This is a genomic window from Microbulbifer sp. ABH2_005, assembly GCF_056160005.1.
Genome location: NZ_JBSWWI010000001.1, coordinates 922,740 through 1,384,112, shown reverse-complemented (window position 1 = coordinate 1,384,112; position 461,373 = coordinate 922,740). Strand labels below are relative to the sequence as shown.

The following is a 461,373-nucleotide window of genomic DNA, read 5'->3' as shown; positions in this document are numbered from 1 at the left end:
AGACTCACAAAGAACCGAAGTTCTAATTCCACGCCTTTAGCAAAATAATTTCGTTAAAACTATGACTTTTCCAGGGCCTGACGTCTGGAAAGCACATCATCCACAAGACCATATTCCTTCGCCTCATCGGCACTCAAGAAATGATCGCGCTCAGTATCTCTCTCAATATCACTGACCGGACGGCCGGAGTGGTGAGCCATCAGTTCATTCAGACGATGGCGGATCTTGAGAATTTCCTGCGCATGGATATGAATGTCACTGGCCTGCCCCTGGGCGCCGCCACTGGGCTGATGAATCATTACCCGGGAGTTGGGAGTGGCAAACCGCTTCCCTTCCGCTCCCGCAGTCAGCAGAAAGGCGCCCATGCTGCAAGCCTGACCGATGCACATAGTACTTACATCGGGCTTGATGAACTGCATGGTGTCATAAATGGACATACCTGCAGTCACAGATCCACCGGGAGAGTTGATGTAGAGGTGAATGTCTTTATCTGGGTTTTCAGCTTCGAGAAACAGCAGCTGGGCCACTACCAAGTTGGCCATATGGTCTTCAACGGGACCAACCAGGAAAATAACCCTCTCCTTTAATAGGCGAGAGTAGATATCAAAAGAGCGCTCACCCCTGGCGGTTTGCTCCACCACCATGGGTACCAAACCAGTCGCCAGGGTTTCGATTGAGGCTTGGGGATAATCAATTCGTGCCATAGGTACCATTGCTTCCTTTTGTGGCGTGTTCGGCAGGCCAGCATACAAGCGCTTGGCGCCCGTGCTGAAAAATTAGGTTTTCAGAGCTTAACCGGTCAGGCGGGATAAAGCCAGCCGGTAAAAAGGAAGGAGATGCAACGACGCCCGACTGAAGAGGGCGCCAATGCATTCTTGTGAGACAGGGATAATTAGCTCTGCTTCTGCGGCTTGATAACGTCGTCGTAAGTGCTTTCAACTTCTTCGACTTTTGCAGATTTAAGAACAAAATCCACAACCTGATCTTCCAGAACTACAGATTCAACTCCTGAGAGCAACTCACGGTTGTTGTAGTAGTATTCAACTACCTCTTCAGGCTGCTGGTAGGTTGAGGCAAGCTCTTCAACCTTAGCTTTCACCAGGTCAGCGTCTACTAACAGCTCGTTCTTTTTAACAATCTCACCAACAACGAGACCGAGAACTACACGGCGCTTAGCCTGCTCTTCGAACATAGTGTCTGGCAGCATGCGCTCAGCATCTTCAGCCTTAATCTGACCACCAAACTGCTGGATCATTTGTCCACGCAGAGTGCGAACCTCACCGGCAACCAGAGCAGAAGGCAGCTCGACCGGGTGTTTCTCGAACAGCTGGTCCATTACCTGGGTTTTTACTTTATTCAGCGCAGCATTTTTCAGCTCGCGCTCCATGTTGTTGCGAACTTCCTCACGGAACTTCTCTTCTCCACCCTCTTGAACTCCGTAAGCGGCGAAGAACTCTTCATTCAGCTCAGGCAGCTCAGGTTTCTCGGAGGAGGTTACCTTAATGTTGAAGGTTACCGCAGCACCACGCAGCTCTTCAGCTTGATAGTCTTCCGGGAAAGTCAGGTCCAGGTCTTTTTCTTCACCTGGCTTCATACCCAGAATACCCTCTTCAAAGCCGGGGATCATCTGGCCTGAACCGAGAACCAGCTGGTGACCTTCCGCTTTTCCACCCTCAAACTCTTCGCCATCTTTACGGCCAACGAAGTTGATGGTAACTCGGTCACCTTTCTGCGCCTTGCGCTTGGTGTCCTTCCAGGAAGACTGCTGCTTGCGCAGCACATCGATCATATTCTCAACATCGGCATCGGTAACAGTGGCAACCGGACGCTCTACACTGAGCTCTGCCAGGTCGGCCAACTCAACCTCAGGGTAAACTTCAAAAGTAGCGACATATTCAAGGTTTTCACCAGCCGCAGTCTGCTTGGCCTCAATGCTCGGCTGACCAGCGGGCTTAACCTGCTCCTGCTGTACAGCGTCGTAGAAAGAGCGGCTCATTACCTCGCCAAGCACTTCCTGGCGAACGCCGGCACCAAAACGCTGGCGCACAACCTTCATTGGCACCTTGCCCTTGCGGAAGCCATTGACGCGAACAGTCTTCGCCGCCTGCTGCAGACGCTTGTCCACCTCTTTATCGACGATTTCCGCCGGCAAATTAACCGTTAAGCGACGCTCCAAGCCGGAAGTAGTTTCGATGGAAACCTGCATGTTTATCCTCGTGAGACTATCTCTTTAATCGCGCCGCAGCGCCAACGAATACCGGGCCACCGGGACTTAGCCAGTAACCTCATGGGCACAGCCATCAAAACCACATAGAACTTTGAGCTGACGCCAAATGCACAAGAAGCCCGCACCCACCCCTCCAGGGCAAGTCACACGGACTTCTAGGCTTTTAATTTGGTGGGGACGGGGAGACTCGAACTCCCACACCTTTCGGCACCAGAACCTAAATCTGGCGTGTCTACCAATTTCACCACGTCCCCGAAATTCTCTTGCCGCTAACCCTTTGATAAATATAGGGTTTCAGTCCTTAAAAGACCTCATCGCGACAAGGGGTGCAGATTGTGCCACAGCATTTTGAAGGCATCAACACTTTACTGAAAAAATTAAAAAAGGCGCCACAAGGGCGCCTTTTTTGAGGTGGCAGCTAGGAGTTAAACCCGCTCCACAATAGTGGTAATACCCTGCCCCAAGCCGATACACATGGTGGAAACACCCAGGTTTCCACCCTCGTTTTGCATAACGCTCAGCAAGGTGCCAGTGATACGCACACCGGAACAACCAAATGGGTGGCCTAAAGCAATTGCACCGCCATAAAGATTGACCTTCTCGTCCATCTTGTCGAGCAGATCGAGATCTTTCAGTACCGGCAGCGCTTGAGCGGCAAAGGCCTCATTCAGCTCAACCTTGTCGATATCACCAATAGTCAGGCCTGCATTCTTAAGCGCCTTCTTGGTAGAGGGCACCGGGCCGTAACCCATAATGGAGGGGTCAACACCAGCCAGAGACATTTCCTTCACGCGAGCGATCGGGGTCATACCCAAAGCCTGAGCGCGCTCGGCAGACATTACTAACATGACGGAAGCGCCATCGGTAATCTGCGAAGATGTACCTGCAGTAACTTGACCGTGCTTTGGATCAAATGCCGGTCTCAGCTGAGCCAGGCCTTCCACAGTGGTATCTGGACGGATGGTTTGATCCGTCTCAACCAGGAAAGGTACGCCATCATCATCGTGACCTTCAATGGCGATAATCTCGCGATTGAACTTGCCCGCTTTGGTAGCTTCTGCGGCACGGTGGTGGGAACGCGCACCAAACTCATCCATCTGCTGACGCTGGATGCCGTGCATCATCGCCAGGTATTCAGCAGTCATACCCATGGAGCCAGCGGCCTTGGCCATATAGCGGCCCAGCATTGGGTTGGGGCTGACGTGCTCCATCATGTTCAGGTGGCCCATGTGCTCAACACCACCCACCACATATACATCGCCAACACCGGCCTGGATATTGGCTGCAGCGGTGTGCAGGGAAGACATGGAGGAACCACACAAACGGTTAACGGTCTGAGCCGGAATGGTATGCGGCAGGCCTGCGCGCAACAGAATAAAGCGCGCTACGTTAAAGCCCTGCTCATCGCGCTGCATTACACAGCCCCAGATCAAGTCATCGATCTCAGCGGGATCCAGCTTGTCATTGCGCTGCATGAATTTTTTCAGCAGCTCAGCAGACATGTCGTCGGCACGAACATGGCGGTATACACCATTCTTCGAGCGACCCATCGCCGTACGCGCGTAGTCGACGATTACGGCATCTCTAGGATTTAAACTCATCGCTATTCTCCTTACTTATTGCCGTAGTAGGTTTTGCCACTTGCGGCCATTTCACGCATGCGATCGGTCGGCTTGTACAGCTCGCCCAGGTCGGCGTACTTATCGGCAATCTTCACGAACTCATCCAGGCCAATGCTATCCAGCCATGCGAAGATTCCACCGCGGAACGGAGGGAAACCGATGCCGTAGATCAGGGCCATATCGGCTTCAGCCGGGGAATCAACGATACCCTCTTCCAAGCAGCGAGCCAGCTCGGTTGCCATAGGCACCATCATGCGCTCGATAATTTCATCCTTTTCGAACTCGCGGCGCTCAGCAACATGCGGCTTGAGCAGCTCGTAGGACTCTTCGGTAGCCACTTTCTTCGGGCGACCTTTTTTATCTTGCTCGTAGTTATAGAAGCCTTTGTCGTTCTTCTGACCGTAGCGGCCTGCTTCATACATAACATCGGAAGCGGCGGTGAAGGTTTTGCCCATGCGATCGGGGAAGCCTTCAGCCATTACACTCTCTGCGTGAACGCCGGTGTCGATACCTACAACGTCCATCAGGTAGGCGGGACCCATCGGCCAACCCCAGCGTTCCATAACCTTGTCAACGGCCTGGAAGTCAGCACCATCGCGCACCAACATAGAGAAGCCGGCAAAGTATGGGAAAAGAACGCGGTTAACTAGGAACCCAGGGCAGTCGCGCACAACAATGGCTTTTTTGCCCATCTTGTTCGCGTAGGCAACAACGCGAGCCACAGCGGTGTCGGAAGTTTTCTCACCGCGAATCACCTCAACCAGCGGCATTTTATGCACAGGGTTAAAGAAGTGCATGCCGAGGAAGTTTTCCGGACGGGACAGCGGCTCGGCCAGGTGATTAATGGAGATAGTCGAGGTATTAGAGGCGATTACAGTGTCTTCGCTTACCTTGGTCTCCACTTCCTTCAATACTGCGTGCTTCACCTTGGGATTTTCAACCACGGCTTCCACAACAACATCGATATCTTTGAAGCCATCGTAGCTCAAGGTAGGCTCAATGCGGTTGAGCACTTCACCCATTTTAACGGGGGTCAGGCGCTTGCGATCAACCAACTTGGACAGCAGTTTGTTCGCCTCATTCAGACCAAGATCGATACCCTTCTGATCGATATCCTTCATCTTGATCGGAGTACCTTTATAGGCGGACTGGTAGGCGATACCACCACCCATAATGCCGGCACCCAATACTGCCGCACGCTCGATCGGCTTGTCGGCTTTCTTTTCCCAACCCTTGGCAACCTTGCTGATCGCCTGGTCTGCCAGGAACAGGCCTACCAGGGACTTGGCAGTGCCGGTTTGGGCGCAGAAGATAAACTTCTCTTGCTCGATTTTCAGCGCTTCATCGCGGGTCAGCTTGTAACCCTGCTCGATAGACTCAACCGCAGCTACCGGAGATGGATAGTTTTTACCAGCCTGCTGGCCCACAAAAGCCTTGGTGGTAAAGAAGGCCATCAGCGCTTCGGTGTCATTCAAAGGAATCGGAGATTTCTTGATCTCACGAACGGCCTTATAGTCCAGCTCGCCATTGATGGCGCGTTCAAGCAGTTTGATAGCCGCATCTTTGAGCTTGTCGGTGGGAACCACAGCATCAACGGCGTGAGCTTCCAGCGCGGCAGCTGGCTTTTGCTCCTTACCCGCTGCAATCCACTCAGCAGCTACGTCAACGCCAACAACACGCGGCAGGCGAACGGTGCCGCCCCAGCCTGGAATCAGGCCCAGTTTAACTTCCGGAAGACCAACTTTGGCCTCTTCGCCCATCAGGCGGAAGTCACAACCCAAGCAAACCTCAAAACCGCCACCGAGAGCATAACCATTGATGGCTACGGCAGTCGGGACCGGCAGGTCTTCCAAGCGGTTGATATTTTCATTGTTCTGATTCATCAGATCAGCAACACCCTCTGCGCCTGCAGAGAAAGCATCGCCAAACTCGGTGATATCTGCACCGACTATAAAGACGCTCTTGCCACTGGTCAGCAGTACACCTTTGATGCCGTCTGCTGCCTCTATAGCATCCAGAGCCTGAGAGAATTCGGAAACCGTCTGGCGGTTGAACTTGTTGACGGATTCGCCTTGCAGGTCGAATTTAAGCTCGGCGATGCCGTTATCCAGCACCTGAACCGTGAGCGCTTTGCCACTAAATAACATTGATTGACCTCTTTTATTCTGGGCCGCAATCCTGGACCCGGGGTCGGAATTTTTTTGCAACCATGGACCGCCCGCAACTGCGGTGACACTTGGGCCCATTACGGTCAGCCGTAGTATAGCCAGATTCAAACGATTGTTTGAATACTATTTCTTCCAAAAGGACTGGCACCAATAGCGCCAAAGTACAGAAAACAACCAGTAACATCTCACCGGCCAGGCCGGGCCAGTCTAACGCGGATTAATCTGCCTGTTCAGCCCCGTGGCGCGATTCACCCTGTATTGCAAGCTCCTGTTGAACTTGCACTGGTAAGGGGGCCATATGGGGTTGAGATGTTGTCACAGCACTGATAACCACACAGTCAGTACCCCCGGGATTGCGGAAGCGATGAGGACGCCGCGCGCTGAAATAATAACCATCACCCACCTCTAGCAAGGCGAAATCCGATCCCGCGGCAACTTCCAGCTCTCCGGCAATCACAATCCCCCCCACCTCTCCATCGAGAAGCTGTTGGTCAGGCCCAGAATCTTGCCCAGCGGGAAATACTTTGCGAAGAATTGACATGGAGCGCCCCTGCTGAGCACCACCGAGCAGATGACAGAGAACCCGGCCATCACCAATTTCCGGCATTTCACTGGCACGAAAGAAAATCTGCTCTGATTCGGCAAGATTCAAAGAGAAAAACTCAGCCAAGGACATAGGCACGCTATTCAATATTTTTTCAAGCGACCCCACAGATGGACTCACCCTGCCCTGTTCAATAAAGGACACGGTGGCATTGGTAACACCAGCTTGCCGCGCTAATTGCCGCTGGGAAATTCCATGAATTTTTCGCACCAGTTTCAGCCGGGCGCCAAGATCCCCGGCTTCGTTGACTTCACCACAAACATCCATGTCTGCCATTGAATTTTCCATTTAGTTAACAGCCAATAGGCGTTTTTATCACATCCCGCAATCCAAAAGAAAAACAAAACGGCAACGGCTTCCGGTACTTATTCAGTCATATCGGCAAACGGGTTATTAACATCAAGCTCTACCGGAGGAAAACCGGGGAGGACAACTTTATCGACAGCAAGGTCTATTTGATCCTCATCTATAAGCCCCTCACCAAAACGATAAATAGTTTGCAATTCCCCTTTGCTCGCCTTCACGTCGTAAGCCACTGCCTGCTCAACAACAGATTCATTTTTTCTATGGTGAGTGAGCATCGCTTTTTCCCCATAGCGTTTTTCCAGCATGTTGCGAGTCACATGAGGAGAGAGCACTGCTGCAGTCGCATTATTGCCGCCAAAACCTTTAGAGTTCAGAAAAGCGAGATCCAGAGATGTGGGATCCCTTTCCACATGCTCGCAAGAGATCTGTAAGTTGTCCTGATGGACGTCGTCGGCCACTTTGTCAATTGTGACGATACCCGGCAATATCCCCCGGTTAAAAATTCCCAGCGCGGAAATTAACTGATCTCCACTGGCCACTGCCACCGTGTGGCCGACATAGGCTTTAACTGCACATACAGGCCATTCCCGCACACCAAAAACACCAGCCAAGCGATCGAGAATTGCGGACTCTGTCACTCGATTTTGCGGCGTGCTTGACCCGTGGGCCTGCACAAAGCTGCGCCTCTTCAGGCTCTCGTCCCCGACAATAGCTCTCGACTCTGCCATCGCTCGGGCCATCGTCAGATAGTTTCCAGGCCCCGGAGCGGAGATCGATTTCTTATATCCATCGGCATTGATGTAAACACCCGCAACTGAGCCATGAATATTCGCCCCCAGCTCAATGGCAAGAGTATCGTCCATAAGGATCGCCCACTGAGTGCCCTCTCCCAGGGTAAAACCACAGTTTTCCCCAAATGGACGACTGGTGCGACGAAAATCCACATCACCCGAAAAGATTTTTCGCAAGTTTTCAGTCGTGGCGAGCGCGCCCATAGTGGAATAACCATCGACAATCTCAGGCACAAGAGGCGCCTCAGTGGCTCCAACTACAGCCACCCTAGCCCGGCCGCTACGAATATCCTCAACCCCGGCCCGCAAATTATATAAATAACTGGCGCAGGCTCCGGTCACCGCTCCGGTAGACCCCACATTGCCCAGCACATAGGCATTCACGAAATCTGCGGGCATGCTATTTAAACCAAGCGCCAGCTGCTTGGAGCTTACCCGTGAGCCCCGCAGGCGGGACTGCATCAGTCCCCCATTGCCATAGGGGTCGAGCTGGCTCATGGCTGAAGAGGCATAGACAGAAATATTGCCGGGGCCCGCCGCAGCAACAACCTCATCCCAACCAATCCCCATAGAGAGAACTGCATCAGAGGCACCCAAAACCGCCAGTTGCAATCCCCGTGGGTGAAAGCGGGAGTTGTAGCGCTCACCTGGCTCAAAGCCTGTGGGAAGCTGGCCAGCCGCCCCTACAGGAATCTCGCGAAAGCTGTCCAACATGACAGACAGGCTCGTCGTGGTTACACGCACTCTGCCGCTGCCAATAGTTTCTACTTGCCAGTCGCCCGGTAAGGGGTGGGGTAATTGACGGGTGGAAATCTCAAAAGAGATACCGGTGGGGTTAGCCAAATTCGCCGCCTGGTGATAATGACAGCGGTGGTAATCGTAAATACGCGCTTCCAGCTCACGCACCAAGGTACCCTTGAGTACCTTCTCCTCAAGTCCCGGCTCCAACGGGCCTGTGGTACCGGTGCGCAACCCCATTAGCGCGGCGAGATCGGAGAGGGTATCAACCCGCTCTCTCTGCCCAAGCTTATCGAACACCATTCTGGCATAGCCGCGGTGAAAGGAGCTTCGTCCTGCAGGGTTGAAACCACCAAACGCGGTAATTACGGGAAGGCGCTGCATCCTGACCTCCAGCCAAGCTAAACACTACAAATTTAATATTCGGGAGTGTAGGGGGTGGCGATTCCGCCCAGTTATGGGCATACTGGCCAGCAAAATTGAGTGTTTTGGCCAATGGCGCATATGCGCCTGAGTATGTAATGCGAACGGTTACCTTTCTTCTGATTGATCAAATGCTGGCTACCGGCACTGTACTACCCCTAGAGATGTTACGCGGGGCCGAGAGCCGTGCCCGTGTGGAAGGACTGGCCGAGCCCTTGCGCTTGGTGACAGCAAGCATCGACGGGCAAGCTGTAAAAACCCGCTGCGGCTTTACCTTTCAACCCGATGTGCCTTTGGATGAAGCACCAGACAGCGATCTAATCTATATCCCGGCACTTTGGCGTAACCCTCGACCAGCCTTGAAACGCAGCGGAAAGCTCTTAAAGTGGCTGAGGGCCCAAGCCGAAGGCGGGGCTGCCATCAATGCAGTGGGCACAGGTGTCTGCTTTCTGGCCGAAGCGGGATTGCTCGATGGCAAGCCCGCCACTACCCACTGGCATTATTTCGACCAGTTCAGCTCTGACTATCCCAAGGTCAAATTGAAGCGCCAGTATTTTATCACTCAGGCTGATAAGCTTTTTTGCGCGGCCAGTGTGAATGCCCTGGCAGATGTCACCGTCCATATGATCAGGCAACTCTATGGGGCAGCTGTTGCCAGTCACGTTGAACGTAATTTTTCCCATGAGATTCGCAGGCCTTTTGAGGAAATTGCCTATTCCGAAGGCGCTGTTCACCTGCATCCAGACGAAGATATTGTCCAAGCCCAAGCGTGGCTGAAAGAGCACTGTAATACTGAGGTAAGACTTAGTGAAGTGGCACAAATGTTCGATATGAGCGTACGCTCTTTCAACCGGCGCTTTAAATTGGCCACAGGACAGACACCACTGCAATATCTACAGAATGTACGCGTAGACATGGCCCGGGAATTACTGCAGTCCAGTAATCTATCAGTAAATGAAATCGCTGAAAAAGTCGGCTACCAGGATATGGGCCACTTCACTGCCTTGTTCAAAAAGTTTCTAGCCACTACACCAAGTGAATACCGAGCCACTGTCAGGGCCAAACTATTCCGGGTGAACACCTGATTTTTTTAAGAAAATCACGTCGTTATCCACAAACATCAGTTCAGCACCTAATTTCCGCGCCAACCACCGGAAGGTTTCAGCACTAAAAAAGGAAATATGTGTTGGGTCGCGGATATAGTGCCAGTTGGCAAATCGCTCTGGAGAAATGACCAACTTAGTCATCAGTGCCAAAACGCCACCAACACGTAATTGCACCCATAGCTTTGACAGTTCATCGCCCGGAGAGCTCAAGTGCTCTATTACCTCTGTCGACACGATAAAATCGTAGATTTTTTCGGAGGAGCGGCTTGCAGGAAAGTAAAAATGATCAAACAGTTCAACCTTATGACCATGCCCCTCTAAAATACTCGCCAACAATGGAGCAGGCCCACAACCAAAATCCATTCCCTCACTAGCAGGCGGAAGCATTTTTAAAAGTGGGCTGGCACAACGGCTAAGGAAACGACGATAACCTTCATCTTCCATAGAGTTTTCATGAAGGTCGTAAAAGGCATGCTCCTCAGCTGCAGTGAGATGATACTCAGAAGGGACAAATACCAAATCGCAGCTATTACATTGGTAATAACTGCGAAACTTATCTCGATGGTAGAGCTGTGCCGCACTATGGCGGCACAGAGGACAAGAAAGGAACAACTTAAGCGGCTACCGTATCAGGTTTTTTTCCTGCCTCGGCTTTTTCAGTCCGATCGTGATTTAGTAAATTACCTTCACTAATCTGGATTTTTCGAGGCTTCATCGCCTCGGGTATTTCTCGCACCAGCTCAATATGGAGCAAGCCATTAGCAAGCTTTGCATCGGTCACCTTAACGTGATCTGCGAGCTGGAAGCGCCGCTCAAAATTTCTCGCTGCGATACCGCGGTGCAGGAAATTTCTCTGCGAGGTATCTTCAGGCTTTTTACTACTTACACTCAAGCGATTTTGCTCAACCTGAATATCTAGTTCAGACTGCTCAAACCCCGCCACAGCCATTGTGATTCTGTAGCTGTCCTCACCGGTAAGCTCTATATCATAGGGAGGATAGGAGGGTTGCTTCTGCTCGCTGGAGTTCATCGCATCCAACAGACTAGCCATACGATCAAAGCCGATTGCAGAACGGTATAAGGGAGAAAAATCAAAATTACGCATTGTTATATCCTCAATTCAGAGCAATATTAAATTTAGCTCGCCAATAAGCCCGAGCCTTTCCCGCGGGGCGCTTTCATTCAAAGCCACCGCCCGCACTCAATAAATATGGTTTACAAACTACTTTTCAAGGCGATTAAGAGGAAAAATGCAAAAAAAAGAAAGTTTGTCGGAGCAATCAACTTGTCGACTATTTATTGGCATACGACCTGACGATGCTTCGCAAGTATTCCTAGAGGGCATAACCGATCTTTGCCGTGAGCAGCTCAAAGGAATTAGTGCCAGTCACATTCGCTGGGCTAGCCCCGCTAACCGGCACCTAACCCTGGCTTTTCTGGGAGACACCCAAAAAGAAAAGGTCCCACACCTGAAGCAAGGAATTATTGAGCTCGCACATTCCGTGAAAAGCTTCCAAAGCAGCATTCACTCTCTTAACCCGTTCCCTAGACCGCAATCCAGCTGTCTTGCTATAGAATTGTTACCAAATCCTTACCTGACTGCGCTCAATGAGAAGTGCCAACAACTTATTAGTGAATTAGGTATGGAGCCAGAAAGTAAGCCATATCGGCCACATATCACTCTGGCGCGATGTAAAAAGGGATTTCGACAACTTGCACCACTTAGCTTGGACTTCCCCTTTCTGGCTAAAAATATCATTCTCTACCAGAGCACCCCCCAAGTAGAGCAAAGTCATTACCATCCCTTGCTGGAAGTGAATCTTTACGCTGAATAGCCTGCCACAACCACAAAAAAGCCCGCACAGGGCGGGCTTACGAAATACTATTTAAGAGCATCTAAAGCGTACTCTGGATACATCACCAACCGGGGTCGGGATAAGCGGCGCGCATCAAAGACAAAGACATAGCGCTCACCATCATCTTCGGCAGGAATTGTACGGCGAAACTTCCAGGTATTGATTTTGTAGGTCTGCCGACCCGCCTCAACCGTTGCGACCAGGCGATATTGATTTTTTCCCAGAAACTCAAAAGACTGGTACTCACCACCAGATGGTTTTAGAACTAAGTTACGGAAAGTCTGCTTGTTTTCTCCCTCTTTATCGGAGAGCAAATCGTTTAAACGCTTCTGTTCACGCTTAACGTAAGCAAGTAACTCGGGGTCGATCTCCTTTTTGAGGACTGGGGCTGGTTCCGGCTCTTCCTGCCGCTTTTGGGGCTTCTCAATTGCAGCCGTCTTCAATTTAGGCGGCTTTGGCTTCGCCTCTTCGGCTTTAGCGCGCCTTGCTAAGGCCGCACGTCTTTCGGATGCTTCGGCCTTGGCCAACATAGTGTCCACCACTTGGCCAATTTTATCCTGCTGATCAGAGATCTTTGCCTTGGTTTCAGCAATTACCTTTTTCTCTTCGTCCAGTCTAGCCAGCAACTCCTGATGGTTGGTTTGAATAAACTCCAATCGGCGACTGCGGCTGTCCACGCCCCGTTCGGCCATGGCAAAACCGTGCTTGGCCTTGGTTAGACGGCGCTCTGAATCCGAGGTTCCATTGGATTCATGAATCCGGCGCGCCTCCTCAAGTTCAACACGGCTCGCTTCATACTCCTTGCGAAGCTCAGTGAGAGACTCCCGTGCACGCTCGAGCTTATATTCATAGGAGAGCAGTTCGTTCTCAATATCTTCCAGCTCAACCTGCCTGTTTTCCAGGGACTGCTCCAGGCGTGCCAGTCGGTTTTTTTCCACTGTGAGGTTTGACTGCGCCTGCGCTGCCACCCCGCCAAAAACTACCAAGCCCGCCAGGAAGAGCGAGCAATACCGCTTTACCGCCATTGTCCAGAACCCGTTTTTCGATTTTTCGACATTCGTAAGATAAAAATGCGGAGGTTAAATTTTGTTCAAAACATTCAAGCCCCCTGCCCATTACGGCCAATTTTACGCAGGCCAGCGCTCGCGAGCAATGACCTCGCGTCCACCTCTTGTACCCATTTTGTTAAAAAATCCCTAAAAACTAAGAGTCAAAGACGCTCTAATGACGCTTCGCCGAATTTTATGTGACATTTTCTAGCGATAGCGCTTGATTTTTTTTTTAGCGGAAGCATTATGGGTAACAGGGAGACGATCGCTGGACACAGCGGAAAACCCGACCCGGACGTAAAACACCCAGAGCTGTACAGACAGCAATTATTCGTTGCGCTACCGGCGACTCGGCGATTCAACTGCGGACCCGACCCCTCCCAACTAGGGCGCCCTACCTTCTTTGAATAGCAAACCGCTCAAGCGGCCTGCATGGTTTCCTATAACCGGAGGTATTTATCCATGAAATCTGCGCCTAACGATAACATTGTGTTCCGCGATATCGACAAATCAGCCGCCCTCTCAAACACGGTATCTAAAAAGTTACACAAACTGGAACGTTATTGTGGCGACATCATACATAGTCGTGTAGTTCTGGAAGCTCCCCACCAACACAAAAGCAAAGGCAAGCAATACAAGGCCTCACTTGAACTTGCTATTAGTGGCAATCCCGTGACCATCAGTAATGAAAATGAGTCCATCCACCGGGCCGTGAATGACACATTTGCCTCCGCCGAACGCTGCCTGAAAGAACGCAGCGAGCGCAGAAAAGCGCAGCGCCATCAGGCGCTTTACGAAGTAGTTGAGGAAGAGTAAGGGAGATTAATCCCGCAAAGACAAAAACGGCGCATTTGCGCCGTTTTTGCGTCAATCTGGGGGTAAAGAACTATGTGGATCTGCATTCCAAACGACTTTAAACGTAAGATACGGAAGTAAAATCAACCGCCTACTGGTGTACGCATGGTGACAAATTCTTCTGCGGCCGTTGGGTGAATTCCGATAGTCTCATCAAAGACTCTCTTGGTCGCACCCGCCTTCAGAGCCACAGCCAAGCCCTGGATAATCTCACCGGCATCATCACCTACCATATGCACGCCAATCACCTTGTCGGTATCGGCATCGACCACCAGCTTCATCAGTGTGCGCTCAGTATTTCCACTCACGGTATGGCGCATGGGGCGAAACTCCGACTTGTAGACAGTAACCGAAACCCCAGAGTCTCTCGCCTCTTCTTCGGACAGCCCCACAGTACCAATGTTTGGCTGGCAAAATACTGCAGTAGGAATATTGTTGTAATCAATTTCTGCTGTCTTTCCGGTACGCCAATGCTTCACTAGAGCCATCGCTTCTGCAAGGGCCACGGGAGTCAACTGCGGTTCACCAGTAACATCTCCGAGGGCATAAATAGAGTGAATGTTAGTACGGAAATTATCATCTACTGAAATAGTGCCATCTCTGTGCAGTACCACCCCCTGCTCTTTCAAACCAAGACCTTCGGTATTGGCAACCCTGCCCGTCGCATAGAGAACCATATCCACATTCAAACTGGAGCCGTCCTCGGCATGTACTAGGAAGCTGCCATCCTGCAATTTTTCAATGGCGCTCACTTGATGGTTAAATTTCAAATCGATATTTTTCTTCACCATCTCATCGCGAACAAAGTGGCGAATATCACGATCAAAGCCCCGAAGGAATAAATCACGGCGGTAGGAAAGATGTGCTTCAGCTCCCAATCCCGCAAAGATACCCGCAAACTCAACGGCGATATACCCCCCGCCAACAACAAGTACTCTACTGGGGAAAGTTTCCATTGCGAATACATCGTTGGAGGTTAAGATGAATTCTTTGCCGGGAATTTCTGGGACAAAAGGCCAACCGCCTGTCGACACCAAAATTCTCTGGGCAGTATATTCACGGCCATTCACCAAGACAGTATTGGGGCCTATCACTTTGGCACGCCCATCAATGACAGTCACATCAGAATTTGCGAGCAAATTGCGGTAAATATCGTTGAGCCGGGACACTTCACGAGCATTATTCTCACGCAAAGTTGGCCAGTGGAATTCAGCGGAAGAGCTTTCCCAGCCATAAGCCTTAGCATCGGTAAAATCCTCACTAAAACCACTGGCATAAACGAATAATTTTTTGGGGACGCAACCCACGTTTACGCAGGTGCCCCCCATATAGCGATCTTCAGCCACTGCCACCTTCATTCCTTGCGCAGCGGCCATGCGCGAGGCTCGTACACCACCTGAGCCCGCCCCAATCACAAAAAGGTCAAATTCATATTCAGCCAAAGTAAACCTCAGTCTCTAATTTCAATCCCAGATAAAGCCTATAGCAGACAGCTCTCACAACACACCTTTTGCGTCAGAGCTGCCATTCTGTACTTAATAACCGTTGACTCCTTTTGGCCGCTTCGATATTCATGTGATAACTATCACAAAAAATACCTCGTCAAACAAAGTGTTAAAACAACCGAGCGGGTTTGGCGGATAGAATAACAGTCACTGGAAAGAGTAACCCATGGGCAAGACAATGAACTCTCCTTCTTTAGCCATTCTCAAAACATTGGGACTTTTGTCTTTGCTAATCACAAGCAACCCAAGCAATGCCAATACCCACCCCGCTTACCTCACTGAAAATTACTGTGACAGCGTGGTGGAGCAATTTGTAGGGTCAGGCATGCGCAGCTTGGACAAGTACGTGAATGAGCACTTCAATCCGGAGTATAAAGGCGGTATTCGCAATACCATCCGTTTTCTAGAGCAGCGTCTAGAGTGGCTAAATGAGTGCAATGCCTATTTGGTAGATACCAATAGCACCTACGTTTTCTATAGCCAGGATGACACTCAAAATATCTTTTCGGCGATCACTGAGTTAACCCGGGAACTGCAACACGTGCGCTCTGGTGTCGAATACCGGGACGATGCCGGAAATAACAACCCTACCCCCTTTATCAAGCGCCGCTTTGCCACACTGGCAGAACTGGTTGATCGCCACCATACGCGCTTACTTATGAAAAAGCAGTTCCAATAAGACTCTGCCACAGTTCACCACAAACTCTCGGCCCGCAACCCTTGCGGGCCCCTCCGGCAAGTTCAACGCTTTCGTGAAAACTTCTCTCCAGACTTAGTGGGCGTATGCGCACCCCGACTGCCAAACCCAACCACAGAGAAAACTTCTGGCATACGCTCCTTTAACCCGATGCCAATGCGCTTTATTAATGCAGATAAGCGCGGGCGCTGCTTTTCAGCAAAGGGGATAGGCCTACAGCTTTGCATGGCGGCGAGCCCGATCCGCGCCATAAACAGGCTTGCGCCTACACCCTGCCCGAGGCGCGCGGAAACTGTACCAGCCAGACTGTCTCCCACCAAGTCTGGCCACACCTCACTGATAGCGTATTCACTGGCACCACTATAGGCCACCAATGCGAGGACCTTCTTGAAAAGGCGCCAACGCACCACAATCGATGGCTGCACACCATAAATTTGAGCTACGTCGTCAATCATTCGTAACGACTGGCGCAGAGCTACCAGAATATCGATACTGGCAAAAGGACTGAGGCCCACCAATGCACCCGTTGTCGTTGCATGGCGAACCACACGGCGCTGCGCCTCTTGGTCAAGAGCATTGAGGAAGGTGACTTCAAGGTGCTGCAGTAACTCACTGCTATCATAGTAATCCGGTGCGTCGTCCAATACTCGGTTAAGCAGCACCCCTTGAGGCTTCGCCGAGAAATGCTCTTGCAACTGCCGACGGAAAGATTCCGCCTCCTCATGACTGCGGCATTCCCGCATTTCAGCCGCCATGGCCTGTGTTTTTTGCAGCTTGCGCAGCGGCTGCCCAGCACGGAAAAACTCCCACAGAGCGCTGATAATTACAGCGGCGAAGCTTACAATCACTACACCGGCGAGAATACCGAGCCCCCAGTGTTTATCCGCGGCCCAGGTATATAACTGGCGCAATTCCCAAGCGAGGACAGCCACTATTAATGCAACAGATGAGAGCAGTGCCGGCTTTAACCATTTAAGGCGAAAAACAGGCAAGCGCAGTTCCGAGAAGGCAATCCTATCGGGTAGAGATTCTCCTGTAGTGATAGATCTTGGAATGTCCCCCTCCTCTTCGTGTAGGCTTTCTACACGGGTTGTATCCCTGTGAGGAGTGTCTCTCTCTGGCTCCTGTAAAGACTCTATTCGGGTTACTCGGCGTGGCGCCTCTTTATTCTCATCGCCCATCAGACCTTATCTCCAAGCAGCAAATTCAAGAGCGCATCGACACGGATATGTGGAATGGAGCCGGCATCCATCCCCTGCGGAGGGAGCAACTGGGGCGGAGCGGCATCGGTGTAATGACTCCAGCCGCCCTCTTCACTAGGAAGATGCGAAGATATCTCGGCATTCTCAAAACCCAGATAACGCCCATTAAGATCATGCCCCACCAGCATGCGCCGACCATTGCGCTGATCCTCGCGGGAGCAACGTACGGCGGCAATCGCTTCACTAAAAATTGGTAAACCGCGGTGACGCGCTCCGGTAAATGTCTGCTGCAATTGTTGCCCCAGTAGCTGACGCAGGGCGTCGTGATCGGCAGCGAGCACCTGATCAACCTTGGTAGCGGCAAATAACAGACGATTCACCTTTGGTCGCCATAATTTGCTCAGCAAGCCGGACTCTCCGTAGCGAAAGGTATCGGCAATATGGGTAAACGCCAGGCGCATATCCTCCAGGGCCTGCTCGCCGGCAAACAGGGTTCCGATCATATCCACCAGTACCAATTGACGGTCGAGATGCTTGAAGTGACTCTCCAAAAAAGGGGCCACCCTTTCATGTACATAGGTTTCATAATGGCGACGCAGAACCTGGTAATTACTGCTCTCAGGCAACTGCCTCAATTCATCGGCGCTAAAGCCCCTGAGGTCCAGCAGGGGTAAGACACGGTATTCTTCATCATCCAAAAGCGCGCGCCCTGGCTGCAGATAGCTGAGTTTGCGCTCACCACGACAATCCAAGAGAAACTGGCGATAGTCTCGCCACAAGGCTGTTAGCTCAGACTCCTTTGCTTCAGCCTGAGGAGAAAGCGCAGCCAAACGCTGCAGCAGCTCCGGCGCCAACCCTGCGCGCGTGTCGCCTCCAATGACATGGGCCTGATGCCGGCACCAATCGCGAAAATCCATTCGCATCATCGGCAGGTCCATTAACCACTCACCCGGATAGTCCCGCAGCTCCAGAATCAGGGTCTTGTGCCCACTGCCACGAAAACGGCGGTGGCGTCTAAGATGAATATGCAATTCCATTGCCGAAACATCGCGGGTACTCTGCGGCCACCTGGGCGGGTTTGACATCAAGGCATTCAGGCAGCTTTCATAATCAAATACTGGCAGGCCGGAATCGAGGGCAGGCTTTAACTCCGCGCCCAGTAAGTCTCCGTTTAGTGCAGGGGCAAAACCGGGCAACTGCGCTTTCTGTGGGTGGCTCAGCTGATAAATGAGACTGGTGAGCAGGGTCGACTTACCCGCACCACTCAAGCCCGTCACCCCCACACAGACACGGCGATCCATGAGGCGCTCGGCAACCCAATGAGATTTTTCCTGTGCCCCCCGCCCCCAGTGGCGCAGTTTTTCCTTGAGGCGTCGACTGCGTTTATCTCTTTGATCTGAAGGGTCTTCCAGGCTCACCTGCCCAATCCCTGTCACCTGCGATTCCATGGGGAGTTCACTTCCAAAATAGAAAATTAGGCCGAAGAAAATGAGGCCCTAAAAAGGTGGGCACTGTCTCATAGACAGTGCCAGCTATGAAGTTTGACAGCGGGGGTTAGTCTACCAGTGCAACGTCGCCCGATCCCATTACGGAAAAAGAATCTTTCTGCGGGCGCTTGAGGACGATATCCCCGGACCCCATCACAGAACCACTGGCGTTATCTGCACGCAAGCTACGGCCAACAAAGTCACCAGAACCCATGATTCGAATGTTAACGTCGGCTACACGACCGCCAACTCGCATATCCCCCGAGCCCTTGATTTCTGCTGTGAGCTTCTCTCCGGTGATTCCACCAAGGAAAATATCCCCAGAACCACTGATGCCAATTTCACTGCTGACGGACAATGCCTTATCCAGGATCAGATCCCCAGAGCCTGTAACATAAGCGCTGAGATTCTCTGCTGCCGCTTTGGCAACGCGCACGGTGCCAGAGCCTGTGACTTTTAGGTCAAGCGTTTCACTTTCGAGGGTTTCCGCCACAGCTTGGCCGGAACCTGTCACCTCGATTCCCTCAACCTTTGGCATGGTAACCGTGAACTGTACCTTCTGATCCAGGTCCCGGGTAATGGTGATCACACCAAACCAGTTCTGAGTGTTGTCGTCCACAGACAGCTCCAACGTACTGCCTCTCACCTCCGCTTTAGCGTGAGGCATTACATCAGTTGGGCCAGTCGCATTTACGGCAAAATGGTCCCCCTGAATCACTTCAACATGGGAGCTACCCCGCAGGGAAACTCGGGTAAATCCACTGACATCGAAGTTTTTATTTTCCGTTTTTTCAGCCTCAGCGACGGCACTGCTAAGGGCAAAGAAGGCCAGCAGAGCAAACATCGGGGCTAAAAAAGCTTTTCTAGTGGTTGCCATTGTCAAATTCTCATCTTTATCACTGTCACGTATTACTTGACTACCCGAGTATACGAATTGGATGCAGTGCCTCCAGAAAAAATCTGCAGGCACAAAAGGGACTAACCAGTCAGCTTATGAGTCCAGAAAACTCATCAAGCGCACTCCGCCTCCGGACAACCCTGCTGCTTTAGGGCGCTACGGATCTTCTCTGCTTCGGCCGCTAGCTGCTCAGGTGTTGCACTCCTTTGCAAGGAGAAGTCGAAGTCAGTCAGCTCATTGACGGGAATCAGATGAATATGAGTATGTGGTACTTCCAAACCGGCAATCATTACTCCGACGCGCTTAGGGGAATACACTGCCTTCAGTCCTTTGGCGACTTTTTGTGCAACCAACATCAGGTGCGCCGCAAGCTCTGCAGGTACTTCGTCCCAATGATTAATTTCTTCAACCGGGATTACCAGACAATGCCCCGGTTTGATGGGGGAAATGGTCATAATTGCAATCGCTTTTTCATCCCTCCAAATAAAGTGTCCCGGTAAGTCCCCATTCAAAATTTGTGTAAAAATGCTTGCCATAATTCAATCCAATCAGTTGCAATTTTTTATTTGGCTCAATCGTGCAGTCTAACACCTGCCCTGAAAAACTCAGAATAAAGAGATAAAAAACACTAACATAAATAGCGTTTTTTTATTTGGCGTAGTTAAAAGCACGATGGGTAACTACCTGTCGAACAGAATGACAATTTTCTTAACGTACGTTGGCAGTCCAAGAGAATATGACTTACGCTGCACAGCAATTAATGTTGTACCGTATTTGAGCCAATGCATTCTGTGCATTTTTTCTATCACAATATTTTTTCGGCTCTGCGGAATTTTATATTTCAGTACCAACTGCTCACCGGGGGGAGAGATATGAACAGCCTGTTAGAACAGGTCGGTGGTGCTAAATTTGTCTGTCAAACAGTCAATGAATTTTACGAAACCATAGGCCGCCACCTTTCCAGTTACGAAACCTGTGATCACCGCAAACAACAAAGTCGCCAGGCACAATTTCTAAACCACGCCTTCTCTGAACAACCCGAGCCCGACCGCAGTAGTCGCGCCAGTTTTCTAGCCCGCGGTCTGAATCCAGCCCTGTTTGATGCCCTGCTCGAATACCTCGAGGCCCGCTTTGAAGAGCTGGAGTTTCCATGGCAGCTTAGTACAAATCTTATACAGGCAGCGAGCAGTCTTTATGGCGGCTGCGAACAAGACCTCTCCATCGCTTGTTGATACCCCTTGCGCCGCACAAGTTGCGGCGTGTGTAACCTCTCAATACAATTACTTCCTCACAGCCTTTACCTACCGTTTTCCAGCGCAGCGGTAAGCGCTACTTCACTCACTCTTCAATCAGAGACTATCCATGAAGATTGCCAACCACACAGTTGTGGAAATCAACTACACCCTGAAAGATGCAGACGGAACAGTCATCGACTCCTCCGCCAATGGGGAGCCACTCAAGTACCTGCAGGGCGTGGGCAACATCATTCCTGGCCTCGAGCGGGAAATGCTGGAAAAGGCGCCTGGAGACAAGTTCACTGCCGTGATCTCTCCTGAAGAGGGCTACGGTCAACAAAACCCTGAGCTGATCCAAACCATGCCACGCAGTGCCTTTGGCGGCGTAGAAGAGCTGGAGGTCGGTATGGCTTTCCATGCCCAAAGTACCGATGGCCACCCTATCGAAGTCGAAATTATCGATATTGATGGCGATGAAGTCACCATTAATGGCAACCACCCTCTTGCCGGGGTAGAGCTGCACTTTGAGATCGAAGTCATCTCCGTACGCGAAGCGACTGCAGAAGAGATCGACCACGGCCACGTGCACTAAGCCGCTCGGCGGCCCTCTGGGTCGCCAGCTCCTCCCCGATGGCCCCTATACCCCCTTCTACACCAGAGAAAATCGTTCTTTTCGATAGCCAGTGCAATCTCTGCAACGGCTGGAGTCGCCTACTCCTTAAGTATGATCCGCATTGTCGCTTCACTCTCTGCCGTGTGCAGTCTCAAGCAGGTCAGTATTACTTGAGGAAGCTAGGTTTACCCCTGCAAACCTATGAGAGTGTGATCCTGTTGGAGCGCCAGGGGAGCGCCTTCTTGCAATACCATAAGAGCGAAGCGGCCCTGCGTATCTCCGCCGGCCTCGATGGCTACTGGCGTTACCTTGCATTTTTACGCTACATTCCGCGCCCAGTGCGGGACTGGCTGTACGATCTTGTAGCGCGCAATCGCTACCGCTGGTTTGGTCGGCGCGCTAGCTGCTTGTTGCCATCTGCGGCACAAAAACACCGTTTTCTCGAAGAAGTATCGGAAAAGAATCCCAATGAGTCTGTCTGAACAATACCTGCAACGCTTTGGCGGTATCGGCCGCCTGTATGGTAATCATGCCCTGGAGATACTGAACCAGGCCCATATGGTAGTCATCGGTATCGGCGGAGTGGGTACCTGGGCCGCAGAGGCACTAGCCCGCAGTGGTGTAGGTGCCCTGACAATAATCGACCTCGACGATGTTTGTATCACCAACACAAACCGCCAGTGCCATGCCCTATCCTCTACCGTTGGGCAGATGAAAGTTGAGGTTATGGCCGACCGACTCAGGCAGATCAACCCCGAAATTAACGTCTCTTCTATCGACGACTTTATCGCTACAGACAATCTGGCCGAGTTGATAAACCCGGATAAAGCTCAGATTGATATTGTGATCGACGCCATCGACAATGCACGAGTAAAGGCCGCCCTGGTAGCCTACTGCAAGGCGCGCAAGTTGCGCCTGATAACCGTTGGCTCCGCCGGCGGAAAGCGCTCACCACAGGCTATTGAGTGTGCAGACCTCGGCCGCACCATCAACGACCCCATGCTGGCCAAAGTGCGCCAGCACCTCTACCGTTTTCACAATTTTCAAAAAAGCAGCAAACGTCAATTCGGCGTGGACGCCATTTTCTCTCGCGAAGCGATGGTTTATCCAAAACCCGATGGTGAAGTTTGCCAGCAGAAAAGTGCCATGCAAGACGGGGTCAAATTAGACTGCAGTGGTGGTTTTGGTGCAGCCACTATGGTTACGGGCACTTTTGGCTTTGTGGCAGCCTCCCGAGCCATAGAGCGACTTTTACAGGCAAAAGGTACGAGCTAATTCGGCTTAAGCTGAGCCTTGAGCAAATCCCTATAGCGTCGACTCACAGGGATTTGCTGACCACCTTTTAGGCAAATACGCGCATCCCCACTTTCAAGGGGAGTTATCTCGGCAATTGAATCCAAACGCACAATATAGGAGCGATGCACTCGCACAAAGTCATCTGGGTCCAAACGTTCCAGTAACTTTACCATGGTATCGCGAAGGGGATAAATTCTGTCTCCCAAATGTAAATTTACATAATTCCCCGCAGCTTCCACCCACTCAATATCTCGCACATTCACCAAAAATTCTTTACCCAGCTTCTTTATTAAAAGGCGTTCGGGGCGCTCAACCGAGTCTGTTAGCCGCCCGTCATGCGAGCGTGGAACCGGCTCACTTTGCATACGACGCAGGATAAAACGATAGAAATAGACAGAACCCAGTAGAAAGCCATAAGTACGGAAATCTTTCAGGTACTCATAGAAAAACTCGATTCCCCAATGACCAAAATTGTAGGAACCACCTTCGAGAGAGTAGATCACCGTACGCAGTGCCACCATGGCAACAACATGTAAAAGCGACCAAGGCAGAGTCAATAGTAGGTGAATAATTAAATGGCGAGAGAGTGTTTCCTTATTTAGGGGAAAGCGACGATCCCAGAATAAAATCAACGGGAATAATAACCCCACCACAAAAATGCTGGTCCCCTCCCAAACCAGAAACTCCCAGGGCTGAAACCTGGACTCCCCTCCGAGATGCTCCAGGTACACCACTGTGAATTGCACCAACCAAAGCACAATTAAAAACAGAATCCAGAGCACTATTTCGATCTGCCGTCTGCGCGCCAGGTACATCTGTACCGTCATTTATTCCAATCCCCATGCAGTTTCGCCGGTAGCTTAGCCTCAACTCATCCCTGAAAACCACCATTCACACCTTTAGCAGTGCATCTCACGTCTTTTAGCTGGCTGGCAGGGCAATTCCCCACTGAACATAGCGGGACTCGATTCAAATCCAAATGAAGGAAGCTATGCAAAAAGTCATCCACCGCCGCCATGACATCGATGCCCTCCGCGTGTTGGCCTTTGGCCTACTGATTCTGTATCACCAGGGAATGGCCTACGTGGCCGAATGGGGCTGGCACGTAAAGAGCACTCACCAGAGTGAGTCGCTTCAGATCCTGATGTTGGCAGTCAACCAGTGGCGTATGCCACTGCTGTTTCTCATTTCTGGGGCCGCAACTTACTTCCTGCTTGGTAGACTGGGGAGCGCTCGGTTTTTACTCCAGCGGTTGCGCCAACTGCTTATCCCGCTTCTCTTCGGCATTTTAGTTGTAGTGCCACCACAAGCCTATTATGAGGCACTCTCCAATGGCGTTATAGAGCCAGGATACCTGAGTTTCCTCTGGCAATACTTTACGTTTCAGCCCTGGCCGGCGGATAGCTTTGCAGGCAGCCATGTCGGCTTCACCTGGAATCACCTGTGGTATTTACCCTACCTGCTCTGCTACACGCTAGTCATTATCCCAGTGGCTTATTTTCTACGAGCCTACAAAGCGAAAATGGACAACTGGATAGCTGGTCTCAAGGTATGGCAGCTTCTATTCATACCACTACTGCCCCTCACCTTATACGGTCTCTACCTCTTCCCACTTTTTGGTGGGATTAACTACGCCGTTGTTGGTGATTGGTATACCCATGCACAGTTTTTTACCTTCTTTTTACTTGGCTATCTGCTGGTAAGTAATAAAGCCCCATGGAAGCTGCTCGTGCGCCTGCGCTTCTTCCTGCTGGTTGCGGCTCCGCTTTGTTTTTGCCTGTTCCTGCTGTTCGATCGGGGATTGGAAGGGGATATGTTTCCTGAGCAATCTTTAATTCAGTTGATTGTTATTTATGCAAACCGCTGGTTTTGGTTGCTGGCAGTATTGGCGTGGGGGCACTATTATCTGAACCGCCCCTTTACATGGTTGCCCTATGCCACAGAGGCAGTTTACCCCTGGTATATCCTGCATCAGACCATTACTGTTACCGCGCTCTTTGAGCTCAAAGGGTTATCCTTGGGGCCCGTTATTGAGCCACTACTGGTCTTTTTTATAACGGTGATAGGTTGTCTCACTATTCACGAATATATAATTCGTCGGGTGTCTTTGTTACGCTTACTGTTCGGCCTAAAAGCCAAAACCCTTGGTAAGCCCCCGATCCTGAGCCCGATTAACCAAAACTAATAACCCTATCACAATCGATTTTCACCGCTCTCTACCTGGTGAAAAGCTCGGCGCATTAAGGCGTAAAATCCATTGCTGCGAGACTGACTCAAGTGCTTACTAAGCCCCAACTCTTTAAACAGCAGGGGCAGATCCAGCGCTTCAATTTCCTCCGCAGTGCCACCATCTATCTGCGAGAGCAGTAGTGCTCCGAGCCCTTTTACCACCCGGCTATCGCTATCGAGCCCAAAGAAATGACGCCCATCAATCTCCCTGTGTACCAACCAGGCTTCCGATTCACAGCCGCGCACGAGATTCTCGGGATTACGGATCTCCGGCTTGCGGGAAACCACTTTGCTCCACTGCAATAGCTCTCGATAACGCTCCTGCCAATTTCGATGGGAAGCCAGGCGCTCAAGTTGCAGCAGGGAGAAATCATCTCTGGTCCAGCTAGTGGATTCTACTTCCTCATCTGATGTGGCCAACTGCTGAACTTCGCAGTAATCATCTAAAGCCTGCAAAAAATCCCTGACGTCACTGTCGGTATTGTAGGCAGCCACGGAAGCGCGCACCGTAACCTGATTACCACTGATTCGCCCTAGTATTTGTGCGCAATGATGCCCCACTCGCACAGCAATATCCCGTTCGTCCAGCCAATGCATTAAATCTGTAGCACTACCATGGACCGGTACAAATGCAATGATTCCCAGGTTATGGTGAACTTGGCTGATCAGGCGAAAGTTTGGGGAGGCACTTAGCTCCCGGTGCAGCATGCGTGTCAGCCGTTGTTCGTGTTCGGCCATGGCGACACGATCCTGGCGGGAGAGAAAATCTAGTGCGGCACCCAGTCCGGCAATAGCAGCGAGTGGTGATGTGCCCGCTTCGAACTTATGCGGTAATTCGGCGTAGCGGCTCTGCTGGAACTCTACCTCGGCTATCATCTCACCCCCACCGAGCCAGGGTGGCATCGACTCCAAAAGGGTTTCCCGACCATAGAGAAAACCTATCCCGCTGGGGCCGTAAAATTTATGCGCAGAACAAACAAAGAAGTCACAGCCAATTTTCTGCACATCAATTTCTTCGTGAGCGGCTAACTGTGCTCCATCCACGACCCACATTATGTGCATGCGCCGCAGTAATTGACGTATTAACGAGAGATCAGGACGCAGGCCTATTGAGTTAGAACCCCCTGTCAGAGATACCACTCGGGTACGTTCATTTAACACTTCCCCCAATCGATCAAACTGGGGAACTCCAGCAGTATGTGGTACATAACGCAGGATCAGATTATGCCGCTTGGCCGCCATCTGCCAGGGTACGATATTGGCGTGGTGTTCAGCCGTGGAAATCACGATTTCATCGCCGGGCTCTAATTCACTGCAAAGACAATGAGCGAGTAGGTTCAGGGCCTCAGTTGCACCGCGACAGAAAATGATTTCTTTTGCACTCGCGGCATTCACAAACTGCCTGGCTTTATCACGCACCTGCTCAACCATTTCAGTAGACTTGCGCGCAAGTCGATGGCTGGACCTATGAGTATTGGCACTACTATTAATATAGTAATCCCGCATCGCATTAATGACCGATAGCGGTTTTTGCGTGGTGGCCGCATTATCCAGATAGACAAGACCCGCATTTTCCTCCTGGGCAAAAAGTGGAAACTGCTTTTTGAATTGTTCTGCGGAAAAACTCATAGGGAAAATAACATCTCAGTATTTTTTCGGGTTGCAGTGGCCACTTCCTGCAGGGAAACATCGCGCAAAGCTGCTAGCTCAGCAGCTATTAATGGTAGATTTTCCGGGCTGTTTCGCTGTCCTTGCCGGCCTGACAACGGCATATCCGGCGCATCGGATTCTAATATCAAACTCTCCAATGGTACTCGTGCAACCGTTCGACGGGTTTTCGCCGCGCGACTATAAGTGATAGTGCCACCAACACCCAGATAAAAGCCCATATTCCAATACTCCATGGCCATCTGTTCACTACCGCTAAAAGCATGCACTACTCCTCCCCGAGGGAGGTGGTATTGCTTCAATAGCTTGAGCACTTCGTTGTGCGCTCGATGCACATGTAGAATAAGTGGTAATTGTAAATCGCTGGCAACTTCCAACTGAATTTTAAATACAGCCATCTGACTTTCCAGGGGAGTCGCTATAGCCGCATCCAGGCCGCACTCCCCGACGGCAACACACTGGTTTTGCTTTAGGTGCTCAGCCAGCATCCTGCCCAGTTCGGCCTCGCCCCTATAATCTCGCTCTTCCTCACAATTTTTTGAGAGCCACCATGGATGAACACCTGCAGCTGCATGCCATTGCGGCTGATTGTCGACCAAATGCGCAAGCCTTTGCCATTGCGATTTACAAACACCGGGAATGATCAATTGATTAATTCCTGCATCAGTACAACGCTGCCAAACCTGGGGCCGGTCCGGCTCAAAAATATCAAAATCAAAATGACAGTGGCTATCGATCAATTTCACTTGTGCTTCCCCAGCTTTGCCTGCATCTTAGCATGACGCCCAAAATGGAACCCGAGGCTCCCTTGATAGAAACGCTGTTACCCATCGCTCTTTTTGTCTTTTCCACCAGCATCACCCCCGGCCCCAATAACCTGATGATTATGTCATCAGGGCTTAATCACGGAGCCAGCCGCTCATTGCCGCACCTTCTAGGGATCTGGCTCGGATTTCCGGCGATGATCGTTGCAGTGGGGCTAGGGCTCGGCTCGCTATTCAGCCAGTTTCCCATTCTTCATGAAATTATCCGATGGATTGGCATAAGCTACCTACTTTATCTAGCTTGGCTTATCGCCTCCACTCGTGAGATAGACTCCGCCAGTGATCGCCAGCCGTTATCTTTTTTTCAAGCCATCGCCTTTCAATGGGTCAACCCCAAGGGCTGGATTATGGCTATAGGCGCACTCGCAGCATTTACCAGCCCAAATGGAGAAGTATGGAAAGACATTGTGCGGATCGCTTTGTCTTTTATTGCCATAGGCGGTCCCTGTGTCGCTATTTGGCTGTTCTTTGGGATAGGGCTAAAGCGATTCCTAACAGAGTCCAATCACCTACGGCTGTTTAATATCCTCATGGGCCTACTACTGGCGGCCAGCGTGGTTCCTTTGGGGCTAGAAGGTCTATATTGAGCCAGTGCTCACTGGGAGAGAAAACAACGCAGGAACAAGGGACTACAAGTGCCAACTTGGAGTCCCCATCATTCTAGGAAAAGAAGTCGAAAAATTTAGCGCGATGCGGTCTGGGTAGTAGTCGCAGCCCGCAAGGCCGCAGAGTCCTCAAGCCAAACGATATCACTAGCGTCAATCTGGCTTTCGGTGACATCGGATAAAGTTTCTCCGAGGCTCTGTAGGGTCTTCTCTTCCGAGGTGAAAGTTTCTATCGGCATCTCAACCCAGGCCTGCCCCTCTTCGTCGGTTACCTGACGCACTTCGCCTCCGTCCAGGCTACTGACGTGACGGTCGATTACGGAGCTACTGCCCGGCGGTAAATAAATGGTGCCATTTGTGATATCCACCGCAAAAGCTACCACTCCGGGAATAATGCCAAACAGTAGTGCCGCCCCATCCAGTATCAATATGGCGGGGTCAACTCTCCCACCACTCTGCCCTTTGCGCTCAGGGTATAAAATATAACCACAAGCACTCATATTGATCACCACGGTCAACAGACCGCTGAATACGATGCCACGCTTGAGATTTCTATTCATGGCCTACCTCTATTATTGACTTTGAAAATAGTATCCAGGCGGGTATATCCCCCTGAAATGAGTTCCGCCAAGCCTTTGAGCTTCCCCCAGTACACCTCAATCAACCCATTATCGGCGGGGCGAAAGATAAGCAAATTTACGCCTATCTGCACCAACGTACAACAATTGCTCAATGGTACTGCCTAAACTTTAACCAGCACTTGTTGCGGGATGTTAAGGAGAAGTATTCGATTTCTGACAGTGTGGAGTGACGCACTTGTGATCAGGCCGGGCAGTGAGCAGTCGCCAGGGGTCCGACACCGGAAATTTCAGGGAGCAGTAGTCGTAGCGGGTGCCGCCATGGAATGGCTAAAGCACGGTATCGAATGCGGTACCGTGCTTTTTTAATTTCAGAGAGCGCAAAATTGCACCCTCAAGTGGCGAAATCCCCCACTCTCCCCCTGAAAAAATCCCTCCAGAGCTGTATCCTGCGCCCAACAACAAGAGTGGAGCTCACTACATGTACATAACCAGTGCCTTTGACAGCGGCAATATCGAAGTGATCAACGCTGAAAGCAGCCCGATTGAGCTGGCTATACGCCAGGATAACAACTCCGATTTCTACCAGTGGTTTCACTTTCGGCTAGAAGGTGAGGTGGGCGCCAGCTATCCACTGAGTATTGTCAATGCAGGCAAATCCGCCTACCCGGAAGGTTGGGAGAACTACCGGGTATGCGCCTCCTATGACCGCCAGAACTGGTTCCGTATCGGAGCCAACTACGATGGCAAAACCCTCGACTTTACCGTAACCCTGGATGAGCCCAGCATCTATTTGGCTTACTTCGCGCCCTACTCCTGGGAGCGCCACCTTGACCTGCTGGCCTGGGCCCAGAGTAATGAGCGGGTGAAGATCCAAACCCTCGGTAAAACTCTCGATCAACGTGATATGACCATGCTCACAATCGGAGATGCCGAGAGTGCCAAACACCGTGTATGGATGATCGCACGCCAACACCCCGGGGAAACCATGGCGGAGTGGTTTGTGGAAGGCTTCCTCGAAGCACTGTTGGATGATGCCAACCCCCAGGCCCAGAAACTCCTCGCGGATACTGTTTTCTACGTGGTTCCCAACATGAACCCCGACGGCAGCGTTCGCGGTCACCTGCGCACCAACGCCGCTGGGGCCAACCTGAACCGTGAGTGGCTCAATCCAACTATGGAGCGCAGCCCAGAAGTGTTCCTGGTTAGAGAAAAAATGCTGGAACTCGGCGGGGATATCTTCCTGGATATTCACGGTGACGAGGCGCTCCCCTACAACTTTGTCGCCGCTTGTGAGGGTATTCCCGGCTATGACGAGCGCCATGCGAAACTGGAAGAGACCTTTAAACAGGCCTACGAGGCAATCAGCCCTGACTTCCAAACCGAGCACGGTTATGAGCTGGACAAACCCGGCGAGGCCAATCTCACTATTGGCACCGCATGGGCCGGCCACCAGTTCCGCACCCTAGCGTTGACCTTGGAAATGCCGTTTAAGGATAACGACAATCTACCAGACCCAGTAGAAGGTTGGTCTCCAGCACGAAGCCAGCAATTGGCTCGCGATATCCTGTACCCTATTCGCGAAGTATTAAAATCCTTTAAATAACTTCGAGAAGCGCCACCTCAGAGAAATAAACTCGAGAGGTGGCCATAAAACCTCACCTGAAGCCGTATGGCGCACCCTCTTACTCTCAATAAAGCTAGCTGTAAATTCTTTTTCCCACTCCAAAAAAATCGCCTTACCGTTTTAAAGACCGTTAATTTTGGGCAATAAATGCCTTAATATCTTTTTATATGCACCTAAAAGACTGAATATGAGAATTGGCGTGTGATAACAACACAAATCAAAAGACCTTTTTCACAAAAAACATTCAAATTAAAGCGAAAGAAATCGCACAATTAACTGACATCCACCTCGCTGGAAACTCAAGATATAACATCCTCACTCAAAGCTTTTCTCTCTACACGGCCTTAATAGAAGAAGTAGTCAATTGAGCAATAACATTCTTAATAAGATATTCGAACTTACTCTTCTTAGACTCAATGTAAAAGCAACACTCACCACAAAAATCGGCAACGTGAAACGCCACCTATAGACAGGTAAAGTCATCCATAGTAAAAACAAAAAATAATTAAAAACGCTTTCCATCAACAGAACAAAAACAATAAACCCAACCAAAATCAACCAAGCCCTTCAACTCAAATTCCTGAGTTGAGGGGGGCAGTAGTCCTTCCAAAAACTTCTCGGAGAATAATAATGATACGCTCTATCAAGCAGTTGATTCATGCAGCTTTTTTCATTCTGTTTTTTGTCAGCACACCACTTTTGGCAGATAGCGTCACCGACTTTCTTAACAGTTGGACAGGCAGAGCCCTGGATCTGCAACGACAGATCGACAACCACACCCCTATGAGCGAGAACAATATTCTCGGCACACACAACTCTTATAATTCAGAAGTCTATCGGGCTTGTAATTTTTCTGTAGGTTGTCGCTATCTCGATCCCCAACAGGAATATTCCATCAAAGATCAGTTGCGATTGGGGGCAAGATTTATTGAGCTGGACGTTCACTGGACAGCAAAGATGGAGAGTCTTTTCTCCTACCCCAAACGCCTGCTGCTCTGTCACGGCTTCTGCAGCCTGAATGACAAGTACGCCACCGAAGGCTTCAACGAGGTGAAGGACTGGCTGAATGACAGCGCCAACCAGGATGAGGTGATTATCCTGTATATCGAAGACCACTCCGATGGTCACCACCAGGATCTCTACGATCAGTTAACCAGCAGGTTCGGTGACAAAATCTATTTTAGCGGCGGTTGCCAAAGCATCCCCAGCACACTCACCAAGAACCAGGTGCTCGCTGCCGGCAAACAGGTAGTGCTCTGGAAGGATGGTGGCTGCTCTGGAAACACCAGCATGCAGAATATGGCCTTTACCGGACTCGGCGAAATCGGACGCGTCTGGGAGGACAGCACTACTATTGGCACTATTGGCGAAATCTTCAGTGGTGGCATCGAGAGAATTACCACTAACGATGTGCGCAATGGCTTCGCTCTGGGTCACAACATTATCAACCTGGATAATATGAACACCAGTGACGGCCGTATCGCCGCTGCCATATGGTCCTGGGATCAAAACGAACCCAATAACCTCAATAATGAAGATTGTGCAATGCAGTGGGGCAATGGTCGCTGGAACGACTCCAACTGCAGCAATCAATACAGCTTCGCTTGCAAAAATATAAATGATGGCAGCTGGGTGGCTACCGCCTCTATCGGCCCCTGGGATTACGGAAACGCCAATTGCCAAGCCCTCGGCAGCCAGTATGTCTTTGAGGTACCCACAAACAGTAAAGACAATCAAGCCTTGAAGGCGGCGAAGGAAGCCACCGGCTACGACAAGGTCTGGATTAACTATCAAGACCAATCGAATGAAGGTCAGTGGCTGCGTAGCGAGTAAAGCCCGGCCCAAACATCCCCAAATAATTGCTTATTCGGGCCCGTGTGAGTCACGCGGGCTCTTCCCTCCTACGAACTACCCCAACCTTTCAATACCCCCTTGGGTTCTTTGAGAACTGTCGTTAGTTTGCTTTATATCGTGCATAATCCCCATCTGAGCAAGACTCACAGGACATAATTATGCAAATCCCTAACCTCTGGCGCCGCCTCGGCTTGGCCATTGCCGTCGGCAGCGCTCTGACCGCTTGTGGCAAAGGCACCACCGAAGCCGCCAAGCCACACGCTGATCACGGCGCAGCCCATGCTGATCACCAGCAAGCAACAGACACCAAGCTATTTCTCAGTGAAGCCGAACAGGCTCAGGTTGATGCGATTGCCGCAGACCTACACAAACATATTGCGATCCTCGCCTCCGACAAGTTCGAAGGGCGCGCACCTGCCACCAAGGGTGAAGAACTCACCGTGAATTACCTGGCGGATCAGTTCAAGGTCCTTGGGCTGGAGCCTGGAGCTATGGATGCTGCCGGCAAACCCAGCTGGTTCCAACAAGTCCCTATCGTGGAAATGGAAATAGAAACTACCCCCCTAACATTCAAGGGAGATGGTTTTGAACAATTGCTGCAACCGATCAACGATATGGTGGCCTTCACCCAGAGACAAACCGCGGGCTCCTCCCTGGAGAGCAGCGAGCTGGTATTTGTCGGCTACGGTATTGTCGCACCAGAGAATAACTGGAATGACTACGCCGGCCTGGATATGAAAGGCAAAACCGCAGTCATTTTGGTGAATGACCCCGGTTACGCGACCAAGGACGAAGCTCTGTTCAATGGCAATGCCATGACCTATTACGGTCGCTGGAGCTACAAGTTCGAAGAAGCCGCCCGCCAAGGTGCCGATGGTGCGATTATCATTCACGAAACCGGTGCTGCCGGTTATCCCTGGGAAGTGGTCAGTGGCTCCTGGTCTGGGGCACAAGTCAGCCTCGAAGCCGAGAACAAAAACGCTGACCGGGTTGCCATTGAAGCCTGGATGACTAACCAAGCCGCCAACGCACTATTCCGTTCAGCGGGCCTGGATCTACAAAAGGAAATGGACGCAGCCAAAACCCAGGGCTTCAAACCAAAGGCTCTCGGGGCTACTGCCAGCGTAGAGCTGAAAAACAGCCTGCAAAAATCCAATTCCCGCAATGTAGTCGCCAAACTACCAGGCAAAAAGCATCCCGATGAGGTGATTGTCTATACCGCGCACTGGGACCACCTGGGCGTGAACAAAAATGCGGAAGGTGAAGACCAGATCTTTAACGGTGCCGTAGATAACGCCACTGGCACTGCCGGCCTGCTGGCTATGGCCGCTGAGGCAGTAAAGCTGGATCGCCCAGAGCGCTCACTGCTGTTTGTTGCCGTAACCGCTGAAGAGTCCGGCTTGCTCGGCTCCAAGTACTACGCAGAAAAGCCCGTCGCCCCCTTAGAGAAAACCGTCGCGGGCATCAATTTTGACGCCATGAACGTATTGGGCCCGACCCGTGACATTACCGTCATCGGTTACGGCAGCAGTGAGCTGGAACAACTGCTGGAAGTATCAGCCAAGGGACAGGGCCGCTACCTGGCTGCGGAAGAGCACCCTGAGCGCGGCTACTTCTATCGCTCAGATCACTTCAGCCTGGCGAAAAAAGGCGTACCCATGCTGTACTTTGACTCCGGCACAGACGATTTCGAGCATGGCCGCAAGTGGGCCCAGGAAAAAGGGGCAGAGTATGTCAGCCAGCATTACCATAAACCCGGCGACGAGTATGATCCCTCCTGGAACCTGAAAGGCTCAGCCATGGATCTGCAGCTTGGACTCAAATTGGGTCTGCAGCTAGCCAATAGCCGCGACTGGCCCAACTGGTATGAGGGCAACGAGTTCCGCGCGATTCGCGACGCGAGCTCCGAAGCCCGCAAATAAACACCCCGTCGAACCTTCTACTGCGGTGATTACCCCAGCATCGCCGCAGTAGAAGCCCAATCTCTTTTTATCGATATCGCCTCTTGCCCTATATATCCCGATTAATCTTTTTATCTCCCCTCCGCCGGTAACCAAATATCTCGATTGCGAGTAAAACAAGCCAACGAAAAAAGCCCCACCGTTTTCAGCGGAGCTTTTGGGTAGCCCTCATACATGCACAGGGAAATCGCTCACCCGGCAATCAGTGAATAGATCTTTTTCGATGAGATAGTCGCCGAGGAATTACTGGCGCAGACAAGGGGGGAGTTTGAGGGGATTTTAGTGGACCAGAGCCGCTCAATTGACCGACAGCAACACATCCTTGTGTCGCAGTAACCTGCCAAATATTTACAGGCTAACTATCCATCAAGCGCCGACTGCATCCTTCTTCTTCAATTCTTCTTCGCGCAATTCGCGACGCAGAATCTTGCCAACATTGGTCTTCGGCAGATCTTCGCGGAACTCGACCGACCTCGGCACCTTGTAAGCCGTCATATTTTCGCGACAGAAAGCGATGACCTCTTTCTCAGTCAGAGAGGGGTCCGCCTTAATCACAAAAAGCTTCACCTGCTCACCGCTCTTATCATCGGGAATACCAATAGCCGCGGCTTCGGTCACCTTTGGATGGGCGCTGACGATATCCTCAATCTCATTGGGATACACATTGAAGCCAGACACAATAATCATGTCCTTCTTGCGATCCACAATTTTGATGTAACCATCGTCCTGGATCACTGCCATATCACCGGTATTCAACCAGCCTTCGCTATCGAGGGTGTCAGCCGTGGCCTCTGGGCGCTGCCAGTAGCCTTTCATTACCTGAGGACCACGTACACAGAGTTCACCGGGAGAATTGTTCGGCAAGTCGTTGCCGTTCTCGTCCACGACTTTGACTTCGGTTCCCGGAACCGGGATACCCACGGTACCCAGCTGCACGCCATCGGTGGGGTTGAAGGACACAACAGGAGAGGTTTCAGTCATCCCGTAACCTTCCATTACCACACAGCCGGTCAGTTCTTCCCAACGCTTGGCGGTATCTCTCGTCAACGCCATACCGCCGGAAGCTGTTGAGTGCAGCTTACTGAAATCCAGCTCTGCAAAATCTTTATTCAGCATCAGGCCATTAAACAGGGTATTCAGACCCACAAAGCCAGTGAAACGCTGCCCTTTCAGAGTTTTCACAAAGCCGGGAATATCGCGCGGATTGGGAATCAGTAAGGAGTGGTTGCCGGTGGAGAACAGACACATGCAATGAATGGTAAAAGCGTAAATATGATAGAGCGGCAACGGAGCAATATAGAACTCCTCACCTTCTTTCATACCGCTGCCAAACGCTTCGAGCACCTGCTGCATATTGGCAACCAGGTTGCGATTGGTCAGCATTGCACCCTTGGCAACGCCGGTGGTGCCGCCAGTGTATTGCAACACCGCAATATCTTCTGGTGCGCGTTCAATATCTTCGCTGGCCTGCTGTGCACCGAGGGAGAGAGCCTCACGGAAATTCACCTGCTGGGAAAAGGAAAATTCCGGCACCATTTTTTTGATGTGCTTGGCGACACCGTTAATCAGAACCCGCTTTAGAGGGCTGTGCAGATCGGCGATCTCGGTAACGATCACTTTCTCAACACTGGTTTCGTCTACAACGGCAGAAGCGGTATCGGCGATATTGGCCAGCACTACCAGCGCCTTGGCGCCGGAATCATTCAACTGATGCTTTAATTCACGCGGTGTATACAGCGGGTTGGTGTTGACGACCACGAGTCCGGCACGTAGAGCGCCAAAAACCACCACAGGATACTGCAGTACATTGGGCAGCTGGATAGCAATGCGATCGCCGGGCTTTAAATTAGTTTGGTTTTGTAAATAGGAGGCAAACTTTGCGCTCAGGGTATCGATATCACCAACGGTCAGGGTTCGCCCCAGGCAGGTGAAAGCCGGTCGGTCACTAAATTTGGCGCATGCGCCTTTAAATACATCGAGAATGCTGCGATCAATGTCCAACTCTCTTCTCCCATTCCTGATTGTTGTTATCGCTTGCTCACTTCTCCCGTCCTTATAGACGAAACCTGCCATCTTTCGGAGCCAGCGAGAAATTATTTATTGTTTGTAGTATGTTGCGAGACAATAAAAAAGAGGCTGATTCATGCCCCTCAAAGCCCGCTTACCTCTTTGCTCTGCGCAGGAAACAAACCTGCCAGCGCAGCGGCCAACTCTGTATTTCCAGAATATTGGACATCTCCCAACAAAAAGGCGTGCCTAGCGTTCAAATGGCCATCCAAAATTGCATTCAAAGTGTGATTAGCCATTACCAATATTAGTGCCGGTTCTTCCGTTTGCCCGAACTCAGAAACCACTTCGAGATCATTCGGAGCTCCTTTTACGTAAACATAAAAGTCACAGGCATCCGGCAGGCTGAACTGTACCCGAGCAAGTGGGTACGAACAAGCTATGCGCCGCAGGCGCTCCTGAACTGAATCCGGCAATTGCATCGGAATCTCTCCGTCATTGGCCACTTCGGCGCCGGTAAAAAAAACCGCCGGTGAAAACCGGCGGTTTTTTGCTGAGGTTGGATTTAGAACGCGAAATGCTCTGCGTCCAGGTCCATCAGGTTGGCCGCGCCACTCTGCATAGTTTCAGCATGGCTAGCGGTACGCGGAAGGATGCGCTCGAAATAGAAGCGGGCAGTCTTCAGCTTGGCATTATAGAAATCTGCTTCAGCAGTGCCTTCAGCCAGCTTGTCGTTAGCGATTTTAGCCGCACGCGCCCACAGGTAACCCAGTACGGTGTAACCGGAGAACATCAGGTAATCCACGGAAGCCGCACCGACTTCATCCGGATTTTCCATTGCCTTACCGCCTACGTGCAGGGTCAGGTCGCCCCACTGCTTGTTCAGTTCCTGCAGCTTGGTAACGAAGGGCGCAAGCGCTTCGTTGTCGATTTCCGCCTGGCAGAACTTGTGCACTTTCTTGGTGAAGCGGCGCAGCAGTTCGCCCTGGCTCATCAATACCTTGCGGCCCAACAGGTCGAGAGCCTGAACGCCAGTGGTGCCTTCGTAGATGGTGGAGATGCGCGCATCGCGAACATTCTGCTCCATGCCCCACTCGGCGATGTAGCCGTGGCCACCGAAGCACTGCAGGCCCAGGTTAGCGGATTCAAGGCCGGCTTCGGTGATAAATGCCTTGGCGATTGGAGTCAGGAAAGCCAGCAGGTCATTCGCTTCTTTCTTCGCTTCGTCGTCACCTTTATGAGTGATATCTACCAGCTGCGCACAGGTAACAACCAGCATGCGGCTGCCTTCAGAGATAGCCTTCTGGGTCATCAGCATGCGACGTACATCGGGGTGCACGATAATCGGGTCAGCGGGACCCTCAGGATTCTTGGCACCGGACAGGGAGCGCATTTGCAGGCGGTCCTTGGCGTACGCCAGGGATTTCTGGAAGCCAACTTCTGAGTGGGCCAGACCCTGCAGAGCGGTACCCAGACGCGCAGTATTCATAAAGGTGAACATGTAGTTCAGGCCTTTGTTCGGCTCGCCAATCAGGAAGCCTTTAGCGCCGTCAAAGTTCAATACTGCAGTGGCATTACCATGAATACCCATTTTGTGCTCGAGGGAGCCACACACAACACCATTGCGCTCACCCAGGGAGCCATCGGCATTGGGTACAAACTTGGGTACGATAAACAGGGAAATGCCCTTGGTGCCCGCAGGGGCATCCGGGAGGCGCGCCAGAACGATATGCACGATGTTCTCGGTCATGTCGTGCTCGCCGGCGGAGATAAAGATTTTAGTGCCGGTAATCGCGTAGGAGCCATCCGCATTGGGCTCAGCCTTGGTGCGCAGGATACCCAGGTCGGTACCACAGTGCGGCTCGGTCAGACACATAGTGCCAGTCCAGCTACCTTCAACCAGCTTGGTCAGGTAAACGCTCTTCTGCTCGTCGGTACCGTGCTCTTCCAGGGTGTTCATGGCACCGTGGGATAGGCCGGGGTACATACCCCAGGACCAGTTAGCGATACCCACCATCTCACTCATGATGGTGCCCAGAGAGGGCGGCAGGCCCTGACCGCCGTATTCGGGGTCGTGGGGAAGCGCCGGCCAACCGGCCTCTACAAACTGCTGATAAGCTTCTTTAAAGCCTTCTGGAGTGGTGACTTCGCCATCTTTCCAGGTGCAGCCCTGCTGGTCGCCAATCTGATTCAGCGGAGCCAGTACGTTTTCACAGAACTTGGCACCCTCTTCCAGGATGGCATCCACGACATCAGGAGTTGCCTCCTCAAAACCCAGAGACTCGTAATGCTTATCTGAGTCCAGCATCTCGCGCATTACGAAACGCATCTCACGTAGTGGCACTTTGATATCGGTCATCCTGATACCCTCAATTCGGTTATGTTAAGACCAGCCAGAAACTGCCTGGTCATAGTTGTGACTAATTACTAAGATTGGTTCATCATAGTAGTAAGGCTGCGGCCCCCTCTATGGCTAAATCCGTCCAAAGCGGTGACAAATCGAGGCGGGAATTCGAAAAAATGTGACCAGCTCAGTCAAATATCCAGGCCGGCAGCGGCGCGGCCGCCACGGCGATACTCGCCTGGCGTAATCCCAGTCCACTTTTTAAAAGCGCGGAAAAAGGCGCTGGATTCATCGAACCCAAGCATCTCGGCAATTTGCCCATTAGACAGATCCGGGCAGCTCAGATAATGGAAGGCGGCTTCCATACGGCACTCATCTTTCAACTTCTGGTAGGAAGTGCCCTCTTGCTGCAGGCGGCGGCGCAAGGTTGTCACCGACATATTGAGTCGATCCGCCACAGCTTCGGCGGCGGGCATGGATTCACTCACATCCCGATTCAGGATGGTTTTAACCTTGGTTTTGATACTGTTGGCACTGCCGTCGCTGATCACCAGGTGATAGGGCGCTGTGCGAATAAAATCCTCCACCATCTGGGGGCTCTGCACCACCGGATAGTCGAGATAGCGCGCGTCGTATTCAAGTGCATTGAAGGGCTGCTCAAAAGACAGCTCGTCCGCTTCACTCTGAGCGAGGCTGCGGAACTCTTCCGGGCAGGGAAAAGAAAAATGTAAGCGCGCCAGCGGGATTTCACGCCCCGCCAGCCAGCAGTAAAAACGGTGCCAAACTGCCAAGGTGGTACGCACCACGCTGGGGCTTGTGGATGCCAGCAGCCGCTCAAACTCCCCCGCTTCCAGGGAGCTGATGCCGTGGATTTCCACTCGAACACGGCCGGCTTCATCCCCTTGTAATTCCGGCTTTACCTTAAAACCACGGCAGATTTCCATAAACTCGGCACAGAGCGTAATGGCTTGGCGCAAAGTTGCGCAATTGACCACCGCCATACACAACAAGCGGAAGGAGCCCGAGCGCACCCGCCCCCCGCTGAGCATGCCAAACCACTCATTTTGAGCCAGCCACATAACCCGTTGGTAAAGACGGCCGTATTTGATGGCCGAAAATGCGGCCACGCCCTCCAGCTCCTGCTCATCGATACCGACCGACTCAAGCAACTCCGCACGATCACAGCCGTGGCGAGTCGCCTCCTCCAGCAGTCGCTCCAGGTAGGCAATGGGTATACGAATGTCCTCTTCTGATGCCGCCATCTGTCTACTTTCGCCTGCGCAACCAGCTCAATACGGCCCCAAAACCCATCGCAGCTGCAATAATGACAAACAGCGCTGCCAGCAATAGGACCAGGTAATAAAGAACATCCTTGACAGGCAGGTCCCAGCTATAGATCGCCGCCGCAATAAATGCGACACAGGCGAGCACACTGGTAATAAAGGAGCGGCGACTTTTATTGGCCATGGTGATCTGGATACATTGATTTCAAAACAGGTGAGATAGCCACGTCTTGTGGCGCTACCATTATATTGTCAGTACCTTGGAGCCTCTGAAAGCCTCTCAGAAACATTACAAAATTAATCAAATGTTCCCTAGGTACCGACGCGGCGTCGAATCGTGAGGGATCGGCAGGTATCTGTCAACGCCGCAGGAGGCGCGAATGCCCAGAAGAATGCTGGAACCTGAAGATCAGGCCACCCTGCTGCGCCTCTTTCGCTGGATGATGCTCATGACATTGATTATTACCCTGATCCTGCTGGGCATCGGCATCTTTGCCTGATTTTCCTGATCTAAAGAAGGGCTATTCGCCCACTATCCCTCCCTTGGCCAAGTGTGCTGGGTCCAGCAGCTCCTCTAAAGCCTTACGGTCCAGATCGGTCATTTCCAGAGCCACATCCATCACTGGTCGACCACTTTTATAGGCCGCCTTGGCAATTTCTGCGGCTTTCAGATAGCCGATGACCGGATTCAGGGCGGTAACCAGGATGGGGTTACGCCCCAGGGTTTCCTCAATATGAGGGCGGTTTACAGTGAAACTCGCAATCGCCCGATCCGCCAGCAGCTGTGCGGCGTTGGCGAGTAAGTGGATACTCTCCAGCAATGTGCTGGCTACTAGAGGCAACATGACATTCAGCTGGAAGTTGCCACTCTGCCCAGCCACTGTGATTGTTGCGTCATTGCCCATCACCCTGGCTGCCACCATTGCGGCCGACTCGGCAATTACCGGATTCACCTTGCCGGGCATTATGCTGCTACCCGGCTGCAGCGCCTTAAGCTCAATTTCCTTGAGACCGGCCAGGGGACCGCTGTTCATCCAGCGCAGGTCATTGGCGATTTTCATCGTCGCCACAGCCAAGACCTTGAGCTGCCCAGACAGCTCCACGGAAGTATCCTGGCTGGAAATCGCTTCAAAAAAATTATCCGCAGGGCGGAATTGCTGGGAGGTGTGCGCACTCAACTTTTGCGCGAAAAGCTCGGCAAAGTCGGCGCGGGCATTGAGACCAGTGCCCACCGCCGTGCCCCCCTGGGCCAACTGGGCCAAGCGAGGCATACAACCGCGAATGCGTTCGCGACAGGCTTCCACTTGAGCAGCCCAACCACTGAGCTCTTGCGCCATAGTGATGGGAACGGCGTCCATCAAGTGGGTTCGCCCCGTTTTGACCACGTTTTCCAGTTCGGCGCTCTTATCGCATATTCCGGTATGAAGATTGCGCAGTGCCGGCAGCAGCTTGTCGCGCACTGCGAGCAGAGCCGATACATGTATCGCCGTGGGAACCACGTCATTACTGCTCTGGCTCATATTGACATGATCATTGGGACTGATGGACAGATCATTCCCCTCTGCGGCAAGGTGCGCCAGCACCTCGTTCACATTCATATTGGAACTGGTGCCGGAACCGGTTTGGTAAATGTCCACAGGAAAATGGTGCGCATATTCCTCATCACCAAGACGGTCACAGGCAGCGATTATCGCGGTTGCCCGCGCTTTATCGAGTAAACCCAGATCCCTGTTGGCCTCGGCCGCAGACTTTTTAATCAGCACTATGGCCTGGAGAAATTCAGTGGGCAGGGGCTTGCCACTGACTGGGAAATTCTCTACGGCGCGCTGAGTCTGAGCCCCATAAAGCGCCTCCTGTGGCACTTGAATTTCGCCGAGACTGTCCTTTTCAATGCGGTATTTGTCGCCCATTTATATCTCTCAGGGTGCACTCCTGTGCACCATTCAGAAAAGTGGAATTTGCCGGTGATTACTCGACGACTACAGTGATTTTCTTCGACACTATCGGGTTTTCATGCGGCACGTGCATGTAGTTACCCAGCACCAGTTGTAGCGTATGTTTGCCGGGCGGCAAGGTCACCTGGGTTTCTGTCTGCCCGCCACCGAAGTGGATAATTTTATCAGTCGCCGGCAGGGGCTTACTCAGATCAGGCATATCATCCACATCGATCAGCAGATGGTGATGGCCGGTGTTATCGCGCTGCACGCCCGCCGGAGCGACGCCCATACCAGACAGGCCAAACCTCACAGTGAATGTCTGCGGTACCTTCTCACCATCTTTCGGGGAGATAATGTAGAGCTTGGCTTCTTGTGGAGCCTTTTCCGCGGCTTCGGTCTTGCTGCCATGTTCTGCAGCCTGCAGCAGCGGCGACAACATCAAGGCACTGGCGAAAAGTAGAGAGTTCGCTTTGAACATAATATTTCCTTCCTGATAAGGCGCATGCAGCGCCAATTCTTATCATCTGGCTGAACAGCCCGCCAAACCCACATTCTGCGGTGGGATGGCAAACAGCACTTTACCAGACCAAAGTCCCACTGAAAGGGGGTTTCAGGGAATATAGTTGTCGAACTGGAACAGGGGCCCGAAATCTGTGACTGATGCCTCGCGAAAAGGCTGTCGCACAGGAAAAGGCGAAGAGAAGAAAACTATAAAGAAGCCTTAGAGAGTGCGGGAAGAATTGTGGGAGAGGATTAGTATGCAGGGGGCAGGAATCCCCAGGAGCGAGCCCTGCTAGACACTCACCCGCCCCTCCTGAGTCCACTCGCAGCGCACCTGCATATCACCGCTACCGGGCTCGTGGTAGAGACCCGCGGCCTCCCAGCTAAAGGAGTGCACCCCGGAGAGTTCGGTCTCTAAATGTACCGTGGCGGAAACCCAGTACATGCTCCTCAGCAATTCCTCAAACTTCTGAATCCACATATCCCATTCATACTCCACAGCACGGTAGGAGGCACCAAAATGGATGACATCCGTTTGGTATTGGGACTGCTTCATCTTAATGGTGGGAATGGAGAACATGTCGCGACAGAGGAAAGGCCACTCGTCTGCACTGGGTAGCGCCAATACTGCATTGCGATTGATACGACGGCGTTCGCTGCCGCCGGCAAGGCTATTACTGTCCTTGATACAACCGTAGACTATGGATTCCTGATCGCCCTGAAGCATTAATTCCATTCCTTACCACAGCGCCGCCGGACATCAGGTACCCAGGGCAAAAAAGATCTAGAAGATGCACTTTAACGGCGAAGCGACCAGAAAGCCATAACTCCACAGACGTTCATTAGCGTTGCCCTAAGCTTCGCCGATTTATTTATTCAGGGTTTGTGCGGTTTAACGGAAAGTGCGAGCACTGCTTCACAGTGCCCGCGTACCTAACGTTAAATTTCAAAGCCCCGCTGACGCAACATTTCCATCAGCCCCTCTTCATCCATCACCGGAATATCCAACTCCCGCGCTTTATTCAATTTTGAACCGGCACCGGGGCCCGCGACGACATGATGGGTTTTTGCAGAGACGCTACCGGCCACCTTGGCACCGAGACGCTGCAGGTAGTCTTTGGCCTCGCTGCGGGAAAGGGTTTCCAGCTTTCCGGTCAGCACCCAGGTCTGGCCCGCCAGGGGTTGTTCATCAACACCTGTTTCTTCCACCGCCCAATGCACACCGGCTTGGCGCAAGGCTTCTATCTCCTCCTGAGCGTGGGATTGCTGGAAGAACTCGGCAACAAAATGAGCAACAACAGGCCCCACATCTTCCACTTCTTGCAGCGCCTCTTCACTGGCCGCCATTAACGATTCAAGGGAGCCGAAGTGACGTGCCAGGTTACGCGCAGTCGCCTCTCCTACTTCGCGAATACCCAGGGCGTAAAGGAATTTAGGCAGGGTGGTATCTTTGCTGCGCTCCTGGGCATCAAGTAGGTTTTGTGCGGACTTTTGTCCCATGCGCTCGAGCCCGGCAACCTGTTCAAGATCCAGGTGATAGAGGCCGGAAACCGAGTGCAGCAGCCCCTCATCCACCAACTGCTCCACCAATTTGTCCCCCAGGCCATCGATATCCATCGCCTTGCGCGAAGCGAAGTGTTTGATCGCCTGCTTGCGCTGGGCGCTGCAAATCAAACCACCGCTACAACGTGCAACCGCCTCTCCGGGAGTGGACTCCACGGGCGAATCACACACCGGGCAGTGCGTTGGAAACTCGATGACACGGGCATCTTTCGGACGCTTGCTCTCCACAACCGAAACCACCTGTGGAATCACATCCCCAGCGCGGCGAATCACCACGGTATCGCCGATCATCACTCCGAGGCGCTGGATTTCATCGCGATTGTGCAAAGTGGCATTGGAGACAGTCACCCCGCCGACAAACACCGGTTTGAGACGGGCCACCGGGGTCACGGCACCGGTGCGCCCCACCTGAAACTCCACATCCAGAAGCTCGGTCATTTCTTCCTGTGCGGGAAATTTGTAGGCCATGGCCCAGCGCGGCGCCCTGGCGACAAAGCCCAAGCGGCGCTGCAGGGGAATGCTATTCACCTTAAACACAATGCCATCGATATCGTAGGGCAAGCCCTCGCGCTTCTCACCGAGTTCGCGGTGGTATTCGATGCAGGCCTGGATATCCGCTGCCACACGCATTTCGCTATTCACCCTAAACCCCCACTGCCCCAGCAGCTCGAGCGTTGCCAGATGTTCTTCCGGCAGAGAGGCCCCCTCGACTAGCCCAGTGCCATAGACACAAAGCTCAAGCGGGCGCTGCGCGGTAATGCGGGAATCGAGCTGCCTAAGACTACCCGCCGCCGCGTTGCGGGGGTTGACGAACAGCTTCTCCCCTGCGGCCGCAGCCTTGCGGTTTAACTCGGCGAAGCCGGCCTTGGGCATATAGATTTCACCACGCACTTCCAGCACAGCCGGGTAGTTTGCGATCCCCTCCCCTACACGCAAACGCAGCGGCACCGAGCCCACGGTGCGCACATTCTGGGTAATATCTTCACCGGTGGTGCCATCACCACGGGTCGCCGCACGCTCTAAAATGCCATCGCGGTAGAGCAGACTGATAGCGATACCATCCAGCTTGGGTTCACAGGCATATTCGATTGCGCCCTTGCTATTCAGGCGGTCTCTCACCCGGCGATCAAACTCCAGCAACTCCTCATCACTAAAGGCATTGTCCAGAGAAAGCATGGGCACTTCGTGGCGTACCTCAGTAAAAGAAGACAGTGGCTCTGCGCCGACCCGCTGGGTAGGTGAGTCCGGGCTCAGTAACTCCGGGTATTGCCGCTCTATATCCTGCAGCTCTCTCAGGCGGCGGTCGTACTCCGCATCGGGCAATTCGGGGTTATCCAACACATAATATTGATAGTTGGCCTTGAGGAGCAGCTCGTGCAGGGCCTGCACCCGCTCGCGCATCGACTGGGGAATGGTTTGATTGGTCATCGACTATTCGAGTGAAAATAAATCAGAAAAATGGAATTCCAATGCAACAACGGCCCCAGGCCGCGGTTGAGCCCGAGGGCTTTTCCGCGAGCTGGGGCCGCGCTGTTACAAAGTAAGAATTGTAAAAACTATACGAATAAAAACTATGCGAACTAATAGCGCTGCAGACTATCAGCCCTGCGCCTTATTCAGGGCGCGACGGCGCTGGTATTCCACTACGCGCTGGCGATAGTGCTCAGCGGTCTGGGCAGTGAAAACACTACGATTTTCATCCTTCAGCTCACCACCGAGTAGTTCGGCAATTTTATGGGCGGTCGAAAGCATCTGGTTGAAAGCCTTTATCGCCTCGCCTTCAACCGGTAGTGCTAGGAACATACTGACTCCCGGAGTGGCAAACTCTTCCATTTGCGCCAGGTCAAAAACGCCCGGTACAACAATATTGGCCAGGCTAAAAATCACAGCGCCATCGGCACCGCCATCCTCGTGGTAATGGAAGATATTCATCTCACCAAAACGCATACCCGAGGCCACCATTACCCGCAGAAGATCGTTACCCTCAAAGTAATCCCCCTCAGGGGCCATCACATTAATCACCAACACCTCATCGCGGGCCGAGCTTTTCTCTACAGAGGCGTCTTTGCTGGCCGACACACGCGTATCGGTTTCGCGGGATTGTGGCTCTGCCCTTTGGGACGTGGGCTCTACGCGCTCTTCGGTGAGCGCACTGAAGCTCTCGGACTCATCCAGCGCCGGCTCAAAGCGCTGCTCCTCGCCCACAGAATCCATCAACGTGGGAACCTGCTCCTCCAGATCCAGCACCCCTTGCTCATGGGCACTGCGTTGCGGCGTACTGCCAGCCAGAGGTTTACGTGAGGAAATAAAACTCTCCTGCACCTGGCGGTTCACATGCAGAGCATCTTCCATAGCGCGTCTCTGCACGACACGCACCTGGCCGGGCAACTCACTGGTTGCCGGTCGCGGCTTTGTCTCTTCCTGGGATTCATCGGAAAACTCACCCACTTCCGGTGGGCGAGCCTGCTCCTGCACAAGTGGGTCCACATGGCCCCCCACTTCGGATTGCATCGCTTTGGACATATTGCGCGATACCTTCACCGCGGCTTTTTGTCGCAAAATTGCGCGGCGTACACCATCCAGCACCACGACAAGCAGCACAATAACGAGGATCGTAACCAGCCAGTTATCCATTTAAACGCCCCTCCTTTTACGCCTTATGCAGAAGCCAGCTCAGCAGCTTCTTCCACATTCACCGACACCAGGCGAGATACACCCGGCTCATGCATGGTCACACCCAACAGCTGATCTGCCATCTCCATCGCAATCTTGTTGTGGGTAATATAGATGAACTGAACGTGTTCTGACATTTCTTTAACCATTCGTGCGTAGCGACCTACGTTAGCGTCATCGAGAGGAGCGTCCACTTCGTCCAACATACAGAAAGGTGCTGGATTCAAGCGGAAAATAGAGAATACCAGGGCGATTGCCGTCAACGCCTTCTCCCCACCGGAGAGCAGGTGAATCGTACTGTTGCGCTTGCCCGGTGGGCGCGCCATGATCGCGATCCCGGTATCGAGCAGGTCCTCGCCGGTCAGCTCCAGATAAGCGTTACCGCCTCCGAAAACTTTCGGGAAGAGTTCCTGCAAACCCGCATTGACCTGATCGAAGGTCTCCTTAAAGCGGCTTCTCGTCTCTTTGTCGATTTTCTTAATTGCATTTTCCAGAGTCTCCAGCGCATCCATCAGGTCACCATACTGGCGATCCAGATAATGTTTACGCTCAGACTCCTGTTTGTATTCATCAATAGCAGCGAGGTTGATCGGGCCCAGGCGTGAGATACGCGCGGCCACCAACTCCAGATCTTCCTGCACCTGGGCAATCGTCAAATCCCCAGGCAGTAGCTCGAGCAGCTGATCCAAATCCTGTTCGTCTTCACGCAGCTGTTCTACCAGGCCATTGCGCTGTACTTCGAGAGTTTGTGCGGAGAGGCGCTCCTGCTCCAACTGGGCGCGCACGCCCTGTAAAGCCGCCTCAACTTTATGCCGCTCCTGCTCCTGCTCACGCAGGCCGGTCTCCACCTCTTCGAGCTTTTTACGCGCTTCTGCCAGCTCAGCTTCCACCTCGATACGCTCACCCAGCTTCTCCTCCAGCTCCATCTGGAAATCCTGGGAGGGGTCTTGGGTTTCAGCCATCTGTTCCTGCAGCTGGGCGCGGCGGCTGCGCAAGCGCTCCAATTGCTCGCTCATCACCTGCAATGTGCGCTCCAGAGAAACCATCTGGGTGCGTACCGATTGCTCGCGCATCGCCAGCTCGTGAGCGCGATCCTTGTCTTCGCGGGCACGCTGCCTGGCGGCATCCAGAGCTTCGCGCAGGGCCTCGCGGCGCTCCATAAGCATTTCACGACGATCGGTGTCATCGCTCATGGCCTCCACGGCTTCCTGCAACATCAGGCGCGCCTCGGAAAGTGACTCGCCCTCAATCTCCTGCTGCTCGCGCACCTCGGCGATTTCCTGCTCGATACGATGGCGACGCTCGCTCATCTGTTCCGCGCGGGCGCGGCGGGCGGAGAGCTGACTGCGCAATTCGGCCTCACGACGCCCGAGCTGCTCGGAATCGTTGCGGGCCTGTTCAATCGCCCGCTCAACGCCGGTAACTTGCTCGCGCAAAGATTCACGCTGCTCACTGCACTGTTCAATCTGCTCTTCGCACAGAGATATCTCTGCGGACAGCGCTTCCAGATCCTGCTTGCGGGCGAGCACCCCGGTCTCAGCATCACTGGCACGGCTCACTCGCAACCAGTTCGGACCAAGCCAAAGCCCATCGCGAGTCACTATGGATTCATGGGGTTGCAGGCCAGCGCGCTGTGTCAGCGCTTCATTAAGAGTGTCCGCGGTATAGATTCCGGCCAGCAAACCGGTGAGAGACGACGGCCCCTGTACAACGCTCGCCAAAGTGGGTAGCTGCCCAGCGGCTGCTGCCCCCACCGCAGTGCCATCGATAAAGACGGCCTGACCACTTTGCAGTTGCTCCAGGCCCTCGGTCAGACTTTCCAACTGCTCAACACAGACCGCCTGTAACTGCTGGCCGAGTACGGTTTCCACCGCAGTTTCCCAGCCTGCTTGCGCCTGGATTTGGTCGGCTAGACGCGGGCGATCACTCAGGGATTGCTGCTGCAACCAATTTTCCACCGCCTTGCCCTGCCCCAGCGCAGCCTGTTGCAGCGCCTCAAGGGAAGCCTGACGGCCCCGGCTGGTTTGCAACTGCAGGCGCAGCTGGTCCAATTCGGTCGCCAGCTCCCGCTCGCGATTGCGCAGTTCCTGCAGGGATTCTGTGCGCTCGGCAGTTTCCTCGCGACGCTCCTGTACCTGCATCTCCAGCTCGGCGAGCTGCTCATTCAACTGCAGGGTTTCCTCGTCATCCTCGGAAACTTGTAGGCCAGCCTGTTCTGCTATGAGCTTGTTAATACGCTCCAGCAGTCGCTGTCCGGATGTCTCCAGATGCTGGATGCGGGACTGCTGCACCTCGGCTTTCTGGCGAGAGCCGGAAGCCCCCTGATTAAACTGGTCCCACTCATTTTGCCAGTTGCGCATCTGCTCTTCGGCTTCGAGCAGGCCGGTGGCGGAATCCTCCTCCGCGGCGAGCACCATCTCCAGATCTGGAACGATCACTTCCAGCTCTTCTTCGAACTGGGCTGCCTTCTCGCGATCCACTTCCAAGTTGGTCTCTGCTTCGCGGAATTCCTGCTCGGTCTGGGCTAAATCAGAGTGCAGGCGCGTGGAGCGCTCGCGGGCATGGGCAATACTCTGTTCCAGGCGGGCAATGTCCGCGCCCACAGCATAGAAGCGCCCCTGTACCTCATTAAAACCATCGGATAACTCGTGATAGCCAACGCGCTTTTGCTCGATGCCGGTATCGCAGTTCACCTGCCGGGTTACCAACTCCTCAACGGTGAGTTCCAGTTCGCCAATTTGTTGCTGTTTGGCCACGGCCTGTTCATTGAGTTCGCGGTATTTCAGGGCCTGTAAATTTGCCTTGTGACTGCGCTCTTCCTCTTTAAAGCGGCTGTATTTTTCTGCCGCGGCGGATTGGCGCTCCAAGCGCGACAATTGCCGATCCAGTTCATCGCGGATATCGGTGAGGCGCTCCAGGTTTTCCGAGGTACGGCGCATGCGGTTTTCCGTATCGCGGCGACGCTCCTTGTATTTGGAAATGCCGGCGGCCTCTTCGATATAAACCCTGAGCTCCTCAGGCTTGGCCTCGATCAACTTGGAAATCATGCCCTGCTCGATAATCGCGTAGCTGCGCGGACCGAGACCGGTCCCCAGGAACAGATCGGTTACATCGCGGCGGCGGCACTTCTCCCCGTTCAGGTAGTAGTTATTCTGCCCTTCTCGGGTAACTTTGCGCTTTACAGAGACTTCGGAGAAAGCGGCGTAGGCGCCGGTCAATTTGCCAGCGGAGTTATCGAATACCAGTTCAATAGAGGCTTGGCCAACAGGCTTGCGGCCACTAGAGCCATTGAAGATAACGTCTGTCATAGAATCGCCGCGCAGGTTTTTCGCGGACGATTCCCCCATTACCCAACGCACAGCATCGATCGTATTCGACTTGCCGCAGCCGTTAGGGCCAACCACCGAGTTGAGGTTTGTTGGGAAATAAACAGTGGTGGGGTCAACAAAGGATTTGAAACCCGCAAGCTTGATGCACTTCAGACGCATGTATTCTTAAACTCGGTATTTTTATCTTTGCCGGCCCGATCACCAAACACTCAATTGTACATGGCGCCACCGGGGCTTTCAGCGCGGCTTTTCACAGTATCTTTTCACGCGGATTATCGGCCTGAATGGCCAGTGGTCAAGTCATGATCGCGCATCGACTTTAACTGGTACCCAACGCCAACATTTCAAGCAATACAAAATCAGCAGAAACGGCAGGATAAAATCTTATTAACTGCCGGCGCGGCTGTGACCGCTCGGGCGTCAAATAGTTCTCAGGCCGCGACACTCAAAAGAGCATCGCGGCCTGCCGACGGAATGCTTGAATACCGAATAAATTTACAGCTCTCGGTCGATCACGATGGACTGTGACTCACCCCAATCGGATTTCGGCAGGGTCTTAATTGAGCCCTGCCAGTCGCCCGCTGCAGGACGCGCATCGCCACGTAAAGCCAGGCGCGCGACCAGTTGCACCGTATCCACGGTGGAGATGGAGCGCCCCGGCATCATTGCCCGGGATTCATCCAACACCACTTCGGCAGGCAGCTGCCCCGCGGTCAGGCGCACAATCGCCAGGGGCATGGGACTATCAGTGCTGCGGGCGTAAATAAACACCGGGGTCGATGGATCTGCATTGACTTGATCACTTAAGCTCACCTGCACACGGATTTCCGCTGCGGCCTTGCCCTCAACTGCAGAATCTTCCTCTACAGCGGCCTGAACAATCTCGACCGCACCATCTTTACCATCTTCAGCCAGGGCCTTTTCTGCGCGGGCCACACCCGCCGCCAGCGCCTCTGCCGCGGCAGACCCAGGCGCCAACTGTGCCAGCGCACCCTGCCAGTGATCCCGCGCCTTGCGGTAATCCTTATCCTCATAAGCGGCAATTCCCGCCAACCCCAGCGCCGTACCATTACTCGGCTGAGCCTGCAACACTTGACCAACCAGAGTGCGGATTTCATCGGTTATCTTAGAGCCGCCAGCAAAAAACAACGCTTGCGCCAACTCAGCCTTGACCATAACCGCTTCGGGTTCCCGCGACAGCACATAGCGATAGGCACTCACCGCACCGTCGATATCACCACTAACCAGAAGCCTCTGAGCCAAGACGAAGCGACTGCTCAAATCCTCTGGATGTGTCTCGGCCCGCTGCTTCAACTGATTGGTAATTCGCTCTTCTGCCGAGGGGTCGGTTTGCCCCTGCTGACTGGCCAACATCTCACGGTACAGGGCTACTTCCTGCGGGCGTTCAGACAGGACATAGGCCCCCACTGCAACCACAGGCACCAGAACCGCCAAACCAATCAGCAATCCGGAACCGCGCCGTGAGGGGGTAACTGCATCAGCACCCTCTTTGGCGCTCAACAGCTCCCGGGCCATCTCCGCTTCTAGCTGGGTAAATTGCTGCTCATCCATAGCGCCACTTTCTACGGCTGCGCGAAGCTCTCGTGTACGCTCTCGGTACAACTGCGCCAGGGCTTCACGCTTGTCGCCACCCGAGCGTCGAGCTCCAGCCCCACGAAGCCCAGGCAAAAGGAAGACAAAAGCTAACAGTAATAGCAGGATCGCCAAACCAAACCAAATATCAGTCATTTGCTCTTCTTCCCAGGGTCAGTCAAATCTTCCAGGTCATCACCCAGCAGTTTCTTCAAACGGTGCCTCTCTTCAGCGGTCAACTCACCAGAGCCATCCTCTTGACTGGCACCGGTACCACTGCGAGAACGCACCACAATCACAATCAAAGCCAGCAGGCCCACCAGGGCAAAGATGCCGGGAGCCAACCAAAGCGCCAGGGTATTGCGCTGCACCGGAGGCCTATAGAGAACAAAGTCCCCATAACGGGCCACCATATAGTCAACAATTTCTTTATCCGTGAACCCTTCTTCCAGTAGCCGGCGAATTTCCCGGCGCAAATCGGCAGAAATCGACGCATCCGAGTCGGCCAGATTTTGGTTCTGGCATTTTGGACAACGCATTTCTTCGATCAGCACCCGGTAGCGTGCCTCCAATTCTGGAGAGGACAACTTCTCCGTCTCCACCACCGCCTGCGCCACAAGCGAAAGGCACAGCACACCAAACGCAAGTAGAAATTGCCCCAGCCAGCTTTTCTGTTTCACGGTTTGTCTCACGCTCATACCTGGAAATTTACGCGATTATAACAGTGTCGCCACCTGCCGGACACGCCCACCATCTCACGGTTAAATGCCTTAACTCATTGAAAGACAAAAAAAAATTCAAAAAAGGCGTTGACGCCGCGGGGAATTTCATTAAGATACGCAGCTCCTGACGAGGGGTGGTTAGCTCAGTTGGGAGAGCGACGGCCTTACAAGCCGTAGGTCACAGGTTCGACCCCTGTACCACCCACCACTTCTCTTACTCTTGCCCGGCAAGAGCAACAAAGAGAAGCAGGAATGCGGACCGGTAGTTCAGTTGGTTAGAATGCCGGCCTGTCACGCCGGAGGTCGCGGGTTCGAGTCCCGTCCGGTCCGCCATATACAAAAAAGCCCTGCTCACAAGAGCGGGGCTTTTTTGTATATGGCAATATATGAGACCTTAGCAACAGCTAAGGCCCTCACCTAAGGGCCCGTTAATGCTTGCGCACAAAACCAGCCTGCAACCACCTTAAGCCGCTAATGTAATTTCACTCAACTCCCGAGCAACCGCGCGTACAACCTCTGATCGTAGAGTATTAATAAAAAAGTGGCCATCATTAAACATTTCCAGAGAGACCTCCCCCTCCATGCACTGCCTCCAAGCGAGAAGCTCCGGCTCCAACACGGTTTGATCTGAAGCACCTCCAAAAAGCGCTACTGCGCCCTTGTACTTCCAGTCCACACTGCAAGAATAAGTTTCACTTAGCGAAAAATCGGCACGAAGAATTGGGAGAAAAACCTCCATCAATGGAGGGCTTGCCAAAACTTCCTCTGGTGTACCGTTATATTTCCTAAGCTCGGCCAACAAAGCCTCATCTGGCAGAGTGTGAAGCTTCTTTTCCTGAATCAAGTGAGGAGCCTTCTTGGCTGACAAGATTAGAAGCTTTGGCTCATCAAGACCTAGTAGGGACAACTTTCTGGCGACCTCAAAAGCAATAAGTGCACCATTACTATGCCCAAAAAAAGCTGTAGGCTTTGTGTTAAGCCTGGAAATGACTTTGGCAATAGAATTTGACAATTCATCTAGCGAGTGAAGCAAAGGCTGGCCGAACCGCCGGCCACGCCCAGGTAATTCGACGCCGAGCACCTCAACATCTAGGCCTAACTCACTTTGCCAGCCTTGAAACACTTGCGCACTCCCCCCCGCGTAAGGGAAACAGCACAATCTAATTGGCGCCGAGCTTGCACAGGTAATTTCATCCCGTTGAAACCATTCGTCTACATTTTCAATTGAGCTCGTATGCATTCTTCCCGCATAGTTCATTGTGAAGACAACTCCAATTCTTGAATGACCGACTCCTCCTGATACGCCTTACCGAGCTCAAAATTGTACATCCTATCCGCCACATCAAAGTACTTATCGTCATGAGAAATAACTATCACGGTTTTACCATCTGCTTTAAATGCTGGAAGTAATTCCCGATAGAAATAGTTCCTAAAAATTGGATCCTGATCAGCCGCCCATTCATCAAAGAGGTAAATAGGGGCATCTTCAGCACAAGCTAGTAGCATGGCCAGCCTTTTTCGCTGACCTTGCGATAAATCAATTGTCGATAGCTTTCCATCAACAATATCTACTTTGTCTGCCATCCCCAAGCGCTCGACATGAGGCCAGACATCCACCTTTGAAACCAATTCTCCCTTAGAATTAAGAATGTGCTCAAACAAATAAAAGTCAGAAAAAATAGTAGAAAAATGATTTCTATACCACTGAATGTTTTTTTCTGAAATCTCAACATCGCCGAGATGGATACTGCCTGAACAATGAGAATATAAGCCGACTAGTGCTTTCGCAAAAGTTGATTTACCACTTCCATTTCCACCCCGAATAAAAACTACCTCCCCCTCAGAGGCCTCGAAATCTACCGGGCCAATTGAAAAGCTTAGATCACCCGATTCCTCATAACTATACCTTAAACCTCTAACAGATATCTTACCCCATCCGTTAACATCGTTCTTCTCGGTCACTCTATCCACAAGTTGGTTTTCCACCAAACTTAGCGATTGAACTTTTTTATAAGCAACTCGCCCCTTGAAAAGAAATTGGAAAGAACGCATTACAAAATTTAGAGGCCCCACCATATAAGTAGTAAATAAAACAAAACCCGTTAAAACCACAATCTCAATTTCATACACCGCAAAAGCAAAATATACAAGCAGCCCCAAGCAAAAAAACAGGATAGTTGATGCCCAACTTTGAGTCAAAACCCAATATGTCAGTGCGCTGGACTCGAGCGTTTTTACCTCTTCCAATCTAGGTCGTGCTAATTGTTTTAGAAAGAAACTTCTCCTAGCCTCATTTAAGCTTAACTCCTTACTTCCATCGACCATACCTTTAAACATGCTAAACATACCATCCTCACTATCCCTTAAAGCAGTGAAAATCCTAGCGCCCCGATACATAATATATGCCGTCAACGAGACACCACTACCCAAGGATAAAAAAAGAACGGTGAACATGATCGGAGACAAGTACGCCAAATAGCTGAAGCACAGCAATATTGTTGTGAGGTTTACAACAAATACCGGTATAATTGCCAACGCCTCAGAGAGGCTATTTACATCGGTGGTGATAGTAGCATGAATTCTGTGGCCCCCTATCTTCTCCAGCTGTTCGTAGCTCGTGCCCAATACACTTTCAACCAACAAAGAGCGTATACGAAAGACCAAAGATGTTCCTAGTCTTGCAAGTAGCCATTGCGAAAAAAAACCTAGAGTGAACAACAGAACGATGGCCACAAGAAACGTGAGGACAAAATCATCCATTCCTGCCCCTGCTAGAGAGGCATTGATCATAGAGATCAGCCATAGACTTACGCCTGCACTTAACGCGCTCAATATCGCCGCAAAAAATAGCTTCCATTTATATTCTGAAACAATTTTCGAAATCACTATATATCCTTAAAAGGCAGCAGGCCAGCGATCGACTGCCGGCCTACTATTTACTTCACACCATCAAAGTGATGCAGTATTTACTAACAGCCAGTACTCCCTGTATAGAAACAAGTGAAACTTGCCATACAAAGAGGAGGGGGGCGATTTAGAGCTTTTCACTCAACCGCCGATCAAATACCTCAGATAAACCCCGAACATAAGGGTCTCTGACAAGGTTTGTATGATCGCCCTCAACCTCTATTTGAATAATTTCCCCTTTCGCATAATGGCTCCACCCATAATCACTCAGCTCAGCGTCGCTACCTGGAACTCGGTACAACTCTAAATCTATTCCTGCAACAGCTGGACGATATACCGATAGGGCAAACCCTATATCAACAAGATAATTAAAATATCGATACACTATAGACCTATCCAGCTCCTGAGGAACGAAACCAGTAGAAAAAGCATCATTAACCAACCTATCCACACCCTGATCAACATCAAGAGTAGAAATTTTTTCCCAGTCAAATTGATCTTCAAACAAACCTTTAATTCGATCAAACCAGGAAAATACAGATTTATTTAGATTTTCAATTGGCCTTTCATCAAATAAACCAACATAACCAACTTTGTACCCCGCATTCTTTAATTGAACGGCAACCTCGTAAGCAAGGGACCCACCCAGCGACCATCCTACTAAGTGGAAGCCCCCCCCAGAATGTTGGTTAATTAGAGCCCGCATATAAAATCTCGCCAATTCCTCCAATGAACTAAAACGATATTCTTCCGTAAGTGCAGGAGACTGAACGCCATAGACAGTGCCAGCAAAATTCATACTATTTGCCAACCTCGTATAGCAACCCACATTTCCTCCCAAAGGATGAAAGCAGAAGATCTGACTATTACTAGCTCCGTGCTTTAATTTAATAAGACATGAATCAGCCAAGTTAGAAACTATCAACTCTGATAATTTACTAGCAGGATTAACATTAGGACCTGGACCAACAGAGGTAACGCTTGAAGCAAGAGCCCTCAAACCATTCCTGTACAAATCGACCAACTTCTGAGCCTCACTCTCCGTATATTGAGAAGAGCTGTACTGGAGGTTACAACGTAACTTTCCTCCTGTTGCAATCAAAGTCAAAGTGATCCGATGGGAAGGCCGCCTTCTTGGGCTAACGTTTGAACCAGTTGACTCCCTAGCGACAGAAAAATGATTATTCTGCTTGGTAGATTGGTCAAACTGGCCCAGATAATTAAATAAGATTTCCGGTTTTGAATAGGTTTCTATAAGTGAGTGCCCCAGCATATACCTGTAAATACCATAACCTATACCCTGTGAAGGAACTTCATTAAGTTGAACCTTAACAGCCTGAAGCTGCTTGAGTAGGTTATCACTTGCCACTTCCAGCGCTATAGGGTAAATAGATGTAAACCAACCAATGGTTTGACTTAAATCGAGACCTGAATCCAAGCCATCTCTACCGTGACTCTCAACATCAAAGCGAACGGTATCTTCACCATTCCATTGTTTAATCGAAATTGATAATACGGTTAACAATAGTTCATTGATTTGAGATGAGTAGACTTCACCAGCCTTCAGCAAAATATCCTGAGACTCGCTTATTGACAACTCAAAACCTACATTAGAAAATTCTGAAAGAGTCATAATGTCATCATGCGAATCAACATCAAGCATATCGAGATTAGACCAGTATTCAATTTCATCAATGAAATTTGGAGAGCGAGAAATTTGCAGTAAGTAAAGAGCCCAATCTTTAAAAGAACTAGTCTTGAATCCCGCGGAAAGCGGCTGTTTATTTACTAACTGAGTCCAAAGCTGCTCAATATCCTGCAATAGGATCCTCCAAGAAACACCATCAATTATTAGATGATGAACAATCAATAATAATCGACCCTCACCACTTAGATTCTCAATAAAAATAGCTTTTATCAACGGACCATCTAAAATCGATAAGCTTCTCTGCGCCTGTTCCGCAATATCTGAAAAACCCGAAAATGAATCATCTTCAAAAAAATAACTTTCGACACTAGTAGATACCAGATCTTCAATTTCGAATTGATACTTACCTATCCAGCTTGTATCTCTGTATTCAAAAGTTAGCCTGAAGGAGTCATGCTTACTAAAGACAACTCTCAAAATAGACTTCAACTTTTCGACGTTAAAACCGGGCGGGGTCTTCAAAACTATTGACTGATTATAGTGATGCAGATCCGTATCATCTTGAAAAAATTCACTCTGTATAGGGATCAAGTTAAGTGTTCCCGAGACGGGTTCCTGAGAGACCTCAATTTTATTTAAATTTTTAACATTCGGTGCAAGTGCCGAAATAGTTTGATACTCAAATATTTGCTTGACACTAATTTGGTAACCTTCCTTAGCGGCACTGGAAACCAACTGTAAAGAAAGAATTGAGTCGCCACCAATCTCAAAAAAACTCTTCGTCGTATCAACCCTTGAAATCGGAACACCAAGAACTTGCGCCCAAATAGCTCGAAGATTAGTTTCAATAAGGTCTTTAGGTTCAGTTATATCAACAAGACTAAAAGAGTCCTCTGGGATGCGCAGCGCTTTACGATCAATTTTTCCATTAGGGAGAACATTGAACTCATCAACTTCAATGATCATTGAAGGAACCATATAATCCGGAAGGCGCTCCTTCAGGAAGCGCCTTAGACATTCAGGTACTGAAAAATCTCCCTCAACCTTAAACCCAGTTGACTCCACCCAAGCTATCAGCTGTTTCCTACCATCCGGGCATTCTCTCACGTCAATAACAGATGCTGATACAATGCGATGCTCAGAGAGCTTTTGCTCGATCTCTCCAAGCTCTATTCTAAATCCTCTCAATTTCACTTGGTCATCAGCACGTCCATGGAATACTAAATCACCATTTTCCAGGTAACGAACTAAATCGCCAGTTTTATAAAGCCGAGCTTTAGGTAAGTCAGAAAATGGATCACTGGAAAAACAATCCGATGTTATTCCGTCGTTATTTAAATAACGCTCTGCCAGTATTCCACCTCCGATATATAATTCTCCTACAGCCCCCCATGGAAGAAGATTTTTATGCTCGTCCAGTACATATAGCTTCCTATTCCCTACAGCACTTCCAAGAGGAAGGTATAATTGTGCTTCTGTAATATCCGCAATAGTAGTTGTTATTACAGCTTCTGTTGGCCCATAGGCATTATACAGCTTACATGTTTTGTCAATATTTAGCTCTCGCCAACGCCTTACCAGACCAATTGTAGGAGCCTCACCTCCAACAACGACTCTGCTTAGGGTTGATTTATTCCAAAATCTAGAATTGACCGTGTCATCTGATAATAATTGGGAAAGGTAGTTAGGCGATAGATCCGTAATCGTGATTTTATTTGCATCTACAAATTTTGAAAACTCAATACCACTCCATAAGTCCTTTTCCCGCAAGTATACTCTCGCACCAACTGTTAAAGCAGCAAACACTTGCTCCCCAAAGGTATCAAAACTAAATGACGCAAACTGTAACACTCTATCCTTATCTGATATAGATAGAACTTTAGTTACAGCGAGTATATGGTCGCTCAAAGCACCATAATTAACGACGACACCTTTTGGTATTCCTGTGGTGCCAGAAGTATAGATTGCGTACACAGGACTCTTACGGCTACGTTTTGGAGCTATAAAGTCAGCTTGCCCTTCACCTACCCAGTCATATAGATCTAAGACAAACTGATTATCAACATCAAAATCAAACCTACCCACTAAATGACTCTGAGTGAGTATAGCCCCTGCTCTAGAATCTTTGAGCATAAACTCTAAACGCTCGAGCGGATAATTCGGGTCAAGGGGTACGTACGCAGCTCCGGACCTGAGAACAGCCAGTACAGCAACAATCATCTCAATCGATTGATTCATGCAAATTGCTACAAAGGATCCTTCAGAAATACCGGACCTGATCAAATCATCTGCCAATCTATTTGAGCGCCGATATAACTCACCATAATCTAAGCTCTCCTCCGAAAAAGTTACCGCATGCTGCCTCGGGAAACGTGAAGATTGCAGCGTAAATAGATCTAAAATTGCATGATCGCGCTCACTCACACCAGGCCCAACACTCTCCTCGTTGATTCTATTTAAATCACTAGAAGAAATGCAGGACAGCTCTCCTAATTTTCCTTCAGCACAGCTTGAGATATTCTGTAACAATTGTTCCAGTTGCTCAGCCATTCTTTGAATTCGAGACTCAACAAATAAGTCTGTATTGTATTCAAAGCTTAATTGAAGCCCATCTCGCAATTCTGAAACATTTAACGTTAGGTCATATTTTGCTACTGAACGATCAAATTCATAAAACTCAACACTAATATCCTCCAGCTCAGCCTCAACTGGACTATTAGTATCCATTGAAAGCATAATCTGGAAAAGTGGTGAGTAAGCGGTGCTACGTTCAGGTTTCAGTAGGTCTACCAACTGTTCAAAAGTAAGCTCTTGATGAGAAAGAGCATCCAGATTAACTTTTTTTACTTGGGAAAAATACTCATGTAACGATTGACTACCATCACAATCCAATCGTAAAACCAAAGTATTCACAAAGAATCCTACAACCGACTCAATCTCCTTTTGCGATCTATTTGCAACAGGAGTTCCCAGTACTATATCGTGATCATTACTTAATCTTGACAGTAAATAGGCGAATGAACCGTGAAGCAACATAAAGAGCGTTATATTGTATTTCTCCGCAGCGCCCTTCAAATTAGCCAATAACTTGTTATCTAGGAGTCTATGTATAGTCTTGCCGGAATACCTTTGCGTAATAGGACGAACAAAATCCAGTGACAAATTATGCACTTGAGGTATCCCAAGCAATTGGGTCTTCCAAAAATTTCTCAAATCTGAAAGCTTATCGCCAAGCAACATCTGTTTTTGCCAAACAGCATAATCTATATATTGAAGTGGGAGATCCACCTTTCTAGGGGCCTCTCCCCTACCTAGGGCCTGATATATATCAAGAAATTCTTGGGCGAGTATCCTCATAGATCGTCCATCAGCAGCAATATGATGAACATTGATGATTAGCACTCCATAATCCATCGGTGACTTAATAAAAGTTGCCCTCAGCATCAAGTCAGCTGTCAAATCAAAAACCCTGGATATTTCACTCTTAATTGTAGCGTCTATTTTCTCCTCAATCTTCCACCTTGATTCATTCCCCAAATTTATATACTTGAGAAAAAAGGGACTATATTCAGAAATTACCTGTTTAGCTCCATCACCATCATCAATATAATTAACTCTTAATATTTCATGCCTGGAAATTAGAGCTGCAAACGCGACCTCTGCAAAATTGATATTAAATTGTCCGGAAATTTTTATCGCCAGAGGTATATTATATTGACTGCCACCTCCTTCCAGTTGATCAATAAACCACAATCTTTGTTGTGGAAGAGAGAGATCAAAATGTTTCGCATCTCTATCGACTGGCTCAATCTTTGAATCAACACAATTATTTTCTGAGTTTTCTATTATACTCGCCAATAAATGTAACTCAGGAGCCTCAAATACTTCACGGACAGATAACTTAACATTAAACTTATCAGACACCTCTGCCACTAGCTGAACTGATAGCAATGAGTGTCCCCCTAGCGAAAAGAAATTTGCGTTCTGCCCTATATTTTCAACATCCACTTTGAGTAAGGTAGACCAAATAGTAGCTAGAAATCTCTCTATTTCCGTTTTCGGGGCTAAATATTCCTCTCCTAGATCATTTGGCTCCGTAAGAGCTTTTCTGTCTATTTTACCGTTAGGTGTGATCGGCATTACATCGAGTATGGCTAGTCGCGTAGGTACCATATAGCCAGGAAGCAGTTCTCCGAGTCTCCTGCGAATATCATCTTTAACAAAATTAACCGAGACCGAAATATCAGAGCTCAGAACAACATAACCTGCCAAATATTTATCATCCCCACCACCCCATACTTTCACTGCTGCGTCCTTGACATCAGACAGAGTACTCATTGTGGACTCGACATCACCAAGCTCTATTCGATATCCGCGAATTTTTATTTGGTGGTCCGAGCGCCCTACGTAAATCACCTGCCCACTGCTGAGAAGGCGAACTAGGTCTCCTGTCCGATAAGTTCGACCTTGAGAACTCTCCCCGAAAACAGAATTTGTCAATGATATTTGGTTATTATATCCACTATTGACACTAGCCCCAGAAATTAAAAGCTCGCCAACCATACCACCGGGAACCGAGTTTCCACTACGATCGACAATATCAAAATTTACGCCCTGTATCGGTCGACCTAAAGGAACAGAGATTCCAGACTCCTCGCCAGTTACAGAGGAATAAAGGACATCCGACAATACCTCAGTCGAACCATATAAGTTGAAGAATTTAACGCCTTTGAAAAGGCTAATTGATCGTTTGGATAAATCTATAGAAAAAGCTTCGCCGCTAACAAACCAATATTTCAGGCTTGTCAACTCCGCGGAAAATGATTCTTTTGCCCTACACATTGCGCGCAATAAAGAGGGAGCAGTGACAATCCGGCTTACTTTCGTTCTTTGTAGTTGAAGGATAAATTCCGGAGTATTTTTAATCGTATCTCGCTTGAAGAGAACTAAAGGGACACCGGCACACATAGGTACGAATAGTTCCCAAACAGCTCTTACAAACGCCATCGAAGTAATATGACACGCTATTTCCTCTTCACCAAACGGGAAGTCATTTAACATCCAAGCAATACGATTTTGTGTGGCTCCATGAGTACCCAACACTCCCTTCGGACGCCCAGTTGAGCCGGAAGTATAGATAAGGTGCGCGACAGTACCCCTTCTTATCTCCGAACAAACAGGCTTATCAGAACTAAAGGACAAGTACTCCGTGACAGTTGACGGATGATCTAGAGTAATCAACTCAATATTAGGTGCAAGATCTTGAACCCACTGAATTGATTCCAGATCAGTAAGGATCACCTTAGCTCTGCAATCCTCAAGAATATAGGACAAACGATTAGCAGGTAGCTCAGACGTCAGAGGCACATAGGCCGCTCCGAGCTTTAAAATTGCCCAAATCGAGACAACACGATCAATACTTCTTGAGGTTGCGATAGCAACCTTATGAGTCGATCGAATATCAAACTGCTTAAAAAGATAATTGGCTAACTGATTAGCTTTTTGATTCAGATCGCCGTATGAAATAGCCATATTTTCCATAATAATGGCCGGTTTGTTCGCGTAAATCTCTGCATTTTCTTCGAATACATCAATTATACTTTCGAACTTCTCATCAGTTCTCGGTAGCGCTGCCCCAGACCAACCATGGCCATTCTTCCATGGAATAGAAAATACTGCCGCTTCTGGGTTGCCCACAACGTATGATAAAAGAAATTCAAACTCATTCGCTATCGTTTTTATCGTAGCTTCATCAAATAAGTTTGCATCATAGACCCACCTAAAACTTAAACTGTTGTTTTCAATATTTTCGTTGATATATAAAGTTAAATCATACTTATGCTCTATCTCTCCGGCAGATTTCAAAGCTTCAATTTCCAAGCCAGGAATACCGGCAGTCTCTCCTCCAATATTATCCATATTGATGAGAATTTGAAATATCGGCGTAAATTCCGTGCTCCTATCAGGGCTTAAATGTTCGACGATAAGCTCAAGAGGTACATCTGCATAACTAATCGCCTCAAGATGCTCGTTACGGCAACGAGCTATTAGTTCATTGAAACTTGGATTATCTAAGAACTGTGTTCTAAATACCTGCGTATTTAGAAACAACCCTACCATAGAATCAAGTAGCTGGTTATTTCGACTAACCGATGGCGCACCTACTACAACGTCAGATTCGTTGCTACATCTTCCAATATGTAGTGAAAGCCCAGCCTGCAATAACATAAACAATGTTGCTTCATTCTTTTCCGCTAGAAGCTTTAATGAAGTCGTTATTTTAGAATTAACTCCATTGTAAAAAATGCCTGTGCTTTTCTCACCACCGCTTACCCGGATCCTATCTGTAGGGAGACTATGTATCGGTGGAGCATCGACCAGCTTCTCTTCCCAAAATTTAAGCTTCTGAGCTAAAGTAGCTCCTTCCATGTACCTACGTTGCCATATAGCGTAATCCCCATACTGAACATCCAGCTCCTTTAACTCTGAAGATCTATTTTCCTTTAATGACGTATATATATGCGAAAACTCGTCAAATAGAACTCGCATTGACCACCCGTCTGCGGCAATATGATGCAATGTAAGTAATAGAATTCTATAACTGCTGCTAAACTCCAATATAGAGCCTCGCAACAGTAAGTCCTCCTGAAGATCAAATTTATAAGAAGATTCCAGTTTAATAGTTTCTAGAATTACCGCATCTTGCTCTTCAGGTGAAAGCCTATTTAGTTTTGTAACTTGAAAAGAAAAATCAAATTCCTCTCGTACTACTTGTATCGGACCTTGCTTCCTCTGATAAAAGCACGTTCTCAGGATTTCGTGCCTTTTAATAACCTTATTTATGGCTCTGTTTGCAACAACCACATCAAAATCGCCGGAGATCTTGAAGGCATGGAACATGTTATATTGAGTCGAGTCTGGAGATAACTCATTTAAAAACCAAAGCTGCTGCTGAGCAAATGTAAGTGGTAGCTCAACAATATTTCTATCTCGAGGAGTCAAGCGTACCTCAGACGAACCGGCACCGGACGTAGCAACCAACACTGAGAGCTGCCTTAATGTCCTTGCACTAAAGACATCCTGCACAGTTATACGGACATTAAGCTTATCTTCAATAAGGTTAACTAGGCGTACACTTAATAGTGAATGCCCGCCTAGGGCAAAAAAATTGTCATTGAGGCTAATCCGCTCATATTCTAGCCCGAGTAAGTCGGCCCAAATACCTGCAAGAATTCGCTGGAATTCATTTTCGGGAGCTAAGAAATTAACGCAGCCTAGTAAAGCAGGTTTAGGTAAAGCGCTTTTATCTAACTTACCGTTAACTGTGAGTGGTAATTCCTCTAATACAGAAAAAGCAGCAGGTATCATATGCGTCGGCAACCTGGATTGTAGCGCTTCCAGCACCCAAGTAACTAATTCTTCATCATTTGTATTCTCTACGGGGCATAAATATGCAACTAACTGACCTGGAAGATCATCCCGAACTAACACTACCACGGATTTGATTCTATTTAGATCCAATAGTGCGGCTTCAATTTCTCCAAGTTCAATTCGAAAGCCACGTATCTTTACTTGTTCATCAGCTCGACCGATAAACTCCAGGCGACCATCTGAAAGTTCACGAACTAGGTCTCCTGTTCGATAAAGCCTCTCACTCTCGTTATTAGGGTTAAGTATAAACCGATCAAAATCTAAATCCGGTCTGTTATAATACCCTCTAGCCAGCCCCACACCACCAATATACAATTCTCCGATAGCGCCAGGTGCAACAGGCTGCTTGATCTCATCGAATATATAACAATAGGAATTGGCTATTGGCCTCCCTATGCTCTCCCTGTCAACCCTACCAACATAAGATTCGCGCAGGGATGTTATCGTACACTCTGTTGGTCCATATAAGTTGAAATATGTACGCCCTATAGACCAGTACCTAGCAACATTGAGTGGGCAAGTTTCTCCTCCCGTGCCAATGACCTTGAGAGAGGGTAATAATTGCTCTCTCTCAGCAGCAAGTACGGCTGCAGGGAGAATTGCATGGGTTATATTTTGATCTCTAATTATTGTAGTTAAATCAGACTGAAGGTCTACCAAGTAAATAGTTGCCCCAGAATTTAGCCCTGCAAATAACTGCCCAGTGGCTGGGTCAAAATTGAACGATATACAATGTAGCAATCGATCACCGCAGCCGAGTTTAAAATCCTGGATTTCTACATGGTTGAGATTAAGTAAACTCAGGTGCTCAACTAAGACGCCCTTTGGACGGCCCGTCGACCCTGACGTATAAATTAAGTATGCTAATTGACGGCCATCTCGCTCTACAGCAGGTGCTTCAGGCGACTGCTCCTGCCAAGAACAGCGATCGAGCCACAACACATCAACTGAAATATTGTTCAGTAGTGACTGACTTTCAGTTTCTCCCAGTACCAGACTAGCACCACTATCTTGTAGCATAAAGTTCAGTCGTGTCTTGGGATATGCAGGATCAAGGGGAACATATGCTCCTCCTGCCTTCAACACCGCCAATATGGCAATCACTAAGCGTGGTGTTCTCGGTAAACACAAACCAACTTTGCTTTCCGGTACTACCCCATTATTACGCAACAAATTGGCAAGCTTGTTGGCTTGTCGATTCAACTCACCATAGCTAATTGCTTGCCCCTGCCAAACAATTGCCGCAACATCAGGTTGTAATACTGCTTTCTCTTCAAAACGTTGTTGAATATGGCCACTAGGAACTGGTACTACTTCGCCACGAAGGCCCATTTGAGCGGAGGGTTCAACTAAAGGTATTCTTTCAAGCTTATCATTTCCGTGTAAGGGAATATTTCTCAACATTATCATCAATTGTGTTGCTAGTTGACGAATATGCCCCTCATCGAATAACTCATTGTTATAGTCGAATTGAAAACCCAGGCCTGATTCTTTGTCGGTCACACTTAGAGTTAATTCAAATTTTGCCTGAACATCCTCCTGTTCAAAGCTGCATAGCCGAGTACGAGGCAACTCCAAATTAGTTCGCTCATTATTATCCATCGTAAACAAAACTTGGAATAACGGGCTATATTGGGTACTTCGTTCGGGGTTAAGCCTCTCAACTAAGTGCTCAAATGGAACGTCCTGATTTGCCTGGGCATCTAAATTGACTTGCTTTACCTGCTGTAAATAGGTAGATAGAGTTTGTTCTAGGTTGCAGTTGAGTCTCAGCACTAAAGTGTTAACAAAGAACCCTATCATTTCCTCCAGTTCTTGTTGTAAACGACCGGCAACAGGTGTACCCACTACGATATCGCTTTCGCCGCTATGGCGAGATAATAGCAAGGCAAAAGCACCATGTAATAGCATAAATAACGTCACCCCACTTTCCAGAGCAAACGCTTTTAGAGCCTCCCCGTTACGTTTATCTAAAGTTAAACAAACTCGCTTTCCTTTTTGACTCAATTTTTGTGGGCGCGTGTAATCCAATGGCAGATTATGAACAAGGGGTAGTTCACGAAGCTGCTCATCCCAATATTCCAACTGGCAAGTAAAAGCCTCGCTATTAAACCAATTTCTCTGCCAACTTGCATAATCTGTATACTGAAAAGGAAGCGGCGGCAACTGATCACTCATACCTGCCAAAATAGCTTCGTACTGTATTCCAAACTCTTTTACTAATAGCCCTATTGACCAACCATCAGCAGCGATATGGTGCATATTAATATATAAAACACCTTCATCCTCAGCTGTATGTATGTAGCCCGCACGCAACATTAAGTCATGGGCCAAATCAAAAATTCTGTTCTGTTCTTTGCTAAGCTGCTGCTGGATTTTTTCAAAACGTTGATCTGTAAAAAAATAACTAAGGTCTGAACGTACTAGAGAAAAAGTGCCGGAATCCTGTATACGCTGTTCTACACCTTGTCCTTCATCAACGAATACAGTACGTAAGGAATGGTGACGGGAAATGATTCGAGTAAATGCCTCTTCGGCTGCCTCTTCTGAAAAGCTCCCGGTAACCGAAAAAGCGCCAAACATATTGTAATGGGGACTACCACCTTCAAGTTGATCAATAAACCAAAGGCGTTGCTGTGCAAAAGATAAAGGTATGGGACCGACAATATCACATGACGGGCTTATCTGAGGCCGTAGGGCAGATTCTTGTGTTTGATCAATACGTCGCGCAAATTCAGCCAATATTGGGCATTCAAATATTTCTCGAACTGACAATTCCACGCCAAATTCAACACGTACAGCAGCAATCAGACGTACAGATAGAAGTGAATGCCCCCCAAGAGAAAAGAAATTTGAATTAGCTCCAATTTTGTCTCTTGGCAACTGCAATAGATCAGACCAAATATTTACAAGCCTTTTTTGAATTTTTCCCTCTGGCTTTACATATCGGCTATGTGACTCAATACGACTAGGCTCTGGAAGCGCTTTTTTATTAACTTTACCATTGCTGGTTAAAGGTATTTTATCGAGCTTCACATAAAAGGAAGGATGCATATATGACGGGAGTTTATTGGCAAGTGTACTCTTTATCTCCTCCACTTCGTCACCCACCAATTCAGGGTGACGAAACACAATATATGCAATTAGATATTTCTGTCCTTCAGTTAATTCACGACACATGACAACTGCCGTTTCAACATGCTCGTGAGAAATAAGATGGTACTCTATTTCACCCAACTCAACTCGATAACCTCGTATTTTGATTTGGTCATCTATCCTACCAACATATATAAGCTCCCCTGATGGACGAAGCCTCACTAAATCACCCGTTCTGTAGTATCTCTCACCTTTTGGTATCATTGACACAAATCTTTGACTGGTGAGATCTTGCCGATTCAGATATTCCTTAGCCAGACCATGCCCACCAATGTATAATTCCCCTACCGCCCCTAAAGGAACTTCAGATCTATGTACATCTAGGACCTTTACTCTTACATTATTCAGGGGAATCCCTATATTTGGATATTCTCCTTCTATAACACTATAAGTACTGTTTACACAGCACTCCGTAGGTCCATAGACATTTATAGCTGAACGCTCATGCAGAGTTTTCCATTTAACCAGACGATGCCATAAATCTTGAGATATATCTTCACCACCAATCACTAAGTTTGGAAGATAGGAAGCCAAATTTTGGCTAAACCAACTTTCAAGAAGAGAGGGAGTGCAGTCCATAACCTGGATATTAAATTTAGAGATTAGCCTTCTGAGTTTAGCTCCCTCTCGCTTTATGTCCTCACCAACAATGACAAGGGACACGCCACCAGCCAGCTGAATAATACTTTGTAACGAAGCATCAAACGCATAAGAAGAAACCCAACCCCATACGTCCCCCTCTTTAATTAACCCCCAATCTCGCATATTATTGGCCAGATTGGTCAATGATTCATTCTGAATAAGTGCCGCTTTGGGTTGTCCAGTTGAACCGGAGGTGTAAATCCCGTATGCCAAATCCTTACTGGAGTCTCTATCATATATTGTGAGGTTCGCAGTCGAACGCTGTGCTAACTCAGCCTTAAAGAAGGCATCATCAACAGTAATACTACTCACCCCTTTTACCCGGTTCTGTAAAGATTTATGAGTTATAAGTAACTCGACACCACTGTCCTTGAGAAGGAAGCCCAAACGTGACGAAGAGCTAGACGGATCTAATGGGACGTAGGCTCCCCCAGCCTTCCATATAGAAAATATGGCCACTATAATATCGATCGAACGGTTAAGCAGCAGGCCTACTAGTACATTTTCTTTAACACCATTCTCTCGAAGGTAACAACCAAGCTGATTTGAATGTTCATTCAGCTGTGCGAACGTGAGAAATTCATTACCATCAGATACAGCTATTTGGTTGGGCCTATTTTGGATCTGACTCTCAAACTGAGAGCAAATACTTTTAAAAGTAGTAGAATTGAACTCTGGAGCCGAATCCAACTTATGAATAAGTTTAAGTTCGTTATCATCAATATAATTTAAGTGTCCGACAGGGCAATCAACACGAGCTACTATGTCTTTCAGCAAGCACTGAAAATTAACTGCCATTCGAACAACAGACTCCAACAAAAACAGCTCTGTATCGAACTCAAATGTCAAGCGAATACTATCATCAACTTCAACAGCGTTTAGTAACAATTCAAACTTACTATGACCAGTTTGGCTTTCTATAAACTCCAACTCAACATCTGGCAAATTTAATGTCTCAGGCTGAGTATTATTCATTGAGAACATGATTTGAAATAACGGCATATAACCAGTATTTCTGTCAGGGCATAAGCGCTCGACCAACTGATCAAATGGTACCTCTTGATTGTTTAGAGCATCAAGGTTAACTTTCTTGACTTCATTTAAGTATTCGCTAAATGCAACTTCAGAAGTACAAGTAGTTCTTAGTATAATTGTGTTAGCAAAAAAACCAATTAGGTTTTCTAATTCTTTAGAGCCTCTATTAGCTACAGGCGTACCTATTACAATATCTGACGAAGAGGAATACTTGGCAAGTAACACGGAAAATGCTGCATGCAGCAACATAAATAGGGTGACATTATTTTCTCGAGCTATTTTTTTAAGCTCAAATGATAATTGGCGATCTAGGTTAATCACGTACCTGGATCCACAGGTATTAAATTTTTTTGAGCGGGGTTTATCTAACGGTAGGGTGTGGACTGCAGGAAGCTCTTGTAAATTAGACTCCCAAAAATTAAGCTGAGTTTTAACGCGTTCACTTTCTAAATATGTACGCTGCCAAATCGCATAGTCCACATATTGTACTGGTAAATCAGGAAGTAGCCAGCCCTTATTAGAAGTGAGTTTCTCATATAGCGTAGCAAATTCTCTTAGCAAAACCCCAGTAGAATGGCCATCTGAAGCGATATGATGCATACTAAAGGTTAAAACTCCTTCTATAGGGGATACCTTTGCATAGGAAACACGCAACATAAGGTCTTGAGAGAGATCAAACAGACTTACTCCCTCACTCTCAATCAGGTCTTTAATCTGCTGACTTCTTTCTGCATCGGATAGCTCAGAAAAGTCTAATCTTCTAATATAAAAATCATTGTCTTTAAGCACCTGTTGATACGGTTCACCCTCAACTTCCACGAATATTGTCCGGAGAGATTCGTGGCGATCTATAATGATACGAAATGACTGTTCCGCTATATCAACATCAAACTTTCCAGATACTTTCAGCGCACCTGGCATTATGTATTCTGCTCCATCACCCATTCTATCTAAAAACCAAAGACGTCGCTGAGTATCGGATACCGGAAGTAAGTCAGAACTACGAACCACTGGGACAATCTTAGCTAGATCATCAATTTCTATAGCGCCTCGAGAATCATTCTCTAAAAACGACTGAAGAGACACTTTGTGCTCTCTAATCATTTCAACAAATTGAGGTTTAAGCTTGCCCTTTTTTGCCTTTGCTTTTAATTTCCCTTCAGCAACATACAAATGGATACCCGCACCATTTAATATTCTTATAACTTCGGCTGTCTTATCCATTTTAAAACTCCAACTCATCCAGTGACTCATCCGGTAACGCTGATAATTCAGCCGAGAGTTCCTCTTGAGAAACAATTTGCTTAATCAGTTGAGCAAGCGATCGTAATTCACTTCGCTCAAATATATTTTTAATTTGCAGTTCAACATTAAATAATCTTTTTATTTCAGAAATTAATCTCATTGCCAATAAGCTTTGGCCACCCAAATCAAAAAAGTGTGAGTTAGCGCCTATCTTGCTTAAATCCACCCTCAATAATTCCGACCATATTTCAGCCAAAGAACATTCGAGATCATCTATCAGAGGTTCTAGGCTAACTTGCTCGACTCCAAAGTCAGGTAGAGATTCCGTGTCGATTTTTCCATTTTTGGTAAGTGGGAGGTCTTTCAAGAAGATGTATGTACTTGGCAACATATATCGAGGAAGAATTTGTGAAGCTCTGGACTTCAATTGCTCTAAAGTGATTGTTTCATCCGCAACAACATAAGCACCTATTCTTTTATCTTTATTAGCCTCATCAATTATTTGACTATAACAAGATCGTATACCAGCGAGACCTGCAATAGCCTCTTCAATCTCACCCAAATCAACTCTAAACCCATGCACCTTCAACTGACGATCATAACGACCAAGGAAGATAAGGTTTCCATCATTTTGATAACGTACTAGATCACCCGTTCGATACAACAATTTATTGAGCCACGGGGACTTGACAAAAACTTCAGTAGTTTTTAAGGGCTGGTTATAATAGCCTGGTGAAATACTCGGTCCAGACAAGCACAGCTCACCAACACAACCAGGCAGCACGGGCTTCAGTCCTTCATCAAGGATATAAGTGCTTATATGTGGCAGAGGTTTACCGATTGGAATTCCTAATGGAAACTTTTGGTCTTCGGGTATCTCATAGGATGTTGCAACCACTGTACATTCGGTTGGACCATAAGTATTTATGATTTTTACCTGTCCTTTAAAATACTGATTCCATCGATTGAGGGCTGGCAAAGACATTGCCTCACCACCCAGTACAATAGTTTTTAGCTCTGGCAAACTTGGGATATCATCATTGCCTATTTCTCGAACTAGATAATGCCAATAGGCAGTTGGCAGGCTAACAAAAGATATTTCTTTTCTTTGTAAATACTCCCAAAAATACACCCCGCCAGAAAGTATCTCTTCATCTCTCAGAACCAGGCAATTTCCACCTGATAAAGCTAGGCAAAATTCTTCAACGAAGATATCAAAAGAGGGAGATGAGAACTGGAGAACTCTTTCATTCTTACCGAGACTATAGCTTTTTCGTGCCGAATCAAGATAGCTTGACAGATTTCCTTGTGTAGTCATAACTCCTTTGGGTTTACCTGAAGAACCAGAGGTATAACAAATATAGGCTAAGGATTCAGGCTCAGCCCTGGAGTCAGGGCTAAAGTTCTTTTGCTGACTATTAATAATGTCAGCGGTCTTCATGCCATCAATAGATAGTATAGATAAATCTGGAAATCTGCCTTTATATTCGTTAAGAGTAAGTACTTTACTTAAATTTGCATCAGAAGAAATCGCCTTAATCCGTTCTAGTGGGTATTCACTGTCAATTGGCAGGTATGTTGCTCCTATTTTCCAAAGAGCCAATATAGCAATAACTAGCTCCTGAGATCTTGGCAGACATATGCCAACAACATCTCCTGCAACTACCCTATTAGTTGTTAAAAAGTTAGCAAACTGATTAGCTTTGTTATCGAGCTCTTGATAGGTCAACACAAAATCATCAGCGCCCATTAACGCTAGTTTATTTGGTTCTGAGTATACACACTGGTGAAATTGCTCAATTACACTCTTCAGAGACTTGGATTTTTTTTCTTTTGAACCCCAATATTCCAAACAAGAAAGGTCATCCTCTGAAATGGTGTTCAAATCCATTAAGGACATATTTGGGGAATCTATAAAGGACTGTATAAGATGAGAAAAACGTTTTGAAAAACCAACTATTGTAGACTTATCAAAGATATCTTTATTATACTCCCATCCAAGCATTAACCCATCATCGACTTCAATTATACTCAAAGTGATATCAAGCTTGCTTAGTGGAAGTTCAGGATTTATATATTTAGATTCCAAATTGGGAGCAGAAAAACAACCATTATCATTGCTCTGCAGAATTAGCATAACCTGGAATAGTGCAGAATAACTCATATCGTTATCGACACCTAAAGATGATATCAACTTCTCAATCGGAACTTGCTGATGAGAGAATGCATCCAGCACTAACTCTCTACTTTGCTCTAAAATATCAATAAAACTTAGAGTACTATTGATACGTGAACGAAGAATTAAAGTGTTCAAGAAATACCCAATAAGTGGGTTTAGATCATCTTTCTCCCTACCCGCAGTTGGCGTCCCTATCACTACATCATTTTGATTACCGTGGAGATGTATTAAAATTGCAAAAAGAGCATGTAGCCCCATAAATAAAGTGGCATTATTTTCACGGCAGGTTTGAACAAATAACGATTTTAATTCGGCACTTATTTGACTGCGATATACTCCTCCATGATATGACTGTATTGCTGGCCTTGACCTATCGAGTGGAAGGTTATGTATCTCCGGTATACCCTCCAATTGCTCTATCCAATAACTTACCTGGCTAAGATATTCAGGGCTCTCAATTTGTTTTTTTTGCCAGTGGGCATAATCTGAATACTGTATGCGTAATGGAGGAAGCTCCACTCTATCTCCAGATAAATACGCATTATAATAGTGGTTTAATTCATTTAGCATCACTCCCATCGACCAGCCATCACTGACTATATGATGCATGCTATAAATTAAAATATGCTTCTTCTCAGAAATCTTAATAAGCTTTACGCGCAGCATTTGATCTGCTTCCAGGTCAAATGCTATTTTGCATTCAAGTTTAAATATGGAATCAAGCTTGGAATCTAGTGTTCCATCAGATATCCCGCTTAAGTCAACTTCGTTTATTTTAAAGGAATCCGAGCGCTTAACCACCTGATAAAAGAAGTCGTCTTCATTAAAAAAGTTTGTATGTAGTGAACCATGTCGCTCATAAATCTTCTGAAAAGACCACTTTATTGCGTCCTTTATCAGCTCACCTTGGATCTCTTGGGCACCAATCATATTGAACAGAGATAGCTCGGGCTGCATTTTATCGATAATAATCAGTCGCTGCTGTTGAAGAGTCACAGGTGCAAGCTGATTATTACTAGTTATACCCAACCTAATGTAGTGAGCAATTATCTCTTCTTTTGTTTCTTTGAGTTTAAACTTTATTTCCGAAGTAATTTCATCCTTGTTACCCCGAACCCGAAGCTGCCCATCATCCAAGCTTATAATAATTCTTTGTTCTTTTAACTGAATCAGAAAATTAAACAGGCTCACAACTCAAACTCCTCTATTCTCTCTGCAGATTCCACTTCTATCGACGAAAGATTTTGTATTCTTTTAACATCGGAAAGCTTTGTAGATTTATCACTTTGTATACTTTCAATATATGCAGATAAGTTTGACAAACTACTTAACTCAAATACCTTCTTCAGGGAAATAGTAATGGAGAAAACCCTCTCAATAGAATTCACTAATTTTATTGCCAAAATCGAGTGTCCCCCCAGTGCAAAGAAGCTATCATTTACACCTATATCATCGAGTTTCAGCCGTAGCAGTTGTGCCCAAATTTTTGCCAGTTCAATTTCTATGTTTGTAGCAGGCGCTATATATTCTGCCGCATCTATAATCGATGGTATTGGCAGAGCATTTTTGTCTAGTTTGCCATTTATAGTTAAAGGTAACTTCCCTATAACTGAATAGGCAGCAGGCAACATATATGAAGGTAATTTTGAGGCTAATTCAGATTGAATGATACGAATATATTCATCATTATCGAACTCGCTATTTAAGCAAATATATGCAACAAGTTGGCCAGGAAATTCATCCCTAGTGACTACAGCTGCTGCTTCAATTTCATGCATGCCCAATAATATGGATTCGATTTCACCTAGTTCTATTCGAAACCCTCGCAATTTAACTTGCTCATCAATACGACCTAGGAATTCGAGCTTACCATCAGCAAGTTGGCGTACCATATCACCAGTTCGATAGAGTTTTTCGCCAGTACAAATTGGATTATCTATAAATCGCAATGCATTTTGCTCGGGGCAACCGTGATAGCCTCTAGCCAATCCTAACCCGCCGATATAAAGCTCACCAACGGCTCCCGGTGGCACAGATCGCTGCATATCATCAAGTACATAACAATAGGTGTTAGCTATAGGTCTTCCAATAGTTAGCTTATTTTCTGTTCCGGTATACCGCTCTCTGACAGCCGTTACTGTACATTCAGTGGGGCCATACAAATTGAAGAATTTACGTCCCTGAGACCAATATTGTACAGTTTTAAGTGGACAAACCTCACCTCCAACACCAATCATCTTTAACGATGGGAGTTGCTGCTCTTCCTCAGCGGCAAGAACTGCTGCCGGAAGGATAGCGTGAGTGAGCTCATGCTTCTTAATAAATGTAGTGACACTTGAGTGAGTATCAGCCAGATAGATAGCTGCTCCAGAATTTAATCCACTAAACAGTACGCTAGTTGCAGGATCAAAATTGAACGACATGCAATGCAAGATTCGATCTCCAGCACCTAACTCATAATCAAGTATTTCAAATTCATTTACATTCAATAAACTACGGTGTTCAACCATTACTCCTTTAGGAGTACCAGTCGAGCCGGAGGTGTAGATCAAATAAGCTAAGTGGTGGCTATTATATAAACTCAGTGGCTCTTCGTTAGGAAATTCTGATAAGGTGTGTTCATCCAGCCAGATTATGCTGGTCAAGCTGCCTTTTAGCACCTCCTTACTATGACTCTCACCCAATATTAATTTAACACCACTGTCTTCGAGCATGAATGCTAATCGAGTATTAGGATATGCAGGATCTAGCGGCACATACGCACCTCCTGCCTTCAGAGTAGCAAGTAATGCGATAATTAAACTGGGGCCTCTTTCAAGACACAGCCCCACCCTATCCTCTGGACCTATGCCTTTTTTACGCAGTAAATGGGCTAACTTATTAGACTGGGTATTCAATTCTCCGTAACTGATTGACTGACCTTCCCATATAAGCGCTGGTAAATCCGGTTGTCGTTTAGCTATTTTCTCAAACTTGCTTTGAACTGGTCCTTCAGGTAACGACATTTCATTACCCTTCAAGATATTTTCCGCCGCTGAATCAATAAGCGGTAGATCTATAAGTCGACTGTTCTTGTGTGTAGGAAGACTAACTAACAGCCTTAAAAGCTGTTTAGCTAATTGCAGAATATGATCTTCCTTAAATAGTGCACTGTTATAGATAAGTTCGAATTCAATTCCGGATTTATTTTCACAAACATTTAGACAGAGCTCGAATTTTGCCTGTATCAGTCTGCGCTCTAACTCACAGACAGTTAAGCTAGGTAATTGAAGCGCAACTTTGTCTGTATTATCCATCGTGAACAAAATCTGAAACAATGGGCTATATTGTGTACTGCGCTCCGGGTTGAGACGCTCTACTAAGTGCTCAAATGGTATATCTTGGTTGTCCTGGGCTTCTAAATTTACTCGCTTAATCTGTTCTAAATAGCAAGGTAAATCTTGCTCTAGATCACAGTCAACACGCAAAACTAATGTATTAACAAAAAAGCCTATCATCCTTTCTAGATCTTTATTCCGACGCCCTGCTACAGGAGTACCAACAACAATATCTTGTTGATTGCTATGTCTAGCAACTATTAAAGAAAAGGCAGCGTGGATAATCATAAATAGAGTTACATCCTGCTCAAGAGCAAATGCCTTTAGCATCTCACTCTCAGCTTTCTTTAGACTCAGTGATGCCTTCGCACCTTTTTGCCCTATTTTACTGGGGCGAGGAAAGTCCAAAGGCAGGTTATGAACAGGAGGAAGATCTTTAAGCTGCTTATCCCAATACCCGAGCTGGCTAAGGAAATTTTCTTCAGAAGACTGCTGTAATTGCCAATGAGCGAAATCTTCATACTGAAATGATAAGGGAGATATGTAATTTTTTTTATTTAATAAAACTGACTCATATTGCAAGGAAAACTCTTCCAGCAAAATCCCAACAGACCAACCATCCGATGCAATATGATGCATACTTATGAATAGAATACCTTCACTATCTTTAATTCGGATAAAACCCGCTCGTAGCATTAAGTCAGATGACAAATTAAAGGGTTGAGTTTCTTCACTCTCCAAAAGACGTTCAATTTCGGAATTCTGTTTTTCCCCATTCACCCCCCTAATATCCATGCGTCGAAGGTGGAAAGATTCCGCCTCTTTTACATATGGTTCAACACCTTGGCCATTATCTATAAAGACGGTACGCAAGCTATGATGACGTGAAATAATACGGAAAAATGCTTCTTCGGCAGCTAATTCAGAAAAATTCCCCTGCACTAGAAAAGCACCTGACAAGTTATATTGACTGCTTTCCCCTTCTAAACTGTCTATAAACCACAAACGTTGCTGGGAAAAGGACAGTGTCTTACGACCTTCCGATAAAGAAATAATATTGTGGTGCGTTATTTTTCGCTTTGAAGAGCTAATTCGCTTAGCCTGTTCTGATAGCTCAGCATATTCAAATACCTCTCGTATTTCTAATTCAACATCAAATTCATTGCGCACAGCAGTTGCGAGACGTACTGATAGCAATGAGTGCCCTCCCAGGGCAAAGAAATGTGCATTGCGACCTATTTTGCTTATCGGTATTCGCAACAAGTCAGCCCAAATTTTCACAAGTCTAAGCTGAATATCTCCTTGAGGGGGTTTATAGTCTGATCCAGTTGGTGCGCGCTCTGGCTGAGGAAGTGATTTTCTATCCACCTTTCCATTGGCAGTCAGAGGGATTTGATCAAGCTCCATATAAAATGAAGGCTGCATGTACTCTGGTAACCTTTCTCTAAGATACTGCCTCACATCATCCAAAGAAGTTTCATTTTGTCCTTTGTCAAGACAAACATAAGCAACCAGGTATGTATCCTCCAAGTCATTTGAGCACATATTGACGACAGCCGATTTTACTTTTCCAAGTGTTAATATCTGCTGTTCTATTTCTCCTGGCTCTATACGAAACCCGCGAACTTTAACCTGATCATCAATCCGCCCGAGGTATTCAATTTCATCGCCAGCAATTCTTCGAGCCAAGTCGCCAGTTTTATAGAGCCGTATATCTGGAATAAGTGGATGCTTACAAAATCGCTCTGAAGTCAATACATCTCTGTTAAGGTATCCTCGCGATACTCCATTCCCCCCCACATACATTTCTCCTATTGCACCAGGAGGCAATACATTCATTGAACGATCAAAGATATACAGCCTTAAATCACTAATAGGTGACCCAATTAAACTACCTTGCGCACTTTGGATATCTTTAGTTCTTATTATCCGGCTAGTGACATGAACAGTCGTTTCAGTAATGCCATACATATTCACCAGCTGTGGAGAAGTATCGCCACGATGAGAAACCCACGGCTTTAAGGCCGCCAGATTTAATGCCTCGCCACCAAAAATGACAAAGCGAAGGAATAAGCGGCTTCTATGGGCCTCATCAATGTGCGCCAGTTGATAAAAGGATCCCGGAGTCTGGTTCAGAACAGTGACTTGCTCCTTAATGAGTAACCTGTAGAGATCATCATAAGAGCGAGATGTCTCTTGAGAAACAATGACTAACCGTCCCCCATGGCTTAGCGCTCCCCAAATTTCCCATACCGAAAAGTCAAATGCATAGGAGTGGCACATTGTCCAAACATCATTTGGGCAGAACTGAAACTGCTCATTTGTCGAATTAAATAATCGAACAACATTACCATGCTCAACTAAAACTCCCTTTGGTAAGCCTGTTGAACCTGACGTATAGATAACATAAGCAAGGGATTCCGGTTTCAACTCACTTGTATCAAGATTCTCTTTAGAGCAGTTGTGCAATTCTTCCTGAACTTTGCATGAATCGATCCTAATTATATCGAGATCAGCGTTTTCCTGAGCCAGGGGAACATCTTGATCCGAAATAATTATTTTAAGCCCGCTGTCTTTAATAATATGCTTGATACGAACATTAGGATAAGTAGGATCTATAGGTACGTAGGCGGCACTAGCTTTTAAGATAGCCAGTAAAGTCACAATCATATCGGTTGAACGCTCTAAGTAAACTCCAATCAATACTTCTGCGTTTGCCCCACGCTCTTTTAAGTAGCGGGCCAACTGATTAGCTCGTGTATTTAGCTCAAGGTAGGTAAGCTGATTTCCTCCACAAGTTAAAGCGATCTCATCTCTTCGAAATTCCACCTGCTTCTCAATTAGGTGATGGATGCAGTGTTGAGCTCGATATCCAAGAGGTATAGTAGTTTTACTAAATATAGATTTAAGTTGATCTTCTTTTGTTAGAAGAGTCAAAGAAGATAGTGTAATTTCAGAACCCTGGCACATCGTAATAAGCAGATTCTGATAATGCTCTAAGATACTTTTTGCTAGTTCATCATCAATTTTATCTTGGTGATATTTTAATCTAAACGTAACTTCATCACCCATTGTTACCACTAGCGCAAGTCCATAATTGGTTTCCTCGAAACTTTTTGCTTCGATTAATTGGATTTCTCTAGCGCTTTCACCTTTAAATAGACTAGATGTTATGGGGTAGTTTTCAACTACAACTATGCTATCAAATAGGGATTTTCCACTATTTAAATTTGCCGCTTGTAAAATTTCAGATAGGGAAAGGTAGCTATACTGTTCTCTTTTAATATGTGCGGATTGCAACTCTCTCAGCCATGTTCCCAACTTCTGATCGTCTTCTAACCCTACACGACTAGGTATAGTATTTAGCAAAGGACCTACAATGTTTTCCACACCTGTTAAATCCGCAGGCCGTCCAGATACCGTTACTCCAAAGATAACTTCCTCTTCATTACTATAGCGGCTCAGTAAAAGAGCCCAAGCTCCTTGAATAAGGGTGCTAAAGGTCACCCGACAACTTTTCGCTAACTGGGATAGGTTTTGCACCTTTGATTTTGTTAATACCGAGTTAATTTCAAGTTTTCTATTTTCGCTTCTTGAAGATTTTAGATTTGGCAATGCCGTTGATGAATTTATACCACCTAGCTCTTCCTTCCAGAAATGATTAGCAGATGCTTTGTCTTGGTAGGAAAGCCACTCTAGATAGACTTTATAGGTGCAAGAATTGCGATAAACTGAATCAATCTTCTCTGATAAATTCTGGTAATTTTCAACCAATCTATTGAGCATTAATGATGAAGACCATCCGTCACCGGTAGCATGGTGTTGCGTCCATAATAGCTGATATTGGTTCTTGCCTAAGCACCAAAAAGCAATGCGTATTAGAGGAGCGACATCAATATCAAAACCTATAGATTTATCGTGTTTTCTGAACTCTTCGAGAAGCCTATTTTGTGATTCACTATCTAAGCTTGAAAGATCCTCATACCTCCATGGCAAGATAGCCTCTGATTGGACCAGCTGGTATATCTCTCCATATTTATCTCTCATAAATTGTGTGCGAAGAATCCCTTCCTCATCAAGTAATTTCTGCCAAGCCTGCTGTATTTGAGTGGGATCTAAATTACCTTCCAACTTTAATATTTTCTGACTTACATATGCCTCATTCTCCAAATAGCCATGAAATAGTAAGCCGCTTTGTGTGCCCGTTGCAGGATATAGATCGTCGATGTTATTAGATATTTGCCAATAATCTAACTGGTCTTGACTCAACTTGGCTGGATAATTCCCTCTCCCAAGTAAAGGGAAGTCTGAAATCGTAAAATATCCACCGGCTTTCTTGCAACAGTGATCTGTCACTTCCTCTATAGATTTACATATAAGCGCACATAAACTATTTATACTTTCTAAATCGTATTTATCGCCTAAAAATCGAAGCTCAAAAGTTAGCTTTCCCTTATTGATAAGCGCATTAAGAATTAAAGCGTGGGACTGCGGGCGCAAAGGGCTTACCATATCTCCGGGACAATCTAACATCGAAAACACATGCTCGTTATTAACGACCTGATCAAACTGTCCTAGGTAATTAAACAATATTTCTGGTGTTGGTAAATTCTTAAGCTCTGGTATTTCACTCAAATACTTAAGCACGCCAAATCCAATTCCCTTTTCTGGTACCGATCTAGAAGACTCTTTTGCAGAGAATATGTGACTCTCAATACTTTCACCATCAAAATTAATGGCGAGGGGATACTCTACAGTGAACCAACCAATCGTACGCGAAAGATCCAAATCGCTATTTAAACCCTCTCTACCATGACCTTCCAACGTTAGCGTTAAAGATTCCCGACCATCCCATCTATTAAAAGCTCTAGATAGAGCTGCCAAAAGTAACTCATCTGTTTTGGTATGGTATGCCTTATTTGATTCACCTATAAATTTTTCAGTACACTCTTCACTAATACTGAATTTTTTTATAGAAAATTCTTTCAGCTGTACTAGTTCTCTGGGCGATAGTCCACTGGTTTGTTCCAGCCAATATTGAACTTCGCTTTTCAACTTTTCAGAAGATGCGTAACGATATAAATATTCGGACCACTTTTTATAAGATGCTGTTTTAGGAGGTAGATACAGCTCCAGACCCTGCCTAAATTGTCTGCTCAATTGCTCTATATCTCCCAGCAGAACCCGCCAAGACACACCATCAACCACACTGTGATGGGCAGTTAATAGCAATCGATTTAATCCAGTAGGCAGGATAAACAAAGCAGCCTTAAATAGCGGCCCGACAGTCAAATTAAAACTGCGCTGGTGCTTATTTACATGGTCTTCAATGTCGGGTTCTTCACATCTTATTACCTCAATGGATTCATATGCCAATTGTTCAGTATATGGTTTATATTTTGCTCGCCAAAGCTCTCCCTCTCGAGCAAATACGAGGCGCAAAGCATCATGACTGGCATAAAGTTTATCAACAACAAGATGTAACAAATCTATATCAAGCCACGTTGGAGAATCCAATAACAATGACTGGTTGTAGTGATTTAATTCTGTCGATATTTCGAAGAAACGATGATGGATCGGTAACAGCTTAACTGTTCCTACTTCTTCCTTTTGTAAGTCAACTACCTCTATTTGCTCTATTTTGTCAGCGATATCTCTCAAACTTGGAGTATCGAATATATCTTTAACTTTAAATACCATCCCGACTTCACGTGCGCGTGACACACACTGAATAGCTAAAATCGAGTCACCACCCAACTCAAAAAAATTGTCGTTGATGCCGATTTCTTTAACGCGAAGCCCGAACAATTCCGCCCAAATCTTGGAAAGCTTATATTCAGCATCAGACTTTTTAAGTTTTTCAGCAGAAGTATTTTCATAGCTTTCTGGATCTGGAAGATTTTTACGATCAATTTTTCCATTTGCCGTTAGAGGTAATTTTTCCATCACACAATATTGTGATGGCAGCATGTATTGGGGTAATAACTTCTTAAGAGAGCTATTTATTTCTTTAAGAAAATTGTCTTTTTGAGTGTTACTATTTAAAATTAGATATGCAACTAGTCGTGATCGACCATTATTTCCACAGTGTGTAACTACCGCAGCAATATCTACAGCTGGTAGATTGCTTAGGGCCTTCTCAATTTCCTCTAACTCAATACGATAACCCCGTATTTTTACCTGATTATCCTTCCTGCCAACAAAAATGATATTCCCATCTGGCAGGAACCGCGCTAAATCACCTGTTTTATACAGCTTTGAGTCCGCGTGGCCTGACAACATATCTGGCTTAAATTTTTCAGCCGTTAATTTCGCCTGGCGATGATATCCTCGCCCGACACCATCTCCACCAATATAGAGTTCTCCCACCTCGCCAGTTGGTATGTATTTACAATTATCATCCAATATATATGCAGTGCGATTTGGTAATGGACGACCTATTGGGATTTGATCTGCAACTTCCTCGCCACTTATTTGATAGGTAGTACATCCTATGGTCGTTTCTGTAGGACCGTAGTGATTAATGACATGGCATTTTTTTGTAAATACAAGCGATCGGATCTTATTGTACAGGCTTGGGGAAATGACCTCTCCACCCAAGAAAAGCCAAGAACAGTCAAATTTATCCTTTAGCATTAGAGGGGTAAATAAAGCATCAAAGTGGCTAGGCGTGATCTTTAATAGGTCAATCTTACTTTTTATTAAATATTCACTTAGTTCATCACTCTGCATTACAATGGTTTTATCTAAGATGTAGATACAACCACCATTAACGAGGGACAAATATAAGGATGTATTACCAAGGTCTGTCGCTATACTTGAGAGCACCGCGTATCGCAGCCCCTTGGGAAGTAAATATCGAGAGCGGACTGCACTCAGATAGCTAGCTAATTGCGCATGCTCAGTCAATACACCCTTGGGACGTCCTGTAGAACCGGAGGTATATATCATATATACCAGACTCTCCGGCTTCGCTTCACAAGTTATCTCTGTATCTTTATAAGATTTAAGTGCTTTCTCTACCTCTTGAGAATCAAGCACTAGTTGCTCTATTGCCTGGAATTTAAGTCTACTCGAAGTTTCCTGATCACATATTAGTAGTTTAATTTCGCTATCTTGGACGATAAACTCTACTCTATCCTCCGGAAAGTCCGGATCGATGGGGACATATGCTCCTCCAGCTTTGATCACTCCCAGTATTGCAACCAACATCTCAATTGAAGGAGATATGCAAATTCCCACAAAGAGTTCTGCACCTACTCCTAGATCCTGCAGCATGCGGGACAGCTGATTAGTTCTAGCTTCCAATTCGCCATAAGTTACACTAAGATCGCCACAAACCACTGCGAGGTCATCTTTATATTCGCCCGCGTGCTTAGAGAACTCTTCAACGATTGAAGTAAGTGGAGGGAGCGTAAAAGAATCTATTCCGCTATATTTATCTAAAAGCGAACGTTCAGCTGTTGAAATAAGATCTACTTCAGAAATCGACTTAGCTAGTAACTTAGGTACCTCCCCAGAGAGGCAAACCAACCTATCCAACAATTGTTTTGCGGCTTGATCGCCGTAAAAACCCAAATTATATTCCAACTGAAGCTCTAGCTCCTGCTCCCCCCCAAAGTCGATTAAATTTATACTCAATGGGATCTGTGAGTATCCGCTGGTACAATAATTTGTGTATGCCTCAATGCCATTAAAGCTGGAGTTATAATCAATTTTCAGGTAATTGAAGTTTATATCATGTATACGCGATCGCGTTTTTGCCGACAAATTGAGATCACGATTAAGGTGACTAATTGGGTATCTTTGGTGACGAAAATCTTGTCTCTGTATGGATGCGATTTCGGAGATAAGATTTTCTATGTTACTGAGAGGGTCAAAACATAGCTTTAGTGGGGTAGTACTTGCAAACATACCAACTATTTTTTTATATCTTGCATTACCTCTATTATGTACCGGCATCCCCAGTACAATTTCCTCTAATTGAAATACCCTAGAGAAATAAATATATACTGCTGCGATCACCAACTGCTGCGGCGCTACACTTAATTTTTTTGCTACGCGTAATAGAGATTTACAACTTTCCTCAGGAAATTTCTGTGAAATCTTATTACTTGGTACTACCGAGCTAGATTTATATTCACCCTCAACTCGTCTTGCTAACAATGGCTCAGGAATAGTGGTAAATTTTTTTAACCAGTAATTCTTGCTTTGTGAATACTTACTACTCGATTGATATGTTGTATCTTCAGCAACCGTGGGCAAAAATTGCTCAACATCTAACTGATAAGGCACTCTCGAGCTGTCAATTTTTGTCACACTATCTGAGTAAAGCCTTCCCAGCGCATGCAATATGTTACTTCCCCCCCAACCATCTAGAACTAAATGATGGCCAAACGTAATTAACCAGTGCTCCCTTTCACTTATTCGAATTATTTTCATTGCCACTAGGCAATCTTTCTCTATCGAAAATGGCGTTTCAAAAAGAGAGACTAAATATATATTTGCCGACTTCTCTGGATCATTATCACCTATAAAGTCAATCAGCTCTAAATCGCAAGCTTCTCTTTCGGTAATGAACTGGACAGGCTGCCCATCGTGGACTTTAAAGTTGATCGAAAAGACATCACATTCGCTGGAAACCTGTGAATATACAGTCTGGAGTAAGGGAACATCCAGCTGCCCTCTCAACACTGTATAGCCACATATATTGTATAGAGGGCAATCTGGAAACTGTTGTTGGTGATAAAATACATCTAGCTGAGATGTGCTTAGCGGATAAAATATTTCTGACTGGGTACCCAATGAACCTCTCCTTGTCTTTTGGCTAGCACTTCGACAACTCATTACCTTTCGCGAAGCGAATGTGCCAACCATATGACGAATTTTTAATTATTTAGCCTAAAAAATTCTTCATATTTGAATAGCTATTCGCAAAATTTGCAAGATAATTTCAAATTCTTCCTATAAACTTTTATAGGAATCTTCTTTTACAGCCTCTATACGAAGTTTAAAAATTAGCACCCTACATGCACCTAAAGATAAGCATCTGATCAACAGAAAGATCAAATAAGAAAAACCTATTAATCAGTGAAAACTTCTTCTCGGATAAAATAGTTGAAGGTGCTTTTCTTTTTTTTCTAGAATTTATTTATCAAGCCAGGTATGGCCACTGAGGTCCACAAGGAGGTCATAGAATGTCACAAATGGATATTATTGAAGTTTACCTGAGCAATATTATAGGAACGACTGAACCAAGTAGTGCACAAACTAAAAGTGAATAGACGGCGCAAATGAAGAAGTTTTACACTTCAACAACCAACTGACCCGCTACAAATCTATAGTTATATGCTGATCTACGCCTATGTAGAGGTGTTGTACGGCTAATTATTTTTTGAGGACAATCCAATCTTATAAGTTTACCTCCCCCAGAAATAACTGGTGAAAATAGGCATCTCAGCTGGCAGCTTTTAGCCAAGCCCAAACCAAAATCGATCAAAAATCGATCAACTGCAATTGCTTTTTGCACCCCGATCAAAAACACCATCATTACCATTCATTGAAACATTCCTTTTGAATTTTCTTAAAAAGTGTTGACGCCATAAAGATTATCATTATGATACGCAGCTCCTGACACGGGGTGGTTAGCTCAGTTGGGAGAGCGACGGCCTTACAAGCCGTAGGTCACAGGTTCGACCCCTGTACCACCCACCACTTCTCTTACTCTTGCCCGGCAAGAGCAACAAAGAGAAGCAGGAATGCGGACCGGTAGTTCAGTTGGTTAGAATGCCGGCCTGTCACGCCGGAGGTCGCGGGTTCGAGTCCCGTCCGGTCCGCCATATACAAGAAAGCCCCGTTCGAAAGAACGGGGCTTTCTTGTATATAGATTTAAAGAATAATTACTCCGACCTATCTCTTGTCTTCTGCGCCCAATGCGCCCCCTACTACTCTCAGACTCTCTGTGTGCTGCTTAGGCACGGTTTGTTACAGGCTTATTCTCAAACTTCACCCTCAAAAGTATTGAAAGCTTGATTTCTTTAGATTACTTCGTCAAATCGTAGTCTATTTATACTACCCAAAAATTTTCTTTAAAATCTCCTAAGTTATTGACCTAGCTGAAAATATCATTATGATACGCAGCTCCTGACGAGGGGTGGTTAGCTCAGTTGGGAGAGCGACGGCCTTACAAGCCGTAGGTCACAGGTTCGACCCCTGTACCACCCACCACTTCTCTTACTCTTGCCCGGCAAGAGCAACAAAGAGAAGCAGGAATGCGGACCGGTAGTTCAGTTGGTTAGAATGCCGGCCTGTCACGCCGGAGGTCGCGGGTTCGAGTCCCGTCCGGTCCGCCATATACAAAAAAGCCCTGCTCGAAAGAGCGGGGCTTTTTTGTATATGCCTTTGTATGCGGCAATGATCAACTGACCAGAAGCAGTTAAATAATTTTTTGTAGTCCGCTCTGACTCAAGTTTCCAGAAGCTCACTCTCTTCTTTTTCAATTTCTTCGTGCAGCAGTCTGCTCAGCTCTTCCAGTTCCGGCATCTCCGAAAAGTGTTTGGCCTGACCACCAATCTCATCCCAATGCGCCTTGGAATCAACATACAAGTGAGCCATCACCTTACCTCGAAAATCACTATCGAGCAGGCCCGCAGGAACCCAGAAATGCGTGGTATTACTCATCAAGTGAGGAACAGAGCTGCCGCAGTGGCTGCAGAAATCGGAGCGGTAGCCGCTAGGTTTTCGATAGGAGGAGATTTTGTCCAGCCCCCGCACCCAGCGAAACTGATCGCGGCCAATAAACATGGCGGCATCAGATGCGGAACCACTCAGCTTGCGGCAGAGTGAACAGTGGCATTGATATAGGCCGGGTAGTGGCTCATCCAACTGAAACTCAACAGCGCCACAAAGGCACTTTCCATTCATACTGTCCTCCTTCCCTTATCTTTGTTATTCAAAAATTTGTGTGAAATTGGATTGAAACCCAACCCCTTCGCAATCCTGCAACTCAAAGGCTCACAACAAGAGTGAGTGAGCTCTAACAATCCCACCTGGCAGGTTTGGCGGTAAGAATGGGCATTATGGAATTTTTAAAGGTTCCTTAGGGTAGCAACATTATCCACCCCCCACACAAGCCTCCTACAGGCTAGGGAGGAAGTAAATGCCAATTATCGGGATTTTCCCTACACCCATGGGCCGACCATGCTTCCGATTTCATAAGCTCCATCTTCTAGTGGAATGTTACCCGGTGAGTCACCAACTCCCTACGAGCTCCCGGGCTTTGTTGAAGCCGCCTCATCCACCGGATCACTCAGAAACCGCCTGCCAAGCTCGCCCCCAATCTCATAGCCCCTCTCAAGCAACCCAATCTCCTGGGTAAAGCGCTTTACCGGGAAGTCTGCTGGAGGTGCAATCACCGATACCCGACAGTCCGAGGGTGGCGCCGTGATAAAGTCCAAGGCACGGTTATAGCGCTCTCCACGCTCCAGGACTGCCTCAAACAGGCGGGCGTGGTCGTGGAAAAACTGCTTGATAAACCGTGGCGCGGAACCCACGGGCTTCCTATAGCCCAGAGGACGCGAAAGAATCACAGTAATATCCCGCGCCCCCTGTTCATAAGCCCGAATAACCGGAATTGAGTCCGCCAGGCCACCATCGGTCATGGGCTCTCCGGCCACTGGCGGAAACTCTCGGTAAGCCATGGGGATTGCACAGGATGCAGGGAATACCTCATGCATATTCTCGGGAGTCACGCACACATAGTGGGGCTGCCCGCTGGTGATGCTGGTTGTCACCGCATAGAGGGGAACGCCATTTTTCGTATAGCGCTCAATACTTAAGGGCACATCATTATAGGAGGCGTGCCACAGCCAGTTGATATCGCAAAAATGCCCTCCCCTTAGATAGCGCCGCCAATCAATGAAGTCTGCACGCGTTGCATGATCTAGCAAAATCTGGCGGCTGCGACCATGGTCACCCGCCAGGTAGCCAATCAGGTTAGTGGACCCTGCTGAAACGCCAATAGCAAAGTCAAAGGGGCAGAAATCCTTCTCGATAAAGGCGTCTAAGACTCCCGCTGCGAAAATGCCACGCATAGCGCCGCCCTCTACAACCAGGGCAGATTTCCGGTTTAGCTCTTCAATCCCGCTTGTCATCGTTAATCCGTTATTGAAATCAATATTGTTCAAAGACTACTTTCTAAAAACTATGCCTTGTTCGACTTGGTCAGCTTTCCTTTAGGCTAATCACCGATAAATTGGACAGTGGTTTTGCCAAGCCGATTCCATCAGCACTATGATTGAGCCATTCAGACTGTTCACTGCCTATTGAGTAATTTATGCCTCTTGTTGTTTTTCAAGCCCCCTGGAGCCGCCAACTAAAAATTATCAGCTTGTTGAGCGCTGCTCTGCTTCTGGCGATACCGTTTATCCTGATAGGAAAGTCCCAGCAGAGCCCCTCTCTCCTCTATAGCATTGCCATTGCTCTACCACCGATCATTTTGCTGCTGGGCGCCGCATTTGCTATCCGCGGCTACAGCTTGGTAAACAACAACCTGCAAATACTGAGGCCCGGCTGGAAAACCTCTATCTCCCTGGAAGGACTGAAAGAGGTCAAAGTCGACCCTAAAGCTATGCAAGGATCGGTCCGTATCTTTGGCAATTCAGGTCTCTTTGGCTACATCGGCCTTTTTCAAAACCAACAACTAGGCCGTTACCGGGCCTTCGTTACAGACCAAGAGAAGGCCCTGGTTTTGTATTTCCCCGGCAAAACCCTGGTAATCACCCCGGATAAACCCGAGCGCATGGCTGAAATGCTGCGCCAACACATCAGATAATAAGCGGCGGTAAACTCCCTATCATGACCACCCTCCTCCTCAGCTGACGCCTTGGTTTTTTACAGGCCTAGCCGCATACTGCAGTCGCCAGAGTCACTATTGAAAGAGCATCAATGAAGAAACTTGTTCTCACCCTGTCGCTATACCTTGGGCCAATATTCCTGGCCGCCTTGTCAGTAAATGCCCACTCTGGCTGCGTGATATTGCTGCATGGCCTCGCCAAGTCAGATGGCTCCATGGCCAAGTTAGAGCAAGCCATCAGCGCCGCCGGCTACAAAACCGTCAATGTGGATTATCCCTCCACCCGCTTTCCCATTGAGGAACTGGCCGGTAGGGCCATAGCTCCAGCACTAGACAGATGCGCTGGCCACGGAGAAATCAATTTCGTCACCCACTCCATGGGGGGCATATTGGTTCGCCAATATTTGAGCCGGGTAGAGGTTGAGAACCTCAATCGCGTGGTTATGTTGGGCCCACCCAATAAAGGTAGTGAAGTGGTGGACAAGCTCGGCAATTTCCCAGGGTTTGAATTTGCCTTTGGAGATGCGGGCCTGCAACTGGGCACCGGGGAGTTGAGTATCCCCAATAAATTAGGCAAGGCGAATTTTGATGTGGGTATCATCGCGGGCACTCGTAGTATCAACCTGATACTGTCGCGACTGATTCCAGAAACCGATGACGGCAAGGTCTCGGTTTCCAGCACCAAGCTGGAAGGGATGAATGATCACTTGGAAATGCCGGTAACCCATGTCTTTATGATGAAGGATAAAAAAGTCATCGCCCAGGTACTGCATTATCTCGAGCACGGCTCCTTTGAAAGAAGCACCCAGGTAGCTCCTGCCAACTAAACAACGCACACCAACCACTGGGCTTTTGTGAAAGATCGAGGGCCCACTCCATTCCAGCTTTTTTTACCCCTCAAGTCGGTTTAACATCCAGGCTACCCCTTACAAAATCACCTATAAAAACACAGGTAATATACAGTGCAGTGGCAGTGGTGTAGCTTTCAACAACTCTCTATCGATCAACTTTATGAAATCTTGCGGGCACGCCAGGAGGTTTTTACGGTAGAGCAGGATTGCCCTTATCAAGATGCCGACGGCAAAGATCAAGAAGCCTGGCACCTAATCTGCTGGGACAAGGAGAGCCAATCGCCCCAATTGATGGCTTACCTACGCGTAGTATTTCCAGGCAAAAAATATCCCGAGCCCTCAATAGGTCGCGTGCTTACCGCAGAGTCCAGCCGAGGTACGGGATTGGGCAGAGAACTGATCCGCCGCGCGGTTAAACAAACCCAGGCGGAGTATCCAGGTTCGGGGATTCGCATTTCCGCCCAGGAGCACCTGCGCAGGTTTTATGGAGAGTTTGGATTTGAGCAGGTATCCGCCCCCTACGACGAAGACGGTATACCCCATATAGAGATGTTGCGCCCGGCATCGGAATAGATACCGGACAATGCCAGCTTAGTTACTTCCAACTGGCCGACCAACGGTGGAAGCAAAAGCGCCATCCCGGTGGCGCACCCAGGTATACAGGCAGGAGGCAGCGATACCCGCAGCAATCAACAGCCACACCGCATTGGCAACCAGTGAGGCTCTCACAAAGGAATCCGCCCCATACAGGGAAGTGTGAACCACTACTGCCAGAATACAGGCTGCAATGGTTGCTCCACGGAGCGACATAGACCAACCGGCAACAGTCCCCACAAAAGCAGCTATCACACTCAAAACAACTGTGGTCAGCCAGAATACCTGGGCGGCAGGTATGGCAAAGGCCAGGTAAGTCACAGCACTCAATGCAATGGCAAAAGGAATTCCCCAGACCTGAGCCATCCAAATACGCTCAAGGCGCACTGCCGGCTGCCCCCGCTGGCGCTTGCGCACCAACCAGATATTAATTCCCGAAACCACCAGCACACACATGCCAATCCCCAGCAAGAAATAGGCAATTTTTACTGGGAAACCCGAAAAATGCCCAAAGTGCAGACGGAATGTGGAGAGGTATACCTGCTTGGCGGCATCCCCTTCAGACCACCCCTCTTTTTCTATCAGGCTGCCATCCCCATTAAAGTGGTAACGCTCTCCCCAAACCAGCTTTTCGGGAACCCGCGTCCATACCTCCACTACCTGCCCCTCACGTCCAGGGAAGGCAACCTCAAGCTTAGTGCGCTCCTCACCCGGTGCGATCTGCTCCATTTGAGCAAGAATCGCGGCAAAATCCGGGAGCGGTACCTGGGCGGCATTCTCTTCCATTACCGGATGCTCGCGATACAAAATATGCTCAACCCTCTCTGTATCCCCAGCAAAGAAAACACCGGCAATAGCAAAGGCCGCCACCTGAGAAAGGCCGATAAAAGCACCGGTAATAGCGATCGCCAAGTGAAAAGGTGCTGCCCAGACACCCAGCCGGTTGTGCAAGTCCACCTGCTGCAAACGCTTGGAGCCCGCCAGGCGCAAAGAGAAAGCATCCTTAATGATCTTCGGATGCGCCAATAATCCAGAAATAATCAGTGCGGTCATCAATACACCGATCAAGCCTACAAGAGGAACCCCAAGCCCTAAGGGCAGATTTAATGCAAAATGCAAATAAGCAAGGAAGTGCGTCCACTCGTGCTCTACCTCACCCAGTAGAGAACCGTCCTCGGCGACATAGCGCTCGATATCCCCCACTTCCACGGTCAACCTGGGCATATCTGTATTGGGAATGGTAAATTTTACCGATTCAAATTCTTCGTTCTGCTCTTTCGCCAGGGCAACAGCCTGCTCGGTGGCAAGCTGGTATACAGTGGGGCTGACATCGAGGTTTTCCAGCTCTGAAGCCTGCTCCCAGCGCTCAAATTCGTTGTAAAAAACGGCAAGCGTTCCACTGACACAAACGATATAGAGCAGAGTGGAGATGGCCAGACCAAGAACCGAATGTCCATCCGTCATATCGCGCACAAAGGCGGGAGTTGGCTTTAGGGAAAATTTCACGTTGAATTCCTAGTGAGGTCTCTTTGATCTCAAAATCATTATTAGCTTACGCCGCTGGCATTACGGCAAAGCCACTCGCCAGTGAAAAAACCACTAGCGCCGCGCTGGGGCGCAGCAGCTTCTTATCCGCACTACACCAAACCATTGCCAGAGTCCAAACAGTAACGGCAACAAAGGCCGCCCCCACAAGACGGGCACTCTCACCAAAACCGGTAAAGTTAAAATAAAGAAGTGCAGCCAATAGACCACTGGCTGTTGGTAATAATGCGATAGCCAGGAAACGTAAAACGCCTCGCAGCCATAATTGCCACAAGGCCTCCTTCGGTGCCGCTCCACCCGACCTCTGTTTTTCCTGCCTGGGGGGACCGCTTGGCCAATCGCCTTTTAAGGCAAGCAAGGTCAGGGCGGCCAGCATGACCAGGAGTGTGGCAATACTCACACCATACTCCACCCCCACTACTGCACTCCAGGCGAATGCCGATAACAACAACAGACCCCAACCCATCCAACGACGCAGCGGTTGAGAGCCGCTACGTAGCCAGGCTGAGTAGAGACCAAAAATACCGGCAATGGCAAAAACAGTGGCCAGTCCGGCAATGAGGTAGAAGGAACTTGGCATAAAGATCACACCGGGAGATTTAGGCTCCCGCCCGATGGTGAAACGCAAAAAAGGGAGTTTGCCCACAGACTCCCCCTGCGGACAAACTCCCAGTCTACTCTAACTTAGAAAGTGTAACGTGCCTCAGCAGTCACGTAACGACGCTCGCCGTAGAAGCAATCACCACGGCTCAAACAAGAGGTGGTATGAACCTCATCGGTCAGGTTTTTCACATTCAGCTGAAATTTCCAGCTTTCCAGGGTGTAACCGATGGTTGCGTCATATAAGGTGTAAGATGGATTCTCTGTGGGGAAATCCGCAAAAACATAATCGTAATAAGCAGCATTTTTAGAATCAAAAACTACCAAGGCTGCATGAACGTTATCAATACCGGTATAACTCTCACCAACATGGCGAGCACCTAGCCCAACACTTAGACCAGAAACCCATTCACTAAAGTCATAGTTGCCCCAGAGAGAGAATTGCTCCTCAGGGACAGTCTCGATTTCACTGCCAACTTCAAATGGATTGCTACTTTCTAGCACTTCTGTGTCTATTTGGCTGTAATTCGCCACTAACGTCAAATTACCCCACTGCCCACTGGCCTCAAGCTCAAACCCATCAATCTGCGCCTCACCGATTTGCCGGAAAGATCCATCGAGACCGTAAGTTAAGCGATTTTTCTGCTTAATCTCAAAAGCAGAAGCAGTCATCAGGATATTAGTACCTTCTGGCTGGTATTTAATACCGGCTTCAACTTGCTCCCCTTTAACAGGCTCGTAGGTACCGCCCAGGCTATTCGGATCTGCTAAGACAGCCTCAAAAGATTCTGAATAGCTAATATAAGGAGATACACCACTATCAAAGGCATACATTAAGCCAAATCTTTTAGTGACTTCCGTCTCTCTCTGCTTGCCACTTACATTTTTAGCAACATTACTTTGTGTTCTTGAAGACAATCTATCTTCACGCAAGCCCAAATTAAAAATAAGGCTGCCAAGGCTAACTTGATCTTGGAGGTAAATACCTACTTGCTCAGCATTGACATCGGTATTCTCTCTATCCCGCTCTTCCAGCCCCTCTGGCACATAACCATAAGCCGGATCAAAAATATCAACGACACCACCGAGGCCACGCACTCTCAAAATACTGTTATCGATTTCTGCATTCTGGCTATCAATCCCAGCAGTGATCTGATGCTCTAAAGAGCCTGTAGTCAGCTCGCCTGACAAGCGCAGGTCAAAAATCAAAAGATCGCTTTTCGCGTCTTTCATATAGACCGTCCGCGATACTTGACGGAGATCTTTTTGTAAGCGCAGTTCACGACTGTAATCAGCATACATCGAGTTGTAGTCGACATCCCCTTTTGAATAACGAAGGCCTGCATTGATGCCCCAGCTATCATTTAAGCGATGATCAACCCACAAGCTATAAGCAGTTTGTTCCGTGTCGTACTTATCCCAACCTGGCTCACTAATAAAGGTATCGGTCGGGATTTCACCGTTTACGTTATCAACAATGGTGCCACCCCAGGGCAGGAAGGCCGCAGTGGTACCTGTGTTTTCTTCTTGATGGTTCACCAAGAAAGTAATTTCGGTATCCGCACTGGGACGCCAGGAAATGGAAGGCATAAACAGAATGCTGTCGTCATCGACATGATCAACCTGAGCATCGGCATCTCGGGCGTAACCCGTCACGCGATAGAGCCACTCGCCATTACTATCCAAGGCCCCGGTAACATCGCCAGCAATTACTTTGCGATCATAGTCACCGCCCTGCACCATCAGCTCACCACCAAACTCCTCTTTGGGACGCTTGGAAACGAGGTTCACGATACCTCCAGTAGAACCTTGCCCATAGAGAACGGAAGAAGGCCCCTTGAGGATTTCAACACGTTCGAAGGCATAGAGGTTTGCACGTGAGCCGGTATAGCTACCGAAGGTTGTTTTTAGTCCATCGACAAACATGACTGGGTCAACTGCACGCACAGTAGACCAATCGCCACGAGCATCAACTCCAAACAAGCCGCCATTCACACCGGCAGAATATTGCAAGATATCTTGCACAGTCTTAGAGCCAGTAACATCAAAGAAATCCTTATCGCGCAGTGAGATTGAGAACGGCGTCTCGTCCACCGGGATATCCAACTTACCAATAGAGGTCTGGCGATCCAGGTTGAGCTCGCCGGTTACGTTAACCTCTTCGAGAACTTCATTTTTATCTTCGGCAGCAAAAGCTGCAGAGCTGCCTGCGGCAACAGCCAGCGCCAGCAGAGAACGGCTAAGGCCGGAGATAACCGGAGAGGAGTTTTGACGTGAACCTTGGAAACGAGCGGTGCCCATGGGGATCCCTCAACAATCATTGGAAGTTTTTCTTGTCGCAGCAACCGCTGCCAACATTTAATGAGGCGGATCTTAATAGGAATCGTTATCACTTACAACATTATTAGAACATTTTTTTACTAATGCAACTCACCAAATAGCCAAGGGCATGTAAACGAACAGGCCTAAACCAGGGCTACAAACGTAACTGGCGCAGTAAAAGAGATATGCAGAGGGCCCCAGGCCCGATGGAGCTGATTCATACAGGCAGTCAGTAAAAAGCTGAAATTAGCCAATATTTTTATACTTAGGCGAGGACTTATAACGCAAGCTTGAAGGGATCCGGTCAATTTTTAACCGGATCTTGAGGAAAGATGAGACGCCCCGAGTCTCGGGCACCTCTGAAGGTAAAATAATTTTATGCTCCAGCGCGAATTAAACCTCACCGGAGCCAACTGCTAAGGCGTCGGATAGGTATAGCTCGCCTGCAAACCCAGAGGCATACCCAGGTTCCAGTAAAGGACGAGGAACAGGGTCCAGCAGATCAGGAATACCACCGAGTAAGGCAGCATGATAGATACCAGAGTACCTATACCCGTACTCTTCACATAGCGCTGACAGTAGACAACCACCAATGGGAAGTAAGGCATCAATGGAGTGATGATGTTGGTAGAGGAATCACCAACTCGGTAGGCCGCCTGGGTCAGGTCTGGGGAGAATCCAATCTGCATCAACATAGGCACAAAAATCGGAGAGAGCAGCGCCCACTTGGCAGAGGCAGACCCCACAAACAGGTTGATGAACGCCACCAGTACAATGATCCCCATTAGGGTGATCGGGCCCGGTAGGTTCATAGCCGCCAGCAAACCACCCCCCTCTATCGACAACAGGGTGCCAAGGCCGGAGCGGGCAAACTCGGAAATAAACAGCGCGCAGAAAAAGGCCATCACGATGTAATACGCCATGGAACCCATGGTCTTAGACATCGCATCGATTACGTCCTTACTCTTTTTAAAGGTCCCCGCCGCAAAGCCAAATACCACACCAGGAATAATAAACAGCAGGAAGATCAGCGGCACAATAGACTTCATCACCGGTGCAGCAAAGGAGGCAAGCTGCCCCTGGGAATCGCGCAGTGCGGAGGTCTCCGGCAACATCCAGGCGATAAGGCCGACGATACCGGCGACCATTACGGTAACCGCAAGGTACATGGCCTTCTTCTCGCGGGCTCCCAGCTCCTGCATTACCGGCATATCTTCTTTATCGCCATCGATGGCAACATTCTTCAGGCGGGGCTCAATCACCTTATCGGTCAGCCACCAGCCCAACATGGTGACCACCAGGCAGGACGCCGAGGTGAAGAACCAATTGTTCAGTGGATTGACCTGAATATCCGGATCAACAATCTGCGCCGCAGTTTGGGTAAACCCCTGAAGCAAGGGATCAATTGCCGAGGGTACAAAGTTCGCCGAGAAACCGCCCGAGACACCGGCAAAGGCGGCGGCAATACCCGCCAGCGGGTGACGACCGGCCGCATAGAAAATCACACCACCCAAGGGGATCACCAGTACATAACCGGCATCTACTGCGGTGTGACTGACAATCGCCACCAGAATCAACATGGGGGTAAGCAGCATCTGTGGCGTTACCGCCAACAGTTTTTTCAGGACTGCATTGATAAAGCCACTCTGTTCCGCGACACCCACACCCAACATAGCCACCAACACTACGCCGAGAGGCGCAAAGCCGGTAAAGGTGGTCACCATACTGGAGAGGAAGCGGGCCAGCTCACTACTGGAAAGAAGGTTGGTTACCTGAATTGCTTCCCCCGTGGCTGGATGCAAAGTATCGAAGCTCACACCAGATAGCAGCCAGGACAGCACCCAGATGGCCACCATCAATACCAGGAAGAGTACGGCTGGGTCGGGTAGCTTGTTACCTACTACCTCAATAAAATTCAGTGCCCGGTTGATCCAACCATCTTTGTTATTGGCATTATCGCCCCCTGCGGGGCTTGCCTGAACGTTTTCCATATCGAAACCTGTACTTTCGTTATTTGTTATTAGAGTGAAAGGCGTGGGAAGAACCTTTTAACAGTAACTTCCCACGTTGTAAAAATGGCTACTGGCCAATCTTGCGAATACCCACTGCGTGACGCAACTTCTCGATAAACGGTGCCGAGTAGGCACGGGCCTTGGCTGCACCCTTCTCCAACTCCTCTTCAATTTGGGAGGGATTCTCTAGCAGAGTGTTATAGCGTTCGCGCGCCTCACCAATCTGGCCATTGACCAGCTCGAATAGCTGCTTCTTGGCCTCGCCCCAGGCGATACCCTCTTCGAACGCCTTGCGCATTTCTGCGGTCTGCTCCTGGGTAGCAAAGGCCTGCCAAATTTGGAAAACCGTAGAAGTATCTGGGTCTTTAGGCTCGCCCGGCTCCAGGAGGTTGGTCTTGATCTTATTAATATGCTTTTTCAGCTTTTTCTCTGGCAGGAATAAGGGGATGGTATTGCCATAGCTCTTGCTCATTTTGCGACCATCCAGCCCCTGCAGCACCGCCACATGGTCGTCCACTACCGCCTCTGGCAGGGCAAAATGCTCGCCATAGTGGTGGTTGAAGCGCTGTGCGATATCACGGGCCATCTCAATATGCTGCACCTGGTCCTTACCCACTGGCACCTTATTGGCATTGAACATGAGGATGTCCGCAGCCATCAGGATCGGGTAGCTATAGAGTCCCATGGTGACGCCAAAATCAGAATCCTCACCATCTGCACGATTGGCGTCCACGGCGGCCTTATAAGCATGGGCACGATTCATCAAGCCTTTGCCGGTCATGCAGGTGAGTAGCCAGGTCAGCTCGGGGATTTCATGAATATCGGATTGACGATAGAAAACCACATTGTCAGTGTTGAGGCCCAGGGCCAGCCAGGTCGCAGCAATTTCCAGGGTGGATTGATGTACCTGTTCCGGGTCCTGGCACTTGATCAACGCGTGGTAATCCGCCAGGAAATAAAAAGACTGATTGTTCTCATCCTGGCTTGCCGCGATAGCCGGGCGGATCGCACCAACATAGTTACCCAGGTGGGGAGTACCGGTGGTCGTGATACCGGTCAATACGCGCTGTTTGCTCATAAATCCTTCGTTTTCCGTACTGAGTTCAGGCAATAAAGGAAGAATCATAACCTGTTCGCGCCTGGGGTTGTATCAGCCGAGGGCATCCACTTCCAGACCTTTGCCCGCCTCTCTAGTGCTCCACCTGTGGTCCGCGTGGCTCAGTTGCTATCTACAGAGGGACCAGCTCCACTAGAAAACTGCCTGCGATACTGACTGGGAGAGATCCCAAAGGTTCTGCGAAAGTGGTGGCGCAGAGTGGTGCTACTCTCAAAACCCGCCATGTGGGCAGCACCATCGACTGTCAGCTCGCCAGATTCCAGTGATTTCTGTACCACCCGCAAACGCTGCTGGATCAGCCACTCCTTTGGTGAGGTCCCCATTGATTGGCGAAACTTTCGATCAAAACTGCGGCGGGAAAGATGCGCCTGGTTGGCCCAATCATCCACCGTAAATGACCCCTGCAGATTGGCCAGAGCCCAGTCTAGCGCACCGGCAAAGTAATCCGGTCGCTTGGCCACCGGGGCCTCAATAAATTGAGCCTGTCCCCCCTGCCGGTGAGGGGCCATTACCAAGCGCCTGGCTATTGCGTTAGCCAATTCAAAACCATAGGTGCGCCGCAGAAACTCGATACCCAGATCAATAGCCGCAGAACTGCCGGCTGCGCAAGCCAATTGACCATGCCAAACGTAGAGCACATCGCCCACATACTCCACGCTCGGGAAACGCTGCCGAAAAGACTCCGCATAGCGCCAGTGCGTTGTGGCCTTTCTACCCGCCAGCAGACCGAGTTCCGCGGGAAGAAAAGCACCGGAGCAAAAGGTCAGGATTTGGCGCCCAGCCGCGGCAAACTCTGTAACCGCTCGGTGAGCGCGCGCCACATAGGCATCTATTGGGAGCGACACTGTCGGCCAGTTGGGAATCACAAGCAGATCAAATTCCATCAAACTATTTACCTGACGGCACTGCAGTGCAAGCCCCCCACTCGTTGCAGGGGCGGCCTCAGCAAAAGTAACCACCTCACCACTATAGAGCTCTTCTGTCTCAGGGCGGCTTAGGCAGAACAGCTCTGTAGCACACCCCAATTCAAACAGTGCAACTTGGCTGTGCGCCAATATGGCTACACGCATAGCTTCCTGCTTTATTGTCATAGGGTTATCCAATTCGTACCGCATCCAGCAAACGGCAAAGAAAATCGTGAATGGCGTAAAGTTAGCGTTTATTGGCTTTCAAGCCAATCGCTATAGAAAGCAATTGCGAGCAAACTATTGTTCAGGCAGTGAAATTGGGAGGATATTCTCTAGATAGGTATCTAACCTAAACTCACTGATCTTTTAAGTACTCATAAGCACTCAGCACCGGAAAATACCTATAGAGAAAGCCTATGTATCAATTATTTATTGGAAATAAAAACTATTCTTCCTGGTCTCTCAGACCCTGGTTATTAATGCACCACCTGGAAATACCGTTTAACGAAAAACTGGTTACTTTTGAGGAAGGCGGCAGCTGGGAAAAGTTTCACAGTTTCTCACCAAGCGGACAGGTGCCCTGCCTGAAAACGGAAGAAACCACGATTTGGGACTCTCTGGCGATCTCCGAATATATCGCTGAAGACTTCCCTCAAGTCTGGGCTAGCGATCGAATAACCCGGGCCTGGTCTCGTAGTGCTTCGGCAGAAATGCACTCTGGTTTTTCCGCCCTGAGAAATATCTGCCCAATGAATTGCGGCCTGAAAGTAGAATTGTATGAAGTCTCAGCTCCCCTACAAAAAGATATTCATCGGATTGACGAGCTCTGGACTGAAGGACTTCAGAAATTTGGAGGCCCATTTCTCGCAGGGAAAGAATTCACTGCAGTCGATGCATTCTTCGCTCCAGTTACAATAAGGGCTGAAAATTACAACTTACCCTTCAGCGAAGACGCAAAGCAATATATTAAATTGATTCACAGCCTTCCCTCGATGCAAAAATGGATAGCCGATGCCATCAAGGAGCCATGGAGAGAGTCAGCCCATGAGGAGGAGGTACGGAGCTCTGGAACGATAGTAACGGATTTGCGCCAACAATAAATGATAACGGCTCACTATATTAGAAACCTTTATTCTTGGCATGAAACCACTGCATTAAGCACTACAATTCGATACCCAGTCTGACAACCCCGGTGCAGCAAAGTAAAGCTGCGCCGGCAATTGCTCTATGGCAGAATATCCTCTAGAAAAAATAGCCTTTAGAGCTTCCCCTTAAGAACTTCTCCCTTAAAACAAGTAAAGACAGTAACTGCTAGCACTTAAGACCATAATGTTACAAACAAAGCAAGATGCACCGTTAAACAATACACCTGGATTTATAACAGGCACCCAACCTATAGAATTCTTCGAATTTTCAGGCCTGATACTAGAATGCCAGTTCAGCCAGGAAAGCTATCAGGACAGCCTGTTCACCACACTCGCCATCCATTTTCCAGATAAAATCACTAAGGCTTGCCAAAAGCGTAAATCCGAGTTTTTAGCGGGCAGATATTGTGCACATCTTGCGCTCCAGCAATTTGGACATATTGAGACACATGTACCCATTGGCCCCAATCGAAGCCCCCAATGGCCAACAGATACACCAGGCTCTATTACTCACACCCATGACCTTGCCATTTGTGCACTCAACGATAAGCCCAAAGCTATTGGTATTGATTACGAGCCCACAATATCCACAGAAACTGCGAGAGAAATAAAAAACCTTATCGTTAATCAAGCAGAAGAAACTCGCCTCTCTCAAACAGGTTTACCACTTGAGCAATGGCTGACTATTGCTTTCTCCCTCAAAGAGAGTTTATTTAAGGCCCTCTATCCCACAGTCAAACAATACTTCGATTTTCTCGATGCAGAGATTCAAGATATCGACTGCAAAAACAAAAAAATAGCATTAACATTAAATCGTGATTTATGCCCCGAGGCCATAAAAGGCCAGCGATTTTTGGGGGCCTACAATTCCCACAGAGAAGGTTTTATTACACTGCTTGTATGTTAAAGGTTTCTAAAGCTATTCCTGCCTGTGAAAGTTAATATCCGGCTTTCTCATAAGGCCCGAGGTTTCGACGATAAACCAAGAGCTTCCGTTCAAAGGAGCAGACACAAGCTCCGTCTTGATTGAGAGCCTGGGAGCTAATATGTAAAAGCCCCTGATCCGGGCGCGACTTGGACTTTCGCTTACCCAGAATTTCTGATTCCAAATACAGAGTATCTCCCGCGTAAACAGCTTTAACTTTACATTCTGTCATACTCAGGTTGGCCACCACCTTACCGAAGGTACGGGTTGTTAATGCCATTGCGCTCAGCACAAAAGTCTCTGGCACTCTTACCCGATCACCATAAACTCTACGTGCATAGCGTTGGTCCGCATATCCAGGACTCAAGTCGAAAGAGTGGCGCGCATAATTTAAACAGCTGGCTTCAGAGAAAGTATGACCCGGACGATGCTCAAATATCTGCCCTGCTTCAAAGTCCTCATAGTCGACACCACAGGTTTCGATATAGGTATTTGGCTCAACTTCCCTTAGGAAATGTAAGGAATCCTTCACAGACCTCTCCCACTTGCAATAGAAGCTAATAGTTTTTTGCTGAAAATGGCAGATGATCTCGCTTGTAAATCAGCATGCTAGATCGCATCTCACAAGTTATTTGTTGATCTTGATTAGTGCTACGAAGTGCAACCTCAATCAAACCGGATTCTGAATCCTTCAAATTTGCACCAACAAACAGCACTTCAGTCTCTACATACAAAGTGTCCCCACCAAACACAGGGGCCAACATATCTATACTGCTCCACTCCACTATACGTTTGCGACGATAATAAGTTTTCCAGGTCAGCCCCATTAAGCGTTGAATAATCAAGGTGGTATCGACAAGAGGACGCTTAAATTCTGTCTGTTTGGCGTAATGCGCATCGAAATGGATCATCGCCTGATTAAACGTATTAATACACTCTTCCACATTATCCTGCTGACTAATTGTTACACCTGGTCGATGGCGAAAAACCTGACCCACTTTGAAATCTTCAAAATCCAGTCCATAACGCTCACGGTAGCGATTATTGCCAAGCTGAATATAAGCGGGAAAACAAAACCGATCCATAGAACCCTCTTGAGGTTTTTATACAATCAAATGCTCAAAAACTACTACTTTTCGATGGGAGAGACTAATTTTAGGGCTCGCTCTATCACTGGGAAATCCACCATACGCCCATCAACCACCAATACCCTACTGGGATTTGCTTTAAAGGCCTGAACTATTTTAAGAGCACTCTGTAAAGATTCTTCTGTAGGGGAAAATCCTTGATGAATTGGAGCAATCTGCCTTGGGTTTAAAGCCACTTTTCCGCTAAACCCCAAAGCGGCTACACACTGAGTCTCACGCAATAATTCCTCAGTGTCTTCCAAATCAAAACATGGGCCATCTATCGCGCCGATATTTCCGTAGGTTGCCGCCTGCAGAATACGGCTCCTGGCATAGAACAAAGAGTCCCAACTCATATCAGCACCAATTTCTGTGCAGAAACCTACGGAACCAAAAGCAATAGCCAATACATTCTTAGAAGCAGCTATTTTTCTAGTATTTTGCAGACCTTTAGCCGTTTCAATTAGGGGTAACAAATCAATTGATTGTTCGACTGGCTTAATTAATTGATTTAACCAGGCTATCTCCTCAGCAGACTCCACCTTAGGGAGCAGAATAATATCGGGCTTTGATACCTGCTCCAGTAATAACAACACATCCCTGAGGCCCGATTCAGAGCTCAGTGGATTAATCTTCAATACCCGCAGACCGTCAAAGGACGTGAAAAGATTCCTTACATTCTGCCAGGCAGCTTCTTTGATCCCCGGTGTGATGGCATCATCCAAATCCACACAAGCTATATCCGCGCCACCAGCAACTGCTTTCCGATACCAACTGGGGCGAGCGGCAGGCACAAATAAAATACTGCGACAATGAAGTTTATTCTTTAAGTGCATGGCATTAATCTTCACCTGTCGGGCTTTTACTCCCTTACCACTTCCATATCCATGCATAGTAGCAGCCAGTTACACCCCTAAATAAAGGGATTGAATTAAAAATGCTATTAATGCCCCACAGGCATAGAAGTTAATTTTCAGAGACAGAAAATGCATACGCATGAGGCACTTTATTCAATAGGCTTCGCGCTTAGCCACCCTAAGATCCCACCCATCAATAGCAAAAATAATTAGAATGTCACTGTATGCTTCCCTCTAACGAGGTACTGGGAGTTACTGTGGGAAAACCTGAGACAGACGCAACTGGTACTCGTTACCCGACCAATTTAAGTGCAGAAATCATTAAGGTGGAAGATATTCCCAATGGAAGAAATATTGCCAGAGGAGTTGTCCAGCAATCTTGTAGACTTCAAAACACACTAAAAAATTAAAAGATTGGCCCAAGATACCCACTCAACAAATCTCTACTGGCCTAGCTGTAATGTAAAGCAGGTATTAAAACTCCTTTTACCACTGATACCAGACGGATTCCTTTTGTACCCAAAGATAGCGGACGCGAGATAAGAATCTTAGCGTAGGCGATACACTGCAATGATGAGATAGTGAAATTCAGGCGGGCCCACTTCTGGGCAAGGATAATCAGTACACCCAAAAGAACTGGATTACTCTGTAACGGAAATAGAACAACTGGTTCAGCAGGCAGTTATTGAAGAGCAAAAATTTTGGATGCACTGTAGTGCAGAAAAATATGGAAAGTACGTAAACTACTCTTGAAGCTCAAACCCTTCTGACAATAGCAACTCCCTCAAGGGGTTCCACTGATCTTGTGGCAGTGAAATGGACATCGTCACCTTGCTGGCATAACCCGCCTGCCCACAATTCCCCTGGTAACGAGCCACTAAATAGCGAAGGCGGGATTCCTGGGCAAAATCACAGCTCACGGAAACTTCCTGTAACGGTACAAAAGCCTCCAGGTTCACTGCCTGCAAAGCAGCACCCACCGATCCCCGATAGGCACGCATCAGGCCACCAACACCTAACTTGGTGCCACCAAAATAGCGAGTCACAATAGCCCCTACATTGCCAACCCCCTGCTTGAGGAGCAATTCCAGCATCGGGCGCCCCGCACTGCCTCCGGGCTCACCATCATCATCGGCTTGCATCGTGTCGGGATTGGCCGGATTACCGATAACAAGCGCCGTGCAGTGATGGCTGGCATCCGGGTATTGTTTACGAATCTGGCTGAGCTGAAATTGAAAAGCCGCCTTATCTGTTACTGGCCCAAGCCAACAAATAAAACGGCTTTTCTTTTCTTCGGTCTCACTGACAACGGGAGACGAGGGAATCTGATAGGTCACCGGCAAAGGCATCCCAAGGCTGGTTTTTTAATTTTTCAAATAGGGGCTGTAATTTGGTCTGCCACACTTTGTCGTCCACCACACCAACATGTTTACAGCGGATAGTGCCCTCTGCATCCACCAGGAAGGTTTCAGGAGCACCGAACACACCCAAATCCAGCGCCAAGCGCCCATCCCTGTCGGCAACACTAAAGAGGTAGGGATTGTGGAATTTATCCAACCATTTGAGAGCCGCCGAATCATCATCTTTGAGGTTCACACCAACAATTGGCACACCCTGCTCTGCCAGAGCATTTAGGTAGGGATGCTCAACCCGGCAAGCCACACACCAGGTGGCCCAAACATTGAGCAGGTGCGGCCCCTTGGGCAGGTCTCCCTTTTGCACCACCTGATTGTTATCGGCAACCTTTTCCAAAGAAAACTCTGGCACCGGCTTGTTTAGCAGTGCCGAAGGCATTTCCTGCGGGTTCAAGAACAAGCCACGCCAGAACAGCAACGCCAGGGCGACAAAAATAATCAGAGGCAAAAAGAGTTTTAATCTCGACATTTTATCCTTCCCGAAAATTAAGCCGTTGCCAAATTACCACTGAGCGGTACTTGGCGCGCCGCCTTGGCTTTACGATAACGCTTATCCGCTACGGCAATGCTGCCACCGATGGCCATTAACAGGGCACCCAGCCAGATCCATACCACAAAGGCCTTGTACTGCAGGCGCACTGCCCAATCACCACTGGGGTTGCTGCGATCTATCGGCTCACCCAGAGCAACATAGATATCGCGGAACAAGCCGGTGTCGATAGCCGCTTCGGTCATGGTATTTCCGCCAGAGAAATAATTGCGCTTCTGCGGTAACAACTCTGCAACCGGCTTGCCGTTCTTGCTAACGTGGATCACTCCCTCGAAAGCGCGGTAATTTGGCCCCTGTGCCAGCCGCACCCCTCCGAAGTCAAAGTCATAGCCAGCTACCTGATAGCTGTCACCAGCCCCCATACGCAGATCTTCTTCCACGCTGTACACGGTCGTTAATACAACCCCCAGCACTGCCACCGCCAAACCTATATGGGCGAGATGCATACCGTAGTAACTGGCGCGCTGACGCTTGAGACCGGCGAAAAAAGATTTGGCATTGCGAGTTTTGGAAACAATATCCGCGAGGCTCGCACAAAAAACCCAGGCGCCGATAAAAATACCGAGCACCGCACCCCAGTGATAGTGATCAAATGCCAGGGGCCAGACCAATGCCACCACCAGAGCAGCCAGGAATGGCAAACGCCAAGTACTGAGGAGCTTGTCCCAGCGGCTGTCTTTCCAGTTCGCATGCACCCCCATGCCCAGCAGCAGGCAAAGCACCACCATCAAGGGTACAAAGAAGAGGTTGAAGAAGGGAGGGCCAACACTGATTTTGCCCATGTTCAAGGCATCTGCCACCAGCGGATATAAAGTGCCGGTCAACACCATCGCCATAATCAGGATGAGCAATACATTGTTGCCGAGCAGGAAGGTCTCCAATGAACGGAAAGAGAACACACTGCGGGCACTAACTGATGGCGCGCGCAGGGCAAACAATAAAAGGGAGAGGCCCACAATCACCGCTAAGAACCCAAGGATAAAACTACCCCTCAGTGGGTCGGTAGCGAAGGCATGCACCGAAGTAATGACCCCGGAACGCACCAGGAAGGTACCCAATAGGCTTAAGCTAAAGGCGAAAATCGCCAACAAAATAGTCCAGCTCTTAAACAAGCCGCGCTTTTCCGTAACCGCCAATGAGTGCATCAGTGCCGTCCCCACCAACCAAGGCATGAGCGAGGCATTTTCAACCGGGTCCCAGAACCACCAGCCGCCCCAGCCTAGCTCGTAATAGGCCCACCAGCTACCCAGAGCGATACCGAGGGTGAGAAAAGCCCAGGCGACTACCGTCCAGGGTCTGGCCCAACGGGCCCAAACCGCATCCAAATGCCCGCCCAACAACGCAGCTATGGCGAAAGCGAAGGCGACAGAGAATCCCACGTAGCCCATATACAATAGAGGCGGATGGAAAATCATCCCTGGATCCTGCAGTAACGGATTCAGGTCGGAACCCTCCATCGGAGGGAATGGCAAAGTGCGATCGAAGGGATTAGACGTCAATATAATAAAGAGGAAAAAGCCGATCAGTACTATGCCCAGCACTGATAGCACCCGCGCTAACAGCTCCGGCGGCAACTGGCGGCCAAATAGCGCCACAGCCGCAGCCCAGCCTGCCTGGATCAACAGCCACAGCAGAATAGAGCCCTCGTGACCACCCCACACCGCGGTGACCTTATAGTAAATCGGGAGAATACTGTTGGAGTTCTGCGCTACGTAGTTAACGGTGAAGTCGCTCTGGATAAAAGCGACTGTCAGGCAGACATAAGCGATAAAGACAAACGCAAAAACGCCCAAGGCCAATGGCCTGGCGGCCTCCATCCACAGGGGGCGCGCACTATAACTGCCAGCTATTGGCAATATCGAAAGCGCAAGAGCCAGCAGCAGGCCGACTATCAGCGCAAAATGGCCCAGTTCAGGGATCATATTTTCGCTCCATCGGTGCAACCTTCGTGGGAAACCATACTTTCCGCAACTTCAGGAGGCGTGTAGTTTTCATCGTGCTTGGCCAATACCTGATCGGCACGTAAGACGCCACTGGGCATCAGCTGCCCGCTAATCACCGCGGCCTCACCCTCAGCAAACAGGTCCGGCAGTATTTTATCAAACACCACCGCCAGTTCTGCCTCACCATCAGTAATAACAAACTGTACATCCAGGCTGTCTTCCGTGCGCTGTACACTACCCGGCACGACACAGCCACCGGCGCGAATGCGTTTCTCAAACGGCACTTCTCCAGCGGCAAAGGCGCTGGGAGCATAGAAATAATCCATATTTTCTCGCATCGCATAGGTGACAAAACCCACTGCGGCACTGGACAGAGCGACCAGAACAAGTACCAGGATCAGACGTTGCTTGCGTACGGGATGCATTGTTTAGTGAACTCCATAAGTTTTTGATCTTATCTGCCCAGCCGCAGTAGCCACCGGGCGAAAAACCCTATCGATTACTGCAAGGCCGGAGCCTATGCAGGCTCCTCCATATCCGTCTGTTGCGCTCTGGCCCTGCGGCGGCGCTGCTCAATACGCTGTTGGTTGTGTATTTCCCGCTGCAGGCGACGTCGCGCCAAACGCGGGTAGAGAGCCAGAGCGGCCAGGGCGGCAAAAGTGACAGCGTAGGAAACCCACACATAAATACCGTGGCCATCCATCGCTAAAAATTCTGCAAAGTTGGCGAATTGAAACTGCACTTTACTTCTCCCCAACTAATTCCTGCTGCACCCATTGGGTTTTCATCTCGCGGCGTAGTATCAAGGCGCGAGTATGCGTAAGCAGGGTCCAGGCATAGGTACAATAGAAACCGGCAATCATTACCAGCAGCGGGTAGAACATACTGGGGTCAATACTACTGGATTCCGTCAGGCGGATAGTCGCCGGCTGATGCAAGGTAAACCACCAATCCACCGACTTGTAGATAATCGGAATATTCACCGTGCCCACCAGGGCCAAGAGCGCACTGGCCTTATCGGCTACCTGCTCGCGACTGACCGCCTGCGACAAGGCCATCACACCGATATATAAAAACAGCAGGATCAGCATTGAGGTAATCCTGGCATCCCAAACCCAGTAGGTACCCCAAGTGGGCTTGCCCCAGACCGCGCCAGTAAAGAGGGATATAAAGGTGAGTACCGCGCCGATTGGAGCTGCTGCGCGCATCACCGCGAAGGAGAGTTTCATCTTCCAGATAAGGCCTATGGCGCCGCTGATCGCCATAATGTAGTAGCCAGCCAGCGCCAAAAAGGCCGCCGGCACATGGATAAAGATGATGCGGTAACTATTGCCCTGCTTGGCATCCTCGGGCGCAAACCCCAAGCCCCATACCGACCCCGTCACCAGCAAAACAACGCTGGCCAGTGCCAGCCAGGGTAGCCAACCACTGGTTTTTTGATAGAACCAACGGGGTGACCCCAAACGGTGAAACCATTGCCAAGCCAAGAAGACCTCCGAATCAATTATCCAGGCTGATACGTATTGCCCCCGCAGCAGCCAGTGGTGCCAAGGCTGCGGCAGCGGCCAGCAGAGCAGCCAGAATCGCCAGCTGCGCACTATAGGCATAGCCATCAATTGCCGCCTGCACCGCGCCGGTGCCGAAGATTAGCACGGGCACATACAGTGGCATAACAATTAGCGCCAGCAACAGCCCCGGGCGACGCAGGGCCACAGTGAGCGCCGCACCGATGGCGCCGATCAAACTGAGGCTCGCAGTCCCCAGAAATAGCGACACAAATAGGCACAGATAGCCCTCAGTGGGCAAATTCAGCATCAACGCCAATAGCGGCGATAACAGTGCCAGCGGTAAGCCAGTTGCAATCCAGTGCACCAGGGATTTCGCCAATACGGCGAAATACAGGGGCTGGGGCAACAGTGCCAACTGCTCCAAAGTGCCATCTTCAAAATCCCCACGGAACAAGCTCTCCTGGGAGAGCATGGTGGCTAGCAGCGCCATTACCCAGATCATGCCTGGCGCCATTTTCGCCAACAGTTCGGGCTCTGGTCCCACACCTAAAGGCAAAAGAGCGAGGACCGTTACAAAAAATAATAGTGGGTTGGCAATATCTGCTCGCTTGCGCAGTGCGAGGAGCATTTCAATTTTAAAGAGCGCCACGAAACCAGGGGTTGCGCGGGCTCCAACAACTGGTGATTGGACATCAGTTAAAGACATGCTCTCCCCCCATATCGCTAAAAGATTCCTCGACCAAAAAGTCAGACAGGTCGACGAAATTCAGCCCAGGTAGATTCAAAGGCTGGTGGGAGGTTAGAAGGAGAGATCCACCGCTCTCGAGGTGCTTAGCCATTTGTTTTTCCAGTGCCGCAACACCGGTGACATCCAAAGCGGTCAGGGGCTCATCAAGAATCCACAAACAGGGCGACTGGGGTAGAAATAGTCGCGCCAGCGCCACACGACGGTTCTGGCCAGCCGATAAACTGCTGCACAGAGACCCTTCGAAACCGAAAAGATCTACCTTATCTAGGGCCTCCATCGCCGAGGCCTCTGTAGCCCCATACCAGGCGAGGTTCTCCAGAGGGGTAAGCCCTCCCCGTACCCCGCCGCGATGACCGATATACACCAGGGATTCGCGCATAGCGCGTAAACCTTTAGGAAAGGGATTATTGCGCCAGAGGATCTCTCCACTGAAGTCACTGGTACTGCCAATCAAAGTGCGCAGCAGTGTGGTCTTGCCCGCACCATTGCTTCCTTTAACCTGGATTGCCCCGCCGGCATTCAGTGAGAAATCAAGACCCTCAAACAAGCGCCGGCCATCTCGCTCACAGGCGAGGTCGCGCACTTGCAATACAACTGGGGACTTGGTAGTCACAGACATTGCTTGGATAAAACCGCTCTGACGAAAATCTGAACGGCATTATACCGGCACTTGTGCTAATTGCATGATATTCAACACCCACGATCACCTCTAATTTGATCTCAAACAGAAATCCTAGGGAATTCAGCTGGTTTTTGTACGCCAGTATTGGCGCCATGCCCAAGCTCTGATATTTTCGTGAGGGTTGTGAGTTGGTACCCAGTACCTAACCCCCGTATGGATTCGGGGGAACTCAGTAGTCGACATCAACAGAAACTTTTGATGTGACTCGGTGTTGAACGAAAACGCCGAACCTGCCTGTAAGGACGCACAATAATGACTAGCCTTGCTGTGGACGCCCGTCGCTGGCTCGATGCCAGCGCCATAAGCGGTGAAGATACCCTGATCAATCGCCAACCTTTCCCATTTTTTGTTGCCCGCGACGTTTTAACCACAGAGATGATGCCCTCATTTCTGAAGGACTTCCCCCACCTCAAAGGAGCCGGCTACCTACCCTATGAAAAGCACGAGTGTGGCGAATCCATCAACACTCTGATCGAAGAGTTTACCCATCCAGAATTCGCCGATGCCATTGGGGAGAACCTGGGCATAGAAAAACTCTCCCAATACCCAACTTATGTCTCCATCAGTCGCTCCTTGAAAAAACGTCACGGCAGAATTCATACCGATGGAAAATCGAAAATAGCCACTGCCCTGCTCTACCTCAATCCAGAGTGGACGCTTGATGGCAACGGCTGCCTACGTTTTCTAAGGCGCATCGATGACTTTGAGGATACCGTCGCACCAGAAATCCCCCCATCTTATGGAACACTCGCCGCCTTTAAGCGCGCGGACAACTCCTTCCACGGCCACCTCCCCTTTGAAGGCCAGCGTCTGGTTATCCAGGTTGCCTGGCTGGTGAGCGCTGCCGACAAGGAGCGTAAGGCTAAACGAGGAAAGCTCTCTTACAAACTCAAGCAATTAATGGGCTGGCTTGGGGGTAAGCAGAAAGAAGATAAGGAAGATACCATTACCCAAATGTGAATTTTGCAGACTCTTGAATATTGGTCTAGATATTCAGGCTGCTTGTGAATCACACGCCGCACCGGCCATTGGCTGGTGCACCTCCTCCAATCCTGCCGAACACTTATTCTTTGCCAGTTTCAAAAAACGAACACAAGAGAGGGTTTGGGGAATCTAGAGCTTCTAAAATTTCTATTGATGAATTTTCTTCGCTCAAAAAAGTAATTGGCAGACTTACTATGAGGGACTCAAAGAAATATTTACAAAGCTGGCCTTTCCCTTGTAACCCCACTCTAAAAAGAGTAAATCGAGCACTACCAATAAGAAAAAAAGAAGCTTTTGATTTGGGTGTGCGGTGTGCGGTGTGCGGTGTGCGGTGTGCGGTGTGCGGTGTGCGCCAGCTGATATCTGTATATCATCTGCATCAACCTGGCAAACACCGCACTATTCTAAGACTATTGGTTATTTATTTTCAAATTAGGCATCAAAGTCGTAATCCATTAATTCGCGACTTAAGCGTCTTTCCTCCAGTTTATCCTCCACCATGCGACGCGCATCGCGAGGTGGCTGGGATGTGGCTTGCCTTAGTACTTCTGTTGCAATTTGTGGAATATCCACATTATCAAAAACCATGTGCTTTTCGTTTACGTTAACGCCCATACGAAACTCCATAATCTTGATCCGTGAAAGCAGAAACATCCTTATCGCACTTTACGGTGCAGTGGCAGATTAGCGATGCCGAACAATCCTGGTCAAGCAGAAATTTACTAGGGAACTATGACAGATTTGCTGCAGGCTCTTAGAAAATTCCGCCAAGCAAAACCATCCCTGAATTACCCAACTCAAGGTTACGAACCTAACAATATTCAAGGAAAAGATTAGGAAGAGTTATCAAAATGAATGCATAGAAGAAGAGCGGGAAATGCAGTAACTCTGCCGGTGGCATGTTACCTCAGGTGACAAGAAACAATGCTTAGGGAGGCTTAGAGAAAAATGAGGGAGTCCCTAGAGATCGCCAGAAGCTAAAACACGACATGACATTTGTTGATGTAACGGATAGAATGGCCGCCCTTCGCAGCTAGCTGCAACCCGCCCCCGTCGGTTAACAGGATAAACCACGGACCTCCTAAGTCCGGACTGGTGGTTCGAGTCCACCCGGGGGCGCCATTGATAACCCCTTCTATCTCAACCAAGCCCTTTCGTGCTTCTACCAGTTTATAAAGCAAACGCTTTAGCCGAATGCATAAACAGCGCCAGAAAAAGTCCCGCCAGAAGAAGAAGGCCCCAAATCATTCTGGCTGAGCGGTTAATATTCCTGCCCCGCTTCGCATGATCCCTCGCCACTTTCGCCATAACTCAACTCCCTTTATTCCGCGCTATCGGGCAACAATAGCAGTTTCACTCCCAAGCAGCATAAAAAATCAACACTATACATAGAAGCTAGCCTGAGCTTCGCTCAAAACAAACAAGGCCCGAGTAGAGCCGGGCTTTGTTTGTTTTATTTGACCCGAAGCAACTACTGGTTCTGTTGTTGCTTCTGCATATTATTGTTGCCGCTGCCGTCATTAGTGCCATTAGGGGTTGTGCCTGGATTAGTCGTGCCGTTCGGGCTGGTACCTGTATTATTAGTACCACTACCACCCTGCATATTCATCATCTTATCGGACTTGTCCTTGCCGTGATGACGCCCCATTTTGTGCCACTCATCCTTAAATTTGGTCCAGAAGGACTCTTTGGGCGCTTTGGTGCAAGCCGTAATAATCATCGGTGTCACCTTTTCAGTGCCATCGATATCCAACATATCCCCTTCTTCCTTACCGCGCTTTGAATATGCCGCAGCCCAGTACACCGCTTTTGGCTTGAACTCATCGTCGATGGCCAGGAAATCTGCACAGGTCCAGTCCTTTGCCGGCTTCTTGGGGTGTTTATCCGCCAAGGCAGCAGAAGCAGCAAGACTGGCAATTACCAAAGGAAGGATGTAATGCGTGCTTTTCACAGTAAAATCTCCAAGGTTTTCAGGGGCATTACCCCACGAATTGACTCCAGGTAATATGCAATCCGCTCGCTTCCCAGGAGCTAGCGAAACAAGACCAATTGGTCACCGAGAGTAATCTCTCAGCCGGGGCCAACTCCATTAACTGGCCAATACTTAAACCGGCCTCTATACAGCTCCCTGACAGCGGAAACGCTAGCCAGCGGTCCCTTCAAAAGACTACCTGACCCAATGAAAGAATAGACGCATTTTTCATTTTTGGCGTATTTTTCAAAATACTGATATCACCAGCCCTCAGCCCATCGACTATGGCTTTACTATCGCTCGGCCACCACTGCTCCCCCCCAATCCTTGCTCTCATTTTCACGCCCAAGCAAAGAAGTACCGATCCAGACAAACCAGACTATCTGGCTAATCCCGAATATTTCCGTAAAAATTTCACTGGGATAAATAGTGGCAATTCCTGCAATACCCACGAAGATGCCAAGACAGTTCAGATACCTTGAGAATACCCCCGACTGCAAAGCTACGATACTAACCAGCAGCACCCAGAGCCCACCGACCAGCTCATTACCCCCACCCAGGCTTTCAACCATCAGATAAATAATCCCCCAGGCATCAAAGGCCTTCTCTGGATTGGCCTCCATTAGACCGATAGCATAAGCAAGCCCAATATTTGCGATCATGCCGCTAGCAATCACCAATCCCACCCAGATTGCCCCAAACAGCGACGCCAAAATGGTGAGCCCAGAATTTTTCTTTTTTAGCTCTTCATATAAACCGACTACCAAACACCCCAACAAGACAGCAAAGACCAAATACATCAATGTGTATACAATATTAAAAAGTAATTGGCTTTCCTCCAAAAATTTCATCTTTTCAGCAGGGCTTCCGGCGGACGGGAAAGCCCAAAATAAACCAAAAAATATAAAAGCAGCGATATAGATTAGCCCCATACCAATGGCCGAAACTCCTGCAATCCTATTCATGCCCCCTCCTCTAACTGGAAACTGTTTTAAGGAATTACTTTACTAACTCATGAGCCCTAACGGACTAAGAATATCTTCAATTATGCAGCCTTCAATAACCACTACCACAACCCCCAACGCACTAGAAGTTCAAGTGATCGCAGAACCTAGCCTTTAAGCCAAAGGTAGAAAGTGTCTCTTACCACTAGGCTGACATTAATGTCAGAATTCTTGGAAAACCACAAAGGAGCTTTTATTGATAGCTGCAATACCACCCGGACACAGCGACCAGCTACTAGCAAATAAAATAGCTAGACGAGAAGGTAAAATGGGGCATTGGAAACTTATAAAAGAGGAGGGAGGCCCCATAGCAAAAGCAGCAGCCTTGAAACAATATAATTTGATTACAAAATATCACACGCAACCTAAGAGATTACTTTATAGCAGGCAAGCAATAAGTGGCTTGCCATGGGGTGTACTACTCGTTTTTTTACTGAGCAAGCCTGTATTTTCTGGCAATAGCTTTGAACTGCTGCATGTAAATGGTTCGAGCGGGCTGATAAGGAGGCAACCATTCTTCAGGCCCTCGGCCATCCCGGCTCAGACCATGCCCTTTTCCAACCAACCAAGTGTTAGCCGGGTCCTCAGCAAAAACTCTGCGTTGATTACTACTCCAGCCTCTCCCTCCATGACGAAGAGCCCACGACTCAGGAACAACTGGCTCAACATCCAGATCGGAAGCCTGCTGAATAAACTTACCGCTATAGGGGTCCATCCACAAACCAGAGACCACCTTGCAGCCATATCCTTCATCCAGCGTTACTGGAGCTAGGGAGAGGCGGACTAACAGCTTATGCCGTTTGCTTTCACAACCCTCTGAAGCTTCCCCTTCTTTAGATCCCGCCAAATCGGATGGCGAACGCAATGCATCTTCATTGCAACCAACAATTACAAATATCAGCACCATGAATATAAGACGTAGAAACATCAAAAAAACAACCCGAAAAAATAACAACACTTCTAAATGCTTATTCTAATATGCATACAAGTTTCTGATAAGCCAATCCCCCAACAAAACCTACAATTGCAATTAAAATATTCCACCACCCTCCATTGCGCCACCCAAAACACCCTTGATATAGGTAATCCTTCCACCAAACTTAATTACCTCAATTTCCCTATCAGATAAGTCATTCCTTAACCATATCGTTTTATTCCTGCTAAGGTTCCTTAGCTCCAAATACGTATTGTCACCAGTGAGGCTCGCAAGATCAAAAAACTGAAGCCTATCCCCCTCAACAAAAAATTGATAATCACTCTCATTACCCATAGTCAATATCAATACTCCGTGATCAATAAGGTTTTTCCTATAGGGTAAAGTAACGCTTTTAGCGATGACGCATCGGACACCTAAATAGCGCAAAGTAATTGCCGCATGCTCTCGTCCAGATCCATACCCCAAATTGTGCCCCGCTACAAGAAATAGATCCTCTTTAATTTCTCTCGCTCGCTCATAAAAGGAGTTATCAATTCTGGAAAAGGTATGGCGACTCAACTCTGGAATATTTGACCACATTGGCAATACCTCAGCACCAGCGGGAATAATGTCATCCGTAGTGACATTATCCTCTACTTTCAAAATAACCGGCCCATCAATCACGCTAAGCATCTTCTCCATAACTGGCAGCTTTTTAATGTTGGGCCCTTTTTTTAACTCCACTTTTACAGGAATTTCTTGCGGGGCACCCATCAGCGGCCGCATATCCAATAAGGTTTCCGGTTCTACATAAACGGGATACTCCATATTCATTTCTCTGGGGTCTGTAATTTTCCCAGTGAGCGCACTTACCGTAGCGGTTTCTGGGCTGCACAAATAAACCTGGTCCTCTTTGGTTCCTGAGCGCCCAGGGAAGTTGCGTGGTACCGTTCTGAGGCTATTATGACCACTCGCTGGGGCCTGCCCCATCCCAATACAACCGCCGCAACCGGTATCATGTAAGCTAGCACCCGCCCCTATTAACCTCTCGAGATCACCGCTCTGGATCAGGCCATGTAGCACTTGGCGTGAGGAGGGGTTTATATCGAAGGACATATTACCTGACACATGACGACCATTCACTATTAATGCCGGTATAGAGAAGTCGCGTAACCCGGGGTTTGCAGAAGACCCTATATAGCTCTGGGAGACTGGTCTACCGCTAACTTCTTTAACTTTCACCACCTTATCCGGTCGCGAAGGGCAAGCAATCATTGGCTCGAGCGCGGACAAATCAATAAAGGCCACTTCATCATAAGTAGCACCCTCATCAGCACTCAGCTCCGTAAAATCTTCCTCTCTAGACTGCTGGCGAAGAAAAAACCTAACCTGATCATCAGCTGGGAAAACACTAGTTATAGCTCCCATCTCATGCCCCATGTTAGCAATAACATGCCGATCCATAGCAGTTAGATTTTTTAATCCGGGTCCGTAATATTCAACAATCTTATTCCAGCAGCCGCTAACCGTGTATCTACGTAAAAGCTCCAAAATAATATCTTTTGCACTTACCCATGGCTGCAGATTACCCTCCAAATACACCCCTAAAATTTTTGGCATGACCAGGGTGAGTGGACACCCTATCATCGCCAAAGCGACCTCAATCCCCCCTGCACCCATTGCCAGCATGGAAAGTGAACCTGCAGCACAGGTATGACTATCAGCTCCAAGCATTGTTTTTCCAGGAATTCCAAAACAAGACATATGTACAGGGTGACTAATTCCGTTTCCGGGGCGCGAATACCAAAGTCCAAATTTTCGACAGGCGCTCTCCAGGAAAACGTGATCATCCCCATTTCTGTGGTCTGCCTTCAAAATGTTGTGATCTACATACTGCGCACAAAGCTCAGCTTTTACAGATCTAGCCCCCAGAGCCTCAAGCTCTAGCATGACCAATGTACCCGTGGCATCCTCACTGAGAACCTGATCAATTTTGAGCTGCAAAACCTCCCCCGGAACCATTTTCCCACTAACCAAATGACTCTCAATTAACTTTTCAGCGAGACTTAACCTGCTCAAAACCCTACCTGCTTTAGAGAAGACCAATTGGAAATAACAAAAGCACTCTAATTAGATCTTAATCTGCTTAAATAGAAATTAGCAGCTTTAGAAAAACCAAGAAAAATGGGAATTTTTAATAACATTAAAAATATGAGCCATGTGAACCTTTCAAACTAAAATTTCGAATATAAAAAACCACTCGACAGCTACCATATAGAACCAAAATTCAACAAATGGGCATTGCAAGCACAAAACCAATATACAGCTTCATTCAATTAAAACCACCAGCATTCATGAACGGGATCAAAAAATAGAAAACCATTCCAATGCCGCCCTTAAACCCTTAAACCCTTAAACCCTTAAACCCTTAAACCCTTAAACCCTTAAACCATAAATCTATAAAAAAGCCTCAATAAATTTCCACCTCTCAACTTAAGAAAAGGATCATTACTCCACTTAACCTTAAGAAGAATAGTTATAAATAATCTAACCCCAAGAAGAACAAACGTTTAACTGCTGACATACAATCAATTAGAAAGATCCTGAAAATCAATGTTATAAAAAAAGCTTTAGGTAGGCTGACCAGCCAACTAGCAAATGGCAAAAAATGAAAGAATCCAACACAAGATCGGCATCCAAACCAAGAACTAAGAGCACCCCCTACATCCTTATCGAATATACAACCACTAATGCATATTAAGTCATACTCAAGATATCCCACCAACAGAAGTGAATTGCCGTTTCGCCAGCCACTTAATGGTATCTGGATACACTCCTCTACTATTGGCTGAAATAGTGAAAAACTATCATTTGAGATTGTAAGAAATTTCTTTACCCTAGATTTCCACACACATTTAATCAGAGTCTCAATTTTTAACTTAACGAGGATTATTATATTGAAATATTTGCAGCTTGCTAGCTTTGCCCTGATGCTAATTTTAATGGGATGCGCTTCAGAAAACTCTGGAGATCCTAACCCTGACGTAGGCTCAGATAAGGATAAACATGGATGTATAGCTTCTGCAGGCTACCGTTGGTGTGCCAAAACAAAAGCATGCGAGCGCCCATGGGAACTGGCAGAGAAAGCCGGCTTTCCCAACACCCCGGATGATTTTGAGGAATATTGTAGAAAATAGAAATTGAAAGTACTGTAACAACTTTCCCACGATGCCAAGCCGAGGCTTGCTTCTTAGCTCCAACACAATGATCTCCAAGTCAAGTCCGCTTCCCTAAGTGGCCCTCCTCAACCAACCGGAGGTTAGCCGGATCTTCAGCGGAAGTGGGGCGCTGTTTGCGGGACCAATTGACGCCGCCTCGCCTATGAGCCCAGGCGAGTGGGGCCACATACTCCATATCCAGATACGGAGCCAGGGAAAGGCGAGTTAGCACCTCCTGACGAGTGCTCTGACAGTTGACAGTTACCGTCAGCATTGGACCAACAGGGAGGCCATTATTGTCGTTCGTAGGTCTTAAGCTCAGCTTGATAGCAGCCGCTTTGTATGGCCACCAAGGGAAGTAAACGCATAAAATTCATAAACATCAAGAAGTTAACCCAGAAATAAATACCTTTAAGTTCTTAAAGGTATTCCTGAGAAACTTATTCTAGCCTCTGAATCATTAAACCCTCTATTTCTTAATTCTCTAGAGAATGCATGGTAAATAACCTGAGGGTACTGGGTGGGGCCGATTAATATACTATCTAGCACCTCGGAAATGCTTAGCCCTGTTATTTCCGCCTCTTCATCCTTATCAAAGGAAAGTTTGTATACGATCTGAGGGATACCATTAATTGTTTCGGCATTATCAACTAAAAACTTTTCTTCTATGTCCATTTCAGGAAAATAAATCACCCTCCACTCCCGCTCTTCCTTCAACCCAGGATGTTTCTAGCAGACAGTTAAAATGATCAATGTCATTACCACAGATGACCACACAATATCTTCAGATAAATTTTTTAATTAAGTAACATTATCCTCTATATTATTCATTATTTTATGCAGCTCCGCCTCCAGCTGCTCATTCGAATAATACAACGCGGGACTTAAAATAATCCTCATATTTTTAATTTGTGGAGGGTTATTAAAAACTAATGCTGCCTTACCTGTATCACCACCATAAGCCGCCACATAGAGAGCCTGCCATGCTCACTCTCTTCAGCTATATGAAGCGATCTTGAAACAAGATACGTGTCAAACCTAGATCTTTCCCACCAACTTCTAAACCCATTTACAACACTCTGCCATATGTTCTCACCAATTTGATTCAAAATATTTTGAAATTTTTCACCATTTTCAGAATGATTGAGAAATTTCGTGAACATATCAAACCCACGTGACACTTCCATGTAGTCATTCATGCATGAATGGTTCCTCAGCCACAATTCCTGACTTCAAATAATATTTAAAGCATTTTGTGCAAGAGATGGCAGAATAAATGGTATAAGAACCTGAGTCTCCCGCTAATCCCAATCATCTCCAGTGTGATTTCCGATACTGAAGTTGCATTCATCAACTGTAGCCGAGGCTCCAGCAAAAATACTAGTAGCGCCATCACCAAGTTCTCGCTCAGTTTTTGCCATGAGGGATAAGCGGCTTACCGGGCTACATTCCTGGTATCGCCGCTTATGGTGGTAATGGCTTTAGAGCGATAGCAATCGGTAATATTGAGATAATCAGATAGCTTTATGATTGCGCCTTTGTATTCGGCTGTCCTGAAATAATACAGTAACTACTGGCCAGCAACTTAATATCACTTAACTCTGTGAGAGCTCAGCTAAAGTTGCGAACTGGTGCGCGCCTTTATGGCCGGCATAAATCATCGGTCAATCGTATAGCTTAAAAGAGGTTGGGGGTTTCATAGATGGAAAACAAAAAAGCCCGGCTTAAGCCGGGCTTTTAAAATATGGCGGTGAGGGAGGGATTCGAACCCTCGATGCCTTTCGACATACACACTTTCCAGGCGTGCTCCTTCGACCACTCGGACACCTCACCAAATTGTCACCCCGTTTGGGGCATCCCACTTCTCAGCGGGGCTCTCTCGATGGCTAAATCTTCAAGTAAATCAGAGAGATAGCTGCTGTCTCGTCGAGAGAGCGCGCACTTTACCCAAATGTTTCTCGATGTGCAAGCACTAATCTGCATTCCATTGTGAAAAAAATTCTTCTACCGGTAATTCCGGAGCCTGCCGAGGGGCTTTACCAGGGGTTCCGCAGTAGATAAATCCATCGATTCGCTCATTTTCAGCCAGGCCCAGGCCTTGAGCTACCAGTGGATCACTCGTCAGGGGCCCGGTTCGCCAATAGACACCCACACCCTCGGCATAAGCGGCGGTGAGCATTGCCTGTACCGCCCCAGCGGTGGACATATGCTGCTCCAAGTGGGGGACCTTGGGATGATCTTGCAGACGGGTTATGGCCACAATAATCAGGGGAGCGCGCAAGGGCATTGCCCGGGTGCGCTGACGCTGAGCTTCACTCAGGGACGCCCCACCTGACTGCTCAGCCGCTTTTAGGAAAATTTCCCCGAGACGTTCGCGCTCTTGCCCTTCCACTAAAAGAAAACGCCATGGGCGCAGGCAGGCGTGGTCCGCAGCACGTAATGCCGCGCGAAAGATATTTTGCCGCTGCTGCTTATTAGGTGCGGGCTCGGTCAACTTACCCGTTGATACTCGGTTGTGCAGGGCGCTCAGGGCATCCATCGTTCTCTCCGGTAATTGTCTGAGCGCTGAGTGTACCCTAACCCGTCCGTGCAGCGCATACGTACGAACTGCATAAAAACCAAGTACAGGCATCGGTTTTTTAGCAATCTGGCTTTTGTAGGAGTACACTTCGCCCAGTAAATCACTGCGCGACCACACGGGCCCATAGCTTTACGGGACCGGTCTGTGGCCTGCGCGCAGTTTGTTTATTACTGCTTAACGGACAAAAAGATAACCACAAATGCAGGACCAGCTTGAGGGGAACAAGGGGCAAAGTATCAGCCCTCATTACTCGACCTATTTTCGCACCCTAATTCTATTTGCGGCTGCCGGTACTCTGGCAACTGCAGTCGAGTGGTCGTCCCCCTGGCATCCGGACAAATTGCTCAATCTGGGCACCGCTGTCTTCCTGCTGTTTTACTGCGCTTTTGCCCAGTTCCTGCTTTATAAGGCTCGCGATAAAAAGGCTTTCAAAACCCGCCGCACCCTGACATTTGTCGATACTGTGCTAGTGGGCATTACTGTCGCACTAGCCAATTTCAGTATGCTGCCCTCTCTTTTGTTTATTACGATGGTGCAGCTCAATGCCCTTACCCAGGGCGGTGGTCGCCAGTGGTTTGAACACAATACGGGCCTTTTAGTTGGAGTGGTGCTGGGGTATTTGATGCACCGGCCAACACTATTAATTAATGCCGATCTCACCATTAGCACCGTGAGCCTGATGGGCATCCTCATTTATCTCTGTGCCTATGCTTTTTTTACCCATCGCCAGATCGGTAAGCTAAAGGAAGCCAATCAGTCTCTGGCAACAGAGCAGCGTGTCAGTAAGATGCGCTCTTATAAGCTCTCCAAATACCTACCTCAACGCTTGTGGCGCTCGGTAACTACCGGCGATGAAGAGGCGCTGACGACTCAGCGAAAACTACTGACAGTGTTTTTCTCGGATATCAAAGATTTCAGCCAACTTACCGAGGAGCTCGAGGCGGAGACTTTTACTCTCCTGCTCAACAACTATCTTTCGGAGATGGCCCGAATCGCCGGACAGTACGGTGGCACTATCGACAAATTTATTGGCGATGCAGTGATGGTGGTCTTTGGTGACGATGAAAGTAAGGGCCCGAAATCCGATGCGTTGCGCTGTGTGGCTATGGCCCTGGCGATGCGCAAGCGTGTGCGGGAAATGAAGCAGGAGTGGTACAACAAGGGTATCTCACGTCCGTTGCAGGTGCGCATGGGCATCAACACGGGCTACTGCACCGTGGGTATCTTCGGTACAGCCAACTACCAGGCTTATACCGTTATGGGCACCCATGTAAACTTGGCTTCACGCCTGGAAGGTGCGGCACAGCCGGGGGAGATTCTGATCAGCCATGAAACCTGGGCAATGATCAAACACACCGTTATGTGCCGTGACAAAGGCCATATTACCGTGAAGGGAATTAGCACCCCGGTCAAAGTCTATCAAGTCACCGATTTGCGCAAGAATCTTGGTGGCCAGCAGAGCTACCTGGAGGAACATGCCCCCGGCTTTTCCATGCACTTGGACCTGGATAAAATCCGTAACTACGACAAGGTCAAGGTCCTGCAATCCCTGGAGAAAGCCACATCCAGCCTTAAGAGCAAAGTGATTATTTAAAAAAGTAATTCTCTCAATGCGTAAATTGAGCGGCAGCCTGACTCCGCCATCACATTGTTGTATGCATACGCATTGCCAGGTTCCCCATAATCCAGGCGGTACCCAGGACAATAATCAGTAAAATCAGCGTTGAAAAAAGGATCAGAGCCAGATTATCCCGCCCCTCCTTTTGCGTGGTCACATTCAAGAAGCACTTGAGCTGTACGACCAATTGGGCCACCCCAAGCAAACCTACCAGTATGAGTACACTCTTGTATTCCTTACCCAGAGCCAGTACCGCCCAGAATGCAGCCAACGTAAACACGACTGACAGCACATACCCGGCAAGATAGGTGCGCAAATGTGCGGAAAAACCGGATTTTTCAACCATAGACCCAGCCACCAAAATAAACCACTGAGAAAATCCCAATCCAGATCAAATCCAGGAAATGCCAAAACAGCGCCAATCGTAAAAAGCGCAACTTAACCAGATCAGTCATCCCCACAGCCAGCACCTGCGCAATCATGACCAGCATCCATAGGCAGCCAAAGCTGACATGCAATCCATGCAAAGGCACTAAACCAAAGAAAGCCGAAAGATAGCCACTGCGCTGAGGTGTGCCCCCCTTTGCCGCCATCTCGGAGAAATCGAGTAACTCCAAGGTGAGAAAGCCGAGACCAAGTAACAAGGTCACCACCACCCAAAACAAAAAACTGCCCTGGCTGCGCTGGTGCTTCATGGTGATGGTGGCGATCCCCACCGTCAGGCTGCTGGTAAGCAGCAACATGGTCTGCGCAAAGAGGCTGCCGAAATCAAACAGTTCCCTGGGGCCTGGTCCACCCGCAGTGGCACCGATCATGGTGATATAAATAGCAAAAACGACCCCGAAAAAAATCAGGTCGCTCATCATAAAAACCCAAAAACCAAAGATCACCATATCCGGGTCTTTGTGAACGGCTCCAGGGCTCTCTCTCAAACCCTTATTTAGCGCAGATGAGTTTCCATCCATTGGCAACTAATGCTCCAACTTTGCATAGCCATTGTTCTGCGGGGTGTTTTCCAGATCCCGGCCTACCGGTTCTGTGTTATTTACCAGCGCTAACCATCTCTCTGTATCCTGCTGTACCTGGCTTGCGGGAATAATTTGTTCACTATCCCAACGGAATGTAGAGGCAATGACCACAATGATGATGGCCAGTGCAGAAAGCAGGGCCAGCCACCACATATACCAAACCAGCGCAAACATCAGGATGCCGCTCAGCACACAGAGCAAAAATCCCAAGGGATTATTCTTGGGCATCTCAATATCCCGATAGACTTTTGGTGGCTGATAGGCACGCCCCTGCTCCTTGGCCTCGGTAAATTCATCCCTGTCCGTTACCCTGGGCAGCTCGGCAAAATTGTAAGAGGGCGCCGGGGCCGGAATCGACCACTCAAGAGACCGGCCATCCCAGGGATCACCCACAGGAACACGGTTCTTTTTACGATCCCGCAAGCTGACCAGTAACTGCAATACCAGGCTAATCAATGCGCACAGCACCACCATGGCGCCAATGAAGGCCACCACCATATAGGGCTTGAAAGTCAGATCCATATAGCTGAAGGAGCGCCTTGGCATTCCCAATAAGCCGGCACCATAAAGGGGAAAGAAAGTCAGCATAAAACCGACTATCCACAAATACGCTGACCATTTCCCCAACCGCTCATCGAGGCGAAAACCAAATGCTTTGGGGAACCAGTAGTTATATCCAGCCAATACCCCAAACAATACCCCAGGAATCAGTACATTGTGGAAGTGCGCCACCAGGAATAAGGTGTTATGCACTTGGAAATCTACGGTGGGGTTTGCCAGGATCACCCCAGACAAGCCACCAATCACAAATAAAATCAAAAAGCCGATGGCATAAATCATCGGTGTGGTAAAACGAATCCGGCCCCGATACATGGTTGCCATCCAATCGTAGACCTTAACCCCGGTTGGAACCGCAATCAGCATGGTGGCAATACCAAACACAATATTGATCGTAGGACTCTGTCCCATGGTAAAGAAATGGTGGAGCCATACGGTAAAGCTCAACACGGCAATGCTCATGGTGGCAAATACCAGCGACTTGTAGCCATAAAGGCGCTTGGCAGAATAGGTGGAAAATACCTCGGAAAAAATTCCGTATGCCGGCAACACCAGTAGATAGACCTCAGGATGACCAAACAACCAAAATAAATTGGCGTAGTTCATCATATTTCCGCCAAGGTCATTGGTAAAAAAGTGGAAATCCAAATACCGATCCATACCGAGCATTAACGCGGCCACACTGAGCGGCGGCATGGCAAAAATCATTAGGATAGAGGAACAGAGTACTGTCCAGCAGAACATGGGCATACGAAAAAAATTCATGCCCGCAGCGCGACATTTGAGAATTGTAACGGTGAAGTTAATTCCCGTAAGGGTGGTACCAGCCCCGGAAAAGACAATAGCCCAGATCCAATAATCCGGCCCCACACCAGGGTTAAAATCCCCACCTGTATAGGGCGGATACGCAGACCAGCCACCGGTGGAGAATTTCCCCACCACCAGGGAAACCATCAGCAGCATCCCCGCTGAAACTGTCACCGCCAGGCTAATTTGGTTTAGCACCGGGAATGCCACATCGCGGGCGCCAATCTGCAGCGGCATCACTAAGTTGACCAGCCCCACCACAAAAGGCACAGCGACAAAAAATATCATTATCGTGCCATGGGTACTAAACAACTGTGCGAAGTGGTCTGCGTAGAGAAAGCCATCCGGTGCGGCGGCCTGCTGCGCTCTCATCACCATGCCTTCCAGCAGCCCTCTCGTCATCATCACCAGTGCGAACACTATGTACATGATGCCGATTTTTTTATGGTCCGTGCTGGTCAGCCATTCAGACCAGAGAGTGCCCCACACCTTAAACCAGGTCAGTAATGCGAGAGTAGCGATTGTCGCAAAAATAACGATAGAGCCAGCGGTGCTCCCTACCGCTGCACTTACCGAGAAATTGTTAATCAAGTCGCTGAAAACGATGGAGTCCCAGCTCAACTTTCCCAGCCAACCGTAATCGGTAATATTCATGGCTGCGCTCCCTCGGTTTTCTCTTCACCCTGACCAAACTTCACAGTACCGGGTTGCTCTTCCATGCTAAGAGGTTTACCAGAGTGGTATCGCATAACAATGCTCTGGAAGAGCTGAGGGTCGGAAAGGGTAAAGTAGAGGGCATTGCTCGGCATTTGCGGTGTCGCCAACTGCTTTTGCATCTCCTTACGAGTGCTTCTCATGGCCAGGCGCTTATAGGTCTGAGGATCCAGAGTAATGCCATCGGTACGAACCTGCGCCACCCAGGCCTGAAAGTCCTCTTCACTTTTAATCAATACATCAAATTTCTGTTCAGTAAATCCCTTACCGGTATATTGGGTATTTTCACCCTGGGTTTTTCCATTTTTTGTCGCGATAAAATTGAGCCTGGTGGTCATGCCTGGCATGACATAGATTTGCCCAGCTAATGCCGCAATCCAGAAAGACTGCATCACCGTATCGCTGGTGAGGATCATAGAAACCGGAGTATGAACAGGAACAACCAGCTCACCCACTGTGGCAATTTTTAGCTCGGGATAAATAAACAACCATTTCCAATCCAACCCCACCACTTGCACCTGAACTGGCGGCACCACGCCCTCTATTTCCTTATAGGGGTCCAGCATGCTGGTAGCGCGCCAAAGCATAAAGGAAAGAATAAAGATCACCAGAAAGGGGACGCCCCACATAATCAGTTCCAGCGGACCGTAGGATTCCCATTTGGGCGCATAAATACCTTTACCCTTTTTGCGCCGGTATTTAATCAGGATAACCGGCACTAAAACAAACACCGGCAATATCGCCACCATGGTGAGTGCCGTCGCCCAGAAAAAATGTGTTTTCTGTTCATGGGCAACAGGCCCCAGGGGCACTAAAAAGGTTTCGGTGGCATAACTGGAGTGAGGGAGCAGAAAAAATAGCAGGGAAAGGGAAAATATCAGACAGAAAGAGCGGTAACCAATATACCCCCACAGCTGTGTCCAATATTGCAGTCGCCTGACAGGGGCCCCGGTATTCCAATCCATTGCAAAGCCTTCCGACCTTCGGATTCCGCAGGCACTCGCATCAGACTACCCGCTACAACAAATTCACCATACACAATGAAATATGCCAAGTGTTTACTACACACTGGTGTACAGCTCTTCTCACCAGAATAGCTGAATAAATAATGCTTTAACTTCACTCATCGAACAGCGGAAAGGAGTTAGTGGCGCTCATTTACATACGCAGAAGGTAGATGCGCCTAGAAAACGCCATCTTTCATCATTTCCTGAATAACCGTTTCCACATACTCCAAGGCATCCCCCTCCCTGGGACGGCGAATTTCACCCATTATATAGTTCGCCAGGAAACTCTCAGACTGCAGAGACCAGTACACTTCTTCAGTTGGCGCTAAATATAAGCGAGTTTCAACAATGGCCACTTGCGAATTTGGGACATTTCTGTTCAGGCGTTTAAAGCTAATCAGCTGTGTTACCAATAGGGTATCAAATTGATATTCGGTCAGGATATCAGCCAGCTCTCCCATGGAGGGCACCTTGCCATCCACTGAAAAATAACTCCATGAGAGAGCATTCACGCCGTACCGGCCCAACTGCTCAACCCATACATCTTCGACATGAAGCCCAACTATCGGCCGGGGGAACAATGTATAAGCCAAAACCAAGGTGTTTCCCAAGGGGCGCGCAGTAATCAAGGGTGAATGCCAGGTATCGGTTACTATCGTTCGCGGTGAATTACAGGAGAGAAAAAAACAACACAGTAAAATAACGCCCAGGTTCCTATTTACTATCCTCCCCGCTCGACTAAAACGAGATGCGACTGGTGAACTGAGTTCGCCAGACTGAACCATAGGCTCCATCCCTGTCCTCCCGGGTTCCATAAAGGGCCTCAACGCCAAACAACCAATGCGGCGTCGGCGTCCAGGTCAGGTTAATACTGCTGTATTGAGTTTGTTTAAATGAGGAGCCCGGCTGGAAGTCCAGGTTGTCCTGCTGCACAAGTCCATAACTTGCCACGGTATACAGGCAGGGGCTCCACCAATGTTGGTAAGCCAGATACCAGCCCAGAGTTGGGATCGCTTCCAAGCGATTGTTGACAAAGTCATAGGTCGCATCGAAGGGTTCATCATCCAAAAGCCCCCCATAACCATAACCATAACTTAATGAGTAAGAGGCAAAATCCGGCGCAAGCCTATCGGGCATATCAATAACACCGCTCAGATTGATACCCCAACCGGTATCCGAAACGGCTGACTGTGGGTCTCCACTACCACGCAAATCCCGCAGGATAAAACTGCCCTGAAAATTCACCCGGTCCGTCTGGGAAATTACAGCAACAACGAAATCCGGCCAGCGTGAAACCTCCTCGGCATTCTGAAAAACCCGATCAGTTGGTGCATCCAGGGAAACCTGTAAGGTCAGCGTTTCATGAAAAGCGCGACTCCAGCGCGCAACCGGGCGCATCAAAGCCAACAGTGAATTGGGCCCCTCATAATCCAGCGTATTTGGCGCGGCAGTTAAGTTACTGAAGGTGGACCAATCCAGACCTAGCCGTAAATCCCCGCCCAGTAAAATATCGTTCACTTGACCGTAAGCCTTACGCAGACGTAACAATGGCTCGCTAATACTGGGGTCTTGAAGGAAATCGACAGAAAGATCATTTTCGATCAAACGTCCACCCCAGGGAGTTCGCGTCTTAAGCACTAACCTCGATACCTGAACAGAGACATTGGTCTGGCCGTCTTCCCCCTCTGCCGCAGTTCGATCGCTGGTCACAATGGCGCTGGTAGTAAACTCTGCCGGGCTCACAATGGCGCCGGTATCGTAGTTTGCATCCAGCTCGGCAAAGCCGCTGATTTTTAGTCGCATGCGACTACCAAGCACAGGGATAGACCCCGGCCAATCCGTCGGAACACTGGAGATAATTTCTTCAATATCGGTTTGTTCAACCAGTTTTGGGTCCCCCCTGGCCTGTGGAGGCGGTAGAGAACCCGGAGGTATAGCTTTATGAATGGCTTCAATCTGATCCTGCAAGCCATCGAGCCCCACTTTTTCCACGGGCTCCACGGACACGCTATTTCCCCTGGGTAATGGAGCTGGCGGTGCTGGTGCAGTTGGGGGGCTCTGAGGAGGTCTTGCCCTGCGCAACTCTTCCACTTGTTGCCTGAGAGCTTCCAGGTCGGCTTTTTGCCGCTGAATTTGCGCTTCCTGCGCTTCAAGTTGACGTTGCTGCGCCTCAATCACCTTCATCAATTGATCGGCTTCGACATAGACTTGGGCACTGGCAGGCGAGGAGGAAATAAACTGGATAAAAACCACAAGCACAGCAGGCAGCGCAGGAGACTGTGTTTGGATTTCCATATCTAGGTCTCGACCCTATCTCCTGCAGTTCGAGGCTGCCCTTCGCCAAATGGTGAAATACATGAATCCCAACTATTTCACTGTCACCGGTGCAACATTCCGGCATCAATAAGGGCTGCGAATATTCTTTCTAGGCCAGCTTCAGCCGCTAGCGATATCTCAGTTGCTATCTGTTATAACAGTCCGTTTACTTTTGTGTCGGAACAATAAAAAGTGCATCACCATTGATGCAGCGGAACAGGCTCAGAAGGAAGCAACTTTCTATATATTTGCTTTCAACAAACCCCATCCAGAAAAGCTTAGTTCAAGAGGAGATAACGCCATTTACAGCAAAAGGCGCAAGGCAAGCACACCAAAAACCAGCGGCCCAATTTACTGCTAATGTTTTAGGCGATATTGGCCACCCAATTCCTTGCATGGAATTCCTGTGACCAATATCACCAGAGGTTTTGAGAGTTTATTGGCGGGCAAAGCGCGGCGGTAGCGGCTTTTCAATGCGAGTGGAGCGTATGGGATTGATATCCAGCCCTCCCCGGCGGGTATAGCGGGCACAGACTGTTAGCTCGGAAAAGTCTGCAAGGTTTTGCAGATCGCAAAAAATCCGCTCTACACAGTGTTCGTGGAAATCCTGATGCTCACGGAAGGAAATAAAGTAAGCGAGTAGTGCCTCGCGCTGTAGCATCGGCCCCTTGTACTCCACCATCACCGTGGCCCAGTCCGGCTGACCGGTAACCGGGCAATTGCTGCGCAACAGATGGCTGTAGAGGGTTTCTGTAACCTCCACACCACTCTCATCCAGCGCCAGCAGTGCCGAATCCGGCTGGTACTGCTCTACGGCAATATCCAGCTGGTCGAGACAAAATCCTTGTGGCCTCTGCACATCCAGGGAGATATCTTCCACCTCCAGCAGAGTAACACTCACGGCGGTACCCACCGCTGCACTCAAATCCCGTAACAAGGTATCCTGCACCAGGCGCCAGGATTCAAAGCGGCTTTGGTTAAAGGAATTCAAATACAATTTAAAAGACTTGGACTCCACCATACAGGGGCTTTCCGCTGGAAAGCTGAAGCGCGCCACGGCTACCTGGGGCTTGCCTCTGGCGTTGAGCCAGGAGAGTTCAAAGCCCCACCACTCATCCTCTCCGAAAAATGGCAGGGCACCGACGGACAGCCCCAGCTGGCCTCGAGAGATAGAGCGCTGAATCGGGTGCAACAGCTCCGGGTTATAACTGGATTCGTAAACGGTCTCCCGGCCCAGCGGGAGGTTCTGCCAATCTTCTCTGCTCATACTTAACCTCAGTGCCTCAATCGCTTGCCGTGACTCATCAGGTAGAGTCCCCAGCTGGCGAGAAGTGCAATAAATACCAAGACCCCAACAAATGCCCAGGCCACATTGATATCGGAAACCCCCAATATTCCATAGCGAAAGGAATTCACCATATAGAGAATCGGGTTCAGTTTCGACAATCCCTGCCAAAAGGGTGACAACAGGTCAATGGAGTAAAAAACACCACCCAAATAGGTGAGTGGGGTCAAAACGAAAGTGGGAATAATCGATATGGCATCAAAGCTGTTGGCATAAATCGCGTTGATAAAGCCCGCCAGGGAAAACAATGCCGATGTGAGAAACACAATTGCGATGGTGACGCCCAGGTGTTCAACACTGAGGGAGGTAAAAAACATCGCTACTAAAGTGACAATCAAGCCTACGATCAAACCGCGCGCCACACCGCCCAGCACATAACCAGCCATTACCGCCCAGTTTGGTGTAGGTGACACCAACAGCTCCTCAACGCTGCGCTGAAACTTGGCACTATAAAAAGAGGACACCACATTGCCATAGGAGTTGGTGATCACCGACATCATAATCAGGCCCGGCACCACAAACTCCATATAAGGGTATCCATCCATTTCCCCGATACGACTGCCAATCAGAGAGCCGAAGATCACAAAGTACAATGTCATGGTGATCACCGGCGGCACCAGTGTCTGCGGCCAGATGCGCATAAAACGGCGCACCTCCCGGCGCAAAATGGTGCTGAAGGATATCCAGGTCAACTTACCGCTCACGACTCCAATCCCTCTTCTTTTTCCTCGGACAACATGGAAATAAAAAGCTCCTCCAGGCGGTTGGCGCGGTTACGCATGCTGGTTACGGTAATCCCCTGGGCTTTGAGTTCGACAAAAGCCTCTGTCAGCGACTGCCCTTTCTCCACCGTAATCTCCAGGGAATGGCTGTCCAGCAGACGGCATTCGAAGCCTGCAAGTTCCGGCGTTTTACTAAGCAGCTCACTACTGTCGAGAATAAATGTCTCGCGGTTCAGGGTCTTCAACAGGGATTTGATCGAGGTATTCTCAACAATAACGCCCTTATCAATGATGGCGATATTGCGACATAGGCTCTCCGCCTCTTCCAGGTAATGGGTGGTGAGAATAATCGTGGTACCCCGAGCGTTAATTTCTTCCAGAAAGGCCCACATGGAGCGGCGCAGCTCGATATCCACGCCGGCAGTGGGTTCATCCAGAATCAACAGCTTTGGCTCGTGAATCAGCGCCCGTGCGATCATCAGGCGTCGTTTCATTCCCCCAGACAACATCCGCGCCTGGGTATTTCGCTTGTCCCAAAGCCCCAGTTGCTTCAGGTACTGCTCTGTACGCTCCTCCGCCAACTTGCGCGGCATCCCATAGAAACCGCCCTGGGTGGCGACAATATCAAAGACCTTTTCAAACTGGCTGAAATTGAATTCCTGTGGCACTACCCCCAGCAGACGTTTGGCAGCGGCAAAATCACTATCGATATCGACACCAAAAATCGACACGCTGCCGGCAGTTTTGCGCACCAGTGAGCAGATAATGCCAATAGTGGTGGATTTGCCCGCACCGTTTGGCCCCAGCAGGGCAAAGAAATCTCCCGGCTGTACTTCAAAGCTGATGCCTTTCAGGGCCTGGAAGCCGCCATCGTAGGTTTTTTGCAGATCATGAATAGATAGCGCGGCAGTCATTGCGAATTCCTATCACTGAATGCGCCATTCAACGCATTTAGCCGAATAATTTCAACCGGTGGAAACACCGGGGAAGTCCCTAGCCGCGGAGGGCGGAATTCCAGGCGCACAGTCGCTCCCCGGCAATACCAGTGCAAGTAATAAACTTAGAAGCAATATATCGGAAAATAAAAAAGCCGCTCGATTGAGCGGCTTTTTTATCTTGGAGCGGGAAACCGGGTTCGAACCGGCGACCTCAACCTTGGCAAGGTTGCGCTCTACCAACTGAGCTATTCCCGCATTTTGCGTTGGCCCGGCAGCATTGCTGCCGGGCCGTATTGGCATCCCCAAGGGGAGTCGAACCCCTGTTACCGCCGTGAAAGGGCGGTGTCCTAGGCCTCTAGACGATGGGGACAGAAACTTTGCACTACAACCACTTCGGTCCCGTGCTGCCACGCTGTCCATGGCATTGCCACCTCGCGGTGACTTCACCTTTGAATAGGGCCAAAGATCTATTCAAAAGCAAAATTGGAGCGGGAAACCGGGTTCGAACCGGCGACCTCAACCTTGGCAAGGTTGCGCTCTACCAACTGAGCTATTCCCGCAATTTGACCCGGTAGCACTGCTACCGGGTCGTATTGGCATCCCCAAGGGGAGTCGAACCCCTGTTACCGCCGTGAAAGGGCGGTGTCCTAGGCCTCTAGACGATGGGGACAGAAACTTGCACTTCGACCTTATGGTCCGGTGCTGCCATGCTGTCCATGGCAATGTCACTGATTTCTCGGTGACGTGCTTTGTGAGCTGACTAGAGATCATCTCGCAAAGCGGAAACTTGGAGCGGGAAACCGGGTTCGAACCGGCGACCTCAACCTTGGCAAGGTTGCGCTCTACCAACTGAGCTATTCCCGCGTGGCATCCCCAAGGGGAGTCGAACCCCTGTTACCGCCGTGAAAGGGCGGTGTCCTAGGCCTCTAGACGATGGGGACCCAGAAACCTTCTGTCGTTTCGCTGCGTTTTAAAGTGTAGCTCTGCGTCAGAAGTGGGGCGCATTCTATGTACCGTTCGGGATGCTGTCAACACCCGAAATGAAATTTTTTTCTTTTATTGTCAGACACTTACCTAACCCCACCGTTTGCGGAAGGATAATTTAAGTGTCAGAAGCCCCACCGTAGCGCACACTGAGTACGCGCAGATGCAACTCTTCGAGAAATTCACGGATACGCTTTGCATTGGCGCCCAGGTCACTCACCCCTACACGGGAGCTGGAACGCACATCCACTCTTGAGCCCCCATCGTCTTCCGACCGCACTCTCACCACTATGTCATCGGTAAAGCCTAACAGCAGGGTCCGGTCGGTTGCCTCTAGGTGCCCTTTCTCAGGCTCGTAAGAGACAATCTTCCAACCCAGTTTCTTTGCCACCTCCGCCGCCAGCTCGGTGGTGCTGGCTACGGACATATGCACATGCAATGGATAGATGTCGGAGTAGATATCGGTCTCACGCTGCAGTTTTGCCACAGGCTCTCCAGCATACTCGGCACTATTTTCGCTGGCCCTTCGAAGAGACAGGACCGCCTGATACTTTGGAGGGTTGCGGGTATCGGTAGTGATATCGTGGATTTTGGGCACGTTGAAGTTGTCTTTACCCACAGTGATCAAGGGCACTGCCACCGGTAGCAGTCCTAGCAGGGCCGCCCAGAGGGCGTTGCTGCGCACCTGTGGCCTGTGGTTGCGCGAACCCCAAACAAATACGAGCAGGCTGGCCAGAGCGATAGCGAGGGCCGCCCCTCCGGCGTAGGTAAATACTTTGAAAACCACACCGAAGCGCAACAGCCCAAACCTCAACGCCAAACCCGCGAGCACGATAATCCCAAGTAGCGCCCACTGTATCCATAACAACCAGCGACTCCAGTGCACCCTGCTCATTTGTCCCCTCCTCCCTCTTCCCCGCCAGGCTCCTGATCTAATTTCACCGACAGGGAGTTCACGCAGTAGCGCAGACCGGTTTCGGTGGGACCATCATCAAACACATGCCCCAAATGACTGTCACACTGACTGCAGCGAATCTCGACACGCTCCATGCCAAAACTACTATCGGCCAGCTCCCGAATAACACCCACAGTGAACTCCGCATCAAAGCTGGGCCAGCCGCAGTGGCTCTGGAATTTTGCCTCGGATTCAAACAAAACCTCGCCACAGCAGCGACAGCGGTAGACGCCGTCGTCAAAAACATCCCAATATTCGCCACTAAACGGGGCTTCTGTCCCACCCTTGCGACAGACCTCAAACTCCTCATCTGTCAGCTGATCACGCCAGTAGTTATCGTCTTTTGGTTTTGCCATACTCTCTCGTTCCGTTTTTAACCGTTCCCGCAGGAGCGGCAGTCGCCGCCAGTGAACGTCCCGCCTATCGCGCAGCTCGCTCGCGGCCCAGGCTGCTCCTGCCAAGTTACAGGGCTGCCGCACCACCATGAAGGACATCCATAAATCTGAAAAACTGCACGGCGTCTGCTATGAGATTCGCGGCCCGGTGATGGAGCAGGCCCATCGCATGGAGGAAGAAGGGCACCGCATCCTCAAACTAAATATCGGCAACCCCGCGCCCTTCGGCTTTAACGCCCCGGATGAAATCATCCAGGATGTCATCCACAACCTCTCCCAGGCACAGGGCTATGTGGAATCCAAGGGATTGTTCGCCGCGCGCAAAGCCATTATGCAGGAGTGCCAGACCCTGGGTATCCAGGACGTAGAAATTGACGACATTTATCTGGGCAACGGCGTCTCCGAGCTGATTTCCATGGCCACCCAGGCACTGCTCAACAATGGCGATGAGCTGTTGCTGCCCATGCCCAATTATCCGCTTTGGATGGCCGCCACCAATCTCGCCGGAGCCAATCCGGTACTCTACCGCTGCGATGAGGAGTCTGACTGGCTGCCCGATATTGAGGATATCAAGGCAAAGATCACACCCCGCACCCGCGGTATTGTCGTGATCAACCCCAACAATCCAACCGGGGCTATTTATCCAAAGGCCTTGTTAGAAGAAATTGTAGAGGTGGCGCGCAGTCATCACCTGGTGATTTTTGCCGATGAAATTTATAGCAAAATCCTCTACGACGACGCGGAGTTCACTCCCATGGCCAAATTGGCACCGGATGTGCTCTGCCTGAGCTTTAATGGGCTGTCCAAGTCTTATCGCCTGGCAGGCTTCCGCTCCGGCTGGATGATTATCAGCGGCATCAAACATCGCGCAAAAGGATTTATCGAAGGCATGGATATGCTTGCCTCCATGCGCCTGTGCGGCAACGTGCCAGCCATGTTTGCGGTGCAAACGGCACTGGGAGGTTATCAGAGCATTAATGACCTGGTACTACCCGGCGGCCGCTTGCGCCAGCAGCGAGACCTGGCCCACCGCATGCTCAACGACATCCCCGGTGTCAGCTGTGTCAAACCCAGTGGTGCCATTTACCTGTTTCCCAAGTTGCATTTGGACCACCATAAAATCGAGAATGACGAGCAACTGGTATTGGAATTCCTGCGCCAGGAGAAAATCCTTTTGGTACAGGGCAGCGCTTTCCATTGGGACGCACCCGACCACCTGCGCATTGTCTTTCTGCCCCGCGCCGACGACCTCTCCCACGCGATTGAACGACTGGGTTACTTTTTGGAGCGATATACCCGCTGATGTTGGACGATTTACATATCCACGATTTTTACCGCGATGCCGGCAGGATTTTGCTGGCACTGTTTGGCCAGTTCCCCCTGCCCTCCACCCTTTACGTGGAGGACATTGCCGGACCAGATACCCCCGATGAATTCGGCCTGCACTCGCCCCGGCACCTGGCCTGCCTGGGGGCTATCAGCTGGTTAAAACAGAGTGGCTACATTCACTTCTCGCAGCTGGTGCGCCAGGAAGCTGCGGAGGAAGTGGTACTGAGCCACCGGGGATTTTTGTTGTTAATCAACAAGGAAGAAAATTCTGGCCAGAGCAACGCGCAGCTGCTCAACAGCGCCGTGCGCGATGGTTCCTCTGCAAAGTTACAGGCGCTGGTGGAGCGCCTGATGCGAGAGTTTGCCGTACTGTAAGTTAGGCGGCCGAGGCCGCAGTCGTTAGGGGCTGGTTTCGTTAGGAGTTGTTGTCGTTAAATGGCGCCGCTAATGCTGGCGGCGATATTTAACATGCAGCATTTTTAGGGCGGCGTCCGGGTCCCGGTCCGGGAAATCCGGGTTTTGTGCCAGCCGCTCTACCACTTCATAGCCGCTATCGGCACCGAGAATCAATTCGCGAAAATGCGCTTCGCTGTGGCGCGGAGAGTTAATCACCATCAGCAGGTCCGCCTCATCGGCGAGGCAGGCAGGTAGCTGTTGCAATAGCTTTTCGTAGTTATGGCTCACGTCGAAACGGCCTTTCTGGCGTGTGGGCGGGTCTACGATAGCCAGCTCAAAGGGTCCCCGGCGGTCGAAGCGCTTGAACTGGCGCAGCGCATCGAATTGCAAAAATTGGATGCCTCGCAGGGACAGGCCGTTCACCTCGTGGTTTTCACGGCCGCGATTCAATACGCCCCGATTCACATCCACATTGACGATCTCAATACCCCCTGCCGCACGGGCCACGGCAGAAAAAGCACAGGTAAACGCAAACAGGTTCAGCATCTTTACCGATTCGCGCCCCGAGCGCTCTCGCACCTGCGCCTCAAGCCAGGCGCGGCCGGGCTCGATATCCAGAAAGAAGCCGACATTCTGTCGATCAAAGGTCAGCGGAAACTGCAGACCGTTGCGCAGCGCCTTGGGTGCAGCTACTGGCTCGCCATACCGCCACTCCAGTGGCGCACCGGGCAGGTAGCGGCGCTGTGCGGCTACACCTTGATAACCGAAACGCTCGGCCATTTGCCAGAGCTTCTCACACAGCTCCCCTTCCCCCTCGTACTCCTCAAAAAAAGTAACCAGCAACGCGGGAAAAAAACTATCGACACAAACCTGCTCCAGGCCTGCAAAACAACGACCGCGTCCGTGAAACAAACGCCGGCTGTCACCGCCGCCCGGTACTAACTTGGGCTCAACCTGCTGCAGCAGCACTTGCCAATCGGTAGACACTCAAACTTCTCCATTACTCAGGGGGTAGAGGATCGCATCGCGGTAGCCGGTAACCACACGGATAAAACCATTCCACTGCCGATCCAGCTCGGGGTCGCCGCTATCCACCAAAAGAGGACGCCCGCCGAGCTCAGTTATTTTTGTTTTGGTGGCAACAACTATCAGGTTTTCGCGACCGACTTGGCGCAGAACCTTGGGGGAGAACTGCTGGTTACCGCGGCCGATCAGATGCCCTTGCCCACCAATAGCAGTGAGCACAATCTTCACTTGACCATTATCTTCCGAATTTCTGTACTCGGCGATCGCCGCCTCAATTTGCGGAGCGCTGACATCTTTTTGCACCAAGGCACCATTACACAGCAGGTCCACCCCCAGCAGAGTGCCGTCACACCCCAACTCGTTCAGGATGGCCAGCGTGGTTGAGCCGGGGCCAACGATATACAAGGTATCCGGCTCCAACTCCTCAACGACCTCCGCGGCGATATCCGCTACGGCCAGTTCCTCTACCTCGCGTCCTGCATTCTTTACCGCCTGCAGAAAATGGCCTTCCTGGGGCACCAGCAACTCTCCGTAGTGACGAGTGCTCACCCGCCCCTGGCGAAAACTGTTCTCATCGATATCGCGCACTTCGCGCTCGCACAAATCCACCAGCTCACCAGCTAACAATTTTCGCAACACCTCGCCACCGGCTTTGGGGGAAATGGCGAAACAGGCGGAGTGCATTTTGACGCCGGCGGGAATACCCAACACCGGGAAGTGATCCCCCAGGGCATTGGTCATATTGCGCGCAGTGCCATCACCGCCAATAAATACAATCAGGTCGGCACCGGCATCGCGGATCGCCACCGCCGCTCTCTCGGTATCTTGCGGTGTTGATGGAGTGGACTCGGCTGCACCCACTTCGCGCACGGCAAAGCCCAGTTCACGAGCCGTCTCTGCGCCCATATCGCCGGCAAAACACAAGAACTCCAACTGCTGCCGAAACGGTGCCAAGGCCTCCAGGGCAATCGCGGCACGCTTATGGGATTGGGGTTCGATACCGGCCGCCAAGGCCTGTGCCACCGTCTCGGCACCGTCGCTGCCTTTTAGCCCCGCTGGGCCGCCAACACCGGCCCAGGGATTGATAATCAAACCGAGCGTCTTAACTTGCTTCTCTAATCGCACTTGAGCCCCAGTACTGCCAATGCTTCTCTATCTTTTTCACCCAGGGTTTGCGCTGCAGTGTGGTAATGGGAAAACTCCAAACGCTCAGGGTATTCACGGCGCAGGCGATCGAAAGCCTTGGCCATAGGTTCTGTGCCCCGTGCCGCTTCACGCAGGCGCGCGTCATCTTCGCGTGGGTCGTACATTTGCAATAGCAAATCCGCTATCGGCGCCGCACTCTCATTCACGGGTTCAATTGGAGTGCGCCCGGCCTCAGCTTGCGTATGATCGGCATCACCGATATTTTCTGGCAGAGCCAGATCCAGCGCATTAGAGAGCGCCTCGCGAATCATACGAGTGCCGGCGAGCTTGCCATCCAAACTGTATCCGGCGATATGCGGGCTACCCAAGTCCACCAGCTCCAGCAACTCGGTATTGATACCTGGCTCTCCCTCCCAGACATCCAGCACCGTTTTAAAACGTTTTTCCCGCTGTAATTCCTGCAATAGCGCTCGATTATCGACTACCGCTCCGCGGCCAGCGCTAATCAAAACAGCATCATCGCGGATCTGAGCGAGTTGCTCCTCACCGATCATATGCAAGCTGGGAAATGGCCCACTTTTTACTAGAGGCGCGTGCAAACACACAATGTCCTGACCCAGTACCTGCTCCAGAGGAGCAAAGTCGGGGTTATCTGGCAACCAGGGGTCATAGATAGCACAGCTGGCGCCCAATGCGTGTAGACGCTTTTGCAGCAGCCCCCCTACATTTCCACACCCGACGATGCCAAAGCTGCGCCCGCGCCAGTCGACCTTCAGGGCGGCTAACGCACAAAATACATATTCAACCACCGAATTGGCATTGCAGCCGGGCGCGGCACTCCAGTAAATGCCGTTGCGCTCCATCCAGTCGGTATCCAGGTGATCGGTGCCGATGGTACAGCTGCCCACGAAACGCACCGGTGTGCCCTCCAACAGGCTCTGATTCACCCGGGTGACAGAGCGCACCAGCAGTATGTCCGCATCGATCAATTGCTCGCGGGTCAGTGTGCGGCCCGGATAGCGCACCAGCGTGCCCAGATCGCCGAAATACTGCTCCAGTGCCGGTATATTCTCATCGGCAACAATCTTGAGGCCAACGCCCTGTGCGTGGCTTTCACTCATGTAGATTCTCCTTCAGCGCTCATCAGAGTGCGCTCCATTTTTCCCACCAGCCCACCGATCCCAAATTCCCTCGCCAGAGCCATAGCCAGCTCCAGATCTACCGGCTGGGGACGCAAATCCATCACCTTGATACCAAGGGGAATATCCTCCACCAGGCTTGTCAGGCGTTTTGCCAGGCGCAACTGATCGGCATACTCTTCCAGCCGCCGGGCAAGCCCTTTTGCGCCTCTAATAGGCAGTGTTGCCACACGCTCTCGCTGTGCCAACAGCGCTTCGACATCATCAAACTCTTCCAACAACCGCGCCGCGGTCTTGGCGCCAATGCCGGGCACTCCGGGAATATCGTCACTGGTATCCCCCACCAGTGCCAGGTAGTCGGCAATCTGCGCGGGTCTTACGCCAAACTTCTGCTCAAGAGCCGCGCTGTCCATATGCTGGTTTGCGGCGAAGTCCCACAGACTGGAGGCTCCTCGAGCCAGCAACTGCCCCAGGTCTTTATCGCGACTCACAACAATCGGAGCGTGATTGCGGAGTTTTCGCGTCAGTGTGGCTAGGATGTCGTCCGCTTCATAGCGCTCACTGGAGAAGCTGGCGATACCCAGGACTTCCGCCATCTCCCGGCAGGCCGCCAACTGGAAGGCCAGGGCCTCGTCTGGCAGTGCGCGACTGCATTTATAGTCCGGGTAAAGCGTATTGCGAAAGCAACTGCCCAGAGATTCATCGAAAGCACAGGCGATATGGCGCGGGCTTCTCGCCAATAGATCCAGCAGGAAGTTAGTGAAGCCGTAAACCGCCTCTGTGTCATAGCCACTGCGGCTCTGCCAGTTGGGTGGCAAAGCGAAGTAGTAGCGAAAGATATAGACCGATGAGTCGATCAGGTAACTGCTCACGATAGCTCCGACAGATGATAGGCGTCGCCATTCAATGGATCTGGCTGGGTAAACACCTCCGCAAGAGCCGCAGCAAAAGTACGTGCACGCTGGTTGGGTCCCTCGGCACAGTAGCGTTGGACTTGGCGCCAAATCGCTTCTTTGAAACTGTTACTGGGGCCAAGGCCGCTCTCCAGGTTGTCTACGCTGACGCGGAAACGAAGGCCACAGGCTCGGGCAAAAATCCACTCCAATGCCTGGGGCTTGACCTCCACCTGCTCGAATTCGGCCTGTTGCTCGGCACTGCGCCCATCCGGCGCGTACCAATAGCCATAGTCCGGCAATTGCCGGCGGGCCTCGCCGGCCACGCACCAGTGAGCCACCTCATGTAAAGCACTGGCGGCATAATCCAGGGTGAACTCCACCTGGTGGTAGTCCTGCTGGCCCCCGGCGGGCCGATAGTAAGGCTCGGAAAAGCCGCCGCAAAGTCGGGTATTGAGCCCCTCTGGTGCGGCAAAATAACGGTTGAAGACCGCCACAATCCCTTCGGCAGTGGATCTGGCTTCAAGGGGTGTTTTAGAAACTGGAGCCATTTCTGGGTTAGGGGCAGGCAAGATGTTCTCCGGGGTACCGCAAAGGCGGGGACTATATCAACGGGGGCGCTTCGATCAAAGTCGTGCCGCCTTAACAGGTGCTCCCAGGCCCGGTTGTATTTCTGCAAATCAACATATACCTTTATTCACAGGGAGGCCGCTGAGCACCCGTGAGTACCCGCCTTTCAGCGTATTCCCCGAGGAGGGGTCTAAAGCAGTCAATTACCCTCCTGCCCCGGTCTTCCTTCAGAGATAGGGCCTTGGCAGTCGCACCTTAGATCTGATCGGAGACGGTAAATAACCGGCCCTGCCAGGAGGTGTTCCATGACAGACCACAGCATCAACAATGTGGTTGACCTCTTCACCGGCGAGCCGATCGAAACTTCTGCGGACAGGCGCTTCATCCGCCTTTCGCCGGAGCTAGACGGCTTGGAAATGCTTTACTCCAACAACTCCAGTGGAACAGATCTATACAGTTTGAAAATACTCTGCTGGGGACTCAAAGCGAATGGCGAGGTCGTAGGCCTCGTTCCCTGGTTAAACTCCATAGTGGCCTGTCCAGATATCAAGGACCCTTTGGACGGACGTTTCGAGGGCTACTATGACCCCGGCATTGAGGACATCTTTCACCATCCCCCCATCCATAAAGTCGTCGAGTTGGAGACTGCGGCGGAATACTTTGAGTATGAAAGCAGCAAGGCCGAGGAGGTGCTGCAGGAGATTCCCGACACCATTGGCACTCACGCAGTGTTTATGGATGAGGACCGGGAGAACCTGACACTGATCGAGGTCATCAGCTGGAGACTCCACGCCGACGGCGCTATTCACGGTATGCTGATCGACCACGACGTGGTCGAGACCACCCCGGTGCTACCGGGGGACCACTGTTTATACCCGGCGCAGGAGAGTGAGGGCTTTCGCTACTTCTTCCAACACCACATCGCCAACAAGATCAAATCCGAGGACCCTGAGGCACTGGCCGCCATTGCCGCTCTGGTAACGACGCCATAAGTACCAAGCGACCCAAGAGTCGATTAGAGGTTTCACCGGGAGTGTGTAACCCCGGTCCTGTCGAGACAGGGCCGGGGCATTCGCTGACCCGCTATTCCGCCTTCTTAATCCAAAAGACGAACTCGTCGTGCTCCTCCGCGTGCTGCACCAGTTCATAGCCGAGAAACTGGCAGAACTTGGGTACATCCCGCTGAGTCGAGGGATCGGTGGCCATCATCTTCAACACTTCCCCATCGGCGACATTTCGCACCGCTGAGTGCAGCATCATTACAGGTTCCGGGCACAACAGGCCGCGGGCATCGAGGGTGTGATCAAACTTCATGGTATTTATTGTGCGCAATTTAGCGCACTTCGTCATCAGGAAACTGGCTGTCGACTCTTCCGCAGACTGGCGCACTAGAATCCACTAAGACCCTATCGCGTTTTGGGGACATGATGATTTATGTATTGATTGAACGGGAAATCGCCGCCGAGATGCAAAGCAGCTACGAGGAGGCCGCGCGCAGAATCCTCACCAGCGCCTACCGCACCGTTGGCTTTATCGAGGGGCAAACGTATATCGAAAGGGGCAATCCACTGCGCCGCTTTACTCTGTCCAAGTGGCAGTCCGAACTGCACTGGCAACACTGGTACACCAGTGAGGATCGGCGCGCCCAAATGGCCCAGCTGGCCCCCTTGTTGGTGGGTCAGGAGCGCATCACGATCCTGGAGACCGCTGCATAAAGCCCGCCGCCTTATCTATCGCCGAAGCCCAGTGTTGAGCCTGGGTATAGCCGCTGGCACGACGGGGTTTGAAATCGTGGTCACCATCAGCCAGCCACTCAATCTCAATGGAATCCGACAACCCATAGGTCACCACCTCCTCGCGACTGCCAAGAGGATCCCGGTCTCCCTGCACAATCAAAGTGGGGCAAACACTATCCAATAGATGCTCAGTACGCAGCTTGTCCGGCTTGCCCTGGGGGTGGAATGGATAGCCCAAGCAAATCAGCCCGGCAATCAAACCCTGCTCGAAGCTTTTGTCCGCCAAAAGGCTCGCTACTCGCCCTCCCATAGACTTACCCCCAATAAACAGGGGTAGATCCCCCGCAAAACGCTCAATCTGCGCTTCAAAACACTCCTGTAACTGCGGCATGGTGTTTGGCGGCCGCTTGCTGCCACCACTGCGGCGCTGAGCCATGTAGGGAAACTCGAAACGCACCACTTCGATGCCCTGTTTACACAACCCAACAGCGAGCGCCTGCATAAAGTCGCTGTCCATAGGCGCGCCGGCACCATGGGCAAACAGAAAGCGCGCTTTAGGGGACTTAAGCGCTTGAGAGGCTTGGGGCCTATCGATGATGTATTCAGACATCGGCGGGCAGATCCTCTGCCAGCACCAGATTGACTGTCTCCTCGCCGGGATCGAACCAAATTACCACTTCGCCCGACTGCATCTGGCGGCGCAAGCTCGCCACCTTCTCCGGCAGTTCCACCTCGCGCTCACCATATTCGGTGCCCTCACGGGTGGCATACTCTTCCAATAGGTTTTGTAAGGTGTTGGGGTCCAACTGCGTAAAGGGAATGATCATACAACTTTCATATCCAGAGGTGAGACGGGAGCGGCGAGCGCCACTCCCGGTATTTACCAGTATTGGTAGAAGGGCATTAAAACTCAGGATTTCGGTTTGCGGAAGCGCAGGGTCATACGATCGCTCTCGCCGATGGCCAGGTACTTCTCTTTATCTTCATCACCCAGGCGCAAAGAGGGCGGCAGGGTCCAAACGCCTTTCGGGTGCTTGGCGGTATCCTTCGGGTTGGCGTTAACTTCACTAGCCTCTTCCAACTCAAAGCCGGCCTTCTTAGCCACTTCAATAACATATTCCTGGGTCACATAGCCGCTCTGGACCATGTCCTCTTTACTGGTACCAGGCTTGGCGCGGTGCTCCACTACACCGAGAACGCCACCGGGTTTCAGCGCGTTATAAAAGCTGGCAAAAGCCTTGTCTTCATAACCACGGTACATCCAGTTGTGTACGTTACGGAAAGTCACTACCGCATCGGCGCTGCCTGCGGGGGCTATCTCACGACCGGTTTGCGGTGAGAATTCGGTGACTACGACATTCTTGTAGGCTTTCTTATTGGCGGCCAGCTTGTCTTTGAAGCCCTTCAAAGAGCGCTGGTAGTAAGAAGACTCGCTATCCTCCGGGAAATGCGCTGCGTAAAGCTTGCCCTTCTCGCCCAGGTAGGGCCCGAGGATTTCGGTGTACCAGCCACCGCCGGGAGTGATTTCCACCACCGTCATATCTGGCTTAATACCCAAAAATTCCAGGGTTTCCGCCGGGTTACGGTATTGGTCGCGTGCGGCGTACTCCTTGCTGCGGTGATCCCCCTTGATGACAGAATTCAGGTCGGCGGCCTGGGCGCCGCCAGCCAGGGCCAGGGCACCGGCCAGAGCCAGCAGGGATTTCTTGATATTGATCGTCATAATCGTTCCTGTGTTGTTATCGTTAATCCAGCTTCGATCGCACGCTGTCGATCTTATCCTGTAATGACTGGTTCCGGTCCGTACGAGTTCCCAATTTCAGGCTGGTGGTGATGCGATCCGCGCCCATCGCGTGGACTCGCTCATGACAAGCTTTTACCGCTGCCATCACCGTATCCCAGTCCCCCTCTATGTTGGTGCCATAGGCATGTAGGTGGTGAGTGAGCCCGGCTTCCGCCAGCACCTTTTCACACTCCGCAACATACTTACTGACAGACACCCCCACACCCATGGGTATCACGCACAAATCGGCAATGACTTTCATTGACAGTCCCTCGCTAAGTTACCGGTTATTCGGAAAAGAAAAATGGCTTTGAGATTGGACGATAGAGTTATCCGACGAGATCCTATTACAATGCAAGTGACACGTCTTTACTGAAGCAAAGGAACCAAAAAGGGAACTAAATATGCAACAGCATCTCGTTATCTCCATGATCTGCAACGATAAGCCCGGTGTTGTAGAAAAGCTTTCTGCAGTCATTGCGGATAACGGAGGCAACTGGGAAGACAGCCATATGGCGCATTTCGCCGGAAAATTTGCCGGTATATTGCGCGTTGCCGTCCCTGGAGATAAAACCCAAGGCTTGAAGGATGCCCTCGCTAGTCTCGCCCAGGCTGGTTACAACCTGATTGTTGAAGACGCAATCGCCGTTAGCACCAAGCCCCAACAGACCCTGACATTGAAGCTGGTAGGCAACGACCGCCCCGGCATTGTGCGGGAGATCTCCCGTGCACTCAGCGCTCACCATATCAATATGGATCAGCTGGAAACCACCTACGGCAGCACTCCGTGGAGCGGTGAACCTCTGTTTACTGCCGAATGCATTATCAATGTGGACGAAGATATGGATCTCGACGGCCTGCGTGATGAACTCGACCAGATTGCCAATGAACTGGGGGTCGAGATCGACTGTGAGGAGATCGCCACTCCTCTCTAATTGTGGAATAATCCGCTGCCATACAAAGCCGGGCCCGCCGCCCGGCTCAAATCACCCTAGCTAGAAAGTACCGCACCAGGGCGTCCGCCAAGCAATGTTCAAAATTGTCCTATACCAACCGGAAATTGCCCCGAACACCGGCAATATTATTCGACTTTGCGCCAACACCGGCGCCGAGCTGCACCTGATCGAACCCCTGGGTTTCGACATGGACGACAAACGCCTGCGCCGTGCCGGGCTCGATTACAGTGAATATAGCCGCGTGGTCCGCCACCCTGACTGGCAAGCTTTTATCGAAAACGAAAAACCTGCGCGGGTGTTGGCCCTCTCCACCAAAGGCAGCCACAGTCATACCTCGGTGGAATACCAAGACGGCGATGCCATTGTGTTTGGCCCCGAGACCCGTGGTCTACCGGCGGAGTTTCTACAAATGGTGGGCCCGGAAAACACCCTGCGCATCCCCATGCGCGCCGAGAGCCGCAGTATCAACCTGTCCAACGCCGCCGCCATTGTGATTTATGAAGCCTGGCGACAGCTCGACTTCAACGGCGCCATAGACCAGCAGTAAGAATTTTTTTGTTATGCCAAGCTCCCAAGCTCCAATAGGCCTGTTTTACGGCTCCAGCACCTGCTACACCGAAATGGCCGCAGAAAAAATCCGCCAATATATTGGCCCCCAGTGGATCGACCTACACAACGTGGCCGAGGCGGATATTACCCTGGCCGAGGACTACGATTTCTTACTGTTTGGTATTCCCACCTGGGATTACGGGGAGCTGCAGGAAGATTGGGAGAATATCTGGGACGACCTGGCAGGGCTGGACCTGCACGGTAAGACCTTCGCCCTATTTGGGCTCGGCGACCAGGAGGGCTACCCACAGTGGTTCCAGGACGCCCTGGGTTATCTGCACGCCCAACTGCTCGCCTGCGGCGCCCGTGCCGTGGGCTATTGGCCTGCCGAAGGCTATGAATTTGAGGAGTCCAAAGGACTGACCGAAGATGGCAGCCAATTTGTCGGCCTCGCCCTCGATGAAGAGAATGAATTCGACCTCAGCGAGGAGCGTATTAGCCGCTGGTGCGACCAGGTCATGCGCGAACTCGGCCTTAAGGACGGAGCCTGAAGGTAGTATTGAAGTGAGCAAATCCAGCAAACACGCGGATATCCAGTGGCGTGAAGATGGTCAACCCCTGTCCCGCGCCTATGACGATATCTATTTTTCCAGCGCCTCCGGGCTGGAGGAAACCCGCTACGTATTTCTGCAACAAAATGCGCTGGCGGAACGCTGGGCAACCCTGCCTGAGAACGCCACTTTTACCATTGGCGAAACCGGCTTTGGGACCGGCTTAAACTTTCTCGCCGCCTGGGAGCTATGGCAGAAAACCGCTCCAAAAAATGCGCAGCTGCACTTTATTACAGTGGAGAAATTTCCTCTGCATCCCCAGGATCTGCAGCGCGCCCTGGCACTGTGGCCACAACTGCAGCCCTACTGCCAAGCTTTGATTGAAGCCTACCCCCCATTATTGGCCGAAGGCGTTCACCGCATGCAGTTCGGTCCAGTGAGGCTAACTCTAATTATTGGGGAGGCCAGCCAGGCTTTAGATAGCCTGCACTTAGGAAAAGAAAACCGCGATCGATATGTCGATGCCTGGTTTCTGGATGGTTTTGCACCGGCCAAGAATCCGGACATGTGGACTGAAGAGTTGTTCGCAAACATGGCCCGCCTGAGTCGACTCGGCGCCACTTTCGCCACCTTCACCTGTGCGGGGCTGGTCAAGCGTGGCCTACGCGAGGCGGGCTTTGCCCTGCACAAAGTACCGGGATTTGGCAGCAAACGGGAAATGCTGTGCGGCACTCTGGAACAGTTACATAACTCTCAGCACCATAACACTCCTTGGCACCTGCCCCGCAGCGAGCCACAGCAGCCGAAATCTGCCACAGTAATCGGTGGCGGTATTTCTGGCGCCACCATTGCCAGGGCACTCGCAGAGCGCGGTGTACAAGTACAAATTATTGAGCGCGGACCAGCCCCCGGCAGCGGCGGCTCCGGCAACGACCAGGGCATACTCTACGGCAAGCTCTCCCCCAAACCGGGCCCCAATGGGGATTTCAATCTGCACGCCCTGATGTTCGCCCAGCGATATTACAAGCAACACTGCCCGCAGCTCGCACATTTTAACGGCCTGTTACAACTGGCTCAGAGTGATAAGGAGAAGCTGCTACAGGAGCAGATCGCCACTAGCCTGGCAGAGCACCAAGGGCAAAACCTGGCCCGATTAGCTTCTCATGAGGAGGCCAGTCAGCTAGCGGGCGTAGACCTTCCTTTTGGCGGGCTCTACTTCCCCGAGGCGGGCTGGCTGGAACCCCAAAAAGTCTGCGCTGCGCTCCTGGAACACCAAAATATCTCCCGATACCAAGGCACAGCAGTGGAAACACTGACTCGCCAACATGACAAATGGCTGCTGCGTACAGAAGGTAAAGAGATAGAAACGGAGGCGCTGATTCTCTGTGGAGCCAATGATATTCGCAGCTTTGCACCGGCTGAGGCCCTGCCCCTGCGTCCAATACGCGGCCAGGTCTCCCGAGTGCGCGCCACAGAGACCTCCGCAAAATTAAAAATTGCCCTCTGTGGTGAAGGCTATATCACTCCGGCCCACGAGGGGCGCCAGAGCTTCGGCGCCACCTTCAAGCTCAAGGAAACCGCCACAGAGTTACGTGAAAGTGAGCATTGGGAAAACCTGCAGACACTGGCAGAACTGCTGCCGCAGTTTGCCGAGGAATTTTCCAACCAGGATTTTTGTGGCCGCGCCGCACTGCGCGCTGCTACACCGGACTACCTGCCAGTTGCCGGGCCAATTCCCGACTGGGAATCCCTGGATAGCACCTATGCAAACTTGCGCAAAAACCGCAAATTATTGATCGATAAGCAGTCGGACTATCAAGCGGGGCTCTACGTGATGGGCGGCCTTGGCTCCCGTGGTTTTACCTACGCGCCGCTAACGGCCGAATTACTCGCCAGCTGGATAATGGGCGGGCCCTTGCCTGTCAGTGCGGGCCTGGCCAAGGCTTTACACCCAGCGCGCTTTGCCATCCGCGATCTGGGCAAAAATCGCTAATCGAGTTGGGAGTTGAGGCTTTTCTTAACTCCCATATTTGAGACATCCCCTGCTTTAAGCTTTTTCTGCTTTCGTTTTCCCCGGCGGGGCCAACAGACTAGCACTGCCGGCCCCGCAGGCCACGATAGTTTTCATGGCCGCTTCAACGCTTACGCCAGGCAGTATTTCCACACACTCCGCCGGCACATGGAAAACAAATCCCGATGTGGGCACTGGAGCCGTTGGTACGTAAACCGTCATCTCGCCATTGGCGTGCTGAGAGGTCACAATCGCCGTCACCGTGATCGGATTATCCGCACCGTGGATGCGCACTCGTGCCACAGGCCCGGAAAGTACCCCCTCACCGCCACCACCAATAAATTGCACAACCAAATCTTTAATGGTGCTATACCCTGGTGCCAGGCGACCGAGCCAATGGTCAACATGGCGGTGCAGCCAGTTGCCGATACTGGTTTTCACCAGCAGGCCAATCAAGAAGCAGCCCCCCAGAATCAGCGCTATCACCACAAGCTTGGCAAGGGTATCCTTGAATTCGGTATTCGCTTCCAGCCAAGTAACGGCGGGGGCGACAATTTCACTGACCTGGCCTAACAACCACTGGAATAAAAGTACTAAGATTGCGATGGGCAGCACCACCGCCAAACCACCCAAAAGGGTCAAGGTAATAAAGGTTTTTACTCTGGTCATAGATAATTGATGTACCGACTTACTCTCCGCAGCTGGATACCGCTGCTCTTATCTTGCCTGCTGCCAATAGCAGCACAAGCACAGCTAAAGGCAACCCCCTTCTCCATTCTGGAGGAGCGCCAACGGGGGGGGGATCATTTCACCCAGGGACTCTATTTCGACGGCCAACGCTGGTGGGAAAGCAGTGGCCTCTACCGTCGTTCTTGGCTCGCCGAGTATACCGACCCAAGCAAAAAACCTGTAAGGCGCAAATGGCTACCAGGCAGGCTGTTTGCCGAAGGGCTTACCGTTCTGGACGATAAGCTCTACCTACTTACCTATAAAGCCGGTGAATTGCATATCTACAGCGCGAGTGATCTGCAGCATTTAGGGGTTAAGCAATACAGTGGCGAGGGCTGGGGGCTTACCAGCGATGGCGAATCCCTGATTATGAGTAATGGCAGCGATAAACTGATCTTTCGCGATCCCGACACCTTTGAGGTCAAGCGTCAGCTCAAAGTACATGGAGCGGGAGAAATCTGGTCGAATCTGAATGAACTCGAATTTGCCGAGGGCTTGATCTGGGCCAATATCTGGCAGGACAGCCGCATCATCGCCATAGATCCCAAGAGCGGTGAAGTACGTGGCGCGATCGATCTAGGTCGGCTAAATCCCGATGTACTCCAACACCCAGACACTGTGGCCAATGGCATCGCTTGGGATAAAAACCGAAATGGTCTTTGGGTAACGGGAAAATTCTGGAAACAACTCTACCTGATCCGGCCTCAGGGCCTGGGCTTTACTAAAAGCACAGACCATTGAGCTCAGTGCCTGCGATCAATAACCGTCAGAACTCCACCGTTACGCAAATAATCCATTGAGGAGAGCTGCAACTGCAGGTGAAAGCCGTGGTCCCGACTTTGCAAGCTGACACCATCAAGCCCTGCCTGTCCATCGTAAAGCATGGTGGACTCACCCTTTTCATCCTGCCACTGAATTCCCTCGACATTGCGCATACCGAGAAGCTCTAGCGATACCAGGGTAAACTGGTCAGGCAGCGGCTGTAGCTCAATCTGTGCAACCCCAGAGGCGGTGGCCAGAGAAAATGCCAACTGATTCTCCGGAGCCGGGCGCCAGCCCAGATGTGTGTCCGCCACAACAGACTGCACAAGTGTACGCGGAGTACTAGTACTAGAGGAGCAGCCGAAAAGCCCGGCCAGAACTGTCAACCACAACACAAAAAGCACGATCAAAGTGCGCATAGACCTATCCTTAGGCGACCGCTGTGATGAGATGCGAGGTGAAATGTGATTATAACCCGTGAATTCTGTCACAACTTATAAGCTGCCATTGCATTGTATTTCAAGGCAACCCACCCTATAAACCCACCGCACAAAGTCGCTACGCGGGGTATACTCCGCCGCCATGAATTCCCCACAACATATTCTCGAACACGTCTTCGGCTATACCCACTTCCGCGCCCCTCAGGAAGAAGTCATTGAGACACTTATGGTCGGCGGTGACGCTCTGGTGCTTATGCCCACCGGTGGCGGTAAATCCCTGTGCTACCAGATTCCAGCCCTAGCCCGACACGGCTGCGGTGTGGTGATATCGCCATTAATCGCATTGATGCAGGATCAGGTGGAGGCATTACAAGAGGCTGGTATTCGAGCCGCCTACTTGAACTCTTCCATCTCCTTCGACGAGGCCCAAGCTATAGAAAGCCAGTTGCTATACGGCGAGCTCGATTTACTCTATTTAGCCCCGGAACGCCTGTTGCAACCTAGAACACTGGCGCTTTTACAGCGCGTCGAACTCTCATTGTTTGCCATTGACGAGGCTCACTGTGTCTCCCAGTGGGGTCATGACTTCCGTGCGGATTACCTACAACTCAGCTGTTTGCACGAACAGTTTCCCAGGGTGCCGCGCATAGCGCTGACTGCCACGGCGGACAAACGCACCCGTGCGGAGATAGCCAAGCGCCTCGATCTGGAGAGCGCCCGGCATTTTGTCAGCAGTTTTGACCGTCCGAATATCCAATACCGAATCGAGCCCAAGGACAATCAACGTAAACAACTCCTGCAATTTCTGAAAAACGGGCAGGAGGGCCAGGCTGGAGTGGTTTACTGCCTGTCACGCGCCAAAGTGGAAAACACCGCCGAGTGGCTCAGCCAGCAGGGCTTTACCGCCCTTCCCTACCATGCGGGCTTACCGGCAGAAACCCGCGCAGAACATCAACGCCGTTTTCTGCGCGAGGAAGGGGTGATCGTTGTCGCCACCATTGCCTTCGGTATGGGTATCGACAAGCCCGATGTGCGTTTTGTGGTGCATCTCGACCTGCCCAAAAGCGTTGAAGCCTACTATCAGGAAACCGGTCGGGCTGGGCGCGATGGAGAAACCTCTATAGCACTACTGCTCTATGGCCTGGAAGATGTGGTCAAACTCGGGCAAATGGTGGAATCCTCAGAAGGTAGCGAGGAACACAAACGCCTCGAGCGCACAAGACTCAATGCCATGTTGGGCCTATGTGAAATGACCAGCTGTAGACGTCAGGCACTACTGCACTATTTTGCGGAAACTCTCGAGCACCCCTGTGGCAACTGTGACATCTGCCTGGAACCACCCGCCACCTGGGATGGCAGCGAAGCAGCCATCAAACTGATCTCCTGTGTGTACCGAACCGGTCAACGCTTTGGAGCCAGCCATGTGATTGACGTACTGCGCGGTTCCGATAATGAAAAGGTTCGAAAATTCAATCACGACCAGCTCACAACCCATGGTATTGGCAAAGATCTCAGCAGCAGTGAGTGGAGAGCCGTGGTACGGCAACTGATTGTAAGAGGCTATTTGGACGTTGAAGGTGAATTCCAGGGGCTTAGACTCACAGAAAACTGCCGCCCATTACTGCGCGGAGAGGAAAAACTGCAACTGCGTAAACTCCCCAAGAAAGCCCCTCGTACCCAAGCTCGAAATGCGGCAGTTCTGGAAGATCTTGACCCGGAAGAGGAACCCCTCTGGCTGGCGCTTCGCAGCTGCCGCAAACAACTGGCCGAAGAGCGTGGAGTACCGCCTTATGTCGTCTTTCACGATGCCACCTTGCGCGGGATGGTAAAAGCACACCCCCAAACCCGCAGTGAACTCCTAGCCGTCTCCGGTGTTGGCGATAGTAAACTGGAACGTTTTGGCGATGCTTTTCTCACCGTACTTAGGGACTTCCCCAAACACAATTAAGGACTACTAACCAATAAAAATTATAAAAAAATAAAAACGGCTCAAGTGGAGCATTTTATTCCAGGCTCCAACATCTGGTGGATTTTCCCACCTGGAGTGACCTGTGTTACAAAGGCACAAAGAGGTAAAAAAATAACGTATAACCCCCCAGTGAGAGGAAACCATGAAAGTTATTGGTCACCTGATTAATGGCAAGCTATCTACCAGCGACGATTCGTCTCAGCACCCTCGCCTGCAAGATGTAGCCAACCCCTCAACAAATGAAATAATCGGTAAAGTCGCGCTGGCCAGCAAAGACACCGTTGAAGAGGCCATCTCAGCGGCAGAAGCCGCCTACCCCGCCTGGCGTAACCTGCCCACAGCAAAGCGCGTGCGTATCATGTACCGTTTGCGCGATCTTTTGGAGGAGAATGCGGAGAAAATCTGCGAGCTGATCACTCTGGAGCACGGTAAAGTGCTCAATGATGCTATGGGTGAGCTGCAGCGGGGCATCGAGAATATTGAATATGTCTGCTCTGCACCAGAGATGCTCAAAGGCGAACACAGTAAGAACGTTGGCCCAGCCATTGACTCCTGGAGTGAGTTCCAACCTCTGGGCGTCTGTGCGGGAATTACCCCGTTTAACTTTCCCGCCATGGTGCCTTTATGGATGTGGCCAATGGCGATTGCCTGCGGCAACACCTTTATCTTAAAACCCTCTGAACGAACCCCCTCCTCCGCCCTATTTATCGCCGAACTAGGTATCGAGGCCGGCATCCCGGCCGGGGTTTTAAATGTTGTTAACGGCGATAAAGAGGCCGTGGACACATTGCTAACCGACAAGCGTATTCAGGCGGTAAGCTTTGTAGGCTCAACTCCTATTGCAGAATATGTCTACACCACAGGTACTGCCCACGGTAAAAGAGTTCAGGCCTTTGGCGGCGCAAAGAATCATGCCATCGTGATGCCGGATGCTGACTTGGACAACGCAGTAGCCGCATTAATGGGTGCTGCCTTCGGCTCCTGTGGTGAGCGTTGTATGGCTATTTCTGTAGCCGTTGCGGTTGGCGATGAAACAGCCAACACTTTAGTAGCAAAGCTTAAAGAACAAATTGCCCAACTAAAGATTGGCGATGGCATGAACAACCAAAACGATATGGGACCTTTGGTTACCCAAGCGCACTTAAATAAGGTGGAAGACTTAATCAGTGCCGGTATCGAAGAGGGCGCGGAACTGGTAGTGGATGGCCGCAATATGAAGGTTCCAGGCTACGAAAGTGGCAATTACCTGGGGGCCTGCCTGTTTGATCGTGTTACCCAAGAGATGGCCATACATCGCAGTGAAATTTTTGGCCCAGTACTCTGTGTAATGCGTGTAGATACCATGCAGGAAGCGATGGACATCATTGATGCTCACGAGTACGGCAATGGTACTTGCCTATTTACTAGAGATGGGGAAGCTGCCCGTTACTTTAGTGACAATATTAAAGTGGGCATGGTGGGTATCAATGTGCCTTTGCCCGTGCCTGTAGCTCATCATAGTTTCGGCGGATGGAAACGCTCCCTATTTGGGGACCTGCATGCTTATGGGCCAGATTCTGTGCGATTTTATACCAAGCGTAAAACTATCACTCAGCGTTGGCCCGCGAGTGGAGTAAGAGAAGGGGCACAATACAGCTTCCCAAGTAATGGCTAATTAGAGATAAAATTAGGGGCGGACACCCGCCCCTTCCACCAGCAAAAAAATATCAAACTAGCCCCACCCAAACTAAACCTGCCTCCCTTGATGTATCGGCAATAACGAAAGCCTTAAATCTAAGGAGATAGAGATGTCCAAGAGACCTAGCAACAAAACAATAATTAAAGCATTTACAGCCATCCTATTTTTCTTGCTTACTACCGCCACATCTTCAATATCCATAGCGCAAAGTGCCACTCTGAAGCAGTGCCAAAGTTGGAACAATAAGATTGAGCACTATCAGGACAAAAGAAAAAAGGGAGGCTCTGGTAAAAAGATGGATGAATGGAAGGGAAAGATTCGGCAGTACAGAGATAAATTCAGGAAGAATAAATGCAGCAGGTACGGTAGAAAATTAGGCTAAAGTAGTTCAGCTCAAAAAATTTCGCCCAGCATGTCAAATAATTTATAAAGCCAAAAAAAAGGGCGCATCGCGCCCCTTTTCAAAGGATAAGATTGATTACCAATTGAAATCAAACTTATAGCCTACACCGATGTTGAATACCCAGGGATCGAACTCGTAGTCACCTCCGAATCTGTGCTCCCACCAGCGGTTAAAATCGTCATCATCATCAAAGAAGCGGCGATTAAAGGTATCCACTTCAACGTCTGTGGTTACATCATAGTAAATAGCAGCCACATTAATCAGCCAGCTACTATCATGGCCAAAGGTGAAATCAACACCAATTTGCCATGTATAACCCCAGCTATCGCCAAAGTTCACGCGGCCATCCCAGTCGCGCCAGATTAGGTTCTCATCATCATCCTCATACCAGAAACCCCAATGTCTGAGGCGCTCATCACTGAAGTCGGTATAGTTAATACCGATGCCCATGTAGGGCTGTACCAGGCAGCTGGGATCCAAAGGATACCAGTTCAGGTACGCGGCCGTGGTTTGAGGCTTCCAGCGAGCAAAATCACCTCGACGGCGATCAAATAGATTGTCGTCCCAGTCATCATCCCAGAAACGCCACAGCCAAGGATCACGGCTACCACCGGTATGGCGATCACCTTGCTGGTAACTCAGGGAAACACCCCAGTGATCTGTCGGCTTCCATTCAGCATTAATAAACCAACCCCACTCACCATCAGGGTCAAGGTTGGTTCTGAAAGCACCCCAATCACGGAAACGATTGAAATCATCATCATCATCATCATGATAACGTAACCACCGATCAGCAAAGGTTACATTGTCAGAGTTTGGTGACCAGTAAGCCCCGCCAATCCGGATCTTGAACTCCTGGGTAGGAGGGGGTGGTGGGGCATAGCCAGCAGGTCCTGCCGAAGCGACACTAGAGATTGCTAAGGCGAGGGGCGTCATAACGGGGATCAGAATACGCGTCATCTTCATTTGTGGTAACTCCATTGAAATTCAGCAGATCAAACAGCAATCAGCCCAATCAATGGTCAGTCTAGTCGCACGAAATCACAGATGTTGAAAAAACAAACAAATGTTGGCGCCCAAATATAATTCTACGTTTTTATGGCACTGATAAGATCTTTTGACGCGAAATTTAACAATCAGATCTTAATCTCATAAGGAGTTTAACGCCCACAGCATTTATTCAGGTGAAAGTTGGACAACGAGTATTGATCCAAATTCCAATTGGGCACTGACACAATAGAGTGCCTAAAAATTAAAAATGGAATGAATCAAAAGACCCAAAATAGAATTGGCAGAAAATCCCACATCTTACTTTTAGCTGGAAAAAAATAAGCTTTCAAAAAAATTAAGCAGGTTCCACATCACCAGAAAACACACCCTTGAAAGTCGGAGTTGAATTTTTCTTCATCAAGGGACTAAAAGCGTGGCAGTAAAAAACGTATGAATACACTTGGGGAGATTTAAACTTACGAACACATAACCAGGCTGCCCTAAATTGGGTCAGAGCAGCCTAGTTTTTAGAAACCTCTTCCCTCTATAAAAACACTCTTATCAGGGGTGAGTGTCACTGAACCCTACGAACTTCAAGTAATCTACATGCGGACATGCGGAAATAGCTTCTTGATATAGCCTGCTGCCACTTACCCTTTCTTACTACCACCCTGACACTCAGGGCTCTCTGGAGCGTCGCCTTCCCATTCATCCGGTGCATAGGTATGGAGCGCCAAGGCATGAATGGGGCCAGCCATTTCATCAGCAAGAACGGAATACACTTTTTGATGACGCTGGACCTTTCGAATTGATTCGAAGGCCTCGCTCACCAACACCACCCGGAAGTGCATTTCAGATCCTGCTGGGACATTATGCAAATGGCTTTCACATTGGACATCAATAAATTGGGGGTGAAAGCTCGTAGTTAGTTTTTCTTCGATCTGTTTTGCAAGACTCATAAATTCTCTTTAAAAACTTTCTTCTGGTTAATTCTCAAGATTTTTTATTTCGACAACAAGTTGAAACAAAATATTTATGTACTACTCCCAGCTAGCTGGGAGAAACAGCCGGAAGGCTAGCAGGTTTTTCTACCTGCTGAGCATTCCAAGTCGAACTGCCTAAGCAAGGCGATTAACTGGCCACTTTGGCCTTGCTCTTCCGGGCTTCAACAATTGCTTCATACGCAACGGTAATGCTCTTCATCTGATCTTCAGCGTGACGCATAAATTCCTCAGGAAGCCCCTTGGACGCCATTTTATCGGGGTGATACTCAGCGGCCTTACGGCGATAGGCCAACTTCAAATCCTTATCGCTGGTTTCCTCAGAGCAGCCAAGCACTGCGTAATGCTGTTGAAGCTCAGAAGCGCTGCTTCCCCTACCGTACCCAAATTGATTTTGCATGGCCTCAAAGAGTGATTCATGCAATCCCAAATCCGCAGTAATTTTTCTGAGAATCACTTCCTCAGAGGAATGCAACTCACCATCGGCGTAAGCAACGGCAAATAAAAGGCGATAAACCATCTCCCGCATCGCCTGGTTTTGGACCAACACACGATACTGTTTTGCATAATCGTAAATGCTGTACTTATCGGTCTTCGCATTCTCAAAAATTCGGATTGCATGCTTGCGATCCTCGGCGCCTAAGCGAAGATTATTCTGGATAAAATCTTCGATCAGCTGCACTTCCGCCTTGGACACCTGTCCATCTGCTTTAGCCATCTTGGCCAGCATGGAAAATAAGGTCACAATAAAAACTTTCTGGGCGCCCTCTCTATTTAGGACCGCAGCTGCACCACCCAAACGCTTTAAGCCAGATCCAAAGGAGCTACCAATCCAGGCACCCAAGGCCGCACCAATCGGGCCTCCAAACATAAAACCGAATCCGGCACCAATTCCCGCCCCTAACCAGGACATACTCTCTCCTCCGAGCGCCAAACAGCACTCCAATATCATCTAAATCAAACTGTTAAATCCCGGCTATCTTACCACGTGTAAGAGAACGTCAGCCGAAAGACGTGACTAAAAAGTCAAGCGCACTTTTCCTCAAGGCGTCACCTTGATCCCTGTCAGGTACATTTAGTTTCCTAACAGTCTCCCCCTATCTGCCACAATGATGTACAGGGCATTCTCATAGGAAATGAGGAAAGGCTAAATGAAACTGCGGCGAGTGGCAGGCTTATTGCGCCATTTAACAATGAGCCTTCTTATATTGCTGGTTTTCACAGGGTGCGGAAACCGGCAGGATACAGATAGTCAGGCTAACGGGTCACAATCTAGTAAGGTTGATACCACTGGTCATCAGGACTGGGAAACCATTGTTGAAGTACTCCTTCACCCCCGCTGTTTGAATTGTCACCAGCTGGAATTGCCCCTTATTAACCAAGGCTCCCCCCATGTACCCCGCGTAGAGCGGGGGCCCGATAACATGGGTCTGGGCACAATGCGCTGCAGTAACTGCCACTCCAACCAGAACAATCCAGTGACTGGAGCGCCCGGAGCTCCGGGTTGGGCTATGGCACCCATCAGCCTTAACTGGTCTGGTATGTCATCGGCCCAAATCTGCAAGCTGCTGACTACCCCCCAAGATAATGGCGGCCGCTCCCCGGAGCAATTAATGCAATTTATGAGTGAGAATCCCCTCGCGCTTTGGGGCTGGAACCCTGGTGGCAAGAGAGAACCCGTCAATATTCCCCACGAAAAACTGGTGGAAGCATTAAAAGGCTGGATAGCCGCAGGAGCACCTTGTCCACCACCGGCTCCTTCAGATTAACTCCCAGCGGGAAGAAGGCTGATGTAGTAAGAGTTAGAGGGGCACTATTTATAAGCCCCTCTATTCAAGTCCTCTGTATTTAAGCCCTTCTTCCCTTGATAATGTCAGGGCCAAGTCATCCAGCCACCCCTTATGCCCTCCCCTCCAGGCAATAAAAAGCTCTTCTTGAGGCTCTACAAATTCACCGACAACCTTTATTTTTGCCCCACCGACATCCTCAACAAGGGCCTCTGGCAGCAAAGCGAGAAACTGACCCGTTTTAATCAGGCGGCTAAGCACACCATAGTCATTCACTATGACCTGAAGCTTTCTGGCAGGTAGGTTTTCCCCCCAGCCATCACTGCCAATGCCTCTCTCCTCACCACAAAATGGAGAGATTCTCGGTGCGGCAAAGGGGTATTGTTGAAGAACCTCTATTGGCACCCCTGATTTTGACCATTGACCAGATGCTAACGGGTGACCTGGGCCCGCAACGATACACAGAGTTTCTACTCCCAGCATGCAGGTCGTTATCTGGGTTGGTACCTGGCCCAATATCGCACCAGTAATTATGGCCAAGTCCACCTCCCCTCTGACCAGCATACTCAGCGCCAGGGATTCATAGGCAGAAGTGAATGAAAGGCGGGCATTTGGGTGTCTTTCTGCCAACTTACATTGAATAGCCGTGGCCCAAGTCAATTGTATGACGGCAGGCGCTGCCACCCGACACTCGGGCAAATTGCCCAACCCGTTGAGTTCAGCCTGGGCCTGCCGCGCAATGGCTGTGATCTCAGCGGCTCGCCCTTGTAATCGACGCCCTGCATCATTGAGCCGGATTTGTTTGCCCACCCGGTCGAATAAACGTGTGTTCAACGCCTTTTCCAGACGGCGTAAAACCTTACTCAAACCCCCCGGGGTAGTATCCAAGCGGTCCGCCGATCGCTGCAGGTTTTCTGTAGCGGCAATAACAAGAAACTTCTCTAGATCCTCTATTTCCATTTTGGAACCAAAAGCTACCAATATTGAATCGATTGGTAACTAATGTACGTTTAGAATCGCAAAACACCAAGCCTTTGGGTCCGCTAAATAGCAATTTCCTTCCTATCTAGCGGCCCCGCCACTAGGAACACAGACTGATGGGCAAACTTTCTCGACTCTGGGGATTAAGTATTTCGGGAGCCTTAGCCCTGGCAGCAGCATTAGCGTTTGCAGACGATTCAAACGGCACTCATGGAATAGCGCTATTTTCTATTAAAGGGCAACTCATTGCCTCCCATATGCCGCTTCACGGCAAGCGCCATGGGCACCAGATTATTCTCGCGCTGGAATCAGAGAAAGAAAAAACCATTGCTGAACTGGCTCAGAAGACACCGTTCATTTCACTCAAGCCCGAAGAGTTCTCCTTAAACCGTCTGCGCAACGGCGATTTAGGCTTTTTTACTGGTGAAGTCTTTAATGGCCACTTTGAGCGCGATGGAAAAACTCAACTGAAGTCTATTCCATTCAGGGTCACCAAAAAGTTACTCGACCTACCCCTCACTCGCAAAGAGAATGGTCACTACCGATTGGTGCGTTTAAATTCAACAAGTCTGCTTATCCACGAAATAGCATCTCCTCCCAGTTTTGACCAGATTCTGGAAGTTATTGCCGACCCATCTGCTCCCAACACTATCAACACTGACAGTAAACACCCTATTTCTGAAGCCCACTGGCCTGAAAGTCTCAATGAGGCGGGGATCGTATTTCGTCGGCAGCTCTACCTGGAAAAGCAGGACTTTCAATAAGATGCAGAAACCGATTCTTATTATTCAGCATGAAGACAATGAAGGTCCGGGATATATTGCCGACTGGGCAAGCCAACACCAGATACCAACAACCATTATTAACCCGCAAAAGTCTGTATTGCCAGAAACTGGTTTTAGTGGCGTCATCCTTTTGGGTGGAATGATGAACGTTAAAGACCACAAGTTACTACCATGGCTCGCGGACGAAATTCAATGGGTAAAAAGTACTATTCATCAGCAAATACCCTTTTTAGGCATTTGCCTGGGGGCACAAATACTCGCTCACGCACTGGGAGCGGGTGTTAAGCCAATGAAGCAGGAAGAAATGGGCTGGCACTCTATTAACTGGATAGCAGAAAAACCCTCCGCCATAGAAAAAGTCTTTCAGGCGCATAGTTATTATTTTGAAATCCCTGAGGGGGCCAAGCGCCTGGCGCGCTCTAAACTCTGCCCGAACCAGGCATTTTTATACAGAGATAATATCCTCGGCTTGCAGTTTCACCTGGAGTGGTCACAAGAGAAGGTCGCACAACTCTTTCCAGAGCATATGAAAAAATACGGGTCGCCAGAGAAGAATCACTCAGCCAGCCGTAAGGCGTTGTTTGAAACCCTAAACAATCATTTTGTTAAGTTATAAAGAAAAACTGGATTAAAAAAACAGTTAAAGAAAGCACAAACGAACTGCCACATGTAGACGTAAAGTCATCCACATTAGCTCCCACCCGATTTCACCCTCAAACAAAGAAAACCAAAACACGCAATTCAAAGTAGGAAATTACTATCATAAATTAGTAAATCCTTCCCGAAAACACCCAGAAAATACACAAGCAATCCTTATTTTTACTTTTAGGGTCTATCATTTTTTAGCCAAGGCATTCTCTCCTGGCATGCTCACCAAGGATTGGTCTTGGCTTTTTCTTTAACATGAATGTTATTGTTTTGTACAAGGAAGTTTACATGAAGATTTTCAGCCAAAAGGTTCTGGCATCCATAGCCACTGCCGCCCTGGCACTCGGCTCCGCCACATCTGCATTGTCCCAAACGGACAGCGAAACTAGCGTTATCACATTGAATTATATGAGTATGCAAACTATTGATATCGCTTTTGTGAATGATCTTAACCTCCTGGCGCCACCAGATGGTACACCTGGCCCTATTCTCGCTGAAGATACCTTCTGTGTTGCTGGAGTAGGCTTTCCGAATTTTGGCATCACTTTTAGTAATCCAGGGAACCCACTGGGAGGACCATTTGAGCTAGAGTCTGCTGTAGCTGGCGCAGTACCAATAATGTATGAAGTTTTCTTTAAGAACGACATCCTCCCAGGGCCAGGCATGCCTGTTGCACCCGATGCTATTATCCCTGGAAACATGATACAGACACCTATGTGCATGGACCCAACGATGAATAACGCAAAATTTAATATTGAAATTCAAGAACCACAATGGGCTGGCAGAGCGCCCGACGCCCCATTTACCGGCTTGTTAGAAATCACGGTGGAAGCTGAATAAGATTTTGCATAGGATTTATTAACATTAGCTACGCCAGAAAACACTTCTGGCGTAGCATTTTAAAAAAAGAACAAACTGAAAAAATGCCTGCTCATACGCTCCATAATGAAAGACCTTAATCGTCGCCATACATTTGGTTACCAAATCTCACCTTACGGTAGCACACACCTCAATAGACGCCATCGTAAAAAGCATTCATGGCACTCACACCGCAAGAGTCCATTTGATAAAAGCTTTCACATTTACGGGGACCAAAAAGAAACTTATCTGTCACAGCCTCTTCTCAAAAAATAAGAAGACATTCTCAATCTTTAGTAAATTCCTCCCGAAATAACTTAGATCAGAAGTCATATACTCCCCCCTCCCAGATCAACAACTAGTCTTTTTATACCAAGAGTTACTCACCAAGCATCCTCACTTCTTCGCTTCGGAGTTGTTTTTAACACAGTCATTGACTGATCTTATGTAACAGGGAGATTTTTATGAAGTATTTCGCCCCTAAGCTACTGACAACCATAGCCGCTGCTGGCCTTGCGTTCGGTTCAGCTACATCGGCACTAGCTCAAACCGACAGTGAGACTACCACCATAACACTCATGTTGATGCAAATGGATAGTATTGATATAGCATTTGTTGATCCTGTAAATATTGACAACCCTGTCCCTGGAATGGCTGCAACGGCTGATGAATCATTCTGTGTAGCCGGAACAGGCAGCGTTAATAACTACAGTATTACTTTTACCAATCCTGCCACCACAGGACCACAGTTTGAGTTAATGTCACAATCAAACCCTGGCTCCCCGGTCATTAACTATGAGGTATTCTTTAAAAACAATAACGGCCCAGGACCCGGAACAATAATGGCTACGCCCAATGACCCCATCCCAGGAAATTCGATCGAAGCATCCGCCTGTAATAACCTTACGGATGAGAATGCCAAATTTACCATTCAAATCCCCTTTCCTGAATGGGATAACAGAGAGAATGACTCACCATTTGTAGGGCAGCTATTGATTACGGTAGAGGCCGATTAAAGCTCTCTTAATGAGCCTTTAAAATTTTTTACCAATTAAAAACTGCGCCAGAAATGCATTCTGGCGCAGAACTCAAGGTAAAAAATAGAAGATTCAAAAGGCGCCTCCAGACACACCCAATGAAAACCTTAACCGCAGACAAAAACTTTTAAATTGAAAGTAACCTCAGCATACAAATAAATTGTCAAACGCAGCCCCAAACCAACCCATATATCCCCCACAAAACCACCCTAAAAAAATCACAACCACGACAGAAGAGAACCATTGACAGTAAGCCCAACTAAAAAATAGGAAATTCTTCTCAAACACTAGTACATATTTCCTGATTTTTACTTAGAGCAAAAACCATAGACATCACCTTCCCAATTTAACAACTAACCTTTTTATACCCGGACTTACGCACCAAACACCCTCTTGCAGTTTTTAGCTTTGGCGCTGTTTCAAGTACAGGTATTGTGGACACTTATGTAAAAGGAATTTACTTATGAAGATTATCGCACCAAAATTACTAGCATCTCTTGCCGCTGCCGGCCTAGCATTTGGCTTTGCAACAACTGCACTATCCCAAGTCTCAGATAGCGCGCAAAGTATGATTACTTTGACTGTCAATGAGTTTATTGTGATAGAAGACGTTGATAATATAAACCTGAACCCAAGTCCAGGACAGGATGCTCAACAGACTGATTTTTTCTGTGTTGCCGGCAGTGGTTTTTCGACGTTTAGCATTACTTTTGAAGGAGTCGGCACAGGCACAGGATCACCATTTCTTTTACAGGGCATGGGTAGCACTACACTGGGCTACCAGGTCAATTTCTTAAATGCTACCTCAGGACCAGCTCCTACAGCGGCAATGCCCGGCATCCCTATAACCAACAATACACTTCAGGCAAGCAACTGCGCAGATAATAACGCCCTCTTTAACATTTTAATCCCCTCTTTTCAATGGGAACCTGTAGCCGGAATGGCTCCATTTATGGGCACGCTAATGATCACTGTTGAATCCGAATAATTCAACACATTGCTCTAAATAGCATTCGACCATGCTGCACCAGACATTAACTCTGGTGCAGCAGTTTAACCTTTTAGCAAAGCTGCTCTGCCACCATATAGGCTCACTAAAAAAATAAAGTTACTAAAAGTAGGAAAGCTTTCTCATAATCCTCAGACACTCACTTAAAGCCACCTAAAAATATACCTACCAAAGACCCAACCTCAGATTACTGGCTATTATTTTTAAACCAAGGCAATTTGAATTTTTTGCTTTGTTTTTCAACAGAAGCGTTGTAGTTTTTTTACGCAAGGAAGTATCTGATGAATCCTTTTACCCCCAAGTCAATATTATCGGCAGCTCTTTTTAGTTTGGCACTTGGCTCTTCCACATCTGCACTATCCCAAAATATGGATATGGAAACCAGTGTGATCCAACTCATCTTCAATCAAGCCCCATTCATTGATATAGCCAATGTTGGTAACGTTGATATCATAGACCCCGCCATTGGTTCTAATGCAACTGGATCTGATGACTTTTGTGTTGGTGGAACTTTTGGGGCCTACATTATTACATTTACCAATCCTATGGGATCAGATTTTACATTGATGAGCAGCAATAGTACTCCGAATCTTCCATATAACGTAACTTTTTTCAACATGATAGGGGGACCCGGACAGACAGTAATCCCTGGCGACCCAATCCCCAATAATCCGATTCAGGATACCCTGTGCGATGCCACCGTGGTCAACTCAAGATTTGTGGTTGATATTCCCTTTACTATATGGGATGGCAGACAGAACGATGGTCCATTTACTGGAATGCTAGAACTCACGGTAGAAGGCCAATAAACTCTTCCCCAGACAAGTTAATAATATCGCTAGGCCAGAGTACATCTCTGGCCTAGCACCTTAAAATCAACTGAAAAACAGATAGACTTACCCAATTAAAAAATAAAGATTTAATATTGTTAATTAACTCTCACTGTCGAGTTATTTGTCATAAGCTACGCCAGAATAGACTCCTGACGCACTCTAAAAGAATGATGGAAGTGTTCTCGAAAACGCGATGGCAGGCATGCCTATTCCCAACATTCTGATTCAAGCAACCAATTGCGCTGATGATAATGGCACTTCTGACATAACCATCCCTAAAAACAAACGAGAGCCCAAATAATGCTTACTACGTGAATAAATAGCACTCTAAATAGTACTCGACCATGCTGTACTAGCTATTAATTCTGGAGTAACATTTAACCCCCTTATCAGGCTGCCTAGCCGGGCATCTAAGCTCATAAATAAATTCAGAGAAATAGGAAAGCTTTCTCATAGACGATAAGACTTCACTCAAAATCACCAAAGAAAACACCTACCAAAGATTACTGACTATTCTTTTTATACCAAGGCATTTTCAAAATTAATATTGTTTTTGCTTTGTATTTTTCAACAGAAGCGTTTTTGAGTTTTAATGCAAGGAAGTATCTGATGAAGTTTCCCACCCCAAAGACTCTGATATCTGCAATTTCACTGAGCGTAGCACTTGGCTCATCTATCCCTGCGCTTTCCCAAGTCACAGATAGCGCGCAAAGCATGATCACCCTGTCGTTTGTTGAGTCCATTGTGATCGACAATGTCAACGACCTCAATATAACCCCAACAGGTGCTAACTCACCCGCTACGGGGATGGATCTATTTTGTGTCGCCGGTACTGGATTCCCGACGTTTAGTATTACATTTGGTAGTGCATCCATGCCTTTTGAGCTTTCCAATGCCAATGCAGAGACGATTAATTATGACGTCTTCTTTGACAACGGCCTTAGTGGCATAATAACTCAGGCATTTGCCGGTGTAGCTATTCCAGGGCAGATGATTCAGAATAGCGATTGCACAGCTGATAATGCTGCCTTTGAAGTCTCCATTCCTGCATCAGAATGGCAACCTGTGCAAAACCAGGGACCTTTTATTGGTAACCTTTTTATTTTGGTTGCCTCTGAATAATTTCACACATGTATACCAGCCACCGGCTACAAATAAATTGAGTAGGTATGCACCAAATACTTACCTACGTCGGCATTAACATCCGGCGTAGGTTTTAAAGAAAAATTAATCCGCCCTCAGTCTGTATAGTTGTTTTCACACTGTGAATAATCTAACTTGGCGACCCCTTCCCCCCCATCTAGTCTTAAAACAATTAACCCGATAAAAGCGGCATGGAAGCAGTGCCCAAATCTTTGCACTGCACAAGAAATACCGCTAAGCGAGAGAAAAGATGACAAGCACTCATAGAGTTGGCAACGAATTCACTGCGGCAGTAGTCAGGAAAGCGGGCAGCCCTTTCGTATTAGAACAGGTGAGGCAGACCGAACTACTGGAAAATGAAGTGCTGGTTAAAATCGTCGCCACGGGTATCTGCCACACCGATATGATTGCCCGCGACCAGGATTATTTAGTTCCGCACCCTATTGTATTAGGGCATGAGGGCGCAGGAGTGGTAGAGGCGGTTGGTGATAGCGTACTTAAGGTGACCCCTGGGGATCATGTTGTCTTAACTTTCCTCTCATGCAGTAGTTGCAGGGAGTGTATTTCCGGCCATCCGGCTTGCTGCGAAAACTTTCGCGATCGAAACTTCTCCGGGCGTCGCATAGATGGCAGCCACGCCCTTGCCGATCAACAGGGAGGGACGCTTAACGACCGCTTTTTTGGTCAGTCTTCCTTTGGCGAGTACGCGGTAGCCAATGAGCAAAACGTGGTTAAGGTGCGCAAAGATGCTCCCCTGGAATTATTAGGCCCTTTAGGGTGTGGCATTCAAACGGGTGCCGGCACCGTTTTAAATTCACTTAAGGTGGGCCCCGGTTCCAGTTTTGCAGCCTTTGGGGCAGGCGCCGTGGGCTTGGCTGCAGTGATGGCCGCGTCAGCAGCGGGGGCCACTACCATTATCGCTGTGGATATCCTTCCCTCAAGGCTGAAACTGGCAATGGAAGTTGGCGCCACCCACACAATCGACAGCACTCAGGGCAAGGTTGCAGAAAAAATCAGGGCAATTACCGGCAAGGGCGTGGAGTTTGCCCTTGACGCCACAGGAATCCCCGCAGTGATTAATACCATGATCGACTCTTTGCGAAGCCGTGGCGAGGGGGCGATTATCGGACTGTCGAAACCCGGCGAGAAGCTCACTCTGGACCTCATGGACCTGCTCAACCAATGCAAAACTCTGCGAGGTGTGGTTGAAGGAGACAGCCTACCGGATCAGTTTATTCCCACTATGATCGACCTTTATATGGCCGGCCGCTTCCCATTTGATAAGCTTATTAAGTTCTACGATTTTTCTCAGATTAACCAAGCCGCTGAAGACAGCGAGAAGGGGTTAACTTTAAAACCTGTTGTGCGGTTTTCCTAGCGCCTGTACCTAGGAATTTCTTGAAACAGACAATTGCAGCAGGTGCTTCTCATATGCTTGAGAGGGTGCTAGAGCATGAATGAAACGCCTCATGCCACAATGAACATTGAATATATTCTCGCATTTGTGGCTGGTTTTGCTGAGGCTGTCTGTGTTTTGGGCCTGTTTACCAGCTTTACCACTTTTATCACCGGCACCATTGTGCTCTCAATTACCGACTTTGCCAGTAACAATCCAAACTACATTATCAAGCTATTTATTCTCTCCGCCTTTATCTTCCTGCAGATTTTTTGGATCTATCTCATTAAGATTTTGAACCTGCAAAAAAGCAATACAGCAACTGTCATGCTGTATATAGAGAGTTGTTTGATGTTTTTATTTTTCATTTTGGGCAGCTACGTGGGAACACTTACGTCACCCTACGCTGCAAACACTTTCTTGGTTTCTTTCTTCGCGGTTGCCGCCATGTCTCTACACAGCACCATCTTTTTCAGGGTGCTCAATAAGAAAGCGCCCACTCACTTTATGACAGGCAACTCCACCAACCTCTTCGCTGCCGCCCTTGAAATGTTGGACAACTATCGAGCATACAAAAGTACTGGGGAAGCGCCCTATCCACAGGCATCTACCAAGGCAAAATATTATTTTGGGGTGATTTTTTGCTTTATTTTTGGTGTAACGCTCGGCACTGTGGGCTACAAGTTGTGGGGGTTCCCCTCTCTCTTATTGCCTGTATTGCTGGTTTTATTGACAGCTCTATTAAGCCTGAAAGCAGAAAGGCCTCCCACCGCGACTTCCTGATGCATTGGGAGGTGAGCAAGAATATCTAGTTAAAGATATTGAAGAGGCACTGGGACAAATGGAAGACTATGCCCAAAAGCCCCTCTGCCTAGTATGTATCGAAGCCCGAGCTATTCCGCTGAACAAGTAATTCTATTCTCAAAACAAACACCACCCCGTGTGGAGCAGGTTTCAAGCAACTTGCCTTTTGCTTCTACTTCTGAAAAGCCTTTGGAGTGCATCCCACCAGCGCGTACATCTTTCATATAACAAGCCCATCGGGGGCGCTCCTTCACTGGCTGAAGAACCACATCAGGATGGGTATTTTTAGACTGTGCTTCAACCAGAGCCTGCAAATCCAGAATCAGATCCTGCATGGAGCGGATATCCTTGCGCAACCTGACAACCTCTTTTTTGAGCTTGCGCATTTCAGCCGCTTCTTCATTTTCATCCTTCAGAGCATGGACTTCTTTGCGAAGTTTTACCACCTCTCTTTTGATCTCGTGGATGTCTTCAGCGGTGCGGTGGTTGTCGTGGGCCAGTAGCGGGGTGGAGAAAAGAGCGAGGGAAATCAAAAGGGGCAAACTACGCATGGTCTTACTTCCAGTAAAATTTCTTATCACAAGTCAATATGCTGGGAGGAATATAGCGCAGATAACCTTAACTCAAAATGAATCTTATCGAGGGAGGGTGTCAGCTAATCTCAAGGCATTAAGCCCTGTAAGAAAAAAGGCGAACCGAAGCTCGCCTTTTCGATTGTAACTTTTGATTGACTCAATCAACCGCCAGTTAAGCTGCGCACCATACTGATCATCACCCCTGCCGCAACCGCAGAGCCAATCACCCCGGCCACATTCGGGCCCATGGCGTGCATCAGCAGGAAGTTGTGCGGATTGGATTCAAGCCCTACTTTGTTGGATACCCGCGCAGCCATGGGCACAGCAGATACACCGGCAGAACCGATAAGCGGGTTTACCTTGTGCTTGCTGAAGACATTGAGCAATTTCGCCATCAATACCCCTGCGGCGGTACCAATCGCAAAGGCCACGATACCCAAGGCGAGGATTCCCAGGGTTTTTGGGTCGAGGAATTTATCTGCGGCCAGTTTCGAACCAACCGAGAGGCCCAGGAAAATCGTGGTGATATTGATCAGCGCATTCTGAGCAGTATCCGAAAGGCGAGACACCACACCGCATTCCCTCATCAGATTACCGAAACAGAACATTCCCAACAGCGGCGCTGCTGCGGGGAGGAACAAGGCAACCAGAATCAGCAGCAACAGCGGAAAGGTAATTTTCTCGCGCTTGCTCACATGGCGCAGCTGCACCATCTCAATTTTGCGCTCCTGCTCGGTGGTGAGTGCGCGCATAATCGGTGGCTGAATCATGGGTACCAATGCCATATAGGAGTAGGCTGCCACCGCAATCGCACCGAGCAAATCGGGAGCCAAAATGCTGGAAACATAGATTGCCGTGGGGCCATCCGCACCGCCGATAATACCGATAGCCGCAGCATCGGCGATGGAGAAGTCCATAATCCCCGCAACCGAGAGACCGACGGCACCTAGCACGGTGGCAAAGATACCGAACTGTGCGGCCGCCCCCAGGAATAGGGTGCGCGGGTTAGCGAGTAGCGGGCCGAAATCGGTCATGGCCCCCACCCCCATAAAAATCACCAGCGGGGCTACACCCGAGGCAATAGCCACGGAATAAAAGTTGTACAGCATGCCGTTGCTAAAACCGGCATCACTGGCAAACTCCGCAGCCTGTAGCTGTACCGCAGCCGGGGCAGCACCCAAGGCCGCTTTTAAGTCACTGAGGCTGGCGCCGGTATCCAGCCCCAGGATCTGGGCCATTTGGGCAAGAATTGCCGTATTCCCCTGGGCCAATGCGGTCTCTGCCGCAGAGAGCGCCAGATCTGCTCCAGGAATATTGGCCAGGATACCGCCGAAGCCAATTGGCACCAGCAACAGTGGCTCAAAGTTTTTGCGAATAGCCAGAAACAGCAGCCCCAATCCAACAAAGATCATGACCAGCTGCCCCGGCATCATCTGTGCGATGCCGGAGGATTGCCAAAGCGTGAGTAAATTATCCACTTGCGACTCCTACCCCAATCTATGCGATAGACAGCAGGGCATCACCCACCGCCACGGAATCGCCCTCTTTAATCGCTACGCTGGCAACACTACCACCGCGCGGCGCACTCACAACGGTCTCCATCTTCATGGCTTCGAGCACAATAATGGCCTGGCCTTCGGTGACCTTGTCACCGGGCTTTACCATGACCTTGAAGATATTGCCCGCGAGGGGCGCATTAACCGGCTCACCGCCGTTAGCTGGAGCCGAATTGGTTGTTCTGGCTGTAGGGGCAGCCGCACCCACCGGGGCAATATTGGTCAGGTCGCCACCATCGGCCACCATTACGGTGTAGCTCTGGCCTTCCACGGTGACCGTGTAAACCTCTTCCCCCTTGTCATTTTTCACTGCGGCATTTTCATTACCGGTTGGCACTGGCTCAAAAGCCTCAGCGTTGCCGCGATTCTTCAGGAACTTAAGACCGATTTGTGGGAAGAGTGAATAGGTCAGGACATCGTCAATCTCACCTTCACCATTGGTTAGGGCGATATCCTCTTCCCCGGCTTTTTCCTGTAGCTCCAGGGTGAGCTTGTCCAACTCTGGAGCGATCAGATCCGCAGGGCGACAGGACACTGGTGCTGCGCCTTCCAGCACCTTCACCTGCAGCTCCTGATTCACTTCGGTAGGGGTCGCACCGTATTCCCCTTTCAAAACGGCTGCGGTTTCTTTGGAGACAGATTTATAGCGCTCGCCAGTCAGCACATTTAACACCGCTTGGGTGCCTACAATTTGCGAGGTGGGCGTTACCAGGGGGATATAGCCCAGGTCCTGGCGTACGCGGGGGATCTCTTCGAGTACCTCATCCAGGCGCTCGCCCGCGCCCTGCTCGCGCAGCTGGTTTTCCATATTGGTTAACATGCCACCAGGCACTTGGGCCACCAAAATGCGCGAGTCCACACCTTTAAGGGAACCTTCAAATTTCGCGTACTTCTTGCGCACCTCGCGAAAATACGCAGCAATTTCTTCAAGCAGATTAATATCCAGACCGGTATCCCGCTCAGTGCCTTCGAGCATGGCAACCAGAGTTTCGGTGGGGCTGTGGCCGTAGGTCATGGACATGGAACTGATGGCAGTGTCCACGTTGTCGACACCCGCCTCAATACATTTGAGCGCGGTGGCAATAGAAAGACCCGTAGTCGCGTGGCAATGCAGGTGGATGGGAATATCCACCGACGCTTTAAGGCGCTTTACCAGATCGTAGCCTTCGTAGGGGCGCAGTAGGCCGGCCATATCCTTAATGGCAATGGAGTCCGCCCCCATATCCTCAATCTGGCGCCCCAGGTCCACCCACAAGTCCATAGTATGTACCGGACTCACGGTATAGGAGATAGTGCCCTGAGCGTGCTTGTCTTGTTTTTTTACTGCGGCCAGGGCGGTCTTCAGGTTGCGCATATCGTTCATGGCATCGAACACGCGGAAGACATCCACCCCATTCACTGCGGCGCGCTCGACAAATTTTTCCACGACATCATCGGCGTAGTGGCGATAACCCAGAATATTCTGCCCACGGAACAACATTTGCTGCGGGGTATTGGGCATGACTTTCTTTAATTCGCGAATCCGCTCCCAGGGGTCTTCGCCGAGATAGCGAATACAGGCATCAAAGGTGGCGCCGCCCCAGGATTCCAGGGACCAAAAGCCGACTTTATCGAGCTTTTCTGCAATCGGCAGCATATCGTCCAGTCGCATGCGGGTGGCGAACAGTGACTGGTGGGCGTCACGCAGGACTACGTCGGTAATCCCCAATGGCTTTTTAACCTCAGTCATGGGTTATCTCTCTCGGCAGAAATTATTGGATGTTGTCGTGAAGCGAAATTTAGCGATTAACGTTTTTTTCGGTGTTGTTCGATGGCCGCCTTGATAATGGCGTGCAAGCGGGCATCGTCATCGCTGCCACTAGCGGGCGGTGAGGCGACTGGCTCCGCTTCAGGAAAGTGGCGGGTAATAATTCGGGACATGATGCCGGTGCCTACCACCAGTAACAGCAGGAAGGTAAAAACAATTCCCATACCGAACAGGGTGATGTCCAATCCCTGTTGAAGTAGCGTATCTTGCACTCTGTATCCCCCTAAGCCTTCGGATAATACAAGGTTAATATCCGGGTGATTATTCTTCGGCCCGTGGCCGTTTCATGTTAAGCAGCCGCTATGCTTGGGCGCCTATAACCCCCCCCCAAACAATACCGCTAAACTTCCGCACAAATTCCAGCTTGTTCCAACTTGCCGAACACCAGGCCGCACCGACGACAAATCCCAAAGTACCCTGCGACTGAACGCAGTGGTCTAATTGGCGATGAACGCGACTTGGCGATGACCACGGCTGGCAATCCCTATTACGCCCGGCAATCTAGTCGTCAAGCAGAGCAAATACAACTGTGTTGGCGGCCCCACCCCGACAAGTAACAAAACTATCTGCTGCCAGAAAGTTTTTCTGCAGCATGGAAGTGCAGTCAATTTTCTATTATCAATACAAGTTGCTTTTAAAATCAAACACTTAATGGTTTCAGTGGCAACGGTGGCGCGTGGTTCATCACGCCCTTTATTGGTGCAAACACACTCGAGTTTGAGTTTACATCTCCTATGAAAAGTACCCCCGAAATGATCATTGTTACGAAATAGCGCCCACTAGCTGATAGAATATGCGCCAACCATCACACCCATTTTGCCGATTCCCAGCTTTATGACCGATAAGACTATTTCCCTGCAGCCGAAGATTTACCAGGCCCCTATGGAAGGTGTTATCGATCACCATGTGCGCAGGCTGCTTTCAACGATTGGCGGAGTCGATATCTGTGTAACCGAATTTGTGCGTGTTACCGATACCCGTCTTCCCCGCCGGGTTTTTACTCGTCTGTGTCCGGAGCTCTTGGAAGGCGCCAAAACGGCCAATGATGTCCCGGTACGCTTGCAACTTCTGGGCGGCAATCCCGAGGCCATGGGCATCAATGCCGCCAAAGCGGTTGCCGTGGGGGCAAAGGCGATCGATCTGAATTTTGGTTGCCCAGCCAAGTCGGTCAATAACAGCGATGGGGGCGCCTGCCTATTGCAAAGCCCGCACCGGGTGGAGGCGATTGTCGGCGCTGTGCGCCGAGCCGTACCGGATCACATCCCTGTCACGGCGAAAATCCGCCTGGGGTTCAACGACCGCTCTACCTATATGGATAACGCCCTGGCCGCAGCCGCCGGTGGGGCCAACGAGTTGGCGGTTCACGCGCGCTCAAAAGTCGATGGCTACAAGCCGCCAGCTTACTGGGAATATATCGGTGAGATTCGGGAAAAACTGCAGATTCCAGTAGTCGCGAATGGCGATATCTGGACATTGGCGGAATTTCAGCGCTGCCGCGAGCAAACCAATTGTCAGGCCTTTATGTTTGGCCGCAGCCTGCTGGCAAGGCCTGACTTGGGACTGCAAATCAAGGCCTTCTGCGCCGGGGAGAAATATCAGCCAATGGCGTGGCCGCAGATTGTCGAATTACTCTGGGGTTATTATCAAATTACCCGGGAAGTTTACCCGGCCAAGTATTTGGGCAACCGGATCAAGCAGTGGCTGGCCTATCTCAAGCTCGCGTTTCCAGAAGCCCAGGTATTTTTTGAGAAGCTCAAACGCCTGCGCGAGGCGGAAGCTATTGAGGCCATTTTTTTCCAGGAATTGGAGTCCCCACAGGAAATCACTAAGCAGAAAACCATTGCAGCCGCTTAATAGCGACTGCAAAGTGCGCTAGAGTTCGGCCGTTGACTGGCGGCTCAGGTAGGCCGGGTTGTAATACTTTTCCGGCAAATCATGAGCCTGGGCACTCTCATAAATAACCCGTGTCTCGGTGCCAGTATTGATCGTATCCTGCAGCAGCATTTCCGCCACCACCTGTCGCCCCTCTCTTTGCCCGGAAGTAAAGTGTGCAATCTTGGCCAACTTACCGGATTTCAAATAAAGCTCGGCTTTTACCGGAAAATGACTTTCGCTATCCAGCCACAAGTTAATACGCTGGTAGCTGGCCCCTTTGGTTTTGGCGGTAAGATTCAGGCGATTGGCCAGCCGATCCTGTAATATCTCCTGCCCTGCATAAAAGCCCTGGTAATCCTCACTCCAGGTGAGTGTGGCCACATCCCCCACCGATGCGCCCCCCAGCAGTTTTTGCATGGGTGTAATCCGTATGGGACGGCGGCTGCGCGGCATCAGCATCCAATAGTTATCTTGCAGCATTAACATTTTGGTGCCCTCCTCTCCCTTGCCTTTGAATACCACCAGAGATTTGCGCTGTGGACGGGTGTACACATGGTATTTATCCATACTGTCTAACTCACCATTTTTGTAGACCTGCACTTCTGTCACTACCCGGGCGGAATTCTCTTGCAGACGGTAAAAGTCGGCTTTGGCAAGCATGGCCTCCACCTGCTGTGCGGTGTAGTTAATCTCCCTGCTGGCCCCACTGTTGGTAATTTGAGGATTAGCCAGTGCCATGGGTGCTACGGCTAATACCAGAGCGCTACCCAATAGTTTCCACGCATTTTTTATTTTCGCTAACTTATACATGTACCAATGCCTCTGTAATCGGTTTGTTTACACCCTTGCGTGCCGCCATAAAGGAAGACAGAACACAGATTGCGGCTACTGCTAATGTGATCATCCAAGCCAGGTTCATGGAGAAATACACCACCAGGGGGTAGCTCTCTGTTTTACCGGGAGGGGGCGGCATGGTGACTTCAAACATCATCAACCCCATACTCACCGCAGCCGCCAGCAAAATGCCCACGATCGCTCCTACCAGAGACAACACCAACGCCTCCAACACAAAACCCAGCAGTAATTCGGCGCGGGATGTTCCCAGTGCGGAAAGAGTGCCGATCTCGCGGGTTCTTTCTGTAACCGACATCGCCAAGGTATTGAAGAGGGAAACAAAAATTACCATCGCCATGATTACGCCCATCAGGCCAAAAATTCGGTCGTATAGACTCTTTACCCCTTGGTAAAAGAAGGCACGATCCTCCCAGGTGGTAATTTCCAACTCTGGTGCCAGATCAGCCAGGCGTGCGTTTAATACTTCGGTGTCCTCCAGCTCATAGCCATACAGATGCATGGTACTGACCTTTTTACTATCGAGAATAAACTGGGCAGAATTTATCGACAGATATACCTGGCGCTTATCCATATCAGGAACACCAGTTCCAAAAATTCCCTGCACTTTAAAGTCCAGTGCGTTAAGAGCCCCATCTACGGTGGTGGACATCAGGGTGACATAGTCCCCGGCTTTTACATTCAGATTTCTGGCCAGATCCTTGCCCAGCATAATCTGTGGGTCGGTAGGATCTTCATTTTTACTGAGAATGCCACCTTCGGTCATATTTAAAAAAGGCCCTTTTACTCGAAACTCGCTCGGTAAAATCCCTTGCCCCAAAAATATGGTCGACTTCTCTCCAGTGGAGATTAACCCATTCAAATAGATACGCGGCTGTACCGCTTTCACCTGGCTGTCTGTCAATAAGCGCTTTCTCAATTCATCCGCATTTTCCAAGCCGTTTTGTAATGGATACTCTTCATCACTGCTGAAATAACCCGGCTGGGTAAACACCAGATGTCCCTGGCTGCGTGCCGCGCCTTCTTTCAGGGATTTATAGGTATAGAGTCCAAAGCCCCCGGAAATCATCAGAGCCATCACCACAATAGCGACAATTGCGACGGTCAAAAGACTGCGGCGGCGGTTGCGTAATAAATTCAACACTGCCAGTTTTAAGCGACGCATGGGGCTTCCTCCTGCAAAATCACACCGTCTTGTAAATTAATTACTCTGTCACAGTGCTGAGTCATACGATCATCATGGCTAGCCACAATAAAAGCCGTTTTCTGTTCCCTGCCCAGATGTTTCATTAGTTCAATAATCTGCTGGGCCGTTACACTATCCAAACTTGCGGTGGGCTCATCGGCAATCACCAATTTGGGCCTGTGTACCAGTGCCCGGGCTATTGCCACCCGTTGTTGCTGACCACCGGAGAGACGATCAGGTCGGTATCGGGCAAATTCTGCCAAGCCCACATGATCCAACATCTGCATTACCCGCTGTTTTACCTCTGCTGAATCCACACCATTGAGCTGCAACGGATAGGCGACATTTTCAAAGGCACTCATCACGGGTACCAGGTTGAATTTTTGAAAAATAAACCCCATCTGAGTGCGACGTATCTTCATCGCCTGCTGGTAGTCTCTGGTCATTAACTCACCGGCAAAGTGCGCCGCTCCTGAGTAATCCTGATCCAGCAAACCGCAGATGTTCAGCAGAGTACTCTTGCCAGAGCCAGAGGGCCCACAGAGGGCCACCATGTTGCCGGGACGAATGGCCAGGTTGACGTCTCGTAAAGCCTGGTGTTCTATTTCACCGGTCTTATAGGTCTTTTCTATATGTGTCAGCTGCAACATCGATTCTGCTCCAATTCCAACTACTGCTCAGTATCCGGCTTACAAAGAGCCAGCGCCCCTCTTGTGGTGGCCACTGTCAGCCACTCACTTTTCAGCTCAGACTTCTCCACCAAATCTGCAGACTCCAGAGCGCCACAGTAAATCCAGCTCACTGCCTGTACCGGCATATGCGACAGTCGTGGATCCCCCATCAGCTCACCATAGAGCTCAAAACCCCGATCGAAAGCATTAAAGAAGGCGGGTACCTTGGTAAAAGTGGTTGCCGCAATCCCTTTAAAAAGTAAATCCCGGGGCATTCCCCTAGCCGAACGGCCCGGATCCTCTAGCTCCTCAATCATCAGCAAGGCTTTGTCCATACGGGCAATACCATTTTCCGCATAGCTCACCTTCTTCCACGGCAGCCAGCTCTCCTTGGCCATCAGCGTCTCGCTGGCCCCCAGGTAAAACAAAGCAGCCGGATCTGCGGGATCTCGCTGCTGAGCAGCTTTGAAAGCCTCGTAAGAAACTTCAATGGCATCCCCACCCTGCTGCGCCGCCTTGTTGTAAAGCCCTTCCAGCTGGGTATCCACTGCGGCAAAAACGGAAGTTGTCATACCCAGATGAATCAGTGCCGCTGCGATAATCTTCTTCATAATTTCTCTCCTTGCGTTTAGGTTGAGAGCAGATTAGCGCTGGTTATGGAGGGGTTCTTGATGGTGCGATAAAGGGATGAGGAGAGGGATAAACGGGAGCTGTTGTGGCTGAATGGGGTCAGAAGTGGCTGATAAGCGTTAAACAACGAGAGACAAACGGTAGCGACGAGGGGCTAGCCCCAGAAAGTAGTACAGTAGAACCGATCTGTAAATATTGTCTCATAGCCAATATACAGCCCATTCAAACAGCTACAAGTATTAACACGAGTTAAAACCATTTAGAGGGTAAGCCAACACTTACCCATCTCGGATTAATTAGTAATCAGTATTCTAGGTATTATCCCCTGTCAATTTTCTAATAAATTTTAAAGCAGAGAATTCAGAGTTTTTCAGTTTTTCCAAGTTCTTGATTATTTCTGATGATAGATAAGGCTTGGCAGCAAGCACGAACTGATCCGCCCCAGCCGGCGCTCCTGATGAAACTTTTGAAGAATAAAGATTCCACAATTCATAAATAGAAATAGAGCCCTGCTCTTTCAACTGTTTATCTATTGCATTTATAATCAGCAAACCACAGTCATAGTGTACACGTGGATTCTTACGTGATGCATCCAGGTAAACCGGATTATCCTCCAGGCTGGCAAGGCAACCTCGCTCTGCCTGCTTTATCTTTTGCAACAAAAAACCCTTAGAAATGATACTCTCAAATGCCAGGCCAGCAAAATAGTCGGCCGCCCCTTCATGTACCCAGGAATCAGTAGTATCTATAACATCGGCACCCTCTCTTTGATAGAGATGAGCAACTTCATGGGAAAAGAGCCAGAACAGTTCATCGACATCAATGGCTTCAATAACAGACTCCTGACCATACCAATGCATAAATATCTGACCGGGCAAAGTTCCACCTTGATGGCCAACTCGACCATCATCTGTTGAGCTATAAGAAGCAAACAACGCAGGTCTATAGCCAAGCGCCCCCATTTTATCCGCGAAGAAAACCATCAGCTTAGGCAGCTGTATGCTCATTTGATATTGGAGCTTCTCTGGTAGAAGCTCATCAATCACACTAACAAAGTGGTCACTCTGTATCGGCTTTCCATGACCAATATAGATCTTACTGCCCTCGTCTAAGGCCTCCCACTGAATACTTTTCTGATAGATCTTGCCATGCAAGATAATATTGTCATACTCGGGCGTAGCTATTGTTAAATGCCAATGATTTAAACTGGGTTGACAGGATTCTGCACAAGCAAAAAACCTCCCTGTATGCAAAAGATAACCTCCATCAGAAAATGGCGAGAAAGGAGCGTATTCTTTGGGGAGAACAGTATAAGTTGGGGTTAGGTGAAAGGTAACTTCTGTAAACTCACCATCATCTTCACGCAATACACTTTCTCTTCCGTCATTAAACTCAAACTGATACCCTGTAGCAGTAGGAATCCAGCGTTTACTTCTTGAGTTATCGGGGGAGCTTTTAAAAGCAAGCCGCTTTATTGGCTTTTCTGACACAAAGGTTACAAACCAGTTATCATTTTCCTTCTTTTCTAACTTGGCACTTATATTATTTGCACTAGCTATAGAACTAAACCCTAAAAAAAACCACAGTAGAGCCAAAGCAACTACAAAGGATTTTTTAAGAGGCAATATCCTTACAAAAAACAACGCTTTCATTATCATGATCAACCTTAATTACAGCAGCTATTGCCCTAAATTTTCGAATGATAACTAAATAACAACACTTCGGACAGGTTTAAGAGATGGAATGGGCAGGAACCATGGACAGGGGCTGAGAAAATAAGGTTCTCAGGTCTTATTAACGCAGCACCTGCCCATGGAAGACGTAATTAAAGCAATTTTCGTTCGAACATCCAACATCAAAAAACCGCAAATAAAATTCACACTCACGCTGTTTGTTGTACTGTTGGTTTCTCAGGGGAAGACGACATTTATGAACATAGAGCAGTACAGTTTTTACCAGTGAGAGGCGTTATCGTCTATGGTCACGTCGCAATTTTGACTTCGTTAAGTTCAATGCAGAAGTGTTCATGCAGACGTACCCAAGCGGTCATGAATACATAGCTGCTATAGCTGCCAGCTTTATCAATAAATCAGCGAAAAAGACGGAAGGCCTAAGCTGGTATTACAATGGTAGTGCCGGAGCCTCACAACGTGGCCTTGTAATCTCTTTGATCAGTATCACTGACCTGAAGTCGAGTATTGCCGATGCCATAGATACTCAGCAGAAAATAGACGAAGAAGGCCGATCTCGAATTGAGCTATATGCTCACCATACCGTCAAACTTGCACCAGCGTTCCTTGATCTCGGTATTAAATAACTTGCTGCAGATACCTACTACGCCAAGGTGAAATTTGTTCCAACCATCATTCCAACGGGGTTACAATTCATTGGCAAGATGCGATGGTTATAGGAAGGCGTTTACAGCGGCACAGAACGGACCCAAATCACGATGGAAAGGTTGACTTGAATCGTTTAGAGCATGTTGGGGCTTTGAATGATACCACTAAGGTTTACGCAAAAGCAGCCTATGCCAACTTTTTGAAAAGAGTTATTTATGTTGTGATACTAAAGTCTAATAGTGGCGACAAAGACGATCATGCACTGCTGTATTCAACAGACACAGAACTGAATGTGAGGAAAAAGATTTGAATAGGGCTGATGATAGAGAAGACAATGTGATAAATGATCTGTCAACAAATATCAGCGCGGCTCTGGTTGTTGTCGATATGCAAAATGATTTTTGTTGTTCGGGGGGGTATTACGATCGCAGGCAGCATGGTTCCAGTAATATGGAGCTTAAAAATCCGTCGCCATCTAGAGATTGGAGTCCGCGGATCATCCGCAAAGGTGATGATCTAAAAAAGGTAGTTAATAATATTTCTTTATGTATGAGGATTGCCAAAGAGAGAGGGATTCCTGTTCTTCTGTTGCAGACAATTATTAAGCCAGATCATAAATATCGTAATTCTTTTCTTCGTGGCGAGGAAAATAGAGGAAGGTGTTACTACCCTTGCAAGTCAGACACTTGGGGTGCGGAAATAATAGAGCCTATCTGGCAGCTGGTAGAAGAGGAGGTAGTTGTAGTTGAAAAGCATGTTTATAACGGCTTTGTTGATACCTCCCTGGAGGAGAAATTACTAAGTTTAGGGGTTGATACAGTTTTTATTGTTGGTGTGGAAACACATATTTGTGTCCTGGCTACTGCGCAAAGTGCTTCATTTCGCTTCAAAACATATATTTTAGAAGATTCTGTTTGGAGTGCCAATTGTGAGCTTGCTAAATATGCGCTTTCAATATTTAAAGATGGTTATGGTTATATCACTGACCACAAGGTATTGTATTTTGTGGGGGCATCACACGACTCGCCTTAAGCGATATATTGGAGTTGGCTTATCCTGAATATATTTTTCTGTACGATCTATTTTGAACAGTTTGCCATATCCTAAACACTTCGCACAGTTTTAGACAGTAAAACAGGTCCACTCCATGGATAGATCCTGAGAAAATAAGGTTTGATCCAACCACCAACGCCGGACACTCACTTAAGCGATAAACTACGCGACAAGGGTGCCCAATGACAAAGGCCAGTAAATCTTTGATTGTCGCGATAGTTTCCACTTTATCCTTATCAGTGCAATTTAAGGCGTGGGTTCACTGCACGGTTGGCCTGACTAAGTAAATAGAGCAGTATGGCCTTGGGCCAGCCGTGGATTGTCGCCAAGTGCATTTGGTAGAGGGAGTGGTAGGCCAAACTGGCGATACGTCCCTCAAGGGTAAGGTTTCTTCTTACAAAAGCAGTCCTTAAGTTCCCTACAGCAGTGTTTGTACTAAGGGAGACCAGCGAACCACGATCCCGGTAATAGAAGTGCCCCAGGGATTTGTTCTCTATCAGGGCGATCAGGTTGGTGGAACAATGCTTGGCCATCTGTTGCGCAGCTAGTGCGCGCAATGGTACACGCTGCTTGTTACCGTCGATACAGCTGGCACAATCCCCCATAGCAAAGACATGGGGGTCATTTTTGCTTTGCAGGGTGGTTTTCACCTCTATCTGGTTGAGTTGGTTGGTGACGAGACCATCCAACTGAGTGAGGAACTCCGGTGCCTTAACCCTGGTGACCCAGGCTCGAATTGCTGCGGGGATCTCTCTGCCATCATCTGTAGTGAGGCTGTTGGTACTGACACTGATAATATGGCTGTTGGTAAGTACACGAACCCCCATCTTACATAGTTCGCGCTCGGCGCTGTTACCCAATCTTGCCGGTAGACCCGGTAGCAGCTGAGGCTCGGCCTCGACTAAGGTAATGTCAATGGCACCGGTACAGATACGCCCATATTGGCCAACCTGTCTAATAGCCATCACCAGTTCCGCAGCAAGCTCCACTCCGGTACAGCCACCGCCAATAATGGCAATTTGTAATGTTTTATCGGGGTAGGCTTCTAGGCATAGAAGGTGATCAAGCAAGTGCTTGTGAAAGTTGTGTGCCTGCTCAATGCTGTCGAGAGGAATACAGTGCTCGCGCACTCCCTGTATATTGGAGTCATCGCTCATGCTGCCAACGCAGAGCACCAAATAATCGTACTCCAGCTCGCGTGGAGGTATTAGTTCGCAGCCTTTGTCATTCAGCACTGCCCCTAGGGTCAAAATCTGGCGCTTCCTGTCGAGGGATTGCAATGAGCCGAGCTGAAATTCATAGCCATTAGAGCTGGCGTGAACTTGGTAGTTAAGAGCATCCATACTGGTGTCTAATGTGCCAACGGCCACCTGGTAGATTAGGGGTTTCCAGATATGGGTGCGATTCTTATCGACTAAGGTGATCTGAGCGGATGGCGCCTCATGCTTAAGCCCAAGCATCCGGGTAGAGTTGAAATAACGTCCAAGCCGAGTTGCCAAATGAAGGCCACTGGCTCCGCCACCGATGATCACAATCTTTTTCATGGAGGCTGGTCGTCCCGTTTATTACTTAAAAAGTTGACTCACTAATCTGTGTAACTCTCGCTGTATATAGGTGCTTGCCAACATCTATTTTGAAGCCAAAACTCTCCGAATTAACGGCTATTAAGTAATGTAGGCTAGTACGGGGTTAACGACTTGGTTGTATTCGACTTCGCTATCGCGGGTAAGTAACTGCCGCCAATGGCCATCTCTCGCAGACTTACCTTTATACCCTTAGTTGTAGATTCTCGTTTCTGCTGATCACACCGATGATAGAGGGCCTGGCTGGAACCACTCTGCAGTAAAGCGCGCGCGCAGGGCTCCGTTTTGTCTACAGGCACTTCGGCGAGCAGACGGCCACAGGTCTGAGGAATCTCTATGTGCCATGGATTGTCCTTCCGACAGGTTTTCCACATATACGTAGGCGTTTTGCCGCTGCATGCTAGATAGCCAGGCGAGCTCGAGGCATTGGCGGTCACCGGGAATCATCGACAGTGGCTCGGCGATCAGTGTGGCGTCGAGCCCATCGGATTTCAGTATTTCCAGTCAGTGATCGAGCAGGCCAAAGCCGGTGACATCGGTGAAGGCGTGGGCGCTGTGCGCAATCTCCTTTCTATCGTTTATTCCTATTAGTTTTTCTTGAGATCTCGAATTTTTTTTTGCAGGCTTTCCGAATCGGTATTGATACTCTCTACCGGTTGTCCTGCGATTACCAGAACTTCGGGAAATAAGCGGCGTTTACTTTTCTTTTTAGACTGCTGCGCTGAGTTTTCGTCCTGGGCATCGGCACTATGTAAGGCAATAGGGATAACCGGAACAGATTTGCGCCGTAAAATCTCCTCAATGTCTTTCAGAAATGGCTGCAGCTCACCGTCTTCACTGATTTTCCCCTCGGGGAAAATACAGAGTAACTCCCCGTTGTCCAAGCTCTCCTCTATAGCTTTGTAAGTGCGCTCACGGCTATTTGGATCATCGAGATCCAAACCTATAGGGATAGCATCGCTCATATGTAAAATACAGCGCAGCAGACGGGATTTATAGATTTTAGGGTGTGCGATAAAGCGCACATAACGCTCGACGGTATCCGCCAATATCACTGGATCTAGAAAGCTGATGTGGTTACTAATAATGAGAGCGGGCCCCTCTCTGGGGATTTGATCCAATCCTTTTTGGCTGGCCCGATAGAGGATTCGTGCAGGCAGCAATAGCAGCCCGCGCATGATGAACTCTGGTAACTTGGCAAAAATCAGAGTGACCACAATCATATTTAGTAAAGCGATAATGACAAAATAATTAGGGATAGAGATCTTTAGAATATCCAGGAAAGTAATGCTCACGAGAGCGGCTGTCACCATAAACAGCGCGTTGAGCATATTGCTGATCGCAATGATCTGCGCGCGAATCTCTGCACTTGCGCGGTCCTGGATCATTGCGTATAAAGGAACAGTAAAAATACCGCCAAAAATCCCAAAGAGCGTCATATAAAGAAGGATCAAATAGGAACCATGATGGTTAAAAAACTGGGTTAGGCTTGCGTTGGAAAGTGTTTGAAAGCTGCTGGATTGGAAACCGAGCGCCAATCCCGCGCAACTGATACCAATAGCACCCAGTGGCACCAATCCCGATTCGATACGCCCTCGGGATAGCCAGTTACACAGCAGTGATCCCAAGGCTGTGCCCACGGTGAGGCTGCACAACAGCAAAGTGATAATATCTTCGTTTCCCCCAAGGGTGTCGCGGGTAAAGTTGGGAATCTGCGCAAGAAATGCCGTGGTTGTCAGCCAGAACCAGGAAATGGCGAAAATGGAGTAAAACACAGGAGGTGTTTGCCACGCCAAGTACATGACACGCATGGCATGTGCCACGGGATTCCAATTAATGCGCAGTTTTGGAGATGAAGGCGGGGCCTTGGGAATTGCGCAACTTGCCATAAAACCAATGACGGCCGTTAATATCAATATAACCGCGATAAATGTTAATCCGTGCTGACCGGGATGAGTGAATCCGACCAATATAGTGCCGACAATTGTTCCGGTCAGGGTACCAATAAAGGCTCCCATTTGGATCAACGCATTGCCAGCAAGTAGCTCACTTCTATTTAATTGCTGGGGTATCAGGGAAAATTTTGCCGCACTGAAAAGTGTGGAGGAAGTGCCATAGCAGAAAAAGACCACCAGGCTCAAGGCATAATGCTGGGTAAACATCGCGATAATACCCACGATACCTATACCTATTTCGGCCAGTTTGTAGATTGTGATGAGCTTGCTTTTGTCGAACTTATCGGAGATTTGGCCTGCCAAGGAGGAAAAGAGAAAATAGGGCAGAATAATCAGACCAGTGGCAATATTGATCAGCGTATTAGATTCCTCTTCAGCCATACGGAATGCCAGCAGCACTATTAGCCCATTTTTGTACATATTCCGACTGAAAACTGCTAGAACCTGAGTGATAAATAGCGGTAGGAAACGTCGTGTACCGAGCAGCTTAAACTGGTTTTGAGCCATTCTTTATCGCTCTTGTGGGGCTGTGCTCCGCATGCTAACTGCGGCGCTATAGATTACTGCCTGAAGATCCAATAACGCCTAAGGTAACTATGAATCTTTCGACTGAAATCCGAGGCTGCACCTGAATATAGCGAATTCAGTAAACTATCCGAAGCGTTGTCTCGATAATCATCTTAAAAAATAATTTCAATAAACTGGGGTTTTGAATTCTCGAAGAAGCATTGAATATCTTACTAGCATTATATCCACGAACCGCCTCTCCATTAATAAGCAAGACAGTAACACTTCTTCCATCTAGGCGATCATACTGAGATCTGCCCTCCTGGGATTTCTCAATATCATTTTCATAAATGGTATATTATATTTCTTGATTAATTAACGCGATTTTTGACAATAACCGCGCCATTCAGTAACGTAGAGAATAACGCTTCCAGAGTATTGAGCAGTCTAACCTGGAGGTGGATTGCAATACTGCTCTATTCTGCCCTAACTTTGTAAAAGCAAAAAATTCACAGCCAAAATCAATACGTTTCTCACAAGCTAACTTTAAGCCCCGAAAATAAATAAGACAGCACTCTTTCACAACACCTACACATCAATACTGCGACTAAATATCTTTAAAGAAATCAATCTGACAAACCTTTACCAACCCTAATAGTTATTGACGCCAATCACATTTATGCACGAAGGAAGTTTAGTAACATGTACCATTCTTGGCTTACAAGGTATCTTCAAAACAAAATCCATCCAGAGTATCATGCGAGAGATTCTTAATTTCAACAAATGAAGGTATTCTAAACTAGATAACCAAGTTCCAAATGGAGCTTATTTGGGAGAGCTCCAAGCGATACCTAATCGATATAAGCGCTTTTTTTGCATTAGAGAGAGGCGGAAACACTATACGCCTCCCTCTTCTATTTTTTATTCTTTACAGAGTTCATCAACTGTCAGAATAGAGAAATGATTTTCCTTTTGTCTAATCTTAACCTAACGATCAATCCATGATTTTAATTTTAGATTTTCCATACTCACTCACAATATCCCCATAGGTATCTGCCTTGGGGCCATTCACCTTTCTTACATCCTCGTAGAGCCTCCAACGGCCGACAAACTGATCAGTATCAAATTTGGTAATTAGATAACCAGCGCGATTACCCTTGCGGAACTTCATATGGGGGTTCTTCTTGAGGGCTTTCTCGGTACTGCGATTATCAGCAATCTCGTACCAGAGAGCACCGCCATCGCCCCGAGTCAGGGAGGGTGCAGTAATTTCAACAGCTACGTTATCGCGACCAGCACTGTAATCACTGGCAAAGGGGTCCAAGGCCAGACCGGCTGCCATCGCTTTGTGCAGGCCACCGGACAAAACAACAATATTGTTATCTAGCTCTGAGAACAGCTCTAGTAGCCACTTATGAGACTGGGGGTAAGCCCGCCAGGCACTGGGAGAGTAGTTATCCCACCACTCAAACACCGGAGCGCCGGAGCAGACAATCCGCCAGCGGGCAGTGGATGTCCGAAGTGCCTGCTCAAACCAGGACGCTTGCTCCTGGCCGATGATACTGCGGCCGGGGAAATCGTACTGCTCAAATACTGGCTGACGCTTGCTCAGGTTATCCGGCATATCATTAATTGGCTCATCGCGATCATAAAAGCACATATCTATAAAGAAGATATCGGCCAGATTGCCATAGGGAATAGATCGCCAAACACGCTTGGGGGCAATATAGCGGATGGGCATCCACAAAAAGAAAGTTTCCATGGCGATATCCATCGCCTCATTGAAGTCAGCACCATTAATGGCCGGCCCTTCTCGCCAGACACCGTTCCTTAAATCGCCATCATCCCAAATCACCATCCAAGTATGCATCTGATGTGCCTGCTGCAGGAAGGCATCCATTCTTATCTCAGAGTAGCGAGCCCTAAAACTTTCCCGATCGAACTTGAAGTCGGAATGACTAAACTTGCGGTAGTCACCAGAATTGGAGGACGCATAGGAATAATCACCAAGATGAATGACCGCATCAATATTCTGCTCTCTTTCCACCATATCCCGATAGCCAACAAATTCACCATGCTCAAAATGCGAGCAGGATGTCACTATAAATTTTAGAAACGAGATATCGGTATTGCTCTGGGGCGCCAGTCTCAAACGACCAACCGGTGAAGACTGATCGCGGTATTTAAATCGATAAACATAGTCACGGCCAAAATTCAATTCGGTCACATCCAACTTGACTGTGAAATCCTTTGACTCATCGGTTTGCGTATAGCCTGTTGATACAATTTGTTCAAAGGAGTCATCTAGGGCTACCTCCCAATAAACCAGTGGCGCCGCCTCTGCGGAGGTGACCCTTGTCCAGATAATGGCTGAATTGACGGTAGGATCTCCAGAAGCCACTCCATGCAAAAAGTGGCTGGAAGTGCTGGCAGCACCAGTATATTCATATTGTTTCACCCCGCTGCTAGACCAAACGGCTGGCGCCATGGCAGAAACAGTTAGTAGGCCGCCCCACTTCAACAATGTGCGTCGATTTATTTTTGTCATAACGAAATACTTTTCATTTGAAAGGTTTAATTACTGCCCTCTCAGTAAAACAAATTATCGTTACAGCTGCATGAAATTCGACAACAGATCCCCCCATTAAAAGAGAGATCCTTTTGAAACTAAAAATAGAAATAAACGATGAGAAAAGAGAGAAAAACCTAATGAATTGAGACTTCTACAGAGGACAAACAACTAAAATGGATAGCGACCTTATACAAATCATAATAAATGCACACCCATATCTACCAAACAAAAATTAGATTTACATTAACTTCTAAACAATAGGAATCACAGATTATCCACTCTGAAACAATCTTGAGAAAATAAGCCGGGGGACTCTCTAGGAAAAATTTTGCCTCTCCATCCATGGAATAATACGTTCAAAAGCTAATTCAATGTTTTCAATTGAGGTCGCGTAGCTGAAACGCAAGGCGTTACGGCAAGATTCACCAAAGGTATCTCCAGCAATGGTGCACACTCCGGTCTCCCTCAACATACGCAAGGCGACATTATTACCATTTATCCCCTCGGGTAACGATGGAAACATATAGAAAGCTCCCTCAGGGGTATAACCTTCAAGGTATGGTGTTTGTTCAATTAACTGGACCAGACGATCTCTCCTTTTTTTATAATTTTCAATAATATCCGCAATAAAACTACGATCTCCTTTTAATGCTGCTACACCAGCCCACTGACAAGGGGTATTTGCAACGGTAGTGGTGAACATATGATATCGGCGTAATTTACGGATAACTCCCTGACTTGAAATCATCCAACCAACGCGCATACCAGCCATACTAAAAGTTTTGGAAAAACTGCTGATAATAATTACATGATCGAGATCAGAGCAGCAAGAGAGCACACCGGCATAATCACGGTCATCGTAAATTAGATGATCATAAACCTCATCGCTAATCACAAAAATACCGCGATACGCAGCCTCTTGCACAATAGTTTCCACGGTCTCACGTGGATAGACTGTTCCAGTGGGATTACTAGGCGAATTCAAGACAATAGCATGGGTATTATTGTCTATTGCATCAATGACCTCTTGTGGGTCTAGCTGATGATTATTTTCCGCACGGGTGGGAATATAACGCACTTCCCCACCATTCATACGAATTAACGGGGCGTACAATAAAAAAGATGGGTCGGCCATAATAAACTCGCGCCCCGGCGCCGACATGGCCGTAAGTGCCAAGTAGATGGCTTCTGTTGCACCGGTAGTGACAAGTATATTTTCTGGAGTGATCTTACGGCCATAGCGTTCACCATTATACTCAGCAAGCGCCTCTAACAGTTCTGGTAACCCCGCATCCATGGTGTAGCCGGTTTGACCTGCTTGTACCGCATCAACCGTGGCCTGGATAACATGAGGCGGAGCCGGTGAGTCAGGTTGTCCGATAGACAAATGAATCACGTCATCCATGGTGGCCGCCAGATTAACCATCTTGCGGATACCGGGTACCGGAATCGTTAAAAGCGCTGGGTTCCAGACCGGGTCCTCCGATTCGTAGAAATCAAATTCTAACCGGCTCACACCTTTTCTCCCTCGGCAATATTGTTATAAAAAAGCTTTGGGCGTTTATCCGTCAATGGAGCGGCAAGCTGGTAAGCCTGCCCGGCCCGCAGCACCGTAGCATCCTCAAAACGCCTGCCTACAAGCTGCATACCAATAGGTAAACCGTTAGAGGAGAAACCACAGGGCACAGAGAGTGCCGGTTGGCCTGTCATATTGAAGGGGTAGGTAAACGGTGTCCACGAGGGCCAGCGGGTACTGGGCCAGCCCTCTGGTACCTCACGGCCAGCTTTAAAAGCTGTAATCGGCAGGGTCGGCGTCATCAGCAGATCGTATTTATTATGGAACTGAGCCATATGTTCACACAGGGCTGTTCGCTCATTCACCGCGGCGAGGTAATCCAACATTGAGAGCTGCGAGGCCTTGTCGGCAACAGCAACCAGCTGGGAATCCATTAACGTGCGCTGGCGCTTGCCGATAGTGCGCAGGGCATTGGCTGCACCGCCATAAAACAGATGACCGAACGCTGCGAGAGGATCTTCAAAACCCGGTGTAACCTCAGTCACTTCAGCGCCAAGTGACTGCAGGAGCTGCGCGGCATTGTACACAGCCCGCTCTACATCGCGCTCATTTTGTACATATCCCAAGGTTGCGCTGTAGGCAATTTTCATTCCCTTGAGCAGTTCGCGTGGCTCACCGGAAATCGCCTTAAGATAATCAATGTTGCGACGGGGAATCGCATTGCTATCTCGCGGATCGGCTTCACTCAATACATTCATCAACAGAGCGCAGTCGGATACCGTCCAGGCCATGGGACCCGCATGCGCCAGGGTTCCAAAAGGACTCGCCGGCCAATGTGGTACTTCGCCAAAACTCGGCTTGAGCCCAACAAGACCACAAAAGCCCGCGGGAATGCGAATAGAGCCACCTGCATCGGTACCCAAGGCCAGAGGTCCCATACCGAGCACAACAGCCGCTGCACTGCCGCCGCTAGAGCCGCCAGCAGTTTTATCGGTATCCCATGGATTACGAGTAACACCATCGACCGGGTTATCCGTCACCCCTTTCCAGCCGAACTCCGGTGTCGTGGTCTTGCCCAGAGGGACATAGCCATTGCGGTTCAAAGCCGCAACACTTGGCGCTTCTTTACCCAGGGTGGATTTAGGATCGATGGTTTTAGAGCCCTTGATTGTGGGCCACATCGAGGTAAGGAAAACATCTTTAATCGCCACCGGTACGCCATCCAGCACACCTTGAGTTTCATCGCGATAGTAGCGCTGAGTTGAGGCTTGAGCTGAGGCCAGAGTGGTCTCTTTATCTACAAGGCAGTAGGCATTAACAGCAGGGTTACAGGAGTCTATCTGCCTCAACAGCGCTTCTGTCACTTCCACCGGAGAAAATGACTTATCTTTATATCCTTTTAACAGCTCTAAGGCCGTCATATGGGCAAAATCATTCATACTCCCTCCTTTTATTTTGGTTTATGCCCCCTATCGTAGTACCAGCCTACACAGCTCCCGCCATATTCATGTGGACTAAACCGCCCCGATTTTCATATATGAGATATAACCAAACCGACAATGCTCCAGATAAGGAATATCACAGGCAAGCAAGGACTGGCGATCAAGTCAATTAAGCCGGGCTTAAAGGCCTATTGAATTAACAGGGTATCAATGAGCTTTTAGAGTAAGGGAAATGCAGTGAGGCCAAGCCCAACACTCACGATTAAAATCTGGAGAGAAGAAATTAGCGCCCCATTAGCTCACACAAGAAAATGGGGCGTAACTGTAGCGCTTACTTGAGGGTCCGGTTGAGGCAGCAGTTGAGGGCTTGAGGTTTCAGGCGTAGTGGTATACGGCTAAAAATCAGCTTGTTACCAGCGCGCTAGGAAGTGGGACCTGTAGTTTTTCGGCCCAAGGCTGCAGATCCCGCATGATAGAAGGGTATAACTCGACTCCATCGCGCAACTGCCGCGTTCTCGTGGCCCAGGCACGCTGGCCCGGCACCCGTACAGGCTTGCCACTATCGCTTCGGTTTTGCTCCCAAAGATGACTCAAGGCAATTGTTTGGCGCAGAAAATCCGCCTGGGTCCCAAAGGCTTGGGGATCAATAACCTGTAAAAAAACCGAATTGGCTTCTTTGTCTTGAGTGGCCGACTCATCACCGCGACCGTAGCCTCCCAATGCCATCGACAATACCTCTAACATTGCACTGAGTGCCGCCCCCTTGTAACCGTGATCAGCCCCACCTACCGGCAGAATACTGCCGCCATCATCAAAAACCAAAGGGTCATCGGATAAATTGCCATGCTTATCCTTTAGGCATGGCGTAGGCATTTTGGTATTTTCTCGCTTAGCACGGGATACATAGGCGCCAGCCGTGACCGACATACTGATATCGAATAACAAAGGATAATCACCCGCAGGAGCTGCAAAAGCCAAAGGATTTGCCGAAAACAGGGGATCGATCCCTCCCTGTGGGGAAACCGTATTTTCGCCAGGTGTCGAGCAGGTAAGAATCGCAACATATCCTGCTTCAATAATTTCAGGCAAGTAAGCAGCCAGACACGCAATATGCTGACTGCGACGAATGGTTGCCGTGACCACCCCCTGTTCAGGTATTCGAGATAAAGCCTGCTCGATGGCCTTGGTTAATACCCAGGGGCCAGGTAAAAATTGAGCATCCCAGTTAAAGCAATTACCACGATCAGACAACACCAGAGGATCGCCACTGAGCCGGGATTCACCACTTTGTAACCACTTTAAATTACTCACCACCCGCTGCAGGCCATGCGTGGTGAAGCCAAGCAAATCTGCCTGCAGGAAAACATTAGCCATTACATCCGCACGATCCTTGGCGAGCCCCAGCCGCTGAAACAAGGCGCCAGCAAATTTCTGTAGTTCTGCGGCTGGGTAGTAACTAGACATAGTGACTCCGTATTAATCACAGTGAATTTAGTGGCATCCGACGTGCGTTATAAACTGAAAAAAATTGATTTACTTTAGAGCGATCTATCTCAGTCTATTTGCAGTTTACAGCACATAGCTTCACATAGATTTAAACATGGCAGCAGCTCTGCGGCTAACCGAAAACATTTGCCCATCCTCCATAATAACTGTGGCTGAACCGGTTAGACCCCGGCTTATTTTGTCGATTCGTTTCACACAGACAATCGTTGAGCGGTGTATCTGCCAAAAAAGGTCCGGCTCCAGTTGCGTTATAAGCTCTTTGAGTGGCGTACGAATAATATGCTGCCCCTGATCAGAGTGGACAGTGGTGTATTTGTCTTCAGCAACAAATGCCGATATCTCATCACAGGAAATTAAATGTACATCCTCTCCCCTGCTGGCCCTGATCCAACGTAAATATTCCGGTTTGCCAACATTGAGTTTTTGCAGCAAAGCGGCAATGTTTGGGCTCGCTTGCGCCTGTTCATCTGCCCTGCTATCCAGCCGATTTTTGATGCGATCGCATGCAAGCTGCAAGCGCTTCTCATCAATGGGCTTAAGCAAATAATCTACGGCCTCCTGCTCAAAAGCATTAACGGCGTATTCATCATAGGCAGTAATAAACACCACAACAGGCTTGGTTTCCAGCTTGTTAAGCGCGGTGGCGACTGCAATACCATCCAGGCCCGGCATCCGGATATCGAGAAAAATGACATCTGGTTGCTCTTGCTGGCAGAGCAATAACGCCTCCTCGCCATCGGCGGCCTTGCCAACCACTTCGAGCTCAGGGAAAACATCGGCCAGCATTTTGTCCAGATGGTGACGCAACAAGGGTTCATCGTCGGCAATTATTGCGCGCATGGAAACTCCAATCGAGCGGTAACTCCGCCCTGCTTATTACTACTTATCTGCAGCTTGCCCTTTTCCTGGAACAGGGTGGCAAGACGCTCCTTGATATTATTCAAAGCCAAACCATTGTGCTTATTCGGCTCAGGCGTATTGGATGCAGCCTGCAGTCCAACGCCATTGTCCTCCACCTCTATTACCCACTGGTTAGCTTCTGTCGCCACCTTAAGGCAGACCAAACCTCCCTTGGAGGAGGGCTCAATACCATGAAAAATGGCATTTTCTACCAGAGGCTGGATTAACAGTGGTGGCACTGCTGTGGAGGGGTTAACAGTTTCTGCCAGTTCAACCTTATATTGAAGGCGCTCTCCCAAACGGATTTGCTGAATAGCCAGGTAGCTCTCCAGGCTACGGAGTTCATCTTTCAGGGACACATAATCAGAACGCGATTTATTCAGGCTAAAGCGCAGGAGATCACTAAAATTATCCAACAGCAATTCTGCTTTCTGCGGATCGTGCCGGATTAACATTTTCAAATTAGCCAATGTATTAAATAGAAAATGGGGTTCTATTTGACTCTGCAATACTTTCAATTGACTTTGTACCAAAGTTTTTTGTTGCTGGGACTGTAGTAATTCTGCCTCTCGGCGCTCGGCCTCTAACTGATGAGATTGCTCACGATTAAGGTAAAACTGGTAAAGCAGAGTTGTTAAGAAGGTGGCAATGATCAATGAATTGATCAGGCCATCAAACGCCGGAAAGGCACCAAAGCCGGAAACCCACCACCAGACATTAACAGTACCCAACACCACCGTTGCTGAAATAGTTATTGCATATTTGAGTGCATGCGGCCAGTTCGGTTTTAAATGAAGAATCAACTTGCGTGTAGAAAATGCAACAAAACCATAGGCCAGAGAGATGCAAAAGTGGAAAAAATAACTCCCTCCCCATACCTCCCTAGTAATGAAGGCCACAACAACGCAAAGAATCAGGATACGTAAGAATTCACTGAGTAAAGACACCATGATTCCTTTTAAAAATTCATATTCGCAGTTAAAGTAACGTGGGTATCACTTGGCAGTTGCGCAAAGTACGATTGTTTAGCGCCGCCAAAATACCTCATCGATGTACCGAGAGTCCAACTACTATTCACTTCACGGTGAATACCAGCTGTCACAACCATGCCACCATCATCAGGGGAATATAAAAGATCTAGCTTCGGGTTGTAATCGTGATTGGACAAGCTCCAATGCAACATCACATTATGGCGATTGCGACCCTCACTCAAAAAGGCTGCCGCAGAGGCATACCTAACCCCATCCCAGCCAGCTCCCTGCTCCCGGTACCAGCGGGCATTCTCTGACAGTTTTTTCCAGTCACGCGTATGCCACGCCCGACTATCAAACCAGTATTCCGCAATCACTGTGTGTCCTGCCCTGTGGGTCCAGGTCATGCCTAATAGGGCCTGCCAGCCATCGCTCTGCTCTGCCTCACGGGGTGAAACGCTAGCTTCCGGTGCATCGGGCTTTAGCCACTGACGATAACGCTGCTGATAACGGCCCTCGCTGTGCAACTCCCAAGACTCTCCATAGGTCGCAACCCAGCTAGAGCCGATATTCAGACCGCGCTGATCATCTAGGTAGCCAAGTAATTGCCACTCGCTCTCACCCTCCAACTGATACCAACGTGCAGCTATTCCTTTCGGAAGTGCCTCATCAATAAGCTGACTTGCATTGGCATCAACCAGCATCAGGCTCAGCTCTCCGCTGGCAGTGAAGCGACTGGCAGACACTACAGCAACCCCCTCATTCGTGCGCAGAGATACAGGATTGCGTTCCATAGGCAGGAATAAATCCAACGGTCTATGGGCATAGCTCACGCCATAATCCAGGCGCCGCTTACCCGCTAACAAATCCCAGTCAAACCAGCCCCCCTGCCAGAAGAACTCTTCTACAATCAGCTCAGACTCCTCGCCAGCGCCATTATCCGCTTCATGCAGCACAGATACCTGCCCCTCCCAACCTGCTAACTGTAGGGCACCTTGTAATTTTGCCTGGCGCTCATACCCTGACTCAATATCGAAAATGGCACTTTCCGAACGGCTCTTGGCATTAACAGCCACGGCCAACTCCCACTGCTGTGCAAGCGATGCAGCCTTGAGCTCACTCGCCGAAAACAACATCAATAACAGCCAAAAAGCATTCCTTCTCATCATCACCTCCTGTTTGATAGAGGCAATTTAGCAATGCTGTTTGTCGACTCCAGCCCAACTGATCAGTGGTATTTATATAAGATAAGTAGTAACTGGATTGGATAGATGGCAAGCAATAACTCTTGAGGGATTAAATATGCTTGTGGGGAATAAAATAATGAATCCGGCCCTCTAAAGATCTATGCCTTCAAATAAGTATCGTTTAGCTAACTGAGTTCTGCAGACAAAGTGACTCGCGGTCCATACATAGCCCGAATTAAGTACCCTGTCATCCAAGGCAAAAAAACGTACCCCCCCAGGAATGCCTCTTAAGGGCAAAGCAAACACTCGTCACTATTGCTAAACCACCAAACAACTTCGAAACAGGTGAAGATTTTTAGCCTGCCGCGACGAAATTAACTAAAAATACCTTAAAAACCACAATTGGTGGAACCGTACCAATTGGCAAGAGTCCATCCTTTAACTCATTTAACACCGGCCATTACCTAATAGCGATAATTCGGGGGAAGAATGCCTGGTTTACTTAAAATTTTTAATGCGCTCACCTTAACCCTATTTCTGGCAGCCTGCAGTGGGGGCTCTGGAGGAGGCAACTCCGACAACAATCAGCCAAATGGTGAAACTAACAGCGGATCTAATAACGGAACGAGCTCCGGTAACGACGAGGGGAATGAGGGGAATGAGGGGAATGAGGGGAATGAGGGGAATGATGATAATGCTACCGATACCGGTGACTACACATTTAACCCTGCCACTCCTCTAAGTACATTAGTGGTAGGCAGTAGTGAGTATGCCCAAGGCTCGCTTAAGCTAGAAAATACCGATAGTAAAAGTCCCACATTCCAGGCGGGCAATTTTTCTGGAGAGTATGGTGACTATAAACTCTATGACAGTGGCAATTGGGAATACCAGCTGAATAGCAATACAAATAGCTTGAATAACGGCGCTACTGTCGAAGACACCATTACTTTTCCACTGAGCAATGGCGACCAACTCAGCGTAACCTTTTCAATTCAGACGATTGAAGCCACGCAAAATAGTATCGTTTTTGTACTGGTAAATTTTTCAGATGCGTTAGTTACTGACGATGTCAGTATATCCCAGCTTGCGGATATGACATTCAACGATACCGATTCCCTTGATAACACCTATAAAGAAAATTCGTTGGGACAGCTAAAATTCAAACGCCATCTCAGCGATAACAACTCTCTCGCTCAATATTGTTATGGAGAGGAAAACAACGAAGAAAGCTCTATTGATTGCTTTATATATAGCATTCCAGATAGCCAAAACGGTGGTGTTTTGAGTGTGGAAAATGCTCAGGCTCGCGCCAGAAGCTCACAGGACAGCCAATACTCTGATGGCGGTTACACCTGGCGAGACAATGCAACCCGCTGGATCGAAAGCAGCTTTATGGATGCCAATAATCGCCCCGTAGATCTTAACGAATGGCGCCACCGTGTGTTTATATTTCCAAACGCCGCATACAACGCCGGGTTGGTTGGTACCGGGGTGGCAGCAGTAAATGGCCGTTGGAGTATCGTCACAGCAGATAGTGACCAGCTGATTATGGGGCACGAGCTTGGCCATAATATTGGCTTAGGGCATGCAGGCAATGACACCAACAATGATGGAGACACCAACGACCGAGGGGAAAGTGAATATGGCTCGGCGGCCGTATTTATGGGTAACAGCTGGCAATCCCGCTTATTTGGCAGCGCCCACAGGGAATTTATGGGGTGGTACAACAGCTTTCCCAACTATTCAAAATCTATTGGCAGAAACCCTGGTGTCACTTCGGAAATACAACTTCAAGCTATCGAGCTTACTGCTGGGGAACTTGAAAATTCCTTACCACAGCTTGTAAAAGTGGAGGCGAATGGCAGCAGCAATGGAGAGGATTACTATTTTGTGGAATATCATATTTCACACCCCATCCTCAACCCCCGCTCACAACAAGAGCAGGCTGTCACAGTACATTACCTTAAGGATGGTACTGCTAACCAAGTGGCAACACTGGAAGAACCGGGCAGTAACTTTACCGATGCCTCTGCAGGAGTAACTATCCAACTCAAATCCAGAAATGACGACACAAACACCGCCACCATTTCAGTTAGCTATTCCAATTAAATTGAGAGGATAATGCAATGCGATTTTTTCTCGCCTTTATTACCACTTTTTCACTTATCTCATATGCCTACGGAGAAGAAACTATAACAGGGGTATTAGAAGAGGAAGTTTCTGAGAACTTCAAGACCGGAAAGATCGATCATAGATTTTCTATCAAAGATGAAACTACCGGAAAATATTATTTTGTAGATGCGAAAGAAATAAAGAAGAAGGGCATGAAGTCCGGTGAGCGGGTAAGAATACGTGGAGAAAAGCAAGAGAACCGTCGGATTCAAATAAAGGAAACCCAGAGGATTCTTCGCGAAGAATAAACCTGCATTAATCGGCCACCTAAAAACCTGCGCCAGGGCATCCACTTCATCCAATGAGCCCTGGCGACGTAGAAACCTTCCAGATAGCCCAATGCAATAAGCCGCCCCGTTTTTGCTATTATTTCACTGGTTACATTCAGGAATTTGCCAACCCTCTGATGTTGGCGATACATATACCAGGGAGTAGCGGATGAAAACAGTTGTATCAATCGTTCTGGGTATCGCTCTATCACAATCACCATTTGCAAGTGCCGCTTGGACGCAACAGGCACGCATTGATTACCTCAAAGTACATAGCCAAGGCGTAGATATTCAGTTAAAAGGATTTAAAAACGACAGTGCTGAGGTGGTATGTCTCGACACTAGTACTTTTGTACTAGTCAGCGACGATTCACAAATCTATGACACTAAAGTCTCTTTCTTACTCTCTGCCTATATGTCCAAAACACCGGTGAACTTTAGTTATTACGGGTGCCATGAGGATAAGATACGGTTGAGTTCCGTTATGATCAAGGATTGACCTACTCCATAAAGTACAAGGGAAAGAATTAGGCATGCTCGGAGGATACAAGGAAGTATCCACTACATCATAGAAAAAAAGTTGAGGGAAGTTGAATCAATTCAAATTTCTTATAGAAGATCCGCCTAGAAGTTAAGCGGACCTTAAACAATCAATCGTTAGCAATTATCAAGGAATTACAACCTCTTCGATTGCCACAGATTCAATCACTGGATCAGCGATGATGGTAACATTTTCCAACCCATAATATTCCACAACCCAGGAATAACTTTCAAAAATTTCGTATCGACTGGGGTAAGCATTACCCACAACGTCCCAGCGCTTACGGGATTTAGAGTAGCTGGAGCCTTTGATAACACCAGTCAACCTGAATTCATCACCGTTATGAGGGTTGGTGACGGTGCTGGTATAAGGGATTTCAACTTCGCTATTTTCCACCATCATACGTGCCACCAATAGGCTATAGGCTGGCACATTTGCAGGCATAGCTTCTTTAACTGTCCTTTGGTTACTAACCGCTGAGGTCTCACCTACAGTAGTTGAGGCAGAGAAAGTTTCAGAAAAATTGAAAGTGATTGACCCGCTATTTTCAACAGTACCGGGCACACCCACCTTGTACCCCTCGGTTAAGCTCACTCCGGCAGTCACCGAGATGCCGAGTGTATTACTCCAGGTGTCAGTTTCACTCTTGCCATCGGTATACCAAACCTCGGTGCTATCACTCTGAGTCACATCAGAAATGTTTTCCAGTAACCGTTCGCCAAAGAACGTTTTAGTGTTCTCAGGGGTCTCTACGATTTGATCCCAGTGTATTTCCACTCCACTCTCAATCAAATCAAAGCGGTCGGCCACGCAGGGATAAATACTCCAAATTTTACTGTCGCCCGCGGTACCAGCAAAACCCACCACTGAACGAGCATCAATGCTTAGGTGATACTCCTGCCACTTATGCCAGCCATTGTTACTGCCAAAGGTTATTTCCCTGGTAGCGTTATTAGACATATCTTTCAAGTACACACGGACCCGGGAAATATTACCATCACGCTTCTTATAAAATCGCCAGCCTTGGATATATTCCATATCACCAAGAAGTTTTCGGAAACCAGAACCCGTAGTTTTCCCTACTTCATCATCATCGGCATATAGGTATTCGAGCTTGAGACCCTTAATACGTTCGTCTCCACTATAGCTAGTAATAGCGGCTATTTTATCCCCCGGTACACGCTTGGAGGCGTAGCTATCGCACATATCAAAATCACTGCCATTACCACTCTTACCATATGAAAATATATCATCGTATCTTAAGGTACCTCCGTTATCTGCGGTATTAAAATAAAGGTCCAATATGTTGGTTGTTGCCGCAGCTGGGCCGGCAAGTACAAGCATGATCATCATCGTAAGAATATACTTCATGGTATCCACCCTTTTTTTGCGTTATCAATCGGTCATTCTTTGTTACCTCAATACATCTATCAAAAAAGTTATTTTCCCCTTGCTCACCTCCTATGATTGCCTAATGGAACTCCATCCTGTGTGAGATTCTGTCATGACATATACATATCTTTTAATAGCTTGGCTTATAGCCTCCGAAAAACTCACCAATCACCAGAAGCTTCCCACTACCAAAGCTGTAGCAATCAAAAGCAACACTGAAAGCACGCGGTAGTTACGCCATAGTGGCTCTTTGCGCAATGTTTCAGTCTCCGCATCAAAGTCTTTGCGAGACCAAACAAATTCTTTTACTTCTTCGCTGATCCTTTCCGGTGAAATCAAGCTGGAAACCACTAAAACCAAAGCACAAAAAACATAGAGAATTGGCGCAATATAGAGAAAGTGAAGATCGGTCCAGTCCAGTACCTCATTAGCCAAAAAGAGACCTGCACCGCCAGAAGTACCCAAAGCCAAGGTTGTAATAGCACCCTTGGAAGTTGCGCCTGACCAGAAGAACCCGATCAGGAAGAGAGCCAAAACTGGGGGTACAGCATAAGAAAGAACTTTTTGCAGATACTGAAATAAAGAACCAAAATTTTCTATCTGTGGTGCCCACAGCACAGCCAAGACCATAAAGATAAAGGTAACCAACTGCCCCACTCGCATCAGTTGGTGTTGATTCAATGTAGGGAAACGCTCCCGCACAAAATCCATGGTTACCAGAGTGGATGCGGAGTTAAGCGTTGAGTCAATCTGAGACATAAGCGCTGCAACAAAGCCAGCTAAAACCAATCCAAGAATGCCCACAGGTAACAGCTCAAACAACAAGGTGGGATACACCATGTCAGCTCGCTCCAACTCTGGGAACAAAACAATAGCCATGGTACCGGGCAAGACCATAATAAAAAGGACTGGCAGTTTAAGAAGACCAGCAAACAGCGCCCCCCAGCGTCCATGATTAATATCCTTGGCACTCAACACCCGCTGCACCATAAATTGATTAGTGCACCAGAAGTAGAAACCCAGTAGGGCCACTCCAGTGACCAACCCCAGCCAAGGTACACTGGCATCCCCAATTGGGCGTATCAGGCTCAGTTGATGGGCGGAAACCTGGGAAACTACATTCTCCCAGCCATCGGCGCGATCCAAGGCAAAAATACTGATTAAAATTGAACCGACAATCAGCAACAGCGCCTGGATAGTATCGGTGTAGATTACTGCGGCCAAGCCGCCGGCAATCGTATATACACCGGCAATTACTGCCAGTATCGAAATCGTCACCGACATCGGCATCTCTGGAAAAATCAGCTTCATTACCAAGCCTCCGGCATAGAGGCTACCGGCGGTATCCACCACGATATTCAGAAAAATGGTCAAACCGGAAAAGTAAGTTCTGGCCGTGCGATTAAAACGCCGCTCCAACATCTCAGGCATGGTATAGATGCGGGAGCGAAGAATTGTAGGAAGATAAAAAATAGCGAAAAACACAAGGATGACCGCTGCCATCCATTCATAGTTGAAGACCGCAATGCCCGTGCTGTAGGCATCACCTGCCAAACCAATCAGGGTGGTGCTAGATATATTGGAAGCAAATAGGGAAAGGCCTATCAAGGGCCAAACCATTTTACGTCCAGCGAGGAAATAATCCTCTGCGGTATCGTGTCGGCGGCTGAGGTAAAGCCCCAAACCGATGGTGAAAACGAAATATACGACCACAATGATCGCATCGATGGGGTGGAGACCAAAATCGACCGACATAACTCCCTCGTTCATCGCAAGCAGCGTATTTTTAGAATGATTTGCTGAAACTTGCAAAAAATTAAATCACAGTGGTTTAATTAAGTAAAGAAAACCTGGGAAAACGTACAAATTACTTTAAAATCAACTAGTTAGAATTATTTCATATCGTTTCACTTTCATTGAAAACGATAAGTAAAGGTTCTAAAATTCGAAATGTTCTATTTGTCACAACACAGCTAATGATCGACTTGCGGGTTGACGTTTTTACTAAAGGGGGGCTCGGATGGGCAAAGGAAGTAACTCTAGTGGCTTGCGCCGTTACAACGAACGGGTGCTACTGACGGCCTTGCGCAAATCAGGAAGCGCCTCGAAATCCGACTTGGCCCGTCTCACCAACCTCACTCCCCAGGCCGTTACACGCATTGTGGATGAGCTGGAAAGCACCGGCATGGTTATGCGGGAGGGGCGCAGGCTCGGCGGCAAAGGTCAGCCCTCCATCATGTACACCATCAATCCTACCGGCGCCTACTCCATAGGCATTAAAGTTGGGCGGCGCAATGTTGAATTACACTTAACAGATTTCGGCGGCAATGTTCTCAAGAAGATATGCCAGGAATTTGATTGCCCCGAACCCGATTTTCTACTCAAAAACATCGAAGCGGGCATCAAAAGCTTAAGTGCTGAACTAGCCAGGAAAGACCAATCCAAACTTGTTGGCATAGGCATCGCCATGCCCTGGTTTATCGGTGCCTGGACCAAAGAGCTGGAGATGAGCGAAGTCCTGGCGGAAAAATGGCGAGAAATAAACTTCGCAGAAGAGGTCTCCAAAGTCACACATCTGCCTGTCTTTTTCGAGAATGACTGCTCGGCAGCAGCAGTCGCCGAGCTGCAGTTCGGCAAAGGAACTGAAGTTTCCGATTTTCTCTATATTTTTGTCGGCACTTTTATCGGCGGTGGCCTGGTGCTCAATAGCAGCTTGGAGGCTGGCGTTCATGGTAACTCCGGCAACCTGGCCACTATGCCAGTCCCCGCCTCCAAGCTCAGCAGCACCCCAAAAGCCGAAGGGGCTTTCGAGATCCTACTCAATCGAGCCTCCCTATTTGGCCTGCGCCGACACCTGCGTACTAACAAAATCAATATCAATGACTCCTCCGATTTATTGTCAGTTATGGATGAAGCGCGCCCGCTGATACAGGAATGGTTGGATGACTGCGCAGATGCACTGGTATACGCCATTCTCTCTGCAGTCAGTGTGCTGGACCTTGAGGCCGTTATTATCGATGCGCACCTGCCGCGCTTCCTGCTAGAGGAACTGGTGGAAACAATCTCCAGGCGAATGCAGCAAGTTGCTCCACCCGGTGTTTTCAAACCTCAAATAATGAGCGGTAGGATCGGCATTGATGCCATCGCGATTGGTGGCGCCATCCTGCCCTTTTATTCCAATTTTGCACCAGACAAAACGGTGCTACTGAAGGGCGGCGTGCCTGAACGAGTCCCGGTTTAGCCAGGCACGGCAGAAATTTTGCAGCCAGCCAATGGGGTTTTAAAACCATATTGGCTCGTTTATACATAATGATAATAGCGAGGTGACCAGCGAATGGCGTTCAACTTAGCAGACAAATGGGTTTGGGATTTTTGGTTCGCTGTTGATGGCGATCAATACCATATATTTTATCTACAAGCAGATAAATCCCTTGGTGATCCAGAGTTGCGCCATTGGAATGTCTCAATCGGCCACGCCATTTCCACAGATCTGATTCATTGGAACCCAGTGCAGGACGCGATAAAACCCTCCCCTTATCAGGAAGGTGATCCCTGCGAGGCTGCAGATTCCTATACCACCTGGACCGGCTGTGTACACAAGGAAGACGACACCTGGTATATGTTTTATACAGGCACCAAACGTTCGGAAAAAGGGCTAATTCAGCGGGTCTGCCTGGCCACCTCCAAGGATCTTTTAAACTGGCAAAAACACCCGGAAAATCCGCTGGTTGAATTGGACCCCAGGTATTATGACGGCCTGAATCTGGATTACTGGCATGATGCCTCTTGGCGCGACCCCTGGATTGTTAAAGATCCCAGTAAGCCTGTTTATCATATGTATGTCACCGCCCGCTGTAATCAGGGCAGTCCCGACGGGCGCGGCGTTGTGGGCTATGCCAGCTCCACCGATCTCATTCATTGGAAGGTCGGAGAACCTATACTGGCGCCGGGCTGGTATGGTGAAATGGAAGTCCCTCAAATTGAGGAAATCCAGGGTCGCTACTATCTTTTCTGCTCGGTCTCCAGCAAATTCCACAGCCAAGCTCACCGTGACTCTATGAGTGGAACACCTCTTAGCGGTACCAAATACTTTGTCTCCGACTCCCTAAATGGCCCCTATAAAGTTATTGGCGATGGCTTCCTCGGCGCTGACGAACAGGGCAGCCTGTATTCCGGCCGGGTGGTACAGGGGCCAGACCAACACTGGTACCTGCTCGCTTTTAATCGCGACGATGCACAAGGCAATTTTATCGGCGGGGTTTGCGATCCCCAAAAGATCGAATTCCTTGAGGACGGACAGTTAAAACTGGCATAACAGCCGTAAGGTTGTTCACAGTATTCAGGGAGTGTTGGCATGGAAACATTAATGCCGCTCCTAAAATATCTATTAGGGCCTGAAAACTAACTTTTGCGCTATGGGAATTTCAAAAATGAGAATTTCCCATAGTTTCGCGATTTAATAGATATTTGTCCCTCTAGAGCACAGATTCAGTTCCCTTCAATCCCGTCGACATCTACAAGCAAAGCTTACTTATAGACTCCCCTGACTCACCTCCCCTTCAGTGAAAATTAACTCTCACTGATTGATTTAATTATTTTTCTTTCTTCTAAAGTCTTCTTTTGCTCACAATATTGTTGCCCAGATTAAATCACAGTGGTTTAATAAATAAAAATGGCCGTGTAGCCAGACCTAACAAGCAGATAGTAGAGCCCAAGCCAATGGGCCGTCAGAGAAAACTAATAACCATAAGAGATGATTGAGGAGAGCGTCGTGAAGGCAGAGGACTTTCAAACCGATTGCAAGCAGGCCGGGGGCTTTAAACCGAGTTCAATCGCCCTGGCGGTAGCAGTGGCATCCAGTATCAGTGCCCCGACAATTGCCCAAGAACAGCCGGAGATCGAAGAAGTCATCATTACCGCTACGGCACGCCCCGTAACGAAAATGGAATCCAGCATCTCCGTCAGCGCCCTAGATACCGAAGAGCTATCCAACTACGCTCCCCGCTCAACCGCAGAAGTTTTCCGCAGCCTGCCAGGTATACGCGCCGAATCTTCTGGTGGCGGCGGCAATGCCAATATCACAGTCAGGGGAATCCCACTGGCCACTGGCGGCTCAAAATATATGCAGATCCACGAGGATGGGCTGCCAGTACTCGAATACGGCGATATCAATTTCGGCAATACCGACAACTTTATTCGAGCCGATTCCTCCCTATCCCGCATTGAAAGTGTACGCGGCGGTTCCGCCTCTACTTTTGCCAGCAATTCCCCGGGGGGTGTGATCAATATGATCAGCAAAACCGGAGAAGAGCAAGGTGGGAACATCGGCCTCTCCTTTGGGGCCGATTACGATGAAACCCGCCTGAACTTCGGCTACGGGCACCACCTCAGCGATACCCTGCGGTTTTATGTAGGCGGCTTCCTACGCGAGGGGGAAGGTGTTCGTGAAACCGGCTTTGATGGCGATTCCGGTGGCCAATTAAAGGCCAATCTCACCAAAGATTTTGACAACGGTTATGTGCGCCTTTACTACAAACACCTGGACGATCGGGTGACCACTTACCTACCCGGCCCGGTAATTTATAAAGGCAATGGAGAGTTCGGCACTGTAGCCAACTTCGATGCCAGCAGTCAGACCCTGCACTCAGACAATTACCGCGATATTTCCACTTTCGATGCCTATGGCAACCCGGCAAATCGGGATCTCAGCGACGGTATTGAATCCCTGGTAGAAGCCTATGGATTTGAGAGTCAATTTGAATTTGAGAATGGCTGGACCATTACTGACAAGTTCAGAATTTCCGATATAAGCGGTAGCTTTATCTCTCCATTTACTGACACCTTTGGCAATTACGGTCCACAATCCGCACAGAGCATGGCAGACCAGATCTGTGTTAACGCCATTAGCGGGAATGGCTCCGCCGTTGACTGCAGCGCAGGAACTTCCGTGACCTACGCCAATGGTGGAGAGGTCGATGAATTAGCCTATTTGAACCTGCTGTTTGATACAAAAATCCATGACCTGGGCTTGATCGTCAACGATTTCAAAGTCGACAAGCTCATTAATGACAATATTGTTGTTTCCGCAGGCTTTTACTATTCCAAACAAAATATCAAAACCAGCTGGAATAGTTGGAATGCCTTAATCCAAACCGTAGATGGCAGTGACTCACAAAACCTAACTATCACAGCGAATGCCAATGGGGATGTATTAGTAGACGACGGCCTCTGGTCAGCAAGCTTCCTGTCTTGGGCCTGGGATCTGGAATATGAAACCTACGCTCCCTATATGAACGTGTCCTTCGATGTCGGCGACTTCACCTTCGATATCAGTGCACGTCACGATATGGTCAATGCAGAAGGCTCCCTGGTTTCCAGTTGCTGTGGCGGCGATACCGATTACGATATCAACGGAGACGGCATTATCAGCGATGTGGAGGATGCCAGCGCATCGGATGCCTTCGGGTTTACCGGTGGCGTTATCACCATGGCCAACGATAATACTCAACTAGTCGACTACGATGCAGATAACACCTCCTTCTCCCTTGGCGGTAACTATGCAATTAACGAGAGTATGGCAATATTTGCCCGCTACAGCGAAGGTGGCCGCGCAATTGCCGACCGCCTGCTGCAAATTAACGGCGCTTTAAATAGTGATGGTAGCCTCAGCAACACCACTGATGGCTTTGACTCTGTCGACCAGCTGGAAATTGGTTACAAATTTACTGCTGGCGATTTCGATATTTTTGCCACCTACTTCAATACCGTCACTGAAGAAACCAATGCGGAAATCACCAGCGGCCTAACTTTCGTACGCGAGTATGAAGCACAAGGTATAGAGCTGGAAGGCTCCTATATTTATGGCGATTTCTCGGTTAACGGCAACCTGACCTGGACGGATGCCGAAATCAACAAAGATGCAAATAACCCATCGGTAGTCGGCAATACTCCCCGCCGTCAGGCAGATATTATTTACACCATTACCCCTCAGTATAATTTTGGTGACAGCCTAACCTTCGGCGCCAGCCTGCAGGGCACCACCGAGTACTACGTTTCCGATTCCAACCAGCTGAAACAAGATGGTTATGTCTTGGTAAATCTGTTCGGCTCTTATTATGTTACTGAGGATCTCACCGTTTCCTTTAACGTAAACAACCTTACTGATGAATTTGTTGTAACTGAGGTTGAAGAGTCTTACGCAGAAGCGGGAGATATTGTTCGAGGCAGGGCCATCAGCGGCCGCTCCACCAGTGTCAGCTTCAATTACACTTTTTGATCGTTGTCCTCCCTACTCCAGTAAGTCGTTTGCAGCCCGCTTAGGGCTTCTTGCAAACACCGGGTGTCCAGCCTCCCCGTTGGCACCCGGTCTTTTTCGTTAACGAAAAACTTACTGTAATCACTCCTCCTATGGAGTAGCCTGTTAAAATAAACCGACAAAGTATCTCTATAAATAGAATACCCAGCCAGTGGAGCAAATTAGGATGGAAGTGCAAGGCAAAGCAGTAAATACCTTGCTTGGAGGCATAGAAGCCGGCGGCACAAAATTTAATTGTGCAATCGCCGCAGGTCCCAATGATGTCTGGGAGAGGGCCAGCTTCCCAACCACCACCCCGGAAGAAACCCTCGGTCAGGTCATTGAATTTTTCCAGGCCGGCGCCCAACGCCATGGCCCCATTTCCGCACTGGGTATCGCAAGCTTCGGCCCGGTGGATTTGAACCCGCAATCGAGCCAGTACGGGTTTATCACTAACACCCCAAAAAGCGGATGGTCCAATACCAACCTGGCCGGCCAGTTGCGGGTGGCCCTTTCTATCCCCGTGGCCTTCGACACTGATGTTAATGGTGCGGCACTGGGAGAGCACCTGTGCGGCGCCGCTGCGGGTGTAAAGAATTTTGTCTACGTCACCATCGGCACCGGTATCGGCGCCGGGGTCATGGTAGACAGCAAACTGATTAACGGTGCCATACACCCGGAAATCGGCCATATGTTGATGCCACAGGATCGACGAAAAGACCCCTACCCAGGCCACTGCCCATTCCATGGCAATTGCCTGGAAGGCCTCGCCTGCGGCCCCGCCATTGAAGACCGCTGGGGCCTGCGCGGCCAGAGTATGGACAGCAACCATCCAGCCTGGGATCTACAGGCGGAATACCTAGCCACCATGTGTATAAACCTGACCAGCTGCTACTCACCGGAACGAATCATCCTCGGTGGTGGCGTTATGGAACAAGCGCACCTGTTTACACGCATTCACGACAAGTTTCTCAACCTAGCGGGTGGTTATTTCCCCCAGGTATCCCAGGGCAATATCCGCTCTTTTATAGTCCCACCAAAACTCGCCGGCCGCTCTGGCGAGGTGGGCTCTCTGCGTATGGCCCAGGTGCTTTGCCCCGGCTGTTAGATAACCAAATCCTCCCTTACAGGATGTGGAAGCGCCAGGGGAATATTCCTGGCGCCACTTCACCCGCCAAACTGCGCCCCACAACTCCCTTTCCAACTTATATACTCATCTTTGCGACTGTTGGCACAGCGCAAGGTAGCTAGTCTCGTATCCGATCTGATAGGCTTGTCAGTCTTGACCGCCTTAGGACGCGGCTGAGCACACTTAAGCGTGGCTCATTAAGGGATAAAGATGAAAATAATTAAAATATTGTTTATAGGCTTAATGGTTTTGGCCACTCAGTTTGTGCAAGCCGGCACCGCTGAACCCACAACATTTACCCGCCAGGGCATTCTCTCTTACAACTTTCATTCCGACTTACTGGGGCGTGGATTTGTAATTGATGTGCTACTGCCGCTCTCCTTTAACCCGGAAGACAATACCCAGTATCCGGTCATATATATGACCGACGGGTATATGAATTTCCCTATGGTGGCACCGAACCTAATCCACGAACAGGTACCCGATGAGCAAGGCAATACCAAGCTGCCGCCAGTGATTCTTGTAGGCATCTCACACCCACTGGACAGTTCCAACTTCACCTTGCGTTTAACAGATTTTACTCCAGTACCTGGAGAGATTAGGGGGAATACTCTGGGTGGTGGCGCCAACCAATTTCTGGAATTTTTGGAGAACGAGCTCAAGCCTTTTATCAATAATTCTTTCAAGGGAGATGAAAGTGACGAAACACTGGCCGGCCACTCCCTCGGCGGGCTCTTAGCCCTGCACGCCCTCTTCAATCACACCGATAGCTTCGATCGCTATGTGATCGGCAGCCCCAGCATCTGGTGGGCCGATAAGCAAATTCTAGAAAGCGAACTCGCCTACGCTGAACGCCAAACCGATTTACCCAAAAGCGTGTATATGTTTATCGGTGGGGAGGAAATCTGTTTAACAGAAAAGGATGTCTGTGGCGTTCAAGATTTTAGGGACCTAGCTCAGCGGCTCAAGTCCCGAGATTATGAAAATTTGACTCTACGCAAACGAGTCATTAAGGGTGAAAACCACGATACCGTAGTTAATCCAGGCTACGATAAAGGGATAGAACAGGTTTTTAAAAGCAAAGTGTTACCACGAAAGTATTCGTTTTAATCGAACCTGCCGGCCCTATAGCAGAGAAACGCTACAGGGCCCTGACACTACTCGCCTGGCTTGCTATCCATTACTCATACGCGTCACTAATACACTCCTCGGCCTCCAAAAAGACCAACATAGTCTTCTCCAGACTTTCTGCTGCGTCCATAAAAGGCAAGTGATGGCTATCCTTTAGTACCGAGAAACATTTACTCCCTTTATACCTTTTATAATCTGCCTTTACCTGTAAAGGCGTGGTAATGGAATCATTTTCACCGACAACAAATAGAGCAGGAATCTGTAAATGATCGATACCTCCATTAACGCTCATCGCCTGAAGCTCATCATTCATCTTGTCAGCCAGGCTTCCACGCCGCTCCCGCCACCCGGGGAACATCTCATCAATCTTTTCGACTACTAGAAAACCAGAAATATCGACCCCGTTCGCGATGCCACCATTCGCCCTGCTCGCCCACTTTGATAGAAGCAGAGAATGTTCAGAGGGTGATTCCTGATATTTCTGTAACTCCTGTATTGCTAACTGATTGCCTTCCTTCTCCGCCCATTGCAGAGTTGCTTCTAAGCTGGTTTCTGCCTGCTTCTGCGCATCCTGAAAGGAGGAAATAAACACCAACCTCTCCAATGTCTCATGATGCTCACTCGCATAGAGAGCTGCAAGCCCCCCGCCCCAAGAGTGACCAACCAAGGTAACCTTATCTTTCTTATAGTGCGTTTTTAAAAAAGAAATAACATTGTGCACATCTTGAATATTGTTCTTTATCGTTAATGTGTCTTCGCTCACCTTAAGAGACTTGCCGGCCCCTCTTTGATGAAGATAAGCTACTAAATACCTTTCTTCGAGCGCCCGCCCAACAGTTACCTGAAATGGAACCAACCCCAACTCCACATCTCCCGGGCCGCCATGTAGAAATAGGATTAATGGTTTAGAAGGGTCACTACCAGACACCTCTAGGTGCAGCTTTGCACCATCACTATCCACTACTCCTTTATAGTCGACCTCTCCCGCAAAGGTGTGCCCGGCAAATAAAGCAAGAGAAGTCCTTACAAGGAAAACATTCAACCACTTCAAATTTAACATATCTTCACCAAAATAAAGTTATAAAAGAGCTTAGGATTTTCAGTGCCCAACTAACAAGATATAAGACAACAATACGATGCTCTGACTTCAAAGAATTTTTATTATAAAAAACCATACAAAACATCAATTTTGAGGTGAGACGAGAATAAAATCAGGTAAAGCAGGAGCCCGCTGAAAAATCTAAAAGCCCACATTCTTAATGGTTAAGAGATACATCAAATCCAAGATCTATTAATAGGAATGTGCAGCTCGTTCCGCCAGGGTTTAAGTGGCATATTTTTTTAAAATCAGTGCGACCACCAGCTGAATCAAAGTTTATTGCTTCACAGATCACAAATAGCCGACCTTCACCGCCCCAAGTATTTAAGCTCCAAGAGAAATTCAAGAGTTTCATGGGCATACTACGAACTACCCAAGCAACAATTCACAAAGATGATAAACTTTAATCCCGTTCCAAAAGTTGGCCGACATTGTGCTCCTTGTTAGCTACCTTTAGAGCCTCCCCAAAACTCAAAATAGAAGAACTCATTGATCTAGGTGATAGCGCCTTCAAGTTTTTCACTGAAATCTCCTCAACGTCGGAGAAAGGTGCAAAAAGTGAAACCTCTTCTAATATATCTAAATCATTACTATAAGATTTTAGCGGAGATACTCTCAAAATATCGCCAGGTATATTTGGGATGTGTACATCAAGGCAAAAACCGCTAATAAAAGCAATTTTAGAAAGAATAAATGGCCATGGCGAAAACAACCGATGCTCCAACCCCCAACAAGGCTCAGCATCTCGGTGCCTTAATACCTTTGGAGACAAAAGTTCACTTATAGCCGCCTCCATCTCATGAATATTCCCTTCGCACAGAGCAATATAAAATCGGCAGTCAATAGCGTAAAGCTTGTATTTTTTAGGAGACCCTGACAAAAAGGCCTCAGCTCTACTTTTCAACAAGCCCCAATCACCGGCAAGCGCCAGCCTAAGTTGCAGAGCATGGAATTCAGGGTTGTTTATATTATCGCAAACATATTTACCCTGACTTTTCCTTAGTAAAGGAATGAAATATTGCTTGCCCCAATGGATTAATTCCGGACTATCTGACATCAATGGATACAGAAGCTGACTATCTGGACTCTTCCCCATATCAGCAGGATAAAAGTATGAATATAAAGCTAGCACCCTACCAACATCAAATGCAGATTTTTTCGCCTGTTCGATATCACCCTGCTTAAATAAAGCCTGTAAAGTCTGCGCTTCAAGAGTATCCATTAACATGAGCAATGGCCCACTCACTTTACCTCCTTCACTCAGGAGGCGCTTAAAGCTACTTTCACATCGTTCTATATCTCCGGGCTTATCAGAAATTTCTAACCGCTTTAACCCATCCAAGAAAACTCGATCACTCATCTATAAACAACTTATTAAAAGTTAACACTGAAGCCCTTAAGGCTAATAATTACAAAATATTTTCATAGCCACCGGGCATACAACATAGAAATACAAACTCCTCAGACGATCTTTTGGACCAAGGTGAACGAGATAATCTCTATAAGGTTTTAGATTGAATAGATATATACAAACCCACAAGCCCACCCGATCCCTATGACTAGGCGACATTGAATCAACGATAACCACCTTCACTAATAAACTTATCGTCCATGCGCCTCTAGAAAGTCAACCCACTGCTCGACCAGCTCTTTAAACTCCACTGTTGACAGCTCTAGGTCAGGAGAACCCAGATCGCTTATAAACTTCGTGTTCTGGTGCTCGATATAAGCCAACCCAAAAATCTCGGCACCGAGCTCAGTATATTTTTTCTCTCCAGACAAAACTGAATCTATTTCCGGCAACACATCCTCTTTAATTTCTTGAGAGGCTGCCCACACCTGAAAAAAACCTTCCAAGACCTCCTCTTCATCCAGCTTAGGATACAAGCTATAGCTATCATATATTTTGGCTATGTCTATTCTTCTGTCTGCAGTCCTTAGCTCGCCCACCACAGAAAAAGGAGCGTAGATTTTCATCGATTGTATCCCCACAAAAAAATTCCACTTGACATCAAAGACAAGCCGTACCGAAGCAACGATAATCCCTCATTAAACTTATTGGCCATGTATCTCTAGAAAGTCAACCCACTGTTTGATTAGCTCTCTAAACTCCATTGTTGGCAATTCCAGGTCAGGAGCCATACCCCCTAAAAGCTTCGTAACCTGAGGCTCGATATAAGCCACGCCAAAAATATCAGCATCGATATCAGTAAACTCCACATTACCAGATAAGACTGAAATCACTTCCGGCAACAAACACTCCTTAATATCTTGAGAAGAGTCCCAAGCTCGAAAAAAATCATACAAAATCACGTCTTCATCTAGGTCTGAATACAGAAAATAGGCGCCACTCTTTTTGATTATATCTATTCTTCTACCTGCGACCTTTAGCTTGCCCATCACAAAAAAAGGAGGATAAATTTTCAACGATCATATTCCTAAAAAAACTTGTTTAAGCTCAAGCACTAAGCTGTGTTTAAGTAACAGCTTTTAACAAGTACAAGCAATCGCAGCCCACCCCGCAATCTAATTACGCTGATTGATGGTACGGTTTGAGCTGAGGCGGCCGTACATCACGAACTCCACCTAAAAAACAGTTAACCAACCAGCCGTTTTACCCAGCGGTAAGGTAAGAGTGAAGTTCAGTAGGCGCCAAAGGCTGAATCCATTGCCTTTTTACTCAGTTATTTATTAGTATCCTAATTGGCCACCAATAGATAGGTCAGGTAACGAACTCCCAATGCCATGGGTGGCTACGCTTACCAGCCTGCTATCACAATAGCAGCGACAAGGCCACCCATCTCCACATCATTTTACTTGCAAATATTTACAGCCAATATATCGCCCACCAATAATACAGGGAATATATATTATTAATGCATAAACAATGGCCAACCCGGAAGAATTCATAAAAGCAATAAAAGTAATCAGCAAATAGGGGACCGCCGCAACAGCCAATACAATTTTGGCGTTCATTGAGGCAGTATCCTCACTTGTACGCGCAGCCATAACGCCACCCAATAACAATATCAGGGGTAATGAGATAATACTCACCAGTAAGTACAGAGAGCTGAAAGGAATAGCGGATAATAGATACAACCAAGAGGCCAAACCGGCAGTAACGGTAAAGAATGCTATACCACATGCCGCCGGGCTTTGCGGTATATTCTTACTGGTTGCTGCGCGGTAAAGAGAAACCAATATAGCAACAGCCCCAACTATTAACAAAACATTCATATTAAACCTCAATTCTGTTATCTACAGCCGCACAAAAAAGCCTAGAAAAGAAAATTCACCAAAAAATACATATCAAAAAAAATAACAACCCACTATAAAAAGTGAACTCTCCCAGCCTTACAACTAATCTTTAAGAGAAATAATTAAAAATTTTACCAACAAGCTCCAAATCCTGATAACCCTTAGGATCAATTTCTTTGCGAAGCACCCTTTTTATATAGTCGACATCTCCCAGCAACCCTTTCACTACACAATAATAAGCACAGCCAAAACCACGTGTTTCCTCTGGAACACTTTCATAAAAGCCCTCCCTAGACTCAAAGTTATACTGATTAGTTAAATAATCTTTACCCACAGTAAAAATACAATCCATTCTGTGTAAAACTTCAGCAACGGCCTCATCTTGACTCCCAAAATCTTGAACATAAATCCTACGACCATGAGCCTTATCTAACGCTTGATGATCCAAATCAATATAGAACATCAACCGTCTCACTGGGATACAATCATCTAACTCACTGTAAATTTTATCAACCTCTGGAATATAGATTCCAGCTGCTGGCTGTAAAAGAATTGATGAGGGTGATCCATGAAAGCTCCACTCTGGATCAATAATTACTTCACAATATTTTTCCGGTCGAATGTAATATTTATTATAAATAAATTTCCAGCCGTAATATTTGGCCGCCTTAGTTTTGACGGCTTTTAATATCTCTGATTTAAAAGTCATGCCAATCTCATGCAATAGGATAAACTTTACTTATTCTTAGCTTATATTTTGTTAATTTGTCGTTTTTTGTATAACTAATTTTGTAGTTCCACCCGATCTCCATGGCTAGGCGGCGTTGAAGTAACGATAAAAACCAAATCTATAGAGGCCTTATTGAACAACTGATGAGGAATCCCAGCGGCTATATGTAAACCCTGGCCGGGAGAGAGGGAATACTCTTCGCCACCACATTCAATCGTGGCCGTGCCCTTTAGTACAAAGAAAAACTGTTCAGATTGCCGGTGCAGGTGTCGAACTTCTGAGCAACCAGGAGGCACTCTCTCCTGAATCACACTGAGAGAATCGGTTCTTACCAAGTGCCAGCCATCGCAGCCCTCCCCCCAGGAGTAGTGCTCAGCATTCTCTTTTGAGACGACTGGCATCACTCCTCCCCCCGCAATCTCCGCAAATACTCCTCGCGGGATTTACGCATGTTGATGACATGGCTTGAGCTGAGGCGGTCATGCATCAGGTTTCCACCTAAGAAGCAGTTAATCAACCAACCGATCTTTCCCAACGGTAGGGTGAGAGTGAAGCTCAGTATGCGCCAAAGGCCGTGGCCATAGCCTATTCGCTCAAATTTTTTGTTGGTGACCTTATAACCCATCAGATATTTCCCAGGCGTGGCCTGAAAACGGGAGCTCTCTGCAATCCAGGCCATCAGCAGATAGGCCAGGCAACAGATTCCCAACGCCACGGTTGTGGCGGCGCCTTCTGGCATATCGTATACCTTCATCATCACAATGGAGGCGATAAAGCCAACCGCGACGTACAACAACAATACATCCAGTAAGACCGCAACGCCTCGGGCCAGCAAGTGGCCAAAGTAGTATTGATCATAGGTTTCTTCCGGCTGGGTGATTTTCTGCCGGATCAGCTTGCGCCCACCTCGGAGCCCTTGGGCGGGGTCTACAGTAACTTCTTCGCTTTGCAGCGAATTAAATATGCAATCACAAAGGGACTCATCCAAGGCGCCGTATAAATAGGAGGCATTACCATTCCAGTCGAACAAGCTATTGCAGTACTGAAGAATATTGTTAGAAATCTGAGCTTGTTTTTTACCTTGAGAGGTAGCTTCACTAGCCTGCAAATTTATTCTGGCAAAACGTTCGAAGATTGAGAGACCCAGATTCCAATTATATTCCTCATCGAGCATATAGGGTGTATCGGTGAGAAAACGCCAATGCTCTTTTACATTGAAATTACTGGGTTCTTGCAGCAGCCTATCCACTTGCTCCAACACCCGGTGGTACTCGGCAATTCGCAGTGCTCGCTGTGGGTCTTGTTCACTGTCATCCTCTTCAATAGGATTTTCTTGCACATTATCTTTTTGTGTATTCTTACCTTCAGGATGCTGCTCTTCAGCATGTTTCTCTGTAGAGGCCCCCTGCTGTCTCTCACCCCCAGTTTCCTGATTCTGGGCTTGGTTCAGGTCAAGAGAGACTTTTGATTGAGCTTGCTCAATAGCTTCTGAAGAGATTGGGGAGTGGTCTTGATGATTCGGCTCACTATTTTGTTGCACCTGGGGCTCTGCTTGCCCCTGTAATTGCACGGCCTCAGGGGAAAGTGCAGCCCGCTCAGCACTAGCAACTTCCGCAAGCACCTCGTTACTTTGCGGTTCCTCACTTTCGCTTTTCTCTTCTTTAAGCGCCTCGGCGGCTTTCAGCGCCCATTTATAGGCGCTGTGTAACTGCTGAAACTCTTCGGGCTTTTCATCCGGACGGGTTTGCTTCAGTTTTTTTGCGTAGGCGCGCTTGATGGTTCGCGCATCATCACAGGGCTCTAGTTCGAGTATCTCCCAAGGACTCATTAAATCCAGTCCTCACCGTCGAGCTTATCGAAGATTTCAGTGAGTTCGGCACGCGCCTTGCCAATCTCCACCAGGTTTTGTTTATCCAAAACCCGATCGAAGCTGGCGAGCAATTTAGCAATATAATCGCGCTGCTCGCCGAGGCTGGCTTCATACAAGCGTTCACCACGGGCAAGCAGCGCCCGGTTTTCCTCATCTTCACGGGGATGAAACTTGAGCTTGGCCAGTTTTTCCAGGGCTTGGGCTTTATCCTGTTCATTCAGGGCGCCCGGCGTAAATTCCACTAACTTATTAAATGTTTTACCGGTGGAAATGACGGTGACATCCACTTCCAGCAAACCGTTCATATCATAGCTATAGCGCACTTCCACCACTTCCTCGCCCCGGGGTTTCTTGGGTACCGGCACCGTGAGTTCGCCCAGATAAACATTTTTCTTTACCAGGCGATTTTCTCCCTGATAAATATCGATACAGACCTCGTCCTGATCATCGCGGGCAGTGCAGACGCTGCGCACAATACTGACAGGCACCACGGTGTTGCGCTCAATAATCGGCAGGAAGTAATTGCCCAGCTGCGGGCTGTCTTCATTCACTATGCCGGTACCCAGGGTGTAGGGGCATACATCGGTGAGGACGATATCATCCAGCGCAGAATTTTTTTCCTTGAGACCAGCTTGGATTGCCGCCCCCATGGCGACAACGGTATCCGGGTCCAGGTGGCAGGAAGGCAAGCGGCCAAACATGCGCCCCACCATAGAGCGGAACAGGGCCAAGCGGGTGGAGCCACCCACCAATACCACTTCGTCAATTTTAGCGGGTGGCAAATCGGCATCGCGCATGGCGCGCTCAATCGGGCGCTTGGCTCGCAGCAGCAACGGGGTACTGAGTTTCTCGAACCATTCGGGGGTCGCTTTCCATTCGAGTTCGCGTCCACCGAGGTTTAATTTAAGCAACTGCTCTGTCTGCTGGCTGATACGGCGCTTGGCCGTTTCCATCTGCATATACAGGTTCTGCAGTTCGCGCGGTTTCAGGGAAGATTTTTTCAGCTGCAATTCTTCCAGAACGCTGTCGATCATCGCTTCGACAAAATCCTCACCGCCCAGGTAGTTATCCCCGGCACTGGCATGTACTTCCATAATGCCATCGAAGAATTCCAGGATGGAGACATCGAAGGTACCACCACCCAAATCAAGCACCAGGAAATTCCCCTCCCGCTTGTCGTGCAGGCCGTAGGCAATTGCCGCAGCGGTAGGCTCGTTGATCAGGCGCTCTACCTTGATGCCTGCCAGCTCTCCAGCCAATTTTGTCGCCTGGCGCTGGTTATCGTTAAAGTAGGCGGGCACACTGATTACCGCTTCGCTGACCTCTTCCCCCAGGAAAGCCTCGGCATCCTCTTTGAGAGAGCGCAGTACCAAGGCGGAAAGTTCGGTTGCGGTAAATTGCTGGCGACCCAGTTTGACCTTATGGTCGGTGCCCATCAGACGCTTAAAGGCGGCAACGGTGGTATCACTGTGATTGATCAGGCGCTCTTTTGCGGTTTTTCCCACTACCAGCTTGCCAGCGTCATCCAAGCCGACCACCGATGGGGTCAAGGCCTCTCCCAAACGATTGGGAATCAGCTTCACGCCGTCTTCCATCAAAATCCCACAGGCGCTATTGGTGGTACCCAGGTCAATTCCAATAATGGCCATAATTCCCCCTACCTATTTTTCTTAAAACTTGATCAAGCACAGCTGTACCAGCAGGTTTTTATACGGTATTCCCCGCAATCTGGTTGGCGCGACATTCTAAGCGTCCCTGCACAAAAATAGCCAGAGAGTGCAAGCACACGAAAGGCAGGTGCAGAAAAACCAAACGAATAGCCTGGCCGTAGAACAACCCGCTTCTGGCGGTTCCACATAACTGCCATATCCTTAGAGTCATTCGAAACTCATTGAGAGGCGCGGCCTTGTTGACGGGTAGATTTTAGGGAGTGAAGCTCAAAGGGGACCTCTTTGGTGGAGTCACCACAGCCGTGGTTTCACTGCCCATGGCACTGGCGTTTGGGGTTGCTTCCGGGGCAGGCGCCAGTGCGGGGTTGTGGGGGGCCATTCTGGTCGGGTTATTTGCCTCCCTCTTTGGGGGTACCCGTACCTTAATCTCTGAACCGACCGGTGCCATGACCGTAGTAATGGCCGCGGTGATCACCACCATGATGGCAGAGTACCCCGACCAGGGACTGGCAATGGCCTTTACCGTGGTCATCATGGCGGGCATTTTTCAAATTGCTTTGGGGGCATTAAAGCTCGGTAAATATATTGTTTTGATGCCCTACAGCGTGGTCTCAGGATTTATGTCCGGTGTCGGTATTATTCTGGTAATTTTACAGATTGGTCCGTTACTCGGCCAACCCACGCCCGCTGGCGGGCCGATGGAAACCGTACAAGAATTGCCGGAGCTAGTCAGAAATACCCACTATGGGGAACTCTTCCTCGGTCTGCTCACCCTCGGAATGCTGTTTTTTTTACCAAAGAAACTCAAACAGCTGGTTCCCCCCCAACTGGTGGCACTAGTCGCCATTACCTTGCTTTCCATGGTGTTGTTCGACAACGAAGAGATCCGGCGCATCGGCAAAATTCCCAGCGGCCTGCCCTCCCTGGTTTTACCCAATATCACTTTTGATATGTTGTCCACCATGCTGATTGAAGCGTTGGTGCTCGGCACTCTGGGCTGTCTCGATACCCTGTTAACTGCGGTGATAGCGGACAGCCTGACGCGCAGGGAGCACAACCCCAGCCGGGAATTGATCGGCCAGGGCATCGCTAACACCGTATCCGGTTTGTTTGGCGGGCTGCCCGGCGCGGGTTCCACTATGGGGACCGTGGTGAATATTCAGGTAGGGGCGCGCTCTCCTCTGGCCGGTATAGTACGTGCGCTGATCCTACTACTGGTGGTGCTCTGGTTTGCCCCCCTGACGCAACCGATTCCTCTGGCGGTATTAGCCGGTATCGCGGTGTTCGTCGGCATTAATATTCTCGACTGGAATTATATCCGACGCGTTCACCATCACCAGGTGGCGATATTCCCAACCTTTATTATGTACAGCGTTCTGCTGATGACCGTATTTGTGGGCTTGATTTACGCCGTGGCCATTGGTGTATTCCTTGTCAATATCATCACCATTGAGCGGCTCAGCCGTATTCAGGAAAAAAGTGTTAAAACGATTTCCGGTGTCGAGGAAGGCGACCCGCTCAGCCGACGGGAACGGGAGATGCTGCGGCAGTCCAAAGGACAGATACTGTTTTTCTTTTTGTCGGGCCCAATGTTGTTTGGGGTATCCAAGGCCATTACTCGCCAGCAGGCCGCAGTGGGTAACTTTAAAGTCATCATCATGGATTTGAGCACAGTACCCATGATTGATACCACTGCGGCATTGGCACTAGAAAATACCATGCGGGATGCCGTTAGTTTGGGCTGCAAAGTCTATCTCTACTGCCCCAATGAACCAACACTGGATAGATTGGAGAAGCTGCATATCCGGGATTGGATGGACGAGGATTGTTTTGTCGAAAGCCGGGTTGAGGCACTCATCAAAGGTTTGGATTACCTCAATCACGAATGTGAAAAAAAGACCTGATCTTACTGACCCTTTTCACCAACAAATTCAGGGCTTCAATAGAAAAGCATATATTCGAGCTGAGGCCCTTTAAATCGCAGCAGTATTATTTTTAATGAACAGGTTCTTTTAAATTCTGCAAATACTCTTTACTTACTTCTGTTCTGCCTGAAGGAAAAATATTAAAAACCAAATCAAAAAGCGGGGATAATTAACTAGCCCCGCTCCACTTTTCCATATCCTGTTTTTCTAAACAGCGACAGCCACTAAGGAGACAAACGATCCAGCGTCCACAGACCACTATCATCGGCGCGGTAAATAAAACGGTCGTGCAGGCGATTGGCACCACCCTGCCAAAATTCCACCGCATGTGGCACTACCCGGTAACCGCCCCAAAAATCAGGCAACGGCACCTGCCCATCTGCAAAGCGCGCCTTTTCCTGGTCAAACTGTTTTTGCAGCTCCTCACGGGATGACAGTGGCTGGCTCTGATGGGAAGCCCAGGAAGCCAGCTGGCTGTCCAGGGGGCGGGACTGGAAATATTGCTCCGCATCCTCGCGTGCTACTGACTCCACTTTGCCGTAAACAATGATCTGGCGCTCCAGGCTGTGCCAGGGAAACAGCAGGGATACCTGCGGATTCTTCTCCATATCCTGCGCTTTTTTACTCTGCAGATTGGTGTAGAAAACAAAGCCGCGCTCGTCAAAACCTTTCAGCAATACAATGCGCTGGGAGGGCTGGCCGCTGCTATTAGCTGTGGCCAAACACATGGCATTGGGGTCAGAAAGTTTGGCCTCCAGAGCCTCCTCAAGCCACTCGCGAAACTGCTCCACCGGGGTTGCTTTTAACTCCGAGCGGCGCAGGCCGCCGAGCAGATATTCGCGACGCCATTGATCGATTTCCATGGTGCTACTTCCTAAGTTATTCATGCTCAAAATATATCCAGGCAATTGGGGCAAAGCGAATTTCCCCAACCACAACTCCCCTTGCGCAGGAAATTTTACAACCCAAGGGCCAAGTTTCCTGTCGCGATACGGGGCGAATCTCAATATTCCTGCGATTTTCCCCTCGCAGATGCAGACTCTGCGGGCGCTTGCGTGCTTTTTAGCGTGCCGCTAGGCTCACGGCATTTTTACACAAATAAGGAAAATGGTGGCTATGTCCTCTGCGCCCACATGCGCCCAGGTGCTCATGCGCCTGCTGCGCGACTACCAGGTGGAAAAAGTCTTCGGCATTCCCGGTGTCCACACCATCGAACTGTACCGCGGTCTGCCCGGCAGTGACCTGATGCATATCACTCCGCGCCACGAACAAGGTGCCGCCTTTATGGCGGATGGCTACGCCCGTGCCAGTGGCAAGATTGGTGTCTGCTTCCTGATCACCGGCCCCGGCCTCACCAACGCCGCCACCGCCATGGCTCAGGCCTATTCCGATTCGATTCCCATGCTGGTGATCTCCGCAATCAATCGCCGCGAAGACCTGGGCATGAGCCGCGGCCGCCTGCACGAACTGCCGCAACAGAGTGATGCCAGCCGCGGCTTCTGTATCTGGCAGCACACGCTCACCCAGGCAGAGCAATTACCAGAGGTAATGGCGCGGGCATTCCAGCTGCTGCAGTCCAGCCGCCCGGGGCCTGTGCATATCGAAATCCCCATCGACCTGTTCCCGGCTCCCATGCCCGGCCAACTGGAAGACTACAAAGCCGCACCAGCCGCTATGGCCCCGGCGGCAAATAGCGCCGCTATCGCCACTGCCGCCGACTGGCTGCAATCCGCCCAGCGCCCGGTCATCCTCCTCGGTGGCGGCGCCCAGAGCGCCGGAGAGGCGGCCACCCAAATCGCCGAGAAAATCGCTGCACCGGTGTTTCTGTCACTCGCCGCCAAGGGCGTTGTAGATGAACGCCATCCTCTGTGCGGCGGCGCCAACCTGAGTTTCGATTGCGTACGCAACCGCGTGGAGAATGCGGATGTGGTGCTGGCCGTAGGCACCGAGTTATCCGAAACCGATCGCAACCTGGTGCGGGACGATTACGCCTTCTCCGGCAAACTGATTCGTATCGATATAGATGCTGCACAGCTGGTATGCAACGCCCAACCAGACTTGGCCATCTGTGCAGACGCCAAGGAGAGCCTGCAGCAATTGGAGGCCGCGCTGGCCCAACGCGATACAACAGCAGGCGAACAGTCTGTAAAAGAGGTTGCCCAGTTACTGAAAGATTGCCGCAAAGAGTGGTGGGATGGTTCCGAGCAACGCTTCCCTTGGGTTGAGGCCCTGCGCGAAGCCCTGCCGGAAAACGGTATCCTGGTGACAGACTCCACCCAGCTGGCCTATAACACTAACCACGCCCTGCCCCTATATCATCCCCGCAGCCATGTGACCTGTACTACCGGTTATGGCACCCTGGGCTTTGCCCTGCCTGCGGCCGTTGGCGCCAAGCTCTCTAGCGAGCGGGATGTGATCGCCCTGATCGGCGATGGCGGCTTGATGTTTACCCTGGGCGAATTGGCGGTGGCCGTTGAGCAACGCTTACCTCTGCCCATCCTGGTATGGAATAACGCCGGCTACGGCGAAATCCGCGACTTTATGGATGCGGCGGAAGTACCACAGGAAGGTGTAAACCTGAGTACCCCGGATTTTGTTGCCCTGGCCAAGGCCTTCGGTGCCGAGGGCTGTCGTATCGACCGGCCCGGCCAATTGGCACAAGCAGTAGCCGATGCCCTGGGCCGCCAGACCCCAACCCTGATCGAAATCAGCGCGCCTTCAGGCGCAGAATAAATGGAAGCGTGACATGACAGATCTCAGCAAACTGCCCACAGGCAAGTTGTTTATTAACGGCGAATGGCGCGAGCCTCTGGGTACAGGGACTCACCCGGTGATCAACCCGGCCACCGAAGAATTCATCTGCCAAGTGGCCGAAGGCTCGGCCGAAGATGTGGATCTCGCCGTGGAAGCCGCGCGCCAGGCCTTCCACAGCTGGCGCAACAGCACCGCACAGATGCGCCGCGAACTGCTCAACGCCATCGCCGACGGTATGGAAAAACGCAAGGAAGATCTGGTACAAGCCGTGTCCCAGACACTCGGCTGCCCCGAACATATCACCCGCTGGCTGCACGTGGATGGCCCTATCTATGCCATGCGCTACTACGCCGAGCGCACCGCGGAAATGGAGAAAACGGAGAAAGCCGGCCATTCCGTATTGTTCCGCGAGCCCGTGGGCGTGTGTGGTTTTATCACCCCCTGGAACTACCCACTCCACCAGTTTGTGGGCAAAGTGGCCCCGGCCCTGGCCGCCGGCTGCACCATGATCACTAAACCCGCCGAAATCACACCGCTGCAGGATTTTGTGATGGCGGAAATTATTGAAGAGGCCGGAGTCCCCGCCGGTGTCTTCAACTTGGTGCCCGGAGCCGGCTCCGAAGTGGGAGCGGCGCTCTCTGCCCATCCGGGTATCGATATGGTCTCCTTCACCGGTTCCACTCGCGCCGGCGTGGAAGTGGCCAAGGCCGCAGCGCCCACGGTGAAGCGCGTAACCCAGGAGCTAGGTGGCAAGTCCCCGCTGATTATCACCCCCGATGCAGATCTGGAAGCCGCCGTGCGCTGGGGCTGCGAGGATGTGTTTATCAACAGCGGCCAGACCTGTACTGCCCTCACCCGCATGCTGGTGCCTGCCGAGCGCTATGACGAAGCGGTAGAAATCGCTCGCCAGGTGGCCGAAGACATCGCTATGGGCACCGATGAAAACGCCTTTATGGGCCCACTCTCTTCCGCACGCCAGCGCGAGATAGTGCGCGGTTATATCCAGAAGGGTATCGACGAGGGTGCACGCCTGGTCACTGGCGGCGCCGAGGTGCCCACCGGGCTGGATAAAGGCTTTTATGTGAAGCCCACGGTATTTGCCGATGTGCACAACGACATGAGCATCGCCCGCGAGGAGATCTTCGGCCCTGTGACCTGTCTGATCCCCTACAAGGATATGGATGAGGCAATTGCCATCGCCAATGACACCGAATACGGCCTGTCCAGCGGCGTTTGGGCAAAAGATGCGGAAAGTGCCATGCCCCTGGTGCGCCGCATTGAAGCTGGCCTGTGTTTCGTCAACGGCGGCGAATTCAATTACGACGCGCCCTTTGGCGGCTACAAGCGCTCCGGCAACGGACGTGAATTTGGTGAGGCCGGTCTCGGCGAGTTTATCGAACTGAAATCCGTGCAACTGCCGGCATAAACTTCTGCACCGCCTGCAATCGTGGGCGGTGCAGTTGACTGCCAATCCCCTCCCCGCTATCTTTGCTCGCACATCACGAGAGTGGCTGACGCCAACGCCAACCTGCCGACCGGGGCAAGGTGGTTCTCTCTCTGCTGGCACACCAAAGCCTGCAGGGAGGATGGGGCTCTACAAGAGCAATCCAACCGGATTAGCGAATATCCTTTCGCCGCTTCCACGTCAGTCCTCCAAAGTTTTACCCTTGGAGGGACCATGTCCGAATCACCGTTATCCAGTAAAGACGTTATAGAAATTCAAATTGCCAACCAACGCAGCCGCACCGCGGTGAGAGCCGTGAGACGCGCCGATCGGCAATTGTTGTGGCAACTACTATTCGACACCGCGGAAGAGGCTTTAAAATTCGCCACCAGCTGCCGCGCCAGTGAGCAGCCGATCACGGCCCATAAGGCCTGCGAGCTGGCGGGATAAACAAGAATACAGTGGCGCCACTTTAGTTCGCGCCGATACCTAGTGCCACGAGCACCCGACAGGAGCTAAAAACAATATCATGTCCAAGCCAGAACAATTCTTTGAGCACCTGCGCAACGAGCTAAAACAAATCGATGCCGACGGCCTCTACAAGCGCGAGCGGATCATTACCTCTCAGCAGGCCGCCGAGATACAGGTGAACAACGACACCCAGGTACTGAACTTCTGCGCCAACAACTACCTGGGCCTGGCCAACCACCCGGACCTGATCAAAGCGGCCAAAGAAGGGCTGGATCAATACGGCTTCGGCATGGCATCGGTACGCTTTATTTGTGGTACCCAGGACATTCACAAGGCCCTGGAATCGCGCCTATCGGAATTCCTGCGCACCGAAGATACCATCCTCTACACCTCCTGTTTCGACGCCAACGGTGGCCTATTCGAGACTCTACTGGGCCCTGAAGACGCGATTATCTCCGACGCCCTCAATCACGCCTCCATTATCGACGGTGTGCGCCTGTGTAAAGCCAAGCGCTTCCGCTACGCCAACAACGATATGGCGGACCTGGAGAAACAACTGCAGGCAGCCGATGCCGCAGGCGCGAAGACTAAGCTGATCGCCACCGATGGCGTCTTCTCCATGGATGGTGTGATCGCCAACTTAAAAGCCTTGTGCGACCTGGCGGACCGCTATAACGCCCTGGTGATGGTGGACGACTCCCATGCTGTGGGCTTCCTCGGCCAAAATGGCCGCGGCACTCACGAATACTGCGATGTTGTCGATCGCATTGATATTATTACCGGCACCCTGGGCAAAGCCCTGGGCGGCGCCTCTGGCGGCTTCACTTCCGGGCGCAAGGAAATTATCGATCTGCTGCGCCAACGCTCACGCCCTTACCTGTTTTCCAACTCCGTGGCTCCCGCTATCGTCACCGCCTCATTAAGAGTACTGGATATGTTGATGGATGGCGCCGAGTTACGGCAGAAGCTGCGCGATAACTCCGCCTACTTCCGCGAGCGTATGACCGAAGCTGGCTTCACCCTGGCCGGAGCCGACCACCCAATTATTCCGGTCATGATCGGCGATGCCGCCCTCGCTCAGAAAATGGCAGACAAAATGCTAGAGCGCGGTATTTACGTAGTGGGCTTCTTCTACCCAGTAGTACCTAAAGGCCAAGCTCGTATTCGTACGCAGATGTCTGCGGCACACACTCGCGAGCAGCTCGACCAGTGCATTGATGCCTTTATTGAAGTGGGCCGCGAGCTAGAAATTATTTAATTCCGAAATAACCGCGGCATTATTTGAGCAGAGGATATTCCCCTTGCCAGGTAGCGCCGGCCTTTCTTTTTGTAGTTAGAATGACAATGAAAGCACTTTCTAAACTGAAGTCTGAAGTGGGCATCTGGCTCACCGACGTGGAAATCCCCGAGCCGGGCCACAACGACCTGTTGATCAAAATCCATAAAACCGCTATCTGCGGTACGGACATGCATATTTATAACTGGGACGAGTGGTCGCAAAAAACCATCCCGGTGCCCATGGTAGTGGGGCACGAATATGTAGGTGAAGTGGTTGGTATGGGCCAGGAAGTTGCCGGTTTTGAAGTTGGCGACCGCGTTTCCGGCGAAGGCCATATCACCTGTGGCCACTGCCGCAACTGCCGCGCAGGCCGCCGCCACCTCTGCCGCAACACTTACGGTGTTGGTGTGGACCGCCAAGGCGCTTTTGCCGAATACCTGGTTATTCCGGCACTAAACGCTTTTAAAATTCCAGACAACATCTCCGATGAGCTGGCTTCCATTTTTGATCCTTTCGGCAACGCCGTACACACTGCACTGTCATTCGATCTGGTGGGCGAAGATGTGTTGATCACCGGTGCCGGTCCTATCGGCATCATGGCCGCAGCAGTTGCCAAGCATGTGGGTGCTCGCCACGTGGTCATCACCGATATCAACGAATATCGCCTGGATCTGGCCCGCAAGATGGGTGCCACCCGCGCCGTCAATGTGTCTAAGGAAAATCTTAAAGATGTTATGGCGGAGTTGGGCATGGGCGAGGGCTTCGACGTAGGCCTGGAAATGTCCGGTGTTCCCGTTGCCTTCCGCGATATGCTCGCGGCAATGAACCACGGTGGCAAGATCGCCATGCTCGGCATTCCCGCCGGCGAAATGGCTATCGACTGGAGCCAGGTCATATTCAAAGGCCTGACCATTAAAGGTATCTATGGCCGTGAGATGTTCGAAACCTGGTACAAGATGGCCAGCCTGATTCAATCTGGCCTGGACCTAACCCCAATTATTACCCACCAGTTCCCTATCGACGACTTCCAGAAAGGCTTCGACACTATGGGCTCTGGAGAATCCGGCAAGGTGATCCTCAACTGGCAATAACTATTGCTCTTGGCCGTGGATAACTCCACGGCCAGCCCCTCCAGCGCTCCCCTCTTCAGAAAAGATTTTTTGCCCAGCTCCACCACTTTTTGTATCTTCTAATACGCACTGCTCAAACAGCAGTTTTGATGGCTAAGAACTGATGGATAAGACCTATAGATGCAAAAGGAATTTTCTACATTTTGGCGTAGCCCAAAACACAGTGGCATAGAACTATTTCATGCGCATTTTCGCAGTTTTGCCTTTAACAAGCATTGGCACGATGAATTAGCCATTGGCATTATCCAGGCAGGCGCCGAGAAATTAGATTATCGCGGGCAAACTAACATCATCCCCCAGGGAGATATCGTCGCCATTAATCCCAGCGAAATTCATACTGGCTATACCGGTAGCGAACAAGGCTGGCATTACCGCATGTTTTATTTTGATACAAAACTGATTGAACAAGTGTTGCGACAACATAGCAGCTTTGGTAAAACCCCCATGCCTTTTCTTAAGGGGCCTATTATTCATGACCCAGAGCTTTTCCAGTTACTTTTTCAACTTCACTGCAGTTTGAGCGGTACTTATTTATCTCTTGCCTCAGATAGCCTGTTAACCCTGGCACTTACCAAGCTATTCACCAATCATAGTGACCAGAACATCTACCCTCGAAGTCTAAAAGATAAATCGGCCGCAAGAAAAATTTATAACTACCTGTGTGATCACTGGCAATACAACGTAACGCTTGAGCAACTTTGCCAACTCACTGAGATGAGCCAATATCAATTAATCCGCTGTTTTAACAAGCACTACGGTATAGCCCCCCATCAATTTTTGGTTCTTTACAAAACCCATCAGGCACGCCTTTTACTTCAGCAAGGGCTGAATGCTGCCACGGTAGCAACTGAGTGTGGTTTTTTTGACCAAAGCCATATGAGCAGGAACTTCAAGAAGACTTTTGGTATTACACCAGGGCGTTATCTCAAGTCTATTTAGAGAAACTCTAAAAATACTGAGTATTTTTGGCTGACCCTGTGTAACCTGAATCACCCAAATCACTTTTTCTATCTAAGTAGGCATTAAGAGTAATGCCTACTTTATGCTCAAATGATTAGCCGACCCATTTTTCTTGGGAGCTTAGATCGTTACCAGAGCTAGGGGAGCGGCAGGCAGTAAAATGCAGTTTGGTATAGCTTAGTTTATTGTCTTGCATGACCTTAAGGACATCCGCAAGGTGTACACTTGCATCTTTGTTAACCAAAATTAAGTCGTGATGGTGAATACCACTTTGCCAGGCTTTTTGAATATTATCTAAATGTGCGGGACTTTTTTCATTGTGTGAAAGATTATAATTATATACCGAGGCGCCGCCACCAGCGATCGAATGCACTTTTCCTGAACCCATGTTAAGGAATTTCAGGGTTTTGCTAAAGTCGGCAATGCTATTGGCTTCCTTGGCGGGTGTGCCATCTTTAGTCAAGCTTTTCACAGCATGGTCCGAAGAGGCTGAGCCATGGAATGAGTAAAAATAAATGGCCAGATTGTCAGGCAGCTCTGCCTTGCCGAAAGAACCCTGGTCGAAGGAGCCGTGAGCATAGAGAATCGCTTCATTGCTCGGGGATTTATCTTTCTTGTAGATTGTTATTTTTCCGTATTCAATAGTTTCCATTGCTTCCTCTAATCTATCATCCGTTTGTGGGGCTTAAATTAAACTGCAAAAAATATCTTTTTGAGAGAAATTATCAGACTATCTATCCATAAGAGAAAAGCATTGTATACCTGAATTTCCGAGTTCGGCAATAGAATAATTACTGCTTATAGTGGTGACTATTTTTATTTTTTTGGTTCTACCCCTTTGTGATGCTTGTTTCGTGAGGTGCGTGCACATTTCTTCCACATTTATACCGATACTTTGTAGTGAAACTCTCGCTCCCGTTAAAGTTTTCCTCAAAAAAATATGGGAAGCCTTGAAAAATACATCTAGCTTTCGCTGTTCAGTATCCTATTTATAAAAATTGAGCAGATTTTGACCCAAATCAAATTTTCATTGGCTAGCTCTTTATAACGCATCTAGCCCTGCCCAAGTAATCACTTGATACAGCGAAATGGGTCTCCACATTCACGAGTCTGTACCTTGATTTTTTATGCTTTTCTAATTGTATCTTTCGCCGGAAGAGCTTTCTGTCTGCCGCGCTTCATTGTGATTTACCACTCCACATCGAAATCTCGTAGCTATTCGCGATTCTCCAGATCTGCGTGATCAGAATCGACTCTTCTTTAACTGTGCAGAAAATTTTTTATCGCGGTCAGATCATGGGTTTTGATTTCTATGGTATGAATGTTATGGACAAGTTCCAGTATGCCATCGATACCACCGTACACTTTTCCAAAAGTGCCACTAATTACTTTTTTATCTGATGCATTTCAGAATATCGAGTTTTCGTTTTTTGTTGAACTTGGTGCAGAGATGATTGTGGCATCAATGTTGGTTCTTCAACTTAACATTATGCTTTTAACTCACAGGTAGGCACTGATTGTTTCGTGGAGATTCGAGTTAAGATCATTATTTTCGAGAAAGTAGCAAAATTTGATAGTCGCTGTCTGGCCAAGGATATTTCCAGCAGGTGCCAACCCAGTAAAACTGTGCTTGAGCTCTATCTCATAGAGAGCACCCTCTTTGCAGATAACCTTTGTAGATAACCTATTCTGCCCGATCGACTTAGAATTATTCAGAGACTCTTAAGTGCAATTTTGTACAAGAAGACAATAGTCGCATTCTTTAAACTCACTCCTCACCGCCAGAAAAGTAGCTTACAAAATCTTTAACTGGCGAATGCTAAATATCTGACCAAGGTACCTCTTATGAGCATGGAATTTTTTCTTGCGTGGCTAGCTGTTATGTTTCCACTTATCTTTAGCCCAGGCCCTGCAAATATCACCTTCGCCGCAGCCGGTGCCAGCCTGGGTATACGCAGATCACTGCCATTACTAGCCGGCATCGACTTGATTTTTATTGTCAAAGGCTTTCTTGTCGGCTTTGGCCTAATGGCTTGGTTGATACATTACCCAATCGCCCTGAAGTTACTTCAGGCTGGAGGAGTGACTTATCTAATCTATCTTGCCTATCATTTTGCAAAACCTAAATCAGTAAAAAGTCAAACTGAGGCGCCTGAGGTTTCCATCTGGAATGGGATATTGATTCAAACCTTGAACGTTAAAGGCTGGATTATTACATTTACTATGTTTTCTATCTTTGCACCCAATCTTGAAAATGAATCCACAAAAAGCATTCTAACGCTAATTGCATTAATGACTATTCTCAATTTATCAACTCACCTATGCTGGATCGTATTCGGAAATGCACTGGCAAAACTTGCTACAAATGCCAGAGCCCAAAGAATACAGGGTATGCTATTTTCTTTGAGCTTGCTCTCGGTGGCAATTTGGCTCGCATTAGACAACCCAACCTTAATGATCGATTAAATAAGAAAAGTATTAATCAACTGCCTTAAAGTTGAAATATAGGAAGCATGTGAGCTCATTATAAGCTTATAGATATAGGTTATGTTATATTCCATAAGCTACAGCCCCTACATTCACAAGCGGTAGAGATTTATTGCCGTCCTTAGTGAAGAATAACGCGCCAAAGCAGGGCAACATCATCCATTTCTGGTTGATGATATTTATATCCCTGTTAACATTGAAAAACATTACAGCCGTCAGACTAATCAGCTATTGACTTCACACTACTAATTGCAGTCAATGCTAAGCATAATAGCTGAGGGGGCACACACCGATTTCCCAATAAAAACACATCAAATTTAAGAAACACAATGAAGCCAGCTTCCTTTACTTCTATTCTTTTTCGGCTTGGAGCTTTTGCAGAAAGAAAAATATCAGGCCTAAATTTTCGAACAATCGACATTGAAGAAGGCAGAATTAGTTACTTGCAAGGTGGGTCTGGCACCCCCCTAATGTTCTTACATGGATTCGGGGCCGACAAAGATAATTGGGTACGTTTAGCCAGATATTTAACTCGGCATTTTCAAATCATTGCGCTCGATTTACCTGGATTTGGCGAGAGTTTTAAGAACCCGGGACTGGACTATGATGTACAGTCCCAAGTTCAGCGCCTGAACAGCTTTGTTAACGCAATCGGCTTAGAACAATTTCACCTTGCCGGCAATTCAATGGGTGGATACATAGCAGGAAACTATGCTGCAACCTATCCAGAAAAAACAATAAGCTTATGGCTTCTGAACCCTCTTGGAGTGCAAGATTCTCCCAATAGCGAAATGTTCGAACAGATTTTGCGCAATGAGTTACCTGTGATCCTAACAAAAAGACGAGAGGATTACGAGGTACTCTTAGATCATGTGTTTCACAAAAGACCCTTTATACCTGGCTTTGCAGTTTCAGAGCTATCAAAATCGGCCAAGGAAAATTTTTCACTACACCACAAGATATTTAAAGATATTCATAAAATCAAAGGTGGAAACATTGAATTTTCATCCCCTCTAGACACCAGACTAAAAGGATTTCCCAAACCCACTTTAATCACCTGGGGCGAGAAAGATAGAATCCTCCATCCAGAAGCAGGCATCAATCTATCAAGAAAAATAACCGGCTCCAAATTGAAATTAATGGAGAATATCGGACACTTACCTATGATCGAATCGCCAAAAATGACAGCCAACCAATTTATCTCATTCGAATCTTCCCTGCAGCAGGAATTACACTCATAAAATTGGCCAATGAAGGGAAAATAGATAAATTATTGAGATCAATCAAGTATAGAGAAAAAGCACAATCCTTATGGCTATTTAGGTATCGGAGTCAAAAAATCGGAGATTTAACTCCCAATTTACCCTCTACCTCATTTCCAAGAATATAGTTCAAGCGGTTATAGCTTATATCTCCAGCTTTCTTATCAAGCGCCCACTGGTAGTTCCCTGCACTAACAAGGAGAACAATACCACACCGAACACCATAGATTGAATCGTCCACCAATAAGGTAGTTCAACGGGAAGAGAGAGCACCAGGGCCACAGCAATCACTCCGCGCAAGCCTCCCCAGCTCATTAGCAGCCTCCAGGGTTTAGAAATTGGGGGACCAACAAAGCGAGTTAAAGGAGCCACCAACACAACGGAAAGTGCTCGTGCACCAAGCGCTGCGGCTGTGGCGATTAGCATTGCCAACCACTGATGAGTAAACATTTCAAAGGTGATGACCAACCCCATAATCACAAAGATAATAGAGGTAAACAGCAACCCAAGCCACTCCCAGGTTGGCTCAGCATCAACCAAATAAGTTTTTCTCTGTTTTCGCAGGCAGGCTCGCGCCACTATGGCACAGGTCATTACAGAAATAATACCGGATACATGCAGAATATTCTCAGCCAGGTAAAAACTACCAAAAGCGACAATCACCAGAGTCATTAATGCCGCACTAGGTGTTCGCAGAAACAAAATAACCAAGGTGGTTAGCAGGCCTAAAATTAAACCTACAATAATTCCGCCAAAGAATATCATGCAGAAATATAAGGTGACTGAACCAACACTTAATGACGGAGCTTCAGCTCCAGCACTAGTGGATTGCACAATGGAATAGGTAGCCAGGCCAAGCACTAAAGAGTAGAGCACCACCGCCGCGGCATCATTAAATAAGCTTTCCCCCTCAACAAGGGCAAGTAAATCTTCCCCTGTTTTTTCCTGACGAAGTTTGCTCACTACCGATATTGGGTCAGTCGCTGCCAGAATTGAACCGGTCAACAGGGCTGCTATCCAGGGAAAGCCCTCTGGGTGACCAATACCATAGTAAGTAATTGCAGCAATCAAGAAAGCACAAATGATCAAACCCAAAGTTGAGAATAATAGAATCGGACCAATCCAACGCTTTAAGACCCGTGGGTCCAACTGCCAAGCAGATTCAAAAATTAAGACTGGAAGAATTACAAAGAAAACCAGCTCCCTTAAACTGGTTGCCCTAAGCCCAGTATCATAATCAATCACCGGCAATAAAAAGGCCGCCAGAACACCTGCCAAGAGACAACCCAAAGTGTTGTCAATTTTTAGAATTCTAGAAAAACCCAACCCCACCACAGCTACTACCGCCAGGAAGAGCGCCTGCCCTACAATAGTGACTACCTCGTTCACACAAATACTCCCAGCCTGCGCCCGGGTATTACTACCGCCTAAGAATTTAAATCTATTGAGCTAAAGATATTTTCACTCCAACAGCCTTTCTTCCAGCATAACTCTCAAAAAAGTATGACTTGATCAAATAATGAAACCAACTTCGAGACTGCTTCACAATCAGAGCGCTCACTAAAAAGGGTGGTGGTTTGTACACAATCTGCTAGGGGGTGCAATAGTTGTTGGCAAGAGAGGACTGGCTGAAAAACATCACTATATGGAAGCCCACAGACACCAATATAACTGGCTACCTGAATGACACCTGTCGACCAATCAGTCATTGCCGCCAGCTATCCTTTCTCCGTACCCAGTAGTAAATTTCGAACATATTTTGGTTCCCACAGCCCTAATCAGTAATGGCAAATAGATACCCGATTAGTATAGGAAACGAGGAGGATTTACACGGCGGTGTAGGAGATCAACAATAGCTGTAGATTATAAAAACTTATTTGTCTAGCAAGATATAAACATTATCAAAAAATAGCCTATACAACCTATCTTGCAACCGATCAAATAACGGACCTTCTAACCGAAGCGCCCAATAAAATAACAAAAAATAAGCACGGTGATACACGGCGCACCTCCTGATAGTTGTCCCCCCTTTCTTTTTCGACAAGAATCACCAGAAAATTGGGGACGTGATCCTTAAAACATCTATCTCCGCGAACAAAAGGGGGATATCCAGACTGAATCAGTCAGAGGGCTTGCTGGCCAGGTAAGAAATGTGAATACAGTAAATATACCGCACATAAAATTAACAGCCCACCCATGACCAGATTAAACCGTTTTATTCTAGAGGTTCCGCCCAGCAGATGTCGAATTTTATCTCCAGCAAAAGCCCATAGAGTCAGCGACGCATAACAAACCCAAAAGTAAACAAACACAAAGTAAACCAGGCTTAACTGACTGTGAGGACTGGAAAACAAAGCAACACCGGATACACAAGCAATCCATGCTTTTGGATTTAGCCATTGCAGAAGAAAACCCTCGTGAAAACGCGGCAGAGATCTTTCATCAATCGCTATTTCCTCAGCAGGGGCACTGGCAATTTTATACCCCATATAGATTACGTATAGCGATCCAGCTATGGCTAGGTAGTGTAATAGCTGTGGATAGCTCTCCAGTATTTGGTAAAACCCAAAACCAATTGCGGCAAGTAGTAGTGTAAAACCGATTGTTGCTCCCGACACAAATGGGATGGTGCGAGCGAAACCATGTTGCACTCCAGATGAAACGATCACCATATTGACAGGGCCTGGTGTAATCGACATGGTCAATGAAAATCCAAACATAGCCAGGAACAAGGACATGTTTACTCCACAGTAGTAATTAAATTATTATTTCAAAGTAAGTCGCTATTGAGGCTGTCAATCAAAAAAATCACAATCGGCCAGCTTTAAGCCATTATCGGCTCTAAAGATGACTCCGGGCAATTCACACCAAGGGTTTCAAGTTGAAAAAATTCATTTTACTGGCAATTTTGTTGATATGTACCAACTTTCATGTCTATGCGAAAACCTCGACAGAAGAGCATATTACAGGATTCATTAAAGAATTCTCTTCGAATAACATAAAAGGAACAGCCTCTCGATTCTTCACAGAATCTCCCCATTTTATTTTTGGCCCTCATATCCTCACCCCGAAAGATTCTGAGGAAGTGGAGAAGGTACTCTCTGAGATACACGGTGCCCTGGCAAAGAAAGGCTATATGAACTCAGAAATTGTTAATTTTGAGACACATTTTCAGAGTGGGAACATGTCAGTTACTACGATATTACTTAAACGCTACACCTCAGAAGGGCTGCTATTGGATCACCAGTGCAGCACTTATACATTGGCAGACACTTCAGAAGGCTGGAAAATCCTATCATGGCTTCCCTCAGAACCTAAAGATAATACACGATGCTTTGCTAGTGAAAGCTAATACCTAGGCTAATTGGTAATACCGATCCATACAGGCTAATTAAAAGGCGTTTAAAGTAATGGCAAACAGTGAAATACAAGCAATTCTTACACAGCTGTACCAAGTTATCTCTGGCCCCGAAGGGTTTACTCGTGACTGGAAAAGACAGCAGGAACTATTTGCGCCCTACGCCAAAGTGATTCGTACCTCTATAGACAGTCAAGGCAATCCCCAGGCACTGGTTTTAAGCATTCAGGATTATCCTGAAAACTTTCAGCGGTTAGTTGGAAACGCAGCTTTTTATGAGGTAGAAACTCACAATATTATCGAATCATTTGGCAACATTGCCCACGCATTCAGTACCTATGAAGCCTGGAGAGATAGTGAAAAAACTCAGTTTATCAAGCGAGGGATTAACAGTATTCAACTTTACAGCGATGGCCACGGATGGAAAATAGTCAATATGATCTGGGATGATGAGCGACCAGGGTTAACCATGCCCCCCAAATACAACCCTTTAACTAAAACTCAAAGTATACCCAGTAGCCATCCAATAGTCTGAACCAAGGATTTCCTAGCTAAAAGACTCTGCTTGTTTAAATATTTTCGGATGCAAGCAACCTCTCTAAAGAGCATTACCTATGAAACTTTACCGATTGCTTACCGGACCAGATGATTCCAATTTCTGTTTACGTGTTACCGAGGCGCTTAACAATGGGTGGGAACTTTATGGAAGCCCAACGCTCACCTCTAGTGGAGAGAGCACTCTTGCGGGTCAAGCTATTATCAAGGAGGTTGCAAATGAGGACTTTAAAGGAAATATCTCATTGGGGGATTATTAGGTTCTTTGAGAAGGTGAGAAGAGGCTTTTGAGCTCTATAATAGGCTTCTCTTCCAAGCTCTAATTTCCTCGACGTAGAGATTTGGCTGTTCAAAAGCGGAAAAGTGCCCTCCCCGCTTCAAGTGATTCCAATAGCAAATATTGTTATAGCGACCTTCAGCCCATGAGCGGGGAATTCTCACTATCTCTCCCGGGTAAATACTGACCCCGGTTGGCAATTGCACTACCTTATCCTGATCAGGACCGTAGGGGATATCGAAGCTTTCCCAGTATAATCGAGAAGACGAAGCCGCTGTATTTGTCAGCCAATAGAGCATGATATTGTCCAACAATTCATTTCTGGTAAAAATGCTCTCCAAAGTGCCCTGGCAATCGGTCCACAGATGGAATTTCTCCAATATCCAGGCAGCCTGACCTATAGGCGAATCCGCAAGGCTATATGCCAATGTTTGAGGGCGAGTACTCTGCTCCTTGGCAAAACCTGAATCCCACCGATTGAAAAATCGTATTCCGGCCAGAGCCTCTTTCTCCTCCTCACTGGGCTGTATCAGGGCCTCAGCGGTTGGCTCCTCTTTGGGATTGTTGATATGTATAGCTTTGCAGGCGCCCCGGTTCTGAATGCCAATCTCAGTAGTCACCGACCGCCCCCAATCTCCTCCCTGGGCCAAGTAGGATTGATACCCCAGTCGATTCATCAACGTATCCCAGGCTGTGGCAATTCTGGGCACTCCCCATCCCGTTTTCGCCGGCTTACCGGAGAAGGCGAAACCGGGCAGAGATGGGCATACCACATGGAAGGCATCCTCGGCATTTCCAGCAAATTGGGTTGGCTCCGTCAGAGGCCCTATTACTTTAAGAAATTCAACAAAGGAGCTGGGCCAACCATGAGTGATCACAATTGGCGTGGCACTGGTATGGCTGCTCTTTACATGGATGAAATGAATATCTAAATCGTGAATAGTCGTGGTGAACTGGTCATATTGATTCAGCCTCTGCTGGGTGGCAAACCAGTCATACTCATTTAACCAGTAGTCGCAGAAATCCCTAAGGTAATCCAGAGGGACACCTTGCCCCCACCATCTACGGTTTGCGCCTCAGGCCAGCGGGCTTCCCTCATCCGCCGATGCATATCTGCCAATTGCGATTCCTGTATATCAATACTGAAAGGTTTGACCTGCGCCATTCGTCGATCTCTTCCTTAAAAATAATGACTGAGTAGCCGCTGATAGATAATCATAAAATGTGATTGAGCATTGCTTTGTACCAAATCGCAATCGTAAACTGTACAAACATACAGTCCACTAGTTCCAATGAAAAAAATAGAACCAGACAAGCCACAGCCCTTTCATAAAGGGCGCGGAGCCGCCAGTAATATCACTGGTCGTTTTGCCGAGTACACCAGTTCGCGGGAGAGCGATGGTTGGCAAACAGAGGCTGAGCCCCTTGAGCGGCTGCTGACTACCGCCATTGAAGAGAAGGCCAAGTCGATTATCGCCACCAATCAGTCGCCTGATATCCCCTTTACCCAGTCTATCAACCCTTACCGTGGCTGTGAGCATGGCTGTGTCTATTGCTACGCGAGACCAGCTCACGCCTATATGGATCTCTCCCCTGGGCTCGACTTCGAAAGCAAGATCTTTTTTAAGGCGAACGCGCCCAGATTGTTGGAGCAGACACTACGCAAGCCCAGCTATGTATGCAGCCCCATAGCCCTGGGCGCAAATACCGACCCCTATCAACCACTGGAGAAGGAAAAGGGTATAACCCAGGCACTGCTTGAAGTTATGCAGCAGTTTCGACAACCGGTCACCATTGTCACTAAGAGCCAGCTGATTTTACGGGACCTCCCTATCCTGTCGGAAATGGCACAGGACAACCTCGCCCAGGTGGCAATTAGTGTGACTACCTTGGATAGGGATCTCAAAAGGAAACTGGAGCCACGTACCGCGGGACCTTCTGCCCGCCTGCGCACAATTGAACAATTGAGCAAGGCTGGGATACCAACTGCCGTACTTGCCGCTCCAATGATTCCGGCACTCAACGACTATGAACTGGAGGCGATTTTAAAAGCCGGGCGGGACTCAGGTGCCGAGAGGGCGGCCTATATCCTCCTGCGACTGCCCCATGAAGTGGCACCACTTTTCCGCGAGTGGTTAGCGCTTCATTACCCACAAAGAGCCGACCATGTGATGAGCCTGGTACAACAGAGCCGCGGTGGGCGGGATTATCAAAGTGACTTTTCCCAGCGCCGAACGGGTACAGGAGTTTTCGCCCAGTTACTCCGCCAACGGTTTATTGTCGCCATCAGGAAATTGGGGTTAAATCACCGGCGCCTATCACTAGATAGCAGCCAATTTAAGCCACCGCCTCTAGCCGGTGAGCAGCAGAGTCTCTTTTAGACAAGACAGTGGTTTTAACAAAAAGTGTATTAACTAAAAACGAACCGAAGGGAAACCCCTCTAAGCGAGCAATATTTTTGATGGAATCCTGGTTTGTTTATTTAATCCGCACTTCCAGTGGTACGCTTTACACGGGAATCACTAAAGATATTCAACGGCGATTTGCCGAGCACAGTAACGGCGGTACCAAGGCAGCCAAGGCCCTTCGCGGCAAAGGACCTCTCACACTCGAATACCAGGTAAAAACTCGAGACAAGTCCTCAGCGCTAAAGTTGGAAATCGCTATCAAGAAATGGCCCAAGCAAAAAAAAGAAGCTCTCATTGCCGGGGCCCTGGAATTACCAATATTACTCGATTAACCAATCACTAAGGCTTTGCCAGGCTGTGGGTTGCTAGCGTTTACTGAGCAGCCAAGCCACTTCTCTTGCAGGCACGAGGCCTTTTAAGCCGCCGGGTACATCCCTGGAGGCCAACATCTTTACGTGATATTCCTCATCGTAGCGATCAAAAATTTCCTGGGAACTGATAGAAAAAGGAGGACCGGCTAACTCAGACTGCTCATACTCAAAGGAAATTAATAACTGAGGGGCCACTTTTGTAATGGCCATAAGGTGCTGGGTATATCCAGGGCGAATATCTTGCGGCAACGCCACCAGGGCAGCACGATCATAAATGCCATCGACTTCCTGCAGTAATTCCTCACTCAGATCAAAAATATCCCCGACAAAAATATCAATATTTTTTGCCTTGTAGTGCTTAATGCTGTCAAGCTGATCGATTTCGGGGGTGAGTTCCATCTCCTCAAAAAGCTGTTGTACCGCCATTTCACTCAATTCAGCCCCGGCAACACGATAGCCCTCGGAAAGTAACCAACCGATATCACGGGTTTTGCCACAGAGAGGAATAAAAACTCTATCCCCTTTGGACAGGCAAAGCTGTGAAAAAAATTCAGACAGCAAAGAGTTTCCAGAGGCTTCATGAAAGCCTATATCATTTTTCTTCCACTTATCATGCCAATATGTCGCTTCCATGTTGCACCCCCATGTGCATTCTTAAGGCTATTACCGATTGACCAGATAAACCATTGAGAGATCAATTAGTCCTAATACAAAAGGTATTCCAATTCTGAATCTACTTCTGCTACAGAGACCTCAGGACCGGTAAACGCCAGTGCAGTTATAAAAGCAAAAGCCCCTGTAAATAGAATGCACTTGAACATCACCGTTACCTCTAAGGAATCTCTTTTACAAACTTTTAAAATGGAGTCTGAGTCCTAAAACATTCGCGAGCTATAACCAACTATTCACTGGCTGTCGAGCCGGAGATAAAAAGCCTACCCGGCCACAAATAATCGACCAAGCCCGCTACCATGGCACCGAGCGCAGTAGCTGTAATCAGCAGGAAATAACTATCGAGAGAAGCTGGCAGCTCAGCTGTAAAGGCAATTAAGATACCCACTGCGTAGCTGATAATGTTGCCAACTCCGGTGAGCAGCCCCATCGCCCAAGCTCCTATAGCCGCCAGTAATAAGGCCATTGGAAGAGCCAACCAGGACTGCTCTAATTGCCAGCCTGTCGTTGCCACAGTGGCAACCAAACCGAGCCCCAGCCCTGTAACCGCACAAGCCAGGTTATAGCTGCCGGCACGTAAGTTACCGCCTCTGGCAAAATAGGTAACAGAGCCCAAAGCTGCCACCCAGGTGGGTACACCAGTAAGGTTGGCCGCAATAATCGCTAGGGAGCCGCTCAGCAAGATACGCAAACCAGTAAAAAGACGCTCCTGAGATGGCCCATTACTGTTCCTGAGGCTTTCAGTTACGCTGCTCATTGATTTCATACTCTCTTAACTGCACTCAATGGGAACCGGCAGCTCCTTGCCTAATTGCTTTTGCGCCACGCGAAAGTTGGCTCACTAAAAGCGTTAGGAGCTATGGTCACCCCTCCAATAAGCGCATTTTCTCGCGTCTTTTAAATCACGGGGTAGCAGACTTCTTCCGCATCCTTGCCCAATCTTGCAAAGCATGCTGCAGGCGAGCGAATTCAGGGATATCTGCGCCTAGAGCGGCAGTTATTCATCGATGTGTCATCAGCAGTGGTTGACTGAGGTAAAGAGAGGCTACCAGGGGATTTCACTGCCATCGTAATTATAAAACCGGCCACTCTTGTCCTGACCCGCATGAAGGAGGATTTCTCTCAGGGCCGTGACACTTTGCTCCGCTGAAATCAGAGCACCAGGACCGCCCATTGCGGTTTTAACCCAACCCGGATGCAGGGCAATCACGGTGATTCCCCGGTCTTGAAGATCAATTGACAGGCTTTTTACAACCTGATTGAGGGCTGTTTTGGAACTTCGATAGACATAGCCACCCCCCGAGCGATTGTCGGCGATACTGCCCACCTTGCTGCTCATCATGGCGATCAATTTATGATCGCTGGCCGCCACGTTATCGCAAAAGGTCTCCGCCATCATATAGGGCGCGATCGTGTTGGACTCCAGTACCCTGCGCCACTCGTTGCGGTCCACTTTGCCAAATGCCATGCCTTTTGGGCCGTAATATCCCGCATTGTTGAACAGGATATCGATAGGCTCTCCTTCCAAGGCCTTACCAAGAGAAATCATTTGCTCGTAGTCGGTGACATCCAGCTCAATGGGCTGTATTTGGGGGTATTTAGCTTGCAGTGATTTGAGCTCGGTGGCCTTCTCTAGATTCCTGCAACAGGCCAACACATTCCATCCATCTCGGGCAAACTGTGTGGTCAGTTCAAGTCCAATGCCACGATTACAGCCGGTGATCATTATGGTGCCAGACATCGCTGCTCCTTCGGTGTTATTCTTGCGCTTCGCGATCATAGCAACTGTAGAACAATGTACTACTCACCTGACGATCTTCTCTGGTTCCTGTTATTGGCTGCTGTGGCTTGGTATATCTGGGCCAATATGGCGGCAAAAGAGCAAGTGAGACGCGCGGCAGCCAATCACTGTAAACAATTGGGCGTACAGCTTCTCGACGATACCGTGGTGTTGGCACGCACTCGCTTGAAGCGTGACCGGCGGGGCCACATCAGCCTGCAACGCAGCTATGAATTTGAATTCACCTCCACTGGAGAGCACCGCTATTCCGGTGTGGCAGTTCTCCATGGCCGTCGTATCGAGCAGCTGCAGCTGTCACCTCACCATTTGAGTTAACTTGGTATTTATTGATGAAGCCCGGCCTTTACCGCCACTACAAAGGGAATCTTTACGAAGTCCTGTACACAGCCATTCACAGCGAGACAGAAGAGCTATTGGTGATTTATCGCGCGCTCTATGGAAACTGTATTGTTTCGGCTAGACCATACAACATGTTCAACGAAACGCTCTCCGAGAATGGGAAGACCTTTCGCCGCTTCCAGCTAGAAAAAGCCTTCGAAATGATGGATAACAGCTACATAAAAAAGGAGCCCTAGAAAGGCGTCATAGGTCATAGATCATAGGTCATAGGTCATAGGTCATAGGTCATAGGTCATAGGTCATAGGTCATAGATCATAGATCATAGATCATAGATCATAGATCATAGGTCATAGGTCATAGGTCATAGGTCATAGGTCAAAAAAATAAGCCTGAATAACAATCCCTACCAAGCATCAAACCCTATCTTGCGCCATTTCACCTCTCGGGGATAACCTTTCCCCACCAGACCGAAACAAATGCAAGTTAATACAATATAACGCCTGATAAACAGGCAAGGCCCGCTCGGGCAATCTGCTTTAGAACCCACAAGGACCACCGGTGAACAACAAAAATATTATGATCTATGGCGCCTACGGCTACACGGGCGAATTGATTGCCCGTCAGGCTGTAGCGCAGGGTTTTCGTCCCATCCTAGCCGGCCGCAATGCGCATAAATTACAACCCCTGGCAGATGCTCTGGATCTCCCGGCTATGGCCATCAACCTGGAGAATACGGAAGTGCTGGAACGCAGCTTACGAGACGTCTATTTGGTCATTCACTGCGCCGGCCCATTCTCCGCAACCGCCGCACCCATGATGAGGGCCTGCCTTAACAGCCGCACCCACTATCAGGACATCACCGGCGAAATTTCCGTCTATGAGGCCGCCTACAAGTTGGATGCTGAAGCAAAAGCTACCGGGGTAGTGCTCTGCCCAGGAGCGGGCTTCGATGTTATTCCCACCGACTGCCTGGCAGCCGCACTGCACAAAGCCATGCCTTCGGCCACTCACTTAGCACTGGGGTTTGACTCCGAATCGAGCTTGAGCCCCGGCACGGCCAAGACTTCTATCGAAAGCCTGGGAATGGGGGGAGCCATTCGGCGCAATAGCAATATTGAAACCATTGGCCATGGGCAGCTAACCCGCCACATAGATTTTGGTCGGGGCGAAAAATTTGCTGTCGCGATTCCCTGGGGAGATATTTCCACGGCCTACCATTCAACTGGCATCCAGAACATCGAAGCGTATATTCCCATGAGTCCCACAAGGGCAAAAAGGTTAAAACGTCTGAATGGATTTCGATGGCTGCTGCGCACCAACTGGGTACAGAGCTGGTTGAAAGGAAAAGTTAGCAAGTCTGTTCAAGGGCCCAGTGAAGAGCGTCGGGCAGGCCAAAAGACCTGGGTCTGGGGAGAGGTACGCAATGACCGCCGCGGAGAGCGCAAAGTGGGCCGGGTCACGACAGCCAATGGCTACGATGTCACCGTGTCAGGCTCTCTGGCAATCATGCAATATCTGCTCGACTATCGGGGCGAGGGTGGATATTTCACCCCCTCAAAACTCTGTGGCCATGAGCTGATAGAAAAATTGCCTGGCTCCGGGGAAATCGAAATTAAGATCGCCTAACCTCTGTCACAGATATCTCCTATTTCGACACCTTCTATTTCTAAAAAATTCTATTAGTGAAAGCTGCTATTTTCTGCGGCTTTCTTCGATGCAAGGAGCTAAGAGCGGTCGCTCCTTGCGCAATCTCACACTTTGTCTTCAACTGCCACTCCAACCAATCCTGCCCCGTCCCATCTTGCAACCCCCAACAAGTTCATTTTTCTGCCAAAACTAAAAACAAGCAGCTGAACGACGTAATTATTATCTATTTTGAGATTTCATTATTGCGACATCATTTGGTCAACTCCGTGCAATAATCAATTCTTAAGTTGGCCGCATGCGAGACTTATCCATGAACCTGAAGAGTATCGATGTGTCCCTGGTCCTGTATCTCACGGAGCGGGCGTCACGTCCCACTTCACGCAGACGATACTTGTGGCTATCTAAGTCCGGGGATGGCTGGCTCACTGTCGCCGTACTCTTCAGCTACATAATTTCCAATGCAGCCACTCAGCTTTTTATTGCCGCCTGCTCTGGATTGGCGGTGGAGCGCTCTCTCTATTGGGCCATTAAAAATACAACGCGGCGCAGGCGTCCACCCCAAGCTATACCGGGTATGCAGCCGATTATTATCGCCCATGACCGCTTCAGCCTACCCTCGGGACATACCTCCGCAGCCTTCCTTTTTATTACATTTATGACCCAGCAGGTGAGTCCCTTATGGGGACTTGGATACATCTGGGCTACTGGAGTGGGCGCTGCCCGCGTGAGCCTGGGTGTACACTTCCCTTCGGATGTTTTTGCAGGCGCCATGCTCGGTACTTGTGTGGCACTGGCGACGAGCGCCACCCTTTTATGAAAATTCTTTATGGTGTGCAGGCAACCGGCAATGGACATATTGCCCGATCACGCACACTGGCCAAAGCATTAAACCAATACCCACAACTTGAGATTCAATGGTTGTTTTCCGGGCGCCCAAAGGAAAACCTGTTTGAGATGGAGTTATTTGGCGACTATTGGTGGCGCGAGGGAATGACCATTGTCCACAGCGAGGGGCGCCTCAGGAGCTTTGCCACTATTGCGCAGGTAAAATTACGTCGGTTAATCCAGGATATCCGAGAACTACCAGTTAACGACTTCGACCTGATTATCAGCGACTACGAACCAGTCACCGCTTGGGCGGCCAAAATCCGCAAGAAGCCCAGTGTGGGTATTGGCCACCAGTACGCTTTTTTATATTCGATCCCAATGCCCAGATTTAACTGGCTTTTTCACACAGTTCTGCGCACATTTGCGCCCACAGAAAAAAGCCTGGGGCTGCACTGGCATCACTTTGGCAACCCCATACTGCCGCCCATAGTCCCCGTACAACCAAAACCAGATAACAGTGCGAATGATTATGTCCTTGTCTACTTACCGTTTGAGCACCCTATTCCTATGTTGGAGGAATTGTCGAAGGTACAACGGCAGTTTATTGTTTACGGTGTTCCGGTAAATCTGCCCACCGCAGACAATATCCAGATAAAAGCGCCTTCAACGGAAGGATTTCAGCGGGACCTGGTCAATGCCCAGGCGGTAATCTGTAATAGTGGCTTTGAATTACTCGCTGAGACCCTAGCTCAGGGCAAGCCCATACTGAGCCGGCCGCTAGCCTATCAGTTCGAGCAGGAGGCCAATGCCAAAGCGCTAGAGCAGCTAAACCTGGCGAGGATCGTCAGCTCCATCAACGCTAAAAATATTCATTCCTGGCTCAAAGAGCTGCCTGTGCCGAAACGAATCCAATGGCCGGACGTGGCGCAGGCCGTGGCCGCCTGGATAGCCGAAGGTTGTAAAAAAGATCACGCAGAGCTTGCCCGCGACCTCTGGCAAAAAGTAGTCCCACGCCCTACCAAGGGACCGACGCCAGCTTACCAAAGTGTCGCTGATTAGGTGCCAAGTTCATCGTCAATTGCACACTTGGCGGGATTGATAGCGACTGACTCCGCGCCCAGTTGATACCCTCTCCCACCATATCGCCAAGTGCATTCACACAAAAAGTCATTGCCCGATTTTGGGCCTAAGCTTTTACTATCCGATTAATCCAGCGGCGAGCACGATCCCATAAATTTACTTAATAAGAACTTGTACCAATCATCCACCCATAACAACGTGATTGGTCTGGATTTTTCTTTGCCGGGATAATAAATTTTGTAACTCAATAAAAATAATGAGGTAGGCATGTCTTCTCCATTGCTCAACGAACGCAATACTGAATTTTATCTCTATGAATTTCTCAATACCGAAGAACTGCTGCAGCGTCCACGCTATAAGGAACACTCCCGGGAGATTTTTGATGCAACCCTGAAAACCGCACGCACTATTGCTGAAAAATTTTTCGCCAATCACAATGCCAAAGGCGACGCCAATGAACCCAGTTTCGATGGCGAAAAAATACAGATGATTGCAGAAACCAAGCAATCCTGGGATGCCTTCGCAGAGGCAGGTTTTCTCGCGGGTCACTGCGACTTTGAAGAGGGCGGCATGCAGTTGCCCAAAACCATAATGCGCACCGCACTCGGCTACATGAGTGCCGCCAATATTGCCAGTGCCTGCTACCCATTTTTGACTATCGCCGCCGCCAACCTGTTGCGTTCTTTTGCCAGTGACAGCCTCAAGGCACAATTTTTACCGCAAATGCTGGATGGTCGCTTTGCCGGCACCATGGCGTTGACCGAGCCAGACCAGGGTTCAGCCCTCGCCGATATCCGCACCAGTGCCGAGCCTGCTGAAGACGGCAGCTATCGCATTCGTGGGCAGAAGATGTATATCTCCGGCGGAGATCAGTCGCTGACCGAAAATATCGTTCACCTGGTATTGGCAAAAATCAAAGGCGCCCCCGCCGGAGTCAAAGGAATATCCTTATTTTTAGTCCCTAAGCTCCTCCTCGACGAAAATGGCCAAGTTACTGAGCACAACGATGTCAAGCTGGCCGGATTGCTGCATAAAATGGGGTTTCGCAACACGACCTCTACGGTACTGAGCTTCGGTGAAAATCAGGGTGCGGTGGGCTACCTGATTGGCGAGCCACACCAGGGGCTCAAATATATGTTCCAGATGATGAATGAGGCTCGAATCAGTGTCGGCGCCGGCGCCTCGGTGCTGGGCTACCAGGGTTATATCCACTCTCTGCAGTACGCCAAAGAGCGTCCTCAGGGACGCCTGCCCTCCAAGCACGACGCCAATTCCAAGCAGATACCCATTATCCAGCACGCCGATATACGCCGGATGCTGCTGATGCAAAAAGCCTATGCCGAGGGCGGCCTGGGTTTAAGTATGTATGCCACTTCCCTCTACGAAGACCAACACAGTGCACACACAGAGGAGCAACGGCAGTTCGCAGCCACCCTGCTGGACCTGATCACCCCAGTGGTGAAATCCTGGCCCTCAAAATACTGTCTGAAAGCCAATGAACTGGCTATCCAGGTGCTCGGTGGTGCCGGTTATATTCGTGAATTTCCCCTGGAGCAGCTGTATCGGGATAACCGCCTGAATGCCATCCACGAGGGCACCGAGGGTATCCACGCCCTCGACCTACTCGCGCGTAAAGTGCCCGGCAAAAATTTCCAGGCCTACCAGCTGATGCAGACAGAGATTCGCAATACCGTTAACGAGGCTCGTGATAAGGAGAGTCTGGTTAGCATGGCCGATGACCTGGAGGAATCCCTGCAAAAACTCGACGAAACCGGCATGGCCCTGTTTGCACAGTTACAGGAGGACATCGATCGAGGCCTCAGTAATGCCACGCTCTACCTGGATGTTTTCGGCTGTATCCTGGTGGCCTGGATCTGGCTGCGCCAGGCGATTGTTGCGACGAATGCCCTGGAGGCATCTGCCAGCACGGAAGATGCCAACTTCTACCGTGGCAAGTTACACACCGCCCGCTTTTATTTCGAATGGGAGCTACCCAATGTCCAGCCGCAGATCACCCTGCTGCAAAATGGCAACAATCTACCGTTCGATATGCAAGAAGACTGGTTCTAGCCAGTAGCAATTAGGTTGGCCAATGGAAATTACAGCAACACGGTAATTTCCGTGCCCCCCTGGGGCAGGGGTTCAGCGCTGATTTGCCCCTGGTAGCTCTCGACTATATCCACCACAACAGCCAGGCCAATACCCTGGCCTGGCTGTTGCTGATCGGCACGCACACCGCGCTGGGTGACTTCGCGCCATTTATCCCTGTCTAGACCGGGCCCATTATCGGCAACACGAATTGAGAGCTTGCGTCCCTCCTCGGGATTCTCAATAGTGACATGCACCTTGCCAGCACCGTATTTATAGGCATTGTCGAGTAGATTGCCGAGCAGCTCCATGAGATCTCCCTCATCTCCATAGAAGAGGGCATCCTCGTTGCAATCTCTGTGAACTTCACAGGGCTTGCTGCGATAGACCTTCTCCAGGGCATCCAGGATTTTTTCAAGGAGTGGCGCCACCGGTATGCCTCGCAAGATAGACTTGGGCGAACTGGCAACCGCGCGCTGTAATTGGTAGCTGATAATGCTGTCCATACGCTGGACCTGATCAGTCAGAGTTTTACCAGCGGCCCCTGGGTCCTTCTCCAGGCTCAACCCCTTGAGCACCGCCAATGGCGTTTTCAAGCTGTGGGCCAGATCCGCCAAGGTGTGGCGGGTCTTCTCGCGCTGGCGCCGCTCATTTTCGATCAGCAAGTTCAGGTTGTCGGTGAGCGGACGCAATTCCAGCGGGAAATTCCCCTCGAGGTGATCGCTGCCACCCTGCTGCATATCCCGCAGGGCCTGCGCCAGTGCGCGCAGAGGTGCAAAGCCCCAGCGCAACACCAGCCACTGGGCCAGAATCAGTAACAGCGCCGCTACGCCAAGCCAATTCCAGATGGTTGAGCGAAACTGCCCTACCTGAGCCTGCAACGGTGCCGCATCTTCCATTACCACAAAGGTAAAAGGGTTCTCGTTATCGAGGCCCCAGGCCACCCCCTGGCGAAAGCTGCTGTAGTTGGCATCGCCACCGGGGAGGGAGATCCGCATATAGGACTGTTGCCCTTGCGGTAGAGGGGAAAACTCCATTTCAGGCATTGCCAGGGCCGATTCAGAGCGCCAGATAACCCGGCCCTCGCCATCCAAAACCGCGCCAATCAAACCCGAGTCCGGCTGATTAAAGCGCTGCTCGGGCAGTTCAGGGGGCAACGCTAGGCTTTCACCCTCCGGTTCTGCCAGCGCCAACAGGGTATAGATATACAACTGCAGCTCGCGCTGTTTGGCCTCGTTCAGAGAAGTGCGGTAAGCGTGCTCCAACACTCCGGAAATCAGCAGCATAAAAGCCACCAGCACCAGACTGGTTACCAGTGCCAAGCGGCCTTTAAGGGAGTTCAGCCAGAAGGAAAACAGGTGCATTACAGTCGAGATTAGCGGGGAGCGATAAAGCGATAACCCCGGCCGCGCAGGGTTTCAATGGGCTTTAGCTGAGCCGCCGCATCAAACTTCTTACGCAGACGACCAATAAATACCTCAATTACATTGCTGTCGCGATCGCAGTCCTGCTCATAGATATGTTCGGTTAGGGTGGTTTTGGAGACCACCTCATCGGGGTGCAGCATCAGGTACTCGAGCACCTTGTACTCAAAGGAGGTCAGCTCTAATTCGGTATCGTTGACGGTGACCCGTTGGGAACTGGTGTCCAACAGTATCGGGCCCGCTTTGATCGTAGGGGAAGAGAACCCGGCAGAGCGGCGCACCAACGCATTCAGGCGCGCCAGCAATTCCTCAGTGTGAAATGGTTTTACCAGGTAGTCGTCTCCACCGGCCTCCAATCCGGCCACGCGCTCCTGCCAGTGGCCACGGGCGGTGAGAATCAGAATAGGAAAGTGCTTGTCTTCGCCGCGCAGGGTCTGAATCACCTGGATACCATCTATTTTTGGCAACCCCAGATCCATAACTGCAATATCGTAAGGGTATTCCCGCCCCAAATAGAGCGCTTCCTCTCCATCCGGCGCCTCATCGACGGTATAGCCTGCACCGCGCAGTGACTCCGCCAGCTGCTGGCGCAGTAAAACTTCATCTTCGACTAATAGTGCGCGCATATTCTTTCCCTTGTACTGCGTGTCTGTGGTAGCGGGGAATTAACGGGAGATCCTGCCGCTCTTTTTGTCCACAAAAACTACATAGACCTGACTTTTATCGGAAAGCCCCTTTACCCGGTAGACCACCTGGCCCTGCTTGCGGGTTTCAGAGACCGACAATATTTTGCCGCCGTAGCGCCGCTTCACCAGCGAAGCGGCCTTCTCCCGGGAAATACCCGAGTCCTGCACCCAGCGGAATTCATGCCGGTAGTTTTCCCTCTGCGGCGCCGGCCCTCCCTGCCAGGAGGCGGCACAAAGGCTCGGAAGCAGAGCGATTAGGAGAAGAAAATGCCGTTTAAAAGTGCGGCTCGATTTCACGGTGCGGCTCCTGTGGATGTCCTGGTTTTCCACCTTCAACTATCTTCGACCGCCTCCCGCCGACTTATGGCGCCGGCGAGACTGCGACACGAACCCGGATTCTATCGCCCGGATGGTAATCTGTACGAGTCAGATAAACCTGACCATTATACCGATAGCGCACATCGTATCCGACTAATTCTCGCTGTGAGCTGAACTCGTCGACAACCTGGCAACGGGATTCTGTGGCGTAATAGGTCGGAGCGTTGGAACGACTGATCTGGTTGCCAACCAAGGCACCTACCAGAGCCCCCGCGACAGTGGCCCCGGCCCGCTGGCCGCCATGGTGGTGATGATAACGACCGTGATGACCACCACGTCCCAGGCTGTTACCAACAGCGGCGCCGATCAGCCCACCGACCAGGGTACCCGCCGGGGAGGCCGGCTCGCGGTAAGCTACCTGCTCATCCCGACAGTAGGTACGTGGGGTCCGCACCTCGACATCGGTGTAAACGGGGGTAACCTCGGTGACACGGGCAAAATCGTAGCTGTCCGCACCATAGGGGTCTGAATAGCCCCGAGGGCCCGCTTTGGCGGTAGCACTCAAGGCCACCAGCGCGGCGACTGCCGCGCCGGCGATAAACTGCTTGAAGAGTTGCACAATCGATCTCCCGTTATTCATCAACGGGGGCCAGATTAGTCAAATCGATCTGAATAGACGCTGAATTACACCTGAGCTGGCGAAAAATATCAGGCCCGATCTTCGCTTTCACGCCTCCGCCGATGCTCTCTTCGCTCCCTGCGCTGTCCTTCCCGATGACTCCGGCCCTCCCGGCGGCTCCGCCTCTCCCGCTTGTCGGCCCTATCGCGCTTATCCTGCTTCCACTTTTCCCGCAGCTCCCTGCGCTGCTGTGGCGTCATCTGTCGAAAGCGCTTACGCGCCTCCCGGATACGCTGTCGCTCCTCCTCGGGCAAATCCATAAAACGGCGATAGGAATCCCGCAATTGGGCACGCCTCTCCCGGGGCATATCCTGCCAACGCTGATACTGCTGCCGCGCTTCTTGGCGCTGCTCGGGGTTCATTTCGCTCCAGCGCCTGGCACCTCGCAACAGCTGCTCGCGGCGGTCATCACTCAGCTGTGACCAGCGATCCTCAAAGTTGTGCAGCAGCTGCCGTTCGCTGTCACTGAGGCTTTGCCACTCTTGAGCCAAAGACACGCCTGCGAAGAGAGACAGATACACCACGGCCAACCAGCCACACAGCAAATGCCTTCGGTCACTCATCGCGCAGCTCCTCGCGGGTTTCTCTATCTCCAGCACCATGCCGATCTGTTACCGCCTCACTCTCCAGCTTGGGTAACAACATCTCCATTGCTTCTGATGCCTGTATATCTCCCTGCTCGTCCGCCCATTCCCCGACAAACATCAGGAAGTCCTCATCCAGGGGCTCCAGCTCTTCCGCTGGTAGCGGGGCACCGCATAAGAGCAGAATGAGACAGAGACCCCTACCGGCTTTTCTCTTGAGGAAAAGACCGCTCCCATCATTAAGAGGAGTGCCCATTCAATTCTTCCGCCAACCACTGGTAGAACTCCATATCCTCAACCATCTCAACATCCATTTCTTCATACAAAAGCCAATCAGAAGCGCTCAGTAACTCGGTGGTGGCCTGTTCATTGGGCGCCGGCCAGAGCAGCAGTAACAATAATGTTGCACAGGCGCCAGTGAATCCGACCCAGCCAGTCCAGTCTAGATAATACGTTTTCTTGTGTGCCAATGCGCGCTGTCTGGCACTGGCAAGCTGCACCAGGGTGTCCGCATCGATTTTGCTATCCCGGCGTGCAACCGCATCCCGAGCGGCTCTCTGTAATGCACCACTCTGCGCCGCTAAATCTTCTTGCTGTCGATTCATTGGACTGCCTCTAGTTCGAATGCCTCTAGTTCATATGCCTTTAGATGGGTACGCAAACTGCGCATGGCTCTTGATAAATGGGTCTTGACGCTGCCCTGGCTGCATGACATTGCGCGGGCAGTTTCGGCAACATCGAACTCCTCGACACAACGCAGCAGGAAGGCCTGCTGTTGGCGCAAAGGCAACCTGGTTACAGCGCTGTCGATAGCTTCCAGCAGGCGCTCACCAGCCAAAGCCTTATCTGGGGTGGGATTGTAACTATCGACCCACTCCAACGGAGCTGGGTCTGTTTCATCGGTATTTGCAGGTAGTTTTTCTCGTAACAACTGCCAGCGGGATAACTTATTGTTGCGCCTATGCCAATCGGTAATTCGATTGTTGAGAATGGTAAAAAACAGCGGTCGCCATTCGCTGCGATCGCGACCACTGTATTTCCTGACCAGCGCCAACATGGAATCCTGCACAATATCCAGCGCATCATCCCGATTGCCTACGGCGTAATTCGCCATGGTAAAGGCCCGCTTCTCCACCTGGGCCAGGAACTGATTCATAGAAGCCGGCTGAAGTCCTTGCGCACGGAATGCTCTTCCAGATTCTTTTTATGGTTTATGGAGCCCACCTAAAAGACTCCACTCGCACTCTTAGTTTTATCTGAATAACCAGTTCGCAAGGTCAGCCCTCTTTGCGCTTGCGGGTTTTAGCGCGCCGGTCCATATGGCGATCTACACGCTCTCCCTTTTTGTCCAGTCGATCATTAATTTTTACGCCCTTGTTATCCAGCCTTTCGTTGACACGTTCCCCTTTTTGGTCGAGGCGGTTATCGATGCGATCCCCTTTGCGGTCCAGTCGCTCGGCCAGCTTGTCATTGCCATTGGCAGCCGCCTGTTCAGATCTCTGGTCGAGACGCTCATTGATACGATCACCCTTGTTATCGAGGCGCTCCTCAATGCGGTCTCCCTTTTGATCCAATCTCGACTCTATACGATCGCCCTTCTGATCTAGACGATCCTCGACATGATCACCGTGATCGTGCCGCTCGCTCTCATCGCTCTGTGCATAAAGTGAATAAGGAAAAGCCAGGCCAATAGTCAGTAGTGAGAGTCCAATCAGCTTTTTCATAAATTGCTCCTTCATAAATCGCCTCGGTTCCATTCGAGGAGATCCAATAAGATTTAAATTGCACTGATTAAAACGCTCTGTTGGGCCAGCGGTTGACAGGATTCATTTATTTTTTTCAAATTTTTTCCACCGGCCGACAACTCTTACTAATCTCTCTACTGGTTATCCCTCTACGATCTCGGGACCGGGCATTTCATCCCCGAGCCAACGCTGGGTCAGGGTTCCCGCGGTCATAGCGCCGTTTACATTGAGCGCGGTACGCGCCATATCGATCAGCGGCTCTACAGAAATTAACAGGGCCGCGATGGTAACCGGTAGTCCCATTGCCGGTAGCACCACCAGTGCGGCAAAAGTTGCCCCACCACCCACGCCGGCAATACCAAAAGAACTGATGACTACCACAGCCAGCAGAGTGCCTAACCACATGGGGTCCCACACGTTGATCCCCAAAGGCACCGCTACCATCGTGGCGAGCATTGCAGGATAGATTCCCGCGCAGCCATTTTGACCGATGGTGGCACCGAAGGATGCGGAAAAGTTGGCGATGGCTGGTGAATTACGCAGCTCATCCACCTGTGTTTCCACATTGAGGGGGATAGTGGCCGCGCTGGAGCGGGAACTAAAGGCAAATACCAACACGGGCCAGACTTTAATGAAGTAATGCAGCGGATTCACGCCATTCACTAGCAGTAAAAGACCATGCACTAAAAACATCAGGCCAATCGCACAGAAAGAGGCCACGACAAAACCGAACAGGTTAGCAATGTCTGCCCAACTGGATTTAGCAATTAACCCCGCAACCAGTGCCATCACACCGTAGGGCGTGAAGGCCATCACCAGGCGCACCAGCTTCATAATCCAGACTTGAGCGACATGTACAAACCGCTCAATCGCAGCACCCTCCTTGGGAAATTCACGCCGCACAGCCAGGGCCGCCAGCCCCAGTAACACCGCAAAAATAACCACCGAAATCACAGAGGTGGAGCGGGCTCCAGTCAAATCCAGGAAAATATTGCGCGGAATAAAGGAGGTAATTATTTCAGGAATTGAGAGATCACTGACTCGCCCGATGCGCTCATTAAGCACTTCCACCCGCGCTGCTTCGCGGGAGCCCTCGACCAGCCCCGCGGCTGAGAGCCCAAACAAATCGGCCATAAAAACACCGATCAGGGCGGCAATTGCTGTTGTCCCGAGTAATACACCCAATACAGACACACTGATCTTACCCAGCGCCTGAGTGTCACTCACTTTTACCACGGCCACCAGAATAGAAGTAAGCACCAGTGGCATCACCAGCATATACAGCAGATTTACGTAGCTCTCGCCCAGCATTTCGATCCAGGGCAGAACCTCATCAGTGGTATTCCCCCAACTGCGCGCTAATTGCAATAACGCCCCAAAAACCACGCCTAGAAGCAACCCGACAAATACGCCCGGCGCCAGGGTATCCCTGCCGCGTTGCCAACGATGCAATCCGAACAAGAGAACCACGAAGCCAAAAAGCAGAACAAAAGCGCCGATATGCATGGTATGAAAATCCCACCCTGGGCAAACTAAAAAGTGGCGGCATGCTATCAGCGATAGGCTAGTGCCCTATAGTTACCTTGGTTATAGATACTTTGTTTATAGTTATATTGATTTGTTTTTTTAAATTATTATTTAAAAGCGCCCTTACTGTAGGGCCGCTCTAAGATCCTCTGCGGTCTGAGGCCCCACCAGTGTTTTTTGCCAGCGGCCATCCCGGCCAATTATGAAGGTAGTAGGCAGCACCTCTGGCCAGGGTTGGCCCCAGCGTCCTTCGGGCTCTTCGGTCAACAGGGGAAATTCTATACCCAGCTTCTGCGCCTGTTCGATAGCTGCGGGGGATGGCAAACCATCAAAGTTAACCCCCAACACGACGATGTCGCTATTGGTCTGTGCCAATTCATTGAGCACAGGCACTTCTTCACGACAGGGCTTACACCACTCGGCCCAGTAGTTAACCAATATTGTTTTTCCCTCAGTATTAACCGGTTCGCCACCGGTGGTATGCAAACGGCTTTCGTTGTCACAGCCGCTGATTGCGCTTGCCAAGGACAGAGAGATTGCCCCCAGTACCTTCTTCATTCTTTTTCTTATCAGCAACTGCAGCATCGTCTTCCCCCTCCGCTTCAACAATTTCATTTTCCATATTTTTTGAAGTTCCCGCCTCTTGCCCCGCCCCGCGGCTTTCGGCCTCCTCTTTTTCCAGAGCGTCGCTAAAGAGCGATCCAATCGTAATATCAAGCTGCTCTCTGGCGGAACCACGGGTATTGGCAAAGCGACTCTCCACCTCGCTGTACCATTCAAACCCTTTTAAATTGCCCGGGTTACCGCTGGGAATCCACTGGGGGCTCAACCAACCGGTCAGCTCCATCAGTGATACCGCGTTCAGATCCCGCAGTAAGACATAATCATTCCCGTCGGTCTGGGCGATCACCCGGTGCCCCTGTAAGACATCACGCAGTCGCCGCCACTGGCCAAATTTTATTCCCAATAAAGAGATATCCCGCTCACGCAGGGGTTTGCCACACCGCCCCCTTTTAAACATTTGCCAGAGGACAATCAGGATCGCCACTAAATCGGAGTGTCTGTGCCCCTGGGTCGCTGCTCGATATACCGACAGGGTGCGCACCAGCACACACCCCGCCAGCACCAGCATCCACATCATATAAATCCACAACAGAAACAAGGGCACAAAAGCAAAGGCACCATATATCGCCTGTACCGAACTACGCGCGACAATGGCCCCGAACAGGTATTTCATGATTTCAAAGGCGATGGAGGTCACCACCCCCCCTTCGATGCCATGGCGCAGGGGCACATAGCAATTGGGCACGGCGATAAATAGCAGGGTAAAAACGATACTGGTGAAAATAAAAGGCAGTACTCGCAGCACGACCGCCATCATGCCAATGCCCTCCTCTCCACCTAAAAATAATTTTTGCGAGAGTAGGAAGGTACTGGCGGCGAGCCCGGCCCCCAGCAGGATAGGCCCGAGGCTTAAAATGGCCCAGTACAATAGAAAACTCGAAACTCCGCTGCGCCCACGGGACACATCCCATATGGCGTTAAAGGTACCTTCAATACTGCGTAGCGTGAGCCCTGCAGTCACCGCCAGCATGGCGATACCCAAGCCGGTGAGTCTCTGCGCCTGGGCGGAAAAACTGCTGATATATTCCTGTACTTCACGCCCACTCTGCGGCACAAAGTGGGAGAACAACTGCTCCTGTAAGCGAGTCTGCAAGCCGGCGAAGTCCGGGAACAGCGACAGCATCGCATAGCTCACGGTCACCAATGGCACTATGGCGAACAGAGTCATATAAGTGAGCGCAGCCGCACTTTTCTGGCAGTCTTTCTCGACAAACAGAGTCCACAAGGAGGTGGCAAAACGCCGCCATTGAACGAGCCTATCTTTCACACTTGATTTCAATTTCATTCCCTGTGTGCGACCTCTAGCAAATGCGGTGAACACTCGACTTACGCCTTAGAATTCCATTACGGTATTCGGTTAGAATACGCCAAACAGTAACAGGATACCGACATAATGTGGACGATCTACCACAACCCGCGCTGCTCAAAATCCCGTCAAACCCTGCAACTCCTGCAGGATAACGGCGTGGAGCCGGAAGTGATTCTCTACCTGCAAAACCCGCCTTCGGCTGGTGATCTCAAACAGATCCTGCAGAAACTCGGTATGCCCGCACGGGACCTGTTGCGCACCGGTGAGGAACCCTACAAGCAACTCAACCTAAAAGACGAGGCGCTGAGCGAAGCGCAATTGATTGAGGCCATGGTAGAAAACCCCATCCTGATCCAGCGACCGATCGTGGTAAAAGGCGACAAAGCCACCATTGGCCGCCCACCGGAAAATGCGCTGGAGCTGCTTTAAATGGCACCCGATAGCGAAGCCTATGTGCTGATCCTCTATTACAGCCGCGGCGGCGCCACGGCGCGTATGGCCGCTGAGCTGGCGCGGGGCGTTGAAGCCAGCGGCATCGCCGCACGCCTGCGCACCGTTCCCACAGTCTCACCCGATACCCAAGCCAGCCTGGCGCCGGTGCCCAACGAGGGCGCACCCTATTGCACCCTCGAAGACCTGCGCCAGTGCGCCGGACTGCTCATGGGCAGCCCCACCCGCTTTGGCAATATGGCATCGCCACTGCGATATTTTCTCGATCAAACCAGCGATATCTGGCTGGAAGGTAGCCTCACCGGTAAACCCGCCGCTGTATTTACCGCCACCGGCAGCCTGCACGGCGGCCAGGAGACCACACTCACCTCAATGATGTTGCCGCTTCTGCACCACGGTATGTTGATCGCCGGTATTCCCTACTCAGAAGCTGCCTTAATGCGTACCAGCACCGGCGGCACTCCCTACGGCGCCTCCCATTGGAACAAAGGGCATACCAGCGACTTGAGTGAAGATGAGATCACCCTGTGCCGAGCGCTCGGTGCTCGCATCGGTCAACTGGCCCAAACCCTGAGCCCGGCGACTCAAGCTGCCAAATAGAGGATTCAGCGTGAACGACACTATTCAGCGCAAATTACATATTGCGCTCCGTATCAATTGGTTCTGCTATATCGCCCTATTGGTGCTAATTGCAGTTCGAAACCTGTTTATCGAGGGCGGCTCCCTCGCGCTTTGGCTGATCCAGACGGTACCGCTCTTGCTGGTGTTGCCAGGCCTGATCAAGCAGCGTTATCGCAGTTACCTTTGGCTCTGTTTTATTCTGCTGCTGTACATCACCACCAGTATTGTCGATGTAATGATGCCTACACGCGGTTGGCAGGATGGCGCAATGATGGTTTTGAGCCTTATCCTATTCTTTTCTGCAATGATGAGCAGTCGCTGGCATCGTATGCAGTAACTCCATTGGCGGAATTTCCGCCAATGGTTCCCGACACAAAGCGTGGAAATATAAGACTTCCACACGCTAAGGAGTTTTGAGGTTTGACTGATTCACCCCAGAAAAAAGGATTTGCCCGAGGCTTTTTAGCTGCGATTGGCGGCTCCATCACCTGGCTGAGGCGAGTATTCACCAACATCATCTTCCTGCTGATCCTGCTATTTCTCGGCATTGCCATTTTCAGCAAGGACGAGCGCTTGGTGGTGCCCCAGGGCGCGGCGCTGCGCGTAGCCCCCAGCGGTTTTCTTGTGGATGAGCTGACCCAGCCCGCCACCCTGCCGATTTTTCTAGGTGGCAACCGCGGGCCTTCCGAGGTGCGCGTCAAAGACCTGGTTGACGCTATCGACAACGCCGCCACAGACAAACGCATTTCCTCGCTAGTGCTGGAACTGGATCATATGGTGGGTGGCAGCCTCAGCAAACTGGATGAAATAGGTGCGGCACTGCAGCGCTTTAAAGCCGCCGATAAACCCATCTACGCGGTGGGCGACAACTACACCCAGCCCCAGTACTTCCTCGCCAGCCACGCCGACAAGGTATACCTGAATCCCATGGGCTCGGTCATGCTCACCGGCTTCGGCGTTTATCGCAACTATTACAAGAGCGCCCTGGATAAACTCAAGGTGAACTTCCACGTGTTCCGCGTGGGGGATTACAAGGACTTTATCGAGCCCTACACCCGCGACGATATGTCTCCCGCCTCGCGGGAAAACAACCAGCGCTGGTTGAATGAACTCTGGGGTGAATACAGCGAGCAGGTCACCGGGTTGCGCAATCTGCCCGCTGAGAGTATCGACCTGTTTATCAACGAACTGCCGCAGAAGCTGCAACAGCATCAGGGCAGTTGGGCCGAAGCCGCCCTGGCCAACAAGCTGGTAGACCAGCTCGCCAGTCGCATCGAGGCGATGAATGAGCTGAAAAAGGACATCGGTGAAGATGATAGCAAAGAGCGCGATTACAAGTTTATCGACGCCCTCGCCTACCTGCGCAGCCACAAACTCGCCGAAGCCGCCAAGCCCATCCGGGAATCCAAGAAAATCGGCCTGATCACCGCCAGTGGTTCCATAGTCGACGGCGAAGCTCCCGCTGGGCGTATCGGCAGTGAAAGTCTCGGCAAATTAATTCAGCGTGCGCGCGAAAAAGAAGTGGATGCCCTGGTACTGCGCATCGACAGCGGTGGCGGCTCCGCGTTTGCCTCCGAAGCCATTCGCCAGGAGCTGCTGGCTACTCGCGAAGCAAAAATCCCGGTGGTGATTTCCATGGGCAGCGTCGCCGCTTCCGGTGGCTACTGGATCGCCACGGCTGGTGACCGCATCTGGGCCTCGCCGGCCACACTCACCGGTTCTATTGGGGTTTTTGGCGCCTTCCCGACCTTTGAGAATTCCCTCGAGCATATTGGTATCTACACCGATGGTGTAGGCACCTCTGACCTGGCCGGCAGTATGCGCCTCGATCGCGCCCTGCCGCCAGCTGCGGCCAGTATTCTGCAGCAGGGGGTGGATAACACTTATGCGCGCTTCCTGCGCATTGTTTCCGAAGCTCGCGGCAGTACCCCCAAAGAGATACACAAAATAGCCCAGGGGCAGGTGTGGACCGGCCGCGCCGCGAAGAAGTTGGGATTGGTGGATGATCTCGGCAACCTCAGCGATGCCATCGCCGACGCCGCGCAGCTTGCTGAAATCGAAGAATACGACGTAGTAGAGATCCAGCGTGAACTGAGCCCCGGCGAAAAATTCCTGCGCGCCTTGAGCGATAATGTAGACGCGAAAATTGCCGCGAGCCTTGAAGCCAACCTGCCACTCGGCGCCTGGTTAAACAGCGTACAGCCGGTGTTGGCACCAATCGGCGAGCTGCAGAGCTATCGCGACCCCCGCGCCCTCTACGTGCGTTGCCTGCCCTGCCAGGCACCTTAAAGCGTCTCACACTTTCACCACAAACTCCGCCGCCGGCTCAATGCCGGCGCGGACGTCCGTAAAGCCCGCGCAATTCTTCCTTGGCCTTTTCCAGTAGTCGCCGCCTTTTCGCAGGCAGCCTCTCTCCCGCCCGGTTGATATAGAACGTCAACATAGACATGGCAGAGCGATAAGGGTCGGACTTGCGCCGCTGGCTGGATTCTGCAGCGGCTTTCAATCCCCGTGCGATCGCTTTCGGGTCCTCCAGGCTAAAGAGGCCCTCACTCAAATCCAGGGCACGACTGTGGCGCGTGACCTCTTCCGACCAATTGGCCTTTTTCACGGGACTCACCGACACCTCCACTCATTGACTGACCCACCTAACTATATGGTGGCGATGTGTGGGTTGGTCGCACAAGCAATTCAGACTTCGCTGTCAGTGATTTTGACCCGGCGCAGGGCACCACTTAAAGCCACCAGAGCAAAGGCGAGCAGACTTAAAATTCCCGCCCACAGCAAGGTGGTCAGGGGGGCGGCGTATTCACTCAAGACGCCAGCGGCCAATGCTCCAAGGGCAGCGGAGCCAAACAGGGCAAACTGGTAAATGGAGATAATGCGGCTGCGGTATTCCGCCGGGGCGAGTAACTGTACTATGCCGCGACCGAGGCCAGCGGAAGCCGCCGCCACCGCCCCCCAGCAAAGACACAGCAGGATCAGGCCTAGCTTCGTAGGACCGAGACTGATGGCAATCAACAGCGCCGCACTGTAGAGCAGGCACATAAGAATACCGCGCCCAGGTTCAGCCCCCTGGCCGCGACGCAGCATAGTCACCGTGGCGATGACGGTACCGGCTACGAAGGCCAGTTGCAGCGTGGCGTAATAACCGGCGCCGCGACCGTAGTCCTCCGCCAACAGCGGCAGCACCACCAAAAAGACACCGATGTGCACAAATCCGTTAAAGGCCATCAACGCAGTCAATTCGCGCAGTACCGGGTGCCGCCAGGCCTGGGATAAGCCATCGAGAATCAGGCTGTGAGTGATTTTTTCCTTAGTCATGCGGTTGGCCCCACCCGCGCGCAGACTAATCAAGGCTGTAGCCGCCAACAGCAGTACCCCTATCTGCACTAACAGCAAGGCTTGCAGCCCCCAGTGTTCGAAGCGGCTCGCCAGCAACATCCCCACAGCCTGACCACCGTATTGGGCCAACATCATCCAGGTCACCGTTTTCTGCACCCGCCGCTCGGAGGTTTGCCCACCGCCTTGGCGTGCACTGCGCTGTACCAGATTGTCCCGCGCCGGTTGCAGGAAAGCGCTGCAAATCCCCAGGCAAATACCGTAGAGCATCAAAACCGGCAGGGAGATCACGGACAGGAGGTAAACCAGCAGCAGACTTGTGTGGCAGAGGGCCAAACCAATGCAGGCCAGTGCGGAGACCGCTGCCGGATCACGGCGGTCTGCCAGGGCACCGCCGAACAGCAGGAACACCAGATTGGGCAAAAGCACTGAAGCCTGCACCCAGCCCAGCTGTAGAGCCGGCAAATCCACCACGGTGAGCGCAATCCAGGGCAGGAGGATCACCTGCAGCCCGGTTGCCAGGGAAGTGCCGCTGTAACCCAGCAGAAATTTTTGCAGCCTGTGAGGCATCTTGCGCGATAGACCTTCCAAGGGTTAGTGACCAGCCTGCTGGCTTTTATTTGTCGGAACTCTTATCGGAACTCTTAAAGGGAGCCTCAAGCGCCAACGCAGCAGACGGCGCAGCTCCATTAAAGCCTCTTTATCCCCACCATAGGCTGCGCGCTCAAAGGCGTCCGTCACCTGCCCGGCAAACTCTGCCAGCTGGGGTTTCTGCTCGGCGATGCGCCCGGCGAAATCCCGGGGCGCCTCACCGGGGCGGCGAGTGATACCGGCTCTGGCCATACGCTTGCAGAAGACTGCGTAGAGACGCTCCGCGGCGGGCCGCTTGCGCCCCCGGCCGGTCAGGCGAGTCCATAGGAGAATGCCAAATAATACGACAGCCACCGGAGTAGCAAAAAACAGTGCCATACGCATGGGAGAAAGATCACCGAGCAATCTTTGCAAAGTATCCCGCTGCTTTTCACTATCAAAACTCACTACCGTCTGATACCAGCGGTAATTGATCATGTCCCACTGCAAGCGCAGCTTCACCAGGATATCGAAGCGGTGCACCGGCAGCAGCGAGTCCTGCATAAACTCCTCGCCGGCGGCACTTTCAAGACCATCCCGAACCCGCTCCGGGGAGACGGCAGCCGTGGGGTCCACCCGCTGCCAGCCGCGGCCATCGAGCCAGATCTCGGCCCAGGCATGGGCATCGTACTCGCGCACCAACAGGTACTTCTCACCACTCACCCACTCGCCACCCTGGTAGCCCGCTACCACCCGCGCAGGTACACCGGCGGCACGCATGGCAAACACATAGCTGCCGGCAAAGTGTTCACAGAAACCCTTCTGGCTGTCGAATAAGAACTCGTCCACGCTGTCACTGCCCAGTGCCGGTGGACGCAAGGTATAGGTAAATTCGCGGTTGTAGAGCGCCAGTAGCTGTGACGAAATCTCTTCAGCCCCCAATCCCCGGCGGCGCAGGCGCTCGGCCCACTCGCGGGTGCGCTGGTTCCCATTGGCCGGCAGCTGCAGATTGCGGCGGCGCTCAGCGCTATTCAGTGGCGAGGGAATAGCCTGGGGGTCTCGGGGCCAGGAGCGCACCTCATAGGCAAAGCGACTATACACCGGCGAGCGCTTTACCAGGCGGTCATCCGCGGTTTCCCCGACACCGGGGCTATCCGAAGCGGGCCTTGCCAGGGCAAATAACCATGGGCTGCGGCTCGCCTCCTGAATCACCTGGTAGCGGTAACGTGGGCCGATTTGTGGCAGCGGGCGCTCGCCACTATTCCAGTACACCTGACCACCATTGCGCGGGTCCACGCCCAATCCCTGACGCCAGGTACGCCCATCGAACTCGGAGTACACCAGCCCTCGCCAGTAACGCTGCTCTGGCGGCGGTACGGGTCCATCAAAGGAAATACGCAGTACCGGCTTGGCGGATTTGGACAGGCGGGTGAAATCACCCGGCGCCATGGAGTCACTCACACCGGTGCGGCCGGCAGAGGTATCTTGGGGCACATTCCACAAAGGGCCCAGGCGCGGCATCACCACAAACAGCAGCAGCATCAGCGGTGTGGCTTGCGCCATTAATCGCAGGGAGAGCCCCAGGGCCCGGCGCGGCCGCGCACTGAAGCTTCCCAGCTGTGCCGCCAGTGCAGCGGTAATCACCAGGGTAGCGATCAAACCGTAGAGAGCATAGGGAATCGATTGTTCGCGCACGAACAGGGTCGCAGCAACAAAATAGGCCAGCAACAAACTGACAAAGGCATCGCGGCGGCTCACCAGCTCCAGGTTTTTCAGGGTAAAGGACAACGCTAATAAAGCCACCATCGGCTTCAGCGCAAACCAGCGCTGGTAGGATTGCGCCAAACCCGCCACCGTTAGTGCGATCACCAAAAGTTTGAGGGCGCGCCCCGGCAGATCACGGCGCCCACGAAAGACCTCCAAGCGCCAATAGACTGCAAACGCCCAGGCAAAACCAATCCACAGTGGCAATTCGCTCAGCTGTGGCAGCAGGGCGACAAACTGCGCGGCGAAAATCCACAACAGGCTTTCGCGGGGCAATAGATCCCGGTTGTTCGCCATCAGCCACCCCACTTTGGAAAGAGGGCCAGCGCCGCCAGCACTCGCTGCTGGTGCTCGGTGCCGAGAGAGGGCGGCAAAGTAGTGCCGGGGATGCTCAGGCCATAGGCAACGCCCTGCTTCTCCGCCTGTAAGACCCAATCACACAGGTTGCTCAGGCGGGTCTCTACATCGCGCCCATCCAACAACTCCCAATCGAGCCACAATCGAGTATCCGTACGACTCTCATACTCCTTGCTATAGAGATCGCGACCGGCGGCATATTGTTTCCAGGCCAGATGGCGCAGAGAGTCACCAGGCTGGTAGGGTTTGAGGGAAGCATAATCATCCCCGCCGCGACGTACCTGGCCGGATGTACCCTCTACTAAGGCTTCTCCCAACGGCAGGGGCCCGGCGGCGAGCGGTCGCGGATACACCAGGAATTCCACATCCAGATCGATACGGCTCCAGCAGCGAAACAGTCCCAGCGGAAAGCGGCTCTCAACTCTTAATCGCGGCGCCTGAATTCGCCCCCGCTGCAGGGCTGGCAGCGCAATGCGGAAGTCCGCCGTGGACTCCTCACAGAGATCCACATAGGCGCCCTCCTCCGGTGGCCAACAAATTTGTATCCACTCCCGTTGGCGTTTGTCCGCTCGACTCAGGTTGATCTGTGCCTCGGCAAAGTCCCCGGCAAAAGCCGTTTCAGTGCCCAGTAATTGCAGGCGCAGGCCGCTCAGGTTGGCGAAGGTATGCACCGGTAAGATAACGAAGACACTGATCAGTAGAAAGGTCAGGGCAAAAACCAGATTGTTCTCGTAATTGGTGGCCAGTAACCAGAGTAAAGCGGTTACCAGTAGGTAACCGAGCCCCGCGCGGGTAGGCAGAATAAATAGGCGGCTGTGATTTAGGGTGATCTCCCGTGAGCGGGGCGCGCGCCGGCTGAGCCAGCGCTCACCCAGCCTGCGAAAAAAATTGCGCGAGCTTTTCGAGGTTGTCGAGCCTGTAATGGAAGCCTGCCGGGGAAAATCGCGGTTCACACTCATCTGCTTAGGCCGCGATAATATCCACCTGGCGCATAAGGCGCTCCACCAACTGATCGCCATTGCCGCCATCACTCTGCAAGCGGTGCCCGGCCACCGAGGGCAGCACCGCCTGGATATCCTCCGGCAGGACATGGCCGCGATTGTGAATCAGCGCCCAGGCCTTGGCGGCACGCAGTAACGCCAGGGCCCCTCGGGGCGATAAACCCACGGCACAATCCGGGCTCTGGCGGGTGTGCAGCACCAGGCGCTCTAAATAATCGAGCAGGCTGTCTGAGGCCTTCACCTGTCCCACCAGGCTTTGCATTTTTTTCAAGGTGGCGAGGTCAATACGCGGCTTTAGCTTGGCCAGCTGTTGGCGGGGGTCAGCCCCTAAAAACAGCGCCCGCTCGGCTTCGCGAGTGGGATAGCCGAGGCTGATGCGCATCAGGAATCGGTCCAGTTGCGACTCCGGCAGGGCAAAAGTACCGGACTGCTGCAACGGGTTCTGGGTGGCAATCACAAAGAAAGGCTGTGGCAGCGCGCGGGTTTCGCCGTCCACGCTGACCTGGCGCTCCTCCATTGCCTCTAACAGGGCACTCTGTGTTTTGGGGGAGGAGCGGTTAATCTCATCAGCCAGTAATACCTGGCTAAAAACCGGTCCCTCATGAAAATGAAACTGGCCAGATTCCCGCTCAAAAATCGATACACCGAGAATATCCGCCGGCAGCATATCGCTGGTAAATTGCACCCGTTTATAGGAGAGGCCGAACACCTGGGCCAAAGCATGGGCCAGGGTGGTCTTGCCCATTCCGGGCAGGTCTTCAATCAACAGGTGGCCTTTAGACAAAAGGCAGGCCAAGGCCAGCTTCACCTGGCGCTCTTTTCCCAGCAAAACACTGCCAATATCGGAAACGATGGCGGAAACTATTTTTTGCACGGCAAATCCATTACTGCTCATTTTTTCTCAGGCCAAGAGAGGCCCGGTGTAAGCGCCCGCCAACGCTGTGCGGCAGGCGCCATGGTGCCAAGTCCGGATAAAAGCGGATTTGGTACCCGCTATTAATCATAGGAAGTCAGGGACCGATCCGGCCCAATCAAGGCCCGGCGACACGCTTATAACAGGGACAGGCCCCGCATCAGATCGCGCTTCAGATCCTCGGCATTTTCCAGACCCACAGAAATACGAATCAGGTTTTCGGTGATACCGGCGCGGGCTTTGTCCTCATCACTGAGACGCCCGTGGGTGGTAGTAGCCGGGTGTACGATAGTGCTCTTGGCATCGCCGAGATTGGCCGTGCAAGACAGAATTTTACAGCTGTCGATCACCTTCCAGGCTTCCTCGCGGCCACCGCGCACGGTAAAACTCAACACCGCCCCGAAGGCGTCCTGTTGTTCGCGGGCCAAGCGATGCTGGGGGTGTTTGGGCAAGCCGGTGTAGTTGACCTTCTCCACCATCTCCTGCTCATCGAGCCACCAGGCCAAATCCAGGGCATTGGTGCAGTGGGCCTGCATACGTAGCTTGAGCGTCTCCAACCCCTTGAGGAAAACCCAGGCATTAAACGGACTCATGCTGGGGCCAGCGGTACGCAGGAATACCACCAGCTCATCCATGATCTCCTTGCGACCCACGGCGACACCGCCCAGGGCGCGACCCTGGCCATCGAGGAATTTAGTGGCGGAGTGCACCACAATATCAGCGCCGAGTGCCAGCGGGCGCTGTAGCGCCGGCGTGCAGAAACAGTTATCCACCACCAGCAGGGCACCGGCACTGTGGGCAATTTCCGCCAAGGCACGGATGTCCGCCACTTCACACAGGGGGTTGGAGGGGGTTTCCATAAACAACAGCTTGGTGGAGCCATCCACCGCCTGCTTCCAGGAGTCCATATCGGTGAGATCCACATAGCTCACACGCACGCCGAACTTTTCCATATAGCGTCCGAACAGCGCGGTAGTCGTGCCGAACACGCTGCGGGAACAGATCACCCGGTCGCCACTTTTCAACAAGGACATACAAATACTGAGGATCGCGGCCATACCGCTGGCCGTGGCTACCGCAGCCTCGCCACCTTCCAGCGCGGCGATGCGCTGTTCGAACATTCGAACGGTGGGGTTGGTATAGCGGGAATAGACGTTGCCGGCACTCTCGCCGGTAAAGCGCGCAGCAGCTTCCGCGGCAGAGGGAAATACGTAACTGGAGGTGAGATAGAGGGCTTCGGAGTGCTCGCCCTCTTCCGAGCGGACCTGCCCGGCGCGAACGGCCAGGGTTTCCAGAGCGTAACCGTCGTCTTCAAACATATACCGCTTCCTGGTCAGTATTTTTGGAAGCGGTCATATTAACCGAAACGGCCGTGCATGGCGCCCTCTTCTGCCGTGAACAGAGCGCCGCCGGAGATAACTTACAGAGCGCTGGTATCGGTCTTCTTGTGCTTGGCTTCGTCGTTGCGCGCCGCGTGAAGACTATCGAGGTAATCTTCATCCACATCGCCGGTAATATAGTTACCGTCGAAAACGGAGCAGTCGAACTGATCGATTTTCTGCTTGCCGCCGCTGGAACTCACCACCAAGTCTTCCAGGTCCTGGTAGATCAACCAGTCTGCACCGATCTCTTTACAGATCTCTTCAGTAGTGCGGTTGTGCGCCACTAGCTCACTGGCAGACGGCATATCAATGCCATACACGTTCGGGTACTTCACGGCTGGTGCCGCGCTGGCGAAATACACTTTTGCGGCACCCGCATCGCGGGCCATCTGGATGATCTGCTTACAAGTGGTACCACGCACAATAGAGTCATCCACTAACAAGACATTCTTGCCGCGGAATTCCAGTTCGATGGCATTCAGCTTCTGGCGCACAGATTTCTTGCGCTGCTTCTGCCCCGGCATGATGAAGGTTCGGCCGATATAGCGGTTCTTCACCATGCCCTCACGGAATTTCACCCCCAGGCGGTGTGCCACGGTCTGGCCAGCGGTGCGGGCGGAATCGGGGATGGGAATCACCACATCGATATCGTGGTCCGGGCGCAGGCGCAGGATCTTGTCTGCCAGGTGCTCACCCTGGCGCAGACGCGCCTTGTGTACGGAAACGCCATCCATAATGGAGTCCGGGCGGGCGAAATACACATGCTCGAAAATGCAGGGGGTGAGGGTCGGGTTCTCTGCGCACTGCTCGGAGTGCACCGTGCCATCCAGTTCGATATACAGGGCTTCACCGGGGGCCACATCACGTACCAGGGTGTAGCCCAGCACATCCAGGGCAACAGACTCAGAGGCCACCATATACTCGGTGCCTTTGTCGGTCTCGCGCTTGCCGTAGACCAGCGGGCGAATACCGTTGGGGTCGCGGAAGGCGACGATGCCGTAACCCACAATCAGGGCCACACAAGCGTAGGCGCCGCGCACACGTTTATGCACACCGCGCATAGCGGTGAAGATATCCTCAGCCTTGGGGTGCAGCTTGCGCAGCTTGTGCAGCTCATGGGCAAATACGTTGAGCAGCACTTCGGAATCGGAATCGGTGTTGATATGGCGTAGATCCTGCTGGAAGATCTCCTCCACCACATCCCCCACATTGGTGAGGTTGCCATTGTGTGCCATGGCAATACCGTAGGGAGAGTTCACATAGAACGGCTGCGCCAGGGCGGGGCCGGAGCTACCCGCGGTGGGATAGCGTACATGACCGATACCAAAGTTACCTTTCAGGCGCTCCATGTGGCGCGCGCGAAACACATCGCGCACCAGGCCATTGGCTTTTTGCTGGTTCAGGCGATCATCGTCACAGGTTACGATGCCCGCAGCATCCTGTCCCCTGTGTTGCAACAGAGTGAGCGCATCATAGAGCTGCAGATTGACATCACTCTTACCGACGATACCGACGATACCACACATATATTTGACCCTATTGATCGAAAAAGCGGCGCTAGCGCCCGGTTAAAATAACTCTACGAAATAGTCCTTCACAGACTTGGCCAGCTCCCGTGCACTGCCCTCGAATTCGAGGAAGTGGGGAATCAACACCGACTCACTCCACCAGCTGTCCTGATCCACCGGAGCCAGTGCCGGGGCCAGAATCAGCAGTGCCATCACCACAATGGCTCCCCGCGCCAGACCAAACACCATACCCAGCACCCGATCGGTACCGGACAAACCCGTGGCCTCGACAAAAGCGGAGAGCATCATATTCAACAGAGCCCCAGCCAGGAGCGTACCGAAGAACAGAATGGCGAAGGCGGCGATCGCCTGGAGAGATGGGGTATCGACAAGGTTTGAAAGCAGTGGTGCCAGCTGTTCGCGAAACATCATCGCGACCAAAAAAGCGGCGACCCAGGTGAGCAGTGACAGGGTTTCACGCACGAAACCTCGACTAAGGCCGATAAGTGTGGAAACACCCACAATAGCCACGATGGTCCAGTCAGCCCAATTCATTCAAACCTACCTGCGTGGCGGCTGCTGCCGCGAAGAGCGCGCATTCTAACTTAAGGGACTAAGCGCGTGAAGCCGTAGACGAATCGATTGGAATTTCCTACCCCAACTGTAAAATTTCGTGGGCGAATCGCCTTACCGCAATGGATTTATGCCGAAAAAAGTACAGGCGTATAGCCGCTTTCAGCGCGTCACCCTCCGGGGAAAGACCATACACCAGCGGGTAACGAACCTAGTAAGAAATGAATGACGCCCAGCCAGTTTCACTGCCACCCGCGAAATACTGGCACAGGCTGGAAAAATTGCCGCTTCTTTAGAGTGAGAGAGAGCCGAATGGCGAGAGAGAACCAAGAGAGGGTCGAAAAAAGCGAGAGCGGCTCGTCAGGCTCGCCCTCTAGCATCGCTGTAATTACCTGCTTGCAGGTCATTAAGCCATCAGGCTTTAAAGCGGAGTACCAGGGTTTGTGCTTGCAGCAGAGAATCCAGCTCCCGCTTAATTCCCTCGGCATCGGCCTTATTGACCTTGGGCCCCACAAAGACCCGCACAAAGCGCCCTTTGTCCGTTTCCACCGCGCGGGTATAGGCGCGATAACCCTTATCCATCAGGCGCATGCGCAGCTGCTGCGCGCGGGAGTCATCCTTGTAGGAGGCCACCTGTACCACCCAGGCCATCGGCTGCCCCTGTTCGTCCACCAGTGGCGAAGCGGCCTTTTTGGTAGTTTTGGCAGCATCGCTCTCCGCTTCCGGCACGGAATCGCTCACGTCTTGCTTGGACTGCGAGCCGGACTGAGAATCGGAGTTAGAGTCGGAAGCGGCAAACTTGGCCGCCCCCTCCGCAGGGTTGGAAAACTTCTCCGGCACTTCCGGTTGAAAAACCTCTCCAGCCGCAGGAGCCGGCGCCACACCGGCAACAGGCTCGGGTTTGCCAATCTCAACCGGGCGAATATCGGGCTCCGCCGGGATCTGGCTCGCTTCGCTGATAGGCCCCTTGGACTCCCGGTCCAGTAGACTCGGCAGGAAAATTACCGCGAGCGCAATCAGCACCAGCGCACCAACAATGCGCTGTTTAAAGCCGTCGTTCAGCCGCCCTCTGAGGGGGGACTTATCCTCGCAATTCTCCATTACCCTCGTCTCGTATCTGCTGCAGAACTTCCGCCACAGTAAAGAAGGATCCATAGACAAGCAACCTGTCCTGTGGACCGAGGGTCGGCAACAGTTGTGACAACCCTTCGGCTACAGTTGGACAGCGCCGATCCATATTCGTCTCATCCACCCCGGCTTCTTGAAGACCCGCACACAGCGCCTCACCTTCGGCAGCACGGTTATTTTCCGGCAGCAGGGCCGGATGCCAGCGATCCACCAGTTCGCGGAGAGGGGCAAACAGGCCGGGCAGGTCCTTATCTTTCATAGCCGCTACCAAAGCATGGGTCTTCCCCTCTACCGGGTTGGCGGCAAGCCAATTTGCCAGGTGTTCCGCCGCAGCCGGGTTATGCCCCACATCCAACAGCAGATTTCGTTCATGCCAATAGACTTGCTGACAGCGCCCGGGCAGCGTTATTTGGGCCAGGGCTGTCTCGCTACCCTCTTGAGGTAGAGCATCCAGTATTGCCAGAGCGGTGAGCGCGGCAGCGATACTGGGACGCGGCAAGCTGATATCCGGTATCGACAGTACCAGATCACCAAAGTGATAGATCTCACTGTCCCCGCTCGAAGTGATACTGAAATCCTGGCCAATAAAATAACTGGAACTGGCCTGCTTTTCGGACGCAGACAGCACCGATTGAGGCGGTGCGCTATCTGCACAGATGAAGGGGGCACCGGGGCGCAAAATGCCCGCCTTTTCACGGCCGATAACCTCTCGATCACTGCCCAGCCAATCCTCGTGATCGACCGCCACACTGGTGATAATCGCCAAGTCGGCATCCACCAGATTGGCCGCATCCAACCGGCCACCGAGGCCAACTTCCAGCAGGGCATATTCCACTCCCGCGCGCTGGTATAACCAGAGTGCGGCCAGGGTGGTGAACTCGAAATAGGTCAGACTGGTTTCCCCTCGGGCGGCTTCCACCGCCACAAAAGACTCGACCAACTGTTGATCGGATACCTCCTCGCCATTGATACGTATCCGCTCATTAAAACGCAGCAGGTGTGGGGAGCTGTAAGCCCCAACAGAGTGACCGGCATGACACAAGAGTGCCTCCATAGTCGCCACGCAAGAGCCCTTGCCATTGGTGCCTGCCACGGTAATCACCTTGGGGGCGGGTTTTTGCACCCCCAGGGTAGCGGCGACAGAGGAGACACGCTCGAGCCCCAGTTCGATTTCAGTAGGGTGCAGCCGCTCCAGGCGGGCGAGCCAATCTTGTAATGAGGACATAATCGGATAGATCGCTGGTAAGAGGCAGCAGCCAGGTTTTCTTCCTGGCTGCTCTTAAGCACCTCCGGGGAATGGGGAAATCATTAATTACCGCTCAGTTTACCCAATAGGCGCGAGACGGTGGTGCGCATATCCTTGCGCGGAATAATCATATCGATAGCGCCGTGCTCCAGCAGGAATTCACTGCGCTGGAAACCCTTGGGCAATTTCTGGCGGATGGTCTGCTCAATAATATTGGGACCGGCAAACCCGGCACGTGCGCCCGGTTCGGCCGCATTGATATCCCCCAGCAGGGCCAGGGAGGCCGAAACGCCGCCATACACGGGGTCGGTCATAATGGAGATATAAGGCACGCCCGCCATCTTCATTTTTTCCAACACCGCCGAGGTCTTGGCCATCTGCATCAGGGAGATCAAAGCCTCCTGCATGCGCGCCCCGCCAGTGGCTGAGAAGCACACCAATGGAATGCGCTGTTCCAAGGCGCGCTGGGCCGCGCGGGTAAAGCGCTCTCCCACCACATAGCCCATGGAACCGCCGTGGAAGGCAAATTCGAAGGCCACTGCTACCAAAGGTTCTCCATTCAAGGTGCCCTGCATGGCAATCAATGCGTCTTTTTCACCTGTGGATTTTTGCGCCTGCAGCAGGCGATCTTTGTATTTTTTGACGTCTTTAAATTTCAGGCGATCCACTGGCAGCACATCCGTGGCCAGCTCTTCACGCCCGTCCTCATCGAGGAAGATATCCAAGCGGCGGCGGGCGCCGATACGCAAATGGTGATCGCACTTGGGGCACACATCCAGGTTGCGCTCCAGCTCCGGGCGGTAAAGCATGGCGTCACACTTGACGCACTTCTTCCATACCCCCTCTGGGACCTTGCTGCTGCCGGCACGTCGCTCGGTGCGAATTACCGCGGGAACAATTTTTTCTAACCAGCTCATCTCGTTTCCAAATCCGGATGCTTTCTGTAGGCCGGCGCATTTTACCGACCGGTGAGTTTCAGGCTACGAATTAAAACACTAAGCTGAACATCAAACCCAGCCAGATCAGCCGCTATTTTTGGTGATCTGGCCAGCTTCTTGCCTTAGCCCGGGGCAAGCCTAGCGGTCCAGAGCCCGGCGCATCTCGCTGACGATGTCTCCCAGCTTCGTCTTGGCAGCAGCCAGATCCGCAGCGTTATCTACCGCTGAGACCAGCACACTACCCACTACCGCGCCGTCGCCATGGGCACTGACGGATCGCGCCGAGCTACCGTCTTTGATACCAAAACCCACACACAGGGGCAAATCGGTAAAGCGGCGAATATGTTCGAGATTATCGCGCACAGAGTCCAAATCGAGATGGCCGGCACCGGTAACGCCCTTCAGGGAGACGTAATACACAAAACCACTGGCCAGGCCGGTAATCTCGCGAATACGCTCTTCGGTGGTGGTGGGCGTCAGCAGGAAGATATTGCGCAGGTTGCGCTCCGCCAAAAGCTTATTGAGCGGCCCCGCTTCCTCCGCCGGCAGGTCTACCGTGAGAGCACCGTCAACTCCGGCATCGAGCGCGGCATCGGCGAACTCCCGCTCACCCATACGCTGGATCGGGTTGGCATACCCCATCAGGATAACCGGGGTTTCCTCATCTACCTGACGGAATTCTTTCACCAGCGCCAGACACTTGCGCAAGGAGGCGCCGTTGGCCAGGGCGCGCTCATGCCCCTTCTGGATTACCGGCCCCTCGGCCATGGGATCGGAGAAAGGCACCCCCAACTCGATAATATCCGCACCACTGGCCACCAACTGATGCATCAACGGTACGGTATTTTCCAAGCCGCCATCACCGGCGACGATATAAGTTACCAGGGCCTTTCGGCCCTCGCCGCGCAGTCTGGCAAAGCGGCGATCAATTCTATTTTGTTCTGTCACTGTGTATTCCCTGAGCTACTCCTGGCTTAGCGCCAGCTCACTTGGTCACGATTTTTTTGATAGGCCCACCCGAGGTGGTGGGCAAAACGCCGTTAAACCTCAATACCGTCAATCGCGGCAACGGTGAAAATATCTTTGTCACCACGACCGGAGAGGTTCACCACGATGTTTTGTTCAGGCGCCATTTCAGCCGCGAGTTTCATCGCGTAGGCAACTGCATGACTGGACTCCAACGCCGGCAGAATACCCTCGGTGCGGGTGAGACGACGGAAGGCCTCGAGCGCCTCTTTATCATCGGCAGTGACATACTCAACACGGCCGATATCTTTGAGCCAGGCATGTTCGGGACCGACACCTGGGTAGTCGAGGCCCGCAGAAACCGAGTGGGTCTCGATAATCTGACCGTCTTCGTCTTCCATCAAATAGGTGCGGTTGCCGTGCAGGACACCGGGAATACCATCGTTGAGAGGCGCCGCGTGCTTGCCGGAAGCCAACCCTTCACCGCCGGCCTCAACGCCAAACATTTTCACTTCAGAGTCATTGAGGAAGGGGTGGAACAGGCCAATCGCATTGGAGCCACCGCCGACACAGGCCACCAGGGCATCGGGCAACTGGCCAAACTGTTCCAGACTCTGGCGACGCGCTTCGCGGCCAATAATGGAGTTAAAGTCCCGCACCAACTGGGGATAGGGGTGGGGGCCAGCCACGGTGCCGATAATGTAGAAAGTGTTATCGACATTGGTCACCCAATCGCGCATGGCCTCATTCATCGCGTCTTTCAGCGTCTTGGAACCGGACTCCACCGGCACCACTTCGGCACCCAACAGCTTCATACGATAGACATTGGGGGATTGGCGCTTGACGTCCTCAGCCCCCATATAAACGGTGCACTGTAACCCCAAGCGCGCGGCCACAGTAGCGGTGGCCACACCGTGTTGGCCCGCACCGGTTTCAGCAATCACACGACTCTTACCGCTGTGCTTGGCCAACAGTGCCTGGCCAACGGTATTGTTTACTTTGTGCGCACCGGTATGGTTGAGATCTTCCCGCTTAAGCCAGATTCGCGCACCGCCCGCTTGCTCAGTCAATCGCTCAGCGAGATACAGCGGTGATGGTCTGCCTACATAGTGCGCCAGATCGTGATCAAAGGCAGCGACAAAATCCGGATCATCTTTCAGGCGGCTATACATTGCCTGAAGCTCATCCAATGCGCTGATCAGCGTCTCCGATACAAAGCGACCGCCGTAGGGACCAAAATGTCCGCTCGCATCCGGGAAGGTGGAAAAATCGATAGCACCTGGCTTACTCACACTCATACTCCGTGGGTCACGTGGTTTTTAAACTGTTTTATTAATGCTTGAATAGTTCTTCCTAAACTATTCAAGCATCGCCAGAAAATACTGGCGCAGATGCGTGGATCTGCTGGTATTTACTGGCTCGCGCCGGCACTGCCGGCGGCGGCACTTCCCTGTGCCGCTTTCATCCTATGTAGGGATAGTTCCTCCTGAACCATTCAAGCATCGCCAGAAAATACTGGCGCAGATGCGTGGATCTGCTGGTATTTACTGGCTCGCGCCGGCACTGCCGGCGGCGGCACTTCCCTGTGCCGCTTTCATCTTACGCAACAATAGTTCCCTCTGAACCATTCAAACATCACCAGAAAATACCGGTACAGATATACAGAGCTGCTTGTATTTTCTGGTTGGTACCGGCTTTACCGGCAGCGACACATTCTTGTGGCGCTAAAATATTCTGCCTCGCCAGCTAGTTGCTCTTAGCTGCGCGAATAAAAGCACTCACTTTTTGCCGGTCTTTAATACCCGGCGCCTCTTCTACGCCGCCGCTGACATCCACTCCCTGGGGGCGCGCTGCCGATATTGCTGCAGCAACATTGTCCGCAGTCAGTCCGCCGGCGAGTACTATGGACCGGCCACTTTTCTGCGGCACTCTGTCCCAGTCGAAGGTCTCACCGGTGCCACCGGGAACACCTGGGCGATAGGCATCCAGTAAAAAACCGCGTGCTTTGGGGTGTTCCTGCATTGCAGCGACAACATCCAGGCCTTCTTTCATGCGCAAAGCCTTGATATAGGGCCGGCGAAACTGCTCGCAGTAACGGGCCCTTTCCTCACCGTGAAATTGCAATAGGTTGAGGGGAACCAACTCCAGTGCCTGATCTACTTCACTCTGAGCGGCATCCACGAATAAGCCTGTCAGGGTCACGAAGGGAGGAACTGCTGCGGCAATTACTGCGGCAGCCTTGGGGTCGATATAGCGAGGACTGGCCTTATAGAAGACCAATCCCAGCGCATCCGCGCCGGCGTCAACAGCCATCAGGGCATCTTCTACACGGGTGATGCCGCAAATCTTCACTTGCATCGCTTAACCTGGAGCCGGCCGAGCGGCCAACAAAAATGAGGGAACTCAGGATACTAGCAGATTGACACGGAGGGCGAAACGCGTGCTATTTCGCCGAAACTGCACCCTGAGAGCCCGACTGAAGGGATACGCGATAAAATCCGCCTATTATTTAAAGCTGCGGGAGCGTACCGAGTGCCAGGGGCACCAGCAAAGGCCCCGGTTCGCAGACAGGCAATTGAAATTCCCGCGGATATTGCACATCCACCAAATATAAACCGAATGGCGGCGCAGTGACTCCACCGGCGGAACGATCGCGTTTCTCCAGCACCTCCCGTACCCAGTCGGGGCTGCGCTCTCCTCGCCCCACGGCCATCAAAACACCGGTAATATTGCGCACCATATGGTGTAAGAAGGCGTTGGCGCTCACTTCCAACACGATCAACTGCCCCACACGAGCGATATCCAGGCGGGTGATTTCCCGCACTGGGCTCTTGGCCTGACACTGGGAGGCGCGGAAACTGGTGAAATCCTGGCGGCCAATCAGGTGCTTCGCCCCGTCGCGCATGGCATCCATGTCCAGTGGGTGCTGAGTCCAGGTCACCTCGGCCGCACTGTGTGCTGAGCGGGTCGGCGCACTGTGAATTAAATAGCGATAGCTACGCGCATGGGCAGAAAAGCGCGCATGAAATTGCGCCGGCATCTCACGAACCCAGCGCACTCGCACAGAGTCCGGCAGTTTGGTATTCACGCCTTGAACCCAGGCGCGCTCCGGGCGCTGAGCACGGGTATCGAAGTGAATCACCTGATTCGTGGCATGCACTCCAGCATCGGTACGACCAGCGCAAACCAGGGTGATAGGTTCCGCAGCGATATTGGAGAGGGCCCGCTCCAGATGGGCCTGTACAGTCTCGGCGGCAGACTTCTGTTTTTGAAAGCCGTGCAGCCGCGCGCCACAATACTCAACACCCAGTGCGATTCGACGCAGCCCTTCGGGCAGCTGTTCACCGGGGGGGACCTCTCCATTAGCTTTGTAGATGTAATCGCGATCTGTCGCCTGCGTCATAACGGCAAAATTACTCTGATGATGTGCCGCCCCCAAAGCCGAGGGCAGTATTTAGTAGAAAAATCCGACCACTCGAATAGAGCGCGAAAAATTAGCCGGGGAGCCCCCGGCAACATAAAAAAACCTCGCAGCCTGTGCGAGGTTTTTTTGGGGCGGAGTCGTGAAGCGGTTAAACCATGCGCTCCAACATCTCCTCTGCGCGGTTCTTATGCTCGCCACCACCATCCTGGGCCACTTCCTTGAGGATATCCTTGGCACCTTCTTTGTCACCCATGTCCATATAAGCCTGGGCCAACTCCAACTTGGTACCCATCTCGTCGCCACCTTCTAGCAGGCTGAGCTCGGAATTGAGATCGCTCTCCAAATTGAAATCCAAACCGGCAAATTCGGACTCGGCATCTTGCTGTTGTGTAGCAGCCACTTCACTACTCTGCTTATTGCCAGCCAGCTCCTGACCAAGTGGCTCCTGAGCTGGTGCAGACTCCAGATCGAGATCATTCTCGGTGCCCACCCCCAAAGCCAGGTCCCCGTCGGTAGATTCGTCGATCAGGGCCAGCTCGTCTTCGAGGGAAAACTCCTCTTCGACAGCGCCTTCGCCGATAGACAACTCTTCACCGGTAGCCTCTAGGGAAGCCATATCGAAGTCGAGATCCTCTTCCTGTGGCAAGCCATTAGATTTGGCATTATCGGCAACTGCGGCGCTGGTTGCGACCTCCAGAGATTCTGTCGAAGCGAGATCCCCGGCAAGATCGTCGAGATCAATGCTATCGAGATCCAACTCACCATCCAACTCTGAGCCAATCATATCCAGGTCGTTCTCGGAGAAAGCCTCCAGCGAGAACTCATCCTCGCTACCCACACTTGGTGCTGCATCGACAACAGCCTCCAACTCCTGGGCTTCCAGGCTATCTTCAGCCGCCGTGACCTCTTCGGCGTGCAGTTCCTTAGCGTCCCCTTCCATCATGGAGAGGTCTAATTCAAAATCCAAACCGCCAATGGAGCCACTAGACTTGCTCTTTTCAGTCTCTACACCGGCCTCTTCCAGCTCAGCAGCCAACTCATCAACGCCAGCCTCAGGGCTCTCAGCGGTGTCGAGCGCCAAGGCGTCGAGATCCAGTTCAGAGGTGTCAAAATCGATTGGGGCAAGGTCTGCTTCGCTCTCTGCGACAGCTTCACCAGCCAGCGAATCTTGCAGCGCCAGTTCATCGGCCCCTGTGGTATTCAGGTCACCGAGATCCAAGTCGCCTAAATCGAGATCGTCGAGATTTAACTCTTCATCACTATTGGACGCCAACAGGGAGTTGGCCTGATCGGTATCCAGAGCGTCATCGAGATCCAAATCATCGAGGTTGAACTCGCTATCCAGATCGAGGGAGTCACCCGTGTCCAGCGGCGGCTCCGCAAAGGTGTCATCCAAGTCGAGGGACAGTTCCTCTGTAGATAGTTCGCCATCCGCTTTCTCATGGTCCAGGGACAGATCCATGGTGAGGTCGTCGAGTAGCGAGTTATCGCCATTAAAGCCCTCCTCATTAGAATGGGCTGGCTCGGCCCCGGAGAAATCCTGGTCCAGAGCGGCACCAATATCGTCCAATTGTGCCGCTTCCAGCGACTCGCTGGAGAAATCCATCGACGGGGCTTCAAAGTCAGGGGCACCGGCAATCGTTTCACGCAGGCGTGCCGCGCGGTCGGCCGCAGGGCCATCGCTGATAGCAAGCAGCTGGATATAGTGGTCGTCGAACTTCTCAATATCCTGATTGTGGGCGTAAACCTCCATCAGCATCAGGCGCGCATCCACTACCTGGGGGTCTTTTTCCAAGCCGAGCAGCAGTTTGCTCTCGGCTTCTTCGTACTGTCCCAGTGACAGGTGAATTTCCGCCTCAGAAATGGGGTCATCGGTACCCACATCACCCAGGTCGCTGAGGTCGAAAGCATCGTCGGCTTCCATACTCTCCACTGCGGCCAGGGTTTCATCCGCTGTGGCGGCCTCTTCAGGCAAGTCCAGGGAGGATTCCTCTGCGGCCAGCTGTTGCTCCAGTTGCTGCTCAGCCTCCTGCTCAGCCTTGCGGCGGCGCCAGGTAAAGAAACCGAACAGGCCCGCCAGCAAACCTGCGGCACCGATGCCGACCAATTGCATATTATCGCCGAGCTTCTCCATCAGGCTGGGCTCGGGCTGGGTTTGAACGGACACTACGCGATTGCGCGATTCCGGCTCGGCGGCAGTCGCTTGCGCAGTATTCTGCTCGATAGAATCATCGAGGGATTCGCCTGCAAAGGCTTCTTCCGGCTGACCTTCCGCGCTGTCCAACTCATTGTTGGCCAGTTCATTGTCGGCCAGCTCGTCGCTTTCAATTTCGCTGGTATCGAGAAGCGGATCAGACAATTCGGCGGCGGCCTGCACCGCGAGCATTTCATCATTGGAAACCTCGACCAAGGCCTCCATGGTATCGATCTGTTCATCGAGTTCGGCGATACGCTCGCGCAACTCAGTATTTTCCAGCTGGGATTTATCCAGCTCTTCTTCGGCTACCGTCAGGTCGCCTTCCAGGGCCTCGCTATCCTCGGAACCACTACCGGAGCCAGAGATAACAGATTCGTTGTCGCCGGGGGCGGTCAGGCTTACGCGACCTTCAATCTCGGTGCTGGCGAGGCGCTCTTCTTCTACGGGGCGCGCATCCAGCGGCGCTCCTGTAGCGACTTCCTCGGAGCGGTTACGCTGACGCCAGGAGTCATTCTGCTGTGCCACCTCGGAAATTGCCTCGGTGAGGCTCAGACTGCGCAAATCTTCGTTGTTGGGCAGACGCAGCACCGCACCCTTTTTCAACAGGTTGATATTGCCGTTGATAAAAGCTTCCGGATTCAGGCGCTGGATCGCCAACATGGTTTGCTGCACGGAAAATTCGCGGCTAACACGATTTTCCAGGGCGATTTCCCACAGGGTATCGGCGGAGGAAACCGGGCCGTAAACCTGGCTGCTATCGCCACTATTTGTAGAGGCGCGCTGCGGCTGACGACGCACAGGCTCAGGTTGCTGTGCGGCAGGTGCTTCAGTGGGCTGCTCCACTTCTGGCTCGACAACCGGCTGCGGTGCGGGTTGCGCAGGACGCGGAGCAGGTCTCTGAACTTGGGTATCGCGGCGCACCTGCTGGCGCTCGCGCTCGGCCGCGCGCACCGGCTGCTGAGCGCTGTTCGGTGAAAACGCCGGCAGATCCATCAACAGGGTGTATTCCCGCAGCAGGCGTCCACTGGGCCAGCGGGTTTCAACCAGGAAATTCAGAAAGGGTTCGCGGATAGGTTCGCGGCTGGTAATACGGACTACCGGCTTGCTGCCCGAATAATCCACATCAAAACGCAGTGAAGTGAGTAGGTAGGAGCGCTCTACTCCAGCGCGGTCAAATTCATCCGGCCCTGCCAGACGCACTTTGATCTCAGCATCATCCAGGCCGCGGGTTTGCAGCAGGCCAATCTCCGCATTGAGCGGTTGATTAAGGGTGGAGTTGAGTTTGATCTCCCCCAGTCCGAGCGCCAGAGTCGCGTTGCTTCCCAGTGCACCGACTAGACCAACTGCAAGTGCCAACTTACGCACACGCATATCCGATTCCCTTTATTGTTAGAATCTTCCCAGGGCTTCCGAAAAGCGCGCCTTCAGAAAATCCCCATTACTGAACAGTAATCGTTCGACTAATTGACCGCCATACGGGCGGCCACCAACCAGGGCGAATCATTCGCCATTCGCAGCCGGACCAAAGTTAAGACTACACCTTCACTATGGCGGCTAAGTATTAAATATCAGTAGTTTTTTAGCAACAAGTGAGCAATTTGTGCACAGTTCATTGCAACGTCTTTGCGCAGATTATCCGACACCGCACAAAGGTTTATCTGCCGCTTGCCAAGTAGGCTTTGGCGCAAGCGACCGATGATTGTCACGTCACTACCCACGGCATTTTCGGCCGAGGGTTGCTCCGCCAACTGAAGACGCACACCATTGGCTAACAGTGCGCGTATTTTTTCCAGGTCCGCCTCTTCGCGCAAAACAATGCCCAAATTGGCCAGCTGGCCGTGAAATACAGAAACGGTGTTAATGCTGGCATCAATAGCGACGCCATCGCCAAGCAAACGGCGCAAGTCGTGAATTAAAGTCAGCTCGCCGAGGGTATGGCCACTGGCGAGCAGGGCTTCACTGGCGCTGAGCTGATTAAATGCAAGGCGGTGTCCAATGGCGGGATCGACTTCCGCATCCTGGCCACTGAACATACGCGCTGTCTGCGCCGCAGTGGCATCGATGGCAGCTTTGCCTAAGGCGGATACCGGTTGATTGAGTTGCACCTGCACACCCTGCAGATTTTCTGCCAGGGGAAATAGTGCTTCGGCTACCATGGCGGCGCCGGCACTGGGCACTGCCACTACGCGGCGCTCTGCGCTGGCCAGCTCTGCGGCGTTGAAAGCGGGATGGATCAGGGCAACACTCTCGTCGCCGCGGGTGTTGTTCGCCGCATCCACTACCCAGGCACCGCTGTTTTCGGCGCTGGTTATAGCCACATTAATGGCTTCGCTGGAGTCCAGCAAAATGACCACCTGCCCCTTAGCAAAAGCGAATTTCTCCAGGGCTTGCACAGAAATACTGCGATTGGCAAATACCTGCGGATCGACTTCGCGCTCCTCGCTCTCCAGCAAACACAGCTGCTCGGCGGTAATAATTTCCCGCTCCTCCAGGATTTCCAGCAGAGGGGCAAAGGCGGCGTTATCGACACCGACGATGACCAGTTCGCGGGCGGCTTCGGACATGGCTATTCACTTCGTTGGGTTGGAAAGGAAAAAATGAGGGGGCGATTATACCCGCGGGGGAAAATCGAAAAAGCCGCTATGACAACTAGTAGCGGCTTTTTACTTGATGGGGTTCACAGCTTGGCAAAATGTCCTCTATTAACAAACGCTGCAACATGCGCCGCTGGAGCACTTACACCAAGCTGTACCAGTTACAGCTTACCCAGCAAAATCAGCAGGATACGGCGCAGGGGTTCGGCTGCCCCCCAGAGTAATTGGTCGCCCACGGTAAAGGCGTTCAGATACTCTGGACCCATGCTTAACTTGCGCAGGCGCCCCACCGGGATATCCAGCTTGCCAGTCACTGCTGTGGGCGTCAGCTGCTGCAGAGTGGCTTCGCGCTCATTGGGTACCACATTGACCCAATCATTAGCAGTGTCCAGCAACTGCTCTATTTCTGCTAGCGGCAAATCTTTTTTCAGCTTCACAGTAAAAGCCTGACTGTGGCAGCGCATTGCGCCGATACGCACACAGGTACCATCCACCGGAATTGGACTCTGGGTTTGCAGAATTTTGTTGGCTTCCACCTGAGCCTTCCACTCTTCACGGCTCTGGCCATTGTCCAACTGAGTATCGATCCAGGGCAGCAGGCTGCCGGCCAGAGGGGCACCAAACTGCGCAGTGGGGAAATCTGCCGAGCGCATGTCCGCAACCACCTTGCGATCGATATCCAAAATGGCGCTGGCGGGATTTTCCAGTTCTGGCGCCACGCCGTCCCGGATCGCGCCCATTTGCGCAATCAGCTCGCGCATATTCTTGGCGCCGGCACCGCTGGCGGCCTGATAGGTCATGGCACTCACCCACTCCACCAGATCCGCTTTAAACAGGCCACCCAAAGCCATCAGCATCAGGCTCACAGTGCAGTTGCCGCCGATAAAATTCTTCTGCCCCGCATCGATGGCACGGTCGATCACATCGCGGTTGACCGGGTCCAGTACGATTACCGCGTCCTCCTGCATACGCAGGCTGGATGCCGCATCGATCCAATAACCCTGCCAGCCGGCCTCGCGCAGGCGGGGGAAAACCTCTTTGGTGTAATCGCCGCCCTGGCAGCTGACAATGGCATCCAGCGCCGCGAGTGCATCGAGATCATAAGCGTCGCCAAGCGGCGGCAACTCGCGGCCGATATCCGGCGCGTTGCCGCCAGCATTGGAGGTAGAGAAGAAGATCGGTTCAGCGATATGCGCAAAGTCATCCTCGGCGCCCATGCGTTCCAGTAATACCGAGCCAACCATACCGCGCCAGCCGATAAAACCTATTTTCTGCATTGCTTTGTCCTGTTTGTGAAGTGATCTGAGTGCGCCACCGAGAAAGTGGCGCGATAGTGAAATGGGCAAATTTTTACCGTCACCAGCGCTCAAAGCGCGGCGACGACAGCGGCGCCCATCTCCGCCGTGGAAACTTTGCGGCAACCCTCTGTGTAAATATCGGCAGTGCGCAGCCCCTGCTCCAGCACCTTACTGACTGCAGCCTCAATGGCATCCGCCGCTTCACCCATATCCAGGGAGTAACGCAGCATCATCGCCGCAGACAGGATAGTGGCGAGCGGGTTGGCGACGCCCTGCCCGGCGATATCCGGAGCGGAACCGTGGCAAGGTTCATACAAACCGAAACCGTTTTCGTTTAGGGACGCGGATGGCAGCATGCCGATGGAACCGGTGAGCATGGCGGCGGCATCGGAGAGAATATCGCCGAACATATTGCCAGTCACCATTACATCGAACTGCTTGGGTGCACGCACCAGCTGCATCGCGGCATTGTCCACATACATATGTGACAGTTCCACATCCGGGTACTCCGGCGCCAGGCGATCCAGTACTTCGCGCCAGAGCACGGAAACTTCCAGGACATTGGCCTTATCGACAGAGCAGAGCTTGCCATTGCGTTTTTGCGCCGCCTCAAAAGCCGAGCGGGCGATGCGCTCAATTTCCGATTCGCTGTACACATAGGTGTTGAAACCCTGGCGCTCACCATTTTCCAGGGTGCGAATGCCGCGGGGCTCACCGAAATAAATTCCGCCGGTGAGTTCGCGCACAATCAGAATGTCCAGCCCGGCCACCACTTCCGGTTTGAGCGAAGAGGCGTCGGCCAGCTGCGGATAGAGAATGGCTGGGCGCAGATTGGCATAGAGGCCGAGCCCGCTGCGAATTTTCAGCAACCCCTTTTCCGGACGAATTTCACGCGCCAGGGTATCCCACTGGGGGCCTCCGACTGCGCCGAGTAATACCGCATCGCACTCACCTGCGACCTTGAGTGTTTCGTCGGTGAGCGGCTCACCGTGCGCATCAATGGAGGAACCGCCGATCAGGCCCTGCTCAAAGCTAAGGCCCAAATGGTATTTACCGGATACGACCTCCAGCACTGCCATGGCCTGTTCAACAATTTCAGGGCCAATGCCGTCACCCGGCAAAATCATCACTTTCTTTGTCACAGGAATTTCCTTTAATTATTGAACCGCATCGAAAAGCCAGGGCGCTTTTTCACGTCGCTCCGCTTCATAAGCACGGATATCATCGGCGTGCTCCAGGGTCAGGCCAATATGATCGAGACCGTTAATTAGACAGTGCTTGTAGAAGGCATCCACCTCAAAGGCAATCGTCTCGCCACAGGGCTTATGTATACGCTGTTGCTCAAGGTCGACCGTGAGCGTGTAACCTTCCTGCGCGTGCGTTTCCTCGAACAAGCGGTGTACCACGGCTTCGGGCAAGACAATTGGCAGCAACCCATTTTTAAAGCAGTTATTAAAGAAGATATCGGCAAAACTGGGCGCAATGATTGCGCGAAAACCGTGATCTTCCAGCGCCCAAGGGGCGTGCTCACGGCTGGAACCACAGCCAAAATTTTCCCGCGCCAGCAGCACCGAGCCACCCTCATAACGGGGGAAGTTCAGGGGGAAATCCGGGTTGATTGGGCGGTTCGAGCAATCCTGGCCGGGAAAACCTTCATCCAGGTAGCGCAGCTCATCAAAGAGATTGGGGCCGAAGCCAGTGCGCTTGATGGACTTCAAAAACTGCTTGGGAATAATCAGATCCGTATCCACATTGGCGCGATCCATAGGCACCACGATGCCCTGGTGCTGGGTAAATGCTCTCATCAGGCCATCTCCTCTTGCGCTTGCACTGGTGCCATCTCGCGCACATCAACAAAGTGTCCGGCAATCGCCGCTGCCGCCGCCATAGCGGGGCTGACCAGGTGTGTGCGGCCACCGTAACCCTGGCGCCCTTCAAAGTTGCGATTGGAAGTGGAGGCGCAGTGCTCACCAGCCCCTAACTTGTCCGCATTCATTGCCAGGCACATAGAGCAGGAGGGCTCGCGCCACTCGAAACCGGCCTCGACAAAAATTTCGTGCAACCCCTCGCGCTCCGCCTGGGCCTTAACCGCCTGGGAACCCGGAACAATCAATACCTGCTTAACACTGCCGGCCTTGCTGCGGCCCTTGGCTACAGCGGCTGCGGCACGCAAGTCCTCAATACGGGAGTTGGTGCAGGAGCCGATAAAGACGCGATCGAGTTTGATATCGCTGATCTTCTGCCCGGCGCTCAGTCCCATATATTCCAGGGCGCGCTGCATACCAGTGCGTTTGGTAGTGTCGTCTTCGGCATCGAGGTCCGGCACATTGGCACTAATAGGAACAACCATTTCCGGCGAAGTCCCCCAGCTCACCTGGGGCTCAATCTCCTCACCCTGCAGTACTACAACCTGATCAAAGTCCGCATCGTCATCGGAATGCAGGTGGATCCAGGCCTCAACCGCTCTATCCCAATGCTCACCTTTTGGTGCGTAGGGTTTATCTTTCACATAATCGAGGGTGATCTGGTCCACTGCCACCATGCCCGCGCGAGCACCGGCTTCGATCGCCATATTGCACACGGTCATGCGGCCTTCCATGGACATCTTGCGGATGACTTCGCCGCCGAACTCAATGGCATAGCCGGTACCACCGGCAGTGCCGATCTTGCCGATAATCGCCAGCACTACGTCTTTGGCGGTAACACCTGGAAGCAGCTCGCCATCCACGCGTACCAGCATATTCTTCATTTTGCGCTGGATCAGACACTGGGTGGCCATCACATGCTCCACCTCGGAGGTGCCAATGCCGTGGGCCAGAGCCCCCAACGCACCGTGGGTGGAGGTGTGGGAATCGCCGCACACCACCGTCATACCCGGCAGGGTGGCGCCGGTTTCCGGACCAATCACATGCACAATGCCCTGCCCCGGCTCGTTGATACCGAACTGCACCACATCGAAATCCCGGCAGTTTTCATCCAGGGTCTGCACCTGGATACGGGAAATATCGTCGCGGATACCGCTAACACCGGCCGCACGTTCAGCGCTTTCGGAAGGCACATTGTGATCGGGAGTCGCGACCAGGGAGTCTTTACGCCAGGGCTGCCGGCCAGCCAGGCGCAGCCCTTCAAAAGCTTGAGGTGAGGTCACCTCGTGAATCAGATGGCGGTCGATATAGATCAACGCGGACCCATCGTCACGGATCTTGATCAGGTGGTCCTGCCAGAGTTTGTCGTAGAGTGTTTGCCCTGCCACAGCCGTTCCTCTCAATAGTTAAGTGCTCGAGTCTACCCAGGACTCAAAAATAACACCAATTTATATTTATTATCCAATGTATTCCAAAAAGGAATTTGAGGTACTATTGGGCCCAGAGTTCCATCAGTGAGAGACATAGCAATTGGAAATTCAGTGGTTGAAGGCTTTCCTGGCAATTGCCGAACAGGGTTCTGTATCGGGGGCGGCAGAGCAACTGCACCTGACCCAGCCCGCCGCCAGCAAGCGCCTCGCGGCACTTGAGCAGCAACTGCAGGCGCCGCTGTTTGATCGCATAGGCCGCAAGCTACAGCTCACCGATGCCGGGCGCGCCCTGCTGCCCCGCGCCCGCCACATCCTCAATGAAATCTCCGACACCGAACAAGAGTTGCGCGCCCTTGGCGATACCGTTAGCGGTAGCCTGCGCATCGCCACCAGTCACCATGTGGGCCTACATCACCTCCCGCCAGTACTTAAGGAATTCAGTAATCGCTACCCGAAAGTAGCCCTGGATATCGACTTCGTAGATTCCGAGCAAGCCTACGAAGCCCTGATGGCCGCCAAATACGAACTGGCCGTGGTTACCCTTGCTCTCAAGGATTACCCACACCTGAACGCACAAGTGATCTGGCCAGACCCCTGCGTAGTAGTGGCGGCACCGAACCATCCTCTCACCAGAATCCCAGAATTGGAGCTGGCTGACCTAGCCAATTACCCCGCCATACTGCCAGACCTCAATACCTATACCGGGCGCCTGATCAAAAGGGAATTCGACGCCCAGGGCTTGAAGCTTACCTCCAAGCTGGCCACTAATTTTCTGGAAACAATCAAGATGATGGCCTGTGTCGGACTGGGCTGGAGTGTTTTGCCCCAAACTCTGGTGGATGAGAGCCTGGCAGTACTGCCGGTGAGAAAATTGCAGGTCTTGCGCAACCTCGGTGTGATTAGCCATCGCGGGCGTACGCTGAGTAATGCCGCCAGCGCGCTACAGCGAATGCTATTTGAAGCGAACCCCTAAACTGCCAAGCGGCGGGAAATAAGACAAAGTCTCGTAAAAATTCCGCCCACCTTCGCCCGCCTTAAATAGCACAACGCCCCATTCTTTCTGCGACATTAAAATTCCACTGCAAGCGCCACTCTTGCTTAATCGGCCGACAAATTTGTGAAAATGTGCAACTTACAGCAACACATTAAAAATAACCCTGTACACTCCGCGGCAAATTTATCACGGAGAGAAACTCATGAAGAAATCTGCTATTGCCCTGTGCGCCCTTCTCAGCAGCGGTGCCGCCAGCGCTGATACGATTCTCGGCCTTGATGCCAGCCTCGGTGCCTGGCTGCCAAATTACGACGGTAATATTGGTAAGGACGATTATAATCTGGACAAACTCTCCCTCAGCGAAGACCACATCACCTTTATTCAAGTCGCATTGGAACACCCAATTCCGCTGGTGCCCAATGTCATGCTCGCACACAGCAACATTGATACTGATGGCAGCGCCGAACTGCAAAGCACCGTCACTTTCGACGATGTAACTTTCCAGACTGGCTCAACCATCAACACCGACCTCGACCTCACCCACACCGACGCAACTTTCTACTACGAAATTTTGGACAACTGGGTAAACCTGGACCTGGGCATTACCGCGCGCAGATACGACGGTGAATTTACCGCCATCAGTGAAGATCGCACAGAAACCATCCAGCTAACAGGCTACCTGCCAATGGCCTATGGAATGGCGCGTTTTGACCTGCCATTTAGCGGCTGGTCTGTTATTGCCCAGGGCAATGGCACCGCTTATCGCGGCGATACCCTCACTGATTTCACCGCAAAAGTGCGCTGGGATTTCGTACCCGCTGTGGATCTGGCTATTGAGGCCGGCTACCGCGTAATGAACCTGGACCTGGATGAACTGGATGACTTGCAGAGCGATGTTGAGATTAAAGGCCCCTATATTGGCCTAAACCTGCACCTCTAAAATTACCCAGCTAAGCCTCAGGCCTAATTCATCTCCACCAATTCAAAAATTACTCCCGGCCCGCTATAGCTAGCGCGCCGGAATTCCCCTAAGGTGAGCCCATACCTTGCCCCTTGAGAAACCACTAGGCGGCGCGGGAACCTCCCCAGATGCCGCCGGCTAAAATCCCACTGAATATTCTTGAGGGCCGCAGAAACACAATTAACTCTTTTCAGAGTTCCCTTAACGCAAGAACAGCGAGGCGAACGGGCAGTGCAATCTTTTCTGCAAACACTGGGAATTTCCCACCCCATTTTTCAAGCGCCAATGGCCGGCGTCTCCACCCCAGAGCTTGCCGCCGCAGTCTCCAATGCCGGCGGACTCGGCGCCATCGGCCTCGGCCCCTACTCCCCACAGAAAGCCGCTGAAAAAATCCAGCAGACCCGAGAACTCACCGAGCACCCCTTCAACGTCAATGTTTTCTGTCATCAACCGGCAATTGCAGATCCCCAGCGTGAAGCCGCCTGGCTCAATCACCTGGCACCTTATTTCTCGGAGCTGGATGCAACGCCACCTCAAGCGTTACATGAGCCCTACCCGAGCTTTATTGGGAACAGCGAACTCCTGGAAGTGCTCGTACAAGAAAAGCCCGCCGTGGTGAGCTTTCATTTCGGATTGCCCGAGCAAGCAGCCATCAGCACGCTCAAAGACTCTGGAATAATCCTGCTCGCCACTGCCACTACCCCCGAAGAAGCGAAGCTTGCTGAAGACGCAGGAATGGATGTCTTGATCGCTCAAGGCATAGAGGCCGGCGGCCATAGAGGGGTATTTGATCCAGAAGAAGATCGGGAAATAGGGACGCTCGCTCTAGTCCGTCTACTTTGCAGCCAAAGCAATCTGCCCATTATTGCCGCCGGGGGCATTATGGATGGAGCCGGTATACACGCAGCCCTCTCCCTCGGCGCCAGCGCTGTGCAGATGGGAACCGCCTTTATTCTTTGCCCAGAATCCGCCGCTGACGATAACTTCCGGGCAGCTCTTAAAAGTGAGCGAGCTCATAACACCGCGATCACCGCCAATATCTCCGGGCGTCCCGCTCGCGGTATTGCCAATCGTTTTTTCCGGGATCTAAACCGCAATGCGCCAGCAAGGCCTGATTACCCCATTTGCTACAGTGCCGGCAAGGCTCTCGCCAACGCCTCGGCTGCAGCTGGCAGCGATAGTTTTGCGGTGCAATGGGCTGGCCAGGGTGCCCCCCTGTGCAGGGCCCTACCAGCAGCAGAATTAATTACCACCTTGGCCGCAGAACTGGAAGCCACACAGTAATTATTGACCAAATGTACTTTCCCCGAGAATATTTTGACTCGGGGAAAATCACCGAGCAAAAATCGCTACCTTATTCCCATCCAGATCGCGAAAATAAGCACCATAGAAGGCTCCAGGGTCTCTATGACCGGGCTCACCTTCGCTCACAGCACCCAAGCTAAGAGCCATACAATAAATACGATCAACTTTCTTTTCATTCTCGGCTTTAAGAGTAACCATAGTGCCATTACCAAAGTTGGCAGACTCATTATTGAACGACACTGTTAACGCGAGTTTCGTAGATGAGTTGGAAAATCCCCAAAAGACCACTCTACCAGACGCATAAATTTCCTTACCCCCAAGCAAGCTAATTAACTGGCCATAAAAACTGCGAGCCTGCTCCAGATTATTGGTACCAAGAGAAATATGTGAAATCACTACAATCACTCCTGTTTAGGGTAATTGACGTAAGATATTTTTTAGGAGCAGCGTATCAAAATATAGCCGGGATATTACCCGGCAATATTCTGTTCATGATTTATCATCTGAGGCTATCGCCCAAAGTGACATAACTAGCGAGATCAGCGGGAGAGAATTGCCTCAACCGCAGTTTGAACTTCATTATCACTGGCATCAATACCAAGAGAAAAAGACAGATATTCATCGCCCCGCCCCCCAAACCTACGGTCAATTTCGGCTAGGCAGTGAATCGTTTCTCCATCCAAAATAAATGAAAGTTCGACTTCCTTAGCCCCGAAAAAGCCTCCGCCTTTAAATTCTATTTCCTGATAACAGCCAGACTTTGAAGAAAAGGAACCACCACTCAAATAGCCTTTTTCAACATCTGCTTTCACCAGATCAAAACCCTCGCCTTCAATTAGAGCGACAATTGACTGGACTACCGGCAGGGGCTTAACTTCCAGGTAGTCCCTATCCTTGGGGTCAATGGCAAAATCTATATCAAGTGTCGTTTCCAACCAAACACGACATTCATTCTTGCGGGCCCTAAGTGCAGTAATTGGTGCCTCATCGTTTAACTTAAATTCAAAGGGAACTTCTATACTTTTGCCGGCATCAATTGTAAATGGTTCTACAATTCTTATGTCATCCAAAGTAAAATGGATATAGCTAGTGCCATTATCATTCTCTACTTTTACCTCAGTACAGAGCTTTAAATTGATTGCATCAACTTCCTGCTCGATATCACCTCCCCGGATGTGGATACTTCCTCTGATCAGCTCCCCCTGAAATACGCTAGTGCTATCTAAAACAGTATCGACCTTAGCCGCACCAATCCCCAAAGAGGCTTTCAACTTCTGCAACATAACTTCTAACTACCAACCAAGAAACGGAATGATCAATACTAAACACAGCGCCGATCAAAAGACAAATCAAGTTCAAAGAAGAAGTAGGACTTCCAAATAAAGACCATAATCATCCGTTATCGCGCAACTACTGGTTATATGTGCTGAAGTACATTAACAAGCTTTCCAAACGGGTCACGAACATAGAACCTTCGAACTCCCCACGGCTCTGATACTGGCCCGTATACAATTTGAATATTTTCAGCCATTACTTTCTTTAATACCAAATCAAGATCATCAACCTCAATTGACACATCAGGAACAGCAGTCCCCGAGCCACCTTCAGATGCCACACTTATTTGGGTGGTCATTTCTTCCCCTGAGCTATATGTTTTGATCCAGCCATGGTCCATAACAAGATCAAGGTCAAAGATAGATTCATAGAATATTTTGGCATTATCTGGATTTGCAGCTTCGATATTTAAAACTATTCTCTTTACTTTCATTAAACGAGCCTCAGGGTAAGTATTGTAGTTAACGCTTTTATCACCTTCGCCGTAGGTGTCGAGTGCCTATACTTGTTAACTTTTGGGGCCGGCCAACAATACATACCACCCAACGAAGTAGCGGCTTCAGTTGCAAGCCCAGCATCAAAAAGACCTTTTTCCATAGCCAAATTCCAAAGCGCTTGGCCACCTTTAGCCTCAGTCGGTATTACGTAGCTTGCTGGGCTCTCAGTGGTAAAAAAGTGAATATCATCCGAAAACATGTAATCCGTGGCTTCAAAACAAATACGCTCAATTTCTGACCATCGAAATTTGTCATTCCACTTTTCTTTTCTAGGAGCAGCGATGTGTCTACAAATAGACTCGCTACCACAAGTAACAAAGATCCAACTTTCGAGTTTTTTACCTTCTTCTCTAGCTTTAAGCCACGCTTTGAGTTTCTTTATCATTGTGACAAAGGTCTTGCCCACAATAAGAGCATCCTCTTTTTGTGGGCAAGACCAAGTAAGACTTACCCAAAGAAGTGGTGTAACCTTGACAAGCTAAATGCTTAGACTGTAATAACAAAACCAAGTTGCACAAGCCCCCAATAAACCATAAAAGAAATTATCACTAAAGTACCGGAAAAAGCATGATATTTATAATTTGGAAGGTTACGAAAATATCTATAAGCCGATATTATGAAGTGTATAGGTGCAATGGCAATGCAGCCTATGAACCAAAACATACTTGGGATTATAAGAACATCTACTAGACCTATTTCTGTGTAATAAAAAACATAGTAACCAAGTAGATAAGAAAGAATCAGAAAAATAGAAATTATGCTAGTAATGTATTCGATACGAAGCTTCATTTTTGGCATTTAACACCCACCATGAACGGCCGAGCGATAGTGAGATCCGGCGACCGAAGGGAGCGAATTTACGTTAGCCAATTTTTCTTCCTCAGGTCGATTGGTAGAGAGATATTTAGTAAATACCCAACGAGCCACATCACCCGACAACCCTTCAACGCCACCATCATAGTACCTGGACATTCTTGACCAGCGATCTTTGACCTCAAAGACTTCGACTTTTTGACGCCTATATATTGTATTTGTGGCTTTTCTATTTTTGTTTAGAGCCAAGCGCACATTAAGATTATCTGATGTCACGTAATAGTCTCTAAGTCAATTGGCATTCGCATATGCGTACGAAATAGTGAAAAGTACGAAAATATTGCTAGAGTAAGCTTTTTGTGGTAAACCCTTTTTAAGCAGGGCACCGCTTGCAGTGCCCCTGACTTACTTTACGTTATATTTTATTTTTCCGTTGAACCAAACTAAACCAGTTCCCAGAGTTGTCTATGCCCATAGCTTCGACACCATAAAGCTGCTTTGTAGGTGGCTGGATAAATTCCACTCCTTTAGCCACAAGCTCTTCGTACGTTTTTTGGCAATTTTCAGTTTCGAAAACGCCCGCTCCAAATGCACCTTCTTTGATTAAGCTTCGTATTTTTTCGGCAGAGTCTTTAGTGAACATCGGCCCCTCTTTTGGCTCTGCCAATACAAGCTGAAGTTGTGAATTAGATTTAGGATATACAGTCAGCCATCGGAAACTTCCTTCCACTTTCATGTCATCACCGACCTCGAAACCAAGCTTGTTTTTGTAAAAATCAAGAGCTTCGTCCTGATTAAGTACATATATTGTTGCATGCGCTATGGATGTAATCATCTATATATTCCCAGCTATTAATTCATCTATATTTTATAAAAACAATCAAGATGATATTTCTCCAATATTGCTCAACTAGCCAATTTTCCTAAAAAATGATAGGCATAGCATGCCGGTATAGCCTGCGAGGGAAAACAATATGCCTCAGTAGACAAAGCCCAAAGCTTACGACGATATAAAGTAGGTGCCATGCCAGTTTGTTTTAAAAACAATGAAGAAAAGCTGCCAAGGCTTATGTAACCCACTCTCTCGCAAATTTCTGAGACACTCAAATTTTCCATAATAAGCATTTTCTTAGCTTTTTCGACTCTAAGCCGAATCAAGAATTCGTTAGGTGTTTCCCCAAAAGTATCTTTGAAAGCACGCAAAAAATAATAGGGGGACATATTAGAGTACTTTGCTATACCGGGTAAGCTGAGCGGTGCTTGATAATTGTCAGCAATATAATCCCTGCCAGCACTCAATTTTTTAAATTTATGGTTCGTAGTCATAAAATATATTTTTCAATCACATAAAATCTAACGCCTGCAGTAACGGTCGCAATGTAGCAGCGAAGCTGTGAAATGAAGCCTCCCACCTTAAAGTAGACGCCACCTTATACTGATCTAATACGGACATTCTTTCATATTCATCCGGGCTTTTAAACCCAAGTGAACTGTATCTTCTCTTCAAATTATAGTATCTATCAACGTACCAAGATAAGTTAGCCCTAAGATCCTCAACCGACTCAAAGTAAAATCCTTTGATACTCTCAGTTTTCAGTGTCTGGAAAAATGACTCTACATACACACTGTCATTCATAAATTCTAGTCGATTCATGCTCGGCTCAATACCTAGCTCTTTGAGTCGGTTTTGGTATACATAAGCACCGTACTCAGACCCACGGTCACTATGAGATATTAGATCTGATTCTATCCTTCTGCGACGAATAGCTTTATTTAGCGCTGACAGTGTTAATTCAACGGTTCGAGTATTTGACAATTCCCAATCCATCACTTTTGGAGAGTAAAGATCAATAATTACTGCTAAATATTGCCACTGAGCATTGATCTTCAGATAGCTCACATCACCTGCCCAGTGAGAGTCTGGTTTAGTCGACAGACCATGCTCTCGTTGTAAATTTTCAACCTTAATACAAGGATCTCCAGGAAATGGGCGTTGACGATAGATCCTTACTGCTTTCCCCTCGATTCAAGCCTCTCCCATAAGACGCTCAACACGTTTGTGAATTATTCGCTCACCATTAGCTTTCAATTCTGCACTAATTCTTGGACTTCCATAATTACCATTATGCTGTGTGTAGGTGGTCTCTATACAATCTAGAATTCGCTTATTTTCTATGTCTCGAGCACTCTCAATACGGTTAAGCCATTTATAAAACCTCTGAGGCGAAACATCCAAATATCTACGCAAGTACCTGACACCAAAGTCCCACCGATTGTGGGCTATGAATGCGAATCTTTCAGCTTTTGATCTTTCAGGTACGCTTCCCACTTTTTTAGGAGATCATTTTCCTTCTGTAATTTCTCGATCTGCTTTCTTAGACGTTTTATCTCTTTATCATTTGTCTGAGACTGAGGTTTCGCTGTCTTCGTCATATTTATTCTACGGCTAGGCTTCTCAACCAATTTGCCCTCTCTACTTTCTTGTCGCCATCTATACACCATTACTGAATGTAGGCCAATGATGTTGGCGATAGTAGTCGTATTTACTTTCAGTTGATTAGTGAGTGCGACCACTCTAACTTTAAACTCTGTTGAGTATTCAACAACACGTTTTTCGCTCAATATTTTCGGAATTTTCTCCTACCCTATTCAAAAGGTAGGCGTCTACTCCATGGGGGAAGGTTTCAGATACTCCCCTGGTTTAAATTCCATATTCCTCTCCTAATTAGTACTTTTCACATAACGTTGCCAGCAAGGGCAGCCGAAGCGGAGCGTAGGCTGTCCAGCCCAGCCTTCAGCTGGGCGATCTTGCCTGGCCTGGTTAAATTTTATGTCCATTGAGGCCACCCCAGCGATTTAAGCCATATTAAAAAACTGATACAGCTCAGATATGGTAAACAATTGTACAGTCTGAATCGCTGCCTGCGATACCATAGAAATAAAATAGCCAAATACGTCGCGGTAAAATCGGCAACTACATGGAGAGCTAGCCTCGCAACGTCACAAGACTCGTTTGTATGGACAAAGCCCACCTCAATGACATACCAGTTTACCCACATAGCCGATAACCACGGTAAAAGTGAAATCACAATGAGAGAGTTATCAATACGACTCACTGGAGATTGCCCTTAGGAAATTTAACGCCGCCGGCAGGGGCAGCTTACCTTGTACGCTTTTTGCGCGAAAATGGAAGCGCAGCGACCTGTGCAAAACGTGCACAAGGTAAGCTGTCCCGTGGAGGGCCGTCGGCCCAGAGCAAACTGCCCGGCTTTGTTAAGGTTTACTGGGCCGGATGTCACCAGGATTTACCCCTACCCTCTTTACTTGCCACAAACCAGAACTCATATGAAAAGCTACTATTTTTTCTCCGACCTGGACATTAGGAAAACCGCACGAGCCAAGCTCAATTTCGATTAATTTCTTTTCTAAGCCGGCGCCTAATAATGTTTCCATGATCGATACTTTAATGGTGCGATCATATAGGCCCGATATTTCCATGGGAGGGAATTGATCTTCAGTAACATTTTCGATGCTTTTTACTCTGAGGCTAGAGACATACCCTACATAAATGCCTTTCGAATTTTTTATCAAGTGGTCAGTAGTTTCCTGCGGTATTTCACAAGCATTTGTCACTTGGCAGATAAGACCAAGAAGTAGAGCCGCAATGTATTTCATGCTTGAAACCTTAACGTTGCAATAACCGGAGGTCGGAGCTGTTTATGAGCGAAGCGCATTGCGTAGGCCGTCCGGCGCGCATCTTTTGCGCGCGTAGTTCATTACCTTGTTAAAAGTGATGCGCCCCACCAAACTGCAGCGCCAACTACAAAATAAAGCGAAATTTCTATTATAATATAAATTACACCAATATTTAGCCCATCCCCGAAGACTAAGTTAGCCAATGAAAACGCTATACCCACAGCACCACCAGAAATAGCCGCACTCTTAAATGGCTTAATTTTACTATTCTTTGCAGCTACGACACCTGCCAAAACTGAACAGAGGGCTAGTAGAACTCCCATTGCGTTAATTGGCATACCATATACATTTATAAACAGTGAGAAGCTCAGCCAAAGGACAACATAACTGAAAATCCCCCAAATTATTCCTTTCATATTCATGACTTTATACTTTTAACGTTCGCATTTGCGGCGACTGGAGCATAGCGTAAGCCGTTCGGCCGCGATAGCGGCGAACAACATGCGCTTGTTAAGTGTTTCGATACCAAGCATCACTATTGAATTCCTCGGGTATATTTTGTTCAGCTGGATCATCAAACCCCATACTCTCTAATTTATCAAACCATTTATCTCGTTTAGAACCCGGTAGCTCTAGACCACACCATGGACAAAACTTGATAGAAATAGAGCTATTACCGCCGTCATGGATTATGAGACCATATTCATCGAATTTCGGGATATAGGAGACAAGGACGCCTGGGCACTCGTAGGTACTCTCATGATCCTTACAGTCAAGCTCGACTCTTTTCCCCATTTCTTCGCAACAATGCATAGTTATCTTGGACACTTAACGTCAAGGTAATGGGCAGCCTTGTGACGAAGCCACGCTTAAGGCTGTCCAGCCGAAGGCGACATTGACCGCCTTGTTATATTTATGGGTAGGTCATACCCTCTCATTGTGTCCCAAACTAACTATCCCTGGCACTCATAGTAAGAAAAATATACAGCGCTAATGCTTAGTGTTTCCATTTCAGATGGAGCTGCGTAAAAGTATGCTTTGGAAAAACCTCTTTCGTTTTCTAGGGCTAGCCCTGACGCTAGCTTAACCTTTCCTTGTTCTTTTTTATGCAGATTAATACTGCTCAAATCTCTTGAGTTGTATTTTTGAGGCAAGGAAATAGACACATAATAAAGCTCGCCATCAAATTCACTTTTTATTGAGTAAACGTCTATATCCATTTTATACCCATACTCAGTACCTTCTACTCGGCTAGGGCATGGATTGGGCTCTTCGACAGCAATACAGTTAACCGAGAGGAAACTTAAAATCACGAGAAGAACTTTGTTCATAAGTAAACATAACGCCGTTAGCAACGGCTGACTTGTTGTTGTGGCGGCTGTGCAATAATGGCGAAGCCATGCACAGCTGGCGCAATGACAAGGCTGTCCAAGGAGCGAAGCGACTGATGTTGCCTAACCTTGTTATGCATGACCATGTTTGCGGCCCAATATAATTGAAAAAAAAGCCAATAATACAACAGCAAGAGACCACGAAAAATTGAAAATATGAGGCTTTGTGGCAGCAGTTACCCCGAAAACGGAAGCACCAATAAGAACTTGTGAGGTAGCCGATGCATAGAGAAAAGCTTTAGACGAGTGCTTGACAACCACTAAGCCAGAGATGCCTGAAATTAGTAGAGCCAAACCCATTACAATCCCAGAAATCTGAGAGTAAAGCATTGCCAGAAAAACGGTACCTATCCCAATGAGTATCCCACTCGAGGTACCTAGCATTATTTTAACCGCATTATTCATTTTGGCTACCCCCCCATAATGCATAACGTCCGCAACAGCCGTGAGCGTAGCGAGTCGGCTGCTTGCGTTTGTTAGCGCAACTGATCTAGCTCACTCTTTATTTGATTAATTTGTTTTGCAGAGAACACAGACTGACTAAAATTTATGCTGCTTTCACTGCCTATTATGCAAATAGTCATTGGCCACCACCCCTTAACTACATAATCCTTATACTCAGAGATAGGCATGTAATCAGATCCTGACAAACTACGAAAAACTATTGCATCTTCAGTAACTGAAAATGAGTACTCCTCGACCTTAGATTTACCACTATTAAATACTGCGAGCCAAACTGTTACCCCAACTGGAATGATGAAAAGTCCTGTCACGTAGAATTTTGTATAATTTTGAGGAACATCCTTTCCAAGAAATACCATTGCAATCGATACTAAGCAGATACCAATTAGAGAGGGGACTAAGTTATCTAATCTATAGATAAGCCCTTGGACACGAGTTTGTACAACTTTCATACTTATCGCTCTTATGATGCTAACGCCGCGAGCAGCGGCAGCTTACTTTGAGAGCTTTATGCGCAAAAATGGGAGCGAAGCGACCTGCGTATAAAGTGCACAAAGTAAACTGTCCGGTGGAGGCCCGCAGGGCCGGAACGAAATGCCTCGCCTTGTTATGAATTAGACCCACTAAATACAAACCGTGCAGATTAGTTGGTACAACTCAGATTTGTCTTTCATTGCAGGCTTAGATGAAACTCGGATTGCTTGGTCGAGATCATGCAAAAAACCTTTGCCGGGTGGAAAATGGCCTTGAAGCTCTCCCTGCTTTATTGAGATCTCCCAATATTCCAGCTGCCCGCCTTCCATATAGTATTCAGCGAGCTCTTTCATTGCTGCATAACATTGTTCACTTGTAGGCCATTCCATCGCGATCCTTACGATTCATAACGCCTTGCTAAGGGGCAGCCGAAACGCAGTGTAGGCTGTCCCGCGGAGGCCGCACATTTTTTGCGGCCGGAGTGAACTTGAGCAACTTGTTAAGCCTTTACTCATTGGTTGGTAGTGTTACAGGAACACTGAATTTAATACGGCTAGCTGTTTGGCTTTCTTGGTTCGATTGCCCAGATGCACCAAGATTGAAAACCCCTGCAATCACACCAACGCCGGCCTTTGTTCCTGTGCCCTCAGATGCTGTTACTGCAACATCGAAGTCTACATGCTGGATTATGTTGCCTTTAGTTGAAAATAGTATTTTGTGTTTTTCGAGCACACTTTGCTGGCGATTAGAGTATTTGGGACTTATCTCTGCATTTGATTTGCCAATACTTCCTTGTGCCTCTTCAATACCGGCAACAATCTGTATTAATGCTTCACTTACAAATTCCTTTAATTCCATATGATCTCCTAATGAGGCTTAACGTCTCAATAACCCGCAGCTGGAACGCAGCGAAGCGGAGTGTAAGCTGTCGGGCGCCGAGGGCGCGTAGTTCATTGACTTGTTATGCATTTGTTGGACTAAGTGCTGAGGTTGCCTTTGATATTGCGTGACCATGCCCTTCGGATAGATACTCAAGGGTACTTTCTAGGCATTGGCGCTGAACAGCAGACAACCACGAATACCGTGACCTTGCTTGCTTCTCTCCTTCAGCAGCAAGCTCAAGATCGTAGATTATTGTATCCGTAATCGTATCAAAACGATTAGTGCAAATTACGGCCTTTCTTAGCAAGTTGGGCAAAAGCCAATTCATACCACGAGCAGACAGATTTGGTAATTCGGAGTGGAGATATCGAATACCATCCATAGGAATTTCAGCTTCAGAGTAGCGCTCCATATGCTCAACAATATACCTACAGATACAATCTTCTGCTCCTTGATTTGTTAGCCTATAGCCCTTGGGTTTACTCTGGAATGGAAACGAATCTTTCACCATTTCATAAACTTCTTCCCGAGATTTGTATCCTTGGTATGTCATGTCTTCCTATGCATAACGCCGCAAGCAAAGGCGCGCGTTAGCGCGTCCAGCCCGCAGGGCGATTTTGCCTTGCTTTGTTATGGGCATTTTTCACCGTGCTCGTCATATGGATACTTTGCCCAATCTGTGCAGCTGCTGCCATGACATGTAACTACGAACTCGATGCAACGGCCACCACCTGTATATAAAAAGCCAAAATCTGGTTTTGACGATACTGAAGAATTAAACGGTTTTAACCCCTCAAGAGGCAATTGATTCTTTTTTAAATATATCTCGATTGTTTCCCTAGCCTGACTTTCCATTTCTGGGGTAAGTTCTTTAGTTTGTTTGCCACAGCCTACCAATAAAAGGATACAGGTTAGAAAAATCATTTTCATTATTTATCTCAGGCCTCAAGCCCCATAACGCCCACAGCAGGGGCGGCTTACCTTGTGCGCCTTTTGCGCGAAAATGGGAGCGTAGCGACCCGCGCAATAGGTGCACAAGGTAAGACGTCCCGCGGAGGGCCGAAGGCCCGGAGCTTTACTGCCTGTGATTGTTAGCAACTTGGTGGCACTCACTCTGCGGCACCTCCCGCTCCATAAGGTGATTTAGGTAGCTTAGTACCACACCAAGGGCAGTACGAGATGAGATTCCCTCCGCCAATCACTCTCTGTGGAACCTCGATGTACCAGACTGAATCCCCTTGGAATGAACTGGTGAATTTAACAATAACTTCATCACCTCTCTCAGCTTCCTCTACAGAAGAAAATAGGCCGATACAGCAGTAATTTTTTGTTTTCTCAAATCTGTTCATATCACTAAGCGCAAAGAAACTTCGCTTCACTCGTATTGCTAACGACTACAACAGGGGCGGCTGGAGCGTAGCGAAGGCCGTCCCGCGAAGGACCAAAGGCCCGTAGCAACCTGCTTGTATTTGTTACGTGTTTTCTGGATTGAGGAGTGATGTAAGAACATGATCCTCCCAGCAACCATTTATTTTTAGGTACCGCTTGGCTTCTCCCTCTTTACAAAAGCCTAAGCTCTCGAGCAACTTTGCCGACCTAAAATTACTAAGCATGTAGTTTGCCATAATGCGATTTAGCGATAGCTCTTTAAACGCATAATTTATGGAATTTTGGCAGAGGGCTTTCATGAAACCTTTGCCCTCATATTTAGCGGCCACAGCATAGCCCATATTGCATGCCATAAATGGGCCCCTCACGATATTGGTGAACGAGCAAATGGCAATAATTTCATTATTACTTGGTACGATTGAAATGAAATGTACCTCATTGCCCATTTCTCTGGCAGTGTGCCACTCCTGCAAGCGCTTCCCCCATGCCGCTACAGAATGATACCCATCCTCTCTACGAGGTTCCCAACAGCGTAGGTGCTCTTCGTTTTCCTCGTAGAATTTTGACAACTGAGCGGCGTCACTCACAGAAACTAGTTTTACTTGCATGCTTGATTCTCGGTGACACGTAACGTTGCCAGCAAGGGCAGCCGAAGCAAAGCGTAGGCTGTCCAGCCCAGCCACCGGCTGGGCGATCTTGCCTGGCCTAGTTATAGCTGGCGCGCACAGAACAACCTACTTGCTCTTTGCCAGCCAACGTTGGCTGGCCACTGCCCGGTAAATTTACTGGAAAAAATACCATACTTTCCCCAACGGTTAACTAACTGACTGGTACACCACAATGCTGCAGCTAGCTTGCAGAACTTGTTGGCTTTAAACGAAGGCACTTGAACGGAACTCCGGTACCAACTTGCAGGAAAACTCTCTAGAGAAATGTGATCAAGAAGAGATTGGTGCTTGCAGCAACTTCAAACTACTTAAAAAATGACCGCCACAATAACGCCCGCATTTGGGGCGGCTGAAGCGCAGCGTAAGCCGTCCCAGCCCGAAGGGCGACAACATGCGCTTGTTATACGCCGAACTTTGCAACAGCGTGCTCATAAACGGGCCTGTATTTACTAAATATTGGTAGCACATGCTTAACCGCTTCTTTCTCTGCTTGGTCGTGCCAGCCAAAATAGTCTTCAGCTATATATAGTTCCTGCAGTTCTTCTTCAGGCAACCCTAAGTCAAGGTCAAAGAGAATTCGTGCTATGGCATCGAACAAAGACAATTGTTCTTTTGAATATTTACTCGCAGCTTCTCCTGCAATAAAGTCTTGACTTGGCTCTCCATAAACTTGGAATTCGCGGCTTATCAACTCAAGTATCTCAGAAACATCCATTGCCAAAGATATGCTCTCAATAAATGGATCAACACCTTCATCGGTGTATTGGGAGTACGCCCACTCAATAGCTTTCTCGTAAGACATTACATGCTTCTTCAAGAGATAGCTGAGAACATTGTATTCGGCTGCACTGTGTTTCATATTGGTTGCGTATAACGCCGCATTCAGCGGCTTGTCCGCTGCAATGCTTTGTTATGGCTTAATTGCCACGCCAACAACATTAGAGACAGGAATAACATAAGATTGCTTATTGTCATCTTCATAGACAAAAATAAAGTTTTCACTTGTTCCTATCAACTTAAAATCTGTCGCTGATATATCCGCTATTCCGGGAAGAGAGCCTCTCCTTAACTCAACTGAAACATCTCTTTCGTAACTCCCTTTAAATAAATCTGCAAACGCGATTTGAATAATAAAAGGCATAGCAATAGCAGAGACCACAAGGTTTATAGTCATTGCCCTGCTTTTAAAGATCGAAAGAGACTTCAGATCCCGCGATCTTTTTCTGTATATAATAGAAAATACTATTCCTACATATACCAGTACACCAAATCCAGCTAATAGGGAAAGAGGCTCTCTAAATGCTGCAAGTAAGAAGTCATTTAATTCTGCGAACTCAAATATATTAATTTCATATTTGGCAAACAACACACCAGACTGCGCCATACCAAGTAAAGTAAGATAGAGATATCCTAGTGATGCAGCTAAAGCCCAATGCTCTCGCAAGTATCCTAAATATAGCTCTAGACCAGAGCTTTCTTCATTAGTCATGAACATTCCTTTCTACGTAGCCATAACGCCCAGCGCACAGGCGAACGGAGTGCAGCGTAGTGAGTCCAGCCCGCGTCTTTTGCGGGCGATTGTGCCGCTGCTTGTTATGTGTTTGTTTCATACTGCCCTCCTTAGCCGCTTAAATGTATATAAGGCATAGATAGCCGGCGGCCCAATTGAGATAACTACGAAGAGGTAGTTTTCCCACCAGGGCGGTGGCGGGCCACATTCATCTGTAACACACTACCCAATGCCTACGTACAAAGTGGACAAGATTAAGATCACAAGAAACCATGCCAAGCAAAAAGAGATTACTTTCAGTAGCCCGATAAGCACAGCTTTCATAATCTCTCCGCTTACTTTTACACATAACGCCGCCATAATTTGCCGCTTGGAGCGCAGCGTAAAGCGGTCAAATTGATGGCCTTGTTAGCAACTGATCTCATCGAGGCTCACCGGATTTAATTAATGTATGCCTTTCATCTGTCCATGGAAACTCTGACAGAGCTAGAAATACAGTGTTGCGTAGCTTTAGCAGATTTACTGACTCTAACGAAAAGCAGCCACCAACAACCACTAAGGTATTGGAGTCAGCCTCCCCGAGCTTTTTCAATGCCTTCTCAACAAGTCCACTTTTAACGACATCTTTTCTATTGTGGGGAAATGTTATCAAAGTACATAGCTCAGAAAGCTGGGCTTCACAAGCTGATGCCAGGTTTCTGTATTCCGTCGGTACGCGCTCTTTAAGTATGCGAGTTTCAATATTCTTATCTATACGAAATTTCATACTACCTGCTAACGCCGCAAGCAAAGGCGCGCGTTAGCGCGTCCAGCCCGCAGGGCGATTTTGCCTTGCTTTGTTATGTGTTTTGCACGAGATAGTACAAATTGCCATATTCTCTCGGATCCGCTTTCTTTATTTCTTTGGCTTCAATAGCCTCTTGAAACCATTGTTTAATATCACTTTCTTTTACATTGGGATATTGCTTGCTACGAGTACGAACGAAGCCACATAGTCTCCACTCATCGAAACCATCAATACGACCATTGGCTCCATAGTCGAAGTCAACAATGTCTTTTTTACTGATATGAACTTTACAGCCAATACCGTGGAAAAAGTACTTATGCTTCCCTCCAAGAATGCCAACCTGCTCAATAGGCGGCCCCCAATTATGAGGTTCATCAATCTCAAGATACTTCTTTAGTAGCTCATTGGCCTCTTCAACTTTTTCTTTGAAGTCGGAGATGATTTTTCGAAGTTCAGTATTCATGATTTACACATAACGCCACGAGCAGCGGCAGCTTACTTTGTGCGCATAAAGTGCACAAAGTAAGCTGTCCGGTGGAAGCCCGCAGGGCCGGAACGAAATGCCTCGCCTTGTTATGAATTAGACCCACTAAATACAAACCGTGCAGATTAGTTGGTACAACTCAGATTTGTCTTTCATTGCAGGCTTAGATGAAACTCGGATTGCTTGGTCGAGATCATGCAAAAAACCTTTGCCGGGTGGAAAATGGCCTTCAAGCTCTCCCTGCTTTATTGACGTCTCCCAATATTCCAGCTGTCCGCCTTCCATATAGTATTCAGCGAGCTCTTTCATTGCTGCATAACATTGTTCATTTGTAGGCCATTCCATCGCGATCCTTACGATTCATAACGCCCGGCTTTGGGGCGGACTTGTAGCTGCGAAGCAGCGGAAAGGCCGTCCCAGCCCCAAAGGGGCGACAACAGCCGCTTGTTAACTGCCTTGCACAATGCCATAAGTTATTAGTACTGTTCCCGCTAGTACCCCAACACCAAAAATCAAGATAAAAACCCAGGCGAAAGGCCTAAACCCCAACCATATCAAAGATCCTTCAAAGCTCTTAATCGGTCCATACATCAGCACAATAAACAAGCAAAGCATGCACCAAAACCAAGCAATAGTTAGTATCGCTGAAGACAGTGGGGACCATGCAACAAATGGAATAAAGGGCGCGAGAACAAGAACCCAGCGAGCTGGATACAGTTTATTCGCTATTCCATGAAAATAATTAGTAAGTGCTTTCATTCTCTTTGTGCAGTTAACGCCGCAATCAGACGCGGCTTAGTTTGAGTGCTTTTTGCACGAAAATGGGAGCGCAGCGACCGTGCAAAAGGTGCACAAAGTAAGACGTCGGCTGCATTGCTTTGTTATGTGCTTACCGACGCTGCGGTCTCAGCACTTTCACATTCCCGGTAAAGCTTTTGTAAGTTTTCATTAAACCAAGACACCGCCTCTAAGCTCACAGTGTTCTTAAACTCGTCAATTTCGAAATCAGAAATTGATTTTGGATGCATTAGTGAGTTTCGCAACTCAAAGAACTTGCCCAAACTGTCCCATCTATGATCACTTATGTTTGGTGAAAAATGAATACTATGCAGCTTTGCGAAACAGGAAAATAGGAACAAGATACTTGGTTTTAGTTTTTGGAACTGATCTTTTTCCTCTAATTTTCCTTTGCTATTGAGCAGCACTGTTTTTTCTTTTAGCGCCAATATTTCCTGATAGTTAAAGATTGTGGGTACATCTTCAAGGGCAGCAAGACACACCAATCGCAATTGGTACAACGTACCCTCTATGTATGCCGCACTTGTTCTGTATATTGTCCTGAGAGAGAACGGTGTTGGATCATTCCGTGCAATATCTCTTGCAGCTCGAATATCCTCTAGTAGCAGAGACTGAAACTGCCACATTTCCTTATATGCGTATTTAACTCTCACAATTTATCCTTGGGCACATAACGCCCGCAGTTGCGGCTGGTTTGACGCGCAGCGTAAAACCAGTCCGGCAACCTGCGCTTGTTAAAGGTCGGTTCAATCTGAACCACCCGAATCAGAAAAACTACTATCATAACTAGATTCTGATACAGAAGGATCACTGCCATTCATCGAGGAAACAGCAGACTCAATTTCTTTTCTAGCCTCGATTGGGCTAAGGCTTATATCAGACTCTGAGCAATATAAATCAAACTGCTTTTTCTCTGACCACATATATATTGCGTACACTGCATGCTTAGACAATCCGGGATAGTGATTTTTCACACTGCTAGATATTTCGGTGGCAGAATATTTCCTCTTATTACCCCAGTCATCAGACAATTTACGCCTCAAATCTCTTTTAAAGACCTGTATGGCCTTACGCTTGCCTCTCGATTTGAACAACCACATTGCTAAGACCCTTTAACAGTGTATTCAAAAGCAACTGCATTATATCACCCTGCAACATATCCCCAGATAAAAAAACCACCAAAAGCCTAAAAAATTATTAACAAATCAAATAGTTAGCTATCGCTGACATAGAAATACTCAAGTGGATATATTGCAGCTGCAATATATCTTGTTATTTTGTTGCTTTTTATCACAGATGTAAATCGTTCAAAATCAAGGAGTTAATTCTTATATTACCGTGGATATGTGCAGCTGCTTTTGATCTTGGTTATTGACAGCACCGAAAAATGATAAATACTGTATATAAAAACAGCATGAAGAAATTGTCATGGATGATATTCGCCCTAAGCTACCTTCTAAACCTGAACGTTTTATGGATATTTTACGTCAGCACATTCGCAAGCAGGAACTATCGTACCGAACGGAGCAAACTTACACGCACTGGATAAAGCGATTTATTCACTTTAATCGATTGAAGCACCCTGCTGGTATGGGCCCGGCTGAGGTTGAGGAGTTTCTGACTCACCTTGCTGTTCAGGGTCTTTGCGCACCCAATACGCAAAGAGTGGCTTTGAACGCTATCGCCTATCTCTACAAGCAGTTCTTAGGTGAGGAAATTCCAGACTTGGATTTTAAGCTTGCCAAGAAGCAACGACGGCTGCCTGTTGTTTATAGTCGTGAGGAAGTAGCCGCGGTTCTTAGTCATTTACAGGGAGTCTTCAGATTACAGATAGAGCTGATGTATGGCTCTGGGCTCCGTAGTGCCGAGCTACTATCTCTACGAATAAAAGATGTGGACTTTGGCAGTAATAATATTTTTGTCCGCGGCGGAAAAGGAAATAAGGATCGAACTACCCTTCTTCCGCAGGGAGTAATCCCAGATCTTGAACGTCAAGTTCAGTATGTATCTCTCCTTCATCAACAGGACTTACTGGCCGGCTACGGTTTGGTTTACCTACCGGATGCACTCGATCGAAAATACCCTAATGCTGCCAAACAACTCGCTTGGCAATACTTGTTTCCTGCTACCTCTATTAGTAAGTGCCCTCGATCAGGCATCTACCGAAGACACCATATGCACTCGTCCACATTGACACGTCAAGTAAGTACCGCTGTGGGTAAGGCTGGATTCAACAAACCAGCACGCTGCCATGCCTTTCGGCATAGCTTTGCCACACATTTACTCGAAGCAGGTTACGATCTACGTACTATCCAGGAATTATTAGGGCACTCTGACATCAGCACTACTGAGATTTATACCCATGTAGTAAATCGTGGTGATAAAGGGGTTTTAAGCCCTTTTGATCGCCTTCGTAGTATTCACAAAGTTGAGGAAACTTGCCCTGGATATGTGGCTGAGATTACTGAGTTGCAAGAGCAACGTCTTCAGGCCGTGCTGTAATTTGGAGGATAATGGATACCGGCTTTCGCCGGTACCTTGTTAGAAAGACTGCTGTTTAGTGGCAAATCAGCCGGGAGTCACATCTCCATTCTGGCCCCGGTGGCGTAGAGTGTGGTCCATTAACACAAGTGCCATCATTGCTTCAGCAATTGGCGTCGCACGAATACCTACACAGGGGTCGTGGCGACCTTTGGTAACCACCTCAATAGCATTGCCGGAGCGATCGATACTTCGGCCGGGGATGCGTAAGCTGGAAGTGGGCTTCAGGGCAATATGGGCAACGATATCCTGGCCACTGGAAATACCACCGAGGATGCCTCCGGCATTATTGGAGAGAAAACCCTCTTCAGGAGTAATCTCATCACGATGTTCAGTGCCCTTTTGCTCCACACAGTCAAAGCCAGCTCCAATTTCTACCCCTTTTACTGCGTTGATGCTCATCAGACCGTGAGCCAGGTCTGCATCCAGGCGATCAAAAATCGGTTCGCCCAGCCCGGCGGGGACGCCGCTGGCATGTACTGAGATACGTGCGCCGATGGAGTCACCCTCTTTAATCAAAGCCTGCATATAGGCTTCCATTACGGGTACTTTTTCGGCATCCGGGCAAAAGAATGGGTTCTGCTCGACTTGCTCCCAATCCAGTTTTTGTACCTTAATCGGTCCCAACTGGGACAGGTAACCGCGCACTTCGATACCGTATTTCTGTTTTAGCCATTTTTTGGCAATAGCCCCGGCCGCAACACGCATCGCGGTCTCCCGCGCAGAGGAGCGGCCGCCGCCGCGGTAGTCGCGGATACCGTATTTTTGCCAGTAGGTGTAATCGGCGTGCGCCGGGCGTACCTGTTCGGCGATATTGCCATAGTCCTTAGAACGCTGATCGATATTTTCAATCAACAGGCCGATAGGTGTACCGGTGGTTTTTCCTTCAAAAACACCAGAGAGAATTTTCACCTGGTCCGGCTCACGGCGCTGGGTGGTATAGCGGGAAGTCCCTGGCTTTCGGCGGTCCAGCTCCAACTGAATCTCCTCCTCACTGATTTCCAACCCTGGAGGGCAGCCATCAACAATACAGCCCAGGGCTGGGCCATGGCTTTCGCCAAAGGTGGTGACGCAGAACAGCTTGCCAAAGGTATTGCCCGACATATGCGACTTTTCCAGATAACAGTTGGTGAATTAACAGCGGTTGGCTTTGCGAAGAACCGCGCATTATAAAGGATCTAGTTGGCGCGCGCGGAGTCCATGGCAAAAAGCACAATTGCTGCAGGTATGTGCCCCTAACAGAAAGCCCGGCAATAGCATTTGCCGGGCTCATAAAAAGAATTACTCTTTTTCAAAGTGGCTTTGGTAAGCGAGCAACTCTTCACGACTAATGACAAATACCCCGTGGCCACCGTCCTCAAACTCAGGCCACATAAATGGCACTTCCGGGAAGGCTTGCTCCAGAGCTTCCCAGCTGTTGCCCACCTCACAGACCAGTAGGCCTTCCGGCTGTAGGTGATTGGCGGCCTCGCACAACAGGCGACGAGTAAAATCCAGGCCATCTTCACCCGAACCCAGGGCAATTTCCGGCTCAGCCAGGTACTCTTTCGGCATCTCTGCTAAATCGCAGGCATCCACATAGGGGGGGTTGCAAACGATCAGCTCATAACTCATGCCCTGCAAACCACTGAAAAGATCCGACTGCACGGCCCGCACACGCTCGTTGAGTTCGTGACGGTTGATGTTGATCTGCGCCACCTCAATGGCACCTTCAGAAATATCGCTCAGGTCCACTCTGGCCTCAGGGAAAGCCTCAGCACAGGCAAGACCGATACAACCACTGCCACAACAGAGGTCGAGGATTGCCAGCGGCTCCACATTGAGCCAGGGCTCGAAATTGTGGCGGATCATTTCGCCTATGGGAGAGCGCGGCACCAGCACTCGCTCATCCACATAAAAAGTCATATCGCAGAAGTGCGCTTCATTGGTCAAATAAGCCGCCGGCAAACGCTCGGTAAAGCGCCGCTCAAGGAGCGTGAGTACGTCCCGCCGCTCCTCCATGGTCAAGCGTGCATGCAGGATTTCCTGCTTGCTATAGGGCGGTAAGTACAGCGCGTGGGTTACCAGCAATACCGCCTCATCCCAGGCATTGTCTGTGCCGTGACCATACCAGAGGCCTGCTTCACTAAAACGGCTGGCTCCCCAGCGGATATAGTCCAAAACCGTGGTCAGCTCATGCAAGCTGGATTCACGCCTTTCTATCATTGAATCTATCCTTAAGTACTATGTATCTCATCAGGGCCTATTGTCACTAATTCGGTAGCCTCTGTTGTGGCTATAGAAGCGCCAATCAAGGCACGAGGAGTGTAGTTTGGTTGTTCCAAATAAGCGACGAGTAACACTGAGTGGCGCTTTTATTGCTGCAACCCGAAGGGCCTAGGTCATTTTCCGCCCAACTGCATTATCGGTCGTTTATGTAGAGTGATTAGGTTTCACCCCTTTTGCCTTCCCGAGCTAACAATGACCTCTGGCAGAGGCTATCAAATTGGTGTCAGTAGGCCCCTAGGTCCGCGCGGATCTTTACTCTCGGGTTACAAACGCTTAGGGTAGCGCACCCGCCCCTCGGGCTGAGATGTTGGAAAGAGCAGCATGAACGAACACTACGCACGAATTATTGAAGCAATCGGCGAAGATCTGCAACGCCCAGGGCTCAAAGATACCCCTGAGCGCGCCGCAAAGGCCATGGAATACTTGACCCGCGGTTATCAGCAGACCGTTAAGGAAGTGGTCAGTGACGCCCTCTTCCCCAGTGACTGCACCGACATGGTATTGGTCAAGGATATCGAACTCTACTCCCTCTGTGAGCACCATATGCTGCCGTTTATCGGTCGCGCTCATGTGGCCTATATCCCCCAGGGCAAAGTACTGGGCCTGTCCAAGGTAGCGCGTATTGTCGATATGTACGCACGCCGCCTGCAGATTCAAGAGCAGCTGACTACCCAGGTTGCCAAGACCCTGCAAACTGTCACTAATGCTGCCGGTGTCGGCGTTATTATTGAAGCGAAGCACATGTGCATGATGATGCGCGGTGTGGAAAAGCAAAACTCCGTGATGAAGACCTCGGCAATGCTGGGCACCTTCCGCGAGAACCAAGCCACACGCAACGAATTTCTTTCCCTGATTAGCCGCCCCTAAGGCTGCCAGCCAGAACAGCGCGGCCCCTGCTGGGGTCGCCCGTATTCACGGAGTGAATTACCATGCCCCATCTGGTTATTGAGTACGCTAAAAACCTGGAAGATCGGATTTCTGTCGCCGCCCTAATCAGTTCGGCCCAAGAGGCGATGCACAGCTCCGGTTTGTTCGCCTCGCACACCATTAAGACCCGCGCCAAGGCCTATGACCAGTTTATAGCCGGTGAGCATGGCGATAGTTTTATCCACGCTGAAATTCGCCTGCTGGCAGGCCGCAATAAGCGGGAGCGGGAAGCACTGAGTTCCGCGGTGTTTAACTGCCTGTGCCAGTTTGCCGATGGAGTGCCAGCTGTATCGGTGGAAGTACGTGAAATGGACCCCAGCTGTTACTCCAAACGTGTACCTTTCTAGGAGCTAGGGGCTAGGGCCTGTTGACACTAGTCAGTCTCACCACGCAGGAAAGGCCCAAACCATTCGGCTATGGCCTCGGCGCCCTCCTCCATATGCAAGTGGTGGCCGCCAGGTATCTCCCTGACCTCGATATTTTTATAGCTCTCCAACACCGGACGCAGCCGCTCAATCATATTGGCAATCCCCTCCTCCGCCAGTACCAGGTGCACCGGCATGCTGAGGCGCGACAGGAAAGCACGCACCTGCGCCTCGTTCAATTTGGCTGAGGACGCGGCCATCAGGCGCGGGTCATTGCTCCAGGTAAAGCCGCCCTCGAGCGGCAGCGTTCCCCGCTCGGCCAAAGCGCGCGCCGCCCATTCGGACAGGGGGAACATGCCGTTCATACGCGCTTCTACCGCCGCCTCAAAAGTGGGGTAGACCTTCGCCCTGCGCTGACTGTAGCGGGCACGCTGGGCGATAGCCTTAGCGAGAATGTCCGGTGCCTCGCTATCTTTCGTTGCTGGGGGGACCAGACCATCGATCAGGGCCAGGCGTTTGATGCGCTTGGGGAAAGTGCCTGCCGTTATCACACTGGCAATAGCACCACGGGAATGGGCCAGCAAGGAGAAATTGCGCCAGCCCAGGGCTTCGGAGACACCAATAATGTCCTCGGCCTCCTCCCAAATATTATAATTGGCGTGAGGAGAGCGATGATAGCTGCGCCCATGGCCGGCCATATCCATGGCGACCAAATTAATACCCTTTAGCAGCGGCGCCAAACGGTCAAAGCTGGCGCAATTATCCAGCCAGCCATGCAGGGCTAATACCGGCTCCCCTGTGCCATCCCCCCACTGCCTCGCGGCAATGGTCTTACTGTCGAATTTCAGGCTGATTTCGCGGGGGGCGGCTTGCTTCATGCGCGCTGATTCCAGGAGAAAACTAAGAATAAAGAAACAGATGGTGCAGGCCCTGGGGCCTGCGGGCAATGACAGTTAACGCCAGCCATGTGGGGATTTGGGTGCAATAGGCCGACCGAGAGAGAAACCGGCGCGGAAAACAGTTAGCCGGCGTGCTGTAACCACTGCAGTTCGGCACAACCATTGGCCCACACTTCCGAGTTCACGCAAGCGAGACTGGAAGTGCCCATGGGGTGTTGATTGCCACTGCCACAGAGGTCATTCAGCAAGCTGCCCACCAGCGGCTGGTGACTCACCAGAAGAAGGGGAAAGCTATCGGCCTGCTGCTCTTGAAGCCTGTCGAGCAGCTGCTGTGGGTCGGTGTCGCCAATCAGCAGAGGCTCGGTGACAACCGGCAGCCCCAGGTGAGCGGCGACAATATCGGCGGTTTGCTGGGTGCGCACAAAAGGGCTCGCCCAGATGGCGCGCACCGAAGACAACTCCTCAGCGCGCTCTTTGCATACCTGCGCCACCTGCTTTCGGCCGCGCTCAGTAAGCGCGCGGTCGGCATCGTTACCGTACATGGGCTCGGCCTTGCCGTGGCGCAGGATAAACAGTTCCATGGATTTTGCCTTAGCCCCTTTAGTGTTTGTCACCGCGCTTGTCAGACTCGCCCTCCTGGTCATTGAGAGGTGCGGTAGATTCTTCCGCGCTCTCTTCTACCAGCTCAGGCTTATTATCATCGCTCCCGAGGATAATCGCCTCTTCGGCCTCTTCTTCCTTTTTTGGCTCGGGCTCAGTTTTTTTCGCGGGCTCTTTATCATCCTCGGAAGCCACAACCTCAGCATTAACCTCTTGCGCCCCCTCGTAACCGGACAAGTCATCCACCTCGGATTCCGGCCATTCGGCAAAGGGGAAAGGCTTTTCCTCAGAGTTGTAAATCAGAAACTGTATCGCCTGATAAATATAGGAGGCGAGTTGATCGCCAAAGCGGCGCAAATTGTCGTTGGCACTGCCGCCGATAATCGAAAACAGGAACTGCAGTACAACCACCGCCAGCAGCACCCAACTGGCAATCTGTAAGCAAATTGCGAACAGCACCATGTAGATCAGCCGCACCCACTGGTTGCCAGAAGTCAGGTTGCGTTTTAAGTCATCATTTTTCATAAGGGGCTTCCATCAAGGCTTGGCCGAGTAGGCCACATCGAAAGTTTGTGCGCCCGACATTAAATTACGAATTACCTCTGGAATCGGTCGCTCTTCAAATAATATGGCGTGAATTGCGGAAACCAAGGGCATATAGACGCCCATTTCATCCGCTTTCTTTTTAATCAGACGAACCGTATTCACCCCTTCGGCAACCTGACCGATTTCCGCGACAGCACGATCCAAAGGCTTACCCTTGCCCACCAGATAGCCTACCCGGTAGTTACGGCTGAGGTCGGAGGAACAGGTCAGGATTAAATCGCCAACGCCCGCGAGGCCGATAAACGTCATAGGGTCTGCCCCCATAGCCTCGGCAAAACGCATCATCTCTGCGAGGGAACGGGTAATCAGCAGGCTGATGGTATTTTGCCCGCGGTCCAGGGCCGCTGCCATCCCGGTGACAATGGCATAAATATTTTTCAGTGCCCCCGCCAGCTCCACGCCAAACACATCGTTGCTGGAGTAGACACGGAAGGTTTCAGAGTGCAGTGCGGACTGGATATCCTTGCACAGGGCCTCATCTTCACTGGCAACCACGGTTGCGGTGTAGTGCCCAGCGACAATTTCCTTGGCGAAGTTGGGCCCGCTCAGCACCCCCACGCGCATCCCCTGGGTCTCTTCGCGCAGGATATCGCTCATCAAGTGGAAACTGTCATGCTCAATCCCCTTGGTGGTGGAGATCAACATGGTGCCCGGTTTCAACAGCGGGGCTACACGGCGCACCACTTCACGGAAAGACTTACTGGGGATGGCGACAAAGACAATGTTGCAACCCTGCACGACTTCTTGCAGGTTACTGCTGATGCAAAGCTCGGGATGTAGAGCCACTCCGGGCAAATATTTGCTGTTCTCACGGGTTTCCCGACAGGCTTCCGCACTCTTCGAATCCCGCATCCACTGGCGGGTGTCGTGGCCATTACCCGCGACAATGTTGGCAATAGCCGTACCGAAACTACCGCCGCCCAATACAGCGATGGAGAGAGGGTTGGAAGTTTCCTTTTGCATATTGATACCGATAAAGCTTCTCGAGGGCAGGGATTATAGAGCTATGACCCGCTCAGCCCAAAGGGTTCAACTTTCAGGATCTTGCGCGTAAAGTTACAAAATAATACGCCAAAAACGGAAAACGGCCCCAGCGGGGTAAGCTGCCGGTTCCACAACCGGGCTGTTCCACTGGGGCCGTAGAAATAAGGCGCGGGAGCTTCAGGAAGAAACCACCGCGCCAGGCTCCTAGGAGCCTGAAGCAACAGACTAAAACTTAGCCGTGCATTTCCAGCAGCAGAGTATTCAGGCGACGCACATAGTCGGCTGGATCTGTTAGCTGGTTGCCCGCTGCCAAGTTAGCCTGGTCCATCAGAATATTGGTGAGATCGGCAAAGCGATCCTCATCCTGTTCCTGATCCAGGCGCTGTACCAGCGGGTGCGATGGATTGATTTCAAAAATCGGCTTAGCTTCCGGTACCGCTTGACCGGCCTGCTCGAGGATACGGCGCATTTGCGGACCCATATCCTGCTCGCTCACTACCAAACACGCCGGCGAGTCCACCAGGCGAGTGGTAGCGCGCACGGATTCAACGCGGCTATCCAGGACAGACTGTACGCGTTCAACCAGCGCACTAGATTCTTTCTCGACTTTCTCGCGCTCGGCCTTATCTTCTTCGCTCTCGGCTTCGCCCAGATCCAACGCGCCTTTGGCCACATCCTGGAACGGCTTGCCATCGAACTCGTTCATATGGCCCACGAACCACTCATCTACCTGATCGGTAAGCAGTAGAACTTCGATACCTTTCTTGCGGAATACTTCCAGGTAGGGGCTGGATTTCGCGGTGGCGAAGTTGTCTGCGCACACGTAGTAGATTGCCTTTTGGCCATCTTTCATGCGACTGACATAGTCTTCCAGGGATTGATCCTGCTTGTCGGTATCGGTATAAGTAGTGGCGAAACGCAGCAGCTTGGCCACTTTCTCTTTGTTGGAGAAGTCCTCGGACGGACCCTCTTTCAGCACATTGCCAAACAGGTCCCAGAATTTCTGGTATTCGTCACCGTCCTTTTTGGCCAGCTTGTCCAGCATATCCAATACGCGCTTGGTCAGCGCATTCTTGATCGCATCGGTATTGCGATCTTTTTGCAGGATTTCGCGGGAAACGTTCAGGGGCAGATCGTTGGAGTCCAGCACCCCTTTTACAAAACGCAGATACAGCGGCAGGAACTGCTCGGCATCGTCCATGATAAAAGTGCGCTGTACATACAGCTTGAGGCCACGGGCAGCATCGCGTTGGTACAGGTCAAAAGGTGCGCGCGCGGGGATATACAGCAGGCTGGTATAATCCTGCTTACCCTCAACACGGTTGTGGCTCCAGCTGAGCGGATCGTCGAAGTCGTGGGAAATGTGCTTGTAGAATTCCTTGTACTCCTCGGCTTTCACTTCGGAGCGCGGGCGGGTCCACAGCGCCTGAGCGGCATTGACCGCTTCAAATTCAGGGGCCTTCTCTTCTTTTTCCTCGCCCTCTGCCGCCGGCATTTCCTCTTTCAGCATTTCCACCGGAATGGCAATGTGATCGGAGTACTTTTTGATAATGGAGCGCAGGCGCCAGCCATCGGCAAATTCTTTCGCATCTTCTTTCAGGTGCAGGACTACACGGGTACCGCGCTGGGGCAGCTCCGCATTCTCTACGGAGTATTCGGCTTCGCCGTGGCACTCCCAGTGCACGCCCTGATCGGCTTCGAGGCCAGCGCGACGGGTAAATACATCCACCTTGTCGGCAACAATAAACGCGGAATAAAAACCAACACCAAACTGACCGATCAGGTGTGCGTCTTTTTTCTGGTCACCGGTGAGTTGCTGCATGAAAGCAGAGGTGCCGGAGCGGGCGATAGTACCGAGGTTTTCGATCACTTCATCGCGGCTCATACCGATACCGTTATCGGTAATGGTCAGGGTGCCCGCGTCTTTATCGAACTCGATACGAATGCGCAGGTCCGCATCATCGGCAAATAATTCTGGCTTGGACAGCGCTTCAAAACGCAGTTTGTCGGCGGCATCGGAGGCATTGGATACCAGCTCGCGCAGGAAAATCTCCTTGTTGGAGTAGAGCGAGTGAATCATCAGGTGCAGCAGTTGCTTGGCTTCTGTCTGGAACCCGTGGCTCTCTTTGTGGGCCTCAACGGTCATCTGTAGGTCTCCCCATACACGTCAATCGGAACAGGGAGCAAATATTGGGACCTGTTGACAGGTTTCAAGGGCGAAGTCGGAAATAGGGAGTCTCTACTTGCGGCTGTGGCTCAATCGCCTCTTACTTTTTAGTCGCCATTTGGGTACGGCTTTGCGGGATGGGCACGGGTTTCGGGGAGGCATCGGTAGAAGTGGGTTTTCCCTTAAGGCCCCATCAGTCGGGGCTCTAAGGGAATAGCATCGCTGATTATTGGGCGTTCAGCTAACGCTTGCGACTGGCCTTAGCCTTAAGGGTAGCGGCCTTACCCTTACTGCCGGTCACATCGATCACAAAATTTGCGGTCATATCAGAAATCACCCGCGATTCGGCATTCATCAGGATAGCGATACCGATTTTCAGTTTTTCCGAATAGGCTACTGCTGCACGGAAACCAGCCACCCAACCACCGTGATAGATAATACGGTCATCACCGATGGTGTAGAGACGCCAGCCGAGGCCGTAGCCGGCGTGGGTCAGGTAATCCCGCCAAATACGGTGGCGCATATGGCGCTGGGTGGACACCCGCTCGGTGGTCATATCTTCAATCATCGCTGGAGAGAGCACCTTGGGGTAATAGCCCATCTGCGCCTTCAGCCACTGGGCCATATCCGAGATACTGGCATTGACACCCGCCGCGGGGGCGGCGAAATAGTATTCTTTCTCGACCTTCACCGGGCGCCAACCGCTGCCGGTTTGCACGTGGGGCGCGGCGCGATTGTTTGAGGCCATAAAGCTCTCCCAACCCACCGAGGCATTCTGCATTTTCAGCGGCACAAAAATTCGCGACTTCAGTTGTTTGGCAAAGGTGGTTCCCGTCGCCTGAAAGATTACATCCTCAATCAGGCTGAACAGCACATTCTGATAGCCATAACATTTTCCTGGAGTGCAGCGCGGATCGATATTGGCAAACTTTGGCAATATCTTGCTGAGTGGCTTATTGCTCTCAAGGTAATCGTCGTAGGCGTTGGGCGTGAGGCCGGAGGAGTGGCTGAGCAGGTGCTCTACCTGTAGCTGGCGCGACAGTGACGGCGTCTTGAAGCTGAGGTCCGGCACATAGTTGATGACCTTGTCATTCCAGTTAAAGCGCTCCTCATGCTCCAGAATGGTGGCCATACTCCCGGCAAAGGTCTTTGAGACCGAAGCCAGGCGAAATATAGTATCGAGATCCACCTTGCCCTTCTTTCCGCGTATTCGCACACCGTAAGTGTCCATGGCGACCACCCGGTTACCATCAACAATGACATAGGCGCCACCTGGAATGGACTTACCGGCCATCATCTTGCGGAAGTATCGGTCAAACTCCTTGGCCCTGGCGTCTATATCCATCGCGCGCGCAGGCAGTGCCACAGCACACAGGAGCAGCAGTGAAAGAATGACTCGCGCCTTCCCGGCACGGAGGTGGTAGACAATATTCGAAAGAATTGCAGGTCTCATACGCAAATCGAGCCGCCAAAGCAATCCGGTACATGCAGATAAGACTAGCAGCCAGCGAGCAAAAACTCTATTTAGGCGCCACGCAGGACTGACTGCTGAATTCTAGTCTCTTACCACTGCCCCTGTGTGAATCCCCATGCCACCCGCTTAGGTCTGCGTATTGGCACTCATTAAAACGAAAAAACCGCCTTTCGGCGGTTTTTTCTGTATTGGGACTATTGATTAGCCCCAGCGACTTCGAGCTTACAGCTTTTCAGCATTCTCGCTCAGGTAAGCCGCTACGCCTTCTGGAGAAGCGTTCATACCTTTGTCGCCTTCCTGCCAACCGGCAGGGCAAACTTCGCCGTGCTCCTGGTGGAACGCCAGGGCGTCAACCATGCGCAGCATTTCGTCAACGTTGCGGCCCAGTGGCAGGTCGTTCACAACCTGATGGCGAACCATGCCTTCCTCGTCGATCAGGAAGGAACCACGGAAAGCGACGCCAGCGTCGGCTTCTACGTCGTATGCTTGGCAAATTTCGTGCTTAACATCAGCAACCAGGGTGTATTTAACCGGGCCGATACCACCCTCGTTCACCGGGGTGTTACGCCATGCGTTGTGAGAGAACTGGGAATCGATGGAAACACCGATCACCTCAACACCGCGCTTTTCGAACTCAGCGAAACGGTGGTCGAAAGCGATCAGCTCAGAAGGACATACGAAGGTGAAGTCCAGCGGGTAGAAGAAAACTACCGCTTTCTTACCTTTGATTGCTTCTTTCAGGTTGAAGGTATCGACGATCTCGCCATTACCCAATACCGCTGCAGCGGTGAAATCCGGAGCCGGCTTGCCTACCAGTACTGCCATGAAAACCTCCTCAATCCAATGATGGGTTGTTGATAAAGAGAGTGAAGTGTTCAATTTATACGCAACAGCTATAAATTGAATAGGAATTGATAGTGGGCCGCTATGATACACATCCACTTATTACAGGCCCATAAATTTTTTAAATGAGCCTGATAGCAGAAAAGCTATGCGTGAACCAAGCCTCAAAATAGGAAATAACCACTGCCATATCGCACAAAAAAGAAACCATCAGTTCAAAATTTAAACTTATGGAAATCTTATTGACACTCATTCTCAATTGCAATAGGATTTACATCAGTCTAGTATTGAGTAGAAATTGAGCAGAGCCCACGACGATGTATGTATGTATCTGTAAAGGTATCACCGACCGCCAAATCAAAGAGGCTGTCTACGATGGCTCCACCTCTGTGAAGGCCCTGAGGCGTCAGCTTGGTGTCTCTTCCCAGTGTGGTCGCTGCGCCGAACAGACCAAGGAAATCATCAGTGAGACCCTGGGTGCCGGAATGATCACCGCTGCCAACAGCGGGCTGTTTTACTCTGCCAGTTAAGTTCCCCTTTTCGGCCGCCACACATTGAAATTGAGTGGCGGCCAAATCCTCCCCTCTGCCCTCCCCTCCTAAAACCCTCCCCTGCAGACTTTGCCTGCCGCCCTATGATGCGCACACGTGATGCTCTAAGCTGAGGGCACATCAATGGCTCAGTTTGGAACATGAAGAAGCATTTTCTGCACCTCTACGAAAAACTTCGCTCCAGTTTTTGGAGTGTGCCTCTCATCATGATTTTGTCGGCGCTGCTGCTCGCTTACATGATGCGTCAACTGGATGCTCTATTAAGCACTCTGCCACTATTTGAAACCGGCCAAATTACCACCCTCGACTGGCTGCATATGCGCGATGTCAACAGCGCACGCGCCTTGCTCTCCGTTATCGCCGGCTCGACCATTACAGTGGCCGGTACAGTGTTCTCAATTACCGTGGTGGCCCTAACCCTCGCCTCTAACCAGTTCGGCCCTCACCTGATCAGAAATTTTATTCGCGACCGCAGCACCCAAAGCTCGCTTGGAATTTTTCTCTCCACCTATGTCTATGCGCTGGTCACGATGCGCAGTATCGAGGGAACGACCGGGGACATAACGACTTATGGCTTCGCCATTCAAATTGCCCTGCTGCTCACATTGATCAGCATCGGCTACCTCGTTTATTTCATCCACAATGTGGCGCAATCCATTCAGGTAGATAACATCGCCCATCAGATCAATCTGGAGTTCCACCAGGCAATCGACCGAGAGTACCCAAGCTCTGCAGAGTCCGACAAGGGGGAACACTTCGATACTGAGCGCCTGGAACTAGGGGCGAGCTGGATCGCAGTACCCACTCCCCGCGGTGGCTACGTACAGATTATCGACAGGGACAAAATCATTGCGATTGCGGAAAAATTCAATTGCTGTGTACAGATCAGTTGCCACCCCGGCTCCTACGTACACAACTGGGGGCAAATCGGCAGGATTTACCAAAACGCCGACTCGCAAGAGATAATTCCGCAAGTGCAGTCCGCCCTAAAGATTGGCGCTCTGCCCACTGCCGAACAGGACATTGTTTTTTCCGTGCGCCAATTATCCCAAATCGCGGTGCGCGCACTTTCCCCCGGCATTAACGACCCCTTCACGGCCTACTCCTGTGTCGACCGCCTTATTGAAGGGCTGGGTACGGTGCTGCAAAGACCGGAACCGGCAAACTGTTTTACCGGTTCCGCCGGGGCTCTGCGCTTAGTCAGTTGCAAACTGGAATTTGCCCAGCTACTCAATGCTTCCCTCGATGAGATCGTCGAACACGGCCGAGCCAATGGAGTATTTATGCGCCACCTGCTGAACGCTTTGGACCACCTCGCTGAGGTATGCCAACGACAAAAAGACAAAGTTGCGTTATTTAATTATCTGCAACGCCTGGCCAACGACATTGAAATATTTATTAAGAGTGAAACTGATTCCAATCAAATTCAGGAAATAATATCGGCTATTCAAAAAAAGCTGACTGTCTGACGGCGCAACCTAAACAAGAATCATTTTCGTTGCTATTTTCGGCCAAATTCGTGTTAAAAACCGTGTTTTTTCTGCATTCCGCAGCTAACAACTTCCCCTTGACTTGCCGCAAATCGCAACGCAAACTCGGCCCGGATTGCAGTTGCCACCCTAAAATAAATTGTGGGAAATCGGTCAGCCGCAGACATAAGTGACTAACACAATTTAGTGACTTTTTATTGCTACTTATTTCAAGTAATCAACAAATAGGAATTCTCTGAGGGTGTTATCTAGCTCGCAGGGCCACAGGAGCAAAAAGCTATGAAAGGCGATCCCAAGGTTATCGAACATTTAAATAAAGTACTGGGCAATGAGCTGGTAGCGATCAACCAGTATTTTCTGCATGCGCGCATGTACGACAACTGGGGACTGAAAGAGCTGGGTAAACAGGAATACCACGAATCCATCGATGAAATGAAACACGCCGATTGGCTGATCGAGCGTATCCTGTTCCTGGAAGGCATCCCCAACCTGCAACACCTGGGCAAATTGATGATCGGTGAAAATACCGAGGAAATGCTCAAGTGCGACTTGAAGATTGAATCCAAGGCGATTCCCGATCTGCGCGAAGCCATCGCTTACTGCGAGTCTGTACGCGATTACGGCAGCCGTGAATTACTGGAAAAAATTCTCGACTCCGAAGAAGAACATGTCGACTGGCTGGAGACTCAGCTCGAACTGATCGACAAAGTAGGCATTCAAAACTACCTACAAACCCAAATGGAAACTGCAGCCGGCAACTCTGGCAAGTAACTAAAAATGCCTTAACTAGGCATAAAAAAACCGCAGTTGAAACTGCGGTTTTTTTATTTTCAACAATGCGCTGCCACTTTCCCCGGGCAGATACATTGAAACAAAAACGAAAATTAACCTTCGCCTTCGCTCTCCGCTGATGCCTCTTCGATCAGGGTTTTCAGCTCACCATTTTCATACATTTCCATAATGATGTCGCAACCGCCGATCAACTCGCCCTTCACCCACAACTGAGGGAAAGTCGGCCAGTTGGCATACTTGGGTAATTCCGCGCGAATATCTGGATTGGCCAGGATATCCACATAGGCAAAGCGCTTGCCGCAGGCCATCATCGCCTGGGAAGCGCGCATGGAAAAGCCGCACTGGGGGGCGTTGGGGCTACCTTTCATATAGAGCAGGATGGCGTTGTCAGCGATCTGCTGTTTGATGTTCTCCAGTGTATCCATAAGCGTGAGAAACCTCAGGTGGTGGAAGCAAAATTAATTAACGTGTATCGCATCGGCACCCAGCCATTGCGCACGGCCGGACATTGTACCCCAGCGCAGGGGGGAATAAGTACCCGCTGCTGAGCGCGACCAAAAAATAAGCGCCGCACCTCCGCCGCGTATACCCTCTCTCTCATAGAAGTGAAATAGATGGGCCACACGACGCAAAGCCTGTGGTAGCATTGATGATTCAGGATATTTTGCAGAATAAAACACACCAAACAAAATTTTCTGCGGAAGCCGACCTATATTGAATAATCAAACTGAACACCAAAGAAGAAAGGAGGCGCCTCAGTGTCCCCCCCCACACTCATGCACAACTATGGCGAGAGAACCCTGACCCTAATCCGCGGCGAGGGAAATTACGTGTGGGATGATTCCGGCCACCGCTACCTGGATGCCATTTCTGGCATCGCCGTATGCGGCCTGGGCCACTGCCACCCCAAGGTCACTGAGGCCCTGCAGGAGCAGGCTAACACCCTGCTCCATGTCTCCAACCTGTACAACATTCCGCCCCAACAACAGCTGGCCGATCGGCTCGTATTCCTGTCGGGAATGGACAATGTATTTTTCTCCAACTCAGGAGCCGAGGCCAATGAGGCCGCCATCAAATTAGCCCGCAAACTGGGCAATGAACGCGGGCTGGCAGCCCCGCAAATTGTTGTGATGGAGGGGGCCTTCCACGGGCGAACCCTGGCCACCCTCACGGCAACCGGCAACGAAAAGGTTCAGCAGGGCTTCGCCCCCCTACCCGAGGGCTTTTTACGGGTGCCATTCAATGATGTACAAGCCATTGAAAATTTGGCGCAACAGCACTGCAATATCGTCGCCATACTGGTGGAACCAATCCAAGGGGAAGGCGGTATTCGAATACCCGATCTGGATTATCTACATAAATTGCGTGCGCTCTGCGATCGGCAGGACTGGCTATTGATGCTGGATGAGATTCAGACCGGTAACGGCCGCAGCGGTAAAATGTTTGCCTATCAGCACGCGGGCATAGTGCCGGATGTACTCACCACCGCCAAGGGGCTCGGCAATGGCGTCCCCATCGGCGCCTGCCTCGCCCGCGGTAAAGCCGCTCGCTTGTTCACCGCAGGCAGCCACGGCTCTACCTTCGGTGGCAATCCACTCGCCTGCCGCGCCGGCCTTGCCGTACTGGAAACTCTGGAAGCTGAATGGTTGATCGAGCGCGCGGAAAAATTGGGCGCTCAACTACTGCACTCCCTGCGCCTGCGACTGAGCGATTGCCCTGGGATAGTGGATATCCGTGGGCTGGGATTAATGATTGGTATCGAACTCGACCGCCCCTGCGCTGAATTGGTGGAGCGGGCGCGGGAGCAGGCGTTGCTGATCAATGTCACCGCCGGTAATGTCGTGCGGCTTCTCCCGCCCCTGACACTCACCGATAGCGAGTGCCAGCAGCTGGCCGCTGATATCGGCACCCTGATTCAACAATTTACCCTGCAAGCAGTCTGAGGCACACAAAGGAGAACAATTTATGGCGATCAGGCATTTCCTCACCCTAATGGATCTCTCCGCAGAGGAACTAAAGCAAATTATCGAGCGCGCTATCGAATTAAAAACCCTGCGCAACCAAGGCATTACCACCGACCTTTTTCGCGGAAAAGTGCTGGGGATGATTTTTGAAAAGTCCTCAACCCGCACCCGTGTCTCTTTTGAAGCCGGCATGGCACAGATGGGCGGCAGCGCCCTATTCCTATCGCCGCGCGATACCCAGCTGGGGCGCGGCGAACCCATTGAGGACAGTGCCCGAGTCATCTCCCGGATGGTCGACATGGTAATGATACGCACGTTTGGTCACGAGACTCTGGAACGCTTCGCTGCCCACTCGCGGGTACCCGTAATCAACGCTTTATCTGACAGTTACCACCCCTGCCAGCTGCTCGCCGATATCCAGACTTTCGTCGAGCACCGCGGCAGCCCCGCGGGCAAAGTGGTGGCCTGGGTGGGTGATGGCAACAATATGTGCCACTCCTATATCAATGCGGCGCGGTTGTGCGACTTCGAACTTCGTATCGCCAGTCCCCAGGGCTACGCACCCGATGCCGATATCGTCGCCGCTGCCGGCGACCGGGTGAAAGTTGTGCATAACCCTGTGGAGGCCGTGCGCGGTGCCGATTGGATCACCACCGATGTATGGGCCTCGATGGGCCAGGAAACGGAACAACAGACGCGCAGCGAGGCTTTCGATAATTACCAGGTGAATCACGAATTGATGAGTCACGCCAATGAAGGGGCGATTTTTATGCACTGCCTGCCGGCACACCGCGGCGAGGAAGTCAGCGCCGAGCTATTGGAAGACGAGCATATTTCCAAGGTTTGGGATGAAGCGGAAAATCGTCTGCACGCACAGAAGGCACTGATGGAATTTTTGCAGGAGCACAGTCAGTAAACCCAATTACACGCCGGTCGATGGCACCATTAACTACTTGTCGGCCGGCCCTTTCTCTACCCTACCAACCCCTCTCCACCGGTATCTGCACAAAACTTAATCATCCAGTTTTATTGCTCGGCTTCCTATGGCGCTTAAATACAGATCCGAACAGAATGCCACAGGTGAGCGAATAATAAACAAGCGAGCATCAGCATAAAATTCACGCCACAAAATTGATCAACTTAGTACCAACTTGCTCAAAATGCGCTCATTCGAAAATGGTTATTGCCGTTGTTAATTTGAAGCGTCCCGGCTATTAAAAAAAATTGTAAGAGCTTGTATTGGCCCCTCCCACACAGCGGTGAATACCACACACCCCAGCTGCGGCGGGCCCTGCCGCAGAAGTGGCTACTGACTCAACACGCCTACCCACAATTTATCCACAAACAACCACAAAGTTATTCGCCTTGAACTGACCCGCCTACCGCATTATCTTGTAGCGCACTCGAGGCAGACCCCCTATATATTGGGGTAAAGAGCCTGGAGCATCCCCAAATCCAGGGGCGAATCCCGGCGCTCCGCCACACTTTTGGCGGTCGGTGCCAGACGCTGCTTTTTTCAAAGCAGAATCAGAGGTAAGCGGGCGGAAAGGAATTATCCGCCACAGACAGCAGCCGGCAGACCTTAACTGAGAGCCGGTCGTCACGCCGCCTGTTTCCAGTGCCTCCACGGTGTGGGAGGAATCACTGGCCAAGCGATGGACCCGCTCCGCACATGCCACGCAGTCCAGTGGCGCTGTTCTAGTGAACACACGCGGACAGACAACATTACAAACCTTTCGGAGATTTACATGCACACAGAGACAGGGCGCTCTCAAACCGTGCCTGCGGCAAAATCGGGCACCTCCAGCGACCAGGCTACTGACGGCACCACTCTGGCTGCCACCGCACCGGGCCAGATCCGTGTCATCAAACGCAATGGCACCGTTGTCCCCTATGATGACGGTAAAATTTCCGTTGCCGTCACCAAGGCCTTTCTCGCTGTTGAAGGCGGCACCGCCGCTGCGTCCAGCCGTGTCCACGAGCAAGTCGAAGAGCTCGTTGGCCAGATCAGCGCTACCTTCAAGCGCCGTATGCCCTCTGGTGGCACTATCCATATCGAGGAGATCCAGGACCAGGTAGAGCTGGCCCTGATGCGCGCCGGTGAACACAAAGTTGCACGCGACTATGTACTCTACCGCGAAGAGCACGCCCGTCTGCGCGCCGAAAAAGAAAAAAGCGCCAAGCCAAGCGAACAAGCTATCGATGCGCACCCCAGCATTCGTGTCAAACTCGACGACGACAGCCTCGTTCCCCTGGATATGGAGCGCCTGCGCACCGTTGTCAGTGAAGCCTGTGAAGGCCTGAAAGACGTTAACGCCGAAGCCATCCTCAGCGAGGCTTTGAAGAACCTGTACGACGGTGTCTCCGAAAACGATATCAACACCGCGCTGGTGATCACCGCGCGTACTCTGGTTGAGAAAGAGCCAAACTACACCTTCGCCACTGCCAGCCTGCTGCTGGACAAGCTGCGCTCCGAAGCCCTGCGCTTCCTCGACATCGCCGAGCGCGCCACCCAGCATGAGATGGAAAAACTCTACGCTTCCACTCTGCCCGCTTACGTGGAAAAAGGCATTGAGCTGGACCTGCTGGACCCGGCCCTGGCCACCTTCGACCTGGAAAAACTCGGCAAAGCTTTAAAAGGCGAACGCGATCACCAGTTTACCTACCTGGGCCTGCAGACCCTGTACGATCGCTATTTCCTGCACAGCGATGACACTCGCTTCGAGCTGCCGCAGATCTTCTTTATGCGTGTCGCCATGGGCCTCAGCATTAACGAAGAAAACAAAAATGAGCGCGCGGTAGAGTTCTACAACCTGTTGAGCTCTTTCGACTACATGAGCTCCACCCCGACGCTGTTCAACGCCGGCACCCTGCGCCCGCAGCTGTCCTCCTGCTACCTGACCACGGTGCCGGACGATCTGCACGGCATTTACGGCGCCATCCGTGACAACGCCATGCTGTCCAAGTGGGCCGGCGGCCTCGGCAACGACTGGACGCCGGTGCGCTCTCTGGGTTCCTATATCAAAGGCACCAACGGCAAATCCCAAGGTGTAGTGCCCTTCCTGAAAGTGGCCAACGACACCGCCGTAGCCGTCAACCAGGGCGGCAAGCGCAAGGGCGCTGTGTGTGCCTACCTGGAAACCTGGCACCTGGATATCGAGGAGTTCCTCGAGCTGCGCAAAAACACCGGTGACGACCGCCGCCGCACCCACGATATGAACACTGCCAACTGGGTCCCCGACCTGTTTATGAAGCGCGTGTTCGAAGACAAAGAGTGGACCCTCTTCTCCCCGGCGGATTGCCCGGACCTGCACGATCTGTTCGGCACGGCATTCGAAGAGCGTTACAACCACTACGAGCAACTGGCCGCCGAAGGCAAGCTGCGCTTGTTCAAGAAAATCCGCGCACTCGACCTGTGGCGCAAGATGCTGGGTATGCTGTTCGAAACCGGCCACCCCTGGATCACCTTTAAAGACAGCTGCAACCTGCGCAGCCCGCAGCAACACGCCGGTGTAGTACACAGCTCCAACCTGTGCACCGAGATCACCCTCAACACCAAGGCCGATGACGAGATTGCCGTTTGTAACCTGGGCTCCGTCAACCTGGCCCAGCACATTGGTGAGAACGGTGAACTCGACCGCAGCAAGCTTGCCAATACCGTAAAAACTGCAGTGCGTATGCTCGATAACGTTATCGACATCAACTACTACGCGGTTGAAAGTGCACGCCAGTCCAACATGCGTCACCGCCCGGTGGGCATGGGCCTGATGGGCTTCCAGGACGCGCTGTACAAAGCCGGCATCGCCTACGCCAGCGACGAAGCCGTGGCCTTTGCCGATAACACCATGGAAGCCATCAGTTTCGAAGCCATCTCCGCTTCCAGCGACCTGGCTGCCGAGCGCGGCAAGTACCAGACCTACGAAGGCTCCCTGTGGAGCAAGGGTGTTCTGCCACTGGATTCCATCCAGATTCTGGCTGAGCAGCGCGGGCAACAATTTATCGAACAGGACACCAGCTCCACTCTGGACTGGGACGGCCTGCGCGAGAAAGTAAAAGCCCAGGGTATGCGCAACTCCAACGTAATGGCGATCGCTCCCACCGCGACCATTGCCAATATCACCGGAGTTTCCCAGTCGATCGAACCGACTTACCAAAACCTGTACGTGAAATCGAACCTATCCGGCGAATTCACCGTGGTAAACCCCTACCTGGTACACGACCTGAAAGATCGCGGCCTGTGGGATCAGGTCATGGTTAACGACCTGAAATACTACGAAGGTTCTGTACAGAAAGTCGATCGCGTACCGGAAGACCTGAAAGCGAAATACCGCACTGCGTTTGAAGTGGAGCCGCGCTGGATCGTGGACGCCGCCAGTCGCCGCCAGAAATGGATCGACCAGGCCCAGTCCCTGAACCTGTATATCGCCGGCGCCGATGGCAAGAAACTGGACCTGACCTATCGCATGGCCTGGTTCCGCGGCCTGAAGACCACTTACTACCTGCGTGCCCTGGCTGCCACTACCACAGAGAAATCCACTGTGAACAGCGGCACCCTGAACGCGGTAAGCGCACACGGCGCAAGCAACGGTATGGCTGCGGCAGCGCCCGCAGAACAGGCTGCACCAGCTCCGGCAGCAGTGCCCCAGGCCTGCTCCCTGGACGATCCAGACTGCGAAGCCTGTCAGTAAAAATTTGGCCCCGTTAGGGGCCAGCACTCACTCTCGGGGGAGAGCGTCGTAACCGCACGTGCGGGCATGACCATGCGCAACGACCCCGGCTCGCCTGGCAGCCAAAAGCCGGGAAGAATTTTCGGGCCGGGGATCGTCTGCGTCTTTTTCCCAAATGCGTTTTTAAATAACTCGCACAGATATGTGCTGAGTACAGAGACCACACAAAAAACTTTGCCATAAACCTCACCAACGTGCAGAGAAAACCCAAAATAATATTTGGGAAAAAAGCAAAGTAATAATTGATCTGGCACAAAAATTTTGTGCCCCCGCGGGTTGAAAATACCTGCAGTGAATGACTACTGCCGGAGAATTCCGGATACCATCCCTGGCCTCGCTCTGCGAACAAAGCGCCAGGAAGAATACAGAAATGATTATCGAATTTTCGATAGCGAGACCGATTAAAAGGGCCAACTATGCTGAGCTGGGACGATTTCGAAACTAAGCCCCAACAATCCGAAAAAGCTACGGACGCGCAGGTAGCGCCGAAAACCCAGGCGAAATCCGTGCAAGAACCCAGTGCTTCCTACACTGCCGAAGCCGCAGCTCCGGCGGCCAGCGCTGCTCCCCGCAACGGCTCCGCTGCCGTTGAAGCCGCCCGCGCAGCCGTTGCCAGCCTGGACCCGGCGCCCGGCCTGGAAGAACTGGAAATGGGCGCGGCCCGTATCCAGGTAGATGAAAAACGCATTATCAATTGCCGCGCCGACCTCAACCAGTTGGTGCCCTTTAAATACGATTGGGCCTGGCAAAAATACCTGGACGGCTGCGCCAACCACTGGATGCCCCAGGAAATCAACATGAACAAAGACGTGTCCATGTGGAAAGACCCCAACGGTCTGACCGAGGACGAGCGTCGTATCGTGGAATACTCCCTGGGTTATTTCTCCACCGCAGATTCCCTGGTTGCCAATAATCTGGTGCTGGCTATTTACCGCCATATCACCAACCCGGAGTGCCGCCAGTACCTGCTGCGCCAGTCTTTCGAAGAAGCGATCCATACCCACGCCTACCAGTACTGTGTAGAATCCCTGGGCATGGACGAAGGCGAAGTCTTCAATATGTACCGAGAAGTACCCGCCGTTGCCAAAAAGGCGGCCTGGAGCCTGTCCCACACCCAGGCGATCGGTGACCCCAACTTCAAAACCGGCACCGTAGAATCCGACCAGGAATTGCTGCGCAACCTGATCGCCTTCTACGCCGTCACCGAAGGTATCTTCTTCTACTGTGGTTTCAGCCAGATCCTGTCCATGGGCCGCCGCAACAAAATGACCGGTGTTGCCGAGCAGTTCCAGTACATCCTGCGCGACGAGTCCATGCACCTGAACTTCGGCATCGACGTGATCAACCAGATCAAACTGGAAAACCCACACCTGTGGACGGCGGAATTCCAGCAGGAAGTGACCCAGATGATTCTCGAAGGTATGGAACTCGAAGTGGCCTACGCCCGCGACACCATGCCCCGCGGTGTACTCGGCATGAACGCGAATATGATGGAGGAGTACCTCCAATTCATCGCCAACCGCCGCCTCAGCCAGCTGGGCCTGAAAGAGCAGTTCCCAGGCGCACAGAACCCATTCCCGTGGATGTCTGAGATTATGGACCTGCGCAAAGAGAAAAACTTCTTTGAAACCCGCGTTATCGAATATCAGACCGGCGGCGCACTGCAGTGGTAAGAGAGGCTTCCGGCCAGTGAATTACTACAAAAGGAAAAAGTAGTCGCTCACAGGAAGAGAAGTATTGAAAACGGGCTTTCAGCCCGTTTTTTTTATTGGGGAAACCTCAGTTTGCTCTTCATGCCAATCATGGATTTATATTCCACAAAACCCCTCTAGGCTCCCTATTACTCAGCATCAAATCAAACCATTTGGACAGTTCCCTGTATTCGCTCATAATCCCTCGCTTTGACTGGTGTAACCATTACACTACCTATTGGGCAGGTTTCAAATTTCCACCTACCTACTAACCAGCTACTGTGAATTTATATGACCACTCCTGAACTGAATAAAGTAATTAACCTAAGCTGTGAAGACCGCTACGAGTATTTCCTGAGCATGGCCGGAGAGGAGCGAGAAATCTGGATATTAGTCGATAGCCAAAACTGCTTTCTCAAAATCCATACCGATGAGGACGGCGGCTTTGAATATTTACCGGTATGGCCCAGCTCGGAGTTTGCAAACGCCTATGCAGAAAGTGAAGCCGGACTCACACCCAAAAGTATTCCCCTACCGCAATTTTTAAAGAAATGGCTGCCCGGATTGAGTAAGGACAATATTGAAATCGGCGTATTTCCTGCCCCAGATAAAAGTGTATGGATCACCGGCACAGAGGAGCTGGAAAGCGATCTGCGCGACGAACTAGACAATTTTTAATTTTACCGACAATAATCGGTGACTCTACTACAAACAGCTTGTACAGAGCAAAGATCGCATTAGCAGCATCAAAAATAAATAACTTCTCGCAACAAAAAACCGATATCAAAATGGGATTTTGTTGCGCTCCCCTGAGAAAAACCCTTGTCGAAATGACTTCAGTAGGTTCCCCTTATTGGATAATTATTTTCTGGGTTGTGAATAAATTCGATTCCCATCAGGAGGGTCTGCAAGTCTGGTCTGGCAAAAGGTGCATTGGAGATATCAACAATCTGCAGTCTACCAGCTTCATTGACCACAAAAATTCCCGGCTCAGCGAAAGGCCTGTCAGTTTCCTGGGGTGACCTGGGGTTGGAAATATAGAGTCCCAGTTGTTGCATTTGCGGAATAGCCAAATCAAACCCAACAGGGAAATCTGGATTAACCTCTCTCATATGCTGCAAAGCTTTATCTGCACTATCAGCAGATACAGCAACAACAAAAACCCCTTCCTTATGATATCTCGGTAATAGCGCATTCAATGCACGCAAATATTTCGTACACAAAGGGCAGTGCTTCCCCCTATAAACCACCACCATTTGCCAGGGAAAACCACCTGCGGGCTTGCCCAATTGCATTTGCCCTCCTCCCAGTTTTGCTACATCCAGAACCGGGAAATCACTACCCGCTGCCAGTTTGAGATTGCCCATAGTGCCGCCCCTTGAGACTATAGCTTGAATCTACAAGAAGTAATGTGACCGCCAAGACTTAAACTTTCGTACCATAAGTATAGGGGAGCCAATGAAATCATTTATCAGCACTTTATTCTTTTTCATATTGTTAACTAGTCTGACTGGATGTTACTCGGACTCTCATGAGAGTGAACTTAGTGTCAATCAGGCGCACACACTGGAATTCTTGCCCGCATTAAAGGGAGATTATTTCAAGATGGAATCAAAAAATATGGGGCGCCCCTATCATATTTATATCCGCTTTCCGGAAGACTATCATAGTGACCAAAAGACACAGGAAATAAAGAAATCCTACCCCATAATTTACTTACTGGACGGGGACTCTCTGTTCCCAATACTCGCCGCTAACCATCTGTTTCTGAGTTACGATGATCTTGTTCCCGAAGCTATTGTGGTAGGCATTGCCTATGGGTCTTTCGATCCGGAGGTTAATAAACGCAGCTATGATTTCTCCTTACCCGCAGCCGACAACAATCCCGAGCGAGGAGGAGCCGAGAAATTTCTCAATTTCCTGGAAGATGAGCTAATACCTGCTGTAGAGAGCCGCTACCTCGCCGACCCAAATCAACGGATTCTCTTTGGCCAGAGCAGAGGTGGACATTTCGTGCTCTATACCGCATTTACCAGACCAAATTTATTCAAGGGCTTTATAGCCAGCAACCCAACTTTCTTGCCGCAGAAAGATTTCTTTTATGGAAAACCACACAGTGCAAACATAGATGATTTGAACTTGGTTATTACCAGTGGTGAAAATGACACCCAAAAGTTGAGGGGAGACGCTCTTACCTGGAATGCCCACTGGAGCAAGCAGGAAGAAATGCCCTGGGAAATAACATTTAAAACCATTCCCGCAGGATCTCACGCAGCAAATAGTACGGATAGTTATCGCTTAGGTTTGAATGTCATTTTCAGAGACGAAATCGCACAGCAACACCATCAAACTGCGGGGGGAGCTAATGAGCAGTATTAGACTTTCCCTACAAAAACAAAGCCCGCTATTAAGAGCGGGCTTCATCCTGTGAGAGCATATCAGGGAGAGACTTCGCCTATCCCTGCTAAGTTTTTAAAGGCTTAAAACACCTACAGAAGTCACTGTGTACAGGCAGCGATACGGCCAGCACTATTCTTACCAATTCCGCAGTTCAGACCATTAGGAATGCCGGTATAATCTGGGGACATGATGCCACCATTACGCTGTGCGTCATGGTCAGTATAGAGGCTTGCCAGGTTATAGGAGCGCGCGGTGCCCTTGTGATCGTTATCACAAGAGAAGGTAGCGCTGCCATAAGCAATGCCTAGGAAGGTTTTGTATTCCTTTAGGTCTGAATAGAGATTACGCTTGGCAGAACCTGAGCAGTTCATCTGGGATGCGAGATTAATATAACCATCGTCCTCACCAGCAAGCAATATAGAACTTGCGGTTGCAACACCAGGGAATCCAGCATAACCACCAATGGTATATACGGGCGATGCCAAGTTAGTGCCCACATAGTTGCGCACGGAGTAAACATCATTAGTTTGCAGATAACGTACCGCTGAGCATTCACGACCGATAAACAGGTCGTTAACCACGCTTTCGATCCAGCTACCATTACACAGGCGATCGACGAACTCGGTGCCTGTAATAGCGCCCCCAGTAGTAAAGATCGCAGCAATACCATTCATGGCTTTGTCGAAGTCAACCTCTACGGCATAGCGATCATCTAAACCGGCAACATTTCTGGTTTTGGTTTCCGTTTTACATCTCTTCCAAAACCAGCGGCCAGTACAAACCTTATTACTCTCAGTAATAGTATTACTATCAAACTGATTATAAGCACGATTGTAATAAGGAGACCCAGGCACTGCGTTACCAGATAAGTACATCATTTGTGCAGCGCCCTGGCTATGGGCAATCACCCAAAAAGTATCATCGGCGTTACATTGATTCTCATGTTGATAGCCATCTCCCTTACCGCTGCGAATATCGATAATCTGTCTGGCAATTTCGCCAGCTGTGCCATCATGCCAGTAAGGCATTTCACCTTCATCGGTGGAGTTATAACCTACAACTCCATAGTTGCCGCCATTGATTCGCAGCTGCTCAATAAAATTACTGCCGTTATATTTATCAAAGAAAGCTTCACTCCAATAATCTAGGGCGGGTTGCTCTAACTTACCCTGGGAGTTGGTGCGCTGTTTTATATGTCCTTCGGTACCATGTCCGTGAACCAGGATATAGCAGTTATCTGCCGCAGCAGATACGGAAGCAAATAGGCCAGCCAGTGCAAGTGAGAGGCTTGCACCTAATCGTTTACAAAGAGTCATTGTTGTTTCCTTATATTTATTTCCCGGCTCTAGATCACACTTCCCAAAAAATTATTTTTATTGGCCGGAGTCATTTTTGGACAGGGAAAGTTATCCGGGGATGCTCAATGGATATAGGACTTAGGGCGCCAAACGAGAACCGGGGGCGACAGGCTTGCGGACTAATCAGTCAAATTGAATATCTTAAACAAACTATTCGTTTCATTCGTAACTATTTTTTCCTTAAGCGTGCAAATTCATGAACTCACTACAAAGAATATTCACTTTATAAAGCTACTTTTAAAGACTTATTAGTCGATACTGATCAAATAGTGTACGAGTTGTTCACGCTTATTTTTGAGCGGTACAAGAAGTAGCTTAGGGAAAGCCTAGAAGGCAGGTTAGTTAATACCTTAAAGCCCAAATATGAATAATCTCTAGTTATCGCCCACAACCCCTTTGCCACAGGCTCCAAATGTCAAAATGTTCCCCGAAGGAGAGTCTTGGCCAAACTTAAGTGGAGGAATACCTCTACTTTCAAGATGCACTCGGGAATTCTCAGGGGCCCTACTTACATCAGATTAGCGATAAATTCACCAGTAGCAGATACCCAAAATACGAAAAAGGGGGTATGAAAGTTATTCTATTTAAATATCATCTCCAACCATGAGGTTATTTATGCAGAAATACTGTAGAAAGCTGCAACCTCACAGACAAATACAAAGCCCAGCATTATTGCTGGGCTTTTTATTTTCAATCATTATTTTAGTTAGGCACTTAGTTGGCACTCTTAGAATGATAAATCATCGCCTGCCACACATTCTGCTGTCCCCCACCATAGTTTTCAAAAGTAGGATTCTTGATATAGCTCCAGGCCACCTTGCCATCACCTAAATACATTGGCTCATCCAAGCCTCCCCAGCCATGATTGGGAAGCTGAACTGGTCCTTCAAGGATGTTGAGGTTCGCATCAATTTCCATCACGTAGAAAGCTTTTGGGACCAGCATACGCATAGCGCCCCGACTGGCGTATATACGCTGATAGCTGAGGTTATCGGAAATGCACTGGAACTTGGCATAACCTAATAAATAACGTCCATTTTTCAAGTCAACCAATTGCGGATCACTGATCTGACAATCAGGGTCCTCAACCAACCACTTAAAACTCTGTCCACTGATACTGCCGCTTCCATTTACCTTGGCAATACCTATTCTTGTTAGAGAAGAAGAATCCAGAGCGTCGCCAGAATAAAGGCCTTGACGTTCGATTATAGGGTAGTCATCGCCAGCATAAGCCATATAGGAGAGGAAGCAATTGGTGGATTCATAATCCGCACAATCTTCATCAAAAGGGCCTTCAGTATTGGGATCGATACCCACTTCATCACGTAGGTAGCGATCCATTTCTGTCTCTTCTATATATCTAGGTGAGACAATAACAGACAGGTTGGTATCTTCATTTAATGGAACAACGGTGTGCCCACCACCGTTAGAGACCATCGCTGCGGTAGAAGGAACAAAGTGATTAAAATAACCTTCATAACTATTACTGCCAGATTCCATTTTAATAGCAATAGTACCCAATTGACCTCGATCTTTACCCATCCAATCATTCCAATCACTGGTACATAGAGCCCCATAATTTTCACTGTTAGAATTATAAAATGCTCGGATGTTCACCACATGACCATCGCCACAAGCCCAATACCAGCCACGGTTATCAGAACCACTCATATTAAGCGACCAATCATTTCTGTTTACGATGGTTAGTCCCGCAGAATAGTGTGAGTCCCCTTCCCCATCGAAAACTCGTGCAGAAGCAGAGAATGCATAGCTAGAACGCCCGAGACTATCGGTATCTACATAAATCAGCTCTTCTGTTCCCACATGGGAGCCGCCATGCATTTTATTGACAACAAAAGCATCGGGCTTTTCATTAAGAGATTTCTTGTCCCATTCCAGCAACCAAATTTGATCATTGTACCTGTAACCATTGTCACGAATATGCTGCAAAAGATCGTTGTAATCTGTCGAGGAAAGGTTATTAACGATATATTCCATTTCCTCCTGCATTGCAGAACCTTTAATGGTGGTAAATGATAGTGAATCACCAAAATCGGTATCTGGAAATGTAGATTTTAAGCCATCTAGGAAGTCATCAAACTTGAGTGTTGGATGCTCGGTAAAAAAATCGATGTATTTACCATGATTTGTTGCCAACATCAGTCCAATTTCATTGGTAATACGTGCATCAATTTTGTCGATATTGTTCTCCATTGTCATCCAGCCAGAGCCATATTGATCGACAAGATCTCCCTGGACCTCATAGCGCTCATTGGCTTGGTATTCCGTATTACAGAGTACGGCGACTCGCGAGCAGTCCTTACTTGCAGCGATACCATGAGATTCGTAGCACTGCTTTAATATCGAAGCATTTCCAGCCTGATCGAAACTAGAAGTTTCTGGGTTGTACTTCAACTCATACACCGAACCATAGGTAGCGGCATCAGTACTGCCACCTTCAGAGAGGGTTGTTGAGACAAACATTCGTGGAGTCTCAGTATCTGTTGCACAGGTGGCAACATAACTGCGGATAGGAATATCAATATCTTCCTTATTACCCTCACCATCAGTACGAGCAATATAGTGAGCCATTTGGTAAACTTCCTTGGCATTGTTCATTGCCTCAGGCAACGTCACATCTACAGAGGTCAGTGTGGCAAACCCCAATTCCGTCACTTCAACATCGCCCACCATAACGGAAGTACCCACATTATCAGATATCGGAGTATCTTCCTGTCCTGTACCCTGACCACTGCCTTGACCACTACCAGTATCCCCCGAAGATCCCTCACCATCCGAAGAGGAACCCCCACCGCCACTGCAAGAAGCCAAAATCACTGTTAGTGAAAGTGCCAAGAGCTTTTTATTAAAGATTATTGCCATGAAACCTGCTCGCTCAGTAAGTCGTTTTAAGATAAATACAATTGAAGATATTTACTGCAATTGAGTTATCCCAGATAAGAACAGCGGCGACCTTATTAGTTCTGCAATCGATTGTCTGTGACCCACCCGAAACAGAAACTGTGGACTACATCAAGAAAGGAGTATTCAAGGTACAAGAAGGTTTATTGAGTAAAACAATATAAACATAAAAATCCGAAGCAAAACGGTCAAAAATTAAACGATATATCAGTAAAACATCAATTAATGAAAAATAAAGCTATAAAAAAGACATTAAACAAAGCACTAACAATGAAAAAAATAAAAGGCAGGGTATTTCTTCATATCGACTCATTAATAACCCAAATTATTACTTACAGACAGAAAACAACCAATTACCGTAGCTTATAACAAAAATTGTCACCCTTTGATCTATTAGGGCCTGAAAGCAAGATATGCATATATAATATGGAGTTCATCCATCATAGAAGTAGTGCCTTTACCAATAACCCTCAATAAAAGGATACTGTAAAATGAAGTGGTTTTTCCTGTTCTTCTCCTTACTATTCTCTACCCTTTGTCTGGCAGCTCCTGAAATCAGGGGAACCCCCCAGGATTTGCGAGGACTGCTCCACCCAGCGGAGAATATCGTTACCATCCATGGCAGCGCGGAAGAAACTGCATATTCGGATAGGGCTATTGTCAGCTTGATTGTAACAACAGAAGAGGAGCTGCTTTCAGATGCGATTTCCGCCAACCATAGGCTCCGCTCCATATTGCATCAGAGCCTGACAGAGGCTGGGATCAAGGGAGCAAATATTAAAAGCTCAAAGTTCTCATCCTCCCCCCAATATGGCTGGGTGGGTAAGAAGCCCAAGAGTTATAAGGTTGTTAACCGCATAACTATTTCAATCAACGAGGAAAACCAACTACATAGTATTGCGCAGCTCACAGACCAAAACAGAGAAGTTGAAATAGCAAACACTGCATTTGAGCATTCAGAAAAGCGTTTGTATAACAAAAAGGTTAAATCCAAGGCTCTGCAAGATATTCTGGAGCAGAAAGAGGATTATGAAAAGGCGCTTGGTGTCCAGCTGGCACCCGTTGGTATTCGCGGTGATAACATCCATTACCGAGCTACTGAAGGCGCCATGGCGGTAGAGGAAGTAGTTGTCTCCGCTGCACGTATCTCCAGCTCCAGTGTTGAGAGCGATTTTTTTGAATCTGGCCAGGATAAATCATTTGATGAGATCATCTATGAGGCGGAACTCTCAGTAGACTTTCGTGTTCGCCCTCAGCCATAGTTAATCCTAGCTCCAGTATTATTACTTTCTCATTTTCGGAGCCCATTCTTTAGGCTGCTTAAGCAATCGGCTCCATCTACTTGACCTAACCGGCTAGCCAACAGATAAAGATAATATCTGGCTGATCTCATTTAAGCTGCGGTTCGACTGCCCTTGCCAGGTTTCAATGGCGGCTTGCAGTGCGGCCCAATCTTTTTTTGAAGAGGGAGACTTATCTACCACCCCCTCTCTTACTAGAGCACGGATAGTATCGCTGGCGAAAACTAGTGTATCCACCCCCATACGACGTAGAAAAACCTGAGCCGTTTTGCCTCCAAGTCGATCACCGCCCTTACGTAAATACTGCAGATTCTCTACATAGTTTCCCGTATTCCAGCCCGCAAAATACTCCCCCAAACTGCCATTTTCATTGGATAAATGCCAGAAGAAGTCAGCGTTCCGCGGGATTGAGCGAGTTTTGGTCCAGTGCTTAATCATGCCTTCCTGGCGCATCAAATCATCCAGAGCTTCCTCAGAGAGATATCGGCAAAAGGGCAGGTCGAAACCATAAAAAATCTGCTCAATACCAGGCCATTTTTTCTCCACCACTTTCCAGCTGAATCCAGCTTGAAATACGGCTCGAGATGCTGACGATAACCATTGGCTATCAGGTATCTCTTTCAAGGACTGCGTAGGTTTAGGCCTTACCAGCTTCGATTGAAGGCTATCCCACCCTCCAAATCGATCAATTACAGGTGCTTCAATGGCAGCGAACTCACGCATAACTCACGCCTTTCAGTCAATTATTTCTCTACGCTAAGTCTATAAACCGAAACTTAAAGCATATTATGTTTTAGCAAAAAACTAAAGATAAGGATAGGCACTCAGCCCCCTAAAGGAGAGTAAAATTCAAAAGATACTTGAAGTTAATACTGTGGAAGGTGACACAGGAAAAACGATTCAATTACACTAGCAAATAAAGGGAAGCTTGCTTCCCTTTATTTGCTGCGCACTTAGATGAAGGTTAGGAATAATTAGCCATTCAAAATTAAATTAACATTAAACTGTTAAATCAGCACACCATATATATTGGTTAACCACATTACTTAACCTTTTTGTCACTCTCTATATTATTATGCCCAAGCAAATCGAGGTAAAACGCATACTGCAAGGCAGTCTCTTTATAGCGACGAAAACGCCCTGAAGAGCCTCCATGACCTGCTTCCATGTTGACATTGAATAGTAGCTGGTTTTTATCGGTCTTTAATTCGCGCAGTTTCGCAACCCACTTCATAGGCTCAAAATACTGCACTTGGGAGTCGTGTAAACCTGTAGTAACCAGCATATTAGGGTAGTTCTGAGCTTTCACCTGATCATAAGGTGAGTATGAGAGCATATATTCATAACTATCCTTATTATTAGGATTTCCCCATTCATCATATTCATTAACGGTCAGAGGAATTGACTCATCCAGCATGGTGGTGACCACATCAACAAAAGGCACCGCAGCAGTGATGCCCCGATACAAATCAGGCTCCATATTGACTACAGCGCCCATCAACAAGCCCCCTGCACTGCCACCAGAAGCAAAGATCTTGTCAGTAGCACCGTATTTTAATTTGCCCAAGGCCTTGGTAACGTCGATAAAATCAGTAAAAGTATTCTTTTTGTTGAACATCTTTCCATCTTCATACCAGGCACGTCCCAATTTTTGACCGCCACGGATATGGGCAATAGCAAACACGAAACCACGATCAAGCAAGGACACTACTGAGGAACGGAACCAGGGATCAACAGTACTGCCATAGGAGCCATAGGCATACTGCAGCAATGGATTAGTGCCATCTTTTTTGAATTTATCTTTGCGATATACTAAAGATACTGGCACTTTAACACCATCACGTGCTGTTACCAGAATTCCTTCGCTCTGATAGTTTTCAGAATCAAAATCACCCGGAACTTTGTCCTGCTTAAGCAACTCCAGATCGCCGCTATCCAGTTTGGCTTCATAAATACTATTTGGTGTCGTCAAGCTAGAATAGGAGACTCTAACACTCTCAGAATCCAAATTTGGATTTTCACTCAAGCCTAATCTATATACTGGATCATTAAAACCTACCAGAAGGTCCTCATTATTCTCTAAATTGATAATTCGAAGACCTGTTTGACCAGCTTTTCGCTCTATTACTGCCAGGTGATGGTCAAACAAGGTGAAATCTTCCAATAAAACCTCACTGTTATGCGGTATAACTTCCTGCCACTTAGACTTATCTGCTGCATCTTCAGCAGTAGCTTTCATCAGACGAAAGTTTTCAGCCATCCAGTTAGTGAGGATATAAAAATCACCCCCCAACTTTAGTGATGAGTATTCATGGTCTTCTTCGCGAGGATGTAAGGGGGTAAATTCAGCCAGCGGGGAATTGGCATCTAGAATGGATTCGCCACTACTAGTAGTAGAGCTGTGGTGAATTCGCACTAATTCCCCGTCACGTGATTTGGAAATCCAGGTATAAAAAGCCTTATCTGCCTCTTCATAAACGACAACATCTTCACTCTGTGGCGTGCCCAATCTATGCCGCATTACTTGATAGCCGAGCAGAGTCTGATGGTCTTTATTAATATAAAAGACAGTCTGATTATCATTTGCCCAAACGGCAACAGGTGAGGCATTTTCCAACCTATCGGGTAGCATCTCACCGGTTTTTAAATCTTTGAAGCGAATAGTGTAAACACGACGTCCAACACTATCTTCAGGGTATGCTAACAACCGATTGCTAGGGGAAACTGCTAAGCGCCCTACACTAAAGTAGCCACTACCTTCGGCCAGCGCATTTACATCTAGCATAACCTCTTCAAGAGCTTTCTGGGTGCCTTTACGCCGTGCATGAATCGCATACTCTTTTTCCGGCAAGTAACGGCTGTAATACCAGTAGCCATTATAATAAACAGGAACCGTCGACTTATCTTTCTCCAGGCGCTCAGTCATTTCCTCAAAGAGTAATTCCTGTAACTCTTTCGTATGCTGCATTACCGAGTCAGTGTAGGCATTTTCTGCTTCCAGATGAGCAATAACATCTGGCGCCTTACGTTCATCATCTCGCATCCAGTAGTAATTATCGATACGTTCATGGCCATGTATAACCATCTTATGGGGCACCTTTTTAGCCACAGGAGCAGAGGCTTGCTCGCTAAACAAGGTTTTTTCCTCTGTTGTTTGGTTATTTTTCGGTTCGCCACACCCAGTCAAACTAAGGACGAGCAATACTGTTGCTGTTTTTTTATTCATCGAACTCTAACTCCTATCTATTTTTCTTTTATCCATTAACATTTCTATGTATCGAAATTTGATCATCAGGGACCCAACTAACGCTTGAACTCCAAAGCCTAATCATGAAATAGATACTCTAACAACTATACAAGCCCATTATTTAGCACGAGCAAAAAACTAACCCGGTAATATCAACCAGCTCATACCCGCAATAATCAACGATGCCGTCACACTGAGTACCGCCCCCTCTCGCACCATATCCTGCATGCGCACTTTACCAGTCCCGTAAGCAATGGCATTCGGAGCCGTGGCAACGGGCAACATAAAGGCACAGCTAGCGCTCATGGCGGCGGGGATCATCAATACCATAGGCTCAAAACCCGCAGAGGTCGCCGCTACAGCGAGGATAGGCATGAGTAGAGTCGCAGTGGCTGTATTGCTGGTAATCTCTGTAAGAAAGGTGACCCCCAGGCATAAAGTCACCAACATCAACCAGAGTGGCATAGCGGTAAGGAAGGACAATCCATTGCCGAGCATATCGCTCAAGCCGGAAGTGGAAAACCCCTTGGCCAGGGCAATACCACCTGCAAATAACAACAACATGCCCCAGGGTATGGTTTCCGCTGTCTGCCAGTCCAGCAAACGTCCCCCCTTGCCATTGGGTACCAGGAACATTGCCACCACTGCGGCAATAGCTACCGTACTGTCCCCCGCAGCTCCTATACCAAACCAATCGCTCCAACCACCAAATGGTGCATTTCGGGTTACCCAAAAGAAAATAGCAATGGCGAACACCAGCAAAGTGCGCTTCTCCTCTGCCCGCCAGTCACCCACTTGCGGCGGTTCAATCTTATTCTGCAAGTGAACATTGCGGGTAAGCCAGAGGGCCATGATCGGCAATGTCACCAGGGCAACCGGTACCCCAATCTTCATCCAGCCTAGAAAGCTAAACTCCCGGCCGGTTACTTCTTCATATATCCCCATAAAAATGACATTGGGCGGTGTCCCTAGAGGCGTTCCCACCCCTCCAAGGCTTGCGCCATAAGCAATTCCCAGCACCAGGGCCACGGTGAGACGCTGATTATCTATTCGAGAAAGAATTGCCAAGGCAATAGGTAACATCATCAGGGTTGTGGCGGTATTGGAAATCCACATGCTGAGGAAGCCAGCGGCCAGCATAAAACCGAGCACTAAACGCCTACCATTGGATACCCCAAATATACGCAACATATACAGGGCCAGGCGTTCGTGTGCACCGCTCTTTTCCAGAGCTTTCGACAGGATAAAAGCGCCCATCAAAAGCAGAATTACATGGCTGCCCAGGGACGCCGCAACGGTCTTGTGATCCGCAACTCCAAATAGGGGTAGAAGCACAATTGGTACCAGGGAGGTAGCGGGAATAGGGAGCGCCTCCGTTACCCACCAGGTCACAGTAAGCAGAGTGATTGCTGCAGTCACTGCAGGAAGATACTGCATCCCAGCCAGGGTCAGAAAAATGTAAAACGCTACGGCCAGTAATGGCCCCAAAACGATAAATTGTTGCCGTGCAATCGACATACCAGCCCCCAATCTCCCCCCTAACCAGAAGGGTTAACATTCTTATTGATTTATTCCCCAGGCAAATTTGATTGGCAGAGGTACCACTCAGCATCTGGGAGCTGCACAAAATACAAGAAATCGGAAGGCTTTCGCAGCCTTGACCTGAAAAAAATAGTCAGTGCGGAAGGGGTGTTTTTACTCGAGCAGGCTTAGTAAGCATCGTTAAGTAATGTAGCGACTGTCGCCAAAAGATTAAACCTTCTTTTATAGAGTAGAGGTACGCGAATCCACTCACATTGAGAGAGAAACCTTCTTCCCGCTCAATTGGCACATATGTACAATACGCGCCAATCCCGACTTTACGACACATAGCACCCGGTATTACCCAAGTGCATGTCGCCTGATTGAATTGAGGTACCCCTTGAAGCAAATTGCTCTCACCGCCCTAGTCGCATTAGTAAGTACCAGCGTTTACGCAGAAGAAAAGCCCTTTTACCTAAAAGCCTCACTGGGCTATATGCACTTTGATAGCGAAGACTCCACTGCGGTAAAAGAGGATCTCAACTCAACCGGCTACGCGTTTACTTTTGGTTATCGAGTGAACGACTATATTGCCTTCGAAGGTGGCATGGCGAACCTCGGTGACATCCGCAAAGAGCATGAACGGAGCGTTCGCGGCCTCGAATGGTACTATAGCGATGATGAAATCCTTGTAGAAAACTACGATTACCAGAGTAAGCAAGAAACCAAATACAAATCCTATAACCTGGGATTAGCCCTTTCCACGCAAATCCAACAGAACCTGAATGCCGGCATTCGTTTTGGCGTCCACCAATGGTGTGCAAATGACAGCGGTCGGGCTGAGCATTCCGGTAACCGCAACTGGTATAGCCTAGATCGAGAACTCTTGGATGCGGAGTCCTTCGATAGGTCTTACAGCTGGAGCAGTAACAAGAACAGCGGCAGCAACCCATACTATGGTGCTGAAGTAAACTGGACGACCGGTGACTGGGGTATCAACCTGGAGCACACCATCTACGAGATTCAAGACGAGAAGGCCAACCTGTCTTCAGTCGGCGTGACTTATAGTTTCTAGTGGATACTTGTCCAGCTTCTCATTAAAGCCCTTAAGCTTGAACCTTGTGCGGCGGGTACTCACTAACCGCCGGCACAAGACCTTCTGAAACCTCCGCCTGCAAATTAATCACCCCAAGCACAATCTCCCCTGCTCCGCCCTGTACATCTCATTTTTATCCGGCAAACTATCGCCCTCAAAAATAACACTAAAGGGGCGGAAGGGATTCATGAGTACAATACCGAATACCGTGGCGGTACTGGACAAACTGCGCTGGAATGCCCATCTGTGTAAGCACAGCCACTTCCGTGCCTCTATGAAAGGGCGCAATCTGCACGTACTCTGCGGTGTGCCAATCGTAGTGGTGAACCTATTTCTCGGCTCTCTGTTCTTTTCCCTGATCAATGCTGAACTCCCCGACTGGACCAAGTGGAGCGGCGCCGCTCTCGCACTATTGGCCGCTTTACTGGGGGGTGTACAAACTTTCTTCAATTTCAAGAAGAACTATGAAGGGCACCGCCAGGTAGGCAATGAATATCTGGCCATTGCCAGAGAGTGTGAGCGGCTGATCGCCCTCTACTTCGATCGCATTCTCGACTTGGAGCACCTATCCAATAAAATCTCCGAGCTGAATACCCGCTACAGTGAAATCAATCAGCGAGCTGAAGAATTTATTGTCTCCGACAAGGTCTACCGTCAGGCCATGCAGATACAAAGCCAAAAATCCAGCAAGGAGCCCTCTTTAGTGGAGCGTATGCGGAATTTGCACAATACTTCTCTCGAGGAAGCTAAAATAGACTCACAGGCATCACCAATAGAAAATAATTAAGAGCCACTTAAAAAATTAGTCGTCATTTCAGCAGTGGTAACCATGCAGAAAGAACACAGCGATCACTCTCCAAGTAAACACAACTTTTCCCTTTGCTATCTAACCACCGATATTCGCACCCCTAGTAATATCGGTGGGCTCTTTCGCATAGCCGATGCTTTAGGCATAGAGAAAATTTACCTGGCCGGAACCAGCCTGTTACCGCCTAACTCCAAGATCCGTAAGGTATCCCGCTCAACAGAGCAGCATGTTCCCTACCAATACGAGGGTGATGCCCTGGATGCCGTCCTGAATTTGAAGAGGGAGGGATACCGAATAATCTGCCTGGAGATCACATCTAACAGCGTTGAGCTAAGCCAGGTTCCGATCGTTGAGGGCGATAAAGTCTGCTTGGTTCTGGGATCAGAGAAAGATGGAATTCCCCCAGAACTGCTAAAGGTCGCCGATGCAACTGTACATATTGCTATGCAGGGGGTTAACTCATCGATGAATGTTGTCTCCGCCTGCGCCATTGCCACTTATGAGATCACCAAGAAAATTGGCTCAGACCAGGCGGGATGAATTGTAGGGTCAGCAGAGACTATGCAAACAGACAGGCGAAAAGTTTAGTTAACATAAATCAATCAGGCACTTTTAACGTTATATTTTTCTTGTGTGCATAATCCGGATCACCACCAAGCCGGTTATTACAGTTTAAGTTATTAATCAACTGGATATCCGTGTTGCTAAGATTAAAGTCGCTTAATAAGAAGTTAGTTCTTATATGCTCTAAAGACTCCGACTTAGGTACAACAATACGGTGCTGCTGAACATTCCACTTTAAGATAACTTGTGCCGGCGTAGCCGAATACTTTTCAGCGATCTCAGTAATCACCGGGTCCACAATTGGCTTCTCAGCCAAAGGCACCCCAGACCAAGCCCCTGTGCCCAGAGGGGACCAGCAACTAATTGCAATTTTATGGAATTGACAGTAGTCCACCAGTGGCTGCTGGGTAAAATATGGATGTAACTCTATTTGATTAATTACCGGGCGAATTTCGGCAAAAGACGCTATTTGCTCAATATCTGATTTGCGGAAGTTAGATACCCCTAAGGCTCGAACTTTCTTCTGTTGATGGAGCGCCTCCATCGCCTCCCAGGTTTCTCTCGTGTAAGCGGGAACAGGCCACTGGATTAAATAAAGATCCAGGTACTCCAGCTTCAAACGCTCCAAACTTCGCGCAAAGGCATCGTGAGTTTTCTTGCCACCCTGCTCGGTATCCCAAACCTTGCTGGTAATAAACAGCTCTTCCCTTGGGATACCCGACTCTTTGATCGCCCGACCCAGAGCCCGTTCATTGCCATAGACAGAGGCGGTGTCGAAGTGCCGGTAGCCAATGGCCATAGCTTTTAGGAGAACTTCTGTGACATATCCATTGTCCTGCTGCCAACTTCCTATCGCAGCCATCCCCATTCCGATCTGGGGAATCTCCACGCCATTATTTAATTCGATAAAGTACATAATCGATCCTTTGCCATATACCGCAACTGTCAATCTCAGTAATGAACAGTGGCTTCTGCTCTAGTACCACCCGGCGTTGAATGTAGGTGATACAGGTTTAGTCACGAAGAATATTTTTAATCAGATTGGATATCACAAAAAATTCTTAAGAAAAGAATACATTGCACCCGAAATCCGATGAGATGTAGGCATCGATTAAGAGCATACAGAGATTTATATACAGCGCATCTCAAGAGCAAAGTATTCCTTATTTCCGACCCTGCAGTAAAAGCTGAGCATACTTTCGCTAAAAATGTAGAGAATCCCAGCCATTATTTTTTCTCGAGTCTTTGAGTTTTGTGCTATTTAGGCGGTAGCGACCCGGCGAATTCCACTCCCCGATTTACCCACTCATCAAGGTCCTGCTCCACTGCATCCTCCTCCACATACACCATACCTTTCAGGGGACGCCCGGTGAAATCCATGGGTCGGGTATAGCGCTCCGCTAGGGCATCCTGGTAATTATCCGGCCCTACCCGCACCATTAGCTCTTCACCAACCACACCGCAAGCCATATTGCCATTTAACATAAATGCCAGGCCGCCAAACATCTGTTTTTCAGAAAGGCCCTGACTTCCCTGTAACAAGTTGCGCACTTTTTCTGCCAAAGTTTCGTTGTACGCCATGACAATCTCCTTAATCACTTTTGCAAGGTGGGGAAAAGAATTTCAGGTACTGCTGGGATCTGCGCCAGTGGAAACGCGACAAGCGAAAGATCAATCGAAGGGGATTTGTGAGTGCCAGTCCATGCCAAACTCTCTGCATGAAGGCTAAATAACATATTGGTAATCGATACAGATAACTGCACCATAGCGAGAAAAGTTATTTCGAATAATCGTTTAAGTGTAGCAGGAAATATCAATACTGCTTTCTGAGAAGGATTATGACGTCAAATATCTGCGCCAATAAACGCTTAAAGATGTTTTTAACGGCAAAGATGCCACTGTAAAACACCTGTCGATGAAAGAGGTGAACCAAAGACGGTTTAAGAAGCGATATTGGCAACCGTGACAGGCAGCATCTTTGTGCCACATAAAGCCCTTTGCCAATCAAAAAAATAATTGGCACCCCGACAGAACGCCAGGGTGCCGAAGTACGTGAAATTAGTCGACAAACACTCGCGCGTTGCGGAACAGGCGCATCCAGCCGGAGTCCTCGCTCCACTCATCCGGGTGCCAGCTATTGCTGACCGCACGGGCTACACGCTCAGGGTGCGGCATCATAATAGTGACACGACCATCCTCGGAACACAGAGAGGTAATACCATTTACCGAGCCGTTGGGGTTGGCCGGGTAAGTTTGGGTAATTTCTCCTTTGTTATTCAGGTAGCGCATCGCGATGGTGCCGGAAGCTTCGCATTTCTCCAGTGCCTGCTGGTCGGCAAATTCCACACGACCTTCACCGTGGGCAACCGCAACCGGCATATAAGTGCCCGCCATACCTTTGAACAGTACGGAAGGGGAATCCTCGACACCCACCAGGGCAAAGCGCGCTTCATACTGCTCGGACAGGTTGCGCACAAAGCGCGGCCAGTGGTCGGCACCGGGAATCAGCTCTTTAATCACAGAGAACATCTGGCAACCGTTACACACCCCCAGACCGAAGGTGTCTTTGCGGTTGAAGAAGCCTTCAAACTGATCGCGGGCACGTTCGTTGAACAGGATGGTCTTGGCCCATCCCTCACCGGCGCCGAGTACGTCACCGTAAGAGAAGCCACCACAGCCCACCAGGCCTTTGAACTCATCCAAGGCCACACGACCGGAAAGAATATCGCTCATATGTACGTCGACAGCGTTAAAGCCGGCGCGATGGAAGGAGTGCGCCATCTCCACCTGGCTGTTAACACCCTGCTCGCGCAGCACAGCCACTTTCGGGCGAATACCTTTGGCGATATAGGGAGCACTGATATCTTCATTGATATCGAAGGTGAGATTCACCGATAGGCCCGGATCTTCCTGGGCAATCGAGGCAAATTCCTGTTCGGCACACTCGGCGTTATCGCGCAGAGACTGGATGCGGAAACTGGTTTCCGACCAGATTTGCTGCAGTTCAGCACGGGAGCGCTTTAAAATTTCAACACCGTTATTGGTGATGCACAGGTGTTCGTTGTTGTTCAGATAGCCGATTTGATGCGCCGGTACACCGACAGCGGCAAAGCGCTGTACCAACATATCCGCTTCACAGGCGGGAACCTGCAGTACCGCACCCAGCTCTTCACTAAACAGTGCGGCAATGGGGTCATCACCCAATTCGTAGATTTCCACATCCATACCCACACGGCCGGCAAAGCCCATTTCCGCAAGAGTAGTGAAAAGACCACCATCGGCGCGGTCGTGGTAGGCCATGATCAGGTCTTCATTCAGCGCTTGCTGCACCACTTCGAAGAAACCTTTCAGTTTCTTGGCATCGTCCAGGTCGGCTGGCTTATCACCCAGCGCGTTATAGACCTGCGCCAGGCAGGAACCACCGAGGCGGTTTTTGCCGGCACCCAGGTCGATCAGCAGCAGCTCGCTCTCACCTTTATCGGTGCGCAATTGCGGGGTAACGGTTTTGCGCACATCGGTGACGGGGGTAAAGGCGGAAATGACCAAGGACAGGGGTGCGGTAACCGCCTTCTGCTCGCCCTCTTCCTCCCAGGCGGTGCGCATAGACATGGAGTCCTTGCCCACCGGGATGGTAATCCCCAGCTCAGGGCACAGCTCCATACCTACCGCCTCGACAGTGCGATAGAGTTTTTCCTCTTCACCCGGGTGGCCCGCGGCACACATCCAGTTGGCGGAGAGTTTGATATCTGAGAGTTGCTTCACCGGGGTACAGGCGATATTGGTAATTGCCTCGCCCACCGCCAAACGGCCGGAAGCCGGCGCATCCAGCAGGGCCACCGGAGTGCGCTCCCCCATGGACATGGCCTCACCGGCGTAGCTGTCATAGGCAACCGTTGTCACGGCGCAGTCCGCCACCGGCACCTGCCAGGGACCGACCATCTGATCGCGGGATACCTGGCCGGTTACAGTGCGGTCACCGATGGTAATCAGGAAGCTCTTGCTGGCCACAGTAGGCAGGCGCAGTACGCGCTCAGCAGCTTCATTCAAGTCGATATCCGCAGTGGAAAATGCCTCGGTTTCAACCTGGCGAGTTTCCGCCTCGCGGTGCATACGCGGCGGTTTGCCGAACAGCACAGACATGGGCAAGTCCACAGGCTTGGACTCGAACTTGGTGTCGTTCAGAAGTAGGTGCTTGTCTTCGGTGGCCTCACCGACAACGGCGAAAGGCGCACGCTCGCGTTCACAAATTTGCTCGAAACGCTGCAGGTCTTCCGGCATGACTGCCAGTACGTAGCGCTCCTGGGATTCGTTACACCAGATTTCCAGCGGGCTCATGCCCGGCTCATCGCAGGGCACATTGCGCAACTCGAAGTTACCGCCGGTGCCGCCGTCTTTAACCAGTTCGGGGAAAGCGTTGGACAAACCGCCCGCTCCCACATCGTGGATAAAGGCGATGGGGTTTTTCTCGCCCAGCTGCCAGCACTGATCGATGACTTCCTGACAGCGACGCTCGATTTCCGGGTTCTGGCGCTGTACAGAAGCGAAATCCAGATCTTCGGAACTGGAACCACTGGCCATACTGGAAGCCGCGCCACCGCCGAGACCAATCAGCATGGCCGGGCCGCCCAGCACTATCAGCTTGGCGCCAGGAGAAAACTCGGGCTTCTCGACATGCTCTTCGCGAATATTGCCGTAGCCGCCGGCCAGCATAATCGGCTTGTGATAGCCGCGGCGCTCACCATCGAAGTTTTCTTCAAAGGTACGGAAGTAACCGCAAATATTTGGGCGGCCAAATTCGTTATTAAATGCGGCACCACCGATAGGCCCCTCGATCATAATATCCAGGGCGGTAACGATACGCTCAGGCTTGCCGTAGTTGGATTCCCAGGGCTGTTCCCAACCGGGGATTTGCAGGTTAGAGACAGTAAAACCAGTCAGGCCCACTTTCGGCTTGGAGCCGCGGCCAACCGCACCTTCATCGCGAATTTCGCCACCGGCGCCAGTACCGGCACCAGAGAAGGGAGCGATTGCCGTGGGATGGTTATGGGTCTCCACCTTCATCAGCAGATGGATAGCTTCGTTGCTAAAGCCATATTCCTTGCTTTCTGGATCGGGGTAAAAACGCCCAGCCACATTGCCCACAACAACTGCAGCATTGTCGGCATAGGCGGACAGTACATTGTCTCCACCCTTGCGATAGGTATTCTTGATCATGCCGAACAGGGAGTGCGGCATTTCTTCGCCATCAATCGTCCAGGAGGCATTAAAGATCTTGTGGCGACAGTGCTCAGAGTTCGCCTGGGCGAACATCATCAGCTCTACGTCGGTGGGATTGCGATCCAATTCCTGGAAGCTGGTGAGCAGGTAATCAATTTCATCTTCGGCCAGGGCCAGGCCCAGCGTCACATTGGCAACTTCCAGTGCCTCACGGCCACCCTCGAGGATATCCACACCACGCAGCGGGCGAGGCTCCTCTTCAACGAATAACTGCTCTGCCTGTTCGAGTTCGGCAAAGGCTACCTCAACCATGCGATCGTGCAGCTGGGAGGCCAATGCCTCGCGCTCGGCTTCGCTCAACTCGACACCACTCAGATAGTAGGCGACACCGCGCTCAAGCCGATGTATCTGAGTGAGACCAGCGTTGTGGGCAATATCGGTGGCCTTGGAAGACCAGGGAGAAATAGTGCCCGGGCGCGGTACCACCAGGATTAGCTCACCTTTCGGTTGGTGCTTCTCTTCGGTGGGGCCGTACTGGAGTAGTCGCTCAAGCAGCGCCATCTCCTTGTTATCCAATGCATCGCTGTCGGCAAAATGTACGAACTCGGCGTAGAGATCGTCGATAGTCGGTTGCAGCGCGCGCAGTTGGTTGAGTAGTTTTTTATGGCGGAATTTCGACAGTGCGGGAGCACCACGCAGAACTAACATTGCGGGAGATAGCCTCTTGTCTAAATGAGAAAGATTGCGCGAAAGAAGGATCGCACAAGGCCCCGGAAATTTGAGAGGCGCAATTGTACCCGAAGCGCCGCAACTCCAACACACCTACCCATCACTTGAGTACACATGAACTAATTAGCAATCAATATGTTCAAAAGGCGAACAAAACTGATCGTAAATTCGCTGATTTCACTAGACGCCAAAAATCTCCTACAAAAGTCTCAACAGCATTTCAAGCGCCCGTGTCACAGTGCCCAAAAGCCAAATTGGGCAGATTGTCGTCAAATAATGTAAAATTGGCGGACTGTGCCAGCATTGGCGAGAAAAGCCCTCGCGGAGGTGCCCGTACCAGGCCTTAGGCATAACAGCGATAAAACCAACGGACGAGCTAGAGGGGACAGCCTATGATGATGAGAAGCCGAGCGCTGCGCTATGTCCGCCGCGTATGCAAAGGTATCGCCCTGTCCTGCTGTGCCTCTCTATTAGTTGCCAGCAAGGCACCGAATACCCTGGAGCGAATTAAAGCTTCCGGCGAACTGGTTGTCCTCTCGCAAAACGGCCCCACCACCTATTACGAAGACGCCTCCGGCAATCCCACCGGCTTTGAGTACGGTATGTTGCACGCCTTTGCCGAAGAGCTGGGAGTCAAGCTGGTCATTCGCGATGTGCACAGCCTGGACGACATGTTCGCGCGCCTGCGCGACCCCGAAGAAGGTGCTCACTTCGCCGCCGCGGGCCTCACCGTCACCCCGGAACGCCGCGAACAGGTGCGTTTCTCTCCCTCCTATTTTGAAGTCCGCCAACAGATCATTTACCGGCTTGGGGAAAAACGCCCGCGTAAAACCAGTGATCTGGAAGGCGAAACCATCGCGGTTATCGCCGGCAGCGCTCACGCCGAAGAATTAAAAAAACTCTCCCAGCGCTATCCCAATTTGCGCTGGGAGGAGGTTTCCGATGTCGACGCCATGGAATTGGTGGAGATGGTGCATCAGGGCCAATATAGCTATGCGGTGGTGGACTCCAACGCCTACGCCGTGCATCGTGGACTCTACCCCAAAACTGGAGTGGCTTTTAATCTCAGCCAGTTCCAACCGGTTTCCTGGGCTTTTCCCAAGAGTGATGACGATAGCCTTTACCAGCGCGCGCGACTGTTTATGTTGCGCGCCAACACCAACGGCATGATTGCGCAACTGCGAGAAGAATTCTTTGGCCACGTCAGCGACCTGAATGCAGGGGGCGCCCAAGCTTTCGCCAAGCGCAGCCGTGAACGACTGCCCAAGTGGCGCGGGGTTATGCAAAAAGTGGCCGACCAATACGAGCTGGATTGGCATTTGCTGGCGGCACTCAGCTACCAGGAGTCTCACTGGAATCCCCGCGCTCGCTCACGCACCGGGGTGCGCGGCCTGATGATGCTCACCCTGGGTACCGCCAGGGAGCTAGGTGTAAACCGGCTCAATCCCGAAGAGAGTATTGAGGGCGGCGCTCGCTATATTGTGCAGATCCGCAACAAACTGCCGGAGCGTATCCGCGAACCAGATAGAACCTGGATGGCCCTGGCCGCCTACAATGTGGGCTACGGCCACCTGGAAGACGCCCGCGTACTCACAGAGCGCATGGGCGGCAACCCGGATTTGTGGCCCGATGTGCGCGACCACCTGCCACTACTGGCCAAACGCCAGTACTACAAATCCACCAAGCACGGCTATGCGCGCGGTTGGGAACCAGTCACCTATGTGCAAAATATTCGCCACTACCAGGCCCTGCTGAGCTGGAGCAGCCGTATCGAAGAGCAGCGCCTGGCAGCCAACGATGAAAACGGCGGAGCCCTTGTTGAGAACAGCCCTGTAGAAGCCGAGGGCAGTGCTGCCCCCGCCCTCTAAGTTTTTTTATAGGCCCTAAGGCTGTCTCAGCTGAAGCTAGAAGCTAGGCTGGCAGTACCGATTCATTAGCAACATCTTGTATCCATTATCTTAACTTGGCCCAAATCAAGAGACGCTTGAGAGATGGAAGAAAAAGACACTGCCAAAGAAATCGAGGCGTTTATCGATTACCTAGTGCAAGCAGGAGTCCACTGTCGAGTAGATGAGCTGGAAAGTGTCTACCACAGGGACATGCAGGTTTATATGCTGGATGATTCAGACCAGCTGACGGTGGCCGACAAGACCGCTTTTATCGATCTATTTAAGCATAAGCGGGATGCCGGTGAATTACCCCTTAACGGCTGGACCAAAATCCACCATGTGGCCGCTAACAATAACAGCGCCCTGGTGATTTTTTCCCGAAGGAATAACCTATCTGGCCAGGAAAGAAAATTAAGGCTGGGGATTGATTTAATTTATGAGGATGGGCGCTGGCAGGTCATGCGGGAGATCATTTTTCTGGAGCCACCCGCCCCTGATTCAACCCGTCAAAATTAATAAGTAGAGACCTTTAATTCTCTTCTTGAGATAGCGCCCAGTCTCGGGGCAAAAACTGCAAGTCTTCAGGCTCATCAATATCATGCAAGATTTCCAGACGCCGGCAAGACATATCACACTCCTGTAAGCGCTCCAGGGTTTGCCGGGCAACAACCTCTGTACTCCAGCGAATATCTTCAAACAACCTAAAGTGCAACCGTTTGAGCCCTAACAAAGTGTAGCCGCCATCTTTTGCCGGATACATAACCGCATCGACGCTCGTTAACGCCGCAGCCGCCTCACGGAGGCGCGAAGCAGTTAACGCTGGACAATCTGTGCCCAACAAAAAAAGACCCTGGCTTGCTACCTGGTGAGTATTAGCAGCCTGCCACAAACGCTGACCGAGGTTGCCTTGCGACTGATTAAGAAGAGTTACCCCAACGGGTAAGGCGAATGTTCGCCAAAAAGGATGCTCGCAATCTGGTGCAACATGCAACTCTACCGGCCCGAGCTCTGCCATTACAGCCTCCTGCAAAGTTTGCTGTAACAGCTTTTCCGCTAGAGAGGCTGCCCCTTGTTCCCCTAAAGCTGGGATCAAGCGGGTTTTGGCATAGCCAGGCAGGGGCGCCTTGGCCATCACCACCAGGCGTAAAGAGGGAAAAGAAGAATTACTCATAGCGTTTTGCCAAGCACTCCGCAGAGACGCCACGCCAGTAATCGAAGCGCAAGCGCCACATCAATAACACCGTGCGCCAAATACCAAATTTTTGCCAGCGGCGCCCCGAGGTGCTGGCTCTCTGGCGCAGGCAGTGCGGTCGGGCCGTTTTCAGCAGCTGACGGCTCAGCTCTATGTCTTCCATCAAGGGCTGCGGAGCATAGCCCCCTACATTATTGAAGAGGTCACGGCGGACAAAAATTGCCTGATCGCCTGTAGCGATGCCGCTCAGGCGGGAGCGCCAATTAATCATGGCAGAAATCAGGGGAAACCAGACGCTGTCGCCGCTGATACGAATATTAAAACGGCCCCATTGCGCTCCCCGAACCGAAGCAGAGGCAATCGCACTCAGGGCGCCTTGGGGCAGGCGTGTATCCGCATGCAAAAACAATAACCAATTACCGCGGGCAACCGAAGCACCGGCATTCATTTGGAGAGCGCGTCCGCGCTGGGAATGAATGACCTTCAATCCGGCGGCACTGGCCATTTCTGCACTACCGTCAATACTGCCGCCATCGACCAGAATGACTTCGCAGCTGCTATAGGCGACCAGCTCTTTCAGTTGTGCTACCAACTTTGGTAACTGCTCCCGCTCATTTAACAGGGGCACAATAACACTGTATTGCACTGTCTTGCCTCAACTCTGTCTCGCCTTTTCTCACGCTCGTCTTATCCCCGCCTCCAGCGGTGGAACTTCTCCAACCATCGCAGCAGACTCTTGGGTGCATGAGCCCGCTTCCAATTTCCTGCCACATATTTATTCGCTTCAGCCATAGTAGGGTAGATATGAATTGTGGATAAAATCTTGTTCAACCCAAATCCCTGTTTCATCGCAAATACAAACTCAGCAATCAGCTCCGCCGCATTTTCACCAACGATACAAACCCCCAGGATTTTATCCCTACCCGGTGCTGTTAATACCTTAACAAATCCGGTTGCGGCGCCATCGACAATCGCGCGATCCAGGTCATCAATACCATAGCGGGTTACCTCATAGGCCACCCCTTGCGCAATTGCCTGGTGTTCACTTAGCCCAACACTGGCCACTTGTGGGTCAATAAAGATTGCGCTGGGTATCAAGCTATAATCCACCGCGAACTTTTTTATATCCCCAAAGAGCCCATTGACCGCAGCATACCAGGCCTGATGGGCAGCAATATGCGTAAATTGATAAGGCCCGGCGAGATCCCCCGCTGCAAGAATATGAGGGTGTCGGGTGCGCAGGTAGTCATCCACTTGGCATTTACCCTCCTGCACAATACCTAACTCCTCGAGACCTAGCCCCTCGGTTCTGGGGCGTCTACCTAGAGCCAGAATAACCTCATCAAATGTCACCTGTATTTCACCTTGCGCATTCCGCAAGGTGACCGCCCCTCCCTGCCCGCTTTGATTTCCGGCAAATGCAGTAGCCTCGTGCGCGGTAAGTAATCGCACCCCCTCCGATTCCAGCGCCTGGGTTACAGCAGCAGAGACTTCGTGATCCTCTAGGGGCAACAGACGCTCGGCGCGTTCGATCAAGGTGACCTCGGAACCCAGCCGCGTAAATGCCTGAGCCAGCTCACAGCCAATTGCCCCGCCACCAAGTAACAATAATCGAGAGGGCACCTTGTCTAGCTGAGCGAATCTGTCCCACAGGGTTTCACTAGTCAGATAATTGACCGCTTCCAATCCTGGAAACTGCGGTACTGCGGGCTCAGCTCCCGTAGCGAGGATGATCGCTCGTGCTGTAAGCGTCTGTTCTGTACCATTTTCTTTAGAAATATTTACAGTCCAGGGATCGACAAGGCGCCCCCGCCCGCGAACAACTTCCACCCCCAGATCGTTGTAGCGCTCGACACTGTCGTGAGGCTCAATCTGTTGGATCGAATTACGCACATGCGCCATGACTGCGGGAAAATCAATTTCGGGCTCAGGCAAAACCACACCGAATCTCTTCGCCACGCGGGCAGAGTTCGCAACCCTGGCACATTGAATCAGTGCCTTACTGGGTACACAGCCGGTATTCAGGCAGTCTCCCCCCATATTTCCCGACTCCACCAGGGTAACCCTGGCTTTTACCGCCGCAGAAATATATGCACTAACCAGCCCTGCAGCTCCGGCACCGATCACAATAATATTACGGTCAAATTTTTTGGGTTTACTCATTGCAGTCATTCACTGAGCCGCGCGGCGTCGCTTAAGCCAACTGAGAAAGTATTTAGCCAGTAGAGGGAAGATTCCCAACAAGACAAAAGACAGCAGCAATTGTGGGGAGGCGATGTCCCCTAAATTTTCAATACGCGCAAGCTGAGTGCCCGCATTCACATAGACAATTGTACCTGCCAGCATACCCAGCTGGCTGACCCAATAAAATGTCCACACGCGCAAGTGCGTCAGACCCATTAATAAATTGATAAGGAAAAAAGGGAAAATAGGCACTAATCGTAAGGCAAATAAGTAAAACGCCCCCTCCCGATCAACACCATTGTTCACCACTTGCAAACGTGTTGAAAAACGCTCCTGCACATAATCGCGGAATAAATAACGGGCCATTAGAAAAGCCAATGTCGCACCAATACTGGAGGCAAAGGAAACGATCAGTGTTCCCCACAGCAAACCAAAAATGGCACCGGCGGCTAATGTGAGAATCGCAGCCCCAGGCAATGAAAGCCCGGTTATCAAAATATAAAAAAACAGAAAAAGAAAACTAACCAGTATTGGCGAGGTGGTTTTCCACTGCTGAAATTGATCCCCGCCTTCTTTTAGTCTTTCCAGGTTTAACCATTGGTTTAGGTCAAACCAATAAAAGGCGGCAATTAAAGCTACAACGAGTAACAGCAGCGCGACTCTTTTCCTCATAACGGCCTAATCCTATATTTCCATGATTCCGTTAGAGCGCCCCACCGCAACTACTTCCCTGCCCTGCCGTACAGCCATAGCAGTGGTCCGCTACCGCTATCGCTCCCCCTTGCAGGTCCTGGTTGAGTAAATCGCGCAAATGTGGCCGACCCGGTATAGGAATATTGAGTTGCTGGTTAAAGTCACAATCAAATAAATTTCCCTGCCAGTCCACACTCACCATAGTGCGACACATAACACCATCAAGATTTGCATCGCTGTAATTATCCCGCAGCAGAGCCATATAATCTTTAAACTGCCCCTTGGAGATCAGCATGGAACCAAAGCGTTTTATCGGCATATTGACGAGCGCAAATAAATGATTGAACTCGATATTAAACTGCTTTCTCAACTCCCGGCGATAGTCTGCCTCCAGGGCAGTTTGCTCTGGGGGTAAGAATGCCCCCTGGGGGTTGTACACTAAATTTAACCGCAACCCACTTTCTGGCTTGCCATAACCAAGCTCATTGAGCTTTTGCAGCCCGGCAATACTCTTGTCGAAAACGCCTTTGCCGCGCTGTTTATCGACGTTATCCATGGAATAACAGGGAAGAGAGGCTATCACTTCCACATGATTTCGAGCGAGAAACTCTGCTGTATCCTCCTGGTTGGGCTCGAACAACACGGTGAGATTACAGCGATCAATGACCTGCACTCCCAATCCTCTTGCAGCCTTGACCAGGTCTCGAAATCCCCAATGTAATTCCGGGGCACCGCCGGTGATATCCAGAACTCGAATATTGCGCTTCTCGATCACCTCCAGCAGCAACGCTAAATTTTCATCCGACATCATCTCTGTACGGTTGGGACCCGCATTGACATGACAGTGCACACAGGATTGATTACAGCGGTAGCCAATATTGAGTTGCAGGGTTTCAATGCTGCTGCGGCGTATTGCCGGGAAATCGGATATTTCCAGCAAGGGCAGTGTTTCATGCATAGATCTCAGTGCTCCACTTCTTCTAGCACTGGATTAGACGGTTCGAGCAGTGGTTTTATTACAGCAAGCTGATCTACCGACATGGCTTCCACGGGGGTAACTAAACCACTGGCCAAGGCTGTATGGGCGATGGAGTCGGGTTTCTCCGTTCCCAGTAAACGAATGGCCTCTGCCGCCACCTGTTGGGCGCGCACCGCATTTTGCTGCAGATTGGCGATGGCCACTTCTGCCGTCACAGCTTCCTCTCGGGGATGCCAACAGTCGTAATCGGTGGCCATCGCCAGAGTGGCATAGGCAATCTGTGCCTCTCGTGCCAACTTGGCTTCCGGCATATTGGTCATACCAATGACCGATGCACCCATACTGCGATACCAGTGGGATTCCGCCCGCGTTGAGAACTGCGGGCCCTCAATGCACAGATAAGTGCCGCCCCGGTGTAGCTGCACCTCCTGTCCAGCCTGGGTGGATTCAAAGGCTCGCGCCAGGCAATCCGCCACTGCCGAACAGACTGGGTCTGCCATAGAGACATGGGCGACCGCGCCACGACCAAAAAAGGTGCTGTCGCGTTTGCGCGTCATGTCGATAAACTGGTCGGGAATCAACATATCCAGCGGCCTAACCTTCTCTTGCAGAGAGCCAACCGCAGAGAGAGACAGGAGGTAGCGCACGCCCAGCTGGCGCAGCCCATGGATATTTGCCCTATAGGGCACTTCGGAGGGGATCAATCTATGACCGCGCCCGTGGCGGGAGAGAAAGGCAACCGGAATGCCCTGCAGCTTGCCGCATACAATAGGGTCTGAGGTAGGTCCAAACGGGGTCTTCAGCTGAACCTCTTGCACATCTGTCAGCCCTTGCATTTCATACAGGCCACTGCCCCCGATTACGCCGATCAGTGCTCTAGCCATGTTCTCTCCTGGATAGTTAGTTTTTTGGCAGTATAGGAGTGGGAACAGGTCGTGTATATCGCCAGCTTGAGGACAAAATACTCCTGACAGGTAAACCAGAAGGCAAAATAAAAGCCGAACCACCTAGCGCATTGCTATCGATCGTGAGCCACTGAGCTCCCCCGCGCATATCAAGAACCGACCTCAAAAGTATTTTCTGTACACAAACCAAGCGACAATCTATATTTACCCGGGTAATAACATTTTACCCAGATAAATTTATAGGAGGTCCTAATGGCGCCAGAATACATAGCCATTGACCGACAAAACGTGATTGCACGGGGCACACTGGAAGCAGTTGTCCAACAGGTAAAATCCCTTGAGCCTCAAAGAGAGCCCATGGTCTTTTCAACCGACAACTGCCAACGAATCGAGATTGATTGGCAAGGCGATTTTGAGACGGTACTGACCAGGTTGAAACCCAGCACAGCCCCCAGCAACGCAAAGCGGGGACGCCCCAAGCTTGGAGTCATCTCCAAGGAGGTCACATTACTCCCCCGCCATTGGGAATGGCTAAAACAACAGCCGGGCGGAGCCTCTGTTACCCTGCGCAAGCTGGTGGAGCAGGCACAAAAACAAATCTCTGTCGAAGAGCGTATTTCAACTCAACAACAGCAACTGGATAGATTTATGCTTCAGGTTGTAGGAGATGCTCCAGGATTTGAAGACGCCAGTCGCGCCCTCTATCGAAATAGTAAAGTGAGCTTTGAAAAAGCCGTCAGCGACTGGCCAGATGACATCAAACACTTTGTCTTGGCCAAATTTAACAATATCGCAGAGATGCATAAGGGTAATCAGTAAAAGGGATTTTGTATGACCCAACAGCAAGACAATATCTTTCTCAGTGGTGCGCTTTTACCAGTTTTCTTTAAAACTGCAGCACCTATCATTTTTATAATGCTGGTAAACGGCTCTTTTACCTTGCTGGACGCGTACTTCCTGGGAGAGTATGTAGGCCCCGATGCACTGGCTGCTGTCACCCTGACATTTCCGATGTTTATGTTGTTGGTCGCACTGTCTTCCTTAATCTCTGGAGGCTACTCCAGTGTTCAGGCCAGACTCTTGGGTGCGGGGAAAACGGATAAAGCAAGGCAGGCATTTTCCCAGGCAATTACCTTGGCACTGATCGTTTGTGGTCTTCTTATGGTGTTGTTTACTCTAGGAGGCAAACAATTGACACTGTTGGTAGCCAATGGCTCCCAGCCTTTGGCAGAAATGGGCTACACCTATTTAACGATTCTTGTTTTTCTCTCTCCCGCCCTATTTATTGGCGCCGTTAACTCTGACACTTTGCGCTGTGAAGGGAAATTACCCTTGATGGCTAGTGTTTCGCTAACCTCCGTACTTCTCAATATCGTCTTCAACTATGTTTTTATTGCCCACTTGCAAATGGGGGTCGCGGGTTCCGCTTATGGAACAGCATTGGCTCAATCAATCGCCCTTGCGATAGTAGCTGGCTATCGTTATTACGGAAAAACAGTAATCGCTACACAGGTGATTCGATTTTCCAGCCAGAAACAATACTGGTGGGAGTTTCTATCCCTGGGGTTGCCATCCAGCCTGAGCTATATCGGCGTATCCCTCACTTCCATGGCGGTTATATTCAGCCTGCAGGCGTGGGGAGGAGAACACTATGACTCTACCGTTAGTGCCTATGGCATTACCACCCGGATCATGACTTTTATTTTTCTCCCGTTACTCGGCCTGAGTCAGGCCTTTCAGACGGTAGTTGGCAATAATGCCGGCGCGAAGATCTGGTCACGCATGGACAGTAGTATCAATATCGCCCTGACCGTGGCATTCAGCTACTGCCTACTGCTTCAGCTTGCCGTTATTATTTTTAAGGATACCCTGGGAGCGTTATTTGTCAGCGATCCACAAATTGTTGCAGAAGTTGCGCGCATTCTGCCGATGATGACTCTGGTTTATTTCCTGGCGGGGCCACTGATGATGGTCAATATCTTCTTTCAAGCGATTGGCGACGCTAAGCGCGCGACCATACTCGGGCTGGCAAAAACGTATATTTTTCTGCTGCCTTTGATATTAATTCTGCCCCTGGCTATTGGTGAGGTGGGTATCTGGTATGCAGGGCCTATAGCAGAAATACTATTACTCACATTAACGGCGTTTATTTTATATCAACGCAGCCGCGCACACGGCCATAAATATGGCTTGTACAGCACCTAGCCACATTGAAGAGATTAGTGCTGCAGAAAGGAAAAGGGAGTCATCGACTCCCTTTTTTCGGCCACCTTAACTGCGTTGAACTTGCTCTACATGATTGGCCTTGCAAAAGATCTTGGCAGTGTCAGACGCCTACCATCATACAAATAGGAAAGCATATCCAGATCACCCGCGCTGGGATGCCAGCTGGCGTTATTCACCTGATTGGGAGTGATTTTACAACCACCGGTCCTGGTATTTTCTCTGACACCCAAGGCCTGCGCCTGATTGTCATACATCATGATAGATTGAGCATCGAATGTGGAGCCGTGTGTCATAAAGCGGGCCATGGTCTGGGTGCGGGTTTGCACTTGCAAAGAGTCCAGCGTGTTCTGTACCGCTAGAGGCGCATCCGAGCGCATATGCTCATGGGCCAAACCCAGGGTATGACCAATTTCATGTGGCAGCGAGGCAATAGCGGCCCTATTACCCCTCCAGTTCACACCGCAATACTGGTCTGTTTTATTGGTGTATCCCACAGTCGCACTACTATCGTTATCCCTAATAGTAATTACCCCCTGCCCAGCAGCCCCCACCTGAATAAACTTGATTGCCGCAAATCGAAACGCCCGATAAATACACAGTTCCCAACGAGACATTGCTTTTTTAACAGCGGTCACATAGCCCGCATCCAGATTGCGCGGCATATAATATTTCACTATTCCGTTGGGCCAGACACCACCAACATCTTCATTTCTATCTAAAGAAAAACCACTAAAAACCAATTTATAAGAAATATTTCGAATATTTTTATCTATTGACAATCCCATGCCGCAGACCTCCACCATTATCAGGTTATTATTCTGAAGGCTAATAAATGCTTTATTTAACTTATAACTGGACCAAGAAAAAATCGACATCCAAGTTTTATCACAGCATGAAATTTATACCCTAACAATTCCCAAACACCTAGGAAAAACTTTAACAACCCTTTCAAGCCCCCAACAACCAACAAACAGTGAGATAGCTTCTCAAACAGCAATAAAAATCATTCGGTATTAGCTTTCAAAAATGACTTACAACAACACACCTTAAATCGGTAAAGCAACCCAAAAAAACCAACAAAATAGAGAAAAAGAAAAGCCACGTGTTTGAGCAGGGAAAGGGAGAAGAGAGAAGAGAGAAGAGAGAAGAGAGAAGAGAGAAGAAAAATAAGCTACACAGAAAAAAGCGCAATTAAATGGCAACTTAAGGCAAACCTAGGCTGGGCAAAAATAAAAAAACAGCCTTCAAAACAAAAAAGGCCACCCAGAGGGTAGCCTTTTCTAGAGTTAACTATCTAGTAACAACTTACCAGCCAGTTACTTCCTTCAGCGCGTCACCGATCTGAGCCAGGGAGCGCACGGTTTTAACACCAGCGTCTTCCAGAGCCGCGAACTTCTCGTCAGCGGTACCTTTACCACCGGAGATGATCGCGCCCGCATGGCCCATACGCTTGCCGGGAGGAGCAGTTACACCAGCGATGTAGGAAACGACCGGCTTGGTAACATTTTCCTTGATGTAAGCCGCCGCTTCTTCTTCAGCAGTACCGCCGATCTCACCGATCATTACGATCGCTTCGGTCTGCGGGTCGTTCTGGAACATTTCCAGAATATCGATGAAGTTGGAGCCCGGGATGGGGTCGCCACCGATGCCCACACAGGTGGACTGGCCGAAGCCGTGGTCGGTAGTTTGCTTAACTGCTTCATAGGTCAGGGTACCGGAACGGGAAACGATGCCCACTTTACCCGGCTTGTGGATATGACCCGGCATAATACCGATCTTGCACTCACCAGGAGTGATCACACCCGGGCAGTTCGGGCCAATCAGGCGTACGCCCAGCTCGTCGCACTTCACTTTAGCGTCGAGCATATCCAGAGTCGGGATACCTTCGGTGATACAAACGATCAGTTTGATACCAGCGTTGGCTGCTTCCAGGATGGAATCCTTACAGAAAGGCGCGGGTACGTAGATTACGGAAGCTTCTGCACCGGTCTCTTCTACCGCTTCTTTCACGGTGTTGAATACCGGCAGACCCAGGTGAGTCTGACCGCCTTTACCCGGAGTTACACCACCAACCATCTTGGTGCCGTAAGCAATCGCTTGCTCGGAATGGAAAGTACCCTGGGAGCCGGTGAAGCCCTGACAGATGACTTTGGTGTCTTTGTTAATCAATACTGACATGATTATTTACCCTCCGCAGCTTTAACCACTTGCTCAGCAGCATCGGTCAGGCTGGTAGCCGCGATAATGTTCAGGCTGCTGTCGCTCAGAACTTTAGCGCCCAGGTCTGCGTTGTTACCTTCCAGACGCACAACAACCGGTACTTTAACGCCCACTTCTTTTACTGCGCCCACAACGCCTTCGGCGATCATGTCACAGCGAACGATACCACCGAAGATGTTGATCAATACGGCTTTAACATTCTCATCAGACAGGATGATCTTGAACGCTTCAACAACACGCTCTTTAGTCGCGCCGCCACCAACGTCCAGGAAGTTAGCCGGCTTACCGCCGTGCAGGTTGACGATATCCATGGTACCCATGGCCAGACCAGCGCCGTTCACCATGCAGCCGATATTGCCATCCAGCGCTACGTAGTTCAGATCGAACTTGGCAGCGTGCGCTTCACGCGCGTCATCCTGAGAAGGATCGTGCATTTCGCGCAGGTCTGCGTGGCGGTACAGGGCGTTGCTGTCGATAACCACTTTGGCATCCAGACAGTGCAGGTTGCCTTCGGTGGTGATTACCAGCGGGTTGATTTCCAGCAGGGCCAGATCTTTTTCCTCGAACATTTTTGCCAGGCCGAGGAAGATCTTGGTGAACTGCTTAACCTGGGTCGGGTTCAGGCCCAGTTTGAAAGCCAGCTCGCGCGCTTGGTATGGCTGAGCGCCTACCAGCGGGTCGATGGTGGCCTTGAGGATTTTTTCCGGAGTCTCTTCCGCTACTTTCTCGATCTCAACGCCGCCTTCGGTGGAGGCCATGAAAACGATACGACGGGTGGAGCGGTCAACAACGGCACCGAGGTACAGTTCTTGATCGATATCGGTGCAGCTTTCAACCAGGATACGGGAAACCGGCTGACCATTTTCGTCTGTTTGATAAGTTACCAGGCGCTCGCCCAGCCACTTTTTGGCAAACTCTTCAATTTCTGCCTTGGAATCTACCAGCTTTACACCGCCAGCCTTACCGCGGCCACCAGCGTGTACCTGGGCTTTTACTACCCACTTATCACCGCCAATTTCGTCAGCCGCTGCTACTGCCGCTGCCGGGGTTTCCGCTGCAATGCCTTTGGAAACCGGCAATCCGTATGCCGCAAACAGTTGTTTGCCCTGATACTCATGCAAGTTCATAGTCAATACCAATTCACATGTGAAATGTGTTTATTAATTGCAGATCACTCTGCACCTGAGACACAGAATTCAAAATTTCCGTCGTTGCAAATTTTGAATTCTGCAAATGAAACCGGGGCAGCTAATTAATGAATAATTAGTGCCCCGACATCGAAAAAACTTCTTACTTACGCTTCTTGCGATTTACGGTGTGGATCGCATGGCCGTTTACACCCAGCGCCGCTTCCTTCACGGTCTCGGATAGGGTTGGGTGCGCAAATACGGTCATACCGATATCTTCGGCACTGGAGCCGAATTCCATCGCGATCGCCACCTGCTGAACCAGGTCTGCCGCAGATGGGCCAACAATGTGAGCGCCCAGTACGCGGTCAGTTTCCGCGTGAGCGATGATTTTCACAAAGCCCTGGGTATCGTTGGCAGCCATGGCGCGACCGTTGATCGCAAACGGGAAGCTGCCTACGTTGTAGGGCTCGCCGTCGGCTTTTACCTGCTCTTCGGTGCGGCCAACCGCAGCGATCTCCGGGTGGGTGTAGATCACGTTGGGGATCACATCGTAGTTCATCATCGGCTTCTGGCCGGCGATGCGCTCGGCAACCACAACACCTTCTTCAGAGGCCTTATGTGCGAGCATCGGGCCACGTACAACGTCACCGACCGCCCATACGCCCGGTGCGGAAGTCATGCACAGGTCGTTGACGTAGATAAATCCACGTTCGTCCATCTTCACACCGGCATCTTCGGACAGCAGACCTTCGGTGTAAGGGCGACGGCCCACACAGACGATCAACTTGTCGAAGGTTTCCTGGTGCTCCTTACCGTCTTTATCCTGGTAAGTGACGACCACTTCGTCGCCCTTCACTTCAGAGCCGGTTACACGGCAGGAAAGGCGGATATCCAAGCCCTGCTTCTTGAGAATTTTTTGGGATTCTTTGGCGACCTGCTGGTCCATCACCGACAGGAACTTGTCCAGGGCTTCCAGAACCACAACCTCGGAACCCAGGCGGTTCCAAACGGAGCCCAGCTCCAGGCCGATAACACCGGCACCGATCACGCCTAGACGCTTGGGTACTTTGGTGAATTCCAGAGCACCGGTGGAATCGACAATAATTTTGTCATCTACCGGAGCGGGCGGAATATTTACCGGTACAGAGCCGGAGGCCAAAATCACGTTTTCGGCTTCGTAAACAGTGCTGTTGCCTTCGTCGTCAGTCACTTCCACTTTCTTGTTGGCCAGCAGTCTGCCGGTGCCAAAAATGGAGGTCACCTTGTTGGCGGTGAACAGGCCGGCTACACCGCCGGTCAGTTTGTTGACGATCTCGCCCTTGCGCTCGATCATCTTGCTCACATCCATCTTGACCTTGCCGACTTCAATGCCGTGCACGTCGAGCGCGTCTTTGGCCTCGTGGTACTTCCAGGAGCTGTCCAGCAGAGCCTTAGAGGGAATACAACCTACGTTCAGGCAGGTACCGCCGTTTACGTATTTGCCTTCCTTGTTTTTCCACTTTTCAATACAAGCGGTTTTCAGGCCCAGCTGAGCGGCACGGATGGCAGCGACATAACCACCAGGACCAGAGCCAATTACGATTACGTCAAATTTTTCCGACATGATCAGTTCCAGATATTTCTAATGCAGTGTGATCGAGGGGGCCCGCAGGCCCCTGGACTTATTTCTTAAACTTCGAGCAGGATACGCGCTGGGTCTTCGATCATTTCCTTGATCGCTACCAGGAAGCCAACCGCTTCTTTACCGTCGATCAGACGGTGGTCATAGGACAGCGCCAGGTACATCATCGGCAGGATTTCCACCTTGCCATCTACCGCCATCGGGCGCTCCTGAATCTTGTGCATACCCAGGATTGCGGTTTGCGGTGGGTTCAGGATCGGGGTGGACAGCAGGGAACCGAAGACACCACCGTTGGTGATGGTGAAGGTACCGCCAGTCATCTCTTCGATAGACAGCTTGCCATCGCGGGCGCGCAGGCCCAGGTCGCGGATATTGTTTTCCATATCCGCCAGACCCATGTTCTCGGCGTTGCGCAGAATCGGCACAACCAGGCCTTTCGGCGAGGAAACCGCTACACCGATGTCCTGGTAGCCGTGGTAAACGATATCGTTACCATCGATAGACGCGTTCACCGCTGGGTAGCGCTTCAGTGCTTCTACCGCTGCCTTTACAAAGAAGCCCATAAAGCCCAGGCGGGTGCCGTTGTGGGTCTTTTCGAACAGGTCTTTGTAGTTCTTGCGCAGATCCATCACCGGCTTCATGTTCACCTCGTTAAAGGTGGTGAGCATGGCGGTGGACTGAGAGGCATCCAGCAGACGCTCAGCGATACGCTTGCGCATGCGGGTCATAGGTACACGCTTCTCTACGCGCTCACCCGGAGCCACTGCCACTTCGGCAACAGCGGCAGGCGCGGTAGCTGCGGGCGCAGTACCGGCTTTCATCACGTCTTCTTTAAGAACGCGGCCGCCCTTGCCTGTGCCTTCAACACCGGCCAGGTCAACGCCTTTTTCCGCCGCCATTTTCTTGGCAGACGGCATGGCGATTTTGTCACCGGCAGCGGGCGCTGCGGCTTCAGCGGCAGGCGCTTCGGCTTTTTCTTCCGCCGGAGCGGCAGCGGCACCGGCACCCTCTTCAAACTTGGCGATCACCTCATTGGAGAGAACGGTATCACCCTCGTCCTTGATGATTTCGGAAAGAGCGCCGTCTGCCGGCGCAACCACTTCCAGTACCACTTTGTCAGTTTCGATATCCACGATCAGTTCATCGCGGGACACGGCTTCGCCGGGTTTCTTGTGCCAGGTGGCGACAGTACCGTCCTGAACGGATTCCGGGAAAGTTGGCGCTTTAATCTCGATCGTCATTTTTCCTGTTTCCTGAGATTGACTCTGCTTTAATTACTGCCGCCCGTTACTTGACGGTCAGCGCCTCGTTGATGAACTTATTCTGTTCTTCTAGGTGCGTGGACATATAGCCCGCCGCAGGTGCCGCCGATGGCGCACGGCCCACGTATTCCAGATCCATCTTCGGATGGGTTTCCGACAGCAGGCGACGCAGGTGATGCTGGCTGGAGTACCAGGCGCCCTGGTTCATGGGCTCTTCCTGACACCAAGCGACACTCTTGATGTTTTTAAATGCCGACACCGCTTCCACAAACTCCTCGTCCGGGAAGGGGTACAGCTGCTCGATACGGACGAACGCCACATCTTCCTGCTCGCGCTCCATACGCGCTTCCAGCAGGTGGTAGTACACCTTGCCGGAACACAGGATCAGGCGCTTAACCTTGGCTGGGTCCACACCCTGATCCTGAATCACATTGTGGAAGCGGCCTTCGGCCAGCTCTTCCAGGCTGGAAGTCGCCAGCTTGTGACGCAGAATCCATTTCGGGCTCATAATAACCAGCGGACGGCGCATCGGGCGAATGGCCTGACGGCGCAGCAGGTGGAAGATCTGCGCCGGCGTGGTCGCGTTACACACCTGGATATTGTGCTCGGCACACAACTGCATAAAGCGCTCTAGACGCGCGGAGGAGTGCTCCGGGCCCTGACCTTCGTAGCCGTGTGGCAACAGCATCACCAGGCCGCACATACGACCCCACTTGTGCTCACCGGAAGTGATGAACTGGTCGATGACCACCTGGGCGCCGTTGGCGAAGTCGCCGAACTGGGCCTCCCAAACCACCAGGGACTTGGGCGTGGTGGTCGCATAGCCGTATTCGAAAGCCAGTACGGCCTCCTCAGACAGCAGCGAGTCGTAGATATAGAACGGTGGCTGGTCTTCGAACATGTGCTGCAAAGGCACATAGCTCTGGCCATCTTTCTGGCTGTGAATTACCGCATGACGGTGGGAGAAGGTACCGCGACCCACATCCTCACCGGTGAAGCGGATCATAAAACCCTCTTCCAGCAGGGTGCCATAAGCCAGGGTTTCCGCCATGCCCCAGTTCAGCGGCAAGGCGCCACCGGCCATCTTGCGGCGGTCATCGTAGATCTTGGAAACCTGACGCTGCATCACTACGCCATCGGGCACAGCGGTCATACGGTTAGCCACATCCTGCAGCTTCGGCAGCGCATAGCCGGTATCCGCAGACACCTGCCAGTCGTGGCCCAGGTAGGGACTCCAGTCTACAAACATGGAGGAGTCCGGCTGTTTCACCAAACCGGTAGCCACGTCTTCACCCGCATCCAGTTTGTCGCGGTAGTCGTTGGCCAGCTTGTCCGCGGCAGCCTTATCGAGGATGCCATCTTTCACCAGCTTCTCGGAATAGAGCGTGCGGGTGGTTTTATGCTTGCGGATGGTCTGGTACATCAGCGGCTGGGTACCAGAGGGGTCATCGGTTTCGTTGTGGCCACGGCGACGGTAGCACACCAGGTCGATAACGATGTCTTTCTTAAATTCGTAGCGGTAGTCCACCGCCAGCAGCGCAGCCAGCACAACCATTTCGGGGTCGTCGCCGTTTACGTGCAGCACCGGCGCATCGATCATCTTGGCCGGATCGGTGGAGTACTCGGTGGAGCGGGCATCTTCGCGCTTGCTGGTGGTAAAGCCCACCTGGTTGTTTAGTACGATGTGCACAGTACCGCCGGTGTAGTAACCGCGGGTCTGGGACATCTGCAGGGTTTCCTGCACAACACCCTGGCCGGCAAAAGCCGCGTCGCCGTGGATGTTGATCGGCATTACCTTCTCACCAGTGGCATCTTTACGGCGATCCTGGCGAGCGCGCACGGAACCGACCACTACCGGTGCACTGATTTCCAGGTGCGACGGGTTAAAGGCCAACGCCAAGTGCACTTCGCCACCGGGGGTCATGACATTGGAGGAGAAGCCTTGGTGGTATTTTACGTCACCTGAAGTATCCAGGGTTTTCTTGCCCTCGAACTCTTCAAACAGGTCCGATGGGTTCTTGCCGAGGATATTCACCAGGGTATTGAGGCGGCCACGGTGGGCCATGCCGATTACGATTTCCTTCACCCCGTAGGTACCGGAGCGGCGGATCAGAGCGTCCATCATCGGGATCAGACTCTCACCACCTTCCACACCGAAGCGCTTGGTGCCCGGGTATTTCGAGTCCAGGTGACGCTCCAGGCCCTCTGCTGCAGACAGGCGCTGCAAGATTTCAATCTGGATATCGGTGCCGAAGTTGGCCTTGGACTGGCTGCGCTCCAGGCGCTGCTGGAACCACTGCTGCTCTTCCAGGTTGGAGAGGTGCATGATTTCCGCACCCAGATTACCGCAGTAGGTGCGCTCCAGACCCTCTACGATCTCGCGCAGGGTGGCTTCTTCTTTGCCCAGGAACAGGCTACCGGTATTGAAGGTGGTATCGAAGTCGCCTTCAGTCAGACCGTGGTAGCTCAACTGCAGGTCGGGCACCTGTTCGCGGGCCATCAGGCCGAGCGGGTCGAGGGTGGCCTTTTTGTGACCGCGATGGCGATAGGAATCGATCAGTTGCAGAACTTTAATCTGCTTGCGCTCGTGTTCGATATTGACGGAGCCGGAGCCCGGCGCCACTACCGGGCGCGCGCGGTGTTTGCTGAGCAGCTCGAAGTGCTGGCGCACTGCGGCGTGTGAGACATCACTGCTGCCTTCAACGCGGGGGAGGCTGTCGAAGTAATTGCGCCACTCCTCCGGTACACCGTTGGGGTCGTGCAGATAGGTCTCGTAAAGCTCCTCCACATAGGCGGCATTGCCCCCGGAGATATGGGAGCTACGCCACAGCTGCTCCATGGTACTTTCGTGCATTTTGATGCCTACCTCGATTGCAGTGGACTCTCATCGCTCTGGCCACTGCGCTTTCCTTCACTCACAAAAGGGGAGGCGCATAAAGCCACCTCCCCTTTTTAATTTAATACCGGCCGGAGCCGGTTTTTGTCATTCGATCAGCGCCCTACCTGGCACCGGGCCCACCCGAGGCGGGCCCTGATGAAAGTCATCTCGTGACTTTCATCAATCCCTATACCGCGCGTGTCAGCAGCATATTGCGAATATGGCCAATGGCGCGGGTCGGGTTCAAACCCTTCGGACATACGTTGACACAGTTTTGAATGCCGTGGCAACGGAACACACTGAAGGGGTCGTCCAGGTTGGACAGACGCTCATCAGTGGCCAGGTCGCGACTGTCCGCCAGGAAGCGGTAAGCCTGCAACAGGCCGGCCGGGCCGATAAACTTATCCGGGTTCCACCAGAAAGAAGGACAGGCTGTGGAGCAGCAGGCGCACAGGATACACTCGTACAGGCCGTCGAGCTTTTCGCGATCCTCAGGGGATTGCAAGCGCTCAATCGCCGGTGCCGGGGTATCATTCTGCAGGTACGGCTCGATCTTCTTGTACTGCTCGTAGAACTGTTCCATATCCACAACCAGGTCGCGGATCACCGGCAGGCCCGGCAGCGGGCGCAGAATCAGTTTACCCTTGGGGGCAGCTTCAGACAGTGGCGTAGTGCACGCCAGACCGTTGCGGCCGGAAATGTTCATACCGTCGGAACCACACACACCTTCACGGCAGGAGCGGCGGAAGGACAGGGTCGGATCCTGAGCCTTGAGCAACTCCAACACGTCCAACACCATCAGGTCCTTGCCCTGGGTGTCGAGCTGGTAGTCCTGCATGTAAGGCGCTTTATCGGTTTCCGGGTTGTAACGGTAAATGCTTACTTTCAACATACTCTATTCCGCTCCCGAATCAGTAGGTCCGAGCTTTCGGTTCAAAGGCTTCCATGGTGGTCGGTGCGAAGTTTACCGCACGCTTGCCCACACGCTTCTCAGTTGGGAAGTACATAGAATGACACAGCCAGTTTTCATCATCGCGCTCCTGGAAGTCCTCGCGGGCATGGGCGCCGCGGCTCTCAGTGCGGGTCTCCGCGGCAATCGCGGTGGCCTCGGCAACTTCCAGCAGGTTCTGCAGTTCCAGGGCTTCAACACGGGCGGTGTTAAAGGCGCGGCTTCTGTCGTCTAAGCGTACGTTCTCGATACGCTCGCGCAGGTCGGCCAGCTTCTTCACACCTTCTGCCATGTAGTCGCCGCGGCGGAATACGCCGAAGTGATTCTGCATCACGCCCTGCAGTTCTTTGCGCAGATCTGCGGCCTTCTCGCCGGTCTCATTGCTCTCCAGGCGGTTCAGACGCGCCATCGCCGCTTCGAGGTCGGACTCGGAAGCTTCGCGGTGCTCGATTCCTTCACGCAGGGCCTTCTCGATAAACAGACCGGAAGCGCGGCCGAATACCACCAGATCCAGCAGTGAATTACCGCCCAGGCGGTTGGCGCCGTGTACGGATACACAGGCAACCTCACCACAGGCATAGAAGCCGTCGATGATCTGGTCGTTGCCGGCAGCATCCTGGGTCAGGGCCTGGCCGTGAACGTTGGTCGGGATACCGCCCATCATGTAGTGACAGGTGGGAACAACCGGAATCGGTGCTTTAACCGGGTCGACGTGTGCAAAGGTCTTGGACAGCTCACAGATACCAGGCAGGCGGCTGTTGAGCAGCTCTTCGCCCAGGTGATCGAGCTTCAGGAATACGTGATCGCCTTCCGGACCACAACCGCGGCCGTCGAGGAGCTCGAGCACCATAGAGCGGGCCACAACGTCGCGAGAGGCGAGGTCTTTGGCGTTGGGCGCATAGCGCTCCATAAAACGCTCGCCGTCTTTGTTGATCAGGTAACCACCCTCACCGCGACAACCTTCGGTCACGAGTACACCGGCACCGTAAATACCAGTCGGGTGGAACTGCCACATCTCGATGTCCTGTACAGGCATACCTGCGCGCAGGGCCATACCCACACCGTCGCCGGTGTTGATGTGTGCGTTAGTGGTGGAGGCGAAGATACGGCCGGCACCACCGGTGGCGAATACGGTCGCCTTGGACTTAATAAACACCACTTCGCCATCTTCGATGCACATGGCGATCACACCCACCACGGCACCGTCCTGGTTCTTCACCAGGTCAATAGCAAACCATTCGTTTAGGAATTCGGTTTGGTGCTTAACGTTGTTCTGGTAAAGAGTGTGCAGCAGCGCGTGGCCGGTACGGTCGGCGGCAGCACAGGTACGGGCAGCCTGGCCACCGCGGCCAAAATCTTTGGACTGACCACCGAAAGGACGCTGGTAAATACGGCCCTCTTCAGTACGAGAGAAAGGTAGGCCCATGTGCTCCAGTTCGAATACGGCCTCAGGGCCTACGGAACACATGTATTCGATCGCTTCCTGGTCGCCGATATAGTCGGAGCCTTTAACGGTGTCATACATGTGCCAGCGCCAATCATCATTGGGGTCGGAGCTGGCAATCGCACAGGTAATACCACCCTGGGCAGATACCGTGTGAGAACGGGTTGGGAATACTTTGGTGATTACCGCAGTCTTGTAGCCGGACTGGGCCATCTGCAGGGCCGCGCGCATACCCGCGCCGCCGCCGCCAATCACAATCCCGTCAAAAGAAATAGTTCGCATGTTCGCCATTGCTTATACACCCCAAAGAATTTCAATGCCCCACACCGTGTAAAGCACGGCAATCGCAGCCAGGATCACTTCCACGAACAGACGCAGAACAGTGGCCTTACCGCCCATCACCCGATTGGTGATGTAATCGGTAACCACGGACCAGAGACCAATCCAGGCGTGAATCACGGTGGACAGCAGGGCGACCAAGCTGAATACACGCATCCAGCGCTGGGCGAACAACTCAGACCAGGCCTGGTAGCCAAAGTCTTTGGTGAAAAAGATAAAGCCCACTATAAAGAGGACGTAAGCGAGCAGTATCACTGCGGTGACGCGCTGGTAGAGCCAGTCGAAAGTACCGCTACGGCCGAAGCTAGTTACTGTTCTTACCACAACCATACTCCCACTAAAAGAATAAGGATTACACTCACCACCAGCACGGCAATAGCGCTGCGACGACCACCTTCGAAGCTCTCACCCATACCCAAATCCATAAACAGGTGACGCACACCGGCCAACAGATGGTAAATAAGAGCTGCCAGGGAGGCCCACAAAATGAGCTTGGCAGGAATACTGTTAAATGCCGCCGCCATATCGGCGAAGCCCTGTTCGGATTCCAGGCTGGCATCGAGCATGCAGAGCAACAGCGCCACAACGGCGAAGAGCACTACACCAGATACACGGTGCAAAATGGAAACCAAAGCGGCAGCGGGAAGCTTTATAGTGGAAATGTCTAAATTGACAGGTCTGTTTTTGTTCACAGGAAAAACACCTTGTTGCCCTGAACGACCGGGCGCCCGTTAGCTTTTCAAATTGGGAGGGACGAGCTGCTTGCTGATCACTTTGCACTCGACCTGATGAAGCCTTGTACAAAGTAGCCGTACCATGGCGCAAGCCGCGCGGATTATAGGCATTCAATAGTCAAAACACAACGAACGCCTTGTAATACGCCAGCTCAGCGGGCCTCGCAGGAACAGGATTTGAGCCAACGGGATTTCCACAGATTTTTGTGTCCACCACCAGGCAAAAGCTCTACCAGTCAACGCTGTCGCCGGATATCCTGTTGCTGGCAGACTGGCCGTCCACTCCTTTGGGTTTGACAATTTGCGGCGCGGCACTTAAGTTTGGCCCCGCTCAAAAGGCCGCCAGCACCCGAAAACACTAGGAAAAGGCCGCCATAAGAACAGTTTTAGGAGTCCGCAATGTCCGATAAAAAAGCGCAACTCACGGTCGACGGTATCGACGGCGCTATTGAAATGCCCGTACGCTCCGGCACCCTCGGCCCCGATGTTGTCGATGTCGGTAACCTGACCGGCAAAGGCTTATTCACCTACGACCCGGGCTTCGTATCCACTGCCGCATGTGAATCCAAGATCACTTTTATCGATGGCGCCAAAGGTCAACTTCTGCACCGCGGCTACCCCATTGAGCAGCTGGCAGAGAAGTCTGACTACCTCGAGACCTGCTACCTGCTAATGAACGGCGAACTGCCCAACGCCGAGCAGAAAAAAGATTACGTGGACACCATCATGTCCCACACCATGGTGCATGAAGCCCTGGTGAACTTCTTTAAAGGTTTCCATTACGACGCTCACCCGATGGCGATGCTGTGCGGCGTGGTTGGCGCTCTCGCCTCCTTCTACCACGACTCTCTGGATATCACCAACCCAGAGCACCGTGAGATCTCCGCACACCGCCTGATCGCCAAGATGCCGACTTTGGCTGCCATGTGCTACAAGCACTCCAAAGGCCAGCCCTTCATGTATCCGGACAATAGCCGCAGCTACTCCGAGAACTTCTTGCACATGATGTTCGGCAATCCCTGCGAGCCCAGCAAAATCGATCCGATTGTCGCCAAGGCAATGGATATCATCTTCCTGCTGCACGCCGACCACGAGCAGAATGCTTCAACCTCTACCGTGCGTCTGGCCGGTTCCTCCGGCGCCAACCCCTTCGCTTGCATCTCTTCCGGTATTGCCGCCCTGTGGGGACCGGCACACGGCGGTGCTAACGAAGCAGTACTGAATATGCTGCAGGAAATCGGCGACGAGAGCCGCATCGACGAGTTTGTGAAGCGCGCTAAAGACAAGAACGACCCCTTCCGCCTGATGGGTTTCGGACACCGCGTTTACAAGAATTTCGACCCGCGCTCCCGCGTAATGCAGGGCATTTGCGACGAAGTTCTGGGTGCAATGGGTGCCGAGAACGATCCACTGCTGAAGATTGCCAAGCGCCTGGAAAAAATCGCGCTCGAAGATGATTACTTCGTCGAGAAGAAACTCTACCCGAACGTCGACTTCTACTCCGGTATTATCATGAAAGCGATCGGCATCCCCACCGATATGTTTACCGTGATCTTTGCCACCGGCCGCACCTCCGGCTGGATTGCACACTGGAATGAGATGATTTCCAACCCGCATAAAATTGGCCGTCCGCGCCAGCTTTATACCGGCTATACCCAGCGCGATTACCTGCCGCTGGAACAGCGCTAATAGAGCCAAAAATAAAAAACCCGGCAAGGCCGGGTTTTTATTATCTGAAATAAACAGCCACAACCAGATTAATATCCAACAAATTTAAGATAGTGCAACAATCGACATCGCAGCCGATTGTGATGCGCATCACAATTTTAAAATAATCATCCCGTTGCAACTCCCGCCATACAGTAAAAACCCTGTCATGCAATGTAAAATCCGCGCCTCCCGGACCGGGTGAATTTGCACTGTAGTTCCCATACCACAGCAGCCACCTGCCCGCGGTTTTCCTTACTCGCACAATTCACAAAATTAAAACTATCAAGGGCACAGCATATGCTTAGCTTCATCTCCGGTATGTTCCGAGGTAGCAAGTCTTCCGACAGCGTCGACCTGGAAGAAAAATACACTCGCAGCAACTATGCCAGCGCCAAGGGCAGCCGAACCATTTCTTACGATCCAACACTGATCAAGGCGCTGGAAGATGACCATCGAACCCTGATTGGCATTTTCCAACGTATGTGGTCTGAGGGTTATGAAAAACAAAACTATCGCCAGCTCTCTCAGCTACTGACTCAATTCAAGTCCGGCTTTCAGGCACACCTGATCAAGGAAAATGTGCGCTTTTATGTCTACCTGGAGCAGGCTCTTGCCGGTGATGCGCACACTCTGCAGGTCGTAAAAGACTTCCGCACAGATATGAATGAAATCGCCAATGCCGTTGTGCAATTCTGCAAGCGCTACAACCACGAAGCCTTCACCCCAGAAATGGTTCGCGACTTCAAAATGGATTACCAAAAAATAGGTGAGGCATTGACTCGTCGCACCGCGCTGGAAGAAAAGGAACTGTACGTTCTCTACCAGCCATCCTAAGAGATTATTTTAAATAGAGGAGCCGATTTCGTTACTCGACTTTTATAGGAATTGGGCACAAGCCAATAAGTGAGTAACAACTTATCTGGCAAACACTCTGTAAAAATATCTGCGACCCACAGGGACGGGGCGCATATTTTTTTAGCCACCTTGAAGCCTACACCCCATGGCTAATCAAACTTACCCACCTAGTAGGTATTGACAGTAGGCCGCCTAATAAAAAAGGTTTTCTCAATATAAAAAATAAAGCACGCATAATCGGGCCGACCGCTACTGCGCAGCGACAACGCTCAAAAAAAAGCGAGCGATAACAACAGCTTAACAAAACTTTCCAGCCAGACCTCCCTTAACTCCCCCTTATCTACCACCATTTCTATTCAAGACTAGACGTTTATTTAATTTTGTTTAAACATATGGAAACTAGAATTTAAAAAAACTTACAACGGTGGAATATTGGTCTAGAAAATTCTGAAAGCTTTGTGGCTTAAAAAAAAGAATGACAAACAGGCCAGTATTAAAAGCCGGGGGATTCGGGGGAAATATGACTGAACTAAAAAGTTCAGCTGCTCGTCAATGTTCACCAGATGGCGCCCGCACCAGCGACAGCGGCTATCCAATATATGTGATTGTAGGCACTGGGCCAGTCGGTGTCCGCTGTGCACAAAAACTGCTTGAGTTCTGTGACGAAGCGCAAGTTGTCATCTATGGTGCCGAAACAGAATCGCCCTACAATCGGGTAAAGCTATCTCAGTACCTATCCCGTCATGTAGAGCGAGAGGAACTCGACAATCCCATTCTCGGCAAGAGTGATCATCGGCTCGCAGAATATATCGATCGCAAAATCCTCTCTATCGATCGCGTCAAAAAAACGGTAACGGATGCTGCCGGTAATATTCAGCCCTATACTAAGCTGATCCTGGCCACTGGCTCCAACCCGAAGATTCCCGCAGTCCCCGGTGCGGATCTACCCGGCGTTTATCCGTTTCGCAGCCTGCGCAACACCAATGACCTGATTGCCCTGCGGGAACGACACGCCGATATATGTGTGATCGGCGCCGGCGCCTTGGGACTGGAAGCGGCAACCGCACTAAAAACACCGAAAAATACTGTCACGCTACAATCTCGCGGCAAATTACTGAGCGGCCTATTGGGTGAAGAAGGTGAGGAGTTTTTGAAATCCTCCCTTGCCGCCCTTGGTGTGGAATTGAAAGTTGGCTCAAACCTGAAATCCATTGAACGGCAAGGGGAAAAATCCACCCTTCAGTTCGCCGATAGTGGAAGCCTCAGTGTCGATGCTATTGTTCTCTGCACTGGTATTCAGCCAGAAGTCTCCCTCGCCCAGCAGGCCGGGCTCGAAATTGACAGAGGGGTAGTTGTCAACGAGTGGATGCAGACCTCCGACCCGGATGTCTACGCCATTGGGGAGTGCGCCGAGTTTGACCAGAAGGTTTATCAGCTGGTTCGCCCCGGCTACGAGCAGGCGGAAAGTTGCTGCTCGCATATTCGTCGCGACCATGGCGGCGAGATTTTAGAGCGCCCCTACTCCGGCAGCTATACAGATATTCAACTCAAGATCGCCCATATTCCCTGTGCCATTATGGGGGATGTTGCCTCCGACAACCTTCAGCAGCAGGAAGGTTTGCAGAGCCATGTTTTCCGCAACCGTTTCAAGGGTATCTATCGCCGACTATTTGTTAAAGATGGACGCATTCTCGGTGCTATTTATATCGGAAGTTGGGACGAGGCAAACAGCCTGCGCCAAGCCGTGGCGCAGGAGGAAAAAGTCAGTACGCGAGCACTGAAACAGTTTGCCGACGAAGGCCGACTTTTCGGCCAACAGACTTCAAACAGTATTAAGAGTTTCCCCGACAGCTACCTGGTATGCCAGTGCAATTCCGTCAGCAAAGGCGAGTTGTGCAAGGCGATTTCCGAGGGCAAACGCACACTAAACGAACTGCAACAGGCCACCACCGCAGGCTCTGTCTGCGGCAGCTGTCGCCCCTTAATGGCCGAGCTACTCGATGCGCCTGTGCCCAACCTGGTTATGCGCCATGCCAAGGGCATACTGATTACTTCGATCATTTCCCTTCTCTTGATTACTTTGTCATTCCTAATGCCGCCCCCACCGATATCCGACTCTGTGCAGAGCGGCCAGTTTTGGGAAAAACTCTGGTATGACAATTTCTGGAAACAGGTAACCGGCTACACTATTCTCGCACTGTGCTTGTTTACTGCCGCACTGAGTCTGCGCAAACGCTGGAAAAAACTTTCCTACGGACATGTGGATCACTGGCGATATGCCCACAGTATCACCGGAGTGATTGCCGTGGCTGCCCTTGCTGTCCACACCGGCTTCCGCATGGGGCAAAACCTCAATCTTGCACTCATGCTCGTCTTCCTTGGCGTTACCGCTACCGGTTCCCTTGTCGGCGTCTTTATGGCCCGCAACCATCACTGGACCGACCTCAGGTTGCGTGAACACCGCAAATGGTGGTCATACGTTCATTACGCCTTGCTTTGGGCACTGCCGGTACTCCTCGCCTATCACATTCTTGCGGTTTATTACTTCTAAATGAAATCTTATCAATTTAAATTTTGGCACTACGGCCTGCTGTTGACCCTGGTAGTGGGCGCTTATGCTTCGTATAACCTGACTGCAGATGACAAGTCCCTGTTTATCACCGGTGAACCCACGCATGGCCACCACCAGATAGAGCTCGCTTGCACCTCCTGTCATACCGATGGTTTTGCCGGTGAAGAATCTATTCAACAGTCTTGCCTGAACTGCCACGCAGAGGAACTGGAACTGGCCGATGACTCCCATCCCCGCAAAAAATTCCTCGACCCCCGCAATGCTCAATTGCTGGAAACCCTGGATGCGCGCCAATGCATCAGTTGCCATACGGAACACAAGCAACAAATTACCCGCGAAATGGGCGTCAGCCTGGCCGGAGATTTCTGCTTTCACTGTCACAGCGAAATTGCCGAAGAGCGCAGCAGCCACCAAGGCATGGGATTTGAAACCTGCGCCAGCGCCGGCTGCCACAACTACCACGATAACGGCACCCTCTACGAGGATTTCCTAATCGCCCATGTAGGGCAACCGGATCTACTTGAAGATGCAAAATTGCCGGCGCGTACCGCCATGCAGTCCTGGTTGCAGAAACACCCAAATAGCAAACCATTACAGTTGCAGCAGGCAGATATCCATGAAGAAACTGCAACTGCAGAAATCGCTACGGCCTGGGCACAGAGCCCCCACGCACAGGCTGAGGTGAACTGCAGCAGTTGCCACGCCGATGGGCAGATGCAATTTACTAGCACGGAAGTGGTAGAGCAGTGCGCTAGCTGCCATAGCGACCAGCGGGAATCCTTTACGCAAGGAAAACACGGCATGCGACTTTCTTCCAAGCTACCGCAAGAGTTTGTCCAGCAGGTCGGCGCCATGACGCCGAACCAGGCCTGGATACCCATGCAGTCTGACGCCTCTGGGGAGTTGAGCTGTACCAGCTGTCACAGCCCGCACGATGTCGATTTACAGTTCGCCGCAGTGGAAGCCTGCCTCAGTTGCCACAGCGATGAACACAGCTTGGCTTACAAAGAGTCACCGCACTTCGACACCTGGCAAGCAAACTCAGATAACGGCGTCAGCTGCGCCAGCTGCCACTTGCCAAGGGAAACCCACGGTGAGCAGGTCGTAGTTAACCACAACCAGAATCACAATCTCCGCCCCAACGAAAAAATGTTACCCGTCTGCCTGAACTGCCATGGGGCGGAGTTTTCCCTGGCGGCTCTCGCAGACAAAAAACTGATCTCACAGAATTTCAAGCATAAGCCCGCGGACAAACACGAAACGTTTGACTTAATTCGCGATCGCATTGCGAGAATTTCCAATAGCAAAAAAAATGAAACCAAATCCCAATAGGAGGGGAACACTATGCGTATTGCCGCTTGTTTTATCGCCGGACTGGCTCTACTTACTGGCTGTGAAAAAAACCAGGGAGTAGCGCCTGAGCGAATGGCGGATGCCATCTTTGCCGTTATTGAGGCAGATAGGGCAAACTACACCAACAAGGTAGTTAACCGTTTACAAAATGAAGAAAAAGTCTTGGATGCCGATGAGCATTGGCAGGATAAAAAACTGCTGCCTCTGCCCGCACAAATGATGCGCATGGGCGCTGAGCGAGTTGCAGAAAAAGGTTCTGGCTTCAGTTATGCACTGCTATCTCTGTGGCCGGTGAACAAACAAAACAAGCCTCGTACCGAAATGGAAAAGCAAGGCCTACAGTATGTCATCGACAACCCGGGTGAAAATTTTTACGGCCGTGAGACACTGGGTGATACCGAATACTTCACCGCGGTTTACGCCGATGTGGGCGTCTCCCCAGCTTGTGTCAGCTGCCACAACGACCACGCCGACAGCCCTCGCGATAATTTCGAGCTCGGCGAAACCATGGGTGGCGTGGTTATCCGTATACCACTCTAATCCATCTCTTGAGATCGCTTAGATAACCTGAACCCCGGCACTAACTTGCCGGGGTTTTTTCTAGCGCCCTGCCAAGCTCGCAGCCCAATAGGTATCAACTTCTTCTCCTCAAGCTTTTTTAACAATCTAGATATCAATTTCGTGCGAAATTAGCAGGAAAATATCTTAAAGAAGGCAAAGAGAAACATGGGGAATATGGAAGGAAAATTGGAAGAAAAATTGAAAAGTACAATTAATTAGCGGCCGAATTCATTTCGACCGCTCCCTCTTTAAAATGACTGGCTCTACTCCCGCTGCAACCTCGCTGAAATCATTTCAGACCAGTGGTCACCCGCTGTGGGCCTATTTCCGGGTAAGTCCAGTCTCCATTACGGACCGCTTCTTGTTAACGCTTCGCTCCGCAAAGCTCACCTAGGCACTTATATAATAGGCTCACATTAAAGAAGATCAAAGTGAACGCCTTGGCATAACACTATGCCTGGCAGTCTAAAAAATTAACTTTGAGAGAGGTTCAAACAGCGGAAAAGATAAACTGAACCGCTGAGTTATTTTAACGGCGCAATCAGTCCCTCAAGCCCCTCGATCTTGATCTCCAAAGTCAGGGCCATCAGCTGCCCCAGTTTCCCCTCTGGAAAGCCCTCTTTGGCAAACCAAAGCAGATACTCCTCGGGGAGATCAATCAGCGGCCTGCCCGCATATTTACCGAAGGGCATTGGGGTTCGTGCAATATCAACCAACTGCTGCTTTTCAAACATCGGAAAATCCTTCAAATCCCTTATTTTGTACTATAAGCGGCTAACAACTTAGATATTTGTTGCTGCCCCACCCCCACCCTACACTGGCTGCGAAATAATTCGGTCAGTTTTGCCGAATCTCTATACCTTAAGCATCACTGAAAGAGGTGACTATGCGTATCAAAGCCATTAAATATCTCTGCCTCACCGCAGTGTTGACTGCGGGCCTTGGCGGCCAGGGCTGCGCCAATATGAGTGATACTGACCGCCGCATAGGAACCGGCATCGGTGTTGGTGCCGTAACCGGCGCCCTGATCAGTGGTGGCCGCCCCGGTGGTACCGCGGCAGGTGCAGTTATCGGCGCGGGTGCAGGCTACCTTTATGATAGAGACAGAAAGCGCAGAGACTACTATCGCTATCGTGGTCGCTACTATCGTTATTAATTCTTAGTGGAGAATAGATAGGCTGGGAGCAGTTGCCTGGCTTATCCCGCGGTGCGGCTAGCCACACCGCGGGATATCCATGAAGAACTGAGAATTGACCACAAAATATCTCAGCCTAGGAATTAGCCCCTTTCCGGACAAACAAAACTAGAGCAACTTGGTCTTGGTTTTTCCGCAGCGCTCGCAAGAGTATTCGGTAACGAGTTTACCCTGCTTCACATCAAATTTACGCTCGGTGACCACTTTCCATTTGTGGAAACCATCCCGGCAAAGAGAGCTGCCCTTATGCTTCTGCCAAGCAGTTTTTCTTTTAAAAGGAATTACATCGCCCATATGTTCTCGCACAATAAAGTTTGAACACTAATTTTATTTTGGAACAATAAAGTTTGAACACTAATCACTTCAAGAGCCTAACTGTACCTTTGGGGTATCAAACAGGTGAGATAAATGAAGAGGTAAGTTGCTTCAAATTACACATACATACCGACAATTTTATCCTAAAAAAAGAAAAAATTAGATATAGCATACCAAAAAAAATCTTTATTCAAAAAATTTTTTCTAGTTATTTGCTTATTGGTTGGTTACACATCTAGCGCTCATACCTCATCATTACAAGTGAACCACTCGATCTTTGATGGAATCCATCTAGATTTGTAGCAACGCAGCCACTAATCCTCGGCAATGGAGCGCTCAGTCAGAAAGGTCAGAAATAGAAGAGTTATCTAGGTGGTAAAGACACGTCTAACGCCGCCCCCAGCTGTATTTCCCTACTTAACCAGGGAAATTAATAAACCCCAGCCCCCATAGCCTCTGAAATTCCCTATCAGATAGCAGGAATACACCTTTCGATAATCACAGATACTCAAGGTTCATATCTCTATCCAGAGATGGCTAATTCTGCGCTCTTGCAAGAGCGATCAATCGAGAATTACTCTCCTCCCAGTTTGCCTATGATAATTATAAGTGCCGGGAGGGTGCGCGTGCATTTTGAATTCAGAAGTAAAGTTTCAGCACACTATCCGCAACACAAACCATGCGACCTGAACCTTCAACCTCTACCTCAATATGATTGATCATTTCCACACTACGCTTCGATGGCACCAGGGACTTTAAAGTCGTACGAGCTCGGATACGATTGCCAGTCTTAACTGGATAAGGAAAACGCACCTGTTCAAGGCCGCAGTTTATAATCATTCTAGCTTCAGGGTAAGGCGGTTTTTCCGGATTGACAGTATCGGTGAGCTCGGGAATTAGCGATAGGACCAAAAAGCCGTGGGCAATTGTGCCTCCAAACGGCGATTCAGCCCTTGCTCGTTCTGGATCAATATGAATCCACTGGCGGTCCCCAGTTACTTCGGCAAAACTGTCAATGCGCGACTGGTCAACTACAATCCAGCGCCCAATATATATCTGCTGACCAATACGTGCTTGCCAGTCTTGGTAGAAAGCGATGGCCTTAGGGTTCTTAATGACTTGTAATTCACGATTGCTAGCAGGATCAACAACCGGCCCAGCTTTCGAAGTCCAGGAATTTTTAAGCAAGTTACTGATGTAATAGGACAACTGATGCAGGTGATTATCATGGGTGCTTTTGAGGTCCAAATTGTTAATCCGAGCCCTAAGCAACCTTTCCTTTTCCCTGATGTACTCAAGCACGTCCATCATCTCATCCTGTATTAATGACATTGAAGCAGCGTAACTGGACCTAAAATTAATTTTGTGCGGCAGCTACTTCCAACTCCACGTCTTGTTTCTAAAACGCCTTGCGGCTGAGTAGGTTAAAATGGTTTGGTTCCAATCGACCCAAAGGCGACAACGCCGGCGACTCCATCGCTACACAAAGCCAATAACGTTGCGCCAACGTGCAAAGGTTAAACCAAAAGCTCCCCCTTTCTCTTACCTTACACTCAAGCCACGTGGCTGGTTGCGAGTTAAGCAAAGATACAAGATCAAACTCGATCGTAGAAAAAGGCAGTCGAAGCCCCAAACCACACGCTTTGGACACAGACTCTTTAATGCACCAAACCCTTGTTAACAATTCACAGTGAGCAGCGCTTGGGATAGTCATTACCTGGTCATATTGCTCTGGACTAAGTAAATGCCTGAAATTTAGACCTGAGCCCAGTTCACGAGCAAGGGGCTCCAGATCTATACCTGGATCAACGGTAGAGCTAAGCGCAATCGCGACCACACCACTAGCATGAGAAATACTAAATTTTATTGGGGCCACACTTTGGTTTAAAACTCTAGGCCTGCCTTGCTCATCAGGGAAAATTTCCCAATCTGCCGGCAAAATACTTACGCCTCTTTTAGTGGATAAAACATAACGCAATAGGTAACGACCAAGCAGAAAATGTAGGCCCGCCGCTCGATTAACAATCCCACTATATCTTTTCTGCTCAGCCTCGCTAACTGTGGTGAAGACAGTTTGCGGATCATGCTTAATTAGAGTTTCAAACTCCTTCACGGTAGCAATCCAAAGACCTATATCCCTGTTAACTCCGGTCTTCATAGGGTCCGCTCAAAAAGAATAATGCAACTTAAACTCGATAAAATCCTCATCCCGTACTGGATACAGCCAAGTATCACTGCGGCCCACATTGAGGAATAAAAACGCCCGAGTTTCGATTCTAAAATAATCACTCAGACGGTGTTCTAAGCCTAAGTCGAGGTAGTTGCCATGACTATCGAAGTCATAACTTATGACTCCTCGAAATTCGCTGTCACCGGTATCACCGAAGCTAGCTCTAAGGCCGACAAAGAGATCGTTCTGACCTAATGTTTCAGCTTGCTCATCCCTATCGTCGATTAGATATTCGGCGATCAAGGACAGATCTTGCATACTATCCGGTAGCGAATAAATCGGGTGCTCAAGGCCAACGTTTGCAGCAAAGAAACCTTGCTCCAGTTCGCGACCAGTTTTCGCTTCCAACTTAAAGGTCGTGTCGCCGAGGAGATAAAGTGTGTCCAGTAAAAAATTCTCGGTTTCGATGTAAAAGGGAGTCAACATCGTCGCTGAAGGGCTAGGCCTTACCAGTAGTGGCGCCCGCCTAGTGCCTCTGAAGTAACCGATCCCTGTTTCTAAATCACCAGCGTAAAAATGGCCTCGCAGAGCAACATCTCCACCTCTATTCGAGCTTTCAAAAAGTGCCCGGTCCGAAATCGGTAGTCCGAATGACGGGCGCTCTGGAAATTCTCGCTCACGAAAAGTTGGCAGATAGAATATCGATAGTTCGCCGTTATCAAAACGCAGACCTAAAGATGCGAAGGTCTGCCCCATCTTTTCCTTTCCGTCGATAGCTTGGCGCAAGTCAGCCTGATTAAGTACATTGACTATATTCAGAGATTCAGAAACGCCCCAAAAGAAAGTACTAACACCGAGATTCAGCGATAACTGATCACGGCGCCAGTGAAGGCTGGCTTGGCGGATATCGGCATAACGACGCTCCCCATCCTGCTCATCCCAGCTACCAAACAACCGCAACTTATAGCCAGTATCACCAATATCCCCCTCAGCATTTGCTTCAATTTCAAGCCCCGGTCCGAAGCGGTAGCTATCATCAATGGCCAGCGACTCCTCTTCTGCAAATATACGAGCCGTGGCCGCGATATCAACAGAATACTTGTCAACCTTGACCTCTGCGAGGACCGGCATAATGGTAAGGCTTAGACACAGCTGCACCCAAAACGCTAAACGCAAGACCCCCATACCCTTAATCCCGGAGTGTATTGCGATGGAAATTCGCAACTGAGAGACCGGTACCAAACTCGATGCGGCTATAGCTTAAGATCGTTACGTTTCCACTCTGCTGATTATGCATAACCACCTCCATGGGCCTCCAATAACGATCGTCGTAGAGGCGAAAATCCCTTGCGGAAAAAGTCTTGAGCAGCGTTTCCTTACGGTCGAAATAGTCTATACGGAAGATACGTCGAGCACTCTGATCAACCCAGACCCGCTGCCGGCTATATGCAGAGTGAGAGTCTTCTGGCACTCGGTCAATTACGTCACAAACCAGGGCACCATCTTCGCATGATTCCTCTCTCACGTAGGTATAGCGGAAATCGTCGACCGCCTTATCAGACAAGTCCTCGAACGAAAACTCACTACCGACGAACGCACCACTCTTATTGCGAGATGAGATCCTCTTAATACGGGAATAGGCAGGCAAATATAACCACTGCTTATCGGTATCCTCTAACTGCGGATGCGTTAGAAGCGCCGTGCCCCGGATATCGGCAGGAAAATTGAAGCGGATTAACGATTTGTCTCCACCCTCGTGACTCTCAAGTGAGCTGATCTGCAGTTCACGTCGAGTTTCATCTCCGGCCCTGTTGCGTAGAATCATCGTCAATTCGGCAACACTGTCGCCGTAACCAAGGTCACGGTTATCCACTGCCACTGCGACCTCCCGCCCCTTTCTAACATCGCTAGCAGCGCCTTGAACCGGCAAACCGATTAGGCCACAAAGTATTGTCACTGGAAGGAGGAGACGGTAATCAGTTCGCATTATTTAGTTCCTTGTCGGTACGAAATTGCAGGTTCGACGTACGTGTCCTGCGCATAAAGGTTAGAACCAAGGCCGGTAGTAATATCAAGTCAAACACCAATGCCAACACAATAGACATCCCCGTGAGCATACCCATCTGGGCATTTTTCTCGAACGCCGAGGTCGACAATAGAAGGAAGCCTATCACTAGCAGCATTGAGCTAATCACGATCCCACCCATAGTCTTACTAATGGTTTCGCTTACGCTATCTTCAGGACTGAGCCCCCGCTTTAGACCGTTGACATACTGATAGAGGAAGTGAACTGTATCATCGACGATTATGCCGATCGCCATTGCCGACACCCCAGCCAGCCCCATTGAGATTTGACCATTAACGAGATACCAAAATCCAAATGCTGCCGCGACTGGAAGCAGGTTTGGAACCAAGCTCAATAGACCAATATCGAGTGAGCGGAATACCAGCATCAACGTCAATGAAATCACCACAAACGCTAGCGAGGCACCTTCAAGGAGACTTACAATATTTGATTGGCCAATGTGGGAAAAAATCACTGCGGGACTGCTGTGATAGATATCAATGGAGCGAGGTTGGTTTTGCAACAACCACTCTTCGACCCGTTTTTCAAAAGCAATTAAGCCCACCGAGCTTAGATTCTTTAATCGTGCAGTCAGTTTCACCGAGGATTTATTCAAATTCACCTGATGGGTCACATCACGACCAAACGGCAACGACATCTCGTATAGCAGGAACTGCTGTGCAGCGGTAATTGTATCGCCAGGTAACCGGTAAGAGTCCTCATCACCACCATTCATCAAACGGTTAAGATCCTTGATTCGGTGCAGGGGGCTTGCAGTTGTAAAAACTTCTGGCTGCTCATGTAGCCAGTCATCGAATGTATCAAGAAACTGTAAAAACTCTGGCTGAAACATACCGTTCTGCTCTGGTACCGAGAGCGAGTAATCGATTGTATAAATACCAGAAAAGTGGCGATCGATACGTTCAGAATCAGCACGGAAGGGCTGTGACTCATCAAAATAGCGGATTAAATCATCGTTTAATTGATTCAATGGACTGAGTGCAGCGACGCATAGGGACAAAGGTAGCATTAGCCACAATATCCGCCGGCGGTAAGCGATAACCCAGCCTGACAACAAAGCCATGCGATTAATCAGTCGGTTGGCACCTGTTTCCCGCGTTGAAAAACGAATACGCAACAGAAGCTGTGGTAGAACCGTCAACGACAAAAGTAGCGAGAAGAGCACACCTAAGGCAACTATATTGCCAAGATCTCGAAACGGCGGTGAGTCACTGAAATTCATCGCCAGAAAACCGATAATAGTAGTGACATGGCTCACCGCAATCGGCTTGAGATTGCGCCGGTAGGATTGCAAGACTGCTTCTTCACGAGAAACACCACTGCGTATCTGGCGCTGAATATAGCTGAGAATGTGGATGGCCGACGCTACTATCACCGTGAACATGATGATTGGAGCCGATACTGATGGCGCAGACAATTGAATACCGAGCCAACCAGCTAGACCCAAAGACCCTAGCAGTGCCAACACTACTACCGTCAAAATAGCGCCACCTGCAGCAGGTGATCCGAGAATCAGAGCAGCGCTGACCAGCACAAAAAGGATCATCAACGGTATCAGCGTGATGAAGTCTTTTTTTGCCGCCTGGAAAAAGGCACCGTTCATCTCCACCACACCGGTGACAAAAAAACGATGATCCGGATATTCCATCTTGAATGACTTAATCAATTCATCGACAGCACCGGTAACGGCTAGCACTTCGGCCTTATGGTCTAACCCTGGCAACCGAATGGTCGCATTGATCGCGGTAAATCGTCCGTTCTTACTAACCAAATTGCCAACCAAGTCCCTCTCACTACTAGCGGCAGTTTCAATAAAGGCGATCCTTTGCGGCGTCAATTCGTCAAGCTCGTAGACGAACTCCTCAATCAAAATATCATCGTCTTCAGCAGAGCTATAGGGGAAGTTCGTTAGCGAATCTACTCGAGAGACATGGGCCGTCCGCCACAACGCGCGTGTCATTTCATGTATAAGGCTCAGAGTACGCTGGTTGTAGATGTTGTCATCCACCGGTTCAATCATGATGAACACGTTATCAGTCGTGCTATAAGTATCTTGCATCTGCTCCAAGCGCAGTAGGTCACGATCGTTATCATCGAAGAAAACGCGATAATCACTGGCCAGCCCCATCCGTTTTAGGCCAACAGCCGACATCAATGTGAGCAACAGCACCAGCGCTAATAGCCACTTACTGGCGCCAGAGCGAATGATCCAATCGGTCTTTATATTTTTGTTCAAGGTATTTCTTTCCTTTCGGATAAAAATGCTCGCAGCGGCACCATTACTCGCTCTACATCCTTCTCAACCCCCATTACCAGCTCCGACGCTCGACAACTAAGCCATTTACGTCCCACTAAGAAAAGCCCAGGCTCTGGAGTCCTTCCATAGTTTTCAATGAAGCCCCTCTCATCGACACAGTGCGGCAACTTTAGCCAGCTCGTTCGGTCGCAATAGCCTGTTGCCCAAATCACTGTATCTATGTCATGCCAACCGACGGAGTCGAAACGGATTTGACGGCCAGAGCACTCCAAAGCACGGCCAACAATCTTTACGCCTTTAGCCTTCAGCCGTCTATTGTTGTATTCACCACAGGGGACAGGGTTACGCTTTTTTAATATCTTCGCGATGAGGCTGTTCTTATCGGCGGAAAGGATACGCAAGCGATCAAGCCACCAAAAAATATCACGTCCGAACAAACGGTTGGGAGGCAGGCCACGTGGGGAACCCGTGGCCAAAAACACATTGCAACGCCCCGCTAGCCGGTCCACGATCTGACGCCCAGTAGCACCATCCCCAATAACGGCAACAGTGTGGCCATCAGAAATGACATCGGTTGAGGCGAGACTACCGTCTAGTTGCTGCACCTCTCCAGCAAGTTGGGAACTTATCGCCGGCACCTGGGGTATCTGATTAGCACCAGTTGCATTGACGATACTGGTGGCGAGCAGAGACGTGCCGTCGGCAAGGTCGACCTGAAAACTGCCGTTCGAAAGGCGATCGAGACCAACAACTTCACAGCCTTCTCGAACCTGAAGATCAAAGTGGCCTGCATAGCTGACCAAATAATCAGCTATTTCTACTGTAGTCGGGAAGCCCTCAGGATCGCCCGGAAAGGCTAGTCCTGGCAGGGCACAGAATTGACGTGAAGTGAATAGCTTCATACCTTCGAGCCGGTTACGCCAAACGTCGCCAATACTATCCCGTTCAAGCAGAAGGTAGTTGAGATCAGCCTGCTGCAGCATTCGTGCGGTGTGAAGACCGAACTGGCCTCCACCGATAACTATGCAATCAAGTCGCGACATCAACTGCGCTCCAAAGCTGTTCTTGAAAAATTCTTTTCGAGATGTGCCACAAGAGCGTTAATCGTTGGGTAGTCGAAGGCTAGCGTCGGATCGACGTCAACAGAGAGGTGGTCCTCCACCATAGTCGATAGCTGGACATGGTCTGCCGAGTCTAGACCTAGACTTGAGAAAGAGGTGTCACTGTGCTTATCAATCGAAAATTCTGGTGTTTTAGCAGCGATAAAATCTGTGATCTGTTCCACCAGGTTTTTCATTCTAAATTCATTCGTCATCTTATATTTCCTATCAACGGTTCATGCGAGCTGCGCCTCTTCGGCTGCAATCAGATCCCTGCAGGCAGTCCTACGAACTTTGCCGCTGGTGGTTTTCGGAATACCGCCAGGCTTGACCAGCAAGAGCTGGTCGAGGGCGACATCATGTGCCAACATCACTGCCTCACGCAGCTCCTGTCGGAGTTCATCGTGGTTTCGGTTAAGAAAGGCGTGGCGGCGAATCTCAACAATGGCTGCCAGTCGGTTTTGGCCATTGCTATCCACAGTGAAAACCGAGGCTCCGTTATTGCCTGCCGCATCAGGATGGTCACTACAGGTACGTTCAATATCGTATGGATAAAGGTTGCGGCCGCGCAGGATTAACATTTCCTTGATCCGCCCGGTGATATACAACTTATTGTCACGGACGAAGCCCATGTCCCCGGTTTTGAGGTAATAATGACCGTCGCAGGGCGATATACGAGCACCGAATTGCTGCTTACTAATCTCAAGGTTGTTAAGATAACCTTGTGCTATTGAGGCACCACTAATCCATATCTCACCAATACAATCCTCATCTGCTAGCCGGCCACTCTCCGGATCAACAACCTTCAAAATCATCCTTGGCGTGATACGACCGCAGCTAACCACTTGACGCCCCTCACCAGTAGATTGCAGTCGACCAGAGTCAAATGCTGCGGGATCGAAAGCCAGGGTTTCAATGCCTACGCCTTTCGGTCCTCCAGAGACAAACAAAGTGGTTTCAGCCATGCCGTAGCAGGGAAAGAAAGCAGTAGAGGAAAAACCGTAAGGCTGGAAACGTTCAGCAAATATCCTCATAGTGTCGGCGCTGACAGGCTCAGAGCCATTCAAAGCCACCTTCCAGCAACTCAGGTCTAATCCCGATAGGTCCTCTCGCTCACCTATGAACTTGATGCAGTGCTCATAGCCAAAATTAGGTGCAGCAGAGCTATGAATTCGATAGTGAGATATCAATTCTAACCACCGGCGTGGACGCTGAACGAACTTCATCGGTGGCATGAAGACGTAGGTACCACCAAGGAACAATGGCTGCAGCATATGGCCTATCAGTCCCATATCGTGGAACTGTGGCAGCCAGCCGCCAGCAATTACACCTTCGCTGTGGCCACACGCCTGCTGGATAGCCAATTGGTTATCGATAATGTTGGCGTGACTTACCATTACACCTTTGGGTAGATCAGTAGAGCCTGAGGTGTACTGAACAAACGCCAACTCATCTGGAGCCGGAAGAGGTAACTCTACATCTTTAGCAGCACCAACCTGCTGCTCATCAATCCAGGCTTGGTCGCCCAAATTAATCGCCGGTAATTCTGCTAATTGCTCAAATAGCTGTTCACGAGTCTCAGCGGTCGTCAGAATGGCTTTGGTCTTTGCATCACCAAGAATACGAACAGTGCGCTCTAATTGCTGAGCATTGCGACTCAGGTTCAGGGGTACAGCAATGACGCCAGCCGCGAGGCAGGCGAGGAAGTTGACCACAAAATCAAGACCAGCAGGGAAAAGCAGAGCAAGCGGCTGGCCTCTATATCCGCGCTCGACTAACAGTCGGGCCCGTTCCAGTACCTGCTGATTCAGTTCACCGTAACTCAGCGATAGAGCACTATCAGGCCCATGAGGCTGGAATACGCAGGCGGTACGGCTAGGCTCATTAACCACGTGTCGGGCGAACTGATCCATGAAGCGCTGAGCTGGAAAAATCTTATCCGTCATGAGCCCAACTCCTCACCCTTTAAAGCTCATGCTTTTGAGCTGTGCCACGCACCGCTGCAATGAATCAACAAAACGATCTATATCATCAAGGCTGGTAAAGCGGCCGAAGCTAATCCTGATCGCACTTTGTATTTCTTCATCACTTAGCCCCATTCCTTGTAATACAGGCGATAGTTGACGGGTCTTGTTGTTACTGCATGCAGAGCCAATCGACACCACAATCCCATCTTTCTTTTCCATTAACAGAGCAAGCGCCTCACCCCGAATGCCTGGAATCGATAGGTTTAAGGTATTGGAAATCGCCCCCTCATAATGACTAGCACCATTGATATGTGTTTCGATAGAGGATTTGCCAAGCTGTTCGATCAAGTGCTGTTTGCACTTCAGACAGTGATGGTCCCAGTACTCAAGCTCCCTGCGACATTCGTCAGCAGCCTCACCGAGTCCGGCGATAGCGACCAAATTCTCGGTACCAGAGCGCATTGCCATCTCTTGTCCACCACCATGAATCAAGGGAGATATGCGATCTATATTCTGGATATATAGGCCGCCAATACCCTTGGGACCATAGAATTTGTGTGCGGAAAAAGAAACAAAATCAGCACCTAATGCCTCGACATCAAGAGGCCGCTTACCTACTGCTTGCACTGCGTCGACATGGAACGGAATGCCTCGGGAGCGGGTCAGCCTTGCCACCTGATCCACAGGTTGAATAACGCCGGTTTCATTGTTCGCATACATCATGGAAATCAACCTGGTGTCAGGCCGGATAGCTTCAGCGACAGCCTCAAAACTGACGGCGCCGCTCGGTCCCGGCTTCAAGCAGGTGACTTCGAATCCGAATTGGTGGGCGCAGTATCGGATAGTTTCTAGAACTGAAGGGTGCTCAATCGCCGTGGTTAGGATATGGCCGGCCCTACCCAGGTCGTTCATCAGGCTTCCTTTAATAGCCCAGTTATTGGCTTCAGAACCGCCGGAGGTAAAGAAAACTTTTTCCGGCGCGGTACCCAGTAGGCTAGCGACATGGGTCTTTGCTCGCTGGATTAGCTCACGATTACTGGTCGAAGGAAGCGTACGCCCAGATGGATTAGCAAAGAGCCGAAGCGCAGAGGACATAGCCGTAGCTACAGCCTCCGACACCGGGGTTGTGGCGTTGTAGTCGAAGTAACCCTCAATCGAGTGAGCATTTGTCATGGCATCACCTCCCGACAATCTTTGCCAACTAAGCTCAGCAACCTATGATGAAGCTGCTGCAAAATCTCAACACAATGGTGTTGTGATGGCTCTAGTTCACCAAGCATGCCTTCTATTTCGCTACTTGTTCTCCCGGCAAGCTGTTCCGGTGCCAACCCCTCAAGCGAGGCACAGAAAATGTTGGCCGTCGCCACCGAAGTAGCGCAACCCCAAGCTCTAAAGCGAGCACTGTCAATCAGTCCATTGGTGATGTTGATCTGAACGCGAATCCGATCTCCACATACTGGATTGCCAATTTCATATTCGTAATTGGGTTCGTTGATATCACCGACATGAGCCGGGTCGGAAAAGTTGTCAATGATGATGTCGTTGTACATGTTGTAGCTCCATCTTGGACAGCTGTAATTAGGCGACGACTGGACAACTGCCGCTAGCAGCCTGCTCTGCGTCCAAATCTTCAAGCCGCTTATCTAAATTAACCGCACAGCAACCAAATTCTTTTGACTCAGGTAGGCGCATTACATACTGCATGCGTTGACCACTTCTTCCCGAACGACTCGCTTCAGGCAACAGTCGCACCAAGTCCTCAGTAAGCATGAAACCAGGCGTCGAACGTGCGAGAGGGTCAAGAATTGCCAATTGGCCGGTCTGGCCCGGTTCGACCTCTCGATCTAGTTGTTTGGGGTCTCTTACCGAGAAATGAACGAAGGGGGAGACATGCTTGATTCCATACTCATCGTCAATAGCAATGACATTGGATTCAACCAAGGCGTAGATATCACGGATCTGGCTCTCTTCAACGCCCAAGTACTCGATACATTCACTGTTGAATTCTGCACGTGACAACATCTGGCCTGAGAAGCGCTTCCACCCCCCAAGAGTGATGATGTAACTACTCTTATCGAGTTTAATTCGGGTGTTGGTAGCTTTGAGGTAGCTGATAAAACGATTGATCAGGAATGGAGGACCAATCAAATGGCGACTGAATTTATCATTCCAATCCTCAAGCTGTTCTAAGGCCTCTTCGGGCTTAAAAGATTCTTGCCGAACCATGAATCTATGAGTGTCCAGTAGACCTGCGAGCATATTGAGCGCCTTGATCATGCCCATTTCAGGAATTTCCTCGGTTGAGGGGCAAAGATAAAGGCCGGCACCTTTGGAGATCTTTAGGAATTCGCGATACATCGAGTAAATCCCCAGCACCGCATTGTCAACGGTGTCTGCGCAGCGGCGCGAAACGCTGGGAATACCAGAGGTACCTGTGCTTCGCATTTCTAGCTCTACATCACGTAGGCTGACTGAAAGTAACTTATGGCTATCGTTTGATTTAAAAAGCTCAATGGGAATCAGAGGTATTTTGATCAGGTCAGCTGGAGTTGAGATCATATCCGGTGTCACTCCTTTGCTATCGCAAGCGGAGCGGAAAAAAGCATTGTTCTCATAGTGATAAGCGAATGCCTCATGGATCAAGCCTGTCTTGAAATCCAGTAAGTTATCCTCTGTCATCGAATAGAGTTCCGCCACAGATGACAGTGCCACCTTTAAAGGGTCTAACCCGTTTTCCTTGAGTATGTTTTGTAACTGTATCGACATTTCAATCTCCGTTTTTAAAGTCAAATAAGACACGGCCTCAATCGTCTATGCGGAGGCATTTAGGCTATTTTTTTACTGTTTTAATCAAGCTGATATATATCAAAAAACTTAACAAAAACCTCAAAGCTTGAATTAAGAATGGTTTAAACATCAGAGAATTTAGAACTCGACTGAAAGACCACCCGTCCGGGAATCATGCCGGGTAAACCTGCCGGGTAAACCTGCCGGGTAAACCTGCCGGGTAAACCTGCCGGGTAAACCTGCCGAGTAAATCTGCCGGGTAAATCTGCCGGGTAAATCTGCCGGGTAAATCTGCCGGGTAAATCTGCCGGGTAAATCTTTGACCACCATCAAGAGTCTCTACTCATCGATTCTATTTATTATTTTCCGAGAGAAATATTAAACACATTAGAAATTTTAACAATCACTTCAAAGTAATTTTCTTTATTTTTTTATTTTTCTTGCCGCGCAGTATGGTTTTTTTTTGCTACATGACCAGCCCATCTCACTTACACCCGCTTACAATCTTACCCCTTCAAATTACCTCTAAAAATTAGCCAGAACAATCGGTCCGCCAATCACATGAAAATCATCCTGCGATCATGAGCTCACAACAAAACGAACAGGTTTTATGCGTATTTTTTTTACTATTGAAGCTTGCACTCACACCTAACTCCGACTCCCAACGGGAAACCCAAGAAAGCTCCTTGCCGCCAATTACAGCAAATCACAGCTTATATTTTGGTAACATATTGTGACCAGTCAATTAACAAATATAAACTATTTGATGACAAGCTTACTGGAATTAATTCCATCTTAGGGGTAGCGTAAATTCGCACAAACATTCAAGCGTACACTGTCGTTTTTCCTCAATCTTTAATCTCCCTGCTATTTTTCAGCAGAAAATTCGTATTTTTAAGTAAAGATTGACACATCACATTCACATAAACCACACCACAATTAACAATACGCCCCGCAACCCAAAGTAATTTATTGGATATTTTTTTATTACAACAATCCACTTTAAGGAGAATAGTACCAAGTAAGGCGCAACTGTACTTCCACCTCCTTTTCTTTTACCTGCACCAACTAAACGCCATTAATTCTCATGACTAAAATACAAAACTCAGTCTAATTTATGAAATTCGTCCATGATAATCTATTTATTACTCTTTATTTTTTAACTATTAACAAAAAATCATCCGCATTATCATTGCGAGATTCCCTATTGCACAATTAAAACCACAGAAGCAATGGCCATTTTCAACACACAAAAAACCAGAATACCGCTTTAGACATCCCTCAGAAATACCCAATCGTGCTTACACATTTTATTACCGTAGGGAAATAGCTATTTAGCTGGCACTTTAGAAGCATCCACCAAACTAAAAATGCTGAAAGCTGAGCACCGGGGATAGATTTATCTACATTCGTAGATGAACTGAAAAGCATTATCTTTGCTGGCCAGTTTACAGAAGCACTACAAAATCGGCTTCACATATAAAGCGCATACCAAATCTCGCAGATATGACTGAGGATAAGAGCTGATTTCTAGCTAACTTTAGGAGCACTTTGCAAAATGAGAGAGCATACGGCACACGCAACCTACGTAACATTCTCTTATTTCATCTAACAATGGCGATATTTAGTATCTATAGAAACAGAGCACCTTTCTAGCAGCTCCGAGCCCCCCATTTAAGCCCCATACTTCGCCCTAACTTAGGGTTAAATTATTAAACTCAACTTTCCCACCAAAAGTATCCACTAGGCCGGAAGTTATGAAGAGTATAAATTTTTACAGGCACAGAACCACACACTTAATTGAAAATCGTTATCATTACCAATATTACCTATAGAATATGAGCGACAGAGAACTTTCTGAAACATCTAACTCGATGAAACAGCTGCTCGACAACTATTTGTCATACTGCTTTAAGACTGAAGAGATATAGATCAAATCACCGATCTAAAGCATTGCACCATACTTTGCGAGGAAGCTCACTTAGTAGACATTAATGCCGCGGCTCAATATTCTTTTCAACAGAAGGTACGTATCAATTTTTAGTTATAGTCGACTAAAGATTTAGAGCTATGAAAAAACACTTGAGGATTTCTTAGGCTTCTATACCCAAATGAAAGATATTCAACACCAACAATACTTTGACTAGGTCCTTTGGAGGCTGTAAGGGAATATTCGGCAGTATATAATAAAAAAATTTCTGCCTAGACCATCTAGGTCAAAAGTGAAAAAAGTGCGTCATGTCATAACGCACTAAAATGGATACACAAAACTGCTCTATGAGAGAAAAGCACTCATAAGTTCGCCAACTCAAGCCTTAAGGGATCACTGCATCTTTTGCTCTCATAAATTAGTGACAAGCATCTTCAGGTAAGACTTCCATTGATCTACAAACTATTTTAGACAAGCCACTAAGAAGCTGATATCACTCATTACTATTAAAACCTTAAGGTCACTTAGGATATTTTGGCTTTTCGAGTGGACTCTCTCGCCTCTTTAAGAATCAAAAAACCACCTCGAATAACAACAGCTGAAATTATTAAGCCTATAGCAAGATCAGGGAAACGACTATCGATTACCGCGACTAGTAGACCTGACATAATCACTCCTAAATTTGCTACAACATCATTGGCTGAAAAAATCCAAGCAGCTCTCATATGTACCCCTCCTTCCCTATACTTAGATATTATTAGGAGGCAAACAACATTTGCTAACAAGGCAGAGGCCCCTATTGATATCATCAGTATACTTTCTGGCTCACTGCCAAAAAGCGATCTCCTACAAATCTCATACAACACCCACAACCCCAATATAATTTGAATTATTCCACTGACATTAGCTGCCTTTGCTTGATATATAACCCCTCTACCTACAACAAATAAAGAAATCCCATACACAGCAGCATCAGCTAACATATCCAGAGAGTCTGCAATCAATCCTGTTGACTGAGCAAACCATCCAAGAGTTAATTCAAGCACAAACATAATTGCGTTGATCACTAGCAGCACCATTAAAGTGCTTCTCTCTAATTTATCTGCTTGCTCTAAACCGCAACCACATTCAGACATATTCACGCCCTCTCTAAACAGAACTCCACTTAGGGATATTTATGCTTTAAATATCAACAATTACTTACTTCAAAGTCTCGCTCAAGGCTAGTTCCTGTCTTTTTTAAAAAACTCAGATCATATTTATAAGTCAACTTCATGAGAAGTAAAATTACAATTCACTAAAATCAGAAATCAAGGGCACCAGCACTTCTGTCCACTCTATTTAGGATCTATAAAGGCTGCCTTTGAACCAGAATAAAAATCTGCAAGCAGTAAACCCATACTAAACCTACACACTAAAACCCCGTCACTCTATTGAGACAATAGAAACATCTATTATTTTCTACTTATCTAATGTAAATATCAAACGTATCCATCTCTTTCATACTCAAAAATGAACCAGCGCACACTTAAATATTTTTATTAAAATTTTGCCCACCCCTACCTAAATATAGGCAAAGGTGAGCATCGTAAATTATGTTTTTATTTTTAATATACCCTCTCTTCCATGCACTATCCGATAAAGCAATGGCAGTACAAACAAGGTTAGGAGAGTAGAAGAAATTATGCCTCCAATCACCACCGTAGCTAGTGGTCTTTGAACCTCTGCTCCAGTGCCTACATTCAAAGCCATAGGAACAAAACCGAGACTCGCAACCAACGCAGTCATCAATACTGGACGCAGGCGGATCATAGCGCCATCGATAATAGATGTGAGCAACTCACCACCTTGCTGTCGAAGTTGTCGAATGAAGGAGAGCATTACCAAACCGTTTAACACCGCCACACCAGATAGTGCAATAAATCCTACTCCGGCAGAAATAGATAAAGGCATATCGCGCAACCATAGGAACAAGACACCTCCAGTAAGCGCGAGGGGTACTCCACTGAAAATAATTAAGGCATCCTTGAATGAACCAAAGGCCATCACCAGAAGCCCCAGAATTACCAATAGTGTCAGTGGAACCACTATCGAGAGGCGAGTACTGGCGGACTCCAATTGCTCGAAAGTGCCGCCGTATACTAGCCAATAACCTGCAGGCAAAGAGACCTGCTGATCAATACGACCCTTCGCCTCTTCAACAAAGGAACCCAAATCACGGTCACGGACGTTGGCCGTTACCACAACACGGCGCTTACCATTTTCCCGGCTAATCTGGTTGGGGGCAGGGGTCATTTCCAAGTTAGCAACTTCTGACAAGGGCACATAGCTACCTAATTGGCTATCAGTGGGTAACGGAACAGGTAAATCCCCAAGGTTCTCATAGTCTCGTCGTAAGCCTTCCGGCAGACGCACTACCAGATGAAAACGGCGATCGCCTTCGTAAATCAGTCCAGCCTCTTCCCCTCCAATAGCCGTTGAAACCAAATTTTGCAAGGTTTGCAGATCTATTCCATAGCGGGCGAGTGCGACTCTCTTTGGCACTATTGATAGAATCGGTAGACCTTCCACTTGTTCTACACGAGCATCAGCAACACCCTCAATTCCATTTAACACACCGAGAATTTCATTTGAAGAAGCCACCAGCTGATCCAGATCATCACCGAATACTTTAATACCTAGGTCTGCACGTACACCGGAAATTAGTTCATTAAAACGCATTTGGATTGGTTGGGTGAACTCGTAGTTATTTCCCGGTAACTGACGCACAGCTTTTTCGATTTCAGCAACCAATTGTTCCTGGGGCAATTTCGGATCAGGCCATTGGTCACGTGGTTTCAGAATCACAAAGTTGTCGGCTACATTTGGCGGCATTGGGTCTGTTGCTACTTCTGGTGTACCAATTTTTGCGAATACTTTATCTACCTGGGGAAACTCCTTAATACGCTGCTCCAACAAGCTTTGCATTTCTACAGATTGCTCTAAACCAGTACCAGGAATACGCAGGGCGTGTAGTGCGATATCACCCTCATTGAGCTGAGGAATAAATTCAGAGCCCAGTGTTGTTGCAAGCCAGCTGCAGAACAGTACTAATGCAAGAGCCCCAGAAAGTACTAACCACCGCACTTTCATTGCAGCAATCAACAATGGTTTATATAAAGATTTGGTCGCAACAATAACTTTGTTTTCTTTTTCACTGATTTTACCTGTCAGGAAAACGGCAACTGCTGCAGGCACAACGGTTAAAGAAAGCACCAATGCAGCGAGTAATGCCATCACTACAGTGGCAGCCATGGGGTGGAACATCTTCCCTTCCACACCTGTAAGCGAAAATAGGGGGATATACACCACGGTAATGATCAAAACACCAAACAAACTTGGGCGAATCACTTCGTTGGTAGCTTGGAATACTAGCTCCAAACGCTCTTGTAGGGGCAGCTTGCCTCCCTTGCGATGCTGGGCTTCTGCAAGTCGGCGAATCGCGTTCTCCACAATTATCACGGCCCCATCGACAATCAGGCCAAAGTCAAGAGCTCCGAGACTCATCAGGTTGGCGGAAACACCCGTTTGCACCATGCCGAAAATGGTCGCAAGCATGGAAAGCGGGATTACTGCTGCAGTAATAAAGGCAGCTCGAATATTTCCCAGCAACAAGAACAATACCACGATAACCAGCAGCGCACCCTCAACAAGGTTTTTTTGCACTGTAGCGATAGCTTTATCTACCAGAGTGGTCCGATCGTAAACCGCCTCTACCTTAATACCTTCTGGCACGGTTGATTTTATTCGCTCTAAGGCTTCCGCCACACTTCGAGCTACCTCCCGGGAGTTTTCCCCGACCAGCATCATGGCTGTACCCAATACGGTCTCTTCACCATCGCGAGTGGCTGCACCGGTGCGAAGCTCTTTTCCAATAGCCACTTCGGCCACATCCGAAATTTTAACCGGCACCCCGGCGCGACTGGTAATTACCACATCCTCAATTTCGGCAATATTTCGCAACTGCCCAGGTGAGCGCACTAGAAGTTGCCGTCCATTCTCCTCCAAATAACCAGCGCCGCGACTTTCGTTATTGCGACGCAGCGCTAGGGCGATATCTTCCATGGATACGCCAAAGTTAAGCATCTGCCGGGGTTCAGGTGTTACGTGATACTGCTTGTTATAGCCACCGATGGTATTAACTTCAGTAACTCCGGGGACTAAGGATAATTGCGGTTTTATAATCCAATCTTGAATTTCCCTCAGTGAAGTAGCGTCGTAAGGCTGCCCATTGGGCTGGGTGGCGCCAGGCAGAGCCTCCACGGTATACATAAAAATCTCACCGAGTCCGGTAGCAATAGGACCCATTTCAGGCTCTAACTCCGGAGGCAAATGACTTTTAATACTACTGAGACGGCTATTAATTAAGTTCCGAGCAAAATAGAGATCTGTACCCTCTTTAAAAACAACAGTGACTTGGGACAAACCGTAGCGAGAGAGCGAACGGGTATATTCTAAATTAGGCAAGCCCGCGAGTGCCGCCTCCACAATGTAAGTAATCCGCTGCTCCGCCTCTAAAGGTGAATAACCAGGAGCCTCGGTATTAATCTGTACCTGAACATTGGTGATATCTGGAACCGCATCAATTGGAAGTCTCTGATAACTCCAAACCCCCAGGCCCACCAATACAAAGATCAGGGACAGTACAAAGTAGCGCCGCTCAATTGAAAAGCGCAGTATACTTTCAATCATCTTCTGGCCTCATTTAATGGCTATGTTCAGCGCCGGACTTTTCAATATCCGCTTTGATCAGGTAGCTGTTCTCGGTGACATAGCGATCACCCACATTGAGACCACTCAACACTTCGGTAACAGTGCCGTCGCTACGGCCCAGTTTAAGTGGACGAATTTCATAGGTTTCTCCCACTTTGATAAATACCACCGTCCAATCGCGGAAAGGTTGTAGCGCACGATTCTCGACCACTAAAGGCACAGATTTTTCATTGGTTACTACTTGGCCTTGGACCATTAGATCGGTAGTCCAGAGTTCATTGGGGTTTTCAATCACCGCTCTTGCAATCGCGAAGGGCTGACCATTACTGCTCGGAGCAAGGCTGGTGATAGTTGAGTCAAAAGAACGGTCACCAGCTGTAATTGAAACCTGTTGGCCTAATTTGATCTGATCGCGACGCATCGGAAATACTTGCAACTCAGCCCACAGCTGGTCGTAGTTAGCTATGGTAAACAGTACCCGTTCGCCACTGAATTCACCTTGGCTGGCTTGCTTATCAATTATCTGACCGCTAATAGGAGCGACCAGTGGATAAATTTGCAAGCTGTCATTGGATTCGATAGTAGCAAGCTCTTCCCCTTTCGCTACCAAATCGCCAAGCGTTTTATTAACAGTGATTACGGTTCCTGGGTAACGTGCACGCACATGACTGAGGTTACGATGATCTATCGCAGTTTTACCATATAAGGTAACGCTTTCTTTAATTATACCTGGAGCAGCAATTGCAGTTTTAATGCCTGCCTTTTTTGCCATTTGTTCAGAGATCTGCACTCGACCTTCATGGGACTCATAATCCCAACTTGTGCGCTCCCCGTTGTAAAAAACAGAAACGGCAACATCAAAGGAGTGAGGTTCCTTTACTACGCCTTCACCGCGGTAATACCCAACACTATCCTCCCAGGCAAAGGGTATTTGATCCACTTTTCCGCCAAGTCTTTCAAGCTCTACGGAAACACGAGCATTCTCTAAAGGTTTACCATTCAGAGAAATCCAGGCTCGAAACTCTGGCTTTACACCACTTTCATAAATAAGCAACTCAGCCGTTAGATCCCCCTCAGTCAGTAAACGGCCACCATTGGGGCCCTTTTCCTCCCGATGGTCTTCATGTCCGCCATGGTTATCATTATGTCCATGACTAGAGAATTTCTTCTCTTCCCGTTCATCATGCTCATCATGGCTATTATTGGAGCCCGGCTCCTCAACTTGCTTAACATGTTCATCATAACCACCATTTGCATGACCCAGGCTTGCAATCCAAAATCCAGAGAAAATGAGGAATATGGATAATATTGCCAGGCGAATTACTTTACTTAATCTGCTCATATCTAAATCCAAAATTATTTTCCGTTTCCTACACTCTCGGAACCTAAAGGCCCTGCTGTAAGCTGCTCAATCTCAGCGCCGAAAAGAAGTACAGACCGCGCTGCTTCGATTCGTGCACGTTCAGCATCAAGTAACTCTTCCCGAGCAACAATTAAGTCAAGATAAGAACTCCGGCCACGACGATAGGCACGATCTACTTCAGCCAATGCCTCGCGAAGCTTAGGGATTACAGAATCCTGCAAACTGGAGACAGTAGCCAAGGCCAGTTCGCGACTGGTAACGGCAAGAAATAGCTGAGGATAAAGTTTTAGTAATGCCGCCTCGCGACGGAGCATAACCTCATCCAACTCAGTCATTGCTGTTAGCTCGGCACCACGATTGCGTTTTGCAGTAAAGAGTGGAACTTCGAAACCAGCTAAAGCAGTAGTTTCGTCAACAGCCCGATTCACGAGAAGACCTGCAAACCACCCGACATCAGGCTTAGAGTTGGACTGGGTGAGGCGAAGCTGTGAGGCTCTAAGACGGTCTTCGGAAGCAAAGCGCGCTATAGCTGGGTTTTCCTGTGCACGCGCATAAAGTTCGTCAAAACTAGCTCCGGGCTCAAAACGATAGAGCTCACTGGAGTCTACTCGATAATCTATACTCGGCTGTCCCCACAGAGCCGATAAGGCATGCCTGTAGTACACTAGCATGCTCTCATCCGTCTGCTTAGCGAGGTTTGCTTTTTCCAGGGCGGACTCCGCTCGTAGGCGTTCAGAAACCGGGCTAGCAGCAGCGCTGACTCTGGCGCTAACAGCGCTTAGCGTTTCACGTGCGAGTAATACCTTCTCTCCAGCCAATACGACTAATTCCTGGGCAGCAAGAACCTGAGCATAGCGACGGATAACTTCTGCCAGAAGATCTAGCGCCTTAGCTTGCTCATCCGCGATCAGTAAATTACGCTGGGCATTGACTACATCTATTCGAGCTCTACGTTTATCCCCTAGCTCAATTACGGACGATAAAGTTACCGTCAATTCAAGCTCATTGTCGGCATCATCCTCGGGATCTGGCGCATTATTGGAGCCACCATCACCAAAGTTCTTGTATTGAGCCTCACCTCCTAGGCTTAACGCAGGCCTAAGTGCTGCTGTCTCTTCAGCACCATCTAGACCTCTTCTCTGTAATGGGAATACCGCAAGCTCCGGATTCTGTGCGAGCGTCAGCTCAATCGCATCCGGTAATGTCAGTAAATCCCCCTCCTGCGCGGATACTGATTGCGCAGCTAAATACATTATCGCCACCATCAACTGGAATATGGCACGACGACGAATCACACTCTCAGTGAGCGTGCAGTAAAAATCCATGGGTATCTCCCAAGTCAGTTTTTATTCGCGCAAGGGGCCTAGTAGCTCTCCTTACTCGCGCGGTATTGGAGCAATCAGACTTGGGTTATAGGTGGGCGGAGTAGAGGCGTAAAATAACCACTGGGAACACGTGTATTGCCGAATTCTCGATAATTCACGATTCCGTTCAGAGTAGAGTGTAGTGATTGACCTACCAGAACGGTACACGTACTTCCATGGCAATGACAGCAGTGATTACATAAATCCAGAAGAAGTGAAGATTGGTCAGTCTCATCCCCACTGGAGGGGGCCTGTAAACTTAAATCAGAAAAGGAACTGTCCGGTTGAAACGGTAAATTTCCGAGCAGATCTTCATCATGATGTAGAGACAGGTGATTCGTTACCTCCTGAACTTCTTCATGGCTATCATAGAATGCACCTGCGGTCTGAAAGACCATAAGTACAATCAACAAAAATGATAGTCGAACTACATTCATAAAGGTTACAGGGAGACCAGAATCTACTGACTGCGATTTTAGCAAGTAAATCCAAATGCCTCAACTAAGCTCACTGCCTTAAAGTTATCATTAATCCTAAAGTATCTATTTGGTCACACCTTCTATCCAAGTGAGGAGTCAGCCTCTAGAAGGCTCGACTTACAGATAGTGACACTTACACTAGTAAGGGGTCTATCAGCCCCATAGTCTACGGAATTTTAGTTGGTAAGGTAGAGCTTTAGAAGGGCTATATTCTTCAATTAATCAGGATGCGAGACCATAATACTAATGTTAAAGTCATTGGATAAATTCGATTTCTTTTAGCTACCGTTAACCTTGCGTGAAAGTGGGGGGTTAACTTTGAATAAGCGACCCAAATAAAAGTCTATGCGACATTCATTTAGGAATGATTTTGATAAGAGAGCTTTCGTGAAGTCTTAGGAAGTTTATTCAATTATACGAGAGGGCAGAGTTTAAATATGCCCACATTATAACTTACCTTGGAGAACAAATGAATGAAGACACTTACTCGTGAATACTTATCAGAAACCCCTATGCTTGACTTTGAGAATAAAACCATTCAGATGTTAATTGAAAATAAGAAATGGCGTAAGCTATCTCAGTATGACGCCATTGGTGCCATCTATAAGTTTGTTCGTGATGATATTTTATTTGGTTACAATAGTGATGATCGTATTCCAGCTAGCAGGGTACTGAAAGACGGGTACGGACAATGTAACACTAAAGGAACATTGCTAATGGCTTTGCTTCGCGCTGTTGGCATTCCTACACGCATTCATGGATTTACTATTTTTAAAGACCTTCAGAAAGGTGCTATACCTAGTTATCTATTCTATATCGTACCTGAACGAATTATCCACAGCTGGGTGGAAGTATATTCAAATGATAGGTGGATCAACCTTGAAGGATATATTATCGACCGCCCATACCTGAACAAAGTCCAAGAAGGGTTTCGTAACCAATGCTCTGAGTTTAAAGGCTATGGTATTGCCACAAAATGCCTACAAAACCCACCCATTGACTGGGAGGATAAAGATACATTTATACAGAAAGAAGGTATCGCAGACGATTTCGGAGTTTATACGCAACCTGATGATTTTTATCTGCTCTATGGAAGTAATTTAACTGGCATTAAGAAATTACTATTTCGCTTCGTGATCCGTCATTTAATAAATATCAATGTTAAACGGATTCGAGCAAAGGGCTTAGGTAAATGTAATACCTTAGAATTAAGCTGATAAAGTATACCAACTCTAGCTCTAGTTTGAGATCTAAATATGTAACTTAACTGCCACTATAGGAGATATGGTGGGCATCATTTCCTTTAGATACGATATCCCTAATGAATCCCAGAAAATATAAAACAATCTTTTTAAACAAACCCAGGGTTACATAATCATATAAACTAATTTAACTTTCATATCAACAACCAATCAAAGTGGAGTATCTAAATAATATTAAATCGAGTACTCTTGATCTTCCCGCAATAAAAGATTAAGAGTCATAAAATACAATAGCCATCTATGAATAGATGACACAAATTTCTATGACATGAAAGGCAGAGGTTAAGCCTCTTATACAATCAAAATTATATTTATAATAAGTACATCACCTATTCGAATCAAACCAACGATACATTTTTTAAATAGTCAAGTAAGGAAGTATTCTCGAAATATTACGTGCATCATCCACACCGCGATGCTGCTGACCTTCAAAGACAATACCGAGAGACTGTAGAGCAGATCCAAGTCCTGAACGACGCTTCTTACCTGTCTTTTCTTGCCATACTGCTTTCAGGTTGATATGCGGTTTAGCAAAAAAATCTGGCGCGCAACCGTGCCGTGTCAGCTCTACTTTGATCTGCTTCCAATCGTATTCCCCCCAGCTAGCCCAGGCTTGATACTCATAATGAGATAACCATAGGTTAAGGAGACTCGTGCTTTCTCTAAAATCAGGCGCACTAGCCACCATGCTATTTTTGATACCTGTAAGCTCACTGCAAAACTTACTAAGTTTCGGATTAATCACTGGTCTAACAAATTGACTATGACTAGCTAAGATGTCACCATCCAAAGTAGTCAGTACAAGTCCGAATTCAATGACCTCCATTACCCCAACAGATAGTGGGCGATCATTCCAACAAGTTGCCTCAAGATCTACAATCAGCAGGCGCTTAATACCATTGAAGCAATTCTGAAAAACCATGCTAAACCCTATAGTATTTTTTAAAAATGAAAAAAATCATTAGCATACAAAAATTATAATATACATATAAACAGAGTGAAATATTGAGAATGAGCCCGACATCAATTGACGTGGCTCAATAGAGTATTGGAAATTTTTCAAGGGATATACTATATGGAAACAATAACATGTCCTTTAAGTACTTTTAATTATTAAATATTAGATTTCTTGGTATGTCAGTAGGTATTCATAAAAAATAATAGGCATTTCAAAATATATGTGTGTATATTTATGAAACTCTATAGCTCTCAGAAAAAACTTATCAGCAAGCTAGATAGAGAAACTACAATCCACACAATATTTCTATATTGACAATATGGTATAACCATGCTTAGAGCATTGCAACAGCCGGATGAATCCATCCATTCCTTTATATTAAGAGTTTTTATAAAAGCTGGGTTTCGGAATATAAATAGCTTAATAGCTGGCGGGGGTGGATGGAGAGAGTACCCTTCAATTCCGGATACAGCCAAAAAATATTTCACTTTTTATCCCGAGAAAGTACTGATTGATATTTTTGACTCTACTTACTCTATCGGAACAGAGGACACTTTTAGCAGAAATAGATTTACACATTTTAAAGGCTTCCCACAAATTCTTAACTACTCTCATGGGCAATTTACTGGAAAACGAATACCTATTAAGTTTTGTAAAAAGTGTATTGAAGAAAAACTTGCAAATCAGGGTCATGCGTTTTTCGAAAGCAAGTGGTTATATATATCATATTGCGAAAAGCATAACTGTCCGTTATGGCAAATCAAAAGAACTCCTTCAGTAAAAAACAAAATTAAAAACGTGATTTTAAGTGTTTTATCGGCTAACTGGGAGAAAGTATCCAACTCAATAAAACACTTAACTTCAGAAGTAGACAGCAATAAATATTATCTGGACCCCATAAAGAAGTGGAAACTTTATTTTTCTCCCTGTGCAAAATTAAGCTACATAAAATATTTTGTTCAGACTTTATCCTATCAGAAAGATTACATTGAAAGGTTTTCTGATAGGAGACTAGCAGAACCCACGGGCGACCTAAACCTCTTAAGAGCAAGATTAAAGAGGTATTGTCTATTGAGCTTTTATGATGTGTACAGCAAAGAATTAAAATCAAACTACAAAAACATTAAAAACTTCGAAAAAGAAGATCTTGAAATTATAAAAGTTAGACAATGGGGAATGGAGTTCCCTGTACTTAAAGATAAAAAAGAAACCTGCGCATCTTGTGCCCGATGGAATATAGATTCTTTCACTGATTGTTCAATTTCAGGCGTTATAGCTAGTTCTCGTGAAAGCGATCATTCAAGAATGGTAATTAACAGCAATAACTATATTGATTTTACAAAAAGGTGCACCATTACTTGGCTAAATATACAAAGGTATGAGTTCCGCAAGAAGTATGGTTATAAACATCCCTTAGGCCTCCCTGCACCTCTCAATGAATAAATATTTCCTCTATTTTTTAGGATACCTCCCTTTAGCCTTTAGAGGTTTAGGTAGAGCAACCTCTAGCCACTCACGATCATATAAATACAACCAATAAAAGGCTTTATTACAGTGAAACTTAATATCTTTACGAATTGCTTTAGGGTGTAATTTGTAATATTTAAGAATTTTTAGTCTATAGCGACGTCGCATTGACTCCATATGGCATCGTTTACGATAAGTTACTAGTTCAGGGTGAGTTGAGATAACTTGCTCTACTGATCCTACACCAATTTTGCAGATTGTAGCTATTCGATGCCGGTTCATCCTTGTATACCCTAGGCGAATAATTTCATCTATACAGGCCTTAGATATTTTTCGCGGCTTAAGATTCAAGGGGATATTGTGGAGCGCTGCAAGTCTTTTCAGATAAGTTCTACTTCTTCCTGTAATTTTAGAAGTTTCGTTAAGCGACCTGCTTCGTAGAAGCTCAACACATTTCCTCTCCCTCCTTTTCGTCCTCTTAGCAAATTCCTTTTTACGGGTCTTAAACTCAAACTCTACACTATTATGACCCTCTAATAATTGCTGGAAGGTAGAAAAAAGCCAGCTTGAGAAAAAAATATGCTGGAAGGGATTATGGTTTTCTCCTGGGACTAAAAGTTGAGAAATATATCTGAAGTCTTCAGACGATTTGGGGAGCGAGCTATTATAAAATGGTCGATAGTTTTGTGAAAATACATAAAAATTTTGCATTAATTTTAGACGCCTAATACGGCCACTATTCGTTACCAGGCCCATACTTTGCAATTTATAGCGATATTTTGAAGAAATATCTATTAACGGAATAGGCCATTTGATCTTTCTTAAAAGATCATATCCAAACTTACCTACTTTATATTCAACACTAGATGCTTCTTTAGCACGGCAGGTTACTGATGGTAACATCCCAAGGCTAATTCGTTGACGATTATGTAAGTCAATTCTCTCTAAGAGAACTGGATGTATACCACAAGAAGAGACTCCAGGGATTTGATGCGATCTATGCCAATAAGCAACTCCATATTGATTTATATCGCTACAGGCGCACTCTTGACACCATTTCAAGCATAGCGAAGAACCTGCACCAAATGATGGGAGCTGACTTTCCCTTATTGATCTCGCGCTATCATTACTCAACATAAATTTTATTATGTTATTTGAGTACTTAGGCAAATAAAATATATATATTGGAGCCAATGTCTGACCAAATAAAATTTCGTACGGTTCATCATCTGTAAGGGCTGAAAGTTTTTTTAGATTCGATGTCAAAAAGGGGTGTATGGAGGCCCTCTCCTCAGCAAGATATATTTTATTAAACTCTTTACCCTTTAATCCAGAAATAGTAGCAAAGCGAATAACTCGACTAAAGAAAAGTTCATCAGGAAAAGCTTTGGGCAGGAGCATATTGCCACATATGGGGTGAAACTTACTTTGAGGATAGATGCTTGATCGGATTTTTAAATAAAACTCCCATTTTTTTTAACTCAGCTTCAGGATTCTCTGAAATAGATGCTCGCCTTATCAAGTCTGGATCTTTAATAAGTTCATTTAAGTCACCAATAGATTGTAAGTAAGATAGCTTCTGATGAAACTCATGGTGCTGGGGGCGATTTAAATCTCCAGGGATAATCATAACTTCTGATGTCGAAGTATCTATAGATTTAAATGAAATTTCACTAGTTTCGACCTTAGACCTATTATTACTCTTTTCCCTTCTGATACGCCGAAATTTTTCAAGCCTATTTATCCTTGCTTCATCTACAGATTTTTTGGAGAAATTTATAGCTTTCTTTGCTGCATACTCCAGGACATATTCCGTTATAGACTCGTTATCTGAACCAATTACTAAACGCTGAGATTCCCTATAAATTCTTACAGCCAGATCCATATTACCAATAGATAGATCATATAATTTGTCACTAAGAGATTTAGTTAAAGGAGTTTTTTCCTTTGTCCATTGCAACACCCAAAGTTCTTCAATAAACATGCTCCACTCCTCATCATTCTTCATCAAGTCCATAGTAAAAGAAGCTTGACTTTCTGCACGCCTTGCTGTCTTTAGAGTTTTCCCTAATAACTTGTCAAAGGGAGGGTTTGCACACAGAAGAATGGGAACTCCCAATTCATTCATAAGATTATGAAGAAACCCCAGAAATTTATCTTCGCCTCCAGCTTTTGCCAAATTTAAATGCTGCATTTCATCTATTATTATGACACCTAAAAAGCTAGACTTTATTTTAGCTTCAATTTGCTTAACAAGTAGATCACTCGTTTTTTCTGGCTTAGTCTCTTCTCCTCCAAGCTTTCTATCAATTTCCGATAAAATCTTAAGACAAAGGGCTCTGATACTCGAATTTTCTGGGCAATCTACTTTAGCCCATACTACTTGCTTAATATATAAAGGCTCACCTTGGTATTTACGATGCTCAATAACTTCTGGAAAACAATTTAAAATCTGCTCTAGCATACAACTTTTTCCGACACCGCTTTCCCCAAGTAAAGTTATACCACTCCCGTTAGATTTGAAATAACCTGTTCTAGGAGCAACTTTAGATCGTTGGTCTATAGGGTAGTGTAAATAGTTCATGGTTGTCGGCGACAGGGGATTCTTGCTTGAATAACCTTTCTTAATCGCAATTTCAATTGCTCTAAAGCATTCTAGATATACTGGAAGAGGCTGCCTTAACTCATCGATTCTTGTAAGGTATTCAATACGCTCGAAAGCACTCAATTTTCTCTCGCTTTCAGAAAATGAAGGATAGCTACTTAATTTTTCTACCAAATCCTCATCTTTCAATTTTTTTGGTAATGCTTCGATCAAGGGGTTCCCCCGATGCTCCGGGAGTATTGCAATGTTATACTCTGCATCATTTACACCCCTCACTGGTTCCGCCTCTTCCTTTTTATTAATGAGACAGCTTCATTTTTCCTTTTTGACTCTAGGTTCTGATCATCGGGATATACTTCTGATTTCTCTTCTCTAATGGATTCACCGTGTTCAATTCGTCTATCAAGAACCGCCTCTTTTCTTCGTGTTCTCATTCCCTTTATTCGCTCAGTCTTACTCTTATCTTGTATATCTTTTTTTGTTTCACTTTTTGCTACTTGGCTAACTAATTTACGTCTATTATGTCTTTCTATAGACTTTTTACCTGGTTTATTTTTACTTTTTTCTTTCTTTTTCCAATCTTTAAAATACAATATATCAGCTTGATGTTTATCACTAAGGCTTGCAGAAAACTTCATCAAGTTGCATTTAGTGAACCCTTCGCGCTCCTTAAGGCGAACATATATGAATGAAGAGTTATCTTGATCGATACGAGCTTCCATTTTCCAGCACTTGGTAGACCGGGCAAGCACTTTCCATTCTTGAAATTCTTCCCGGTCACATTCATAGTACATATCCTCATTTAAGCGGATACCTTTACTCGTCATAGATACTTCTACCGCAGGTAGAAGTTTAGCCCTTACTTCGGACTCCTCTGATCTACTTAAAGCATGTCGATGCTTTTTTAGATGGATATTCCAATAATTAAGCGGTGTAGGGGCCAATCCATTTTGCACTAACAAGACGGATTGTGCAGCTAAGCCGTCAAATAGAGAATTATTATGCTCCATAACTTCATCAATAAGTAATTTTGTCACTTCATCTAATGTATATGTTGCATCGAGACGTGGATCACGATCACCTCGAATATAATGATGTCCTCTAGTTGTTCCTAATAATTCATGGACTAGATTTTTATTCAAAATTTCGAATCTTCGTTCCACAATGCCTTTAAGATCGGCGCGATAAGGTGGAGCTATACTCAGGTGACCGATTAATGGAACGGCTAATTTTTCAGCGCTCTTACATATAAACTCCCCTCGATCGCAAAGCAAACGCTGGGGGATATGATGGCAAGGCCATTCATGATCTTCGATTTCGATACCGAACCTAGAGCAATAACTTTTCTTATCCGTAAAGCTATTGACAAGAGCTTGACGGCCTGCACGCCAAGAAGCATATTCCATAGAAACGTGAAGCCCAACAATCATCCTGCTTTCTTTATCTACCACACAATAAACAGTAGGCCTACCTAGAACATGAGAGCGCCTAAATTCAGAGACAATATGAACATCCAGTACCGTTGAATCCAATTCAAAGCAACTTCCAGGAACTTCGGTATGATCTGTCGCAGCTCCTCTTAATCCACGCTTGTTTCTTTCAAAGTCACCCGCTGTAGTTTGCTTTCGGATTATTTCATTTTTTGGAATTAATTTTTTAATCCAATATATAAAAGTACGATATGATGGAACATTCGGCGACCTAAATTCACTCTCTGCCAGTATTAGTTCTTGTGAGTATAACTCCTTCAACATTTTTTCATAAACTTGACTAAATGGAACTCGACGCCCTTTCAAGCCATACTTCTTCATCGCGAAAATAAAATTATTCTTATCATTTTCCGTAGTGTTAACCCCTTGATATATTTCCATGCTCGGTGTAAGCATTCTTACTGGAGCTCCACGTTTAAGACATCCTGAAACCCTAACTCTTCCAGCTCCTCCTGAATTCTTGTAAGCAGGCAGGAGGGCATTTCTTTCTTGCCCACCCCTCCAATATTGATTTAATAACCTATATATTCTCTGAGCCCTTACCCCTTTACTTTTCGCCTGATTTACCAGAACTTTGCTTCTTTCTTCAGTAGAAATCTCAAGGAGAAAATCTGGATTTTCTATTAGCTCACTTATCAGCTCAATATTTCTATCACGTTTTTTAATATGAGCTTCAGGTATCAACCCCTCATCAGCTAGCTGATAGTAGGGAAGAGGACTAAAGTTTCTTTTCACAGCTCCTCCTTTAATCGCACACAAAAATCTGGAGCTATCAATCTTAATAGGCCTTCTTAAACCTCCAGATTCTTCAAGATTAAAAAGAACCAGAATATTTATATCATAAAAAAGTTCAAGAACACGATACACACCACTATCAACCCCATCAATATCAGTTACACTCCAAACACTGTTTCGTTCAACTCGCATTTTTACCTACCGATTGATGAAAGAATATTTGTTATATCTATAACTCCAGACTCTACTATCGGTTTACTTAAGTCTACCTCAACTTTCTTAATAGCGATTAAATGCTTCAAAAGTACTAAAGCTTCATCGTTCTCAACATCTAAATTTTTACAGAATCCATTGCATATATCTTCGATTAAATTGATCCCAACATGTAATGTCTCTATGGCTTGCTTTTCTATATTTTCCTTAAATCTACGTCCTTGTCTATATGCAGAGGTAAACCACTGAATATTTTTAGATTGAATAACCGATATTTCATTTATAGTATATATATGGAAATTTACCCCCAGAAGCTCCCACCAAATACGTTCAATTTCTAATTTTTCAGCTGTACGCTTTATTGATAGTTCTTGGGCTGATTTAACAGAGATAGCCTCATACCAAAAGTCGTGTTTATCTGTGCAAGTCAAAACAAAGTCTGTAGTCATGACATTGTATGATCCAGAACCAGGCACTTTTGGATGATTTATATCTAGATTCTTTGCAATCTTGATAGAAAAGTCTAAGGGGAGAAGGGGAAACTGTTCCCTTATATCGATTACTGAATCACAATTTTCAACCAGATAGAAGAGACAGCTTTCGTTTTCTGAGAGGGTATGATGCTCTCTATTAACTTTAATGCCCTGAATTTTTCCACTATTTCCCTTAGATTTAACATCCTGAACTCTCAGCCAGGGTTTGTATTCTTCTCCAGCTCCCAGCCCATACTTGTTTTTCAGAGCTCTTTGAAAATCAGTTAGCCTCTCTAACCTTCTGTGTCGCGCCAAAACTTTTCACCCCAATCTGATTTATGACTAAAGCATTAACATCTTAGGTCTGTAAGATTTATTAATCCGATATCTATAGTATACATACTGAGGTCATATTTAAGTGGTTGTGTTCATCCTTATTCAAACATTATGAAATTTAGCAAATCTTACAAATTCGTAGGACCGCTATGCCTAAACCGTAGAGTGTTTCTACCTATTATAAATCTGATTTTTTTATGTTATATGATTTAAGGATTGTCTTGATAATTTCTTATAAAAAGAAAATATCTCATAAAATTTTCAGCCAAAGTAAATCTACTATGAGTCATAGAAATAGGCTCTATGACTCATTTAATGGGTATTTTGTGAGTCATAGAAATAGGCTCTATGACTCATTTAATGAGTATTTTATGAGCCATATAAAGCCTTACACAACTTCTGAGCTTGGCTTAAAATACGGATGGCCTTAAAAGGTGGCATTCAAGTCAACAGTTTGCACTTAAAATCTATATATAAGATTTGGTTTGTTATCGATTTTGAACTAGTAACGAAGGATATATTGTTATATTCATCCTCATTTATTCCAGCTGCATAGGCTGCACGACTACCTCTCCCGCTGAGTACACTCGCAGATGTGGCAATATTCAAACTTTATAATTAGTGTTCAAACTTTATTATTCAGTGTTCAAACTTTTTCTACAGTGTTCAAACTTTATTGTACCGGCACACCATATCAAGCGACCTCCCCCGCCGCATGCCCAGAAGCCCAAGCCCACTGGAAATTAAAGCCCCCCAACCAGCCGGTCACATCGAGTATTTCGCCGACAAAATACAGTCCCGGTTGAGTTTTGCACTCCATAGTGCGTGAAGAAACCTGATCGGTATCTACACCACCAAGAGTCACTTCCGCAGTGCGATAGCCTTCGGTGCCAGCGGGAACCAATGTCCAGGTTTGCAACTTGGCCCCAAATTCCTGCAACTCTACTTCAGTAAACTGTTTAAGGGGGCGGCTGTCGATATGCTGCCGCTGCAGAAAAAACTGCACCAGCTTCTTTGTCCAAACCTCGGCCAATACGCTGTGTAAGTGAGTCTCAGGGCTCTCCTCACGGCGATGCTGTAGCCAATCCGCCAGATTGCGATCGGGGGCCAGATCGAAAGTTACTTTTTCGCCCTCGCGCCAGTGGCTGGATATTTGTAACACGGCTGGCCCACTCAACCCTCGGTGAGTAAACAGCATCTGCTCGTGAAAGCTGCCCTCATCACAGGATGCTGTTACGGCCAGGGCACTACCGGGCAAACTATCTTGCCTTTCCAACTGACGCTTATACTGGGTAAAGGGCACCAGGGCCGCACGGGTGGGAATGATATTGAGTCCAAACTGACGAGCGAGATCATAGCCAAAACCTGTGGCTCCCATGGTGGGAATCGACAGCCCACCCGTAGCTACCACCAAAGATTCACAGCGCACCGCCCCCAGGCTGGTCTCCACCCGATAACCACCCTGCCCCGACTCTATTGCGGAGATGGCACAGCGGGTACGGATCTGAGCTTTAGCCGCACGGCATTCCGCCAGTAACAGATCGAGAATATCCTTGGACTTGTTATCGCAAAACAACTGGCCCAGGGTTTTCTCGTGGTAGGGGACCCCATGCTTTTCCACCAATGCAATGAAATCCCATTGGCTATAACGCGCCAGGGCAGACTTACAAAAGTGGGGATTGCGGCTGTAGAAATTTTCCGCACTGGTATAGAGGTTGGTAAAGTTGCAGCGGCCACCACCGGACATCAGGATCTTCTTGCCAACCTTATTGGCATGATCCAGTACCAGCACATTGCGTCCACGCTGGCCGGCCGTGGCCGCGCACATCAAACCCGCCGCCCCGGCGCCGATGATCAATACATCGACAGATTCGGGCAGCTGGCTATTGGATACATCACTCATGTGTTAGGGCTGCGCAATCACCCAGGTATCAGGTACGAGGCAGGGTCACGCCGCGCTGCCCCTGGTACTTACCACCGCGATCTGCGTAGGACACGTCACAAACCTCATCGGACTCGAAAAACAGCATCTGCGCGATACCTTCATTGGCGTAGATCTTCGCCGGCAGGTTGGTGGTGTTTGAAAACTCAAGGGTCACATGCCCCTCCCACTCCGGCTCCAACGGCGTTACATTGACGATAATGCCGCAGCGCGCATAGGTGGATTTACCCAGACAGATGGTCAGCACCGAGCGCGGAATACGGAAATACTCCACAGTGCGCGCCAGGGCGAAGGAGTTCGGCGGGATAATACAGTACTCCCCTTCCACATCGACAAAGCTGTTCTCATCGAAGGTCTTGGGGTCCACCGTGGCCGAGTGCACATTGGTGAAGATCTTAAACTCACCGGCACAGCGCACATCGTAACCGTAACTAGACGTACCGTAGGAGATGAGTCGCTCGCCATCATTGCCATGGCGCACCTGGCCCGGCTCAAAAGGCTCAATCATGCCGTGCTGCTCTGCCATGCGGCGAATCCACTTATCGGACTTGATACTCACTCCGTCCCCCTGAAAACAATAGATAGATGCTCGATAAAAGAGGCGGAATCATAGCGGGTTTGTGCTGTGCAAAAAAGTGCCAATCGACGCCTTTCGTCCTTGTCGTCAACCAGCAACTACTGTATAAATTCACAGGCAGCTGTATATGCATACAGCTATTTAGCTAGATCCGATTGAAGACTGAAACAAGTATGCAGGGTGGCAATGTGAATAGAGCTAAAAATCCCTTACAAAACAATCACTTGGACTGCCAAACCAGCCCCTCAATCCGACTGCGTCACTTTAGAGGCAGGGAAGTCTCCCAGGCAGCCAATGAACCCCAGAGCCCAGGCGCAGCCACCGGTTTTGCTAGCTTGGACGCCCTACTCAAAGACCACGGCTGGCCGCGCGGGGCTACTACTGAATTACTTGTCGGCCAGTCAAACTCCAACGAGCTGGAGCTCTTACTACCCATACTGGCTGAGCTAACGCAAAAGGGAGAGATGGTGATTCTCATCAAACCCCCATTTACCCCCTGTGCCACAGAGCTTACCCAGCATGGTGTCCAGCTGGAGCACCTAATATTAATCCACCCCCGCGACAAGAGAGACTGCCTCTGGGCCATAGAGCAATCTCTACAATCCGGTGGCTGTAGTGCAGTTTTGAGCTGGCAGGGCAATCAGTCGATAAGTTATCGAGAGCTACAGCGCCTGCAGCAATCCGCCGAAGAAAGCGGCTGCCTGCACTTCCTGTTTCGCCCGCAAAGCGAATCTGCCAACCCTTCACCCGCCAGCCTACGTGTGCAGCTCAAATCTGATGGGCAGTTGGCTCTCAAACTCCTGAAGCAGCTCGGGGGTGCCCGTGGTCAGAATCTCTATTTAGCCAGGCGTGCGAGACTGGTCCTCCGCGACCAACCACTACACTAATCAGGTTATCCTATGCTCTGGCTCTGTATGCAGTTCCCCAAACTCCCCCTGGAGGTGCTTACTCGCGCGCAGGCAGAGAACTCGACTCCGCAAGTCGTCGTTGAAAAGCAGCTGGTTATCGAGCATAACCTGGCCGCAGCCCAGTGTGGAATTGTGAACGGCCTGAACATCGCAACCGCATGTAATCTCTGCGCTGATCTACAGTTATTAAACCGCGATGCCCAACGAGAACAACTACAGTTGCAGCAACTGGCCCAGTGGGGCTACAGTTTTACACCGGTCGTCTCGCTCCAGCCGGCGAAACCCGCAAGCAGCGGGGAAAGCACAGCAGCTCTCCTTTATCTAGAGTTGAGCGGCTGCTTGACGGCTAACGGCGGCTTCAAAGCATTGATAGAGCAGCTCCGCAGTGAGCTTAAGCTGATGGGGATTGATAGCATAATGGGGCTCAGCCACAGCCCCAGTGCCGCACACCTGCTGAGCCAATTAGCAGAGCACCGCCAGTGGCTTTTACAGACATGTATCCCGCCCAGCCCCCAACAGTGGAAACAGTGGATAAGTTTGGCTCCAAGCAAATTACTCGACTGCGATAATAAAACCATTTCCAAACTCTACGCCTGCGGCCTAACAAGAGTCAGCCAACTGCTCGCCATCCCCTTGTCAGAGGTGGGCTCTAGCTTTGGGCGCTCATTTGTCGACTACCTGGCCCGCCTCAATGGCAGCCGCCGGGACTCAGTTTGTCACTATCAACCCACAGCACAATTTAACAGCAAATTATTTCTCCCCAACCCGCTGAATAGCAGCGAACAACTGCTTTCCCCTGTCGGGCGATTATTGCGAGAGCTCTATTCACAACTGCAACGTCGACAACTCTACACTCAGAAATTGCACTGGCAACTGGGCTTTGGCCAGGGTAATACCGAGACAATAACTGTAGAAATATCGACCCCACGGTTAGAGCCCCAGCGCCTGATAGCCCTAACCATACTGCGATTGAGAAATTTACCCTTAAAGCATCCCGTACAGTCGATAAGCTTAAACTGCAACCAACTGGTACCACTAAAGAAAGAGTTAGCGGGCAATAATTTATTTGGAAGTGACAGCCAAGCCCATCGTAGCCAACAACTTTTAGACAAGTTAAAAGGCCGCCTTGGCCGCCAAGCTATCTCAGCAATTGCGTTCAAAGAAAGCTAAGCCAGTGCAGGTTTGGCAAACTGCGTCCCTCTATTATAAGAGGGTAATTCTAAGGACTAAAAAATTAAGTCCATTAAAGCGTCCAGCCGAAACTGGCTGCGGACTCGTTCACGCAAGTTAGAAAACAGTGATAAACTATTTTCCCAAGGCGAACCTTACTGTTTTTTTCAGGATCGCAAGCTGAGGAATAATTTTTATAGTTAACCCTCAAACCCTGAACTCCTGGCTCCAGCCGGAATGGCGAAATATTAAAATCTTACTTCTCTAACTTTTTATATCAGAGTTGGGGACGATTAATTCCTAGATTCTCACAATAACCAACACACTTAGCGATAGCGAGAGAGGCCAGCTGGCTGCAGGCTGGTAAGCTTCCACACAAACAAGCCAGGAATCTCATGGGAACCCGTACCAACCAGCTGATCTTGAAAGAACAATCAGATTGAGGCCCTTAAGGGACAGGACTATCCAGCTCGTGCCATTACACAACGCCCCCATCGATCCAATAAGACAATCTCTCGCGAACTTCATCGTTGCAGTCCTTACTGTGCCGAGAGTGCCCACCGTCAGACGCTGCAACGGCGACACGGAACTCTCAAGCACACCAAGCTCGACTTTGCCATGCAGGTACAAGTCAAGCACTAGCTAAAAAATGCAAGCCCTGAACAAATAGCTGAGCGAATGCGGCTTGAGTGGTGCACAAAAACAGTTAGCTGTTCAACAATTTACCGCTGGATCAGTCGACTTAACTGGAGGTCGCGTCTGCCAAGGAAGAGTAAACCTTATCGTAAACGGGTAAACTCAGAGGCTGGCATAAAGCTTATTCCAGGGCACATAGATATTGACCAAAGACCTACGATTGTTGATGAAAACACTGAGGTCGGTCACTGGGAGGGCGATACGGTTGATGGCCAAGATGGCGATCTGGTGACACTGATTGACGAGTTTCAAAGTTATTGCTCACTCGCAGAGCCCCAAATAAGAGCAAGAAAACAGTGAGTCGAGCAATCAAGCGGCTGCTGAAGCCATATCAAGCCATTTGCAAAACCATAACCGTCGATAATGGAGGAGAATTTGCCGGTCACCAGCCGATTGCGCAGAAACTAGGGTGTAAAGTATATTTTGCGAAACCATGCCACTCCTGGGAGCGAGGGCTGAACGAAAATACTAATGGTCTCTTGAGACGCGTCTTCCCAAAAGTAGTGGAAATTGGCAAGGTACCAAAAAGCTGTATTGATGATGCAGCGTTTCGAATCAGCACTCGACCTAGGAAGATGATAAATTACTTGAGCCTACTAGAATTTTTGGTATGCAAACATGTGCTACTTATGCTGACAATCTAGGAACAATCTCGAAAACATATCTCTGCACAAGAAATTGCTTATTGTAACAATGGAAAACAAGTAGCATTCATCGGTCTGGTTACTTGCCTCCAGAAGCCAGGAGATGCTTTCGGAGTAATGTTTCTCACATTGGAGGATGAAAACGGTATAATAAATATTATTCTTTGGGGAAAGCACCAGGAGCGCCACAAATCAAAACTTAAAAAAGGTGTATTCCGGAGGTCAGGGGAACTGTTCAAGCCAATCAAGAAGATCAATTACGAGAAAGCCGATAGCTCACTTGGTCGCACAGAAAATTTCTTTTATAAACTGGCAAGAAATACAATTAGTGAGAAATTTTCACTAAAAATGCAAGCGTATAAATATAAAGCAAACAAAAATTAAAACTATAAGAATCACATTTCAAACATAAAAAGCTCCACACTTGTGGAGCTTTTATTCTACTTTACATAAGGCAAATTGTAGAAACAATTACGATCCTTATATAAAGTCATCTATTAATCTGCAAGGCCTGCACCTTCCTGACACTGGTCATCATTAGCAGCAGTAGCACCGACGGTCGCAGCTGCTGTATAAGTAAGAGCTCCATTCTGATCAATAGTTGCAGTTACAGTACAAGCATCGTCATCCCAAACCAAAGTATCTTGAGTATCCTGAGCAATATCATTTCCAGAGCCTGTCACAAGCTCATCGACCTGTCCGATTTCTGCGTTCAAGCTGCCGCAACCAATACCAGTTTGGATACAAGCTTGGGCCTTGGTAACAAAACTCGCTACGCCCTTCATTGCAGCAGAACCGTGAGAAGTAGCAACATACTCACGATACGCCGGAATCGCTACTGCAGCCAATATACCGATAATCGCTACTACGATCATCAATTCAATAAGAGTAAAACCCTGTTGCTTTTTCATTGTAACCGTCTCCATACAGACTTTAAAAAAGTGAATCCCGTGAGGAAGTCGTCAAACAAGATACAAGGTTTGTGCCAAGTTTGGCAAGACAAGACAGAAAGGCACGGTTACAAATGGGATGCAAATCACTGTCACGTGATTTTATGAAGGCCCATTAAAAATCGTTGACATTTAGACGAATTATTTGACAAAAAATGTCACCTTTGGACATCAAGGGAGCCCCTCAAAGACTTGCAACACCCTCATTGGCTCAACAAACTTTATTCGCTATATTTGCCCCAATTTTGACACACTTGCCATAAATATCTTTAGACTTAAAAATAAACAGTAAAGATCTCTGGTTAGATCAACAGCACAGCAATAGTGGTTTCTCGCATGACTAGCTCCCCTCTTAGCGGCTTGGCAAAACGCTTGGTAGCCGACCAAATCCTTGACGAAACCACCGCCGCCTCCGTACAGAAGGCAGCCCAGCGCGCAGGGCAGAGTTTTGCTCAGCATGCAGTGGAAGCCAAACTCGTGAAAAGCCGAGAGCTTGCCAACATTGCCTCCCTTGCCTTTGGCACAGCACTCTTTGACCTCGGCAGTTACAACTTCGAGATGATCCCCAAAGGGGTGGTCGACGAGAAGCTGATCAGCAAACATTTCGCCCTTCCCTTATATAAGCGCGGAAATCGCCTCTTTATTGCTGTCGCAGATCCTACCAACCTGGCGGGGCTGGACGAGATCAACTTCAATACCGGTCTCAGTACAGACGCGGTTTTAGTAGAAGCTGACAAGCTAGGCAAGGCGATAGAGAGCTACCTCTCTGATGGCGGAGACATCGGGGGTGGTCTAGAAGGTATTGATGATGAAGAGCTAGACTCGCTCAATGTTGGCGAAAGCGAATCTGAATCCGATGATGAAAGAGAGCCGGGAGGAGACGAAGCCCCAGTTGTTCGCTTTGTCAATAAAGTTCTTCTTGACGCTATTCGCACCGGTGCTTCCGATATCCACTTTGAACCCTACGAAAAGTCTTACCGGGTGCGCTTTCGCACTGATGGTGTGCTCCATGAAATTGCCAGGCCTCCGATTCAGTTAGCAACACGGCTTTCTGCTCGCTTGAAAGTGATGTCCAAGATGGATATTTCTGAGCGGCGGGTTCCGCAAGATGGTCGGATTAAGATGAAACTTTCCAAAACCAAGGCGATCGACTTCCGGGTAAATAGTCTGCCTACACTATGGGGGGAAAAAATTGTTCTACGGATTCTCGACCCCTCTTCGGCAAAACTGGGGATTGATGCCCTCGGCTACGAAGACGAGCAAAAGAAAATCTATATGGATGCCCTGGCTCAACCTCAGGGGATGATTCTGGTTACCGGCCCCACTGGTTCGGGCAAGACGGTTTCCCTCTATACCGGCCTCAATATACTCAATACTGCCGAGCGCAATATTTCTACCGCAGAAGATCCCGTTGAAATCAACCTAGAGGGCATTAATCAGGTGAACGTGTCCAATAAGGTGGGGCTTAACTTTGCCGAAGCACTACGCTCATTCCTGCGGCAAGACCCTGATATTGTGATGGTGGGGGAGATTCGGGATCTGGAGACCGCCGAGATAGCTATTAAGGCAGCGCAAACCGGGCACTTGGTGCTCTCTACCCTGCATACCAATTCGGCCCCAGAAACTCTCACACGTCTAATGAATATGGGTGTTCCCACTTTTAATATTGCAACTTCGGTCAGTGTTATTATCGCCCAGCGCCTAGCCCGACGCCTATGCAGTGAATGTAAAAAGGCTATCACCCTACCGAATGAGGTGTTAGAAGCCGAGGGTTTCTCTACTGTGAGCATCCCCAAAAGCGAATGGACACTTTTCCAGCCGGTTGGTTGTGAACACTGCTCCAAAGGCTATAAGGGTCGTGTAGGCGTGTATGAAGTGGTTCGCATCACCGATGGTATCTCCAGAATTATAATGGAGGGCGGCAACTCTATTCAGATTGCTGATCAAGCCCGTAAAGAGGGCTTTAACAATCTAAGAACTTCGGCACTGCGCAAAGTAGTAATGGGTATTACCAGCCTGGAGGAAGCGAACAGAGTGACCAATGATTAAACTCGAGAGGCCGACCTCTCCGAGTTCTAACCTGCAATGATGCTAAGGAAGTAGTTTGCTCAGCTTGCCTCTGAGTTTCTGGACTCTCAAGAGCAAGATAGATACCAGGCATGGCGTAAGTCCAGCCAACGAAAGAATCAGGATAAAAAGTATGGCCAATGCCGCAGCAGTCGCATATATCTACAAAGGTGTGGATAGCAAAGGGGCTAAGGTTCAAGGTGAGATCAATGGTACCAGCCCTGCGCTGGTAAAGGCTCAGCTTCGCAAGCAGGGTATTATAGCCAGCCGCGTACAGAAAAAGCCCAAGCCACTATTTGGCGGTGGCAAAAAGAAAGTAAAGGCCGCAGATATCGCCCTATTTACCCGGCAGCTAGCTACCATGATGAAGGCTGGCGTTCCCCTGGTGCAGAGCTTCGAAATTGTTGCCGATGGCTTAGACAATCAAGGATTAAAAGACCTAATTTTCAAAATCCGAGATGATGTTGCCTCAGGTACCGCTTTTGCCGATGCATTACGTAAGCACCCTCTATATTTCGACAATTTATTTTGCAACCTCGTTGCGTCAGGTGAACAATCCGGCGCCCTTGAAACTATGCTCGATCGTATCGCCACTTATAAAGAGAAAACAGAATCTCTTAAGGCAAAAATTAGAAAAGCAATGACCTACCCTCTCGCAGTCATTGTAGTGGCAATTATCGTAACTTCTATTCTCTTGATAAAAGTAGTCCCCCAATTTGCAGAAACTTTTTCTGGCTTCGGTGCCGAGCTGCCTGCATTTACCCAGTTCGTCGTTGGTATTTCCGAGTGGATGCAGGCCTATTGGTTTATGGCTTTAATCGGAGTTGTGCTCGTAGTCGGCGGAACTATAGAAGCCAAAAAACGCAACAAAGCCGTTGCTCAGTTTTTCGATAAGCTAATTCTAAAACTGCCCATACTTGGCCCCATTACTTATAATTCGATTGCAGCAAGGTTTGCAAGAACTCTATCCACTACCTTTGCTGCAGGTGTTCCTCTGATAGATGCCTTAAAGTCAGTTGCCGGGGCAACGGGAAATTGTGTTTACGAGTCTGCAACCTTTAAAATCAGAGACTCTGTTGCAACGGGTATCCCTTTAAATAGTGCCATGCGCCAATCTGGGCTCTACCCTGTAATGCTGGTGCAAATGACCTCCATTGGTGAGGAATCTGGAGCGCTGGATGAGATGCTGAGTAAGGCGGCAGACTTCTATGAAGAAGCTGTTGACAATGCCGTTGATAATTTAACCACCCTTCTTGAACCAATGATTATGTCTATTCTCGGCGTATTAGTCGGCGGCCTGCTTATCGCCATGTATCTTCCGATTTTCCAGCTCGGCAAAGTAGTTTAGTTATCCATGCTTGAATATCTTTCTAATTACCCAGCGCTGCTACTAGGCAGCGCTTTTATCTTAGGCCTCGTGATAGGCAGCTTCCTCAATGTAGTAATCCTTCGCCTGCCAATAATGATGGAGCGCGAATACAAGCGGGATTTTTATAGCTACTTCAATACCAAACCAGATGCCAAAGAACAGGAGGAGCTAGAGAAGCCTTTTAATCTAGTACTACCCAACTCCCACTGCCCAAAATGTAAAATCGAGATTAAGCCCTGGCAAAACATCCCTGTAATCAGCTATCTGCTTTTACGCGGTAAATGCGGTTCTTGCGGTACACCTATTTCCAAGCGCTACCCCTTAGTTGAGCTGGCCACTGGCATTCTCACCGCGGTGGTAGTTTGGCAACTGGGCTTTACCTGGCAGGCGCTGGCAGGCTGTGTCTTTACCTGGGCTTTGGTGGCGCTTACTGGTATCGACTTCGATAAACAGCTATTGCCAGACAGTATTACCTTACCTCTACTCTGGGGTGGCCTACTGATAAATCTGTGGGGAGTTTTTGTCCCGCTGCAAGATGCCGTTATTGGGGCTATTGCCGGTTATCTTTCCCTCTGGTTAGTGTTTCATATCTTTAAGCTGGTTACTAGCAAAGAGGGGATGGGAGCTGGGGATTTTAAGATTCTCGCGGCTATCGGTGCTTGGTTTGGCTGGCAGATGCTGCCGCTGGTGATTTTGCTCTCTGCCGCTGTGGGCGCTATTGCCGGTATATCCTGGAGTCTGGCGGTTGGGCGGGATCGCAATCTGCCGATTGCCTTTGGTCCTTATCTAGCCGGTGCCGGTTGGATTGCCATGCTGTGGGGTGAGCAGATTGTCGGTTGGTACCTGAGTTTTTCCGGTCTGTAGTCAGCCAGCGCTATCTGACTATTTTCCAATCCAATTACCCTTTATAGAGCCAGTGAATTACCATTAACCCGGCTACTAAATAGCCGGGTTTCTTGTTTTTAGCCCCAATTTTTTCCCCAGGGAGACAATCCATTGTTTCGAGTAGGCTTAACTGGAGGCATAGGCAGTGGCAAGTCGGCTGCCGCAGGATACTTCCGTGAACTGGGTATTCATGTGGTGGATGCGGACTGGGCCGCCCGGGTGGTCGTACAACCAGGTAGGCCTGCGCTAGAGCAGATAGCTCAGCATTTCGGAGCGAATGTCTTGCTGGAAAATGGCGAGCTGGACCGGGCTCAGCTACGCGCCTTAGTGTTTGATAATTCTGAGGAGCGGACCTGGTTAGAGAGGCTGCTACACCCACTAATTCGCGAAGAGATTATCAACTCCCTGGAACAAAGCACCAGCCCCTACGCAATACTGGAGTCGCCACTACTCATCGAGTCCGGCCAGTATGAGTTGGTAGATAGAATCTGCGTGGTGGACTTGCCGGAAAGTTTACAATTGGAGAGGGCCAGTGCTAGGGATGTCAATCACCCGGAACAGATCCGCAAAATCATGGCGGCACAACTCAGCAGGCAGGAACGCCTGGCCAAGGCCGACGATGTGCTGGACAATACCGCAGGCTTGGCGGAATTGCGCAGCCAAATAGAAGCTTTACATCAGAAGTATTTGCAATTGGCGAAGCCATAGCGCGACTCTACGATTAAAAAGTAGCCTGCTCAGAAACTAACTATCACATCGAAAAAGTTGTACCCAAACCTACTATGTCCAAACCCAAAGAAGCCCCGACTTTAAATTGCCCCACCTGCAAAAAGCCCATCGAATGGAGCGATAAGTTCCCCTTTAAACCTTTTTGCAGTGAGCGCTGTAAGCTAATCGACTTGGGCGAGTGGGCCAGTGAGGGACACAAGATTCCGGGTGAGCCAATCTACGATGATGTTTTGAGTGACGACCTGGACCCGAGCAAGCAGCGCCATTAAGTCCAGATCTATGATTGCAGCCTATGCACAAGACTCTGCCAAGACTTTACATAGGCGTGCTCGATTTAAGCTTCCGCAGCCTCGATGGCCTCAATAATCGCCTGGTTGGCATCTGGGAACTGATAATTCTTTAGTTCCTTTACCGCCACCCAGGCGGTCTCCTGTCCTTCGCGTCCCTGGGCCTCACCGGCAAATGCCGTTACCTGCCAGGTATCGAGAAGTACGGTTTTTTCTGCATAGTCATGCTGAATTTTCAGCAGGGGCTGTAGCTGTTGCACCTCAATCGCGACCTCTTCGTAAAGCTCACGGGTCAGAGCCTGCTGTATGCTTTCCCCTGCCTCCACCTTGCCACCAGGGAATTCCCAGCGCCCGCCCATATGCAAATGATCGGGGCGTCGGGCAATTAAAATTTTGCCGTCACTGCGACGAACAACACCAACAGCAACATGAATCACACGGCTCACAACAACTCCTCAGGTGCGGTATTCGGCGTTAATCGTGACATACTCATGAGAGAAGTCACAGGTCCAAATATGCTCACTAGCGTTACCGCGGCCCAGTTCTATGCGAATGGTAAACTCAGGTTGGGAAAACACCTGTTCGCCCTGCTCTTCCCGGTAGTTAGCAGAGCGGCCTCCGGCCTCCACGACTTGTACAGTGTCCAAGTAAATATTGACCTTGCCGGTATCCAAGCCGTTCGGCAGTACATTACCAATCGCCATCACCAAGCGACCCCAGTTAGGATCTGAAGCGTAGAGTGCCGTCTTTACCAGGGGAGAGTTACCCACCTCGAAGGCGACGTTAAGAGCCTCATCACGACTCTCTGCCCCCTCCACCTGCACAGTGACAAATTTAGTGGCTCCTTCTCCGTCCCTAACCACCTCTTTGGCCAGCTCGATATGCACCTGAGTGATGGCTTGCATCAATTCGCTGTAACCCTCGTCAGCGGGACTATTGATAGGCTTGCCCGTCGCTCCACTGGCGATCAGCACGCAGGCATCATTGGTTGAGGTATCACCATCCACGCTGACACGATTAAAGGAAGCATTAACGGCCTCCTTCACCATTCGATCCAGCAATGGCTGGGCGATGCTGGCATCGGTGGCGACATAGGCGAGCATGGTCGCCATATTTGGCTGAATCATGCCGGAACCCTTGGCGATCCCCACGACCGTAATTTTTTCACCGCCAATATTCAGGAAGCGCTTGGCAGTTTTCGGACGAGTATCCGTAGTCATAATGGTTTTTGCCGCCCGCCCCCATCCGCTTTCGATAAGCTCAGTCGCGGCTGTGGGGATGGCATCCAGTAATCGCTGCAAGGGTAGATGCTCGCCGATAACGCCGGTACTAAAAGGCAATACCTGCTCTGCCCGAACATTCATCGCTTCGGCCACTGCCGCACAGCAGGCCCTGGCGTCGCTTAGACCGCGCTCACCAGTGGCCGCGTTGGCATTACCGGCATTCACCAGCAGGGCACGGATATTTCCCTGTCCGATATGCTCTTTGGCTACCAAGACCGGTGCGGCGCAGAAGCTGTTCTGGGTAAAGGTGGCCGAGACCGATGCGCCTTCGGCAACCTCTATTAACAACAGGTCATCACGGGACCAATTTTTGATCTTGGCAGGCACACTGGCAAGGCGAACCCCTTTTACAGGAGGAAGTAGTGATTCAGGCATAACGGTTCAACTTAAGCACCGGCTTCGGCTGCTTTAATAAAAGCTCGCCTTAGGAAGAAAAGCGTCATTATTAGGTTCTGGCCCCGCTGAGGCAAGAATTATCCGCACTTAATGCGGATAAAAAACATAAACCCGCAGAATATTTATTATCAGATTAAAAAAATACCCCGCGTAAAGCGGGGTATTTCTTGTTGGCGCCACTACGATCAGAGAGTTATCAGCTCTGGGTAGAGGAGGCCAGCTTGCCGTGGCACTGCTTGTACTTCTTGCCGGAACCGCAGGGGCATGGGTCATTACGGCCAACCTTTGGTCCGCGGCGCTCTGGAGCCGGGGCCGCCTGCTGCTGAGGTTCACTCTCTGGTAGAGCCGAGGCCTCGGCGTGCTGAAGCTCCAGCTGCTGTTTGCGCTGCTCTTCCAAACGGCGCTGCTCCAGTTCGTCCATTTGCTCGCGGGTCATGGGTTCCACATGGGCGAGAATGCGCACCACTTCGTGCTTGAGATTTTCCAACATGCTCTGGAACAGGTGGAATGACTCGCGCTTGAACTCCTGCTTGGGATTCTTGTTGGCGTAAGCGCGCAAGCCAATACCCGCTCTCAGGTGATCCATGCTGGAGAGATGCTCTTTCCACAGCTGATCCAGCACCTGCAACATGATCTGACGCTCCACGGTTGGCATCAGGTTGGCGTCGCCGGAGGATTCACTGATACGCTCCACCTTGGTGGCGTAAGCGGCTTGAGCTTCGGCAACAACCTTCTCGCGCAGCGTTTCCTCGTGCAGGTTGCGGTCTTCATCCAGCCATTTTTGGATAGGTAGCTCAACGCCCAGCTCGCCGGCCAGCTGCTGCTCCAGCGCCGGGATATCCCACTGCTCCTCAACACTTTGTGGCGGGACTGAAGCCGAGATAATTTCATTCACAACGTCTTCGCGAATCGCGTTGATGGTATCGCTGATCTGATCGGCTTCGAGCAGCTCATTGCGCTGACTGTAAATCACCTGACGCTGATCGTTGGCCACATCATCGTATTCCAGCAATTGTTTGCGGATATCGAAGTTGCGCCCTTCCACGCGGCGCTGGGCTTTTTCAATTGCATTGGAAACCATGCGGTGCTCAATAGCCTCACCGCGCTCCATACCCAGCATCTGCATAAAATTCTTCACCCGGTCGGAGGCGAAGATACGCATCAGGTTATCTTCTAAAGACAGGTAGAAACGAGTTACACCCGGGTCACCCTGACGCCCGGCACGGCCACGCAACTGGTTATCGATACGACGGGATTCGTGGCGCTCGGTGCCGATAATGTGTAAGCCGCCAGCTTCGATCACCAGCTCGTGGCGCTTCTTCCACTCCTCTTTCACCTTGGCTACTTCCGCCTCACTCAAGGCGCTGCCTTTTTCCTGGGCCAGAGCTTCCGCTTCGGCCTCCCAGTTACCACCCAGCACAATATCGGTACCACGACCAGCCATATTGGTGGCGATGGTGACCGTACCGGGGCGACCAGCCTGAGCAATGATATGCGCTTCGCGTTCATGGTACTTGGCGTTTAGCACCTGGTGCTGGATACCCGCCTTCTGCAGCATGTGCGACATTTCTTCGGAAGTCTCGATAGAAGCGGTACCCACGAGGATCGGCGCCTGCTTTTCACGGCAGAACTTAATGTCCTCGATAATGGCTTCCATCTTCTCTTCTTTGCTCAGGTAGACCAGGTCGTTGAGGTCATCCCGCTGAATATCTTTATTGGTGGGGATCACCACCACATCCAGACCATAAATCTGCTGGAATTCAAACGCCTCGGTATCAGCGGTACCGGTCATACCGGAAAGCTTCGGATAGAAACGGAACAGGTTTTGGAAAGTAGTGGAAGCCAGCGTCTGGCTCTCACTCTGGATCTGAACATTTTCCTTAGCTTCCAATGCCTGGTGTAAACCTTCTGAGAGGCGACGGCCAGGCATAGTGCGGCCGGTGTGCTCATCGATCAGCACGACCTGGCCATTTTGCACGATATAGTCCACATCCCGGTTAAATAGCACCTGGGCGCGCAGTGCAGCATGTACATGGTGTAACAGACCTAGGTTACCGGGCGCATAAAGAGACTGGTCTTCCTTCATCAGGCCGCTGCGGGACAACAACTCCTCCACCAGCTGGTGGCCCTGCTCAGTCAGCTCTACCTGGCGGGTCTTCTCATCAACTGTGTAGTGTCCCTCACCGCCTTCCTCGGCACGTTCGAGCTGCGGAATCAGCTTGTTCATGGCCAGGTACAAGTGAGAGGAATCTTCCGCTGCACCGGAAATAATTAGCGGGGTACGCGCCTCATCGATCAGGATGGAGTCCACCTCATCCACGATGGCGAAGTTTTGCGGGCGCTGGGTGCGATCTTCCTTGCGCAACACCATATTGTCACGCAGGTAGTCGAAACCGAATTCATTGTTGGTGCCGTAGGTGATATCAGCCTGATAGGCGGCCTTCTTATCGTCCGGATGCTGCTGGGAAACAATCACTCCCACCGTCAAGCCGAGGAATTCATAAACCGGGCGCATCCAGTTGGCATCCCGCGATGCCAGGTAATCATTGACCGTCACAATATGCACACCCTTACCTTCCAGGGCGTTCAGATAGGCCGGTAATGTCGCCACCAGGGTTTTACCTTCACCGGTACGCATCTCTGCGATGCGACCTTCGTGCAGCGTCATACCCCCAATCAGCTGTACATCGAAGTGGCGCATACCCATTGTACGGCGGCCTGCTTCACGCACTGCTGCGAAGGCTTCGGGCAGCAGCTGGTCCAGAGTTTCCCCATCTGCAATACGCTTTTTAAACTCTTCTGTTTTGGCGCGAAGAGCTGCATCGTCCAGCTTCTGGAAATCCTCTTCCAGCGCGTTGACTTTCTCCACGATGCGTCGCATGCGCTTCAGCTCGCGGTCATTTTTTGTACCAAAGACCGATTTAATCAGTTTGCCAATCATTATCTAGAAACCACTTATCTTATGTGCGCTGTCGGCGCTAATGCTGGGCAGATATTGCACCGACACTCCTTTATGCGAGGGGTGCAAGTAAACAGGAAGGCGCAAGCGCTGGCAACTCTTATGCCAAGCTGCCAGCATTTGCGCGTAAGGGAAGAATAGTTGTTATCTGCCTGTGCGGCGGATGTAGCTGGCCGGGTCGACGGTGCGATTATTCTTGAAGATTTCGAAGTGCACATGAGGGCCAGTAGAGCGTCCACTGGAGCCCATCTGAGCAATCACCTGGCCTTTTTTAACCACATCACCGAGGCCAACATTGAGTTCACTGTTGTGGCCGTAGCGGGTGGAATAACCATTGCCATGGTTAATTTCCACCAGCTGCCCGTAGCCATGACGCTCATCGGCCCAGGTAACTACCCCTGCGGCAACGGATACTACGTCTGAGCCCATCTTGCCAGCAAAGTCGACACCTTTATGCCAGGTGCGACGCCCGCTGAAGGGGTCGGTGCGATAACCGTAACGGGAGGACATCCAGCCTTTAGTGATCGGGCGCCCGGCGATAAACTGCTCATCTTCAAGCTGCAGATTCGCCATCAGGGATTCGAGGGTGTTCAGCTGCATCTGGCGATCGTCCACCTTGTGAGACAATTCACCAATCACTTCGAGAAATTCAGGAGGCTGGTAAGGCAGCTCTGAAGCCCCAGCGATACCGGGGTCTTCCGGCCCCCCCACCGCGGGGGCAGCGCTGAATTCGAATTCACCCTCGTCGAGGTTAGCGGCTGCGGTAAGACGCTCACCCACGGCATCCAGACGTGTTAGACGGGCCTGCAACTCAGCCAGCTTTACCGTAAGCGCGGCGAGTTGCTCGTGAGCCTCACGATCGGCCTCATCAATTTCCTGCTGCTGCTTACGCAGAGCGCGCTCCCACGCCTTGGCCGTGCGAGCATCGAACAAATCGGTTTTGGTCACAGGCAGATTGGCGCCCAGGAAAAAAGCACCAACCGGGAGGCCCAACAGGCACAAGCTCAGTAGTGCCTTGCTCAGTCCACCAAAGTTGAAGCTGCGGGTGGCGCCACGCTCATTGACCAGTATTACTTTCATAACAAGCAGGAGAAATTCGATATTTTGTAGTTTTGTTGTCTCTATAAGTGAGACGAGACTCCAGTGCAGTACCTCACACTAATGGAGCGGTAAACCTAAACATCCGGAAGAAAGTAAGGTTACCAGAATTGCATCAACCTTCTCTGGTGATTCAGTCACGTAAAAAAGCCGGCAGTATAATGCCGGCTTCTTGCAGAGTTTAAACAGCCAAAATCGGCTTGACGTAGGAGATCGGAGCCTCTTGCTCCCCCTCGAAAGTCACCATTTCCCAGGCATCTTTCTGTGTCATCAGATGACGCAGGGACTTATTGTTCAGAGAATGGCCAGATTTAAAGGCTTTAAACTCACCAATCAGGCTGGTGCCAAGCAGGTAAAGGTCACCAATGGCATCGAGAATCTTGTGTTTCACAAATTCGTCTTCGTAACGCAACCCACCTTCGTTCAAAATACGATACTGGTCGATCACGATAGCGTTATCCACGGAGCCGCCTTGAACCAAGCCCTTAGAGCGCAGGTATTCAATTTCGTGCATAAACCCGAAAGTGCGCGCGCGACTCACCTCTTTCACGAAAGAGGTGCTGGAGAAGTCCACAGAAGAGGTCAGATTGCGCCCCTGGAATACCGGGTGGTCAAAGTCGATGGTAAAGGAGACCTTAAAACCATTGAACGGCAGGAAACTGGCAACTTTATCGCCCTCTTCCACCGTAATCGGCTTCTTAATACGCAGGAATTTCTTCGGCGCGGATTGCTCTTGGATACCGGCAGACTGGATCAGGAATACGAAAGGACCGGCACTGCCGTCCATGATCGGCACTTCCTGGGCGGACAGCTCGACAATCGCATTGTCGATACCAAGGCCAGCCATTGCCGAGAGCAAGTGCTCTACGGTAGCAATGCGGACATCGTCCTTCACCAGGGTAGTGGAAAGCAGTGTATCGCCCACATTCTCTGCGCGGGCTTCAATTTCGACCACCGGATCCAAGTCCGTTCTACGGAACACGATGCCGGTGTCTACGGGAGCCGGCTTAAGGGTCAGAACGACCTTTTTGCCAGTGTGCAGACCTACGCCAGTGGCGCGAATAGCATTTTTAAGCGTGCGCTGTTTGATCATGAAACTATCTTTTCCCAGTCGGTGGTCTACGCGTAATGCGCAGCAAGCCGCCGATATTAGCACAATTGCGACGCCAATACCAATTGTGGGCGCGTGGTCAACTCAACACATCGCCACCGTCCTTCCAAGGATAGTTTAAAAAAAGATTGGAGCGCCACATCTTAGTCGCAGATACAGTATTCTAAGACTACGTGCGCCGGGATCACTGTAAAAAATTGTTAATTATACCCACCAGTCACTTTACTTGACTCTCATTGCCCTCAGCGAAAGCCCGAAGACAACTGCATGACTAAGGCAAAATCTTTACTATCACAGAGCTCAACTCTCTAAGCTAAGGCCAGCTAAACTAAGGCCAGCCAAGATGCTGCAATGAGCCGCACCGCAGAGGCGACACCCAACCTTAAGTTGGGTGGACATGAGCAGTGTACTGCCTCTGCGGCGGCTACACTCAGTCTGCCTGACGGCGTAAGAATGCCGGAATATCCAGGTATTCCATATCAGCATCTGCCGGGTTCAGAGACGGAGCTGGGCGCTTGGGACGCTCGACATCTACCCGCGGGCGGGTGTCGGCAGCACTCTCGCGAGAAGCCAGCCCCGAAGCTCCGTGACTTTCTCGCATATCGCGCATATCGCGGCTCTCACGAACATCGCGGGATTCACGCACTTCACGCGCTTCCGGACGACGTGTGTTATCCACAACCTTGGCTGGTCGAACCGCAGGGGTTCCCTCACCCAGGCCAGCGGCTACAACGGTCACCCGCATCTCATCACCCAGCTTGTCATCCACTGCGGTTCCAATAACCACAGTGGCTTCATCAGAGGCGATTTCCTGTACGATCTCACCAACTTCGGAGTATTCGCCCAGGGTCAGCTCCTGACAACCAGCCTCTTCACTACCGGTGATAATGTTGACCAGAATACCGCGGGCACCGGCAAGGTTAACGTTATCCAACAGTGGGCTGCGTACAGCTTTCTCCGCCGCTTCACGGGCACGGTTCTCACCAACAGCAGAGCCGGAGCCCATCATCGCCATACCCATTTCAGACATCACCGTGCGCACATCGGCGAAGTCCACATTCATAATGCCGGGACGGATCATCAGATCGGCAATGCCCTGTACCGCTCCGAGCAACACGTTGTCGGCCTCTTTATAGGCGGACTTCATGGTGATCTTACTACCCAGCACTTCCAACAGGCGGTCGTTGGGGATAGTAATCAGAGAGTCGACTTTATCGCGCAACTCGAGAATTCCCTCTTCGGCTACCACGGTGCGCTTGCGACCTTCAATTTTGAATGGACGGGTAACAACAGCTACGGTGAGGATGCCGAGCTCTTTGGCAATTTCAGCCACAATCGGCGCACCACCCGTGCCAGTACCACCGCCCATACCAGCGGTGATGAAAACCATATCAGCACCGTTCAAGACTTCAGCGATGCGATCGCGGTCCTCCAGAGCGGACTGACGGCCAATGTCAGGGTTGGCCCCAGCACCCAGACCGCGGGTAATGGTGTTGCCAAGCTGCAGGATTGTTTGCGCTTCGACATCTTTCAGCGCCTGAGCGTCGGTGTTCGCGCAGATAAAATCCACACCTTCCACGTCACTGGCAATCATATGCTTCACAGCATTGCCACCGCCGCCGCCGACTCCTATTACCTTGATGACAGGTTTATCCTGTACGCTATCAACTAGCTCGAACATCGCTGTTCCCCTTTCTTGCTCATGTCGAATTTTACAGCCACGCCTAAAAAAAATCCCTTATGGGACGGCTAATTCTGGTTGCATGCTATTACAAATTTCCACGAAACCAGTGCTTTACTTTGTCCCACCACTGATTATCGTTGCGCGCAGGCCGGGTTTTTCCTTCGGTAACCACTTCCTGTTGCATCGCGTACATCAATAATCCAACTCCGGTGGAATAAATTGGGTTGCTCACAATATCGGTCAACCCAGAAATTCCCTGAGGTACTGCGAGACGCACCGGCATATGGAAAATTTCCTCAGCCAGCTCAACCGCACCCTCCATTTTTGAAGAGCCCCCAGTTAAAACCACACCGGCAGCGCACAGGTCCTCAAAACCACTGCGACGCAGTTCCGCCTGTACCAGGGTAAATAGCTCGTCGTAACGAGGCTCTACCACTTCGGCCAGAGCTTGGCGAGATAAATCCCGGGGCTCCCGATCCCCCACACTAGGCACTTTAATGGTTTCACCTTCCCGTGCCAGCTTTGCCAAAGCACAGGCATATTTTATTTTTAAATCTTCGGCGTGCGGTGTCGGGGTCCGCAAAGCCATCGCAATATCGTTAGTCACCTGGTCCCCAGCTATGGGAATCACCCCAGTGTGACGAATTGAACCACCGGTAAATACCGCGATATCGGTGGTGCCACCACCGATATCCACCATACAAACACCCAGCTCTTTTTCATCTTCAGTCAGCACTGCGTAGCTGGAAGCCAGTTGTTCGAGAATGACATCCTCTACTTCAAGACCACAGCGGCGGATGCATTTCTCAATATTTTGTGCAGCATTGACCGCACCACTGACCAAATGCACTTTCGCTTCCAGGCGCACGCCGGACATTCCCAACGGCTCTTTTACGCCCTCCTGATTGTCGATCAGGTACTCTTGCGGCAGCGTGTGCAAAATTTTCTGGTCTGCGGGAATAGCGACCGCTCGAGCCGCATCGATTACCCGGTCCAAATCCTGCTGGGTTACCTCGCGATCTTTAATTGCCACAATACCGTGAGAGTTGAGGCTCCGAATATGGCTGCCCGCAATACCGGCATAGACAGAATGAATTTCACATCCCGCCATTAATTCAGCTTCTTCTATGGCACGCTGAATAGATTGCACAGTGGATTCAATATTTACCACCACACCTTTTTTCATTCCGGTGGAGCGATGGGAGCCAATACCGACAATATTGAGATCCCCATTGGCAGATACCTCACCCACGATGGCAACTACTTTAGAGGTGCCGATATCCAGCCCAACAATCATGCGCTGATCGGATACTTGTGTCATTTTTGTTCCAACCTCGCTGGGCCATGTCCCGGTTTTTCATTAGTTATCAACCGAACCACCGCCTTCGCTTTTAAACTTTATTTTCAACTGCGGCTATTGCCGCTTCCCTGTTTGCTCTTGCTCGTTCTTCCATTGAACCGCTACCGCGTTGCCGTAACGGGTATCTACCTCGGCTACTTTTTGTAAATAAGGTTCGAGTAATCCACGACTCAAAGTGAGAAAGCGGTTAACTCGCTCCAACAGTGCCTCATGACCGAGTTTTAATTCAATTCCCGACATTAACTCCAGATGCCAGCCACTCAGGTCATCAAATGACAACCGTTTTACTTCCATATCTCGCGTGGTCAAAAGCCCCGCAAGCGCTTGGTACTGGGACATGATCTGCCCCACCAACTCTTCATCTCCAGCAAGCTCAGGTAGCGTACCTACCTGCATTTGCGCCGGTCGCGGCAGCAGTGCACCACTGGCAACCAGCAAACGATCATGTCCCCAGACTGCAAGTGGCTGCGCCTCGGTGACTTCAACAACCACACCTTTAGGCCAGCGGCGACTTATGGAGACCCTGGTAATCCACGGCTGCTCCACCAATGCGGTGCGCATCGCGCGGATATCAACAGAAAAAAAACCCGCTTGCAAATACGGCAGTAAAATTTCTTTTATCTGCTCTTCAGTAACTGCATTAAAAGTTCCGCGGACCTCCACCTGCTCGAGCGCATCAACCCTACTGAGCTGAATTGCCGGCAGGCGCTGCCAAAGCCAATAACCACTTGTAACGACCCCAAAGGACAAGATCAGAAAAACAATTGAAAGTAACCAGGGGCGCCAGTGGATTCTGCCCTCCTGTCTTTGCCCGAGGGGGCGGGCTCCACGAACCTGGGCCTGCTTAGCTCTCGCATTTTTTTTCTGTGTGGACCTCACTTACACTCAAGCCTCAAGGTCTTTCTCACCCAGGCGCCACTCTGCCAGCCTTTGTGAAAGAGCACCAACATTGCCAGCTCCCTGAGTCAGCACCACATCACCTGGCTCCAAAAGATCAGCCAAAATAGGTGGAACCTGATCAACAGTCTCGGCAAAAATCGGATCGACTTGGCCTCTATTGCGCAAGCTGCGCGCCAATGTTCGTCCATCAGCCCCAGCTATCGGCGCCTCGCCGGCACTGTACACATCCAACAAAATTAATTTGTCCACTTCGGACAGAACCTGAACGAAATCCTCAAACAAATCTCGGGTTCGTGTATAGCGATGCGGCTGATAAACCATCACCAAGCGCCGCTCAGGCCAGCCATCGCGCACAGTTCTGATAGTTGCCGCCACTTCACGTGGGTGGTGGCCATAATCATCCACCAACATCACTTTTTCTGCGTTACTGTCGTCACTAATAGAGAAATCTCCATAAATTTGGAAACGACGACCCACGCCCTGAAAACCTTGTAAACCTTTTTGAATCGCTTCATCGCCAATGCCTTCATCGGTGGCGACAGCAATGGCCGCGGTAGCGTTCAGCACATTGTGAATACCTGGCGTATTTACCGAGACCTCCAGCAGGTCACCCGCTGGGCGCTGCACCTTGAAGTGGCTGCATAAAGGCTCTTGCTTCACCTCGACGATGCGAAAATCATTACCCTCGGCAAACCCATAGGTCAGCACAGGGCGGGAAAACTTCGGTATCACTTCCAGCACATTGGCATCATCACCACAGACCACGGCGAGACCATAAAAAGGCAGATTGTGAACAAAATCAATAAAGATCTGTTTAACCTTCTCGAAGTCCCCACCATAGGTCTCCATATGGTCAGCATCAATATTCGTAATCACCGTCACCATCGGTTGAAGGTGAATAAAAGACGCATCACTCTCATCCGCCTCGGCAATCAGATAACGGCTCTCCCCTAGTGCAGCATTGGCGCCGGCTGAGTTAACCAATCCACCAATCACAAAAGTGGGATCTTTTTTGTCCGCAGCAAAAATTGAGGCGATCAGGCTTGTGGTTGTGGTCTTACCGTGTGTACCGGCAACGGCGATGCCATAACGGTAACGCATCAGCTCGCCAAGCATCTCTGCACGGCGGACAACCGGGATACGGTTTTCATGGGCTGCGACCAGCTCGGGGTTATCGCCATGCACTGCGGAGGAATTCACAACCACATCGACACCGCGAATATTTTCCGCACTGTGCCCAATTTGAACTTTCACTCCCAGCTTTTGCAGTCGATCTGTAACGGTCGACTCGCGAAGATCGGAGCCAGAAACCTCGTACCCCTGGTTCTGCAGTACTTCGGCTATACCACTCATGCCCGCACCGCCAACACCAATGAAGTGGATGCGACGAATGCGACGCATCGTCGGTACAGCGTAACTTTTTTCCAACTTGGTACGCTCAGAAGCCATACTTTCTAACCTTGATCCACTCGTGTTGTATTTGTTATCTGGCAAGGGCCAGCTGTTCAATGCAGGCACCTATCACCTGTTCGGTTGCATCGGCCTTTGCCACACTGCGCGCGGCTTTCGCCATATTTAATAGCGCTTGCGGATCGGAGAGCAGTTTATGCAGTAGCTCCGACAAGCTCTGCGCATCCATGTCACTCTGCTGAACGACTACAGCACCGCCAGCACTCTGTAGCCACTCACCGTTGCGTGTTTGATGATCATCAATGGCAAACGGAAAAGGCACCATAATTGCACCCACACCGGCGGCAGCGATTTCCGAAACCGTCAATGCACCGGAGCGGCAAATAATCAAATCCGCAGCACTGTAGGCATCGGCCATATTTGCGATAAAAGGCACGACTTCGGCCTCTACCCCAGCGGCCTGATAGGCTTCACGAGCCAACGCTATATGGCGCTCTCCCGCCTGATGGACCACTTTCGGTCGCGGGGATAGCGGTAATAAAGCGATGGCTTTAGGTACTAGTTCATTAATTGCCACAGCGCCGAGACTGCCGCCGAGCACCAACAAGCGCAGAGGTGTCTCACTACCAATGCGCAACTGGGGCTCCGAAAGGTTTGCAATTTCGGTGCGCACGGGATTACCAACCTGCTTGGCGCCGGGCAAGCTACTGGGAAAAGCTTCCAACACCTGACTGGCGATACGTGCGAGCAAGCGGTTAGTAGTGCCGGCAACTGCATTCTGTTCGTGAATGATCAGTGGAATTCCACTGAGCCGGGCTGCCACACCACCGGGACCGGTGGCAAAGCCACCAAACCCGAGCACCGCATCCGGCGCTACCGCCTTCACTACGGCACGGGCCTGAGCCACCGCACGTAAAACCTGCACTGGCGCCTTGAACAAGGCCAATTTGCCCTTGCCGCGAACACCCTCCACGCTAATACAGTGCAGAGGAATATTGGCCTCGGGAATTAATCGCGCTTCAATACCGCGCTGGGTACCGAGCCACTCGACATCAGCACCATATTCTTGCAAAGCCTTTGCCACGGCCAGTGCCGGGAATACATGACCGCCGGTGCCACCGGCCATAAGTAGAAACTTCTTACCGGCAAATATTTGTTCTTTATGGGACATCAAAGTACCTCCCCACCGCCGACACCGGCTCTGACACGGCGCCGGGTAAATATTGGCAACTGCGCAAACAGGCCTGGGGTTTCCTCTTTGCCTTCAATTGGGCCACGCAGCTCAGTGCGGACTCTCAGGGCCAATCCCAACAGAGCGCAGCAAATAATTAAACTACTACCGCCGGAGCTAACAAATGGCAGGGTCAACCCTTTGGTAGGCAACAAACCTGAAGCCACGCCCATATTCACAAAAGCCTGCCCCGCGATCTGCACCGCCATGCCAAATGCCAACAAGGCAGCAAAAAACTTCTGCTGTGCCAAGGCCTCACGTACCAAACGCAGCAATGAGCAAGTCAGCATCACAAACAGCCCAACAACAACCAAGCCACCAAACATGCCCCACTCCTCGGCGAGGATGGCAAAAATAAAGTCGGTATGCGCCTCCGGCAGGTAAAACAGTTTTTGCACACTGTTACCCAGACCTACGCCAAACCATTCACCGCGACCAAATGCGATCAGTGACTGGGTCAGCTGATAGCCGCTGGCAAACTGATCCCCCCAGGGGTCTAAAAACGTCAAAAGACGCTGCAAGCGATAGGGGCTCATCAATGCCATCAGTGCTAAACCACAGGCCGCTGCCGCCACAAGTAAAAAGGTGTGCGGCAAACGCGCGCCCCCCAGAAACACCATTGCCAGCACCGTACCGGATAGCACTACCACTGAGCCAAAATCCGGCTGCAGCAACAGCAATAAAGCGACCACAGCGAGAATGACCACCGGCACCATAAAGCTGCTCCAGTGATGCAATTGCTTGCTACGCCGAGTTAAAAAGCTGGCAAAAAATACCAGCATACAGAACTTGGCAACCTCTGCAGGCTGGATAGTGATTCCCGCGAACATTAACCAGCGCCGACTGCCATTCACCTCTCGTCCAATACCCGGCACCAACACCACTACCAATAACAGGCAGGAAAACAGCAGTAGTGGCCAGGACAGCCGCGACCAAATAGCCAGGGGAATTTGACTCACCAGTAGTGCCGCCATTGCGCCAATCGACAAAAATGCCAAATGGCGTTTCAGGAAATACCAGGGATCTCCATACATATCTGTAGCGAATGCAATTGAGGCCGAAGCCACCATCACAACCCCAATGCTTACCAGTGCCAACACACTAAATGGCAAAAGAGCATCGAGAAAATCACGTCTAGAATTCAGGGAGGGCAATTCACTCATTGCTCCTCCCCTGAGCCCTCGCACAAAATCGCTACGATTTTGCGAAAGTCTTCACCGCGCGCTTCAAAATTGCGATACATGTCAAAGCTGGCACAGGCTGGGGACAGCAATACATAGTCCCCGCTATGAGCCAAGGTGCTGGCCTTACTGACAGCATCCGCCATGGAGTCAGCTCTGAGTGTTGGGCACTGTTCGGCAAACACCCGCGCAATTTTGTCTCCATCGACACCGATTGAAACCATTGCGCGCAGGGCGCTTGCGCTTTTCTTCAGAGCGGAGAAGTCCGCACCTTTACCGTCCCCACCAGCAATCAAAACTATTTTGCGGGTTGAGGTAGCCAACCCATTCAGTGCGGCCTGAGTCGCACCGACATTGGTGCCCTTGGAATCATTGACATAGGTAACGCCGTGCAAGTCCGCCACCCGCTCACAGCGGTGAGCCAATCCAGGAAAGCTACGCAGGACCGAGAGCATGGCGTCCGTTGGCAGACCCACTACATTGCCCATCGCCAGGGTAGCCAGGGCGTTGGCAATATTGTGTTTCCCAACCATCGCCAGCTCATCGACCGGCAATAAATTCTCATTGCCCTGGGCCAACCAGTCACGTCCCTCATAAGTGCGCACACCAAACTGCTTGAGATCGGGCCGGTCCAGGCCAAAAGTCCACTCTCGTCTCTCTCTTGATAATGGCCCCTGGCTCAGAGGGTCCTCACGATTGACCACGAAGACTTCTGCACCGCGATAAATCCGCTGTTTGGCTCGGTGGTACTCCAGCATACTGGGGTAGCGGTCCATATGGTCCGCGCTCATATTCAAAACGGTAGCCACTGTCGGAGCTAGGGAGTTGGTCGTCTCCAGCTGGAAACTGGAAAGCTCCAGCACAAACAATTCCGGCAGGGGGTCATCCAATAAATCGAGCACCGGCACGCCGATATTGCCGCCCACCCGCACAGAAATACCGGCGGCTTCAGCCATTTTGCCAAGTAGTGTGGTGACGGTACTTTTGCCGTTGGAGCCGGTAATCGCCGCAAGTTTCGCTTTAGACTGCTTGCGCTGTAGAGCCTGGGCAAACAACTCGATATCCCCCACCACAGGAATACCTTCAGCAATCGCCTGCTGCAAAAGCGGTTCCGCCAAGGGCACACCTGGGCTGGCAATAATCAAACTGGCCGCAAGCAGGGTATTCGCCCGCATGGGCCCGGTTTCCACAGCAACCTGGGGAAATTCCCTCTGAAAATCCGCAAGCCCCGGTGGGTTATCACGACTATCCACCACTACCGGGGTATGACCGTGACGCAGCAGGTAGCGCACCACCGATTGCCCGGTAGCACCCAGTCCAATTACCACTTTATGCTGCGATGAGGTCGCGATCAGACTCATTGTTTTTTATCGGAGTTTCAGAGTTGCCAGTCCAGCCAAAACCAGAATTACGGTAATAATCCAAAAACGAACAATTACCCGTGGCTCGGGCCAACCTTTCAATTCAAAATGGTGGTGTAGCGGCGCCATGCGGAAAATACGCTTGCCAGTTAACTTGAAGGAGGCCACCTGCAAGATTACCGAGACGGTCTCCATCACGAATACGCCACCCATAATAAACAGCACGATTTCATGACGGGTGATCACCGCGATAATACCCAGTGCCGCCCCCAGTGCCAGAGCACCCACATCTCCCATAAATACCTGGGCCGGATAGGTGTTAAACCACAGGAAACCGAGGCCGGCGCCACACAAAGCGGCACAAAATACGGCGAGTTCCCCGGCACCAGCGATTGCAGGAATATGCAGATAATCGGCAAATTCCACGTGCCCGGACAAATAAGCAATAATGCCCAATGCCCCGCCTACCATCACCGTGGGCATAATTGCCAAGCCATCGAGGCCATCGGTCAGGTTTACCGCATTACTGGAGCCCACCACCACGAAATAGGTCAGCAGAATAAAAGTGACCGGCCCCAGGTTAATAGCGACATCCTTAAAGAAAGGCACAAAGAACTGGGTTTCCGCCGGGCTGGTCGCACTCATAAATAAATAAATGGCTGCACCCAGACCGGCAATGGACTGCCAAAAATATTTCCAACGCGCAATGAGACCGCGGGGGTTTTTGTGAACAACTTTTTTATAGTCATCAACAAAACCTACCGCGCCGAAGACAAAAGTCACCAGTAATGTGACCCACACGTAGCGATTGCCAAGATCGGACCACAGTAGTGCTGAAGCAAAAATTGAAGCAAGAATCAGGGTACCGCCCATTGTAGGCGTACCGGATTTACTCAAGTGGGTTTCCGGACCATCATCGCGGATCGCCTGACCTACCTGTAAGTGGTTCAACCAGTTGATCATGCGCGGGCCAACGAGCAAGGAAATCCCCAGCGCGGTTAGGGCCGCAAGAATTGCGCGAACGGTTAAATAGTTGAACACCGAGAAGGCGCTCACATGTTGTTGTAATAGTTCCGCCAGCCAAAGCAGCATTACGACTCCCCTCTGCTGTTGCCAAGCAGGGCCTGAGCGACCAGTTCCATACGGGCACTACGAGAACCCTTCACCAAAACGGTGGTGTTGTTATCTAATTCCTGGGACAAGGCCGCAATCAACGGCTCCCGTTCCCGATAATTTTGTAGAGGCGCATTATGTCCCTGGTTAAATGCCAAGCTGGCGGCAGTGCCCAATGGGCCCAGAGTAAATAGCGCATCGAGGCCGCGCTCCCGCGCCAAGTCCCCGACACCTCGGTGCATATCCTCGGCATCAGGCCCCAGTTCAGCCATATCCCCGAGCACCAGGATTCGCTTACCCGATCGCTGCGCCAATAGCTCGATAGCCGCCCCCACAGAACCCGGATTCGCGTTGTAGCTATCGTCAATAATCGTAGCCCCACCAATGCCGCGTTGTTCCTGCAAGCGACCGTCGACAACTCTCAGGTTGGAAAGCCCCTGAACAATTTCTGCTGCCGATATTCCCGCAGCAAAAGCACAGGCTGCCGCTACCAGGGCATTGTGCACATTGTGCTCACCCAAAAGTTGAAGTTGCAGCGGATGGGCAAGCCCTTCGATCACCAAATCAAATCCAGCACAACCACTCTCATCCAGAGCAATATTTTCCGCATAGATCTCACACTGGCTGGCAAGGCCTACCTCTAGCGTGCGCACGCCTTCGGGCATGCGTCCGCGCCAATAGTCTGCGTAATTGTCATCGGCATTGATAATTGCGGCACCGCCAACATCCAAGCCGGTATAGATTTGCCCCTTGGCCTTGGCGATCGCATCAATAGAACCAAATCCTTCGACGTGCGCGGGCATGACATTGTTGACGGCACTGATTTGCGGTTTACCGATACTGCATAGATAAGCAATATCGTCCGGCCCATTAGCGCCCATTTCCAGAATCAGTACATCGTGTTCTTTACCGAGACTAAATAGTGTTATCGGCAGGCCATACTGGTTATTTAGGTTGCCCTTAGTCACACAGGGTGTATGGCGCTGACAAAATATCGCCGACAGCATTTCCTTGACTGTGGTTTTGCCACAGGAACCGGTAATCGCAATTACTGGCCCGCTGAACTGCTCACGGCACAGGAGACCAATCTGGCCGAGTGCCATGGTGGTATCCTCTACCCGCCACTGAGGCAGGCTGCAGCCCGGCACCTCCCGATCCACAACCAAGCCAAGAGCCTGCCCATCCAATTCGCCGACAAAATCATGGGCATCGAAATTGTCACCCACCAATGCAACAAATAACGCTTGGGAATTTAACTTGCGTGTGTCTGTGCACACCTCGGAAAACTCCACCGAGCCATTGACCAACTCGCCACCGAAGCGTTCTTGTAACTGTTTTAAACTCAGCGCTCCGATCACTGGGCTTCCCCCTTTATTCCTTCAACCTTAAGGGGCTTTCCCATACGCCGGAGCAGCGCAGCAGCGGCCTGCTCGCGATCGCAGAAGTGAATTTTTTCACTGCCAATAATCTGGTAATCCTCATGGCCTTTACCGGCAATCAGCACTATGTCTCCCGGTTGTGCGGCAGCTACTGCCTGGCCAATAGCTTTGGCTCTATCAATTTCTACTTCGATATTACTGGCGGCACCTTCGAGGATATCGTCGATAATTTTTTGCGGCTCTTCACTGCGCGGATTATCGCTAGTGACAATAGCGCGGTCGGCCATTTCCGAAGCTATACGTCCCATTGAGGCGCGCTTGCCGGTATCGCGATCGCCACCACAGCCAAACACACACCACAATTTGCCGCGGCAATAAGGCCGTGCAGCGGAGAGTGCCGCGCGCAGGGCATCTGGAGTGTGAGCATAATCGACCAGCACACCCACCTCATCCGCATCCTCAACCTGCACCCGCTCCATGCGCCCGGGGACCGCTTGAATGGAGGGAAAAGCCGCAAGGATTTCATCGAACGGCATCCCCGCCGAAGCAGCGGCGGCCACTACTGCGAGGGCATTGTAAATATTGAAGTCGCCGATCAGGGACGCATTGAGTTCACCGCTGCCCCATGGGGAGTTGAGCTGAACAGAAAACCCTTTTTCGTGACGGCGCAAATCTGTCACGTGCAAATCGCCCGCCTGCAAACCATAAGTCAATACACGCAAGCCGCGTAACCTGCAGCGCTCCGCCAGTTGCGCTCCGAAGGGATCATCCAGGTTAATAATGCCGCGCTTTAATTTTGGCAGACCAAATAACTTCTCTTTGGCTGCCCCGTAGGCGGCCATGTTGCCGTGATAATCCAGGTGATCGCGGGAAAGATTGGTAAAAATTGCAGTATCAAAAATAAGACCGTGCACCCGTCCCTGCGACAGGGCGTGGGAAGAAACTTCCATTGCAGCAGCACCCACTCCGCGCTGGCAAAAACCGGCAAAGTCTTCCTGCAGACGGACGGGGTCGGGAGTGGTAAGGCCGGTTTCTTGAAGCTCGATCGCTCCCTGGTTCCAGATACCATTACCGATAGTGCCAATCAGGGCGGCACTGCCGAAGTGCCGAGCCAATAACTGCGAAGTGAGATAGGCACAAGTAGTTTTACCATTGGTGCCGGTGACGCCCACCAAGTGCATTTTTCCACTGGGATTGCCGTGAAAGCGCGCAGCAATTTCGCCCACACGCTTGGCAAGTCCGGGCACAGTCACCACCAGAATATCCCTATGGGTTTTGCACTCCAGCTTGTCCCCATCCGCCAATACAACGGCTGCACCCGCTTCTATTGCGGCATCAATATATTCACGCCCATCCACGACAGAGCCACGCAATGCCATAAACGCATCGCCGGCTTTCACCTTGCGACTATCCAAAGCCACACCACTCACAGGCACATCGGGAATACCCGCATATCCGGGTACCAATTCCTGCAGGGAAATAAAAGAATGTTCGCGCTGAGTCACGATTTTGAACCCCTTTCGCTTAACTGCGCGGCCAGTTGCCGTTCCGCCGACTCCTTAAGATCTGGCGGTACCTGCAGCAGGCGCATAGCCCCAGACATCACAGCGCCAAACACCGGCGCTGCCACTTCACCGCCGTAGTACTTGGCGTGACTGGGATCGTCTATTACTACAACCGCAGCAAGGCGCGGCTTGTCCGCGGGAATAAAACCCGCAAATACTGAGCGGTAGCGATTATCGGCATAGCCTCCACTACCAACCTTGTGCACAGTGCCGGTCTTGCCAGCTACGCGATAGCCCTCAACGGCTGCCTGACGGCCAGTACCACGCTTGCCAATTACCGTCTCCAGCATTGCAGTCACATCTTTAACGAGAGGCCCCTCGACTACCCGCTGGGTTTCCGTATCGGGCTGATCACCCGATAAAATCAAGGAAACCGGGCGCTTGAGCCCCCCATTGGCCAACACGCTGTAGGCCTGGGCGAGCTGCACCCCATTCACTGTTAAACCGTAGCCGAAGGCAAAATTGGCCCGCTCGATTGGGTGCCAGCGACTGCGGCTGGGTAAGATTCCTGGAGTTTCGCCAGGAAAACCACTACCAACTGCCTCCCCCAGGCCCAAGCGGTAAAAGAGTTCCCGCAGCGTATTTGGTTCCAAATCCAGGGCAATTTTTGTAATACCCACCTGGCTGGACTTGGTAATGATGCTGGTTAGATCTAATTTTCCGTAGTTGACTGGATCGACCAGGGTTTTACCCGGCACACGGATATAACCCGGGCTGGTATCTATCTGGGTGTTCGGCTTATAGCGACCGCTCTCCAGAGCCGCCAATACTGTTAGGGGCTTTACCGTGGAACCCGGCTCGAACTGGTCTATCAAAGCGCGATTGCGCATAGCCGCAGCCTTGACCCCCTTGCGGTTATTGGGGTTAAAGGAAGGCTGGTTGGCCATGGCGAGGACATCCCCACTGTGGGTATCCAAAATGACCATAAAACCGGAGGCGGCACCGTTTTCTGCTACAGCACGCTTTAATTCCCGGTAGGCGAGATATTGCAGGCGCATATCAATCGACAGGCGCAACTCCTGACCGGGCTGAGCCTCGCGCTGAATAGCCAACTCCTGCACGGTCCGGCCTTTCAAGTCCTTGACCACCTGCTGTGCTCCGGGCTCACCAGACAGCCAACTGTCGTAGGCGAGCTCAATGCCCTCCTGGCCGCGATCATCGATATTGGTAAAGCCCAGTAACTGAGCAACCACTTCACCAGCAGGATAAAAACGGCGGTATTCTTTTTTGCTGTAGACACCAGCTAGATCGAGGGACAACACCCGTTCCGCCTGCTCTGGGGTCAGGTGGCGGCGCAGATACATAAACTCTTTATTGCGATATTTTTCCAGACGCGCGGCCAACTTACCCGCTTTCATCTCCAGCGCCTTAGCGAGTTGGCTTATCTGCTCAGAACTGCTTTCACGCAGCAGTTTGGGATTGGCCCAAAGGCTGTGCACCGGGGTGCTAACCGCCAGCAATTCACCGTTGCGATCAACAATTGAACCTCGGTACGCGGCCATTTCTTCGGTGCGAATAGTCCGTGCGCGGCCCTGATCCTGCAGGAATCGGTAACCCCGCTCCGCCGCGGGCACGACCTGTAATCGGGCTAAATGCGACACCAATACCAGGGCGAGCAGGCACAGCAGGGCCGCCACCAGCACAAAGCGCCAGCGAGCGATTCCCGGTTGAACTTGCTTTTTCTTAACTGCGCCCATAATTTTCCAATTGGCGTTATATTGTCATCCTGAGGGCCAACCTCTTAGCGGGGATGCTTGCCCAGCACCCCCAATAGCGTTCCAGCACACCATTTCTTATGATTATTTCGTGTCGCCATACTCAATTTTAAGCGCGCACCGTTTCCGCATAAAACGAACAAAAAATGCATAAATAAAAGAACCACTGAGCTACTTTCGCCCGAGCCCGAGCCCTATCCCTAACCCTACTCCGCCGGAACCAGTACCTGCTCCGAGGGGCTCGGCATATGCATTTTCAATTCTTCCCTCGCCACTTTTTCCACACGGCTATAAGCGGACCAGGCTCCCCGCTCCAGCAATAGACGCTCCTGCTCATAGCGCAATTCATCACGCGTTTTCTGTGCCCGGCCCAGCTCCGCAGTCAGCTCCCTGCTGCGCTGGGTTGAATACACCACTGCCAAAGCCGAGGCGATTGCTCCCAGCCAGAGCACAGCTATGCCGAGAAGCGACCTGATAGGCACCGGATCAACTCTCAGCCAACTTTTCGGCAACCCGCATTACCGCACTGCGCGAACGCAGGTTTTCATCCACCTCAACGGTGTTGGCCTTGATCGCTTTACCCAGTGAGCGCAAGGGCTTAGCAATCTGGCTATCCATCACCGGAAGCCCGCGGGGCAATTTTGGCCCGCGCTCCTTTTCGCGGATAAAGCGCTTGACCATACGATCTTCCAGGGAGTGAAAGCTGATAATCACCAACCGGCCTCCCGGCGCCAGCAACTGTAGAGATTTTTCCAAAGTACTCTGCAGATCATCCAGCTCGCCATTCACATGAATTCGAATCGCTTGAAAGACCCGGGTCGCCGGGTGCTTACCCTTTTCCCAAGCTGGGTTGGCCGCCTTGACCACCTCAGCAAAATCCAGGGTGCGCTCGAAGGGTTTCTCGGCACGGCGGCGAACGATGGCAGCGGCCATTCGCCGCGCGAAGCGCTCTTCGCCATACTCTTTGAATACCCGAGCCATCTCGTCTTCGGCTTCGCTATTCACCCACTGTGCAGCACTGATACCCCGACTGGTGTCCATGCGCATATCCAGTGGCCCATCCTGCATAAAGCTAAAGCCGCGCTCAGCCTGATCCAACTGGGGCGATGAAACCCCTAGGTCCAGCAGGATTCCGTTGACACTTCCCGCCCTCTCGCCAACGGCGAGATCCATATCGGCAAAGGAGCCGTGCCAAATAGAAAACCGCGATTCACCGGCAAAGCGCTGCTGCGCATAGTCAATCGCCTGGGGGTCTTTATCCACAGCCAACAATTGCCCTTTGGGGCCCAACTGTTCGAGGATCGCAGCGCTGTGTCCGCCGCGGCCAAAGGTTCCATCTACATAGAAACCTTCCGGGTCAGTCACCAGGGCGTCCACGGCCTCGCGCAACAACACACTGCGATGCAATTCTTGAGACACCCGGTGTACTCCTTATAAGGAGAGGGAAGCCATTTCCTCGGGCATTCCCTCCTCGTCTTCACTGTCATCGAGCCAGGACATCCAGCGTTCCTCGCTCCAAAGTTCTAATTTCTTGCCCTGTCCCACGAGCATCAGTTTTTTCTCCAGCCCCGCATATTCGCGCAGGGTGGGGGGAATCAATACGCGGCCGTTGCCATCCACCTGCAGCTCACAGGCATATCCGATCAAAAGCCGCTGCGCCCGACGCGCCACCTTGTTGAAGCTGGGAAGCGCTTCCACTTTTGGCAAAATTTGCTGCCACTGTGGCGCCGGGTAAACCAGCAGACAGCGCTCTTCAGTGTGGGCTGTGACCACCAGGCAACCGGCGCACTCCTCCAGCAAGCGGTCACGGACCCTTGCCGGTATCGCCAGACGCCCCTTGGCGTCCATATTGATTGCATGGCTGCCCAAATACACTTTGTGAGTTCACTCGCTCTTCTGTGCGCTAGTCGCGACAAGCCCTTTTCCAGCGGGCCGATAGCGGGAAAAATTCAAATTTACGCCGCGCTGTGTAAATACCCACTTACCGGCGACGAATAAACCACAAAGTTCCACGAATTTCCACTTTTCCCCACTTTCGACACTATAAAACTGGTCGACACAAAGTCAAGGAAATCGACCGCAAAGTCGGCACAAACCCCAGTAAATTCGGGGTCTGCAGGCCAGATGGGAGTATTGGCACAAAAATCACTGTCACAAAGCAACAAAATAGTGCGAGCGCTCACTTACAAAATAATCGACCATATTAAACTAGCCGCCATTCCACCAGTAAGCGCGCCACGGTCAAAAATGGAGCCGCATCCGTTCTATTCGCCGCCAAGGAGGCTCTGCTGAGTTAGAGGGAGCAAAATAAAAAGCCCGGCGGATGCCGGGCTTTAGAATTATGTGAGCTGGCCTGTAAGCCGGGTTCTGTCGAGGACAACCATTCATCTGGGATGCCTGTCACCAGACACCTCAAGCGACCTACCCGCCCTCAGTGCGGGTCACACCTATAGAGGGCCTATTTGGTCTTGCTCCGAACGGGGTTTACCGTGCCGCGAACTGTTACCAGTCGCGCGGTGCGCTCTTACCGCACCCTTTCACCCTTACCTGTGCTTCCCCAGACCGAAATCGAGGGAGGCCATCGGCGGTCTACTCTCTGCTGCACTTTCCGTAGGCTCGCGCCCCCCAGGCGTTACCTGGCGTTCCACCCTATGGAGCCCGGACTTTCCTCCATCGCACAAGGCGACAGCGATTGCCCGGCCAGCTCGCGGCGAAGAGTAATGAGGCGACAGCCGGAATGCAACAGGCATTTTCCCTCAGCAGTAAAAGACCGCGCCTTATTTTTGCTGCAGGCTCCAGTTATACAGGGTCTTTTTATTCACACCGGTGATCTCCGCAGCAATGGCGGCGGCCTTTTTTGGCGGTAACTCTGCCAGCAGCAGAGTCATCACCCGCTGCGCCTCACCGTCCAACTCAGTGTCGCGACGACGCTCAGCCCCGCGCACCAGCAATACAATTTCACCACGCTGTTGATTGCTGTCGGAACGCACCCAGTCCACCAACTCCCCCAAGGGCATCAACTGGAACGTCTCGAAGGCCTTACTCACTTCCCGCGCAATGACGGCTTCGCGCTCGGTACCGAAGATCTCCGCCATAGCCTGCAAGGTATCGGCGACCCGATGGGGCGCCTCATAGAAAACCAGAGTGCGGTTATCACTCGCCAGCTCCTGCAGTGCGCGCTCACGGGGGCCGGCTTTGGCTGGCAGGAAACCCTCAAAACTAAACCTATCACTGGGCAGACCGGCGGCACTCAGCGCCGCGACAAAAGCACAAGCACCGGGAATCGGCACTACGCGAATGCCCCGCTCGCGCGCCTCGCGCACCAGGCGGTAACCAGGGTCGGATATCAGCGGTGTGCCGGCATCGGAGATCAACGCTACAGTTTGCCCCTGCTCCAGGCGCTGTAATATCTGGCCGGTGCGCTTGTCATCGGAATGATCGTGGTACGCCATCAGGGGCGTTTCGATATTGAAATGGGAGAAGAGTCTCTGACTGTGACGTGTGTCCTCTGCCGCAACCAGATCGGCACATTGTAGAACTTCAATCGCTCGCGGTACCATATCGGCCAAATTACCGATGGGCGTAGCAACAATGTATAGCAGCGCCTGATCCGGCCCCATAGCTGTTCACTCCAAATATAAATATTGCGGGAGAAGAATATGTCCGCCTCTTCCCGGCGCACCTCTACTGTGATCACCAGCGTGGCTGCCGCCGCCCTGACATTGGCCCTGGCCGCCTGCCAGACTCCGGCCTCACGCCCCGGGGGCTACCAGCCCACTTATCCGGCGAACCAACAGATCAGCCGCGGCGACGCCGTGCGCTTGTTGCGCCGTGCAGATACTCTGCCGACACCCGCCAGGGATCAACAGCGCCTGCAGGCGGCGGCTATTCTATACGAGCTGGGCGACAAAGAGACGGCCAAAGAGGCAGTAACTAAAATAAATCCCGAACAGCTCGATAACACCCTATTTGCCAGTTACGCCCAGGTATATGGCCATCTCCTAGTCGATAATGACGATTTCTTCGAAGCTTTAGATCTGGCAACCTCACCGCGACTCGATGATGTCTGGCCGCGACTGCCACAAGACACAATCCTGCCGCTGCGCAACTTGCGCGCCGACTTGTGGGGACTTTTGGGGGATTTAGATAGCGCTATTTCTGAGCGCCGCGAGATTTCCTACTTGGCCAAATCTGATGAAAGCATCACCGAGAACAATAACGGCTTCTGGCAACTTCTCACCCAGCTGCCCTCCAGCGAACTGCAACAACGTGCCAATAACAGCAGCGACACTCAAATGCGCGGCTGGTACCAGCTTGCGCTACTAGGGCGCGACACCCAGGCCGACATCAGCACTCAACTGACCTCGCTCAGCCGCTGGCGCGAGCGCTGGCCGGCACACAGCGCCAACACCCATCCACCCCAGGCGCTGCAACTACTGGAACGCCTGGCGGCGCAACGCGCCGACAGCATCGCCCTATTGCTTCCCCTCAGCGGCTCACTCGGCAGTGCCGGTCGCGCGATCCGCGACGGCTTTATGGCCGCGCACTACACCGCTCTGAAGGCGGGTTCGGCAACGCCCCGTGTCATGGTGTACGACACCGGCACCGAACAACCTTTCGAAGAGGTTTATCAAAGTGCGGTGGATGCGGGAGCTCAATTCATTATCGGCCCGCTCGATAAAAGCAAGGTTGCCAATCTTCTGGCCACCGAAAAACTACCCGTGCCCTCCCTCGCCCTCAACTACGGCGATCAGGGTCGCCTGACCGGTGACCTGGTTCAGTTCGGCCTTGCCGTCGAAGATGAAGCCCGCCAGATCGCTCGCCACGCCTACCGCCAGGGACACCGCCAGGCAATGGTCTTGAGTAGTGATAGCAGCTGGGGACAGCGCGGTGCCGAAACCTTTGCGGAGGAATGGCAGCAGCTCGGCGGCTCTGTAAGCATTAATAAAACCTTCACTAATAACAGTAAATTTGCTGACCTGGTCAGCGATGCCTTACTGATTCCCGACAGCAAAGCACGAAAGAAGGCTCTGCAGGGACGCCTGTCCGCCCCATTGGAGTTCACCCCGCGCAGGCGCGGTGATGTCGATATGGTCTTCGTTACCGCCCTGCCGCAACAGGCGCGGCAACTCAACCCGATGTTGACCTACTACTATGCCGGCGATCTGCCGGTCTATGCCACGTCCCATGTGTTTGCCGGCCAGGCCAACCCAAATCGCGATCGCGATATCAACGGTGTGCGCTTTACTGCGCTGCCCTGGCTGTTTGAAGACAGTGAGACCAGGCGGGATATCGAAGAGCAGGCAGCCCCACCGCCGGCTTTTGCCCGCCTTTATGCCCTGGGTGCCGATGCTTTCCGCCTCTATCCCCGCCTACCCATGTTGCGCCAGTTCCCCGAACAAAAGGTGTACGGTCTCACCGGCGCCCTGAGCCTGAGCGCGGATGGCCGCGTAGTGCGTGAGCAGATGTGGGCACAAATTGAAAAAGGCGTACCAGTACCGGTTACCACCATGGAACCCCTGCTGCCTTCCCGTCAAACCAGCCTGCAACCGGAAAATAGTGAAACTTTTTAAAGGCTCTGCGGGAAGTGTCGGCGCCCACATGGAAGACGCCGCGGCACGTTATTTACAGCGTGCCGGGCTCTCCCTGATCGAGCGAAATTACCGCAGTCGTCACGGAGAGATAGACCTTATCGCCCGTGAAAGCGATACTGTAGTGTTTGTGGAGGTGCGCTTCCGCCGCAACAACCGTTTCGGCGGGGCCGGAGCCAGTGTGGATATTCGCAAGCAACAGAAACTGCTCGCCACCGCACACGGCTATTTGCAACAACACAAACTGGACTGTCCCTGCCGCTTCGATGTCCTTGCTATAGAGGGCGATGCGCAAAACATTCAGTGGATTAAAAACGCCTTCGAAGCTTGAGGCAAAACCGAGATTTACCTTGCCAAGTATGGCGAACCCCAGTTCGCCAGTATTAAGGACACAATGGAACAGCGAGTCGTAACCCTTTTTCACCACAGCCTGGAAGCCACCATGAACGCCGGTGAAATACTGGCGCCTTTGATTGCGGAAGCCAGTGAGATGGTGGTGCACACACTGCTGGCAGAGAGCAAGGTGCTGCTCTGCGGCAATGGGGTCAGCGGCGCCCTGGCACAGAGCTTCTGCTCGCAACTTACCGGCGGATTCCAACGCGAACGCCCGGGCCTGCCAGCCATGGCTCTCAACAGTGACGGTGTCTCTATGGGCACCGTTGCGCAAAATCACGGCAGTGCCGATACCTTTGCCCACCCGGTGCGCGCCCTTGGGCAACCCGGTGACCTTTTGGTGATTATTAGCAGCGATGGTCGCGATTCCAATCTGGTGCAAGCCATGCGCGCTGCACGGGATCGCGATATGGGCATACTGGCGCTGACCGGCGGCGACGGCGGCGATTGCGCAGCCCTGCTCGATACACACGATATTGAACTGCGCGTGCCCTCTGATGTCGCAGCTGAGGTACACCAGGTGCACCTTCTGACTATTTTCTGCCTGTGTGATCTTATCGACAGCAGCCTTTTTGGTGGCTACGAGGACTGAACCATGAAAAATAACCAGCTTTCCTTGGGAAAACGCCTTCTCTCTGCCCTTGCCGCAGCCGCACTGCTCGGTGGCTGCAGCACTGTTATGGAGGCCACCCACGATGGCCCGATCGAACAGGACCCCGGCAAGCGCTCACTGGGCACTTATATCGATGACGAGAGAATCGAAACCATAGTGACGGTCAATATCAATAAAGCCCACCCGGACCTGAAGACTTCAAATATCGACGTAACCTCCTTCAATGGTGTGGTGCTACTCACAGGACAGGTACCCGATCAGGAACTGCGCCTGCTCGCCGGGCGTACGGCGAGCCAGGTACAAAATGTTCGCCAGGTTTACAATGAAACCCAGGTTCGCGGCAAAGTTACCTTTCTCGCCTCTACCAGCGATGCCTGGCTGACCACCAAAGTCAAAACCAACCTACTCGCCCACAAAGAAATTGATGGTGCACGCATTAAAGTCGTGACAGAAAATGGAGTGGTTTACCTGATGGGCCTGCTCACGCCGGCCGAAGCCGAGCGCGCGGCTGACCTCACCCGCTCGATTGGCGGGGTTCAGAAAGTGGTGAAAGCGGTGGAATATATCAACTAATAACACATCCACTGCGCGCTACTGCAGCTAGGCCTGAACGAGAGCCTGGTGATATCGGTCAAAAAGAACAAGCGCAAAAAAACGGAGGCAAAAGCCTCCGTTTTTTATTTCTAACTATCGCGCGGAACTTATACCCGCTCAATCGCTACTGCTGTGGCCTCACCGCCACCGATGCAGAGGCTCGCCACCCCTTTTTTCACATCGCGCTTTTCCATCGCCGCCAGCAGGGTGGTCAGGATGCGGGCACCGCTCGCGCCCAGGGGATGCCCCAGTGCGCAGGCGCCGCCATTCACATTGACCTTCTCCCAGGGCAGATCCAGCTCGCGCATAGCCGACATAGTCACCACAGCAAAGGCCTCATTGATTTCAAACAGGTCTACATCGCTGACGGACCAACCGGAGTTTTCCAGCAGCTTGTGCATCGCGCCCACCGGAGCGATGGTGAACCACTCGGGCTCGCGGGCAAACTGAGCCTGAGCCTTGATCACCGCCAACACTTTGAGACCGCGCTTCTCCGCTTCGCTCTTGCGCATCAGCACCAGGGCGGCGGCGCCGTCGGAGATAGAGCTGGAGTTGGCTGCGGTGACAGTGCCATCCTTGCGGAAGGCCGGCTTCAGCTGGGGAATCTTATCTGGGCGGGCGTTGCCGGGGGCTTCATCGGTATCGACTAGTACCTCGCCCTTACGGGAAGCGATGGTCACCGGGGCGATCTCGCGAGTGAAGCTGCCACTCTCGATGGCCGCCTGGGCCCGGGCTAGGGATTCCAGCGCGAAAGCATCCTGCTCCTCGCGGGTAAAACCGTATTTTTCGGCCGTGCTCTCGGCGAAGGTGCCCATCAACTTGCCGTCTGCCGCGTTTTCCAGGCCGTCGAGGAACATAGAGTCTTTGACCTCACCGTGTCCCAGGCGCATGCCGGAACGGGCCTTGGGCAGCAGGTAGGGGGCATTACTCATGCTCTCCATACCGCCGGCAACGATGATTTTCCCCTCACCCAGAAGCAATGCATCGCGGGCCATCATCACGGTCTTCATACCGGAACCGCAGACCTTGTTGACTGTGGTGGTGGGCGTACCCTCAGGAATACCCGCCGCCAGGGAGGCCTGGCGGGCAGGCGCCTGCCCGACACCGGCCGGAAGCACACAGCCCATCAGTACTTCATCGACATCGGCAGGGGATACACCGGCGTCTTCCAGGGCCGCGCGAATGGCTGCGGCGCCCAGCTGCGGCGCGCTCAAGGCCGACAGGCTCCCCTGCATGGCACCCATTGGGGTGCGCGCCATTCCAACGATCACTACCGGATCTGAAGTTACATCGCTCATTCTGTCTGCTCCCAGTTCAGCGCCGCCATCCCTGTCGTGGCGGCAATTGTTTTTAATGTCGCGGCATTATAGCCGAAGCCATACCCCGCTTCGCCAGAACCCCACGGCAATACGTCTCGATTGCCACGGAGGGCATGTTACTATCGACGCCAATCACAAGAAAAAGTGGCGAGGGAATTATGGAGATTTCAAGCATCGTCGTTCTGGTTGTTTTGGCCGCACTATTGTTCTACGGAATCGGCATCTACAACCGGCTGGTATCCCTAAAAAATCGCAACGAAAATGCCTTCTCCCAGATTGAGGTGCAGCTTAAACGCCGCCACGATCTGATCCCCAACCTGGTGGAAACCGCCAGGGGCTATTTAAAGCATGAAAGGGACACCCTTGAAGCGGTAGTCAGTGCACGCAACACTGCCATTAGCGACCTGAAAGCTGCGGCAGCCAGCCCTTCCAACGCCAACGCCATCGACAACCTCGGGCGTGCTGAAAGTGCCCTAAACAGCGCTTTGGGCCGCTTCAATGCGGTTATGGAAGCCTATCCAGACCTCAAGGCCAACCAGAATATGATGCAGCTCAACGAGGAACTGAGCAGCACCGAAAATAAGGTTGCCTTTGCCCGCCAGGCCTTTAACGACGCGGTCACCAATTACAACATCTACAAACAGAGCTTCCCCCCCGTTCTACTGGCGGGATTCTTTGGCCATCGCGCCGACGGCCACTTACTGGAGTTTGCCGACAGCGAAGCCATCCAGGTGGCACCGCGAATCGAGTTTTAAGCGATGAACTTCTTCGAGTACCAGGATAAGGCCAGGCGCAACAGCGGCTTGTTGGTCGGACTCTTCGCATTGGCGTTAATTCTGCTGGTTGGATTGACCACCATGGTGGCTGCCGCTACGGTTTCGTATTCCCGCGGCCAGGCTTTTTCCCCATTGGCAATTGAGCAGCTGCTCGGCTGGCAGACGGTGGGCTATATAGCCCTCACCATTGTGGCTATCGTGGCCCTGGGTAGCCTATACAAACTGCACCAGCTGGCAGCCGGCGGCAAAGCGGTAGCGGAGTCGCTGGGCGGGCGCAAACTCAATATCGCCCCTCAGGGCCCTGCCGAACAGCGCGCCCTGAATGTAGTGGAAGAGATGGCCATCGCCTCCGGTACCCCGGTGCCGGATGTTTACCTGATTGAAGATCCAGCCATCAACGCCTTCGCCGCCGGCTACAAGCCCAACGATGCGGTGATCGGTCTCACCCGTGGCTGCATTGAACAGCTCAACCGAGACGAGCTGCAGGGCGTGGTGGCCCATGAATTCAGCCATATTCTCAATGGCGACACCCGCCTGAACATCCGCATCGTCGGCCTGTTAAATGGCATCCTAATTATTGGCCTATTGGGGCACTGGCTGGTGCGCGGTGTCTACCCCAACAGTAGTAATAACCGCGGCCGTATACCCCTGTTTGCTTTGGGCCTAGCTCTGATGGCAGTGGGCTACGCGGGCACATTACTTGGCAACCTGATCAAATCCGCTGTGAGCCGCCAACGGGAATATCTTGCAGATGCCTCTGCGGTCCAGTTCACCCGCAACAACGCAGGCATTGCCAACGCCCTCAAGAAAATTGGCGGCTACAGCGCCGGCTCAAACCTCAGCAGCGGCAGAGCGGCGGAATTCAGCCATATGTTTTTTGCCAGCGGCCTAAAACGCTCATTTTTCAACTTGTTCGCCAGCCACCCTCCCCTGGCCGAACGCATAGCGCGGCTAGAGCCCAGTTGGAATGGCCACTACCCCAGCGACAGCAGTTCCACCGCGCAATCTCAATTGAGAAAAGCGAACCCTGCACCGGTGGCAGTGGCAGGTGTCGTAGAACCCACACCCTTTCAAGTGGCCCTGGAAGCGGTAGACAACAGTATTGCCTGCCCCAGTGAGCAACAAGTGCAATACGGCCGTCAGCTACTAGAATCCATCCCCTCCGCTATCCAGCAAGCCGCTCACGATCCCTTTGTCGCGCGCGCTTTGGTTTACCACCTACTGTTGCACAAGGATGAGAACGAGCGGCAAGCCCAAGAGGTGCTGCTGAAGAAAATCGCCCACCCCGCGGTAGTGAGAGAACTACAGAAGCTGACGCCGCAACTAAAAGCCCTGCCCGACAATGCGCGCCTGCCGCTATTGGATCTCTGCGTGCCTGCACTCAAAGCACTGGTCCCACAGCAGTATCAGGTATTTAAGCGAAACCTGATTAAGTTGCTGCGCAGTGATGGAAAGATTGAAATTTGGGAGTGGGCCCTGTACCGGGTATTGATGCATGCTTTGGAAGAGACACCCGATCGGCAGCGTCTTTCCAACAAGAAAGGGGCTAGTAAAGATGCCGCTCGCTTCCTAATTGCGGCCATTGCCCATGCGGGTAATAGCGAATACCTACCGGCAAAGCGCGCCTACGAGCAGGGGCTCAAGTTTTTACAGCTGGAAGTGACTCCACTGCCGGGCCGCAAAGATATCGGCCTGCAGCACCTAGATAAAGCCATCGCGATAGCCAGTCAAATGAAGCCTTTGCAGAAACCCTCCTTGCTAAAAGCCATGGTACATACCCTGAACCACAATGGCGTTATCATGGCGGAAGAGATCGAATTACTGCGAGCGGTAGCCGACAGTTTGGACTGTCCCATGCCGCCCTTAGTGCCCCAGGTGACTAGCCAGTAAATCTCTATAATTATCCACCTCAATGAATATGGTGCTGATAAATTGGGCCAATGCCCACACTCCATAAAATAACGGAGGCAATCAGCACCGTAACCATCATTACCAGAGCCACGGTCAAGACCGCACAGGCATAGAGAAAGGCCCGCTCTTTATTCATATTCATCAATATCGGAATACCAGCAAACACCAGGTAGATAGAGTACATACCCGCGATACCCACCGCGGCCATGGTCAACCATGGGTGCGGGAAAAGCACGACGATGCTGGCGAGAAATATCGGCGTAGTGATAAAGACTGCAAGCGCAGTCCCTTCGTAGTGTCTCGTGGGTTCATCCCCTTCAACCCCATAAGACTTGGCCATCCAATTAATAAATTCCCCAAGACAATAAACACCGACCAGAAGAGCGAAATAGGTAACGATTGATAAAACCGCCGCGCTCTCTGGAGTCAATTTTGCCATGTGCCCGCCGATCTCAAACCCTACCCGAGTCACACCGAAATAACCGGCTACCGTGGGTATCAGCGCTAAAAATGGCACATGGGTCATAAAAACTTGAAAAAAGGAATGGCGGTCCGCCCGTATGGCTTTCCACTCTTTCTCTGGATTGGTCAGAATACCAATAGTGTGACTGAGTAACCGCACGCTTATTCTCCGTTCAATACCCTGTTTTGCAGTATCGGGGGCTGGCGCGGAATTAACCAATGCAAAAAAGAAATTAAGCGCCACTATTACATTAGGTTGACTTATATCAAGTTTCGAAAGGGCCTGGCTTTCTACTTATCGATTTGACTTAGAGGTGTAATGGGAAGGGCTGACTGTAAGTATTTTTCCAATACTCCACTGAAAGAGAAGGAGTAGCTCAATCGCCAATGACCTCAGAAATATTTAACAAGCTTTCTAAGTCAAATTGCACTCACCCTAAGTCAAATTGCACTCACCAATCATGCAACCAATCAGATAGGCACACTTATCCAGACAGAAGTGTTTCCAGACATAAGTGTTCAACAGTCTTCATAACGCATCGTTGAGAAAACATCCCCCCAAATAAGCACCGTTACAGAATTGATTTGGAGAACTGGCTGAAAGTTCACTTGAGAATTTCTACAATTACCTTGAGTCAGATACGAAGTAAGTCAGATGCGAAGAGTAGCCCACCGCTAAAGATCGGACTGAAAATGTATATTCATACATTTTCGAGGGCTGGGTGCCCTTTTTCCTAACTTCCTAGGTAAGCTGCCTTGTGATACAGGCGAAAATCAGTCGGCACAGCGATAAGCGTGTGCCAAACTGATCATATAGTTTCTCTGCTAAGCGGTAGCGCTTTTAGGGCCGAGGAAAAACCACAGTATCAACCCTATTACAGGCAAGAACAGGACAAGTAATATCCAGATCAACTTTGTCCCCGTACCACTTCCAGACTGTACGATATTTAAAATTGCCCAAATATCGGCAACCAGTATCAAAAAACCTAATATGCCACCTACTTGAATATCCATACTTGCTTCCTTCTTAAAGAATCTCTCATTAACTGATTATTGAGTGGGAGGCTCTCGCTTCGTTATAAGGTGTGCAACCAACGAAACCACAAATAGCAACGCAAATACCACAAACAGCACCTTAGCTAGATCAAGAGCGCTACCGGTGGGGCCAGAAAGGCCGAAAAGCCCAGCGACAACTGACAACGCTAAAAAGATGTTTGCCCAAACGAGCATTGGTGACCTCTATCCTCTTCAAAATCAAACCATGAAATTTTGTGAATAGCGCCTTACTCAAAGCCCGAGAGAACCGAGCCTTCTTAAGTTTCAGCGAGAAGAACCAATCGGTCCCTCCTACCACACTTGATAGGTTGCAACCTCCGTGCCAGCAAATTCCTTTAAATTATCGTTAAATTTCCCAATAATTTTGTAGCAATTACAAATCTTGCCCCACCTATTAGATAATTTTTACAGAAACTCTCCCGTAAAACAGACTAACTGCAACTCTACTAAGCCCAATCCCGCGGCATTGCTACATTTTTTTAAGTTGGCATACTCCTTGAATAACTCTTATTGGAAACTTAGAAAATCAATGCTTCACAGAACAATTTTCTACGTACTAATCGCAATACATCTACTGAGAAAGAGGACTTACAAGATGAACAAGCTGATTTTAATTTTTTCGATCATGTTCACCGCTTTTACCCTGACTGCATGTGACATTGATGAAGGTGGCGCTGAGGAATTTGGCGAGTCTGTTGATCAAACCGCAGAGGACATCGGCAACAGTATCGAGGATGCCTGCGAAGACGTGAAAGAGGGCGTAAACAGCAAGGATAAGGATTGCTAATCCAATAAAATAGAGTGGCGCTCGCCGGCTGATTCCAATGCCGGCGCCCCTCAAATCGTTCTCGGCAAATGGCTCTTTAAATTGAAACGCTCCACTCCTTGAATCGCTGTAAAATTCAACCCTGCACAAGCGTTTTAAAACCATCGCAAAGCACAACTTCACATATTTAAACTCCCTCCACAGGCAGGCTTTCAGAAAGTTCTGAGCGCCAAGGTTGTGTTTTGCAAATTCGTCCCAATTAAGAAATACCCTTTGAGATAACAATTTTTTGTGAAAACTGGTTGCTTCAAGTTCCGCAATCACCGCAAACTAGGTTGTCTATTTAATCCCTACTAGAGAGGAGCTGGGATCTTGCAACGGGTATTATTGGTAGATGACGACGAAAACTTTACGAGCGCAGTCTCCCCGCTAATTGAAAATATGGGGTTTACTGTAGATGTAGCCGACAGCGTAAGTGAAGCCCGCAGCCACCTCGCCCGCAATCGCTATCACACTTTACTACTTGATTTGATGCTGCCCGAAGGCAGCGGATTTGATGTACTGGACTCTCTCGCCCTGGACCGAACACCCGACCAAATTGCCTTTGTTACCGGTCACAGTGCCATCAGATCCATGGTTGATCACCTTGCCGGCCCCAATATGACCTACCTGGTCAAGCCGATCGAGATCAAGCAGTTACAAGAGTTACTACTCCGGAAAAAGTCGACAGCGCCCAGCACCTACAAACGGCATTTCGGGGTCTTGGTTGGAGAATCCCCGGCCATGCAATCACTGTACGACATGATCGAAAAAGTTGCGCAAACACAAGCTAATGTGTTGATCCAAGGTGAGAGCGGCACCGGTAAGGAACTCGTCGCTCAGGCGATTCACAATGCCTCCGCCGCGCAAGGTCCACTCGTAGCCGCCAACTGTGGGGCTATTTCCGCGGAGTTGATTGGTAGCGAACTATTTGGTCACGAAAAAGGCGCTTTTACCGGCGCTGTAGCGCGAAAACCCGGGCTATTCGAACGCGCCAATGACGGTACCCTCTTTCTGGATGAAGTGACGGAGATGCCGATCGATCAGCAGCCGAACCTTTTGAGGGTACTGGAGACCGGTAAGGTAACCCGGCTTGGGGGCACCACAGAGCTGGAAGTCTCCTGCCGAGTGGTCTCCGCCACCAACCGCAGCAATGAAAACATTGCCGATGGCGGTCATCTGCGCGAGGATATCTACTTCCGCCTGGCAGTCTTTCCTCTGCAACTCCCTCCGTTGCGTGATAGAAAAGAAGATATCCCGCTACTGGCACAGTCATTTATCGACCAGATGAATGAAGAATACGGGACCAGCTACACCCTCGATAACCACGTTTTAGATGCGCTGCTCAGTTACGACTGGCCGGGAAATGTACGCGAGTTGCGCCACGCACTGCACCGCGCATTTATTTTGTCTGACCGCAACCAAAATACACTCACGCTACCGCCGCAACTCGGATCACCTTTTGGCCGCTCAAGCACAACGACAACAAATTCTGAAGAAAACCAGGCTTCTGACTCTCCCGTCCAGCTAGAGGCGGGAAACACTATCGAAGCCATGGAAAAACAATTAATTGCAAACACTTTGGAGGCAGTCGATGGCAATAAAAAGCAGGCTGCAGAATTACTCGGTATTAGCTTGAAAACCCTGTACAACCGCCTTAACCAGTACAAGCAGGATGGACAATGAGCGAAAATAATATTCATCACAAGCTTCGCAACCTGATGAACAATATTGCTATGAATGCGGAGCTGGCAAAATTGCAGTTAAGCCAGCAAGCCCCCCCTGAAAAGATTCTGGCAAGCCTCGAAAAGGTTACCGAAGGTTGCAAAGGCTGCGCCGAAGTACTCGACAGCGAGTCTCACAACAATGGATAAGAAACCTTCCAAATTACGCTACTTCTGGACAGCCCTTATCTTAGGGCTCTGCTTCTTATTTGTTGCTAATAGCTACCATACTTACCTCAATCTCAATGAACTCGGGGAAAATGCAGCTCGCTCGGGGCAAACTCAAAGCATCTTACAGTTGGCGAGTGATACTTACTTTGCCGTGCATACTGCCGAGCTGCGATTAAGGGAATTCAAGCAAAATAAAACGCCCTCAAATCTGGAAAAGTACGAGAACGCGGTTGCGCGCGCCTCGGAACTCGTCACCAAGTTGCGCAACAAGGAAACCGAAATTCCAGAACAGGCCATTCGTTTTGAAGAGCTCGAGCGGCTGCTTAACCGCCACTACAGCGCAATTGGTGCTGCGGTAACCCAGCATATCCCTAGCACAAACCCAGCTGATAGCCCCAACGCTCAAGACAACCAAGAAACGATAGAGCTAAACACCGCCCAGGATACACGTGAAGCCAGAAGCTTGGCCCAGACAATGGAAGCCAGCCACGATAGCCTTGAGATGCTCTCTGAGCTCATCGCCACTATCGAAGAAGAAGAATTTAAACATATCCAGTCGCTGATGGATGATTCCGCTCTGCGACGCCAGGAAGTTACCCGCGCGGTCCTGTTCGCCAATTGCCTGGGTATCGGTTTGATTCTGGTGATCGCCATGCTGACCAGCCGCTCCATGCGTCAGCAAAGTGAATATGCAAAACAACTCGAGCAGCGGGTTGCCGAACGTACCCAGGAACTGGAATTGTATTCACAGGAATTAACCCGCAGTAACCGTGAGTTGCAAAATTTTGCCTTTGTCGCCTCTCACGATCTACAGGAGCCCCTGCGCAAGATCCGAGCATTTGGCGACCGACTCACTGATCGTTACAGTGAAAAACTCGGTGACGGGAAGGACTATGTCATGCGTATGCAGAGTGCTGCGAAGCGTATGTCTAAATTAATTGAGGACCTCCTCGCCTTTTCACGTACCTCTACGAGGACGACCCCCTTTGAAGCAGTAGACCTTAACTTGGTCGT

Annotated in this window: 408 protein-coding genes, 15 tRNA genes, 1 other RNA gene, 1 pseudogene and 1 riboswitch (1 of these 426 cut by a window edge); of the genes and pseudogenes, 140 read left to right on the top strand and 285 right to left on the bottom strand. The window is 49.9% G+C overall.

Annotated elements, in window-relative coordinates:
• Nucleotides 1-59 precede the first annotated feature (59 nt).
• The 7 genes from clpP to ACXAFI_RS06100 all read right to left on the bottom strand — a co-directional run bounded on the left by clpP (nt 60) and on the right by ACXAFI_RS06100 (nt 8,840).
• Nucleotides 60-704, bottom strand: a complete 645-nt coding sequence (gene clpP / locus ACXAFI_RS06130; protein ID WP_444919390.1) for an ATP-dependent Clp endopeptidase proteolytic subunit ClpP — start codon at nt 702-704, stop codon at nt 60-62.
• A 188-nt stretch (nt 705-892) separates the two neighbouring features.
• A complete protein-coding gene (gene tig / locus ACXAFI_RS06125) occupies nt 893-2,206 on the bottom strand; it encodes a trigger factor (protein WP_475108078.1) in 1,314 nt (437 codons plus the stop codon).
• Nucleotides 2,207-2,396: 190 nt separating this feature from the next.
• A tRNA-Leu gene (locus ACXAFI_RS06120) sits at nt 2,397-2,481 on the bottom strand.
• Nucleotides 2,482-2,652: 171 nt separating this feature from the next.
• Nucleotides 2,653-3,828 carry an acetyl-CoA C-acyltransferase FadA gene (gene fadA, locus ACXAFI_RS06115; protein WP_475108077.1) on the bottom strand — a complete coding sequence of 392 codons (1,176 nt, stop codon included), beginning with the start codon at nt 3,826-3,828 and terminating at the stop codon, nt 2,653-2,655.
• Nucleotides 3,829-3,839: 11 nt separating this feature from the next.
• A complete protein-coding gene (fadB, locus tag ACXAFI_RS06110) occupies nt 3,840-5,996 on the bottom strand; it encodes a fatty acid oxidation complex subunit alpha FadB (RefSeq protein WP_475108076.1) in 2,157 nt (718 codons plus the stop codon).
• Between the two features lie 238 nt (nt 5,997-6,234).
• The gene (locus ACXAFI_RS06105) at nt 6,235-6,897 is read right to left on the bottom strand and encodes a helix-turn-helix domain-containing protein (protein ID WP_475108075.1); all 663 of its coding nucleotides are present in this window, start codon (nt 6,895-6,897) and stop codon (nt 6,235-6,237) included.
• 89 nt (nt 6,898-6,986) lie between these two features.
• Nucleotides 6,987-8,840, bottom strand: a complete 1,854-nt coding sequence (locus tag ACXAFI_RS06100) for a beta-ketoacyl synthase (protein ID WP_475108074.1) — start codon at nt 8,838-8,840, stop codon at nt 6,987-6,989.
• Between the two features lie 137 nt (nt 8,841-8,977).
• Here ACXAFI_RS06100 and ACXAFI_RS06095 point away from each other — a divergent pair, with 137 nt between their 5' ends.
• Nucleotides 8,978-9,964 (top strand): GlxA family transcriptional regulator, encoded by a 987-nt coding sequence (locus tag ACXAFI_RS06095; RefSeq protein WP_444919396.1) that lies wholly within the window; start codon nt 8,978-8,980, stop codon nt 9,962-9,964.
• On the opposite strand, the gene ACXAFI_RS06090 is transcribed toward ACXAFI_RS06095, so the two are convergent.
• Both ACXAFI_RS06090 and ACXAFI_RS06085 read right to left on the bottom strand, forming a co-directional pair.
• Nucleotides 9,944-10,429, bottom strand: coding sequence for a class I SAM-dependent methyltransferase (locus ACXAFI_RS06090; protein ID WP_475108073.1), 486 nt, complete (start codon nt 10,427-10,429; stop codon nt 9,944-9,946). The genes ACXAFI_RS06095 and ACXAFI_RS06090 overlap by 21 nt on opposite strands.
• Nucleotides 10,430-10,598: 169 nt before the next feature.
• Complete coding sequence (locus ACXAFI_RS06085; protein WP_152454098.1) at nt 10,599-11,090, bottom strand: Hsp20 family protein; 492 nt, start codon at nt 11,088-11,090, stop codon at nt 10,599-10,601.
• Between the two features lie 145 nt (nt 11,091-11,235).
• On the opposite strand from ACXAFI_RS06085, the gene thpR reads away from it, so the two are divergent.
• Nucleotides 11,236-11,820: an RNA 2',3'-cyclic phosphodiesterase gene (gene thpR / locus ACXAFI_RS06080; RefSeq protein ID WP_475108072.1), complete on the top strand. Its 585-nt coding sequence runs from the start codon at nt 11,236-11,238 to the stop codon at nt 11,818-11,820.
• Nucleotides 11,821-11,867: 47 nt separating this feature from the next.
• On the opposite strand, the gene ACXAFI_RS06075 is transcribed toward thpR, so the two are convergent.
• Nucleotides 11,868-12,866 (bottom strand): coiled-coil domain-containing protein, encoded by a 999-nt coding sequence (locus tag ACXAFI_RS06075; protein WP_475108071.1) that lies wholly within the window; start codon nt 12,864-12,866, stop codon nt 11,868-11,870.
• A 486-nt stretch (nt 12,867-13,352) separates the two neighbouring features.
• Between ACXAFI_RS06075 and ACXAFI_RS06070 the strand changes: the two genes are divergently transcribed.
• Complete coding sequence (locus ACXAFI_RS06070; RefSeq protein ID WP_152454101.1) at nt 13,353-13,706, top strand: HPF/RaiA family ribosome-associated protein; 354 nt, start codon at nt 13,353-13,355, stop codon at nt 13,704-13,706.
• A 122-nt stretch (nt 13,707-13,828) separates the two neighbouring features.
• Here ACXAFI_RS06070 and gorA read toward each other — a convergent pair whose 3' ends face one another.
• Nucleotides 13,829-15,187, bottom strand: coding sequence for a glutathione-disulfide reductase (gene gorA, locus ACXAFI_RS06065; protein WP_475108070.1), 1,359 nt, complete (start codon nt 15,185-15,187; stop codon nt 13,829-13,831).
• Between the two features lie 229 nt (nt 15,188-15,416).
• Here gorA and ACXAFI_RS06060 point away from each other — a divergent pair, with 229 nt between their 5' ends.
• A complete protein-coding gene (locus ACXAFI_RS06060; protein ID WP_475108069.1) occupies nt 15,417-15,929 on the top strand; it encodes a hypothetical protein in 513 nt (170 codons plus the stop codon).
• A 62-nt stretch (nt 15,930-15,991) separates the two neighbouring features.
• Here the strand turns inward: ACXAFI_RS06060 and ACXAFI_RS06055 are convergent, their stop codons facing one another.
• The 4 genes from ACXAFI_RS06055 to ACXAFI_RS06040 all read right to left on the bottom strand — a co-directional run bounded on the left by ACXAFI_RS06055 (nt 15,992) and on the right by ACXAFI_RS06040 (nt 20,070).
• Nucleotides 15,992-17,128 carry a TIGR01620 family protein gene (locus ACXAFI_RS06055; protein WP_475108068.1) on the bottom strand — a complete coding sequence of 379 codons (1,137 nt, stop codon included), beginning with the start codon at nt 17,126-17,128 and terminating at the stop codon, nt 15,992-15,994.
• Nucleotides 17,128-18,597 (bottom strand): YcjX family protein, encoded by a 1,470-nt coding sequence (locus ACXAFI_RS06050; protein ID WP_475108067.1) that lies wholly within the window; start codon nt 18,595-18,597, stop codon nt 17,128-17,130. Before ACXAFI_RS06050 ends, ACXAFI_RS06055 begins: the two co-directional genes overlap by 1 nt.
• A 106-nt stretch (nt 18,598-18,703) precedes the next feature.
• The gene (locus ACXAFI_RS06045) at nt 18,704-19,513 is read right to left on the bottom strand and encodes a GIN domain-containing protein (protein WP_475108066.1); all 810 of its coding nucleotides are present in this window, start codon (nt 19,511-19,513) and stop codon (nt 18,704-18,706) included.
• Between the two features lie 134 nt (nt 19,514-19,647).
• Nucleotides 19,648-20,070 (bottom strand): HIT family protein, encoded by a 423-nt coding sequence (locus ACXAFI_RS06040; protein ID WP_152454107.1) that lies wholly within the window; start codon nt 20,068-20,070, stop codon nt 19,648-19,650.
• 336 nt (nt 20,071-20,406) lie between these two features.
• Between ACXAFI_RS06040 and ACXAFI_RS06035 the strand changes: the two genes are divergently transcribed.
• The 4 genes from ACXAFI_RS06035 to tcdA all read left to right on the top strand — a co-directional run bounded on the left by ACXAFI_RS06035 (nt 20,407) and on the right by tcdA (nt 22,657).
• Nucleotides 20,407-20,766, top strand: a complete 360-nt coding sequence (locus ACXAFI_RS06035) for a globin family protein (RefSeq protein WP_152454108.1) — start codon at nt 20,407-20,409, stop codon at nt 20,764-20,766.
• A gap of 130 nt (nt 20,767-20,896) precedes the next feature.
• On the top strand, nt 20,897-21,361 hold the full coding sequence (locus tag ACXAFI_RS06030; protein ID WP_152454109.1) for an FKBP-type peptidyl-prolyl cis-trans isomerase: 465 nt from the start codon (nt 20,897-20,899) through the stop codon (nt 21,359-21,361).
• A 38-nt stretch (nt 21,362-21,399) separates the two neighbouring features.
• Nucleotides 21,400-21,864, top strand: a complete 465-nt coding sequence (locus tag ACXAFI_RS06025; RefSeq protein WP_444919405.1) for a thiol-disulfide oxidoreductase DCC family protein — start codon at nt 21,400-21,402, stop codon at nt 21,862-21,864.
• On the top strand, nt 21,851-22,657 hold the full coding sequence (tcdA, locus tag ACXAFI_RS06020; protein ID WP_475108065.1) for a tRNA cyclic N6-threonylcarbamoyladenosine(37) synthase TcdA: 807 nt from the start codon (nt 21,851-21,853) through the stop codon (nt 22,655-22,657). Before ACXAFI_RS06025 ends, tcdA begins: the two co-directional genes overlap by 14 nt.
• Here tcdA and ACXAFI_RS06015 read toward each other — a convergent pair.
• Nucleotides 22,654-23,505 (bottom strand): LytR/AlgR family response regulator transcription factor, encoded by an 852-nt coding sequence (locus tag ACXAFI_RS06015; RefSeq protein WP_475108064.1) that lies wholly within the window; start codon nt 23,503-23,505, stop codon nt 22,654-22,656. The genes tcdA and ACXAFI_RS06015 overlap by 4 nt on opposite strands.
• 164 nt (nt 23,506-23,669) lie before the next feature.
• Here ACXAFI_RS06015 and ACXAFI_RS06010 point away from each other — a divergent pair, with 164 nt between their 5' ends.
• A complete protein-coding gene (locus tag ACXAFI_RS06010) occupies nt 23,670-24,863 on the top strand; it encodes an acyltransferase family protein (protein WP_475108063.1) in 1,194 nt (397 codons plus the stop codon).
• Between the two features lie 8 nt (nt 24,864-24,871).
• Here the strand turns inward: ACXAFI_RS06010 and ACXAFI_RS06005 are convergent, their stop codons facing one another.
• Both ACXAFI_RS06005 and ACXAFI_RS06000 read right to left on the bottom strand, forming a co-directional pair.
• On the bottom strand, nt 24,872-26,536 hold the full coding sequence (locus ACXAFI_RS06005; protein WP_475108062.1) for an aminotransferase class V-fold PLP-dependent enzyme: 1,665 nt from the start codon (nt 26,534-26,536) through the stop codon (nt 24,872-24,874).
• On the bottom strand, nt 26,533-27,321 hold the full coding sequence (locus ACXAFI_RS06000; protein WP_475108061.1) for a TatD family hydrolase: 789 nt from the start codon (nt 27,319-27,321) through the stop codon (nt 26,533-26,535). The genes ACXAFI_RS06005 and ACXAFI_RS06000 overlap by 4 nt, the downstream gene beginning before the upstream one ends.
• Before the next feature lie 32 nt (nt 27,322-27,353).
• Between ACXAFI_RS06000 and ACXAFI_RS05995 the strand changes: the two genes are divergently transcribed.
• Nucleotides 27,354-27,986: a LysE family translocator gene (locus ACXAFI_RS05995; RefSeq protein ID WP_475108060.1), complete on the top strand. Its 633-nt coding sequence runs from the start codon at nt 27,354-27,356 to the stop codon at nt 27,984-27,986.
• Nucleotides 27,987-28,081: 95 nt separating this feature from the next.
• On the opposite strand, the gene ACXAFI_RS05990 is transcribed toward ACXAFI_RS05995, so the two are convergent.
• The gene (locus ACXAFI_RS05990; RefSeq protein WP_475108059.1) at nt 28,082-28,564 is read right to left on the bottom strand and encodes a hypothetical protein; all 483 of its coding nucleotides are present in this window, start codon (nt 28,562-28,564) and stop codon (nt 28,082-28,084) included.
• 499 nt (nt 28,565-29,063) lie between these two features.
• Here ACXAFI_RS05990 and ACXAFI_RS05985 point away from each other — a divergent pair, with 499 nt between their 5' ends.
• The 3 genes from ACXAFI_RS05985 (at nt 29,064) to ACXAFI_RS05975 (ending at nt 33,985) form a co-directional block, all read left to right on the top strand.
• Nucleotides 29,064-30,188, top strand: coding sequence for a M14 family metallopeptidase (locus ACXAFI_RS05985; protein ID WP_475108058.1), 1,125 nt, complete (start codon nt 29,064-29,066; stop codon nt 30,186-30,188).
• Nucleotides 30,189-30,839: 651 nt separating this feature from the next.
• Nucleotides 30,840-32,042: a phosphatidylinositol-specific phospholipase C domain-containing protein gene (locus ACXAFI_RS05980; RefSeq protein ID WP_475108057.1), complete on the top strand. Its 1,203-nt coding sequence runs from the start codon at nt 30,840-30,842 to the stop codon at nt 32,040-32,042.
• A 179-nt stretch (nt 32,043-32,221) separates the two neighbouring features.
• Nucleotides 32,222-33,985, top strand: a complete 1,764-nt coding sequence (locus ACXAFI_RS05975) for a M28 family metallopeptidase (RefSeq protein ID WP_475108056.1) — start codon at nt 32,222-32,224, stop codon at nt 33,983-33,985.
• Nucleotides 33,986-34,390: 405 nt separating this feature from the next.
• Here the strand turns inward: ACXAFI_RS05975 and ACXAFI_RS05970 are convergent, their stop codons facing one another.
• The 13 genes from ACXAFI_RS05970 to ACXAFI_RS05910 all read right to left on the bottom strand — a co-directional run bounded on the left by ACXAFI_RS05970 (nt 34,391) and on the right by ACXAFI_RS05910 (nt 51,934).
• On the bottom strand, nt 34,391-36,025 hold the full coding sequence (locus ACXAFI_RS05970; protein WP_475108055.1) for an AMP-binding protein: 1,635 nt from the start codon (nt 36,023-36,025) through the stop codon (nt 34,391-34,393).
• A gap of 149 nt (nt 36,026-36,174) precedes the next feature.
• On the bottom strand, nt 36,175-36,513 hold the full coding sequence (locus ACXAFI_RS05965) for an SCP2 sterol-binding domain-containing protein (protein ID WP_444919420.1): 339 nt from the start codon (nt 36,511-36,513) through the stop codon (nt 36,175-36,177).
• Between the two features lie 83 nt (nt 36,514-36,596).
• Nucleotides 36,597-38,390 carry an acyl-CoA dehydrogenase C-terminal domain-containing protein gene (locus tag ACXAFI_RS05960; protein WP_475108054.1) on the bottom strand — a complete coding sequence of 598 codons (1,794 nt, stop codon included), beginning with the start codon at nt 38,388-38,390 and terminating at the stop codon, nt 36,597-36,599.
• A gap of 176 nt (nt 38,391-38,566) precedes the next feature.
• Entirely contained in the window at nt 38,567-39,637 is a 1,071-nt protein-coding gene (locus tag ACXAFI_RS05955) for an AraC family transcriptional regulator (RefSeq protein WP_475108053.1), read from the bottom strand.
• A 4-nt stretch (nt 39,638-39,641) separates the two neighbouring features.
• The gene (locus ACXAFI_RS05950) at nt 39,642-39,842 is read right to left on the bottom strand and encodes a hypothetical protein (protein WP_152454125.1); all 201 of its coding nucleotides are present in this window, start codon (nt 39,840-39,842) and stop codon (nt 39,642-39,644) included.
• Between the two features lie 337 nt (nt 39,843-40,179).
• Nucleotides 40,180-41,568, bottom strand: coding sequence for a class II fumarate hydratase (locus ACXAFI_RS05945; protein WP_475108052.1), 1,389 nt, complete (start codon nt 41,566-41,568; stop codon nt 40,180-40,182).
• A gap of 58 nt (nt 41,569-41,626) precedes the next feature.
• A complete protein-coding gene (locus ACXAFI_RS05940; RefSeq protein WP_475108051.1) occupies nt 41,627-42,073 on the bottom strand; it encodes a DUF4399 domain-containing protein in 447 nt (148 codons plus the stop codon).
• 315 nt (nt 42,074-42,388) lie between these two features.
• Nucleotides 42,389-42,823 (bottom strand): hypothetical protein, encoded by a 435-nt coding sequence (locus tag ACXAFI_RS05935; protein ID WP_152456343.1) that lies wholly within the window; start codon nt 42,821-42,823, stop codon nt 42,389-42,391.
• Nucleotides 42,824-43,035: 212 nt separating this feature from the next.
• Nucleotides 43,036-45,087, bottom strand: coding sequence for an NAD-dependent DNA ligase LigA (ligA, locus tag ACXAFI_RS05930; RefSeq protein ID WP_475108050.1), 2,052 nt, complete (start codon nt 45,085-45,087; stop codon nt 43,036-43,038).
• A gap of 171 nt (nt 45,088-45,258) precedes the next feature.
• Entirely contained in the window at nt 45,259-46,293 is a 1,035-nt protein-coding gene (zipA, locus tag ACXAFI_RS05925; RefSeq protein ID WP_475108049.1) for a cell division protein ZipA, read from the bottom strand.
• Between the two features lie 23 nt (nt 46,294-46,316).
• Nucleotides 46,317-49,820, bottom strand: a complete 3,504-nt coding sequence (smc, locus tag ACXAFI_RS05920; RefSeq protein WP_475108048.1) for a chromosome segregation protein SMC — start codon at nt 49,818-49,820, stop codon at nt 46,317-46,319.
• Between the two features lie 336 nt (nt 49,821-50,156).
• The gene (gene ccmI / locus ACXAFI_RS05915; RefSeq protein ID WP_475108047.1) at nt 50,157-51,410 is read right to left on the bottom strand and encodes a c-type cytochrome biogenesis protein CcmI; all 1,254 of its coding nucleotides are present in this window, start codon (nt 51,408-51,410) and stop codon (nt 50,157-50,159) included.
• Complete coding sequence (locus ACXAFI_RS05910) at nt 51,407-51,934, bottom strand: cytochrome c-type biogenesis protein (RefSeq protein WP_253868615.1); 528 nt, start codon at nt 51,932-51,934, stop codon at nt 51,407-51,409. Before ACXAFI_RS05910 ends, ccmI begins: the two co-directional genes overlap by 4 nt.
• 174 nt (nt 51,935-52,108) lie before the next feature.
• Between ACXAFI_RS05910 and ACXAFI_RS05905 the strand changes: the two genes are divergently transcribed.
• Together ACXAFI_RS05905 and ACXAFI_RS05900 are read left to right on the top strand one after the other, a co-directional pair.
• Nucleotides 52,109-52,184, top strand: a tRNA-Val gene (locus tag ACXAFI_RS05905).
• A gap of 48 nt (nt 52,185-52,232) precedes the next feature.
• Nucleotides 52,233-52,309 (top strand) — tRNA-Asp (locus tag ACXAFI_RS05900).
• Nucleotides 52,310-52,439: 130 nt separating this feature from the next.
• Here ACXAFI_RS05900 and ACXAFI_RS05895 read toward each other — a convergent pair.
• From ACXAFI_RS05895 to ACXAFI_RS05875, 5 genes are all read right to left on the bottom strand, one after another.
• Entirely contained in the window at nt 52,440-53,234 is a 795-nt protein-coding gene (locus tag ACXAFI_RS05895) for a thioesterase II family protein (protein WP_475108046.1), read from the bottom strand.
• Nucleotides 53,231-54,862, bottom strand: a complete 1,632-nt coding sequence (locus tag ACXAFI_RS05890; protein WP_475108045.1) for a cyclic peptide export ABC transporter — start codon at nt 54,860-54,862, stop codon at nt 53,231-53,233. The genes ACXAFI_RS05895 and ACXAFI_RS05890 overlap by 4 nt, the downstream gene beginning before the upstream one ends.
• A gap of 148 nt (nt 54,863-55,010) precedes the next feature.
• On the bottom strand, nt 55,011-70,019 hold the full coding sequence (locus ACXAFI_RS05885) for a non-ribosomal peptide synthetase (RefSeq protein WP_475108044.1): 15,009 nt from the start codon (nt 70,017-70,019) through the stop codon (nt 55,011-55,013).
• Nucleotide 70,020: 1 nt separating this feature from the next.
• Nucleotides 70,021-73,410 carry a non-ribosomal peptide synthetase gene (locus ACXAFI_RS05880; protein ID WP_475108043.1) on the bottom strand — a complete coding sequence of 1,130 codons (3,390 nt, stop codon included), beginning with the start codon at nt 73,408-73,410 and terminating at the stop codon, nt 70,021-70,023.
• Nucleotides 73,407-84,341: an amino acid adenylation domain-containing protein gene (locus tag ACXAFI_RS05875; RefSeq protein WP_475108042.1), complete on the bottom strand. Its 10,935-nt coding sequence runs from the start codon at nt 84,339-84,341 to the stop codon at nt 73,407-73,409. Before ACXAFI_RS05875 ends, ACXAFI_RS05880 begins: the two co-directional genes overlap by 4 nt.
• Nucleotides 84,342-85,174: 833 nt before the next feature.
• Here ACXAFI_RS05875 and ACXAFI_RS05870 point away from each other — a divergent pair.
• From ACXAFI_RS05870 to ACXAFI_RS05855, 4 genes are all read left to right on the top strand, one after another.
• Nucleotides 85,175-85,250 (top strand) — tRNA-Val (locus ACXAFI_RS05870).
• A gap of 48 nt (nt 85,251-85,298) precedes the next feature.
• Nucleotides 85,299-85,375 (top strand) — tRNA-Asp (locus ACXAFI_RS05865).
• Between the two features lie 312 nt (nt 85,376-85,687).
• A tRNA-Val gene (locus tag ACXAFI_RS05860) sits at nt 85,688-85,763 on the top strand.
• Between the two features lie 48 nt (nt 85,764-85,811).
• Nucleotides 85,812-85,888 (top strand) — tRNA-Asp (locus ACXAFI_RS05855).
• A gap of 112 nt (nt 85,889-86,000) precedes the next feature.
• Here ACXAFI_RS05855 and ACXAFI_RS05850 read toward each other — a convergent pair.
• Together ACXAFI_RS05850 and ACXAFI_RS05845 are read right to left on the bottom strand one after the other, a co-directional pair.
• Nucleotides 86,001-86,459, bottom strand: coding sequence for a GFA family protein (locus ACXAFI_RS05850; protein WP_475108041.1), 459 nt, complete (start codon nt 86,457-86,459; stop codon nt 86,001-86,003).
• A 338-nt stretch (nt 86,460-86,797) separates the two neighbouring features.
• A complete protein-coding gene (locus ACXAFI_RS05845; RefSeq protein WP_444919433.1) occupies nt 86,798-87,688 on the bottom strand; it encodes a patatin-like phospholipase family protein in 891 nt (296 codons plus the stop codon).
• 182 nt (nt 87,689-87,870) lie between these two features.
• Between ACXAFI_RS05845 and ACXAFI_RS05840 the strand changes: the two genes are divergently transcribed.
• The 3 genes from ACXAFI_RS05840 to ACXAFI_RS05830 all read left to right on the top strand — a co-directional run bounded on the left by ACXAFI_RS05840 (nt 87,871) and on the right by ACXAFI_RS05830 (nt 89,813).
• Complete coding sequence (locus ACXAFI_RS05840; RefSeq protein WP_475108040.1) at nt 87,871-88,368, top strand: PH domain-containing protein; 498 nt, start codon at nt 87,871-87,873, stop codon at nt 88,366-88,368.
• A 113-nt stretch (nt 88,369-88,481) separates the two neighbouring features.
• A complete protein-coding gene (locus ACXAFI_RS05835; protein WP_475108039.1) occupies nt 88,482-89,216 on the top strand; it encodes an esterase/lipase family protein in 735 nt (244 codons plus the stop codon).
• A gap of 135 nt (nt 89,217-89,351) precedes the next feature.
• Nucleotides 89,352-89,813, top strand: a complete 462-nt coding sequence (locus ACXAFI_RS05830) for a GNAT family N-acetyltransferase (RefSeq protein ID WP_475108038.1) — start codon at nt 89,352-89,354, stop codon at nt 89,811-89,813.
• Between the two features lie 18 nt (nt 89,814-89,831).
• Here ACXAFI_RS05830 and ACXAFI_RS05825 read toward each other — a convergent pair whose 3' ends face one another.
• The 6 genes from ACXAFI_RS05825 to ACXAFI_RS05800 form a co-directional block, all read right to left on the bottom strand.
• Nucleotides 89,832-91,340, bottom strand: coding sequence for a PepSY-associated TM helix domain-containing protein (locus ACXAFI_RS05825; RefSeq protein WP_475108037.1), 1,509 nt, complete (start codon nt 91,338-91,340; stop codon nt 89,832-89,834).
• A 46-nt stretch (nt 91,341-91,386) separates the two neighbouring features.
• A complete protein-coding gene (locus tag ACXAFI_RS05820; protein WP_475108036.1) occupies nt 91,387-92,025 on the bottom strand; it encodes a hypothetical protein in 639 nt (212 codons plus the stop codon).
• Between the two features lie 38 nt (nt 92,026-92,063).
• Entirely contained in the window at nt 92,064-94,280 is a 2,217-nt protein-coding gene (locus tag ACXAFI_RS05815; RefSeq protein ID WP_475108035.1) for a TonB-dependent siderophore receptor, read from the bottom strand.
• Nucleotides 94,281-94,717: 437 nt separating this feature from the next.
• Nucleotides 94,718-96,292: an AbgT family transporter gene (locus tag ACXAFI_RS05810; protein WP_475108034.1), complete on the bottom strand. Its 1,575-nt coding sequence runs from the start codon at nt 96,290-96,292 to the stop codon at nt 94,718-94,720.
• An 88-nt stretch (nt 96,293-96,380) separates the two neighbouring features.
• A complete protein-coding gene (locus ACXAFI_RS05805; RefSeq protein ID WP_475108033.1) occupies nt 96,381-97,391 on the bottom strand; it encodes a tryptophan--tRNA ligase in 1,011 nt (336 codons plus the stop codon).
• A 140-nt stretch (nt 97,392-97,531) separates the two neighbouring features.
• Nucleotides 97,532-98,521, bottom strand: coding sequence for a helix-turn-helix domain-containing protein (locus tag ACXAFI_RS05800; protein WP_475108032.1), 990 nt, complete (start codon nt 98,519-98,521; stop codon nt 97,532-97,534).
• A gap of 233 nt (nt 98,522-98,754) precedes the next feature.
• Between ACXAFI_RS05800 and ACXAFI_RS05795 the strand changes: the two genes are divergently transcribed.
• Together ACXAFI_RS05795 and ACXAFI_RS05790 are read left to right on the top strand one after the other, a co-directional pair.
• Nucleotides 98,755-99,438 (top strand): glutathione S-transferase family protein, encoded by a 684-nt coding sequence (locus ACXAFI_RS05795; RefSeq protein WP_475108031.1) that lies wholly within the window; start codon nt 98,755-98,757, stop codon nt 99,436-99,438.
• A 229-nt stretch (nt 99,439-99,667) separates the two neighbouring features.
• Nucleotides 99,668-100,390, top strand: a complete 723-nt coding sequence (locus ACXAFI_RS05790) for a 4'-phosphopantetheinyl transferase family protein (protein WP_475108030.1) — start codon at nt 99,668-99,670, stop codon at nt 100,388-100,390.
• Between the two features lie 31 nt (nt 100,391-100,421).
• Here ACXAFI_RS05790 and ACXAFI_RS05785 read toward each other — a convergent pair whose 3' ends face one another.
• The 3 genes from ACXAFI_RS05785 to ACXAFI_RS05775 are packed head-to-tail and all read right to left on the bottom strand — an operon-like array spanning nt 100,422 to nt 102,386.
• Nucleotides 100,422-100,940, bottom strand: coding sequence for a MaoC family dehydratase (locus ACXAFI_RS05785; RefSeq protein WP_475108029.1), 519 nt, complete (start codon nt 100,938-100,940; stop codon nt 100,422-100,424).
• Between the two features lie 25 nt (nt 100,941-100,965).
• On the bottom strand, nt 100,966-101,493 hold the full coding sequence (locus ACXAFI_RS05780; protein WP_475108028.1) for a MaoC family dehydratase: 528 nt from the start codon (nt 101,491-101,493) through the stop codon (nt 100,966-100,968).
• A gap of 44 nt (nt 101,494-101,537) precedes the next feature.
• The gene (locus ACXAFI_RS05775) at nt 101,538-102,386 is read right to left on the bottom strand and encodes an HpcH/HpaI aldolase/citrate lyase family protein (protein ID WP_475108027.1); all 849 of its coding nucleotides are present in this window, start codon (nt 102,384-102,386) and stop codon (nt 101,538-101,540) included.
• Nucleotides 102,387-102,649: 263 nt separating this feature from the next.
• Between ACXAFI_RS05775 and ACXAFI_RS05770 the strand changes: the two genes are divergently transcribed.
• On the top strand, nt 102,650-102,802 hold the full coding sequence (locus tag ACXAFI_RS05770; RefSeq protein WP_475108026.1) for a hypothetical protein: 153 nt from the start codon (nt 102,650-102,652) through the stop codon (nt 102,800-102,802).
• 333 nt (nt 102,803-103,135) lie between these two features.
• On the opposite strand, the gene ACXAFI_RS05765 is transcribed toward ACXAFI_RS05770, so the two are convergent.
• From ACXAFI_RS05765 to ccmA, 8 genes are all read right to left on the bottom strand, one after another.
• A complete protein-coding gene (locus ACXAFI_RS05765; RefSeq protein ID WP_475108025.1) occupies nt 103,136-103,729 on the bottom strand; it encodes a YigZ family protein in 594 nt (197 codons plus the stop codon).
• Nucleotides 103,692-104,276, bottom strand: coding sequence for a DsbE family thiol:disulfide interchange protein (locus ACXAFI_RS05760; RefSeq protein ID WP_152454148.1), 585 nt, complete (start codon nt 104,274-104,276; stop codon nt 103,692-103,694). Before ACXAFI_RS05760 ends, ACXAFI_RS05765 begins: the two co-directional genes overlap by 38 nt.
• A 17-nt stretch (nt 104,277-104,293) precedes the next feature.
• A complete protein-coding gene (locus ACXAFI_RS05755) occupies nt 104,294-106,279 on the bottom strand; it encodes a heme lyase CcmF/NrfE family subunit (protein WP_475108024.1) in 1,986 nt (661 codons plus the stop codon).
• A complete protein-coding gene (ccmE, locus tag ACXAFI_RS05750; RefSeq protein ID WP_152454150.1) occupies nt 106,276-106,725 on the bottom strand; it encodes a cytochrome c maturation protein CcmE in 450 nt (149 codons plus the stop codon). The genes ACXAFI_RS05755 and ccmE overlap by 4 nt, the downstream gene beginning before the upstream one ends.
• Nucleotides 106,726-106,817: 92 nt before the next feature.
• A complete protein-coding gene (gene ccmD, locus ACXAFI_RS05745; RefSeq protein WP_475108023.1) occupies nt 106,818-107,042 on the bottom strand; it encodes a heme exporter protein CcmD in 225 nt (74 codons plus the stop codon).
• Nucleotide 107,043: 1 nt separating this feature from the next.
• Entirely contained in the window at nt 107,044-107,787 is a 744-nt protein-coding gene (locus ACXAFI_RS05740) for a heme ABC transporter permease (RefSeq protein ID WP_444919451.1), read from the bottom strand.
• A 13-nt stretch (nt 107,788-107,800) separates the two neighbouring features.
• Nucleotides 107,801-108,514 carry a heme exporter protein CcmB gene (ccmB, locus tag ACXAFI_RS05735; protein WP_475108022.1) on the bottom strand — a complete coding sequence of 238 codons (714 nt, stop codon included), beginning with the start codon at nt 108,512-108,514 and terminating at the stop codon, nt 107,801-107,803.
• Nucleotides 108,501-109,175 (bottom strand): cytochrome c biogenesis heme-transporting ATPase CcmA, encoded by a 675-nt coding sequence (gene ccmA, locus ACXAFI_RS05730; RefSeq protein ID WP_475108021.1) that lies wholly within the window; start codon nt 109,173-109,175, stop codon nt 108,501-108,503. Before ccmA ends, ccmB begins: the two co-directional genes overlap by 14 nt.
• A gap of 315 nt (nt 109,176-109,490) precedes the next feature.
• Between ccmA and ACXAFI_RS05725 the strand changes: the two genes are divergently transcribed.
• A complete protein-coding gene (locus ACXAFI_RS05725) occupies nt 109,491-110,198 on the top strand; it encodes a 2OG-Fe(II) oxygenase (protein ID WP_475108020.1) in 708 nt (235 codons plus the stop codon).
• Between the two features lie 456 nt (nt 110,199-110,654).
• On the opposite strand, the gene ACXAFI_RS05720 is transcribed toward ACXAFI_RS05725, so the two are convergent.
• Nucleotides 110,655-110,837 (bottom strand): PA3496 family putative envelope integrity protein, encoded by a 183-nt coding sequence (locus tag ACXAFI_RS05720; RefSeq protein WP_152454156.1) that lies wholly within the window; start codon nt 110,835-110,837, stop codon nt 110,655-110,657.
• 431 nt (nt 110,838-111,268) lie between these two features.
• On the opposite strand from ACXAFI_RS05720, the gene ACXAFI_RS05715 reads away from it, so the two are divergent.
• Nucleotides 111,269-111,344: transfer RNA gene (locus tag ACXAFI_RS05715), tRNA-Arg, on the top strand.
• Between the two features lie 48 nt (nt 111,345-111,392).
• Here ACXAFI_RS05715 and ACXAFI_RS05710 read toward each other — a convergent pair.
• From ACXAFI_RS05710 to ACXAFI_RS05690, 5 genes are all read right to left on the bottom strand, one after another.
• The gene (locus ACXAFI_RS05710; RefSeq protein ID WP_172975398.1) at nt 111,393-111,530 is read right to left on the bottom strand and encodes a hypothetical protein; all 138 of its coding nucleotides are present in this window, start codon (nt 111,528-111,530) and stop codon (nt 111,393-111,395) included.
• Nucleotides 111,531-111,693: 163 nt separating this feature from the next.
• Nucleotides 111,694-112,173: an acid-activated periplasmic chaperone HdeA gene (gene hdeA, locus ACXAFI_RS05705; protein ID WP_444919456.1), complete on the bottom strand. Its 480-nt coding sequence runs from the start codon at nt 112,171-112,173 to the stop codon at nt 111,694-111,696.
• Nucleotides 112,174-112,487: 314 nt separating this feature from the next.
• A complete protein-coding gene (locus ACXAFI_RS05700; RefSeq protein WP_475108019.1) occupies nt 112,488-113,159 on the bottom strand; it encodes a hypothetical protein in 672 nt (223 codons plus the stop codon).
• Nucleotides 113,160-113,628: 469 nt separating this feature from the next.
• On the bottom strand, nt 113,629-114,063 hold the full coding sequence (locus ACXAFI_RS05695) for an HNH endonuclease (RefSeq protein ID WP_475108018.1): 435 nt from the start codon (nt 114,061-114,063) through the stop codon (nt 113,629-113,631).
• Between the two features lie 165 nt (nt 114,064-114,228).
• Nucleotides 114,229-116,193, bottom strand: coding sequence for an aconitate hydratase (locus tag ACXAFI_RS05690; RefSeq protein ID WP_475108017.1), 1,965 nt, complete (start codon nt 116,191-116,193; stop codon nt 114,229-114,231).
• Between the two features lie 878 nt (nt 116,194-117,071).
• Here ACXAFI_RS05690 and ACXAFI_RS05685 point away from each other — a divergent pair.
• Complete coding sequence (locus ACXAFI_RS05685) at nt 117,072-117,311, top strand: hypothetical protein (RefSeq protein ID WP_475108016.1); 240 nt, start codon at nt 117,072-117,074, stop codon at nt 117,309-117,311.
• Nucleotides 117,312-117,743: 432 nt separating this feature from the next.
• Here the strand turns inward: ACXAFI_RS05685 and ACXAFI_RS05680 are convergent, their stop codons facing one another.
• The 3 genes from ACXAFI_RS05680 to ACXAFI_RS05670 form a co-directional block, all read right to left on the bottom strand.
• Entirely contained in the window at nt 117,744-118,025 is a 282-nt protein-coding gene (locus ACXAFI_RS05680) for a hypothetical protein (protein ID WP_475108015.1), read from the bottom strand.
• 1,052 nt (nt 118,026-119,077) lie between these two features.
• Nucleotides 119,078-119,165: transfer RNA gene (locus tag ACXAFI_RS05675), tRNA-Ser, on the bottom strand.
• Nucleotides 119,166-119,304: 139 nt separating this feature from the next.
• Nucleotides 119,305-119,871 (bottom strand): nitroreductase family protein, encoded by a 567-nt coding sequence (locus ACXAFI_RS05670; RefSeq protein WP_475108014.1) that lies wholly within the window; start codon nt 119,869-119,871, stop codon nt 119,305-119,307.
• A gap of 241 nt (nt 119,872-120,112) precedes the next feature.
• Here ACXAFI_RS05670 and ACXAFI_RS05665 point away from each other — a divergent pair, with 241 nt between their 5' ends.
• Nucleotides 120,113-121,507 (top strand): adenylate/guanylate cyclase domain-containing protein, encoded by a 1,395-nt coding sequence (locus ACXAFI_RS05665; RefSeq protein ID WP_475108013.1) that lies wholly within the window; start codon nt 120,113-120,115, stop codon nt 121,505-121,507.
• A gap of 49 nt (nt 121,508-121,556) precedes the next feature.
• Here ACXAFI_RS05665 and cyoD read toward each other — a convergent pair whose 3' ends face one another.
• The 17 genes from cyoD to msrB all read right to left on the bottom strand — a co-directional run bounded on the left by cyoD (nt 121,557) and on the right by msrB (nt 133,261).
• A complete protein-coding gene (gene cyoD, locus ACXAFI_RS05660; RefSeq protein ID WP_475108012.1) occupies nt 121,557-121,877 on the bottom strand; it encodes a cytochrome o ubiquinol oxidase subunit IV in 321 nt (106 codons plus the stop codon).
• On the bottom strand, nt 121,870-122,496 hold the full coding sequence (locus ACXAFI_RS05655; protein ID WP_475108011.1) for a cytochrome c oxidase subunit 3: 627 nt from the start codon (nt 122,494-122,496) through the stop codon (nt 121,870-121,872). Before ACXAFI_RS05655 ends, cyoD begins: the two co-directional genes overlap by 8 nt.
• A 6-nt stretch (nt 122,497-122,502) precedes the next feature.
• A complete protein-coding gene (locus tag ACXAFI_RS05650) occupies nt 122,503-124,578 on the bottom strand; it encodes a cbb3-type cytochrome c oxidase subunit I (protein ID WP_475108010.1) in 2,076 nt (691 codons plus the stop codon).
• The gene (locus ACXAFI_RS05645) at nt 124,575-125,603 is read right to left on the bottom strand and encodes a ubiquinol oxidase subunit II (protein WP_475108009.1); all 1,029 of its coding nucleotides are present in this window, start codon (nt 125,601-125,603) and stop codon (nt 124,575-124,577) included. The genes ACXAFI_RS05650 and ACXAFI_RS05645 overlap by 4 nt, the downstream gene beginning before the upstream one ends.
• 218 nt (nt 125,604-125,821) lie before the next feature.
• A complete protein-coding gene (locus tag ACXAFI_RS05640) occupies nt 125,822-126,238 on the bottom strand; it encodes a hypothetical protein (protein WP_475108008.1) in 417 nt (138 codons plus the stop codon).
• A 145-nt stretch (nt 126,239-126,383) separates the two neighbouring features.
• Nucleotides 126,384-127,940: a DcaP family trimeric outer membrane transporter gene (locus ACXAFI_RS05635; protein ID WP_475108007.1), complete on the bottom strand. Its 1,557-nt coding sequence runs from the start codon at nt 127,938-127,940 to the stop codon at nt 126,384-126,386.
• Nucleotides 127,941-128,397: 457 nt separating this feature from the next.
• Nucleotides 128,398-129,228 carry an NADPH-dependent 7-cyano-7-deazaguanine reductase QueF gene (queF, locus tag ACXAFI_RS05630; RefSeq protein WP_475108006.1) on the bottom strand — a complete coding sequence of 277 codons (831 nt, stop codon included), beginning with the start codon at nt 129,226-129,228 and terminating at the stop codon, nt 128,398-128,400.
• 8 nt (nt 129,229-129,236) lie between these two features.
• Entirely contained in the window at nt 129,237-130,010 is a 774-nt protein-coding gene (locus ACXAFI_RS05625; RefSeq protein ID WP_475108005.1) for an ABC transporter permease, read from the bottom strand.
• Entirely contained in the window at nt 130,007-130,942 is a 936-nt protein-coding gene (locus ACXAFI_RS05620; protein WP_152454217.1) for an ABC transporter ATP-binding protein, read from the bottom strand. The genes ACXAFI_RS05625 and ACXAFI_RS05620 overlap by 4 nt, the downstream gene beginning before the upstream one ends.
• Nucleotides 130,943-131,145: 203 nt before the next feature.
• A tRNA-Gly gene (locus ACXAFI_RS05615) sits at nt 131,146-131,221 on the bottom strand.
• A gap of 39 nt (nt 131,222-131,260) precedes the next feature.
• Nucleotides 131,261-131,336: transfer RNA gene (locus ACXAFI_RS05610), tRNA-Glu, on the bottom strand.
• Between the two features lie 114 nt (nt 131,337-131,450).
• Nucleotides 131,451-131,526: transfer RNA gene (locus tag ACXAFI_RS05605), tRNA-Gly, on the bottom strand.
• A 34-nt stretch (nt 131,527-131,560) separates the two neighbouring features.
• Nucleotides 131,561-131,636: transfer RNA gene (locus ACXAFI_RS05600), tRNA-Glu, on the bottom strand.
• Nucleotides 131,637-131,754: 118 nt separating this feature from the next.
• Nucleotides 131,755-131,830: transfer RNA gene (locus ACXAFI_RS05595), tRNA-Gly, on the bottom strand.
• 1 nt (nt 131,831) lies between these two features.
• Nucleotides 131,832-131,907: transfer RNA gene (locus ACXAFI_RS05590), tRNA-Glu, on the bottom strand.
• Between the two features lie 161 nt (nt 131,908-132,068).
• Nucleotides 132,069-132,845 carry a DUF1499 domain-containing protein gene (locus tag ACXAFI_RS05585; protein ID WP_475108004.1) on the bottom strand — a complete coding sequence of 259 codons (777 nt, stop codon included), beginning with the start codon at nt 132,843-132,845 and terminating at the stop codon, nt 132,069-132,071.
• Entirely contained in the window at nt 132,842-133,261 is a 420-nt protein-coding gene (gene msrB / locus ACXAFI_RS05580; protein ID WP_475108003.1) for a peptide-methionine (R)-S-oxide reductase MsrB, read from the bottom strand. The genes ACXAFI_RS05585 and msrB overlap by 4 nt, the downstream gene beginning before the upstream one ends.
• 127 nt (nt 133,262-133,388) lie before the next feature.
• Between msrB and ACXAFI_RS05575 the strand changes: the two genes are divergently transcribed.
• Both ACXAFI_RS05575 and ACXAFI_RS05570 read left to right on the top strand, forming a co-directional pair.
• A complete protein-coding gene (locus tag ACXAFI_RS05575) occupies nt 133,389-134,603 on the top strand; it encodes a pyridoxal phosphate-dependent aminotransferase (RefSeq protein WP_444919475.1) in 1,215 nt (404 codons plus the stop codon).
• Nucleotides 134,603-135,004 carry a hypothetical protein gene (locus ACXAFI_RS05570; protein WP_475108002.1) on the top strand — a complete coding sequence of 134 codons (402 nt, stop codon included), beginning with the start codon at nt 134,603-134,605 and terminating at the stop codon, nt 135,002-135,004. The genes ACXAFI_RS05575 and ACXAFI_RS05570 overlap by 1 nt, the downstream gene beginning before the upstream one ends.
• 69 nt (nt 135,005-135,073) lie before the next feature.
• Here ACXAFI_RS05570 and ACXAFI_RS05565 read toward each other — a convergent pair whose 3' ends face one another.
• From ACXAFI_RS05565 to ACXAFI_RS05545, 5 genes are read right to left on the bottom strand one after another with little or no spacing between them, the layout of a single operon-like run.
• A complete protein-coding gene (locus ACXAFI_RS05565; protein ID WP_475108001.1) occupies nt 135,074-136,012 on the bottom strand; it encodes a class I SAM-dependent methyltransferase in 939 nt (312 codons plus the stop codon).
• Nucleotides 136,013-137,176 carry an ATP-NAD kinase family protein gene (locus tag ACXAFI_RS05560; protein WP_475108000.1) on the bottom strand — a complete coding sequence of 388 codons (1,164 nt, stop codon included), beginning with the start codon at nt 137,174-137,176 and terminating at the stop codon, nt 136,013-136,015.
• Nucleotides 137,167-138,318 (bottom strand): 4-phosphoerythronate dehydrogenase, encoded by a 1,152-nt coding sequence (locus ACXAFI_RS05555; RefSeq protein WP_475107999.1) that lies wholly within the window; start codon nt 138,316-138,318, stop codon nt 137,167-137,169. Before ACXAFI_RS05555 ends, ACXAFI_RS05560 begins: the two co-directional genes overlap by 10 nt.
• Entirely contained in the window at nt 138,315-139,208 is an 894-nt protein-coding gene (locus ACXAFI_RS05550) for a 5'-3' exonuclease (RefSeq protein ID WP_475107998.1), read from the bottom strand. The genes ACXAFI_RS05555 and ACXAFI_RS05550 overlap by 4 nt, the downstream gene beginning before the upstream one ends.
• Entirely contained in the window at nt 139,205-139,801 is a 597-nt protein-coding gene (locus ACXAFI_RS05545; RefSeq protein ID WP_475107997.1) for an elongation factor P hydroxylase, read from the bottom strand. The genes ACXAFI_RS05550 and ACXAFI_RS05545 overlap by 4 nt, the downstream gene beginning before the upstream one ends.
• 303 nt (nt 139,802-140,104) lie before the next feature.
• Here ACXAFI_RS05545 and ACXAFI_RS05540 point away from each other — a divergent pair, with 303 nt between their 5' ends.
• Nucleotides 140,105-140,791, top strand: coding sequence for a hypothetical protein (locus tag ACXAFI_RS05540; protein WP_152454226.1), 687 nt, complete (start codon nt 140,105-140,107; stop codon nt 140,789-140,791).
• Between the two features lie 91 nt (nt 140,792-140,882).
• On the opposite strand, the gene tusA is transcribed toward ACXAFI_RS05540, so the two are convergent.
• On the bottom strand, nt 140,883-141,113 hold the full coding sequence (gene tusA, locus ACXAFI_RS05535; protein WP_475109798.1) for a sulfurtransferase TusA: 231 nt from the start codon (nt 141,111-141,113) through the stop codon (nt 140,883-140,885).
• Nucleotides 141,114-141,226: 113 nt separating this feature from the next.
• Between tusA and ACXAFI_RS05530 the strand changes: the two genes are divergently transcribed.
• Complete coding sequence (locus ACXAFI_RS05530) at nt 141,227-141,514, top strand: antibiotic biosynthesis monooxygenase family protein (protein WP_152456367.1); 288 nt, start codon at nt 141,227-141,229, stop codon at nt 141,512-141,514.
• Here ACXAFI_RS05530 and ACXAFI_RS05525 read toward each other — a convergent pair.
• The 4 genes from ACXAFI_RS05525 to ACXAFI_RS05510 all read right to left on the bottom strand — a co-directional run bounded on the left by ACXAFI_RS05525 (nt 141,489) and on the right by ACXAFI_RS05510 (nt 143,580).
• Complete coding sequence (locus ACXAFI_RS05525) at nt 141,489-142,145, bottom strand: alpha/beta family hydrolase (protein ID WP_475107996.1); 657 nt, start codon at nt 142,143-142,145, stop codon at nt 141,489-141,491. The two genes, ACXAFI_RS05530 and ACXAFI_RS05525, sit on opposite strands and share 26 nt — an antisense overlap.
• Nucleotides 142,138-142,362, bottom strand: coding sequence for a YheU family protein (locus tag ACXAFI_RS05520; protein WP_444919483.1), 225 nt, complete (start codon nt 142,360-142,362; stop codon nt 142,138-142,140). Before ACXAFI_RS05520 ends, ACXAFI_RS05525 begins: the two co-directional genes overlap by 8 nt.
• Nucleotides 142,363-142,445: 83 nt before the next feature.
• Entirely contained in the window at nt 142,446-143,258 is an 813-nt protein-coding gene (locus ACXAFI_RS05515; RefSeq protein ID WP_152454229.1) for a class I SAM-dependent methyltransferase, read from the bottom strand.
• A 22-nt stretch (nt 143,259-143,280) separates the two neighbouring features.
• Nucleotides 143,281-143,580: an MTH1187 family thiamine-binding protein gene (locus ACXAFI_RS05510; protein WP_152454230.1), complete on the bottom strand. Its 300-nt coding sequence runs from the start codon at nt 143,578-143,580 to the stop codon at nt 143,281-143,283.
• 142 nt (nt 143,581-143,722) lie between these two features.
• Here ACXAFI_RS05510 and ACXAFI_RS05505 point away from each other — a divergent pair, with 142 nt between their 5' ends.
• The 4 genes from ACXAFI_RS05505 to mnmC all read left to right on the top strand — a co-directional run bounded on the left by ACXAFI_RS05505 (nt 143,723) and on the right by mnmC (nt 147,367).
• Nucleotides 143,723-144,253, top strand: coding sequence for a glycine cleavage system transcriptional repressor (locus tag ACXAFI_RS05505; protein ID WP_444919484.1), 531 nt, complete (start codon nt 143,723-143,725; stop codon nt 144,251-144,253).
• 94 nt (nt 144,254-144,347) lie between these two features.
• Complete coding sequence (trmL, locus tag ACXAFI_RS05500) at nt 144,348-144,821, top strand: tRNA (uridine(34)/cytosine(34)/5-carboxymethylaminomethyluridine(34)-2'-O)-methyltransferase TrmL (protein ID WP_444919485.1); 474 nt, start codon at nt 144,348-144,350, stop codon at nt 144,819-144,821.
• A gap of 13 nt (nt 144,822-144,834) precedes the next feature.
• A complete protein-coding gene (fldB, locus tag ACXAFI_RS05495) occupies nt 144,835-145,374 on the top strand; it encodes a flavodoxin FldB (protein WP_475107995.1) in 540 nt (179 codons plus the stop codon).
• 13 nt (nt 145,375-145,387) lie between these two features.
• Nucleotides 145,388-147,367 (top strand): bifunctional tRNA (5-methylaminomethyl-2-thiouridine)(34)-methyltransferase MnmC2/FAD-dependent 5-carboxymethylaminomethyl-2-thiouridine(34) oxidoreductase MnmC1, encoded by a 1,980-nt coding sequence (gene mnmC / locus ACXAFI_RS05490; RefSeq protein ID WP_475107994.1) that lies wholly within the window; start codon nt 145,388-145,390, stop codon nt 147,365-147,367.
• A 54-nt stretch (nt 147,368-147,421) separates the two neighbouring features.
• Here the strand turns inward: mnmC and ACXAFI_RS05485 are convergent, their stop codons facing one another.
• The gene (locus ACXAFI_RS05485) at nt 147,422-148,054 is read right to left on the bottom strand and encodes a DUF502 domain-containing protein (protein ID WP_475107993.1); all 633 of its coding nucleotides are present in this window, start codon (nt 148,052-148,054) and stop codon (nt 147,422-147,424) included.
• Nucleotides 148,055-148,063: 9 nt separating this feature from the next.
• Here ACXAFI_RS05485 and ACXAFI_RS05480 point away from each other — a divergent pair, with 9 nt between their 5' ends.
• Nucleotides 148,064-148,855 carry a glutaminyl-peptide cyclotransferase gene (locus ACXAFI_RS05480; RefSeq protein ID WP_475107992.1) on the top strand — a complete coding sequence of 264 codons (792 nt, stop codon included), beginning with the start codon at nt 148,064-148,066 and terminating at the stop codon, nt 148,853-148,855.
• Nucleotides 148,856-148,857: 2 nt separating this feature from the next.
• Here the strand turns inward: ACXAFI_RS05480 and ACXAFI_RS05475 are convergent, their stop codons facing one another.
• A complete protein-coding gene (locus ACXAFI_RS05475) occupies nt 148,858-149,295 on the bottom strand; it encodes a hypothetical protein (protein ID WP_475107991.1) in 438 nt (145 codons plus the stop codon).
• A gap of 163 nt (nt 149,296-149,458) precedes the next feature.
• On the opposite strand from ACXAFI_RS05475, the gene recQ reads away from it, so the two are divergent.
• From recQ to ACXAFI_RS05460, 3 genes are all read left to right on the top strand, one after another.
• Nucleotides 149,459-151,264, top strand: a complete 1,806-nt coding sequence (gene recQ / locus ACXAFI_RS05470; RefSeq protein ID WP_475107990.1) for a DNA helicase RecQ — start codon at nt 149,459-149,461, stop codon at nt 151,262-151,264.
• A 163-nt stretch (nt 151,265-151,427) separates the two neighbouring features.
• Nucleotides 151,428-152,939 carry a CoA-acylating methylmalonate-semialdehyde dehydrogenase gene (locus ACXAFI_RS05465; RefSeq protein ID WP_475107989.1) on the top strand — a complete coding sequence of 504 codons (1,512 nt, stop codon included), beginning with the start codon at nt 151,428-151,430 and terminating at the stop codon, nt 152,937-152,939.
• Between the two features lie 133 nt (nt 152,940-153,072).
• Nucleotides 153,073-153,345: a monovalent cation/H(+) antiporter subunit G gene (locus tag ACXAFI_RS05460; protein WP_475107988.1), complete on the top strand. Its 273-nt coding sequence runs from the start codon at nt 153,073-153,075 to the stop codon at nt 153,343-153,345.
• Nucleotides 153,346-153,441: 96 nt separating this feature from the next.
• Here ACXAFI_RS05460 and ACXAFI_RS05455 read toward each other — a convergent pair whose 3' ends face one another.
• From ACXAFI_RS05455 to djlA, 3 genes are all read right to left on the bottom strand, one after another.
• On the bottom strand, nt 153,442-154,332 hold the full coding sequence (locus ACXAFI_RS05455; protein ID WP_475107987.1) for an OmpW/AlkL family protein: 891 nt from the start codon (nt 154,330-154,332) through the stop codon (nt 153,442-153,444).
• Between the two features lie 674 nt (nt 154,333-155,006).
• Entirely contained in the window at nt 155,007-155,315 is a 309-nt protein-coding gene (locus ACXAFI_RS05450; RefSeq protein WP_475107986.1) for a BolA family protein, read from the bottom strand.
• 172 nt (nt 155,316-155,487) lie between these two features.
• Nucleotides 155,488-156,270, bottom strand: coding sequence for a co-chaperone DjlA (djlA, locus tag ACXAFI_RS05445; protein WP_475107985.1), 783 nt, complete (start codon nt 156,268-156,270; stop codon nt 155,488-155,490).
• A gap of 238 nt (nt 156,271-156,508) precedes the next feature.
• On the opposite strand from djlA, the gene ACXAFI_RS05440 reads away from it, so the two are divergent.
• A complete protein-coding gene (locus tag ACXAFI_RS05440; RefSeq protein ID WP_475107984.1) occupies nt 156,509-157,126 on the top strand; it encodes a hypothetical protein in 618 nt (205 codons plus the stop codon).
• Between the two features lie 60 nt (nt 157,127-157,186).
• Here ACXAFI_RS05440 and ACXAFI_RS05435 read toward each other — a convergent pair whose 3' ends face one another.
• A complete protein-coding gene (locus ACXAFI_RS05435; RefSeq protein WP_475107983.1) occupies nt 157,187-158,104 on the bottom strand; it encodes a LysR family transcriptional regulator in 918 nt (305 codons plus the stop codon).
• A gap of 137 nt (nt 158,105-158,241) precedes the next feature.
• On the opposite strand from ACXAFI_RS05435, the gene ACXAFI_RS05430 reads away from it, so the two are divergent.
• The 9 genes from ACXAFI_RS05430 (at nt 158,242) to ACXAFI_RS05390 (ending at nt 166,617) form a co-directional block, all read left to right on the top strand.
• The gene (locus ACXAFI_RS05430; RefSeq protein ID WP_475107982.1) at nt 158,242-158,889 is read left to right on the top strand and encodes a hypothetical protein; all 648 of its coding nucleotides are present in this window, start codon (nt 158,242-158,244) and stop codon (nt 158,887-158,889) included.
• A 1-nt stretch (nt 158,890) separates the two neighbouring features.
• Nucleotides 158,891-159,526: a type 1 glutamine amidotransferase gene (locus tag ACXAFI_RS05425; protein WP_475107981.1), complete on the top strand. Its 636-nt coding sequence runs from the start codon at nt 158,891-158,893 to the stop codon at nt 159,524-159,526.
• A 320-nt stretch (nt 159,527-159,846) separates the two neighbouring features.
• On the top strand, nt 159,847-160,398 hold the full coding sequence (locus ACXAFI_RS05420) for a hypothetical protein (RefSeq protein WP_475107980.1): 552 nt from the start codon (nt 159,847-159,849) through the stop codon (nt 160,396-160,398).
• A gap of 482 nt (nt 160,399-160,880) precedes the next feature.
• Entirely contained in the window at nt 160,881-161,432 is a 552-nt protein-coding gene (locus ACXAFI_RS05415; protein ID WP_444919502.1) for a hypothetical protein, read from the top strand.
• Nucleotides 161,433-161,916: 484 nt separating this feature from the next.
• Entirely contained in the window at nt 161,917-162,441 is a 525-nt protein-coding gene (locus tag ACXAFI_RS05410) for a hypothetical protein (RefSeq protein WP_444919503.1), read from the top strand.
• Between the two features lie 302 nt (nt 162,442-162,743).
• Nucleotides 162,744-163,271 (top strand): hypothetical protein, encoded by a 528-nt coding sequence (locus tag ACXAFI_RS05405; protein ID WP_475107979.1) that lies wholly within the window; start codon nt 162,744-162,746, stop codon nt 163,269-163,271.
• A 633-nt stretch (nt 163,272-163,904) separates the two neighbouring features.
• The gene (locus ACXAFI_RS05400; RefSeq protein WP_475107978.1) at nt 163,905-164,417 is read left to right on the top strand and encodes a hypothetical protein; all 513 of its coding nucleotides are present in this window, start codon (nt 163,905-163,907) and stop codon (nt 164,415-164,417) included.
• Nucleotides 164,418-164,688: 271 nt separating this feature from the next.
• Nucleotides 164,689-165,816: an NAD(P)-dependent alcohol dehydrogenase gene (locus tag ACXAFI_RS05395; RefSeq protein WP_475107977.1), complete on the top strand. Its 1,128-nt coding sequence runs from the start codon at nt 164,689-164,691 to the stop codon at nt 165,814-165,816.
• Between the two features lie 75 nt (nt 165,817-165,891).
• Entirely contained in the window at nt 165,892-166,617 is a 726-nt protein-coding gene (locus ACXAFI_RS05390) for a YoaK family protein (protein ID WP_475107976.1), read from the top strand.
• A gap of 110 nt (nt 166,618-166,727) precedes the next feature.
• Here the strand turns inward: ACXAFI_RS05390 and ACXAFI_RS05385 are convergent, their stop codons facing one another.
• From ACXAFI_RS05385 to ACXAFI_RS05370, 4 genes are all read right to left on the bottom strand, one after another.
• Entirely contained in the window at nt 166,728-167,189 is a 462-nt protein-coding gene (locus ACXAFI_RS05385) for a THO complex subunit 7 family protein (RefSeq protein ID WP_475107975.1), read from the bottom strand.
• A 185-nt stretch (nt 167,190-167,374) separates the two neighbouring features.
• Nucleotides 167,375-168,691, bottom strand: a complete 1,317-nt coding sequence (locus ACXAFI_RS05380) for a sodium ion-translocating decarboxylase subunit beta (protein WP_475107974.1) — start codon at nt 168,689-168,691, stop codon at nt 167,375-167,377.
• A gap of 19 nt (nt 168,692-168,710) precedes the next feature.
• Nucleotides 168,711-170,498: a sodium-extruding oxaloacetate decarboxylase subunit alpha gene (gene oadA, locus ACXAFI_RS05375; RefSeq protein WP_475107973.1), complete on the bottom strand. Its 1,788-nt coding sequence runs from the start codon at nt 170,496-170,498 to the stop codon at nt 168,711-168,713.
• Between the two features lie 56 nt (nt 170,499-170,554).
• On the bottom strand, nt 170,555-170,788 hold the full coding sequence (locus ACXAFI_RS05370) for an OadG family protein (RefSeq protein WP_444919510.1): 234 nt from the start codon (nt 170,786-170,788) through the stop codon (nt 170,555-170,557).
• Between the two features lie 622 nt (nt 170,789-171,410).
• Here ACXAFI_RS05370 and ACXAFI_RS05365 point away from each other — a divergent pair.
• Nucleotides 171,411-172,430: a tRNA dihydrouridine synthase gene (locus ACXAFI_RS05365; protein ID WP_475107972.1), complete on the top strand. Its 1,020-nt coding sequence runs from the start codon at nt 171,411-171,413 to the stop codon at nt 172,428-172,430.
• Between the two features lie 18 nt (nt 172,431-172,448).
• Here the strand turns inward: ACXAFI_RS05365 and ACXAFI_RS05360 are convergent, their stop codons facing one another.
• From ACXAFI_RS05360 to ACXAFI_RS05340, 5 genes are all read right to left on the bottom strand, one after another.
• Nucleotides 172,449-173,261 (bottom strand): outer membrane lipoprotein-sorting protein, encoded by an 813-nt coding sequence (locus ACXAFI_RS05360; protein WP_475107971.1) that lies wholly within the window; start codon nt 173,259-173,261, stop codon nt 172,449-172,451.
• A complete protein-coding gene (locus ACXAFI_RS05355) occupies nt 173,254-174,468 on the bottom strand; it encodes an ABC transporter permease (protein ID WP_475107970.1) in 1,215 nt (404 codons plus the stop codon). The genes ACXAFI_RS05360 and ACXAFI_RS05355 overlap by 8 nt, the downstream gene beginning before the upstream one ends.
• Complete coding sequence (locus tag ACXAFI_RS05350) at nt 174,456-175,139, bottom strand: ABC transporter ATP-binding protein (RefSeq protein ID WP_475107969.1); 684 nt, start codon at nt 175,137-175,139, stop codon at nt 174,456-174,458. The genes ACXAFI_RS05355 and ACXAFI_RS05350 overlap by 13 nt, the downstream gene beginning before the upstream one ends.
• 20 nt (nt 175,140-175,159) lie before the next feature.
• Nucleotides 175,160-175,771, bottom strand: coding sequence for a hypothetical protein (locus ACXAFI_RS05345; protein ID WP_475107968.1), 612 nt, complete (start codon nt 175,769-175,771; stop codon nt 175,160-175,162).
• Nucleotides 175,772-176,101: 330 nt separating this feature from the next.
• Nucleotides 176,102-177,442, bottom strand: coding sequence for a hypothetical protein (locus tag ACXAFI_RS05340; protein WP_475107967.1), 1,341 nt, complete (start codon nt 177,440-177,442; stop codon nt 176,102-176,104).
• Nucleotides 177,443-177,816: 374 nt separating this feature from the next.
• On the opposite strand from ACXAFI_RS05340, the gene ACXAFI_RS05335 reads away from it, so the two are divergent.
• The 3 genes from ACXAFI_RS05335 (at nt 177,817) to ACXAFI_RS05325 (ending at nt 179,161) form a co-directional block, all read left to right on the top strand.
• Complete coding sequence (locus ACXAFI_RS05335; protein ID WP_475107966.1) at nt 177,817-178,107, top strand: hypothetical protein; 291 nt, start codon at nt 177,817-177,819, stop codon at nt 178,105-178,107.
• A gap of 146 nt (nt 178,108-178,253) precedes the next feature.
• Nucleotides 178,254-178,439 (top strand): hypothetical protein, encoded by a 186-nt coding sequence (locus tag ACXAFI_RS05330; RefSeq protein ID WP_475107965.1) that lies wholly within the window; start codon nt 178,254-178,256, stop codon nt 178,437-178,439.
• Nucleotides 178,436-179,161 carry a cysteine hydrolase family protein gene (locus ACXAFI_RS05325; protein ID WP_475107964.1) on the top strand — a complete coding sequence of 242 codons (726 nt, stop codon included), beginning with the start codon at nt 178,436-178,438 and terminating at the stop codon, nt 179,159-179,161. Before ACXAFI_RS05330 ends, ACXAFI_RS05325 begins: the two co-directional genes overlap by 4 nt.
• A 257-nt stretch (nt 179,162-179,418) precedes the next feature.
• Here ACXAFI_RS05325 and ACXAFI_RS05320 read toward each other — a convergent pair whose 3' ends face one another.
• Nucleotides 179,419-180,726 carry an NAD(P)/FAD-dependent oxidoreductase gene (locus ACXAFI_RS05320; protein ID WP_475107963.1) on the bottom strand — a complete coding sequence of 436 codons (1,308 nt, stop codon included), beginning with the start codon at nt 180,724-180,726 and terminating at the stop codon, nt 179,419-179,421.
• Nucleotides 180,727-180,984: 258 nt separating this feature from the next.
• Nucleotides 180,985-181,164, bottom strand: a complete 180-nt coding sequence (locus ACXAFI_RS05315; RefSeq protein WP_475107962.1) for a hypothetical protein — start codon at nt 181,162-181,164, stop codon at nt 180,985-180,987.
• A 27-nt stretch (nt 181,165-181,191) separates the two neighbouring features.
• On the opposite strand from ACXAFI_RS05315, the gene ACXAFI_RS05310 reads away from it, so the two are divergent.
• Nucleotides 181,192-181,356: a hypothetical protein gene (locus ACXAFI_RS05310; protein WP_475107961.1), complete on the top strand. Its 165-nt coding sequence runs from the start codon at nt 181,192-181,194 to the stop codon at nt 181,354-181,356.
• Here the strand turns inward: ACXAFI_RS05310 and ACXAFI_RS05305 are convergent.
• The 8 genes from ACXAFI_RS05305 to ACXAFI_RS05270 form a co-directional block, all read right to left on the bottom strand.
• Entirely contained in the window at nt 181,353-183,227 is a 1,875-nt protein-coding gene (locus tag ACXAFI_RS05305) for an MFS transporter (protein ID WP_475107960.1), read from the bottom strand. The two genes, ACXAFI_RS05310 and ACXAFI_RS05305, sit on opposite strands and share 4 nt — an antisense overlap.
• A 994-nt stretch (nt 183,228-184,221) precedes the next feature.
• A complete protein-coding gene (locus ACXAFI_RS05300) occupies nt 184,222-185,775 on the bottom strand; it encodes an alkaline phosphatase D family protein (RefSeq protein WP_475107959.1) in 1,554 nt (517 codons plus the stop codon).
• Between the two features lie 340 nt (nt 185,776-186,115).
• Nucleotides 186,116-187,315, bottom strand: coding sequence for a pyridoxal phosphate-dependent aminotransferase (locus tag ACXAFI_RS05295; protein ID WP_475107958.1), 1,200 nt, complete (start codon nt 187,313-187,315; stop codon nt 186,116-186,118).
• The gene (locus ACXAFI_RS05290) at nt 187,312-188,754 is read right to left on the bottom strand and encodes an amidase (protein ID WP_475107957.1); all 1,443 of its coding nucleotides are present in this window, start codon (nt 188,752-188,754) and stop codon (nt 187,312-187,314) included. The genes ACXAFI_RS05295 and ACXAFI_RS05290 overlap by 4 nt, the downstream gene beginning before the upstream one ends.
• A 405-nt stretch (nt 188,755-189,159) precedes the next feature.
• On the bottom strand, nt 189,160-190,221 hold the full coding sequence (locus ACXAFI_RS05285; RefSeq protein ID WP_475107956.1) for an Ldh family oxidoreductase: 1,062 nt from the start codon (nt 190,219-190,221) through the stop codon (nt 189,160-189,162).
• A 120-nt stretch (nt 190,222-190,341) separates the two neighbouring features.
• On the bottom strand, nt 190,342-191,103 hold the full coding sequence (locus ACXAFI_RS05280; protein WP_475107955.1) for a LytR/AlgR family response regulator transcription factor: 762 nt from the start codon (nt 191,101-191,103) through the stop codon (nt 190,342-190,344).
• Nucleotides 191,091-192,110, bottom strand: a complete 1,020-nt coding sequence (locus ACXAFI_RS05275; protein ID WP_475107954.1) for a sensor histidine kinase — start codon at nt 192,108-192,110, stop codon at nt 191,091-191,093. Before ACXAFI_RS05275 ends, ACXAFI_RS05280 begins: the two co-directional genes overlap by 13 nt.
• An 11-nt stretch (nt 192,111-192,121) precedes the next feature.
• Nucleotides 192,122-193,300 (bottom strand): hypothetical protein, encoded by a 1,179-nt coding sequence (locus tag ACXAFI_RS05270; RefSeq protein WP_475107953.1) that lies wholly within the window; start codon nt 193,298-193,300, stop codon nt 192,122-192,124.
• A gap of 510 nt (nt 193,301-193,810) precedes the next feature.
• On the opposite strand from ACXAFI_RS05270, the gene ACXAFI_RS05265 reads away from it, so the two are divergent.
• The 3 genes from ACXAFI_RS05265 to ACXAFI_RS05255 all read left to right on the top strand — a co-directional run bounded on the left by ACXAFI_RS05265 (nt 193,811) and on the right by ACXAFI_RS05255 (nt 196,261).
• Nucleotides 193,811-195,430 (top strand): VCBS domain-containing protein, encoded by a 1,620-nt coding sequence (locus ACXAFI_RS05265; RefSeq protein ID WP_475107952.1) that lies wholly within the window; start codon nt 193,811-193,813, stop codon nt 195,428-195,430.
• Between the two features lie 17 nt (nt 195,431-195,447).
• Nucleotides 195,448-195,741 (top strand): hypothetical protein, encoded by a 294-nt coding sequence (locus ACXAFI_RS05260; RefSeq protein ID WP_475107951.1) that lies wholly within the window; start codon nt 195,448-195,450, stop codon nt 195,739-195,741.
• A 190-nt stretch (nt 195,742-195,931) separates the two neighbouring features.
• Nucleotides 195,932-196,261 carry a hypothetical protein gene (locus ACXAFI_RS05255; protein ID WP_444919531.1) on the top strand — a complete coding sequence of 110 codons (330 nt, stop codon included), beginning with the start codon at nt 195,932-195,934 and terminating at the stop codon, nt 196,259-196,261.
• A gap of 168 nt (nt 196,262-196,429) precedes the next feature.
• Here ACXAFI_RS05255 and ACXAFI_RS05250 read toward each other — a convergent pair whose 3' ends face one another.
• Together ACXAFI_RS05250 and ACXAFI_RS05245 are read right to left on the bottom strand one after the other, a co-directional pair.
• Nucleotides 196,430-197,674: a hypothetical protein gene (locus ACXAFI_RS05250; RefSeq protein WP_475107950.1), complete on the bottom strand. Its 1,245-nt coding sequence runs from the start codon at nt 197,672-197,674 to the stop codon at nt 196,430-196,432.
• 189 nt (nt 197,675-197,863) lie between these two features.
• Nucleotides 197,864-199,450: a sodium:solute symporter gene (locus ACXAFI_RS05245; RefSeq protein ID WP_475107949.1), complete on the bottom strand. Its 1,587-nt coding sequence runs from the start codon at nt 199,448-199,450 to the stop codon at nt 197,864-197,866.
• A gap of 265 nt (nt 199,451-199,715) precedes the next feature.
• Between ACXAFI_RS05245 and ACXAFI_RS05240 the strand changes: the two genes are divergently transcribed.
• The 5 genes from ACXAFI_RS05240 (at nt 199,716) to ACXAFI_RS05220 (ending at nt 207,228) form a co-directional block, all read left to right on the top strand.
• On the top strand, nt 199,716-200,936 hold the full coding sequence (locus tag ACXAFI_RS05240) for an ROK family transcriptional regulator (protein ID WP_475107948.1): 1,221 nt from the start codon (nt 199,716-199,718) through the stop codon (nt 200,934-200,936).
• 93 nt (nt 200,937-201,029) lie between these two features.
• On the top strand, nt 201,030-202,010 hold the full coding sequence (locus tag ACXAFI_RS05235; protein ID WP_475107947.1) for a hypothetical protein: 981 nt from the start codon (nt 201,030-201,032) through the stop codon (nt 202,008-202,010).
• A 456-nt stretch (nt 202,011-202,466) separates the two neighbouring features.
• A complete protein-coding gene (locus ACXAFI_RS05230; RefSeq protein WP_475107946.1) occupies nt 202,467-204,971 on the top strand; it encodes a TonB-dependent siderophore receptor in 2,505 nt (834 codons plus the stop codon).
• Nucleotides 204,972-205,176: 205 nt separating this feature from the next.
• Nucleotides 205,177-206,097 (top strand): ROK family protein, encoded by a 921-nt coding sequence (locus ACXAFI_RS05225; protein ID WP_475107945.1) that lies wholly within the window; start codon nt 205,177-205,179, stop codon nt 206,095-206,097.
• Nucleotides 206,098-206,328: 231 nt separating this feature from the next.
• The gene (locus ACXAFI_RS05220) at nt 206,329-207,228 is read left to right on the top strand and encodes an alpha/beta hydrolase (protein ID WP_475107944.1); all 900 of its coding nucleotides are present in this window, start codon (nt 206,329-206,331) and stop codon (nt 207,226-207,228) included.
• A 70-nt stretch (nt 207,229-207,298) separates the two neighbouring features.
• On the opposite strand, the gene ACXAFI_RS05215 is transcribed toward ACXAFI_RS05220, so the two are convergent.
• The 9 genes from ACXAFI_RS05215 to ACXAFI_RS05175 all read right to left on the bottom strand — a co-directional run bounded on the left by ACXAFI_RS05215 (nt 207,299) and on the right by ACXAFI_RS05175 (nt 215,855).
• Nucleotides 207,299-208,309, bottom strand: a complete 1,011-nt coding sequence (locus tag ACXAFI_RS05215; protein ID WP_475107943.1) for an alpha/beta fold hydrolase — start codon at nt 208,307-208,309, stop codon at nt 207,299-207,301.
• A gap of 442 nt (nt 208,310-208,751) precedes the next feature.
• Nucleotides 208,752-209,708 carry a hypothetical protein gene (locus ACXAFI_RS05210; RefSeq protein WP_475107942.1) on the bottom strand — a complete coding sequence of 319 codons (957 nt, stop codon included), beginning with the start codon at nt 209,706-209,708 and terminating at the stop codon, nt 208,752-208,754.
• 242 nt (nt 209,709-209,950) lie between these two features.
• Nucleotides 209,951-210,325 carry a hypothetical protein gene (locus tag ACXAFI_RS05205; RefSeq protein ID WP_475107941.1) on the bottom strand — a complete coding sequence of 125 codons (375 nt, stop codon included), beginning with the start codon at nt 210,323-210,325 and terminating at the stop codon, nt 209,951-209,953.
• Between the two features lie 78 nt (nt 210,326-210,403).
• The gene (locus tag ACXAFI_RS05200; protein ID WP_475107940.1) at nt 210,404-210,775 is read right to left on the bottom strand and encodes a hypothetical protein; all 372 of its coding nucleotides are present in this window, start codon (nt 210,773-210,775) and stop codon (nt 210,404-210,406) included.
• Between the two features lie 381 nt (nt 210,776-211,156).
• A complete protein-coding gene (locus tag ACXAFI_RS05195) occupies nt 211,157-211,585 on the bottom strand; it encodes a hypothetical protein (protein ID WP_475107939.1) in 429 nt (142 codons plus the stop codon).
• 130 nt (nt 211,586-211,715) lie between these two features.
• Nucleotides 211,716-212,315: a hypothetical protein gene (locus ACXAFI_RS05190; RefSeq protein WP_475107938.1), complete on the bottom strand. Its 600-nt coding sequence runs from the start codon at nt 212,313-212,315 to the stop codon at nt 211,716-211,718.
• 74 nt (nt 212,316-212,389) lie between these two features.
• The gene (locus tag ACXAFI_RS05185; protein WP_475107937.1) at nt 212,390-212,737 is read right to left on the bottom strand and encodes a cupin domain-containing protein; all 348 of its coding nucleotides are present in this window, start codon (nt 212,735-212,737) and stop codon (nt 212,390-212,392) included.
• Complete coding sequence (locus ACXAFI_RS05180) at nt 212,737-214,164, bottom strand: RDD family protein (RefSeq protein WP_475107936.1); 1,428 nt, start codon at nt 214,162-214,164, stop codon at nt 212,737-212,739. The genes ACXAFI_RS05185 and ACXAFI_RS05180 overlap by 1 nt, the downstream gene beginning before the upstream one ends.
• Nucleotides 214,164-215,855, bottom strand: coding sequence for an Hsp70 family protein (locus ACXAFI_RS05175; protein ID WP_475107935.1), 1,692 nt, complete (start codon nt 215,853-215,855; stop codon nt 214,164-214,166). Before ACXAFI_RS05175 ends, ACXAFI_RS05180 begins: the two co-directional genes overlap by 1 nt.
• Nucleotides 215,856-216,136: 281 nt before the next feature.
• Here ACXAFI_RS05175 and ACXAFI_RS05170 point away from each other — a divergent pair, with 281 nt between their 5' ends.
• Nucleotides 216,137-217,780: a SulP family inorganic anion transporter gene (locus ACXAFI_RS05170; RefSeq protein ID WP_475107934.1), complete on the top strand. Its 1,644-nt coding sequence runs from the start codon at nt 216,137-216,139 to the stop codon at nt 217,778-217,780.
• 245 nt (nt 217,781-218,025) lie between these two features.
• Here the strand turns inward: ACXAFI_RS05170 and pdxH are convergent, their stop codons facing one another.
• Entirely contained in the window at nt 218,026-218,664 is a 639-nt protein-coding gene (gene pdxH / locus ACXAFI_RS05165; RefSeq protein ID WP_475107933.1) for a pyridoxamine 5'-phosphate oxidase, read from the bottom strand.
• A 253-nt stretch (nt 218,665-218,917) separates the two neighbouring features.
• Here pdxH and ACXAFI_RS05160 point away from each other — a divergent pair, with 253 nt between their 5' ends.
• The 6 genes from ACXAFI_RS05160 to ACXAFI_RS05135 all read left to right on the top strand — a co-directional run bounded on the left by ACXAFI_RS05160 (nt 218,918) and on the right by ACXAFI_RS05135 (nt 225,818).
• Nucleotides 218,918-220,534, top strand: coding sequence for a 5-guanidino-2-oxopentanoate decarboxylase (locus ACXAFI_RS05160; RefSeq protein WP_475107932.1), 1,617 nt, complete (start codon nt 218,918-218,920; stop codon nt 220,532-220,534).
• A gap of 13 nt (nt 220,535-220,547) precedes the next feature.
• Entirely contained in the window at nt 220,548-221,981 is a 1,434-nt protein-coding gene (locus ACXAFI_RS05155; RefSeq protein WP_475107931.1) for an aldehyde dehydrogenase family protein, read from the top strand.
• Between the two features lie 65 nt (nt 221,982-222,046).
• A riboswitch (SAM-I-IV-variant riboswitch) is annotated at nt 222,047-222,175 on the top strand.
• Nucleotides 222,176-222,233: 58 nt separating this feature from the next.
• Nucleotides 222,234-222,449: a hypothetical protein gene (locus ACXAFI_RS05150; RefSeq protein ID WP_152454298.1), complete on the top strand. Its 216-nt coding sequence runs from the start codon at nt 222,234-222,236 to the stop codon at nt 222,447-222,449.
• Between the two features lie 79 nt (nt 222,450-222,528).
• The gene (locus ACXAFI_RS05145) at nt 222,529-223,728 is read left to right on the top strand and encodes a glycine C-acetyltransferase (RefSeq protein ID WP_444919551.1); all 1,200 of its coding nucleotides are present in this window, start codon (nt 222,529-222,531) and stop codon (nt 223,726-223,728) included.
• A gap of 86 nt (nt 223,729-223,814) precedes the next feature.
• Nucleotides 223,815-224,840, top strand: coding sequence for an L-threonine 3-dehydrogenase (gene tdh / locus ACXAFI_RS05140; protein ID WP_475107930.1), 1,026 nt, complete (start codon nt 223,815-223,817; stop codon nt 224,838-224,840).
• Between the two features lie 159 nt (nt 224,841-224,999).
• Nucleotides 225,000-225,818 (top strand): AraC family transcriptional regulator, encoded by an 819-nt coding sequence (locus tag ACXAFI_RS05135; RefSeq protein ID WP_475107929.1) that lies wholly within the window; start codon nt 225,000-225,002, stop codon nt 225,816-225,818.
• A gap of 115 nt (nt 225,819-225,933) precedes the next feature.
• Here ACXAFI_RS05135 and ACXAFI_RS05130 read toward each other — a convergent pair whose 3' ends face one another.
• A complete protein-coding gene (locus ACXAFI_RS05130; RefSeq protein ID WP_475107928.1) occupies nt 225,934-226,491 on the bottom strand; it encodes a putative adhesin in 558 nt (185 codons plus the stop codon).
• Nucleotides 226,492-227,684: 1,193 nt separating this feature from the next.
• On the opposite strand from ACXAFI_RS05130, the gene ACXAFI_RS05125 reads away from it, so the two are divergent.
• Both ACXAFI_RS05125 and ACXAFI_RS05120 read left to right on the top strand, forming a co-directional pair.
• Nucleotides 227,685-228,305: a LysE family translocator gene (locus ACXAFI_RS05125; RefSeq protein WP_475107927.1), complete on the top strand. Its 621-nt coding sequence runs from the start codon at nt 227,685-227,687 to the stop codon at nt 228,303-228,305.
• A gap of 350 nt (nt 228,306-228,655) precedes the next feature.
• The gene (locus ACXAFI_RS05120) at nt 228,656-229,567 is read left to right on the top strand and encodes an alpha/beta fold hydrolase (RefSeq protein WP_475107926.1); all 912 of its coding nucleotides are present in this window, start codon (nt 228,656-228,658) and stop codon (nt 229,565-229,567) included.
• 165 nt (nt 229,568-229,732) lie between these two features.
• Here the strand turns inward: ACXAFI_RS05120 and ACXAFI_RS05115 are convergent, their stop codons facing one another.
• Together ACXAFI_RS05115 and ACXAFI_RS05110 are read right to left on the bottom strand one after the other, a co-directional pair.
• The gene (locus ACXAFI_RS05115; RefSeq protein ID WP_475107925.1) at nt 229,733-230,977 is read right to left on the bottom strand and encodes a cation:proton antiporter; all 1,245 of its coding nucleotides are present in this window, start codon (nt 230,975-230,977) and stop codon (nt 229,733-229,735) included.
• A gap of 734 nt (nt 230,978-231,711) precedes the next feature.
• The gene (locus tag ACXAFI_RS05110) at nt 231,712-232,326 is read right to left on the bottom strand and encodes a LysE family translocator (RefSeq protein ID WP_152454306.1); all 615 of its coding nucleotides are present in this window, start codon (nt 232,324-232,326) and stop codon (nt 231,712-231,714) included.
• Nucleotides 232,327-232,469: 143 nt separating this feature from the next.
• Here ACXAFI_RS05110 and ACXAFI_RS05105 point away from each other — a divergent pair, with 143 nt between their 5' ends.
• The 3 genes from ACXAFI_RS05105 (at nt 232,470) to ACXAFI_RS05095 (ending at nt 233,761) form a co-directional block, all read left to right on the top strand.
• Nucleotides 232,470-232,940, top strand: a complete 471-nt coding sequence (locus ACXAFI_RS05105; RefSeq protein ID WP_475107924.1) for a DUF6841 family protein — start codon at nt 232,470-232,472, stop codon at nt 232,938-232,940.
• A gap of 58 nt (nt 232,941-232,998) precedes the next feature.
• Nucleotides 232,999-233,481 (top strand): hypothetical protein, encoded by a 483-nt coding sequence (locus ACXAFI_RS05100; RefSeq protein ID WP_475107923.1) that lies wholly within the window; start codon nt 232,999-233,001, stop codon nt 233,479-233,481.
• A gap of 79 nt (nt 233,482-233,560) precedes the next feature.
• Nucleotides 233,561-233,761, top strand: coding sequence for a DUF1737 domain-containing protein (locus ACXAFI_RS05095; protein WP_475107922.1), 201 nt, complete (start codon nt 233,561-233,563; stop codon nt 233,759-233,761).
• 34 nt (nt 233,762-233,795) lie between these two features.
• Here the strand turns inward: ACXAFI_RS05095 and ACXAFI_RS05090 are convergent, their stop codons facing one another.
• The 3 genes and pseudogenes from ACXAFI_RS05090 to ACXAFI_RS05080 all read right to left on the bottom strand — a co-directional run bounded on the left by ACXAFI_RS05090 (nt 233,796) and on the right by ACXAFI_RS05080 (nt 234,943).
• Nucleotides 233,796-234,656: an alpha/beta fold hydrolase gene (locus ACXAFI_RS05090; RefSeq protein ID WP_475107921.1), complete on the bottom strand. Its 861-nt coding sequence runs from the start codon at nt 234,654-234,656 to the stop codon at nt 233,796-233,798.
• Nucleotides 234,657-234,677: 21 nt separating this feature from the next.
• Nucleotides 234,678-234,818, bottom strand: a pseudogene (locus ACXAFI_RS05085) (epoxide hydrolase N-terminal domain-containing protein); the annotation flags it as partial.
• The gene (locus ACXAFI_RS05080) at nt 234,782-234,943 is read right to left on the bottom strand and encodes a hypothetical protein (RefSeq protein ID WP_475107920.1); all 162 of its coding nucleotides are present in this window, start codon (nt 234,941-234,943) and stop codon (nt 234,782-234,784) included. The gene ACXAFI_RS05080 and the pseudogene ACXAFI_RS05085, both read right to left, overlap by 37 nt.
• A 127-nt stretch (nt 234,944-235,070) precedes the next feature.
• Here ACXAFI_RS05080 and ACXAFI_RS05075 point away from each other — a divergent pair, with 127 nt between their 5' ends.
• Both ACXAFI_RS05075 and ACXAFI_RS05070 read left to right on the top strand, forming a co-directional pair.
• Entirely contained in the window at nt 235,071-236,159 is a 1,089-nt protein-coding gene (locus tag ACXAFI_RS05075) for a PA0069 family radical SAM protein (protein WP_475107919.1), read from the top strand.
• A gap of 80 nt (nt 236,160-236,239) precedes the next feature.
• Entirely contained in the window at nt 236,240-236,518 is a 279-nt protein-coding gene (locus ACXAFI_RS05070; RefSeq protein WP_444919562.1) for a GIY-YIG nuclease family protein, read from the top strand.
• Between the two features lie 33 nt (nt 236,519-236,551).
• Here the strand turns inward: ACXAFI_RS05070 and tmpT are convergent, their stop codons facing one another.
• The 3 genes from tmpT to ACXAFI_RS05055 form a co-directional block, all read right to left on the bottom strand.
• Nucleotides 236,552-237,190, bottom strand: a complete 639-nt coding sequence (gene tmpT, locus ACXAFI_RS05065; RefSeq protein WP_475107918.1) for a thiopurine S-methyltransferase — start codon at nt 237,188-237,190, stop codon at nt 236,552-236,554.
• Nucleotides 237,191-237,458: 268 nt separating this feature from the next.
• On the bottom strand, nt 237,459-237,986 hold the full coding sequence (locus ACXAFI_RS05060) for a DUF1097 family protein (protein WP_475107917.1): 528 nt from the start codon (nt 237,984-237,986) through the stop codon (nt 237,459-237,461).
• A 288-nt stretch (nt 237,987-238,274) separates the two neighbouring features.
• Nucleotides 238,275-238,970, bottom strand: a complete 696-nt coding sequence (locus ACXAFI_RS05055; protein WP_475107916.1) for an SDR family oxidoreductase — start codon at nt 238,968-238,970, stop codon at nt 238,275-238,277.
• A 54-nt stretch (nt 238,971-239,024) separates the two neighbouring features.
• On the opposite strand from ACXAFI_RS05055, the gene ACXAFI_RS05050 reads away from it, so the two are divergent.
• From ACXAFI_RS05050 to ACXAFI_RS05025, 6 genes are all read left to right on the top strand, one after another.
• A complete protein-coding gene (locus ACXAFI_RS05050; protein WP_152454316.1) occupies nt 239,025-239,345 on the top strand; it encodes a DUF3301 domain-containing protein in 321 nt (106 codons plus the stop codon).
• 14 nt (nt 239,346-239,359) lie between these two features.
• Nucleotides 239,360-239,605 carry a DUF1653 domain-containing protein gene (locus tag ACXAFI_RS05045; RefSeq protein ID WP_152454317.1) on the top strand — a complete coding sequence of 82 codons (246 nt, stop codon included), beginning with the start codon at nt 239,360-239,362 and terminating at the stop codon, nt 239,603-239,605.
• Between the two features lie 323 nt (nt 239,606-239,928).
• A complete protein-coding gene (locus tag ACXAFI_RS05040) occupies nt 239,929-240,996 on the top strand; it encodes a saccharopine dehydrogenase family protein (protein ID WP_475107915.1) in 1,068 nt (355 codons plus the stop codon).
• Nucleotides 240,997-241,327: 331 nt separating this feature from the next.
• Nucleotides 241,328-241,834 carry a phosphatase PAP2 family protein gene (locus ACXAFI_RS05035; RefSeq protein WP_475107914.1) on the top strand — a complete coding sequence of 169 codons (507 nt, stop codon included), beginning with the start codon at nt 241,328-241,330 and terminating at the stop codon, nt 241,832-241,834.
• Nucleotides 241,831-242,904 (top strand): MJ1255/VC2487 family glycosyltransferase, encoded by a 1,074-nt coding sequence (locus ACXAFI_RS05030; protein ID WP_475107913.1) that lies wholly within the window; start codon nt 241,831-241,833, stop codon nt 242,902-242,904. Before ACXAFI_RS05035 ends, ACXAFI_RS05030 begins: the two co-directional genes overlap by 4 nt.
• Before the next feature lie 288 nt (nt 242,905-243,192).
• Nucleotides 243,193-244,995, top strand: coding sequence for an acyl-CoA dehydrogenase (locus ACXAFI_RS05025; RefSeq protein ID WP_475107912.1), 1,803 nt, complete (start codon nt 243,193-243,195; stop codon nt 244,993-244,995).
• 29 nt (nt 244,996-245,024) lie between these two features.
• Here the strand turns inward: ACXAFI_RS05025 and ACXAFI_RS05020 are convergent, their stop codons facing one another.
• From ACXAFI_RS05020 to ACXAFI_RS04965, 12 genes are all read right to left on the bottom strand, one after another.
• Complete coding sequence (locus tag ACXAFI_RS05020) at nt 245,025-246,377, bottom strand: ATP-binding protein (protein WP_475107911.1); 1,353 nt, start codon at nt 246,375-246,377, stop codon at nt 245,025-245,027.
• Between the two features lie 11 nt (nt 246,378-246,388).
• Nucleotides 246,389-247,063: a response regulator transcription factor gene (locus ACXAFI_RS05015; protein WP_444919571.1), complete on the bottom strand. Its 675-nt coding sequence runs from the start codon at nt 247,061-247,063 to the stop codon at nt 246,389-246,391.
• Between the two features lie 39 nt (nt 247,064-247,102).
• Nucleotides 247,103-247,420 (bottom strand): PepSY domain-containing protein, encoded by a 318-nt coding sequence (locus ACXAFI_RS05010; protein ID WP_444919572.1) that lies wholly within the window; start codon nt 247,418-247,420, stop codon nt 247,103-247,105.
• Between the two features lie 64 nt (nt 247,421-247,484).
• Nucleotides 247,485-248,060 carry a glycine zipper 2TM domain-containing protein gene (locus tag ACXAFI_RS05005; RefSeq protein ID WP_444919573.1) on the bottom strand — a complete coding sequence of 192 codons (576 nt, stop codon included), beginning with the start codon at nt 248,058-248,060 and terminating at the stop codon, nt 247,485-247,487.
• A gap of 89 nt (nt 248,061-248,149) precedes the next feature.
• Nucleotides 248,150-248,683, bottom strand: a complete 534-nt coding sequence (locus tag ACXAFI_RS05000) for a DUF3106 domain-containing protein (protein ID WP_475107910.1) — start codon at nt 248,681-248,683, stop codon at nt 248,150-248,152.
• Entirely contained in the window at nt 248,676-248,960 is a 285-nt protein-coding gene (locus ACXAFI_RS04995; RefSeq protein ID WP_475107909.1) for a hypothetical protein, read from the bottom strand. The genes ACXAFI_RS05000 and ACXAFI_RS04995 overlap by 8 nt, the downstream gene beginning before the upstream one ends.
• Nucleotides 248,944-249,309 carry a hypothetical protein gene (locus ACXAFI_RS04990; RefSeq protein ID WP_475107908.1) on the bottom strand — a complete coding sequence of 122 codons (366 nt, stop codon included), beginning with the start codon at nt 249,307-249,309 and terminating at the stop codon, nt 248,944-248,946. The genes ACXAFI_RS04995 and ACXAFI_RS04990 overlap by 17 nt, the downstream gene beginning before the upstream one ends.
• Nucleotides 249,306-249,860: an RNA polymerase sigma factor gene (locus ACXAFI_RS04985; protein WP_475107907.1), complete on the bottom strand. Its 555-nt coding sequence runs from the start codon at nt 249,858-249,860 to the stop codon at nt 249,306-249,308. Before ACXAFI_RS04985 ends, ACXAFI_RS04990 begins: the two co-directional genes overlap by 4 nt.
• Nucleotides 249,861-249,981: 121 nt before the next feature.
• The gene (locus ACXAFI_RS04980; protein WP_475107906.1) at nt 249,982-250,428 is read right to left on the bottom strand and encodes a hypothetical protein; all 447 of its coding nucleotides are present in this window, start codon (nt 250,426-250,428) and stop codon (nt 249,982-249,984) included.
• Between the two features lie 162 nt (nt 250,429-250,590).
• On the bottom strand, nt 250,591-251,955 hold the full coding sequence (locus ACXAFI_RS04975) for an L-cystine transporter (protein WP_475107905.1): 1,365 nt from the start codon (nt 251,953-251,955) through the stop codon (nt 250,591-250,593).
• 144 nt (nt 251,956-252,099) lie between these two features.
• Nucleotides 252,100-252,534: a TlpA family protein disulfide reductase gene (locus tag ACXAFI_RS04970; RefSeq protein WP_475107904.1), complete on the bottom strand. Its 435-nt coding sequence runs from the start codon at nt 252,532-252,534 to the stop codon at nt 252,100-252,102.
• A complete protein-coding gene (locus tag ACXAFI_RS04965) occupies nt 252,476-253,867 on the bottom strand; it encodes a YihY family inner membrane protein (protein WP_475107903.1) in 1,392 nt (463 codons plus the stop codon). The genes ACXAFI_RS04970 and ACXAFI_RS04965 overlap by 59 nt, the downstream gene beginning before the upstream one ends.
• A 126-nt stretch (nt 253,868-253,993) precedes the next feature.
• Between ACXAFI_RS04965 and arsC the strand changes: the two genes are divergently transcribed.
• The 4 genes from arsC to sppA all read left to right on the top strand — a co-directional run bounded on the left by arsC (nt 253,994) and on the right by sppA (nt 257,269).
• A complete protein-coding gene (gene arsC, locus ACXAFI_RS04960) occupies nt 253,994-254,338 on the top strand; it encodes an arsenate reductase (glutaredoxin) (RefSeq protein ID WP_475107902.1) in 345 nt (114 codons plus the stop codon).
• Nucleotides 254,339-254,959 carry an NAD(P)H:quinone oxidoreductase gene (gene wrbA / locus ACXAFI_RS04955; RefSeq protein WP_444919583.1) on the top strand — a complete coding sequence of 207 codons (621 nt, stop codon included), beginning with the start codon at nt 254,339-254,341 and terminating at the stop codon, nt 254,957-254,959.
• Nucleotides 254,960-254,969: 10 nt separating this feature from the next.
• On the top strand, nt 254,970-255,317 hold the full coding sequence (locus ACXAFI_RS04950) for a DUF2069 domain-containing protein (RefSeq protein WP_475107901.1): 348 nt from the start codon (nt 254,970-254,972) through the stop codon (nt 255,315-255,317).
• An 83-nt stretch (nt 255,318-255,400) separates the two neighbouring features.
• The gene (sppA, locus tag ACXAFI_RS04945; protein ID WP_475107900.1) at nt 255,401-257,269 is read left to right on the top strand and encodes a signal peptide peptidase SppA; all 1,869 of its coding nucleotides are present in this window, start codon (nt 255,401-255,403) and stop codon (nt 257,267-257,269) included.
• Between the two features lie 37 nt (nt 257,270-257,306).
• Here sppA and ACXAFI_RS04940 read toward each other — a convergent pair whose 3' ends face one another.
• From ACXAFI_RS04940 to leuC, 21 genes are all read right to left on the bottom strand, one after another.
• Complete coding sequence (locus ACXAFI_RS04940; protein WP_475107899.1) at nt 257,307-257,600, bottom strand: DUF3175 domain-containing protein; 294 nt, start codon at nt 257,598-257,600, stop codon at nt 257,307-257,309.
• Between the two features lie 71 nt (nt 257,601-257,671).
• The gene (locus ACXAFI_RS04935; RefSeq protein ID WP_475107898.1) at nt 257,672-258,892 is read right to left on the bottom strand and encodes an MFS transporter; all 1,221 of its coding nucleotides are present in this window, start codon (nt 258,890-258,892) and stop codon (nt 257,672-257,674) included.
• Between the two features lie 24 nt (nt 258,893-258,916).
• A complete protein-coding gene (locus ACXAFI_RS04930; protein ID WP_475107897.1) occupies nt 258,917-260,953 on the bottom strand; it encodes a transglutaminase TgpA family protein in 2,037 nt (678 codons plus the stop codon).
• Nucleotides 260,953-261,966 (bottom strand): DUF58 domain-containing protein, encoded by a 1,014-nt coding sequence (locus tag ACXAFI_RS04925; protein ID WP_475107896.1) that lies wholly within the window; start codon nt 261,964-261,966, stop codon nt 260,953-260,955. The genes ACXAFI_RS04930 and ACXAFI_RS04925 overlap by 1 nt, the downstream gene beginning before the upstream one ends.
• A 10-nt stretch (nt 261,967-261,976) precedes the next feature.
• A complete protein-coding gene (locus ACXAFI_RS04920; RefSeq protein WP_444922628.1) occupies nt 261,977-262,888 on the bottom strand; it encodes an AAA family ATPase in 912 nt (303 codons plus the stop codon).
• A gap of 176 nt (nt 262,889-263,064) precedes the next feature.
• A complete protein-coding gene (locus tag ACXAFI_RS04915; RefSeq protein ID WP_475107895.1) occupies nt 263,065-264,246 on the bottom strand; it encodes an O-succinylhomoserine sulfhydrylase in 1,182 nt (393 codons plus the stop codon).
• Nucleotides 264,247-264,347: 101 nt separating this feature from the next.
• The gene (gene purF / locus ACXAFI_RS04910; protein ID WP_475107894.1) at nt 264,348-265,835 is read right to left on the bottom strand and encodes an amidophosphoribosyltransferase; all 1,488 of its coding nucleotides are present in this window, start codon (nt 265,833-265,835) and stop codon (nt 264,348-264,350) included.
• Nucleotides 265,836-265,877: 42 nt separating this feature from the next.
• A complete protein-coding gene (locus ACXAFI_RS04905; RefSeq protein ID WP_152454343.1) occupies nt 265,878-266,372 on the bottom strand; it encodes a CvpA family protein in 495 nt (164 codons plus the stop codon).
• A gap of 432 nt (nt 266,373-266,804) precedes the next feature.
• Nucleotides 266,805-267,491 (bottom strand): SPOR domain-containing protein, encoded by a 687-nt coding sequence (locus tag ACXAFI_RS04900; protein ID WP_475107893.1) that lies wholly within the window; start codon nt 267,489-267,491, stop codon nt 266,805-266,807.
• Complete coding sequence (folC, locus tag ACXAFI_RS04895; protein WP_475107892.1) at nt 267,472-268,743, bottom strand: bifunctional tetrahydrofolate synthase/dihydrofolate synthase; 1,272 nt, start codon at nt 268,741-268,743, stop codon at nt 267,472-267,474. The genes ACXAFI_RS04900 and folC overlap by 20 nt, the downstream gene beginning before the upstream one ends.
• 83 nt (nt 268,744-268,826) lie before the next feature.
• Complete coding sequence (gene accD, locus ACXAFI_RS04890) at nt 268,827-269,681, bottom strand: acetyl-CoA carboxylase, carboxyltransferase subunit beta (protein WP_252085167.1); 855 nt, start codon at nt 269,679-269,681, stop codon at nt 268,827-268,829.
• Nucleotides 269,682-269,840: 159 nt separating this feature from the next.
• The gene (gene trpA / locus ACXAFI_RS04885) at nt 269,841-270,650 is read right to left on the bottom strand and encodes a tryptophan synthase subunit alpha (RefSeq protein WP_475107891.1); all 810 of its coding nucleotides are present in this window, start codon (nt 270,648-270,650) and stop codon (nt 269,841-269,843) included.
• 92 nt (nt 270,651-270,742) lie between these two features.
• The gene (gene trpB, locus ACXAFI_RS04880; protein ID WP_152454348.1) at nt 270,743-271,966 is read right to left on the bottom strand and encodes a tryptophan synthase subunit beta; all 1,224 of its coding nucleotides are present in this window, start codon (nt 271,964-271,966) and stop codon (nt 270,743-270,745) included.
• 448 nt (nt 271,967-272,414) lie between these two features.
• Entirely contained in the window at nt 272,415-273,026 is a 612-nt protein-coding gene (locus ACXAFI_RS04875) for a phosphoribosylanthranilate isomerase (RefSeq protein ID WP_475107890.1), read from the bottom strand.
• Nucleotides 273,027-273,177: 151 nt separating this feature from the next.
• On the bottom strand, nt 273,178-274,071 hold the full coding sequence (gene truA / locus ACXAFI_RS04870) for a tRNA pseudouridine(38-40) synthase TruA (protein ID WP_475107889.1): 894 nt from the start codon (nt 274,069-274,071) through the stop codon (nt 273,178-273,180).
• 169 nt (nt 274,072-274,240) lie between these two features.
• Nucleotides 274,241-277,660, bottom strand: a complete 3,420-nt coding sequence (locus ACXAFI_RS04865) for a motility hub landmark protein FimV (RefSeq protein WP_475107888.1) — start codon at nt 277,658-277,660, stop codon at nt 274,241-274,243.
• 197 nt (nt 277,661-277,857) lie between these two features.
• The gene (locus ACXAFI_RS04860) at nt 277,858-278,853 is read right to left on the bottom strand and encodes an Asd/ArgC dimerization domain-containing protein (protein ID WP_475107887.1); all 996 of its coding nucleotides are present in this window, start codon (nt 278,851-278,853) and stop codon (nt 277,858-277,860) included.
• A 191-nt stretch (nt 278,854-279,044) separates the two neighbouring features.
• Complete coding sequence (asd, locus tag ACXAFI_RS04855; RefSeq protein WP_475107886.1) at nt 279,045-280,160, bottom strand: aspartate-semialdehyde dehydrogenase; 1,116 nt, start codon at nt 280,158-280,160, stop codon at nt 279,045-279,047.
• An 89-nt stretch (nt 280,161-280,249) separates the two neighbouring features.
• Nucleotides 280,250-281,308, bottom strand: coding sequence for a 3-isopropylmalate dehydrogenase (gene leuB, locus ACXAFI_RS04850; protein ID WP_475109797.1), 1,059 nt, complete (start codon nt 281,306-281,308; stop codon nt 280,250-280,252).
• A 30-nt stretch (nt 281,309-281,338) separates the two neighbouring features.
• The gene (gene leuD, locus ACXAFI_RS04845) at nt 281,339-281,986 is read right to left on the bottom strand and encodes a 3-isopropylmalate dehydratase small subunit (protein WP_475107885.1); all 648 of its coding nucleotides are present in this window, start codon (nt 281,984-281,986) and stop codon (nt 281,339-281,341) included.
• On the bottom strand, nt 281,986-283,434 hold the full coding sequence (gene leuC / locus ACXAFI_RS04840) for a 3-isopropylmalate dehydratase large subunit (protein ID WP_475107884.1): 1,449 nt from the start codon (nt 283,432-283,434) through the stop codon (nt 281,986-281,988). Before leuC ends, leuD begins: the two co-directional genes overlap by 1 nt.
• A gap of 142 nt (nt 283,435-283,576) precedes the next feature.
• Here leuC and ACXAFI_RS04835 point away from each other — a divergent pair, with 142 nt between their 5' ends.
• From ACXAFI_RS04835 to ACXAFI_RS04825, 3 genes are all read left to right on the top strand, one after another.
• Nucleotides 283,577-284,449 carry a LysR family transcriptional regulator gene (locus ACXAFI_RS04835; protein WP_152454357.1) on the top strand — a complete coding sequence of 291 codons (873 nt, stop codon included), beginning with the start codon at nt 283,577-283,579 and terminating at the stop codon, nt 284,447-284,449.
• Nucleotides 284,450-284,672: 223 nt separating this feature from the next.
• Entirely contained in the window at nt 284,673-285,410 is a 738-nt protein-coding gene (locus ACXAFI_RS04830) for a TIGR04219 family outer membrane beta-barrel protein (RefSeq protein WP_152454358.1), read from the top strand.
• Between the two features lie 252 nt (nt 285,411-285,662).
• Nucleotides 285,663-286,715, top strand: coding sequence for an NAD(P)H-dependent flavin oxidoreductase (locus tag ACXAFI_RS04825; protein WP_475107883.1), 1,053 nt, complete (start codon nt 285,663-285,665; stop codon nt 286,713-286,715).
• A 48-nt stretch (nt 286,716-286,763) separates the two neighbouring features.
• Here ACXAFI_RS04825 and ACXAFI_RS04820 read toward each other — a convergent pair whose 3' ends face one another.
• From ACXAFI_RS04820 to ACXAFI_RS04690, 27 genes are all read right to left on the bottom strand, one after another.
• Entirely contained in the window at nt 286,764-287,132 is a 369-nt protein-coding gene (locus tag ACXAFI_RS04820; RefSeq protein WP_475107882.1) for a VOC family protein, read from the bottom strand.
• Between the two features lie 143 nt (nt 287,133-287,275).
• Nucleotides 287,276-288,019, bottom strand: coding sequence for a sporulation protein (locus ACXAFI_RS04815; RefSeq protein WP_475107881.1), 744 nt, complete (start codon nt 288,017-288,019; stop codon nt 287,276-287,278).
• Between the two features lie 134 nt (nt 288,020-288,153).
• Complete coding sequence (locus tag ACXAFI_RS04810; RefSeq protein WP_475107880.1) at nt 288,154-288,504, bottom strand: VOC family protein; 351 nt, start codon at nt 288,502-288,504, stop codon at nt 288,154-288,156.
• Nucleotides 288,504-288,974: a hypothetical protein gene (locus ACXAFI_RS04805; RefSeq protein ID WP_475107879.1), complete on the bottom strand. Its 471-nt coding sequence runs from the start codon at nt 288,972-288,974 to the stop codon at nt 288,504-288,506. The genes ACXAFI_RS04810 and ACXAFI_RS04805 overlap by 1 nt, the downstream gene beginning before the upstream one ends.
• An 822-nt stretch (nt 288,975-289,796) precedes the next feature.
• A complete protein-coding gene (locus ACXAFI_RS04800) occupies nt 289,797-290,216 on the bottom strand; it encodes a VOC family protein (protein WP_152454362.1) in 420 nt (139 codons plus the stop codon).
• A 71-nt stretch (nt 290,217-290,287) separates the two neighbouring features.
• Nucleotides 290,288-290,707 carry a helix-turn-helix domain-containing protein gene (locus ACXAFI_RS04795; protein ID WP_475107878.1) on the bottom strand — a complete coding sequence of 140 codons (420 nt, stop codon included), beginning with the start codon at nt 290,705-290,707 and terminating at the stop codon, nt 290,288-290,290.
• Nucleotides 290,708-290,723: 16 nt separating this feature from the next.
• Entirely contained in the window at nt 290,724-291,386 is a 663-nt protein-coding gene (locus tag ACXAFI_RS04790) for an IS3 family transposase (protein ID WP_475109796.1), read from the bottom strand.
• Nucleotides 291,387-291,407: 21 nt separating this feature from the next.
• Nucleotides 291,408-291,710 (bottom strand): IS3 family transposase, encoded by a 303-nt coding sequence (locus ACXAFI_RS04785; RefSeq protein WP_475107877.1) that lies wholly within the window; start codon nt 291,708-291,710, stop codon nt 291,408-291,410.
• On the bottom strand, nt 291,662-292,003 hold the full coding sequence (locus tag ACXAFI_RS04780) for a transposase (RefSeq protein ID WP_475107876.1): 342 nt from the start codon (nt 292,001-292,003) through the stop codon (nt 291,662-291,664). Before ACXAFI_RS04780 ends, ACXAFI_RS04785 begins: the two co-directional genes overlap by 49 nt.
• A 651-nt stretch (nt 292,004-292,654) precedes the next feature.
• Complete coding sequence (locus ACXAFI_RS04775; RefSeq protein ID WP_475107875.1) at nt 292,655-293,056, bottom strand: hypothetical protein; 402 nt, start codon at nt 293,054-293,056, stop codon at nt 292,655-292,657.
• 101 nt (nt 293,057-293,157) lie between these two features.
• Nucleotides 293,158-293,499, bottom strand: coding sequence for a hypothetical protein (locus tag ACXAFI_RS04770; protein WP_475107874.1), 342 nt, complete (start codon nt 293,497-293,499; stop codon nt 293,158-293,160).
• Between the two features lie 88 nt (nt 293,500-293,587).
• On the bottom strand, nt 293,588-293,890 hold the full coding sequence (locus ACXAFI_RS04765; RefSeq protein ID WP_475109795.1) for a DUF6980 family protein: 303 nt from the start codon (nt 293,888-293,890) through the stop codon (nt 293,588-293,590).
• A gap of 140 nt (nt 293,891-294,030) precedes the next feature.
• A complete protein-coding gene (locus ACXAFI_RS04760) occupies nt 294,031-294,408 on the bottom strand; it encodes a hypothetical protein (protein WP_475107873.1) in 378 nt (125 codons plus the stop codon).
• 132 nt (nt 294,409-294,540) lie between these two features.
• On the bottom strand, nt 294,541-294,873 hold the full coding sequence (locus ACXAFI_RS04755) for a hypothetical protein (RefSeq protein WP_475107872.1): 333 nt from the start codon (nt 294,871-294,873) through the stop codon (nt 294,541-294,543).
• Between the two features lie 71 nt (nt 294,874-294,944).
• Entirely contained in the window at nt 294,945-295,382 is a 438-nt protein-coding gene (locus ACXAFI_RS04750; RefSeq protein ID WP_475107871.1) for a hypothetical protein, read from the bottom strand.
• Nucleotides 295,383-295,911: 529 nt separating this feature from the next.
• Nucleotides 295,912-296,262: a hypothetical protein gene (locus ACXAFI_RS04745; protein ID WP_475107870.1), complete on the bottom strand. Its 351-nt coding sequence runs from the start codon at nt 296,260-296,262 to the stop codon at nt 295,912-295,914.
• Nucleotides 296,263-296,365: 103 nt separating this feature from the next.
• Nucleotides 296,366-296,839, bottom strand: a complete 474-nt coding sequence (locus ACXAFI_RS04740; protein ID WP_475107869.1) for a hypothetical protein — start codon at nt 296,837-296,839, stop codon at nt 296,366-296,368.
• 77 nt (nt 296,840-296,916) lie between these two features.
• Complete coding sequence (locus ACXAFI_RS04735) at nt 296,917-297,216, bottom strand: hypothetical protein (protein ID WP_475107868.1); 300 nt, start codon at nt 297,214-297,216, stop codon at nt 296,917-296,919.
• Between the two features lie 542 nt (nt 297,217-297,758).
• Nucleotides 297,759-298,283: a GNAT family N-acetyltransferase gene (locus ACXAFI_RS04730; RefSeq protein WP_475107867.1), complete on the bottom strand. Its 525-nt coding sequence runs from the start codon at nt 298,281-298,283 to the stop codon at nt 297,759-297,761.
• A gap of 460 nt (nt 298,284-298,743) precedes the next feature.
• The gene (locus tag ACXAFI_RS04725) at nt 298,744-299,145 is read right to left on the bottom strand and encodes a hypothetical protein (RefSeq protein WP_475107866.1); all 402 of its coding nucleotides are present in this window, start codon (nt 299,143-299,145) and stop codon (nt 298,744-298,746) included.
• A gap of 108 nt (nt 299,146-299,253) precedes the next feature.
• Entirely contained in the window at nt 299,254-299,832 is a 579-nt protein-coding gene (locus ACXAFI_RS04720; RefSeq protein ID WP_475107865.1) for a hypothetical protein, read from the bottom strand.
• Nucleotides 299,825-299,953: a hypothetical protein gene (locus tag ACXAFI_RS04715; protein ID WP_475107864.1), complete on the bottom strand. Its 129-nt coding sequence runs from the start codon at nt 299,951-299,953 to the stop codon at nt 299,825-299,827. The genes ACXAFI_RS04720 and ACXAFI_RS04715 overlap by 8 nt, the downstream gene beginning before the upstream one ends.
• A gap of 321 nt (nt 299,954-300,274) precedes the next feature.
• The gene (locus ACXAFI_RS04710; protein WP_475107863.1) at nt 300,275-300,619 is read right to left on the bottom strand and encodes a hypothetical protein; all 345 of its coding nucleotides are present in this window, start codon (nt 300,617-300,619) and stop codon (nt 300,275-300,277) included.
• A gap of 73 nt (nt 300,620-300,692) precedes the next feature.
• Nucleotides 300,693-301,103: a DUF6896 domain-containing protein gene (locus tag ACXAFI_RS04705; protein WP_475107862.1), complete on the bottom strand. Its 411-nt coding sequence runs from the start codon at nt 301,101-301,103 to the stop codon at nt 300,693-300,695.
• Nucleotides 301,104-301,229: 126 nt separating this feature from the next.
• Nucleotides 301,230-301,469, bottom strand: coding sequence for a hypothetical protein (locus ACXAFI_RS04700; protein ID WP_475107861.1), 240 nt, complete (start codon nt 301,467-301,469; stop codon nt 301,230-301,232).
• A gap of 536 nt (nt 301,470-302,005) precedes the next feature.
• On the bottom strand, nt 302,006-302,575 hold the full coding sequence (locus ACXAFI_RS04695; RefSeq protein WP_475107860.1) for a hypothetical protein: 570 nt from the start codon (nt 302,573-302,575) through the stop codon (nt 302,006-302,008).
• Entirely contained in the window at nt 302,572-302,706 is a 135-nt protein-coding gene (locus ACXAFI_RS04690) for a hypothetical protein (protein ID WP_475107859.1), read from the bottom strand. Before ACXAFI_RS04690 ends, ACXAFI_RS04695 begins: the two co-directional genes overlap by 4 nt.
• 644 nt (nt 302,707-303,350) lie before the next feature.
• On the opposite strand from ACXAFI_RS04690, the gene ACXAFI_RS04685 reads away from it, so the two are divergent.
• On the top strand, nt 303,351-304,424 hold the full coding sequence (locus tag ACXAFI_RS04685) for an integron integrase (RefSeq protein ID WP_475107858.1): 1,074 nt from the start codon (nt 303,351-303,353) through the stop codon (nt 304,422-304,424).
• 66 nt (nt 304,425-304,490) lie between these two features.
• On the opposite strand, the gene aroC is transcribed toward ACXAFI_RS04685, so the two are convergent.
• Complete coding sequence (gene aroC, locus ACXAFI_RS04680; protein ID WP_475107857.1) at nt 304,491-305,567, bottom strand: chorismate synthase; 1,077 nt, start codon at nt 305,565-305,567, stop codon at nt 304,491-304,493.
• Between the two features lie 177 nt (nt 305,568-305,744).
• Nucleotides 305,745-306,668 (bottom strand): 50S ribosomal protein L3 N(5)-glutamine methyltransferase, encoded by a 924-nt coding sequence (gene prmB / locus ACXAFI_RS04675; RefSeq protein ID WP_475107856.1) that lies wholly within the window; start codon nt 306,666-306,668, stop codon nt 305,745-305,747.
• Nucleotides 306,669-307,052: 384 nt separating this feature from the next.
• Between prmB and folE the strand changes: the two genes are divergently transcribed.
• Both folE and ACXAFI_RS04665 read left to right on the top strand, forming a co-directional pair.
• Nucleotides 307,053-307,598: a GTP cyclohydrolase I FolE gene (folE, locus tag ACXAFI_RS04670; RefSeq protein ID WP_444919641.1), complete on the top strand. Its 546-nt coding sequence runs from the start codon at nt 307,053-307,055 to the stop codon at nt 307,596-307,598.
• A 62-nt stretch (nt 307,599-307,660) separates the two neighbouring features.
• Complete coding sequence (locus ACXAFI_RS04665; protein WP_475107855.1) at nt 307,661-308,005, top strand: 5-carboxymethyl-2-hydroxymuconate Delta-isomerase; 345 nt, start codon at nt 307,661-307,663, stop codon at nt 308,003-308,005.
• 26 nt (nt 308,006-308,031) lie between these two features.
• Here the strand turns inward: ACXAFI_RS04665 and ACXAFI_RS04660 are convergent, their stop codons facing one another.
• The 7 genes from ACXAFI_RS04660 to ACXAFI_RS04630 all read right to left on the bottom strand — a co-directional run bounded on the left by ACXAFI_RS04660 (nt 308,032) and on the right by ACXAFI_RS04630 (nt 315,578).
• Nucleotides 308,032-308,901, bottom strand: a complete 870-nt coding sequence (locus ACXAFI_RS04660) for an alpha/beta fold hydrolase (protein WP_475107854.1) — start codon at nt 308,899-308,901, stop codon at nt 308,032-308,034.
• Nucleotides 308,902-309,044: 143 nt separating this feature from the next.
• Nucleotides 309,045-309,503 (bottom strand): phosphohistidine phosphatase SixA, encoded by a 459-nt coding sequence (sixA, locus tag ACXAFI_RS04655; RefSeq protein ID WP_475107853.1) that lies wholly within the window; start codon nt 309,501-309,503, stop codon nt 309,045-309,047.
• 19 nt (nt 309,504-309,522) lie between these two features.
• Nucleotides 309,523-310,047: a DUF4389 domain-containing protein gene (locus ACXAFI_RS04650; protein ID WP_475107852.1), complete on the bottom strand. Its 525-nt coding sequence runs from the start codon at nt 310,045-310,047 to the stop codon at nt 309,523-309,525.
• Nucleotides 310,048-310,059: 12 nt separating this feature from the next.
• The gene (locus ACXAFI_RS04645) at nt 310,060-311,091 is read right to left on the bottom strand and encodes an NAD(P)H-dependent glycerol-3-phosphate dehydrogenase (RefSeq protein ID WP_475107851.1); all 1,032 of its coding nucleotides are present in this window, start codon (nt 311,089-311,091) and stop codon (nt 310,060-310,062) included.
• A gap of 253 nt (nt 311,092-311,344) precedes the next feature.
• The gene (gene htpG, locus ACXAFI_RS04640; protein WP_475107850.1) at nt 311,345-313,258 is read right to left on the bottom strand and encodes a molecular chaperone HtpG; all 1,914 of its coding nucleotides are present in this window, start codon (nt 313,256-313,258) and stop codon (nt 311,345-311,347) included.
• A 262-nt stretch (nt 313,259-313,520) separates the two neighbouring features.
• Entirely contained in the window at nt 313,521-314,732 is a 1,212-nt protein-coding gene (locus ACXAFI_RS04635) for a serine hydrolase domain-containing protein (RefSeq protein ID WP_475107849.1), read from the bottom strand.
• 243 nt (nt 314,733-314,975) lie between these two features.
• Nucleotides 314,976-315,578, bottom strand: coding sequence for a peroxiredoxin (locus ACXAFI_RS04630; RefSeq protein ID WP_152454432.1), 603 nt, complete (start codon nt 315,576-315,578; stop codon nt 314,976-314,978).
• A 335-nt stretch (nt 315,579-315,913) separates the two neighbouring features.
• On the opposite strand from ACXAFI_RS04630, the gene ACXAFI_RS04625 reads away from it, so the two are divergent.
• From ACXAFI_RS04625 to bfr, 3 genes are all read left to right on the top strand, one after another.
• Complete coding sequence (locus ACXAFI_RS04625) at nt 315,914-316,126, top strand: bacterioferritin-associated ferredoxin (RefSeq protein ID WP_152456387.1); 213 nt, start codon at nt 315,914-315,916, stop codon at nt 316,124-316,126.
• A 161-nt stretch (nt 316,127-316,287) separates the two neighbouring features.
• Nucleotides 316,288-317,616: a DUF2254 domain-containing protein gene (locus ACXAFI_RS04620; RefSeq protein ID WP_475107848.1), complete on the top strand. Its 1,329-nt coding sequence runs from the start codon at nt 316,288-316,290 to the stop codon at nt 317,614-317,616.
• Nucleotides 317,617-317,916: 300 nt separating this feature from the next.
• Nucleotides 317,917-318,408, top strand: a complete 492-nt coding sequence (bfr, locus tag ACXAFI_RS04615; RefSeq protein WP_152454434.1) for a bacterioferritin — start codon at nt 317,917-317,919, stop codon at nt 318,406-318,408.
• Between the two features lie 113 nt (nt 318,409-318,521).
• On the opposite strand, the gene grxD is transcribed toward bfr, so the two are convergent.
• Both grxD and ACXAFI_RS04605 read right to left on the bottom strand, forming a co-directional pair.
• A complete protein-coding gene (gene grxD / locus ACXAFI_RS04610) occupies nt 318,522-318,854 on the bottom strand; it encodes a Grx4 family monothiol glutaredoxin (protein WP_152454435.1) in 333 nt (110 codons plus the stop codon).
• Between the two features lie 33 nt (nt 318,855-318,887).
• Nucleotides 318,888-319,076 (bottom strand): hypothetical protein, encoded by a 189-nt coding sequence (locus ACXAFI_RS04605; protein WP_475107847.1) that lies wholly within the window; start codon nt 319,074-319,076, stop codon nt 318,888-318,890.
• 111 nt (nt 319,077-319,187) lie between these two features.
• On the opposite strand from ACXAFI_RS04605, the gene ACXAFI_RS04600 reads away from it, so the two are divergent.
• From ACXAFI_RS04600 to ACXAFI_RS04580, 5 genes are all read left to right on the top strand, one after another.
• Nucleotides 319,188-320,372, top strand: a complete 1,185-nt coding sequence (locus ACXAFI_RS04600) for an acetylornithine/succinylornithine family transaminase (protein WP_475107846.1) — start codon at nt 319,188-319,190, stop codon at nt 320,370-320,372.
• Nucleotides 320,373-320,394: 22 nt separating this feature from the next.
• Nucleotides 320,395-321,309 carry an ornithine carbamoyltransferase gene (gene argF / locus ACXAFI_RS04595; RefSeq protein WP_444919651.1) on the top strand — a complete coding sequence of 305 codons (915 nt, stop codon included), beginning with the start codon at nt 320,395-320,397 and terminating at the stop codon, nt 321,307-321,309.
• An 832-nt stretch (nt 321,310-322,141) separates the two neighbouring features.
• On the top strand, nt 322,142-325,081 hold the full coding sequence (locus tag ACXAFI_RS04590; RefSeq protein ID WP_475107845.1) for a ribonucleoside-diphosphate reductase subunit alpha: 2,940 nt from the start codon (nt 322,142-322,144) through the stop codon (nt 325,079-325,081).
• 455 nt (nt 325,082-325,536) lie between these two features.
• The gene (locus tag ACXAFI_RS04585; protein WP_475107844.1) at nt 325,537-326,793 is read left to right on the top strand and encodes a ribonucleotide-diphosphate reductase subunit beta; all 1,257 of its coding nucleotides are present in this window, start codon (nt 325,537-325,539) and stop codon (nt 326,791-326,793) included.
• A 309-nt stretch (nt 326,794-327,102) separates the two neighbouring features.
• Nucleotides 327,103-327,489 (top strand): DUF2750 domain-containing protein, encoded by a 387-nt coding sequence (locus ACXAFI_RS04580; RefSeq protein ID WP_475107843.1) that lies wholly within the window; start codon nt 327,103-327,105, stop codon nt 327,487-327,489.
• A gap of 158 nt (nt 327,490-327,647) precedes the next feature.
• On the opposite strand, the gene ACXAFI_RS04575 is transcribed toward ACXAFI_RS04580, so the two are convergent.
• Nucleotides 327,648-328,178 (bottom strand): redoxin domain-containing protein, encoded by a 531-nt coding sequence (locus ACXAFI_RS04575; RefSeq protein WP_475107842.1) that lies wholly within the window; start codon nt 328,176-328,178, stop codon nt 327,648-327,650.
• Between the two features lie 91 nt (nt 328,179-328,269).
• On the opposite strand from ACXAFI_RS04575, the gene ACXAFI_RS04570 reads away from it, so the two are divergent.
• Entirely contained in the window at nt 328,270-329,190 is a 921-nt protein-coding gene (locus ACXAFI_RS04570; RefSeq protein ID WP_475107841.1) for an alpha/beta hydrolase, read from the top strand.
• Between the two features lie 119 nt (nt 329,191-329,309).
• Here ACXAFI_RS04570 and ACXAFI_RS04565 read toward each other — a convergent pair whose 3' ends face one another.
• Nucleotides 329,310-330,527 carry a hypothetical protein gene (locus ACXAFI_RS04565; RefSeq protein ID WP_475107840.1) on the bottom strand — a complete coding sequence of 406 codons (1,218 nt, stop codon included), beginning with the start codon at nt 330,525-330,527 and terminating at the stop codon, nt 329,310-329,312.
• A gap of 756 nt (nt 330,528-331,283) precedes the next feature.
• The gene (locus ACXAFI_RS04560) at nt 331,284-333,452 is read right to left on the bottom strand and encodes a hypothetical protein (RefSeq protein ID WP_475107839.1); all 2,169 of its coding nucleotides are present in this window, start codon (nt 333,450-333,452) and stop codon (nt 331,284-331,286) included.
• A gap of 530 nt (nt 333,453-333,982) precedes the next feature.
• Here ACXAFI_RS04560 and ACXAFI_RS04555 point away from each other — a divergent pair.
• Nucleotides 333,983-334,753 carry an SIMPL domain-containing protein gene (locus tag ACXAFI_RS04555; protein ID WP_475107838.1) on the top strand — a complete coding sequence of 257 codons (771 nt, stop codon included), beginning with the start codon at nt 333,983-333,985 and terminating at the stop codon, nt 334,751-334,753.
• 93 nt (nt 334,754-334,846) lie between these two features.
• On the opposite strand, the gene ACXAFI_RS04550 is transcribed toward ACXAFI_RS04555, so the two are convergent.
• The 3 genes from ACXAFI_RS04550 to ACXAFI_RS04540 all read right to left on the bottom strand — a co-directional run bounded on the left by ACXAFI_RS04550 (nt 334,847) and on the right by ACXAFI_RS04540 (nt 339,557).
• A complete protein-coding gene (locus ACXAFI_RS04550) occupies nt 334,847-335,515 on the bottom strand; it encodes a DNA-3-methyladenine glycosylase I (RefSeq protein ID WP_475107837.1) in 669 nt (222 codons plus the stop codon).
• Between the two features lie 319 nt (nt 335,516-335,834).
• Nucleotides 335,835-338,018: a S9 family peptidase gene (locus tag ACXAFI_RS04545; protein WP_475107836.1), complete on the bottom strand. Its 2,184-nt coding sequence runs from the start codon at nt 338,016-338,018 to the stop codon at nt 335,835-335,837.
• Between the two features lie 159 nt (nt 338,019-338,177).
• Nucleotides 338,178-339,557, bottom strand: a complete 1,380-nt coding sequence (locus ACXAFI_RS04540; RefSeq protein ID WP_475107835.1) for an SLC13 family permease — start codon at nt 339,555-339,557, stop codon at nt 338,178-338,180.
• 403 nt (nt 339,558-339,960) lie between these two features.
• On the opposite strand from ACXAFI_RS04540, the gene ACXAFI_RS04535 reads away from it, so the two are divergent.
• From ACXAFI_RS04535 to ACXAFI_RS04525, 3 genes are all read left to right on the top strand, one after another.
• On the top strand, nt 339,961-340,635 hold the full coding sequence (locus ACXAFI_RS04535) for an outer membrane beta-barrel protein (protein WP_475107834.1): 675 nt from the start codon (nt 339,961-339,963) through the stop codon (nt 340,633-340,635).
• Between the two features lie 208 nt (nt 340,636-340,843).
• The gene (locus tag ACXAFI_RS04530) at nt 340,844-341,443 is read left to right on the top strand and encodes an SLATT domain-containing protein (RefSeq protein WP_475107833.1); all 600 of its coding nucleotides are present in this window, start codon (nt 340,844-340,846) and stop codon (nt 341,441-341,443) included.
• Nucleotides 341,444-341,485: 42 nt separating this feature from the next.
• Nucleotides 341,486-342,004 (top strand): TrmH family RNA methyltransferase, encoded by a 519-nt coding sequence (locus ACXAFI_RS04525; RefSeq protein ID WP_475107832.1) that lies wholly within the window; start codon nt 341,486-341,488, stop codon nt 342,002-342,004.
• A gap of 58 nt (nt 342,005-342,062) precedes the next feature.
• Here ACXAFI_RS04525 and ACXAFI_RS04520 read toward each other — a convergent pair whose 3' ends face one another.
• From ACXAFI_RS04520 to purL, 3 genes are all read right to left on the bottom strand, one after another.
• Nucleotides 342,063-342,944, bottom strand: a complete 882-nt coding sequence (locus ACXAFI_RS04520; protein ID WP_152454452.1) for an aldo/keto reductase — start codon at nt 342,942-342,944, stop codon at nt 342,063-342,065.
• A 341-nt stretch (nt 342,945-343,285) separates the two neighbouring features.
• Nucleotides 343,286-343,609, bottom strand: coding sequence for a TfoX/Sxy family protein (locus tag ACXAFI_RS04515; protein ID WP_152454453.1), 324 nt, complete (start codon nt 343,607-343,609; stop codon nt 343,286-343,288).
• Between the two features lie 477 nt (nt 343,610-344,086).
• A complete protein-coding gene (gene purL, locus ACXAFI_RS04510; RefSeq protein ID WP_475107831.1) occupies nt 344,087-347,953 on the bottom strand; it encodes a phosphoribosylformylglycinamidine synthase in 3,867 nt (1,288 codons plus the stop codon).
• A gap of 413 nt (nt 347,954-348,366) precedes the next feature.
• Here purL and mltF point away from each other — a divergent pair, with 413 nt between their 5' ends.
• Nucleotides 348,367-349,842, top strand: coding sequence for a membrane-bound lytic murein transglycosylase MltF (gene mltF / locus ACXAFI_RS04505; RefSeq protein WP_475107830.1), 1,476 nt, complete (start codon nt 348,367-348,369; stop codon nt 349,840-349,842).
• 123 nt (nt 349,843-349,965) lie between these two features.
• Entirely contained in the window at nt 349,966-350,379 is a 414-nt protein-coding gene (locus tag ACXAFI_RS04500) for a hypothetical protein (RefSeq protein ID WP_475107829.1), read from the top strand.
• A gap of 13 nt (nt 350,380-350,392) precedes the next feature.
• Here ACXAFI_RS04500 and ACXAFI_RS04495 read toward each other — a convergent pair whose 3' ends face one another.
• Genes ACXAFI_RS04495 through mtnP form a run of 6 tightly spaced genes read right to left on the bottom strand, consistent with a single transcriptional unit; the run spans nt 350,393 to nt 355,795 of the window.
• A complete protein-coding gene (locus tag ACXAFI_RS04495; protein WP_475107828.1) occupies nt 350,393-351,034 on the bottom strand; it encodes a TIGR04282 family arsenosugar biosynthesis glycosyltransferase in 642 nt (213 codons plus the stop codon).
• A complete protein-coding gene (locus ACXAFI_RS04490) occupies nt 351,027-351,701 on the bottom strand; it encodes a TIGR04283 family arsenosugar biosynthesis glycosyltransferase (protein ID WP_475107827.1) in 675 nt (224 codons plus the stop codon). The genes ACXAFI_RS04495 and ACXAFI_RS04490 overlap by 8 nt, the downstream gene beginning before the upstream one ends.
• A gap of 41 nt (nt 351,702-351,742) precedes the next feature.
• The gene (locus ACXAFI_RS04485) at nt 351,743-353,218 is read right to left on the bottom strand and encodes a dihydrolipoyl dehydrogenase family protein (protein WP_475107826.1); all 1,476 of its coding nucleotides are present in this window, start codon (nt 353,216-353,218) and stop codon (nt 351,743-351,745) included.
• A 9-nt stretch (nt 353,219-353,227) separates the two neighbouring features.
• Complete coding sequence (locus ACXAFI_RS04480; RefSeq protein WP_475107825.1) at nt 353,228-353,911, bottom strand: TVP38/TMEM64 family protein; 684 nt, start codon at nt 353,909-353,911, stop codon at nt 353,228-353,230.
• Between the two features lie 31 nt (nt 353,912-353,942).
• Nucleotides 353,943-354,890, bottom strand: coding sequence for an arsenosugar biosynthesis radical SAM (seleno)protein ArsS (arsS, locus tag ACXAFI_RS04475; protein ID WP_475107824.1), 948 nt, complete (start codon nt 354,888-354,890; stop codon nt 353,943-353,945).
• A 5-nt stretch (nt 354,891-354,895) separates the two neighbouring features.
• Entirely contained in the window at nt 354,896-355,795 is a 900-nt protein-coding gene (gene mtnP / locus ACXAFI_RS04470) for an S-methyl-5'-thioadenosine phosphorylase (RefSeq protein ID WP_475107823.1), read from the bottom strand.
• Nucleotides 355,796-356,068: 273 nt separating this feature from the next.
• Between mtnP and ACXAFI_RS04465 the strand changes: the two genes are divergently transcribed.
• Nucleotides 356,069-356,635: a DUF2239 family protein gene (locus tag ACXAFI_RS04465; RefSeq protein WP_475107822.1), complete on the top strand. Its 567-nt coding sequence runs from the start codon at nt 356,069-356,071 to the stop codon at nt 356,633-356,635.
• Nucleotides 356,636-356,647: 12 nt separating this feature from the next.
• Entirely contained in the window at nt 356,648-358,021 is a 1,374-nt protein-coding gene (locus ACXAFI_RS04460) for an MATE family efflux transporter (RefSeq protein ID WP_475107821.1), read from the top strand.
• Between the two features lie 86 nt (nt 358,022-358,107).
• Here ACXAFI_RS04460 and ACXAFI_RS04455 read toward each other — a convergent pair whose 3' ends face one another.
• Complete coding sequence (locus ACXAFI_RS04455) at nt 358,108-358,827, bottom strand: M12 family metallopeptidase (RefSeq protein ID WP_475107820.1); 720 nt, start codon at nt 358,825-358,827, stop codon at nt 358,108-358,110.
• 321 nt (nt 358,828-359,148) lie between these two features.
• Between ACXAFI_RS04455 and ACXAFI_RS04450 the strand changes: the two genes are divergently transcribed.
• On the top strand, nt 359,149-359,316 hold the full coding sequence (locus ACXAFI_RS04450; protein WP_475107819.1) for a hypothetical protein: 168 nt from the start codon (nt 359,149-359,151) through the stop codon (nt 359,314-359,316).
• A 31-nt stretch (nt 359,317-359,347) separates the two neighbouring features.
• Here the strand turns inward: ACXAFI_RS04450 and sucD are convergent, their stop codons facing one another.
• The 9 genes from sucD to sdhC all read right to left on the bottom strand — a co-directional run bounded on the left by sucD (nt 359,348) and on the right by sdhC (nt 370,577).
• The gene (gene sucD / locus ACXAFI_RS04445) at nt 359,348-360,220 is read right to left on the bottom strand and encodes a succinate--CoA ligase subunit alpha (RefSeq protein ID WP_152454464.1); all 873 of its coding nucleotides are present in this window, start codon (nt 360,218-360,220) and stop codon (nt 359,348-359,350) included.
• Nucleotides 360,221-360,222: 2 nt separating this feature from the next.
• Nucleotides 360,223-361,389 carry an ADP-forming succinate--CoA ligase subunit beta gene (sucC, locus tag ACXAFI_RS04440; RefSeq protein WP_475107818.1) on the bottom strand — a complete coding sequence of 389 codons (1,167 nt, stop codon included), beginning with the start codon at nt 361,387-361,389 and terminating at the stop codon, nt 360,223-360,225.
• Between the two features lie 163 nt (nt 361,390-361,552).
• Nucleotides 361,553-362,995, bottom strand: a complete 1,443-nt coding sequence (gene lpdA, locus ACXAFI_RS04435) for a dihydrolipoyl dehydrogenase (protein ID WP_152454466.1) — start codon at nt 362,993-362,995, stop codon at nt 361,553-361,555.
• A gap of 65 nt (nt 362,996-363,060) precedes the next feature.
• Nucleotides 363,061-364,254, bottom strand: a complete 1,194-nt coding sequence (gene odhB, locus ACXAFI_RS04430; protein ID WP_475107817.1) for a 2-oxoglutarate dehydrogenase complex dihydrolipoyllysine-residue succinyltransferase — start codon at nt 364,252-364,254, stop codon at nt 363,061-363,063.
• 46 nt (nt 364,255-364,300) lie between these two features.
• Nucleotides 364,301-367,129 (bottom strand): 2-oxoglutarate dehydrogenase E1 component, encoded by a 2,829-nt coding sequence (locus tag ACXAFI_RS04425; protein WP_475107816.1) that lies wholly within the window; start codon nt 367,127-367,129, stop codon nt 364,301-364,303.
• A 211-nt stretch (nt 367,130-367,340) separates the two neighbouring features.
• Nucleotides 367,341-368,045, bottom strand: coding sequence for a succinate dehydrogenase iron-sulfur subunit (locus ACXAFI_RS04420; protein WP_252082928.1), 705 nt, complete (start codon nt 368,043-368,045; stop codon nt 367,341-367,343).
• Nucleotides 368,046-368,064: 19 nt separating this feature from the next.
• Nucleotides 368,065-369,837, bottom strand: a complete 1,773-nt coding sequence (gene sdhA, locus ACXAFI_RS04415) for a succinate dehydrogenase flavoprotein subunit (RefSeq protein WP_475107815.1) — start codon at nt 369,835-369,837, stop codon at nt 368,065-368,067.
• A 3-nt stretch (nt 369,838-369,840) separates the two neighbouring features.
• Entirely contained in the window at nt 369,841-370,209 is a 369-nt protein-coding gene (gene sdhD, locus ACXAFI_RS04410; RefSeq protein ID WP_152454471.1) for a succinate dehydrogenase, hydrophobic membrane anchor protein, read from the bottom strand.
• On the bottom strand, nt 370,203-370,577 hold the full coding sequence (gene sdhC / locus ACXAFI_RS04405; RefSeq protein ID WP_444919680.1) for a succinate dehydrogenase, cytochrome b556 subunit: 375 nt from the start codon (nt 370,575-370,577) through the stop codon (nt 370,203-370,205). The genes sdhD and sdhC overlap by 7 nt, the downstream gene beginning before the upstream one ends.
• Nucleotides 370,578-371,018: 441 nt before the next feature.
• On the opposite strand from sdhC, the gene gltA reads away from it, so the two are divergent.
• The 5 genes from gltA (at nt 371,019) to ACXAFI_RS04380 (ending at nt 377,649) form a co-directional block, all read left to right on the top strand.
• Nucleotides 371,019-372,308 (top strand): citrate synthase, encoded by a 1,290-nt coding sequence (gene gltA, locus ACXAFI_RS04400; RefSeq protein ID WP_444919681.1) that lies wholly within the window; start codon nt 371,019-371,021, stop codon nt 372,306-372,308.
• Between the two features lie 318 nt (nt 372,309-372,626).
• Nucleotides 372,627-373,163 carry a hemerythrin domain-containing protein gene (locus ACXAFI_RS04395; RefSeq protein ID WP_152454474.1) on the top strand — a complete coding sequence of 179 codons (537 nt, stop codon included), beginning with the start codon at nt 372,627-372,629 and terminating at the stop codon, nt 373,161-373,163.
• 541 nt (nt 373,164-373,704) lie between these two features.
• Complete coding sequence (locus ACXAFI_RS04390; protein WP_475107814.1) at nt 373,705-375,735, top strand: FAD-dependent oxidoreductase; 2,031 nt, start codon at nt 373,705-373,707, stop codon at nt 375,733-375,735.
• On the top strand, nt 375,736-377,088 hold the full coding sequence (locus tag ACXAFI_RS04385; RefSeq protein ID WP_475107813.1) for a cytochrome c3 family protein: 1,353 nt from the start codon (nt 375,736-375,738) through the stop codon (nt 377,086-377,088). It abuts the gene before it with no gap.
• Between the two features lie 12 nt (nt 377,089-377,100).
• The gene (locus ACXAFI_RS04380) at nt 377,101-377,649 is read left to right on the top strand and encodes a Tll0287-like domain-containing protein (protein WP_444919684.1); all 549 of its coding nucleotides are present in this window, start codon (nt 377,101-377,103) and stop codon (nt 377,647-377,649) included.
• A 545-nt stretch (nt 377,650-378,194) separates the two neighbouring features.
• Here ACXAFI_RS04380 and ACXAFI_RS04375 read toward each other — a convergent pair.
• Nucleotides 378,195-378,404, bottom strand: a complete 210-nt coding sequence (locus ACXAFI_RS04375; RefSeq protein ID WP_475107812.1) for a DUF3820 family protein — start codon at nt 378,402-378,404, stop codon at nt 378,195-378,197.
• Nucleotides 378,405-378,556: 152 nt separating this feature from the next.
• Here ACXAFI_RS04375 and ACXAFI_RS04370 point away from each other — a divergent pair, with 152 nt between their 5' ends.
• Nucleotides 378,557-378,826 carry a hypothetical protein gene (locus tag ACXAFI_RS04370; RefSeq protein ID WP_444919685.1) on the top strand — a complete coding sequence of 90 codons (270 nt, stop codon included), beginning with the start codon at nt 378,557-378,559 and terminating at the stop codon, nt 378,824-378,826.
• Between the two features lie 147 nt (nt 378,827-378,973).
• On the opposite strand, the gene ACXAFI_RS04365 is transcribed toward ACXAFI_RS04370, so the two are convergent.
• The 16 genes from ACXAFI_RS04365 to ACXAFI_RS04290 all read right to left on the bottom strand — a co-directional run bounded on the left by ACXAFI_RS04365 (nt 378,974) and on the right by ACXAFI_RS04290 (nt 400,917).
• Nucleotides 378,974-379,159: a hypothetical protein gene (locus ACXAFI_RS04365; protein ID WP_475107811.1), complete on the bottom strand. Its 186-nt coding sequence runs from the start codon at nt 379,157-379,159 to the stop codon at nt 378,974-378,976.
• Nucleotides 379,160-379,819: 660 nt separating this feature from the next.
• On the bottom strand, nt 379,820-380,491 hold the full coding sequence (locus ACXAFI_RS04360) for a MaoC family dehydratase (RefSeq protein ID WP_475107810.1): 672 nt from the start codon (nt 380,489-380,491) through the stop codon (nt 379,820-379,822).
• An 88-nt stretch (nt 380,492-380,579) separates the two neighbouring features.
• Nucleotides 380,580-381,293: a 4'-phosphopantetheinyl transferase family protein gene (locus tag ACXAFI_RS04355; RefSeq protein WP_444901114.1), complete on the bottom strand. Its 714-nt coding sequence runs from the start codon at nt 381,291-381,293 to the stop codon at nt 380,580-380,582.
• A 54-nt stretch (nt 381,294-381,347) separates the two neighbouring features.
• Nucleotides 381,348-382,535: a hypothetical protein gene (locus tag ACXAFI_RS04350; RefSeq protein WP_444901113.1), complete on the bottom strand. Its 1,188-nt coding sequence runs from the start codon at nt 382,533-382,535 to the stop codon at nt 381,348-381,350.
• A gap of 4 nt (nt 382,536-382,539) precedes the next feature.
• Nucleotides 382,540-383,337, bottom strand: a complete 798-nt coding sequence (locus ACXAFI_RS04345; RefSeq protein WP_152454483.1) for an outer membrane lipoprotein-sorting protein — start codon at nt 383,335-383,337, stop codon at nt 382,540-382,542.
• The gene (locus ACXAFI_RS04340; RefSeq protein ID WP_444901112.1) at nt 383,327-385,672 is read right to left on the bottom strand and encodes an efflux RND transporter permease subunit; all 2,346 of its coding nucleotides are present in this window, start codon (nt 385,670-385,672) and stop codon (nt 383,327-383,329) included. The genes ACXAFI_RS04345 and ACXAFI_RS04340 overlap by 11 nt, the downstream gene beginning before the upstream one ends.
• On the bottom strand, nt 385,669-386,736 hold the full coding sequence (locus ACXAFI_RS04335; protein ID WP_152454485.1) for a flavin-containing monooxygenase: 1,068 nt from the start codon (nt 386,734-386,736) through the stop codon (nt 385,669-385,671). The genes ACXAFI_RS04340 and ACXAFI_RS04335 overlap by 4 nt, the downstream gene beginning before the upstream one ends.
• The gene (locus ACXAFI_RS04330) at nt 386,736-387,008 is read right to left on the bottom strand and encodes an acyl carrier protein (RefSeq protein ID WP_444901111.1); all 273 of its coding nucleotides are present in this window, start codon (nt 387,006-387,008) and stop codon (nt 386,736-386,738) included. The genes ACXAFI_RS04335 and ACXAFI_RS04330 overlap by 1 nt, the downstream gene beginning before the upstream one ends.
• 21 nt (nt 387,009-387,029) lie before the next feature.
• Nucleotides 387,030-388,739 carry a fatty acyl-AMP ligase gene (locus ACXAFI_RS04325; RefSeq protein ID WP_444901110.1) on the bottom strand — a complete coding sequence of 570 codons (1,710 nt, stop codon included), beginning with the start codon at nt 388,737-388,739 and terminating at the stop codon, nt 387,030-387,032.
• A gap of 12 nt (nt 388,740-388,751) precedes the next feature.
• On the bottom strand, nt 388,752-389,933 hold the full coding sequence (locus ACXAFI_RS04320; RefSeq protein WP_152454487.1) for a cysteine desulfurase family protein: 1,182 nt from the start codon (nt 389,931-389,933) through the stop codon (nt 388,752-388,754).
• On the bottom strand, nt 389,930-390,310 hold the full coding sequence (locus tag ACXAFI_RS04315; RefSeq protein WP_152454488.1) for an iron-sulfur cluster assembly scaffold protein: 381 nt from the start codon (nt 390,308-390,310) through the stop codon (nt 389,930-389,932). The genes ACXAFI_RS04320 and ACXAFI_RS04315 overlap by 4 nt, the downstream gene beginning before the upstream one ends.
• Nucleotides 390,311-390,338: 28 nt before the next feature.
• The gene (locus tag ACXAFI_RS04310) at nt 390,339-391,526 is read right to left on the bottom strand and encodes a LuxE/PaaK family acyltransferase (protein WP_152454489.1); all 1,188 of its coding nucleotides are present in this window, start codon (nt 391,524-391,526) and stop codon (nt 390,339-390,341) included.
• Between the two features lie 2,475 nt (nt 391,527-394,001).
• A complete protein-coding gene (locus ACXAFI_RS04305; protein ID WP_444902624.1) occupies nt 394,002-394,613 on the bottom strand; it encodes a cation efflux transmembrane domain-containing protein in 612 nt (203 codons plus the stop codon).
• Between the two features lie 457 nt (nt 394,614-395,070).
• Complete coding sequence (locus tag ACXAFI_RS04300) at nt 395,071-398,208, bottom strand: efflux RND transporter permease subunit (protein WP_444901109.1); 3,138 nt, start codon at nt 398,206-398,208, stop codon at nt 395,071-395,073.
• 13 nt (nt 398,209-398,221) lie between these two features.
• Nucleotides 398,222-399,583 (bottom strand): efflux RND transporter periplasmic adaptor subunit, encoded by a 1,362-nt coding sequence (locus ACXAFI_RS04295; protein WP_475107809.1) that lies wholly within the window; start codon nt 399,581-399,583, stop codon nt 398,222-398,224.
• Nucleotides 399,584-399,585: 2 nt separating this feature from the next.
• Nucleotides 399,586-400,917, bottom strand: a complete 1,332-nt coding sequence (locus tag ACXAFI_RS04290) for a TolC family protein (protein ID WP_444919693.1) — start codon at nt 400,915-400,917, stop codon at nt 399,586-399,588.
• 991 nt (nt 400,918-401,908) lie between these two features.
• Here ACXAFI_RS04290 and ACXAFI_RS04285 point away from each other — a divergent pair.
• On the top strand, nt 401,909-402,652 hold the full coding sequence (locus tag ACXAFI_RS04285) for a transglutaminase-like domain-containing protein (RefSeq protein ID WP_152454492.1): 744 nt from the start codon (nt 401,909-401,911) through the stop codon (nt 402,650-402,652).
• 403 nt (nt 402,653-403,055) lie between these two features.
• Here ACXAFI_RS04285 and ACXAFI_RS04280 read toward each other — a convergent pair whose 3' ends face one another.
• Complete coding sequence (locus ACXAFI_RS04280; RefSeq protein WP_444901106.1) at nt 403,056-403,619, bottom strand: 3'-5' exonuclease; 564 nt, start codon at nt 403,617-403,619, stop codon at nt 403,056-403,058.
• Between the two features lie 366 nt (nt 403,620-403,985).
• On the opposite strand from ACXAFI_RS04280, the gene ACXAFI_RS04275 reads away from it, so the two are divergent.
• On the top strand, nt 403,986-405,098 hold the full coding sequence (locus tag ACXAFI_RS04275; protein WP_444901105.1) for a hypothetical protein: 1,113 nt from the start codon (nt 403,986-403,988) through the stop codon (nt 405,096-405,098).
• A gap of 9 nt (nt 405,099-405,107) precedes the next feature.
• Here ACXAFI_RS04275 and ACXAFI_RS04270 read toward each other — a convergent pair whose 3' ends face one another.
• The 6 genes from ACXAFI_RS04270 to dcd form a co-directional block, all read right to left on the bottom strand.
• The gene (locus ACXAFI_RS04270) at nt 405,108-406,523 is read right to left on the bottom strand and encodes a TnsD family Tn7-like transposition protein (protein ID WP_444901104.1); all 1,416 of its coding nucleotides are present in this window, start codon (nt 406,521-406,523) and stop codon (nt 405,108-405,110) included.
• Nucleotides 406,524-406,545: 22 nt separating this feature from the next.
• A complete protein-coding gene (locus ACXAFI_RS04265) occupies nt 406,546-407,940 on the bottom strand; it encodes an ATP-binding protein (RefSeq protein WP_444901103.1) in 1,395 nt (464 codons plus the stop codon).
• Between the two features lie 59 nt (nt 407,941-407,999).
• Complete coding sequence (locus ACXAFI_RS04260) at nt 408,000-410,144, bottom strand: hypothetical protein (RefSeq protein ID WP_444901102.1); 2,145 nt, start codon at nt 410,142-410,144, stop codon at nt 408,000-408,002.
• A 2-nt stretch (nt 410,145-410,146) separates the two neighbouring features.
• Nucleotides 410,147-410,953: a TnsA endonuclease N-terminal domain-containing protein gene (locus ACXAFI_RS04255; RefSeq protein ID WP_444901101.1), complete on the bottom strand. Its 807-nt coding sequence runs from the start codon at nt 410,951-410,953 to the stop codon at nt 410,147-410,149.
• A 715-nt stretch (nt 410,954-411,668) separates the two neighbouring features.
• Nucleotides 411,669-412,877, bottom strand: coding sequence for a BaiN/RdsA family NAD(P)/FAD-dependent oxidoreductase (locus ACXAFI_RS04250; RefSeq protein ID WP_475107808.1), 1,209 nt, complete (start codon nt 412,875-412,877; stop codon nt 411,669-411,671).
• Between the two features lie 28 nt (nt 412,878-412,905).
• Complete coding sequence (dcd, locus tag ACXAFI_RS04245) at nt 412,906-413,475, bottom strand: dCTP deaminase (protein ID WP_152454498.1); 570 nt, start codon at nt 413,473-413,475, stop codon at nt 412,906-412,908.
• Nucleotides 413,476-413,681: 206 nt separating this feature from the next.
• Here dcd and imuA point away from each other — a divergent pair, with 206 nt between their 5' ends.
• The 3 genes from imuA (at nt 413,682) to ACXAFI_RS04230 (ending at nt 416,213) form a co-directional block, all read left to right on the top strand.
• The gene (gene imuA / locus ACXAFI_RS04240; RefSeq protein ID WP_475107807.1) at nt 413,682-414,380 is read left to right on the top strand and encodes a translesion DNA synthesis-associated protein ImuA; all 699 of its coding nucleotides are present in this window, start codon (nt 413,682-413,684) and stop codon (nt 414,378-414,380) included.
• A 12-nt stretch (nt 414,381-414,392) separates the two neighbouring features.
• Nucleotides 414,393-415,571: a Y-family DNA polymerase gene (locus tag ACXAFI_RS04235; RefSeq protein ID WP_475107806.1), complete on the top strand. Its 1,179-nt coding sequence runs from the start codon at nt 414,393-414,395 to the stop codon at nt 415,569-415,571.
• Nucleotides 415,572-416,009: 438 nt separating this feature from the next.
• Nucleotides 416,010-416,213 (top strand): hypothetical protein, encoded by a 204-nt coding sequence (locus tag ACXAFI_RS04230; protein ID WP_475109794.1) that lies wholly within the window; start codon nt 416,010-416,012, stop codon nt 416,211-416,213.
• A gap of 156 nt (nt 416,214-416,369) precedes the next feature.
• Here ACXAFI_RS04230 and ACXAFI_RS04225 read toward each other — a convergent pair whose 3' ends face one another.
• On the bottom strand, nt 416,370-416,519 hold the full coding sequence (locus ACXAFI_RS04225) for a hypothetical protein (protein ID WP_475107805.1): 150 nt from the start codon (nt 416,517-416,519) through the stop codon (nt 416,370-416,372).
• 44 nt (nt 416,520-416,563) lie between these two features.
• Between ACXAFI_RS04225 and ACXAFI_RS04220 the strand changes: the two genes are divergently transcribed.
• Together ACXAFI_RS04220 and ACXAFI_RS04215 are read left to right on the top strand one after the other, a co-directional pair.
• Nucleotides 416,564-416,911 carry an IS30 family transposase gene (locus ACXAFI_RS04220; protein ID WP_475107804.1) on the top strand — a complete coding sequence of 116 codons (348 nt, stop codon included), beginning with the start codon at nt 416,564-416,566 and terminating at the stop codon, nt 416,909-416,911.
• A 117-nt stretch (nt 416,912-417,028) separates the two neighbouring features.
• On the top strand, nt 417,029-417,295 hold the full coding sequence (locus ACXAFI_RS04215; RefSeq protein WP_475107803.1) for a hypothetical protein: 267 nt from the start codon (nt 417,029-417,031) through the stop codon (nt 417,293-417,295).
• A 113-nt stretch (nt 417,296-417,408) separates the two neighbouring features.
• On the opposite strand, the gene ACXAFI_RS04210 is transcribed toward ACXAFI_RS04215, so the two are convergent.
• Nucleotides 417,409-417,822, bottom strand: a complete 414-nt coding sequence (locus ACXAFI_RS04210) for a pilin (RefSeq protein WP_475107802.1) — start codon at nt 417,820-417,822, stop codon at nt 417,409-417,411.
• Between the two features lie 375 nt (nt 417,823-418,197).
• Between ACXAFI_RS04210 and pilB the strand changes: the two genes are divergently transcribed.
• The 5 genes from pilB (at nt 418,198) to yacG (ending at nt 423,180) form a co-directional block, all read left to right on the top strand.
• Entirely contained in the window at nt 418,198-419,910 is a 1,713-nt protein-coding gene (gene pilB, locus ACXAFI_RS04205) for a type IV-A pilus assembly ATPase PilB (RefSeq protein ID WP_475107801.1), read from the top strand.
• 151 nt (nt 419,911-420,061) lie between these two features.
• Nucleotides 420,062-421,276: a type II secretion system F family protein gene (locus ACXAFI_RS04200; protein WP_475107800.1), complete on the top strand. Its 1,215-nt coding sequence runs from the start codon at nt 420,062-420,064 to the stop codon at nt 421,274-421,276.
• A gap of 6 nt (nt 421,277-421,282) precedes the next feature.
• Nucleotides 421,283-422,161 carry a prepilin peptidase gene (locus ACXAFI_RS04195; RefSeq protein WP_475107799.1) on the top strand — a complete coding sequence of 293 codons (879 nt, stop codon included), beginning with the start codon at nt 421,283-421,285 and terminating at the stop codon, nt 422,159-422,161.
• Between the two features lie 132 nt (nt 422,162-422,293).
• Nucleotides 422,294-422,890 (top strand): dephospho-CoA kinase, encoded by a 597-nt coding sequence (gene coaE, locus ACXAFI_RS04190; protein WP_475107798.1) that lies wholly within the window; start codon nt 422,294-422,296, stop codon nt 422,888-422,890.
• Between the two features lie 74 nt (nt 422,891-422,964).
• Complete coding sequence (gene yacG / locus ACXAFI_RS04185; RefSeq protein WP_152454506.1) at nt 422,965-423,180, top strand: DNA gyrase inhibitor YacG; 216 nt, start codon at nt 422,965-422,967, stop codon at nt 423,178-423,180.
• Nucleotides 423,181-423,245: 65 nt separating this feature from the next.
• Here yacG and mutT read toward each other — a convergent pair whose 3' ends face one another.
• The 21 genes from mutT to rsmI form a co-directional block, all read right to left on the bottom strand.
• The gene (mutT, locus tag ACXAFI_RS04180; RefSeq protein WP_475107797.1) at nt 423,246-423,644 is read right to left on the bottom strand and encodes an 8-oxo-dGTP diphosphatase MutT; all 399 of its coding nucleotides are present in this window, start codon (nt 423,642-423,644) and stop codon (nt 423,246-423,248) included.
• A gap of 9 nt (nt 423,645-423,653) precedes the next feature.
• Entirely contained in the window at nt 423,654-424,856 is a 1,203-nt protein-coding gene (argJ, locus tag ACXAFI_RS04175) for a bifunctional glutamate N-acetyltransferase/amino-acid acetyltransferase ArgJ (protein ID WP_475107796.1), read from the bottom strand.
• Between the two features lie 217 nt (nt 424,857-425,073).
• Nucleotides 425,074-427,818, bottom strand: a complete 2,745-nt coding sequence (gene secA, locus ACXAFI_RS04170; RefSeq protein WP_475107795.1) for a preprotein translocase subunit SecA — start codon at nt 427,816-427,818, stop codon at nt 425,074-425,076.
• A 162-nt stretch (nt 427,819-427,980) separates the two neighbouring features.
• On the bottom strand, nt 427,981-428,916 hold the full coding sequence (locus tag ACXAFI_RS04165; RefSeq protein ID WP_475107794.1) for a M23 family metallopeptidase: 936 nt from the start codon (nt 428,914-428,916) through the stop codon (nt 427,981-427,983).
• 199 nt (nt 428,917-429,115) lie between these two features.
• Nucleotides 429,116-430,027 carry a UDP-3-O-acyl-N-acetylglucosamine deacetylase gene (lpxC, locus tag ACXAFI_RS04160; RefSeq protein WP_152454511.1) on the bottom strand — a complete coding sequence of 304 codons (912 nt, stop codon included), beginning with the start codon at nt 430,025-430,027 and terminating at the stop codon, nt 429,116-429,118.
• 448 nt (nt 430,028-430,475) lie between these two features.
• Nucleotides 430,476-431,726, bottom strand: a complete 1,251-nt coding sequence (gene ftsZ / locus ACXAFI_RS04155) for a cell division protein FtsZ (RefSeq protein WP_152454512.1) — start codon at nt 431,724-431,726, stop codon at nt 430,476-430,478.
• Between the two features lie 88 nt (nt 431,727-431,814).
• Complete coding sequence (gene ftsA, locus ACXAFI_RS04150) at nt 431,815-433,050, bottom strand: cell division protein FtsA (RefSeq protein ID WP_475107793.1); 1,236 nt, start codon at nt 433,048-433,050, stop codon at nt 431,815-431,817.
• 93 nt (nt 433,051-433,143) lie between these two features.
• Nucleotides 433,144-433,968 (bottom strand): cell division protein FtsQ/DivIB, encoded by an 825-nt coding sequence (locus ACXAFI_RS04145; RefSeq protein WP_475107792.1) that lies wholly within the window; start codon nt 433,966-433,968, stop codon nt 433,144-433,146.
• Nucleotides 433,969-433,974: 6 nt separating this feature from the next.
• Nucleotides 433,975-435,438 (bottom strand): UDP-N-acetylmuramate--L-alanine ligase, encoded by a 1,464-nt coding sequence (murC, locus tag ACXAFI_RS04140; protein WP_475107791.1) that lies wholly within the window; start codon nt 435,436-435,438, stop codon nt 433,975-433,977.
• A 34-nt stretch (nt 435,439-435,472) separates the two neighbouring features.
• Nucleotides 435,473-436,570, bottom strand: a complete 1,098-nt coding sequence (gene murG / locus ACXAFI_RS04135) for an undecaprenyldiphospho-muramoylpentapeptide beta-N-acetylglucosaminyltransferase (protein ID WP_475107790.1) — start codon at nt 436,568-436,570, stop codon at nt 435,473-435,475.
• On the bottom strand, nt 436,570-437,793 hold the full coding sequence (ftsW, locus tag ACXAFI_RS04130; RefSeq protein WP_475107789.1) for a putative lipid II flippase FtsW: 1,224 nt from the start codon (nt 437,791-437,793) through the stop codon (nt 436,570-436,572). The genes murG and ftsW overlap by 1 nt, the downstream gene beginning before the upstream one ends.
• Nucleotides 437,790-439,172, bottom strand: a complete 1,383-nt coding sequence (gene murD / locus ACXAFI_RS04125; RefSeq protein ID WP_475107788.1) for a UDP-N-acetylmuramoyl-L-alanine--D-glutamate ligase — start codon at nt 439,170-439,172, stop codon at nt 437,790-437,792. Before murD ends, ftsW begins: the two co-directional genes overlap by 4 nt.
• Nucleotides 439,173-439,178: 6 nt before the next feature.
• Complete coding sequence (gene mraY / locus ACXAFI_RS04120; RefSeq protein ID WP_475107787.1) at nt 439,179-440,264, bottom strand: phospho-N-acetylmuramoyl-pentapeptide-transferase; 1,086 nt, start codon at nt 440,262-440,264, stop codon at nt 439,179-439,181.
• Nucleotides 440,264-441,643 carry a UDP-N-acetylmuramoyl-tripeptide--D-alanyl-D-alanine ligase gene (locus ACXAFI_RS04115; RefSeq protein ID WP_475107786.1) on the bottom strand — a complete coding sequence of 460 codons (1,380 nt, stop codon included), beginning with the start codon at nt 441,641-441,643 and terminating at the stop codon, nt 440,264-440,266. The genes mraY and ACXAFI_RS04115 overlap by 1 nt, the downstream gene beginning before the upstream one ends.
• A complete protein-coding gene (locus ACXAFI_RS04110; RefSeq protein ID WP_475107785.1) occupies nt 441,640-443,169 on the bottom strand; it encodes a UDP-N-acetylmuramoyl-L-alanyl-D-glutamate--2,6-diaminopimelate ligase in 1,530 nt (509 codons plus the stop codon). The genes ACXAFI_RS04115 and ACXAFI_RS04110 overlap by 4 nt, the downstream gene beginning before the upstream one ends.
• Nucleotides 443,166-444,926, bottom strand: a complete 1,761-nt coding sequence (locus ACXAFI_RS04105) for a peptidoglycan D,D-transpeptidase FtsI family protein (protein WP_475107784.1) — start codon at nt 444,924-444,926, stop codon at nt 443,166-443,168. The genes ACXAFI_RS04110 and ACXAFI_RS04105 overlap by 4 nt, the downstream gene beginning before the upstream one ends.
• Before the next feature lie 224 nt (nt 444,927-445,150).
• Nucleotides 445,151-445,426 carry a cell division protein FtsL gene (gene ftsL, locus ACXAFI_RS04100; protein ID WP_152454523.1) on the bottom strand — a complete coding sequence of 92 codons (276 nt, stop codon included), beginning with the start codon at nt 445,424-445,426 and terminating at the stop codon, nt 445,151-445,153.
• Nucleotides 445,427-445,430: 4 nt separating this feature from the next.
• Nucleotides 445,431-446,363 carry a 16S rRNA (cytosine(1402)-N(4))-methyltransferase RsmH gene (gene rsmH / locus ACXAFI_RS04095; protein WP_475107783.1) on the bottom strand — a complete coding sequence of 311 codons (933 nt, stop codon included), beginning with the start codon at nt 446,361-446,363 and terminating at the stop codon, nt 445,431-445,433.
• A gap of 12 nt (nt 446,364-446,375) precedes the next feature.
• Nucleotides 446,376-446,819 carry a division/cell wall cluster transcriptional repressor MraZ gene (gene mraZ, locus ACXAFI_RS04090; RefSeq protein ID WP_152454525.1) on the bottom strand — a complete coding sequence of 148 codons (444 nt, stop codon included), beginning with the start codon at nt 446,817-446,819 and terminating at the stop codon, nt 446,376-446,378.
• Between the two features lie 465 nt (nt 446,820-447,284).
• Nucleotides 447,285-447,652: RNase P RNA component class A (rnpB, locus tag ACXAFI_RS04085), an RNA gene on the bottom strand.
• A 69-nt stretch (nt 447,653-447,721) separates the two neighbouring features.
• Nucleotides 447,722-448,564, bottom strand: a complete 843-nt coding sequence (gene rsmI, locus ACXAFI_RS04080) for a 16S rRNA (cytidine(1402)-2'-O)-methyltransferase (RefSeq protein ID WP_475107782.1) — start codon at nt 448,562-448,564, stop codon at nt 447,722-447,724.
• A 39-nt stretch (nt 448,565-448,603) separates the two neighbouring features.
• Here rsmI and ACXAFI_RS04075 point away from each other — a divergent pair, with 39 nt between their 5' ends.
• The 4 genes from ACXAFI_RS04075 (at nt 448,604) to ACXAFI_RS04060 (ending at nt 452,114) form a co-directional block, all read left to right on the top strand.
• Nucleotides 448,604-450,517: a penicillin-binding protein activator gene (locus ACXAFI_RS04075; RefSeq protein ID WP_475107781.1), complete on the top strand. Its 1,914-nt coding sequence runs from the start codon at nt 448,604-448,606 to the stop codon at nt 450,515-450,517.
• Entirely contained in the window at nt 450,504-450,866 is a 363-nt protein-coding gene (locus tag ACXAFI_RS04070) for a YraN family protein (protein ID WP_216646259.1), read from the top strand. Before ACXAFI_RS04075 ends, ACXAFI_RS04070 begins: the two co-directional genes overlap by 14 nt.
• A gap of 63 nt (nt 450,867-450,929) precedes the next feature.
• The gene (locus ACXAFI_RS04065) at nt 450,930-451,520 is read left to right on the top strand and encodes an SIS domain-containing protein (RefSeq protein ID WP_226645585.1); all 591 of its coding nucleotides are present in this window, start codon (nt 450,930-450,932) and stop codon (nt 451,518-451,520) included.
• A gap of 3 nt (nt 451,521-451,523) precedes the next feature.
• Nucleotides 451,524-452,114, top strand: a complete 591-nt coding sequence (locus ACXAFI_RS04060) for a BON domain-containing protein (RefSeq protein ID WP_475107780.1) — start codon at nt 451,524-451,526, stop codon at nt 452,112-452,114.
• Between the two features lie 128 nt (nt 452,115-452,242).
• Here ACXAFI_RS04060 and ACXAFI_RS04055 read toward each other — a convergent pair whose 3' ends face one another.
• Nucleotides 452,243-453,433, bottom strand: a complete 1,191-nt coding sequence (locus ACXAFI_RS04055; RefSeq protein ID WP_475107779.1) for a thiolase family protein — start codon at nt 453,431-453,433, stop codon at nt 452,243-452,245.
• Nucleotides 453,434-453,612: 179 nt separating this feature from the next.
• On the opposite strand from ACXAFI_RS04055, the gene ACXAFI_RS04050 reads away from it, so the two are divergent.
• Both ACXAFI_RS04050 and ACXAFI_RS04045 read left to right on the top strand, forming a co-directional pair.
• Nucleotides 453,613-454,209, top strand: coding sequence for a LemA family protein (locus tag ACXAFI_RS04050; protein WP_475107778.1), 597 nt, complete (start codon nt 453,613-453,615; stop codon nt 454,207-454,209).
• Nucleotides 454,210-454,212: 3 nt separating this feature from the next.
• Nucleotides 454,213-456,120 carry a M48 family metallopeptidase gene (locus ACXAFI_RS04045; protein ID WP_475107777.1) on the top strand — a complete coding sequence of 636 codons (1,908 nt, stop codon included), beginning with the start codon at nt 454,213-454,215 and terminating at the stop codon, nt 456,118-456,120.
• Nucleotides 456,121-456,139: 19 nt separating this feature from the next.
• Here ACXAFI_RS04045 and ACXAFI_RS04040 read toward each other — a convergent pair whose 3' ends face one another.
• From ACXAFI_RS04040 to ACXAFI_RS04030, 3 genes are all read right to left on the bottom strand, one after another.
• A complete protein-coding gene (locus tag ACXAFI_RS04040) occupies nt 456,140-456,763 on the bottom strand; it encodes a Yip1 family protein (protein ID WP_152454532.1) in 624 nt (207 codons plus the stop codon).
• A gap of 665 nt (nt 456,764-457,428) precedes the next feature.
• Nucleotides 457,429-457,617 (bottom strand): PLDc N-terminal domain-containing protein, encoded by a 189-nt coding sequence (locus ACXAFI_RS04035; RefSeq protein ID WP_152454533.1) that lies wholly within the window; start codon nt 457,615-457,617, stop codon nt 457,429-457,431.
• A gap of 36 nt (nt 457,618-457,653) precedes the next feature.
• A complete protein-coding gene (locus tag ACXAFI_RS04030; RefSeq protein WP_475107776.1) occupies nt 457,654-457,833 on the bottom strand; it encodes a DUF1328 domain-containing protein in 180 nt (59 codons plus the stop codon).
• Between the two features lie 421 nt (nt 457,834-458,254).
• Here ACXAFI_RS04030 and ACXAFI_RS04025 point away from each other — a divergent pair, with 421 nt between their 5' ends.
• The 4 genes from ACXAFI_RS04025 to ACXAFI_RS04010 form a co-directional block, all read left to right on the top strand.
• On the top strand, nt 458,255-458,446 hold the full coding sequence (locus tag ACXAFI_RS04025) for a lipoprotein (protein ID WP_444919730.1): 192 nt from the start codon (nt 458,255-458,257) through the stop codon (nt 458,444-458,446).
• Between the two features lie 351 nt (nt 458,447-458,797).
• Complete coding sequence (locus ACXAFI_RS04020; RefSeq protein WP_475107775.1) at nt 458,798-460,150, top strand: sigma-54-dependent transcriptional regulator; 1,353 nt, start codon at nt 458,798-458,800, stop codon at nt 460,148-460,150.
• Entirely contained in the window at nt 460,147-460,338 is a 192-nt protein-coding gene (locus ACXAFI_RS04015; protein ID WP_475107774.1) for a hypothetical protein, read from the top strand. The genes ACXAFI_RS04020 and ACXAFI_RS04015 overlap by 4 nt, the downstream gene beginning before the upstream one ends.
• On the top strand, nt 460,331-461,373 hold the 5' portion of the coding sequence (locus tag ACXAFI_RS04010; protein WP_475107773.1) for a sensor histidine kinase. The gene runs 526 nt beyond the window's last position; only the first 1,043 of its 1,569 coding nucleotides appear in the window; it begins with the start codon at nt 460,331-460,333; its stop codon lies beyond the right edge, outside the window. The genes ACXAFI_RS04015 and ACXAFI_RS04010 overlap by 8 nt, the downstream gene beginning before the upstream one ends.

What these genes read in the sequence shown, in the direction of transcription:
- ACXAFI_RS04980 (WP_475107906.1), bottom strand. Translation starts at nt 250,428, where the DNA reads ATGAAAAAGCTGATTGGACTCTCACTACTGACTATTGGCCTGGCTTTT.
- ACXAFI_RS04770 (WP_475107874.1), bottom strand. Translation starts at nt 293,499, where the DNA reads ATGAATATGAAAGGAATAATTTGGGGGATTTTCAGTTATGTTGTCCTT.
- ACXAFI_RS04830 (WP_152454358.1), top strand. Translation starts at nt 284,673, where the DNA reads ATGAAGAAATCTGCTATTGCCCTGTGCGCCCTTCTCAGCAGCGGTGCC.
- ACXAFI_RS05235 (WP_475107947.1), top strand. Translation starts at nt 201,030, where the DNA reads ATGGCGTTCAACTTAGCAGACAAATGGGTTTGGGATTTTTGGTTCGCT.
- purF (WP_475107894.1), bottom strand. Translation starts at nt 265,835, where the DNA reads ATGTGTGGTATCGTCGGTATCGTCGGTAAGAGTGATGTCAATCTGCAG.
- mraY (WP_475107787.1), bottom strand. Translation starts at nt 440,264, where the DNA reads ATGCTGCTTTGGCTGGCGGAACTATTACAACAACATGTGAGCGCCTTC.
- ACXAFI_RS04365 (WP_475107811.1), bottom strand. Translation starts at nt 379,159, where the DNA reads ATGGGCGATGTAATTCCTTTTAAAAGAAAAACTGCTTGGCAGAAGCAT.
- ACXAFI_RS04650 (WP_475107852.1), bottom strand. Translation starts at nt 310,047, where the DNA reads ATGAAAAATGATGACTTAAAACGCAACCTGACTTCTGGCAACCAGTGG.
- ACXAFI_RS04260 (WP_444901102.1), bottom strand. Translation starts at nt 410,144, where the DNA reads ATGCGAGTTGAACGAAACAGTGTTTGGAGTGTAACTGATATTGATGGG.
- ACXAFI_RS06015 (WP_475108064.1), bottom strand. Translation starts at nt 23,505, where the DNA reads ATGACGGTACAGATGTACCTGGCGCGCAGACGGCAGATCGAAATAGTG.
- ACXAFI_RS05175 (WP_475107935.1), bottom strand. Translation starts at nt 215,855, where the DNA reads ATGGCCATTATTGGAATTGACCTGGGTACCACCAATAGCGCCTGTGGG.
- ACXAFI_RS06095 (WP_444919396.1), top strand. Translation starts at nt 8,978, where the DNA reads ATGCGAACGGTTACCTTTCTTCTGATTGATCAAATGCTGGCTACCGGC.
- ACXAFI_RS04315 (WP_152454488.1), bottom strand. Translation starts at nt 390,310, where the DNA reads ATGTACAACGACATCATCATTGACAACTTTTCCGACCCGGCTCATGTC.
- ACXAFI_RS04935 (WP_475107898.1), bottom strand. Translation starts at nt 258,892, where the DNA reads ATGCCTCACAGGCTGCAAAAATTTCTGCTGGGTTACAGCGGCACTTCC.
- ACXAFI_RS05110 (WP_152454306.1), bottom strand. Translation starts at nt 232,326, where the DNA reads ATGTCCTTGTTCCTGGCTATGTTTGGATTTTCATTGACCATGTCGATT.
- ACXAFI_RS06070 (WP_152454101.1), top strand. Translation starts at nt 13,353, where the DNA reads ATGAAATCTGCGCCTAACGATAACATTGTGTTCCGCGATATCGACAAA.
- ACXAFI_RS05360 (WP_475107971.1), bottom strand. Translation starts at nt 173,261, where the DNA reads ATGTATAAGTTAGCGAAAATAAAAAATGCGTGGAAACTATTGGGTAGC.
- leuD (WP_475107885.1), bottom strand. Translation starts at nt 281,986, where the DNA reads ATGAGAGCATTTACCCAGCACCAGGGCATCGTGGTGCCTATGGATCGC.
- ACXAFI_RS05465 (WP_475107989.1), top strand. Translation starts at nt 151,428, where the DNA reads ATGAAAGTTATTGGTCACCTGATTAATGGCAAGCTATCTACCAGCGAC.
- tusA (WP_475109798.1), bottom strand. Translation starts at nt 141,113, where the DNA reads ATGAAGTTTGATCACACCCTCGATGCCCGCGGCCTGTTGTGCCCGGAA.
- ACXAFI_RS06025 (WP_444919405.1), top strand. Translation starts at nt 21,400, where the DNA reads ATGGCCCCTATACCCCCTTCTACACCAGAGAAAATCGTTCTTTTCGAT.
- ACXAFI_RS04930 (WP_475107897.1), bottom strand. Translation starts at nt 260,953, where the DNA reads ATGGCGAACAACCGGGATCTATTGCCCCGCGAAAGCCTGTTGTGGATT.
- purL (WP_475107831.1), bottom strand. Translation starts at nt 347,953, where the DNA reads ATGTTAGTTCTGCGTGGTGCTCCCGCACTGTCGAAATTCCGCCATAAA.
- ACXAFI_RS05155 (WP_475107931.1), top strand. Translation starts at nt 220,548, where the DNA reads ATGACAGATCTCAGCAAACTGCCCACAGGCAAGTTGTTTATTAACGGC.
- lpdA (WP_152454466.1), bottom strand. Translation starts at nt 362,995, where the DNA reads ATGTCGGAAAAATTTGACGTAATCGTAATTGGCTCTGGTCCTGGTGGT.
- ACXAFI_RS04485 (WP_475107826.1), bottom strand. Translation starts at nt 353,218, where the DNA reads ATGAGTAAACCCAAAAAATTTGACCGTAATATTATTGTGATCGGTGCC.
- ACXAFI_RS05480 (WP_475107992.1), top strand. Translation starts at nt 148,064, where the DNA reads ATGTACCGACTTACTCTCCGCAGCTGGATACCGCTGCTCTTATCTTGC.
- ACXAFI_RS05520 (WP_444919483.1), bottom strand. Translation starts at nt 142,362, where the DNA reads ATGATCATTCCCTTTACGCAGTTGGACCCCAACACCTTACAAAACCTA.
- ACXAFI_RS04390 (WP_475107814.1), top strand. Translation starts at nt 373,705, where the DNA reads ATGACTGAACTAAAAAGTTCAGCTGCTCGTCAATGTTCACCAGATGGC.
- ACXAFI_RS05710 (WP_172975398.1), bottom strand. Translation starts at nt 111,530, where the DNA reads ATGGCGAAAGTGGCGAGGGATCATGCGAAGCGGGGCAGGAATATTAAC.
- ACXAFI_RS04585 (WP_475107844.1), top strand. Translation starts at nt 325,537, where the DNA reads ATGCTGAGCTGGGACGATTTCGAAACTAAGCCCCAACAATCCGAAAAA.
- ACXAFI_RS05530 (WP_152456367.1), top strand. Translation starts at nt 141,227, where the DNA reads ATGATTTATGTATTGATTGAACGGGAAATCGCCGCCGAGATGCAAAGC.
- ACXAFI_RS04050 (WP_475107778.1), top strand. Translation starts at nt 453,613, where the DNA reads ATGGAGATTTCAAGCATCGTCGTTCTGGTTGTTTTGGCCGCACTATTG.
- ACXAFI_RS05645 (WP_475108009.1), bottom strand. Translation starts at nt 125,603, where the DNA reads ATGGATTGGAATACCGGGGCCCCTGTCAGGCGACTGCAATATTGGACA.
- ACXAFI_RS04350 (WP_444901113.1), bottom strand. Translation starts at nt 382,535, where the DNA reads ATGGGGGTCTTGCGTTTAGCGTTTTGGGTGCAGCTGTGTCTAAGCCTT.
- ACXAFI_RS04645 (WP_475107851.1), bottom strand. Translation starts at nt 311,091, where the DNA reads ATGCAAAAGGAAACTTCCAACCCTCTCTCCATCGCTGTATTGGGCGGC.
- ACXAFI_RS05405 (WP_475107979.1), top strand. Translation starts at nt 162,744, where the DNA reads ATGAATCCTTTTACCCCCAAGTCAATATTATCGGCAGCTCTTTTTAGT.
- ACXAFI_RS05280 (WP_475107955.1), bottom strand. Translation starts at nt 191,103, where the DNA reads ATGCGCGCAATAATTGCCGACGATGAACCCTTGTTGCGTCACCATCTG.
- ACXAFI_RS05045 (WP_152454317.1), top strand. Translation starts at nt 239,360, where the DNA reads ATGAAGCCCGGCCTTTACCGCCACTACAAAGGGAATCTTTACGAAGTC.
- ACXAFI_RS04345 (WP_152454483.1), bottom strand. Translation starts at nt 383,337, where the DNA reads ATGCGAACTGATTACCGTCTCCTCCTTCCAGTGACAATACTTTGTGGC.
- ACXAFI_RS05285 (WP_475107956.1), bottom strand. Translation starts at nt 190,221, where the DNA reads ATGTCTAGTTACTACCCAGCCGCAGAACTACAGAAATTTGCTGGCGCC.
- ligA (WP_475108050.1), bottom strand. Translation starts at nt 45,087, where the DNA reads ATGACCAATCAAACCATTCCCCAGTCGATGCGCGAGCGGGTGCAGGCC.
- ACXAFI_RS05985 (WP_475108058.1), top strand. Translation starts at nt 29,064, where the DNA reads ATGTACATAACCAGTGCCTTTGACAGCGGCAATATCGAAGTGATCAAC.
- tdh (WP_475107930.1), top strand. Translation starts at nt 223,815, where the DNA reads ATGAAAGCACTTTCTAAACTGAAGTCTGAAGTGGGCATCTGGCTCACC.
- ACXAFI_RS04705 (WP_475107862.1), bottom strand. Translation starts at nt 301,103, where the DNA reads ATGAATACTGAACTTCGAAAAATCATCTCCGACTTCAAAGAAAAAGTT.
- ACXAFI_RS05845 (WP_444919433.1), bottom strand. Translation starts at nt 87,688, where the DNA reads ATGACAAGCGGGATTGAAGAGCTAAACCGGAAATCTGCCCTGGTTGTA.
- pdxH (WP_475107933.1), bottom strand. Translation starts at nt 218,664, where the DNA reads ATGGAAATCGATCAATGGCGTCGCGAATATCTGCTCGGCGGCCTGCGC.
- pilB (WP_475107801.1), top strand. Translation starts at nt 418,198, where the DNA reads ATGACTAGCTCCCCTCTTAGCGGCTTGGCAAAACGCTTGGTAGCCGAC.
- ACXAFI_RS05125 (WP_475107927.1), top strand. Translation starts at nt 227,685, where the DNA reads ATGAGCATGGAATTTTTTCTTGCGTGGCTAGCTGTTATGTTTCCACTT.
- aroC (WP_475107857.1), bottom strand. Translation starts at nt 305,567, where the DNA reads ATGTCGGGCAATACCTTTGGCAAGCTGTTCTGCGTCACCACCTTTGGC.
- sucD (WP_152454464.1), bottom strand. Translation starts at nt 360,220, where the DNA reads ATGTCAGTATTGATTAACAAAGACACCAAAGTCATCTGTCAGGGCTTC.
- ACXAFI_RS04590 (WP_475107845.1), top strand. Translation starts at nt 322,142, where the DNA reads ATGCACACAGAGACAGGGCGCTCTCAAACCGTGCCTGCGGCAAAATCG.
- ACXAFI_RS05060 (WP_475107917.1), bottom strand. Translation starts at nt 237,986, where the DNA reads ATGAGCAGCGTAACTGAAAGCCTCAGGAACAGTAATGGGCCATCTCAG.
- bfr (WP_152454434.1), top strand. Translation starts at nt 317,917, where the DNA reads ATGAAAGGCGATCCCAAGGTTATCGAACATTTAAATAAAGTACTGGGC.
- ACXAFI_RS05940 (WP_475108051.1), bottom strand. Translation starts at nt 42,073, where the DNA reads ATGTTCAAAGCGAACTCTCTACTTTTCGCCAGTGCCTTGATGTTGTCG.
- ACXAFI_RS06100 (WP_475108074.1), bottom strand. Translation starts at nt 8,840, where the DNA reads ATGCAGCGCCTTCCCGTAATTACCGCGTTTGGTGGTTTCAACCCTGCA.
- ACXAFI_RS05655 (WP_475108011.1), bottom strand. Translation starts at nt 122,496, where the DNA reads ATGGATGGAAACTCATCTGCGCTAAATAAGGGTTTGAGAGAGAGCCCT.
- arsC (WP_475107902.1), top strand. Translation starts at nt 253,994, where the DNA reads ATGTGGACGATCTACCACAACCCGCGCTGCTCAAAATCCCGTCAAACC.
- ACXAFI_RS05895 (WP_475108046.1), bottom strand. Translation starts at nt 53,234, where the DNA reads ATGAACTATGCGGGAAGAATGCATACGAGCTCAATTGAAAATGTAGAC.
- ACXAFI_RS05180 (WP_475107936.1), bottom strand. Translation starts at nt 214,164, where the DNA reads ATGAGTCCTTGGGAGATACTCGAACTAGAGCCCTGTGATGATGCGCGA.
- ACXAFI_RS05555 (WP_475107999.1), bottom strand. Translation starts at nt 138,318, where the DNA reads ATGAGTGAAAGCCACGCACAGGGCGTTGGCCTCAAGATTGTTGCCGAT.
- ACXAFI_RS04330 (WP_444901111.1), bottom strand. Translation starts at nt 387,008, where the DNA reads ATGACGAATGAATTTAGAATGAAAAACCTGGTGGAACAGATCACAGAT.
- ACXAFI_RS05965 (WP_444919420.1), bottom strand. Translation starts at nt 36,513, where the DNA reads ATGCAATTGCCGGATTCAGTTCAGGAGCGCCTGCGGCGCATAGCTTGT.
- ACXAFI_RS04685 (WP_475107858.1), top strand. Translation starts at nt 303,351, where the DNA reads ATGGATGATATTCGCCCTAAGCTACCTTCTAAACCTGAACGTTTTATG.
- ccmE (WP_152454150.1), bottom strand. Translation starts at nt 106,725, where the DNA reads ATGCATCCCGTACGCAAGCAACGTCTGATCCTGGTACTTGTTCTGGTC.
- ACXAFI_RS04545 (WP_475107836.1), bottom strand. Translation starts at nt 338,018, where the DNA reads ATGAATAAAAAAACAGCAACAGTATTGCTCGTCCTTAGTTTGACTGGG.
- ACXAFI_RS04625 (WP_152456387.1), top strand. Translation starts at nt 315,914, where the DNA reads ATGTATGTATGTATCTGTAAAGGTATCACCGACCGCCAAATCAAAGAG.
- accD (WP_252085167.1), bottom strand. Translation starts at nt 269,681, where the DNA reads ATGAGCTGGTTAGAAAAAATTGTTCCCGCGGTAATTCGCACCGAGCGA.
- msrB (WP_475108003.1), bottom strand. Translation starts at nt 133,261, where the DNA reads ATGGCAAAACCAAAAGACGATAACTACTGGCGTGATCAGCTGACAGAT.
- fadA (WP_475108077.1), bottom strand. Translation starts at nt 3,828, where the DNA reads ATGAGTTTAAATCCTAGAGATGCCGTAATCGTCGACTACGCGCGTACG.
- ACXAFI_RS04730 (WP_475107867.1), bottom strand. Translation starts at nt 298,283, where the DNA reads ATGCAAGTAAAACTAGTTTCTGTGAGTGACGCCGCTCAGTTGTCAAAA.
- ACXAFI_RS06045 (WP_475108066.1), bottom strand. Translation starts at nt 19,513, where the DNA reads ATGGCAACCACTAGAAAAGCTTTTTTAGCCCCGATGTTTGCTCTGCTG.
- ACXAFI_RS04745 (WP_475107870.1), bottom strand. Translation starts at nt 296,262, where the DNA reads ATGGAATTAAAGGAATTTGTAAGTGAAGCATTAATACAGATTGTTGCC.
- ACXAFI_RS04570 (WP_475107841.1), top strand. Translation starts at nt 328,270, where the DNA reads ATGAAATCATTTATCAGCACTTTATTCTTTTTCATATTGTTAACTAGT.
- ACXAFI_RS05300 (WP_475107959.1), bottom strand. Translation starts at nt 185,775, where the DNA reads ATGACAAAAATAAATCGACGCACATTGTTGAAGTGGGGCGGCCTACTA.
- ACXAFI_RS05540 (WP_152454226.1), top strand. Translation starts at nt 140,105, where the DNA reads ATGACAGACCACAGCATCAACAATGTGGTTGACCTCTTCACCGGCGAG.
- ACXAFI_RS05210 (WP_475107942.1), bottom strand. Translation starts at nt 209,708, where the DNA reads ATGAGTGATCGAGTTTTCTTGGATGGGTTAAAGCGGTTAGAAATTTCT.
- ACXAFI_RS05670 (WP_475108014.1), bottom strand. Translation starts at nt 119,871, where the DNA reads ATGGATGCCCTGAGCGCCCTGCACAACCGAGTATCAACGGGTAAGTTG.
- ACXAFI_RS04455 (WP_475107820.1), bottom strand. Translation starts at nt 358,827, where the DNA reads ATGGGATTGTCAATAGATAAAAATATTCGAAATATTTCTTATAAATTG.
- ACXAFI_RS04735 (WP_475107868.1), bottom strand. Translation starts at nt 297,216, where the DNA reads ATGAAAATGATTTTTCTAACCTGTATCCTTTTATTGGTAGGCTGTGGC.
- ACXAFI_RS05350 (WP_475107969.1), bottom strand. Translation starts at nt 175,139, where the DNA reads ATGTTGCAGCTGACACATATAGAAAAGACCTATAAGACCGGTGAAATA.
- ACXAFI_RS05795 (WP_475108031.1), top strand. Translation starts at nt 98,755, where the DNA reads ATGTATCAATTATTTATTGGAAATAAAAACTATTCTTCCTGGTCTCTC.
- wrbA (WP_444919583.1), top strand. Translation starts at nt 254,339, where the DNA reads ATGGCACCCGATAGCGAAGCCTATGTGCTGATCCTCTATTACAGCCGC.
- ACXAFI_RS04045 (WP_475107777.1), top strand. Translation starts at nt 454,213, where the DNA reads ATGAACTTCTTCGAGTACCAGGATAAGGCCAGGCGCAACAGCGGCTTG.
- ACXAFI_RS04710 (WP_475107863.1), bottom strand. Translation starts at nt 300,619, where the DNA reads ATGAAATTTCGTATAGATAAGAATATTGAAACTCGCATACTTAAAGAG.
- ACXAFI_RS05455 (WP_475107987.1), bottom strand. Translation starts at nt 154,332, where the DNA reads ATGAAGATGACGCGTATTCTGATCCCCGTTATGACGCCCCTCGCCTTA.
- ACXAFI_RS05585 (WP_475108004.1), bottom strand. Translation starts at nt 132,845, where the DNA reads ATGAGCAGGGTGCACTGGAGTCGCTGGTTGTTATGGATACAGTGGGCG.
- ACXAFI_RS05075 (WP_475107919.1), top strand. Translation starts at nt 235,071, where the DNA reads ATGAAAAAAATAGAACCAGACAAGCCACAGCCCTTTCATAAAGGGCGC.
- ACXAFI_RS05995 (WP_475108060.1), top strand. Translation starts at nt 27,354, where the DNA reads ATGACGCCCAAAATGGAACCCGAGGCTCCCTTGATAGAAACGCTGTTA.
- ACXAFI_RS05425 (WP_475107981.1), top strand. Translation starts at nt 158,891, where the DNA reads ATGCAGAAACCGATTCTTATTATTCAGCATGAAGACAATGAAGGTCCG.
- ACXAFI_RS05270 (WP_475107953.1), bottom strand. Translation starts at nt 193,300, where the DNA reads ATGAGAAGGAATGCTTTTTGGCTGTTATTGATGTTGTTTTCGGCGAGT.
- ACXAFI_RS05840 (WP_475108040.1), top strand. Translation starts at nt 87,871, where the DNA reads ATGCCTCTTGTTGTTTTTCAAGCCCCCTGGAGCCGCCAACTAAAAATT.
- trpB (WP_152454348.1), bottom strand. Translation starts at nt 271,966, where the DNA reads ATGAGTGTGAGTAAGCCAGGTGCTATCGATTTTTCCACCTTCCCGGAT.
- ACXAFI_RS04555 (WP_475107838.1), top strand. Translation starts at nt 333,983, where the DNA reads ATGAAGTGGTTTTTCCTGTTCTTCTCCTTACTATTCTCTACCCTTTGT.
- prmB (WP_475107856.1), bottom strand. Translation starts at nt 306,668, where the DNA reads ATGATAGAAAGGCGTGAATCCAGCTTGCATGAGCTGACCACGGTTTTG.
- ACXAFI_RS04860 (WP_475107887.1), bottom strand. Translation starts at nt 278,853, where the DNA reads ATGTCCGAAGCCGCCCGCGAACTGGTCATCGTCGGTGTCGATAACGCC.
- ftsW (WP_475107789.1), bottom strand. Translation starts at nt 437,793, where the DNA reads ATGAGTGAATTGCCCTCCCTGAATTCTAGACGTGATTTTCTCGATGCT.
- ACXAFI_RS04575 (WP_475107842.1), bottom strand. Translation starts at nt 328,178, where the DNA reads ATGGGCAATCTCAAACTGGCAGCGGGTAGTGATTTCCCGGTTCTGGAT.
- ACXAFI_RS04395 (WP_152454474.1), top strand. Translation starts at nt 372,627, where the DNA reads ATGCTTAGCTTCATCTCCGGTATGTTCCGAGGTAGCAAGTCTTCCGAC.
- ACXAFI_RS04565 (WP_475107840.1), bottom strand. Translation starts at nt 330,527, where the DNA reads ATGACTCTTTGTAAACGATTAGGTGCAAGCCTCTCACTTGCACTGGCT.
- ACXAFI_RS05215 (WP_475107943.1), bottom strand. Translation starts at nt 208,309, where the DNA reads ATGTTAAATTTGAAGTGGTTGAATGTTTTCCTTGTAAGGACTTCTCTT.
- ACXAFI_RS05250 (WP_475107950.1), bottom strand. Translation starts at nt 197,674, where the DNA reads ATGAAGTATATTCTTACGATGATGATCATGCTTGTACTTGCCGGCCCA.
- ACXAFI_RS04250 (WP_475107808.1), bottom strand. Translation starts at nt 412,877, where the DNA reads ATGAGTGATGTATCCAATAGCCAGCTGCCCGAATCTGTCGATGTATTG.
- ACXAFI_RS05190 (WP_475107938.1), bottom strand. Translation starts at nt 212,315, where the DNA reads ATGACTTTTAAATCAGAGATATTAAAAGCCGTCAAAACTAAGGCGGCC.
- ACXAFI_RS05390 (WP_475107976.1), top strand. Translation starts at nt 165,892, where the DNA reads ATGAATGAAACGCCTCATGCCACAATGAACATTGAATATATTCTCGCA.
- ACXAFI_RS04605 (WP_475107847.1), bottom strand. Translation starts at nt 319,076, where the DNA reads ATGCTACCACAGGCTTTGCGTCGTGTGGCCCATCTATTTCACTTCTAT.
- ACXAFI_RS04620 (WP_475107848.1), top strand. Translation starts at nt 316,288, where the DNA reads ATGAAGAAGCATTTTCTGCACCTCTACGAAAAACTTCGCTCCAGTTTT.
- ACXAFI_RS04210 (WP_475107802.1), bottom strand. Translation starts at nt 417,822, where the DNA reads ATGAAAAAGCAACAGGGTTTTACTCTTATTGAATTGATGATCGTAGTA.
- ACXAFI_RS04380 (WP_444919684.1), top strand. Translation starts at nt 377,101, where the DNA reads ATGCGTATTGCCGCTTGTTTTATCGCCGGACTGGCTCTACTTACTGGC.
- ACXAFI_RS05475 (WP_475107991.1), bottom strand. Translation starts at nt 149,295, where the DNA reads ATGCGCACTTTGATCGTGCTTTTTGTGTTGTGGTTGACAGTTCTGGCC.
- ACXAFI_RS04235 (WP_475107806.1), top strand. Translation starts at nt 414,393, where the DNA reads ATGCTCTGGCTCTGTATGCAGTTCCCCAAACTCCCCCTGGAGGTGCTT.
- ACXAFI_RS04320 (WP_152454487.1), bottom strand. Translation starts at nt 389,933, where the DNA reads ATGACAAATGCTCACTCGATTGAGGGTTACTTCGACTACAACGCCACA.
- ccmB (WP_475108022.1), bottom strand. Translation starts at nt 108,514, where the DNA reads ATGTCTTTAACTGATGTCCAATCACCAGTTGTTGGAGCCCGCGCAACC.
- ACXAFI_RS04750 (WP_475107871.1), bottom strand. Translation starts at nt 295,382, where the DNA reads ATGAAAGTTGTACAAACTCGTGTCCAAGGGCTTATCTATAGATTAGAT.
- ACXAFI_RS05225 (WP_475107945.1), top strand. Translation starts at nt 205,177, where the DNA reads ATGGAAGTGCAAGGCAAAGCAGTAAATACCTTGCTTGGAGGCATAGAA.
- ACXAFI_RS05945 (WP_475108052.1), bottom strand. Translation starts at nt 41,568, where the DNA reads ATGGGCGACAAATACCGCATTGAAAAGGACAGTCTCGGCGAAATTCAA.
- murD (WP_475107788.1), bottom strand. Translation starts at nt 439,172, where the DNA reads ATGAGTCTGATCGCGACCTCATCGCAGCATAAAGTGGTAATTGGACTG.
- ACXAFI_RS05515 (WP_152454229.1), bottom strand. Translation starts at nt 143,258, where the DNA reads ATGACGATCAATATCAAGAAATCCCTGCTGGCTCTGGCCGGTGCCCTG.
- ACXAFI_RS05815 (WP_475108035.1), bottom strand. Translation starts at nt 94,280, where the DNA reads ATGGGCACCGCTCGTTTCCAAGGTTCACGTCAAAACTCCTCTCCGGTT.
- ACXAFI_RS04270 (WP_444901104.1), bottom strand. Translation starts at nt 406,523, where the DNA reads ATGCTCCTGCCCAAAGCTTTTCCTGATGAACTTTTCTTTAGTCGAGTT.
- odhB (WP_475107817.1), bottom strand. Translation starts at nt 364,254, where the DNA reads ATGACGATCGAGATTAAAGCGCCAACTTTCCCGGAATCCGTTCAGGAC.
- thpR (WP_475108072.1), top strand. Translation starts at nt 11,236, where the DNA reads ATGCAAAAAAAAGAAAGTTTGTCGGAGCAATCAACTTGTCGACTATTT.
- murG (WP_475107790.1), bottom strand. Translation starts at nt 436,570, where the DNA reads ATGTCCCATAAAGAACAAATATTTGCCGGTAAGAAGTTTCTACTTATG.
- grxD (WP_152454435.1), bottom strand. Translation starts at nt 318,854, where the DNA reads ATGGATACACTGGAGAACATCAAACAGCAGATCGCTGACAACGCCATC.
- murC (WP_475107791.1), bottom strand. Translation starts at nt 435,438, where the DNA reads ATGGCTTCTGAGCGTACCAAGTTGGAAAAAAGTTACGCTGTACCGACG.
- ACXAFI_RS05510 (WP_152454230.1), bottom strand. Translation starts at nt 143,580, where the DNA reads ATGAAAGTCATTGCCGATTTGTGCGTGATACCCATGGGTGTGGGGGTG.
- ccmI (WP_475108047.1), bottom strand. Translation starts at nt 51,410, where the DNA reads ATGACTGATATTTGGTTTGGTTTGGCGATCCTGCTATTACTGTTAGCT.
- ACXAFI_RS04725 (WP_475107866.1), bottom strand. Translation starts at nt 299,145, where the DNA reads ATGTCTTACGAGAAAGCTATTGAGTGGGCGTACTCCCAATACACCGAT.
- ACXAFI_RS04755 (WP_475107872.1), bottom strand. Translation starts at nt 294,873, where the DNA reads ATGAATAATGCGGTTAAAATAATGCTAGGTACCTCGAGTGGGATACTC.
- ACXAFI_RS05260 (WP_475107951.1), top strand. Translation starts at nt 195,448, where the DNA reads ATGCGATTTTTTCTCGCCTTTATTACCACTTTTTCACTTATCTCATAT.
- ACXAFI_RS05505 (WP_444919484.1), top strand. Translation starts at nt 143,723, where the DNA reads ATGCAACAGCATCTCGTTATCTCCATGATCTGCAACGATAAGCCCGGT.
- ACXAFI_RS05700 (WP_475108019.1), bottom strand. Translation starts at nt 113,159, where the DNA reads ATGAATAGGATTGCAGGAGTTTCGGCCATTGGTATGGGGCTAATCTAT.
- ACXAFI_RS06060 (WP_475108069.1), top strand. Translation starts at nt 15,417, where the DNA reads ATGGGCAAGACAATGAACTCTCCTTCTTTAGCCATTCTCAAAACATTG.
- ACXAFI_RS04715 (WP_475107864.1), bottom strand. Translation starts at nt 299,953, where the DNA reads ATGAAACAAACACATAACAAGCAGCGGCACAATCGCCCGCAAAAGACG.
- ACXAFI_RS05460 (WP_475107988.1), top strand. Translation starts at nt 153,073, where the DNA reads ATGTCCAAGAGACCTAGCAACAAAACAATAATTAAAGCATTTACAGCC.
- ftsZ (WP_152454512.1), bottom strand. Translation starts at nt 431,726, where the DNA reads ATGTTCGAGCTAGTTGATAGCGTACAGGATAAACCTGTCATCAAGGTA.
- oadA (WP_475107973.1), bottom strand. Translation starts at nt 170,498, where the DNA reads ATGACTGAGGTTAAAAAGCCATTGGGGATTACCGACGTAGTCCTGCGT.
- ACXAFI_RS05960 (WP_475108054.1), bottom strand. Translation starts at nt 38,390, where the DNA reads ATGACCGATATCAAAGTGCCACTACGTGAGATGCGTTTCGTAATGCGC.
- ACXAFI_RS05975 (WP_475108056.1), top strand. Translation starts at nt 32,222, where the DNA reads ATGCAAATCCCTAACCTCTGGCGCCGCCTCGGCTTGGCCATTGCCGTC.
- ACXAFI_RS05220 (WP_475107944.1), top strand. Translation starts at nt 206,329, where the DNA reads ATGAAAATAATTAAAATATTGTTTATAGGCTTAATGGTTTTGGCCACT.
- ACXAFI_RS04055 (WP_475107779.1), bottom strand. Translation starts at nt 453,433, where the DNA reads ATGAGCGATGTAACTTCAGATCCGGTAGTGATCGTTGGAATGGCGCGC.
- leuB (WP_475109797.1), bottom strand. Translation starts at nt 281,308, where the DNA reads ATGATTTTGCCGGGTGACGGCATTGGCCCTGAAATTGTTGAACAGGCC.
- ACXAFI_RS05575 (WP_444919475.1), top strand. Translation starts at nt 133,389, where the DNA reads ATGAAGGACATCCATAAATCTGAAAAACTGCACGGCGTCTGCTATGAG.
- tig (WP_475108078.1), bottom strand. Translation starts at nt 2,206, where the DNA reads ATGCAGGTTTCCATCGAAACTACTTCCGGCTTGGAGCGTCGCTTAACG.
- smc (WP_475108048.1), bottom strand. Translation starts at nt 49,820, where the DNA reads ATGCGTCTGAAGTGCATCAAGCTTGCGGGTTTCAAATCCTTTGTTGAC.
- ACXAFI_RS05185 (WP_475107937.1), bottom strand. Translation starts at nt 212,737, where the DNA reads ATGCCAGTCGTCTCAAAAGAGAATGCTGAGCACTACTCCTGGGGGGAG.
- ACXAFI_RS05780 (WP_475108028.1), bottom strand. Translation starts at nt 101,493, where the DNA reads ATGGATCGGTTTTGTTTTCCCGCTTATATTCAGCTTGGCAATAATCGC.
- ACXAFI_RS06005 (WP_475108062.1), bottom strand. Translation starts at nt 26,536, where the DNA reads ATGAGTTTTTCCGCAGAACAATTCAAAAAGCAGTTTCCACTTTTTGCC.
- ACXAFI_RS05395 (WP_475107977.1), top strand. Translation starts at nt 164,689, where the DNA reads ATGACAAGCACTCATAGAGTTGGCAACGAATTCACTGCGGCAGTAGTC.
- ACXAFI_RS04795 (WP_475107878.1), bottom strand. Translation starts at nt 290,707, where the DNA reads ATGACTACGAACCATAAATTTAAAAAATTGAGTGCTGGCAGGGATTAT.
- ACXAFI_RS05450 (WP_475107986.1), bottom strand. Translation starts at nt 155,315, where the DNA reads ATGAGTCTTGCAAAACAGATCGAAGAAAAACTAACTACGAGCTTTCAC.
- ACXAFI_RS04765 (WP_475109795.1), bottom strand. Translation starts at nt 293,890, where the DNA reads ATGCATTGTTGCGAAGAAATGGGGAAAAGAGTCGAGCTTGACTGTAAG.
- ACXAFI_RS05760 (WP_152454148.1), bottom strand. Translation starts at nt 104,276, where the DNA reads ATGTCGAGATTAAAACTCTTTTTGCCTCTGATTATTTTTGTCGCCCTG.
- ACXAFI_RS04635 (WP_475107849.1), bottom strand. Translation starts at nt 314,732, where the DNA reads ATGAGACCTGCAATTCTTTCGAATATTGTCTACCACCTCCGTGCCGGG.
- ACXAFI_RS05620 (WP_152454217.1), bottom strand. Translation starts at nt 130,942, where the DNA reads ATGACTGCCGCGCTATCTATTCATGATCTGCAAAAAACCTACGATGGC.
- ACXAFI_RS04865 (WP_475107888.1), bottom strand. Translation starts at nt 277,660, where the DNA reads ATGCGTGTGCGTAAGTTGGCACTTGCAGTTGGTCTAGTCGGTGCACTG.
- ACXAFI_RS04975 (WP_475107905.1), bottom strand. Translation starts at nt 251,955, where the DNA reads ATGCATATCGGCGCTTTTGTTCTGCTTTTTGGCTTCGTGGTTCTCTTG.
- mltF (WP_475107830.1), top strand. Translation starts at nt 348,367, where the DNA reads ATGATGATGAGAAGCCGAGCGCTGCGCTATGTCCGCCGCGTATGCAAA.
- ACXAFI_RS04630 (WP_152454432.1), bottom strand. Translation starts at nt 315,578, where the DNA reads ATGGCAGTACTGGTAGGCAAGCCGGCTCCGGATTTCACCGCTGCAGCG.
- ACXAFI_RS05130 (WP_475107928.1), bottom strand. Translation starts at nt 226,491, where the DNA reads ATGGAAACTATTGAATACGGAAAAATAACAATCTACAAGAAAGATAAA.
- yacG (WP_152454506.1), top strand. Translation starts at nt 422,965, where the DNA reads ATGTCCAAACCCAAAGAAGCCCCGACTTTAAATTGCCCCACCTGCAAA.
- ACXAFI_RS05485 (WP_475107993.1), bottom strand. Translation starts at nt 148,054, where the DNA reads ATGACCAGAGTAAAAACCTTTATTACCTTGACCCTTTTGGGTGGTTTG.
- ACXAFI_RS05070 (WP_444919562.1), top strand. Translation starts at nt 236,240, where the DNA reads ATGGAATCCTGGTTTGTTTATTTAATCCGCACTTCCAGTGGTACGCTT.
- ACXAFI_RS04165 (WP_475107794.1), bottom strand. Translation starts at nt 428,916, where the DNA reads ATGAAAGTAATACTGGTCAATGAGCGTGGCGCCACCCGCAGCTTCAAC.
- sixA (WP_475107853.1), bottom strand. Translation starts at nt 309,503, where the DNA reads ATGGAACTGTTTATCCTGCGCCACGGCAAGGCCGAGCCCATGTACGGT.
- arsS (WP_475107824.1), bottom strand. Translation starts at nt 354,890, where the DNA reads ATGCATGAAACACTGCCCTTGCTGGAAATATCCGATTTCCCGGCAATA.
- ACXAFI_RS05810 (WP_475108034.1), bottom strand. Translation starts at nt 96,292, where the DNA reads ATGGAAAACGTTCAGGCAAGCCCCGCAGGGGGCGATAATGCCAATAAC.
- ACXAFI_RS05950 (WP_152454125.1), bottom strand. Translation starts at nt 39,842, where the DNA reads ATGGCCAATAAAAGTCGCCGCTCCTTTATTACCAGTGTGCTCGCCTGT.
- ACXAFI_RS05400 (WP_475107978.1), top strand. Translation starts at nt 163,905, where the DNA reads ATGAAGTTTCCCACCCCAAAGACTCTGATATCTGCAATTTCACTGAGC.
- ACXAFI_RS04360 (WP_475107810.1), bottom strand. Translation starts at nt 380,491, where the DNA reads ATGATGGACGTGCTTGAGTACATCAGGGAAAAGGAAAGGTTGCTTAGG.
- ACXAFI_RS04800 (WP_152454362.1), bottom strand. Translation starts at nt 290,216, where the DNA reads ATGATTACATCCATAGCGCATGCAACAATATATGTACTTAATCAGGAC.
- ACXAFI_RS04530 (WP_475107833.1), top strand. Translation starts at nt 340,844, where the DNA reads ATGAGTACAATACCGAATACCGTGGCGGTACTGGACAAACTGCGCTGG.
- ACXAFI_RS05205 (WP_475107941.1), bottom strand. Translation starts at nt 210,325, where the DNA reads ATGAAAATCTACGCTCCTTTTTCTGTGGTGGGCGAGCTAAGGACTGCA.
- ACXAFI_RS05315 (WP_475107962.1), bottom strand. Translation starts at nt 181,164, where the DNA reads ATGCAGCGGCAAAACGCCTACGTATATGTGGAAAACCTGTCGGAAGGA.
- ACXAFI_RS04495 (WP_475107828.1), bottom strand. Translation starts at nt 351,034, where the DNA reads ATGAGTAATTCTTCTTTTCCCTCTTTACGCCTGGTGGTGATGGCCAAG.
- ACXAFI_RS04460 (WP_475107821.1), top strand. Translation starts at nt 356,648, where the DNA reads ATGACCCAACAGCAAGACAATATCTTTCTCAGTGGTGCGCTTTTACCA.
- ACXAFI_RS06035 (WP_152454108.1), top strand. Translation starts at nt 20,407, where the DNA reads ATGAACAGCCTGTTAGAACAGGTCGGTGGTGCTAAATTTGTCTGTCAA.
- recQ (WP_475107990.1), top strand. Translation starts at nt 149,459, where the DNA reads ATGAATTCCCCACAACATATTCTCGAACACGTCTTCGGCTATACCCAC.
- ACXAFI_RS06010 (WP_475108063.1), top strand. Translation starts at nt 23,670, where the DNA reads ATGCAAAAAGTCATCCACCGCCGCCATGACATCGATGCCCTCCGCGTG.
- ACXAFI_RS04740 (WP_475107869.1), bottom strand. Translation starts at nt 296,839, where the DNA reads ATGACATACCAAGGATACAAATCTCGGGAAGAAGTTTATGAAATGGTG.
- ACXAFI_RS05420 (WP_475107980.1), top strand. Translation starts at nt 159,847, where the DNA reads ATGAAGATTTTCAGCCAAAAGGTTCTGGCATCCATAGCCACTGCCGCC.
- ACXAFI_RS06085 (WP_152454098.1), bottom strand. Translation starts at nt 11,090, where the DNA reads ATGCGTAATTTTGATTTTTCTCCCTTATACCGTTCTGCAATCGGCTTT.
- ACXAFI_RS05665 (WP_475108013.1), top strand. Translation starts at nt 120,113, where the DNA reads ATGCAGGACCAGCTTGAGGGGAACAAGGGGCAAAGTATCAGCCCTCAT.
- lpxC (WP_152454511.1), bottom strand. Translation starts at nt 430,027, where the DNA reads ATGATCAAACAGCGCACGCTTAAAAATGCTATTCGCGCCACTGGCGTA.
- ACXAFI_RS06040 (WP_152454107.1), bottom strand. Translation starts at nt 20,070, where the DNA reads ATGGCAAGCATTTTTACACAAATTTTGAATGGGGACTTACCGGGACAC.
- ACXAFI_RS04990 (WP_475107908.1), bottom strand. Translation starts at nt 249,309, where the DNA reads ATGAATCGACAGCAAGAAGATTTAGCGGCGCAGAGTGGTGCATTACAG.
- ACXAFI_RS04325 (WP_444901110.1), bottom strand. Translation starts at nt 388,739, where the DNA reads ATGACGGATAAGATTTTTCCAGCTCAGCGCTTCATGGATCAGTTCGCC.
- ACXAFI_RS04280 (WP_444901106.1), bottom strand. Translation starts at nt 403,619, where the DNA reads ATGGTTTTTCAGAATTGCTTCAATGGTATTAAGCGCCTGCTGATTGTA.
- ACXAFI_RS04900 (WP_475107893.1), bottom strand. Translation starts at nt 267,491, where the DNA reads ATGGAGAATTGCGAGGATAAGTCCCCCCTCAGAGGGCGGCTGAACGAC.
- gltA (WP_444919681.1), top strand. Translation starts at nt 371,019, where the DNA reads ATGTCCGATAAAAAAGCGCAACTCACGGTCGACGGTATCGACGGCGCT.
- ACXAFI_RS05345 (WP_475107968.1), bottom strand. Translation starts at nt 175,771, where the DNA reads ATGAAGAAGATTATCGCAGCGGCACTGATTCATCTGGGTATGACAACT.
- ccmA (WP_475108021.1), bottom strand. Translation starts at nt 109,175, where the DNA reads ATGTCTGTGACTACCAAGTCCCCAGTTGTATTGCAAGTGCGCGACCTC.
- zipA (WP_475108049.1), bottom strand. Translation starts at nt 46,293, where the DNA reads ATGGATAACTGGCTGGTTACGATCCTCGTTATTGTGCTGCTTGTCGTG.
- ACXAFI_RS05340 (WP_475107967.1), bottom strand. Translation starts at nt 177,442, where the DNA reads ATGAAAGCGTTGTTTTTTGTAAGGATATTGCCTCTTAAAAAATCCTTT.
- ACXAFI_RS04060 (WP_475107780.1), top strand. Translation starts at nt 451,524, where the DNA reads ATGAAAAATAACCAGCTTTCCTTGGGAAAACGCCTTCTCTCTGCCCTT.
- fldB (WP_475107995.1), top strand. Translation starts at nt 144,835, where the DNA reads ATGCCAAGCTCCCAAGCTCCAATAGGCCTGTTTTACGGCTCCAGCACC.
- ACXAFI_RS04720 (WP_475107865.1), bottom strand. Translation starts at nt 299,832, where the DNA reads ATGACTAATGAAGAAAGCTCTGGTCTAGAGCTATATTTAGGATACTTG.
- ACXAFI_RS04905 (WP_152454343.1), bottom strand. Translation starts at nt 266,372, where the DNA reads ATGAATTGGGCTGACTGGACCATCGTGGCTATTGTGGGTGTTTCCACA.
- ACXAFI_RS05020 (WP_475107911.1), bottom strand. Translation starts at nt 246,377, where the DNA reads ATGCACCTGTTTTCCTTCTGGCTGAACTCCCTTAAAGGCCGCTTGGCA.
- ACXAFI_RS04425 (WP_475107816.1), bottom strand. Translation starts at nt 367,129, where the DNA reads ATGCACGAAAGTACCATGGAGCAGCTGTGGCGTAGCTCCCATATCTCC.
- ACXAFI_RS04875 (WP_475107890.1), bottom strand. Translation starts at nt 273,026, where the DNA reads ATGCAAGTGAAGATTTGCGGCATCACCCGTGTAGAAGATGCCCTGATG.
- ACXAFI_RS04810 (WP_475107880.1), bottom strand. Translation starts at nt 288,504, where the DNA reads ATGAAAGTAAAGAGAATAGTTTTAAATATCGAAGCTGCAAATCCAGAT.
- queF (WP_475108006.1), bottom strand. Translation starts at nt 129,228, where the DNA reads ATGAGCAGAGAAGATTGGCAGAACCTCCCGCTGGGCCGGGAGACCGTT.
- ACXAFI_RS04480 (WP_475107825.1), bottom strand. Translation starts at nt 353,911, where the DNA reads ATGAGGAAAAGAGTCGCGCTGCTGTTACTCGTTGTAGCTTTAATTGCC.
- ACXAFI_RS05935 (WP_152456343.1), bottom strand. Translation starts at nt 42,823, where the DNA reads ATGCTTCAGGGCGATCAGGAATCCATAGTCTACGGTTGTATCAAGGAC.
- ACXAFI_RS04690 (WP_475107859.1), bottom strand. Translation starts at nt 302,706, where the DNA reads ATGATAGTAGTTTTTCTGATTCGGGTGGTTCAGATTGAACCGACCTTT.
- ACXAFI_RS05265 (WP_475107952.1), top strand. Translation starts at nt 193,811, where the DNA reads ATGCCTGGTTTACTTAAAATTTTTAATGCGCTCACCTTAACCCTATTT.
- ACXAFI_RS04275 (WP_444901105.1), top strand. Translation starts at nt 403,986, where the DNA reads ATGCTTAGAGCATTGCAACAGCCGGATGAATCCATCCATTCCTTTATA.
- ACXAFI_RS04465 (WP_475107822.1), top strand. Translation starts at nt 356,069, where the DNA reads ATGGCGCCAGAATACATAGCCATTGACCGACAAAACGTGATTGCACGG.
- ACXAFI_RS04540 (WP_475107835.1), bottom strand. Translation starts at nt 339,557, where the DNA reads ATGTCGATTGCACGGCAACAATTTATCGTTTTGGGGCCATTACTGGCC.
- ACXAFI_RS04525 (WP_475107832.1), top strand. Translation starts at nt 341,486, where the DNA reads ATGCAGAAAGAACACAGCGATCACTCTCCAAGTAAACACAACTTTTCC.
- ACXAFI_RS04520 (WP_152454452.1), bottom strand. Translation starts at nt 342,944, where the DNA reads ATGTACTTTATCGAATTAAATAATGGCGTGGAGATTCCCCAGATCGGA.
- ACXAFI_RS06030 (WP_152454109.1), top strand. Translation starts at nt 20,897, where the DNA reads ATGAAGATTGCCAACCACACAGTTGTGGAAATCAACTACACCCTGAAA.
- ACXAFI_RS05720 (WP_152454156.1), bottom strand. Translation starts at nt 110,837, where the DNA reads ATGGGCGTTAACGTAAACGAAAAGCACATGGTTTTTGATAATGTGGAT.
- ACXAFI_RS05100 (WP_475107923.1), top strand. Translation starts at nt 232,999, where the DNA reads ATGGCAAACAGTGAAATACAAGCAATTCTTACACAGCTGTACCAAGTT.
- ACXAFI_RS05320 (WP_475107963.1), bottom strand. Translation starts at nt 180,726, where the DNA reads ATGAAAAAGATTGTGATCATCGGTGGCGGAGCCAGTGGCCTTCATTTG.
- ACXAFI_RS04310 (WP_152454489.1), bottom strand. Translation starts at nt 391,526, where the DNA reads ATGTCGATACAGTTACAAAACATACTCAAGGAAAACGGGTTAGACCCT.
- ACXAFI_RS05835 (WP_475108039.1), top strand. Translation starts at nt 88,482, where the DNA reads ATGAAGAAACTTGTTCTCACCCTGTCGCTATACCTTGGGCCAATATTC.
- ACXAFI_RS04660 (WP_475107854.1), bottom strand. Translation starts at nt 308,901, where the DNA reads ATGAAGCAAGCCGCCCCCCGCGAAATCAGCCTGAAATTCGACAGTAAG.
- ACXAFI_RS05000 (WP_475107910.1), bottom strand. Translation starts at nt 248,683, where the DNA reads ATGAGTGACCGAAGGCATTTGCTGTGTGGCTGGTTGGCCGTGGTGTAT.
- ACXAFI_RS05435 (WP_475107983.1), bottom strand. Translation starts at nt 158,104, where the DNA reads ATGGAAATAGAGGATCTAGAGAAGTTTCTTGTTATTGCCGCTACAGAA.
- ACXAFI_RS04305 (WP_444902624.1), bottom strand. Translation starts at nt 394,613, where the DNA reads ATGTCTGAATGTGGTTGCGGTTTAGAGCAAGCAGATAAATTAGAGAGA.
- ACXAFI_RS04985 (WP_475107907.1), bottom strand. Translation starts at nt 249,860, where the DNA reads ATGAATCAGTTCCTGGCCCAGGTGGAGAAGCGGGCCTTTACCATGGCG.
- ACXAFI_RS05245 (WP_475107949.1), bottom strand. Translation starts at nt 199,450, where the DNA reads ATGTCGGTCGATTTTGGTCTCCACCCCATCGATGCGATCATTGTGGTC.
- ACXAFI_RS06105 (WP_475108075.1), bottom strand. Translation starts at nt 6,897, where the DNA reads ATGGCAGACATGGATGTTTGTGGTGAAGTCAACGAAGCCGGGGATCTT.
- ACXAFI_RS05650 (WP_475108010.1), bottom strand. Translation starts at nt 124,578, where the DNA reads ATGAATATTACCGATTACGGTTGGCTGGGAAAGTTGAGCTGGGACTCC.
- ACXAFI_RS05885 (WP_475108044.1), bottom strand. Translation starts at nt 70,019, where the DNA reads ATGGATAAGACAGCCGAAGTTATAAGAATATTAAATGGTGCGGGTATC.
- ACXAFI_RS04995 (WP_475107909.1), bottom strand. Translation starts at nt 248,960, where the DNA reads ATGGGCACTCCTCTTAATGATGGGAGCGGTCTTTTCCTCAAGAGAAAA.
- truA (WP_475107889.1), bottom strand. Translation starts at nt 274,071, where the DNA reads ATGACGCAGGCGACAGATCGCGATTACATCTACAAAGCTAATGGAGAG.
- ACXAFI_RS04335 (WP_152454485.1), bottom strand. Translation starts at nt 386,736, where the DNA reads ATGTCGCGACTTGATTGCATAGTTATCGGTGGAGGCCAGTTCGGTCTT.
- ACXAFI_RS04385 (WP_475107813.1), top strand. Translation starts at nt 375,736, where the DNA reads ATGAAATCTTATCAATTTAAATTTTGGCACTACGGCCTGCTGTTGACC.
- ACXAFI_RS04065 (WP_226645585.1), top strand. Translation starts at nt 450,930, where the DNA reads ATGGAACAGCGAGTCGTAACCCTTTTTCACCACAGCCTGGAAGCCACC.
- ACXAFI_RS05035 (WP_475107914.1), top strand. Translation starts at nt 241,328, where the DNA reads ATGAACCTGAAGAGTATCGATGTGTCCCTGGTCCTGTATCTCACGGAG.
- ACXAFI_RS05980 (WP_475108057.1), top strand. Translation starts at nt 30,840, where the DNA reads ATGATACGCTCTATCAAGCAGTTGATTCATGCAGCTTTTTTCATTCTG.
- fadB (WP_475108076.1), bottom strand. Translation starts at nt 5,996, where the DNA reads ATGTTATTTAGTGGCAAAGCGCTCACGGTTCAGGTGCTGGATAACGGC.
- cyoD (WP_475108012.1), bottom strand. Translation starts at nt 121,877, where the DNA reads ATGGTTGAAAAATCCGGTTTTTCCGCACATTTGCGCACCTATCTTGCC.
- ACXAFI_RS05095 (WP_475107922.1), top strand. Translation starts at nt 233,561, where the DNA reads ATGAAACTTTACCGATTGCTTACCGGACCAGATGATTCCAATTTCTGT.
- ACXAFI_RS04915 (WP_475107895.1), bottom strand. Translation starts at nt 264,246, where the DNA reads ATGTTTGAAGACGACGGTTACGCTCTGGAAACCCTGGCCGTTCGCGCC.
- ACXAFI_RS05255 (WP_444919531.1), top strand. Translation starts at nt 195,932, where the DNA reads ATGAAAACAGTTGTATCAATCGTTCTGGGTATCGCTCTATCACAATCA.
- ACXAFI_RS05955 (WP_475108053.1), bottom strand. Translation starts at nt 39,637, where the DNA reads ATGGCGGCATCAGAAGAGGACATTCGTATACCCATTGCCTACCTGGAG.
- asd (WP_475107886.1), bottom strand. Translation starts at nt 280,160, where the DNA reads ATGCAGAAAATAGGTTTTATCGGCTGGCGCGGTATGGTTGGCTCGGTA.
- ACXAFI_RS04195 (WP_475107799.1), top strand. Translation starts at nt 421,283, where the DNA reads ATGCTTGAATATCTTTCTAATTACCCAGCGCTGCTACTAGGCAGCGCT.
- ACXAFI_RS05410 (WP_444919503.1), top strand. Translation starts at nt 161,917, where the DNA reads ATGAAGATTATCGCACCAAAATTACTAGCATCTCTTGCCGCTGCCGGC.
- tmpT (WP_475107918.1), bottom strand. Translation starts at nt 237,190, where the DNA reads ATGGAAGCGACATATTGGCATGATAAGTGGAAGAAAAATGATATAGGC.
- ACXAFI_RS05525 (WP_475107996.1), bottom strand. Translation starts at nt 142,145, where the DNA reads ATGTCTGAATACATCATCGATAGGCCCCAAGCCTCTCAAGCGCTTAAG.
- ACXAFI_RS05150 (WP_152454298.1), top strand. Translation starts at nt 222,234, where the DNA reads ATGTCCGAATCACCGTTATCCAGTAAAGACGTTATAGAAATTCAAATT.
- djlA (WP_475107985.1), bottom strand. Translation starts at nt 156,270, where the DNA reads ATGTCCTGGTTAGGGGCGGGAATTGGTGCCGGATTCGGTTTTATGTTT.
- ACXAFI_RS06055 (WP_475108068.1), bottom strand. Translation starts at nt 17,128, where the DNA reads ATGGGCGATGAGAATAAAGAGGCGCCACGCCGAGTAACCCGAATAGAG.
- sdhA (WP_475107815.1), bottom strand. Translation starts at nt 369,837, where the DNA reads ATGGCGAACATGCGAACTATTTCTTTTGACGGGATTGTGATTGGCGGC.
- ACXAFI_RS04290 (WP_444919693.1), bottom strand. Translation starts at nt 400,917, where the DNA reads ATGGATTTTTACTGCACGCTCACTGAGAGTGTGATTCGTCGTCGTGCC.
- ACXAFI_RS05080 (WP_475107920.1), bottom strand. Translation starts at nt 234,943, where the DNA reads ATGGCGCAGGTCAAACCTTTCAGTATTGATATACAGGAATCGCAATTG.
- ACXAFI_RS06050 (WP_475108067.1), bottom strand. Translation starts at nt 18,597, where the DNA reads ATGGAATCGCAGGTGACAGGGATTGGGCAGGTGAGCCTGGAAGACCCT.
- ACXAFI_RS04665 (WP_475107855.1), top strand. Translation starts at nt 307,661, where the DNA reads ATGCCCCATCTGGTTATTGAGTACGCTAAAAACCTGGAAGATCGGATT.
- folE (WP_444919641.1), top strand. Translation starts at nt 307,053, where the DNA reads ATGAACGAACACTACGCACGAATTATTGAAGCAATCGGCGAAGATCTG.
- rsmI (WP_475107782.1), bottom strand. Translation starts at nt 448,564, where the DNA reads ATGGGGCCGGATCAGGCGCTGCTATACATTGTTGCTACGCCCATCGGT.
- ACXAFI_RS04075 (WP_475107781.1), top strand. Translation starts at nt 448,604, where the DNA reads ATGTCCGCCTCTTCCCGGCGCACCTCTACTGTGATCACCAGCGTGGCT.
- ACXAFI_RS04560 (WP_475107839.1), bottom strand. Translation starts at nt 333,452, where the DNA reads ATGGCAATAATCTTTAATAAAAAGCTCTTGGCACTTTCACTAACAGTG.
- htpG (WP_475107850.1), bottom strand. Translation starts at nt 313,258, where the DNA reads ATGACCGTTGAGGCCCACAAAGAGAGCCACGGGTTCCAGACAGAAGCC.
- ACXAFI_RS05355 (WP_475107970.1), bottom strand. Translation starts at nt 174,468, where the DNA reads ATGCGTCGCTTAAAACTGGCAGTGTTGAATTTATTACGCAACCGCCGC.
- clpP (WP_444919390.1), bottom strand. Translation starts at nt 704, where the DNA reads ATGGCACGAATTGATTATCCCCAAGCCTCAATCGAAACCCTGGCGACT.
- ACXAFI_RS05790 (WP_475108030.1), top strand. Translation starts at nt 99,668, where the DNA reads ATGTTACAAACAAAGCAAGATGCACCGTTAAACAATACACCTGGATTT.
- folC (WP_475107892.1), bottom strand. Translation starts at nt 268,743, where the DNA reads ATGTCCTCATTACAAGATTGGCTCGCCCGCCTGGAGCGGCTGCACCCT.
- ACXAFI_RS06075 (WP_475108071.1), bottom strand. Translation starts at nt 12,866, where the DNA reads ATGGCGGTAAAGCGGTATTGCTCGCTCTTCCTGGCGGGCTTGGTAGTT.
- ACXAFI_RS05365 (WP_475107972.1), top strand. Translation starts at nt 171,411, where the DNA reads ATGACCGATAAGACTATTTCCCTGCAGCCGAAGATTTACCAGGCCCCT.
- ACXAFI_RS05030 (WP_475107913.1), top strand. Translation starts at nt 241,831, where the DNA reads ATGAAAATTCTTTATGGTGTGCAGGCAACCGGCAATGGACATATTGCC.
- ACXAFI_RS04815 (WP_475107881.1), bottom strand. Translation starts at nt 288,019, where the DNA reads ATGTTGCAGAAGTTGAAAGCCTCTTTGGGGATTGGTGCGGCTAAGGTC.
- ACXAFI_RS04375 (WP_475107812.1), bottom strand. Translation starts at nt 378,404, where the DNA reads ATGTTTGAAAAGCAGCAGTTGGTTGATATTGCACGAACCCCAATGCCC.
- ACXAFI_RS05305 (WP_475107960.1), bottom strand. Translation starts at nt 183,227, where the DNA reads ATGGCTCAAAACCAGTTTAAGCTGCTCGGTACACGACGTTTCCTACCG.
- ACXAFI_RS04030 (WP_475107776.1), bottom strand. Translation starts at nt 457,833, where the DNA reads ATGCTCGTTTGGGCAAACATCTTTTTAGCGTTGTCAGTTGTCGCTGGG.
- ACXAFI_RS04760 (WP_475107873.1), bottom strand. Translation starts at nt 294,408, where the DNA reads ATGAACAAAGTTCTTCTCGTGATTTTAAGTTTCCTCTCGGTTAACTGT.
- ACXAFI_RS05120 (WP_475107926.1), top strand. Translation starts at nt 228,656, where the DNA reads ATGAAGCCAGCTTCCTTTACTTCTATTCTTTTTCGGCTTGGAGCTTTT.
- ACXAFI_RS05570 (WP_475108002.1), top strand. Translation starts at nt 134,603, where the DNA reads ATGTTGGACGATTTACATATCCACGATTTTTACCGCGATGCCGGCAGG.
- ACXAFI_RS05240 (WP_475107948.1), top strand. Translation starts at nt 199,716, where the DNA reads ATGGGCAAAGGAAGTAACTCTAGTGGCTTGCGCCGTTACAACGAACGG.
- argF (WP_444919651.1), top strand. Translation starts at nt 320,395, where the DNA reads ATGGCGATCAGGCATTTCCTCACCCTAATGGATCTCTCCGCAGAGGAA.
- ACXAFI_RS06090 (WP_475108073.1), bottom strand. Translation starts at nt 10,429, where the DNA reads ATGGAAGATGAAGGTTATCGTCGTTTCCTTAGCCGTTGTGCCAGCCCA.
- ACXAFI_RS05145 (WP_444919551.1), top strand. Translation starts at nt 222,529, where the DNA reads ATGTCCAAGCCAGAACAATTCTTTGAGCACCTGCGCAACGAGCTAAAA.
- ACXAFI_RS05335 (WP_475107966.1), top strand. Translation starts at nt 177,817, where the DNA reads ATGCAGACGTACCCAAGCGGTCATGAATACATAGCTGCTATAGCTGCC.
- ACXAFI_RS04970 (WP_475107904.1), bottom strand. Translation starts at nt 252,534, where the DNA reads ATGAAGAAGGTACTGGGGGCAATCTCTCTGTCCTTGGCAAGCGCAATC.
- ACXAFI_RS04580 (WP_475107843.1), top strand. Translation starts at nt 327,103, where the DNA reads ATGACCACTCCTGAACTGAATAAAGTAATTAACCTAAGCTGTGAAGAC.
- ACXAFI_RS04515 (WP_152454453.1), bottom strand. Translation starts at nt 343,609, where the DNA reads ATGGCGTACAACGAAACTTTGGCAGAAAAAGTGCGCAACTTGTTACAG.
- tcdA (WP_475108065.1), top strand. Translation starts at nt 21,851, where the DNA reads ATGAGTCTGTCTGAACAATACCTGCAACGCTTTGGCGGTATCGGCCGC.
- argJ (WP_475107796.1), bottom strand. Translation starts at nt 424,856, where the DNA reads ATGCCTGAATCACTACTTCCTCCTGTAAAAGGGGTTCGCCTTGCCAGT.
- ACXAFI_RS04500 (WP_475107829.1), top strand. Translation starts at nt 349,966, where the DNA reads ATGGAAGAAAAAGACACTGCCAAAGAAATCGAGGCGTTTATCGATTAC.
- ACXAFI_RS05725 (WP_475108020.1), top strand. Translation starts at nt 109,491, where the DNA reads ATGACTAGCCTTGCTGTGGACGCCCGTCGCTGGCTCGATGCCAGCGCC.
- ACXAFI_RS05195 (WP_475107939.1), bottom strand. Translation starts at nt 211,585, where the DNA reads ATGAATGTTTTGTTAATAGTTGGGGCTGTTGCTATATTGGTTTCTCTT.
- ACXAFI_RS05055 (WP_475107916.1), bottom strand. Translation starts at nt 238,970, where the DNA reads ATGTCTGGCACCATAATGATCACCGGCTGTAATCGTGGCATTGGACTT.
- ACXAFI_RS04550 (WP_475107837.1), bottom strand. Translation starts at nt 335,515, where the DNA reads ATGCGTGAGTTCGCTGCCATTGAAGCACCTGTAATTGATCGATTTGGA.
- ACXAFI_RS05800 (WP_475108032.1), bottom strand. Translation starts at nt 98,521, where the DNA reads ATGACAATAAAGCAGGAAGCTATGCGTGTAGCCATATTGGCGCACAGC.
- ACXAFI_RS05025 (WP_475107912.1), top strand. Translation starts at nt 243,193, where the DNA reads ATGTCTTCTCCATTGCTCAACGAACGCAATACTGAATTTTATCTCTAT.
- ftsA (WP_475107793.1), bottom strand. Translation starts at nt 433,050, where the DNA reads ATGACACAAGTATCCGATCAGCGCATGATTGTTGGGCTGGATATCGGC.
- ACXAFI_RS05290 (WP_475107957.1), bottom strand. Translation starts at nt 188,754, where the DNA reads ATGAATGATTTTGCCCATATGACGGCCTTAGAGCTGTTAAAAGGATAT.
- trmL (WP_444919485.1), top strand. Translation starts at nt 144,348, where the DNA reads ATGTTCAAAATTGTCCTATACCAACCGGAAATTGCCCCGAACACCGGC.
- ACXAFI_RS05135 (WP_475107929.1), top strand. Translation starts at nt 225,000, where the DNA reads ATGCAAAAGGAATTTTCTACATTTTGGCGTAGCCCAAAACACAGTGGC.
- ACXAFI_RS04285 (WP_152454492.1), top strand. Translation starts at nt 401,909, where the DNA reads ATGAAGACACTTACTCGTGAATACTTATCAGAAACCCCTATGCTTGAC.
- ACXAFI_RS05385 (WP_475107975.1), bottom strand. Translation starts at nt 167,189, where the DNA reads ATGCGTAGTTTGCCCCTTTTGATTTCCCTCGCTCTTTTCTCCACCCCG.
- secA (WP_475107795.1), bottom strand. Translation starts at nt 427,818, where the DNA reads ATGATTGGCAAACTGATTAAATCGGTCTTTGGTACAAAAAATGACCGC.
- ACXAFI_RS05440 (WP_475107984.1), top strand. Translation starts at nt 156,509, where the DNA reads ATGAAACTGCGGCGAGTGGCAGGCTTATTGCGCCATTTAACAATGAGC.
- ACXAFI_RS05990 (WP_475108059.1), bottom strand. Translation starts at nt 28,564, where the DNA reads ATGAATAGAAATCTCAAGCGTGGCATCGTATTCAGCGGTCTGTTGACC.
- ACXAFI_RS05805 (WP_475108033.1), bottom strand. Translation starts at nt 97,391, where the DNA reads ATGAGCAAACAGCGCGTATTGACCGGTATCACGACCACCGGTACTCCC.
- ACXAFI_RS05850 (WP_475108041.1), bottom strand. Translation starts at nt 86,459, where the DNA reads ATGAATGGAAAGTGCCTTTGTGGCGCTGTTGAGTTTCAGTTGGATGAG.
- ACXAFI_RS04300 (WP_444901109.1), bottom strand. Translation starts at nt 398,208, where the DNA reads ATGATTGAAAGTATACTGCGCTTTTCAATTGAGCGGCGCTACTTTGTA.
- ACXAFI_RS05015 (WP_444919571.1), bottom strand. Translation starts at nt 247,063, where the DNA reads ATGCGCGCACTATTAGTCGAAGATGAAGTTTTACTGCGCCAGCAGCTG.
- ACXAFI_RS05050 (WP_152454316.1), top strand. Translation starts at nt 239,025, where the DNA reads ATGTACTACTCACCTGACGATCTTCTCTGGTTCCTGTTATTGGCTGCT.
- mtnP (WP_475107823.1), bottom strand. Translation starts at nt 355,795, where the DNA reads ATGGCTAGAGCACTGATCGGCGTAATCGGGGGCAGTGGCCTGTATGAA.
- ACXAFI_RS05430 (WP_475107982.1), top strand. Translation starts at nt 158,242, where the DNA reads ATGGGCAAACTTTCTCGACTCTGGGGATTAAGTATTTCGGGAGCCTTA.
- ACXAFI_RS04420 (WP_252082928.1), bottom strand. Translation starts at nt 368,045, where the DNA reads ATGTTGAAAGTAAGCATTTACCGTTACAACCCGGAAACCGATAAAGCG.
- ACXAFI_RS04200 (WP_475107800.1), top strand. Translation starts at nt 420,062, where the DNA reads ATGGCCAATGCCGCAGCAGTCGCATATATCTACAAAGGTGTGGATAGC.
- ACXAFI_RS04370 (WP_444919685.1), top strand. Translation starts at nt 378,557, where the DNA reads ATGCGTATCAAAGCCATTAAATATCTCTGCCTCACCGCAGTGTTGACT.
- ACXAFI_RS05415 (WP_444919502.1), top strand. Translation starts at nt 160,881, where the DNA reads ATGAAGTATTTCGCCCCTAAGCTACTGACAACCATAGCCGCTGCTGGC.
- ACXAFI_RS05755 (WP_475108024.1), bottom strand. Translation starts at nt 106,279, where the DNA reads ATGATCCCTGAACTGGGCCATTTTGCGCTGATAGTCGGCCTGCTGCTG.
- ACXAFI_RS04025 (WP_444919730.1), top strand. Translation starts at nt 458,255, where the DNA reads ATGAACAAGCTGATTTTAATTTTTTCGATCATGTTCACCGCTTTTACC.
- ACXAFI_RS04700 (WP_475107861.1), bottom strand. Translation starts at nt 301,469, where the DNA reads ATGGAATGGCCTACAAATGAACAATGTTATGCAGCAATGAAAGAGCTC.
- ACXAFI_RS04035 (WP_152454533.1), bottom strand. Translation starts at nt 457,617, where the DNA reads ATGGATATTCAAGTAGGTGGCATATTAGGTTTTTTGATACTGGTTGCC.
- ACXAFI_RS05160 (WP_475107932.1), top strand. Translation starts at nt 218,918, where the DNA reads ATGTCCTCTGCGCCCACATGCGCCCAGGTGCTCATGCGCCTGCTGCGC.
- ACXAFI_RS04015 (WP_475107774.1), top strand. Translation starts at nt 460,147, where the DNA reads ATGAGCGAAAATAATATTCATCACAAGCTTCGCAACCTGATGAACAAT.
- ACXAFI_RS04775 (WP_475107875.1), bottom strand. Translation starts at nt 293,056, where the DNA reads ATGAAATACATTGCGGCTCTACTTCTTGGTCTTATCTGCCAAGTGACA.
- sucC (WP_475107818.1), bottom strand. Translation starts at nt 361,389, where the DNA reads ATGAACTTGCATGAGTATCAGGGCAAACAACTGTTTGCGGCATACGGA.
- ACXAFI_RS04215 (WP_475107803.1), top strand. Translation starts at nt 417,029, where the DNA reads ATGTTTCTCACATTGGAGGATGAAAACGGTATAATAAATATTATTCTT.
- ACXAFI_RS04105 (WP_475107784.1), bottom strand. Translation starts at nt 444,926, where the DNA reads ATGGGCGCAGTTAAGAAAAAGCAAGTTCAACCGGGAATCGCTCGCTGG.
- ACXAFI_RS05635 (WP_475108007.1), bottom strand. Translation starts at nt 127,940, where the DNA reads ATGGAAATCCAAACACAGTCTCCTGCGCTGCCTGCTGTGCTTGTGGTT.